The organism is Streptococcus suis, from assembly GCF_019856455.1.
Classification (GTDB): domain Bacteria; phylum Bacillota; class Bacilli; order Lactobacillales; family Streptococcaceae; genus Streptococcus; species Streptococcus suis_AE.
Window position 1 is genome coordinate 1,209,668 of record NZ_CP082205.1, and the last position, 461,373, is coordinate 1,671,040.

418 protein-coding genes, 6 tRNA genes, 1 other RNA gene, 25 pseudogenes and 1 other annotated feature (2 of these 451 only partly in view) are annotated in these 461,373 nt (G+C 41.2%); of the genes and pseudogenes, 159 read left to right on the forward strand and 291 right to left on the reverse strand.

Going from position 1 to position 461,373, the window contains the following annotated elements:
- The 6 genes from K6969_RS05900 to K6969_RS05925 all read left to right on the forward strand — a co-directional run.
- A protein-coding gene (locus K6969_RS05900; protein ID WP_029178559.1) for a branched-chain amino acid aminotransferase crosses the window boundary here: on the forward strand, positions 1-975 show its 3' portion. Its footprint begins 48 nt before the window's first position; 975 of the gene's 1,023 nt are visible here — the last part of the coding sequence; its start codon lies off the left edge, out of view; it ends in the stop codon at positions 973-975.
- Between the two features lie 66 nt (positions 976-1,041).
- Positions 1,042-1,275, forward strand: a complete 234-nt coding sequence (locus tag K6969_RS05905) for a DUF2969 domain-containing protein (RefSeq protein WP_029178558.1) — start codon at positions 1,042-1,044, stop codon at positions 1,273-1,275.
- Between the two features lie 51 nt (positions 1,276-1,326).
- Positions 1,327-1,407 (forward strand) — tRNA-Tyr (locus tag K6969_RS05910).
- A gap of 275 nt (positions 1,408-1,682) precedes the next feature.
- Positions 1,683-1,754, forward strand: a tRNA-Gln gene (locus K6969_RS05915).
- A gap of 123 nt (positions 1,755-1,877) precedes the next feature.
- Complete coding sequence (rpsA, locus tag K6969_RS05920; RefSeq protein WP_171943068.1) at positions 1,878-3,083, forward strand: 30S ribosomal protein S1; 1,206 nt, start codon at positions 1,878-1,880, stop codon at positions 3,081-3,083.
- 37 nt (positions 3,084-3,120) lie between these two features.
- Positions 3,121-3,192, forward strand: a tRNA-Arg gene (locus K6969_RS05925).
- A 458-nt stretch (positions 3,193-3,650) separates the two neighbouring features.
- On the opposite strand, the gene K6969_RS05930 is transcribed toward K6969_RS05925, so the two are convergent.
- Positions 3,651-4,772: an IS110 family transposase gene (locus K6969_RS05930; RefSeq protein WP_015445098.1), complete on the reverse strand. Its 1,122-nt coding sequence runs from the start codon at positions 4,770-4,772 to the stop codon at positions 3,651-3,653.
- A gap of 103 nt (positions 4,773-4,875) precedes the next feature.
- On the opposite strand from K6969_RS05930, the gene K6969_RS05935 reads away from it, so the two are divergent.
- Complete coding sequence (locus tag K6969_RS05935; protein ID WP_321537500.1) at positions 4,876-5,889, forward strand: threonine aldolase family protein; 1,014 nt, start codon at positions 4,876-4,878, stop codon at positions 5,887-5,889.
- A 266-nt stretch (positions 5,890-6,155) separates the two neighbouring features.
- Here the strand turns inward: K6969_RS05935 and K6969_RS05940 are convergent, their stop codons facing one another.
- Entirely contained in the window at positions 6,156-6,563 is a 408-nt protein-coding gene (locus K6969_RS05940) for a DUF6556 family protein (RefSeq protein ID WP_029173546.1), read from the reverse strand.
- 112 nt (positions 6,564-6,675) lie between these two features.
- Between K6969_RS05940 and K6969_RS05945 the strand changes: the two genes are divergently transcribed.
- From K6969_RS05945 to K6969_RS05960, 3 genes are all read left to right on the forward strand, one after another.
- Complete coding sequence (locus K6969_RS05945) at positions 6,676-7,818, forward strand: cysteine desulfurase family protein (protein ID WP_029173547.1); 1,143 nt, start codon at positions 6,676-6,678, stop codon at positions 7,816-7,818.
- Position 7,819: 1 nt separating this feature from the next.
- Positions 7,820-9,037: a tRNA uracil 4-sulfurtransferase ThiI gene (gene thiI, locus K6969_RS05950; protein ID WP_029173548.1), complete on the forward strand. Its 1,218-nt coding sequence runs from the start codon at positions 7,820-7,822 to the stop codon at positions 9,035-9,037.
- Positions 9,038-9,588: 551 nt separating this feature from the next.
- The gene (locus K6969_RS05960) at positions 9,589-14,346 is read left to right on the forward strand and encodes a S8 family serine peptidase (RefSeq protein WP_029174085.1); all 4,758 of its coding nucleotides are present in this window, start codon (positions 9,589-9,591) and stop codon (positions 14,344-14,346) included.
- A 221-nt stretch (positions 14,347-14,567) separates the two neighbouring features.
- On the opposite strand, the gene K6969_RS05965 is transcribed toward K6969_RS05960, so the two are convergent.
- Positions 14,568-15,431: an NAD(P)H-hydrate dehydratase gene (locus K6969_RS05965; RefSeq protein ID WP_029174084.1), complete on the reverse strand. Its 864-nt coding sequence runs from the start codon at positions 15,429-15,431 to the stop codon at positions 14,568-14,570.
- Between the two features lie 97 nt (positions 15,432-15,528).
- On the opposite strand from K6969_RS05965, the gene nth reads away from it, so the two are divergent.
- The 23 genes from nth (at position 15,529) to lepA (ending at position 44,839) form a co-directional block, all read left to right on the forward strand.
- Positions 15,529-16,152, forward strand: coding sequence for an endonuclease III (gene nth / locus K6969_RS05970; protein WP_012775083.1), 624 nt, complete (start codon positions 15,529-15,531; stop codon positions 16,150-16,152).
- Positions 16,153-16,437: 285 nt separating this feature from the next.
- Positions 16,438-17,421, forward strand: a complete 984-nt coding sequence (gene guaC, locus K6969_RS05975) for a GMP reductase (protein ID WP_029174083.1) — start codon at positions 16,438-16,440, stop codon at positions 17,419-17,421.
- A 69-nt stretch (positions 17,422-17,490) separates the two neighbouring features.
- On the forward strand, positions 17,491-18,840 hold the full coding sequence (locus tag K6969_RS05980) for an MATE family efflux transporter (RefSeq protein WP_029174082.1): 1,350 nt from the start codon (positions 17,491-17,493) through the stop codon (positions 18,838-18,840).
- 97 nt (positions 18,841-18,937) lie between these two features.
- On the forward strand, positions 18,938-19,456 hold the full coding sequence (rimM, locus tag K6969_RS05985; protein WP_015646874.1) for a ribosome maturation factor RimM: 519 nt from the start codon (positions 18,938-18,940) through the stop codon (positions 19,454-19,456).
- The gene (gene trmD, locus K6969_RS05990; RefSeq protein WP_002941457.1) at positions 19,446-20,171 is read left to right on the forward strand and encodes a tRNA (guanosine(37)-N1)-methyltransferase TrmD; all 726 of its coding nucleotides are present in this window, start codon (positions 19,446-19,448) and stop codon (positions 20,169-20,171) included. The genes rimM and trmD overlap by 11 nt, the downstream gene beginning before the upstream one ends.
- Positions 20,172-20,201: 30 nt before the next feature.
- Positions 20,202-21,257: a pyridoxal phosphate-dependent aminotransferase gene (locus tag K6969_RS05995; protein ID WP_171942626.1), complete on the forward strand. Its 1,056-nt coding sequence runs from the start codon at positions 20,202-20,204 to the stop codon at positions 21,255-21,257.
- 103 nt (positions 21,258-21,360) lie between these two features.
- Positions 21,361-22,110, forward strand: a complete 750-nt coding sequence (locus tag K6969_RS06000; protein ID WP_002941466.1) for a DeoR/GlpR family DNA-binding transcription regulator — start codon at positions 21,361-21,363, stop codon at positions 22,108-22,110.
- Positions 22,107-23,018 (forward strand): 1-phosphofructokinase, encoded by a 912-nt coding sequence (pfkB, locus tag K6969_RS06005; protein ID WP_044764651.1) that lies wholly within the window; start codon positions 22,107-22,109, stop codon positions 23,016-23,018. The genes K6969_RS06000 and pfkB overlap by 4 nt, the downstream gene beginning before the upstream one ends.
- Entirely contained in the window at positions 23,015-24,970 is a 1,956-nt protein-coding gene (locus K6969_RS06010; protein ID WP_171942627.1) for a fructose-specific PTS transporter subunit EIIC, read from the forward strand. Before pfkB ends, K6969_RS06010 begins: the two co-directional genes overlap by 4 nt.
- Before the next feature lie 191 nt (positions 24,971-25,161).
- Positions 25,162-31,251 (forward strand): ZmpA/ZmpB/ZmpC family metallo-endopeptidase, encoded by a 6,090-nt coding sequence (locus K6969_RS06015; RefSeq protein ID WP_321537488.1) that lies wholly within the window; start codon positions 25,162-25,164, stop codon positions 31,249-31,251.
- A 131-nt stretch (positions 31,252-31,382) separates the two neighbouring features.
- Positions 31,383-31,757, forward strand: coding sequence for a DUF1149 family protein (locus K6969_RS06020; protein WP_002934959.1), 375 nt, complete (start codon positions 31,383-31,385; stop codon positions 31,755-31,757).
- A 1-nt stretch (position 31,758) separates the two neighbouring features.
- Positions 31,759-32,610, forward strand: coding sequence for a DegV family protein (locus K6969_RS06025; RefSeq protein WP_171942629.1), 852 nt, complete (start codon positions 31,759-31,761; stop codon positions 32,608-32,610).
- A gap of 8 nt (positions 32,611-32,618) precedes the next feature.
- Positions 32,619-33,386 carry a 4-hydroxy-tetrahydrodipicolinate reductase gene (dapB, locus tag K6969_RS06030; protein WP_170239684.1) on the forward strand — a complete coding sequence of 256 codons (768 nt, stop codon included), beginning with the start codon at positions 32,619-32,621 and terminating at the stop codon, positions 33,384-33,386.
- A complete protein-coding gene (locus K6969_RS06035; protein WP_171942630.1) occupies positions 33,383-34,594 on the forward strand; it encodes a CCA tRNA nucleotidyltransferase in 1,212 nt (403 codons plus the stop codon). Before dapB ends, K6969_RS06035 begins: the two co-directional genes overlap by 4 nt.
- Positions 34,587-36,455, forward strand: a complete 1,869-nt coding sequence (locus K6969_RS06040) for an ABC-F family ATP-binding cassette domain-containing protein (RefSeq protein ID WP_171942631.1) — start codon at positions 34,587-34,589, stop codon at positions 36,453-36,455. Before K6969_RS06035 ends, K6969_RS06040 begins: the two co-directional genes overlap by 8 nt.
- Positions 36,456-36,791, forward strand: coding sequence for a hypothetical protein (locus K6969_RS06045; protein WP_171942632.1), 336 nt, complete (start codon positions 36,456-36,458; stop codon positions 36,789-36,791). It begins immediately after the preceding gene.
- A 95-nt stretch (positions 36,792-36,886) separates the two neighbouring features.
- Complete coding sequence (locus K6969_RS06050; protein ID WP_029174071.1) at positions 36,887-37,846, forward strand: ROK family glucokinase; 960 nt, start codon at positions 36,887-36,889, stop codon at positions 37,844-37,846.
- Between the two features lie 1,035 nt (positions 37,847-38,881).
- Positions 38,882-39,721 carry a thymidylate synthase gene (locus tag K6969_RS06055; protein ID WP_171942633.1) on the forward strand — a complete coding sequence of 280 codons (840 nt, stop codon included), beginning with the start codon at positions 38,882-38,884 and terminating at the stop codon, positions 39,719-39,721.
- Between the two features lie 175 nt (positions 39,722-39,896).
- Complete coding sequence (locus tag K6969_RS06060; protein WP_029174069.1) at positions 39,897-40,409, forward strand: dihydrofolate reductase; 513 nt, start codon at positions 39,897-39,899, stop codon at positions 40,407-40,409.
- A gap of 196 nt (positions 40,410-40,605) precedes the next feature.
- Positions 40,606-41,832, forward strand: a complete 1,227-nt coding sequence (gene clpX, locus K6969_RS06065; protein ID WP_002943186.1) for an ATP-dependent Clp protease ATP-binding subunit ClpX — start codon at positions 40,606-40,608, stop codon at positions 41,830-41,832.
- A 55-nt stretch (positions 41,833-41,887) separates the two neighbouring features.
- Positions 41,888-42,475, forward strand: coding sequence for a ribosome biogenesis GTP-binding protein YihA/YsxC (gene yihA / locus K6969_RS06070; protein ID WP_029174068.1), 588 nt, complete (start codon positions 41,888-41,890; stop codon positions 42,473-42,475).
- Positions 42,476-42,497: 22 nt separating this feature from the next.
- The gene (ndk, locus tag K6969_RS06075; RefSeq protein ID WP_029174067.1) at positions 42,498-42,911 is read left to right on the forward strand and encodes a nucleoside-diphosphate kinase; all 414 of its coding nucleotides are present in this window, start codon (positions 42,498-42,500) and stop codon (positions 42,909-42,911) included.
- Positions 42,912-43,006: 95 nt separating this feature from the next.
- On the forward strand, positions 43,007-44,839 hold the full coding sequence (gene lepA / locus K6969_RS06080) for a translation elongation factor 4 (protein WP_024385694.1): 1,833 nt from the start codon (positions 43,007-43,009) through the stop codon (positions 44,837-44,839).
- Positions 44,840-44,888: 49 nt separating this feature from the next.
- On the opposite strand, the gene K6969_RS06085 is transcribed toward lepA, so the two are convergent.
- Positions 44,889-45,071 (reverse strand): 4-oxalocrotonate tautomerase, encoded by a 183-nt coding sequence (locus K6969_RS06085; RefSeq protein ID WP_002934978.1) that lies wholly within the window; start codon positions 45,069-45,071, stop codon positions 44,889-44,891.
- A gap of 445 nt (positions 45,072-45,516) precedes the next feature.
- Here K6969_RS06085 and K6969_RS06090 point away from each other — a divergent pair, with 445 nt between their 5' ends.
- The 11 genes from K6969_RS06090 (at position 45,517) to K6969_RS06140 (ending at position 54,228) form a co-directional block, all read left to right on the forward strand.
- On the forward strand, positions 45,517-46,098 hold the full coding sequence (locus K6969_RS06090) for a thymidine kinase (RefSeq protein WP_029174064.1): 582 nt from the start codon (positions 45,517-45,519) through the stop codon (positions 46,096-46,098).
- Positions 46,099-46,435: 337 nt separating this feature from the next.
- Positions 46,436-47,515 (forward strand): peptide chain release factor 1, encoded by a 1,080-nt coding sequence (gene prfA, locus K6969_RS06095; RefSeq protein ID WP_015646857.1) that lies wholly within the window; start codon positions 46,436-46,438, stop codon positions 47,513-47,515.
- Complete coding sequence (gene prmC / locus K6969_RS06100) at positions 47,515-48,348, forward strand: peptide chain release factor N(5)-glutamine methyltransferase (protein WP_029174063.1); 834 nt, start codon at positions 47,515-47,517, stop codon at positions 48,346-48,348. Before prfA ends, prmC begins: the two co-directional genes overlap by 1 nt.
- Positions 48,335-48,943 (forward strand): L-threonylcarbamoyladenylate synthase, encoded by a 609-nt coding sequence (locus K6969_RS06105; RefSeq protein WP_171942634.1) that lies wholly within the window; start codon positions 48,335-48,337, stop codon positions 48,941-48,943. Before prmC ends, K6969_RS06105 begins: the two co-directional genes overlap by 14 nt.
- Positions 48,940-49,371 (forward strand): GNAT family N-acetyltransferase, encoded by a 432-nt coding sequence (locus K6969_RS06110; RefSeq protein WP_014637945.1) that lies wholly within the window; start codon positions 48,940-48,942, stop codon positions 49,369-49,371. The genes K6969_RS06105 and K6969_RS06110 overlap by 4 nt, the downstream gene beginning before the upstream one ends.
- Before the next feature lie 23 nt (positions 49,372-49,394).
- Positions 49,395-50,654 (forward strand): serine hydroxymethyltransferase, encoded by a 1,260-nt coding sequence (glyA, locus tag K6969_RS06115; RefSeq protein WP_171942635.1) that lies wholly within the window; start codon positions 49,395-49,397, stop codon positions 50,652-50,654.
- The gene (locus K6969_RS06120; protein WP_029174061.1) at positions 50,654-51,628 is read left to right on the forward strand and encodes a nucleoid-associated protein; all 975 of its coding nucleotides are present in this window, start codon (positions 50,654-50,656) and stop codon (positions 51,626-51,628) included. Before glyA ends, K6969_RS06120 begins: the two co-directional genes overlap by 1 nt.
- Positions 51,629-52,228, forward strand: coding sequence for a lysozyme family protein (locus K6969_RS06125; RefSeq protein ID WP_029174060.1), 600 nt, complete (start codon positions 51,629-51,631; stop codon positions 52,226-52,228). It abuts the gene before it with no gap.
- A 100-nt stretch (positions 52,229-52,328) separates the two neighbouring features.
- The gene (locus K6969_RS06130; RefSeq protein WP_029174059.1) at positions 52,329-53,087 is read left to right on the forward strand and encodes an SDR family NAD(P)-dependent oxidoreductase; all 759 of its coding nucleotides are present in this window, start codon (positions 52,329-52,331) and stop codon (positions 53,085-53,087) included.
- A gap of 16 nt (positions 53,088-53,103) precedes the next feature.
- Positions 53,104-53,853, forward strand: coding sequence for a DUF6287 domain-containing protein (locus K6969_RS06135; protein ID WP_029174058.1), 750 nt, complete (start codon positions 53,104-53,106; stop codon positions 53,851-53,853).
- Positions 53,854-53,874: 21 nt separating this feature from the next.
- Positions 53,875-54,228, forward strand: coding sequence for an HIRAN domain-containing protein (locus K6969_RS06140; protein ID WP_029174057.1), 354 nt, complete (start codon positions 53,875-53,877; stop codon positions 54,226-54,228).
- 137 nt (positions 54,229-54,365) lie between these two features.
- Here K6969_RS06140 and K6969_RS06145 read toward each other — a convergent pair whose 3' ends face one another.
- The 3 genes from K6969_RS06145 to K6969_RS06155 all read right to left on the reverse strand — a co-directional run bounded on the left by K6969_RS06145 (position 54,366) and on the right by K6969_RS06155 (position 57,526).
- A complete protein-coding gene (locus K6969_RS06145) occupies positions 54,366-55,655 on the reverse strand; it encodes an IS4 family transposase (RefSeq protein WP_321537489.1) in 1,290 nt (429 codons plus the stop codon).
- A gap of 106 nt (positions 55,656-55,761) precedes the next feature.
- The gene (locus tag K6969_RS06150) at positions 55,762-56,619 is read right to left on the reverse strand and encodes a hypothetical protein (RefSeq protein WP_029752963.1); all 858 of its coding nucleotides are present in this window, start codon (positions 56,617-56,619) and stop codon (positions 55,762-55,764) included.
- A gap of 118 nt (positions 56,620-56,737) precedes the next feature.
- A complete protein-coding gene (locus K6969_RS06155; RefSeq protein WP_053864069.1) occupies positions 56,738-57,526 on the reverse strand; it encodes a hypothetical protein in 789 nt (262 codons plus the stop codon).
- Positions 57,527-57,720: 194 nt separating this feature from the next.
- On the opposite strand from K6969_RS06155, the gene K6969_RS06160 reads away from it, so the two are divergent.
- Complete coding sequence (locus K6969_RS06160; protein WP_171943174.1) at positions 57,721-59,418, forward strand: AAA family ATPase; 1,698 nt, start codon at positions 57,721-57,723, stop codon at positions 59,416-59,418.
- Positions 59,415-60,464 (forward strand): 5-methylcytosine-specific restriction endonuclease system specificity protein McrC, encoded by a 1,050-nt coding sequence (gene mcrC / locus K6969_RS06165; protein WP_171943173.1) that lies wholly within the window; start codon positions 59,415-59,417, stop codon positions 60,462-60,464. The genes K6969_RS06160 and mcrC overlap by 4 nt, the downstream gene beginning before the upstream one ends.
- Positions 60,465-60,666: 202 nt before the next feature.
- Here the strand turns inward: mcrC and guaA are convergent, their stop codons facing one another.
- Positions 60,667-62,217, reverse strand: a complete 1,551-nt coding sequence (gene guaA, locus K6969_RS06170; protein WP_029173263.1) for a glutamine-hydrolyzing GMP synthase — start codon at positions 62,215-62,217, stop codon at positions 60,667-60,669.
- A gap of 275 nt (positions 62,218-62,492) precedes the next feature.
- Between guaA and K6969_RS06175 the strand changes: the two genes are divergently transcribed.
- From K6969_RS06175 to xerS, 9 genes and pseudogenes are all read left to right on the forward strand, one after another.
- Positions 62,493-63,191 carry a GntR family transcriptional regulator gene (locus tag K6969_RS06175; RefSeq protein ID WP_029173264.1) on the forward strand — a complete coding sequence of 233 codons (699 nt, stop codon included), beginning with the start codon at positions 62,493-62,495 and terminating at the stop codon, positions 63,189-63,191.
- Between the two features lie 152 nt (positions 63,192-63,343).
- Positions 63,344-64,474 carry an ISAs1 family transposase gene (locus tag K6969_RS06180; protein ID WP_321537490.1) on the forward strand — a complete coding sequence of 377 codons (1,131 nt, stop codon included), beginning with the start codon at positions 63,344-63,346 and terminating at the stop codon, positions 64,472-64,474.
- A gap of 142 nt (positions 64,475-64,616) precedes the next feature.
- Positions 64,617-64,949, forward strand: a complete 333-nt coding sequence (locus K6969_RS06185; protein WP_014735854.1) for a putative DNA-binding protein — start codon at positions 64,617-64,619, stop codon at positions 64,947-64,949.
- Between the two features lie 12 nt (positions 64,950-64,961).
- A complete protein-coding gene (ffh, locus tag K6969_RS06190; RefSeq protein WP_002935002.1) occupies positions 64,962-66,536 on the forward strand; it encodes a signal recognition particle protein in 1,575 nt (524 codons plus the stop codon).
- A gap of 181 nt (positions 66,537-66,717) precedes the next feature.
- On the forward strand, positions 66,718-67,386 hold the full coding sequence (locus tag K6969_RS06195; protein WP_029173924.1) for a SatD family protein: 669 nt from the start codon (positions 66,718-66,720) through the stop codon (positions 67,384-67,386).
- Between the two features lie 3 nt (positions 67,387-67,389).
- Positions 67,390-68,130: a DUF3307 domain-containing protein gene (locus K6969_RS06200; RefSeq protein ID WP_029173923.1), complete on the forward strand. Its 741-nt coding sequence runs from the start codon at positions 67,390-67,392 to the stop codon at positions 68,128-68,130.
- A 295-nt stretch (positions 68,131-68,425) separates the two neighbouring features.
- Positions 68,426-69,284 (forward strand): annotated as a pseudogene (locus tag K6969_RS06205) (IS630 family transposase); the annotation flags it as partial.
- An 85-nt stretch (positions 69,285-69,369) separates the two neighbouring features.
- Positions 69,370-69,816 (forward strand): adenylyl-sulfate kinase, encoded by a 447-nt coding sequence (locus K6969_RS06210; RefSeq protein ID WP_414820585.1) that lies wholly within the window; start codon positions 69,370-69,372, stop codon positions 69,814-69,816.
- Positions 69,817-69,932: 116 nt separating this feature from the next.
- Positions 69,933-71,003, forward strand: a complete 1,071-nt coding sequence (gene xerS, locus K6969_RS06215; protein ID WP_029173106.1) for a tyrosine recombinase XerS — start codon at positions 69,933-69,935, stop codon at positions 71,001-71,003.
- Between the two features lie 62 nt (positions 71,004-71,065).
- Here the strand turns inward: xerS and K6969_RS06220 are convergent, their stop codons facing one another.
- The 9 genes from K6969_RS06220 to K6969_RS06260 all read right to left on the reverse strand — a co-directional run bounded on the left by K6969_RS06220 (position 71,066) and on the right by K6969_RS06260 (position 78,161).
- Positions 71,066-72,574 carry a phosphoglucomutase gene (locus tag K6969_RS06220; protein WP_029173105.1) on the reverse strand — a complete coding sequence of 503 codons (1,509 nt, stop codon included), beginning with the start codon at positions 72,572-72,574 and terminating at the stop codon, positions 71,066-71,068.
- 74 nt (positions 72,575-72,648) lie between these two features.
- The gene (locus tag K6969_RS06225; RefSeq protein ID WP_029173104.1) at positions 72,649-73,590 is read right to left on the reverse strand and encodes a sensor histidine kinase; all 942 of its coding nucleotides are present in this window, start codon (positions 73,588-73,590) and stop codon (positions 72,649-72,651) included.
- A complete protein-coding gene (locus K6969_RS06230; protein WP_171943153.1) occupies positions 73,587-74,255 on the reverse strand; it encodes a DNA-binding response regulator in 669 nt (222 codons plus the stop codon). Before K6969_RS06230 ends, K6969_RS06225 begins: the two co-directional genes overlap by 4 nt.
- A 38-nt stretch (positions 74,256-74,293) precedes the next feature.
- Positions 74,294-74,560 (reverse strand): type II toxin-antitoxin system RelE family toxin, encoded by a 267-nt coding sequence (locus K6969_RS06235; RefSeq protein WP_029173102.1) that lies wholly within the window; start codon positions 74,558-74,560, stop codon positions 74,294-74,296.
- A complete protein-coding gene (gene relB / locus K6969_RS06240; protein WP_029173101.1) occupies positions 74,544-74,795 on the reverse strand; it encodes a type II toxin-antitoxin system RelB family antitoxin in 252 nt (83 codons plus the stop codon). The genes K6969_RS06235 and relB overlap by 17 nt, the downstream gene beginning before the upstream one ends.
- Positions 74,796-74,886: 91 nt before the next feature.
- Positions 74,887-76,857 (reverse strand): ABC transporter permease, encoded by a 1,971-nt coding sequence (locus tag K6969_RS06245; protein WP_171943152.1) that lies wholly within the window; start codon positions 76,855-76,857, stop codon positions 74,887-74,889.
- Entirely contained in the window at positions 76,858-77,610 is a 753-nt protein-coding gene (locus K6969_RS06250; RefSeq protein WP_029173099.1) for an ABC transporter ATP-binding protein, read from the reverse strand.
- 8 nt (positions 77,611-77,618) lie between these two features.
- Positions 77,619-78,008 (reverse strand): NisI/SpaI family lantibiotic immunity lipoprotein, encoded by a 390-nt coding sequence (locus K6969_RS06255; protein WP_171943151.1) that lies wholly within the window; start codon positions 78,006-78,008, stop codon positions 77,619-77,621.
- Positions 78,009-78,020: 12 nt separating this feature from the next.
- Positions 78,021-78,161, reverse strand: a complete 141-nt coding sequence (locus tag K6969_RS06260; RefSeq protein ID WP_171943150.1) for a hypothetical protein — start codon at positions 78,159-78,161, stop codon at positions 78,021-78,023.
- A gap of 386 nt (positions 78,162-78,547) precedes the next feature.
- Between K6969_RS06260 and K6969_RS06265 the strand changes: the two genes are divergently transcribed.
- Complete coding sequence (locus K6969_RS06265; RefSeq protein ID WP_321537501.1) at positions 78,548-79,750, forward strand: IS110 family transposase; 1,203 nt, start codon at positions 78,548-78,550, stop codon at positions 79,748-79,750.
- 562 nt (positions 79,751-80,312) lie between these two features.
- Here K6969_RS06265 and K6969_RS06270 read toward each other — a convergent pair.
- The 8 genes from K6969_RS06270 to rplJ form a co-directional block, all read right to left on the reverse strand.
- A complete protein-coding gene (locus tag K6969_RS06270; protein WP_171943202.1) occupies positions 80,313-81,479 on the reverse strand; it encodes an ATP-grasp domain-containing protein in 1,167 nt (388 codons plus the stop codon).
- Positions 81,480-81,497: 18 nt separating this feature from the next.
- Positions 81,498-82,244 carry an esterase family protein gene (locus K6969_RS06275; RefSeq protein WP_024403323.1) on the reverse strand — a complete coding sequence of 249 codons (747 nt, stop codon included), beginning with the start codon at positions 82,242-82,244 and terminating at the stop codon, positions 81,498-81,500.
- A gap of 30 nt (positions 82,245-82,274) precedes the next feature.
- Positions 82,275-83,102 carry an alpha/beta hydrolase gene (locus tag K6969_RS06280; protein WP_002935033.1) on the reverse strand — a complete coding sequence of 276 codons (828 nt, stop codon included), beginning with the start codon at positions 83,100-83,102 and terminating at the stop codon, positions 82,275-82,277.
- A gap of 182 nt (positions 83,103-83,284) precedes the next feature.
- Positions 83,285-84,619, reverse strand: a complete 1,335-nt coding sequence (trmFO, locus tag K6969_RS06285) for a methylenetetrahydrofolate--tRNA-(uracil(54)-C(5))-methyltransferase (FADH(2)-oxidizing) TrmFO (protein WP_171943201.1) — start codon at positions 84,617-84,619, stop codon at positions 83,285-83,287.
- Between the two features lie 195 nt (positions 84,620-84,814).
- Positions 84,815-85,564 (reverse strand): HAD family hydrolase, encoded by a 750-nt coding sequence (locus K6969_RS06290; RefSeq protein ID WP_043027055.1) that lies wholly within the window; start codon positions 85,562-85,564, stop codon positions 84,815-84,817.
- Positions 85,565-85,772: 208 nt separating this feature from the next.
- On the reverse strand, positions 85,773-86,246 hold the full coding sequence (gene tnpA / locus K6969_RS06295) for an IS200/IS605 family transposase (protein WP_024378560.1): 474 nt from the start codon (positions 86,244-86,246) through the stop codon (positions 85,773-85,775).
- Positions 86,247-86,439: 193 nt separating this feature from the next.
- Complete coding sequence (gene rplL / locus K6969_RS06300; RefSeq protein ID WP_002936483.1) at positions 86,440-86,805, reverse strand: 50S ribosomal protein L7/L12; 366 nt, start codon at positions 86,803-86,805, stop codon at positions 86,440-86,442.
- Positions 86,806-86,870: 65 nt separating this feature from the next.
- Entirely contained in the window at positions 86,871-87,365 is a 495-nt protein-coding gene (gene rplJ / locus K6969_RS06305) for a 50S ribosomal protein L10 (protein ID WP_002936486.1), read from the reverse strand.
- A 26-nt stretch (positions 87,366-87,391) separates the two neighbouring features.
- Positions 87,392-87,526: a sequence feature (ribosomal protein L10 leader region), on the reverse strand.
- A gap of 318 nt (positions 87,527-87,844) precedes the next feature.
- Here rplJ and K6969_RS06310 point away from each other — a divergent pair.
- Positions 87,845-88,703 (forward strand): annotated as a pseudogene (locus K6969_RS06310) (IS630 family transposase); the annotation flags it as partial.
- Between the two features lie 345 nt (positions 88,704-89,048).
- Here the strand turns inward: K6969_RS06310 and topA are convergent.
- The 3 genes from topA to K6969_RS06325 form a co-directional block, all read right to left on the reverse strand.
- Positions 89,049-91,142 carry a type I DNA topoisomerase gene (gene topA, locus K6969_RS06315; protein WP_171942928.1) on the reverse strand — a complete coding sequence of 698 codons (2,094 nt, stop codon included), beginning with the start codon at positions 91,140-91,142 and terminating at the stop codon, positions 89,049-89,051.
- A 92-nt stretch (positions 91,143-91,234) separates the two neighbouring features.
- The gene (gene dprA / locus K6969_RS06320) at positions 91,235-92,077 is read right to left on the reverse strand and encodes a DNA-processing protein DprA (protein WP_171942927.1); all 843 of its coding nucleotides are present in this window, start codon (positions 92,075-92,077) and stop codon (positions 91,235-91,237) included.
- Between the two features lie 58 nt (positions 92,078-92,135).
- The gene (locus K6969_RS06325; protein WP_029173297.1) at positions 92,136-92,693 is read right to left on the reverse strand and encodes a sugar O-acetyltransferase; all 558 of its coding nucleotides are present in this window, start codon (positions 92,691-92,693) and stop codon (positions 92,136-92,138) included.
- Positions 92,694-92,822: 129 nt separating this feature from the next.
- On the opposite strand from K6969_RS06325, the gene K6969_RS06330 reads away from it, so the two are divergent.
- The 3 genes from K6969_RS06330 (at position 92,823) to trhA (ending at position 94,422) form a co-directional block, all read left to right on the forward strand.
- Positions 92,823-93,134: a rhodanese-like domain-containing protein gene (locus K6969_RS06330; protein ID WP_004195690.1), complete on the forward strand. Its 312-nt coding sequence runs from the start codon at positions 92,823-92,825 to the stop codon at positions 93,132-93,134.
- 96 nt (positions 93,135-93,230) lie between these two features.
- Positions 93,231-93,782, forward strand: a complete 552-nt coding sequence (locus tag K6969_RS06335; RefSeq protein ID WP_004195688.1) for a DUF1836 domain-containing protein — start codon at positions 93,231-93,233, stop codon at positions 93,780-93,782.
- Entirely contained in the window at positions 93,772-94,422 is a 651-nt protein-coding gene (gene trhA, locus K6969_RS06340; protein ID WP_004195686.1) for a PAQR family membrane homeostasis protein TrhA, read from the forward strand. The genes K6969_RS06335 and trhA overlap by 11 nt, the downstream gene beginning before the upstream one ends.
- Positions 94,423-94,454: 32 nt before the next feature.
- Here trhA and K6969_RS06345 read toward each other — a convergent pair whose 3' ends face one another.
- From K6969_RS06345 to K6969_RS06415, 15 genes and pseudogenes are all read right to left on the reverse strand, one after another.
- Positions 94,455-95,465, reverse strand: coding sequence for a YdcF family protein (locus K6969_RS06345; protein WP_014638941.1), 1,011 nt, complete (start codon positions 95,463-95,465; stop codon positions 94,455-94,457).
- Positions 95,462-96,241 (reverse strand): ribonuclease HII, encoded by a 780-nt coding sequence (locus K6969_RS06350; RefSeq protein WP_014638942.1) that lies wholly within the window; start codon positions 96,239-96,241, stop codon positions 95,462-95,464. The genes K6969_RS06345 and K6969_RS06350 overlap by 4 nt, the downstream gene beginning before the upstream one ends.
- Positions 96,228-97,079, reverse strand: coding sequence for a ribosome biogenesis GTPase YlqF (gene ylqF / locus K6969_RS06355; RefSeq protein WP_014638943.1), 852 nt, complete (start codon positions 97,077-97,079; stop codon positions 96,228-96,230). The genes K6969_RS06350 and ylqF overlap by 14 nt, the downstream gene beginning before the upstream one ends.
- A 181-nt stretch (positions 97,080-97,260) precedes the next feature.
- On the reverse strand, positions 97,261-97,728 hold the full coding sequence (locus K6969_RS12350) for a hypothetical protein (protein ID WP_014638944.1): 468 nt from the start codon (positions 97,726-97,728) through the stop codon (positions 97,261-97,263).
- A gap of 81 nt (positions 97,729-97,809) precedes the next feature.
- Positions 97,810-97,947: pseudogene (locus K6969_RS06365) on the reverse strand (DNA-binding protein); the annotation flags it as partial.
- A gap of 207 nt (positions 97,948-98,154) precedes the next feature.
- Positions 98,155-101,094, reverse strand: a complete 2,940-nt coding sequence (locus tag K6969_RS06370) for a glycoside hydrolase family 98 domain-containing protein (protein WP_171942925.1) — start codon at positions 101,092-101,094, stop codon at positions 98,155-98,157.
- A 141-nt stretch (positions 101,095-101,235) separates the two neighbouring features.
- Positions 101,236-102,129, reverse strand: coding sequence for an ROK family protein (locus tag K6969_RS06375; protein ID WP_014638946.1), 894 nt, complete (start codon positions 102,127-102,129; stop codon positions 101,236-101,238).
- A gap of 1 nt (position 102,130) precedes the next feature.
- Entirely contained in the window at positions 102,131-104,008 is a 1,878-nt protein-coding gene (locus K6969_RS06380; RefSeq protein WP_171942924.1) for an alpha-N-acetylgalactosaminidase, read from the reverse strand.
- Entirely contained in the window at positions 103,998-105,332 is a 1,335-nt protein-coding gene (locus tag K6969_RS06385; protein ID WP_014638948.1) for an alpha-L-fucosidase, read from the reverse strand. Before K6969_RS06385 ends, K6969_RS06380 begins: the two co-directional genes overlap by 11 nt.
- Positions 105,329-106,168, reverse strand: a complete 840-nt coding sequence (locus K6969_RS06390) for a carbohydrate ABC transporter permease (RefSeq protein ID WP_004195668.1) — start codon at positions 106,166-106,168, stop codon at positions 105,329-105,331. Before K6969_RS06390 ends, K6969_RS06385 begins: the two co-directional genes overlap by 4 nt.
- A 10-nt stretch (positions 106,169-106,178) precedes the next feature.
- Positions 106,179-107,099: a carbohydrate ABC transporter permease gene (locus K6969_RS06395; RefSeq protein ID WP_171942923.1), complete on the reverse strand. Its 921-nt coding sequence runs from the start codon at positions 107,097-107,099 to the stop codon at positions 106,179-106,181.
- A gap of 54 nt (positions 107,100-107,153) precedes the next feature.
- The gene (locus tag K6969_RS06400) at positions 107,154-108,452 is read right to left on the reverse strand and encodes an ABC transporter substrate-binding protein (protein WP_004195663.1); all 1,299 of its coding nucleotides are present in this window, start codon (positions 108,450-108,452) and stop codon (positions 107,154-107,156) included.
- A gap of 16 nt (positions 108,453-108,468) precedes the next feature.
- Positions 108,469-109,113, reverse strand: a complete 645-nt coding sequence (locus tag K6969_RS06405; protein ID WP_014638949.1) for an L-fuculose-phosphate aldolase — start codon at positions 109,111-109,113, stop codon at positions 108,469-108,471.
- Positions 109,114-109,127: 14 nt separating this feature from the next.
- On the reverse strand, positions 109,128-110,915 hold the full coding sequence (locus tag K6969_RS06410) for an L-fucose isomerase (protein WP_053864050.1): 1,788 nt from the start codon (positions 110,913-110,915) through the stop codon (positions 109,128-109,130).
- Entirely contained in the window at positions 110,899-112,326 is a 1,428-nt protein-coding gene (locus tag K6969_RS06415; RefSeq protein WP_014638951.1) for a rhamnulokinase, read from the reverse strand. Before K6969_RS06415 ends, K6969_RS06410 begins: the two co-directional genes overlap by 17 nt.
- A gap of 158 nt (positions 112,327-112,484) precedes the next feature.
- Between K6969_RS06415 and K6969_RS06420 the strand changes: the two genes are divergently transcribed.
- Complete coding sequence (locus K6969_RS06420) at positions 112,485-113,252, forward strand: DeoR/GlpR family DNA-binding transcription regulator (RefSeq protein WP_029175471.1); 768 nt, start codon at positions 112,485-112,487, stop codon at positions 113,250-113,252.
- A 932-nt stretch (positions 113,253-114,184) separates the two neighbouring features.
- On the opposite strand, the gene K6969_RS06425 is transcribed toward K6969_RS06420, so the two are convergent.
- Entirely contained in the window at positions 114,185-115,306 is a 1,122-nt protein-coding gene (locus K6969_RS06425) for an IS110 family transposase (protein WP_015445098.1), read from the reverse strand.
- Between the two features lie 157 nt (positions 115,307-115,463).
- Here K6969_RS06425 and K6969_RS12355 point away from each other — a divergent pair, with 157 nt between their 5' ends.
- Both K6969_RS12355 and K6969_RS06435 read left to right on the forward strand, forming a co-directional pair.
- Positions 115,464-115,823 carry a plasmid mobilization protein gene (locus tag K6969_RS12355; RefSeq protein WP_029174238.1) on the forward strand — a complete coding sequence of 120 codons (360 nt, stop codon included), beginning with the start codon at positions 115,464-115,466 and terminating at the stop codon, positions 115,821-115,823.
- Between the two features lie 122 nt (positions 115,824-115,945).
- Positions 115,946-117,275 (forward strand): transposase gene (locus K6969_RS06435; protein WP_321537339.1). Its coding sequence is split into 2 segments (ribosomal slippage): positions 115,946-116,950 and positions 116,952-117,275, totalling 1,329 coding nucleotides; the frame shifts between segments, so codons are not numbered across the junction.
- Positions 117,276-117,583: 308 nt separating this feature from the next.
- On the opposite strand, the pseudogene K6969_RS06440 reads toward K6969_RS06435, so the two are convergent.
- The 16 genes and pseudogenes from K6969_RS06440 to nt5e form a co-directional block, all read right to left on the reverse strand.
- Positions 117,584-118,544: pseudogene (locus K6969_RS06440) on the reverse strand (acetylxylan esterase).
- Positions 118,537-119,442, reverse strand: a complete 906-nt coding sequence (locus K6969_RS06445; protein ID WP_029174237.1) for an ROK family protein — start codon at positions 119,440-119,442, stop codon at positions 118,537-118,539. Before K6969_RS06445 ends, K6969_RS06440 begins: the two are co-directional and overlap by 8 nt.
- Before the next feature lie 12 nt (positions 119,443-119,454).
- Positions 119,455-120,375 carry a dihydrodipicolinate synthase family protein gene (locus K6969_RS06450; RefSeq protein ID WP_002939492.1) on the reverse strand — a complete coding sequence of 307 codons (921 nt, stop codon included), beginning with the start codon at positions 120,373-120,375 and terminating at the stop codon, positions 119,455-119,457.
- 71 nt (positions 120,376-120,446) lie between these two features.
- Positions 120,447-121,550, reverse strand: a complete 1,104-nt coding sequence (locus K6969_RS06455) for a Gfo/Idh/MocA family protein (RefSeq protein ID WP_002939494.1) — start codon at positions 121,548-121,550, stop codon at positions 120,447-120,449.
- A gap of 16 nt (positions 121,551-121,566) precedes the next feature.
- A complete protein-coding gene (locus tag K6969_RS06460) occupies positions 121,567-123,663 on the reverse strand; it encodes a sialidase family protein (RefSeq protein WP_002939496.1) in 2,097 nt (698 codons plus the stop codon).
- Between the two features lie 11 nt (positions 123,664-123,674).
- Positions 123,675-124,508, reverse strand: a complete 834-nt coding sequence (locus K6969_RS06465; RefSeq protein WP_014638956.1) for a carbohydrate ABC transporter permease — start codon at positions 124,506-124,508, stop codon at positions 123,675-123,677.
- Entirely contained in the window at positions 124,508-125,392 is an 885-nt protein-coding gene (locus K6969_RS06470) for a carbohydrate ABC transporter permease (RefSeq protein WP_002939509.1), read from the reverse strand. Before K6969_RS06470 ends, K6969_RS06465 begins: the two co-directional genes overlap by 1 nt.
- A gap of 59 nt (positions 125,393-125,451) precedes the next feature.
- Positions 125,452-126,807 carry an ABC transporter substrate-binding protein gene (locus K6969_RS06475; protein ID WP_014638958.1) on the reverse strand — a complete coding sequence of 452 codons (1,356 nt, stop codon included), beginning with the start codon at positions 126,805-126,807 and terminating at the stop codon, positions 125,452-125,454.
- A gap of 20 nt (positions 126,808-126,827) precedes the next feature.
- Positions 126,828-127,277 (reverse strand): YhcH/YjgK/YiaL family protein, encoded by a 450-nt coding sequence (locus tag K6969_RS06480; RefSeq protein WP_171943051.1) that lies wholly within the window; start codon positions 127,275-127,277, stop codon positions 126,828-126,830.
- 14 nt (positions 127,278-127,291) lie between these two features.
- Positions 127,292-128,020, reverse strand: a complete 729-nt coding sequence (locus K6969_RS06485; RefSeq protein WP_014638960.1) for an N-acetylmannosamine-6-phosphate 2-epimerase — start codon at positions 128,018-128,020, stop codon at positions 127,292-127,294.
- A gap of 295 nt (positions 128,021-128,315) precedes the next feature.
- Complete coding sequence (locus K6969_RS06490; protein WP_321537340.1) at positions 128,316-128,648, reverse strand: SIS domain-containing protein; 333 nt, start codon at positions 128,646-128,648, stop codon at positions 128,316-128,318.
- Positions 128,635-128,910, reverse strand: a complete 276-nt coding sequence (locus tag K6969_RS06495) for a hypothetical protein (RefSeq protein ID WP_321537502.1) — start codon at positions 128,908-128,910, stop codon at positions 128,635-128,637. Before K6969_RS06495 ends, K6969_RS06490 begins: the two co-directional genes overlap by 14 nt.
- Positions 128,911-129,081: 171 nt before the next feature.
- The gene (locus tag K6969_RS06500) at positions 129,082-130,287 is read right to left on the reverse strand and encodes a DUF1576 domain-containing protein (RefSeq protein ID WP_321537341.1); all 1,206 of its coding nucleotides are present in this window, start codon (positions 130,285-130,287) and stop codon (positions 129,082-129,084) included.
- A gap of 443 nt (positions 130,288-130,730) precedes the next feature.
- On the reverse strand, positions 130,731-131,219 hold the full coding sequence (locus K6969_RS06505; RefSeq protein ID WP_002936504.1) for a YkgJ family cysteine cluster protein: 489 nt from the start codon (positions 131,217-131,219) through the stop codon (positions 130,731-130,733).
- Between the two features lie 51 nt (positions 131,220-131,270).
- Positions 131,271-131,912 (reverse strand): annotated as a pseudogene (locus K6969_RS06510) (Maf family protein).
- A 51-nt stretch (positions 131,913-131,963) separates the two neighbouring features.
- Positions 131,964-134,040: pseudogene (gene nt5e, locus K6969_RS06515) on the reverse strand (cell surface ecto-5'-nucleotidase Nt5e).
- 379 nt (positions 134,041-134,419) lie between these two features.
- Here nt5e and K6969_RS06520 point away from each other — a divergent pair.
- Positions 134,420-135,622, forward strand: coding sequence for an IS110 family transposase (locus tag K6969_RS06520; protein ID WP_321537503.1), 1,203 nt, complete (start codon positions 134,420-134,422; stop codon positions 135,620-135,622).
- A 380-nt stretch (positions 135,623-136,002) separates the two neighbouring features.
- Here K6969_RS06520 and K6969_RS06525 read toward each other — a convergent pair.
- From K6969_RS06525 to K6969_RS06560, 8 genes and pseudogenes are all read right to left on the reverse strand, one after another.
- Positions 136,003-137,273 (reverse strand): annotated as a pseudogene (locus K6969_RS06525) (dihydroorotase).
- A gap of 38 nt (positions 137,274-137,311) precedes the next feature.
- A pseudogene (locus tag K6969_RS06530) lies at positions 137,312-137,963 on the reverse strand (uracil-DNA glycosylase).
- A 9-nt stretch (positions 137,964-137,972) separates the two neighbouring features.
- Positions 137,973-138,885 (reverse strand): annotated as a pseudogene (locus K6969_RS06535) (glycosyltransferase family 2 protein).
- Positions 138,886-139,006: 121 nt separating this feature from the next.
- Positions 139,007-139,638: pseudogene (pyrE, locus tag K6969_RS06540) on the reverse strand (orotate phosphoribosyltransferase).
- Between the two features lie 144 nt (positions 139,639-139,782).
- Positions 139,783-140,103: pseudogene (locus K6969_RS06545) on the reverse strand (inorganic diphosphatase); the annotation flags it as partial.
- A complete protein-coding gene (gene pyrF, locus K6969_RS06550) occupies positions 140,096-140,791 on the reverse strand; it encodes an orotidine-5'-phosphate decarboxylase (protein ID WP_013730369.1) in 696 nt (231 codons plus the stop codon). The pseudogene K6969_RS06545 and the gene pyrF, both read right to left, overlap by 8 nt.
- Before the next feature lie 164 nt (positions 140,792-140,955).
- Positions 140,956-141,897, reverse strand: coding sequence for a dihydroorotate dehydrogenase (locus tag K6969_RS06555; protein ID WP_029173215.1), 942 nt, complete (start codon positions 141,895-141,897; stop codon positions 140,956-140,958).
- Between the two features lie 9 nt (positions 141,898-141,906).
- On the reverse strand, positions 141,907-142,680 hold the full coding sequence (locus tag K6969_RS06560) for a dihydroorotate dehydrogenase electron transfer subunit (RefSeq protein WP_029173214.1): 774 nt from the start codon (positions 142,678-142,680) through the stop codon (positions 141,907-141,909).
- 214 nt (positions 142,681-142,894) lie between these two features.
- Here K6969_RS06560 and K6969_RS06565 point away from each other — a divergent pair, with 214 nt between their 5' ends.
- The 5 genes from K6969_RS06565 to glgB all read left to right on the forward strand — a co-directional run bounded on the left by K6969_RS06565 (position 142,895) and on the right by glgB (position 149,587).
- The gene (locus tag K6969_RS06565; protein WP_029173213.1) at positions 142,895-143,806 is read left to right on the forward strand and encodes a LysR family transcriptional regulator; all 912 of its coding nucleotides are present in this window, start codon (positions 142,895-142,897) and stop codon (positions 143,804-143,806) included.
- 160 nt (positions 143,807-143,966) lie between these two features.
- Positions 143,967-145,094, forward strand: a complete 1,128-nt coding sequence (locus K6969_RS06570; protein WP_002935156.1) for a glucose-1-phosphate adenylyltransferase — start codon at positions 143,967-143,969, stop codon at positions 145,092-145,094.
- A 12-nt stretch (positions 145,095-145,106) separates the two neighbouring features.
- Complete coding sequence (gene glgD, locus K6969_RS06575; RefSeq protein WP_002935157.1) at positions 145,107-146,222, forward strand: glucose-1-phosphate adenylyltransferase subunit GlgD; 1,116 nt, start codon at positions 145,107-145,109, stop codon at positions 146,220-146,222.
- A gap of 8 nt (positions 146,223-146,230) precedes the next feature.
- Positions 146,231-147,676, forward strand: a complete 1,446-nt coding sequence (gene glgA / locus K6969_RS06580) for a glycogen synthase GlgA (protein ID WP_002939565.1) — start codon at positions 146,231-146,233, stop codon at positions 147,674-147,676.
- 72 nt (positions 147,677-147,748) lie between these two features.
- Positions 147,749-149,587, forward strand: coding sequence for a 1,4-alpha-glucan branching protein GlgB (gene glgB, locus K6969_RS06585; RefSeq protein WP_002935159.1), 1,839 nt, complete (start codon positions 147,749-147,751; stop codon positions 149,585-149,587).
- Positions 149,588-149,860: 273 nt separating this feature from the next.
- Here glgB and K6969_RS06590 read toward each other — a convergent pair whose 3' ends face one another.
- The 7 genes from K6969_RS06590 to uvrB form a co-directional block, all read right to left on the reverse strand.
- On the reverse strand, positions 149,861-150,661 hold the full coding sequence (locus K6969_RS06590; protein WP_029174399.1) for a transporter substrate-binding domain-containing protein: 801 nt from the start codon (positions 150,659-150,661) through the stop codon (positions 149,861-149,863).
- A gap of 171 nt (positions 150,662-150,832) precedes the next feature.
- Positions 150,833-151,642, reverse strand: coding sequence for a transporter substrate-binding domain-containing protein (locus tag K6969_RS06595; RefSeq protein WP_079270353.1), 810 nt, complete (start codon positions 151,640-151,642; stop codon positions 150,833-150,835).
- 200 nt (positions 151,643-151,842) lie between these two features.
- Positions 151,843-152,310: an 8-oxo-dGTP diphosphatase gene (locus K6969_RS06600; RefSeq protein WP_029174397.1), complete on the reverse strand. Its 468-nt coding sequence runs from the start codon at positions 152,308-152,310 to the stop codon at positions 151,843-151,845.
- Complete coding sequence (locus K6969_RS06605; RefSeq protein WP_029174396.1) at positions 152,303-152,806, reverse strand: GNAT family N-acetyltransferase; 504 nt, start codon at positions 152,804-152,806, stop codon at positions 152,303-152,305. The genes K6969_RS06600 and K6969_RS06605 overlap by 8 nt, the downstream gene beginning before the upstream one ends.
- 107 nt (positions 152,807-152,913) lie before the next feature.
- Positions 152,914-153,336 (reverse strand): YSIRK signal domain/LPXTG anchor domain surface protein, encoded by a 423-nt coding sequence (locus K6969_RS06610; RefSeq protein WP_029174395.1) that lies wholly within the window; start codon positions 153,334-153,336, stop codon positions 152,914-152,916.
- A gap of 517 nt (positions 153,337-153,853) precedes the next feature.
- Positions 153,854-155,056 carry an IS110 family transposase gene (locus K6969_RS06615; RefSeq protein WP_321537504.1) on the reverse strand — a complete coding sequence of 401 codons (1,203 nt, stop codon included), beginning with the start codon at positions 155,054-155,056 and terminating at the stop codon, positions 153,854-153,856.
- Positions 155,057-155,436: 380 nt separating this feature from the next.
- Positions 155,437-157,422: an excinuclease ABC subunit UvrB gene (gene uvrB, locus K6969_RS06620; protein ID WP_029173655.1), complete on the reverse strand. Its 1,986-nt coding sequence runs from the start codon at positions 157,420-157,422 to the stop codon at positions 155,437-155,439.
- Between the two features lie 197 nt (positions 157,423-157,619).
- Between uvrB and K6969_RS06625 the strand changes: the two genes are divergently transcribed.
- Both K6969_RS06625 and K6969_RS06630 read left to right on the forward strand, forming a co-directional pair.
- Positions 157,620-159,818 (forward strand): ABC transporter substrate-binding protein/permease, encoded by a 2,199-nt coding sequence (locus K6969_RS06625; RefSeq protein ID WP_029173654.1) that lies wholly within the window; start codon positions 157,620-157,622, stop codon positions 159,816-159,818.
- Complete coding sequence (locus K6969_RS06630) at positions 159,818-160,558, forward strand: amino acid ABC transporter ATP-binding protein (protein ID WP_029943341.1); 741 nt, start codon at positions 159,818-159,820, stop codon at positions 160,556-160,558. Before K6969_RS06625 ends, K6969_RS06630 begins: the two co-directional genes overlap by 1 nt.
- A gap of 28 nt (positions 160,559-160,586) precedes the next feature.
- Here K6969_RS06630 and K6969_RS06635 read toward each other — a convergent pair whose 3' ends face one another.
- Together K6969_RS06635 and K6969_RS06640 are read right to left on the reverse strand one after the other, a co-directional pair.
- A complete protein-coding gene (locus tag K6969_RS06635; protein WP_171942504.1) occupies positions 160,587-161,081 on the reverse strand; it encodes an adenylate kinase in 495 nt (164 codons plus the stop codon).
- A complete protein-coding gene (locus K6969_RS06640; protein ID WP_171942503.1) occupies positions 161,078-161,569 on the reverse strand; it encodes a GNAT family N-acetyltransferase in 492 nt (163 codons plus the stop codon). Before K6969_RS06640 ends, K6969_RS06635 begins: the two co-directional genes overlap by 4 nt.
- A 299-nt stretch (positions 161,570-161,868) precedes the next feature.
- On the opposite strand from K6969_RS06640, the gene K6969_RS06645 reads away from it, so the two are divergent.
- Complete coding sequence (locus K6969_RS06645) at positions 161,869-163,401, forward strand: ATP-binding cassette domain-containing protein (protein WP_171942502.1); 1,533 nt, start codon at positions 161,869-161,871, stop codon at positions 163,399-163,401.
- 77 nt (positions 163,402-163,478) lie between these two features.
- Here the strand turns inward: K6969_RS06645 and K6969_RS06650 are convergent, their stop codons facing one another.
- The gene (locus K6969_RS06650; protein ID WP_171942501.1) at positions 163,479-164,759 is read right to left on the reverse strand and encodes an O-acetylhomoserine aminocarboxypropyltransferase/cysteine synthase family protein; all 1,281 of its coding nucleotides are present in this window, start codon (positions 164,757-164,759) and stop codon (positions 163,479-163,481) included.
- Between the two features lie 549 nt (positions 164,760-165,308).
- Entirely contained in the window at positions 165,309-166,460 is a 1,152-nt protein-coding gene (locus tag K6969_RS06655; protein ID WP_024409680.1) for an iron-containing alcohol dehydrogenase, read from the reverse strand.
- A 205-nt stretch (positions 166,461-166,665) separates the two neighbouring features.
- On the opposite strand from K6969_RS06655, the gene K6969_RS06660 reads away from it, so the two are divergent.
- Positions 166,666-166,986: a membrane protein gene (locus K6969_RS06660; RefSeq protein WP_032532932.1), complete on the forward strand. Its 321-nt coding sequence runs from the start codon at positions 166,666-166,668 to the stop codon at positions 166,984-166,986.
- 466 nt (positions 166,987-167,452) lie between these two features.
- Here the strand turns inward: K6969_RS06660 and K6969_RS06665 are convergent, their stop codons facing one another.
- The gene (locus K6969_RS06665) at positions 167,453-167,995 is read right to left on the reverse strand and encodes a hypothetical protein (protein WP_029174900.1); all 543 of its coding nucleotides are present in this window, start codon (positions 167,993-167,995) and stop codon (positions 167,453-167,455) included.
- 223 nt (positions 167,996-168,218) lie between these two features.
- Between K6969_RS06665 and K6969_RS06670 the strand changes: the two genes are divergently transcribed.
- Complete coding sequence (locus K6969_RS06670) at positions 168,219-169,019, forward strand: helix-turn-helix domain-containing protein (RefSeq protein WP_171942500.1); 801 nt, start codon at positions 168,219-168,221, stop codon at positions 169,017-169,019.
- 682 nt (positions 169,020-169,701) lie between these two features.
- On the opposite strand, the gene mutY is transcribed toward K6969_RS06670, so the two are convergent.
- The 8 genes from mutY to K6969_RS06710 all read right to left on the reverse strand — a co-directional run bounded on the left by mutY (position 169,702) and on the right by K6969_RS06710 (position 178,233).
- A complete protein-coding gene (gene mutY / locus K6969_RS06675) occupies positions 169,702-170,862 on the reverse strand; it encodes an A/G-specific adenine glycosylase (RefSeq protein ID WP_171942499.1) in 1,161 nt (386 codons plus the stop codon).
- Between the two features lie 166 nt (positions 170,863-171,028).
- The gene (locus tag K6969_RS06680; protein WP_029681487.1) at positions 171,029-171,421 is read right to left on the reverse strand and encodes a PaaI family thioesterase; all 393 of its coding nucleotides are present in this window, start codon (positions 171,419-171,421) and stop codon (positions 171,029-171,031) included.
- Positions 171,405-173,147: an ABC transporter ATP-binding protein gene (locus K6969_RS06685; RefSeq protein ID WP_171942498.1), complete on the reverse strand. Its 1,743-nt coding sequence runs from the start codon at positions 173,145-173,147 to the stop codon at positions 171,405-171,407. The genes K6969_RS06680 and K6969_RS06685 overlap by 17 nt, the downstream gene beginning before the upstream one ends.
- Complete coding sequence (locus tag K6969_RS06690) at positions 173,134-174,873, reverse strand: ABC transporter ATP-binding protein (RefSeq protein WP_171942497.1); 1,740 nt, start codon at positions 174,871-174,873, stop codon at positions 173,134-173,136. Before K6969_RS06690 ends, K6969_RS06685 begins: the two co-directional genes overlap by 14 nt.
- A 1-nt stretch (position 174,874) precedes the next feature.
- The gene (gene pta / locus K6969_RS06695; RefSeq protein WP_002935239.1) at positions 174,875-175,849 is read right to left on the reverse strand and encodes a phosphate acetyltransferase; all 975 of its coding nucleotides are present in this window, start codon (positions 175,847-175,849) and stop codon (positions 174,875-174,877) included.
- 17 nt (positions 175,850-175,866) lie between these two features.
- Complete coding sequence (locus tag K6969_RS06700) at positions 175,867-176,760, reverse strand: RluA family pseudouridine synthase (RefSeq protein ID WP_024380949.1); 894 nt, start codon at positions 176,758-176,760, stop codon at positions 175,867-175,869.
- Positions 176,760-177,578 (reverse strand): NAD kinase, encoded by an 819-nt coding sequence (locus K6969_RS06705; RefSeq protein ID WP_002935241.1) that lies wholly within the window; start codon positions 177,576-177,578, stop codon positions 176,760-176,762. The genes K6969_RS06700 and K6969_RS06705 overlap by 1 nt, the downstream gene beginning before the upstream one ends.
- Positions 177,562-178,233: a GTP pyrophosphokinase family protein gene (locus tag K6969_RS06710; protein ID WP_002935242.1), complete on the reverse strand. Its 672-nt coding sequence runs from the start codon at positions 178,231-178,233 to the stop codon at positions 177,562-177,564. The genes K6969_RS06705 and K6969_RS06710 overlap by 17 nt, the downstream gene beginning before the upstream one ends.
- Positions 178,234-178,319: 86 nt before the next feature.
- On the opposite strand from K6969_RS06710, the gene K6969_RS06715 reads away from it, so the two are divergent.
- The 7 genes from K6969_RS06715 to K6969_RS06745 all read left to right on the forward strand — a co-directional run bounded on the left by K6969_RS06715 (position 178,320) and on the right by K6969_RS06745 (position 183,145).
- Positions 178,320-178,886 carry a CYTH domain-containing protein gene (locus K6969_RS06715; RefSeq protein WP_171942496.1) on the forward strand — a complete coding sequence of 189 codons (567 nt, stop codon included), beginning with the start codon at positions 178,320-178,322 and terminating at the stop codon, positions 178,884-178,886.
- Positions 178,887-179,030: 144 nt separating this feature from the next.
- Entirely contained in the window at positions 179,031-180,008 is a 978-nt protein-coding gene (locus K6969_RS06720; RefSeq protein WP_012775438.1) for a ribose-phosphate diphosphokinase, read from the forward strand.
- Between the two features lie 10 nt (positions 180,009-180,018).
- On the forward strand, positions 180,019-181,134 hold the full coding sequence (locus tag K6969_RS06725; protein WP_171942495.1) for a cysteine desulfurase family protein: 1,116 nt from the start codon (positions 180,019-180,021) through the stop codon (positions 181,132-181,134).
- Between the two features lies 1 nt (position 181,135).
- Positions 181,136-181,480, forward strand: a complete 345-nt coding sequence (locus tag K6969_RS06730; protein ID WP_002935248.1) for a DUF1831 domain-containing protein — start codon at positions 181,136-181,138, stop codon at positions 181,478-181,480.
- Between the two features lies 1 nt (position 181,481).
- Positions 181,482-181,685 carry a DUF4649 family protein gene (locus K6969_RS06735; protein ID WP_105097182.1) on the forward strand — a complete coding sequence of 68 codons (204 nt, stop codon included), beginning with the start codon at positions 181,482-181,484 and terminating at the stop codon, positions 181,683-181,685.
- A gap of 134 nt (positions 181,686-181,819) precedes the next feature.
- Positions 181,820-182,458 carry a redox-sensing transcriptional repressor Rex gene (locus K6969_RS06740; protein WP_002935251.1) on the forward strand — a complete coding sequence of 213 codons (639 nt, stop codon included), beginning with the start codon at positions 181,820-181,822 and terminating at the stop codon, positions 182,456-182,458.
- A 3-nt stretch (positions 182,459-182,461) separates the two neighbouring features.
- A complete protein-coding gene (locus tag K6969_RS06745) occupies positions 182,462-183,145 on the forward strand; it encodes a gamma-glutamyl-gamma-aminobutyrate hydrolase family protein (RefSeq protein ID WP_171942494.1) in 684 nt (227 codons plus the stop codon).
- On the opposite strand, the gene radC is transcribed toward K6969_RS06745, so the two are convergent.
- The 3 genes from radC to gyrA all read right to left on the reverse strand — a co-directional run bounded on the left by radC (position 183,142) and on the right by gyrA (position 187,136).
- On the reverse strand, positions 183,142-183,822 hold the full coding sequence (gene radC / locus K6969_RS06750) for a RadC family protein (RefSeq protein WP_002935253.1): 681 nt from the start codon (positions 183,820-183,822) through the stop codon (positions 183,142-183,144). The genes K6969_RS06745 and radC overlap by 4 nt on opposite strands.
- Before the next feature lie 113 nt (positions 183,823-183,935).
- Positions 183,936-184,685, reverse strand: coding sequence for a class A sortase (locus tag K6969_RS06755; protein WP_002940809.1), 750 nt, complete (start codon positions 184,683-184,685; stop codon positions 183,936-183,938).
- A gap of 6 nt (positions 184,686-184,691) precedes the next feature.
- Positions 184,692-187,136 (reverse strand): DNA gyrase subunit A, encoded by a 2,445-nt coding sequence (gyrA, locus tag K6969_RS06760; protein ID WP_171942493.1) that lies wholly within the window; start codon positions 187,134-187,136, stop codon positions 184,692-184,694.
- Between the two features lie 188 nt (positions 187,137-187,324).
- Between gyrA and K6969_RS06765 the strand changes: the two genes are divergently transcribed.
- Positions 187,325-188,308 carry an L-lactate dehydrogenase gene (locus tag K6969_RS06765; protein ID WP_171942492.1) on the forward strand — a complete coding sequence of 328 codons (984 nt, stop codon included), beginning with the start codon at positions 187,325-187,327 and terminating at the stop codon, positions 188,306-188,308.
- 227 nt (positions 188,309-188,535) lie between these two features.
- On the opposite strand, the gene K6969_RS06770 is transcribed toward K6969_RS06765, so the two are convergent.
- The 8 genes from K6969_RS06770 to K6969_RS06805 all read right to left on the reverse strand — a co-directional run bounded on the left by K6969_RS06770 (position 188,536) and on the right by K6969_RS06805 (position 196,312).
- Positions 188,536-189,489 carry an ABC transporter permease gene (locus K6969_RS06770; RefSeq protein WP_171942491.1) on the reverse strand — a complete coding sequence of 318 codons (954 nt, stop codon included), beginning with the start codon at positions 189,487-189,489 and terminating at the stop codon, positions 188,536-188,538.
- Position 189,490: 1 nt separating this feature from the next.
- The gene (locus tag K6969_RS06775) at positions 189,491-190,552 is read right to left on the reverse strand and encodes an ABC transporter permease (RefSeq protein WP_024379615.1); all 1,062 of its coding nucleotides are present in this window, start codon (positions 190,550-190,552) and stop codon (positions 189,491-189,493) included.
- On the reverse strand, positions 190,545-192,080 hold the full coding sequence (locus tag K6969_RS06780) for an ABC transporter ATP-binding protein (RefSeq protein WP_002935272.1): 1,536 nt from the start codon (positions 192,078-192,080) through the stop codon (positions 190,545-190,547). The genes K6969_RS06775 and K6969_RS06780 overlap by 8 nt, the downstream gene beginning before the upstream one ends.
- A gap of 165 nt (positions 192,081-192,245) precedes the next feature.
- The gene (locus K6969_RS06785; protein ID WP_171942490.1) at positions 192,246-193,313 is read right to left on the reverse strand and encodes a BMP family lipoprotein; all 1,068 of its coding nucleotides are present in this window, start codon (positions 193,311-193,313) and stop codon (positions 192,246-192,248) included.
- 80 nt (positions 193,314-193,393) lie between these two features.
- A complete protein-coding gene (locus K6969_RS06790; protein ID WP_002940839.1) occupies positions 193,394-193,783 on the reverse strand; it encodes a cytidine deaminase in 390 nt (129 codons plus the stop codon).
- A complete protein-coding gene (gene deoC, locus K6969_RS06795; protein ID WP_105150448.1) occupies positions 193,770-194,432 on the reverse strand; it encodes a deoxyribose-phosphate aldolase in 663 nt (220 codons plus the stop codon). Before deoC ends, K6969_RS06790 begins: the two co-directional genes overlap by 14 nt.
- Before the next feature lie 15 nt (positions 194,433-194,447).
- Positions 194,448-195,725, reverse strand: coding sequence for a pyrimidine-nucleoside phosphorylase (locus K6969_RS06800; protein ID WP_171942489.1), 1,278 nt, complete (start codon positions 195,723-195,725; stop codon positions 194,448-194,450).
- Positions 195,722-196,312, reverse strand: coding sequence for a class I SAM-dependent methyltransferase (locus tag K6969_RS06805; RefSeq protein ID WP_024376492.1), 591 nt, complete (start codon positions 196,310-196,312; stop codon positions 195,722-195,724). Before K6969_RS06805 ends, K6969_RS06800 begins: the two co-directional genes overlap by 4 nt.
- A gap of 108 nt (positions 196,313-196,420) precedes the next feature.
- Between K6969_RS06805 and coaA the strand changes: the two genes are divergently transcribed.
- Entirely contained in the window at positions 196,421-197,341 is a 921-nt protein-coding gene (gene coaA / locus K6969_RS06810; RefSeq protein ID WP_002935283.1) for a type I pantothenate kinase, read from the forward strand.
- 58 nt (positions 197,342-197,399) lie between these two features.
- A complete protein-coding gene (rpsT, locus tag K6969_RS06815) occupies positions 197,400-197,648 on the forward strand; it encodes a 30S ribosomal protein S20 (protein WP_012027069.1) in 249 nt (82 codons plus the stop codon).
- Positions 197,649-197,873: 225 nt separating this feature from the next.
- On the opposite strand, the gene K6969_RS06820 is transcribed toward rpsT, so the two are convergent.
- The 20 genes and pseudogenes from K6969_RS06820 to K6969_RS06915 form a co-directional block, all read right to left on the reverse strand.
- The gene (locus K6969_RS06820) at positions 197,874-199,103 is read right to left on the reverse strand and encodes a transglutaminase domain-containing protein (RefSeq protein ID WP_171942488.1); all 1,230 of its coding nucleotides are present in this window, start codon (positions 199,101-199,103) and stop codon (positions 197,874-197,876) included.
- Positions 199,104-199,203: 100 nt separating this feature from the next.
- Positions 199,204-200,583, reverse strand: a complete 1,380-nt coding sequence (locus K6969_RS06825; RefSeq protein ID WP_029943182.1) for a sensor histidine kinase — start codon at positions 200,581-200,583, stop codon at positions 199,204-199,206.
- A complete protein-coding gene (locus K6969_RS06830) occupies positions 200,576-201,247 on the reverse strand; it encodes a response regulator transcription factor (protein WP_014637852.1) in 672 nt (223 codons plus the stop codon). The genes K6969_RS06825 and K6969_RS06830 overlap by 8 nt, the downstream gene beginning before the upstream one ends.
- Positions 201,248-201,388: 141 nt before the next feature.
- Positions 201,389-201,967, reverse strand: coding sequence for a hypothetical protein (locus K6969_RS06835; RefSeq protein WP_321537342.1), 579 nt, complete (start codon positions 201,965-201,967; stop codon positions 201,389-201,391).
- Between the two features lie 149 nt (positions 201,968-202,116).
- On the reverse strand, positions 202,117-202,773 hold the full coding sequence (gene phoU / locus K6969_RS06840; protein WP_002940865.1) for a phosphate signaling complex protein PhoU: 657 nt from the start codon (positions 202,771-202,773) through the stop codon (positions 202,117-202,119).
- 28 nt (positions 202,774-202,801) lie between these two features.
- Entirely contained in the window at positions 202,802-203,560 is a 759-nt protein-coding gene (gene pstB / locus K6969_RS06845; protein WP_002937614.1) for a phosphate ABC transporter ATP-binding protein PstB, read from the reverse strand.
- 11 nt (positions 203,561-203,571) lie between these two features.
- On the reverse strand, positions 203,572-204,375 hold the full coding sequence (gene pstB / locus K6969_RS06850; RefSeq protein ID WP_002940866.1) for a phosphate ABC transporter ATP-binding protein PstB: 804 nt from the start codon (positions 204,373-204,375) through the stop codon (positions 203,572-203,574).
- A 24-nt stretch (positions 204,376-204,399) separates the two neighbouring features.
- Entirely contained in the window at positions 204,400-205,287 is an 888-nt protein-coding gene (pstA, locus tag K6969_RS06855) for a phosphate ABC transporter permease PstA (RefSeq protein WP_029177889.1), read from the reverse strand.
- The gene (pstC, locus tag K6969_RS06860) at positions 205,277-206,194 is read right to left on the reverse strand and encodes a phosphate ABC transporter permease subunit PstC (RefSeq protein WP_002937619.1); all 918 of its coding nucleotides are present in this window, start codon (positions 206,192-206,194) and stop codon (positions 205,277-205,279) included. Before pstC ends, pstA begins: the two co-directional genes overlap by 11 nt.
- A gap of 2 nt (positions 206,195-206,196) precedes the next feature.
- Complete coding sequence (locus K6969_RS06865) at positions 206,197-207,066, reverse strand: phosphate ABC transporter substrate-binding protein PstS family protein (RefSeq protein ID WP_321537343.1); 870 nt, start codon at positions 207,064-207,066, stop codon at positions 206,197-206,199.
- Between the two features lie 137 nt (positions 207,067-207,203).
- Positions 207,204-208,505, reverse strand: coding sequence for an RsmF rRNA methyltransferase first C-terminal domain-containing protein (locus tag K6969_RS06870; RefSeq protein ID WP_171942487.1), 1,302 nt, complete (start codon positions 208,503-208,505; stop codon positions 207,204-207,206).
- On the reverse strand, positions 208,505-209,263 hold the full coding sequence (locus K6969_RS06875) for an inositol monophosphatase family protein (RefSeq protein ID WP_170244744.1): 759 nt from the start codon (positions 209,261-209,263) through the stop codon (positions 208,505-208,507). Before K6969_RS06875 ends, K6969_RS06870 begins: the two co-directional genes overlap by 1 nt.
- Positions 209,253-209,531, reverse strand: a complete 279-nt coding sequence (locus K6969_RS06880) for a UPF0223 family protein (RefSeq protein WP_029173631.1) — start codon at positions 209,529-209,531, stop codon at positions 209,253-209,255. Before K6969_RS06880 ends, K6969_RS06875 begins: the two co-directional genes overlap by 11 nt.
- A 14-nt stretch (positions 209,532-209,545) precedes the next feature.
- The gene (locus tag K6969_RS06885; protein ID WP_029173630.1) at positions 209,546-209,947 is read right to left on the reverse strand and encodes a Spx/MgsR family RNA polymerase-binding regulatory protein; all 402 of its coding nucleotides are present in this window, start codon (positions 209,945-209,947) and stop codon (positions 209,546-209,548) included.
- Between the two features lie 73 nt (positions 209,948-210,020).
- Entirely contained in the window at positions 210,021-210,758 is a 738-nt protein-coding gene (locus K6969_RS06890; protein ID WP_029173629.1) for a potassium channel family protein, read from the reverse strand.
- On the reverse strand, positions 210,751-211,674 hold the full coding sequence (locus tag K6969_RS06895) for a bifunctional riboflavin kinase/FAD synthetase (RefSeq protein WP_029173628.1): 924 nt from the start codon (positions 211,672-211,674) through the stop codon (positions 210,751-210,753). The genes K6969_RS06890 and K6969_RS06895 overlap by 8 nt, the downstream gene beginning before the upstream one ends.
- Before the next feature lie 19 nt (positions 211,675-211,693).
- Positions 211,694-212,584 (reverse strand): tRNA pseudouridine(55) synthase TruB, encoded by an 891-nt coding sequence (gene truB / locus K6969_RS06900; RefSeq protein ID WP_032512205.1) that lies wholly within the window; start codon positions 212,582-212,584, stop codon positions 211,694-211,696.
- A gap of 52 nt (positions 212,585-212,636) precedes the next feature.
- Positions 212,637-212,849 (reverse strand): hypothetical protein, encoded by a 213-nt coding sequence (locus K6969_RS06905; protein WP_226961070.1) that lies wholly within the window; start codon positions 212,847-212,849, stop codon positions 212,637-212,639.
- Positions 212,850-212,876: 27 nt separating this feature from the next.
- A pseudogene (locus K6969_RS06910) lies at positions 212,877-213,200 on the reverse strand (PAS domain-containing protein); the annotation flags it as partial.
- A gap of 10 nt (positions 213,201-213,210) precedes the next feature.
- Entirely contained in the window at positions 213,211-213,495 is a 285-nt protein-coding gene (locus tag K6969_RS06915; RefSeq protein ID WP_321537344.1) for a DUF2726 domain-containing protein, read from the reverse strand.
- Positions 213,496-213,622: 127 nt separating this feature from the next.
- On the opposite strand from K6969_RS06915, the gene K6969_RS06920 reads away from it, so the two are divergent.
- A complete protein-coding gene (locus K6969_RS06920; RefSeq protein WP_321537345.1) occupies positions 213,623-214,744 on the forward strand; it encodes an IS110 family transposase in 1,122 nt (373 codons plus the stop codon).
- Positions 214,745-215,117: 373 nt separating this feature from the next.
- Here the strand turns inward: K6969_RS06920 and K6969_RS06925 are convergent, their stop codons facing one another.
- The 4 genes from K6969_RS06925 to K6969_RS06940 are packed head-to-tail and all read right to left on the reverse strand — an operon-like array spanning position 215,118 to position 219,587.
- Positions 215,118-217,550 (reverse strand): DEAD/DEAH box helicase, encoded by a 2,433-nt coding sequence (locus tag K6969_RS06925; protein WP_321537346.1) that lies wholly within the window; start codon positions 217,548-217,550, stop codon positions 215,118-215,120.
- A gap of 25 nt (positions 217,551-217,575) precedes the next feature.
- Positions 217,576-218,835 carry a DUF2130 domain-containing protein gene (locus K6969_RS06930; RefSeq protein WP_029943189.1) on the reverse strand — a complete coding sequence of 420 codons (1,260 nt, stop codon included), beginning with the start codon at positions 218,833-218,835 and terminating at the stop codon, positions 217,576-217,578.
- Between the two features lie 6 nt (positions 218,836-218,841).
- On the reverse strand, positions 218,842-219,099 hold the full coding sequence (locus K6969_RS06935; RefSeq protein ID WP_171942485.1) for a hypothetical protein: 258 nt from the start codon (positions 219,097-219,099) through the stop codon (positions 218,842-218,844).
- A 17-nt stretch (positions 219,100-219,116) separates the two neighbouring features.
- Positions 219,117-219,587 (reverse strand): ATPase, encoded by a 471-nt coding sequence (locus K6969_RS06940; protein ID WP_171942484.1) that lies wholly within the window; start codon positions 219,585-219,587, stop codon positions 219,117-219,119.
- Between the two features lie 193 nt (positions 219,588-219,780).
- On the opposite strand from K6969_RS06940, the gene K6969_RS06945 reads away from it, so the two are divergent.
- From K6969_RS06945 to K6969_RS06955, 3 genes are all read left to right on the forward strand, one after another.
- Entirely contained in the window at positions 219,781-220,596 is an 816-nt protein-coding gene (locus K6969_RS06945) for a Cof-type HAD-IIB family hydrolase (protein WP_029173374.1), read from the forward strand.
- Between the two features lie 9 nt (positions 220,597-220,605).
- Positions 220,606-221,826, forward strand: coding sequence for a peptidase T (gene pepT / locus K6969_RS06950; RefSeq protein WP_029943191.1), 1,221 nt, complete (start codon positions 220,606-220,608; stop codon positions 221,824-221,826).
- 126 nt (positions 221,827-221,952) lie between these two features.
- The gene (locus K6969_RS06955) at positions 221,953-222,351 is read left to right on the forward strand and encodes a DUF5684 domain-containing protein (protein ID WP_002940890.1); all 399 of its coding nucleotides are present in this window, start codon (positions 221,953-221,955) and stop codon (positions 222,349-222,351) included.
- Positions 222,352-222,386: 35 nt separating this feature from the next.
- On the opposite strand, the gene K6969_RS06960 is transcribed toward K6969_RS06955, so the two are convergent.
- Complete coding sequence (locus K6969_RS06960) at positions 222,387-223,301, reverse strand: AEC family transporter (RefSeq protein ID WP_171942483.1); 915 nt, start codon at positions 223,299-223,301, stop codon at positions 222,387-222,389.
- Between the two features lie 130 nt (positions 223,302-223,431).
- Here K6969_RS06960 and K6969_RS06965 point away from each other — a divergent pair, with 130 nt between their 5' ends.
- Genes K6969_RS06965 through K6969_RS06985 form a run of 5 tightly spaced genes read left to right on the forward strand, consistent with a single transcriptional unit; the run spans position 223,432 to position 226,288 of the window.
- Complete coding sequence (locus tag K6969_RS06965; RefSeq protein ID WP_105130243.1) at positions 223,432-223,749, forward strand: PadR family transcriptional regulator; 318 nt, start codon at positions 223,432-223,434, stop codon at positions 223,747-223,749.
- A complete protein-coding gene (locus K6969_RS06970) occupies positions 223,746-224,081 on the forward strand; it encodes a DUF1700 domain-containing protein (protein WP_253911784.1) in 336 nt (111 codons plus the stop codon). The genes K6969_RS06965 and K6969_RS06970 overlap by 4 nt, the downstream gene beginning before the upstream one ends.
- The gene (locus tag K6969_RS06975; RefSeq protein ID WP_253911783.1) at positions 224,078-224,857 is read left to right on the forward strand and encodes a DUF4097 family beta strand repeat-containing protein; all 780 of its coding nucleotides are present in this window, start codon (positions 224,078-224,080) and stop codon (positions 224,855-224,857) included. Before K6969_RS06970 ends, K6969_RS06975 begins: the two co-directional genes overlap by 4 nt.
- An 11-nt stretch (positions 224,858-224,868) precedes the next feature.
- A complete protein-coding gene (locus K6969_RS06980; protein ID WP_105130245.1) occupies positions 224,869-225,447 on the forward strand; it encodes a DUF1700 domain-containing protein in 579 nt (192 codons plus the stop codon).
- On the forward strand, positions 225,434-226,288 hold the full coding sequence (locus tag K6969_RS06985) for a DUF4097 family beta strand repeat-containing protein (RefSeq protein ID WP_105130246.1): 855 nt from the start codon (positions 225,434-225,436) through the stop codon (positions 226,286-226,288). The genes K6969_RS06980 and K6969_RS06985 overlap by 14 nt, the downstream gene beginning before the upstream one ends.
- A gap of 35 nt (positions 226,289-226,323) precedes the next feature.
- Here the strand turns inward: K6969_RS06985 and K6969_RS06990 are convergent, their stop codons facing one another.
- Both K6969_RS06990 and K6969_RS06995 read right to left on the reverse strand, forming a co-directional pair.
- Positions 226,324-226,683 carry a DUF1304 domain-containing protein gene (locus K6969_RS06990; protein WP_105128706.1) on the reverse strand — a complete coding sequence of 120 codons (360 nt, stop codon included), beginning with the start codon at positions 226,681-226,683 and terminating at the stop codon, positions 226,324-226,326.
- 19 nt (positions 226,684-226,702) lie between these two features.
- Positions 226,703-227,128 (reverse strand): MarR family winged helix-turn-helix transcriptional regulator, encoded by a 426-nt coding sequence (locus K6969_RS06995; RefSeq protein WP_002937706.1) that lies wholly within the window; start codon positions 227,126-227,128, stop codon positions 226,703-226,705.
- 161 nt (positions 227,129-227,289) lie between these two features.
- Between K6969_RS06995 and K6969_RS07000 the strand changes: the two genes are divergently transcribed.
- From K6969_RS07000 to K6969_RS07010, 3 genes are read left to right on the forward strand one after another with little or no spacing between them, the layout of a single operon-like run.
- Complete coding sequence (locus K6969_RS07000; protein ID WP_105130247.1) at positions 227,290-228,048, forward strand: threonine/serine exporter family protein; 759 nt, start codon at positions 227,290-227,292, stop codon at positions 228,046-228,048.
- A 3-nt stretch (positions 228,049-228,051) separates the two neighbouring features.
- On the forward strand, positions 228,052-228,504 hold the full coding sequence (locus tag K6969_RS07005) for a threonine/serine exporter family protein (RefSeq protein ID WP_002937711.1): 453 nt from the start codon (positions 228,052-228,054) through the stop codon (positions 228,502-228,504).
- A gap of 56 nt (positions 228,505-228,560) precedes the next feature.
- Complete coding sequence (locus K6969_RS07010; protein ID WP_105130248.1) at positions 228,561-229,754, forward strand: cation diffusion facilitator family transporter; 1,194 nt, start codon at positions 228,561-228,563, stop codon at positions 229,752-229,754.
- Positions 229,755-230,253: 499 nt separating this feature from the next.
- On the opposite strand, the gene K6969_RS07015 is transcribed toward K6969_RS07010, so the two are convergent.
- The 11 genes from K6969_RS07015 to K6969_RS07065 all read right to left on the reverse strand — a co-directional run bounded on the left by K6969_RS07015 (position 230,254) and on the right by K6969_RS07065 (position 242,548).
- A complete protein-coding gene (locus K6969_RS07015; RefSeq protein WP_321537347.1) occupies positions 230,254-231,375 on the reverse strand; it encodes an IS110 family transposase in 1,122 nt (373 codons plus the stop codon).
- Between the two features lie 115 nt (positions 231,376-231,490).
- Positions 231,491-232,327: an amino acid ABC transporter substrate-binding protein gene (locus K6969_RS07020; protein ID WP_171942505.1), complete on the reverse strand. Its 837-nt coding sequence runs from the start codon at positions 232,325-232,327 to the stop codon at positions 231,491-231,493.
- 25 nt (positions 232,328-232,352) lie between these two features.
- Positions 232,353-232,985: an amino acid ABC transporter ATP-binding protein gene (locus K6969_RS07025; RefSeq protein WP_029173294.1), complete on the reverse strand. Its 633-nt coding sequence runs from the start codon at positions 232,983-232,985 to the stop codon at positions 232,353-232,355.
- 9 nt (positions 232,986-232,994) lie between these two features.
- Positions 232,995-233,636 (reverse strand): amino acid ABC transporter permease, encoded by a 642-nt coding sequence (locus K6969_RS07030; protein WP_029178317.1) that lies wholly within the window; start codon positions 233,634-233,636, stop codon positions 232,995-232,997.
- Between the two features lie 214 nt (positions 233,637-233,850).
- The gene (locus tag K6969_RS07035) at positions 233,851-234,987 is read right to left on the reverse strand and encodes a mannitol-1-phosphate 5-dehydrogenase (RefSeq protein ID WP_029173292.1); all 1,137 of its coding nucleotides are present in this window, start codon (positions 234,985-234,987) and stop codon (positions 233,851-233,853) included.
- 13 nt (positions 234,988-235,000) lie between these two features.
- Positions 235,001-235,438 (reverse strand): PTS sugar transporter subunit IIA, encoded by a 438-nt coding sequence (locus K6969_RS07040; RefSeq protein ID WP_029173291.1) that lies wholly within the window; start codon positions 235,436-235,438, stop codon positions 235,001-235,003.
- Between the two features lies 1 nt (position 235,439).
- Positions 235,440-237,392: a BglG family transcription antiterminator gene (locus K6969_RS07045; RefSeq protein WP_079270280.1), complete on the reverse strand. Its 1,953-nt coding sequence runs from the start codon at positions 237,390-237,392 to the stop codon at positions 235,440-235,442.
- A 29-nt stretch (positions 237,393-237,421) separates the two neighbouring features.
- Positions 237,422-239,182 (reverse strand): PTS mannitol-specific transporter subunit IIBC, encoded by a 1,761-nt coding sequence (locus K6969_RS07050; protein ID WP_029173289.1) that lies wholly within the window; start codon positions 239,180-239,182, stop codon positions 237,422-237,424.
- A gap of 157 nt (positions 239,183-239,339) precedes the next feature.
- A complete protein-coding gene (gene glmS / locus K6969_RS07055) occupies positions 239,340-241,154 on the reverse strand; it encodes a glutamine--fructose-6-phosphate transaminase (isomerizing) (protein ID WP_029173288.1) in 1,815 nt (604 codons plus the stop codon).
- A 192-nt stretch (positions 241,155-241,346) separates the two neighbouring features.
- Complete coding sequence (gene lepB, locus K6969_RS07060; RefSeq protein ID WP_029173287.1) at positions 241,347-241,889, reverse strand: signal peptidase I; 543 nt, start codon at positions 241,887-241,889, stop codon at positions 241,347-241,349.
- A gap of 38 nt (positions 241,890-241,927) precedes the next feature.
- Positions 241,928-242,548 (reverse strand): GDSL-type esterase/lipase family protein, encoded by a 621-nt coding sequence (locus K6969_RS07065; protein WP_029173286.1) that lies wholly within the window; start codon positions 242,546-242,548, stop codon positions 241,928-241,930.
- Between the two features lie 85 nt (positions 242,549-242,633).
- Between K6969_RS07065 and K6969_RS07070 the strand changes: the two genes are divergently transcribed.
- On the forward strand, positions 242,634-243,743 hold the full coding sequence (locus K6969_RS07070) for an NAD(P)/FAD-dependent oxidoreductase (RefSeq protein ID WP_029173285.1): 1,110 nt from the start codon (positions 242,634-242,636) through the stop codon (positions 243,741-243,743).
- A 38-nt stretch (positions 243,744-243,781) separates the two neighbouring features.
- Here the strand turns inward: K6969_RS07070 and K6969_RS07075 are convergent, their stop codons facing one another.
- The 4 genes from K6969_RS07075 to K6969_RS07090 form a co-directional block, all read right to left on the reverse strand.
- Positions 243,782-246,364, reverse strand: coding sequence for an IdeS/Mac family cysteine endopeptidase (locus tag K6969_RS07075; RefSeq protein ID WP_171942482.1), 2,583 nt, complete (start codon positions 246,362-246,364; stop codon positions 243,782-243,784).
- Between the two features lie 134 nt (positions 246,365-246,498).
- Positions 246,499-248,004 (reverse strand): pyruvate kinase, encoded by a 1,506-nt coding sequence (pyk, locus tag K6969_RS07080; RefSeq protein WP_029173283.1) that lies wholly within the window; start codon positions 248,002-248,004, stop codon positions 246,499-246,501.
- A gap of 66 nt (positions 248,005-248,070) precedes the next feature.
- The gene (gene pfkA / locus K6969_RS07085) at positions 248,071-249,081 is read right to left on the reverse strand and encodes a 6-phosphofructokinase (RefSeq protein ID WP_002940961.1); all 1,011 of its coding nucleotides are present in this window, start codon (positions 249,079-249,081) and stop codon (positions 248,071-248,073) included.
- An 84-nt stretch (positions 249,082-249,165) separates the two neighbouring features.
- Positions 249,166-252,276 carry a DNA polymerase III subunit alpha gene (locus K6969_RS07090; protein ID WP_029173282.1) on the reverse strand — a complete coding sequence of 1,037 codons (3,111 nt, stop codon included), beginning with the start codon at positions 252,274-252,276 and terminating at the stop codon, positions 249,166-249,168.
- A gap of 153 nt (positions 252,277-252,429) precedes the next feature.
- Between K6969_RS07090 and K6969_RS07095 the strand changes: the two genes are divergently transcribed.
- The 3 genes from K6969_RS07095 to K6969_RS07105 are packed head-to-tail and all read left to right on the forward strand — an operon-like array spanning position 252,430 to position 254,303.
- Positions 252,430-252,804 (forward strand): GntR family transcriptional regulator, encoded by a 375-nt coding sequence (locus K6969_RS07095; RefSeq protein ID WP_014638280.1) that lies wholly within the window; start codon positions 252,430-252,432, stop codon positions 252,802-252,804.
- The gene (locus tag K6969_RS07100) at positions 252,797-253,504 is read left to right on the forward strand and encodes an ABC transporter ATP-binding protein (RefSeq protein WP_029173281.1); all 708 of its coding nucleotides are present in this window, start codon (positions 252,797-252,799) and stop codon (positions 253,502-253,504) included. The genes K6969_RS07095 and K6969_RS07100 overlap by 8 nt, the downstream gene beginning before the upstream one ends.
- A 16-nt stretch (positions 253,505-253,520) precedes the next feature.
- Positions 253,521-254,303 (forward strand): hypothetical protein, encoded by a 783-nt coding sequence (locus tag K6969_RS07105; RefSeq protein WP_029173280.1) that lies wholly within the window; start codon positions 253,521-253,523, stop codon positions 254,301-254,303.
- A 47-nt stretch (positions 254,304-254,350) separates the two neighbouring features.
- Here the strand turns inward: K6969_RS07105 and add are convergent, their stop codons facing one another.
- From add to K6969_RS07120, 3 genes are all read right to left on the reverse strand, one after another.
- Positions 254,351-255,358 carry an adenosine deaminase gene (add, locus tag K6969_RS07110; RefSeq protein ID WP_029173279.1) on the reverse strand — a complete coding sequence of 336 codons (1,008 nt, stop codon included), beginning with the start codon at positions 255,356-255,358 and terminating at the stop codon, positions 254,351-254,353.
- A gap of 150 nt (positions 255,359-255,508) precedes the next feature.
- Positions 255,509-255,596 (reverse strand) — tRNA-Ser (locus K6969_RS07115).
- 177 nt (positions 255,597-255,773) lie between these two features.
- Entirely contained in the window at positions 255,774-255,905 is a 132-nt protein-coding gene (locus tag K6969_RS07120) for a hypothetical protein (RefSeq protein WP_301540396.1), read from the reverse strand.
- A gap of 340 nt (positions 255,906-256,245) precedes the next feature.
- Here K6969_RS07120 and K6969_RS07125 point away from each other — a divergent pair, with 340 nt between their 5' ends.
- The 8 genes from K6969_RS07125 to K6969_RS07160 all read left to right on the forward strand — a co-directional run bounded on the left by K6969_RS07125 (position 256,246) and on the right by K6969_RS07160 (position 259,098).
- Positions 256,246-256,383 (forward strand): hypothetical protein, encoded by a 138-nt coding sequence (locus K6969_RS07125; RefSeq protein WP_161944859.1) that lies wholly within the window; start codon positions 256,246-256,248, stop codon positions 256,381-256,383.
- Positions 256,384-256,450: 67 nt separating this feature from the next.
- Positions 256,451-256,660, forward strand: a complete 210-nt coding sequence (locus K6969_RS07130; protein WP_105101099.1) for a hypothetical protein — start codon at positions 256,451-256,453, stop codon at positions 256,658-256,660.
- Between the two features lie 600 nt (positions 256,661-257,260).
- The gene (locus tag K6969_RS07135; protein ID WP_153308778.1) at positions 257,261-257,425 is read left to right on the forward strand and encodes a plasmid mobilization protein; all 165 of its coding nucleotides are present in this window, start codon (positions 257,261-257,263) and stop codon (positions 257,423-257,425) included.
- 167 nt (positions 257,426-257,592) lie between these two features.
- Positions 257,593-258,018 (forward strand): hypothetical protein, encoded by a 426-nt coding sequence (locus K6969_RS07140; protein WP_171942481.1) that lies wholly within the window; start codon positions 257,593-257,595, stop codon positions 258,016-258,018.
- 19 nt (positions 258,019-258,037) lie between these two features.
- Positions 258,038-258,259 carry a hypothetical protein gene (locus K6969_RS07145; RefSeq protein ID WP_171942480.1) on the forward strand — a complete coding sequence of 74 codons (222 nt, stop codon included), beginning with the start codon at positions 258,038-258,040 and terminating at the stop codon, positions 258,257-258,259.
- A gap of 78 nt (positions 258,260-258,337) precedes the next feature.
- Positions 258,338-258,574, forward strand: a complete 237-nt coding sequence (locus K6969_RS07150) for a hypothetical protein (protein ID WP_171942479.1) — start codon at positions 258,338-258,340, stop codon at positions 258,572-258,574.
- 72 nt (positions 258,575-258,646) lie between these two features.
- Positions 258,647-258,922 carry a hypothetical protein gene (locus K6969_RS07155; protein WP_171942478.1) on the forward strand — a complete coding sequence of 92 codons (276 nt, stop codon included), beginning with the start codon at positions 258,647-258,649 and terminating at the stop codon, positions 258,920-258,922.
- Positions 258,923-258,948: 26 nt separating this feature from the next.
- On the forward strand, positions 258,949-259,098 hold the full coding sequence (locus tag K6969_RS07160) for a hypothetical protein (RefSeq protein WP_171942477.1): 150 nt from the start codon (positions 258,949-258,951) through the stop codon (positions 259,096-259,098).
- Positions 259,099-259,465: 367 nt separating this feature from the next.
- Here the strand turns inward: K6969_RS07160 and K6969_RS07165 are convergent, their stop codons facing one another.
- The 56 genes from K6969_RS07165 to K6969_RS07440 form a co-directional block, all read right to left on the reverse strand.
- Positions 259,466-259,969: a PBECR4 domain-containing protein gene (locus K6969_RS07165; RefSeq protein ID WP_074392616.1), complete on the reverse strand. Its 504-nt coding sequence runs from the start codon at positions 259,967-259,969 to the stop codon at positions 259,466-259,468.
- Positions 259,970-260,455: 486 nt separating this feature from the next.
- On the reverse strand, positions 260,456-261,175 hold the full coding sequence (locus K6969_RS07170; RefSeq protein ID WP_321537348.1) for a CHAP domain-containing protein: 720 nt from the start codon (positions 261,173-261,175) through the stop codon (positions 260,456-260,458).
- Positions 261,159-261,509, reverse strand: a complete 351-nt coding sequence (locus tag K6969_RS07175; protein ID WP_024379216.1) for a phage holin — start codon at positions 261,507-261,509, stop codon at positions 261,159-261,161. The genes K6969_RS07170 and K6969_RS07175 overlap by 17 nt, the downstream gene beginning before the upstream one ends.
- A gap of 1 nt (position 261,510) precedes the next feature.
- Positions 261,511-261,936: a hypothetical protein gene (locus K6969_RS07180; RefSeq protein WP_171943223.1), complete on the reverse strand. Its 426-nt coding sequence runs from the start codon at positions 261,934-261,936 to the stop codon at positions 261,511-261,513.
- A gap of 3 nt (positions 261,937-261,939) precedes the next feature.
- Positions 261,940-262,185: a hypothetical protein gene (locus K6969_RS07185; RefSeq protein ID WP_171943224.1), complete on the reverse strand. Its 246-nt coding sequence runs from the start codon at positions 262,183-262,185 to the stop codon at positions 261,940-261,942.
- A 2-nt stretch (positions 262,186-262,187) separates the two neighbouring features.
- On the reverse strand, positions 262,188-262,400 hold the full coding sequence (locus K6969_RS07190) for a hypothetical protein (RefSeq protein ID WP_029174509.1): 213 nt from the start codon (positions 262,398-262,400) through the stop codon (positions 262,188-262,190).
- 8 nt (positions 262,401-262,408) lie between these two features.
- Positions 262,409-266,479 (reverse strand): hypothetical protein, encoded by a 4,071-nt coding sequence (locus K6969_RS07195; RefSeq protein WP_321537349.1) that lies wholly within the window; start codon positions 266,477-266,479, stop codon positions 262,409-262,411.
- Between the two features lie 31 nt (positions 266,480-266,510).
- On the reverse strand, positions 266,511-266,861 hold the full coding sequence (locus tag K6969_RS07200; RefSeq protein WP_024377641.1) for a DUF6711 family protein: 351 nt from the start codon (positions 266,859-266,861) through the stop codon (positions 266,511-266,513).
- 9 nt (positions 266,862-266,870) lie between these two features.
- The gene (locus K6969_RS07205; RefSeq protein ID WP_321537350.1) at positions 266,871-270,011 is read right to left on the reverse strand and encodes a hypothetical protein; all 3,141 of its coding nucleotides are present in this window, start codon (positions 270,009-270,011) and stop codon (positions 266,871-266,873) included.
- Positions 270,012-270,030: 19 nt separating this feature from the next.
- Positions 270,031-270,318: a hypothetical protein gene (locus tag K6969_RS07210; protein ID WP_238142242.1), complete on the reverse strand. Its 288-nt coding sequence runs from the start codon at positions 270,316-270,318 to the stop codon at positions 270,031-270,033.
- A gap of 98 nt (positions 270,319-270,416) precedes the next feature.
- Positions 270,417-270,791, reverse strand: a complete 375-nt coding sequence (locus tag K6969_RS07215; protein ID WP_171943079.1) for a DUF6096 family protein — start codon at positions 270,789-270,791, stop codon at positions 270,417-270,419.
- 10 nt (positions 270,792-270,801) lie between these two features.
- A complete protein-coding gene (locus K6969_RS07220; RefSeq protein WP_171943078.1) occupies positions 270,802-271,218 on the reverse strand; it encodes a phage tail tube protein in 417 nt (138 codons plus the stop codon).
- A gap of 3 nt (positions 271,219-271,221) precedes the next feature.
- Positions 271,222-271,590: a hypothetical protein gene (locus K6969_RS07225; protein WP_125070214.1), complete on the reverse strand. Its 369-nt coding sequence runs from the start codon at positions 271,588-271,590 to the stop codon at positions 271,222-271,224.
- Entirely contained in the window at positions 271,587-272,099 is a 513-nt protein-coding gene (locus K6969_RS07230; RefSeq protein ID WP_171943077.1) for an HK97-gp10 family putative phage morphogenesis protein, read from the reverse strand. Before K6969_RS07230 ends, K6969_RS07225 begins: the two co-directional genes overlap by 4 nt.
- Positions 272,087-272,356, reverse strand: coding sequence for a hypothetical protein (locus K6969_RS07235; protein WP_321537351.1), 270 nt, complete (start codon positions 272,354-272,356; stop codon positions 272,087-272,089). Before K6969_RS07235 ends, K6969_RS07230 begins: the two co-directional genes overlap by 13 nt.
- A 10-nt stretch (positions 272,357-272,366) precedes the next feature.
- Positions 272,367-272,696 (reverse strand): phage head-tail connector protein, encoded by a 330-nt coding sequence (locus tag K6969_RS07240; RefSeq protein ID WP_171943075.1) that lies wholly within the window; start codon positions 272,694-272,696, stop codon positions 272,367-272,369.
- Positions 272,697-272,705: 9 nt separating this feature from the next.
- On the reverse strand, positions 272,706-272,894 hold the full coding sequence (locus K6969_RS07245; RefSeq protein WP_074392451.1) for a hypothetical protein: 189 nt from the start codon (positions 272,892-272,894) through the stop codon (positions 272,706-272,708).
- A 10-nt stretch (positions 272,895-272,904) separates the two neighbouring features.
- Positions 272,905-273,921, reverse strand: a complete 1,017-nt coding sequence (locus K6969_RS07250; protein WP_171943074.1) for a sugar-binding protein — start codon at positions 273,919-273,921, stop codon at positions 272,905-272,907.
- Between the two features lie 17 nt (positions 273,922-273,938).
- The gene (locus tag K6969_RS07255) at positions 273,939-274,460 is read right to left on the reverse strand and encodes a DUF4355 domain-containing protein (protein WP_024377651.1); all 522 of its coding nucleotides are present in this window, start codon (positions 274,458-274,460) and stop codon (positions 273,939-273,941) included.
- A 166-nt stretch (positions 274,461-274,626) separates the two neighbouring features.
- On the reverse strand, positions 274,627-274,869 hold the full coding sequence (locus K6969_RS07260; RefSeq protein ID WP_024377652.1) for a hypothetical protein: 243 nt from the start codon (positions 274,867-274,869) through the stop codon (positions 274,627-274,629).
- 178 nt (positions 274,870-275,047) lie between these two features.
- Entirely contained in the window at positions 275,048-275,254 is a 207-nt protein-coding gene (locus K6969_RS07265; RefSeq protein ID WP_024377653.1) for a CPCC family cysteine-rich protein, read from the reverse strand.
- Positions 275,220-276,719 (reverse strand): minor capsid protein, encoded by a 1,500-nt coding sequence (locus tag K6969_RS07270; protein WP_253911835.1) that lies wholly within the window; start codon positions 276,717-276,719, stop codon positions 275,220-275,222. Before K6969_RS07270 ends, K6969_RS07265 begins: the two co-directional genes overlap by 35 nt.
- Complete coding sequence (locus K6969_RS07275) at positions 276,607-278,076, reverse strand: phage portal protein (protein WP_171943073.1); 1,470 nt, start codon at positions 278,074-278,076, stop codon at positions 276,607-276,609. The genes K6969_RS07270 and K6969_RS07275 overlap by 113 nt, the downstream gene beginning before the upstream one ends.
- 11 nt (positions 278,077-278,087) lie before the next feature.
- Positions 278,088-279,320 carry a PBSX family phage terminase large subunit gene (locus tag K6969_RS07280; protein ID WP_171943072.1) on the reverse strand — a complete coding sequence of 411 codons (1,233 nt, stop codon included), beginning with the start codon at positions 279,318-279,320 and terminating at the stop codon, positions 278,088-278,090.
- Positions 279,310-279,843, reverse strand: a complete 534-nt coding sequence (locus K6969_RS07285; RefSeq protein ID WP_029172944.1) for a terminase small subunit — start codon at positions 279,841-279,843, stop codon at positions 279,310-279,312. The genes K6969_RS07280 and K6969_RS07285 overlap by 11 nt, the downstream gene beginning before the upstream one ends.
- A 214-nt stretch (positions 279,844-280,057) precedes the next feature.
- Positions 280,058-280,147: transfer RNA gene (locus K6969_RS07290), tRNA-Ser, on the reverse strand.
- Between the two features lie 100 nt (positions 280,148-280,247).
- Complete coding sequence (locus K6969_RS07295; protein ID WP_171943247.1) at positions 280,248-280,655, reverse strand: DUF1492 domain-containing protein; 408 nt, start codon at positions 280,653-280,655, stop codon at positions 280,248-280,250.
- Between the two features lie 74 nt (positions 280,656-280,729).
- Complete coding sequence (locus tag K6969_RS07300) at positions 280,730-280,990, reverse strand: helix-turn-helix domain-containing protein (RefSeq protein WP_171943248.1); 261 nt, start codon at positions 280,988-280,990, stop codon at positions 280,730-280,732.
- Between the two features lie 202 nt (positions 280,991-281,192).
- Positions 281,193-281,411 (reverse strand): hypothetical protein, encoded by a 219-nt coding sequence (locus K6969_RS07305; RefSeq protein ID WP_171943249.1) that lies wholly within the window; start codon positions 281,409-281,411, stop codon positions 281,193-281,195.
- Positions 281,404-281,736, reverse strand: coding sequence for a hypothetical protein (locus K6969_RS07310; RefSeq protein WP_171943250.1), 333 nt, complete (start codon positions 281,734-281,736; stop codon positions 281,404-281,406). The genes K6969_RS07305 and K6969_RS07310 overlap by 8 nt, the downstream gene beginning before the upstream one ends.
- A gap of 3 nt (positions 281,737-281,739) precedes the next feature.
- Positions 281,740-282,111, reverse strand: a complete 372-nt coding sequence (locus tag K6969_RS07315) for a YopX family protein (RefSeq protein WP_321537352.1) — start codon at positions 282,109-282,111, stop codon at positions 281,740-281,742.
- Complete coding sequence (locus K6969_RS07320; RefSeq protein WP_171943252.1) at positions 282,095-282,274, reverse strand: hypothetical protein; 180 nt, start codon at positions 282,272-282,274, stop codon at positions 282,095-282,097. The genes K6969_RS07315 and K6969_RS07320 overlap by 17 nt, the downstream gene beginning before the upstream one ends.
- Positions 282,274-282,801 (reverse strand): DUF1642 domain-containing protein, encoded by a 528-nt coding sequence (locus K6969_RS07325; RefSeq protein WP_172102411.1) that lies wholly within the window; start codon positions 282,799-282,801, stop codon positions 282,274-282,276. The genes K6969_RS07320 and K6969_RS07325 overlap by 1 nt, the downstream gene beginning before the upstream one ends.
- 12 nt (positions 282,802-282,813) lie before the next feature.
- Positions 282,814-283,101, reverse strand: a complete 288-nt coding sequence (locus K6969_RS07330) for a hypothetical protein (protein WP_171943261.1) — start codon at positions 283,099-283,101, stop codon at positions 282,814-282,816.
- 27 nt (positions 283,102-283,128) lie between these two features.
- Complete coding sequence (locus K6969_RS07335) at positions 283,129-283,290, reverse strand: hypothetical protein (RefSeq protein WP_153309547.1); 162 nt, start codon at positions 283,288-283,290, stop codon at positions 283,129-283,131.
- Position 283,291: 1 nt separating this feature from the next.
- Positions 283,292-284,461, reverse strand: coding sequence for a DNA cytosine methyltransferase (locus K6969_RS07340; protein WP_321537353.1), 1,170 nt, complete (start codon positions 284,459-284,461; stop codon positions 283,292-283,294).
- A complete protein-coding gene (locus tag K6969_RS07345) occupies positions 284,458-284,703 on the reverse strand; it encodes a DUF1372 family protein (protein WP_171943293.1) in 246 nt (81 codons plus the stop codon). The genes K6969_RS07340 and K6969_RS07345 overlap by 4 nt, the downstream gene beginning before the upstream one ends.
- Positions 284,704-284,762: 59 nt before the next feature.
- A complete protein-coding gene (locus tag K6969_RS07350) occupies positions 284,763-285,212 on the reverse strand; it encodes a RusA family crossover junction endodeoxyribonuclease (RefSeq protein ID WP_170240082.1) in 450 nt (149 codons plus the stop codon).
- Positions 285,209-285,610 (reverse strand): hypothetical protein, encoded by a 402-nt coding sequence (locus K6969_RS07355; protein ID WP_249339168.1) that lies wholly within the window; start codon positions 285,608-285,610, stop codon positions 285,209-285,211. The genes K6969_RS07350 and K6969_RS07355 overlap by 4 nt, the downstream gene beginning before the upstream one ends.
- Before the next feature lie 64 nt (positions 285,611-285,674).
- Complete coding sequence (locus K6969_RS07360) at positions 285,675-285,950, reverse strand: hypothetical protein (protein WP_171943211.1); 276 nt, start codon at positions 285,948-285,950, stop codon at positions 285,675-285,677.
- Between the two features lie 13 nt (positions 285,951-285,963).
- On the reverse strand, positions 285,964-286,797 hold the full coding sequence (locus K6969_RS07365) for a PD-(D/E)XK nuclease-like domain-containing protein (protein WP_171943210.1): 834 nt from the start codon (positions 286,795-286,797) through the stop codon (positions 285,964-285,966).
- Positions 286,794-286,973 carry a hypothetical protein gene (locus K6969_RS07370; protein ID WP_171943209.1) on the reverse strand — a complete coding sequence of 60 codons (180 nt, stop codon included), beginning with the start codon at positions 286,971-286,973 and terminating at the stop codon, positions 286,794-286,796. Before K6969_RS07370 ends, K6969_RS07365 begins: the two co-directional genes overlap by 4 nt.
- Positions 286,958-288,166 (reverse strand): DUF1351 domain-containing protein, encoded by a 1,209-nt coding sequence (locus tag K6969_RS07375; protein WP_321537354.1) that lies wholly within the window; start codon positions 288,164-288,166, stop codon positions 286,958-286,960. Before K6969_RS07375 ends, K6969_RS07370 begins: the two co-directional genes overlap by 16 nt.
- On the reverse strand, positions 288,166-289,077 hold the full coding sequence (locus K6969_RS07380) for a recombinase RecT (protein WP_321537355.1): 912 nt from the start codon (positions 289,075-289,077) through the stop codon (positions 288,166-288,168). The genes K6969_RS07375 and K6969_RS07380 overlap by 1 nt, the downstream gene beginning before the upstream one ends.
- Positions 289,074-289,253: a hypothetical protein gene (locus K6969_RS07385; RefSeq protein ID WP_171943206.1), complete on the reverse strand. Its 180-nt coding sequence runs from the start codon at positions 289,251-289,253 to the stop codon at positions 289,074-289,076. The genes K6969_RS07380 and K6969_RS07385 overlap by 4 nt, the downstream gene beginning before the upstream one ends.
- Positions 289,253-289,381 (reverse strand): hypothetical protein, encoded by a 129-nt coding sequence (locus K6969_RS07390; protein ID WP_014636676.1) that lies wholly within the window; start codon positions 289,379-289,381, stop codon positions 289,253-289,255. The genes K6969_RS07385 and K6969_RS07390 overlap by 1 nt, the downstream gene beginning before the upstream one ends.
- 10 nt (positions 289,382-289,391) lie before the next feature.
- Complete coding sequence (locus tag K6969_RS07395; RefSeq protein ID WP_171943205.1) at positions 289,392-289,532, reverse strand: hypothetical protein; 141 nt, start codon at positions 289,530-289,532, stop codon at positions 289,392-289,394.
- A 28-nt stretch (positions 289,533-289,560) separates the two neighbouring features.
- On the reverse strand, positions 289,561-289,896 hold the full coding sequence (locus K6969_RS07400; RefSeq protein ID WP_171943204.1) for a hypothetical protein: 336 nt from the start codon (positions 289,894-289,896) through the stop codon (positions 289,561-289,563).
- Between the two features lie 261 nt (positions 289,897-290,157).
- A complete protein-coding gene (locus tag K6969_RS07405) occupies positions 290,158-290,523 on the reverse strand; it encodes a transcriptional regulator (RefSeq protein ID WP_125177347.1) in 366 nt (121 codons plus the stop codon).
- 174 nt (positions 290,524-290,697) lie between these two features.
- A complete protein-coding gene (locus K6969_RS07410) occupies positions 290,698-290,892 on the reverse strand; it encodes a hypothetical protein (RefSeq protein ID WP_053864607.1) in 195 nt (64 codons plus the stop codon).
- The gene (locus K6969_RS07415) at positions 290,873-291,130 is read right to left on the reverse strand and encodes a hypothetical protein (RefSeq protein WP_321537356.1); all 258 of its coding nucleotides are present in this window, start codon (positions 291,128-291,130) and stop codon (positions 290,873-290,875) included. The genes K6969_RS07410 and K6969_RS07415 overlap by 20 nt, the downstream gene beginning before the upstream one ends.
- Positions 291,131-291,170: 40 nt before the next feature.
- On the reverse strand, positions 291,171-291,425 hold the full coding sequence (locus tag K6969_RS07420) for a hypothetical protein (protein ID WP_044767882.1): 255 nt from the start codon (positions 291,423-291,425) through the stop codon (positions 291,171-291,173).
- A 171-nt stretch (positions 291,426-291,596) separates the two neighbouring features.
- A complete protein-coding gene (locus K6969_RS07425) occupies positions 291,597-291,863 on the reverse strand; it encodes a hypothetical protein (RefSeq protein ID WP_171942899.1) in 267 nt (88 codons plus the stop codon).
- 215 nt (positions 291,864-292,078) lie between these two features.
- Positions 292,079-292,213, reverse strand: a complete 135-nt coding sequence (locus K6969_RS07430) for a hypothetical protein (RefSeq protein WP_269088255.1) — start codon at positions 292,211-292,213, stop codon at positions 292,079-292,081.
- Between the two features lie 13 nt (positions 292,214-292,226).
- Positions 292,227-292,442: a hypothetical protein gene (locus K6969_RS07435; protein ID WP_024419573.1), complete on the reverse strand. Its 216-nt coding sequence runs from the start codon at positions 292,440-292,442 to the stop codon at positions 292,227-292,229.
- A gap of 21 nt (positions 292,443-292,463) precedes the next feature.
- Complete coding sequence (locus tag K6969_RS07440) at positions 292,464-292,691, reverse strand: helix-turn-helix domain-containing protein (RefSeq protein ID WP_171942898.1); 228 nt, start codon at positions 292,689-292,691, stop codon at positions 292,464-292,466.
- A gap of 161 nt (positions 292,692-292,852) precedes the next feature.
- Between K6969_RS07440 and K6969_RS07445 the strand changes: the two genes are divergently transcribed.
- The 5 genes from K6969_RS07445 to K6969_RS07465 all read left to right on the forward strand — a co-directional run bounded on the left by K6969_RS07445 (position 292,853) and on the right by K6969_RS07465 (position 295,713).
- Entirely contained in the window at positions 292,853-293,233 is a 381-nt protein-coding gene (locus K6969_RS07445; protein WP_171942897.1) for a helix-turn-helix domain-containing protein, read from the forward strand.
- Positions 293,220-293,597: an ImmA/IrrE family metallo-endopeptidase gene (locus K6969_RS07450; protein WP_171942900.1), complete on the forward strand. Its 378-nt coding sequence runs from the start codon at positions 293,220-293,222 to the stop codon at positions 293,595-293,597. The genes K6969_RS07445 and K6969_RS07450 overlap by 14 nt, the downstream gene beginning before the upstream one ends.
- Positions 293,598-293,613: 16 nt before the next feature.
- Positions 293,614-294,621 (forward strand): SAP domain-containing protein, encoded by a 1,008-nt coding sequence (locus tag K6969_RS07455; protein ID WP_321537357.1) that lies wholly within the window; start codon positions 293,614-293,616, stop codon positions 294,619-294,621.
- Between the two features lie 64 nt (positions 294,622-294,685).
- Positions 294,686-295,117, forward strand: a complete 432-nt coding sequence (locus K6969_RS07460) for a DUF4231 domain-containing protein (protein ID WP_043025716.1) — start codon at positions 294,686-294,688, stop codon at positions 295,115-295,117.
- A complete protein-coding gene (locus tag K6969_RS07465; protein ID WP_043025713.1) occupies positions 295,117-295,713 on the forward strand; it encodes a TIR domain-containing protein in 597 nt (198 codons plus the stop codon). Before K6969_RS07460 ends, K6969_RS07465 begins: the two co-directional genes overlap by 1 nt.
- Before the next feature lie 10 nt (positions 295,714-295,723).
- On the opposite strand, the gene K6969_RS07470 is transcribed toward K6969_RS07465, so the two are convergent.
- Complete coding sequence (locus K6969_RS07470) at positions 295,724-295,906, reverse strand: hypothetical protein (RefSeq protein WP_027974606.1); 183 nt, start codon at positions 295,904-295,906, stop codon at positions 295,724-295,726.
- Positions 295,907-296,092: 186 nt separating this feature from the next.
- On the opposite strand from K6969_RS07470, the gene K6969_RS07475 reads away from it, so the two are divergent.
- Positions 296,093-297,166, forward strand: a complete 1,074-nt coding sequence (locus tag K6969_RS07475; RefSeq protein WP_321537358.1) for a tyrosine-type recombinase/integrase — start codon at positions 296,093-296,095, stop codon at positions 297,164-297,166.
- Between the two features lie 137 nt (positions 297,167-297,303).
- Here the strand turns inward: K6969_RS07475 and ssrA are convergent.
- Positions 297,304-297,651: a transfer-messenger RNA gene (gene ssrA / locus K6969_RS07480) on the reverse strand.
- A 109-nt stretch (positions 297,652-297,760) separates the two neighbouring features.
- Here ssrA and K6969_RS07485 point away from each other — a divergent pair.
- Positions 297,761-298,354: a TVP38/TMEM64 family protein gene (locus K6969_RS07485; protein ID WP_024377438.1), complete on the forward strand. Its 594-nt coding sequence runs from the start codon at positions 297,761-297,763 to the stop codon at positions 298,352-298,354.
- Between the two features lie 37 nt (positions 298,355-298,391).
- On the opposite strand, the gene aguB is transcribed toward K6969_RS07485, so the two are convergent.
- The 9 genes from aguB to dnaG form a co-directional block, all read right to left on the reverse strand.
- Entirely contained in the window at positions 298,392-299,267 is an 876-nt protein-coding gene (aguB, locus tag K6969_RS07490; RefSeq protein ID WP_029173278.1) for an N-carbamoylputrescine amidase, read from the reverse strand.
- A gap of 111 nt (positions 299,268-299,378) precedes the next feature.
- Entirely contained in the window at positions 299,379-300,476 is a 1,098-nt protein-coding gene (aguA, locus tag K6969_RS07495; RefSeq protein WP_321537359.1) for an agmatine deiminase, read from the reverse strand.
- Complete coding sequence (gene nspC / locus K6969_RS07500) at positions 300,473-301,600, reverse strand: carboxynorspermidine decarboxylase (protein ID WP_029173276.1); 1,128 nt, start codon at positions 301,598-301,600, stop codon at positions 300,473-300,475. Before nspC ends, aguA begins: the two co-directional genes overlap by 4 nt.
- Complete coding sequence (locus K6969_RS07505) at positions 301,601-302,860, reverse strand: saccharopine dehydrogenase family protein (RefSeq protein ID WP_029173275.1); 1,260 nt, start codon at positions 302,858-302,860, stop codon at positions 301,601-301,603. It abuts the gene before it with no gap.
- Positions 302,860-303,717 (reverse strand): polyamine aminopropyltransferase, encoded by an 858-nt coding sequence (speE, locus tag K6969_RS07510; protein WP_321537360.1) that lies wholly within the window; start codon positions 303,715-303,717, stop codon positions 302,860-302,862. Before speE ends, K6969_RS07505 begins: the two co-directional genes overlap by 1 nt.
- 2 nt (positions 303,718-303,719) lie before the next feature.
- Positions 303,720-305,168, reverse strand: a complete 1,449-nt coding sequence (locus K6969_RS07515; protein WP_029173273.1) for an aminotransferase class I/II-fold pyridoxal phosphate-dependent enzyme — start codon at positions 305,166-305,168, stop codon at positions 303,720-303,722.
- 518 nt (positions 305,169-305,686) lie between these two features.
- Positions 305,687-306,010 (reverse strand): metal-sulfur cluster assembly factor, encoded by a 324-nt coding sequence (locus tag K6969_RS07520; RefSeq protein WP_002942999.1) that lies wholly within the window; start codon positions 306,008-306,010, stop codon positions 305,687-305,689.
- A gap of 233 nt (positions 306,011-306,243) precedes the next feature.
- The gene (gene rpoD, locus K6969_RS07525; RefSeq protein WP_171942892.1) at positions 306,244-307,362 is read right to left on the reverse strand and encodes an RNA polymerase sigma factor RpoD; all 1,119 of its coding nucleotides are present in this window, start codon (positions 307,360-307,362) and stop codon (positions 306,244-306,246) included.
- A 2-nt stretch (positions 307,363-307,364) separates the two neighbouring features.
- Positions 307,365-309,155 (reverse strand): DNA primase, encoded by a 1,791-nt coding sequence (dnaG, locus tag K6969_RS07530; protein WP_029173271.1) that lies wholly within the window; start codon positions 309,153-309,155, stop codon positions 307,365-307,367.
- Positions 309,156-309,335: 180 nt separating this feature from the next.
- On the opposite strand from dnaG, the gene mscL reads away from it, so the two are divergent.
- Entirely contained in the window at positions 309,336-309,719 is a 384-nt protein-coding gene (gene mscL / locus K6969_RS07535; RefSeq protein ID WP_024378005.1) for a large conductance mechanosensitive channel protein MscL, read from the forward strand.
- 73 nt (positions 309,720-309,792) lie between these two features.
- Here the strand turns inward: mscL and galE are convergent, their stop codons facing one another.
- The 8 genes and pseudogenes from galE to K6969_RS07575 form a co-directional block, all read right to left on the reverse strand.
- Positions 309,793-310,806: a UDP-glucose 4-epimerase GalE gene (galE, locus tag K6969_RS07540; protein WP_105131071.1), complete on the reverse strand. Its 1,014-nt coding sequence runs from the start codon at positions 310,804-310,806 to the stop codon at positions 309,793-309,795.
- 104 nt (positions 310,807-310,910) lie between these two features.
- Entirely contained in the window at positions 310,911-311,087 is a 177-nt protein-coding gene (rpsU, locus tag K6969_RS07545) for a 30S ribosomal protein S21 (protein WP_000048054.1), read from the reverse strand.
- Positions 311,088-311,166: 79 nt separating this feature from the next.
- Entirely contained in the window at positions 311,167-311,796 is a 630-nt protein-coding gene (locus tag K6969_RS07550; protein ID WP_171942890.1) for a TIGR01906 family membrane protein, read from the reverse strand.
- Positions 311,786-312,559, reverse strand: coding sequence for a TIGR01457 family HAD-type hydrolase (locus tag K6969_RS07555; RefSeq protein WP_171942889.1), 774 nt, complete (start codon positions 312,557-312,559; stop codon positions 311,786-311,788). The genes K6969_RS07550 and K6969_RS07555 overlap by 11 nt, the downstream gene beginning before the upstream one ends.
- Positions 312,560-312,568: 9 nt before the next feature.
- Positions 312,569-313,178, reverse strand: a pseudogene (locus tag K6969_RS07560) (NUDIX hydrolase N-terminal domain-containing protein).
- Positions 313,165-313,905: an acyl-ACP thioesterase domain-containing protein gene (locus K6969_RS07565; protein WP_172063729.1), complete on the reverse strand. Its 741-nt coding sequence runs from the start codon at positions 313,903-313,905 to the stop codon at positions 313,165-313,167. Before K6969_RS07565 ends, K6969_RS07560 begins: the two are co-directional and overlap by 14 nt.
- A 229-nt stretch (positions 313,906-314,134) precedes the next feature.
- Positions 314,135-315,262 (reverse strand): radical SAM family heme chaperone HemW, encoded by a 1,128-nt coding sequence (gene hemW, locus K6969_RS07570; RefSeq protein WP_321537361.1) that lies wholly within the window; start codon positions 315,260-315,262, stop codon positions 314,135-314,137.
- Between the two features lie 194 nt (positions 315,263-315,456).
- Entirely contained in the window at positions 315,457-325,377 is a 9,921-nt protein-coding gene (locus K6969_RS07575; RefSeq protein WP_321537362.1) for a DUF1542 domain-containing protein, read from the reverse strand.
- A gap of 215 nt (positions 325,378-325,592) precedes the next feature.
- Here K6969_RS07575 and K6969_RS07580 point away from each other — a divergent pair.
- A pseudogene (locus K6969_RS07580) lies at positions 325,593-325,721 on the forward strand (AraC family transcriptional regulator); the annotation flags it as partial.
- Positions 325,722-326,108: 387 nt separating this feature from the next.
- Here K6969_RS07580 and K6969_RS07585 read toward each other — a convergent pair.
- Positions 326,109-326,744: pseudogene (locus K6969_RS07585) on the reverse strand (site-specific integrase); the annotation flags it as partial.
- Positions 326,745-326,801: 57 nt separating this feature from the next.
- On the opposite strand from K6969_RS07585, the gene K6969_RS07590 reads away from it, so the two are divergent.
- From K6969_RS07590 to K6969_RS07600, 3 genes are all read left to right on the forward strand, one after another.
- Entirely contained in the window at positions 326,802-327,020 is a 219-nt protein-coding gene (locus tag K6969_RS07590; protein ID WP_253911811.1) for a hypothetical protein, read from the forward strand.
- Between the two features lie 168 nt (positions 327,021-327,188).
- On the forward strand, positions 327,189-327,380 hold the full coding sequence (locus tag K6969_RS07595) for a type II toxin-antitoxin system HicA family toxin (RefSeq protein ID WP_024375895.1): 192 nt from the start codon (positions 327,189-327,191) through the stop codon (positions 327,378-327,380).
- Positions 327,381-327,415: 35 nt separating this feature from the next.
- Complete coding sequence (locus tag K6969_RS07600) at positions 327,416-327,793, forward strand: type II toxin-antitoxin system HicB family antitoxin (protein ID WP_024375896.1); 378 nt, start codon at positions 327,416-327,418, stop codon at positions 327,791-327,793.
- Between the two features lie 232 nt (positions 327,794-328,025).
- Here the strand turns inward: K6969_RS07600 and K6969_RS07605 are convergent.
- The 11 genes and pseudogenes from K6969_RS07605 to K6969_RS07655 form a co-directional block, all read right to left on the reverse strand.
- Positions 328,026-328,884, reverse strand: a pseudogene (locus K6969_RS07605) (IS630 family transposase); the annotation flags it as partial.
- Positions 328,885-329,219: 335 nt separating this feature from the next.
- Positions 329,220-331,487, reverse strand: coding sequence for a glycogen/starch/alpha-glucan phosphorylase (locus tag K6969_RS07610; RefSeq protein WP_321537363.1), 2,268 nt, complete (start codon positions 331,485-331,487; stop codon positions 329,220-329,222).
- Positions 331,488-331,661: 174 nt separating this feature from the next.
- Positions 331,662-332,375 (reverse strand): purine-nucleoside phosphorylase, encoded by a 714-nt coding sequence (gene deoD / locus K6969_RS07615; protein WP_024375898.1) that lies wholly within the window; start codon positions 332,373-332,375, stop codon positions 331,662-331,664.
- Between the two features lie 32 nt (positions 332,376-332,407).
- Positions 332,408-333,217: a purine-nucleoside phosphorylase gene (locus K6969_RS07620; protein WP_171942820.1), complete on the reverse strand. Its 810-nt coding sequence runs from the start codon at positions 333,215-333,217 to the stop codon at positions 332,408-332,410.
- A gap of 11 nt (positions 333,218-333,228) precedes the next feature.
- Positions 333,229-333,585, reverse strand: a complete 357-nt coding sequence (locus K6969_RS07625; protein ID WP_100881308.1) for an ArsC/Spx/MgsR family protein — start codon at positions 333,583-333,585, stop codon at positions 333,229-333,231.
- Positions 333,585-334,796, reverse strand: coding sequence for a phosphopentomutase (locus tag K6969_RS07630; RefSeq protein WP_171942819.1), 1,212 nt, complete (start codon positions 334,794-334,796; stop codon positions 333,585-333,587). Before K6969_RS07630 ends, K6969_RS07625 begins: the two co-directional genes overlap by 1 nt.
- 327 nt (positions 334,797-335,123) lie before the next feature.
- A complete protein-coding gene (rpiA, locus tag K6969_RS07635) occupies positions 335,124-335,798 on the reverse strand; it encodes a ribose-5-phosphate isomerase RpiA (RefSeq protein ID WP_321537364.1) in 675 nt (224 codons plus the stop codon).
- Positions 335,799-335,876: 78 nt separating this feature from the next.
- Positions 335,877-337,472: a type I restriction-modification system subunit M gene (locus K6969_RS07640; RefSeq protein ID WP_321537365.1), complete on the reverse strand. Its 1,596-nt coding sequence runs from the start codon at positions 337,470-337,472 to the stop codon at positions 335,877-335,879.
- An 857-nt stretch (positions 337,473-338,329) separates the two neighbouring features.
- Positions 338,330-339,505: a restriction endonuclease subunit S gene (locus K6969_RS07645; protein ID WP_142350797.1), complete on the reverse strand. Its 1,176-nt coding sequence runs from the start codon at positions 339,503-339,505 to the stop codon at positions 338,330-338,332.
- Complete coding sequence (locus K6969_RS07650; protein WP_321537366.1) at positions 339,498-341,015, reverse strand: hypothetical protein; 1,518 nt, start codon at positions 341,013-341,015, stop codon at positions 339,498-339,500. The genes K6969_RS07645 and K6969_RS07650 overlap by 8 nt, the downstream gene beginning before the upstream one ends.
- Before the next feature lie 173 nt (positions 341,016-341,188).
- On the reverse strand, positions 341,189-344,137 hold the full coding sequence (locus K6969_RS07655; RefSeq protein WP_321537505.1) for a type I restriction endonuclease subunit R: 2,949 nt from the start codon (positions 344,135-344,137) through the stop codon (positions 341,189-341,191).
- Between the two features lie 714 nt (positions 344,138-344,851).
- On the opposite strand from K6969_RS07655, the gene mnmE reads away from it, so the two are divergent.
- The 6 genes from mnmE (at position 344,852) to K6969_RS07685 (ending at position 349,648) form a co-directional block, all read left to right on the forward strand.
- The gene (gene mnmE / locus K6969_RS07660) at positions 344,852-346,225 is read left to right on the forward strand and encodes a tRNA uridine-5-carboxymethylaminomethyl(34) synthesis GTPase MnmE (protein WP_321537367.1); all 1,374 of its coding nucleotides are present in this window, start codon (positions 344,852-344,854) and stop codon (positions 346,223-346,225) included.
- Positions 346,226-346,336: 111 nt separating this feature from the next.
- Positions 346,337-347,413 carry a hypothetical protein gene (locus tag K6969_RS07665; RefSeq protein ID WP_321537368.1) on the forward strand — a complete coding sequence of 359 codons (1,077 nt, stop codon included), beginning with the start codon at positions 346,337-346,339 and terminating at the stop codon, positions 347,411-347,413.
- Between the two features lie 155 nt (positions 347,414-347,568).
- On the forward strand, positions 347,569-347,754 hold the full coding sequence (locus K6969_RS07670) for a hypothetical protein (RefSeq protein WP_029188188.1): 186 nt from the start codon (positions 347,569-347,571) through the stop codon (positions 347,752-347,754).
- Complete coding sequence (tnpB, locus tag K6969_RS07675) at positions 347,735-348,085, forward strand: IS66 family insertion sequence element accessory protein TnpB (protein WP_029188189.1); 351 nt, start codon at positions 347,735-347,737, stop codon at positions 348,083-348,085. The genes K6969_RS07670 and tnpB (K6969_RS07675) overlap by 20 nt, the downstream gene beginning before the upstream one ends.
- 50 nt (positions 348,086-348,135) lie before the next feature.
- On the forward strand, positions 348,136-348,342 hold the full coding sequence (locus K6969_RS07680; RefSeq protein ID WP_029178852.1) for a transposase: 207 nt from the start codon (positions 348,136-348,138) through the stop codon (positions 348,340-348,342).
- The gene (locus K6969_RS07685; protein WP_029943010.1) at positions 348,296-349,648 is read left to right on the forward strand and encodes an IS66-like element short variant transposase; all 1,353 of its coding nucleotides are present in this window, start codon (positions 348,296-348,298) and stop codon (positions 349,646-349,648) included. Before K6969_RS07680 ends, K6969_RS07685 begins: the two co-directional genes overlap by 47 nt.
- A 50-nt stretch (positions 349,649-349,698) precedes the next feature.
- Here the strand turns inward: K6969_RS07685 and K6969_RS07690 are convergent, their stop codons facing one another.
- The 10 genes and pseudogenes from K6969_RS07690 to cdaA form a co-directional block, all read right to left on the reverse strand.
- Complete coding sequence (locus K6969_RS07690; RefSeq protein ID WP_321537369.1) at positions 349,699-350,262, reverse strand: LemA family protein; 564 nt, start codon at positions 350,260-350,262, stop codon at positions 349,699-349,701.
- A 15-nt stretch (positions 350,263-350,277) separates the two neighbouring features.
- Positions 350,278-351,057, reverse strand: coding sequence for a TPM domain-containing protein (locus K6969_RS07695; RefSeq protein ID WP_321537370.1), 780 nt, complete (start codon positions 351,055-351,057; stop codon positions 350,278-350,280).
- 57 nt (positions 351,058-351,114) lie between these two features.
- Positions 351,115-351,693 carry a uracil-DNA glycosylase family protein gene (locus tag K6969_RS07700; protein WP_321537371.1) on the reverse strand — a complete coding sequence of 193 codons (579 nt, stop codon included), beginning with the start codon at positions 351,691-351,693 and terminating at the stop codon, positions 351,115-351,117.
- Positions 351,680-352,138: a GNAT family N-acetyltransferase gene (locus tag K6969_RS07705; protein WP_321537372.1), complete on the reverse strand. Its 459-nt coding sequence runs from the start codon at positions 352,136-352,138 to the stop codon at positions 351,680-351,682. Before K6969_RS07705 ends, K6969_RS07700 begins: the two co-directional genes overlap by 14 nt.
- A gap of 202 nt (positions 352,139-352,340) precedes the next feature.
- Positions 352,341-353,741, reverse strand: a complete 1,401-nt coding sequence (gene pepV / locus K6969_RS07710; protein WP_321537373.1) for a dipeptidase PepV — start codon at positions 353,739-353,741, stop codon at positions 352,341-352,343.
- 100 nt (positions 353,742-353,841) lie between these two features.
- Positions 353,842-355,046 (reverse strand): annotated as a pseudogene (sstT, locus tag K6969_RS07715) (serine/threonine transporter SstT).
- Positions 355,047-355,207: 161 nt separating this feature from the next.
- Positions 355,208-356,752 carry an ABC-F family ATP-binding cassette domain-containing protein gene (locus K6969_RS07720; protein ID WP_172101183.1) on the reverse strand — a complete coding sequence of 515 codons (1,545 nt, stop codon included), beginning with the start codon at positions 356,750-356,752 and terminating at the stop codon, positions 355,208-355,210.
- Between the two features lie 145 nt (positions 356,753-356,897).
- The gene (gene glmM, locus K6969_RS07725; protein ID WP_321537374.1) at positions 356,898-358,247 is read right to left on the reverse strand and encodes a phosphoglucosamine mutase; all 1,350 of its coding nucleotides are present in this window, start codon (positions 358,245-358,247) and stop codon (positions 356,898-356,900) included.
- Between the two features lie 12 nt (positions 358,248-358,259).
- Positions 358,260-358,964: a YbbR-like domain-containing protein gene (locus K6969_RS07730; RefSeq protein WP_012775246.1), complete on the reverse strand. Its 705-nt coding sequence runs from the start codon at positions 358,962-358,964 to the stop codon at positions 358,260-358,262.
- Entirely contained in the window at positions 358,954-359,808 is an 855-nt protein-coding gene (gene cdaA / locus K6969_RS07735; protein WP_318823111.1) for a diadenylate cyclase CdaA, read from the reverse strand. Before cdaA ends, K6969_RS07730 begins: the two co-directional genes overlap by 11 nt.
- 179 nt (positions 359,809-359,987) lie before the next feature.
- Between cdaA and murT the strand changes: the two genes are divergently transcribed.
- The gene (murT, locus tag K6969_RS07740; RefSeq protein ID WP_321537375.1) at positions 359,988-361,331 is read left to right on the forward strand and encodes a lipid II isoglutaminyl synthase subunit MurT; all 1,344 of its coding nucleotides are present in this window, start codon (positions 359,988-359,990) and stop codon (positions 361,329-361,331) included.
- Positions 361,331-362,116: a lipid II isoglutaminyl synthase subunit GatD gene (gene gatD, locus K6969_RS07745; RefSeq protein WP_043024710.1), complete on the forward strand. Its 786-nt coding sequence runs from the start codon at positions 361,331-361,333 to the stop codon at positions 362,114-362,116. Before murT ends, gatD begins: the two co-directional genes overlap by 1 nt.
- Before the next feature lie 39 nt (positions 362,117-362,155).
- Here gatD and K6969_RS07750 read toward each other — a convergent pair whose 3' ends face one another.
- From K6969_RS07750 to K6969_RS12360, 4 genes are all read right to left on the reverse strand, one after another.
- Positions 362,156-362,983, reverse strand: coding sequence for a putative RNA methyltransferase (locus K6969_RS07750; RefSeq protein ID WP_321537376.1), 828 nt, complete (start codon positions 362,981-362,983; stop codon positions 362,156-362,158).
- 1 nt (position 362,984) lies between these two features.
- Positions 362,985-363,461, reverse strand: a complete 477-nt coding sequence (locus tag K6969_RS07755) for a DUF3955 domain-containing protein (RefSeq protein WP_024380606.1) — start codon at positions 363,459-363,461, stop codon at positions 362,985-362,987.
- A gap of 185 nt (positions 363,462-363,646) precedes the next feature.
- Positions 363,647-365,545 carry an ABC-F family ATP-binding cassette domain-containing protein gene (locus K6969_RS07760; protein WP_321537377.1) on the reverse strand — a complete coding sequence of 633 codons (1,899 nt, stop codon included), beginning with the start codon at positions 365,543-365,545 and terminating at the stop codon, positions 363,647-363,649.
- A 237-nt stretch (positions 365,546-365,782) separates the two neighbouring features.
- Entirely contained in the window at positions 365,783-366,082 is a 300-nt protein-coding gene (locus tag K6969_RS12360; protein ID WP_029744684.1) for an LPXTG cell wall anchor domain-containing protein, read from the reverse strand.
- On the opposite strand from K6969_RS12360, the gene K6969_RS12365 reads away from it, so the two are divergent.
- Together K6969_RS12365 and K6969_RS07770 are read left to right on the forward strand one after the other, a co-directional pair.
- Positions 366,081-370,424 carry a hypothetical protein gene (locus K6969_RS12365; RefSeq protein WP_414820577.1) on the forward strand — a complete coding sequence of 1,448 codons (4,344 nt, stop codon included), beginning with the start codon at positions 366,081-366,083 and terminating at the stop codon, positions 370,422-370,424. The two genes, K6969_RS12360 and K6969_RS12365, sit on opposite strands and share 2 nt — an antisense overlap.
- A 4,140-nt stretch (positions 370,425-374,564) precedes the next feature.
- The gene (locus K6969_RS07770; protein ID WP_170238429.1) at positions 374,565-374,717 is read left to right on the forward strand and encodes a hypothetical protein; all 153 of its coding nucleotides are present in this window, start codon (positions 374,565-374,567) and stop codon (positions 374,715-374,717) included.
- Between the two features lie 563 nt (positions 374,718-375,280).
- Here K6969_RS07770 and K6969_RS12370 read toward each other — a convergent pair.
- The 9 genes and pseudogenes from K6969_RS12370 to secY2 form a co-directional block, all read right to left on the reverse strand.
- A pseudogene (locus tag K6969_RS12370) lies at positions 375,281-375,472 on the reverse strand (KxYKxGKxW signal peptide domain-containing protein); the annotation flags it as partial.
- Between the two features lie 226 nt (positions 375,473-375,698).
- A complete protein-coding gene (locus K6969_RS07775; RefSeq protein ID WP_029173059.1) occupies positions 375,699-375,878 on the reverse strand; it encodes a hypothetical protein in 180 nt (59 codons plus the stop codon).
- A gap of 8 nt (positions 375,879-375,886) precedes the next feature.
- Positions 375,887-377,212, reverse strand: a complete 1,326-nt coding sequence (gtfB, locus tag K6969_RS07780; RefSeq protein ID WP_029173058.1) for an accessory Sec system glycosylation chaperone GtfB — start codon at positions 377,210-377,212, stop codon at positions 375,887-375,889.
- Positions 377,209-378,714: an accessory Sec system glycosyltransferase GtfA gene (gene gtfA / locus K6969_RS07785; protein ID WP_172008457.1), complete on the reverse strand. Its 1,506-nt coding sequence runs from the start codon at positions 378,712-378,714 to the stop codon at positions 377,209-377,211. The genes gtfB and gtfA overlap by 4 nt, the downstream gene beginning before the upstream one ends.
- A gap of 15 nt (positions 378,715-378,729) precedes the next feature.
- Complete coding sequence (secA2, locus tag K6969_RS07790; RefSeq protein WP_321537378.1) at positions 378,730-381,114, reverse strand: accessory Sec system translocase SecA2; 2,385 nt, start codon at positions 381,112-381,114, stop codon at positions 378,730-378,732.
- The gene (gene asp3, locus K6969_RS07795) at positions 381,111-382,067 is read right to left on the reverse strand and encodes an accessory Sec system protein Asp3 (RefSeq protein WP_171942843.1); all 957 of its coding nucleotides are present in this window, start codon (positions 382,065-382,067) and stop codon (positions 381,111-381,113) included. The genes secA2 and asp3 overlap by 4 nt, the downstream gene beginning before the upstream one ends.
- Before the next feature lie 5 nt (positions 382,068-382,072).
- Positions 382,073-383,776, reverse strand: coding sequence for an accessory Sec system protein Asp2 (asp2, locus tag K6969_RS07800; protein WP_171942842.1), 1,704 nt, complete (start codon positions 383,774-383,776; stop codon positions 382,073-382,075).
- Positions 383,776-385,314: an accessory Sec system protein Asp1 gene (gene asp1 / locus K6969_RS07805; protein WP_029173053.1), complete on the reverse strand. Its 1,539-nt coding sequence runs from the start codon at positions 385,312-385,314 to the stop codon at positions 383,776-383,778. The genes asp2 and asp1 overlap by 1 nt, the downstream gene beginning before the upstream one ends.
- Before the next feature lie 8 nt (positions 385,315-385,322).
- Entirely contained in the window at positions 385,323-386,537 is a 1,215-nt protein-coding gene (gene secY2, locus K6969_RS07810) for an accessory Sec system protein translocase subunit SecY2 (RefSeq protein WP_321537379.1), read from the reverse strand.
- Positions 386,538-386,749: 212 nt separating this feature from the next.
- On the opposite strand from secY2, the gene K6969_RS07815 reads away from it, so the two are divergent.
- The 8 genes and pseudogenes from K6969_RS07815 to K6969_RS07850 all read left to right on the forward strand — a co-directional run bounded on the left by K6969_RS07815 (position 386,750) and on the right by K6969_RS07850 (position 397,478).
- Positions 386,750-387,637: a glycosyltransferase family 2 protein gene (locus K6969_RS07815; RefSeq protein ID WP_029173051.1), complete on the forward strand. Its 888-nt coding sequence runs from the start codon at positions 386,750-386,752 to the stop codon at positions 387,635-387,637.
- 54 nt (positions 387,638-387,691) lie between these two features.
- Positions 387,692-388,495, forward strand: a pseudogene (locus K6969_RS07820) (SP_1767 family glycosyltransferase); the annotation flags it as partial.
- Positions 388,484-390,160 (forward strand): glycosyltransferase, encoded by a 1,677-nt coding sequence (locus K6969_RS07825; protein ID WP_321537507.1) that lies wholly within the window; start codon positions 388,484-388,486, stop codon positions 390,158-390,160. The pseudogene K6969_RS07820 and the gene K6969_RS07825, both read left to right, overlap by 12 nt.
- A gap of 73 nt (positions 390,161-390,233) precedes the next feature.
- A complete protein-coding gene (locus tag K6969_RS07830) occupies positions 390,234-391,913 on the forward strand; it encodes a glycosyltransferase family 8 protein (protein WP_043026769.1) in 1,680 nt (559 codons plus the stop codon).
- A gap of 9 nt (positions 391,914-391,922) precedes the next feature.
- Positions 391,923-393,554 (forward strand): glycosyltransferase family 8 protein, encoded by a 1,632-nt coding sequence (locus K6969_RS07835; RefSeq protein ID WP_029944170.1) that lies wholly within the window; start codon positions 391,923-391,925, stop codon positions 393,552-393,554.
- A gap of 131 nt (positions 393,555-393,685) precedes the next feature.
- The gene (locus K6969_RS07840) at positions 393,686-395,920 is read left to right on the forward strand and encodes a glycosyltransferase (RefSeq protein ID WP_414820578.1); all 2,235 of its coding nucleotides are present in this window, start codon (positions 393,686-393,688) and stop codon (positions 395,918-395,920) included.
- Positions 395,921-395,938: 18 nt separating this feature from the next.
- Complete coding sequence (locus tag K6969_RS07845) at positions 395,939-396,937, forward strand: sugar transferase (RefSeq protein ID WP_321537380.1); 999 nt, start codon at positions 395,939-395,941, stop codon at positions 396,935-396,937.
- Between the two features lie 13 nt (positions 396,938-396,950).
- Entirely contained in the window at positions 396,951-397,478 is a 528-nt protein-coding gene (locus K6969_RS07850) for a glycosyltransferase family 2 protein (RefSeq protein WP_321537381.1), read from the forward strand.
- A gap of 373 nt (positions 397,479-397,851) precedes the next feature.
- On the opposite strand, the gene K6969_RS07855 is transcribed toward K6969_RS07850, so the two are convergent.
- Positions 397,852-398,973 (reverse strand): IS110 family transposase, encoded by a 1,122-nt coding sequence (locus K6969_RS07855; RefSeq protein ID WP_061366882.1) that lies wholly within the window; start codon positions 398,971-398,973, stop codon positions 397,852-397,854.
- A 473-nt stretch (positions 398,974-399,446) separates the two neighbouring features.
- Between K6969_RS07855 and K6969_RS07860 the strand changes: the two genes are divergently transcribed.
- The 3 genes from K6969_RS07860 to K6969_RS07870 all read left to right on the forward strand — a co-directional run bounded on the left by K6969_RS07860 (position 399,447) and on the right by K6969_RS07870 (position 401,572).
- The gene (locus K6969_RS07860) at positions 399,447-400,319 is read left to right on the forward strand and encodes an acyltransferase (RefSeq protein WP_029173044.1); all 873 of its coding nucleotides are present in this window, start codon (positions 399,447-399,449) and stop codon (positions 400,317-400,319) included.
- On the forward strand, positions 400,319-401,203 hold the full coding sequence (locus tag K6969_RS07865) for a glycosyltransferase family 2 protein (RefSeq protein WP_029174842.1): 885 nt from the start codon (positions 400,319-400,321) through the stop codon (positions 401,201-401,203). The genes K6969_RS07860 and K6969_RS07865 overlap by 1 nt, the downstream gene beginning before the upstream one ends.
- A gap of 90 nt (positions 401,204-401,293) precedes the next feature.
- The gene (locus K6969_RS07870) at positions 401,294-401,572 is read left to right on the forward strand and encodes a phage holin (RefSeq protein WP_029173042.1); all 279 of its coding nucleotides are present in this window, start codon (positions 401,294-401,296) and stop codon (positions 401,570-401,572) included.
- 597 nt (positions 401,573-402,169) lie between these two features.
- On the opposite strand, the gene K6969_RS07875 is transcribed toward K6969_RS07870, so the two are convergent.
- The 15 genes and pseudogenes from K6969_RS07875 to trpX all read right to left on the reverse strand — a co-directional run bounded on the left by K6969_RS07875 (position 402,170) and on the right by trpX (position 413,291).
- A complete protein-coding gene (locus K6969_RS07875) occupies positions 402,170-403,522 on the reverse strand; it encodes an IS66-like element short variant transposase (protein WP_172088589.1) in 1,353 nt (450 codons plus the stop codon).
- Positions 403,476-403,682, reverse strand: coding sequence for a transposase (locus K6969_RS07880; RefSeq protein ID WP_029178852.1), 207 nt, complete (start codon positions 403,680-403,682; stop codon positions 403,476-403,478). Before K6969_RS07880 ends, K6969_RS07875 begins: the two co-directional genes overlap by 47 nt.
- 50 nt (positions 403,683-403,732) lie before the next feature.
- On the reverse strand, positions 403,733-404,083 hold the full coding sequence (tnpB, locus tag K6969_RS07885) for an IS66 family insertion sequence element accessory protein TnpB (RefSeq protein WP_029188189.1): 351 nt from the start codon (positions 404,081-404,083) through the stop codon (positions 403,733-403,735).
- A complete protein-coding gene (locus K6969_RS07890) occupies positions 404,064-404,249 on the reverse strand; it encodes a hypothetical protein (RefSeq protein WP_029188188.1) in 186 nt (61 codons plus the stop codon). The genes tnpB (K6969_RS07885) and K6969_RS07890 overlap by 20 nt, the downstream gene beginning before the upstream one ends.
- Before the next feature lie 93 nt (positions 404,250-404,342).
- Positions 404,343-404,720 (reverse strand): hypothetical protein, encoded by a 378-nt coding sequence (locus tag K6969_RS07895; RefSeq protein WP_321537382.1) that lies wholly within the window; start codon positions 404,718-404,720, stop codon positions 404,343-404,345.
- Between the two features lie 10 nt (positions 404,721-404,730).
- A complete protein-coding gene (locus K6969_RS07900) occupies positions 404,731-404,853 on the reverse strand; it encodes a hypothetical protein (RefSeq protein ID WP_372339834.1) in 123 nt (40 codons plus the stop codon).
- 226 nt (positions 404,854-405,079) lie between these two features.
- Positions 405,080-405,619: pseudogene (locus K6969_RS07905) on the reverse strand (protease); the annotation flags it as partial.
- 65 nt (positions 405,620-405,684) lie between these two features.
- On the reverse strand, positions 405,685-406,461 hold the full coding sequence (locus tag K6969_RS07910; RefSeq protein ID WP_024398753.1) for an alpha/beta hydrolase: 777 nt from the start codon (positions 406,459-406,461) through the stop codon (positions 405,685-405,687).
- 60 nt (positions 406,462-406,521) lie between these two features.
- Positions 406,522-408,183 carry a ribonuclease J gene (locus K6969_RS07915; protein WP_171943008.1) on the reverse strand — a complete coding sequence of 554 codons (1,662 nt, stop codon included), beginning with the start codon at positions 408,181-408,183 and terminating at the stop codon, positions 406,522-406,524.
- 328 nt (positions 408,184-408,511) lie between these two features.
- On the reverse strand, positions 408,512-408,916 hold the full coding sequence (locus tag K6969_RS07920) for a hypothetical protein (protein ID WP_029173719.1): 405 nt from the start codon (positions 408,914-408,916) through the stop codon (positions 408,512-408,514).
- A gap of 5 nt (positions 408,917-408,921) precedes the next feature.
- Positions 408,922-409,407 carry a prolyl-tRNA synthetase associated domain-containing protein gene (locus K6969_RS07925; protein ID WP_029173720.1) on the reverse strand — a complete coding sequence of 162 codons (486 nt, stop codon included), beginning with the start codon at positions 409,405-409,407 and terminating at the stop codon, positions 408,922-408,924.
- A gap of 119 nt (positions 409,408-409,526) precedes the next feature.
- Positions 409,527-410,417, reverse strand: coding sequence for a glycosyltransferase family 2 protein (locus tag K6969_RS07930; RefSeq protein WP_029173721.1), 891 nt, complete (start codon positions 410,415-410,417; stop codon positions 409,527-409,529).
- A 231-nt stretch (positions 410,418-410,648) separates the two neighbouring features.
- The gene (locus tag K6969_RS07935) at positions 410,649-411,407 is read right to left on the reverse strand and encodes an ABC transporter ATP-binding protein (RefSeq protein ID WP_029174484.1); all 759 of its coding nucleotides are present in this window, start codon (positions 411,405-411,407) and stop codon (positions 410,649-410,651) included.
- Positions 411,404-412,270, reverse strand: a complete 867-nt coding sequence (locus tag K6969_RS07940; protein WP_029174555.1) for an ABC transporter permease — start codon at positions 412,268-412,270, stop codon at positions 411,404-411,406. Before K6969_RS07940 ends, K6969_RS07935 begins: the two co-directional genes overlap by 4 nt.
- 22 nt (positions 412,271-412,292) lie before the next feature.
- The gene (gene trpX / locus K6969_RS07945; RefSeq protein ID WP_032512282.1) at positions 412,293-413,291 is read right to left on the reverse strand and encodes a tryptophan ABC transporter substrate-binding protein; all 999 of its coding nucleotides are present in this window, start codon (positions 413,289-413,291) and stop codon (positions 412,293-412,295) included.
- Between the two features lie 743 nt (positions 413,292-414,034).
- On the opposite strand from trpX, the gene K6969_RS07950 reads away from it, so the two are divergent.
- The gene (locus K6969_RS07950) at positions 414,035-415,693 is read left to right on the forward strand and encodes an NFACT family protein (protein ID WP_029944162.1); all 1,659 of its coding nucleotides are present in this window, start codon (positions 414,035-414,037) and stop codon (positions 415,691-415,693) included.
- A 25-nt stretch (positions 415,694-415,718) separates the two neighbouring features.
- On the opposite strand, the gene budA is transcribed toward K6969_RS07950, so the two are convergent.
- Genes budA through K6969_RS07965 form a run of 3 tightly spaced genes read right to left on the reverse strand, consistent with a single transcriptional unit; the run spans position 415,719 to position 418,824 of the window.
- Positions 415,719-416,435, reverse strand: a complete 717-nt coding sequence (gene budA / locus K6969_RS07955; protein WP_029178776.1) for an acetolactate decarboxylase — start codon at positions 416,433-416,435, stop codon at positions 415,719-415,721.
- Between the two features lie 3 nt (positions 416,436-416,438).
- Positions 416,439-417,668: a tetratricopeptide repeat protein gene (locus tag K6969_RS07960; RefSeq protein WP_029944161.1), complete on the reverse strand. Its 1,230-nt coding sequence runs from the start codon at positions 417,666-417,668 to the stop codon at positions 416,439-416,441.
- Positions 417,658-418,824 (reverse strand): AI-2E family transporter, encoded by a 1,167-nt coding sequence (locus K6969_RS07965; RefSeq protein WP_171943009.1) that lies wholly within the window; start codon positions 418,822-418,824, stop codon positions 417,658-417,660. Before K6969_RS07965 ends, K6969_RS07960 begins: the two co-directional genes overlap by 11 nt.
- 136 nt (positions 418,825-418,960) lie before the next feature.
- On the opposite strand from K6969_RS07965, the gene K6969_RS07970 reads away from it, so the two are divergent.
- Positions 418,961-419,965: a lactonase family protein gene (locus K6969_RS07970; protein WP_029944160.1), complete on the forward strand. Its 1,005-nt coding sequence runs from the start codon at positions 418,961-418,963 to the stop codon at positions 419,963-419,965.
- 63 nt (positions 419,966-420,028) lie between these two features.
- Positions 420,029-420,214, forward strand: coding sequence for a hypothetical protein (locus K6969_RS07975; protein ID WP_171943010.1), 186 nt, complete (start codon positions 420,029-420,031; stop codon positions 420,212-420,214).
- 44 nt (positions 420,215-420,258) lie between these two features.
- Here K6969_RS07975 and K6969_RS07980 read toward each other — a convergent pair whose 3' ends face one another.
- On the reverse strand, positions 420,259-420,888 hold the full coding sequence (locus K6969_RS07980; protein ID WP_171943011.1) for an HAD family hydrolase: 630 nt from the start codon (positions 420,886-420,888) through the stop codon (positions 420,259-420,261).
- Positions 420,889-421,395: 507 nt separating this feature from the next.
- Positions 421,396-422,703 carry a surface-displayed alpha-enolase gene (eno, locus tag K6969_RS07985; RefSeq protein ID WP_029174090.1) on the reverse strand — a complete coding sequence of 436 codons (1,308 nt, stop codon included), beginning with the start codon at positions 422,701-422,703 and terminating at the stop codon, positions 421,396-421,398.
- Positions 422,704-422,852: 149 nt separating this feature from the next.
- Between eno and K6969_RS07990 the strand changes: the two genes are divergently transcribed.
- Positions 422,853-423,305, forward strand: a complete 453-nt coding sequence (locus K6969_RS07990) for a DUF1694 domain-containing protein (protein WP_029174091.1) — start codon at positions 422,853-422,855, stop codon at positions 423,303-423,305.
- 6 nt (positions 423,306-423,311) lie between these two features.
- Here the strand turns inward: K6969_RS07990 and K6969_RS07995 are convergent, their stop codons facing one another.
- Together K6969_RS07995 and K6969_RS08000 are read right to left on the reverse strand one after the other, a co-directional pair.
- Positions 423,312-423,542, reverse strand: a complete 231-nt coding sequence (locus K6969_RS07995) for a hypothetical protein (RefSeq protein ID WP_029174092.1) — start codon at positions 423,540-423,542, stop codon at positions 423,312-423,314.
- Positions 423,533-424,659, reverse strand: a pseudogene (locus K6969_RS08000) (glycerate kinase). The gene K6969_RS07995 and the pseudogene K6969_RS08000 overlap by 10 nt, the downstream one beginning before the upstream one ends.
- A gap of 169 nt (positions 424,660-424,828) precedes the next feature.
- Here K6969_RS08000 and K6969_RS08005 point away from each other — a divergent pair.
- On the forward strand, positions 424,829-425,035 hold the full coding sequence (locus K6969_RS08005) for a hypothetical protein (RefSeq protein WP_029944157.1): 207 nt from the start codon (positions 424,829-424,831) through the stop codon (positions 425,033-425,035).
- Positions 424,989-426,378 (forward strand): annotated as a pseudogene (tnpC, locus tag K6969_RS08010) (IS66 family transposase). The gene K6969_RS08005 and the pseudogene tnpC overlap by 47 nt, the downstream one beginning before the upstream one ends.
- Before the next feature lie 386 nt (positions 426,379-426,764).
- Here tnpC and K6969_RS08015 read toward each other — a convergent pair.
- Positions 426,765-427,791 (reverse strand): annotated as a pseudogene (locus K6969_RS08015) (IS630 family transposase).
- Between the two features lie 201 nt (positions 427,792-427,992).
- Between K6969_RS08015 and K6969_RS08020 the strand changes: the two are divergent.
- From K6969_RS08020 to K6969_RS08035, 4 genes are read left to right on the forward strand one after another with little or no spacing between them, the layout of a single operon-like run.
- Positions 427,993-428,178, forward strand: a complete 186-nt coding sequence (locus K6969_RS08020) for a hypothetical protein (RefSeq protein WP_029188188.1) — start codon at positions 427,993-427,995, stop codon at positions 428,176-428,178.
- Positions 428,159-428,509 (forward strand): IS66 family insertion sequence element accessory protein TnpB, encoded by a 351-nt coding sequence (tnpB, locus tag K6969_RS08025; protein WP_029188189.1) that lies wholly within the window; start codon positions 428,159-428,161, stop codon positions 428,507-428,509. The genes K6969_RS08020 and tnpB (K6969_RS08025) overlap by 20 nt, the downstream gene beginning before the upstream one ends.
- A 50-nt stretch (positions 428,510-428,559) precedes the next feature.
- Positions 428,560-428,766: a transposase gene (locus K6969_RS08030; RefSeq protein ID WP_029178852.1), complete on the forward strand. Its 207-nt coding sequence runs from the start codon at positions 428,560-428,562 to the stop codon at positions 428,764-428,766.
- Positions 428,720-430,072 carry an IS66-like element short variant transposase gene (locus tag K6969_RS08035; RefSeq protein ID WP_029943010.1) on the forward strand — a complete coding sequence of 451 codons (1,353 nt, stop codon included), beginning with the start codon at positions 428,720-428,722 and terminating at the stop codon, positions 430,070-430,072. The genes K6969_RS08030 and K6969_RS08035 overlap by 47 nt, the downstream gene beginning before the upstream one ends.
- 339 nt (positions 430,073-430,411) lie before the next feature.
- On the opposite strand, the gene K6969_RS12375 is transcribed toward K6969_RS08035, so the two are convergent.
- Complete coding sequence (locus K6969_RS12375; RefSeq protein WP_024378767.1) at positions 430,412-430,708, reverse strand: LPXTG cell wall anchor domain-containing protein; 297 nt, start codon at positions 430,706-430,708, stop codon at positions 430,412-430,414.
- On the opposite strand from K6969_RS12375, the gene K6969_RS12380 reads away from it, so the two are divergent.
- Both K6969_RS12380 and K6969_RS08045 read left to right on the forward strand, forming a co-directional pair.
- Positions 430,707-438,350 (forward strand): hypothetical protein, encoded by a 7,644-nt coding sequence (locus K6969_RS12380; protein ID WP_414820579.1) that lies wholly within the window; start codon positions 430,707-430,709, stop codon positions 438,348-438,350. The genes K6969_RS12375 and K6969_RS12380 overlap by 2 nt on opposite strands.
- Positions 438,351-442,526: 4,176 nt before the next feature.
- Positions 442,527-442,808 (forward strand): hypothetical protein, encoded by a 282-nt coding sequence (locus tag K6969_RS08045; RefSeq protein WP_170238428.1) that lies wholly within the window; start codon positions 442,527-442,529, stop codon positions 442,806-442,808.
- A gap of 143 nt (positions 442,809-442,951) precedes the next feature.
- On the opposite strand, the pseudogene K6969_RS12385 reads toward K6969_RS08045, so the two are convergent.
- Positions 442,952-443,143 (reverse strand): annotated as a pseudogene (locus K6969_RS12385) (KxYKxGKxW signal peptide domain-containing protein); the annotation flags it as partial.
- Between the two features lie 423 nt (positions 443,144-443,566).
- On the opposite strand from K6969_RS12385, the pseudogene K6969_RS08050 reads away from it, so the two are divergent.
- A pseudogene (locus tag K6969_RS08050) lies at positions 443,567-444,216 on the forward strand (HAD family hydrolase).
- A gap of 30 nt (positions 444,217-444,246) precedes the next feature.
- On the opposite strand, the gene serB reads toward K6969_RS08050, so the two are convergent.
- The 5 genes from serB to K6969_RS08075 all read right to left on the reverse strand — a co-directional run bounded on the left by serB (position 444,247) and on the right by K6969_RS08075 (position 450,663).
- Positions 444,247-444,882 (reverse strand): phosphoserine phosphatase SerB, encoded by a 636-nt coding sequence (gene serB, locus K6969_RS08055; protein WP_029173714.1) that lies wholly within the window; start codon positions 444,880-444,882, stop codon positions 444,247-444,249.
- Positions 444,883-444,933: 51 nt separating this feature from the next.
- Positions 444,934-446,658 (reverse strand): septation ring formation regulator EzrA, encoded by a 1,725-nt coding sequence (gene ezrA / locus K6969_RS08060; RefSeq protein ID WP_029173713.1) that lies wholly within the window; start codon positions 446,656-446,658, stop codon positions 444,934-444,936.
- An 88-nt stretch (positions 446,659-446,746) separates the two neighbouring features.
- Positions 446,747-448,699, reverse strand: coding sequence for a DNA topoisomerase (ATP-hydrolyzing) subunit B (gene gyrB, locus K6969_RS08065; protein ID WP_002939427.1), 1,953 nt, complete (start codon positions 448,697-448,699; stop codon positions 446,747-446,749).
- Between the two features lie 181 nt (positions 448,700-448,880).
- Positions 448,881-449,420, reverse strand: a complete 540-nt coding sequence (locus K6969_RS08070) for a DJ-1 family glyoxalase III (RefSeq protein ID WP_024377930.1) — start codon at positions 449,418-449,420, stop codon at positions 448,881-448,883.
- Between the two features lie 13 nt (positions 449,421-449,433).
- A complete protein-coding gene (locus tag K6969_RS08075; RefSeq protein WP_174852423.1) occupies positions 449,434-450,663 on the reverse strand; it encodes an FtsW/RodA/SpoVE family cell cycle protein in 1,230 nt (409 codons plus the stop codon).
- A 1,015-nt stretch (positions 450,664-451,678) separates the two neighbouring features.
- On the opposite strand from K6969_RS08075, the gene K6969_RS08080 reads away from it, so the two are divergent.
- Positions 451,679-452,752 (forward strand): site-specific integrase, encoded by a 1,074-nt coding sequence (locus tag K6969_RS08080; RefSeq protein ID WP_321537383.1) that lies wholly within the window; start codon positions 451,679-451,681, stop codon positions 452,750-452,752.
- 366 nt (positions 452,753-453,118) lie between these two features.
- Here the strand turns inward: K6969_RS08080 and K6969_RS08085 are convergent, their stop codons facing one another.
- The 4 genes from K6969_RS08085 to K6969_RS08100 all read right to left on the reverse strand — a co-directional run bounded on the left by K6969_RS08085 (position 453,119) and on the right by K6969_RS08100 (position 456,852).
- Positions 453,119-454,240: an IS110 family transposase gene (locus tag K6969_RS08085; protein ID WP_015445098.1), complete on the reverse strand. Its 1,122-nt coding sequence runs from the start codon at positions 454,238-454,240 to the stop codon at positions 453,119-453,121.
- A 289-nt stretch (positions 454,241-454,529) separates the two neighbouring features.
- A complete protein-coding gene (locus K6969_RS08090; protein WP_172008569.1) occupies positions 454,530-454,772 on the reverse strand; it encodes a type B 50S ribosomal protein L31 in 243 nt (80 codons plus the stop codon).
- A 120-nt stretch (positions 454,773-454,892) separates the two neighbouring features.
- Positions 454,893-455,921: an FAD:protein FMN transferase gene (locus tag K6969_RS08095; protein ID WP_172008570.1), complete on the reverse strand. Its 1,029-nt coding sequence runs from the start codon at positions 455,919-455,921 to the stop codon at positions 454,893-454,895.
- Positions 455,908-456,852, reverse strand: a complete 945-nt coding sequence (locus K6969_RS08100; RefSeq protein WP_029173709.1) for a DHH family phosphoesterase — start codon at positions 456,850-456,852, stop codon at positions 455,908-455,910. The genes K6969_RS08095 and K6969_RS08100 overlap by 14 nt, the downstream gene beginning before the upstream one ends.
- 94 nt (positions 456,853-456,946) lie before the next feature.
- Between K6969_RS08100 and K6969_RS08105 the strand changes: the two genes are divergently transcribed.
- The 4 genes from K6969_RS08105 to K6969_RS08120 all read left to right on the forward strand — a co-directional run bounded on the left by K6969_RS08105 (position 456,947) and on the right by K6969_RS08120 (position 459,383).
- On the forward strand, positions 456,947-457,408 hold the full coding sequence (locus K6969_RS08105) for a flavodoxin (RefSeq protein ID WP_012775265.1): 462 nt from the start codon (positions 456,947-456,949) through the stop codon (positions 457,406-457,408).
- 141 nt (positions 457,409-457,549) lie between these two features.
- A complete protein-coding gene (rpsN, locus tag K6969_RS08110) occupies positions 457,550-457,819 on the forward strand; it encodes a 30S ribosomal protein S14 (protein WP_029178707.1) in 270 nt (89 codons plus the stop codon).
- 81 nt (positions 457,820-457,900) lie between these two features.
- A complete protein-coding gene (locus K6969_RS08115) occupies positions 457,901-458,179 on the forward strand; it encodes a chorismate mutase (protein WP_029173708.1) in 279 nt (92 codons plus the stop codon).
- Positions 458,169-459,383, forward strand: a complete 1,215-nt coding sequence (locus K6969_RS08120) for a chloride channel protein (RefSeq protein ID WP_174852268.1) — start codon at positions 458,169-458,171, stop codon at positions 459,381-459,383. The genes K6969_RS08115 and K6969_RS08120 overlap by 11 nt, the downstream gene beginning before the upstream one ends.
- A 20-nt stretch (positions 459,384-459,403) precedes the next feature.
- Here K6969_RS08120 and K6969_RS08125 read toward each other — a convergent pair.
- Both K6969_RS08125 and K6969_RS08130 read right to left on the reverse strand, forming a co-directional pair.
- Positions 459,404-459,475: transfer RNA gene (locus K6969_RS08125), tRNA-Arg, on the reverse strand.
- A 197-nt stretch (positions 459,476-459,672) separates the two neighbouring features.
- Positions 459,673-461,373, reverse strand: partial view of a surface-anchored 5'-nucleotidase gene (locus tag K6969_RS08130; RefSeq protein WP_171943029.1) — the 3' portion only. The gene runs 324 nt beyond the window's last position; the window shows 1,701 of its 2,025 coding nt (coding positions 325-2,025); its start codon lies off the right edge, out of view; the stop codon is at positions 459,673-459,675.

Here is a 461,373-nt window from a genome sequence, read left to right on the forward strand (position 1 = left end):
CTACCTTATCGCTTCATCGCTCATTTCAAAAACGGCCAGTGGTCTGAGGGGCAATTGACCGAAGATGCGGAACTGCACATTTCAGAAAGCTCACCAGCCCTTCACTATGGGCAGCAGGCCTTTGAGGGCCTTAAAGCCTATCGTACCAAGGAGGGAAAACTCCAGCTCTTTCGTCCAGACCAAAACGCTGAGCGCCTGCAACGGACAGCTGACCGCTTGCTCATGGAGCCTGTACCGACTGATCTTTTCATCAAGGCTTGTAAAGAAGTGGTCAAAGCCAATGCAGACTACGTTCCTCCCTATGGAACTGGTGGCACCCTCTATCTCCGCCCGCTCCTCATCGGCGTCGGCGACATCATCGGCGTCAAACCTGCGGAAGAGTATATTTTCACCGTTTTCGCCATGCCGGTTGGCAACTATTTCAAGGGCGGCCTGGCTCCGACCAACTTCCTCATCCAAGACAAGTACGACCGTGCAGCACCTAACGGAACTGGGGCAGCCAAGGTCGGCGGTAACTACGCAGCATCGCTCTTACCGGGTCAATATGCCAAAAAGCAGGGCTTCTCAGATGTGATTTACCTAGACCCAGCTACCCACACCAAGATTGAAGAAGTAGGGTCTGCTAACTTCTTTGGGATTACAGCCAATAACGAGTTTGTCACACCGATTTCACCATCAATCTTGCCGTCCATTACCAAGTATTCTCTCTTGTATTTGGCAGAGCATCGTCTGGGGATGAAGGCAGTGGAACGTGAAGTCCTTGTCGAAGAATTAGATCAGTTTGTCGAAGCAGGAGCCTGCGGAACAGCTGCAGTCATCTCACCAATTGGTGGTATCCAGATTGCAGACAAACTCCATATTTTCCATAGTGAAACAGAAGTAGGACCTGTCACTCGTAAATTGTATGAAGAATTAACAGGTATCCAGTTTGGTGATATTGAAGCTCCTGAAGGCTGGATTGTCGAAGTAGATTAATTTCAGAGGGCTTGCACTTGCAAGCTCTTCTCTTTTTTTGTAGAATAGTAAAAGTGAGGTTTGAAAATGAGTAAAAAAGATAAAAAAATTGAAATTCAGATTGAAGATAGCAAAGTTCTTGTCAATAGAGAAGAGTTCCCTGGCTACCGCCTTGTTATAGGTAAAAAAGTAATTGGAGAAATTGCAGAATTGGCTGAAAATAACTTTGCAGTTATAAAAAATGGAAACACCGAAAGCTTTTACAAAAAATTAGAAAAAGCAGTCGAAAATATTATTGAAAATTATAATTTAAGTCACTAAAAGGCTTGTAATAGTCGCTATTTTATGTTAGAATAGTGACTGTTAGTGTACGGAGAGATAGCGAAGAGGCTAAACGCAGCGGACTGTAAATCCGCTCCTTCGGGTTCGGGGGTTCGAATCCCTCTCTCTCCATTGAACAGGATACAAAGGACGTTAAGAAATCCGTATGAAAATAGGAAACTGACGTAGTGTGCTAAACACACAAGGAAGTTTATCTTTTTCACTAGGATTTTAGTCCGTGTTCAACTAAGATACGAGAGATGTTCTGGTTTATCAGAAATTTCTGTAGAAAATTAGGAGACTGACGCTGAATGTTAACACTCAAGGAAGGCTATCTATTTTCCTAAGAAATTAATATCGAGTTCAATTTCTTGTGATTAGTAAATAAATGAATTGTATCTATTTTTTGGGGTATCGCCAAGCGGTAAGGCAAGGGACTTTGACTCCCTCATGCGTTGGTTCGAATCCAGCTACCCCAGTAAAGGTACTAGATATAGTCTAGTTCGTCAAAGATGTCTAATTGTTGTTGTCCTTGCGTGTGCCTTAAATAAAATATATTTTATGTTGGGTCGAAAGACCTGATTGTCGGAGGTTTTTTTATAATGAACGAATTTGAAGATTTGTTGAACAGTGTAAGCGAAGTTACACCTGGTAATGTGGTAACTGCAGAAGTATTGACAGTTGATGCTGGTCAAGCAAACGTAGCTATCTCAGGAACTGGTGTTGAAGGCGTATTGACTCTTCGTGAGTTGACTAACGACCGTGATGCTGATATCAACGACCTTGTAAAAGTTGGTGAAACACTTGAATTGTTAGTACTTCGCCAAGTTGTTGGTAAAGATACAGACACTGTTACTTATCTTGTATCTAAAAAACGTTTGGAAGCACGTAAAGCATGGGACAAGCTTGTTGGTCGTGAAGAAGAAGTTGTTACAGTTAAAGTAACTCGTGCCGTTAAAGGCGGTCTTGCAGTTGAATTTGAAGGTCTTCGTGGTTTCATCCCAGCTTCAATGATCGACAGCCGTTTCACTCGTAACACTGAGCGTTTTGTAGGTCAAGAATTTGATGCTAAAATCAAAGAAGTTGATCCTGCTGAGAACCGTTTCATCTTGTCACGTCGTGACGTTGTTGAAGCAGAAGCTGCGGCTGCACGTGCTGAAGTATTCGGTAAATTGGCAGTTGGTGAAGTTGTGACTGGTAAAGTTGCACGTATCACAAGCTTCGGTGCTTTCATCGACCTTGGTGGTGTAGATGGTTTGGTACACTTGACTGAATTGTCACACGAGCGTAACGTATCTCCTAAATCAGCTGTAACAGTTGGTGAAGAAGTTGAAGTTAAAGTTCTTGCAATCGACGAAGTTGAAGGTCGCGTATCATTGTCATTGAAAGCTACACAGCCTGGTCCATGGGATGGCGTTGAGCAAAAATTGGCAGCTGGCGACGTCATCGAAGGTAAAGTAAAACGCTTGACTGACTTCGGTGCTTTCGTTGAAGTATTGCCAGGTATCGATGGTTTGGTACACATTTCACAAATTTCACACAAACGTGTTGAAAATCCAAAAGACGCTTTGTCAGTAGGTCAAGAAGTTACTGTTAAAGTTCTTGAAGTGAACGCAGCTGATGAGCGTGTATCACTTTCTATCAAAGCTTTGGAAGAGCGTCCAGCAGTTGCTGAAGGTGAAGAAAAAGCTGAAAAACGTGCTCCACGTCCACGTCGTCAAAAACGTGAAGAAAAACGTGATTACGAATTGCCAGAAACTCAATCTGGATTCTCAATGGCTGACCTTTTCGGTGACATTGAATTGTAATTCATATAAAAACTTGCCTTGTGCAAGTTTTTCCTTTCCACCCTTAGTGTAATGGATATCACGTAAGATTCCGGTTCTTGAGATGGGGGTTCGATTCCCTCAGGGTGGACTAAATTGAAAAGCCTGCATTAACAGGCTTTTTTCTTATATTATATCAAGGAGGTTATGATATGTTACATTTTGAAAATGACTGATATGTAAAGCCCTTTGTCAAGTAAAAACAATCGAACTGATAAAAAAATGAAAAGTATCTAGAAAGAGCCTAGTTCTTAGCTTCGGGCATTGGCCACTCTGATATTCGTGGATTGGTTACCTACAGGTCAATGGTTCTGCCGCGAGTCCTACTCTCTATAAGCGTGGATCACAATTGTGCCACTTAGTCGTTTCGTAGATGACTCAAACCTTGAAGTCCTAAACTCCTTCAAGATACTTTCCATTCAAACATGATTTCAATCCTTATTTCTGTCCAAATTCACCCAGTGATTTTGGATAGAAATAGGGATTCCTCATCGCTCTGCGATGATAAAACTTAATGGTCAAAAGTGTACATGAAAACAAGCGCTAACTTCAAGCTATTCTTCCTGTCATCATCCCCCAAATAAAACCAGACAATTCTCGTGCAATAGCTGTTTTAGCAACATTTTGTTTCTTATTTTTTCCTAGAACAAGTGTGCGATAACGTCTTCTTAAGCGTTCATTAGCCTTATCCGCATAAGCAATCACCTCCACTCGGTTTCCACTTTGTCTCCTTTTCAATTCTTTGGATTTATACCCAATCGTCCCCTTAGCCAATGATTGTGCAGCTTCTATCAGAAGTCGTCTCACATGGCTATTCCCAGCTTTGGTGATAGCACCTCTTCTCTCCTTGTCGCCGCTAGAATTTTCGCTAGGAGTTAGCCCAAGATAAGAAGCAAAATGTTGAGCTGTCGCAAAGCGATTAAAATCACCGATTTCTGTCACAATGGAAAGAGCAGTTAGTGTTTTAATGCCAATAAAGCAAGAAAGCCGTGAGACCTTCTCTTGGTAACTGTCGCTTTGACCCAGTTGCTCAATTCGTGCATCATACCGTTCTATTTGATCTACTAATTTCTCATAGGTCAATAGATATTCTGTCAAAATCTCTGCGTAAAGTCCATCAGGATTTAGGGAACGGAGCCAGCGGACATGTTTCTGTGTCCAATTACTGCTTCCCTCGGTATAGCGAAAATCATGTCGGAGACAGAAGGCAAGAATTTGTTGTTTGATTTTCTTCAGAGCCACTTTGTGGTCTGTTCTCATGCGGATATATTCTTTGACTTGTTCATCCTCAACAGTAGGAATATGAACAGGCCGATAGCTACGAAAGGCCAGAGCTTTTGCGAGCTGAGCTGCATCTTTTTTATCAGTCTTAACACGCTTAGATCCTTCCTTCATCACCGTTGTAGGCGCCATCACGATACAGGGGATCCCGTGAGCTTGTAGCTGGTGATATAGGGTAAATCCAAGACATCCGGCTTCGTAGCCACATAACACTTCTGCATCTTGACCATATAAACGACGAAGCTCATTCACATAGTTCACAATATAGCTAACATTTGGACCAACTTTAGTGCTATGTTTGAATTGATTCGCCATCATATCATAATAGCAGAGTGAAAAACTTTCTTTGTGAACATCCATTCCGATGAAAAGTGTGGTAAAATGAAACATATAAGACCTCCAATTGAGTGTGGTAATTCCTGTTAGAAGTTGATTGTTTTTTTATTCTAGTGTACAGGTAAATCCACGAATTCTCAACTGGGGGTCTTTACATATTGTCTATAACAAAGGTGCCCATCCCGCCTTGCTAGAAGCCTTAGTTGCAAGCAACCAAGAAGGTTTATCTGGATATGGCACTGATAAATATACTGAATCTGCTATCAAAAAAATCAGACTTGCTACGGACTGTCCTCATGCACAAGTTACGTTTTTAGCAGGTGGCACGCAGACCAATCAAATTGTTATCTCTTCTATGTTGGATTCTTATGAGGGAGTTATTGCTGCAGATACAGGTCACATTTCTATCCACGAAGCAGGAGCAATTGAGTTCACAGGGCATAAAGTAATGACTTTGCCACATCAGGAAGGTAAAATTACAGCGAGTGACGTGGATAGCTTTATCAATGACTTCTACGCAGATGCCAATCATGCTCATATGGTTCATCCAGGAATGGTTTATATTTCCCACCCGACTGAATACGGGACACTTTATAGCAAGTCAGAGCTGGAGGACTTAGCAAAAATCTGTCGCAAGCACAATATTCCGCTCTTTTTAGACGGTGCTCGTTTGGGATATGGACTTGTCTCACGCGATACAGATCTTGATTTGCAGGCAATAGCAGAGCTGACAGATGTTTTTTATATTGGTGGGACAAAACTAGGTGCCTTGATGGGTGAAGCTTTGGTCTTCACAAAGAACAATCAGCCAAAGAATTTCGTATCAATTGTCAAACACCATGGTGCCTTGTTGGCAAAAGGTAGATTGACAGGTGTTCAATTTGATAGACTATTTACCGATGGTTTATATCTTGAATTGGGGCGTCATGCTATCGCAATGGCAGAGCAACTGACCCAGATTTTGGAAGAGAAAGGTTTCCAGTTCTATCTCAAATCACCAACTAATCAGCAGTTTGTTATTGTTAAGAATGAAGAATTGACTAGATTGACAGAAACTGGAATTGCCTATAGTTTCTGGGAAAAATATGATGATAGCCACAGTGTTATCCGCTTTGCGACCAGCTGGTCAACCAGTCAAGAAGATATAGATGAGTTAAGAAAAATACTGTAGAAAACTAAAAAAGAAAGGATTAACCTTTCTTTTTTGTCTGTAAATTTTGATAGACTATTATCTCTTTTCTTCTAGAACATACTTATTACAAACTTAATAAGATATAGATTAGAAGAAATTTTAGTTCAAATATTAGTCAAGTATATAATGCATAAGAAAACGATTTGAAACAGAAATATCTATATGTGATTAGTTTAAATAATCATCAAAAGCGTACCATTTTGATCATTCAGTTTATCAAAATAAAAGAATTAAAATATACAATATTATTGATCAGAGGTTCTTTCAGAAGCACCGCTTGTAACTTCTGAACTAGTGCTAGTTTCTGTAGCTTCGGATGTTTGACTTAACGAAGTACTGCTTTCAGATGAAATATTGGTAGATTCAGAAGTGGTTGCTGAAGCTGATTCTATTGTTTCGCTACCTAAACTTGTAGTTGTGTCATAATTGGACTCTTGGCTAGAAGCGTTGGCTTGAGACTGACTACTAGAGCTGGATGAAGTTACAGAACTACTAGTTGGAGTGGTATTTGTACTGGATGCTGTCGATTTAGCAGTAAAAGTATAAATTGTAATACAAGCAGTAATAATTCCTAAAATCGAACCTATAAAGGTCAAAAATTTTTGTAGTTTTGTTAAGGCAGAACCATGTTCTTTTCTATTTGTTGATTTCATGTGCTATCCTCCAAGTTCATCATAAAAAAACAAGTTTAAAACTATCTTAAAGATTGGCGAAAGGCATGAAAACGTGATAAAATAGGACTATTGCAAAAAAAGGAATGAAGACATGATTTATTTTGATAATGCGGCAACGACACAGGTCTATCCAGAAGTTCTCAAGACCTATACGGAAGTGGCGACAAAAATCTGGGGAAACCCGTCTAGCCTCCATAGTCTAGGCAGTCAGGCAACCCGTATTTTAGAAGCATCTCGTAAGCAAATTGCAGAGCTTCTCGGCAAGGATAGCAAGGAAATCTTTTTCACATCAGGCGGTACAGAAGGGGACAACTGGGTCATTAAAGGTGTCGCATTTGAGAAGGCCCATCTGGGAAAGCACATCATCGTCTCAGCTATTGAACACCCGGCCGTAAAAGAGTCTGCTCTTTGGCTCAAAACGCAAGGTTTTGAGGTGGATTTGGCTCCGGTCAATGCCCAAGGTTTTGTGGATGTTGCAGCCTTAGAAAGCTTGATTCGTCCAGATACCACATTGGTTTCTATCATGGCCGTCAACAATGAAATTGGTGCTATTCAGCCCATTCAGGAAATATCTCAACTGTTAGCTGATAAGCCAACCATCTCCTTCCATGTGGATGCGGTGCAGGCTATCGGCAAGGTGCCAACGGAACGATATTTGACAGACCGAGTTGATTTTGCCAGTTTTTCAGGTCACAAATTCCACTCTGTCAGAGGAGTAGGTTTCGTCTATGTCAAAGCTGGCAAGAAAATCGCTCCGCTATTGACAGGAGGAGGACAGGAAAGCGACAAACGCTCAACAACTGAAAATGTAGCTGGTATTGCAGCAACGGCTAAGGCGCTCCGCTTGACCTTGGACAAGGCGGTAGATAGCCAGAAGCGACTGGCAGCCATGAAGCAGATTTTGGTAGATGAATTGGGCAAATTTGCTGATGTGACAGTCTTTTCTGGGCTAGAGAACTTTGTGCCAAGCATTGTGACTTTCGGGATTAAGAATATTCGTGGCGAGGTCATTGTCCATGCCTTTGAAGACCACCAGATTTACATTTCGACCACCTCAGCCTGCTCGTCCAAGGCTGGAAAACCAGCTGGAACCCTGATTGCCATGGGTGTTCCGCAGAAGTTGGCTCAAACTGCCGTCCGTATCAGCTTGGATGATGACAATGATATGGGACAAATCGAACAATTTCTTACGATTTTCAAACAAATTTATCAAAACACACAGAAAGTAAGGTAGAATGAACTATTCAGAAATTATGATTCGCTATGGCGAATTGTCAACCAAAGGGAAAAACAAGATGCGGTTTGTGAACAAACTGCGTAACAACATCAAGCACGTCCTTTCAGTCTATCCAGAAGTGACGGTTTATTTTGACCGTGACCGTGGTCATGTCTATTTGAATGGGGCAGATTATCAGGAAGTGTCAGCTTCTTTGAAGAAGATTTTTGGTATCCAAAATTTTGCACCGTCTTATAAGATTGAAAAGTCAGTTCCAGCCTTGAAAGAAGCGGTTGTGGAGATTATGCAGTCCATTTACAAGGAAGGGATGACCTTCAAGATTGCTGCGCGTCGTAGTGACCACAATTTTGAATTGGACAGCCGTGACCTTAACCAAGTCCTTGGAGATGCGGTTTTTACAGCCATTCCAAATGTACAGGTACAGATGAAGTCACCAGATATTACCTTGCGAGTGGAAATCCGTCCGGATGCAGCCTATATTTCCCATGAAGAAATCAAGGGGGCAGGCGGTCTTCCAGTTGGTACATCTGGCAAGGGTACGCTGATGCTATCAGGTGGTATTGATTCACCTGTTGCGGGCTATTTAGCACTGAAACGTGGGGTTGAAATTGAAGCCCTTCACTTTGCAAGTCCGCCTTATACTAGCCCAGGTGCACTTAAAAAAGCCCATGATTTGACTCGTAAATTGACTGCCTTTGGTGGTAATATCACCTTTATCGAAGTGCTGTTTACAGAAATTCAGGAAGAAATCAAGGAAAAAGCACCTGAAGCTTATTTGATGACCTTGACACGCCGATTCATGATGCGGATTACAGACCGAGTACGGGAAGAGCGTGGTGCCATGGTTATTATCAATGGTGAAAGTCTAGGACAAGTGGCAAGTCAGACCTTGGAATCCATGCAGGCTATCAATGCGGTGACAAATACACCTGTTATCCGTCCAGTCGTTACCATGGATAAGTTGGAAATCATTGATATTGCTCAAGAAATTGATACCTTTGATATTTCCATCCAGCCATTTGAGGATTGCTGTACCATCTTTGCTCCTGACCGTCCAAAAACTAACCCTAAAATCAAAAATGTCGAGCAGTACGAAGCACGTATGGATGTTGAAAGCTTGGTGGAACGAGCTGTGGCTGGGATTATCGTAACTGAAATCACACCGAAAGAGGAAGTGAAAGACGAAGTGGATAGTTTGATTGAAGACTTACTGTAGAATTCAATTGTTTTGACATACATGTAAATCCAGCTATTGCTGGATTTCAGATTGCAGACAAACATCGTTTTGGTGTTTGTCTTTTTTACTGTTTTTAGAGAAAAATGGCTGTTTTAATGCTGAAACCACCCCATCTGGACAAAATAAAAAGGCCTTCTTGCCATCCTTTTAACTAGTTTTTTGAGATTTAAGCACGCCAAAGTCAGTCCAATCTTATCCTCCATTTTGGACTTGCCTTTTTCTCTCGTGTAGCGCAGATTATGGTATTCCTTGGCTGTGCCAAATAGACATTTGAATTAACTTTGAAACATCGTCACTTTCGGATTGCCGTACTCTAGTACTGCCTGCCCTCAGTTCCTTGTCTGAAAGCTAATTCATTTGACTATAGTGTGCATTATCTGTATCTATGGTTATAGATATTATTGATAGCTAGTTATAGTTTGAATAAATAACTGAATTTTCAGAATATACTTGCAATACTGATAATTTTGTGTTTTAATATATTTATTGGTTTTGCCAATAATGAAGGAGAAAAACTAGGAGGAAAAGTTATGAAAAAGAAAGAAACTTTCTCACTTCGGAAGTATAAAATTGGAACTGTGTCTGTTCTTTTGGGTGCAGTTTTTTTGTTTGCAGGTGCACCATCGGTAGTTGCAGATGAATTGACAAGCCTTGCAGAGACTAAGGTGGAAGCAACTGTTCCTGACGCAATCGTCAGCGAATCAGCCTCAGAAAGTTCCGTTGTCGAGGAGTTAGTTGACACTTCTGTGGAGGCTACCCAAACTGATGTAACCACTACAGGTAATGAAGAGGAAACACATGGCTCAGAAGCTCTTGAAAACATCACAAATACAGAAGTAGAAGCGACTCAACCAGCTGTAGAAACTCCAGCTATTTCAGAGAAAAAAGTAGAAGAAGAGGAGAAGCTTGCCGTAGCAGATGAGACTACTGCTATTACTAATCAGGAAGAAGCGAAACCACAAAACATTGATAGTAATACAATCATTACAGTACCTAAAGTTTGGGATAGTGGTTACAAGGGCGAAGGGACAGTAGTTGCAATCATAGATTCCGGTCTTGACGTTGATCACGATGTATTGCATATTTCAGATCTCTCAACTGCAAAATATAAATCAGAAAAAGAGATAGAAGCAGCTAAAGAAGCAGCAGGAATTACCTACGGTGAATGGTTTAACGATAAGGTTGTATTTGGTTATAACTATGTTGATGTGAATACTGTCTTGAAAGAAGAAGACAAACGCTCACACGGTATGCACGTAACGAGTATTGCCACAGGAAATCCGACACAACCAGTCGCTGGACAATTAATGTATGGTGTAGCTCCTGAAGCGCAAGTCATGTTTATGCGTGTATTCTCAGACCTCAAAGCTACAACAGGCGCAGCATTGTACGTAAAGGCGATTGAAGATGCTGTAAAATTAGGTGCAGATAGCATCAACCTCAGCCTGGGAGGAGCTAATGGCTCTGTTGTTAACATGAATGAAAATGTGACTGCAGCAATCGAGGCTGCTCGTCGTGCAGGGGTTTCTGTTGTTATTGCAGCTGGTAATGATGGAACATTTGGTTCAGGTCATTCTAATCCGTCAGCCGATTATCCAGATTATGGCTTGGTCGGTGCCCCTTCAACAGCTCGCGATGCAATTTCTGTCGCTTCTTACAATAACACAACGGTTGGTAGTAAAGTAATCAATATCATTGGCTTAGAAAACAATGCTGACTTGAATTACGGTAAGAGTTCGTTTGATAATCCAGAGAAAAGTCCCGTACCATTTGAAATCGGGAAAGAATATGAATATGTCTATGCGGGAATCGGTCAAGCTTCGGATTTTGATGGTCTAGATTTGACTGGAAAACTTGCACTCATCAAACGTGGAACGATTACCTTCTCAGAAAAAATAGCCAATGCAACAGCTGCAGGTGCAGTAGGGGTGGTCATTTTCAATAGCCGTCCAGGTGAAGCCAATGTAAGCATGCAACTTGATGATACAGCTATTGCAATTCCATCTGTCTTCATTCCATTGGAATTTGGTGAAGCTTTGGCAGCTAACTCATATAAGATTGCGTTCAATAACGAAACAGATATTCGCCCTAACCCAGAAGCAGGTCTTCTTTCAGATTTTTCAAGTTGGGGTCTATCAGCGGATGGCGAGCTAAAACCAGACTTAGCTGCTCCAGGTGGTGCTATTTATGCAGCTATCAATGATAATGACTATGCCAACATGCAGGGAACAAGTATGGCTTCACCACACGTGGCAGGAGCAGCCGTACTAGTAAAACAGTATTTACAGGCAACTTACCCTACTAAGTCCCCTCAAGAAATCGAAGCCTTAGTAAAACACTTGCTTATGTCTACTGCTAAAGCACATGTGAACAAAGAAACAACAGCCTACACTTCCCCTCGCCAACAAGGTGCAGGTATCATCGATACTGCGGCAGCTATTTCTACAGGTTTATATTTGACTGGCGAAGACGGTTATGGCAGCATTACCTTGGGCAATGTTGAGGATACATTCAGCTTTACGGTCACACTTCATAACATTACAAACGAAGATAAGACTTTAAACTACTCAACGCAATTAACAACTGATACTGTCCAAAATGGATTAATCACCTTGGCTCCGCGTCTATTAGCAGAGATTTCTGGCGGTAAGGTGACTGTGAAAGCCAATTCAAGTACAACTGTTACAATTAATGTCGATGCATCAAGCTTTGCAGAAGAATTGACAGGTTTAATGAAAAACGGTTACTATCTTGAAGGTTTTGTTCGATTTACAGATGTAGCCGATGGTGGTGATATTGTCAGCATTCCATACGTTGGTTTCCGTGGGGAATTCCAAAATCTAGCCGTTCTAGAAGAGCCGATTTACAATCTTATTGCCGATGGTAAGGGGGGCTTCTACTTTGAACCTGTTACAGCACAACCAGATACTGTTGACATCAGCCATCACTACACAGGTCTTGTTACAGGAAGTACCGAGTTAATCTATTCTACAGATAAACGATCTGACTTTGCTATCAAGACTCTAGGTACATTTAAAAATGAAGCAGGATACTTTGTTTTAGAGCTTGATGAGTCTGGTAAGCCTCATTTAGCTATCTCGCCAAATGGGGATGACAACCAAGATTCGCTCGCTTTCAAAGGTGTCTTCTTGAGAAATTATACGGATTTAGTCGCAAGCGTCTATGCTGCAGATGATACTGAGCGAACAAATCCACTTTGGGAAAGTCAACCACAGTCAGGCAATAAGAACTTCTATAGTGGTGATCCTAAAAATCCAAAATCAAGCATTATTTACCCTACTGAATGGAATGGGACAGACAGCAAGGGAAATGCTTTAGCAGATGGTAAGTATCAATACGTTTTGACCTACTCATCTGAAGTTCCAGGTGCAGCAGTACAAACTATGATTTTCGATGTTATCATCGATAGAGAATCACCAGTTATCACCACAGCTACCTATGATGAAACAAACTTTACATTTAACCCTCGTCCAGCCATTGAAAAAGGAGAATCCGGTCTATATCGCGAGCAAGTATTCTACCTTGTAGCAGATGCAAGCGGTGTGACAACTATTCCTTCCTTATTAGAAAATGGTGATGTAACCGTTTCTGATAACAAGGTATTTGTGGCACAAAACGACGATGGCTCCTTTACATTGCCTCTTGACCTTGCAGATATTTCAAAATTCTACTACACAGTAGAGGATTATGCTGGTAACATCAGCTATGAAAAAGTAGAGAATCTGATCAGTATTGGCAATGAAAAAGGGTTGGTAACTGTCAATATTCTTGATAAAGATACAAATAGTCCTGCACCAATACTTTTCTCTTACTCAGTCACCGATGAAACAGGCAAGATTGTTGCAGAATTACCACGATATGCCGGCGATACTAGCGTTCTTAAGCTACCATTTGGTACTTACACCTTTGATTTATTCTTATATGATACAGAATGGTCAAGCCTAGCTGGTGAAACAAAAGCAGTCGTGACAATTTCGGAAGAAAATAGTACTGCCGAGGTGAATTTCTATGTGACTTTGAAAGATAAGGCCAACTTGCTGGTAGATATTGATGCATTACTACCTTCTGGTTCAACCATCCAACTGGTAACTGCTGATGGCCAGACTATTCAGCTACCAAATGCTAAATATTCTAAGACCGATTATGGTAAATTTGTACCAGTTGGTACCTACACTATCCTTCCAACCCTCCCAGAAGGCTATGAATTTTTGGAAGAATTAGACGTAGTAGTACTTGCAAACCAGTCAAATGTTAAGAAATTAACCTTGATTAATAAAGTTGCTTTGAAAGAACTGATTGCTGAACTTGCTGGACTTGAAGAAACAGCGCGTTATTACAATGCTAGTCCAGAACTTCAAACTGCCTATGTTAAAGCATTAGAAGATGCCAATGCAGTATATGCCAACAAACACAATCAGGCACAAGTAGATTCAGCAGTTGCCAGTCTTGTGGCAGCGAGAGAGCAGCTAAACGGTCAGGCTACCGATACGGAAAAACTGATTGCTGAAGTATCAAACTACACACCGACTCAGGCAAACTTTATTTACTACAATGCTGAAAATACCAAACAAATTGCCTATGATACAGCTGTTCGTTCAGCACAACTTGTATTGAACCAAGAGAATGTAACACAGGCAGTTGTCAACCAAGCGTTGGCGGACTTGTTAGCAGCGAAAGCCGGCTTAGATGGTCAAAAGACTGATATTTCAGCCCTTCGTAGCGCAGTATCCGTTTCTTCCGTATTAAAAGCGACAGATGCTAAGTATCTCAATGCATCTGAAAACGTGAAACAAGCTTATGACCAGGCAGTTGAAGCAGCGAAAGCGATTCTAGCTGATGAATCTGCAAGCCAAGCAAGTGTCGATCAAGCTCTAGCCGTTCTGACAAGCGCTCAGGCAGAACTGGATGGTGTTGCTACTTCAACAAATGATGCCAAAGAGCCAGCAAATACTGCCACTGACAAAAAAGATGAAGGCACTGTAACGCCTCCACCTATAGACTCAGAAAAAGTTGATGTACAAGCACCTCCTGTAAAAGATACTGGGAATTCAGGATATGTACCGATAGGGCAGAAGCCAAACCCTCAACCAACTTTACCTCGTCCAGTCACTTTGCAAGCTAGTCTATCTAGCCCTAATCAAGAAAAACAAGTGACTCAACTACCAAATACTGGAGAAAATGATACGAGATACTATCTTGTTCTTGGTGTCATTATTGGGCTAGGGACTCTGTTGGTAAGCAAACGACGTCATAAAGAAGAAGTCTAAGAAAATATAGTCATACTCTTCGAAAATCAAAATTATCCGTTGTCAACTTGCCTTGATGAGTGAAAAGCTCCAGTGGAGGTTTTCAGCCTGTTACCTTGAAATAAGATAGTAACAGAGTTCTATCTTCGGCTTCGTTTCCTAGGCAACTTTTGATTTGCATTGAGTATCCTTTTCTACCATTTGTCAGACTTTAATCACGAGTTTGTTATATAAAAGACCGCTTAATCATTGATTAGGCGGTTGTTTGTATTTGAAATTGAAGCCATTGTCTTTTGGATGTTTCTTGAGATATCGGTTGGCTTTACAAGATAATAATCTTGAGCCAGTTGGTCAGCAATATAGGAGTGGAGGTAGGTTGCTACAAGGATTCTTTCATATAGTTGAACATGGGGAAATTGTACAGCAAATCCTGCAATCATACCTGCAAGAGTATCTCCCATACCTCCTGTTGCTTGGTAGGGACCACCAGCTCCTATTGGAGTGACTTGGTTTGGCTGGGTTTTTAGGATTTGAGTAGCAGAACTTTTAGCTACAAGGATTGTATTTTCTTGAAAAGATTGCAAGGCTTCAAGATTTCTTTGGCTTGCTTGGTCAGCAACCGGAATGGCTGATAACCGTTCCCATTCTTTCTGGTGGGGTGTCAGGATGACTTGTTTACACGGGAAGTTCTTTCTGTTTTGCTTTGCGACTAAGGTAAGGGCTGATCCGTCAAGAACTAAAATCTGCTGGTCAGATAAATGTTCAAAAACAAAGTCCAATAACTGTTCAGCTCTGCTATTTTCCCCCAAACCTGGACCAATCAATACCAAGTCAGCATTTTCTAAGCTGCTTATCAGCAAGGCTTGATCGTCAAATGAAAATGCCATAGCTTCAGGCAGATGACTATGTAAGGCTGGTATGTTATCTTTTTCAGTAGCAACAGTTACCAAGCCTGCTCCACTGTTGACGCTTGCTAGTGCGGCCATGATAATCGCACCACCATAGGGATACAGTCCACCAATCAGCAAGACTCGACCATAGCTTCCCTTATGGCTGTTGCGTGTTCTTGCTTGAATGACCTTTCTACAGAGTTCTTGTAAGTCCATACATATTCCCCCTTTTCTTTTTATTATACCACGAGGAATGAGGTTTATGACAATCCAGATTTTAGATAAATTCAAGTTTTCATGCTATAATGAATTCATGGTATTATCAAAAAAACGTGCAAGAAAAGTTATTGAAGAAATCATCGCTCTATATCCTGATGCTAAGCCTAGCTTGGACTTTCGAAATCACTTTGAGTTGGTATGTGCAGTGCTCTTATCTGCTCAAACTACAGATGCTGCGGTGAATAAGGCGACACCTGGTTTGTTCGCAGCTTTCCCTACACCCCAAGCCATGGCGGCAGCAGAAGTGAAGGATATTGAGCCTTATATTTCTCGTTTGGGTTTGTACCGAAACAAGGCAAAATTTTTAAAAGACTGTGCCCAGCAGTTGATGGAACGGCATAATGGTATTGTTCCTCAAACTCGTGAGGAATTAGAAGCCTTGGCAGGAGTGGGAAGAAAAACGGCCAATGTTGTTTTAAGTGTCGGTTTCGGAATTCCCGCCTTTGCAGTTGATACCCACGTGGGACGGATTTGTAAACACCACGATATTGTCAAAAAATCGGCTACACCCCTGGAAACAGAAAAACGAGTCATGGAAGTCTTACCTCCTGAACTCTGGCTCCCTGCTCATCAAGCTATGATTTATTTTGGTCGTGAGGTTTGCCATCCTAAGAACCCTGAATGCGAAAAATTCCCACAATTATATGAATTTGACTAAAAAATCTTCTGTTTTTGAAGATTTTTTTAGTTTTTATGTAAAATTTTTTGAGTAAATTCTGAACATTTTTTTAAATTTTATAAGAATAGTAACTCAGAAAAGAATTATACGAATGTTATATTTTATAAACAAGCCTTAAAGGTGATATATCCGAATATTGTCTAGATAGGTTTCTTTTTTATTGACAAAACACAAACAATAAGCTATACTATATCTTGTAATAAGGAAAAAATACGAAAAACAAACCGTTTTTCTGTTTCAATGTTAAGAAAAAGAGGTAGAAGCATGTTCAACGAAACACCAGTTTTTGACTACGAAGATATTCAGCTCATTCCAAATAAATGTATCATCAATAGCCGTTCCGAGGCAGATACAACAGTGACTCTTGGGAAATATAGCTTTAAATTACCAGTTGTTCCAGCTAATATGCAGACTATTATTGATGAAGATGTAGCAGAGATGTTGGCAAAAGATGGCTATTTTTACATCATGCACCGTTTTGATGAAGAGGGACGTATTCCTTTCGTGAAGCGCATGCATGACCAAGGCTTGATTGCTTCTATCTCGGTTGGCGTAAAAGAATATGAATATGAGTTTGTGACTAGTTTGAAAGCTGATGCCCCTGAGTTTATCACCATTGATATTGCGCATGGTCATGCAGAAAGTGTTATCAAGATGATTCAACATATCAAGAAAGAACTGCCTGATACCTTTGTCATTGCAGGTAATGTTGGGACTCCTGAAGCTGTACGTGAGTTGGAAAATGCTGGTGCGGATGCGACAAAAGTTGGTATTGGTCCAGGTAAAGTATGTATTACAAAGGTTAAGACTGGTTTTGGTACAGGTGGTTGGCAGCTGGCAGCCCTTCGTTGGTGTGCAAAAGCTGCCCGTAAACCAATTATTGCGGACGGTGGTATTCGTACCCACGGAGACATTGCCAAATCCATCCGCTTCGGCGCAAGCATGGTCATGATTGGTTCGCTCTTTGCCGGTCACATTGAAAGCCCAGGTAAAACAATTGAAGTTGATGGTGAGAAATTCAAAGAGTACTACGGCTCTGCATCTGAATATCAAAAAGGTGCTTATAAGAACGTGGAAGGCAAAAAAATTCTCCTGCCAGCCAAAGGCCACTTGAAAGATACGCTGATTGAAATGGAGCAAGATTTGCAGTCATCTATTTCTTATGCAGGAGGACGTGACATTACCAGCTTGAAGCATGTGGACTATGTTATCGTGAAAAACTCTATCTGGAATGGTGACTCTATCTAGTCAAAGAGGACTTGCAATGCAGGTCCTTTTCTTGTTACAATATTTATATAAAATTGAAAGAGAATAAGTATGTACCAAACAAGAAATAACAAAGAGAAGCTCTGGCTCTTTATCAAAATTTTTTTGCCCATTTTAATTTATCAATTTGCTAATTACTCGGCATCTTTTATCGATACCATGATGACTGGTCAGTATAGTACTATGGATTTGGCAGGTGTTTCCATGGCAACAAGTCTTTGGAATCCGCTTTTTTCATTTCTAACAGGGATTGTATCTGCATTGGTTCCAATCATCGCTCAATATTTAGGAAAAGGTGAAAGAGATAAGATTCGTGAGGAGTTTCATCAGTTTGTTTATCTAGCCATCGGATTAACCATTTTGCTCTTGTGCTCGATCCTATTTATCGCTGTTCCCGCCTTGGCTCAGTTTGGACTTGATGAAACTGTTTTTCAAGTTGGTCGGCAGTACCTCTATTTTATTTCCATTGGTATCCTGCCTCTCTTGCTCTTTAGTGTCTGTCGCTCTTTTTTCGACGCCCTCGGTTTGACTCAGCTATCCATGTACCTCATGTTGCTCCTTGTCCCATTTAACAGTCTATTTAACTATCTCTTAATTTATGGGAAAATGGGCCTACCGGCCCTGGGCGGAGCTGGAGCTGGATTGGGTACTGCTTTAGCTTACTGGGCGGTATTGCTAGTAATCGTCATTGTCATGTGCAAAAATAAGACTATTTCTTCTTATCAGATTTGGCGGTGGAGTCCGATTGACCTTTCTTTATTGAAGGAAGGCTTGAAAATCGGTCTTCCCATCGGTTTACAAGTCTTTGCAGAAGTAGCAATTTTTGCAGTAGTAGGGCTCTACATGGCAAAATTTTCAGCACAGATTATAGCAGCCCACCAGTCAGCTATGAACTTTGCGACATTATTATATGCCTTTCCTGCCTCAGTTTCTTCAGCCCTAGCTATTGTCATTGCTTATGAAGTAGGGGCTAAACGACCACAAGATGTGAAAGCCTACAGCCGTCTAGGACGCTTGGTTGCACTTGGTTTTGCAGGCCTAACACTCACTTTCCTTTATTTTTTCCGCTCCAAAGTTGCCTACCTTTATGGTAATGATGCAGAATTTATCCGTCTGACCTCGCATTTCCTGAGCTTTGCCCTCATGTTCCAATTGGCAGATGCCTTTACAGCACCTATTCAGGGGATTTTACGTGGTTACAAGGATACGACTGTTCCATTTATACTTGGTTTGGTTGCCTATTGGTCTATGACCTTCCCAGTCGCATTCTTGCTTGAAAGATTTTTCCAAATGGGTCCAGAAGCCTATTGGATTGGTCTCATTTCAGGGATTTTTGTCTGCGGAATAGCTCTTAATTTGCGCTTGATCAAAATAGCTCATTCTCATTTGTCCGTGAAATAAATTAACTATGAAAGTCGGAGGCATCCGGCTTTTTCTCTCTTGTGAAAATATCTTGCTCATGTTAAAATAAAAGGATAGAAAATCAAATGGAGAAATCATGAATTATTTTAACGTAGGAAAGATTGTTAACACGCAAGGCCTACAAGGGGAAATGCGTGTTTTGTCTGTGACCGATTTTGCAGAAGAACGTTTTAAAAAAGGGGCAAAGCTTGCACTTTTTGATGACAAGGATCAGTTTGTCATGGAAGTGGAAATTGCTAGTCACCGTAAGGCTAAGAACTTTGATATTATCAAGTTTAAGGGCATGTACCATATCAACGATATTGAAAAGTACAAGGGCTTTAGTTTGAAAATTGCCGAGGAAAACTTGACCGACCTTGAAGATGGTGAGTTTTATTACCATGAAATTATCGGCTTGGATGTCTATGAGAATGATATTCTGATCGGACAAATCAAGGAAATCTTGCAGCCAGGTGCCAATGATGTCTGGGTGGTGAAACGAAAAGGTAAGAAAGACCTGCTCTTGCCATATATTCCACCTGTTGTCTTGAACATTGATATTCCAAATAACCGTGTAGATGTGGAATTACTCGAGGGCCTAGACGATGAGAATTGATATTTTGACCCTCTTCCCTGAGATGTTTGCACCTCTAGAACACTCTATTGTGGGTAAGGCGCGTGACAAGGGCTTGTTGGAAATCAACTACCACAATTTCCGAGAGAATGCTGAAAAGGCTCGCCATGTGGACGATGAACCCTATGGTGGAGGACAAGGCATGTTGCTCCGTGCCCAGCCAATTTTTGATACCATGGATAGCATTGAACAAACCAAGCCACGTGTTATCCTATTGGATCCCGCTGGGCGTACTTTCAATCAGGCCTATGCCGAAGAATTGGCACAGGAAGAGCAGCTGATTTTCATTTGCGGTCACTATGAAGGATATGATGAGCGGATTAAGACCTTGGTAACAGATGAGATTTCTCTCGGAGACTATGTTCTGACAGGCGGAGAGTTGGCGGCTATGACCATGATTGATGCTACCGTTCGCCTGATTCCAGAGGTTATTGGCAAGGAAGTCAGTCATACGGATGATAGTTTTTCATCAGGGCTATTGGAATATCCTCAATACACCCGACCATACGAGTATCGTGGAATGGTAGTGCCAGATGTTCTCATGAGTGGGCACCATGAAAATATTCGTAAATGGCGTTTGGAAGAGAGTCTACGCAAAACCTATCAACGTCGTCCAGACTTGTTGGAAAATTACAACTTTACAGCTGAAGAGTTAACTATTTTTGAAAAAATCAAAGCAGAAGACACAGTTGATTAGACTGTGTTTTTCTTGCTAGAAGGAGAAATGATGAAACGCAAGGTATTTGAACATTACCAACCTTATAAGTTAGGAAAAATTGCTAAATACGACTTGGGCAATAATGAAAATCGCATTATTGATTGGTCCTTTTTGCCACAAGAGACCTTGGAAAATTTGGATGTCAATCAATTAAGTTTTTATGGTGATAACACTTACTCCGAACTGATTGAGAAATATGCGGCCTATCTTGGTGTGAATCCCAAACAAGTAACAGTAGGTGTGGGCTCTGATCACCTTATTCACATGATTGTTTCCACCTTTATGGAAAAGGATGATACTTTTTTGACTGTCAATCCAGACTTCTTCATGTATGAAACCTATAATCACATGCATGGTAGCCGTTTTGAAGCCATTGACTTGGAAGCAAAAAACGATACACTCGTCCTGCCAGTAGAGAAATTGTTGGCGCGTGCGGAGGAGGTGAAGGCAAAGATAATCATGCTTTCCAATCCTAACAATCCTTCCTCGGTTGCCTATTCTATGGAAGATTTGGAAAGGTTAGCGACTTCTTTCAAGGGATTGCTGGTTATTGACGAGGCCTATATTGAATTTGCAGAAGTTGAAAGTTTCATCAGCCGACTTGAAGACTATGAGAATGTCTTAGTTTTACGGACCTTATCAAAGGCTTTTGGACTTGCAGGTTTACGAGTTGGCTTTGCGGTAGGAAGCGAAGAGTTAATTTATGAATTGGACAAGGTCATTCCCCCGTTCAGCTTGTCAAACTTGACTGCAAAAATGGCAACCATTGCATTGAATTATACAGACAAAGTTTTAGAAACAGTGGGAGTAATTCAGAATTTGCGAGAAGAAATGATTTTATTCTTGCAAGGGTTAGATAACTGTCAAGTTCTACCTAGTCAGGCTAGTTTTGTAACGTTTAAAGCACCGTGGGCAGAAGAATTTTATCAGCAAGCCTTGGCACAGGATTGGAATTTCAAATATTATCCAACAGGTAAATTAGAAGGGTATATTCGCCTATCTATTGGCCGTCCAGAAGAAATGGACATGATAAAAAAAATGATTGAGAAACTAGTGGAAGCGTAGATTTCTGCTAGTTTTTTTGATTTTTCGAAAGAAAATGATAGAAAATGATTGACATTGGCAGAAAAACGTGTATAATGATTTTTGTAAACGATTGCAGGAGGTGTTGGACATTCTCAAATCAGAACGCAAGCAAGTCATACTAGAACTCATTCAAGCACAACAATTTATCCGATTGGAAGAATTGGTTGACATTCTAGCAACATCTGAATCCACTGTTCGTAGGGATTTGGACGAGTTAGAAAATGAAGGGAAACTTCGAAGAGTGCACGGCGGTGCGGAAGCACCTGCTAATTTGCAACTGGAAGAATCCATTCTTGAAAAATCTGTCAAAAACGTTCAAGAAAAACGGATGATTGCTGAAAGAGCAGCACAGTTAATCATGGACGGCGATGTGATTTTTGTAGACGCAGGGACGACAACCGGTGTCTTGATTGACTATCTCCAACAGGATAATCTAACAGTCGTGACCAATTCCATTCACCATGCTGTCAAGTTGGTTGAACGCAAGATAAAGACCATTATTATAGGTGGTTATGTCAAGCAATCAACCGATGCTTCAGTAGGTGCTATGGCTTTGGAACAAATTCGACAGCTCAATTTTGATAAGGCATTTCTGGGGATGAATGGTATTGATAAAAACTATTTTACAACGCCAGATATTGAAGAAGCGACCATCAAACGCACTATCATAGACAATGCCAAAGAAAGTTATGTTTTGGCAGATGCTTCTAAAATTGGTCAATTCTCCTTTGTTAAAGTTGCGGCAATCGAAAAATCCAACATTATCTGCCAATCTTCAGAAAGCAGTTTGTTGGATATCATAAAAGAGAAAACGAGGGTAATCGAGGTATGATTTATACAGTTACGCTCAATCCAGCGATTGACTATATCGTTCGTTTAGAACATGTCGAGACGGGCAGTGTCAATCGTATGGAGAGCGACGATAAGTATGCCGGCGGTAAGGGAATTAACGTTAGCCGTGTTTTGAAGCGCTTGGGCTATCCGAATACAGCAACGGGTTTCCTTGGGGGATTCACAGGTCAGTTCATCAAAGATGGATTGATTGCCGAAGGAATTGATACTGATTTTGTTCAGGTTGATCAAGATACACGTATTAACGTGAAAATCAAAGCTGACCAAGAAACAGAAATCAACGGTTTGGGTCCGATTGTGACAGATACACAGTTGGCCGAATTAGAAATGGTCTTAGCAGGATTGACCAAAGAAGACACCGTTGTCTTTGCTGGATCTGCTCCAGCTAGTCTTGGAAACGAAGTCTACAATAGGCTGATTCCTGTGGCTAAAAGAGCAGGAGCGCAAGTGGTCTGTGACTTTGAAGGTCAAACACTTCTGGACTCACTTGCTCACCAACCACTCTTGGTCAAGCCGAACAATCATGAATTGGAAGCTATTTTCAATGTTGAATTGAATGGCATTGCAGACATCGAGACCTATGCTAAGAAAATCTTAGACATGGGAGCACAGAATGTGATCATTTCTATGGCTGGTGATGGTGCTTTGTTGGTCACTCCAGCAGCTACTTACTTTGCTAAACCAATCAAGGGTACAGTGAAAAACTCTGTCGGAGCTGGAGATTCCATGGTGGCAGGATTTACTGGCGAATACGTTCGCTCACAAGACCCGATCGAAGCTCTCAAATGGGGAGTTGCTTGCGGTACGGCAACAGCCTTTTCAGATGATTTGGCAAGTATCGAATTTATTAAGGAAACTTATGAAAAAGTTGAGGTAGAAACACTATGAAAATTCAAGACGTTTTGAGAAAAGATGTCATGTTGCTTGATTTGCAAGCGACAAGCAAGGAAGCAGTTATTGATGAAATGATTGCTAGTTTGGTAGAAAAAGGTTATGTAACGGATTTTGACGTATTCAAAACAGGTATCATGAACCGTGAAGCACAAACGACAACAGGACTTGGTGACGGTATCGCAATGCCACACGCTAAGAATGCAGCTGTCAAAGAAGCGACTGTTCTCTTTGCAAAATCAAATAAGGGTGTTGATTACGCAAGTCTTGATGGTCAACCAACTGACTTGTTCTTTATGATTGCCGCTCCAGAAGGGGCTAACGATACTCACTTGGCTGCCCTTGCTGAATTGTCTAAATACTTGATGAAAGCTGGTTTTGCTGATAGACTTCGTGCGGCAACAAATCCAGAAGAAGTGATTGCAGTATTCGATACAGCTGAGGCCGCTGACAAGGCGACTGAAGAAGTAGTTGCAGCACCAAGTGGCGACCGTCCATTTATCGTTGCAGTTACAGCTTGTACAACTGGTATTGCTCACACTTACATGGCAGAAGAAGCTCTTAAGAAGCAGGCTGCTGAGATGGGTGTTGATATCAAGGTTGAAACAAACGGTGCATCAGGTGTTGGTAACAAACTAACTGCTGAAGACATTAAGAAAGCAGCGGGCGTTATCATCGCAGCAGATAAGGCTGTTGACATGCCTCGTTTCAATGGTAAACCATTGGTATCTCGTCCAGTTGCTGCTGGTATCAAACAATCTGAAGAATTGATTAACCTTATCTTGGATGGTAAAGCGTCAGTCTACACAGCGTCAGAAGGAGCAGCTACTGTGGAATCTTCAGAAAAACTCAGTCTTGGTAAAGCCTTCTACAAACACTTGATGAGTGGTGTTTCTCAAATGTTGCCATTCGTTATCGGTGGTGGTATCTTGATTGCCCTTGCCTTCTTAGTGGATAACTTTATTGGTGTGCCGAATGACAGCCTTAGTAACTTAGGATCTTATAATGAAATAGCTTCTATGTTCATGAAGGTTGGTCAGGCAGCCTTCGGTTTCATGTTGCCACTTCTTGCAGGATACATTGCTTACTCAATCGCTGAAAAACCAGGTTTGGTTGCAGGATTCGTAGCTGGTGCGATTGCTAGCAGCGGTCTTGCATTTGGCAAAATCCCTTACGCAGCTGGTGGTGAAGAAACCCTTGCCCTTGCTGGTGTATCATCTGGTTTCTTGGGTGCCCTTGTCGGTGGTTTCCTTGCTGGTGGTGTGGTCCTTGTTCTTCGAAACGCTTTGCGTAACCTACCAAAATCACTCCAAGGTTTGAATGCCATCTTGCTTTTGCCACTTTTGGGAACAGCAATCACTGGTTTCTTGATGTTCTTCGTTAACATCCCAATGGCAGCTATCAACACAGGCATGAATAACTTCCTTGCAGGTCTTGAAGGTAGCTCTGCTATTCTCCTCGGCCTCGTCCTCGGTGGTATGATGGCAGTTGATATGGGTGGTCCAGTTAACAAGGCAGCTTATGTCTTTGGTACTGGTACACTTGCAGCAACAGTTTCAAATGGCGGTTCAGTTGCTATGGCAGCGGTAATGGCAGGTGGTATGGTTCCTCCGTTGGCAATCTTTGTAGCGACACTCTTGTTCAAGGACAAGTTCACGCAAGAAGAGCGTAACTCAGGTTTGACAAACATTGTTATGGGTCTTTCATTCATTACTGAAGGTGCAATTCCATTCGGTGCTGCTGACCCAGCTCGTGCAATCCCAAGCTTTATCGCTGGTTCTGCCCTTGCAGGTGCCTTGGTTGGTTTGTCAGGCATCCAATTGATGGCTCCTCACGGTGGTATCTTCGTTATCGCTTTGACTTCTAACCCACTTCTTTACCTTGCTTATGTAGCAATTGGTGCAGTAGTATCAGGTGTTCTTTACGGCGTACTTCGTAAAGCTAAATAAGATTGTAAACCTTGTCATTTGACGAGGTTTTTTCATCTGGAAAATGCTATAATTAGATCAAGATATAAATAATTATGTAAATAATACCGAATATAGTATATTGAGCCATATTTTGTTTGCTTTAAAACAGTATATTATTAGAAAAATATGCTATACTTTTAAGTAAGAAGAAACAAACGAAGGAGCTTCATATGTTTTGGAAGGAAAAGCAAAATAAGTTTTCTATTCGCAAATTTAATAGAGGCGTTGCATCAGTTATTATTGGTATGACTGCCGCCTTATTTTTTGTACCAAATTTGGCTATTAAAGCAGAATTGACAGCTCTTGCCCATACAAATGTAGCAAGAGAACAGATATCCTATAAGTATGTCCTTTATTCGGAACTGACATCAGATGAGAAGGCACGAATTCAAGCGACCATTCCAGCAAGGCAGGTTGGGGATACCCATACTTACTATATGGTCTATCGGCCAAAGACAAATTTGCCTCAAACAGGAGATATACCGACTTTTACAAGTAGTCTGGTTGGTTTAGGGCTATTGATTATCGGTCTATCTCTTACAAAAGATAGGAAAAAACGAATTGTTAGAAGTCTGATTATTTTAACTGCTACAGGTAGTCTTTCAGTGGCTGCAATTTCTACAGGTAGCCTCTCAGGTTTTGATAAACAATTTACCCTTTCCATAGGTGAAGCTTTGCCACAAGCAGTGATTTCTATAGATCAACATGAATTTGTAGGTTATATTTTAGAAGGGCATGTTAATTCTGAAGTAATCACAGTTAGCGAAGCAATTATTGGTGAACAAGGGTCATCGAGCGAATTGATATTGCCAAATATATTGGTTGAGGGAATATCTAAGCATTCAGAAGCTCCCATTGTTGATGATACTATTCCTGAGGAACCCACAGCGCCTGTTGTCCCAAGTTCTCCAGTTACGGAACAACCAGTAGCCCCCGTTCCACCAGCTACAGAAGATGAAGTTCTCCCCGAGGAACCAACAGATCCTGTTGCCCCAAGTTCTCCAGTTACGGAACAACCAGAAGCCCCTGTTCCACCAGCTACAGAAGATGAAGTTCTCCCTGAGGAACCAACAGATCCTGTTGCCCCAAGTGCCCCAGTAACGGAAGAGCCAGAAGCCCCCGTCACTCCCGTTCCACCAGCTACAGAAGATGAAGTTCTCCCCGAGGAACCAACAGCGCCTGTTGCCCCAAGTTCTCCAGCTACGGAAGAGCCAGAAACTCCTGTCACTCCGGCACCACCATCAACAGAGGGCGAAGTTCTCCCCGAGGAACCAACAGATCCTGTTATCCCAAGTGCCCCAGTTACGGAAGAGTCAGAAACTCCTGTCACTCCGGCACCACCATCAACAGAGGGCGAAGTTCTCCCTGAGGAACCAACAGATCCTGTTATCCCAAGTGCCCCAGTTACGGAAGAGTCAGAAACTCCTGTCACTCCGGCACCACCATCAACAGAGGGCGAAGTTCTCCCTGAGGAACCAACAGATCCTGTTGTCCCAAGTGCCCCAGTTACGGAAGAGCCAGAAACTCCTGTCACTCCGGCACCGCCATCAACAGAGGGCGAAGTTCTCCCCGAGGAACCAACAGATCCTGTTGTCCCAAGTGCCCCAGTTACGGAAGAGCCAGAAACTCCTGTCACTCCGGCACCACCATCAACAGAGGGCGAAGTTCTCCCTGAGGAACCAACAGATCCTGTTGTCCCAAGTGCCCCAGTAACGGAAGAACCAGAGGTTCCAGTCACTCCCGTTCCACCAGCAACAGAGGCCGAAGTTCTACCTGAGGAACCAACAGATCCAGTTGTCCCAAGTGAACCGGTTACTGAACAGCCAGAAGAACCAGAAACTCCCGTTCCACCAGCTACAGAAGTCGAAGTTCTACCCAAGGAACCAACAGCGCCAGTTGTCCCAAGTTCTCCAGTTATGGAAGAACCCGAGGTTCCAGTCACTCCCGTTCCACCATCAACAGAAGATGAAGTTCAACCTGAGGAACCAACAGCGCCAGTTGTCCCAAGTGCTCCAGTTACGGAAGAGCCAGAAGCCCCCGTTCCACCAGCTACAGAAGATGAAGTTCTACCTGAGGAACCAACAGATCCAGTTGTCCCAAGTGCCCCAGTAACGGAAGAGCCAGAAGAACCTATTAAAACTAAACCGAAGTTAGTTTTATCAATTCTTAAAGAAAATGTAGATGATAAGAGTGTAGAACTAAGCTATACACTGACAGATAGTGATTCTACATTTGTCAAGGCTATGGCATCTCTATACAAAGGGGATGAATTAGTCACAGAAAAAGAAATTCTAACACAAGAAGAGCTATACAAGGTTCAATTTGCTAACTTACTACTGAACACTGAATATAAAGTTAAAACACGATTTGCCTATAATTTAGGTAGTGATGATGTGGAAGAAGAGCTCGGAACAGAAAAATTTGAACTAGAAAATAAATTACTGGAATTACGAGAATACAAGAGTATTGAGCTGTATCAAGTTGATGAATTTGGTGAGAAAACAAGGGTCACAGCCTTGAGTAATCTTCCAACTTCTGTAGAAAATTATCTTGTTAAAATTGCTACTGTAAACAATAAAGAAATCTACCTCCCCGTCGATAACTTCGAGAATGATGTCAATGGCATTAAGGTGAGCATTATTCATCCAAAATTAGTAAAATTTGATCAGAACAATTCTAATTTCGATGAACACCATACCTTTACAGTTGATAAGCTTGTCTTACAAGAGGGGGCCTACAGTAAATTTAGTGAATTAGTAGATGCTATCAATAACAATCCTAGTGGAACTTATTATCTAGCTGCTGATATGGTTGTTGATAAGGAGGTTTCGACCGACACCTACATTACCAAAGAATTTACTGGAAGTCTGAAGAGCCTAGGTGAGCAAAAGACTTATTCTATTTTGCAGTTGGATAGACCGCTGTTCAGCACGCTCAAGAATGCAAGGGTAGAAAATATCTCCTTAAAAGACGTGGCTATTTCAAACGACCAAACGGAAGTAGCAGCTCTAGCTAAGAAATCAGACAAGTCTACCATCGATAAAGTTTCTGTTTCAGGGAATATTACTGCCAAACAAAATATTGCTGGTTTGGTTTACGAAGCAACAAACGGTACAAGCATTAGTAATTCCATCATTGATGTCAGTCTAGGTAACACAGCAAGCTATGAAACCTACTATATGGGTGGTGTTACAGGAATACTAAATAGTTCAACCATTGACAAGGTAAGGGTTAATGTGACAATTGATGCTAAGACAGCAAGTGGTCGCGGACAAAAAATTGGTGGTGTCACTGCGGAGATGGCTTTGTTCAGTCAGCAACCTATGATTACCAATGCCTATGTTACAGGAAATATCCAGGCTACAGCACCTGCTGATACTGGAGGTGTTGTAGGTACAGCTAGGATGTCTGTCTTGAATAATATAGCAACAGGTGCATCTGTTACCAATGGGGGTATCATCGCTTCGGCACAAAATCTATATACTACATACGGGTCAATGCCAACTAATATTTATAGTGTTGAAGGTCATGCAGCAGGCCAACCAAATCCTACCATTCAGTCTACAAGCCTTTCTCAAGAAGCCGTGCTAGAGAAAATCAAGGCATGGGGAATTCCAACAACACCAACCACAACAGGACAGGAAAATAGCGATAGTCAGTCGAATTCAGTGCAGACCATCGATTATAACCAGGTTCAAAATGCTCAGGCTAAACGAAGAACTGCCTATGAAAACACGTCTAAGTTGTTGCCATTCTATGACCGGAATACGATTGTTAAATATGGTAACTTGATTGATGAAGCAAGTAATCTCTATAGCAAGCCTATCCAGTCAGTTCTGACCTTGAATGAGGATGGAGTAGCAACAAATATCTATGACCAACACGCTTCCTTGACCAAATTACTGATCCATTATGAAGATGGAACTTCAGAAACTCTACCTTTGGTATTTAAGGGAGAGTACGGCAATACCAAAGTTGTTGAATACCGCTTAGGTGAACAACTCCTCTATACACCAGAACAATTACTATCTCTGGAAACCAGTCTCATCGATGAACTAGTGACAGCATTTTCTCAGGTTGATCTTTACAGCCAAGAGATGGCTGACATCTTACATATCCAAACTACAGACAAGAACGCCAAACTAAAAGACTTGTACTTAGATGAATCCTTTGCAGAAGTCAAAGCCAATCTCGAAGTCCATATCAAAGGTTTGCTGGCCAATAGACAGGTGGTTGATACAACAAGCAAGGCTGTCAGGGATGTCATTAAAAAAGAATTCTTGGCAGATAAAGAAAAAATTATGTTCGCCCTTGCCTACCTCAATAGGCTATATGGCATTAAATATGGAGATACCAATATCAAGAATATTGTGCTCCATCATGCGGATTTCTATAAGCGTCAATTAGATACTCTAGACTGGTTGAAGTCATTTACAAATCAGATAATCAAGGATACAGATCAGTATTATGTTTCACAACAAGGCTACGAAGATATGTATTTTGACAGGTTAACGCTTGCCAATAATGCAGAAATTCATAAAGAACGTTTTGGGGCACTCTCTAGTCAACTTGGAACAGTTCGTGATTTCTTGGAATACAATAAGAAATTATTCTTGGGAGAAACTGATTCAAGGAAGTGGTTTAAAGAAGCGACCAATGCCTTTGTTTATGAAATTCCATCCAATGCAAACTCGAGCATTGACACCAGTCTATATAGTCATCTGGGACGTATTCCACGCTATGAAAAATACTACTTGCCATTGCTGAATATCAAGGAGAAGGATGATATTTTCGTAATGAGCTCAATGGCAACAGTAGCCTTTGGTGGTTATGGAAGATATGTGGATACGGCTTTGAAAAAGACCAATCCTGAACAATATTACCAAGAAGTTAAGACAGTACAGACAAGTCTGATACCGAAACACGGAAAACGATTAGGTGACTTTTTGGATATGTGGTATCAAATGGCAGATTCTAATCTGAGAGATAAGTTTATCCAACGCTCAACTGAAATTTGGGATGGTTACTGGATCAAGGATTCAAATGCATTTGAAGACCAAACTGATAAACGTCGTTGGGCAGGTAAGTATGACCAGGAATACCGCTATGTTCAGGAGTTGGCAGGTGCCTTGAATGAATGGCATAGAAAATCGAATGATAGTGCCTTTTCAGACACAGTAACCTTTGTAAAATTCTCAAATCGGGACATGCTATCGGATTTAGGTGATTCGACCATGAGCCATGAATTGGTCCATAACTATGATGAAACGATCATGTTGGATGGTTATAAGCGTCGTCCTGGTCAAGATGCAGAATCCTATGCTATGGGCTTGTTGCAGTCATCAGCTGGTGGAGGTATTTATTACTATGGATTTAATTTCATGAATGAACATAGTCCAAATACCCCACACAATGTTTCAAGTAGTCGCTTCAAAACAAAAGAGGATTTGCAAACCTATCTAAAAGGAATCTTTGATGTTACCTACCTCTTGGATGCAGTCGAAATCCAAGCGATTGCTACTAAGGGGAAAGAGGCTTATCCTTACTTTTTTAACAAGATAGAGTTGGTTCCAGCCACTGAAGCACACACCAATCAGATTCCTGGCTATCAAAATACTCATGATCGCATTAGGAAATTAAGTGATGATGAGCTGGCTAACCTGAATATTGCGACTATCAACGATGCGATTGACCATGCCCTAGTTGCCAAAACATCACTGTTACCAGAGCAAGACTATCTACGTGAAAATTTGAAGAACTATTATTTCGTACCGCTTTATTATCCGATTTATGCAGGATTACAAAATGATCAAGGTACTGTCGGTGGTTTACAATTCCGTAAGACAGCCTTGGAACTTCTTGCTGCAAAAGGTTGGGAAGAAGGCTTTATTCCTTATGCAACAGACAAGCTAAAAGCGGAAGCAGAGGCGGCAGGTCGTCCATTATCCGATCAGTTTATTTTTGAAAAAATATTTGCTGATCAATATGCGGATTATACAAGCTTCAAAAAAGCTATGTACAAAGAACGCCTAGATAAGAAAAATAGTATGAAGGCTATCAGTTTTATCTACAATGGTCGGACTGAAACAATCGAGAATTACGATACTCTTAAGCTCCTGATGCAGGATGCAGTTAATAAAGATTACCAGGCAGCTCAGAATGGTCAAATAGGATTTAATCGTCAAGGTTTGAAAGATGCTATTTTGAAAGCCTATGTCAAGCTAACAGATAGTTTCAGTTCCTCTATATTTGGAGAATGATGGAAGTCTGCTCTATATACAAAATGGGAAGAAATTGAAAGATAATATTTTCGGTTTCTTCCTTTTATTTTTTTAATCTTCAATACATTATGGTATAATATGCATAATATTGTTTATAGGAGAAGTTAGAAATGGAAATCATTCGCGATAAAGAATTTGTCAATCAGTATCATTTTGATGCCCGCAATCACGCGTGGGAAAAAGAGAACGGAATTCCGGAAACAAAATTGAAAGTTGACTTTCAATTGATTGAGCAAAATCGTGCGGAAAATCGAACATCTATGATTACCATTTTGCGCTTTATGATTGTACTAGATCATTTTGTGATTTCAGGTGCCATGAGTCAGGCCGTTCACTTACCAAATCGATTGGTAGAAGAGCCAACTGAATTTACTGATGAGGAAAAACGTGTTTTGGTAGAGCCTCTTTTGGACATTTTAAAACGAATGACTTATGAGGTTACTGAAATCGCCTTTGATGCACCAGGAGTGAATTTGGAGTTTTAATATGAAATTAGCAGTTATAACTGACTCATCGGCTGTTTTGAATGTCCGAAGTATTGAGCGGGATGACCTGTTTGTCCTAAGTATTCCAGTCAGCATCGATGGGGAAAATTATATCGAAGGGCAAAATTTGACGGTTGAAGAGTTTTATCAAAAAATGGCTTCATCGAAAGAATTACCTAAAACAAGTCAACCAAGTTTGATGGAATTGGAAGAAATTCTTAGAGGCTTGAAAGATAAAGGCTATACACACGCACTTGGCTTATTCTTGTCATCAGGTATTTCAGGTTTTTATCAAAACATTCAATATTTAGCTGATGAATTTGAAGGATTAACCGTTGCCTTTCCAGATACCAAAATCACATCGGCTCCTTTAGGCATGATGGTAGAAAATGTTCTCAAATGGGCTGACTCTGGACTTAGTTTTGAAGAAATTTTAGGTAAGTTGGACCAAGAAATTGGGAAGACAACAGCCTTTATCATGGTCGATGACCTCAATCACTTGGTAAAAGGTGGTCGCTTGTCCAATGGTGCAGCCTTGTTAGGCAATCTCTTGAGTATCAAGCCGATTCTATACTTTACAGATGAAGGTAAGATTGAAGTGTATGAAAAAGTTCGGACGGAGAAAAAGGCCATTAAACGCCTCTTGGAAATCCTCCAAGAACAAACGACCGAAGGGCAGTATCAAATTGCTATCATTCATGCCAATGCACCTCAGAAGGCTGAAAACTTTAAACAGCAGTTGGAAGAAGCAGGTGTCGGTAGCGATTTACCAATCGTGTCATTTGGTTCGGTCATCGGTACGCACTTGGGAGAAGGGGCAGTGGCCTTTGGTATTTCTCCCATTATTGAATAGGAGTTTGCATGACAATTAAGGTAATTATCGCAGGATTTAAAGGGAAAATGGGCTCAACAGCTGTTGAGATGGTCAAAGGTGACGCAGAACTTAGTCTGGCTGCCTTGGTGGACCCATTTGCGACAGAAACAGAAGTAGACGGTGTTCCTGTTTTCAAGACCAAAGAAGAAGTTGCCAGCCTAGAAGCTGATGTCTGGGTGGATTTTACAACGCCAAAATTTGCCTATGAAAACACACGTTTTGCCTTGGAAAATGGTTTCGCACCTGTGGTTGGAACGACAGGATTTACCCCTGAAGAAATCGAGGAATTGACTGCCTTATCTGCTGAGAAGGGCTTGGGCGGCTTGATTGCTCCTAACTTTGCTATTGGCGCTATCTTGCTCATGCAGTTCGCAGCCCAGGCAGCCAAATATTTCCCAAATCTTGAAATCATTGAATTACACCATGACAAGAAGAAGGATGCACCGAGCGGAACGGCTGTCAAAACGGCCGAACTCATTTCACAAGTGCGTCAATCACAAGTTCAAGGGGCAGCGGATGAGGAAGAGCTGATTGCTGGTGCTCGTGGGGCAGAATTTGACGGCTTCCGTATCCACTCAGTACGCTTGCCAGGCCTTGTTGCCCATCAGGAAGTGATTTTTGGGGCACAGGGAGAAGGCTTGACCATTCGTCATGACTCTTACGATCGTATTTCCTTTATGGGCGGTGTCAATCTCGGCATTAAAGAGGTAGTCAAACGCTCACAACTCGTTTATGGTTTGGAACACTTATTATGAAATTAAACAATCTGCCTTCTGAGTTTCAGGAGGCTTTGCCGATTTTAGAGAAAATTAAAGCAGCTGGTTACGAGGCTTATTTCGTTGGTGGCTCCGTGCGGGATGCCATTCTCGGTAGGCCTATTCATGATGTCGACATTGCCACTTCCAGCTATCCGCAAGAAACCAAGCAAATCTTTCCGCGGACTATTGATGTGGGGATTGAGCATGGAACTGTCCTAGTCTTGGATGGTGGCAAAGAGTATGAAATTACCACCTTTCGGACAGAGGAGGAGTATGTCGACTTCCGCAGACCGAGCCAGGTTTCTTTTGTGCGTTCCTTAGAAGAGGATCTCAAACGTCGCGACTTCACAGTCAACGCCTTTGCTCTGGATGAAGAAGCACAGATTGTTGACATCTTTGATGGGATGACTGACTTAGAAAACCGCACCCTACGGGCTGTAGGCATCCCGGCTGAGCGTTTCAACGAAGATGCCCTCCGTATCATGCGTGGATTTCGCTTTGCAGCGACCTTGGACTTTGAGATTGAACCGACGACATTTACAGCTATGGTTGAAACCGCACCGCTTTTGGAAAAAATCTCGGTGGAACGTAGCTTTATCGAGTTTGATAAACTCTTGATGGCGGATTTTTGGCGAAAAGGCTTGCGCGCTATGATTGATTCTAAGGCTTACAATTTCTTGCCTGATTTAGTTGGAAAAGGAGAACAACTGGCTAGAATGCTGTCCAGTTTGGCAGAAGACTTCCAATTTTCAACTTCTGAACAAGCTTGGGCCATGCTCTTTGTCTGTCTCGGTATCGAGAACATCAAATCCTTCCTGAAAAAATGGAAAACCAGCAATTATTTCCAACGCAACGTGGTCAAGTTGGTAGAGATTTATCAACTTCGCCAAGCAGGACCTGTTACCAAGCAAATCTGTTTCAAGTATGGCAAAGAATTCTTGTACTTGGTAGAGGAACTCCGTCAAGCACAGGGGTTGACTACAGATTTTGAAGCAATTGACCAGATCGATCAAGCATTGACCATTCATGACAAGCATGAAATTGTTGTCAACGGCGGTCATCTGATGAAGGCGTTTGACCTCAAACCAGGTCCAGTATTGGGCACTTTGCTCAAAGAGGTGGAATTCCAGATTGTGGAAGGACAGCTAGAGAACGAAGAGCAAGCGATTATGACATTTGTGAAAGGAATCTTAGAGAATGAGTGATTTTATCGTTGAACACCTAACTAAATCTGTCGGAGATAAAACGGTCTTTGCTGATCTGTCTTTCATCATCCATCAAGGCGACCGTATCGGTATTATCGGGGTCAATGGTACAGGAAAGACGACTTTGCTGGATGTTCTGTCAGGTCGTATCGGTTTTGACGGAGATGTATTACCTTTTCGTACAAAAAATGCCTATAAAATTTCTTATCTGACCCAGGAACCTGAATTTGATGAAAGCCAAACTGTCTTAGATACTGTTCTGTCTTCGGATTTACGGGAAACCCAGTTAATCCGTGAATATGAACGGCTCTTGTCAAACTATGATGAAAGCAGTCAAGCCAGACTAGAAAAGGTGATGGCAGAAATGGATGCTCTCAACGCTTGGGAAATTGAAAGCCAGGTCAAGACCGTTCTATCCAAACTTGGCTTAACAGACCTCAACAAAACTGTTGCTGAGTTATCGGGTGGTCTACGTAGACGAGTGCAATTGGCCCAAGTCCTCCTTGGCAATGCTGACTTGCTCTTGCTGGATGAACCGACTAACCACTTGGACATTGATACCATTGAATGGTTGACGACTTTCTTGAAAAATACTAAAAAGTCTGTTCTATTTATTACTCACGATCGCTATTTCTTGGACAATGTGGCGACACGGATTTTTGAATTGGACCGCGCCAGCTTAACCGAATATCAGGGAAATTACCAGGACTATGTTCGCTTGAAGGCAGAACAGGACGAGCGAGATGCCGCCCTTCACCATAAGAAAGAGCAACTCTACAAACAAGAGCTGGCTTGGATGCGCAGACAACCTCAAGCTCGTGCAACCAAGCAACAGGCTCGTATCAATCGTTTCCATGACCTCAAAGGCGATTTAGCCAACAAGATAGACGATAGCGAACTGGAAATCAATTTTGAAACCTCTCGTATCGGCAAAAAAGTCATTAACTTTGAAAATGTCAGCTTTTCCTATCCTGACAAGCCCATTTTAGCAGACTTTAACCTGCTCATTCAAAACAAGGACCGCATAGGAATTGTCGGTGATAATGGAAAAGGAAAATCCACTTTGCTCAATCTGATTGCAGGTGATTTGCAGGCAGACAGCGGTAAGGTAGATATTGGTGAAACCATCCGTATCGGCTACTTCTCGCAAACAATTAAAGGACTAGACGAAAGCAAGCGGGTCATCAATTTCTTGCAGGAAGTAGCAGAAGAAGCAAAAACGACTTCTGGTATGGTTTCTATCGCAGAACTCTTGGAGCAATTCCTCTTCCCACGCAATACCCACGGTACCTTGATTGAAAAGTTGTCTGGCGGGGAGAAGAAGCGACTTTATTTGCTGAAGATTCTCTTGCAACGGCCCAATGTTCTCTTACTAGATGAGCCGACCAACGACTTGGACATAGCGACTCTGACAGTCTTGGAACATTTCTTGCAGGGCTTTACTGGTCCAGTCATTACCGTTAGTCACGACCGTTATTTCTTGGACAAGGTTGCGACCAAAATCCTCGCTTTCGAAGATAGCGGCATTCAGACCTTCTTTGGCAACTACACAGACTATCTGGATGAGAAGGCCTTTCTGGCTTCCAGCTCTGCCATTTCCTTGGAAAAACCAAAGGAGAAAACCGAGAAAATCAAAGAGAACAAGAAGCGGATGTCCTACTTTGAGAAGCAGGAATGGGCAACCATCGAAGAGGATATTGCTGGCTTGGAGGAGCGGATTGCGGCAATCGAGGCGGAAATGCTGACCTGTGGTAGTGATTTTACAAAATTGTCCGATTTGCAGAAGGAATTAGATGAGAAAAACGACCTGCTCTTGGAAAAATATGAGCGGTATGAGTATCTGAGCGAGTTGGAGGGCTAGATGAAAGTTCTTGTCATGTCTTATATGGTCATCTATCTTTTGGTGACCTTGGGAGCGGCTTTGTTTAGCTATCTAAAGACCAAAAAAATGAATACATTGCGCTTGTTATTAACGGTCTTATCCATGCTCTTGCTAGCTGTTACACTCTATTTTTACAGTCAGGCCTATCACGATGTACAAATGGTGGGGTTTGCTCTGGGATTTACCTTTATTTCTACTCTTTTTCTTTATAATGGAACGAAAGAGGGTAGTAATTTTACGACAGTTATGCTCTTTTCCATTGGTCGCTTTATTTTACATATTCAATTTTTAATTTTGCTCTATCTCTTTCGATAGGGCAAATTTTTTATCCGTTCAAATTTTTGAAAAGGCTTTACGCAAACCTTTGCGTTATGGTATAATAAAGAAAATATACACGTAAGGAGAAAATTATGGCAAAAAAAATTATTGGTATTGACTTAGGTGGTACATCAGTTAAGTTGGCGATTCTCACAACGGAAGGTGAGATACAAGAAAAATGGTCCATCAAGACAAATATATTAGACGATGGAAGTCATATTGTTCCTGATATTATTGACAGTATCAAGCAGCGATTTGAAACCCATGATTTGACAAAAGATGACTTTTTGGGTGTTGGTATGGGGTCTCCTGGTGTCGTTGATAGCGAAGCTGGTACTGTTATCGGTGCCTATAACCTCAACTGGAAGACCTTGCAATTGGTTAAAGATCAGTTTGAATCTGCGCTCGGTTTACCATTCTTTATCGACAATGATGCCAACGTAGCAGCTCTTGGTGAGCAGTGGGTAGGTGCTGGTAACAACAATCCCAACGTTGTCTTTATGACGCTTGGTACAGGTGTTGGTGGCGGAGTCATCGCTGCTGGAAACTTGATTCGTGGTGTCAAAGGCGCTGGTGGTGAATTAGGTCATATCACAGTTGACTTTGATGAGCCATTTGCATGTACTTGTGGTAAGAAAGGTTGTCTAGAAACAGTTGCTTCAGCGACAGGTATTGTCAACCTCAGCCGTCGTTATGCTGATCAATACGCAGGCGATGCAAAACTGAAACAAATGATCGATGATGGGCAAGATGTAACGGCTAAAGATGTCTTTGACTTGGCAAAAGAAGGCGATGATTTGGCCTTGATTGTCTACCGTCACTTCTCAGAATACCTAGGTGTTGCCTGTGCAAACATTGCTGCAGTCCTCAATCCTACCTACATCGTTCTGGGTGGCGGTGTATCAGCTGCAGGAGAGTTCTTATTGGATGGCGTTCGCAAGGTCTTTGCTGAAAATAGCTTCCCACAAATCAAGGAAAGCACGCAAATTGTCTTGGCAACTCGTGGTAATGATGCTGGTGTCCTAGGTGCCGCATCACTAGTTTTGAAATAATAACTGAGAGGCTGGGCTCAAGCCCAGCACCGCTTCTCAACGTTAGTGTCAACATCTCAGCGCAGTGGTTGATTGGCAGATTTGTTCGTGTTTTACACTCCAAATCTGACCATTACGACTGTTGCGAACAAAGTTCGCTCTATTTCCAACCTCAAAAGGTTCACTGAACCTTTTGAGCTGTGTGGGGGTGGGAGTGAAACAGTCTGGGGATAGACTGTTTCAGCTCAACAACTGGAAATAAGGACTTGTTGACGAACTCTTCTATGAATGGTCGAGTTCTTTCCCGCTCCCTTTTTTCTAATCCGCTGTCACACTTTCTTTATATACATATATTGAAAGTTGGTTGATAAAAGGGTACAATAATAGTGAAAAGAGAAAGGAGTGTTGGTGTATGAAACAAGTAAGTATGCCTAAACTAATTGACTATCTAACTATAGTCGGGCTTTTGATTTTACTGTCTGCCTTTTTCCTTGATTACTGGATTCGTGACTGGTTTTTCCCGTCTAGCTGGGGAAACGTAGCGACCATGTTGATTCTTCCTATACTAGGGACTCTAATTCTTATACTATCTATCTATTATAAAAAATTGTGGACTGGTTTGATTAGTATCTTCTTAATGATCTCATTTCCTCTGATATTCGGTATTGGCTACTTTATATTTGGCCCCTAGAAGGAGTGGTTATGAACCTGACTTTACTAAAAAGATTAAATCTAGTTTTGTATGGTTCGTAATTTTTCTCTTCGTCATGCTATTTTTGCCAATAGGGCAATGGTTTGATATTGTAAATGTGAATTTTAAACTAACATTTTTCATCATTCCATTTTTCGGACTAGCCAGCTTACCAACGGCTATTTACACTAAAAATGTTCGTCAGATATTGTTGAGTGTTCTCTTGGTTGCCTTGTATTTTATATTGTTCAGCCTAATAACTGCCCTATCTGGTTTGTTCCACCTTAATTTTTATTCTTTGTTTTTCAAATGAGAACTCCGGTACAAAACTGGAGTTTTTTGCTAGAATTTGCTATACTAAGACCATGACTAAAGCAGATATTATTTTTAAAGAGAACATTCGAAAGATTATGGAAGAGGGCGTTTTTTCAGAAAATGCTCGCCCACGTTACAAGGATGGAAATGTTGCTAATTCTAAGTATATTACTGGGTCCTTTGCTGAGTATGACTTGTCTAAGGGCGAGTTTCCTATTACCACACTAAGACCAATTCCGATTAAATCCGCCATAAAAGAAATTCTCTGGATTTACCAAGATCAGACTAATGACTTGTCTGTTTTACAAGAAAAGTATGGCGTCCAGTATTGGAATGATTGGGAAGTTGAGGGAACAGGCACAATCGGAGAACGTTACGGTGCGATTGTGAAAAAACATGACATCATTTCAAAAATCCTTAAGCAATTGGAAGAAAATCCATGGAATCGCCGCAATGTGATTTCCTTGTGGGATTATGAGGCTTTTGACCAGTCAGCGGGTCTTTTGCCATGTGCCTTTCAAACTATGTTTGATGTTCGCCGAGTGGATGGGGAGATTTATCTGGATGCAACTCTAACTCAACGGTCAAATGATATGTTGGTGGCTCATCATATCAACGCTATGCAGTATGTAGCCCTTCAGATGATGATTGCTAAACATTTTGGCTGGAAGGTTGGGAAGTTTTTCTATTTCATCAATAATCTTCACATCTATGACAATCAGTTTGAACAAGCTGAAGAATTGCTCCGTCGTACACCATCTGAAGTAGAGCCTCGTTTGGTCTTGAACGTCCCAGACGGAACAAACTTCTTTGATATAAAAGCAGAAGATTTTGAGTTGGTGGACTACAATCCAGTTAAACCGCAACTAAAGTTTGACTTGGCGATTTAAGATGAGGGGGGCTTTCCAGCACCAGCGAGATTCACATTCTACGAATATCGGAATCTTCCCTATCTCTGAGGAGTCGGTGATAGTTTCAGCACGATAAAAATTTGCACTAGACCTACTTGGTAAGTGCATTTTTCATGTTTTTTTGATAGAATGATAGGACGGAAAGTGAGAGAAAATGACTAAAAAGATTGTTGCCATTTGGGCTCAAGATGAAAATGGATTGATTGGAAAAGGTGATAGACTTCCTTGGTCATTGCCAGCTGACTTAGCTCATTTCAAAGAAACGACAACAGGTCACACGATGGTGATGGGACGTATAACCTTCGACGGCATGGGTAAACGTGCTCTTCCCAATCGTCACACCATCGTTTTGACAACGGATAAAACCTATCAACTAGAGAGTGAACATGTTACCATTTTACACAGTGTGGAAGATGTCCTAGATTGGTATAACAAACAGGAGCAGACACTATTTGTGATTGGTGGGGGACAAATTTTTACTGCTTTTGCACCTTACATTGAAACATTAATAGTGACAGATATTCACGGTCAATTTAATGGCGATGTGTATTTTCCGAAAGCATTTCCTATGAAGAAATTTCAGCTACAAAGCGCCAATTTACGTCCAAAAGACGAGAAAAACCCGTATGATTTTACAATAAAAACCTATGAAAGAAGAGATGGTTAGGCATGGAGAGAAGTTTATTCGGTTTATTTACAGCATTTCTCTGTGGGATTTGCGTTCTATGTGCGCTTCAAGCTTTTAGAAAAAACGCTTCGGTTTAGCAATATTATTTTTATTGAATGCTTTTACTAATCTGGTCAATAGCATTCATGCCATTTACGGCTTTTTATTTAGATAAGAGATATGAAAGAGGAATTACATGGCTGTTAAGCATACACATGAGTTTATTTATTGCTCATTTTGTGGAAAAAATCAAGAAGAAGTAAAAAAAATTATCGCTGGAAACAATGTGTTTATCTGTAATGAATGTGTGGAATTAGCTCAGGAAATCATTCGTGAAGAATTGGCTGAAGAAGTATTGACTGACCTGGCTGACACTCCAAAGCCACAAGAATTACTCAATATCCTGAACAACTACGTCATCGGACAGGATCGTGCAAAACGTGCTTTAGCAGTAGCCGTTTATAACCACTATAAACGTATCAATTTCCAAGATAGCCGTGATGAGAACGATGTTGATTTGCAAAAATCAAATATCCTCATGATTGGCCCGACTGGGTCAGGAAAAACCTTCCTAGCTCAGACCTTGGCTAAAAGTTTGAATGTCCCGTTTGCTATTGCCGATGCGACTGCTCTTACTGAGGCGGGTTATGTTGGTGAAGACGTAGAAAATATCCTCCTCAAACTTTTGCAGGCTGCAGACTTTAACATCGACCGTGCAGAAAGAGGAATTATCTATGTGGATGAAATTGATAAGATTGCCAAAAAAGGTGAAAATGTGTCCATTACCCGCGATGTATCTGGTGAAGGTGTCCAGCAAGCTCTCCTAAAAATTATCGAGGGAACTGTGGCCAGCGTACCACCACAAGGTGGACGCAAACATCCAAACCAAGAAATGATTCACGTGGACACCAAAAATATCCTGTTTATCGTTGGCGGTGCATTTGATGGTATCGAAGAAATCGTCAAACAGCGTCTCGGTGAAAAAATCATCGGTTTTGGTCATAATAATCGTGCTATTGATGAAAAAGAATCATACATGCAACATATCATTGCAGACGATATTCAAAAATTCGGTATCATTCCAGAGTTGATTGGTCGCTTGCCTGTATTCGCAGCTTTGGACCAATTGACAACAGAGGATTTGGTACGTATTTTGACGGAACCGAAGAATGCTCTTGTAAAACAATACCAGACACTCTTGTCTTATGATGACGTGGAGCTTGACTTTGATGAGGACGCCTTGTTAGCAATTGCAGAAAAAGCAATTGAACGTAAGACTGGTGCTCGTGGACTTCGCTCTATCATTGAAGAAACGATGTTGGATGTCATGTTTGAGGTGCCAGGCCAAGATAACGTTAAACGCGTTCGTGTAACAAAAGCAGCAGTAGACGGTAAAGAAAAGCCTTTACTAGAAACTGCATAAAAAAATAAAGGGTGGAAACTGATTGTTTTCTACCCTTATTTATGAAAGGTATAAAATGGAAATCAACACACATAATGCTGAGATTTTGCTCAGTGCTGTTTCAAAAGCCCAGTATCCGGGCGATGACATTCCAGAAATTGCCCTTGCCGGGCGATCTAACGTTGGAAAGTCCTCATTTATCAATACTCTTCTAGGAAGAAAAAATCTTGCACGTACGTCAGGAAAACCAGGAAAGACTCAACAACTCAATTTTTATAATATAGATGATAAAATTCGATTTGTAGATGTTCCAGGTTATGGCTATGCTAAAGTATCTAAAACTGAGCGTGCTAAGTGGGGCAAAATGATTGAAGAGTATTTGACGACACGAGAAAATCTACGTGTTGTGGTGAGTTTAGTAGACATGCGTCATGAGCCATCAGCAGATGATGTTCAAATGTATGATTTCTTGAAATATTATGAAATTCCTGTTATTATTGTGGCAACGAAGGCTGATAAAATCCCACGAGGAAAGTGGAGTAAGCACGAATCGATGATTAAAAAGAAATTGGATTTTGATAAAAATGATCAATTCGTTATCTTTTCTTCTGAAACTCGTCACGGATACGATCAGGCATGGGATGCTATCTTAAGTAACATCTAATAAACAGTTCAGGAGAAAAATCATGGAACGTACTTTCTTCATCATCAAACCAGATGCTCTTAAGCGTGGACTTGCAGGACAAATTTTTTCACGTATCGAACGCAGGGGATTTCAAATCCGAGATTTAAAAATGGTGGCAACGACGGAAGACTTGGTCGCTCAACATTATGAGCATTTAACAGACAAACCTTTCTTTCCGCTCTTGGTTGACTATATGACCAGCGGACCAGTCATTGCTGGGATTTTAGAAGGACCGGAAGTCGTCAAATCTTGGCGAGATATGATGGGGGCTACCAATCCAGTAAACGCCCTACCTGGGACTATTCGTGGAGATTTTGCGACAGCGCCCGTTGAGGGAATTGTGGCAAATGTCGTTCATGGCTCAGATAGTGCAGAAGCAGCCGAACGAGAGATCGGTCTTTGGCTGGGAAAATAGCAGAGCAGACACCTAGTTTTCTAGGTGTTTTTCTTATGGAAAATTATCACTAAATCTGATATAATGAGGAGTAATACCCTTGTAGAGGAAGAAACATGAATTTAGAAGATTTGAAAAAACGACAGGAGAAAATTCGTAATTTCTCCATTATTGCCCACATCGACCATGGTAAATCAACCTTGGCCGACCGTATTCTTGAGAAGACAGAAACAGTTTCCAGCCGTGAAATGCAAGCCCAGTTGCTGGATAGTATGGACTTGGAACGCGAGCGTGGTATCACAATTAAACTCAACGCAATCGAACTCAACTATACAGCTAAAGATGGAGAGACATACATTTTCCACTTGATTGACACACCAGGACACGTGGATTTTACCTATGAAGTATCACGTTCTCTTGCGGCCTGTGAAGGGGCGATTCTGGTGGTGGATGCTGCTCAAGGGATTGAAGCACAGACCTTGGCTAACGTGTATCTAGCCTTGGACAATGATTTGGAAATCTTGCCAATCATTAACAAGATTGACCTACCAGCAGCAGACCCAGAACGTGTTCGTCAGGAAATCGAAGATGTGATTGGTTTGGATGCTTCTGAAGCAGTCCCAACATCAGCCAAGGCAGGTATTGGTATCGAGGAAATCTTGGAGCAAATCGTAGAGAAAGTCCCTGCACCGACTGGTGATGTTGCAGCACCGTTGCAAGCCTTGATTTTTGACTCGGTTTACGATCCCTATCGTGGCGTTATCTTGCAAGTTCGTATCGTCAATGGTGTGGTAAAACCTGGCGATACTATTCAGATGATGAGCAATGGCAAGACCTTTGATGTGACGGAAGTGGGTATCTTCACACCAAAAGCAATCGGTCGTGATTACTTGGCGACTGGTGATGTAGGTTACATTGCAGCCTCCATCAAGACAGTTGCGGATACCCGTGTCGGTGATACGGTGACCTTGGCTGAAAATCCTGCTAGTGAGCCACTAGCGGGCTACAAGCAGATGAACCCAATGGTCTTTGCGGGTATCTATCCAATCGATTCCAACAAGTACAATGACCTCCGTGAAGCCTTGGAAAAACTCCAACTCAACGATGCCAGCTTGCAGTTCGAACCTGAAACATCGCAGGCCCTCGGTTTTGGTTTCCGATGTGGATTCTTGGGGCTCTTGCACATGGATGTTATCCAAGAACGAATTGAGCGTGAGTTTAACATTGACCTGATCATGACAGCTCCGTCGGTGGTTTACCATGTCAATATGACGGACGGTGAAATGATTGATGTAGCCAACCCATCCGAATTCCCAGACCCAACCAAGATCGCCAACATTGAAGAGCCTTATGTGAAGGCACAAATCATGGTACCACAGGAATACGTCGGTGCAGTCATGGAATTGGCCCAACGCAAACGCGGTGACTTTGTGACTATGGATTACATCGATGATAATCGTGTCAATGTCATCTACCAAATTCCACTTGCGGAGATTGTTTTTGACTTCTTTGATAAGCTTAAGTCATCCACTCGTGGTTATGCCAGCTTCGACTATGAGATTTCTGAATACCGTTCATCCAAGTTGGTGAAAATGGATATTCTCCTCAATGGTGACAAGGTCGATGCTCTCAGCTTTATCGTCCACAAGGAATTTGCCTACGAACGTGGGAAAATTATCGTGGATAAGCTCAAGAAAATCATCCCTCGTCAACAGTTTGAAGTGCCAATCCAGGCAGCAATCGGTCAAAAAATCGTTGCCCGTAGCGACATCAAGGCCCTTCGTAAGAACGTTTTGGCCAAGTGTTATGGTGGTGACGTTTCCCGTAAACGCAAACTCCTAGAAAAACAAAAAGCCGGTAAGAAACGAATGAAAGCTATCGGATCCGTCGAAGTCCCTCAGGAAGCCTTCCTCAGCGTACTCAGCATGGATGAAGACGATAAGAAATAAACTTGATACAAAGAAACACTCCTGCATTTTCTTGCAAGAGTGTTTTCTCTTATTTACGTTTCATTTCACCTTGTGGGTAGTAGGTCCCTTCAGGCATATCATTGATGAAGACATGAATGGCTTCTTTGGGCGCATTAGTATTACGAGATACAACTTCGGTAACTTCACGTGCTAAGGCAATCTTTTGTTCTTCTGTGCGTCCTTCAAACAAATCAATACGTACAAATGGCATATAGTTTCTCCTTTATTTTGCTAGTTTCAGTATAGCATAAATTTCACCTGCTTTCTATAAGTAAACGATTGACACCGCTTACAATTTTTGCTATTCTACATGTACATAGGAGGTGTTGGCTTATGAACTATGTTTATCGTATGGTGTTTTCATTCCTGCTTGCCGGTCTGTTTTTGTATCTAGTGATAACTGTTTTTTACCAAACTATATGGGAAGGCCCCTTGTTTCTTGCGTTTTCCTTCTTCAGCTTAATCTATGGATGTGCTATGCTCTACAAGTGGAAACCAAAGGCAGCTAAAATCATTTTTGAATGTGTCGGAAATTTCTTATCATTACCTTGGTCCTAATAACAAACAAGCTCAAAACGGGCTTGTTTTTCTATTTCCTAAATGGTCAAATTATGATAGAATGGAGGGAGTGAAAATTTAAGATTGGAAAGAGAAAAGTGGCTCAATTATACTATAAATATGGGACGATGAATTCAGGCAAAACCATTGAAATTCTTAAAGTTGCTCACAACTATGAAGAGCAAGGAAAACCTGTTGTTATCATGACATCTGCACTTGATACTCGTGATGCCTTTGGTGTTGTATCCAGTCGTATAGGCATGAGAAGAGATGCAGTGGCGATTGACGATGATATGGATATCTTTGGTTTTATTGAAAAAATGGAACCACGTCCTTACTGTGTTCTCATTGATGAAGCACAATTCCTTCGTCGCCATCACGTTTATGACTTGGCACGAGTGGTAGATGAATTGGATGTCCCAGTTATGGCTTTTGGTCTAAAAAATGATTTCCGAAATGAGCTCTTTGAAGGCTCCAAACACTTGTTGCTGTTGGCCGATAAGTTGGATGAAATCAAAACAATCTGCCAATATTGTTCTAAAAAAGCGACAATGGTTTTGAGAACACAGGATGGAAAACCTACTTATGAAGGCGCTCAAATTCAAATCGGTGGAAATGAAACCTACATTCCAGTTTGCCGCAAACATTATTTTTCACCAGAAATTAATGATTTACCCTAATTTTTGAAAATGAAATGAGAAGCGACTGTAAACTGAGCATCTGTATAGAACTGAATTTGCCTATGACTCTGTGCCAATTTTCATGACTTACATACTACGGCAAAGGAATTGAATACGGGCTACGAACTGTGCCTGTTTCATGACCTACATATTACAGAAAGGAATTGAACACGCCCTACAAGCTAACTAGAAGTGTGTTCTTTCCAAATTTTTAGAAAGGAACTGAATTCGGGCTACGAACTGTGCAAAAAAGATAGTTTTTCCTAGGACGCTTTCGTCCTTCGTCAAAACTCCTATTTTTGCTTTGTTCGTTTAACGCCCTTAATATCTTAAATTTATGAACATCTACGATCAATTACAGGCGGTGGAAGACCGCTACGAGGAACTTGGTGAATTGTTGTCTGACCCTGATGTAGTCAGCGATACCAAGCGTTTTATGGAGTTGTCTAAGGAAGAAGCTGCAACTCGTGATACAGTAACAGCCTATCGCGAATATAAGACTGTACTTCAAAACATTGTCGATGCAGAAGAGATGATTAAAGAATCTTCTGGTGATGCTGACTTAGAGGAAATGGCTAAGGAAGAACTCAAACAAGCTAAGGCTGATAAAGAAGCTTACGAAGAAAAGCTGAAAATCCTTCTTTTACCAAAAGACCCTAACGATGACAAAAACATCATCTTGGAAATCCGTGGTGCCGCAGGTGGCGATGAAGCTGCCCTTTTTGCTGGAGACCTTTTGACCATGTACCAAAAGTATGCAGAAGGTCAAGGCTGGCGTTTTGAAGTCATGGAGGCTTCTTATAATGGTGTCGGCGGTATCAAGGAAGTGGTTGCCATGGTCTCTGGTCAATCCGTTTATTCAAAACTCAAGTATGAGTCAGGAGCTCACCGTGTCCAACGTGTCCCTGTAACTGAAAGCCAGGGACGTGTCCACACCTCAACAGCAACTGTCCTCATCATGCCAGAAGTTGAAGAAGTGGAATATGACATCGATCCAAAAGATCTTCGTGTCGATATTTACCACGCATCTGGTGCCGGTGGTCAGAACGTCAACAAGGTTGCAACTGCCGTGCGTATCGTTCACTTGCCAACCAACATCAAGGTGGAGATGCAGGAAGAGCGTACTCAGCAGAAAAACCGTGAAAAGGCCATGAAGATTATCCGTGCCCGTGTAGCTGACCACTTTGCCCAGATTGCCCAAGATGAGCAGGATGCAGAGCGTAAATCAACTATCGGTACAGGTGACCGTTCAGAGCGTATCCGTACCTACAACTTCCCACAAAACCGTGTGACAGACCACCGTATCGGCTTAACCTTGCAAAAGCTGGATACTATCTTGTCAGGTAAGATGGACGAAGTCGTCGATGCCCTTGTCCTCTACGATCAAACGCAAAAACTAGAAGAGCTTAACAAATAATGAATTACGCTCAATTATTTGCAGCATACGAAGAACAATTAGTCGCAATCGGTGAAGAGGCAGAATCCCTGTCCTTCACCTTTCGTGGCTTAAAGGGATTGAACTTTACGGAATTTCTCCTCCTGCTCCGTCAGGAAGTTACACCGACTGACAAAGAAGAGATTGATGCGATTTTTCAGCAACTTTCCCAGCACCGACCTGCCCAGTACATTATCGGCAAGGCTGATTTTCATGGCTTGGAGTTTGCAGTGGATGAGCGAGTCTTGATTCCAAGACCTGAAACGGAAGAATTAGTTGATTTGATTTTGCAGGAAAATAGCAGAGCAGGTTTGCGTGTATTAGACATCGGTACAGGAAGCGGTGCCATAGCTATTTCCCTTGCAAAAGCTAGATCTGATTGGGAAGTGGTAGCAGTTGACATTTCAAAGGATGCCCTAGCAGTGGCTCAGGAAAATGCAAGAAACAATCAAGTATCTGTCCACTTTCTAGAATCGGATGTCTTGCAAGCAGTGACAGGGCAATTTGACATCATTGTTTCTAATCCGCCCTACATCTCACCAGATGACACAGACGAAGTTGGACTCAATGTATTGACTTCTGAGCCTCATCTTGCCTTATTTGCGGAAGAAGATGGCATGGCTATCTATAGACAAATTGCGGATCAAGCAGGGGCATTTTTGAAGGAAAATGGAAAACTCTACTTTGAAATTGGCTACAAGCAAGGGCAAGATCTAACCGACTTACTCGCTCTGCATTTCCCCAAAAAGCGAATTAGAGTCCTCAAAGACCAATTTGGACAGGATAGAAAGGTCGTAGCGGATGACAATGGATAAACTCCGAACAATTCTTGAAAATGGTGGTGCTGTTATCCTTCCAACTGAAACAGTCTATGGGCTTTTTGCCCAAGCATTGAATGAAGATGCAGTCAATCGTGTCTATCAGTTGAAACAGCGTCCGAGGGACAAGGCAATGAACTTAAATGTCTCAAATCTGAACGATATTTATTTTTTCAGTCAAAATACACCCTTTTTTCTGGAAAAACTGTATAATAGATTTATGCCAGGACCGCTAACGATTATCCTGAAAGCAAACAAAAATGTTCCTTTTTGGGTTAATTCTGGACTGGATACTGTTGGATTTCGTCTTCCCAATCACGAACAAACCTTACGTTTGATTTCAGAGACTGGCCCACTTATTGGACCGTCCGCTAATATTTCAGGAAACGAAAGTGGCAAGAAGTTTTCGGACATCCAGGCACAATTTCCAGTTGATTTGCCTGGCATTAAGGATGACCAAGCTCTGACAGGCATTGATTCAACGATTTTGGACCTTTCTGGACAGAAAGCGCGGATTTTGCGCCAAGGTGCTATCAGCCGCGAAGAGATTCAGAAAGCCATTCCCGAAATAGAATTTGAGGTAGTTTTATGATTCGTCCCATTGAGAAAGGTGACTTGGTAGTCATCCGAGAAATCAATGCTCAATCCTTAGGGTATGATTGTTCATTGGAACAAACTGAGCGACAGTTTTTTAGATGCACGAGCACATTGGGGCATATCTTGTTGGTCTATATAGATGACATAAGTGGCGCAGTGCAAGGTTACATTCACGCACAAGTCTATGAAAGTCTCTATTCGGATACAGGCCTCAATATTCTCGGACTAGCTGTTTTGCCTGGTCATCAAGGACAAGGGATTGGAGCAAGCCTGCTGAAAGCCGTTGAGCAAATTGCACAGAAAGAGGGCTACCATTTTATTCGCCTCAATTCTGCTGAAAGTCGTCTCCAAGCCCATCTTTTCTACGAAAAGAATGGCTATCACTCCGATAAAATGCAGAAGCGTTTTATCAAGCACATTTAGCCCAATACAAAGGAGTACCGTATATGATTTTTGACAAAGTTAACTACAAAGAATTTGATAAAGAAGTTTGGGAAGCTATCCAAGCTGAAGAAAAACGCCAACAAAATAATATCGAATTGATTGCGTCTGAAAACGTTGTTTCTAAAGCTGTTATGGCAGCTCAAGGTTCTATTTTGACCAATAAATACGCAGAAGGTTACCCAGGTCGTCGTTACTATGGCGGTACGGAATGCGTTGACGTAGTTGAAAGTTTAGCTATTGAACGTGCTAAAGAAATATTCGGTGCAAAATTTGCTAACGTTCAACCACACTCAGGAAGCCAGGCCAATTGTGCTGCCTACATGGCCTTGATTGAGCCAGGAGACACTGTTATGGGGATGGACTTAGCTGCAGGTGGTCACTTGACTCACGGTGCATCAGTTAGCTTCTCAGGACAAACTTACAACTTTGTAGCTTACAATGTTGACGAAGAAACTGGCTTGCTTGATTACGATGCAATTTTAAAACAAGCAAAAGAAGTACAGCCAAAATTGATTGTAGCAGGTGCTTCAGCCTATGCCCGTACAATTGACTTTGCTAAATTCCGCGAAATTGCAGATGCAGTGGGTGCCAAACTGATGGTGGATATGGCTCATATTGCTGGTCTTGTAGCAGCAGGTCTTCATCCGAACCCAGTACCACATGCCCATATTACAACAACTACAACTCATAAAACTCTTCGTGGGCCACATGGTGGTTTAATTTTGACCAATGATGAAGAGCTCATCAAGAAAATCAACTCAGCCATCTTCCCAGGCATCCAAGGTGGTCCATTAGAGCATGTCATTGCTGCAAAAGCCGTATCTTTCAAAGAAGTTTTGGACCCAGCTTTCAAAGACTATGCTCAGAAAGTGATTGAGAACAGCAAGGCCATGGCCGAAGTCTTCCTTGCAAACCCTAACTTTAAAGTCATCACAGGAGGAACAGACAACCATCTCTTCCTCGTTGACGTGACCAAAGTTGTTGAAAATGGTAAAGTTGCTCAGCATCTCTTGGATGAAGTAAATATTACTCTCAATAAAAACTCAATTCCTTACGAAAAACTCTCACCATTCAAAACAAGCGGTATCCGTATTGGCTCTGCGGCCATTACTGCTCGCGGTTTTGGAGTAGAGGAAGCTCGCAAAGTTGCACAACTAACTATCAAAGCACTTGAAAATGCAGAAAATGAAACCGCTCTTGAGGGAGTCCGTCAAGAAGTGCGTGCTTTGACAGATCAATTCCCACTTTACGAAGGTTTATAATGGATATATTTGTAAAAAAAGCCATCATACATCAATTTAGTCCTGATGATACAGAGCTGGTCCTTGCCGACCAGCTTTTGACTGTTAGCCCAAAAATAGAAGAATATTTACGTAAAAAGATTGAACGTGTCTTTTCTGATGAAGCAAAAACAGGACAATTCAACCCCGACAATCCTTTTCTTGACTATTTAGATGGTGACCTACTGCCCAACTCTGTCAAGATTGCCAATCTCTGGAAAGAAGAATTTTCAATTTCTGAGAATTTAAAAACCAATGACCTCATTTTCATAGAGTTTGAACGAAATGGTGTGGAACATTTTGCCTTTTTGAGAATCTCACTGCGTGAAAATCTCGCCCACGTTGGTCTGGAAAGCGGAAGTCCTTTAAAAATCACCCAGAATAATTTACCTGGAGCAGGTTCAGCACCTGATGAAGCCTTGATTGTCAATCTTCAAACGCGGAAGTATCATTTGATTGAGAAAAGAATCAAACACAATGGAACCTTCCTCAATTATTTCTCAGATAATCTTCTGCAAGTTACACCAGCTATTTCTGCAAAAAAATCAATCAAAGCAGTAGAGCAAACTGCACAGAAGATTGCTGACAATTTCCATCAAGGCGATTTTCAATTTCAATCGAAAGTCAAGTCAGCTATTTTCAACAATTTGGAAGAAGATAATGAGCTTTCACCCGAAAAATTGGCTGATCAGTTATTCGATAACAACCTGACCGCTCGTTTAAATTTCGTCGATCAACTGAAAGAGGTCATACCTGATAAGATTTCCTTCGATGAAATTGATAGTAGCCGTCAACTTAAGAAATTTGAAAATCAGAAGCTATCTTTATCAAACGGAATTGAGTTGATTGTGCCAAATGCAATCTATGAGGATGCAGAATCGGTTGAGTTTATTCAAAATGACAACGGGACCTATTCTATTCTTATCAAAAATATTGAAGACATAAAGAGCAAGTAAATGAAAAAACTGATACGTACGCTGATACTTCTTTTACTGATTTTTCTCGGTTACAAATTCTATCAAACCTACAGTGCAGTCAAGCAAGTGATGACCTATCAAACTATGGTACAAGAAGTATTGGCTGAAAACGACACACCAGCTAATGAAGAACTAGTCCTAGCAATGATTTACACAGAAACCAAGGGACAAGAAGCAGATGTCATGCAATCAAGTGAGTCCGCTACTGGCTATGCTAACACTATCACGGATAGTAGAGAGAGTATCAGGCAAGGAATTATCTACCTGACAGAAAACCTACGGTTGGCTGAGGAAAAAGGAGTAGAGGTTTGGACAGCAGTTCAGGCATATAATTTCGGTCCAGCCTATATTGACTATATTGCTGAGCATGGTGGAGAACATACACTCTCGTTAGCTAAAGAATACTCCAGAACAGTAGTAGCACCAATCTTAGGGAATACTACAGAAGAAACATATACCTATTTTCATCCCTTGGCTTTGCTAAATGGCGGGAAGTTATATGTAAATGGTGGAAATATCTACTATGCTAGACAGGTTCGTTTTAATATGCACCTGATGCGCCTCATTAATTTATTTTAATACCTATCAAACTCATCGGAAATCTGATGAGTTTTTAACTACAGCATTTTTACAAACTAGGTAAAATTGTAGTATAATAAAGAGAATAGGAGACAGAGTGATGAAACGAAATGTATTGATTACAGGTGCAAGTAGTGGTATTGGCAAAGCAATCGCTTATGTGTTTGCTGCTAATGGTGATAATATCATCATTACAGGACGAAGATTGGACAAACTAGAAGAAATTAAGCAAGATATTGAAGAGCAATACCATGTTCAGGTATCAGTTCATTCATTTGATATTACGAATATGGAACAAACAATTGTAAATTGTCAAAAAATCTTAGAAGAAGTCGGACAAATTCATATTTTGGTAAACAATGCTGGTCTGGCATTGGGATTGGACAAATTCCAAGACTATGATTTGACTGACATGATGACAATGGTTGATACCAATATTAAAGGATTACTAACTGTGACACGTCAGTTATTGCCACAAATGGTTGAAAATAATGAGGGTCATATTATCAATATTGGATCAACGGCCGGTATTTATGCCTATGCAGGTGCTGCTGTCTATGCTGCAACCAAATCAGCTGTCAAAGTGCTTTCAGACGGTATCCGTATTGACACGATTGATAAAAATATCAAGGTAACTACGTTACAACCCGGTATCGTTGAGACTGATTTTAGCCAAGTCCGTTTTCATGGAGATAAAGAGAGAGCGGCGTCAGTCTATCAAGGAATTGATGCTCTTCAAGCAAATGATATTGCCAGCTGTACTCTATTTGTTGCAAATCAACCTGCACACGTGCAGATTTCTGATATGACCATTATGGCAACCAAACAGGCAACTGGCTTTACTATTCATAGAGATTAGAGGGGAGATAGCTAGAATGAACAGAAAATATTTAGCACTCGCTCTTGGCTTACTCACTATCATGTCGCTTTCTGCCTGTCAAACTGAAAAGAAGGGCAGTTCCGCAAGTACCTCAACTGCTGATACCCAGGTTTCTAATGCCAATACAAGCACGTCATCAACAATCCAACGTGAGATTTCTCTTAGTTCTATGGATATAGATGCTCTAATGCAAGGCAATTACGATAGTATACTAGGCACCTGGCAAAATAGCCAAGGAAATTCACTAGTCTTCAATAGCAAAGGATTAGTAGCAGATAGCCAGTCCTTACTTGGCCGCGGAAAAATAACTGATGGAATTTTTGAAACAGGCTATGTAGACGCAACGATTGGCGATGTAACACTATTAATGATTCCTAAAGGAACACAAGCAAATACAACTGAGATAGACACTACTGACTCTACGCGCGATAGAATGATTGTAATAAGCCAAGAAACAACAGCAGATGTGGTAGATGTCTATTATCGCTTGACCAATTCAGCCACTAGCGGTATAGACCCATTAAAAAATACTGAAACAGGCGTACAGTTGGATAGTGGACCAAAAACGATTGATTATGCCAACTCAATTTTAGGCGAAAACAATTGGCGCGTCATTGAAGGAAACTACACGCGCACCGAATCTATTCCTTATAATGTTTTGGAAGGCGATGATAATGCCCGTTACACTATTTACCAAAACGGTGTTATTATCAATGCAGATTATCAAATTGTTTATCAACCATAATGATTCTCTAGGAGGTTAGATATGACATTCACATCATTTGAACTAACACGCAATGTGCAAGATTTTCATTTGGCAGCCTTTGCCTACTATGATGGACTAGATGTAATCGACCAACTCAAGCCAGGAACACCTGTTCAGCTAGTCGGAGAACCTTCAAACCCACATGACTCAGAAGCTGTAGCAATCTTTTATCAGGGCACAAAGTTAGGATATATCCCATCGGATAAAAACTCACTAATCAGTCGCTTAATCTATTTTGGACACGGCGATATTCTAGAGGCGCGTATTCAGATGTCCAATACAGAAAATCATCCTGATCGCCAGTTTCGAGTCGTTGTAAAACTAAAAGATAATCGTAAAAATGATAGTCGGTAATTTACCCAATGTCATTAAGTTAAGCATTTAAACAATTAAAGGAACTATTCTCGTCTGAGCAGTTCATGACAAAACGGGAACAGTTTTTGTATTTAGGGCGCACAAAAAGGATGTTTTTTAACCCAATTTTTCAACTATTATGTTACTCTATAAGTGAAGCTTACAGGTGCCTTGCTTTTTATCTTTCTTTGGAACGTTCGATTGGGTCGGATGATGGATAAATGCTTGGCAATGTAGGTTTCCAATTGGAAGGAAGTGAGTTCAGCTCTAAGAAATTTTCGACAGGCATAAACAGCGTCTGAAAAACAAATTTTATAAGCCTGTTTTAACTTTGATGTTTTAATGGTAACGTGTGAGGTTAGCCATTTACAAACATTAAAATTGATAAAGCGAGCGTAGATTTCTTGGAGAATCCCTTCCTTCTTTTTTGCATGAAAATGAGTCAGACCGATACTGTATTTTAGGTCACGAAAACTGGTCTCTATGCCCCATCTGTAGGCATAGAGCTCTTTTAATTTTTCTGGAGAATAATCGGTGTTTGTCACCAAAGTTTCAAAGAAACCTGGCTTGATTTCGAGACGCACCATTCGAAAATGAAGTTCGTAAAACTGAACTGGGTCGCTTTTTCGGCTAGAGCTTGGTAGAAAGTCAAAGGATGTGTGATTAGGTAAACAGCGATAGTGATTAGGAAAATTGTGATACTGTTGCTTCATCTCATTGGTCTGTTTCCGACAGATGTTTAGGTCAAATTTTTCATCAAAACAAGGGGTGTCAGGGAGGTTAAATCCTGATTTCATAGAATGATTCCCGTCACGAATACGAATAATATAGGACCAATTTCTTTCTTGGCAGTGAGCCATGACATTGTAGGATTCATACCCCCTATCCATTATTACCAGAGCTTGTTTGAAAGAAGAGTTCTTCATCATATCAATAAAAGCCGCACGTTCATCAACCTCTCGATTATCTTGGATCCGTAAATCATGATACATCTCTTGTTCGAGATTGTAGAGAGCATTAATATGAATGAGATTGTAAGGAGTGTGGTGTGGTCCAGTTTGAAAAGAGGTCGTTTTATCAAAACGATTTCTTGGTAGAATCACATCACTGCCATCAACAGCCAGGATAGGGAGATTATCAGAGATTGGAATTTTAGAAGTAATATCCCTAAAAAGTGTTTTAAAAGCTTGGTGTTTAATCTGATACCGTCGTTGAACAAAGGCAGATTGAGAGACAGGCAAATCTAAATCAAGTAGCTCTTTGGCTAAGGTATTACCACCCATGGTCAGTATGGCTTGAATCATGGTTTTCATAGTTAGCTGACTTTGCCGACTAAAATCTTTTTCAGGATGAAGCACAAACTGATTGGCACTAGAAACGATGTCGTTAATACTATCAAGTAAATGAGCTTTAATCTGATCTAGCATGACTTTTCCCCTTTTATTTTTAGTGTAACATAAAAACTAACCCACCACAAAATGTGATAGGTTAGTTAACTTAATGACATTGGGTAATTTACCACCTACCCTTTTTCTACTTAACACGGAGCTGTGCTCTCTGTTTTTGTTCTTCAATAATGCTTAAAAAGGCTGCAAACTCCCTATCCAGGCGATGTTGGTAGGCCTTATTTTTTATTGTGAGATCTTCCAAGAACACTGGATAGGTTCCTTTTTTATACAATTCTCCTTGAAAGAAGAAGCGGTCCGATAATTTATCAACTGAAACAAGAGAAGAACGCCAGCGGCTTTTACGAGAATGAGAAGGTTTCCAAGATATTTTTAATTGCTTCTCATAAAAGTACCAGCCCATAATATAGATTTTAGTAATCTGATTTCGTTTTCTGTCTTGATAGAAACAAGGAACTGCATAAACATTTCCATGCTTTGTTTGCAAAAAAGGATGAAAATCTTTTATCTTTTCGTATTCTTTCTTTGGAATAAGGGTTAATTGATTATCCTTAATAACCTTCTTTTCATCAATAGTATACGAATAACGGTAGGGGTCATAAATGGTTGATTGTCCACGCGCTCTATAACGCTCTGCCATTTCCTTAAAAATAGGTAGACGTCCATAACCATCCATCAGACTAGATAGACTAAGTCCTCGTCGATTATTATTTTTCTTCACACCAAGAATCTGGCAGGTAGGCCAATAATTGATAGGAATGGCTCCTAATCCGACCAGAAGACCGGCGCTGTCAAAATGACTGGCAAAGCGTACCTCACGAGTGTGACCAGTCTCATTTTTCAAATCAACAAATACAGGTTGCTTGTCCTGTTCAAAAACAATTATATAATTTCCAGAAGACTCCGTATTTTCTCTAATTGGAACGGTGTAGAAGTGGTGAAAATTTGGTAATTCTAGTAACTTTCCAAGTGTTGATGTTTTCATAACACAAGTATAACAAAAAATATTTTTCAAATCCACAAAAACGTTTAATTTGTTAAACGAAAAATATAAAGAAGCTGGGAAAGACATCCATGACGACTTTCCCACTCTCACCGTTTATTCAAGGATAGGTGATGATTGTCTTATCTACCGAATCTTCTAAAGCCTGGCGCGATTCTTCTGATAAACGCAAATCTGCAAGGGTTTGTTCTGAAAAATAGTAGGGATTTAGACTATCTACAAATGCAGAAATTGAAATGACAGCTTTCTCCAATATCAGAGATTTTTCAGTGTAAGCAAAGGGAATAGCAGACCAATCATCACTCTCGAACATTTCTAAAATATCTTTTTGAACTTGAATTTCAGCCTCATTTTTAGCTGAAACTAGGATTGTTTTTAGTGTAGTACGAAAACTCTCCTTGTCTTGCACCAAGTCTTCCAAGGTCAACAAGCTTTCATCTGCCTTCTCATAAAAAATATCTAATTCCGTCTCTGATGAAGTAGTCACATGGAGCCAGTCAGCCTTGATACTGTTTTTCATTACTGCATAGGCAGAAGTATTTTCAAAGGGACTGCTGCGCGTTTGAGGATAGAGAACAATCCACTCTTTCTGGAATAGATTGTCAGGTTTAGCTATTTTCAGTTCCTCCTCAGAAGCTGTACCAATCCGCTGGCTGATAGCAGTAGTGTCATCTCGCTGAAGGAATCCAATGATACGCGGATTTTGCGGACCGCCAATGGCATCAATTTTTGTTCCCAGATCATTAATAATGCGTATGTTCAAGGCATGACACTGCTCATTTAATAGTCTATTTTGCTCTTTTCCGAGCCAGTAGATTCCGATACAAGATAGACCAGCGGCAATAAGCAAGACAAGTAACAGCGCTTTCGAGTATTTCAACACAGCCATCACACCTTTCTAAAACGTTTTCAGTCACATATTATCATATAAAAATATCAAAAGCAACTATTTTAAGGTACCACATTAAACGGTTACACAAGTATATAAATTCTAAGTTTACGACAGGAAAGTTTAATGATAAAATATAGGTAATTCGAACTCATAATTTAATAGGTGTAGATACAACACCGTTGGAGGATACTATGGATGAACAATATCAATTCAATTGGGTAAACTTTTATAAGGAATTTGCTTGGAAATTACTAGACTATAAAGATAATAGAGCAGAGCTGGTTGAGAAAGTAAAAGCTATCTATACCAAAACCAAGATACATATGCCCACGTTAGAAAAGGACAATCAACTGATAGATATTGATCCTTTTACGATATTTGGACTCTTCAATAAGCAAATAAAAGAGGAGAATCGCATTAAAATTCTGACAGCTATAGCAGAATTATTCAACCTCCAAACGGAAATCCCATCCTCTTTTGAAAGCATACCAGTACTGATGAATCAGAATGCGACTTTCTATTACTTTATCGGAGATCGTGATGAGAAAGATATTGATGACTTATGGGAACTTTTCATTGCTGCTTTGACCTATAGCAAGGAGCCTACGGCTGAGAAGAAAGAAAAATTTTCACACTATTTTGATTTGGCTATAAACCAGAAAGGAAATGGCAACAGCAAGATTACGATGGCCTTGTATTGGATTGCTCCTGACTTTTTCTTGAACTTAGATAGCAGAAATAAGTGGTATGTATACGAATCTGGGGAGATTCCTACTGATGTCATCAAAAAACTACCAAAGATGAAGCCAAAAATTTCTGCCGATGATTATTTTTATATCTCGGACTCTATGCATCATTATTTAAACAGTGCAGAGAGCAAACTGAAAGATTTTAAAGATTTATCATCCATGGCTTGGAAATACTCTAAACAGATCAATCAAGAAGAGAAGGAAAGAAGTGCTGGAGCAATTTCTCCACTGGCTGATGAAGCTGATACTGGAAACGAGATAGGTAGTGAAGAGGTAGTAGAAGATAGCTATACGAAAAATCACTTCCTATCAGAAGTCTATATGACAGAAGAAGAGTATGATCAATTAACCTCCATACTCCAAATGAAAAAGAATATCATCTTACAAGGAGCGCCAGGAGTTGGAAAGACGTTTGTTGCAGAACGCCTAGCATTTTCATTAATGGGTAAACCAGATTTAGAAAGGGTCATGACAATTCAGTTTCACCAAAGCTATTCCTACGAGGACTTCATCATGGGCTTTAGACCTTCGACAAGTGGCTTTGAGCTGAGAAGAGGGGCATTCTATACTTTCTGCAAAAAAGCAGAGTCTGACAAGAGTCATGATTATTTCTTTATTATTGATGAAATAAACAGGGGAAATTTGAGCAAAATTTTTGGTGAATTGTTTATGCTGATAGAAAATGACAAACGAGGCAAGTCTTTACAGCTCCTCTACTCGGATGAGCAATTCTCAATTCCAGAAAATCTATATATCATCGGCATGATGAATACCGCAGATAGGAGTTTAGCCCTACTTGATTATGCACTGAGACGACGCTTTGCCTTCTTTGACATCAAGCCAGGTTTTTCAACTGCGGGATTCAAAGATTATCAAACAAATCTGAAAAACGAAAAATTCGATAGACTCATTTCCTGTGTAGAAAAGCTAAATCAGGCCATTTCAACAGAGGAAGTACTGGGAGATAGCTTCTGTATTGGGCATAGTTACTTCTGCGGTTTATCGGCAGAAGTACTGGACCAAGGTTTGCTAGAAGCCATTGTTGAATATGAACTGATTCCTCTCTTGAAAGAATATTGGTTTGATGAACCGACAAAAATTCATGATTGGAGTAGTAAGTTAAGGAGTGCCATCCAGTGATACCTGTCCAAAATATCTACTATATGCTATCCTACGCATTCAAAATCCTTCATAAGCAGGAATATAAACGGATTGCTACTGAAGAATTTAAAAATGCTGCAGATCTACTGGCGGAAATAATGATAATCAGCCTCTCGATACAGGTGAAAAGAGGACTTGGTCGAGAGTATCGTTCTCAAACCGAGTCACTCTCGGCACTTAAAGGTAAAATAAATATCGCTGAATCTTTAACACCTCCTAATTGGCGTAGAAAGCAACTTGTTTGCCAATACGATGATTTTTCTCTTGACAGTAGAATGAATCGCATTATCAAAGCAAGCATTGAGATACTGCTAAAAGCTGATATAAGCAAGGACAGGAAAAAGAAATTGAGAAAACTCTTAGTTTTCTTTGGAGAAGTCTCAAAAATTAATCTACACTCAATCAATTGGAATTTACAATATAATCGAAACAATCAGTCGTATCAATTACTAATGTCAATCTGCTATTTGGTGGTGAATGGATTAATTCATACAGAGAGGGAGGGGAATAAGAAATTGATGAATTTTCTTGATGAGCGAAGGGAATCCTTGCTATATGAGAAGTTCATTCTTGGATATTATAAAAAGCATTATCCCCAAATACAGGTTACCGCCTCTCAGATACCTTGGGCACTAGATGATGGTTTTGGAGAAATGCTCCCCATCATGCAGAGTGATATTTACCTCAAATACAAAGATACTATATTGATTATTGATGCTAAATATTATTCTAGTAACACACAGATTCGCTTTGATAAGCGCACACTCCATTCAAATAATCTATACCAAATTTTTACCTATGTGAAAAACCAGGCTTATCGCCTGTCAGATTCAAACGATACAGTAGCAGGAATGCTTCTATACGCTAAAACCGATATAGATATTCAACCTAATCAGGTCTACCAAATGCATGGAAACCAGATTAGTGTCAAAAATTTGGACTTAAACCTGCAGTTTGAAAGTATTGCTGAACAACTGGATGACATCATTACATCGCATTTTGTATCCCCTCCAAAACGGTACTAGTTAGAGCTTTAAGCTAGAAAACAAAAAAACAATCAAAGTAGTAGCACTAAACTACTCTTTGATTGTTTTTTTATAAGACTCTTTCCTATTTTATAGCGTCTGGTTAATTGATTTCCCAGATCAGCGACGCTTTTTTATTTTTAGGTGTCGGGTAAAACAGTCTTGATGGACTGGCTGATAGAGAGCCTCTCCCCAGGCTCTATCACTCCCACTCAACTGTCGCTGGTGGTTTGCTTGTGATATCGTAGACGATGCGGTTAACGTGGTCAACTTCGTTTACGATGCGGACGGAGATTTTTTGCAGGACTTCCCATGGTAGTTTTGCGAAATCAGCAGTCATTCCATCGACAGAAGTGATAGCACGGATGGCGATAGTGTAGTCGTATGTACGACCATCACCCATGACACCTACGGAACGAACGCCAGTATTGACAGTGAAATATTGCCACACATCGCGGTCAAGACCCGCTTTGGCAATTTCCTCACGCAAGATAGCGTCAGATTCACGAACAGTTTGGAGTTTTTCTTCTGTGATTTCACCCATGACACGAATAGCAAGACCTGGTCCTGGGAACGGCTGACGCCATACAACTTCCTCAGGCATCCCAAGAGCAGTACCGAGGGCACGAACTTCATCCTTGAAGAGAGTATTGAGCGGCTCGATTAACTTGAACTGCATATCTTCAGGAAGACCACCAACGTTGTGGTGGGACTTGATTGTCTCAGCCGTATCGGTACCAGACTCGATGATATCAGTATAAAGAGTACCCTGCGCCAAAAACTCAACATCCGTCAACTTGCTCGCTTCATCGTCGAAGACGTAAACAAATTCATTACCGATGATTTTACGTTTCTTTTCAGGGTCAGATACGCCAGCAAGTAGGTCTAGGAAACGCTTAGCTGCATCAACGCGAATGATATTGAGACCGAACTTGCCACCCAACATCTCCATAACTTGATCGCCTTCATTCTTACGTAGAAGACCATGGTCAACGAAGATACAGGTCAATTGGTCACCGATAGCGCGTTGAAGAAGGACACCGACAACAGATGAGTCAACCCCACCTGAAAGACCAAGTAGAACTTTCTTGTCGCCAACTGTTTGGCGGATTTTCTCGATTTCAGTTTCAATGAAGTTTTCCATGGTCCAGTCGCCTTTAGCTCCACAGATACCAAAAGCAAAGTTTTTCAAAATGTCATTGCCATATACCGAATGACGAACTTCTGGGTGGAATTGGATACCGTAGATTCGGCGTTCAGTGTTTTCAATAGCAGCAAAAGGACAGTCAGCAGATAGACCAACCAAGTGGAAACCTTCAGGGATTTCCGTTACGGCATCACCGTGGCTCATCAGAACTAATTGCTCTTCAGGTGTGTTTGCAAATAAGGCTGATTCAGCTTTCAATTGCAAGTTTGATTGACCATATTCACGATTTCCAGCCTCACCAGCAGGAACAACCTTACCTCCCAATTTATGGGTAATTAACTGCATACCATAGCAAATTCCCAAGATTGGAATACCTAATTCAAAGATTTCTGGGTCAATATCAAAGGCATTTTCAGCGTAGACAGAGTTTGGACCACCAGAGAGAACGATACCAATCGGATTGATGGCACGAACTTCTTCAGCAGTAATCTTGTGATTTTTCAATTCAGAAAAGACACCAAACTCACGAATGCGGCGTGAGATGAGCTGATTGTACTGGCTACCATAATCCAATACAATAATTTTTTGGACATCTTGTTTTGTCATGTTTTTCCCTTTCGTTTTGAAAAAAATTCAAATACTAGTAGTTAGTTTAACATAAAAGCGAACATTTTCCAAATTTTATTTGCTAAATATCTGTTTTGCAAACTATGAGTGATAATAAAAATGTTAGTGTTCGTATTTTTATTGTTTTTACTCACTTTATTTTAGGTAATCTGATTTCATTGTTTGCCTAGGAGAATTTTACCAATAGAGCGTGGCCTGAATTAGCCAAACGCCTTTATTTTTGGTAAACTAGAAAGAAGAGAAAGGCTAGATAAATGAAAGCAGCATATATCACAATTCACGATAAAATTAAGGAACAAATCGATAACGGAATCTGGAAAATTGGTCAACGTTTACCAAGTGAACGCGATTTAGCAGATGAATTTGGTGTTTCTCGTATGACACTCCGTCAAGGAATCACACTTTTAGTGGAAGAAGGTATTCTACAACGCAAGATTGGTTCCGGTACTTATGTCGCCAGCACACGGGTTCAAGAAAAGATGCGAGGCACGACTTCCTTTACTGAATTAGTACAACTCCAAGGAAAGACGCCAAGCAGCAAATTATTGTCCTATACACGAACCAAACCTAATGAAAAAGAAGTTGAACAATTAGGTTTATCCCGTGTCGAGTATGTTATTCGAATGGAGCGGGTTCGCTATGCAGATAATGTTCCCGTCGTGTATGAGGTTGCCAGCATTCCTGAACGCTTGATAAAAAATGTCCCAAAAGAAGATGTTACCAACCATTTCTTTAAAACACTTATGGACAATGGTTATCGGATTGGAACAAGCAAACAAACCATTTTTGCGCGTTTAGCCAATGAAAAAGTAGCTCAATATTTACAAATTTCTAAAAACCAGGCTATTCTCGCACTAAAACAAGTATCTTATCTCGAGGATGGTCAAGCATTTGAATTTGTAAATAGTCAGTATGTTGGAGAACGTTTCGAATTCTATTTAGAAAACAATTGACATAAAAATAATTATGTAAAACATTTTTAAAATCCGTAATCTTTCTAGTGATGACGGCACGCCAAACGCATGAAGAAAAAATCGTTTTCAGAAAACGAAAATCATAACCAAACCTCAATCAAAGTAGTACACTAGAATAGAGGTGAACTACAATGATTGATTTTCTTTTATCCATAGAAGAGCACAAAGAAGAGTATGATAGCCGTCAAGCATGGAAAATCCGCTATCCTTTATCTACTATTCTCTTTCTAGTTTTCGCTTGTCAGTTGGCAGGGATTGAAACGTGGAAAGAGATGGAAGATTTCATAGAAATGAACGAATCTGTTTTGGGAGAATACGTTGACTTGAGTGTCGGCTGTCCTTCTCATGACACTTTGGAACGTGTTGTGAGTATGGTCAATCCAGATTTCTTAAAGGAACTGAAACTGTCCTTTGAAGTCTCTTCTGAAGCAACTGATTTTTCAAAATTGATTGCCGTTGACGGAAAAACGATTCGGGGGAACCGAGGAAAACACCAATCCCCTACTCATATTGTCACTGCCTATGATGGTGGTAATCGGCTTAGTCTTGGTCAGGTAGCTGTTGAGGATAAAAGTAATGAAATCACAGCCATTCCTCGCCTCTTGCGTCAGCTAGACCTTCGTAAGAGTGTTGTCACGATTGATGCGATGGGAACACAGACTGATATAGTGGATGTGATTATCGGCGGTAAGGGTGATTATTGCTTGGCAGTCAAAGGAAATCAAGGCAATCTCCATGAGGATATTGACCTCTATTTTAGCGATGCCAAATTGTTATCTAAGTTGACGGCGAAAGGCAGTCATTATCAGACCGTTGAAAAGGCACGCAGTCAGATTGAGGTGAGGGATTACTGGATTTCTCACGATGTGAAATGGTTGAGTCAACGCCATCCAAAATGGAAAAAACTTCGTGGAATTGGTATGGCTAAGAATACCATTGATAAAGACGGTATCATCACGGAAGAAGTTCGATACTTTATCCTCAGTTTCAAGAGTGATGCGCAGACTTTTTCACAGGTTGTTCGCGGTCATTGGTCGGTTGAGAGCCTACATTGGTTGTTAGATGTGGTTTACCGAGAAGATAAGAACCAAACCTTAGATAAACGAGCTGCTTTCAATTTAAATGCTATTCGTAAGGTCTGTCTTCATCTTTTACAAAATATGACATTCCCTAAGGAGCAGCTGAGTTACCGTCGCAAACAACGCTATATTTCTGTCCATTTGGAGGATTACCTGCCACAATTATTTGGACATCGAGGATAAGGTGCTTGTATAAAGGTAGATACTAAGTTTAAAGCAGTTATTTCCGGGGACAAAAGGAGAGAAGAAAGTTTTCATGCGTATGGCGTGGTGATGACGGATTTTCTTATTTATAAAATATGGAATTTTTGATATAATAAAGTTTATGGAAATTGAAAAAACCAACCGAATGAATGCCTTATTTGAATTCTATGCAGCCTTGCTAACAGACAAGCAAATGAACTACATCGAGCTCTATTATGCCGATGATTATAGTTTGGCTGAGATTGCTGAAGAATTTCAAGTCAGCCGTCAGGCGGTCTATGATAACATTAAACGAACAGAAAAATTACTGGAAGATTATGAGATGAAACTGCATATGTATTCTGACTATGTGGTGCGTAGTCAGATTTTCGATGAAATGCTGAATAAGTATCCAGAAGATGCTTATTTGAAGGAGAAAATCGCCATTCTAACCAGTATTGATAATAGAGAGTAAGAGGAGAAGTATATGGCTTTTGAAAGCTTAACGGAACGTTTACAGAATGTTTTTAAAAATCTGCGTCGTAAGGGAAAAATTTCTGAGAGTGATATTCAGGAAGCAACCAAGGAAATTCGTCTGGCCTTACTAGAAGCCGACGTTGCTCTTCCAGTTGTAAAAGATTTCATCAAAAAAGTACGTGAACGTGCCATTGGTCACGAAGTCATTGAAACCCTGAACCCCGCTCAACAAATCATCAAAATCGTTGATGAAGAATTGACGGCTGTATTAGGTTCTGAAACTTCAGAAATTATCAAATCACCAAAAATTCCAACTATCATTATGATGGCTGGATTGCAGGGGGCTGGTAAAACGACCTTCACAGGTAAGTTAGCTAATAAACTCAAGCAGGAAGAAAATGCCCGTCCACTCTTGATTGCTGCCGATATTTATCGTCCAGCTGCCATTGACCAGTTGAAGACCCTTGGTCAACAAATTGATGTACCTGTATTCGAGTTGGGCAATCAAGTCCCTGCCCTGGAGATTGTACGCCAAGGTTTAGAACAAGCCAAAGCTAATCATAATGACTACGTTCTGATTGATACGGCCGGTCGTTTGCAGATTGACCAAGCCCTTATGGCCGAATTGAGAGAAATCAAAGAGTTTGCTCAGCCAAACGAAATCCTCTTGGTCGTCGATGCCATGATTGGTCAGGAAGCTGCCAACGTTGCGCGTGAGTTCAATGATCAACTGGCTATTACTGGTGTGATTTTGACCAAGATTGACGGCGATACACGTGGTGGTGCAGCCTTGTCTGTCCGTCACATTACTGGTCAGCCAATCAAATTTACCGGTACTGGTGAAAAAATCACCGACATCGAAACCTTCCACCCAGACCGTATGTCCTCGCGTATTCTGGGCATGGGTGACATGCTGACCTTGATTGAAAAAGCCAGCAAAGAATACGATGAGAAAAAATCTTTAGAACTCGCTGAAAAAATGCGTGAGAATACCTTTGATTTCAACGATTTCATTGATCAGCTGGACCAAGTTCAAAATATGGGACCAATGGAAGACCTGCTGAAGATGATTCCAGGTATGGCTGGTAACCCAGCCCTTGCCAACTTGAAAGTTGACGAGCGTGAAATTGCACGAAAACGAGCTATCGTATCTTCTATGACACCAGCCGAACGAGAAAATCCTGATTTGTTGACACCGAGCCGTCGTCGTCGTATTGCTAACGGTTCTGGAAATAGCTTTGTCGAAGTCAATAAATTTATCAAGGATTTCAACCAAGCGAAAACCATGATGCAGGGTGTCATGTCAGGCGACATGAACAAAATGATGAAACAAATGGGAATCAACCCAAATAATCTCCCTAAAAACATGCCAAACATGAACGGTATGGATATGTCTGCTCTGGAAGATATGATGGGCGGTGCAGGCATGCCTGATATGAGCCAACTGATGGGAGGAGCTGGTATGCCAGACATGTCCCAAATGTTTGGAGGCGGTTTGAAAGGTAGAATCGGAGAGTTTGCTATGAAACAAGCCATGAAACGCCAAGCAAATAAAATCAAGAAAGCCAAAAAGAAGAGAAAATAATCTCTTCTTTTTGGCTTTTTATTCGAAGAAGTAGATACATCAATATAAAATAGAAGTAGCAAAGCAGAAAAAATGATTTTTGAACCCCAACACTTTCCATTATAACGGAAATAATTAAAAATGTCCTTTTTGATGGACAATATTTATAATGTCCGTTATAATAAAAATCAGAGGACAAATTATGAATTATATCGCAATAATAGGAGATATTGTCAATTCAAAACAGACTCCAAACCGCTCTAGTATTCAAGAGCGGCTAAAACAGCAGCTGAATAGAATCAATCATTCCTTCGCTCAGGACTTCGCATCGCCATTTACCATTACAAAGGGAGATGAATTTCAAGCCTTATGCAAGCCTAACCCTTATATTTTTTTAATAATTGACCAAATCCAACTAGCCTTTCGTGATGAGGTGGAGATTCGATTTGGAATTGGTTTGGGTGAGATTCTAACAGCTATCGATCCCAAGCTAAGTATTGGAGCAGATGGTCCAGCTTATTGGGAAGCACGCAAGGCTATTGACTTCATTCATGACAACCATGACTATGGCACCAGCAAAATTGCATTTTCATCTGAATACAAGCAAATCGATCGTGTGATTAACTCCTTGCTAACTTCTAGCGATTTCATCAAAGCTGCCTGGAATCGTTCGCAAACGGATCTGTTTGAGACCTTAATCTCCAAAAAAATCTATCAAGAAGATTTCACACAAAAGCCAATTGCTGAGAAAATGAAACTCAGTCAAAGCGCCTTTACCAAACGTTTGAAATCCAGCGGAATCAAACTCTACCTGCGTAATCGTCAAACTGCCATGAATTTGATTCTCCAGCTCAGTCAGAAAGAAGGATAAAGCATGTCATTTTCAGTTATTTCTAGCTATCTTATTCAACATCCAGTTTTAACCGCCTTGCTTATTGCCCACTTTTTAAGTGATTTTACCTTCCAAAGTCAAGCACTAGCAGATGCTAAAAAGCTTCATTTGAGAGCTCTCTTCATGCACCTTTTCATTGTTTCTCTCCCTCTTCTTATTCTAGCCTTACTTACCCCCGTTCAAAACGGAGATTTATTTTTTCAAGTTTGGCTGAGCCATCTTGCAATTGACTATGTCAAATATTTTCTCAACAAACACCATTGGATAAAGGACTCCTGGGAAGCTGGAGCATTCTTAGCTGACCAATTGCTACATATCAGCTCAATCATCATTCTTTATCACACTATCGGTGTCAATGTCGCTTCACACTCACTCTGGATTGAACCAAATTATCTCCTCCTGCAAATCCTTTTTATACTCCTAATCAGCAAGCCCGTCAATATTCTTTTCAAACTCTACTTTAGCAAATATCAGGTAGCGGAAGGAGAAGAAGAGCAGACTGTGACAGGTGCAGGAGCCTTGATTGGACAATTGGAGCGCCTCATAATGGGGATTTTTCTACTTCTGGGGCAATACACAGCTATCGGGCTGGTATTTACAGCAAAATCCATCGCACGCTATGATAAAATATCCAAAAGCCAAGCCTTTGCTGAATACTATTTAATTGGTTCGCTATTTAGTATCATTAGTGTCCTAGTATTGTACGTTTTACTGATTTTATAAAAGAAAAAAGTTTACATAATTTATTTTGTGTAAACTTTTTTTGTGAAAATAGAAAGGAATACTATATGATTATTTGGTTATACTGTTCAAAAAACAAAAACTAACGTATAATAGATTTATGAAACTTACTATCGAACAAACAAACGAATTAAAAACTTATTTGAAAGATAAAACCTATTCCCCATTTCATAGACGACTTCAAGTAATCCTGTTCAGAGCCGAAGGTCTCAGTTATAGAGAAATCACTAACCTTATCGGCTATTCAAAGTATACAATCTGGTCCTTACAAGGCAAGTATGAGCTTGGTGGGATTTCAGCTCTAGTAAGAGAAACGCGAGGTGGACGGAACCGTCAATATTTAACCCTTCAAGAAGAGGAAGCATTTCTAAAAGAACAGTTAACAGCTTCACTAAATGGCGAATTTGTGACCATAAACTCTCTCTACGAAACTTATCAGAAACGGGTTGGACACCCTACGACCAAGGAAGGATTCTATGCCCTTCTGAAACGCCATGGTTGGCGCAAAGTGACGCCAAGACCAGAACACCCTAAAAAAGCAGACGCCGAAACGATTCTAGCGTCTAAAAATAAAATCTTCATTCACGAAAATAGGAAAGCGCTTCAAGAATAGTCGTCGCTATCATAAAGTCAGACTAATGTATCAAGATGAGGCGGGTTTCGGTCGGATTAGTAAAATTGGAAAGGCCTGGGCACCAAAAGGGGTGAGACCGCATGTACATAGCCACTATATTCGTGAGTATCGCTATTGCTATGGTGCTATTGATGCCCATACAGGAGAGTCCTTCTTCATTATCGCTGGGGGTTGCAATACAGATTGGATGAATGTTTTTCTCAAACAACTATCTGAAGCTTATCCTGACGATTATATTTTATTAGTGATGGACAATGCCGTTTGGCATAAATCAAGTACCTTAGAGAAACCACATAATATTGGTTTTGAGTTTATTCCTCCCTATACTCCTGAAATGAATCCAATTGAACAAGTTTGGGCTGAGATTCGAAAGAGAGGGTTTAAGAATAAAGCTTTTAAAACACTAGATGATGTGATAAACAAGCTTCAAGAAGTGATACGAGAGTTAGATTGGTCTATTTTAAAACCAATTGTTAGTAGACGATGGTTAAAAAACACTTGATTGGTTTGATTTTGATTTTTGTTGAGTATTAAATGGCCCATTCGGTGTCGGAAAGACTACTTTAGCAAATATATTACACAAACGAATAGAAAACTCATATCTCTATGATCCCGAGTTACTAGGTGATTTCTTACAACATCAATTACCTCAGACTGTATGTCCTGAAGATTTTCAAGATTATTCCATTTGGCGACAGAGTACTTATAAAATAGTATTTGATTTAGCGACTAAAACCGATAAGATTATTATTATTCCCATGACAATCTATAAGAAAGAATATTATCAGGAGATTATTCAGCAATTGATACAGGATAAGATTCCTTTGGAACATTATATTTTGTTAGCTGACAAAACAACCATTTTAGAACGTTTAGATAATCGAGTCAATGAAGACAACATCTGGGCCAAAAGACATCTTGATGTTTGTTTAAAATCTTTTGAAAGTCAGATTCCAGGACAAAGGTTAAACACAGACAGTTTGAAGCCAGAAGATGTTGCAAGGGAGATAAAAAAACTCAGCGAGTTTATTTAGTTAGACGGGGAATTCGTTTAACTACCCACCTGCATCTTTCCGAAAAACTATAATTTTCTTGAAACTTATATAAGGTTATGCTATACTACTCATATAACAAAAATCAGGAGAAATACATGCGTCGTGAGTTATTACTAGAAAAAATTGAACAGCTAAAAGAAATCATGCCTTGGTATGTCTTGGAATATTACCAATCAAAGCTGGCTGTGCCTTACAGTTTCACAACCTTATATGAATACTTGAAAGAATACCGTCGTTTTTTTGAGTGGTTGCAGGATTCGGATTTGGTATCTGTGGAACGGATTGCTGACATTCCTCTGGATGTTCTGGAACATCTGACCAAGAAAGATATGGAGGCCTTTATTCTTTATCTGCGGGAGCGTCCCTTGCTGAACGCCAATACCACGCAGAATGGTGTGTCGCAGACCACCATTAACCGTACCCTCTCGGCCCTTTCTAGTCTCTTCAAGTATTTAACCGAAGAAGTGGAAAATGATCAGGGTGAGCCCTACTTCTACCGCAATGTCATGAAGAAGGTGTCCACCAAGAAGAAGAAGGAAACCTTGGCGGCTCGGGCGGAGAATATCAAGCAGAAGCTCTTTTTGGGCGATGAAACGATGGAGTTTTTGGACTATGTGGACAAGGAATACCAGGTCAATCTCTCCAAACGTGCCCTCTCCTCCTTCCAAAAAAATAAGGAACGAGACTTGGCGATTTTGGCACTTCTCTTGGCATCTGGTGTTCGTCTGTCTGAGGCGGTCAATCTGGACCTCCGTGATGTCAACCTCAAGATGATGATTATTGAGGTGACGCGTAAGGGTGGTAAACGGGACTCGGTCAATGTGGCTGGGTTTGCTAAGCCCTATTTGGAAGCCTATATGAGCATCCGTCAACAACGCTACAAGGCTGAGAAAACGGATACGGCCTTTTTCCTGTCTGAGTACCGTGGTCTGCCTAACCGCATCGACGCTTCTTCCATTGAGAAAATGGTGGCTAAGTATTCTGCGGACTTCAAGATACGCGTAACCCCCCACAAACTCCGTCACACCTTAGCAACTCGGCTCTACGACGCCACCAAGTCGCAAGTTCTGGTCAGTCACCAACTGGGCCATGCCAATACCCAAGTCACTGACCTCTATACCCATATCGTCAACGATGAGCAAAAAAATGCTCTGGATAAATTATAATTTTGCGTAAAATAAATTATGTAAAAATTCAAGGAGTAAGCGAAAACTTACTCCTTTTTCCATTAAATCAATGCTTTCAATTTTTCCTGATTGACTGCTGGGTACTGGTCCAAAAAGGCTGAGAGAGTTTGTAAAACAGCAGGAATATAGCCAGTCTGATCATTCTCCACTTGCAAGACCAAGAGCGGCTCGTGGAGGCTCATACGGAGCAAGAGCCAGCCGTCACCATAAGGCTCGGTCAGGTCAAACCGCACCCCTTCTTCGTTTTCTGGGTTAAAAGCAAAGCCTTCGAGGCTGTTTTGGCGGAGGTCAGCAATGACCTGTTCACCAAGTGCTCGATAGTCTGCCACTTCTAATTTGAAACGCACTTCTTGAGTTTCCAGTGGTTGTTTAAGCTGGGCAATCAAGTCGTCCAAGGACTTGCCTTCCGCTTGCAGTTGTGGTAAGAGCATGAGAATCTTAGCCGCCACATTGGTTCCGTCATCGAGGAAGTAATTTTCCTTAAAGGCAGCATGTCCAGAGGTTTCGATAGCCAACTGGCAATCAACTCCCTCTTGATTGGCTAAAATAGCACGGTTGATGACATTACGGTAACCTGAAATATAGCGGATTTGCTTACCGCCAAGACTTTCGATAAAGATTTTCAGGTGTTCAGTTGTTGGGGAATTGGTCACAATGCTGGTTCCTGGATGTTCAGCTAGGATAATCTGGCTGAGAACGGCAATCAGGTTGTTACGATTGAGAATTTCTCCTGACTTGGTGACCAGGGCGGCACGGTCAACGTCGGTATCAAAGATAATGCCTAGGTCTGCACCTTGCTTCAAGACAGCCTGACGAATGCTTTCCATAGCTTCCTTGTTATCTGGGTTTGGAACATGGTTTGGGAAGGTGCCGTCTGGGTCTAGGAATTGTGAACCAGTGGTATCTGCTCCCAATTCTGCCAACACTTTCTCAGCAAAAAATCCGCCTGCACCGTTTCCAGCATCGACGATGATATTAAGACCTGTCAGTGGTTTTTCTTGTCCGGCACAGGCTGAGCGAATTTTGCCTACGAGGTCTTGGGAGTAAGGCGTCATCAGATCTGCGGTGATTACACTTCCAAGGGAAGAAGCTGGCAAATCTTCACTATGTGAGAGGATGAAGTCAATATCTTCATGTTCTGCTCCGCCATTTTCCGAAAAAATCTTAATGCCGTTGAAGTAATAGGGCAGGTGGCTGGCAGTGATCATGACACCAGCGTGGCACTTGAACTGAGGATACTGGGTGCTCATGAAGAGGGCTGGCGTGGTGGCCATGCCAAAGTCAATCAGCTGAACGCCCAGACGAACGGCTTCTTCTGTAAAGGCTGCGACCAAGTCTGGACCGCTGAGGCGGCTATCTCGGCCGATACCAATCTTGAGTTGTCCTACTTGATAGGCTTGAGCAAGTTCTGGCTTCTGAGTTAGCCAATGAATCAGTCCGCGGACGATTTCCTTGGTGGCTTGTGGCGTGAGATTGACGGCATATTCGTCTGTAGCGATAGCAATTCCACGAATATCTGATCCATTTTGCAAGACGTGATGATGGGACATAGTAACCTCCTAATTCAAACTATGTCAAGTATATCATAATTTAAAGCGGTTTCAAAATTAAAAAAGCACAGTTTTTACTGTACTTTTGTGATGCTTACAGTTGTCCCAATTTCCAGTTGACTTTCCACGGAAATAGCTAGTTCCAACTGATTCAAGACCCGCTTGGTCAGATACAATCCAAATCCTGTCGCTTTTTGGTGTTCACGGCCATTAAAACCTGTAAATCCCTCATCAAACAGACGTGGAATATCTTCTGCCAAAATGCCAATTCCCGTATCGGAAATGGAAATCCCCTCATTCAATTCAATGACTACCTTACCACCAGTCTTATTGTACTTGAGGGCGTTGTCGATAATCTGTGATAGGGCAAAACTAAGCCACTTTCTGTCGGTTTTCAGTAGCCAATTTCCATTGATGATCACTGAAATGTCTTTTTGCAAGAACTGGTTGCGGTATTTTTTCACCACTTCCACCACTACTTCTCTGCCTTCCACCTGCTCAAATCGAAAATCGCTGGAATGACTGGTCAGCTTGAGATAGTTGAGGAGATTGGCCATGTAATTATCCAACCGCAAAAGCTGATGGTCGACATCCTGCTGGTTGAGATTGTCAGTCTGGCTCATCAAAGACAGGGCAGCTAAAGGTACCTTCATCTGATGGGACCACATTTTGACCATAGCTTGCAGGTCTTCTTCACATGACTTATAATCCAGGAGCTGCTCCCGCGTCGCCTCCTTCTCCGCTTCAATCAAGTTGAGATAGGCAAGGTCCACAGGCTTATTAAGCAGGGGCAGAGCTTCTTCATGGACATAGTCTTCCAAGGCTCTCATGCGGTTGCGAAACTTCCAGAAAAGTCCTGCAGTCAGTAGGGTTAAGAGGGTTAGGGACAATAGCAGAGCGTTTTGCAGGAATTCTGTGGGGAGTTGGTAAAGATAGAAGAGCAAGATAAAACTAGTAGCCAGAACAATGTAGGAGAAGTAAAAACTCCGATATTCACGGATAAATTTTGTTATCATTTGACCAAGTACCCCACACCACGAACCGTATGGATACGTTCAAAACCGACCTCGCTCACCTTCTTACGCAGTCTGGTCATGTTTACATTGAGCGTGTTCTGGTCGATAAATTCTTCATTTTCCCAGAGTTTTTCCAAAAGTTCTTCCTTGCTGACAATCTGCCCTTGTCTTTCTAGTAAGGCGGACAAAATCTTGGTTTCCGTAGGAGACAATTGAACCTGTTCCGATTCGTTTGTAAATCGTCCGTCTAAACTAAGTTGAAACTGGTCAATTGACAAATCAGTTGATTTGCTGAATTGATTGACCCGACGCAGGAAGGCTCCGATTTTGGCATCCAAAACCCCTAGTGAAAAAGGCTTGGAAACAAAATCATCGCCACCCATGTTCATGGCCATAACTGCATTCATCTCATCATCGCTAGAAGAGATAAAGATAATGGGCATGGTCATGGTTTTACGGATTTCTGTCGTCCAGTAAAAACCGTTGTAATAAGGTAGGCTAATGTCCATCAGCACCAAGTCTGGCTTGAGTTCCGCAACTTCCTGACTAACTGCTCGGAAATTCTGCACACTTTCTACCTGATACGATTTTCCCAGATGCTGCTTCAAGAGCTGGACAATCATCTCATCATCTTCAACAATATAAATCTTCTCTTTTTTCATCATCTTCATTCTGCAAAAGCCAGGACACAGGTCTTGGCTTTTTATTTATATACTTCTTTTCGATGCCCGACTTCAAGGGCTGTTACGATCAATTTATCATCTTCAATGCAGACGATGACCCTGTAATTGCCGATACGGTACCGCCATTGGCCAGAACGATTGGCAGTCAAGGCTTTTCCGTATTGTCTGGGGTTGTCAGTCACATGACTGGACAGGTAGTTGGTAATCTGTTTTTGGGTAAATTTGTCCAACTTTTTCAACTGTTTAATAAAACGACTAGTCGGTACGAGTTTATAACAGGTCTTCATCCGTCAACCCCAACTCTTCCAACATTTCCTCCCAGCTAATCGGCTCAATTCCATTCGCCAAGTCTTCTTGGTATTCTGCCCAAGCAATGTCAGCCACACGGGCATCGTATTCATCTTCAAGGGCTTCAAGGGTTTTAGTCCGAATGAGTTCTGACAAACTGACACCTTCAAACTTTGCCATAGCCTGCATAAATAGCTTGTCCTGCTCAGAAACTTTCAATGTAATAGCTGCCATTTTCTCACCTCTTCGAGTATTCCTTTGGTATTACCATTGTAACACCATTTCCCTGAAAAAGCAAGAAATCTCGCACAAGGCGAGACTTCTTCTACCGTTCAATAATACGATAATAGGTGCGACTGGTCCACTTGTAAATGACAAAGTAAATCAGAGCGACTGCCAGTAGGGTGATGCCGCTGACTGTGTAAATCATTAGTGATGAGGTAACACCAAAACTCAGTAGCATTTGCTTGAGCATGACAAGGGCGATGACAAAGTGTAGGGTCGCCATGACCAAAGGCATAAAGAAGACCGTAAGTGTTTGGGAGTTAATGGTCTTTTTGACCGCTGCTGCACTCATGCCCACTTCTTGTAGAATCTTGTAGGATTTCTTGTCTTCATGTCCTTCTGAGTACTGCTTGTAGTAGATAATCAAGGCTGCACCAAGTAGGAAACTAATCCCCAGCAAGAAACCAGTGAAGAGGAAACCGCCTGTAAAGCCCATGAGCATATTGTTGAAGTCTGTTCGTTGCATGATATTTCCGACATATTCCTCATTTTCATTGGAAATAGTATAAATATTACCTGCCTGCTCACCAACTGTTGCTACTTCTTCCTTGGTCAAATCAGTAAAGACACGGTAGTCAAGGCTAACAAGATAGCCTTGCGGATTATTGGACTCATAATACTTACGAACAGCATCCAATACTGTGTCATCACTGACTACCATAACGGCGGCATTTAGCGTATTGATGATGTCTGGGAAAATAGCCTGGTCAAGATTGGCTACATTCTCAAAGGTTTGCTCGCCCAAAACGAGCTTCTTCAGCGATGGTTTTTCGCTCGGACGCATAAAAGCAACTTGATTGGCAGCTAGCTCAGGCAGGTCATTGCCCAACTTCCTGAAATCATCTTGGGTGATGAAGTAGGTAAAGGCCATTTTGCTAAAATCTGGATTGGAAATGGTTTCTGGGCTAATGACAATCTCTTCGCCACCATCATAGACCAAGCCAGCTTGATAGGTCAGGTAGGATAGATTGTCATTGGCTTTTTCTGGGAAATGGCTGAACACCGATTGCTGATAGGCAGCTTCACCTTGACTTCTATCCGAAACAGGATAGGTAATAGATGTTTCCTTGGGATATAGTGCACCTGTCATACTGCTCATGCCTGTATAAAGGGAGGTTGTGGTCGCAATGGTCACAAAGGCCATAACCGCAAGCAGTGTGATATTGGCCAAACCCGTTGCGTGCTGCTTCATCCGGAAAATCATCTGCGATGTCGTAATGAAATGCTCTGGCGTATAGAAATACCGCTTGTTTTTCCGACGAGTCTTCAAATACCAAGTCATAAAGCTGATGTAGAACAGATAGGTCCCCGCAATGACAAAGAGCACAGCGATAAAGAACCGATAGATAACAGCTAGACCTTCTGCTTTAGATGAAAGTGATAGGTAGTATCCAACACCCAGTCCCACTACACCAAGGGCAGCCAGAAGGACATTGCCACGTGGCTCCTTCTCCCCCTTCTCGCTGGCACGGAACAAAATCAGCGGACTGGTCTTGCCAATGGTCCGAATGGCTAGCAATTCTAAGAGAAAGAAAATACCAGCAAAGAGAAAGGCGGTCATGACAAAGGCCAGAGGATCTATTCCAAAATGCAAATCACTATAATGTGTTATATTGACAAAAATCAAGTAGAGAACATTTGAAAAAACTCCAGCTAAGACAGAACCAAGAACCACAACTAGCAAGAAAATCATCATCAATTCGAGGCTAGCTATCAAGGCTACTTTTTTCTTGTTCATCCCCAGCATGTTATAGAGACCCAATTCCCTCGCCCGTTGTTTCATCAAGAAATTAAAGCTATAAATCTCCATAATGACCGAGAAAATGGTTAGAACAACAACACCAAGACCGATAGAAATGGCACCTGAGCCCATGGTCTTCATTACTGGACTCAGCATGAGTAAGAACATGGAACAAATCAAGGTAAAGAGAACCAGACTGGCTAAAACGAAGGGAGCAAAAACACCCATGGATTTTCGGATATTTTGCCCAGCAAGTTTGAGGTAAAACATCTACTCACCCCCTAAAAGTGCAGACATATTGAGTGAAATTTCCTTGGCAAAGTCTTGATTGCTCTTGTCTGCCTTGTACAATTGGTGGAAAATGCGACCATCTTTGATAAAGAGTACCCGTTTGGCGTGACTAGCCGCATTGGCCGAGTGGGTCACCATGAGAATGGTTTGACCGTCACGGTTAATCTCTTCAAACAAATTCAGCAAGTCTTCCGAATTGCGGTAATCTAGGGCAGCTGTCGGTTCGTCCGCTAGAACAATCTGTGGCTGGGTAATCAAACTACGAGCAATGGCCACGCGCTGCTTTTGTCCACCAGATAGTTCAAAAGGACGTTTTTTCAGCAAATCTTGAATGCGTAGTTTTGGCGCCAGAGCTTTCAAACCTTTCTCCATTTCTTGATGACTAGCGCGAGCCAAAACCAGTGGTAAAAAGATATTGTCTTGGATAGAAAGAGTATCTAAGAGGTTAAAATCTTGGAAGACAAAGCCTAGATTACGCAAACGGAAATCGGCCAACTTGCTTTCCTTGATTTTGGTGATGTCTTGATTGTTTAAGATAACAGAACCTCTCGTAGGCTTGTCTAAGGTCGCAAGGATGTTGAGCAAAGTCGTCTTACCTGATCCACTTTCACCCATGATGGCGATAAACTCGCCCTCTTCTACCTTAAAATCCACATCTTGCAAGGCACGAGTTTCCTCTTTCGAAAAGCGCGTGCGGTAAACTTTTTCTAAATGATTGATTTCTAATAACATAGTTACTCCTAATTGTTTTCTTTGGATAAATCAACTGCATCAAGTAATGCTTGATAGTCGATTCGGTCTGATTCAGCAATATTATCTTCTAAGTCCACTTTATAATAACCATCTTGAACACCAATGGCCCATTCCTTGCTAGTGGTTATATAGAGATTATTCAAGGATACCGTCGTTTTCACTGCCCCTTCCTCTTGAACAACAGGCCATTCCATAAACTTGGCTTCTGTTCCTCGAATACTATCTTCGGCAACTTCCTGCTTGCTAACGGCATAGTCTTTTCCCTTGTAATGGAAAGTTTGATAGCCCTCATCAAAGCTAAGGTCTGCTGAAGAGGAAGAGCAAGCGGTTAGCATTATACTGCCCAAAGCTAGCAAGCCAAATGCTTTCTTTTTCATAGTTTCCTCCCTCTAGTATGCCATAAATCGCATACTTTGCAAATCATAGGCGAGCTCTTCCAAGAATGCAGCTTGTTCCATGAGTTCAATCTTCTCTTTTTCAGAGAATACCTGTTCTTCTATTCTCTTTGCTTGTAAAAATTTGAATGACATATGATTTCCTTCTTTCGTTTTCTTATGAGTCCATTATAGAAAATATTCTTTCTGTACTCACTTACAGTTCTGATTAAAAAACTTACAGCTTTGTAAGGAAAGAAAAAGGGAGTGGGAAAGAACTCGACTGGTCAAAAACATACTAAGATTAGTAGTGAGGAAATCTCCGACGGGAGAGAGTACTCACTACTTTTTTCATTCTCAAAATGATAAAGTAGAGGTGTCTTGTTAAGTCGAGAACTCTTTTGACGCTAGACGTCGCATCAAAAACTGGCAAGACACCTGTTTTAGAAAGAATGTTATCAAAGTATGTGGGACGCCAGACGTCGAGTATTGAAAATGACATCACTAAAACAAGGAATCATTCAAGACAAAGAGGTAATATCATGCGTGCAGTTTTTGGGATTGATGTGAGTAAGGCAAGTTCAGAAGTGGCCATTCTAGTCAATGGTGAGAAAGTTCATGGCTATGCCATGTCCAATGACGCCATCGGCTTTGCTCGGCTACTTGGCGATTTGAGAACCGTCCATAAGCCAGAAATCATCTTTGAAGCAACAGGTGTCTATTCTCGTCGTCTTCAAGCTTTTCTGGATGAACATGACTACGCTTATACACGGCTTAATCCCTTAGAAGCTAAGAAGCAACTGGATAGCTTGCGTGTGAGGAAAACAGATCAAATTGACGCTGAAAAACTGGCTCAATCTCAATTTGTGCTGAATCGTAAACCCACTTATGTCCAAGAAGAAGTCTATCAAGAACTGCGAGATTTAAGTCGCTTCTATCAGAACTTAACTGAGGACATCGTTCGAGCTAAAAACCGTCTGCACAAGGTCTTGCAAGTCACGTTTCCAGAGATAGAGACTGTCTTATCAAAGCCAACTGGGGAACAATACTGGAACTTAGTTACTGCGTTTCCTTACAAGGACTTCGTGCTTGATTTAAGCAAGGACGAACTCTTAGAGAGCATCCGTCAGTCCACCTCAAAACGTATTTCGGACAAGCGTGTGGCGTACTTAGCCGAGAAGCTGATAGCACTAGCTAATCAATCGTATTGTGCCGTCAAGAAAACCTCTCCAATGCTGGAAGAGGTTCGTTACTATGGAAAAGAATTGCTTCGGCTTTCTGGACAGAGACAGGCAGTCTTAGATGAAATGGTAGAACTAGCTCAGCCATTACCTGAATATGACATTCTGCTCTCTATTCCTGGAATAGCTGAGACTACTGCAACAAGTATTATTGGTGAACTGGGAGATATTCGCCGTTTTCAGTCTGCCAATCAAATCAATGCCTTTATCGGTATTGATCTGAGACACTATGAATCTGGCAACTTCCTCGCTAAGGAACACATTACCAAGCGTGGCAATCCCTACGCTAGAAAGATTCTGTTCAAATGTATTCACAATATCGCTTCAGCCAGTCATACCAATCCTTGCCATATCGCAGACTTTTATGAGAAACGAAAAAGACAATCGCAAACGACTTCTACGAAGCCACATACGATTGCCTCCATACATCGTCTCATTCGGACAATGTATTACCTCATAACGCATAACAAACTTTACGATTATCGTTCTACCCAAAATCAGTAAGATTGTTTATGCTATATTATTGTAACACCTTATCAAAAATTTTCAACATAAGGTGTTCATTTCGTGTACTCTTTTTTACACGAAACTTTAGTCCAAAAGAAAACAATTTCCTTATTTTGACTATTGAACTTAACATATTTTTCATCAAATACCTTGATAGGCTTGACAAATGGTAGAAAAAGAGTTCGCCAACAATTTTTCGTTTTAAGTTGTTGAGCTGAAACAGTCTATCCCCAGACATCAATTTATGTGAGCTGACTGCCGTCAGCTTATATCTCCCACTTTAAAAGGTCTCCCAGACCTTTTAAACTCCCGCCCCCGCATAGTTCCAACTGTCTGGGGGACAGTTGGAAGTTGGAAATAGAGCGAACAAAGTTCGCTACAAAACTGTCTGGGAGACAGTTTGAGGTTGGAGATAAGGCGAACTCTGTTCGCATCAGTCGTAGAGGTCAGATTTGGAGTGTAAAACACGAACAAATCCGTCAATCAACCACTGCGCTGAGATGTTGACACGAACTCTAAGAAGTGGCGCTGGGCTTTTTGCCCAACCTCTTAATCTAGTCTATTTTGTCTTCCCAATAAAGGCAATCATGTCGTCTAATTCTTCCTTGCTCTCAGTCACGAGAAGATAGGCATCATTGCCTTGCAGTTCTGCAAAGGCATCTGGCATGCGTTTGACGGTTTTAATCTTACCAGCGAATTTCTGATGAATGTCATCTGCTGAGTAAACATAGTCTGTTGTATCTCGGCGAGTTACTACCAAGCAGTATTGTGAATCGAATCGTCTCTCTTCAACATCACTACCCGTTACAATGTTTGCGTAATCACGGAAAAGGTCAATCGAATGAGCATAGTTGTAAGCTTCTACAGTGAAGCCGCCTGCCATACGGTTGTTGTATTCAATCGCGATGTAATCTTTTCCGTTCTTGAAAAATTCAATATGGAAGAAACGTTCTTTCATACCGAAGGCTTTGATAATCGCACGACCATATTTTACTAATTTCGGATCTAATTCTTTTTCAATATAGTAGGCATTATCTTTTTTGCTTTGCATTAATTCAAACGGTGTATGAACATAGGTCAAACCTGTTTCAAAAACAACATTTCCTTCATGATCGACCAATCCGTCATATGTTGTGATGATGCTTGAATTAACAAATTTTTCAAAGAAGTAAACCGTTTGACCGTCCCAAGCATTTTTAAATGTTTCGATATCAGCTTTTTTGGTCAATTTAAAGGTACCGGATGCCCCAACACCGTTGTCAGGCTTGGCAATCATTGGAAAACCAATTGATTTTACAGCTTTTTCAATATCTTTTTCAGTCTTGACAACCATTCCAGGAACGACTGGAACCCCTACTTTTGAGAAGAATTTTTTCATCTCTGACTTAAATTTAGTCTTTTTCAGGTGTTTTGGTTTGGCACCAAAGATATTAAATTGCTCACGGAGGGCTGCATCGTTTTCAAGCCAATGTTCATTGTGGGATTCTACACGGTCAATTGGACCATGTTTGTAGATTAAGAAGGCTGCTGCACGCTTGACTTCATCCAAGTTTTCAAGATTCTCAACACGGAAGTATTCTGTTAAGGCATTACGAAGTTCTTCAGGCAATTGATCGTAAGGTTCTTGCCCGATACCTAGAACCGTAACGCCTTCTTTTTTAGCCAATTCAATGGTGAACGGTTGAAAATTTTCTGGATAAAAAGGTGAAATAACGAGATAATTCATAGGTAGTCCTTTCTAATCTTAAAGTCCGATAGAATGAAGGAAGAATGGCATTTGCTTTCTCCACCACACCCAGTCGTGGGCCACATCTGTTCCCCAAGTATCAAACCAAGCTGGGATATTCTTCTCTTCAAAGGCACGTTTTAGGTTGTAGAATGAATCCAGACCGTCTTGCTCCCAATCGCCCAAACCTGTGCAGACGATAATATCTGCTTGACGGTATTTGTCAATAAACCAACCATCATTCTGATTCCAGATGTAATCTGATGGCGAGTTCTGATAAACGACATCATCATTGCCATAATCTTGATTATTGTTGAAGAAACGAGCATCATAGACACCTGAAAGTGCAATAACTTTCGTGAAGACATCTGGATGCTGGAGGAAGAAATTCAGCGCGTGGTAGGCCCCCATTGAGCAACCAGTTGTCATCATACCATCGAACCAGCCAGTTTTATGTTTGATAAATGGAATCGCTTCTTCAATCACATACCGTTCATAGGCGCGGTGAGCCTCTGCCTTATCATGAATGGATTTCCAGTCTGCCAACCAGCTTTCACTATCGTAGCTAGTTAGAGTAAAAAATTGGACCTGACCAGCTTCAATAGAGCCACGACAAGCTTCGATCATACCAAAATCAGCATATTCATTGTAAGAACCACCTGATGAAGCAAATACGACAACAGGAATCCCTGCGTGACCATAACGATTTAGATTCATTTCTCGGCCAAGATTTCCAGACCAATGACTTAAAAATTCAACGTGCATAGTAAAGCCTCCTATTTGTATATTTTTGTTTTATGACCAATGTTCGCTTAGGAATCGTAGGCAAGCTGGCAAATAGAGCGCCCAAGCCTCTTCATTATGGACCGCACCTGAAACGACTTCCAAGGCGATATTGTCCAAATCCACTCCGCCAGCGATCAATTGACGATAGTAAGTCAATGAAGAATTGATATAGGCCTGCTTGATATTTCCTGCCATCAATGTTTTATCTGTATCATCTGCTTCTTCTGTCCCAACGTAGATGTAGACTCGTTGCTCTGAGTCTAATTGTTGACGTTCAATATAACGGTCGAAAGCATCTTGATGAAGCCAGTTGGCAGATGAAAATACTCCTAGACAGCCAATCTGGTTCTGATAAGCCAATCCCATAAATTGTGTGATATTGCCTCCCAAGGATGAGCCAATCATTGCAGTGTGAACTTTATCAGATTTTGTCCGGTATTCTTTATCGATAAAGGGTTTGACGACATCCATCACAAATTCAGCATACAAGGTTCCCTTACCACCGAACTGCACCCCAGGAATCCCCATCTCACTAAACTTCCAAGCAGCGTATTCATGCATGCGATCAGCACCATCATTATCAATAGCTACTACGATCATCTTTGCAATGTCTGGATTACGCTTAATAGTTGGGATGACTTTCCATGAATGACCTGAAAAAGCTTCCTTACTGTAGAGTACATTTTGCCCATCGTGGAAATAAACAACGGGATAGGTCTCTTCTGTATTTTCAGCATATCCTTTCGGCAATAAAACACGGACTCGACGTTTTCTTCCTGTAAATGGTACATCTAATTCATGAGTTCTCATGTCCAAATAAAAGTAAGACTTATTCATATCTATCTCTTTCTAAACAATGTTTTTATTATTATACCACAGATTTTCTGAAATATTCAGAAAATTTAGTTATTTCAGGTCGTTTTTCGGACTTTCCGAACAAACTAGTTTTTTGTTTGAGTGTTTTTTGATTTTAACATAAGAAAAAGACACCCGAAGGTGTCTGGAAATAGCTGATTATCTTAGTAAGCCAAAAACTCTTCCAAGTCCTTAAGGGAACGCTCCGCTATTGCCTCATAACGCTCCTTCTTATCACGGATACGCGGCCCGTCCAGCTCCTTGATAATACCAAAGTTGACATTCATAGGCTGGAAGTGCTTGCTTTCGGTGTGGGTGATGTAGAATGGCAGAGCACCGATGGCTGTGGTCTGTGGGAAGATGACTGGGGCTTCGCCTCGGAAACGGCGAACAGCATTGATACCGGCTACTAAGCCAGAGGCGGCAGACTCGACATAGCCTTCTACTCCTGTCATTTGACCTGCAAAGAAAAGATTGGGATTTTTCTTAGTCGCAAAGGTCTGTTCCAATAAGTTTGGCGAATCCATGTAGGAATTGCGGTGCATAACGCCATAGCGGACAAATTCCGCATTTTCAAGCCCTGGAATCATTTGGAAGACCCGCTTCTGCTCGCCCCACTTGAGATGAGTCTGGAAGCCAACAATGTTGTAAAGGCTACCTGCTGCGTTGTCCTGACGGAGCTGGACAACTGCGCACGGAGTCTTGTATTCGCCGTCACGAGGCCCCTTGTAGTCTTCTGGATATTCCAATCCAACTGGCTTCATTGGGCCATAGAGCATGGTTTTGATACCACGTTTGGCCATAACCTCAATAGGCATACAGCCCTCAAAGTATTTTTCTTTTTCAAAGGAGTTAAGCGGTGCTTCCTCAGCTGAAATCAAAGCTTCATAGAAAGCGTTGAACTGCTCCTTATTCATCGGAGCATTGAGATAGGCAGCCGCTCCCTTATCATAACGGGACTTGAGATAGACCAAATCCATGTTAATGGTCGAGCTATCGACAATCGGTGCTGCCGCATCGTAGAAGTAAAAACCGTCGCCACCGTTGAGGGCGTGAATCTTCTCCGCCAAGGCGTCAGACGTCAAAGGCCCCGTCGCGATAACTGTAATAGCATCTTCAGGAATCTCTGTAATCTCGCCACGAATGACCTCAATCAGTGGGTGGTTGTGAATCTCATCTGTGACCGCTTGAGAGAAATTCTCGCGGTCCATAGCCATGGCACCGCCAGCAGGCACACGGTGGGCCTCTCCGGCACGCATGATAATGGAATCCAAACGACGCATCTCTTCCTTGAGCAGACCGACAGCGTTGGTCAAACTATCACCACGGAATGAATTGGAACAGACCAACTCAGCAAACTTGTCCGTCTTGTGCTGAGGAGTCGGCTTGACACCCCGCATCTCGTAGAGTTTGACAGGAATGCCACGTTTGGCAATCTGATAAGCAGCTTCTGAGCCAGCCAAGCCAGCTCCGATAACATTAATGTGGGTTTGAGACATGAAACTAATACCTCTAGCCAGAATATCTGACCACTGTTTGGGAATGACCCAAAACAGAACCTTTCTAAATTTTATACATATCTAGTATACCAGAAAATGGCTAGAAAAGACAAAACTACCTTCATTGAAATGAAAGTAATTTCACCTTTTTACATAATATATTTTATGTATATTCTTTGCTGTTCTATCGCTTATTTACAATAGCTCCGCTATATCTCCAACAACCTCAAAATTCCAACCGAGTCTCCTATAAGAGTCGATTTCTTCCTGACTATACGGGAAAGTATTCAGCAAAATGGAATCCATTCCCAATTCATGAGCAATAGCTATATCGGATGTCAAATCATTACCAACCATAACCGTTTCTTCAACATCAAGATTATTTTCCTCTAAAAGCAGTTGAAGAAATGCCGGTTCAGGCTTCTTCATCTTAAAGTCAGAAGAGGTATAAATTTTTTCCATCAAATCCGCACAACCTGTCTGTTCAATTTCTGCCCGAGTAAAAATTCGTTGAGCATTGGAGAGAATAAATAATCGCACTTCTCTGTCCTTTAATGTCTGTAGACTAGTTAGGGTATTTTCATAAGCCTCTAACTTTTCACGTGAAAGCACGCGGAAAATCGTGGCTACTACTTGCCCAAAAGTCTCTAAATCAGTCGGCTTATTGGTACTTTGGTTTTCATTTGGTGCATCCGTTAATAGGCGAATGAAGATTGTTTCTAAATCAATTTCGACATACTGATAACTCACTGTTTCCGCGAGAGATCTCTCTGCCTCTTCTACAAAACGATGATAGGCATTTTTCAACTGGCGCGGTCGATAGGAGCAACCAAAAGCATTGTAAATCTGTGTTAGCTGATTCCAGACCTCTAGTTTATTCTCATCTGTACGAATATCAACCAATGTACCATAAAAATCGAAGATATAGTTTTTGTAACTTTTCATGTCTTTCTCCTAATCTTTAGACAGCATTTTTTATATTATACTCCACAACGAAAACGTTTGCAACAATAGAGTCATAACCACCCGTGAAAACGGGTGGCTTGTACACCGGCTATAAGCCGTTTCTCTCCAGCGACGTCTAAAGACGTTCGCTGAACTTCGTTCAGGTTAGTGCTATAATTACTTGACTAATGCCCGTAACAACGGGCTTTTATCTCGTTCTAAAACTACCATCTGAAAATGGATCTTCATACTCTTTGACACTCAATTTATCAAGTGCAATGTCATTTTTCTCCTGCTCGCGAATATATTTCGCAACTGTCTTTTCATTCAGTCCAACGGTACTAACATAGTAGCCTCTGGCCCAAAACTTTCGATTTCCATACTTATATTTTAAATTAGCGTGTTTATCAAATATCATTAGAGCACTTTTGCTTTTCAAATATCCCATAAAATCGGAAATCGAAAGTTTCGGAGGTATCAAAACAAGCATATGAACATGGTCTGGCATCATGTGTCCCTCAATGATTTCCACGCCTTTGTATTGACATAGATGACGGAAAATATCAATTAAGTCCTGTCTAATTTTGTAGTAAATGGATTTTCTTCGGTACTTAGGTGTGAAAACTATGTGATATTTGCACATCCATTTGGTATGTGATAAACTGTAACTGGTTTTAGCCATTTCTTTTTCCTCCTTTATCTAACCTGAACAATTTGATTATAACAGGAAAAAGAAATGGAAGCTCAAAGCCTTGGCAGCCACCAGCATAGCTGGTGGTTTTCTTGTTTTTCTCTACGAGAAAAACTGGCTCGAAGCCATAACGAAAAAACCTACCACATTAGGTGATAGGTTTTTATTTTGATTGGAAACTCTATTATTTAAGAGTAACTGAAGCGCCTGCTTCTTCCAATTTAGCTTTGATTTCTTCAGCTTCTGCAGTTGCAACGCCTTCTTTAACCATAGCTGGTGCACCGTCAACAAGCTCTTTAGCTTCTTTAAGACCAAGACCAGTGATTTCACGTACAACTTTGATAACGCCAACTTTTTTGTCGCCAGCAGATGTCAATTCAACGTCGAATGAGTCTTTAGCTTCTTCAGCAGCACCACCAGCTGCAGCAACAGCTACAGGAGCAGCCGCAGTTACACCAAATTCTTCTTCGATAGCTTTAACAAGGTCGTTAAGCTCAAGGATAGTAGCTTCTTTAATTTCAGCAATAATGTTTTCAATGTTCAATGCCATTGTGATTTTCCTCCAATTTAGGTTTTTAAATAGTTTGTAGCACTAAGCAGCTACGCTCTGACGCATTAAGCTGCGTCTTCTTTTTCTGCAACAGCTTTGACAGCGTATGCAACATTGCGAACTGGCGCTTGAAGTACAGAAAGCAACATAGAAAGCATGCCTTCGCGGTTTGGCAATGTAGCAAGTGCTTCGATTTCTTCTTTAGAAGAAACTTTACCTTCTACAGCACCACCTTTGATTTCAAGAGCATCAGCAGTTTTCGCGAAATCGTAAATTGTTTTAGCTGGAGCAACTGCATCGTTTGAGAATGCAACTGCAGATGGACCTACAAACAATTCTGCAAGACCTTCAAGACCAGCTTGCTCAGCAGCACGACGCAAGATTGAGTTTTTGATAACTTTGTACTCAACTTCTGCACCACGCAAGTTACGACGAAGAACTGTATCTTGTTCTACTGTCAAACCACGAGCGTCTACAACAACGATAGAAGTTGCAGCTTTCATTTGCTCAGCAACGGCATTTACTAATTCCGCTTTTTTAGCGATAATAGCTTCACTCATTTTTTTACCTCCGTTTTTATTTTGGGCTAGGCACAAAAAAATCGCACCTAAACCTAGACACGAAAGTACAAATACGTTTATCTCAATAATCGTTTTGTGCCTCGGTAGGATGTTTATGAGTCCAGCTCCCCTACTGTCTTAGGTCAGTTTTTTCAAACCACAATTATCATAACACAGTATTTTCAATAATGCAAGACTTTTCTCCTATTTTTTTAATATTTTTTTCAATTTTTTTCAAGCAGCAGTGCCGTTTAGTTCGTTTTATACTGTTCAAAAAACAAAAACTAACGTATAATAGATTTATGAAACTTACTATCGAACAAACAAACGAATTAAAAACTTATTTGAAAGATAAAACCTATTCCCCATTTCATAGACGACTTCAAGTAATCCTATTCAGAGCAGAAGGGCTTAGTTATAAGGAAATCACTAACCTTATCGGCTATTCAAAGTATACAATCTGGTCCTTACAAGGCAAGTATGAGCTTGGTGGGATTTCAGCTCTAGTAAGAGAAACGCGAGGTGGACGGAACCGTCAATATTTAACCCTTCAAGAAGAGGAAGCATTTCTAAAAGAACAGTTAACAGCTTCACTAAATGGCGAATTTGTGACCATAAACTCTCTCTACGAAACTTATCAGAAACGGGTTGGACACCCTACGACCAAGGAAGGATTCTATGCCCTTCTGAAACGCCATGGTTGGCGCAAAGTGACGCCAAGACCAGAACACCCTAAAAAAGCAGACGCCGAAACGATTCTAGCGTCTAAAAATAAAATCTTCATTCACGAAAATAGGAAAGCGCTTCAAGAATAGTCGTCGCTATCATAAAGTCAGACTAATGTATCAAGATGAGGCGGGTTTCGGTCGGATTAGTAAAATTGGAAAGGCCTGGGCACCAAAAGGGGTGAGACCGCATGTACATAGCCACTATATTCGTGAGTATCGCTATTGCTATGGTGCTATTGATGCCCATACAGGAGAGTCCTTCTTCATTATCGCTGGGGGTTGCAATACAGATTGGATGAATGTTTTTCTCAAACAACTATCTGAAGCTTATCCTGACGATTATATTTTATTAGTGATGGACAATGCCGTTTGGCATAAATCAAGTACCTTAGAGAAACCACATAATATTGGTTTTGAGTTTATTCCTCCCTATACTCCTGAAATGAATCCAATTGAACAAGTTTGGGCTGAGATTCGAAAGAGAGGGTTTAAGAATAAAGCTTTTAAAACACTAGATGATGTGATAAACAAGCTTCAAGAAGTGATACGAGAGTTAGATTGGTCTATTTTAAAACCAATTGTTAGTAGACGATGGTTAAAAAACACTTGATTGGTTTGATTTTTGATTTTTGTTGAGTATTAGTTGTAGAGGTCAGACTTAGAATGTGAAATACGAATTGCTGTGATTTGCTTCGCAAATCTTATCTCCAACCTTTTTACCTCGATTTTTTCATTTCTAAGCTCAGGCTGAAACAGTTCACTGAACAGTTTCACTCCACTGGCCTGTTAAACCCAATCAACCACTGCACTGAGAAGTGACTTTGCACTTTTTGACCAGCCTCGTTTAAAGTTGAAAATATGGAAACGAAGTTTCCTCGCTTGTCGAAGTAAGCTAAGATAAACTAACATGACTATAAAAAACAACTGCCATTCCCTTGAGAATAGCAGTTTAATCTTATTTAATCTTGTCTTCTTCGTAGTCACCATTTGGACAGACAACTTGTTTACCACCACCACGAACTTTTTTCTCAACGAGATAGTGGTCGCATTTCGGACAAGAACGCCCGACTGGCTTGTCCCAAGAGGTAAATTCACACTCTGGGTAGCGATCGCAACCATAGAAAAGACGATTGCGTTTACTCTTGCGTTCAATCACTTGCCCTTTTTGGCAAACCGGACAAGTCACACCGATTTCTTTAGTGATTTGCTTGGTATTGCGACAGTCTGGGAAATTGCTACATGCATAGAATTTCCCAAAACGTCCTAATTTAATAACCATTTCATGTCCACAAACATCACAGTCAAAGCCAGCTGGTTCATCCTTAATTTGGATTTTTTCCATCTGTTCTTCTGCCTTAGATAATTCTACCTTGAATGGCTGATAGAAACCGTCAATGACCTTCTGCCACTGCTCTTTCCCGATTTCTACATCATCCAATTTTTGTTCCATATCGGCTGTAAATTTGACATTGACAATATCTGGGAAGAATTCAACAATCAGCTTATTAACGATTTCTCCGAGTTCAGTTGGTTCAAATCGCTTAGCCACAAGCTTAACATAGTAACGTTTTTGAATAGTTTCAATCGTTGGTGCATAGGTTGACGGGCGACCTACACCATTCTCTTCTAATGTTTTAATTAAGGTTGCTTCAGAGTAGCGAGCTGGTGGCTGAGTAAAGTGTTGTTCTGGATTTGTTGACGCGCGCACCACCGTGTCACCTTGTTCCATATCTGGCAACATTTTATTTTTATCAGCGTCGTTATAGACAGCCATATAACCATCGAATTTTACTTGGCTACCATTAGCAGCAAAAATCACTCCATTTTGACCTAGGCGAACACTCATGGTATCAAAGACCGCTGCAGCCATCTGACTTGCGACAAAACGATTCCAAATCAGTGTATATAGTCGCAACTGGTCCTTGTCCAGATATTTTGCAATTGATTCAGGTGTTAAGTTAACATTTGATGGACGAATGGCTTCGTGGGCATCTTGTGCACCACTGGCATTTTTTACTTTATTACCATGCTTTGAATAGGTAGCACCAAAACGCTCCGTGATAAAGTCAGCAGCTTGTGCTTGTGCAACAGGGCTAATACGTGTTGAATCCGTACGCATATAGGTAATCAAACCTTGGGTACCACCTGTGCCAAGACTGACACCCTCATAAAGTTGTTGAGCAACCATCATGGTTTTACGAGTACGGAAATTGATTTTATTAGCCGCATCCATCTGCATGGTAGAAGTTGTGTAAGGCAGAGGTGCATTTCGTTTGCGTTCCTTACGCTCAACCTGTTCTACTAAGAAATCATCCCCATCAAGTCGGGCGAGAATTTCTTTAACCTGCTCATTGTTTTCAATTTTAGTTTTCTTTCCATCTATACCGTAGAATGAAGCCTGGAATTTCTTGCTCCCCTTTTTAAAGGTTGCATCAATTGTCCAATATTCTTCTGGTTTGAAATTGCTGATTTCATTTTCACGGTCGATTATTAATTTGAGAGCAACCGATTGAACACGTCCTGCTGACAGACCTTTTTTGACTTTCTTCCATAAAATAGGTGATATGGAGTACCCTACAATACGGTCTAGAACACGGCGAGCCTGTTGGGCATCAACCAAATCATGATTGATAGCACGTGGCTCCTTAAAGGCATTTTTGACAGCATCCTTGGTGATCTCGTTGAAAACAACCCGGTTTTTATCCTTTTCGTCTAGTCCCAAAATATGAGCCAGATGCCATGAAATAGCTTCTCCTTCACGGTCCGGGTCACTCGCGAGAAAGACTTGCTTAGCATTTTTTGCTTCTTTTTTCAAAGAATTAATAAGAGGACCTTTTCCACGTATGTTGATGTACTCAGGTGCATAGTTGTTATCAAAGTCAATAGACATACTAGATTTTTTTAAATCACGGATATGACCTACTGAAGCAACGACCTTATAATTTTTACCAAGATATTTTTCGATTGTTTTTGCCTTAGCAGGCGACTCTACAATAACGAGATTTTTCTTGGTTGTTGTTTTTTTCTTACTAACTGTTTTTGTAGCCATTCTTATACCTTACAAATATTTTTAACCTCACAAAGAATATACTATTTTTCAGTCAGTGTCAAGATTTTTATTTTCCTATAGGAAAACTTATTTTAAAATTGATAGTCTGAAAGGATGTCCAAGCCTGATGTAATGCACTTTGCCCCCTCTTGAATCAAATGATGACAACCATCTGATTTTCCGTCCATAATGGAACCTGGAATAGCATAGACTTCTCTGCCTTCTTCCAAGGCACGTTCACAAGTAATCAAGCTGCCAGACCGCATTTTTGCCTCGCAGACTACCAATCCTTCCACCAAACCAGCTATAATGCGATTGCGTTCTGGGAAATGGTATTTGAGGGGCTGGGCACCCGGTTCATACTCAGTCAGCACCAAATGGTGTTTTCCAATATAGGTCTGCAAATCCTTATTTTCTTTTGGATAAATATTATCTAAACCTGTTCCAATTACAGCAATGGTTTGGCCTCCATTTTTCAAACTGGCGATGTGGGCTGCTGTATCAATTCCTCTTGCCAAACCACTGACAATGACAAAGCGATTGTTGAGTTCTTTGATAATCTTCTGAACAGACTGAACGCCATTTTTACTGGCATTTCGTGTACCAACGACTGCCAGCTTTGATTTTTCCAGCAATTCTAAATCCCCTTGATAAAACAAAAGTACAGGTGGATTGTAAATCTGTTTGAGCGCCAAAGGATAGATGTCATCTAAAATTGAAAATGATGGATACTTATTAAATTCCTCGCGACAGGCTTTTATATCTAGATTCTTATAATTTTCCATAAATAGCACTGGATTTTTACATTCAGAAACAACAGCGACATTTCGCAAGGTCAATTTTTTACCGTGTTTTTCTTGATAGGCCAAAACTTTATTCACATTAAGATTGGTCAAACCTGCTTTTTTCCATTTAAACAATTCAAAATTATTCATTTTCTTCACCTCATCTAGTCTATTCGCAAGGCAAAGAAAAAATTCTCCCGAAGAAGAATTATTTTTTAGGTATTGCTTTGATAACACGCGCAGGATTGCCAGCCAAAACGACATTATCACCAAAAGACTTGGTCACAACGGAACCAGCACCAACAACAACATTGTTGCCCAAGGTCACACCAGGTAAGATTGTCACACCACCACCAGCCCAGAAATTATCACCAATGGTAATTGGAGAGCCATATTCCAAACCAGAATTTCGTTCATCAGGATCTAGTGGATGAAGTGGAGTTAGCAACTGTGCATTTGGACCAAGCATGGCATTTTTGCCAATGGTGATGGGACAAACATCCAACATGATACAGTTGAAATTAGCGTAAAAATCCTCACCAACATGAATATTGCTACCGTAATCACAGTAGAAATTTGGCTCCATGTAAATCCGCTCACCTGTAGCTCCAAACCAGTTCTTCAAGATTTGAGAACGTATAGAGCCATCTAATTCATTATTGAAGTCCCGCATATTGTGGCGAGCCTGCGTTCGCATTTGAGACAATTCTGGGTCCCAGGCCTGATAGAACTGACCTGCAATCATTTTTTCTTTTTCTGTTGGCATACATTTGCTCCTATTTTGTTTTTTCATATCTATCATAGGACTTCTTATTCTAAAAGTCAAACTTTCTTGACAAGTCCAGCTAAGATTTGGTATTGTTCTTATTAATTTAAACCAACGAAAGAGGGAATCATGCAAGAAAAACATGAACAAACTATAACTTTGACTGCTACAGAATTGCTTGGGTTGATACAAACTGAATCGGTGCAATTGCTAGATGTTCGTGACCCAGAAGAATATTCAGCTGGTCATATTGGTGGTGCTATTAATTGTCCCATGGATCGGATTGCCGCATTTGATGGACCAGTCGACCAACACTATCTCCTCATCTGTAAGAGCGGAAAACGTAGCAAGCTGGCCAGAGGAATCATGTCATCTAAGGGATTTAAGGCAAATGATATTGCAGGTGGCATGGATGCTTGGGACGGATTGATTGTGAAATAAGGGTATTTCGGAAAGGAAGCATCCTTTTTCTTTACTTTATTTTTTAAAAATTATATAATCTAGTTATCATTACTAGATAAAAGAGAGTAGATAATCATGAAACAAACCATCCCCTACTGGCATGAACTGCCAGACTTGGACCTCTATTTAGACCAAGTTCTGCTCTATGTTAATCAAGTAGTCAATTCTCAGGAAAGCCTTGAACAGAAGAGTTTATACTCAATGAAAATCAACAGTAGCCTAGGAAACGAAGTCGATGATAGAACTGGGGTTCATCAAGGCAAGGTGACAACGGATAATATTGATTTTCGAAGAGTATTGACTGCTGCCATGATCAATAACTATGTCAAACATAAACAGATTGAAAAACCTGTTAAGAAAAAATATCAAAAACAGCAAGTTGCCCGCTTGATTGCCTTGACTATCTTAAAAAATGTCTTTTCGATTCAAGAAATCAGTCAGACCTTAAATCTTCTTCTCCAGTCTAGCAATTCAGAAACCTTATACAATCATTTTGTTGACTGCATGCGAAACGAGGAAAATGAAGAAACGCCTGACATCATTCGCTACGCTTGTCAATCCATCAAACTCTACTACAAAACCCGTCAACTCACTATGGAGTTAGAAAGGAGTCACCATGAATCCTAGTTTAAAATTGAGCCTGCAACTATCCTTTGGAGAGGAGGTTGCTAACAGTGTCACACATGCAGTTGGGGCCTTGCTTATGCTGATTTTACTCCCTATTACTGCTATTCATTCCTATCAAGATTATAACGTGACAGCGGTAGTCGGCATGTCCATCTTTGTTATCAGTCTTTTTCTCATGTTTCTGTCATCCTCTATCTACCACTCCATGCCCTATGCTTCTACTCACAAATACATCCTGAGGATTATCGACCATAGCATGATTTACATTGCCATTGCCGGAAGTTACACACCCGTCGCCCTATCCTTAGTCGGTGGTTGGCTGGGCTATCTGATTGTTGGTTTGCAGTGGGGATTGACTATTTTCGGTATACTCTATAAAATTTTTGCTAAAAAAATAAACGAAAAATTCAGCCTCTTCCTCTATCTTTTCATGGGCTGGTTGGTTGTCTTTATCTTGCCAGCCATTCTTCAAAAAACTGGACTTATTTTCGGAATTTTGATGCTGGCTGGTGGACTATCTTATACTATTGGAGCCCTCTTCTACGCCAAGAAAAAGCCCTACTTTCACATGATTTGGCATCTCTTTATCCTACTAGCTTCGGCACTTCAGTATATCGCCATTGTCTACTTTATGTTATAAGAAAACAGCTTCTAATCACCTAGAGGCTGTTTTTAATACATTAAACTGATGATCACTCCAATCAAGTAAAGGGCTGACACGATGCTCAAAAAGACCAAATGCGTCTTTCGGCTCATGACTACATAGCCTACAAATTCCCGAATGAAGGCATTAAGGCTAAAGTAAAATTTGGTTTTTGCGCCATAGCCGATACATTTGATTTTCAATTTTCGGGCCAATAGCAGAGCTCTGAAAACATGATAGTAATTGGTTACAAGTGCAAATCGGCTGCCTGGTTTCATCAAGGCATAGGAGTATTTCAAATTTTCTTCTGTGTTGGTCGATTGGTTTTCGATGAGAATGTCTTTAGCAGGCACTCCTTTCTCCAAGGCATAATTTGCCATAGCTTGACCTTCAGCTATGAGTTCATCAGGACCTTGTCCGCCTGACATGATGAGCTTACTGCCAGGCTGTTTCTGGTAGATCGCTATGCCTTTGTCAATCCGCGAAGCCAAAAGTGGCGTCACCTTGTCACCAATCAATCCAGCTCCAAGAACCACCACATAATCAAGTTTTCCAGGGAAAAGATTAACCAAGTTGACAAAGCTAGATGTCGTATAGAGCATGCTAATGATAATGGCATAGGACACCAAAAATCCTACATAAACAAACACCATATTGAAAAAGCTGATAGCAGAAAGGGTGCTTGCTACAGACGGTGCGATAAAGAGATAAAAAGTTAAGCCGATAGCCAATCCTAAAGATAAAAAGTTATGGAAGCGCACACCTTCTCGCTTCAAAATCCGAAAACCGTTCAGATAGAGGGTAATTAGCAAGACAAATGGACCACTTAACAAAGCTAGAGCCAATAACATTGCCAGAGCGATTGCCAACAACCGCAAGATTTCGTTATTTTCTAAAATACCTGTTGAAACAATCCAAGCCAAAGCCCAGATGAGGATGTTCAAGGCAAATAGGGAGATAAAAATCGACCGTCGCTCCCAGAAATATAGGAGACCAAATAAGCCTATGGAAGCTAGAAAAATCCAGAAAAAGACCGTCACGACGATTTTCCCCCTGCTAGCATAGACTTAATGGGCTCAAAGGTCTTACGGTGAATGGGCGTGATGCCTAGCTTGTTCAAGCCTTCTAAATGCTCTGCCGTTCCATAGCCAGCATTCTTGGCGAAGCCATAGCCAGCGAACTCCTTGTCATAGTCCGCCATCATCTTATCCCGCGTCACCTTGGCAACGATTGAAGCTGCTGCGATAGACAGGCTATTGGCATCCCCCTTGATGATGGAAGTTTGCGGTATGGGCGTATCCAACTTCATAGCGTCTATCAAAAGGTGTTCAAGCTCTTGGCTCAACTGCCCCAAAGCCTCCAACATGGCTAACTTGGTCGCCTCGTAGATATTGACCTGGTCGATAACAGCTGCATCTTTTATTCCCACACCGACTGCCACCGCCCGCTCCATAACCTCTTGGTAGATGGCTTCATGCTTGGACTTGGGGATTTTCTTGGAGTCGTTGAGGTAGCGGATTTTGCACCCTTTGGGCAAGACAACCGCCGCAGCCACCACAGGACCTGCTAGAGGCCCCCGGCCGACTTCGTCGATACCAGCGATGAACTCTACCCCATTTTCATAAAGGGCTTTTTCGTAAAATAGCATAGCTTCTAAGCGGGCATCTTCTGCTGCTTCTTTTTCCAACTCCTTTTGGCGTTTCTTAATAGCAGCCTGAACCCCTGCTCGCTCATCCTGAGCCAAGTCTGCCCATACAGGACTGACCAGACTATCTACCTGAGCCAGCAGAGCAGTCACTTCCTTAATTGTTGCCATCTAAGTCACTCACCCTGTCTAATGTATAAGTACCCAAGCGACCATCTCGAACATCCTTGACAAAGAGATTGTAAAAACGGTCATAATCATCACGGAAGCCCAATTTCTTGGTCCAGTCCATGATGAGTTCAGGTGTTTCCTGCTCCAAATCCATGCCCTTGAACCTCTCTTCTAGGCGTTCTGGATAATTTGCCTTGAAATAGTCCAGACCGAAAATAGTCACTTCGTCCATGGGCAAGAGCTGATCCTTAATGGCACCAGTCAGAGCCAACTTGAGACCGACTTCTTGGTCTTCAAACTTAGGCCAGAGAATACCTGGTGTATCAAGGATTTCAAGGTCTTTATTGGACTTGAGCCACTGTTGGCCCTTGGTCACACCTGGTTTGTTACCGACGACGGCGATTTTTTTACCTGCCAGACGGTTCATGAGGGTAGATTTTCCTGCGTTTGGAATGCCGATAATCATGGTCCTCAGGGTTTCTTTTTGAATGCCCCTTTGGCGGAGGCGTTCAATCTTCTCTTTCATCAGACTCTTGGCTGCGTCGGTCACCTTTTTAACCGTCGCTTGTTCTTTTGAGTTAATAGCAAGGGTACGGATGCCTTGACCTTCAAAGTAGCTCTGCCATTCTTTGGTACAAACAGGGTCTGCCAAATCGACCTTGTTGAGAATCATGAGCTTGGGCTTATCGCCGACAATCTTGGTCAGCATGGGGTTTTGGCTGGATAGGGGCAGGCGGGCATCGACCAAAATGGTCACGAAATCAACGTGCTTGATGTTCTCCTGCACCTGCCGGCGGGCCTTGGACATATGGCCCGGAAACCATTGAATAATTGCCATGTAGTGTAAATCCTTTCGTAGCAAGGGTTTAAGGCCCTTGACTTCTTTTCTTAATTTTTCATCTAGGCACCAAATAGGCACCAAAGTTTCTATTACCATGACATTTCATAAGCTAACACTTTACCTTTTTCTTTTAGTGTCAAAACTTCAAACTCAGGATAAATTTTTGTAAGTTCTTTTTTTATCTTAGGTAGAATATTTGCTGAAATAGTCGTGGCTGATAAGTAGTTGTTAATCGAAGTTTTTCTCTAAATTCATCCACAGTAAGAACAATTTTATTATTTTTTGATGTTTCTATTATTTCACTTGCAAGTTTCGAATGTTTACTAGCAAAAAATTGATGTGTAGAAAAATCTATATTCTCTATCAATTGTTTGTTTTTTACAGACACAGACCAAGAATTGAACCAACTTTCTTTCAATTCTCCAAATGTTTTTATTTCGGAAGCAGAAAAAGAAGATTTAGTTTTTTCCTGCAATGTTTCAATTTTTTCAATCAATTCCAGCTCTGCCTGTTTACGTGCTCGACTCGAATTCTTGTAATATGAAATTATTGCGGTCTTCCATTTCCCGATTAGTGGATCTTTATATTTTTCAACTACCTCATATCGAATTTTTCCTTTTGAATTAGTTTTAGTTCTATAAAACATCGTTATTCTCTATATCAAAATAGAAAATCGATACAATTATAGAATTTAACCAATTCATATTATACCATGATTTATTCTGAATTACCGCTTTTGTTTCCATTCAAGAAACTCTTGAAAACCATCTAAATTAATAAATACGATTTTATGGGAGGGGTGCAATATATAGTAACGAAACCTTTTCATTTCTCTCATTTCCTTTAACCAGCGGTTAAGAGTATAGTATTCCTCCAATTGCTATATATTTTTTCGACAATTTGGAGGGCTTCGTGTCTTATTCATACTTGAAACTCTCTTTGTAAATTTATTTCCTCCCCATTTAGTAAGTGAATTATTCAATTGCTGGTTTCACTTTTAAAAAAAAAAGAGCAAAATTTCATGATTTACATCTTGAAATTTTGCTCAATTTTTATTACTTAACTATTATGTTTAATAGTTAATATTCAAATCAACATAACCATTTGATAGTATTCTAATAGTTGCGGTTTTTAATTCAGAATTGTATTCTACGCTTGGAGTCACAATATTTGAATCACTAGAATTTAGTATCTCAATAGTCGGTTGTTTACTTACATTCTTTAATACATAAACCGTCTCACGCTGCTCGGAGCTTGGAGTATTATGGATATAAGTATTAAATACCCAATTTATTGCATCAGATTTTGATAGTTGAGGTAATGCTCTAGCTTGTGTTGAATTTGAAGCACCTTCCCATAATGAATCTTTATTGATTCGGAAGTTATTTTGTTTGATATTTAATCCTGTTGCAATATTCTCTACAATCGTGAACGAGTGAGATTTCAAAGTTACATCAAACTCTTTACCACTAAGTTCGAATGTACCAGTCTGGTCATTGTCACGATTATACTCATAATTATAGATAAATGCTCTATTGTCAATCTCATCACCAAAAATGTTCCCAGTATACTCTTCTGGGTATAGGCCGTTTAATAAATTTCTTCTATTAGCCGCCGAAGACATACTGCCGTCATTTAGACTGACAACCTGAATATGGTCAGGTAATTTTGAATTCAATACTTCTGAAGAAATACTAGATGGTACAGCAGGGATTACACCATATCGACCAGTTGTATATAGTGGACTTTGGTGTGTTGCTGTATTGACGTCAACATAGAAATGACCATCTCGTTTAGATGAGAAATTTCCATTTATCAAAATTTTTGTAGCAGCGAGTACATCTTCTTTAGAAGGTGCAGGATTATTTATTACATATTTGAAAAAGTTTTCAATTACATTTGAATATAATGGTGATTCTTCATTTCTTACACCATAGGTATAGGCAGGATGCTCAAAATTATATACCGATCCACCATTTAAATAGATATTAATAGCCTCTGCTCCTAACATGGCTTCTGGCTGAGTTAACCATTGTCTATTCCCTTGTGTTTTTCCAATTCCAGAGCTTTCAAACAACTTCCATTTTCCTGTTTCATACCATTTCCAAGTGTCCATCAATCCACCCCACTGGTATGCATAGTCAGCAAGCCATAGACCTGTCATATAACTTACGGTTGGAGCGTCATTTCCTTCATGTGCAGGTGTATTTTTGAACATGAAGATAAAGTTTTGCCAATACTTTTCAACTGTCTCTTTAAAGATTGTTCTTCCTTGAGTTCCTAGTGCTTTTTCAATTGAAGCACCATTGTTTTGCTCAGACCAAATGAAATATCCTCCATGTCTTGCAGACAATTTTAAGTACTCGGCTGCATTACTTTCAACATTCCCAGCCCAGACCCAATAATTTTCAGTTGAAAAGATTCCTTGAAGGCAGGAATACTTTTTATACATTCTATCAATCCATTCCATTGTAATCCAATGTGCCGCAGTATAATGCGATTGGTTACCTGCTGTATAAACAGTCAAAACAACTGGAATAGGTTCATTTTGACCGGTGGTTGGATTCACATAGTTTTGAGCTTGTTCGAGAATTTTCTCATAAAAATCCTGAGCTACTCCTGCTCTATGTGGCAAATCATCTGGGTGAACTTGAATTACTGTATAAGGCTTTAATTCTGGATCAATATTTTCCCATTTACCAACTAAAGTATCTTCACCCCAGAAGGAATAGTTTCCTTTATTGTATTCAGAACCATTCGCATACAACGGCATCATCAATAATGGGCTTGTATTCGAAATCTCTCTACGTTTTGGAGCAGGCTCAAAATCATTTGGATTTCTGAATTGACCACTTGCAACAAAATATGCACCTGCTAAAACCAACTCATCACCCCAGGTTTGTTGACCAGAGTAGCTATTTAAACGAATTGAACGTGCACCTTCAGGAATTTCAACATCGACTTTTATTGCTGGCGTATCGTAATTAAATCCATTTGGATATTCATTTAAAGTAGAATAGATTACGGTACCATCAACTTCAATTTCAAATTTTTCAATATTTGCATATCTATTATCTGAATGACCAGCGCTTCTATCAAGTCCGACAAATGTAGTAAAGCGTGATACTCCTGCTCCAGAAATATCATATTGTATTGTCGATGGTCCAGCAGCTATTGTACCTAGCCCTTTATCAAATTCCTTAATAGTGCCATCCGACATTTTTAATGAAATTCTCTGATTACTGCCATTATTCCCTAACGTAAATGGTTTGTTTTTCTGTACAGTTTTTGAACCTGTAGCATCACCGTGACTAGCACTTCTCCAATCTAAATCTGATAAATAAATAGCATTCTCTCTAACAGGTAGTTCCGTTGGAGAAGTCTGTTCTACAACATCTACTCCGTCTTCCGAAGTTGCTACTCTATCAGGTATCTCAAAAAATGGATTTCCTAATACAACTTCGTCACCCCAAGTATGTTCGCCTGAGTAACTCTTAAATTCAATAGTCTGTGCATCGGACGGAATATCCAATTCAAGCCATATCGCTGATGTATCATACTTTATCCCTTCAGGATAATTTTCAATTGAAGTATAAATAACAGCCCCATCTACAAGCACTTCAAATTTACTAATTTTGGAATATCTATTATCCGTAGGAACAGCTGTCCTATCAATACCAACAAAAGACTTGAATTTTGTTGCCCCAAGGTTAGAAATATCATAACTAATGGTGGAAGGATTTGCAGCAACAGTTCCAATGCCTTTCTCAAATTCTCTGATTGAGCCATCTTCCATTTTTAATGAAATCTTGTTTCCGCGATTATCATTTCCTGCAGAAAATGGTTTATTCTTCTGAACTGTTTTCGATGAAGTAGCATCTCCGTGCGTTGCAGTAGTCCAATTTAAATCAGATAATGAAACTTCAGTTGCAAACACATTGTTTTGAAATAAAAATACTGAAGCTAATGTGGCAATCGTTAAAAGTGTAAATTTCCTTTTGTTCTTTTTCACTTGTTCTACCTCTTATTCTTAATCTAAGAGAGCTTTTGCTTCCCAACATTTCCTAGTCCATTTTTTCTGATATTGGAAAACAAACCTGTCTATATCGATTATAATACTACGAACTATCTATTTTCATCATTTTCTTCTCTTCTATTGGACTAGGAACGCAGAACCAATTATTCCATTATTTCCACTATCTATTTTTGAGATGATAATATTATTCAAAATATGTTTTTGTTCATGATGCAAAGATAAGCTCAAAACGGTCTTTATATCTTCAATAAAATCTGGGTTATTTTGTGCAACACTACCACCCAAAACGATTATTTTAGGATCCAGTAAACAAATCATATTATGAATCGCTTGGACCATGCCATCTCTCGCATTAGCAATAATAGCCGATGCTGTAATATCACCTTTACGCCAATTATCAAACACTGCCTTGGTTGACAAATCTTCACCATACATTTGCTTCCCTTGGCGTTCAATAGCTGGTCCTGAGCAGGAGATTTCTAGACCACTTGTTCTTCCGAAACTTCGAACTGGCATAAATCCAATTTCACCCGCAAAGCCAGAACCCCTTAGAATTGTGTTATTTATGATATTTGTAGCTGCGATACCAGTAGAAATTGTGATATAACCAAACATATCATTGGCTTCTAGAGACAGTAATCTATACTCAGCATACGCTGCTACTTTCACATCATTGTCAATTTTTATTGGAATATTTCCAAATTCTTCTTGAAGTCGCTTAACAACAGGAAAATTCTCCCATGGAATATTATTTTGAAAAACTGCGATTCCATTTTCAACATCAACTTTTCCCGGCAAGCCAACACCAATCCCTGAAACATCCTCAATATTCAGTTGCTGACTGTTTAGTAGTTCTCGAATAGCTGTACACACGCATTGAAATAAGGTTTCTGACGACTCTTTATTGCTTGGCACCTTTAGACTATAAGCCACATGACCTGTATCATTTACCAGTCCCACAGCAACTTTTGTACCACCAATATCTACACCTAAAGCATATTTAACTGCCATATTACCCTCCTAGTTTCTCTGCAATCAGAATTGTATATGGAGCTAGTTCATACTCTGTTTCTGTCAGAGCTGTATAATCTCCTCTAACCAATTGATAGTCAGAAAGATGGATATTATCTAACTGAATAGTCGCTGAATGACTAGCTGGGTTCCGAAGCGAAAGAATTTCTTTCCCTGCTTCTTCATCAATACATCTGTAACCATAAATTTCAAACGCTGACGGTTTCCCACCAATCATTTGACTGTGTTTTAGGGTCGCGTAATTGTCCTCTATCCACTTGACTGCACGAGCATTGGCTTTCCATCGCTCCTCATCAAACATTGTATAGGAATAATGGAACTCCCAGAAAGCATTCCCACGAGTAGAAATAAACATCAGATAATCTTCAAACTCTTCTACACTTGCATACATTTGATGGTCCATGTACCAGGTATGAGCCGTACTCGCATAGACAGGCTCATGGTTATATAGGCTCCAAAGAGGCAATTGAATATCTCGTTTGGTCAAAAATTCTTCGTATTGGCAATCACGGTAGGTAATCATCCGTTGAATATCATTCCCAGCATTTTCCGTAAAGCCAACATCCTGTGAAATTTGTATCCAAAGGCTGTTGACCCATTGTAAGAACCATGGGCTAGGATTAACATAGGAAGTCAAGTTCAACCAGCAATCTCTATCTCCTCGCTCTGCCCTTAAATCTTTTAAGAGGTCAATCAAGAATTCATAGACAGGAGTCATAGTGTGCATGGCAAACTCACCACTAGGGTCTGGCTTATCTGGCTTCAGCAACCAACCATCGATTTTCCAATAGCTGATATCATATTTTTTCTGGTAATCCAACATTTTTTGCTTCATGCCTTCCAAATAATTAAAATCACCAATATTGACATCATTTGACAAGGTATTCTTGCTACCGAATTCTGGATGGGCCTCCAACCAGTCACTCATGATAACTTCTGTTCCGTTATAGCCTCCACGTGGTCCGATCCAAAGACCAAGACTTGCACCTAAATTATTTACGAGAGCTTTTACCTTTGTTAGACCGTTAGGGAACTTTTCATTAAACTCCCAAACACTTTGGTAATCGCACCAGCCATCATCAACGACATAGGCATCCAACTTCACACCATTATCTTCAAAGCCATGTGAAATTTCTTCAAAACTTTTTACAATGATTCCTTCATCAATTGCAGTCATATGGTCATACCAAGAATTGTATTGTTTTCTGAAATAACTTGGTTGGGCTATACCACGAATGTAAGTAAAGAAGTCTTTTTGTATACTTGACTTCTCAAACCCAGATGATGCCCCAATAACAACCGGCCAGATTTTCTTAGGTTTTTTAATCTCGTGTCCAACATAATAGCGAGAAAAATAGGTCTGGTCTTCTATCCTATTCTCCCCCATTGGAAATTCCATGCCAAAAAAGAAAGACTTGGCATAAATTGGCTGTCCCAACTCTACATAATAACCAGAAAATCCAGCCATTTCTTTGATATCTTCCTGCTTTTTCGGAAGATAGACATGTTCTAAATTTGTAAAACTAAACCGTTCCACATCAATATAGTTGATTGTATTTATGGATGACAGAATCGTCACCTCTTTGACAAGAATGTCTTCACGAACTGAATATAGAATGGTCAATTGGATTTCAGAATGATGAAAACTTACCAGAATACTTTCATTGGTTTGCTCGACAACATGGGCCGTAAATTCTTCCGATTTGAGTTGGCTGCCATCACAGTAAGTAACAACAAATTCCGTACATTTTTCGTTCCCAATAGACTCGTTGACCTTTTTATTCAAGAGATGGGAAGTATAAAACTTCCCATCTTCTAATTTAAAATAGCGTGCTACATTTTTATTTTCAATCTTCACTATCATCACCTACTAATTCAATTTTTATCACACTATCAATGCTATCTGGCAATGGATAAGTAAAGTGAGGAATATCACCATACTGTGCAAAGCAAATCCCTTCATACGCATTAGTGGTCCAACTCTTAGAAATCTTCACTTCACTTCCATCATGGAGGAAACTCATTCTTTTGACTTTGCTTTCATCGATACCAATCAGGGCAAGAGGGCCAATTGGCTGTTCGAAGACATGAGCATACACCGTGTTCCCTTTTTGAGTATAGTAGCCCCATTCTGGTTTAGGTAATGAACTAACGCCACAACCATAAATAGACTCACCATTCTTATCTAACCATTTTCCAAAATCACTTAAAATATCTTGACTTTCTTGATTGAGAACACCTAGTGCATCTGGACCTACATTCAGAATCATATTCCCATTCTTACTTACACACTCAACCAACTTACGAATAAGTGTCTTGGACGATTTGTAGAAATGATCCGTAGGATTGTAGGCCCAGTTATTATTCATTGTTAAGCAAAGTTCCCAAGGAATTGGCTCGCCGTGGATATTTCTAATCCCTTTGTGCGGAACAAGCTGCTCAGGACTAACAAAGTCTCCAGAATAGATATTGATTTCATCTGTTACAATACTTCCAAATCCTTCTCCTGATGTTTCTAACCGATTATCTACAACCACATCTGGTTGATGCTTGCGTACAAGATTAATCAAATCTGTTGCACGCCATTTCTCGCCGAACATTTCTCCGTAAGAATAGTCAAACCATAGAATATCCAGTTTGCCATACTTGGTTACGATTTCTTCCACTTGATTGTGTAAGAAAGTCAAGTAGTTGTCAAAGTCAATCTTCTCATCTTTAAAGGCTTCATTCTCACGCATAGGATGAATCATATCGCCATATTTCGGATAATCTGGATGATACCAGTCTATCAGACTGAAGTATAGACCTACTTTTAATCCTTCTTCTCGTACTGATTCAACAAATTCAGCTACTAAGTCTTTCCTGATTTGTGTATTTGTAGATTTGTAGTCAGTATAGGCTGAGTCAAACAAGCAAAATCCATCATGGTGCTTGGCGGTCAAGACCATATATTTCATACCTGCTGCTTTTGCTGCCTTCGCCCACTCTCTCGGATTGTACTTTACAGGATTAAATGCTTCAAAATATGGCTGATAGTCATCAATGGATAATTGTTGATGACTGCGGATCCACTCCCCTTTTCCAGGGATTGAATAGAGCCCCCAGTGAATGAACATTCCAAAGCGGTCTTTTTGGAACCACTCTGTACGTTTGTTAATTTCTTGTAAACTATTTTTTGTCATCCTTTTACTGCTCCTCCTCCAAGGGCTTCAATAAAGTATTTACTTGCAAATGCAAATAGTAAAATTGGTGGTAAGATAATCACAACAATTGCTGAAAAGAGACCATTATAGTTAGTATTAAAGCTAGTTGTGAATTGACCAAGCAAGGCTGGAACCGTCAGCTCATCTTTATTGATGATCAACATTGATGCCCAATAGTATTCATTCCAGTTATTTATAAAAGCTAAAATTGCTGCTGTTAAAATACCAGGTCTAGCAATAGGTAACATTACTTTCCAAAATGTCTGGGCATAGCTCGCTCCATCAATTTCAGCAGCTTCTTCCAACTCCTTAGGTATTATTGCAAAGTAATTCTTTATGATAAAGAAACTCATGGCAATACCGCTACAAGAGTAGACAAAAATCAGAGCTACTGGCGTATTATATATCCCCAAAACATTTACCAAACGATAGACAGGGAAAGTCATAGCTGTTGCAGGGATAAATAGAGTGGAGTACAACATTGCTGTTATCAGCTTTTTCCCACGGAAATCCATCCGAGCAATAACATAAGATGACATGGAAATCATGATAATACTGATAATCACAGATATGGAAACAACTTTAAAACTGTTCCAAAAATAGTCCAATACATGTAACTCAGTAAAAACCTTGATATAACCATCAAAACTTAAATCAGTTGGCAAACTAATGCCTGGATTTTTCATAGGATCCGCTTTTAATGAGGATAGAAATATCCATAAAATTGGAAACACTGAAATTAAACAAGTAATAGCCATATAGATGTAAATAATTAATTTCCCTGACTTAGAAAGGCCATTCAAACGATTGTCCATATGCTCTACCTCACTTTCTACGTTTACCTTCTTTGAATATCAGATTGATACACAAAATGATTAGCATTCCGCCTAAAATCTGAATCACACCTATAGTGTTAGCTCTGGCATATTGTGTACGAGAACTAGATACCGCTAACTCCCTTATGATAAAACTGATACTTTTTGTTCCAGCTGCACCATTTGTTAGGAAGAATACTTCGTTATACAATAGGAAACCCGAAGTTGCGGCCATAATCGAAACTGTCTTTAATGTTTCTTTTATCATTGGAATGGTGATATACCATTCTCTTCTCCACCCTGTAATGTTATCTAGTATTGCTGCTTCATGGATCTCTTGTGGAATGGCGAAGATTTGACCCAATATCATTATTGTCGATGTCCCTGCAAAGAAAATATAAGCACAAGTCATCGCAATAATATTCAAGCCAGGTGTCAATAAAATCGCATCCGAAAATTCAGGGTTAAAAAAGCGGGTAACTTGGTTAACTACTCCATAATTTGGATTGTAGATTTGAAGAAAAATCAAACCCATTGCGGCACTAGAAATAATACTAGGTATGATATAAAGGTTTCGAGATAGTTTCCAACCAGCCAATTTTTTTGATAAGGCAATAGCAACTGATAAAGCTAATGGGACTTGAACTACTACACCTATAATTGCCCATGTAATTGAATTTTTCAGTGCTTCCAAAAAGAAAGGATATTCACTAAAAATGTACTTATAGTTGGCAAAAAGATTGCCAAAACCTAGAAATTCTGGGCTGGTTAAATTCGTATAATCCCACTTAGTAAAGGATGTTGCAAAAATAGTTACCACCGAATAAAAGTAGAAGAGAAAGAAACAAACTAATGTCGGGAGTAAAAATAGAAAAATAAATCGTTGTTTCAGTGCCTTCCTATTTTGTAAGGTCATGGTTTTCTTTGCCATAAAATACTCACTTTCTAAAAAAGGGCTAAGGAATACATCCTTAGCCCTGTTATTTTAGCCGATAAGGGCTTTCAAGATGTCTTGTGTTTCTTTTACTTTCTGATCGATATTGACACCGTCAGCAGCACTTTCGGTCAATGCGTTGATAATTGCAGTACGAACGTCACCACCCCAAACAGATACAACAGTAGGAACAGTTACATCTGCATTGTTTGCCATAGATGTCGCTTCACCTAAGAGTTTTACAGTAGCGTCGTCAGAACCGCTTGCAATTTGAGCAGTATCAATCGCTTGGCTAGCTGGGTTCGCTCCCACTTTTTCGAAAATTGTAGTTTGAACCTCGTCACTGGTCATGTATTTTACAAATTCCAATGCAAGTTTTTCTTCTTCCTCAGATAGTTTACTTGAAATTGTAATACCGCCACCAGCTGAACTAATCGCAACATTACCAGCGTACAATCCTGGTTTCAAAGCTGCATTATCTTTCAAACCACCTGCAGCCCATACACCGTTGAAGAAGACTGCTGATTTATTTTCAGTAAAATCAGTTGAATAAACGTTGGCATCGCCGCCTGCATTAGCTGAACCGTTTGCTTGCACTTCTGTCATAACCAATTTAAGTGCTTCTGCAAATTCTTTTGAATCAATTCCTTCAGAAGTTAGAGGACCTTCTAATAGTTTACGGCCAGCTTCAGATGAGCCAAGTACAGTGTTAAAGAGACGAATTGCCGGCTCTCCTGCACCAAAGGCATATACTCCTTGTTTACGAACCAAGGCCATAGCTTCAGTAAAATCACTCCACTTGGTCCATTGGTCAGGAGTTTTAGCCCCAGCTTTTGAGAAAATATCTGCATTGTACCAAAGACCTAAGGTTAATAATTGGTCGTGGACTGTATAGATTTTTCCGTTCACATCATTTTGTGTATAGTTTAGACCAACATTTTTTTCCAATCCATTATCATCGATATATGGTTTCAAATCCAGAACCAAACTTTGTTCAATAGCTGCTAGCGAAACATCGTTACCAGCCAAGTCAATCATATCTGGAAACTCGCCACTTGCAACCTTGTTATTCATAATGTCTGTCAAGCTTCCGTTCACAGGAGTTGGTTTAAATTCAACATCACCGGTTGCATGTTTTTTCGCAAATTCATCATAAAGATCACGCATAACTTTAGCAGCTGGCCATTCTTCTTCGCTATGGTGATAGCCATGATAGAACTCTAAAACTGTATCATCACCACTTGCTGCTTTTTCAGAACTTGAACTAGTTCCTGATGACGATCCGCAAGCAGCTAGAATCACTGAAGCAAATAAACACAATGCTCCGCATTTCAACAAACCTTTTTTCATTTTATGTTCCTCCGTTTTATTTCCTTTGTCCGTAAGTTTTAAATTTTTCAGCCATCAATTCCATTTCTTCATCTGGGAGGATGACTGGTTCACCCATGCTTTTAGCAACACAATAAATTTTTGAACAGTATTCAACCTCCTCAATGATATTGAAGGCATTTAGTAAGTCTTGAGCACCAGCCAAGATACCGTGGTTGGCAAGAAAGACTGCACGTCTGTCTTTCATAGCCTCCGCAGCATTTTCAGCCAATTCCTTAGTCCCATATGTGGCATATTCTGCTACTCGGACATCTTTACCAGCTACCGCAATCATATAATGGCTAGCTGGTAACGGCTCTCTTAGTACTGCCAAAACAGTTCCATAAGTGGTATGGGCATGAATGACTGCATCAAGGTCTTCTCGTTGCTGGTATTGAATCAGGTGCATATACCACTCACTAGAAGGAAGCTTTTCACCTTCGACTACTTGTCCTTCCAAGTCCATGATGACGATATCTTCTTCCTTGATTTCAAAGAAATCAATTCCAGATGGAGTGATTGCCATTAGACCTTTTTCACGGTTAAATACGCTCAGATTCCCACCAGTACCTTTGGTTAAGCCTTCAGTAACTAACTTTTTGCCGTACTTTATAAGTTCCTTTCTTTCTTTTTCCATGAACATAAAGTGTTCTCCTTCTATTTACTATATAGCGGTCCTAAAACCTCACACATCTTGAAATCTGCCGCTTCCAAATCCTTAGTACCGACACCATCAAAAATGCTTGGACGGAAAATTCGTTCCCTTGGAATATTGTGGAGGGCTACAGGAATTCGCAACATACTAGCCAGAGTGATAACTTCTGCACCAATGTGCCCATGAACAAAGGCACCGTGGTTAGAACCCCAATGGTTCATGACATCATAGACGGTTTCAAAACCAGGTTCTCCAAGATTCGGAGCAAACCAGGTTGTTGGCCAAGTTTTATCTGTCCGTTCATCCAAGATACGGTGCACTTCATCATCCAATGGACAGGTGTAGCCTTCTGCAATTTGTAAACTTGGACCAACACCCTTGACTAGATTGACACGAATCAAGGTCACAGGAAGTTCCCCCTGAGTCTTGAAGTGAGAAGAATAGCCACCTCCTCGGAAATATTCATAGTTTGCTCGACACCAATCTGTCGCTTCCAGACAGGCTTTTATATCCTCCTCTGTCATATTCCAGAACTCTTTCATGGTTGGCTGACCAGCTTCATCTCGTGCTGCTGCACTTCCATCAAGAGCTGAAGCTCCTGAGTTAATAAGGTGGAGGATGCCATCCTTAGCCCTACCTGTTAGCTCTTGACCTGTCACCCGTTTGACCGCCTCTGGGCTCCAATAAGTCCGAACATCAGAGAAAATTGGAGCCTTATTGGTTAGGAGGGTTCCAAATAACATGGCGGTCGCATTCAAAGTATCATTTTCTGTTGCAAAGGCAGTCACAGGACGTGGACCATTCCAGTCAAAAGTGGAAGCCAGAATCGCTTCAGCAAAATCACCGTTTGGCAACCAGTCTGTCCACTGACGTTGACCTTGGAAACCACCTGAAATTGCATTTCTGCCACGAGCTTCCTCTTCCCAGCCAATCTCTGCTAAGCGAGGATTTCCAAAGAGAATATCTCGGATAATCAAGGTTTGCTTGGCAATAAATTCCCAATCCTTGTCTGCTGGAATCACCTTAGACTTGGTAATCACTTCTGGGAATTCCTTTCCTACATTGATGTCAACACCTTCTTTGCAATATTCCCTAGTCCAAGCAAGAGCTTTTTCATATTCTTCTTTATCGTAGATTTCCAACTCCATACGGCGAAGAATCTCAGTCATGTCCACAAATTCGACCAACATTCCCAGATAGTCTTCAAAGAAGGAAGTGGTAACCTGAGAACCCGCAATTCCCATTGAAGAAGCTCCAATGTTGACATAGGACTTGCCTTTCATCTGACCAGCAGCAATGGCTCCCTTGGCAAATAGCAAGATTTTTTCAGCCACATCTGCAGGAATGCTATTGTCATCCAGATCCTGAACATCATGACCATAAATCTTGAATGCTGGGTAACCCTTTTGAGCGTAGCCACTCATGGCTGCGGCTAGATAAACTGCTCCAGGCCGCTCTGTCCCATTAAAGCCCCAAATAGCTTTAATCGTATGTGGATCCATATCCATGGTTTCTGTTCCATAGCACCAACTTGGTGTGACAGATAAGGTTGCAACTACATTGTCACGAGCAAACTCATCATAGACAATCCCTGCATCCCCTTGACCACCAATGGTTCGACTGGCCAGCAAACATTGAACAGGGGTTCCGTCTGCGTAACGCAAATTGGACTCAATCAAATCCTTAGCAGCCAGAGCCATTTGCATGGTTTTTTCTTCTAAGGATTCCCTTACACCGCCCTGTCGACCATCAATAGTCGGACGGATTCCAATTTTAGGATAAAGTGTCATTTTTTTCCTCCTTCTTTGGATAAAAATGGTTAAATGTTATAGACTCTTTTACAAGTTTCTTGGCTTCTTTCATATCTTCAACATAGCCAAGTGCCTTAAATTGAACGAGGGCATTACCGATTGAGGTTGCTTCATACAGACCAGTAACCACCGTCTTACCTGTAACATCTGCTACTAATTGTGAGAAATATTCTGACTTGGAACCACCGCCTATTAAGTCAATTCTCTTATAGATGTTCCCTGTTATCTCTTCCAATTGTATGATGACTTCTTTATATTTTTCAGCCAAACTTTGATAAACTATCTTAAATAGAATCGCTGGGTCTGTTGATACTTTTATCCCCTTATCTGAAAAATAACAGACAATTTTTTCAATCATGTTACCTGGACTTGCGAATGTCGAAGCATCTGTGTCAAATGTTGGAACACAACTTTCCACATTGTTCACCATCTCTGTAATTTCGTCGTATGAAAAATCTTTTCCTAATTTTAAGAACGATTTTTTTAATTCTTCAATAATCCAAAGTCCAGTACAATTTTTCAAAAATCTAGTAGTCCCATCATAGCCAGCTTCATTTGTGAAATTATACTTCAGTGCACTATCGGTAAGTATTGGGCCTTTCAGTTCTGTCCCGATAAGTGACCAAGTTCCACAAGAGACATAGAGTAAGTTTTCCTCTTCATGTGGAATCGCTGCTACCGCACTTGCTGTATCATGCTGACAGACATTGATTACTGTTATTTCATTATTCAATATTTCGTCCGATATACTACCAAGTATATTTCCTTCGGATACTAGTTTCGGTAAAAGTAATTCTGAAATTTCAAATGTTTTTAAAATTTCATGATTCCAGTCTTGTGTCAATGGGTTAATCATTTGCATTGTGGAAGCAATGCTTCTTTCAATTGCGACCTCACCTGTCAATACAAAATTTAAGTAATCTGAAATCATTAACAGTTTATCAGCTTTGAAATATTCTTCGGGAGTTTGAGATTTACAAGCAATCAATTGAAATAGTGTGTTAATCTCCATCAACTGATTACCCGTTTTAAAATACAAATCATTTAGAGAAGAATATCTTGCAATCTCATCTAATATTGATTCAGTTCGCCTATCTCGATAGGATACTGGTTGAGCAATCATTTCTCCATTTACATCCAATAATGCAAAATCAACACCCCATGTATCAATTCCAACAGAAGATAATTCTGACTGTTCTTGAGAAATTCTGATACATTTTTTAACACTTTTTACCAAGCTTTCTATATCCCAACACAGTCTTCCCTTCACTTTTTGTATTGAATTGTTGAATCGATGAACTTCTCTCGAAATCAGTTTTCCATTTTCAATAGAATATAGGATTCCTCTTCCCGACGTAGCTCCAAGGTCAATAGCCAATACAGTTTTCATTTGAACCTCCTTTCTGTTACCGCTTTCATGATTTTATTTTAATATATACAAACTTCTATTACAATACTTGAACAGTAGATTGAAAATTATTCAAAATATTGACATAAAATCGCCATTTTTGTTCAGAATATGTTATTATGTACTTAAGAGGTGTTAGTATGAGTAGAGATAAACGATTAAAAGAAATAACAAATATTCTTCACAGTAGAAAGAGAATAGATGTAAAACAACTTGAAAAATTAACTTTCTCAAGTACATCAACTCTTCGTAGAGATTTAATCTATCTTGAAGAACAAGGTCTCATCAAAAGAAAACATGGGGAAGTGGTGCTAAACGCATTTAATACCGTCGAACTTGCTCATAGTATCAGAGAGACTGAAAATAGGTCAGAAAAGAAAATCATTGCTGAGCTTGCAAAAGATTTTGTTGGACCAGGGATGTGTATATACTTGGATTCAAGTACAACGGTTTATGAATTATGTCCGTTCCTTTCAACAATTGACAATCTAATTATCTTTACGAATGGACTCAATACTGCTCAGTTGCTTTCTGAACTTTCTAATCCAACAATGAAAATATTTGTCACTGGCGGTGAGGTCAAACACCATTCTGCCTCAGTCGTAAACCATAGTATGGAAAATAGTCTTCTTGAACATTTTAGTATAGACCTTGCTTTTTGTTCTGCAAGGGGAATTGATGAAGAATATGTTTATGAAGCTTCTTTCAGTCAAGCCATTGCAAAAAAATCTATTATTGACAAGGCTAAAGAGACAATATTACTGATTGATAGTTCGAAATTTCGGATGTCCGGATTTTTCAAAATTAACAATCTGAAACAATATAAAACCATCATATCAGACAAGCTACCTGATGAATCCTTATTAACTTCTGCCGAAAAATATGAAGTTGAATGGATTGCCGACTAATAATACAAACTATATATCAGCTTACCGCTCTACAACTTTAAACTCTTGTAGCAAGCACAGTAAGTGGGTACCCTCTTACGATAAAATTAACGAAGCAGATGCCTTTGGCTCTGCTTTTTTCGTTACATTTTATAGTCGAATGAATTAGCTTTCAGACAAGGAACTGAGGTGCAGGCTATACTAGAGTATGGCAAGCCGAAAGTGACGATGTATCAAAGTTAATTCAAATGACTGATATGTAAAGCCCTTTGTCAAGTAAAAACAATCGAACTGATAAAAAAATGAAAAGTATCTAGAAAGAGCCTAGTTCTTAGCTTCGGGCATTGGCCACTCTGATATTCGTGGATTGGTTACCTACAGGTCAATGGTTCTGCCGCGAGTCCTACTCTCTATAAGCGTGGATCACAATTGTGCCACTTAGTCGTTTCGTAGATGACTCAAACCTTGAAGTCCTAAACTCCTTCAAGATACTTTCCATTCAAACATGATTTCAATCCTTATTTCTGTCCAAATTCACCCAGTGATTTTGGATAGAAATAGGGATTCCTCATCGCTCTGATATGTAAAGCCCTTTGTCAAGTAAAAACAATCGAACTGATAAAAAAATGAAAAGTATCTAGAAAGAGCCTAGTTCTTAGCTTCGGGCATTGGCCACTCTGATATTCGTGGATTGGTTACCTACAGGTCAATGGTTCTGCCGCGAGTCCTACTCTCTATAAGCGTGGATCACAATTGTGCCACTTAGTCGTTTCGTAGATGACTCAAACCTTGAAGTCCTAAACTCCTTCAAGATACTTTCCATTCAAACATGATTTCAATCCTTATTTCTGTCCAAATTCACCCAGTGATTTTGGATAGAAATAGGGATTCCTCATCGCTCTGCGATGATAAAACTTAATGGTCAAAAGTGTACATGAAAACAAGCGCTAACTTCAAGCTATTCTTCCTGTCATCATCCCCCAAATAAAACCAGACAATTCTCGTGCAATAGCTGTTTTAGCAACATTTTGTTTCTTATTTTTTCCTAGAACAAGTGTGCGATAACGTCTTCTTAAGCGTTCATTAGCCTTATCCGCATAAGCAATCACCTCCACTCGGTTTCCACTTTGTCTCCTTTTCAATTCTTTGGATTTATACCCAATCGTCCCCTTAGCCAATGATTGTGCAGCTTCTATCAGAAGTCGTCTCACATGGCTATTCCCAGCTTTGGTGATAGCACCTCTTCTCTCCTTGTCGCCGCTAGAATTTTCGCTAGGAGTTAGCCCAAGATAAGAAGCAAAATGTTGAGCTGTCGCAAAGCGATTAAAATCACCGATTTCTGTCACAATGGAAAGAGCAGTTAGTGTTTTAATGCCAATAAAGCAAGAAAGCCGTGAGACCTTCTCTTGGTAACTGTCGCTTTGACCCAGTTGCTCAATTCGTGCATCATACCGTTCTATTTGATCTACTAATTTCTCATAGGTCAATAGATATTCTGTCAAAATCTCTGCGTAAAGTCCATCAGGATTTAGGGAACGGAGCCAGCGGACATGTTTCTGTGTCCAATTACTGCTTCCCTCGGTATAGCGAAAATCATGTCGGAGACAGAAGGCAAGAATTTGTTGTTTGATTTTCTTCAGAGCCACTTTGTGGTCTGTTCTCATGCGGATATATTCTTTGACTTGTTCATCCTCAACAGTAGGAATATGAACAGGCCGATAGCTACGAAAGGCCAGAGCTTTTGCGAGCTGAGCTGCATCTTTTTTATCAGTCTTAACACGCTTAGATCCTTCCTTCATCACCGTTGTAGGCGCCATCACGATACAGGGGATCCCGTGAGCTTGTAGCTGGTGATATAGGGTAAATCCAAGACATCCGGCTTCGTAGCCACATAACACTTCTGCATCTTGACCATATAAACGACGAAGCTCATTCACATAGTTCACAATATAGCTAACATTTGGACCAACTTTAGTGCTATGTTTGAATTGATTCGCCATCATATCATAATAGCAGAGTGAAAAACTTTCTTTGTGAACATCCATTCCGATGAAAAGTGTGGTAAAATGAAACATATAAGACCTCCAATTGAGTGTGGTAATTCCTGTTAGAAGTTGATTGTTTTTTTATTCTAGTGTACAGGTAAATCCACGAATTCTCAACTGGGGGTCTTTACATATTGTCTATACTTGTTAGGGAGAACCCTAAGACCCCAATAGAAAGGCATAGATTATGGAAAAACGTACTAGACCAAACCAATTAAAAATTCGACTTTCGGATAAAGAACTCTCTCAAGTGCGACAAAAATATGGACAATCTCGGTCAAAATCAATGCGGCATTTCGTCCTCAAGTGTATCTTTGAAACATCGATTTATGAAGTCGATATGCAACCATTTAGAGAGTTACAACATCTCCTTTCCAAGACCTCCACTAATGTCAACCAAATTGCCAAGAAGGTCAATACTTACTCCCGTGTTTATAAAGAGGACATTATGACACTCCAAAACGAAATACTTTTCTTTAATGTTATAGTAAAATGTAACAAAAAACAGTACATTTGTAATATAATGTACTGTTTTTATTTCATTTAGGCTCTATAATTTCTGTAGTGGGTAAATCCACTGTAGAGATTATGGAGCCTTTTTGAGTATATACAAAAAGTCCCATATGACCTATAATGAAAAGCAACCACACTCACATTAGAAAGACTCATATGGAACTACTTCATCATACCACAGAACTAATTGGAATCAAAGGCAAAAACATCAAAATTCTCTTCGTTTTGAAACATCAGACCCATCTAGAAATCAGGGCAAAGCTGGATTACGGCAGTCCTCGTTGTCCTCATTGCCAAGGAAAGTGTATCAAGTACGACTTTCAAAAGTCATCAAAGATTCCGATTTTGGATTGTCAGGGCTTTCCGACCCTCCTCTTGCTTAAGAAACGGCGGTTTCAATGCAAATCTTGCCAAAAAGTGACTGTAGCTGAGACAGATCTAGTCAAGAAAAACTGTCAGATTTCCCAACCTATTTGGGAGAAAATCACACAACTCCATACAGAAAACATGACCAATATAGCCATCGCTAGGAGACTACACATCTCCGTGTCGGTCGTCCAGAGGAAACTGGCTCAGTTTCAATTTGAGCATGATTTTACGAAATTACCAAAAGTCTTAAGATGGGATGAATTTAGTCGGAACAAGGGAAAACTCGCCTTTATTGCTCAGGATTTTGAGACGAGTTCGATTGTGACCATTCTTGACAATAACCGCCAAAGCACAATCAAAAACTATTTCTACAAGTATACTAGGGCGGTCAGAGAAACTGTCGAGGTAGTGACCATGCTATGTTTAGCGCCTACTACAAATTGGCTAGCCCCTTCGCTCTCCAATTTCTCGGCTCAGGCTGAAACAGTCTATTCCCAGACTGTTTCACTCCCAAAAGCTAAAATTGTCCTTGATAGATTTCACATTATCCAACACCTGAGCCGTGCTATGATGACGACTAGAATTGATATTATGAAGACTTTCGATACGCGTTCCCTACCTTATCGATCCATGAAAAATCACTGGCGTATTCTCCAAAAAGATAGTCGAAAACTGTCTCGAAATCGCTTCTATTCCCGCACTTTTGGCCAAACAGTAACACCGAGAGAGGTTGTCCAAAAGACATTGAATTTCTCTGAGGAACTGAAATTCTATTACGAACTCTATCAGATCCCTCCTCTTCCATTTCCAAGAGAAGAACTCGAACTATTTCTTCGAGATTCTAGAGGACAATCTGAATCTTGTCAATCCTGCCTTTAAAACTTTTCTAAAGTATAAAACGTACATCACGAACGCCATGGAGCTTCCATATTCCAACGCTAAACTGGAAGCGACCAATAAACTCATCAAAGACATCAAGAGGCAGGCTTTCGGGTTTAGGAACTTTACGAACTTTAAAACAAAGATATATATTGCTTTAAACATCAAAAATGGGAGTGGGAAAGAACTCGACCAAGATAAAAAGAGTTCGTCTTCCCACCCCCGCACAGTTGATTAGGCCAGATTTGGAGTGTAAAACACGAACAAATCCGCCAATCAACCACTGCGCTGAGATGTTGACACGAACTCTGAGTGGTGGTCCTGGGCTTTTTGCCCAGCCTCTAGGTGTTAGCTTTTCGTCTACCCACTACAGTTGACAAAGAGCCATTAAAAATTATTATTTCCTTACCAAGTAATCCCCCATGTATTATGCAAGTTCTTTGAGCTGCAAAGCACACATAAATATCACTAATAAATATAATTGCTTTGTGATAATTATTTAAGAGGCGAATTAAGTTCAAAAATTTAATGCCGAAATTAAAGATACTATAATCTAATTCCTAATAGCCATTCAAAAATATAATCATTAACTTTTACAAAAAATTGCTCATGACCATATTCTGGAACAATCTGCATGTTTTTTTTCACAATTTAATCTGTTAAAAATAGCAAATTGTGTTGATGGTGGACATACTTCATCTTCTAGCCCTGTAACAAAACCTACAGGACAACTTATTCTATGGGCTAAATTTTTTACATCTATATACGATAAAGTATGTAATATGTCTTCTTCAGTTTCATGAAACGGATCCGTAAATTTGAAGTATCTGAACAATTCATCGTAAGCTTCTGAGTTGTTACCAAGTTCTAAGACCCTTTTAAAGTCACTTAAAAATGGATATACAGTCATAACTTTAGAAATTTTAGGATTTAATGCCGCTGCCACCAAAGCTAATGCTCCACCTTGAGATGCACCATATGCAAAGAGATGTGTGCTTTCAACAAAGTCAAATGCCGAAACAATCTCAACCAAGCGGTAAACATCCAAATATACATCTTTAAAGAATAACTTTGATGGTCCCTCAATCATTCCCCTAATTACTTGTCCTTTAGCAGTTGTTCCTTCAAAACGCCCAAAATCTTGAGATTTGCCAGCCTGACCTCGAACATCCATCGCAATTACACCATAGCCAACTGCAACAAATTTTAAAAGTTCAGACCACTCCCTACTTTGACCCTGGTATCCATGGAAATGAAATATGACAGGAATTTTCTTATCCGTTTTCGGAAATAAACATTTTGCATATACTTTAGAAAAGTCCGTTCCTTCAAAATACAATTCATATGTTTTTATTACATCAGTAGTACAGTCTCTTTCAAATAATTCATAGGAAATTGGATGTTCTACAGATGCTATAGCATCTGACCAGAATTTATCAATATCATCGGGTTTTTCCTGTCTCCCATAATATTGTTTCATTTGTTCTAGTGACATCGTTTCAATCATAACTCACCTTATCTAATGGATGTTTTTGAATAAAATGATAGAATGCGCCTAACATACCGGCCGCATTTTCATGTTCCGCAAATAGTAATTTTGTTTTTTCAGAAAGATGGGGAAGAAGATGTTGTTTTAATGACATTTGCAGTTTTGGTTCTAAATATTCTTTTTGCCCCATAATGCCCCCACCAAGAACTATTACTTCTGGATTGACAACATAACAAATCGAAGCTATGCCTTTACATAATGTATCAACCAACCGATGTATTGCTGCTTGACAAATTCTATTTCCAGCCTTTGCTTCTGCAAAGACCCTGAAACCATCCCATTCGCCTTCTGAATCTTCATGTAATTCAGCTACATAACTGACCAAGGCTTTTGTAGAAGCAATACTTTGGAACTCCCCTTCAGCCAGTGGAATATAGCCTACTTCACAGGCCGCATTACTAAATCCATGATATATTTCCTTGTTTATTAACAGACAGCCACCGATGCCTGTGCCAACGGTTAAACATAGTACAATTTTAGCATCTTTACCTGCTCCAGAAATCCCTTCAGCCAGGCCAGCACAGTTGACATCATTTTCCATTTCACAAGGCAGACCAAATGTTGCCTCGATTACAGCCTTAAATTTTGTTCCAGCGTAGTTAGGAATTTGTGGACCGGAGTAGAAGATTTCCCCCTTCTCATGGTCGACCATGCCTGCTGAGGAGATGGCTACACCATCAATGCCTGAGCTTTCCTTGTATTTTCCAACCAAATCCTTAACCGTCGCAAGGATATGCGGACCACCCAGATGAGCCTGGGTATCCATTTTATGCTGCTCTAGGAGCTGCCCTGCCTGGTCAACCAGGCCATACTTAATCTGGGTACCTCCTATATCTACTGCTAAATAGCGTGTCATAGGTTACCTCCATTAGCCGATAAAGGTCGCCTTAGCCTGCACAATCATGTCCGCCGCTTCCTTGGCAATGGCCAAATCCGCCTCATTTAGTGAAGACAGGGGTTCCCGAACAGATCCGATGTCCAGGCCTTCATTGATACGGAGAACTTCCTTGATGACAGCGTACATGTGACCGTGACCAGAGCAGAGTTTTGTAATAATTCGATTGATTTCAGCCTGGAGTTCACGGGCTTTTTCCAATTCTTTCTTAGCAATCAAATCATATAGGGCCAGAAAGAGTTCCGGCATAGAACCGTAGGTCCCACCGATACCACCGCCAGCTCCCATGAGACGACCGCCCAAGAATTGCTCATCTGGACCATTGAAGACAATGTAGTCTGGACCAGCAATGTTGATAAAGGTGTCAATGTCTTGCACTGGCATGGATGAATTTTTCACCCCGATGACACGAGGATTCTTCAGCATTTCCTTGTAGAGGCTTGGCGTCAAAGCCACACCAGCCAACTGCGGAATGTTGTAAATCATGAAGTCCGTATTTGGTGCAGCACTGCTGATGCCGTTCCAGTAGTCAGCGATGCCGTACTCTGGTAGGCGGAAATAGATCGGCGGAATAGCTGCAATGGCATCAACACCCAATTCTTCAGAGTGACGGGCCAATTCTTGACTGTCCTTGAGATTGTTGCAGGCCACATGGTTAATAATGGTCAATTTACCACGCGCCTCTTCCATGACTGCCTCAAGGACCTGCTTGCGGTCTGCCACACTCTGGTAGATGCATTCACCAGACGAACCATTGACATAAAGACCTTTCACACCCTTGTCAATAAAGTAACGGGTCAGAGCCTTGACACGGTCCGAATCAATTTCTCCATTTTCGCCGTAACAGGCATAAAATGCTGGGATAATTCCTTTGTATTTTTCTAAATGAGACATTTTTTTACTTCCTATTCTTTTATTTTTTAAAGTGAATAGGGCTAGCATAACTGCAAGCCCTATCAATATTATTACTTAATGATTTCTGAGAGCTTAACTTTTCTATCTTCATTTAGAGAAAGGGTACAAGCATCTGCTGAGGCAATAGCTTCCAACGCAGCTTCTCCAGTAAGTAATTTCTTATATTCGTCAGATACAGATCCGCCTTCCATGATTTCATGAAGGAATTTCATTTCTTTATTGATAATCGAGGCTAGCCACATTGGTGTACGTTTGCCAGGTTTACCATAAGCAATAGCACCATCCATTTCTGTACTATAATAAATTCTAGTACGATCGTCATCCTCTTCTTGGGACTCATGCACCAAGAAATGAGTCTCTTGACCATTCACTTTCAAAGTACCTTTCGTGTTAAACATATCTAGTTTGATTGCCCCTTTTGTACCTTGAATTAGAACATAATGTTCACCCCAATGATATGCTGATCCCCATTCTAAAACTGCAAATCGTTTTCCTGGGAATTCCATATTTACAATAATCATATCATCTTCATCACCAAAGTTCTCTCCGACGTGGGCCACATTACCTCCAATCATAGTAACGGTTTCAGGTAGTCCACCCATGATAAATTGTACACAATCCAATTCATGAATATGATGGTATAGATGTCCACCGGATTTCTCACGAATTTTCTTCCATGAAACTGTCTCCTGCATTTCTTCCCATCCATTACGAGCAGTGTGAACATATAAAATATCACCAATTGCTCCTTCGCTAATCAATTTTTTGGCATGCTGTACGCCATTAAAGAAGTTCATGATATGTCCTGCCATGAATGTAACACCACATTCTTTACAAGTCTCCACCATCTCCTTACAATCTTCAAAATTCAAGGCAATTGGTTTTTCACAGAATACATGCTTCCCATTCCTTGCAGCTTTAATAACTGGCTCTTTATGGAGGTAGTTTGGCGTTGCAACGATAACACAGTCCACGTCTTCACTTGAAACGAGGTCGTCAAGAGAGCTTACTTCTACTGCTCCTAACTCTTCAGCAATCGGACCAGCATTTTCTGGATCATAAACTTTTGTGATGATAGCTCCATCATTAAGTTTCAAATATCGTGCCAATTCTGCACCAAAATAACCTGTTCCTACTACACCATATCTAATCATTTAATTTCCCTCTTTCTTAATTATTAATGATATCTGAAATTTCTAAATCTACATACTGCACTACGTCCGACAAATGCAACTCATTTCTTGACCATGAATCATATTTTTCAAATAATAACCCTAGATGGCCGTTTGGTAATTCTGTAATTGCTGAATATGAATAACCAAATTTTGGTAAATCAACATTGTAAGAATACTTCCACTCTACAGTATCATCACTATTAATCAAGCCTATCCAAATTTGACCAGTTCTACGACCAGAAGAATTATTTGGTGTTGACAGAATAATTGCATCTTTTCCATCAATTTTTTTAGAATATTTAATTGCTGTTACTTGAGTTCCATAGTTTGTTTGAACAATATGATCTAAGTAGAATACATCCGACCATGATTCTCCTGAATCATAGCTTGTCATATAAGCAATTTTGCCAGTTGTTGTTCTAAAGAATGTACGAATCACACCTTCTCTAAGTTCGACCATCTGTGCTTCAGCAGTTGCGTTTTTGAAAGGAACTGGTGCAGAAGATTTTTTCCAGTTTAACCCTCCATCATCAGTAATTAAGTATGTTAACTCACCACGAGTATAGGTGGCAAATATTGTACGACTACTGTTTGATAGCGATAATCCTTGTCCTGGACTAAAGTATGGCGCGTTATGATTAATTCCTAAGAACGGAGGAAACAATTTAAAGTTGCTCCAGGTTTCGCCTTTATCTTTACTAATGGTGTAACCTAAGTAATTCGTTCTTGCTACTTTAAATAAAGAATCCTTATAAAACACATTCATAGGAACATGCTTGCCATTATGAAACTCTTGCAAGCTACCATTATCGTAACTAACAGAGTACTGTTCTACCGTTAATGGCTTATCTGCTTCAAAAACTTCATATCTGTCGTTTAATCTATAATTTGTCGGTGTATTCCCAGTATCCTCATAAATAACACCGTCTTCACGAACCGAATAATTATAGTCTGCATCTCCCTCTTTTTTCAATTTCAGGTAATATTTACCTTCAATCTCTTTATATCCTGAGTCGTTCCGATTAGCGTTTCCATTTCCAATGCCAAACGGCATAGCATCTGCTAACATAATTACATTGCCAGTTGTCCGGTCTTCTACTAAAGCAGAGTCAATAAATGATGCACTACCATTTATTTGTGCGTCTCTTAAGCCTGTCGCTCTTGGCCAAGTCAATAGCTCCTCAGCATAATCATCAAATTTCAATGTCAATTGTGGAGTCGACCAATTCTGCCCGTTATCATCACTATACGAGGTAGCAATATTAATCTTGCTTTTAGAATCATGTGTGCCACCATATCGAGCATCAATACTTGATAATACTCTCCCATTACTCAATGTATACAATGTTGGAATACGGAAGTAATTGGCATTAGTAGCATCACCAGATCTAAAAATGTAACTATACGGTAACTGACCAACCTTACCCTGAATTTCTTCATCAGATAATATACGATTATAGATTGAAAGCTGGCTAACTTGACCGTTCATAGTATATGCATCGCGTCCTTCTCTATTCACGCTACCAACACTTACATTATCAAGTCCCCCAATACCTGAAATTGGAAGAAAATTATTAACAGTCTCTGAAATAATTTTCGTACCATTCACATAAACTGTATATGTCTTTGCAGTTGAATCAGCTATAAATACAACTGTATTTTCAACTGGCTCTCCTTTATGTATTCCCCAAATTGACGCTGGGCGGCTAAATAGATAATTAATGCCTCTTTGTTGATCTCGAACCTCTATTCCAATCTCTCCGGTATCTCTCATAAATATTGAGAAATAATTATTTCTAAAACCTGCTTTACTATTAGATGCTCCGAATAGAGCTTGTAATTGATTTGGTGTGTTCGATTTAAATTTTAAGACTACACTCTGAGTTTCTCCACTAATTTTATCAAATGCCTCAGAAGTAATGTCTATACCTTTATTGTTTAAAACATAATTACCAGAATGGAATTCATTTGAATTTTCCACCACTGAAATATTACTTTCTTCTGATTGAACAACTATTGTCGAAACAGATGTTAATAATGTAGTTGATAAAAGGATAATACCAAACATTGAAATTAACTTATTATTTTTCATTCTTTACCTCTTTATTTCACAGAACCTTCACTTAATCCACTAGCAATCTTATTTTGAATAATTGAGAAGAAAATGATTGATGGAAGTACTACAATGACAGATGCTGCCATCATGTCTCCCCAATCAAGAATTTCAGAACCATTTAATGACCGCAATGCTACAGCGACTGTCATTTTACTTGTATCATTTATCATAATCAGCGCATATAAAAATTCATTCCAAGCATTGATAAATGTATAAATCGCAGTTGCAACAATACCTGGAGCCACAATTGGCAATACAACTTTATAGAATGTTACAAATTTATTTGCTCCATCAATCCTTGCCGCTTCTTCTATACCAATTGGAACAGTTTGAAAGAATCCAACTAATAACCAAACAGCATATGGCACACTAAACGAAAGATAAATTAGCATTAAGCCAAATAAACTATTTGTCAAACCTGCCTTAGCAATTGCAATTGAGTATGGAATTGCAAGTAGAATTGGCGGGAAGATATAAGTCGTTACCAGCAAGCGTGACATGATCGCTCCCAATTTTGGGAAAAAGCGTACAATACCATATGCAGCCATTGAAGATATAATGGTTGCAACTACCGTTGCTGATAATGCAAGTAATAATGAGTTACGAATATTTGTAATAAAATTTAAATCATTAATTACATGTGTAAAATAATCAAATGTAAATGTTTGTGGCCAAAATCTAGTTGGAAATTGTGTTAATTCTCCCTTACCTTTGATTGAAGAAATAATAATCCAAACCAGAGGAAAAATTGCGATAATCGTCGCACTGGCCAAGAAAAGATGAGAAAAAATGTCTAATAGAAGTCCGTTTTTCTTCTTCATTATTTACCACCTTCCTTTTCCCATTTACTGATAATTCCAAAATATACAAAACAAACTGCCAATAAGAAGATAAATAATAAAACAGTGACAGCTGATGCTCGACCTAATAATTTTGTTCCCCAACCTAAGTTATATGCGAAGATAGGCAGAGTCATTGTTGAGTTGGAAGGTCCACCACCAGTAATTAGATAGATAAGGTCAAAGTTATTGAAAATCCAAACTGTTCTTAAAACAACCAATAACCCTACAACCACTTTGATATGTGGGAATGTAATGTATCTAAAAACTTGAAATGTTGATGCTCCATCAATTCTTGCTGCTTCAAATTGTTCCTGTGGAACAGTTTGAAGAGCAGATAAAACATTGACCATAATCATTGGTGCACCAAACCAAATATTGATGAATACCAAACAAATAAATGCCCAGGTACTGTCTGCCAAGAACGATGGCGCCATGTCCATCAAACCAAGTTTAACAATCATATTCGGTAAATAGCCATATACACCATTCAAAATCCATTGCCATGAAAATGCAATGACAATCGTAGGAAAAGCCCATGGAATGATGAGCAATGTCCGATATAACTTTTTAAATCGTTTTACTCTATGTAATGCCAACGCTAAACCAAATCCAACTAGTACTTGTCCAGTTAAGGAGAATATCGTCCATTTCAATGAATTAAAGAAGGCATTAAAGAAATTTGGATCTGATAGTACTTTTACATAGTTATCAAAACCTACGAACTTGTAATTCGGCATGATTAAATGTTTGTTAGTGAAACTATAGTAAATACTTGAGAAAAAGGGATAAACAAATAGTAAACCAACTATAATCATTGCCGGAAGTACAAAAATCCATCTAGTCAAATTTCTATCTTTGACCATATTTTACTCCCTTCAATTAATGGTTTGGAGATAATTATCTCTAATTATCCCCAAACAAATTACTCAATTTCTACAGCTACTGATTCAAATATATCGTTTAATTGTTTTTCCGCATCTTTAGCTGCTTCCATTGGGTCTTTCCCATTTGAGACAATTTCTTGGAACATTTGTTCAATGATGTGTTGGTTAGTTAACAAACCAGCTTGCACACTTGGTTTATTTTCATAACCAATTGCTGTACCTGATTTAACTGCGTCTAAGATAACTTCTTCTGCATGTTGGAATTTTTGACGAGTTTCATTTTCTTTATATCCTGGAAGATCTGTAATACCACTGATTGAAGGCAACATTCCTACAGGTGTAGAATCAAGGAACTCCAAATAGTTGTCATCTTGATACAAATATTCAAGGAAAGCTTTAGCAACTTCTGGATGTTTTGAATTTTTCCAAACAACCATTGGAATATTTGAAGTTTCAATACCGTGAGTTTCATCTGATTCATTGATTTTTGGCATTGGATAAGCATCAATTGAATCTAATAAATGTGGGCTGTTAGCTTCAACACCTCCAATATGGAATCCAGAGTTGAAGTCGAAGGCTGTCTTACCTTGATAGAAGAGGGTTGCTTGTTGCAATACGTTGAAGTTTAATGCATCTTTAGGGGAAATTTCATTAAACATCTTTACCCAATATTTAATTCCTTCTTGAGCCAAATCGCTTGTTAGGTCAACTTTTAAATCATCAGTAATCAGGCTTCCCCCACCACTGCGAACATAGAAATTCAAGAAGCGTGTACCCATCAAGTCATTTGTTCCAAATGGGACTGAAATTCCATAGACATCATCTTTGGTCAATTTTTTACTCGCTTCATATAATTCGTCCCATGTTTTTGGCACTTCGATATTGTTTTCTTTAAGTAAGTCAGTCCGAACCCACATAACTTGTGCGTGTGAGTAAAGTGGAATAGAATAGTATTCATCTCCAATTTTCGCTTCATTCAGGGCTGTCTCATTGAAACGTTCCTTACCAATATGATCAATCGTATCATTAAGTGGAAGAATCGCATCAGAGTTTATCATCTCCATTACGTGTCCTGGAAGAGCTGTACTAATATCCGGAACATTACCGTTAGCTAAACCAGTAGTCCATTTTGTATAGAAGTCACCCCAAGAAAAAGTTTCAATTTTAATTTTTACTTTTGGATTTTGTTCCATAAATTCATCAGCTGATTTTTGGATACTTTCCAATCGTGGCCCCTGGGTGAAAGAATGCCACATAACAATTTCGCCCGACAATTCTCCAGAATCACTCGTTGCAGTTTTTTCTGTATCAGTCGATCCACTTGCACAGGCTGCTAACCCAATTGTAGTTAAAAACAAACCTGTATACTTTATAAATTTGGATAGTTTGCTCATTTTATATTCCTCCTAATTTTTTATAAATGAACTTTAAATACTATTTTTTTAACTGGAAATTCATTGATTCCCACCTTTGGCTGATGTAAATCCTGGGGAAACGTAATCAAGCATGTTCCAGCATCCAACTTCACAATTTGTTCAATTTCACCTTCAAATAACTCTATATCATTTTCTGAATCATATGGATGAGTCACTTGAGTACTACTTCTTGATGACGTCGCCATAGCCTCTACATTACTTACAACCAAGTGAATGTCTAAATATTTTTTATGAGTTTCAAAAAATTCCCCTGGTTTTCCGTCTGCTATATATGTAAAGCAATTACCAAATAGGTTATCACCATCGATATCAATATTACCTTCAGGCAAATTCAGTAAATCAGTTTCTTCAACATATTTTACCAATTTATCAAAATGTGGATTCAAACACTTGTATGTGGCTAAATCAGAGATATTCGTAATTATCATATTCCCTCCTTTAACTAATATTTAGTCTCTTTACAAATACCCTCTACTGCTTGTATAAAACGCTGTGCAATTTCTTTTGGTCTAGTTATCGCTCCTCCAATGACAATGCCAGCTGGATTTAGCTTCGCAACACTCAAAGCATCTTCGATGGTGTGAATTTTTCCTTCTGCAATCACATCTAAACCTGCATCTACTAAATCTTTTACCAATTTCAAATCAGGTCCGTCAATCTTAGGACTGTATGCTGTGTAACCAGATAAGGTTGTTCCGATAAAATCAATACCACAAGCTGCAGCAGTCAAACCTTCTTCAAAGGTACTTATATCTGCCATAAACATTTGATTAGGATACTTTTCTGTTATTTTTGAAAGGAAATCCTCTAAAATTTCTCCACCAACTCTTTCACGTTTTGTACAATCCAATGCAATTACGTCAATGTCTAATTCTGCTAATTCATCAACCTCCTTCATAGTTGCTGTAATAAATGGTTCTGTAGGAGGATAATCTCTTTTGATAATTCCAATAATTGGAAGTGAGGTAACCACCTTAATTTCTTTAATATCTCTCACACTATTTGCTCGAATTCCCACAGCTCCAGCTTGTTCAGCCGCTTTTGCCATTAGTGGCATAATTCCACCATCTTCTGAATATAGGGGTTCATGCGGTAGTGCTTGACAAGAAACTATTACGCCTCCTTTTATTTTTTTCTTTAACATTTCCTTTCTATCTTTTTTATCAAACATAAAGACCTCCTTTTTATGTATCCGCTTACATTTTCATTCTACAAAATAACACTTTGTTTGTAAACAACCTATATTAACATCGGTACAAGTTTCAAAAAATATATCTATATTGTCAAATTATTGAAATTAGTTTCAAAGTATAAAAAAACTGATGTTTGGAGTACATCAGTTTCTTGTTAATCTCTAATTGTTAAACATTGTGTTTTTCAGAATTACCAATAGATTCTAGTGATTCTTTATAGATTTTTTCTTTTTGCCCACTGTCGTTGCGTTTAAAATATGCATAAATGATATCCTAATAACATAAAGGAAATTGAGGTGATATTCTTGTTCCATAATTTAGATGTCTCTCATTTGCAATTTGTACATGCTCAGAGAATCTAGTCAAATAATTTTTCTCTGATGAAAGTAAAACAGTTTTTGCTCCTTTTGAATGAGCAACTGCTAATGCATTTATTACTGTTTTCGTTTGACCCGATAATGAGAAACCAAATACTAAACAAGTGTCATCCAAAGTTCCATTTGTCCAATTCATTAGGTCAGGTTCAGTTACTGCTTCGCATGCAACTCCAAGTCGCATAAATCTTAAATGTGCTTCACTAGCAACAAAGCCACTACTCCTCACCATAGAAATATACCCGTTTAGCTTCATCTATCATATTTGCAATTGATTCCAATTGTATTTCCGATATGATGCTCTTGGTTTTCTCCATCAATTCGTTATATTCAAAAAATATTTTTGTCGTAATATCTTGAAACGAGCTATAGGTCTTAGTTAAATATTTCTGACTAAATTGAAATTCGAATACAAACTCTCTATACCCTGAAAAACCGCACTTTTTTGCAAATCTTGTTAATGCCGACTTTGATACATACAGCAATTTTGTCATTCGTTCTGCTGACAAATCTTCATCATAGTGAGATTCATTAAAAAAATAATGCTATAATTTTTTCGGAGTTACTCATGATTTCATAATTATTTTTAATTACCTCTAATATATTTATCGATTGAACCATACAAACTCCTTCATTATTCTAAAAAATATCTTCAAAAACTTCGATTATTGGAATAAAACTGCTGCAACTATTACCGTAGAAAATCCATTATTATACAGTGATAAACCTTTATGTAGCCAAAAAGTTATTATTACCATATTCAAATGAATCAAGCCGGCTATTATTCCATATTTTTTTCCATATTTACTTGAAATTGGAGCAAGACCACAGCTGAAAAGTAATGCAAGTTGAAATTGTAAATCAGACAACTGGATTTGAGATAAAAATGCTCCTATAAATATCCCTATTGAAATTGGGTAACAATTTTTAATATTTTTTCCAAAAGCACTGAAACCCAATAAATTTATCAACCCTCCTAATATTGGACCCGAAAGATGACCACTAACCAAAATCAATATTAATAAATAAATGGAACCATTTATAAACATATTCAACAAAGTTGTTAACAAACCGAATCTTTCCAAGTAATCATTCGGAGCATTCTTCTTACTATTTGTCAAACTTTTAAAATTTTTATAACGTATTTTCTTTCTGTGAACAAACAGATAGATAACAAGAAATAGCAATATACCTAAGAAATATACAATAGGGTATACTGAAAATTCAGAAAGAACAATTTTTACCGGGGGAGGTCCTACACCAAAATACTCTAATATTAACAATGCAATCATAGAAATTATACCTGTAGTAAAACCAAAATTGTAAAGTGAAAATCCCTTATGAAAATCATGGAAATGTTCTGCGAGCGGTAATGATAAAAATCCCAATACAAAACCTAACAAACTCGAAATGATAAAATTATCTAGTGTATGACCTGTTCCTAATGCTAAATAACTAACCAACGGTGCTGTTCCTGTCGCGAACAATATTACAGGTTGAGAAGACTTCTCTCTATCACGGCTTATTGAAACATATACAAGCCCGCCAAAAATAATTGGTAAAACATTTAGATAATGCGTGCCAAAAAAAGCGTGGCCAATAAATGTACCTAATGCTGCAAATTCTAGACCAGTAACATTAGTTTTACCATATACTTTTAACAAAAAATACACAATCAAGAAATGCATAGCGACATTAAAAAAAGTAACTGATAGTCCAGCAGTTTCTAAGAAATCATGAATTAAATACGTTTGCTCACCTAAAAGGAGACTAATATTATCGAAAAAATATCTACTATCCGGCATTAACATTGAAAATATCAATGTATATATAAACAGAAAAACAATGTAATATCTTTTATCTGTAAACATTATTCCTCCATACAGCATAATTTCACTTATGATATTATGATAGCATGCAAAAAAAAAAAAGCAACAACGTGCAATAATAAACTAGTTGTGATACAATGTAATTAGCTTACCGCTCTACAACTTTAAACTCTTGTAGCAAGCACAGTAAGTGAGTACCCACTTACGATAAAATTAACGAAGCAGACGCCTTTGGCTCTGCTCAGATTGAAGAAAAAGCCCATTTTGGACAATTTTTTTCAATCTTTTTTCTTTATGTTGAAAATTAAAAACTCTCAGAAACGCCGAAATATCAATGTTTCTAAGAGTTTAATAACTTGCTATCTTTCGCAAACTTCTTCAAGTTTTTATATTTTTAGGAGTTTGTCTACGTTCTGAAGCCGTAAAAACGGCTTGTTTTTTTATTATTATAGCAGAAAATCAATATTTTGTCTTACTTGTTCCTCTTAAATTCTCTCCCGTAACTTTTCGACAAAGAGATAGGCTGCGGGACAAATCAGAGTATTTTTTATTGTTAAATTATTGATTTGATAAATCTTCTTGCGGTCAGTATGCGGAAATTCTCGACAGGCTTTGGGACGAGCGTCATAGATACTACATAGATTATCGCCTCCAAGGAAGGGACAGGGCATGGATTGAAATACCTTATCTCCGTCCTCATCCACACGCAAATACATATCCTCAAAAACTGGAAGTTTCATGCGTAAATGCTTGGCAATTCGGGTAATATCTGCTTCTGTAAAGAGTGGTCCCAACGTTTTACAACAGTTGGCACACTCTGTACAGTCGATTTCAGAAAATACTTCGGCATGAATATCTTGAACAATTCTATCCAAATTTTTAGGTGCTTTTTTCTTCAAATTTGCTAGAAATTTTCGATGTTCTCCTTGCTTCTGCTGGGCCAATTGCTTGTATCTTTCAATGTCGACGGTCATAAACTCTCCTTTTCGACCACTATTATACCACAAACTAGCTATTGAGCTCTGCTATTTTTCAAAACCTTCTTCAGAAAAAATCCTGCGGGAAACTTCGGCTACAGGTAGACCAATAATGGTGTAAATATCCCCTGAAATGCCCGCCACAAAGCGTGGATCCAGCTCCTGAATACCGTATACACCTGCCTTGTCGAGCGGCTGCTTTTCACGGATATATGATTGAATAACCTCTTCAAGGGATAATAGTCGACAAAATCAATCTGTGCAACCGTATAAAAAACATCCAGTGAGTGACTTGTCCGTAGGCAGACAGATGTTACAACGTGATGACTCTTTCCAAAATAGGAACGTAACATGGTTTCAGCTTCTGTCAAATCTTGAGGCTTGTTAAAAATTTGCCCATCTGACACGACGATTGTATCCGCAGAAATGTAGAAATGACCAGTTACCAAATCCATGTCCGATTTGGCTTTGGAAATTTCACAACAGGTTTTTGCAGCTCGAGTGAGAAAATCATCTGTAGCGAATTGTTTCATAAAATGTTTTTCGATACCACGCTCATCCACTTCACTGATGCAATTTGTGGTTGTAAAAATCCCAATAATTGTTTACGACGCGGGGAGTTACTAAGCAGAACGTAAGAACTAATCTGCTCACGATCCCCTCTTTTTGATATTGAAATACAGTTTGCATGTTTCCTCCAGTCAAAAACAGAGTCCGAAGACCCTGTTTTCAGAAGATTGATTAATTTTCTTTTCTACGACCTACTGCCATGGCCAGTCCTGCAAGACCTAAACCAAACAGGCTGAGCGTCAGATTCATCTGATCACCAGTATTTGGCAAGACTCCTGCTTTTGTAGTTTTTACTGGACTTGCTACTTCTGGTTTTTTATCTCCTACTTTCGGAGAATCAACTGGGGCCTTCTTGTCCGTTGCTGAAGTATTTTGTACTTGATTAGATGGTGAATCCGTATTTTCGGCTGGAACAGTTTCTGGATTTGAGGCTGGATTTTCTGGATCAGTATCCAATAAAATTTCGATAAAGTCTGGGTAGCCATCTTCATCCGTATCAATGCTTGAATTTACAGGAATGATACGTGAATATGGGTTGACAACCTCATAAGCTGATAAGTCAGCTGTCTTTAGATATTCAGCAAAGACGCTGTCCATTGAAGGACCTTCTTCACGTGCTCCACCAAGCATTGTGTAGCCATCACCACCAGCAGCAAGGAAGTCATTTGTTGCTAAATAGTAGTTTTTTTCAAGATCCAAGGCGTCATATTCGCCAGTCTCTGGATTAAGAATACCGATACGAAGAACACGTTCTTCTACAGGAAGAGTTGGATCGTAGAATACGTTTGCTCCTGAAATGTGTAGGAATCCGCCACTAGCTTCAAAGAGTGGCATACCATTTTCATCTAAAAGCATCTCGCCAGTTTCTGGATTCACTTGCAATGTAGATGATAAAGACTTGGTAAACATATCATAAATTTGCTGACCAGTCACAGTGATTTGAGAAACAATGTTACCAAATGGCAAAACTGCAATAATATCACCTTTTGTAACAGGCTGATCTTTAGCAATTGTTGCACGTAGACCACCGTTAGTCACAGCAAGGCTAGTTTTGTTTGAAAATCCTGTTTGACCATAGGCATAGATCGCATCCGTCACTGCATTCCCCAAGTTGGTTTCACGAACACGCACGTTTGAGCGGTCTCCGTTTAATTCCACTGGGTTATTTTCGATAACTACTTGAGCATTTTCAGCTTCATATTTTGCTTTAATTTCATCAACCAAGGCTGCGATTTTAGCATTTGGCGTCACGTTTTTAGTATCCGCGGTAGAAATCAAACCAGCTTCACCCAATAATTTATCGGATTTCAAGGTTACTTTACCGATATTGTTCAAGTAAGAGCCTGTTTGATTATAAGTAACGTTATCTCCATAGGTAGTCGCTTCTACCGTGTGGGAATGACCGTCGATAACAATAACACGTTTACCAGCTAATTTGCTATTTTTAGAAAGTGCTTCAGCAAGAGTTGAACCTCTCCATTCAACAGGTGTTGTAGAATCGACACCTAGGTGAGCTAGAATGATATAGTTCTTGTAAACACGATTATCTGCTAGAGCACGTGCTTCCACTTCGTCAATCACTTTATTGACTTCTATGACTGGGTCGGTAAATATTACTCCCTCAACATTTTTAGGATGGGTTTTTGTAGCAGTCTCAGGTGTTGTTACACCGATAACTACAAATTCATCGCCTACAACAGTTGGAGTTTTATCGACGATAGTCGAAGCTTCAAAAACACGAGCACCATTAACGTAAGTGTTAGCACTCAATAGCGGGAAGTTCAAAGTTTCCTTGTACTTGATTGCTTGATCCATCCCAAAGTCAAATTCATGGTTACCAACAGCCATTGCATCATAGCCGACTTGGTTCATGATATTGGCGCGGTCTTCACCTTTTGTAGAGTTGGAAATTGGAAGTCCTTGGAAGGCATCCAGCATCTACTACAATTGTATTTTCTACTTTGGCACGTTCTTCTTCAATGACTGCTGCAGCCTTAGCGTCACCGATGACATTCTTTTCTTCAAGAATGCGACCGTGAACGTCGTTTGTGGATAATGACTGCCTCTACTGTTTCTTCCGCAGCAGAACAACAGTTTCCTCCGTTGCTACATTTTCAACTGACGTTGCTGGCTGATTGGTTGTGGTAGCTGCAGTCGTTGTCTCAGCAGCTTGTACTTGTTGAGCTAAAACAAATGGAGCTAACAAGAGTGTGGACATTACAGGCAACAAGATTTTTTTCTTTTTCATAAATAGACCTTTCTTCGACATTTTTTATATCTCTATTATACACTTTTTACCAAAAACAAAAACATTAAAATCGCTTACATGTCAAAAAGGTTCGAAATAAGGGAGCGGGAAAGAACTCGACTGGTCAAAAACATACTAAGATTAGTAGTGAGGAAATCTCCGACGGGAGAGAGTACTCACTACTTTTTTCATTCTCAAAATGATAAAGTAGAGGTGTCTTGTTAAGTCGAGAACTCTTTTGACGCTAGACGTCGCATCAAAAACTGGCAAGACACCTGTTTTAGAAAGAATGTTATCAAAGTATGTGGGACGCCAGACGTCGAGTATTGAAAATGACATCACTAAAACAAGGAATCATTCAAGACAAAGAGGTAATATCATGCGTGCAGTTTTTGGGATTGATGTGAGTAAGGCAAGTTCAGAAGTGGCCATTCTAGTCAATGGTGAGAAAGTTCATGGCTATACCATGTCCAATGACGCCATCGGCTTTGCTCGGCTACTTGGCGATTTGAGAACCGTCCATAAACCAGAAATCATCTTTGAAGCAACAGGTGTCTATTCTCGCCGTCTCCAAACTTTTCTAGAAGATAATGGCTATGCTTATACAAGGCTTAATCCCTTAGAAGCTAAGAAGCAACTGGATAGCTTGCGTGTGAGGAAAACAGATCAAATTGACGCTGAAAAACTGGCTCAATCTCAATTTGTGCTGAATCGTAAACCCACTTATGTCCAAGAAGAAGTCTATCAAGAACTGCGAGATTTAAGTCGCTTCTATCAGAACTTAACTGAGGACATCGTTCGAGCTAAAAACCGTCTGCACAAGGTCTTGCAAGTCACGTTTCCAGAGATAGAGACTGTCTTATCAAAGCCAACTGGGGAACAATACTGGAACTTAGTTACTGCGTTTCCTTACAAGGACTTCGTGCTTGATTTAAGCAAGGACGAACTCTTAGAGAGCATTCGTCAGTCCACCTCAAAACGGATTTCTGACAAGCGTGTGGCGTATTTAGCTGAGAAGCTGATAGCACTAGCTAATCAATCTTATTGTGCCGTCAAGAAAACCTCTCCAATGCTGGAAGAGGTTCGTTACTATGGAAAAGAATTGCTTCGGCTTTCTGAACAGAGACAAACTGTCCTAGACCAAATGGTGGAACTAGCTCAGCCATTACCTGAATATGACATTCTGCTCTCTATTCCTGGAATAGCTGAGACTACTGCAACAAGTATTATTGGTGAACTGGGAGATATTCGCCGTTTTCAGTCTGCCAACCAAATCAATGCCTTTATCGGTATTGATCTGAGACACTATGAATCTGGCAACTTCCTCGCTAAGGAACACATTACCAAGCGTGGCAATCCCTACGCTAGAAAGATTCTGTTCAAATGTATTCACAATATCGCTTCAGCCAGTCACACCAAGCCTTGCCATATCGCCGACTTTTATGAGAAACGAAAAAGACAATCGCAAACGACTTCTACGAAGCCACACACGATTGCCTCCATACATCGTCTCATTCGGACAATGTATTACCTCATAACGCATAACAAACTTTACGATTACACTTTAACCCAAAATCAGTAAAATTGTTTATGCTATATTATTGTAACACCTTATCAAAAAATTTTCAACATAAGGTGTTAATTTCGTGTACCCTTTTTTACACGTAACTTTAGTCCAAAAGAAAACAATTTCTTTATTTTGACTATTGAACTCGATATATTTTTCATCAAATACCTTGATAGGCTTGACAAATGGTAGAAAAAGAGTTCGTCTTCCCGCCCCCGCACAGTTGATTAGGTCAGATTTGGAGTGTAAAACACGAATTGCTGAGATTTGCTTCGCAAATCCTATCTCCAACCTTTAACAGTCCACTGGACTGTTAAACCCAATCAACCACTGCGCTGAGATGTTGACACGAACCCTGAGAAGCGAGGTTAAGCTTTTTGCCCAGCCTCCATTTCCTATTTACCAAATACTATTTGTCCATTTGCAATGGTGTAAAGGACCTGTCCTTTCAGACTATCACCAACAAACGGAGAATTAGCAGACTTCGAGGCAAAATCCGCTGTGACCAACCGATTTGCATTTGGGTCAAAAATAACAAGATCAGCTGGGCCATTTTCAGCAAGATAGCCAGCATCAAGACCATAGAGCTTGGCTGGATTAATAGTCATTTTCTCCAACAATTGCACGAGTGTCAGATGCCCTTCTTCCACCAGATGCGTCAAACCAAGTGAAAGCGAGGTTTCCAAGCCTGTCATTCCTGAAGGAGCTTGCGTAAGATCCTCTACATTTTTCTCATCTGCGTGATGAGGAGCATGGTCCGTCGCAATGACAGAGATAACACCAGATTTCAATCCCTCAATAACCGCTAATCTGTCACTTCCCAAGCGTAATGGCGGATTCATTTTAGCATTGGCACCTTTTGTTAGAAGTAAGTCCTCAGTTCGTGAAAAATGTTGGGGTGCGACTTCTGCCGTGACGTTTGCTCCGAGACCTTGAACAATTCAACCACCTTGACCGACTCGGCTTTGGAAAGATGCTGGATATGAACACGCGCACCCATTTCATAGGCAATCATGACATCGCGAGCGACCATACTGTATTCTGCTACGCCAGTTGCTCCACAAACATGAAAATGTTTTTCAGCTACTTGCTCGTTGAGTCCCAAGACACCATTCAGGTCAGGGTCTTCTTCATGCAGACTGATGAGACAGCCTTGCTCTTTGGCTAATTTCATAGCTTTTCTAACCACGCCAGCATTTGTCAAAGGAATACCGTCGTCCGAAAAAGCCACCGCTCCAGCTTCTAACAAAGCAGGAAAATCGGTCAGGTTTTGCCCATCGAAATGATCTGTAATGGTTGCCACACTATAAATATGGATGGCTTCTTTTTTAGCGGAATCCAATACTCCTTTTAAGGTTTCAACATTTGAAATCGTCGGATTAGTGTTAGCCATCATGACAACAGAAGTAAAACCACCCGCTGCTGCAGAAAGAGCTCCTGTATGAATATCTTCTTTATGGGTCTGACCTGGCTCCCGAAAATGCACATGAACATCGACCAAACCAGGAGCAACGACTAATCCTGTCGCATCAATCACTTCTTGCTCAACATCTTCTGAAATAGACTCCGCAATCTTAACAATCTTACTTCCGTCCATCAAGATGTCGCAAACCTTGTCTAAACCAGATTGCGGATCCAATACTCGACCATTTTTCACTAATAACATTCATATTCTCCTTTGTAGTACCAAGCCATTACCATCTACTATCGCAGCCAATCAATTCCTGTTCTGCCTTGTGAAGTCAAGTAGGCATTTGCTTTTGAAAATGGCTTACTTCCGAAAAATCCTCGGTAGGCTGACAGTGGGCTTGGATGAGCAGATTCGATAACCAGATGTTTTGGATTGGTTATCAACGCCTTTTTCTTGCGAGCATAAGCACCCCAAAAATATAGACAACAGGCTGGTCTAAGCTATTGACCACCTTAATAACAGCGTCCGTAAAAGGCTCCCAGATTTGCCTGCATGTCCATTTGCCTGACCAGCTGGCACAGTCAAACAGGCGTTGAGTAAGAGAACCCCTTGTTCTGCCCATGCTGTCAAATCATGATCTTGCTTGACGCCAATATCATCCGTCAATTCTTTTAAGATGTTTTGAAGAGATGGCGGAGCTGGTACCGAGTTCGGAACAGAAAATGACAAGCCCTGTGCCTGACCAGGTCCGTGATAGGGATCCTGTCCCAAAATAACTACTTTAACCTCTTCCAAATCCGTTGTTTGAATGCAGCAAATACCTTCTCACGAGGCGGATAAATGGTTCCACCAGTATAAACATGATCTAAAAAACTGATTAATTTTACCAAAATAATGCTCTGGCAACTGTGCCTTTATCAATTCGTGCCAAGCTGAATGTTCCATAAACTGCTCCTAGTTTGAACTTTTCTCTTTAACAATATAAATCGGACGTTTCTTCGTTTCCAAGAAAACTTTTGCCAAATATTTACCGAGAATACCAATGGTCATCAACTGCAGACCTCCCAAAAATAGGATGATACAAATAGTCGACGGCCAGCCAATTGTAGGATCTCCGAACACCAAGGTTTTGAAAAACCACAAAGACCATTAGAACTAGCGACAATAGGAAGGTGAAGAAACCTGTATAGGAGGCAATATTCAAAGGTGTATCTGAAAAATTGATGATTCCTTCAATAGAATAAGAAAGCAATTTCCAGAAAGACCAACTAGTTTCGCCAGCGACCCTCTCAACATTTTCATAGGGCAAGTATTCTGTTTCGAATCCTACCCAAGCAAAAATTCCTTTTGAAAAGCGATTGTATTCAGACACAGATAGAATGGCATCTACCATGTGACGACGCATGATACGGAAATCACGGGCACCGTCTACTACCTCGACCTGGCTGATTTTATTCATCAATTTGTAGAATAATTTTGCAAAAAAGCTACGAATCGGTGGCTCACCATCTCGACTGACACGACGGGTTCCAACGCAATCTAAATCTGGATTTCCATCCAACATAGCCTTCATTTCCATCAACATTTCAGGTGGATCTTGTAAATCAACATCCATGACGGTCACTAGCTCACCTTGCGCAGCTTGTAGACCTGCATAGAGAGCAGCTTCTTTCCCGAAATTCCTTGAAAAGGAAAGATAGCGAACAGCTCGGTCTTGACCAGACAATTGGCGTAAAACCTTTAGTGTCCTATCCTTTGAACCATCATTGACAAAAATATACTCAAATTGTTCCCCCATTTCCTTACGAACTTTCTCCATAGCATCGTAAAAATAGGGAATTGCCTCTTCTTCATTAAAACAAGGCACGAACTGAAATCATGTTCTTCTCCTCATACGGTCAATTATTGTATTCTCAAAATACGTTAGAGACTATTATACCATTTTACAGGATAAGTTCCCAGAAATCGTGCGTGGGCTCGTTTTAAATCTAGTCTTCCTGCCAAGTTTCTTGATTTTGACGGAACTTTTTAAGCAGATTCAAACCATCTGCATTGATATATCCCTGTACTTTTGCGACCTTGATTAACTCTGAATAATTGCTAAGCGTCACCAATTTCACGCCAGCATTATCAAAATTACGATCTGCCTTTGGCAATCATAAGTAAAGATTGCCACAACACCAATAACGTCAGCGCCTTCACGCTCAGCTGCTGCTACGGCATCTAGAACAGACCCTCCAGTAGAAATTAGGTCTTCAACGACAACCATTTTTGTCCCTTGACGATGCGACCCTCTAATTGATTCCCTGCACCATGATCTTTTGGTTTGCTACGGATATAAGCAAATGGCAAATTCATCCGATCTGCAATGATAGCACCATGTGGAATACCTGCTGTGGCAGTTCCGGCAATCACCTCAACCTCAGAAAAATTCTTCTTCAATGCGTTGGACAAAGCCATCTTCAATCAAATTTCGAGTTTCAGGATAAGATAGTGTAATACGATTATCTGTATAGATAGGGGATTTGATACCTGATGCCCATGTAAATGGCTTTTCTGGACGCAGATGAACTGCCTTAATATCCAATAAGTGTGATGCGATTTCTGTTGCTAGTGTCATAATAGACCTCCTTCTAAATGCGTACCATTCCAACATGACCATCCCTCCGAATAGCCTGTCACTCCTAAAGTACTGGTTCAATCTATGAACCCTACAAAAAACTATATTTATCCCTGTTGAATTCTTACAGACTTCTCTTAGTCCCACCATTTCAATCCATGAATCAAAATACTGTTCAATGAAATTGGTTTTCTCTTTTATTTCTGTCACGGTAAGTTTTTCATCAAGACCTGTCAGGGCCCACTTATCCTCGACATCATCTCTGCGATGGATAATCGCGACCAATTTCCCCTCGAAAGCTGTCAAGGGCTGCCGGACAGCTTTGGAAATGATGTAAACATCTTGCTCTTCACCATCTCCAGCCAATAGATTTGGAACATAGCCGTAATTGATGGGGTACTGGTTGCCAAATTTATCAATATACCCGATAGGTCTATCGATTATAACCTGATAAACCTTATCCACGATTCCACTCCTCTTTAATAGACAAATAGGTCTGGTAAGGATGTTCTGATTTTGTAATCGGGCGACCTACTACGATATAATCACTACCGATTCGAGCAGCATCTGCTGGTGTCATAACTCGTTTCTGATCGCCTACTTCACCGCCAGTCGGACGAATTCCTGGCGTCAGGCACACAAAATCAGAACTCGTAGCATCTTTAATCAAAGCCACCTCATGCGCTGAACAAACCACCCCATCAAGACCAGCTTCTTGTGCTCTTTGAGCATAGTGAACAACCGCTTCCTGCAAACTAGTCTGTATATTCTGGTCCGTTCTCATCTGCTCTTCTGAGGTAGAGGTCAACTGAGTGACTGCTATTAAAACAGCATCCTTACCCAATCCCCTTCGTGCGGCCCGCATCATCTCAACACCACCAGCAGCGTGAACGTTGGTCATATCCACACCGAGTTTTGCCAAGACTTTCATAGCAGACTCGACGGTATTAGGAATATCATGCAGTTTCAAATCTAGAAAAATACTGTGACCGCAGCCTTTCAAATAATTGATAATACCTGGTCCCTCCGCATAATACAACTCCATTCCAACCTTTACATAGAGTTTCTCATCTGGTGGGAACTGTTCCAGAAAAGACTGGACTTCTTCTTTACCTGCAAAGTCAAGGGCAATAATTGGTCTTGTTTCTTTCATAAAATCCTTTCATTTACACAAAAATCCCTGCCAAATCGGTCAGGGATGTGCACGAATTCAGCTTGAAAATCACCTTTCAAGCATATTACATGACACCTTCCTAGCCTCTCTGGACTTAATTAAAGGAGATATTTTCTTTATATTACTCTTTTATTTTACCTTTGTCAACGCTTACCCAAGCTATGTCTAATTTCTCGGCGTAAACCTTCCAAACTATCAATACCATAAACTTCCATGCGTTTTGGCAAGTCTTGAATAATCTTTGGACAAGCAAATGGGTCTGTAAAGTTGGCCGTTCCAACCCCGATGGCTGAAGCTCCTGCAACCATCATCTCTATAGCCTTGTCCGCCGTATCCACACCACCCATACCAATAATTGGTAAATCAGTCATCTGAGCAACCTGACGAATGAGTTTGAGAGCAATCGGAAAAACTGCTGGGCCTGACATTCCTCCTGTACCATTTGCCAAGATTGGCTGGCGGTTTTTAAGATTGAATCGCATACCAACCAAAGTATTTATCATCGTCAAGCCAGTCGCTCCAGCATCCTCAGCAGCCTTGGCCAACAGGGTTATGTCTGCCACACTTGGTGTCAACTTAACGTAAACAGGTACAGATGAGGCTTCGACTGCTGCTTTTACTGCTTGATAGGCTAATTCTGGCACCTGACCAATTAGCAAACCATTGTTGCCATGGTCCACATTGGGACAGGAAATGTTCAGCTCGATAGCTTTTACGTTCGGAGCCTTTGAAATTTTCCCTGACACATAGGCATATTCTTCATTGGAAAAACCAGCCACATTGGCAATGATAGGCAAGTCTGGAAAATGTTGCTCAAGCCATGGGAGTTTTTCGGATAAGACTACATCAACACCCGGATTTTGAAGTCCAATGGCATTGAGCATACCTGCTGGTGTCTCTGCTACACGGGGAGTCGCATTGCCATAACGAGGATGACGGGTAGTCGCCTTAATCATAATGGAGCCCAACTGGTTTAGGTCATAATAATCCGCATACTCCTGACCAAAACCGAAGCAGCCAGAGGCTGGAATGATGGGATTTTTCAAGTCCAAGCCTGGCAAGGAAATGGCTAATCGTTTTGTCATTTCAACCTCCTACAAAATTAGACTACCAGTCGCAAAGACTGGACCTTCCTTGCAGACACGCTTGTTCTCGTGTTCTTGTCCCTCTTTGGGTTTGACAACACAGGCATAGCACGCCCCCATCCCGCAAGCCATCCTAGCCTCCAGTGAAATGTAGGCATGGGGATGGTCCTGAAAACGTTGGTCAACGTAATTCATCATAGCTGGCGCCCCACATGAGTAAATGGCTACAAACTCGTCTGTCAGCTCTTCAACGACCGTTGCGACATTCCCCTTACGCCCATAGGAACCATCATCCGTTGTGACATAAACTTGACCATACTTGGCTAGTTCCTCTTCCAAAATGACGGCCTCTTTGGTGGCAAAGCCAATGACTGACGTGACTTTGGCGCCACGGTTCGCCGCCTGTTTCGCCACTTCTACCAAGGGAGGAACACCGATTCCTCCGCCAATAATGAGAATATGGTCACCTGGTTTGAGAAAAGCCACTTCAAACCCTTTCCCAAGCGGTCCCATAACATCCAAATACTGCCCAACAGTCATTTTCGAAAAGACTTCCGTCCCCTGACCTTCCACTCGGTAAATAATCCGACATTGAGACTTATTCCGATCAATCTCGGAAATAGATATTGGTCTCCGCAAGAGCATGGAATCATCTGGGACACGAATATGGATAAACTGACCCATTTTCATATCTTGGACCATATCACCCTGCAAGATCATAGCAAATATACGTGGAGCAAGTTGGACTTGGTCAACCAGTAACATCTGTTCTTTTAAAGTCATCTTTTCTCCTATTCTATATAACAATGACACAGAAAACAAGAAAGTCGATATAGAGAAAAAAACCTTGCTGGCTAGCAAGGTTACACGAAAAGAAGGCAGTATTTGCCCTATTTATCACGTTCCCTTCTTCGCCTCTCTGGACTCAGTTAAAGGATATATTTTTAGCATTATACATTTTTTAGAATAATTTGTCAAATCATGATACAATAGAGGTATGAGAATCCAACAATTATACTATATTATCAAAATTGCAGAAACAGGTAGTATGAATGAGGCTGCCAAACAACTCTTCATTACCCAACCCAGCCTTTCCAACGCTGTACGAGACCTGGAAAAAGAAATGAAAATTAAAATCTTTTTCCGTAATTCTAAGGGCATTACCCTGACAAAGGATGGCATGGAGTTTCTTTCCTACGCTCGTCAAATTGTTGAACAGACCGAACTATTGGAAGACCGCTATAAAAATCCTAATGCAAAACGCCAACTCTTCAGCGTATCTTCCCAACACTATGCCTTTGTCGTCAACGCCTTTGTCTCACTTTTGAAAGAAACTGAGATGGAAGACTATGAACTCTTCCTACGTGAAACACGGACCTGGGAAATCATTGATGACGTTAAGAATTTCCGCTCAGAAATCGGAGTGCTTTTCCTCAACCATTTCAACCGTGATGTTCTGCTGAAACTTTTGGATGACAATCGACTATCCTATACAACTCTCTTCACTGCCAAACCACATGTATTTGTCAGCAAAACCAATCCTTTGGCACAAAGAAAGTCAATCACTCTCGATGATTTGGTAGATTTCCCCTATCTCAGCTACGAGCAAGGTATTCACAACTCCTTCTACTTTGCTGAAGAAATTCTAGCCCAGGAACACCATAAAAAATCGATTGTCGTATCTGACCGTGCCACACTCTTCAATCTCTTAATCGGTCTGGATGGCTATACAATCGCAACAGGTATCCTCAATTCAAATCTTAATGGAGATAATATTGTATCAATTCCTCTGGAATTTGATGATGAAATCGAATTGGTCTATATCCAACACGAAAAGGCATTGCTGTCCGACATGGGAGAAAAATTCATCGATTACCTACTTGAAGAGGTAAAATTCGACAAAAAATAAATACAAATTTATATAGACAAACAAAATAATATGTTATAATATATTTATGAAAGCCGTTGAAAAGAAGTTTGAAATATTTCAATTTCTGTGTAGGAAACGCTTTCATTTTTTTATAATTTATGCTATAATAGACATATCATATATATTAAGGAGTGGTTAGATGGCTCAAAATAAAATGTTAGCTATGATTCTTGCTGGTGGACGTGGAACACGTCTAGAAGGGTTGACAAAAAAAGTCGCCAAACCAGCGGTCGCATTTGGCGGAAAGTACCGCATTATTGACTTTCCTCTCAGTAACTGTGCCAACTCAGGTATTGATATTGTCGGAGTTTTGACTCAGTATGAGCCTGTTCTCTTGAACTCATACGTTGCACAGTCTCAACGTTGGGGGCTTGATGTACAAGGATCTGGTGTCTTTGTATTACCACCGAGTGAAAAAATCGAAGGTTTCGGACTTTACAAAGGTACAGCCGACGCTATTACACAGAACATTGATTTCATTGATCTTCACGATCCTGAGTACGTATTGATTTTGTCTGGTGACCACATCTATAAGATGAACTACGACAAACTCCTTGATACACATATTCAGAAAAAAGCAGATGCCACGATTGCGGTTATCGAAGTTCCGATCAAAGAAGCTTCACGTTTTGGTATCATGAATACGGACGAAGATTACCGTATTGAAGAATTTGAAGAAAAACCAGAAAATCCTAAGAGCAATTTAGCATCAATGGGTATCTATATCTTCACTTGGAAGACCTTGAAAAAGTACCTTCAAGAAGATGACAAATTGGACACTTCATCTCACGATTTTGGGCACGACATCATTCCGAAATACTTAGAAGATGGCCGCACTCTCATTGCCCATCCATTCCGTGGTTATTGGAAAGACGTAGGTACCGTTAACAGCCTCTGGGAATCCAATATGGACTTGATTGATCACGCGGGAGATTTGGACCTTTCTGACCGCTCATGGAGAATTTACTCAGAAGACAAGGGCTCACCTGCTCAGGTGATTGGTGCGACTGCAACTGTTAAATCTGCCTATATTGATAAAGGGGCAGTTATTGATGGTACAGTAGAACATTCTGTTATTTCAACAGATGTACAGGTCAACCAAAATGCCGTAGTAAAAAATTCTGTCGTCCTGCCTGGTGCTATTATCGGCGAAGGTGTTGAACTTGACTACGTCATCGTCGCTGAAAATATTAAAATTGCCGACGGAGTTAAACTCACAGGAGACATCGACCATATCCTCTTGATTGACAAGAATGTGACCAAGTAAGAAAGGACTGCTATGCTAAGAAATACTCTCGGAATTGTAAATATTGAAGGAAACAACGTACATTTTGGTGACGTGATGAAGCACCGTGGCGTACAAGCTTTCGGTTTCTTAGGTCGTTATCGCCTAATTGACTTTGCTCTATCCAATATGTCAAACTCTGGAATTACAGAATTCCAAGTATACATGCCTGCCGAAATGCGTTCAACAATTCAGCACGTTGGTACAGGGAAACACTATAACATCAACAGCAAACGCGGTACCCTTCGCTTGCTCAATAGCGCAACAGACCCAAATAGTGTCTATCGTCACGATATTAATGCCTTCACAGAAAACATCCACTACATCGAAAAGTCTACAAAAGATTATGTGCTAGTTGCTCCATCTTACTTCATCTATAGCCAGGATTTTTCAAAAGTCATGGATGACCATATTGCAACGGATGCTGATATTACCGTTCTTTATAAAAACGTTTCAGATGCTAAAGAAAATTTCATCGGCTGCCAAACTCTCAAATTTGGTGAAGACCGTCGTGTCGTAGCTTTTGAGGAAAACCACGGTAAATATAAAAACCGTCCCGTTTCCCTTGAAGCCTACATTATGAAACGGACTACATTTATCGACTTGATTAAACGTGCTAACAAAGTGTCATCTCTCTACTGGTTAAAAGATATTTTACGTGATACAGTTGACCAGTACAAGATTATGGGCTATGCACATCGTGATTATGTCGCATGTATCAATACGACAGCTTCTTACTTCAATACTCAAATTGAATTGATTGACCAAGATACCCGCAAACTCCTCTTCAAACATGATTGGCCAATCCATACCCAAACAAGTGATAGCTCACCATGTTTGTATGGTCCATTGGCAGAGGTCAAACGTAGCCTAATTTCAAATGGAGCGAACATCAATGGTCAAGTCGAAAATTCAGTCATTGACCGCGATGTTATCATTGAAGAAGGTGTTGTTATCAAAAACTCAATCATTCTCAATGGCGTGACAATCAAGAGTGGGGCGAATATTGAAAATGCAATTATCGATAAAGCAACTAAAATTATTCACCCAATTGACATCAAGGGAAGCGAAACTTCGCCTTCATACTTGAAACCACACCAAATCATTTAGGAGTTAACATGACAAAAAAATCTGTTCTCTTTGTAGCATCTGAAGGACTTCCATTCATCAAGACTGGTGGTTTGGCCGATGTAATCGGTTCCTTACCTAAAGAATTGGTAAAACAGGGGTTGGACGTCCGAGTGGTACTTCCTCTCTATAAGAAAATTGCTATCAATAACCATGCTGATTTCGATTACGTATCAAGTTTTGATGTGCGGGCTGGCGACATCCAATCTATGGCAAATGTTTACAGTCAGGTTGTTGATGGAGTAACATTCTATTTTATTGAGCACCGCGATTTCTTTGAACGCGATGAACTATATGGATATGACGATGATGCCATGCGTTTTGGCTATTTCCAACATGCTACATGTCGTCTGTTAGAAGCACTTCATTTCTTCCCGGATGTCATGCACACACATGACTGGCACACTGCTGCCCTTCCATTCCTTTGCCGTACTTTCTATAGCTACCGCGAAGAATTCCGCAATATCAAGCATGTATTCACTATTCATAACTTGGCTTTTCAGGGAATTTTCCACAAACAAGCACTTTGGTCAGCGCTTGGCATGGACTATAGCTACTATTTGGATGGTATTGCACGTTTTCATGATGAATGTATCAGCTTCATGAAGCTTGGTATCCTATACGCTGACAAGGTTACTACAGTTTCTGAAACTTATGCTCGCGAAATCCTAACGGAAGAATTCGGCGAAAACATGCAGCATGTACTAGAGTTGCGCAAATATGACTTGGTTGGTATTGTCAATGGTATCGACTATGACAGTTGGGATAGTCAAACAGATCAGTACCTTGTGAGAAATTATAGTCTTGAAACGATTGAAAGTAAAAAGGCTAATAAACTGGCCCTGCAAGCACAATTTGCCCTTCCACAAGATGAGAATGTCCTATTGATAGGTATCGTCTCTCGTTTGACATGGCAAAAAGGGTTCTACCTCTTGACCGAGGTACTTGGCCATCTTCTTCAAGCCCATGTCCAATTTGTTATCTTAGGCAATGGTGAGGAAGACATTGAAAATGCCTTTAATCACTTTAAACATGCTTATCCTGATAAATTTGCATTCTACCGTGGTTACAATGAACCACTTGCCCATCAAATTTATGCAGCAAGTGATCTCTTCCTCATGCCTTCTATGTTTGAACCATGCGGCATTAGCCAGTTGATTTCAATGCACTACGGAACACTCCCTCTAGTGCGTGAAACAGGTGGCTTGGTTGATACTGTAGCACCATACAATATGTCTACCAAAGAAGGAACTGGTTTTAGCTTTGGAGGGCGTGACGCTTACAATATGCGACAAGTCTATGATTTAGCCCTTCAAACCTACTATGACCGTCCCGATGACTGGTATGCCATGGTTGAACAAGCTATGAAGCGTGATTTTAGTTGGACAGCTTCAGCAGAGAAATACATCTGGCTATACCGGGAAATTAGTGGTTAGGAAATAAGATGAAAAAATAAACTGAATCGGAGTGTGACCCTAGTCCACTCCTTTTCGGCAACGGAGATTGCTATGACAGAATTTACTGACCTAGATTTATATTATATGAATGCTGGTGAGCATACCACTCTTTACGAAAAAATGGGTGCTCACATTATAAAAGAACGAAACAAAATTATCGGAACCCAATTTCGTGTCTATGCCCCAAATGCCAGAGAAGTATTCTTAGTTGGCAACTTTAACGAGTGGCAACGCAGTCACTCTATGGAGCGTGAAATTGATGGAGTGTTTCAACTTTATGTAGATGGATTAAAATCCCTTGAAGATTATAAATACCTGATTATCACACACGATGGGCGTGAAATATATAAGGCTGACCCTTATGCATTTTTCAGCCAAGTTCGTCCAGACACTGCCTCTACAACCTACAATTCGCGTTATAAATTCAAAGATGACATCTGGATGTATAATCGTGTTAACTATGATTTTAAAGAACAGCCAGTATCCATCTACGAGGTGCACTTAGGTTCGTGGAAGCAAAAATTTGCTAATAAAAATGAAGGAGGAGCTCCTGTAGAAGCTTTCAATAGTTATAAGGAAATTACTCCACTTCTCATCGAACATATCAGGGAAAATAACTACACACATATTGAATTATTGCCAATTACCGAGCATCCTCTCGATGCGTCTTGGGGCTATCAGGTAACAGGCTACTACAGTCCAACTAGTCGCTATGGCAAGCCAGATGAACTTAAGTATTTAGTTGACCAATGTCACCAAGCAGGAATCGGAGTGATTCTTGACTGGGTACCACTTCATTTCTGTAAAGATGCTCATGGGCTCTACCAGTTTGATGGCAGTTGGCTATACGAATACTCCTACGAACAAGACCGTGAAAACCACCAGTGGGGGACTGCTAATTTTGACCTTGGAAAAGGGCTGACTCGTTCTTTCCTTCTTTCCAATTTAAAATACTGGTTGGAATATTTCCATTTTGATGGCATCCGTGTTGATGCACTATCTTATCTCCTCTATTGGCGTGGTGAAACAGATGAGGATAAGATAAATCATGCCGCAATTGACTTTATCAAACGTGTCAATGCCATGGTCCATACCGACTATAAGGGAGTCCTGATGATTGCTGAAGACTCTTCAAGCTTCCCTAAAGTCACACATTCTCTAGAAAATGGCGGTATTGGATTTGATATGAAATGGGATCTGGGCTGGATGAATGATACACTAAAATTCGTGGAACGCCCTGCTATTTATCGAAAATATCACTCAAATGAAATCACTTTTGGTATGTACTATAACCAAAACGAGCAATTCTTACTACCACTTTCGCACGACGAAGTTGTTCATGGGAAGCACTCCATTATCGAGAAGATGAATGGCGACTACGAAGATAAGTTCCATCTGGCTCGAGTCTACTACAGCTTTTACTTCGCCCATCCTGGAAAGAAATTACTCTTCATGGGAAATGAATGGGGTCATATCCGTGAATGGCACGAATATACAGAAATGGACTGGGGACTGCTACAATTTCCAATCCACCATTCTTTCTATCAAATGATGAAAACATTATCTACTTTCTATAAAGAACATGATGCTTTCTGGAAATATGACTACCAAGCCTATGAAAAAGGATTTAATTGGGTAAAAATAGATGAAGAAGCAAGCCTGTATGCTTTTTCTCGCACTAGTGATGAGCAAGAAATCTTGACTATTCATAACTTTAATGATCAAGAACTATTTGATGTACACTTGGATTTGCCAGCTGACAGCGAATATAAACTTGTCTTCTCATCTAATGCTATTCCAATGGACACATTTAGCCTCTATCCCGATGAAAATGGAGCTAGAATTACTGTACCACGTTTGACCAGTTTTTATCTAGAGCGTGTGAAATAATTATCTATAAAAAATGGAGTATTGATCCGACCCAAATTTTCTGTCTAACTTTTTGGGTGTAGCTCACTTACTCCATTCTTTTTTTCATGCAAAAGGGAGTGGGAAAGAACTCAACTAGTCAAAAAAGAGTTCGTCTTCCCACCCCCGCACAGTTGATTAGGTCAGATTTGGAGTGTGAAACACGAACAAATCTGCCAATCAACCACTGCGCTGAGATGTTGACACGAACTCTGAGAAGTGGCTTTGGACTTTTTGCCCAGCCTCTCGTTTCTCTTATTCAACACTTGTATATGTTGCAGCTTTCTCAAGGAAAGTATCAAACTCACCACTTGCTTTTACTTCTGCGATAACCTTGTCTATCGCAGTTTTTAGTTCTGTACTACCTTTTGGCAAAGCAATGACTTTCGAATTCTCATCAATCGTTGGAAATTCAACGGATGCAACGGCTAAATCTGAATTCTGTGAAACATAACCAGCAGCAACTGGAGAATCCATTAAAATAGCATCAACTTTTCCTGATTTGAGCTCATTTACGGCTTCACCCATCAAGGTTAAAGAAATCAGGTTAGCTTGACTAATGTTTTCTTGTGCGTAGGATTCTTGTGTTGAACCCTTTTGTACCGCGAGAGTTTTCCCCCTCATAGCATCAATTGAAGTGAGTGAATTAGCGCTATCTTTTTTGATAAGTAATACATCAGAAATTTGATAGTAACTTTCAGAGAAATCAAAAACTTTTGCACGCTCTTCCGAATAAGATAGACCAGCAATTGCAATATCAGCTTTGCCATTTTGAACGCTAGACAATACATTGTCAAAACTCATTGCTGAAACTTCAAGCTTGACCCCAAGTTCGTCGGCTATTTTTTGAGCCAACATAATATCTGCACCAACAACTTCATTCTTTCCATCAACTAGTGCCTGAAACTCGAATGGAGCATAGTCTGGACTAGTTGCCACTACCAATGTTCCTTTTTCTTTAATTTTATCTAATGCAGATTGTGATGATGTCGAAGAACAAGCTACCAATGTCAGTCCTGCTAAAACTGTTGCTGCTAATGCCAAGATTTTTTTCATATTTCCTAAATACCTTCTCTTTATTTTAATAAAATACTTATTCTAAAAAACAGAAGCTTATTGATTTTCATTGTATTTTCTTGCAGTTTTTCAGAATGTATTCTCATTTTAATTCATTTTTATACATTTGTCAAGAAAATATTATTTTTATTCAATTTAATCGTATAAAATTTAATTATTGGAAATGGATAATTCATAGGCTTCTTGAACAAATTGATCCATCTGTCCAGATTCCACTAGTTTTGTAATGACAGAGTCAACTTTTTCCTTTAAAGCTGTACTTCCTTTTGGTAAGGCAATAGCATAGGCATCTGAATAGCTACTTTTTATCTCAGTATCTAAAATAACCAAGTCATCATTTTTGGCAACATAGGCTTTCGCAATCGGCTCTTCAAAAATAACTGCTTCTAGCTTCTGTGATTTTAATTGATTAATCAGCTCTCCGTTCGAAGCTAGAGCAATAACCGTGGAAGACGGAAGCTGTTCTTTAGCAATTTGTTCTTGAATAGAACCTTTTTGTGCTCCTATATTTGCCTCAGCTAGAGAATCAAGCGATGTATATTGTGCAAGATCCTCTTTATTTATAATAACTTTATTGGTTGAGGTGTAGTAAGGAATGGAAAAATCATACACTTTTGCACGCTCTTCAGTGGCTGAAATTCCTGAAATGGCAATATCCGATTGCCCTGACTGGACATTGTTCAAAACATTATCAAAACTCATCGCTGAAAATTCGACTTCTACACCCAATTCTTGACCAATGGCTTTTGCAAGCTCAACGTCAGCTCCAACGATTGTATCTTTGCCATCAACCAGTGTTCTAAACTCAAATGGTGGAAATTCTGGATTCAATGCAACAATTAGTTTTCCCTTTTCCTGAACATCCTTCAAAGAAGTATCTTCTTGAGTAGCATTTCCACTACAAGCACTTAGGGTCATCGTTGCCAACAAAACCAATCCCGTCATAATATATTTTTTCATCATCATATTCTCCTTTAAAATAATCCTGTGCATACTTATACCGTTTTTTTATATAAAACATCGGACTTCCATTGTAGTAAAATGCATATTTTTTCTCCTTTTTTGAAATATAAAAACATTTTACGTCATTTTTATACATTTGTCAGCTTATTTGTTGTATTTTTATTCAAACAACATAAAAAAGAAGCTATTTCTAGCTTCTACCTAAAATTCTTATCCCACTCTCCATCGTCATTTTTTCTAGTATAAAAGAACTCGGACAAATCTGGCCCATCCATAACTTTTAAGATTTCAAGCAAGTCATAGGCCAAATCCATCTGAGGCAGGTCCGACTTCTCGACCCAACGCACCTCGCCTTCTTCAGTTGATCGGATAGTTCCTGTAAACTCTGTTGCCTTATAGAGAAATACAATGTAACGATGCCCTTCCTTATCCGGCCAATGTTTAAGACCAACCAAGCGAGCATCAGTGACTGTTAAACCTGTTTCTTCTTGCACTTCTCTAACAACTGAATCATGGAAATTCTCGCCTTCTTCAATATGTCCACCTGGAAAGGCAACACCAGACCAACGATAACGCTTGGGATCTCGAATCTGTACAACGACCTTCCCTTCCTTATCTTCGATTAGACACATGTTGGTCAAAGTGACCATTTCTTTTCTAGCCATTTTCTCTCTCTTTCTGTTTAAAAATCATTCTATATTCTGTACGTTCTGCACCTAAATTGACCGTTTTTTTGACGCCATCAAATCGGAAGCCCACTTTTTCATAGAAGGCAACGGCACGCGCATTCCCCTCCAATACCCAGAGAGTAACGGTTTCGTAGCTCTGCAATTTTTCCAAAGCTGCCTGCATGAGCTGGTAACCTATCTTCTGATTATAATAGTCCGCCAAGACATAGAGGGCGTAGAGCTCCCCTGCCCCTTGCAAATCCTCCTGACTAGACGAGCCGTAACAGGCAAAGCCAACCACCTTATCATCCATCACAGCTATCAAGATATTCTGAGGATACCGAACTGCCCAGTCTTGACAGCGTTCTAAGGTGTAAGTATTCTTTAAAAATTCCTGAGGTAACAAGTCAGCATAGGCCTCCTGCCATGATTTCCAATGAACATAGGCCTTGCCTAGCATTTCACTTTTCGTTTCCAATGGTTTAATCATCATCTAATGTACCTCCGAATTTTTTCCTCTAGTATACATTAAAAAAACAAGTTGGCACAAGACCCAATGTCATTAAGTTAACTAACCTATCACGTTTTGTAGTGGGTTAGTTAACTTAATGACATTGCCGTCAACTCCTTCTTACCTTTTTTACCAAATCTAACAGCCAATAACAAGAGAGACACCCCACCCGCCACCAATAGTCTGGTTTCTACAGAGCCAGTATTTGGCAAAACTTGAGACGTACTTATCGATGGAGTAGATGCTGTGCCAGTAGCTGGACGATAGATCAGGTAATAATTTGCATCCGTTTCCTGAGCTAAACCAGGCAAGTCACGAATAATCAACTCCTTTTCTGCATCTGTCAATTCTTGCTCTGTCACATAGGAATAATTGATAGACTGAGCACTAGCTGACGGTGATGCTGCAACCGATGACGCAAAAAACAAACTTGCTACAGCTGCCGAGACAAGTCCAATTGACAGTTTCCGAAAACCGAACCGCTGTCGTTTTTCACCAAAAATATTTTTCATAAAAACTTCCCTATTCCCTAAATAGTATAGAAACCATTATAACCTTTTATAGGGACGAGGCTGGGCAAAAAGTCCAAAGCCACTTCTCAGAGTTCGTATCAACATCTCAGCGCAGTGGTTGATTGGGTTTAACAGTCCAGTGGACTGTTAAAGGTTGGAGATAAGATTTGCGAAGCAAATCTCAGCAATTCGTGTTTCACACTCCAAATCTGACCTCTACGACTGATGCGAACAGAGTTCGCCTTATCTCCAACCTCAAACTGTCTCCCAGACAGTTTTGTAGCGAACTTTGTTCGCTCTATTTCCAACTTCCAACTGTCCCCCAGACAGTTGGAACTATGCGGGGGTGGGAGTGAAGCAGTCTAGGAATAGACTGTTTCAGCTCAACAACTTAAAACGAAAAATTGTTGGCGAACTCTTTTTCTACCATTTGTCAAGCCTATCAAGGTATTTGATGAAAAATATTTTGAGTTCAATAGTCAACATAAGGTGTTACAATAATATAGCATAAACAATCTTACTGATTTTGGGTAGAACGATAATCGTAAAGTTTGTTATGCGTTATGAGGTAATACATTGTCCGAATGAGACGATGTATGGAGGCAATCGTGTGTGGCTTTGTAGAAGTCGTTTGCGATTGTCTTTTTCGTTTCTCATAAAAGTCGGCGATATGGCAAGGATTGGTGTGACTGGCTGAAGCGATATTGTGAATACATTTGAACAGAATCTTTCTAGCGTAGGGATTGCCACGCTTGGTAATGTGTTCCTTAGCTAAAAAGTTACCCGATTCATAGTGTCTGAGGTCAATACCGATAAAGGCATTGATTTGGTTGGCAGACTGAAAACGGCGAATATCTCCCAGTTCACCAATAATACTTGTTGCAGTAGTCTCAGCTATTCCAGGAATAGAGAGCAGAATGTCATATTCAGGTAATGGCTGAGCTAGTTCCACCATTTGGTCTAGGACAGTTTGTCTCTGTTCAGAAAGCCGAAGCAATTCTTTTCCATAGTAACGAACCTCTTCCAGCATTGGAGAGGTTTTCTTGACGGCACAATAAGATTGATTAGCTAGTGCTATCAGCTTCTCAGCTAAATACGCCACACGCTTGTCCGAAATACGTTTTGAGGTGGACTGACGGATGCTCTCTGAGAGTTCGTCCTTGCTTAAATCAAGCACGAAGTCCTTGCAAGGAAACGCAGTAACTAAGTTCCAGTATTGTTCCCCAGTTGGCTTTGATAAGACAGTCTCTATCTCTGGAAACGTGACTTGCAAGACCTTGTGCAGACGGTTTTTAGCTCGAACGATGTCCTCAGTTAAGTTCTGATAGAAGCGACTTAAATCTCGCAGTTCTTGATAGACTTCTTCTTGGACATAAGTGGGTTTACGATTCAGCACAAATTGAGATTGAGCCAGTTTTTCGGCGTCAATTTGATCTGTTTTCCGCACACGCAAGCTATCCAGTTGCTTCTTAGCTTCTAAGGGATTAAGCCGTGTATAAGCGTAGCCATGTTCATCCAGAAAAGCTTGGAGACGACGAGAATAGACATCTGTTGCTTCAAAGATGATTTCTGGCTTATGGACGGTTTTCAAATCGCCAAGTAGCCGAGCAAAGCCTAAGGCGTCATTGGACATGGTATAGCCATGAACTTTCTCACCATTGACTAGAATGGCCACTTCTGAACTTGCCTTACTCACATCAATCCCAAAAACTGCACGCATGATATTACCTCTTTGTCTTGAATGATTCCTTGTTTTAGTGATGTCATTTTCAATACTCGACGTCTGGCGTCCCACATACTTTGATAACATTCTTTCTAAAACAGGTGCCTTGCCAGTTTTTGATGCGACGTCTAGCGTCAAAAGAGTTCTCGACTTAACAAGACACCTCTACTTTATCAGAAAGAAAAAGTAGTGACTACTCTCTCTCGTCGGAGATTTCCTCACTACTAATCTTAGTATGTTTTTGACCAGTCGAGTTCTTTCCCACTCCCAAGTCCACAAGTAAAAATTTTAAGTATTATAAAAGGTGGCAGGTCAATTTCTACCTGCCGCCTCTTGTAATTTCATTCTACTTAAATCACTGAACCTAGTAACTCTTACTACATATTCTTCAACTCAATGACCATATCACGAATCTGGGCTGCCAGTTCAAAGTCAAGCACTTCTGCTGCTTCCTGCATTTGACCTTCCAGTTTCTTGATTATAGCCTTACGTTCATCTTTATTAAGAGCATTGAAGTCCACCACTTCTTTCTTGTCCTGAGTGACAGCCTTAGTCACGCTTATCAGGTCACGGATCTCTTTCTTAATGGTCTGTGGAATAATTCCATGCTCCTCATTATAAGCCATCTGGATTTGACGGCGGCGGGCTGTTTCGTCCATAGCCTTGCGCATGGACTCGGTGACCTTGTCCGCATACATAATCACATGACCTTCAGAGTTACGAGCTGCCCGACCAATAGTCTGTATGAGCCCCCGTTCATTACGGAGGAAGCCTTCCTTGTCAGCATCTAGAATAGCCACCAGACTAACTTCTGGCACGTCAATCCCTTCACGCAAGAGGTTAATCCCTATCAAGACATCAAAGACACCCAAACGCAAATCACGGATAATCTCCGTCCGCTCCAAGGTCTTGATGTCCGAATGCATATACTTGACCTTGACACCCATTTCTTTAAGATAGTCGGTCAAGTCCTCTGCCATTTTCTTGGTCAGGGTGGTAATAAAGGTCCGCTCGCCTTTTTCAACACGGGCATTGATTTCACCTAAAAGGTCGTCCATTTGGCCCATGGTTGGACGGACTTCCACCTCTGGATCCAAAAGCCCTGTCGGCCGAATAATCTGCTCGACAACGGTCTCTGTCTGCTCCATTTCATAGTCACCCGGCGTCGCAGATACATAGACAATCTGGTGGACATGGCTCTCAAATTCTTCCCTGCGCAGCGGACGATTATCCAGTGCACTCGGGAGGCGGAAACCATAGTTGACCAACATCTCCTTGCGTGAGCGGTCACCATTGTACATACCCTTAATCTGCCCCATGGTCATGTGGCTCTCGTCAATCATAATCAGGTAGTCTTCAGGGAAAAAGTCCAGCAGTGTGTACGGAGGCTCGCCCTCGCTTCGCCCGTCCATGTGTCGTGAATAGTTCTCAACTCCGTTGGTGTAACCCATTTCCCGAAGCATCTCGATGTCGTAGTCGGTTCGTTGTTTCAATCGCTGAGCTTCTAAGAGTTTTCCTTCTGCCTCAAAGACCTTGAGCTGCTCTTCCAGTTCCGCCTGAATCTTGGCAATAGCCGTTTCCATGTGGTCATCGTTGGTCACGAAGTGGGTGGCAGGGAAAATGGCCAAGTGATCCACATCGCCCAAAACCTTACCAGTCAGGCTTTCAATCTCACGAATGCGGTCGATTTCATCCCCGAAAAACTCCACACGGAAGGCGTGTTCGTCACGGGAGGCTGGAAAGACTTCTACTACATCCCCACGCACACGGAACCGTCCCCGTTGGAAGTCAATGTCGTTGCGCTCAAACTGGATATCTACCAGAGAATTGAGCAACTGATCACGGGAAATCTCCTGACCTGGTCGCAGACTGACCACGCTGTCAGAATATTCCTTGGGCGAACCCAAACCATAGATACAAGAAACCGAAGCTACAACAATAACATCGTTTCGCTCCAGCAGGGCTGAGGTTGCTGAGTGACGGAGTTTGTCAATCTCATCATTGACCGAGCTATCCTTCTCAATATAGGTATCGCTGGACGGGACATAGGCTTCGGGCTGGTAGTAATCGTAGTAGGACACGAAGTATTCTACCGCATTTTCTGGGAAGAACTCTTTGAACTCACTATAAAGCTGACCAGCCAAGGTCTTGTTGTGGGCGATAACCAGAGTGGGCTTATTGACACGGGCAATGACCTGACTCATGGTGTAGGTCTTACCAGTACCAGTCGCCCCCATGAGAATCTGGGCTTTTTCGCCCCCCTCGATATTATCAACCAAGGTTTCAATGGCTTGGGGCTGGTCACCAGACGGTGCATATTTTGACACAAGTTTAAATTGGTTTTCAGTATTTCGATTAATCATACTTCTATTTTATCATAAGTTCGACTAATGGAGAAACATTCTAAACCATTCACAACTATGTCCAAAATATTAAATTTTCTCACATTTTAATGACTTTGTATGTCAGAAATTCTAACATTATAAAAACCTCTATTTTGCATTAATTTTCAGAATATGATATACTAGGACAGTTATTTTATAATAGAAGGAGTATGGAAATGAAGAAAAAATTACTCATATTATTGGCAAGCATTCTGCCAGTATTCTTTATTTTTACTGGCGTTAAAGCTGACGATACTATTGATATCGTATTTGACAATGCTTACGCCCCATTCGAGTTTAAAGACTCAGATCAAATTTATAAAGGATTAGATGTTGACATCATCAACGAAGTAGCCAAGCGCTCAGGTTGGACCATGAATCAAAGCTTCCCAGGATTTGATGCAGCTGTCAACGCTGTACAGGCTGGATCTGCGGACGCCCTAATGGCAGGTACAACTATCACCGAAGCGCGTAAGAAAGTATTTACTTTCTCAGACCCTTATTTCGACACCAAAATCGTTATCGCTACCACAAAGGCAAATACCATCTCTTCATATAAGGACCTTAAAGGTAAGACTGTCGGTGTCAAAAACGGTACCGCAGCCCAAAACTTCCTAGAAGAAAACAAAGACAAGTACGGATACAACGTAAAAACTTTTGATACTGGCGATTTGATGTATAATAGCCTTTCTGCTGGTGCTGTTGATGCTGTAATGGACGACGAAGCGGTTATTCAATACGCCATCCAACAAGGTCAAGACCTAAGCATTGACATCGAAGGCGAAGCAATCGGTTCATTTGGTTTCTCTGTAAAAAAAGGTAGCCAATATGAATATCTTGTTGAAGACTTTAACAAGGCTTTAGCTGAGATGAAGAAAGATGGCACCTACGAAACAATCATGAACAAATGGTTAGGAGCTTCTACCACTTCTGCCGAAAGTACAGATTACTCATCTCGCTTAAGCTTAACAGGAAACGCATCAACTAAAGCAACACCTGTCAAATCAAGCTACACAATTGTGGCAGATTCTTCTTTTGCTCCATTTGAATACCAAGATGAATCAGGTAACTATGTCGGGATTGACATGGAATTAATCAAGGCAATCGCTGAACAACAAGGATTTACTATTACCATTCAAAACCCTGGTTTCGATGCTGCACTAAATGCTGTTCAAGCTGGACAAGCTGATGCAGTTATTGCCGGTATGTCTATCACAGATGCTCGTAAGGAAATATTTGACTTCTCAAACGCCTACTATACTTCAAACATCCTATTAGCTGTTAAAAATGGTAGTGACATCGCTTCTTACGAAGACTTAAAAGGGAAAACTGTTGGGGCTAAAAATGGTACTGCTTCATATAGTTTCTTAGAAGAAAACAAGTCAAAATATGGTTACACCCTAAAAGCCTTCGACGAAGCTTCAAGTATGTATGACAGTTTAAACTCTGGTTCTATTGATGCTCTTATGGATGACGAAGCCGTTCTTCTATATGCCATCCAACAAGGTCGCAACTTTGCAACACCAATTCCTGGCGAAAAATCAGGTGAGTACGGTTTTGCCGTCAAAAAAGGTGCCAACCCTGAATTAATTGAAATGTTTAACAACGGCTTAGCTGCCCTAGTTGAATCAGGTAAGTATGATGAAATCCTTAATAAGTATTTCAACTCAACTGAAGAAGCAAGCACATCGACTTCAACTGTTGATGAGACAACGATTGTTGGTCTTTTGAAAAACAACTACGGTCAGTTGCTCTCAGGTCTTGGTATCACAATCGGACTTGCTCTTCTATCATTTGCTATTGCAATTGTCATCGGTATTATCTTCGGTATGTTTGCTGTCAGCCCAGTTAAAGCACTCCGTGTTACTTCATCTGTTTTTGTAGATGTTGTTCGTGGTATTCCTCTCATGATTGTCGCTGCATTCATCTTCTGGGGTATTCCAAACTTAATCGAGTCGATTACTGGTCAACAATCTCCAATCAATGACTTTGTCGCTGGTACGATCGCCCTATCCCTCAACTCCGGTGCCTATATTGCTGAGATTGTTCGTGGCGGTATTCAGGCAGTTCCAGCTGGTCAGATGGAGGCGTCTCGCAGTTTGGGTATTTCCTACGGAACAACCATGCGTAAGATTATCCTACCTCAAGCTGGTAAAATTATGTTGCCTAACTTTATTAACCAGTTTGTTATTACTCTGAAAGATACTACTATCATTTCTGCGATTGGTTTGGTCGAACTCTTCCAAGCAGGTAAAATCATTATTGCACGTAACTACCAATCCTTCCGTATGTATGCGATTCTTGCTATCATTTACTTGGTAGTTATCACACTCTTGACTCGCTTAGCACGCAAACTCGAAAAAGGAGGCAAATAATGGCTCAATTAAAAATCAACGTCCATGACTTACACAAGTCTTACGGTAAAAACGAGGTCCTCAAAGGTATTACTGCTAAGTTCTATGAAGGCGATGTTGTTTGTATCATCGGTCCTTCTGGTTCAGGTAAATCGACCTTCCTTCGTACAATGAACTTACTTGAAACCATTACAAGTGGTCAAGTAACAGTCGATGGATATGATTTGACAGACCCTAAGACAGACGTCGATGCCTTCCGTGCCAATGTCGGCATGGTATTCCAACACTTCAATCTCTTCCCACATATGTCTGTACTTGACAATATCACATTTGCGCCAATCGAACACAAATTGATGGACAAGTCTGAAGCTGAAAAAGTCGGCATGGAATTATTGGAAAAAGTTGGATTGGCAGACAAACGCGACGCTATGCCAGACAGCCTTTCAGGTGGTCAAAAGCAACGTGTTGCTATCGCTCGTGCGCTGGCAATGAATCCAGACATCATGCTCTTTGACGAACCAACTTCTGCCCTTGACCCTGAAATGGTTGGCGATGTACTCAACGTTATGAAAGACTTGGCAGAACAAGGTATGACCATGTTGATCGTCACACACGAGATGGGCTTCGCCCGCAAGGTTGCTAACCGTGTTATCTTTACAGATGGTGGTCAATTCCTTGAAGATGGCACTCCTGAGCAAATCTTTGATAACCCACAACACCCACGTTTACAAGACTTCCTAGATAAGGTATTGAACGTGTAGATATGCAAAAAGCCTTTGACCCAAAGAGTCAAGGCTTTTTGAGTTGCTTCAAATAATCATTTGCCTCTTTTCTGTAGGTAAATATAAAAATATTCTTGTCCTTATATATGGATAGCAGATTGAAAATATTGGGGCGGACCTGCGTTCGAAAATTCTTTACAAACTCTAATAATTCTTCATCGACAGTCATCGAAACCCACGGTATATCCACTCTCGGTTTGCCAACACGACTGTATAGACCTTCCACGCACACTGCTTCTGGGTAATCTAAAAATAGTATCGTATCACAAGCCGCCATTCGAAGTTTATAAGTCCCCCTATAATTACCATCAATAATCCACTCTTCTTGCCTTAATACTTCCTCTTGACGAGCTTGAAAAACTTCTCTAGCAACTGTTGTCTTGTCCGGTAACCAGTTTAACTGATCCAAATGATAGAGGGGCAATCCTGTAATTTCTTTCAATTTCAGTGAAAAGGTCGATTTTCCAGCACCAGGGCAACCAATAATCATTACTTTCTTCATACTGTTAACCTATAGGACCAACCTTTCTCAGTCTTTTCAACAGCTTCAAAGCCACATTTCTCAAATAGTTTACGGGAGCCCGTATTCCAGTCATAAATTTCTTCGACAAGTATTTCCTCAAGACCCACTTCCCTTGCACGCTCGATCATTCGCTGTAATACCTTAGTCCCGATTCCCTTTTTCCAATACCGCTTATCTCCAATGGCAATGGCAAAATCATCTGCAAACAGCGTCACATCACCAATTGGGATAAACTGATCGTCTTCAAAAATTTCAATAAAGTAACATTCGCCATTTTTAGACAAATAATCATACATACGATTGAGCAAGTCAAGACTATAACGTTCTTTATCGCCATCAACAAGCCAGACCAATTCCAAATCTTGGTGCCATTCAAAAGCAAAATCATGCTGACCATCATACCGACGTAAACGGACTTGTTTGTCTATTTCTAAAATATCTGCTTGCTTAATTCCAGTGATTGCCATTTCGGATCCTCTCTCATTTACAATACGTTCATTTTAACATACATCTCTATCAATATCAATAAATGTTATAGCACGTTAATTGACAAGATTTTATCAAAATGCTATACTGAAATAAATAAAGCATGCGAGGTAAGGAGAAATGGACAATAACAAGTAAACTCAATCTAAGTTCTATACTTATTTAGTAGTTTTCTTGCGTCCATTTTTCTGTTTCCTCTATTCCTTGAATAGGGTCTTTTTGAGCAGATTTCGACACACTACTAAATAGGTAGTGTGTTTTTTCTTGTAAAGGAGGCCTTATGCTACTAGCCACTCAACACCTAACCCTCGACCATCAAAAAGATTTGAGAAATCTGGTTCATGACCTAAACCTCATTGTCAACCCTAGCGATAAAATAGCTATCATCGGCGAAGAAGGAAATGGAAAATCCAGTCTATTACTCACCTTGATGGATTCAACTCTTGTCGCCGACTACCTACTCATATCAGGCAGCATTCACCGATATTTTCACTCGCCAGTCTACATTCCCCAAGGTCTTCCATTGGAAATGGCAGAGCTAACCTTGAACGACTACTTCTTCGGAGATATGGACAGTGACATTGATTACCGCCTACTCTACCTCTATGCTGAGCAGCTCCAGTTTAACAGCGAACGATTTGCCAGTCAACAATTGATTGGAAGCCTGTCAGGTGGCGAAAAATTAAAAATTCAGTTAATCAAATCTCTAGCAACTCCATCTGATATTATTTTTCTGGATGAGCCGTCCAATGACTTGGATTTAGATACCTTACTTTGGCTTGAAAACTACATCATTACTAGTCCTAAAACCATTCTATTTGTTTCCCACGATGAAGACTTTCTTAGCAGAACAGCTACAAAAATCATTCACCTAGAATCTGTTAAAAAGAAAACACTTGCACAGACTAAGGTTGAAGAACTAGATTACCAGGATTACGCATTGGGACGCCATCAAGCTTATCAGAAGCAGGTCCAGCAAGCTCGGAACGACAAAAAAGAATTTGACAAAGCCATGAACAAGCACCTACGTCAAAAATCACAGGTTCGTCATACCTTGCTCAACACCCATGATGCCACACTAGGACGGCTCATAGCCAAGAAAATGAAGAATGTCTTATCACGTGAAAAACGCTATGAAAGAATGAAGGAAAATCTTACACAAGTTCCTTTTCATGAAGATGCCATTTCCCTCTTCTTCTCAGACATTTCACCACTACCAGCTAGAAAACAAGTGCTTCACTTAGAAAACTTCCAATTAAAGGTTGACGAACGACTACTCGTTCAAAACATCCACTTCAACTTAAATGGACAAGAGAAAATTGGCATCATTGGACAAAATGGAATTGGTAAATCCAGCTTTCTAAAGATCATCTATCAGAAACTCAGGCAACGAGCAGATATAAACTTGGGCTACATGCCCCAGCACTATACAGAAGTCCTTGATGAGCCTAACACTCCACTTGATTTTTTATTAGAAAATGGCAATCGTGAGCAGGAACAACTTATCTTGACCCATCTAGCCAGTCTGCAGTTTACGCGACAAGAAGTTCATCACAAGATCAGTGAACTTTCGGGGGGACAAAAAGCCAAGTTACTCTTGTTAAAAATGGTTCTTGAACAAGCCAATTTTCTCTTATTAGATGAACCCAGTCGAAACTTCTCTCCCACTTCTCAGCCATATATTCGTCAATTATTTTCCGATTATCCAGGTGGTTTGGTATGCGTATCACACGACAGACGCTTTTTGAAAGAAGTTTGTCAAAGAATCTATCGACTAACTGAAAATGGACTGGAAGAACTAGAACAGATATAAAAAAGAAAAATGGCACACACGCCAAATTTCCTTTTATTTTTTCATAAAGAATGAAGCCATGCTATTCGGTTCACAACCTATAATTTATCAAGAGCAAGTTGCAAATCTTCTAGCAAATCATTGATATTTTCAAGACCAACAGATAGGCGGATTTGATTTGGTGTGACACCAGCAGCAAGTAAATCTTCCGGAGCTAACTGAGCGTGCGTAGTTGTAGCTGGATGAACTACTAGTGATTTAGCATCGGCAACGTTTGCTAGATTAGAAAAGATTTCCAAACTATCAATAACCTTACGCGCCTCTTCCGCTCCGCCTTTTACTTGGAAAGAGAAAATAGATCCAACACCTTTAGGCAGGTACTTATCCGCCAAAGCCTTATAAGGACTATCTGGAAGTGATGGATAATTGACCGACTCTACCTGAGGATGACTAAGTAAAAAGTCAACAATTTTTTCAGCATTAGATACATGACGCTCTACACGGAGAGACAAGGTTTCTAACCCTTGCAAAAGCAAGAAGGCGTTGAATGGAGAAAGGGCGGCACCTGTATCGCGAAGTAATTGTACACGAACTGCTACAATAAATGCAGCTGCACCAATATCACGAGTATAACTAATGTTATGATAGCTTGGATCTTCTTCAACAAATTGCGGAAACTTACCAGATGCCGCCCAATCAAACTTGCCGCTATCGACAATCACACCGCCAATGGTCGTACCATGCCCACCGATAAACTTGGTTGCTGAATGGACGGCAATATCAACACCATGAGAAAATACATTAATCAAATATGGAGTTGCGAAGGTATTATCTGAAACAAGCGGGATGTGGTGGTTGTGTGCAATTTCTGCTAATTTTTCAAGATTAGGAATATTGATAACAGGATTTCCCAAGGTTTCAATAAATACCAGTTTTGTATTATCTTTAATCGCAGCTTCTACCGCTTCAAAATCATCAATATCTACAAAGCTTGTTGTAATACCATAGCGAGGAAGGGTTTCTTTGAATAGGTTAAAAGTCCCACCATAGAGTGTCGTTGCCGCCACAATGTGATCACCAGCATGCGCTAATGCTAGAATAGTGTATGTGATGGCTGCCATTCCTGAAGAAGTGGCCAAGGCACCAATCCCACCTTCTAAGGCTGCTACACGATTTTCAAAAGTAGAGACAGTCGGATTCGTGATACGAGTATAGATATTCCCCGGTTTACGTAAAGCGAATAAATCTTCTGCTTCTTGAGCATCTTCAAATACATAGGAAGTGGTTTGATAAATCGGTACTGCGCGTGATTTTGAAGCAGAATCAACTTCTTGTCCAGCATGGAGTTGAAGGGTTTCAAATGAAAATTCTCTAGTCATAAAGGTACTCCTTTGGTCTTTTTCTGTATTCTACCTCATTTTTACCATCTTGACTAATACTTAAACATTAGAGATATGTATAGTTAACAACTATAGCCACTAATCAGTTATCCTATAAGAAAAATTTTTCTATATTACATGAATACTAAACAAGCACTTAAATGACTAAAATGTCAGTCAGTAAAAGCGGAGAAATATACTTCAAAAATCGTGACTTTTCTTCTCGACATGCAATTAATGGACAAGCTACTGGAGGAAAAATGGTGCAAGCTTTTCCCTTCTTTACGAAGCTGACAAATCCCATTTCTTTGTCGTTTTACGGTCATCATTTCGTAGTCAACGAAATCGATTCATCAAAGTAGGCCAATAGTTAAAGATTTTACTAAATTAATGCATTTAGGTCTAAAAAGACTTAATGACTAAATTTTAGAACAAGTTTTATTCCATTTTATCTGATGTTCGTTAGATATACTTCCACGAAAAAGAGGAAGCCGGGCAAACCATAATGGATTACTTGCCCAGCTTCCTTAACAGAAAACAGATATTATCCTAGAACAATTCTTTGTAATATGAGATTGTCTCATCTAATGTTGGCATGAATGGATTTCCTGGTGCACAAGCATCAATCAAGGCATTCTTAGAAAGGTATTCAAAGTCAAAGTCTTCTTCTTTGATGTCCAACTCTGTTAATTTCTTCGGAATACCGACTTTAGCTGACAATTCTTCGATTTGTGCAATGGCATAGTCAGCACATTCTTCGTCTGACTTGCCTGCGATATCAAGACCTAAAGCTTTTGCAACATCGCGGAAAGCTGCTGGTACACGTTTGGCATTTTCACGTTCTATGATTGGCAAAATCATTGCACAGCAGACGCCGTGTGGTAGATCGTAAACAGCTCCCAACTGGTGAGCCATCGAGTGCACATAACCTAAACCAGCATTGTTAAAACTCATACCGCCAAGGAAAATAGCATGGACCATAGCCTCACGGGCTTCGATATCTTGTCCGTTTTCAACTGCTCGTGGTAGGTATTCTTTAATTAACTCAATGGCACCCATAGATAATTTTTTGGTTACACCGTATGCTCCAGGAGTTACCAAGGCTTCGATGGCATGAGTCAAGGCATCCATACCTGTTGCTGCAGTCAAAGCTGCAGGCTTGGACAACATAAGCTCAGGATCGTTGACTGACATAACAGCTAGACTGTTTTTATCCACCATAACCATTTTAACCTTGCGTTCTTCATCGGTGATAACGTAGTTAATGGTGATTTCGGCTGAAGTACCTGCAGTTGTATTGATTGCTACAACTGGCAGACCAAGTTTTTCTGACTTATGCAATCCTTCATAGTCTTGTGGTTTACCACCGTTTGTCGCCATGATAGAAATACAGCTTGCCGCATCCTGAGGAGAACCACCACCAACTGAGATGATGAAATCACAGTCATTTTCCTGCAAAACTGCTAGACCATCAAATACATTTTTACAAGTCGGATTAGGATCAACCTTACTAAAGACTACGTAGTCAATACCTACTTCATCAAGTGGCTTGGTAACTTTAGGTAAAATATTACTTGTTCGGATAAAATCATCTGTTACAAGCAGAGCCTTTTTGTAGCCCAAATTCTTGACATAACTACCAATTTCGTTGACACAACCGCGACCAATCAAATTGACTGCTGGGACGTAAAATGTTGCCATAGACAAGCTCCTTTATTTATTTTATTTTTATATTATTATACTATAAATAGCAAGTTGTGTAAAGGTTTTGTGAAATTTTTAACGTAAAAAATTTCATCCTGCCCAAGACAATGATTCACCATCTACCTTACTGCTACTCCGCAACAATTCGTTTACTTGATGAATGGTTTAAAATTCAGTAAAATAATGTTTACGAGGAGGGAAAATGATGAATTTACTCGAGTATATCGGCCCGATTCTCTTCATTACTGCAATCATTAGCTACAGTCTCTACCGGAGGTTTAAAGATAGCAAAGCCACTATTAACGTACCAAAATGTCCAAAATGTAAGTCAGAAAAACTTCAAAAATACCCTCCCAAAAAACGCGAATATTTTCCTCGAGATGCAATTATTGGTCAAGCAATTGGTGGAAGAAACGGCGCAATGTTTGCCCTTCTTTATGAAGCTGATAAAACTCATTACCATTGTCGATTTTGTGGACATAATTTTGCAATAAAAGAAAATCGTTTAATTAGAGAATCCTAAAATTATCAATTTAAACCTTGAACATCATTTTACCTTCAAAAAGCAAAAACAACTGATAAAATATTCTAGCAGATTTCAATTTGGAATTGTCTATAGGTCTGACAAACTCCCCCCATCCAACTGCTACGAATCAATGTCTAGAAAACACATTACCAAAGTTATTGTTATTCAGACCCTGGTCAAAAATCATAAAATAGAAAACAGCTTAGAATCAACGTTTCTGGAAATGTAATTCTAAGTTGTTTTTTGAACAAATTTGTATTTGGAGAGAATATTTGCACATCCACAGTATGATAATATCGTCTCAATCTTTAAAAGATATGAATACCAATCTCAGTAAAATGAAATAAAAGGTTAACGAAGTATTCTAATAAAATAGTCCTTTATCAATTTAATGCAGTGGCACACAAAATAAAGATTAGTGATATCCTAGACTTATTGAATAAAAAGATATCGAAAATCAAACTTAACTAGCATACCCATTATTTTCTTCAAAGTTCTCCATCATTTCCTTCTGCATAAGTATAATTTCGGAACGAAACACATTAGCCAAAGTGGATTGATTGATGATTTGACAATCGATTCGCACAGATGTCAAGACTCTCTCAACTAGACTTTCGACTTCTGAACTGTTACGAATCCCCATATCCCATAGTTCTTGCAAGACTGATTTTTCATATCTTCTTTCATACTCAGACATCCCCTGCTTCGCCCAAAACAGTTGACCACTCTCATTCTCCAGCCAATTCCAAACCAGAACAGGATTTTTTACTAAAGGTTTCTCAATTTGACAAGATTGACAAAGAACCATTTTATTAGACAAAGAATAGGACATCGGCCAGATTTTATTGACAATTTGACAAGCAGATACAGCAAAAGAAGATTTACATCTCCAGCAACAACCACTCAAATTATCTTCGACGTCACAAATTCCCATGTCAACTAAAGTACTTGCCCAATATTCTTCAACCTCTTTGACTCCTGTTTTTTTAGCTACTAATCCAAACATTTTTATAATCTCCTTTAATAATCAATCAAATTTGAAAAGTCGATAGAATACCAAATTTAAAATAAGCTCTAGAAAATAGTCCAAATAAATTTATTTTTTTCATTCGACTTGATCTTTCTGCTTATATATTACCACCAATTTTTTGCTTTGTCAAACACGTTAAACAAAATTGAAAAAAATATTTTTTAATGGTATAATTAGTTAAACAGATAAGGAGACAACCATGATTTTAGGTGATATTTTAAAAGAATACCGAAGTAAGAATAAATTATCAATGGATAAATTCGCTGAATTATCTGGTTTAACAAAAGGTTATATTTCTATGTTGGAAAAGAACCAGCATCCCAAAACCAAAAAAGCTCTCCTGCCAACGATGGATACGCTAGAAAAAGTCGCTAAGGGCATGGCTATATCGGTTGGTGAGCTAATCGAGCAACTAGATTCCAATCAGGATATAGCTTTAACGATTACTCCTTCCCAATTTAATCTCTTTCAACAGCCTATTCATCCAGAGGTTCAAACCTTGGACAATGAATTAAAAGGTGATTTCCATGCACAATGGTTAGCTTTTGGTCAAGAACAGTTAGCAGCTATGCAAACTACCTCAGTTACTCCTTCTGCTTCTATTCTTCACTTGGATGACTATCGGGAGCGAATCGAATTACCTGTTCCTGGTAAGGTTTCTGCCGGTACAGGTTACTGGCAGGATACAGATATGAACAATCTTGTATCATTCTATAACGATGAGATTCCAGATAACCAATCTTATGATACAATCGCTCAGGTTGTGGGAGATTCTATGGCTCCGCATATCGAGGATGGAGACTATCTCTTCATTCGCCTAACTCCTCATATTCCTCTAAATACGATCGGAATTTTTTCAGTAAACGGAGAAAATTTTGTTAAGAAATTCAAAGGTGACTATTTGCAATCACTCAATTCTGACTATGATGATATCTATTTTAGCCCAGAAGACGATATTCGACCTATTGGTCAAGTTGTAGATATTTATAGTCCAGATTGATTTCTAAGCCTAGTTAATCACTAGTTATATTGGCTACATTCATCCATCTAGTTTTGGAAAGTCTGTTCGTATAGCTGGCGTTTTTTCCTACTGAAAACAAACTGAAAAGCACAGTAAAAGGAGGCTATGACAGCCTCCCTTTTATATGTCAAATTGGAAAAGTCCATTACCAGATAGTTATTTGACAACAAGTTAATGATTAAATAATTATTCTGCTACCCTTATGTCTTTGATTGTCCTCTTACTATTTGTCTAAAGTGTGGAGATTGCTTATTATGATGAAAATCGCTAGAGGTTTTTGTGATTTTCTCTATAGGTTTTTGTGATTTTCTAAGGTTATGTTCAAAAGTTACAACATCTTGAACACATAGTAGTTACGACACGAATATTCTTAGCCTACTTTTGAGTGAACTGGGTAGCAAGGCTAATTGTAAGTTATGCTACGCATTTGACAATGGATATCACAAATAGATATAAAACAGGGATAACGGACTTTTCCCCTACTAGCATCCCTCTCTTTTTATTAGAGAAAGATGGCTAATAGTATATACACTTCTACGAACGCTAAAGAACTCCTTTCAACAATTCAGATGGCGTTCAACATCTTAACTAACTATTTCCTTTTTTCAATTAGATTATACCACTATTATAAAACGCTTTCAAATAATTATGTGCTCCAAAGTCAACTTTTTTGCTTTTCTTTTTCCTTGATAAAGTTTTCCCACATTTTTTGTTGCGGCTTAGCAAATGGGTAGGTAGGAAAATCTTCTACAGAAACCCATTTCAATTCTTTTGATTCTGGAAGGTTAAGTGTTTCTGCCACACCTTCTACCATTTCTATCTGCCATTTGCGGTGACTAAAAATGTGCTGGACGATGCCAAATTCTTGCTCTTGCCAATCAACAGTCAGACCATAAAGTTCCGTAAAGCTCTGCCGAATATCTGGCTGAACAATTTCTTCTGCAACTTCAAAAAGAGAGACTTGTTTGTCAACGATTGCTCCTTTTTCCAAAAGCGGAAAAGACCAGAAACCTGATAGAAGACCTGCTTCATTATTTTTTTCCAATAAAAATTGATTGTCTTTATTTCTGATGAGAAATCCCTGGTAGGCCACGGGAATCGGCTTTTTCTTTGGTGCTTTGATTGGATACTTATCCATTGTACCGTTTAAGTAGGCTGCGCTAAAGGCTTTGACTGGGCTGTCCTGGGGACGTGGATTAACTGGCGATTCAATATCCGACCCTAGATCCATCAGGGCTTGGTTGAAATCGCCCGGTCGCTCTGGATCAATCAATAGCTCCATCATCGCTTGGAAAATCTTGCGATTGGCAGGAAGACCAATGTCATAATCAACCTCAAACAAGCGGCTGAGAACCCGCATCACATTGCCATCTACCGCTGGTTCTGGCAAATTAAAAGCAATACTGGAAATTGCTCCAGCAGTATAAGGACCAATGCCCTTTAGGCTTGAAATGGCTGCATGCGTGGTCGGAAATTGCCCATCAAAATCTTCTACCATTTGCTGAGCCGCCTTTTGCATATTCCGCACGCGCGAATAATAGCCCAATCCTTCCCAGAGTTTGAGAATGACCTCCTCTGGTGCTTGTGCTAAATCACTAATCGTAGGCAAGTGATGGAGAAAACGTTCATAATAAGGAATGACCGTGTCTACTCTTGTCTGTTGAAGCATGATTTCAGAAACCCATATAGCATACGGATCCTTAGTCCGTCTCCAAGGCAAGTCACGTTTATTAGCATCATACCAATCTAAGAGTGCCTTGCGAAAAGCTTGAATCTTTTCCTCCGGCCACATTTCAATTCCATATTCTTTCAAATCTAACATACATCTAGTATAACACAAAGTAAGGGAGCCAGCTTTTGCCAACTCCCTTATATCGTTTATAATCAAAATCAAACTAGCTCCAAAGGTTTGGGGAAACTTTGGAGGTTGGAAGAATTTGTTTCTCTAAATCTAGCCAAGACTGTCTGCTTTTGATGTTCGAAGAGTTTTATTCTACTTTTCCAGTTACAAACATGGTAAAACTTGCTGAAGCAAGTAGCTGTTTATCTTGGTTTTCTATCTTCACTTCAACGACCTTTGTTCTACTTCCATCATGTGTACAAGAGCCTATTACTGATAAGGTATCACCAAGTTTAGCTGCCTTCATATAATGGATATTGGACTGTAGGGTGACAGAATAAGAACCCCTTGCTACCGTTGTCAGACCTGCAACTGAATCTGCCAATGTGAAAAGAAAGCCTCCATGTGCCATACCGTATGGATTGAGAGACTTTTCGGTCACCTTTGTAGTCAGTAGCACCTCTTTCTCATTGAGCATTGTAGCTTGATAGTCATCTAAAACCGTAATCGGTTGTAAGTTTAATTTATCTAACACTTTCATCCTCCTCTGTCTGCTGACTTGTTTGCATTTGATAATAAACGCCTTGTTCAGCCATCAACGCTTCATGATTCCCTTGTTCAACAATTTTTCCATCCACCATGACCAAAATCAAGTCAGCTGATTGAATGGTTGATAGGCGATGAGCAATAATAAAACTGGTCCGTCCTTCCATCAATTTGGCAAATGCTTCCTGTACTAAAATTTCTGTCCGTGTATCAATAGAGGAAGTCGCCTCATCTAAAATCAGGATTTTAGGTATCTTGACAAAGACACGCGCAATAGACAAAAGCTGACGTTGTCCCTGGGATAAGCCTTCTCCTCCATCTGCCAAAACCGTATCGTAGCCCTGCGGAAGCTGACGAATAAAGAAGTCTGCATTAGCTGCCTTAGCCGCCTCAATGACCAATTCCCGCGTGGCATTTGGATAGCCATAGGCAATATTATCATGAATGGTACCAGATTTGATCCATGTCTCCTGTAAAACCATCCCAATCTGTCTGCGGAGATCCTCACGACTGTACTGGCTAATCGGAACCCCGTCTAGAACAATCTGACCAGCCGTCACATCATAGAAAAGCATAAGAAGGTTAATCATGGTTGATTTACCAGCACCAGTAGGTCCAACAATGGCTACCTTTTGTCCAGCTTTGACATCAATGTCCAGATGTTCTATCAGAGAACGGTCAGGGCTATAGGAGAAAGACACATTGTCAAAGGAAATAGCTCCCTTCAACTCCTCTGAATCAATTTTCCGCTCAGCCTGATCGTCAATGCTATCTAGAGCCAAGATAGCAAACAGCCTGTCTGCACAAGCTAAGGCGCTCTGCAATTCCGATAGGACCGAGGAAATATCATTAAAAGGCTTGCTGTACTGACTAGCATAATTGAGAAAAGTTGTCAGAGAGCCCACTGTAAAATTTCCTGCCATAATTCTCAGCGCTCCAAGTCCTGCAAGTAAGGCATAAATAATAGCATTGATAAACCGCGTACTTGGATTGACCGTTGAAGAGGCAAAGATGGCCTGTTGGGAATAAGTCGCATACTGGTCATTCACAACTTGAAAACCTTGCGTAAATTGCTCTTGAGCATTGAAAGATTGAACCAGTGTCAATTGACTGATGGACTCTTCCAAAAGCTGAGATTGCTTCCCACGTGCCTGAGTCTGTTGTCTATAATAACCATAGGATTTCTTAGCGATATAGCGTGCCACAAGCAGAGAAACTGGAGTCAATGCCACAACCAGCAACATCATGGTCAAGTCAAGCCTAGCCATAGTGAAAATGGTTAAGAAAATGGTCAAGATACCAATGAAAAATTGATTAAAAATCATCAAGAGACCATTTGTTAATTGCTCACTATCACTTGAAAAACGAGCCACCAAATCACCGACTGAATGACGATCCAGATAAGATAGGGGCATCTGGTGCAGCTTGACATAAACCTGTTCACGCAAGTCGGCCACCATTCCATAAACCAAGCGATTGGTTACCAAAGGTAAGTACCATTGCATCAGCGTATTAAGCAAGATAACCATCACCATTTTGCCTAAGATACCGAGCAAGACCTGACCATTTGCTATCAATACTGCATCGACTGCCTGACCAATCAAGATAGGCAGATAAACTGTCAGAAGGACTTGCACCAAAGTTCCCACCAACATCAAGGACATTCGAAGGGGCTGGTGTAAAACCAATCTGACCAGTTCCTTAAAACTAGATTGTCTCATAGCTATCCTCCCCTCCTTGTTGTTGCGATTGGTGAATTTCTTGATAAATAGCAGAGCTTCTCAGTAAGTCCTCATGGCGACCAAGTCCAACTTGACGCCCTTGTTCCAAGACTAAAATCTGATCAGCTGTCCGTAAACTATTGGTTCTTTGTGACACCATGATTAAGTTTTGACCTGGTAATTCCTGGCGAATAGCCACTAATAACCGACTCTCCGTCAAATAATCCAGAGCAGAGGTCGCATCATCCAAGATTAAAATCGGTGCTTTCTGTAAAATAGCGCGTGCAATGGTCAAACGTTGACGCTGTCCACCAGAAAAATTCTTCCCAAAGGCTTCGACAGGGCTATCCAAACCACCTTTATCCTCTATGAAAGATTTAGCCTGTGCAATTTCTAATGCAGACCATAGGTCACTATCAGATATTTCTTCCAATCCTAAAGATAAATTAGAACGAATAGTTCCAGCAAAAAGCTGAGCCTGTTGCGGAACGACGGCAATTTGCTGCCGCCATTCTTTTAAATTCTTAGGACTTTTTCCATCAATGAAGAGAGAGAGCTGATTTGTTGGCACTGAATAGAGTGCCTGCAATAAATCTACTAGGGTGGACTTACCTGACCCAGTTCCCCCGATAATTCCCATAAACTGTCCCTTACGTAAGTCAAAAGCAATGGCAGATAGGGACTCCTCAGCAGATTTTGGATAAGAAAAGGAAAGATGACGCACAGAAAAGATAATCTCCTTATCCTCACTAACCACTATTGGCAAACTAGACTCTACTTCCTCAGATGTTTGGTCAAAAACCTCTTGAATACGTTGCGCTGAGATATAGGTCTGGTTGAGAGTAGACACGACCATAATCATCTTGACCAATTCGACTAAAATTTGAAGAAGATAGTTGATAAGAGCGACCAACATCCCCTGTTCCAACAAATTGTGTGAAATGGCTATATTTCCCTGCCAGATGAGAATGAGCAAGGTGCCGTTGACCACTAAAAATGTCAATGGCGATAAAAGACCAGACCAAAAACCAGCCTGCAACTGTTGCTTCTTATAAATCTGATTTATGCCTTGAAAAGCCTTAATTTCTCGCTCTCTTTGTCCAAATGCACGAATCACTCGCCAACCAGTCACTGTCTCACGTACCTGCCCCACCAAACCATCTAATTCTTTTCGCATCGATTGATAAATACGGCTGGTCATAACAGAAATGACTGTCACTATAAAAATCAATAAGATAATCATTCCTAGAAAATAGGCAGATAGACTTGGGCTAATATAGAATGCCATGATGAGCGAACCAAATACGACAATTGGAGCACGTAAAAACAAACGAAGAAAAGTATTAATACCCGTTTGAATTTGTAAAGTGTCGCTGGTCAATCGTGTCAGCAAGCTGGGTGAGGAAAGAATATCTCGGCTAGACTTGGGAAGGGAAAGAACCTTCTGATACAAGGCATTTGTCAGCTCTTTAGTCACACCAACCGCTGCTTTAGCTGAATAATATTGCGCTATTAGTGAAACAATAATTCCAATACATGCTAGACCAACCAGTAAAAAAAGCATAGCAACCAGGTTTCCCTGGCTGCCATTTGGAATAATTGTATCAACGATATAGGCGATAATTAATGGTACCAAAAGCTCAAAACAAGCTTCCAATAGTTTAAAAACTGGACCTAATATGGATTCCTTAATATAGTCCTTAAAATATCGTGATAAAAATTTCATATTAACGGTGCTCCAAAGCCTGAACCGCAGTAATCAAGGTCAAGTTGTAAACATCATCAGGGTTACAACCACGAGACAAGTCGTTTACAGGCTGATTCAAACCTTGTAAAACAGGACCTACCGCTGCAAATCCACCCATACGTTCGGCGATTTTATAACCAATATTACCAGCTGAGATACCTGGGAAGATAAATACAGTCGCTTGACCAGCAACACTCGAACCTGGGGCTTTTAATTTACCTGTGGTAGGAACAAAGGCAGCATCAAATTGCAATTCACCGTCCAAATCCAACTCTGGACGCAATTTTTGAGCAATTTTTGTAGCTTCAACAACCTTATCTACTTTAGGACCAGCACCAGAGCCTTTTGTTGAATAGCTGAGCATTGCAACTTTTGGATCAATACCAAACATTTTAGCAGTACGTGCTGAGTTGATCGCGATTTCTGCCAGGGTTTGAGCATCTGGATCAATGTTGATAGCACAGTCACCAAAAATATAACGCTCTTCACCTTTTACCATCAAGAAGGCACCTGATGTTTTCGATACACCTGGCTCTGTTTTAATGATTTGAAGAGCTGGACGAACTGTTGAAGCGGTTGAATGAATCGCACCAGATACCATGCCTTCTACTACGCCCATATATACCAACATAACACCAAAGTAGTTAACATCTTTCAACAACTCATGTGCCTGCTCTTCTGATACCTTACCTTTACGGCGCTCTACCAAAGCAGCTACCATCTCATCATATCTATCATAATGAGCTGGGTCAATAATTTCAAAACCTTCTGTAATCCCTTCAATGTCAAGGTAAATCTTAATACGATCTGGGTTTCCAAGCAAGACGGGTACTACATCCGACTCATTTACCAAACGTTTTGTCGCCTGCAAGATACGTGGTTCTTCACCTTCTGGCAATACGATACGTACTTTTTTACCCTCTAGCTTTGTAGCTAATTGCTCAAAAATTTTCATGAACAAACTCCTTAAATTTATTTACTTATTAACTGATTGATAACAGCCTGAAAATCCTCAGGAAGCGGTGCTTCCAAATCAATCCTTTCGGCTGAAAAAGGATTGTCGAAGGCCAAATTATGACAATGCAAGGCTTGACGTTCTATCCCACATTCCAAACTTCCACCATACATATCATCTCCTAACAACGGAAATCCAATGTGAGAAAAATGAACACGAATCTGATGAGTCCGCCCAGTATGTAGTTGAATATCTACTAAATGAATATCTCCCCACGATTGCACAACACGATAGGAAGTATGAGCATATTTTCCATTCTTTGTCACACAACGGGTAATGATGCTGTCTTCTGGACGACCGATAGGGGCAATAATATCCCCTGTCTCTTCTAGCTGCCCATTCCCCTTCACCAAAGCATAATAACGTTTATGAATAAGCTTGGCCTGTAACTGCTTATCGAGTCGTGCATGGGCATAGCCGTGCTTGGCAAACAGCATAACGCCTGATGTATCCCTATCCAGACGAGTCACAATATGAACCTGCTTATTCTCATAATTCTGCTCAATAAGATAACCTTTTACAAAATTTGCGATTGTGGATGAATGCAAGGCAGAAGGAATGGAGGCGTAGCCAACTGGCTTATTTATCGCCAGAAAATGATCATCTTCATAGACAATATCCAGCGAAAAGGAAATCGGTTTCAAACTTCCCGTTAAATCCTCCTCAGCTGGTATGTCAATTGTAACCCTATCTCCAATATCAAGCAAGTAAGTTGCATTGCGTTCGATACCATTGACCCAAATATTGCCACCAGTGTACTTGATTTTTGCCAACAAGCCCTTTGAAACACCATGTTTTTTCAAAAACGTTTTAATTTTCGTATGCTGGTCAGCAATGAATTCAAACCGCATTACTCCACCTCTCCAATAAAGGCGTCCTTAACCCGATTCCAAAAACTAGTATGACTCGGTGTTGCAACAAAATGAATCTTACTATTGTCTATCTGATACTCTATACTTTCAATACTATCATAGACAAAAGTCTTATTGTCTACCGCAATCGAGTAACGGTCACTATGCTTTGGTTCAATCACAATCTTGTCTTTTTTAGGGACAACAACGGATGAACCCAAGGTGCGGTAAACACGATTGTTCAAACTTGCCACTTCTGCAATCTGCAATGCCTCGATTGTTGGATGTAAAACAGCACCACCTAATGACTTGTTATAGGCTGTTGAGCCTGTCGGCGTTGAAACCGAAATTCCATCCCCTCTAAAGCGTTCGAAGGGCACATTGTTAATAATAATATCTGCGACCATGGTCTTAGAAAGACGTTTTACTGTCGCCTCATTTAAGGCACGCGCCTCGACAATGCGACCATCTGTCATCTTGACCTTAACATTTAAAATCGGATACGATACTCTAGCACCTGTATCAAGCTTAAGATTTTCAATCAGCTTGTCCACTTCAAAATCGCGATAATCTGTATAAAACCCCAAATGACCCGTGTGAATTCCTACAAAACGTACACGATCAATCAACTTTTCATATTTGTGAAAAGCAGATAAAAGCATCCCATCTCCACCGATAGAAATGACAATATCTGGATTTTTAGGAGTCAAAATAAAATTTGCTTCTTTTAACTTTGTCCATAATTCTTTGGACACCGCTTCACTCTTAGGATTTCGACTAGCGAGCAGAGCGATTTTTTTTCTACCTGTATTCTTCATCTGTATCATCACTGTTGCCCACACCGTCATTCAGTTTGCGATAGGCAGGATCAAATAAGGCCTGCGCTTCTTGAATGTCGTTGCGGATTTTTCGCATCTCCTCATCTAATTCATAGGCAATTTTTGCTGTAACTTCCAAGCGTTTCTTGATTTCTTCTGGAAAATTCCCCTTATATTTATAATTCAGAGAATGTTCAATTGTAGCCCAGAAATTCATTGAAAGGGTTCGAATCTGGATTTCTGCCAGAACCGTCTCGTTGCCATTTATAGTATCCACAGGATACTCAATCACCACATGATATGAACGGTAACCAGAGGCTTTCATATTATTGATATAATCCCGTTCATGCACAATTTGCATATCCTTGCGTTTCCGCAAAATAGCTAATACTTCTTCAATGTCGTCCACAAATTGAACCATAATCCGAAGACCGGCAATATCTTGCATATCTTGAGCAAGATTTTCCAATTTGATATGTCGCAGGGCCATTTTTTCTTTAATGGATTCAATCGGTTTTACCCGTCCTGTGACAAACTCAATTGGAGAATGCCGGTTAGCCTTGCGATACTGCTTGCGAATCCCCCGCAGTTTGATTTTCAATTCACCAACTGTCTGAATATAGGGGTCTAAAAATTCTTCCCAGTTAAAGTCCATACGGCCCCTTTCTTGTCAAAACTTTTAAATTGTATTAGAATAACACAAAGACTAATCTATTATAACACATTGAAAGGGTTTACTGCATGAAAAACCACCTTGAAATTGAGTATAAAACCTTACTGACTAAATCCGAATACAAACGCCTGCTTACTGACTTTTCAGATGTGAGCCCAATTCTTCAAACAAACCACTACATTGATACCTCAGACCTAGATATGAAGAATCACCGCTTTTCACTCCGTATTCGTACATTTGAGGACTCAGCAGAACTAACCTTAAAAATTCCACAAGAAGTCGGAAATCAAGAATATAACCAAGTTCTAGACATCCAAACTGCTCATGATTTACTGGAAAATTTTCAACTACCAGCAGGACAAATTTCTGACATTATTTCTGCAACCGAAATTCCACTTGATAAACTTGCTGTCTGGGGAAGCCTCACGACAAAACGCCATGAGAAACAGACATCTATAGGCCTTATGGCCCTCGATGAAAATGATTATGTGGGACAAAAAGATTACGAATTAGAAGTCGAAGTGACCGATGCAGATGCAGGGAAAATTCTTTTTGATGAATTCCTTAAGAAGAAATCAATTCAATTCAAATATGCTAGTAGTAAGATTGCACGAACAGCTGCCCACATGAAATAACTATAAAAAATCAGCCAAATAAGGTTGATTTTTTAGTTTCACTACTGAAAATTTTTCATTTTTTTGATAGAATAGAGCTATCTATTGTAAAAAATACTTTTATGTCATCATAAAAGCTCAGTGTGTAAAAGGAGTTACTTTAAAATGGTACAACCACTAGGTGAACATAACATTAAATTATTCTCACTCAATAGCAACCGTGATATTGCTGAAAAAATTGCTGATTCTGCTGGAATTCCTCTTGGAAAGCTGTCTTCTCGTCAGTTTTCTGATGGTGAGATTCAAATTAACATTGAAGAATCTGTACGTGGCGTAGACGTCTACATTATCCAATCAACAAGCTATCCGGTCAATAATCACTTGTGGGAATTATTGATTATGATCGATGCTTGTAAACGTGCTAGTGCCAACACCATTACAGCGGTCATCCCTTATTTCGGCTATGCTCGTCAAGACCGTACCGCTTCTCCACGCGAACCAATTACAGCTAAATTAGTTGCAAATATGCTGGTTAAAGCTGGTGTCGACCGTGTATTGACTCTTGATTTACACGCTTCACAAATTCAAGGTTTCTTTGATATTCCAGTAGACAATCTCCTTACAGAACCACTTTTTGCAGCCTACTACATGGAAAAAGGACTCTGCGGAGAAGATGTCGTCATTGTGAGTCCTAAAAATTCTGGTATCAAACGCGCGCGTAATATCGCTGAATTTCTAAATGCACCAATTGCAATTATCGACTACGCTCAAGATGATTCTGAGCGTTCTGAAGGCTATATTATCGGTGATGTTGCTGGTAAAAAAGCTATTTTGGTGGACGATATTCTCAATACTGGTCGCACTTTCTCACAAGCTTCAAAAATTGTCCAAGAAGGTGGTGCTACTGAAATTTATGCAGTTGCCAGCCACGGTCTCTTTGCAGGAACTGCAGCCCAACTCTTAGATGAAGCACCAATCAAAGAAATATTAGTTACCGATTCTGTTGCAAGCAAAGAACAGCATCCTAAAAATATCGCCTTCCTAACAGCTAGTGACTTGATTGCAGATGCCATCCACCGCATCCAAGAACATCAGCCACTCAGCCCACTTTTCAAATTTACTAGTCCTGAAAAAGAAAACTAGGAGTAACTCTTTGATTTATTTAGATAATGCAGCAACCACTGCCCTATCTCCTACTGCACTCCAACGGATGATGGAAGTGGCTCAAGAAAATTATGGAAACCCCTCCAGTATTCATCAAAGCGGTCGGAAAGCCAATCAACGTCTTAGACAAAGTCGTCAAGAGATTGCTCAGATTCTCTCCGCCTCTCCCGAACAAATTATTTTCACATCTGGAGGCTCCGAAGCTGATACTTTAGCTATTCAAGGCTATGCACTTGCGCATCAATCCAAAGGAAAACACCTGATTACTACGGCTATCGAACACCATGCTGTGCTCCATACCATGCAGTATCTAGAGGATCGGTTTGGGTTCGAGGTAACCTACATCCAACCAGTCGACCAAGTAATCACCGCTCAACAAATTCAGGATGCCCTTCGGCCAGATACTATTTTAGTCAGCGTCATGTTTGCTAACAATGAGACCGGTCAGCTACTTCCCATCAAGGAAATTGGAGAGCTCCTAGCCGATCATCAGGCCGTCTTTCATGTAGATGCTGTCCAAGCAATTGGAAAAATTACAATTTCTCCCTCTGACTACGGAATTGACTTGCTCGCGGCCTCTGCCCATAAATTCCATGGTCCAAAGGGGATGGGATTCCTATATAGTAAAGTTCATAAATTTGATTCCTTGATTCACGGCGGAAAGCAGGAACAGCAACATCGAGCAGGTACTGAGAATCTCCCTGCTATTGCTGCTATGGCGACTGCCCTAACAGAACAATATGAGTCCTTAGATACGCATCATAAGCATGTCAGTGAACTGCGACAACATATTATTGAGGGATTATCTGGCTTAGACTATTATCTCAATCAGGCCGGACCTCATCTTCCTCATGTCCTTAATATCGGTTTTCCTGGTAAACTTAATGAACAACTCCTTATGCAACTAGATTTGGCAGGTATTGCTGTTTCTAGCGGTTCTGCATGTACGGCAGGTGTTGTCCAAAATAGCCATGTTTTAGAAGCTATGTATGGAAAAGACTCCCATCGTCTGAAAGAATCCATTCGTATCAGCCTATCTGAAATCAATACAAAAGAAGAGATAGATACTCTTATCATCGAACTAAAGAAAATACTTGGAGGTTAAAATGGCATTCCAACAATCAGTTACCTTAAAAGATTGTAATTTTACTTATCACATTAGCCCTGCTATCAAAAAATATACACTCCGTGATAACACCTTTGAACAAACCAAAGCAGGTCACTATCAGCTTACACGTCTTCTGGAAGAAATTCCAAATTCAAACCAAGGATTCCTCTTGAAAATTATTATCAATCAAGACCTAACTGGTTTTAAAATTAACATTACCGACAAGTCTGGTCTTCATCTGGTAAACATTTTTAAGCCAGAAAGTAACAAGGTTATCCAAGAAAAATTCTATTTCCTCATGGATAGCTTGATTGACCGTGACATCTTTACAAAAGAGAGTTAGTATGATTGAAATTCACTATCTTGACGCTTACAAGCAAGAACGTATCCAAACATTTGAGAATAAAGATGTAGCCATTCTGGCTTTTGCCGGTTGCTTAACCCTCCCAGACTATTATCCAGTTACCAGCATTACACAAGACGGACAAGCTCTGGATTACAAAGGGACAATCGGAGATCTCTATCTCTATTTACAAACACTAGATTAGACAGTTTCCTGTTTAATCTTTTTTTAAAATCAATCTGTTGATTTTTTCACAAACTTGGACTAGAATAGAATAAAGAACTGTTTAATATATAAATAATCGATAAAGCGTATTCTATCGAAATAAAGGAGTCTAAAGTGAAAAACGATAAAAAATCTGATATTCCACGCGCTACTGCCAAACGTCTATCCCTCTATTATCGCATTTTTAAACGTTTCTATGCAGGAAATATTGAAAAAGCTAGTTCAAAAGAAATTGCCGAAGCTATCGGAATCGATTCAGCTACCGTCCGCCGAGATTTTTCCTATTTTGGAGAGCTTGGTCGTCGTGGCTTTGGCTACAATGTCAAAGAGTTGATGGATTTCTTTGCGGATATTCTAAATGATACCTCCATCACCAATGTTATGCTTGTTGGAGTTGGGAATATGGGGCGGGCCTTACTACACTATCGCTTCCACGAACGAAATAAAATGAAAATAGTCATGGCTTTTGAAGCAGATGATAATCCAGCTGTTGGAACGACAGATGAAAATATCCCAATCCATGCAATCTCAGAAATCAAGGAACGTATCAGCGAAGCAAACTCTCAGACAGCCATTCTAACGGTACCCAGCGTCAAGGCACAAGAAGTGACCGATATTCTTGTTGAAGCTGGTGTTAAGGGAATTCTGAGCTTTTCACCAGTTAACTTGTCTGTCCCAAAAGATGTCGTTGTCCAGTATGTTGATTTGACTAGTGAATTACAGACACTACTCTACTTTATGCGAAAAGGATAAGCAATGAAAAAACCAGTTATTGGTATTTCTGGAAATGAATATAAAACAGGGGATCATACAGAACCCCTGCTTTCTTATACCCAGACTTGCCTCGTACAAGCTATTGAAGATGCTGGTGGGCTCCCACTCATCCTTCCTGTTACAGAGCCAGATTTGGCAAAATATTATATTCATCTTATTGACAAACTCATCCTAACAGGAGGACAAAATGTCCAGCCAAGTTACTATCACGAAGAAAGGACTATTGACAGCGATAATTATCTACCAAAGCGTGACGAGTTTGAATTGGCCCTCATAAGGGCTGCCCAAGAAAATCAGAAACCTATCTTCGGTATCTGCCGAGGTCTACAGCTCTACAATGTAGCTCAAGGTGGTAGCCTTCATCAATCAATTTCTGAACATTGGCAAGACATAGACGTCAGTCAAACGATTCAACTGACTCAAAATAGTCCACTTTACGACATATATGGGTCCGCTCCGAGTGTGAACTCATTTCACCGTCAGGCTATCAAAGACTTAGCGCCTGACTTAGAAATCATTGCACTATCAGATAATCAACAGATTATTGAAGCAGTTCATTCAGCCTACCCAACTAAATTTTTAGGGGTTCAATGGCATCCTGAACTACTCTACGGTAAACGTGAGATTGAAAAAGACCTCTTCCACTATATTGTCAATAAACTTTAAAATAACTCACTTTCTTCTCTAAAAGAATAGTAATCCTTATTTCCAACAATTAAATGATCTAATAATACCAGTCCTAGCTTTTCGCAGGACTCTTTTAAATTCTCCGTAAATAGCAAATCATTCCTACTAGGTTGTACTGAACCCGACGGGTGGTTGTGAACGATGATAATCGATGTTGCCATACATTTTACTGCGTAATGCAAAATTTCACGTGGTTCTGCAATACTACGATTAACACTCCCAATAAAAATCGTTTTTTGACTGATAATCTGGTTCTGTGTATTGAGATAAAGTGCAACTAGATGCTCCTGCTTCTTATGCCCGATTTCATGAATCATCTTACGTCCCAACTTCTCACTTCCCAAAATTCTCTCATTTAAGAGTAGCTCTGATTGATTGATACGTTTTCCAAGTTCAATCATAGCCTTAATTTCAATCGCCTTGACGCGCCCAATTCCAGTCAAACTTTGCAATTCTTCAATTGATAGTTCTCTTAGAGCCGCTAAACTCTCCAAACGATTCAATAATTTATTGGAGAGAATAGAAACAGGTTCTTTTTTTGTCCCAGTTCTAATAAAAATTGCTAGTAGTTCCTGATTACTGAGACGCTCAGCTCCAACTTCTACTAAACGTTCTCTAGGTAAAATGGCCTCTTCTTTAAATTCAATTTGATACATAATTTCCTCCTCACCTATCTATTCGTAAAATCTTGCAAAAAAAGAAGCCATATAAAACCAAAGATTATCTCCTCAGTCTTATACCACTTCTTTATACTTAATATATAGATGTTTTATTGTCCATAATCATACTGATTATAACTCTTATTGAAGGAATCTAAAATGTCTTTTGCAGTTTCATTATATGGAGTTGTTGATTCAAGAACTCCTTTTACAATGATACGTTGCGTCGCATTATAGTCCGTACATGTTACCAACGTAACTTCTGTACGTCCTTCTACATCATCAATGACATAGACACTTTCAGGCGAAACAATTTCCACACTATCAATAACGTAGGTGTAAACATTGGTCTTGTCAGTAATATAGATTTTCATGCCGTTTTTAGCACGATCAAGCGGTGAAAAGAGAACATCTGCCGCACCAGTTACACCAAAAATATGGTGGCTGGCCAACGCATAATTTCCTTTCCCCATCTCTTGGTTTTCCTTCATGGTACCAGCTCCATACATGAGCGAAGTATTGAAGACCCCTTTAAAAATAGGAAGGTTGATACCGAGCTCGGGAACCGCAATTCCACCAATTACAGGTAAGCGTTGTGCATCCCACTGAGCTGCTAAAATAGCCTCTGTAGAAATAGACTGAACCTGATCGAAATCAAATGTTGTTTCAGCCTGTTTATTCTTTTCGATATCCTCTGTCGTAACATTGCTAATCTGGTATTTATTCGTATTCCAGCCGATAATAAAATTACGGATAGAGGTGTTGAATATCAACGCTAGGGAAATCAGTATCAATACAACTGTTAAAAGATTGCGCCAAAAAGAACCTTTACGCTTCTTCTTGTTTTCACGTTTTGACATGACTATTTATTCCTTTTCTTCTTTAATTTCGGCAGCATCTACCAAGGCAAAGGTCATGATTTTCGCTTCATCATCCAAGCGCATCACTTTTACACCCATGGTTGAACGACCAGTTTGAGAGATATTGGCAACACTTGTACGAATAATCACACCAGTATCGGTAATAACCATAATATCTTCATCACCAGATACCGTTGTCAAACCTGCCAGAGAACCATTCTTATCAGCAACTTTAAGAGTCTTGATACCCTTACCACCACGACCTTTGGTTGGATACTCATTAGCTGGTGTACGTTTACCAAAACCTTTTTCCGTCAATACGAGTACTTCTTGGTCATCAGAAATCATAGTAGCGCCAACTAACTGGTCTCCCTCGCGTAAATTGATACCACGAACACCTGTTGCTGTACGGCCCATATTACGAACATCTGTTTCAGTGAAACGTACAGAATAACCGAACTTAGTCCCCATAATAATGTCTGCTTGGCCATTTGTTAAGAAAACATTGATGAGTTCATCGTCTTCTTTCAAATTCAAAGCTTTCAGACCGCTCTGGCGAATATTGGCAAATTCTGACACACTAGTCCGTTTTACAACACCTTGGCGGGTTGCAAAGAAGAGATAGCTATCTGCCTCCTGGTCCTTAGTTACATTGATAATGGTTTGAATTGCCTCGTTTTCTTCCAATTTAAGCAAATTGACCACTGGCAGTCCCTTGGCTGTCCGACCATATTCAGGAATTTCATAACCTTTCAAGCGATAGACACGACCTTTATTGGTGAAGAAGAGCAGGCGGTCATGGGTGCTGGTCGAAACCAATTCACGCACAAAGTCGTCGTCCTTGACACCTGTTCCCTGAACACCACGTCCACCACGCTTCTGAGCCTGAAACTCGTCTTGAGCCAAGCGTTTAATATAACCTTGGTTAGACAAGGTTATGAGAACATCAGCCTCTTCAATCAAGTCTTCATCTTCTAGCGACAAGACCTCACCCACCATAAGCTCTGTACGGCGTGGATCGTCATACTTCCGCTTGACTTCTTCTAATTCTTCTCTGATAATCTGAACGACACGTTCTGGCTTGGCCAAAATATCTGCCAAGTCTGCAATCAAGGCTACCAAATCATCATACTCAGACTGAATCTTATCGCGTTCCAAGCCTGTCAAACGACGAAGACGCATATCAAGAATGGCCTGACTCTGACGTTCAGAAAGGTCAAATTTCTCCATCAATTCAGCTTGAGCAATAGCATCCGTTTCTGAATTACGGATAATACGAATGACTTCATCAATATGGTCAAGAGCAATCAGCAAGCCTTCTAAGATATGAGCACGCGCCTCAGCCTTTTCTTTATCAAATCGTGTACGACGAGTGACTACTTCTTTTTGGTGTTCAATATAAGACTCTAGAATCTGACGTACAGAAAGGATTTTCGGTACACCATTTTGGATGGCCAACATGTTGAAACTAAAGTTGGTTTGAAGCTGTGTTTGCTTGAATAGGTTATTCAAAATAACGTTAGCAGAAGCATCACGACGAACTTCGATAACAAATCGTACACCCTCACGGTTGGATTCGTCTCGAACAGCAGTGATTCCTTCAATACGTTTTTCTTGGACTAATTTAACAATATGTTCTTGAACCTTGGACTTATTGACCATATATGGAAACTCTGTAACAACAATGCGTTCACGACCATTTCCATACTCTTCAATCTCTGTACGAGAACGGAGGACTATTGAACCTTTACCAGTTTCATAAGCACGGTGAATTCCAGATTTCCCCATAACCAAGGCACCTGTCGGAAAATCTGGTCCAGGCAAGACTTCCATAATCTCACGTGTTGTTACCTCGGGATTGTCCATAACCAGCTTAACTGCCTCGATAGTCTCACCCAAGTTGTGTGGAGGAATGTTGGTAGCCATACCAACGGCGATACCGGTCGTTCCGTTAACCAGAAGGTTAGGGAAACGAGCAGGTAAAACCTCTGGCTCACGTTCACTCGCGTCATAGTTATCCGCAAAATTTACCGTGTTCTTGTTAATATCACGAAGCATTTCAAGCGCAATCTTGCTCATGCGTGCTTCTGTATAACGCTGAGCGGCTGCTCCGTCGCCATCCATGGAACCAAAGTTTCCGTGACCATCAACTAACATGTGACGATAAGACCACCACTGAGCCATACGTACCATGGCTTCATATATGGCACTATCCCCGTGCGGATGGTATTTACCCATAACATCCCCTGTGATACGGGCTGATTTTTTATGTGGTTTATCCGGTGTAATTCCTAATTCATTCATCCCATACAAAATACGGCGATGAACCGGCTTGAGACCATCACGTACATCAGGCAGAGCACGTGAAACGATAACACTCATCGCATAGTCGATGAAGGATGATTTCATCTCATTGGTCAGATTAACCGTTACTAAGTTTTTATCTTGCATTATATGCCTCTTTCAACAGTCATTGTGCTTCTATTATACCATATTGGCGAATAAATTTCTTTGTTGGAAACTAGCATGTAAACATTTTCAAAGGCGCTTTCACAAGTGACAAAAAGCTTAAAACATGCTAGAATGTATTATGGTTGGGATGAAGTCATCCCCAAATAAAACTAAGGAGATGTTTAGCAATGACTGCAACTAAACAACACAAAAAAGTAATCCTTGTCGGTGACGGTGCCGTAGGTTCTGCTTATGCTTATGCTCTTGTTAACCAAGGGATTGGTCAAGAATTGGGTATCATCGATATCAACAAAGACCGTACTCAAGGTGATGCAGAAGACTTGAGCCACGCATTGGCCTTCACATTCCCTAAAAAAATCTACTCTGCTGAGTATTCAGATGCTCATGACGCAGACTTGGTTGTATTGACAGCTGGTTTGCCACAAAAACCAGGTGAAACTCGCCTTGAATTGGTAGAGAAAAACCTTCGTATCAACCAACAAATCGTTACAGAAATCGTTAACTCTGGTTTCAACGGTATCTTCCTTGTTGCTGCTAACCCTGTTGACGTGTTGACTTACTCAACTTGGAAATTCTCTGGTTTCCCTAAAGAGCGTGTTATCGGTTCTGGTACTTCTCTTGACTCAGCTCGTTTCCGTCAAGCATTGGCTGAGAAAATCGGTATCGACGCACGTTCAGTTCACGCTTACATCATGGGTGAGCACGGTGACTCAGAATTTGCAGTTTGGTCACATGCCAACGTTGCCGGTGTGAAATTGTACGACTGGTTGCAAGATAACCGCGATATTGATGAGCAAGGTCTTGTTGACTTGTTTGTATCTGTTCGTGATGCAGCCTACTCAATCATTAACAAAAAAGGCGCAACTTACTACGGTATCGGTGTTGCACTTGCACGTATCACTAAAGCAATCTTTGATGATGAAAATGCAGTACTTCCTTTGTCAGTTTACCAAGCTGGTCAATACGAAGGTGTTGAAGATGTCTTCATCGGTCAACCTGCTATCATCGGTGCCCACGGTATCGTTCGTCCAGTCAATATCCCATTGAATGATGCTGAATTGCAAAAAATGCAAGCATCTGCTAAACAATTGAAAGACATCATCGATGATGCTTTCGCAAACCCAGAAATTGCAGCTGGTATTAAAAACTAATTATATAAAATAGTAAAAAAGGTGAGCAATAGCTCGCCTTTTTTACCTTCTAATATCATAACGTAACATAGCAATTCCATCTGTGACAGTTGACTCTATAACTCCTCTTCCTTTGAATAGGACAATTATTCATTTCCTGTACAGCAAAGAACATGATAAAAAGGTCCGCTGGCCCTTATTCGCTTTCGTATTTTCAAGCTCATGATAAAAAGGTCCACTGGACCTTTTTATTTAGATTTGATATAGTTGATACCGTCTGCTTTAGGAGCGACTGCTTTACCAAAGAAAGCAGACAGAGCAATAACAGTAATCAAATATGGTGCAATTTGAAGATAAACCGTTGGAATATCTTTCAATCCTGGTAATTGTCCACCCACTACTGCCAAACTTTGCGAAAGACCGAAGAATAGACTAGCAAGCATAGCGCCAATTGGATTCCACTTACCGAAAATTACAGCTGCTAGAGCGATGAAACCTGAACCTACGATTGTTGTTGCAGAGAAGTTGATATTCACTGATTGAGCACTTACAGCTCCACCAACACCACCAAGGAAACCAGCAATCAACACACCTGCATAACGCATAGCGTAGACATTGATTCCCAAAGTATCCGCTGCTTGCGGATGTTCACCTACTGAACGAAGGCGCAAACCGAACTTAGTTTTATAAAGGATGAACCAAGCAAGAAATGCTGTTGCAATAGCTACATAACCCATCAAGCTTGTATTTTTGAAGAAAATTTCACCAATGATTGGAATATCTGCCAAGATAGGGAATGAAAATTTACCAAATGATTCAGTAATACTATCAGTTTGACCCTTATTATAGATAACCTTGACTAAGAGAACTCCCAATGCTGGAGCCAAAAGGTTCAACACCGTACCTGATACAACATGGTCTGCACGGAAATTAATCGTCGCCATCGCATGAATAGCGGCAAAGACAACACCAGCAAGACCTCCTACAATAACAGCTAATAATGGAGTAGCATTACCAAATATCCCTGCAAATTCGATATTGAAAACAACACCAGCAAAGGCACCGATAACCATGATTCCTTCTAGACCAACGTTTACAATACCACCGCGTTCAGAGAAAACTCCTCCAAGACTGGTAAAGATTAAGGGTGCTGAATAAATCAACATTTGCGAAATGAGTAAGGCAAGAATTGAAACATTCATCTTATTTCGCTCCTTTCGCTTTATTTCTAGATTTTAATAATTGTTCAAAAATAAATTTCACACCGATAAAGAAAATGATTGATGCCGTAACAACGTTGATCAATTCAGGTGGAATCTGTGCACGTACCATACCTGGGGCACCGACAGAAAGAACACCGAATAGAAAGGCAGCCAATGGAATACCTAACGGTGAATTAGAAGCTAAAAGCGCTACTGACATACCATTGAAACCAATATCCAAGTTACCGCTTTGGATATAAACGTTTTGGAAAGTACCCAAACCTTGGATAGCTCCCCCAAGACCCGCAAGAGCACCTGAAATAACCATAGATAGAATAATCGTACGTTTCGCAGACATACCCGCATAATCCGATGCTGTTGGGTTAAGCCCCACTGAGCGAATCTCAAAACCAAGAGTCGTTTTGGTCAATAGGAACCAAATCACAAAAACTGCAATAATGGCAAAGAAAATACCAATATTCATACGTGAGTTATCTGTCAATGCACGGAGCCACTCTGTTTGGTAAGAGGCATTTGCTGACACGTTAACTGTCGAGTCTGTATTCTTCATCAAACTATCTGCAAATACATCACGAATGATATAGTTACATGAATAGAGTAAGATGTAGTTCATCATAATCGTAACGATAACTTCACTTGTTCCCAAATAGGCACGTAGAATACCTGGAATAGCTCCAGCAATACCGCCTGCCAACATAGCAATCAAGACTGTTCCCAAAATCAAAACGGGACGTGGTAAGTCAGGATTTGCCAAGGCAAACCATCCAGCAAAAACCCAACCAACATAAGCCTGACCAGACAAACCAACGTTGAAGAAACCTGCACGACTAGCTACTGCGAAACCGAGAGCAGTGAAAACAAGTGGTGCCATTGCACGGAAAATTTCACCAATTGATTTGATATTACCAAAAGCTGAATAGAATAACTCTTCATACCCCCAAATTGGATCGTAGCCAAAAACAAGCATGACAATCGCTCCAAGTAGGATACCGCTGACCACAGCCATTAATGGAAGGGCCAAATTCTTATATTTATTAAGCATGTTCTTCTCCCTTCTCAATATGTCCACCTGCCATCAAGACACCTAACTCTTGTTTATTGGTCTTAGCAGGTTCAACAATACCATGGATGACACCATCATGGATAACAGCAATTCTATCTGATACATCCAAAATTTCATCCAATTCGAAGCTGACAACAAGAACAGCCTTACCCTTATCACGTTCTGCAATGAGACGTTTACGAATATACTCAATAGCACCAACGTCCAAACCGCGTGTTGGTTGGCTAACAATGAAAAGGTCTGGGTTGCGATCGATTTCACGCGCGATAATAGCCTTTTGCTGGTTACCGCCTGAAAGAGCCTTGATTGGGACGAGTTCACTCGCCCCACGAACGTCAAATTCTTCCATTAACGCGCGTGCTTTTTCATTAATGATATTATAGTTCAAGATACCATTTTTTGAAATCGGTTCTTTATAGTAAGTTTGAAGCGCAAAGTTCTCAGCAACAGTCATCGGAAGAACGAGTCCATCGCGATGACGATCTTCGGGAACGTGGCTCACTTGCATTTCTGTAATTTTACGTGGAGTTTTACCAACTACTTCCTCACCTTTGATAGTGATTGAGCCAGATTTTACCTTACGTAAACCAGTGATTGCCTGAATCAACTCACTTTGACCGTTTCCGTCGATACCGGCAATACCAACAACCTCACCTGCTCGAACATCAAGCGACAAGCCCTTAACTGCTGGAATACCACGGTTTTCATTGACAACCAAATCCTTAATTGACAAAATGACTTCTTTAGGACTCGCTTCAACTTTCTCTGTTTTAAAGGAAACGGAACGTCCAACCATCCACTCAGCCAAATCTTGGTTTGTTGCTCCCTCAACGGCAACTGTTTCGATCGATTTACCTCGACGAATAACTGTTACACTATCGGCAACTGCACGAATTTCATCCAATTTGTGCGTAATCAAAATAATAGATTTACCTTCTTCAACCAAGGCTTTCATAATTTTCAAGAGCTCTGCAATTTCCGCAGGGGTCAATACAGCTGTCGGCTCATCAAAAATTAAAAGGTCTGCTCCACGGTAAAGTGTTTTAAGGATTTCTACACGTTGCTGTGCACCCACAGAAATATCTGCAACCTTTGCAGTTGGATCAACTTCAAGACCATATTTAGCAGAAAGTTCTTTAATTTCTGCGATAGCTTTTTTAAGGTCAATCACGCCACCTTTGGTGGTTTCAGAACCAAGAATGATGTTCTCAGCAACTGTGAAAGCATCAACCAACATAAAATGTTGGTGCACCATACCAATACCCAATTGGGCTGCTTTGGATGGAGAGTCAATCTTCACGGATTGACCGTTGATAACAATTTCACCGCTTGTAGGTTCCAACAAGCCAGCAAGCATGTTCATCAGAGTAGATTTACCCGCACCATTCTCACCAAGAAGGGCATGGATTTCACCACGTCTGACATTCAAATTGATGTGGTCATTTGCTACAAATTCACCAAATATCTTAGTGATATTGCGCATTTCAATGACATAATCCTTAGTCATAATCTATTATCCTTTCTGACTATAGCCTTCTGAAAATTCTTCATCAACTATACCATTTTTGTCAGTAAAACCTACCATAGCTGATAGGCTTTACTGAGAAAAATCTCAGCCCGAAAACGGCGACCCCGTCGGGTCGCCGAATCGGAATTGTCGAAAAGAAATTCATTAAGGTTTTTCAGGAACTTCTACTTTACCATCCAAGATAGCTTGCTTAGCATCTGCAACTGCTTTAGAAGCATCTTCTGAAAGGTTAGTTTCTGCCAATTCAACACCTTTATCTTTCAATGAGAATTGAAGTACTTGACCACCAGGGAATTCACCTGCAACAGCTTTAGTTGCAATATCTTTAACTGAAGTACCAACTTGTTTCAATGTTGAAGCCAATACAAAGTTAGAAGACTTACCATCTTTAGAAGTGTATTCACCTTCTGCTGATTGGTCACGGTCAACACCGATTACCCAAACTTTATCTGCTTCATTACGAGTTTCATTTTCTGCTTTAGCAGCAGCAAATACACCGTTACCAGTACCACCAGAAGCGTGGAAGATCACGTCTGCACCTGCAGCATATTGAGCAGCTGCAAGAGTTTGACCTTTAGCAGCATCACCAAATGAACCTGCATAGTCAATTGTAATCTTGATGTCTTTGTTTACAGACTTAGCACCCGCAACGAAACCAGCTTCAAAGCGATCGATGATAACACCTTCCATACCACCGATGAAACCTACGTGGTTTGTCTTAGTTGACTTAGCTGCAGCAACACCAGCAAGATATGATGCTTCATGGTCTGCGAAACCTACGCTGACTACGTTGTCTTGATCTGGAACAACACTATCCACGATTATATAGTGTGTGTCAGGATTATTTGGCGCAACCTCAGCAATCGCACTCTCCAAGGCAAAACCAATACCGAACACAAGATTGTAACCACCAGCAACAGCTGAATCAAGGTTTGTGATATAATCTGATTCACTAGCTGATTGGAAGTAATCGTAGCCATTACCTTTAGAAAGACCAGCTGCATTACCCCATTCTTGAAGACCTTCCCATGCAGATTGGTTGAATGAACGGTCATCAACACCACCAATGTCAGTAACGATAGCAGCTTTCACAGATGTGTCCGCTGATGAAGATGCTTCTGAGCTACTGCTTTTTGAAGCACGGTTACCACATGCAGCCAAAGATACAGCCGCAACAGCTGCTAGACCAAGTCCAACAAGTTTCTTGTTCATTTCTGAACCCTCCTAAAAATCTTTTTGCAACTACATTGTTGCAGAGTAATATTGCTACAGTCAAATGACTGTCATACAGACTAAGTTAAGTCTGTAAAGGAATATGGAAGTAATTCCCCGACTGTCATCTCGACTGTCGATTTATCTTTAGCGACCAAGGTCACTTTTAAATCCTTATCAAAAAATTCTGCCATAACTTGGCGACAAGCTCCACAAGGAGATATTGGCTTTTCTGTTTCGCCATAAATAATGATTTCAGAAAAATCTTTCACACCTTCAGAAATGGCCTTGAAAATAGCTGTCCTTTCAGCGCAATTGGTCAAACCAAAGCTTGCATTTTCAATGTTTACACCCGTAAATATTTCCCCTGTCTTAGCTACAAGAACTGCACTAACTGGAAACTTTGAGTACGGTACGTATGCTTTTTGACTGTTTTTTACAGCTAATTCAATTAAATCAATAGTCTCCATCCGCCTGTGCTCCATTCATGATTGCCACGCCTGATGACGCACCAATACGAGACGCTCCTGCTTCGATAAAGGCAATGGCATCTTCATACGAACGTGCACCACCTGAAGCCTTCACTCCCATGTCAGGTCCTACTGTTCTTCTCATTAAGGCAACATCCGCTACTGTGGCACCGCCTGTAGAAAATCCTGTAGATGTTTTAACATAGTCCGCACCAGCTTCTTGAGATAATTGACAAGCTTTCACTTTCTCATCATCAGTAAGGAGGCATGCTTCGATGATAACTTTGACTAGTTTATCACCACTTGCTGCTACAACAGCTTTAATATCCTCCAAAACCAAATCGTAATTTCCAGTTTTCAGAGCACCGATATTGATAACCATGTCAATCTCATCTGCTCCTTTTGAAATTGCATCTTTTGTTTCGAAAGCTTTTACAGCAGGTGTGTTTGCTCCGAGAGGGAAACCAATAACCGTACAAACTTTTACATCACTATCTTTCAAGCTTTCAGCTGCTAAAGCAACCCAAGTTGGGTTAACACAGACACTTGCAAAATCATATTCTTTTGCTTCTGCCAAAATCTTTTCAACCTGCTCTTGTGTTGTCTCAGGTTTCAAGATTGTATGGTCAATATATTTATTCAATTTCATAGTTTTCTCCGTATATTAAGAAATAATCTCTATGATTTCTTTCGTTTTTACACTTTCTTTATCTATTTTAACATTTTTTTGGAAATTTGTAAGCATGTTTTCCGAAATATTTTCATTGGCATAAATCGTTGCGATTTGTTCACCCTTAGAAACAGCTTCCCCTACTTTCTTATGGAAGACAATACCTGTTTCATAATCTAAATCGTCTGTCTTGACTGCGCGACCTGCACCAAGTTTCATTGCAAAGAGACCGAATTCCAACGCAGGAAGCCCTACAAGGTATCCATCCTCCTCCGCAAGAACTGGAACTTGCTGTATAACCTGAACTGAACGATATAAATCTTCTAAGTCACCACCTTGAGCAAGGACCATTTCTTCAAATTTCTTCAAAGCTGCACCATTGTCAATATGTTGGCGTACTTCTTCAATGCTTTTCTCAACATTTGCAAGCCCCAACATAATTTGGGCTAGTTCACAGATAAATTCGGTAACATCTTCTCGACCTTTACCCTGTAAAATTTCAATAGCCTCTAAAATTTCCAAACGATTTCCAATCGAAGTTCCAACTGGTTGAGACATGTCAGTCAAAACTGCAACTGTCTTGCGCCCAACCGCCTTCCCAAGATCCACCATGGTTTGAGCTAGAACCCGTGCTTCTTCAACGGTCTTCATGAAGGCACCTTCTCCCACTGTTACATCTAGAAGAATCGCATCCGCACCTGCGGCAATTTTCTTAGACATTACCGAGCTGGCAATCAGTGGAATAATATCAACGGTTGCTGTCACATCTCTAAGGGCATAGAGCAATTTATCAGCTTTAACAAGATTGTCTGACTGTCCGATAACTGCAACACCAGTATCTTGAACTTGCTCGATGAAATCTTCTTGACTAACTTCAATCTGGTATCCTTTGATTGACTCTAACTTATCCAAGGTTCCGCCAGTATGACCAAGTCCACGACCGCTCATCTTTGCAACTGGAATATCAAAACTTGCTACCAATGGTGCTAAGATGAGTGTGACCTTATCTCCGACACCACCTGTAGAATGCTTATCTACCTTGATGCCTGGAATTGCAGACAAATCAATCTGTTCACCCGTTGCAACCATAGACATTGTCAAATCAGAAATCTCACGTGTTGACATCCCTTTGAAATAAATCGCCATCGCCAAGGCTGACATTTGATAATCCGGTACTGTCCCAGCTACATATCCATCAATCAACCATTTGATTTCTTCAGACGATAGTTCTAAGCCATCACGCTTTTTTTGAATTAAATCCACTGCTCTCATTCTCTCACACTTTCAAGGATGTAGTAACCCTTGTCTTTCTTTATTATCTGGCAGTTGCCGAACACTTCTTCCATCTTAGCCTTGGCACTCGGTGCACCTTGTTTCTTTTGAATGACAATGGTCAAGGTTCCGTTTGCCTCTAAGCGTTGAAAAGCGCCAGCAATTACTTCATGTACAACCGATTTTCCGGCCCGAATAGGTGGATTTGAAACAATATGATTGAATGTTTCGTCCACGTTTTCGTAGATATTGGATTGATAAATTTTAGCGGTAACACCATTCCTCTCAGCATTTTTTGTAGCTAAATCCAAAGCTCTGCTATTAATATCAATCAGTGTTGTCTTGGTGCTGAACACCTTAGCAAGTGTCAAACCAATTGGTCCATAACCACAACCAACATCCAACACCGATGCCCCTTTTTCAAAATGAAGGGTTTTTAAAAGCACTTGACTACCATAATCAACCATCTTCTTGCTAAAAACACCTGCATCTGTCATGAAAGACATTGGGGTGTCTAGTAAGTTTACGTGGATTTCATGAATATCATGTGCTACTGTAGGATTTTTTTCGTAATACATATTGGACATGTACTTATTATAACATTTCCTAAAAACGTTTTCAAGAGTTTTTCTTACATGAAAAATATGATAAAATGAAATCGATATTGAAACGCTTACCTATAGGAAGAATTATGTATGAAAAACGAATTTTTAAATTTTGAACAAATTGACCGAGCCACTTGGCAACAACTACACCGTAAGACTACCATTCCACTTAGTCAAAGTGAACTAAATTCTATTAAAAGTTTTAACGACCGCATTCAATTACATGAGGTTTCTGACATCTATCTTCCTTTGGTTAATCTTATCCATATCTATCGGAAAGCACGCAAAGACCTAAATTTTACGAAGAGTTTATTTCTACAAAAGACTATCAAGCCACAACCATTTATCATTGGCGTTTCCGGAAGTGTTGCTGTCGGCAAATCAACAACTAGTAGATTGCTGCAAATTCTTATTGCTCGGACATTTAAACACGCCAAGGTTGAATTAGTGACAACAGATGGTTTTCTCCATCCAAATGCGGTCTTAGAAGAACGGCAACTGTTAAATAAAAAAGGTTTTCCTGAATCCTATGACATGGAGAAATTGATTGATTTCCTTGATAAGATAAAAAACGGCTACGACTGCCAAATTCCTGTCTATTCACATGAAATCTATGATATTGTCCCAAACAAAACTCAGGAAATTAAGTCTCCAGATTTCTTGATTGTTGAAGGAATCAATGTATTTCAAAATCCACAAAACCAGCGCCTCTATGTCAGTGACTATTTTGACCTATCTATATACGTTGACGCTGATGTGGAGCATATTGAAACCTGGTACTTGGAGCGATTCCAAAAATTATTGACATTGGCAAAAAATGACCCTAACAACTATTACCATCGTTTTACCCAGATGACGTACCCTGAGATTCTATCTATTGCCCAGAATACTTGGAAAAATATTAATCTAGCTAACTTAGAAAAATTCATTGAACCAACCAGAAACCGTGCTGATATTATTCTTCATAAGGCCGAAAACCATGAGATTGATAAAATTTATCTAAAAAAATAAATTTCACTTGTCAAAAACACTCTTTTCAGATATAATGGTATAGTTAGTACAAGAAAGGGTGGAGGTGAAACCATTGGCAAACATTAAGTCAGCTATCAAACGCGCTGAATTGAACGTTAAACAAAACGAGAAAAACTCAGCACAAAAATCAGCTATGCGTACTGCAATCAAAGCATTTGAAGCTAACCCATCTGAAGAGCTTTTCCGTGCTGCTAGTTCAGCAATCGATAAAGCAGAAACTAAAGGTTTGATTCACAAAAACAAAGCAAGCCGCGATAAAGCACGTCTTGCATCAAAACTTGCTTAATTAAAAAAGAAACCTTTGGGTTTCCTTTTTTTATTTTTCCCCTCGATGAATAACATCATTAACTCGTCAACCACAAAGCCCTCACTAAGATTATAAACCTAGTGAGGGCTTTATGGTTGTTTTCATTATTCTGTGGGTGAGGGCGGAGCCATCATGGATGTCTTCCCCGCTCCCTATTTTTTATTATTAGGGAAGAACACGCTCCTTGAGATTCAAACTAATTCGTTAGAACCAATCTGCCAGTTCAAATGTATAGGTTTGGTCATTATAATAGTACTGATACTCTCCTACATCGCCCAAGGCCTGAAAAATAGCATTATTTTCAGTAGAGGCCAATGTAATCATTTGTTGCATTGCTTCTGCTGTTCCGAATTGCAAGACTACTTTATCCGTACCTTGTAGTCGCTGGTCAGTGATGGACTGTAAAACTGCAGCTTCATCAAAGCTTGTGAAATAGACTCCCTTTTGCACATAGTAATTCAATGAATTATCTGTACACTTTGGATAGGTCAATGCTCTAGGTTCGTAATATTGTTCTTCTCCCCAATAGTCGAGTAGATCGGTATCAGCAATTCTACTTCTCTCTAATATTTCATCAGGGACACATAGATAATCGTATGAAATATCTGTATGCGCTTCTCCACTTATAGCTTGATCAAAAACTGGATCTCCCCAAGTCGTATCAACACCATAGTATTGTCCATTTATCTTGACTAGATTCCAAGCATGCCCAAACTCACCGTTTTGCCCATTTTTTGCAATCCCTGTGACATAGATACAATCAATGCCTGCTTTTTTACATAGGTATTGGAAAGTGCGACTATAGCCAGCACAAACGGATTTCTTATCTAATAGCACACTGGTAATTCCTTGGCTTCTCCACGTGACAGAGTTGGTTTGTAGGGCTTCAAGGTCATATTCCGTTTGCTTTATAATCACCTCGTAAAAATATTTAACCTTCTCATAGTCCGACCCTGTTGGTGCCTGAGTAAGTATCTTATTCACTTCCTCTTCTATTTTATTTCGTGTCGGAGATAAATCAGTCGGATACGCTGGCTCTTCTAAATCCAATATATCAACTCCGCCACTCATTGCCGCTTCATCTGTTAGCCAGTAAAATTCTGGATAATCATGAGCGACAGAAAAATAGACGCGCGAATATATTTCATCATTAACAGAATCAATATCGATCACTTGCATCCGCTTGCTGAGCCCATTAACAAATTGGAGATAGACACGACGTTCCTTATCAGTATCCAATTGTTGGTAGTAGAAATTTCCTTGAACCTCTTCTTTTAATGCTGTTAATTCTGCTTCTAGTTGCTTTTTTTCTTTAGAAAACTCAATTTTAGCTGCTTCCAAACGTTCACTCAGCTCTTGTCCTCCTCCTGAACAAGCAGAAAGGACTGTCGCCGATAATAATATGGTTAAAACGCCACGAGAAACTTTCCTCATATTTACCTCCATTCTTGTTTAAGTATAACATAATTAGGAGACTACTGACGAACTACACAAAAAAATTAGACTAGAATTTTCCTAGCCTAATAATATTGTTTTATTTAGGTAATCCTACCTCAAAAATAGTTCCTTTCGGTTGGTTATCTCTAACAGAGATTTTCCCACCTAGTGTCTTGATAATTTGTTGAGCCAGCGATAATCCTAGACCGAAACCACCTTTTTGACGCGTTCTGGCCTTATCAACTCGATAAAAGCGATCAAAGATTTTCTTCTTATCGGCATCGCTGATTCCCAAACCATTGTCGGCAACTGTGAAGTAGACAGATTTATCCTTGATATTAGCTGTAATTTGAATTCTGCCGTCATCGTCGGTATACTTCATGGCATTGTCAAATAAAATGGTAAGCAACTGTTTAATCAGGACCTTGTCTGTTCGAATCGGCTGATGAATCAAATTATTAACTGTTAGTGTTTTTCCATTTTCTTCAGCAATCATAAGGTAATTAGCAAAGATTTCATCAAAATAGTTGGGTTGAACATCAATCATATCGACTTTTAAGCCATCATCACGACGAGCCAAATTGAGTAGGTTCGTTGTCAATAATCGCATATTTCGAACTTCTTCCAAACTAGATCCGATGCTTTCACTACTCTCTAAAATCGTCGCTTCGGGATGGCGAAACAGGCTCTCCAAGCGATTTTGGAGAACAGCCAACGGCGTACGCAACTCATGACTAGCATTTTCAACAAAGTCTTTTTGCTTTTGATAACTGATTAGAATTGGACGCATACTAAGATTCGATAGGTAAATACTGGCTAAGATAGAAATGAGCCAAGCTGAAACCATAACAATAGCAACTGTCGATTCATAGGTCTCAATGGAGGATTTTATTTGGCTGACATTCACTAAAATTGTCGCATATTTTATATCATAGGACGAATAATAACCTAGTTCATCTGTAGCCAGCTCAATCGTCACATAGCGATAATCTTCAGACATACCGAAGCTTGATTCAACCGTTGCTTCCTTAATTCCGCCCAATTTTTCCTTATCTAACGGTAGGTCGGCCAAACCAGTAAAAGTATCTGGATTGACCATTTCTCCACTTTTACTATAGAGTAAGACATGAGTATTGATACCTAATTTCAGCTGTTCTACATCTCTAGTATTTTTTTGATTTTTAGGAACAGGCATGCTATCTGAGCTAGAGCTCGTCGTTTCTTCACTAGTTGGGCTATCTTGAAGTATAAAGACAGAGTTAGGCTCATAGGTTCTTGCGATTGCAAAACCAACAGCCATCGCTGGCTCTTCCTTAATCCGTTTCAAGGTATTATCTGAATTTTGATACATAGTTGAACGCATTAATTGAAAAATGATAGCTGTCATCAAACCAAAAATCAGGGTAAATACTGCAAAATAACGGATAAAGAAGGAAAATTTATCCGTGTACATTAATTTTTTTAATCGCTTAGGCATTTTTTAGAATGTATCCGACACTACGCAGGGTTTGAAGATTTTCCCCGAAGGTCGTTCCTTTCAACTTTTTCCTAATTTTAGAAACATATACTTCTACTACTGAAATAGTAGTGTCACTGTCAAATCCCCAAATACGGTCAAAAATTTGAGTTTTTGGCAAGATAACATTTTGATTTTGCAAGAAGTAGACTAGTAGATCGAATTCTTTTCCTAGCAATTCAACTTCTTCGCCATTTACAGTTGTAGAGTTTGTCGATAAGTCAACGGTCACGTCCCCATAAGTCAGTGTGTTTTCATTAAACTTACCCGCTCGTTTTAATAGAGCTTGAATTCGCATCTTCAATTCTTCTAAATAAAACGGTTTTGTCAAGTAGTCATCAGCGCCCAATTCAAAACCATGGCCTTTATCCTCTAGACTTTCCTTGGCTGTTGTAATCAGAACAGGTGTCGTAACACCTTTTTCACGTAACTCTTTCAAAACTTGGAAGCCATCTTTTTCAGGTAACATTAAATCTAATAAAATTAAGTCGTACACACCAGTTTCCGCTTCATAGATTCCTTCTTCACCATCAAAAACCTGCATGACATCTGCAAAATCATCTAGGAAGTCAAAAACTGAATTGGATAGGCTTAAATCGTCTTCTACCAACAAAATCTTAATCATATTTTTCACCTTTTTCTACTATGTAAAATCGTTCAAGGAACTAAGGAAGAACTTGAACTTTGATTTTCTGTCACTTTTATCGAGTTCACTCTGTATGACCAACAAAGCTGGGTCAATTATACCACTTTTTTCTTATTTTTCCTATTGGTTTGAAGTGCTTGAACTACCTGAAATTTGGTCCTTTATTTCTTGATTTTTCTCTTTTAAGGCATTAACTTCGTCTGAAGAAGTATTTGATTGTGTTGCACCACTTGTAGCATCTGGAGGAGTTGTCCCTTGACCAGGGGGCATACCTTGACTATTTCCATTCTGTCCTGGAGGCATTCCCCGCATTTCACCAGTTTTACCCGGAGGCATATCACGCATCTCACCGTTTCGACCCGATGGCATTCCTTGGGTTGTTTCGCCTGTTGCATCTGGTGGAGTCATACCTTGACTATTCCCATTCTGTCCTGGAGGCAGGCCTTGAGTGTTTCCATTTTGACCAGGTGGCATGCCTTGGCTAGGACCTCCTTTACCTGGTGGAATACCTTGGGGAGCTCCTTGTCCATTCGTTGCTGCAGAATTATTTTGCGCCAGACTTGCCTGATTTTGTGTTGAAACTCCTGTTGAGCTTTTCGAAATGCTAATTCCCCCTGCAAAGCCCAAGGTAGCGGCTGAAATAGCAACCGCTGCCAAAACTGTTTTCGACTGTGACTTTAATTGATTGATTATTGACATAAAATTCCTCTTTTCAATAAAATTTTATCATAGCGAGTCTTTACTCACCTGATGACACGAACAGTATAGAATGAGAAACTTAAACCAATCTAAAGATTCATTGCATTTTCCTTAAAGCAAACTAAAAGAAGTCCTTTCGGACTTCCATCTTACAATTCAGTGATGTCGCCTGTTCGTAGGTAAACAACCCACTCACAGATATTTTTAGCATAGTCACCAACACGTTCCAAGTAAGTCAACACTTGGAAATAGTCACGACCAGCAACCAAGGATTCTGGATTCTTCTTGATTTCTTCTGTTGTTAATTCTTGGATGGCTGAGTAAAAGTCATTGACAATTTCGTCACGAGCTGCCACTTCATAAGCGACCTCAACATCAGAGTTTGCTAGATATAGTTCGAGCGTTTCCTCAACAAGTTTGCGAACTTCTTTCCCCATTTTCTTGACTTCTTCCTCGACTACAGGAATGCGAACTTCGCCCTTCATCCGAATAGCAGCTTTTGCAATAGACACAGCATGATCCCCCATACGCTCCAAGTCGCTGGTTGCTTTTAAAACAGTGATAACACTCCGTAAATCTGTAGAAACTGGTTGTTGAAGGGCGATGATTTCAAGTGATTTTTTCTCCAATTTTACTTCGAAAGCATTGATTTTCTTGTCTGCTTCAATCACTTCTTTAGCCAACTCACGATCATGTGTTGTAAAGGCACGAACGGCATTGTTGATTTGTGCCAACACTTCGTTCCCCATGGCGTAAAATTGGTTATGAAGTTTTCCTAATTCCTCTTCAAATTGAGCTCTTAACATGTGAACCTCTTTCTTTTTCTTATAGGCCTTAGCCGAACTTACCTGTAATGTAGTCTTCTGTTTCTTTATTGGCAGGATTCAAGAACATTTCTTTTGTCAGATTGTATTCTATCAAATCGCCATCAAGGAAGAAACCTGTTCGATCTGAAATACGTGATGCCTGTTGCATAGAACGTGTTACTAGCACCATTGTATACTTATCTTTCAGACCATAAAGTGTGTCCTCAATTTTACCAGCTGAGATTGGGTCAAGAGCTGAAGTTGGCTCATCCAACAAAATAATTTTTGGGCTTGTTGCCAATACACGGGCCACACATACACGTTGCTGCTGACCACCTGAAAGTCCAACTGCTGAGTCATGCAAGCGATCTTTCACTTCATTCCAAATAGAAGCACCAATCAAAGAACGCTCAACTGCTTCGTCCAAGACCTGCTTGTCCTTGATACCGTTAATACGTAAACCATAAACGACATTCTCGTAGATAGACATCGGGAATGGGTTTGGTTGTTGGAATACCATACCGATTTCCTTACGAAGATCAACAGTATCCGTACGAGGACTGTATATGTTCTTTCCGTTGTAATCAATCGCACCTGTCAATGTTACCTCTGGGTTTAAATCTCCCATACGGTTAATAGAACGCAAGAGGGTTGACTTACCAGAACCAGATGGTCCAATCAAAGCAGTAATTTCATTTGGATAGAAATCGATTGACACATTATTCAAGGCTTTTTTCTTGTTATAGTAAACAGACAAATCTTTTACTTGTAAAATAGGTGATGTCATTTGTTCCCTTTCTATCCAAAATGTCCTGAAACGTAGTCACTAGTTGACTTGAGTTTTGCATTCTGGAAGACATTTGCTGTCTTATCATATTCAATCAAGTCACCCAGATAGAAGAAAGCTGTGTAATCACTTGCACGAGCTGCTTGTTGCATATTGTGCGTAACAATGATAATGGTGTAGTCCTTCTTCAATTCAAACATAGTTTCTTCTAACTGCATAGTCGCAATCGGGTCCAAGGCTGATGCAGGCTCATCCATAAGCAAGATTTGTGGTTTTACAGAGATAGCTCGTGCAATACACAAACGCTGTTGCTGTCCACCTGATAAGGTAAAGGCTGATTTGTGCAAGTCGTCTTTTACCTGATCCCAAAGGGCTGCTTGTTTCAGAGAAGTTTCAACAATCTCATCCAAAACCTGCTTATCTTTCACACCTGCACGTTCATGTGCGAATGTGATGTTGCGGTAAATCGATTTTGCAAATGGGTTGGGACGTTGGAATACCATTCCAATATGCTTACGAATTTCGTAAACGTTCATATCTGGTCTATTGATGTCGATTCCTTCATAAAGAATTTGACCGGTTACCTTAGCAATATCAATAGTATCATTCATACGATTAAGACTGCGAAGATAGGTTGATTTCCCACACCCTGATGGTCCAATCAAGGCTGTAATTTTATTTTTTTCGAACTGCATATCAATGCCCTTGATCGCTTCATTCTTACCATAGTAAACATGAACATCTTTTGTCGAAAGGGCGATATTCTCCTCTGGAAAAGTAATGATATGGCGTTCATTCCAGTTGTAATCTGCCATTTTTTCTCCTTATAAGTCAGACTTCTAGGCTGCTGAAGTCATTTTCGCATGAAGTTTCTTACCGATATAACGGGCAGAAAGGTTGAAAATCAAGATGAAAACCAAGAGGATGGCTGCTGAACCAGCTGACACTTGAGTTGCATCTGGGATTGTCCCTTCGCTGTTGACCTTCCAAATATGAACCGCAAGGGTTTCTGATTGACGGAAGATAGAAATCGGACTCGTAACACTCAATGGATTCCAGTTTGACCAGTCAAGAGCTGGTGCTGACTGACCAGCCGTGTAGATAAGAGCTGCTGCCTCACCGAAGATACGACCAGATGCCAAGACGATGCCTGTTACAATCCCTGGAAGTGCTTCTGGAATAACAACATGGAGAACAGTTTCCCAACGTGATAGACCAAGAGACAATCCTGCTTCACGTTGTGTATGGTGAACGTGACGAAGGCTGTCCTCTACGTTACGCGTCATCTGTGGTAAATTAAAGACTGTAAGAGCCAAGGCACCTGATAAGATAGAAAAACCGTACTCAAACTGAACAACGAAAATCAAGTAACCAAACAAACCAACGACAACGGACGGTAGGGATGACAAAATCTCAATACAGGTACGGATAAAGTTAGTCAATGGACCTTTTTTAGCATATTCAGCCAAATAAATACCTGCACCGGTTGACAAGGGAACAGAAATTAAGAGCGTTACAACCAATAGGAAGAATGAGTTGTAGAGCTGAATTCCAATACCACCACCAGCTTTGTAAGACGAAGATTTACTTGTCAAAAAATCCCAGCTTACATGTGGCAGACCACGTAGCAAGATGTAAAGAATCAGTGACGTCAGGATAACGACAATCACACCAGCGATTGAGTAAAGAATACCAGTCGCCAATTTATCAAATTTTTTAGCGTGCATAGTTTTTCTTACCCTCTCTTGTAATAAATTTCATAATCATGTTAAAGATAAGGCTCATCAAGAGCAAGACAAGGGCCAGTGACCAGAGAACGTTGTTTTGAACTGTTCCCATAACCGTATTACCGATACCCATGGTCAGTACAGAAGTCAAGGTCGCTGCGGGCGTTGTGAGAGAAGTTGGGATAACCGCTGAGTTACCAACTACCATCTGAATCGCCAAGGCTTCACCAAAGGCACGCGCCATACCAAAGATAACGGCCGTAAAAATACCTGGCTTAGCAGCATTCAAGATAACACGCCAAATCGTCTGCCAACGAGTGGCTCCCATAGCCAAACTTGCTTCGCGGTAGTGACGAGGTACTGCACGTAAACTGTCAACCGTCATAAAGGTTACTGTTGGCAAAATCATGACAAAAAGTACAAATACACCCGACAAGATACCGAAACCTGTTCCACCGAAGATTGAACGTACAAATGGCACAACTACTTGCAAACCAATGAAACCATATACAACCGATGGAATACCAACCAAAAGTTCGATAACAGGTTGTAAGATTTTTGCACCACGTTTTGGTGATATTTCTGTCATGAAGACCGCTGCACCGATTGCGATAGGGGTCGCAACAACAGCTGACAGAATCGTAACAATGAAAGAACCTGAAATCATTGGCAGGGCACCAAATATTTTCGAGCTTGGTTCCCACTTGCTTCCAAATAAGAAATCAGTGATGCTCACACCGTCAACAAAGAAAGTCGATAATCCACGCTGTGCAACGAAAATCAAAATCATTGCAACAATAAAGACAATCAATGACAGACAAAGGAATGTAATTACCTTACCAAACTTCTCTAATCGAGAGTTTTTAGATGGAGACGATAACTCTTTTGCTAGTTGTTCGTTTTTCATGCTTACTCCTTCTCAGACACCGTGCCATCAGCACTTTTCACAACTTTCATATCGTTGATAGAAATGTATCCCATACTTTCAACGACACCATTTTGAACTTCATCTGACATCATGTAATCTAAAAATTCTTCTGTCAAATCAGTCGCTTTGCCCATCGTATACATATGCTCATAGGACCAAATTGGCCAATCATTTGTTGCTACGTTTTCAGCAGTTGGTTCAAAACCGTTTAGCTTAATTGTTTTAACGGAATCATCTAGATAAGCAAATGATAGGTAGGAAATTGCACCTGGTGTCTGAGCAACAATAGATTTTACCATACCGTTAGAATCTTGTTCTTGACTCTGAGCTGCGGTTTGTCCATCCATGATAACACTATCAAAGGTCGCACGTGAACCTGAACTAGCTGCACGGTTAATGATTGAAATTTCCAAATCCTTACCACCCAGTTCTTTCCCGTTGGTAATCTCACCAGTAAAAATTTTACGCAGATCTTCTGTGGTAATATTATCAACTGTGACTTTTTCATTGACAATCACAGCAAGACCTACAACGGCAACTTGATGGTCTACCAATTTGCTGGCATCAATCCCTTCTTTTTCCTCAGCAAATACGTCAGAGTTACCAATCTGAACAGCTCCAGACTGAACTTGTGACAAGCCAGTACCTGATCCACCACCCTGAACGTTGACGGATTTACCGATATTGACACTACCAAATTCATCTGCTGCTGCCTCAACAAGTGGTTGAAGCGCTGTCGAACCTACGGCTGTAATAGACTCTCCTCGATCGATCCAAGAAGAACAACCTGAAAGAGCCATACTACTCAAAAGAAACAAAGCTACAATTCCAAGCTTCTGCTTTTTTTTCATTTCGTTTTTTCCTTTACATTTTTCAGTGGAATCTCCTAAAATTAACTCTGTGTTTTACATAGAATTTACAAGATATTTCCACTCATCCACTATATCATATAAAAAGACAAGTTGCAAAAAAAATTTGCTGATTTATTTTAAAATCTCAGCCCTTTTGGAAAGCCATTTTTAAGCGTTCCAGATACAATTTTTGCGAAACCAAGACCGTTCCCCTGAACTGCTACCTGATACCAGCCATTAGCTAAATCCTTGGAAACAGCTATTGTATGTCCAGCAGTATAGGACGAGAATTCTTCTGAGCTGATTTCCACTCGATTTTTAACCTCCGAACTATGGAGTGCTAGACCTAAAGCAAAACTTGGTTCAAATCTTTTTTTCTTAAACGTCCCCAAGTGAAGACCATTTCGAGCAATCTTTACTTTTGACAAATCAGGAAGGCCGTGTGGCAGTAGATAGAGATTGTCCCCAAAAACCTGCAGTAAACCATCCAATTGAACCCTTAAATGCTTCTGTTCAAATTCTTTCCAGAGAGATTGCTGTTCTTTATTCAAATTGGATTTTCCTGGTTTTAATTTTTTCTGACTGGATTCTCCTAGAAATCTAAATTTGGCAACGAACTGACCTTCTCCTGCAAAATGGTGGGGATACATACGAGCAACTTCTGGATAACCGACTCCTTCTACCATTCCATTGATTTTAGGAATGTCTATTAGTTCCAAATCATACTGTTCTAAGAGCCACGTCACTACTTCTTCATTTTCCTCTGGTGACCAAGTGCAAGTAGAATAAATCAATTGACCACCTGGAGCCAACATGTTCAAGGCCGATTCTAAAATTTCACGCTGTAAGCTGGCACATTGTGCTGGATAATATTTGGACCAATATTGAATCGCATCGGGGTCTTTTCGAAACATCCCTTCACCTGAACAGGGAGCGTCTAGGACAATCATATCGAAATATCCTTGAAAGACCTTTTCCAAGCGGTCTGCTGATTCATTTGTTACAACAACATTCCTCGCTCCGAAACGCTCAATATTTTCAGCCAAGATTTTTGCTCGTTTGTTGGAAATTTCATTACTAACCAAGAGCCCCGTATTTTCTAAGTATGAAAGCAAGTGGGTAGACTTTCCTCCTGGCGCTGCTGCCAAGTCCAACACTTTCATCCCTTTTTCCGGAGCTGCAATCTGACCGACAACCTGTGCAGCTGGCTCTTGTGAATAAACCAAACCAGTCACGTGTTCAGGCGATTTACCTGAAACTTTACCATAGTAAGACCAAGGCATATCTGGAATTAGTTGCTCAAAGTCCAACTGATTTTCCTTTAGCGGATTGACCCGAAAACCTGAAATAGCTGGCTCATCAAAGCTCTCAAAAAATGCTTGGGCTTCACTACCAAGCAAATGATTATATTTATCTATAAAATCCTGTGGTAATTGCATTAGAATATATACCCCTTCACTTCCTCAAGATGGGATTCTGATACTAGCATGACAAACTCTCGCTTATCATAGGCCAGATTCGGACCATCAAAACTTAACATAACTAAGCCTAAAGAGGAACCAATAATACTGGCTGCTGCGTAGTCCCATGGACACAGATAAGAAGCATAGGCAAATAATCTTCCTTCCAGAACGTGGGCGAAACCAATCCCAGCGCTTCCTACAGATCTTGTACCTAAACTTTGATTTGCTAATTCTGCCACTCCATGTGCATTGCCTGCATACAACTTTGCATTGATTCCTATCAAACTCTGGCGAAGAGGGCGCAGCTCTGGTTTCTTTAAGCGTTCTTGATTGCAATAAACAGGGAATGAATCTCCTCCATGGAAAAGTTTGTCTCGCATGACATCATAAATGATACCGAACTTTCCTACTCCATTTTCAAAATAGGCAATCATAATGGCAAAATCAGTTTTCTGAGCAATAAAATTTGTGGTGCCATCAATTGGATCAATAACCCAAACATTTCCCTCATGAATAGAAGAAACGTCCCCACCTTCCTCACCTAAAATCCCATCACCCTGATAGCGAGATTGAATCTGTTGAGTCAGCATTTCTTGCACTTGTTTATCAAGGTGTGTTACCAAGTCTGTAAAGTCTCCCTTTTCTTCAATCTGAAGATCATCATGTAAATGCTGTCGGAGAAAATTTCCAGCTTCCAGGACAATCGTTTGGGCAAAGTGATACTTAGTTTCCAAAACGAATAACTCCTTTCCCTTTATCTCGAGCAGCCTTAACAACTCGATAGGTTGAATAACCAGAAACTGCTTCAAAGTCACGATCAATTTGACGTTCCTGTCCCTTACTTTTAACAACATCTTTGAAGCTTTTATAACTAGCTAATATAGCTACCGCATCTGCTCCTTTTTCATAAGCTGCCTCCACCTGATTCAAAAAAGAAAGCACGGAGGAAATCTCCTCTGTGCTCCACAAAAAATCAAGTGGATATGAATAATTTTTGTTCATATCTTTTATCTTTCTTATCCTATTTCTGCTCTCAATGTAGCATTTTTTAGTTCTTGTTTGCGATACTTCCGCGGAAGAAATGCACGAATTTCATCTTCATTAAACCCTATCTGCATCCGCTTCTCATCCAAAATAATCGGACGCCGTAAGAGACTCGGATAGGTTTCGATTAACCCAATAAGCTGCTTCACAGAAAGCTCATCAACATCAATATCTAGTTTCTGAAAAACTTTTGAACGGGTAGAAATCAAGTCATCTGTCCCATTTTCTGTCAATGCTAAAATGTTCTTCAATTCCTCAGCAGTTAGAGGTCTAGTCATAATATTGTGCTCAATAAAAGGGACTTCGTGACTTGTCAGCCAAGCACGAGCTTTACGACAACTGGTACAACTCGGTGACAAAAATAAAGTAATCATGTCTTCCATCCCCTCTAAAAACATTTTTCTTCTTATAGTATACTCTAACTTAAAAGAGTTTTCAATAGTAAATCTAATCTCTTCCCTGTAATTTTTCCAAAGATTCTATTTTTTTCTCTAAGCGTAGCAATATTTCGTTTTGTTCATCAATTTTTGCCATCAAGGTATCCAACTTCGTTTCACGCTCTGTTTCAGAGAAAAAACGAGTTATTGTAGAGGTAACCATACCAAAAGTACAAATACCAACCAACATCAAGAGGATGGCTATAATTTTAGAAATCGTATCTTGGGGGACAATATCTCCGTACCCTACAGTTGTCATCGTTACAATGGACCACCAAAGTGCATCAAAGAATGATTTCCCTTCAATCACTGATAGTAAGACACTTGCAACTAGAACCGCTGAGATATTTAACATCAACACTTTGGATAAACTGTTGGTATGCAATAGCTTGTTGATTGTATCCCAGAATCGATTAGACAGGGCAAATATTCTCGTTACTTTGACTAATCTGAAGAGTCGTGCACGTCTTCCCAAGCGAAGAAAACTGAAGAACAAATCGAATGGAATAATAGCAATTAATTCTAACACATGCCCTTGTACATATTCAATTCTATCGTCTGAGTAATACAGCTGAATGAAATAATCGCAGACAAAAATAAACCATAAGAGCAAGTCTAGTACCCGATACCCACTAGAATTAGCAATATTAGCATCCATCAATTCAAGTACGATAAGAAATACATAGACTACAGCTATGTAGGTCATAGCCTTCTCATAAAAAGGATGACGAATCAATCGTTTAAGCATATTTCTCCCATTGCAAGGCAAATTCCTCATCGGATTTCATCTGCTCCATCAAACCTTCAATCCCGTCAAATTTAACCATATCTCGAATTTTTTCAAGCCAAAAAATAGTTATTTTTTCTCCGTAGATAAAGCGGTCAAACCCCAAAATATGGGCTTCTATCCGCATCTCCGTTCCATCAAAGGTCACATTTTTCCCAACGCTTGTCATAGCTCGATAGCGTTTTCCATCTACTTCAACATCAGCGACATAGACTCCCTCAGATGGTAAATGGACACGGTCAAAAGGTGCCAGATTTGCAGTTGGATAGCCAATGGTGCGTCCTCTGGCATCTCCATGAACAACAATTCCCTCCGTCATAAATGGATAACCTAAAAGTTGATTAGCTAGAGAGACATCCCCTGACTGGATAGCCTGACGAATGCGAGTTGAAGAAACTTTCTCTCCGCCCAGGCTCACTTCACTTACAATTTCTACCTGACCACCAAATAGCTCTGTCAAATCTTTGACATCTGCTCTGCAATTTCCGAAATGATAATCGAAACCTGCCACTAAGACTTGTGCGTTCAACCCCTTGATGTAGCGCTCCAAAAACTGCTGAGGAGTATTGCTTGCAAACTCACTGGTAAAATCTGTCAAAACCAGCTGGTCTACACCGTATTGCTCCAACAAGTGGTAACGCTGATCTTGACTGGTCAAATGCAGTAAAAGTTCTGGGCTAAAGCGAGAAAAAGCCAATCGAGGTGACTCTGGAAAGGTCAGAACAGTTACTGTCAATCCTTTTTCATCTGCAACTTGTCTAGCACGGTCTAAGAGGGCCTTATGCCCCAAATGAATCCCATCAAAATAGCCTAATACCAAAACAGTTGGTTTTTCCTGATGGAGTTCTTGATAATTTTTTATCGTTCTAATCTTCATATTGTTTATTTTATCACAACTAGGCTAAAACTTCTTCTAGAAAAACCTTGCGAGGCTTGTAAACTTGGTCACGTTTTTCCAGGATAGCCACCAGTTTCTCCCTATGAAAACCTGCCAACAATTCCGCCTGACTATCTAAGGTAATAAAACGACCATATCTAGCCTCAATCACTTGCTCAAACGTCAAATCAACAATGGGCAGGTCACCAATTCCCTGTTCAATGGGACGGAGGAAGGAAAAATCATCTTGGGCAACCTTCTCAGCAATTTCCTCGATTGTCAGGGCATCAGCCAGGCTCATACCAGCTGAACCTGTACGCTCCAGCTTAGACATGTGACTGGCATAGCCTAACTTAGCCCCTATGTCAACAGAAAGAGTACGGACATAGGTGCCCTTTCCACAACGAACTCGGAAGGTAAAACGTGCACAATCATCTGCTAGTTCAATCGGGCTAGTCCGTTCAAAACTGTAAATCTCAATTTGGCGTTGAGGGCGCTCAACTTCTTCGCCCGCCCGTGCGTATTCGTAGAGTTTGCGGCCGTTTACTTTGACAGCAGAGTACATAGGCGGAATCTGGGTAATAGTACCGACAAAACTAGCCATGGCCTCATCAACTGCCTGCTCTGCTATGTCCAAAACCGGTGTCTGCTCGACGAGGTCGCCCGACGCATCCTCGGTCGTGGTCGAATAGCCGAGGGTAATCTCTCCCTCGTAAATCTTGCCCTCTTCCTGCATGTACTCAATCATGCGCGTGGCCTTGCCGACTGCAATGGGCAGAACACCTGTCACATCTGGGTCCAAGGTCCCCCCGTGACCAATCTTCTTCTCCTGCAAAATCTTACGGAGCTTAAAAACAACATCGTGCGAGGTCATGCCTGCCTCTTTTTTTACGTTAATAATTCCTGAAATCATGTTCCCATTATAACACAAAGGACCGCTCTTGTGGGCGGTCCGGTATCAATCAGTCATCATAGAAACGATAGCTACCGAATGTTGTACCTATCAAATTCTCAAGTTCCTTATGAATGCGTCGCATGGTTCCAGAAGGGGCGACTTCATATGTAACAGCCTCATCAATTCCGGTCTCTTCCTCCTCATCATAGCCCCAAGAAAATAACAACGGAGCGTCATAGTATCCTTTGTCAGCAAATTTTATAGTCGACCATTCCAACAACTTGATTTCCTTTCAAAAATGACTAAACTAGAGTTCCCGATGAAAATCGCTATCAATCTCAAAAAATGGTTGAATATCCTGAACATACTCCAAAACGCCTTGAAATTCTCCTTGGTCATCACACACTGCCTTATAGACCACATAGACAAACTTGTCCATGCTCTCGGACTTGAACCACATGGTGATCTGGTCTTTTTGCCCTGTGCGGAGCAGTTCAAAAATCTTCTTGACCTTGTCCACTATTTTGGGAGGATGGCAGAGCTCCACATGGCGTCCAATCTGGCTTGGCGTCCGTTTGAAAATCATGTCTTCGACAGGGTGGCTGTCATTATAATATTGGAAAATATCATCATGTTCATTGCTATCTTCCTATTAATCCATCCAATATTTCGATCAATTTTTCTTTTTCCTGACTCTCATTTGTTTTAAACCTGATTAGAGGGAGGTCGTATTTTTTCAAAATGTTATCCTTCATAATATCACGTTCAAACTGCTTAGAATTACCTTTGTGGAATGCATATCCATCTACTTCTACAGCTAGTACAGGGGCTTTGGTAAGTCTATTAATTATCAAAAAATCAAGGTGCGTATTTCCATGCCTTGCATACTTCGCTTCCACTTCTGTTAGTCGAGTAAAATCCTTCACAAGATTATGCAGTTTATAGACAATATGTAAAGACCCCCAGTTGAGAATTCGTGGATTTACCTGTACACTAGAATAAAAAAACAATCAACTTCTAACAGGAATTACCACACTCAATTGGAGGTCTTATATGTTTCATTTTACCACACTTTTCATCGGAATGGATGTTCACAAAGAAAGTTTTTCACTCTGCTATTATGATATGATGACCAATCAATTCAAACATAGCACTAAAGTTAGTCCAAATGTTAGCTATATTGTGAACTATGTGAATGAGCTTCGTCGTTTATATGGTCAAGATGCAGAAGTGTTATGTGGCTACGAAGCTGGATGCCTCGGATTTACCCTATATCACCAGCTACAAGCTCACGGGATTCCCTGTATCGTGATGGCACCTACAACGGTAATGAAGGAAGGATCTAAGCGTGTTAAGACTGATAAGAAAGATGCGGCTCAGCTCGCAAAAGCTCTGGCCTTTCGTAGCTATCAGCCTGTTCATATTCCTACTGCTGAGGATGAACAAGTCAAAGAATATATCCGTATGAGAACAGACCACAAAGTGGCTCTGAAGAAAATCAAACAACAAATTCTTGCCTTCTGTCTCCGACATGATTTTCGCTATACCGAGGGAAGCAGTAATTGGACACAGAAACATGTTCGCTGGCTCCGTTCCCTAAAACCTGAGGGACTTTACGCAGAGATTTTGACAGAATATCTATTGACCTATGAGAAATTAGTAGATCAAATAGAACGGTATGATGCACGAATTGAGCAACTGGGTCAAAGCGACAGTTATCAAGAGAAGGTCTCACGGCTTTCTTGCTTTATTGGCATTAAAACACTAACTGCTCTTTCCATTGTGACAGAAATCGGTGATTTTAATCGCTTTGCGACAGCTCAACATTTTGCTTCTTATCTTGGGCTAACTCCTAGCGAAAATTCTAGCGGCGACAAGGAGAGAAGAGGTGCTATCACCAAAGCTGGGAATAGCCATGTGAGACGACTTCTGATAGAAGCTGCACAATCATTGGCTAAGGGGACGATTGGGTATAAATCCAAAGAATTGAAAAGGAGACAAAGTGGAAACCGAGTGGAGGTGATTGCTTATGCGGATAAGGCTAATGAACGCTTAAGAAGACGTTATCGCACACTTGTTCTAGGAAAAAATAAGAAACAAAATGTTGCTAAAACAGCTATTGCACGAGAATTGTCTGGTTTTATTTGGGGGATGATGACAGGAAGAATAGCTTGAAGTTAGCGCTTGTTTTCATGTACACTTTTGACCATTAAGTTTTATCATCGCAGAGCGATGAGGAATCCCTATTTCTATCCAAAATCACTGGGTGAATTTGGACAGAAATAAGGATTGAAATCATGTTTGAATGGAAAGTATCTTGAAGGAGTTTAGGACTTCAAGGTTTGAGTCATCTACGAAACGACTAAGTGGCACAATTGTGATCCACGCTTATAGAGAGTAGGACTCGCGGCAGAACCATTGACCTGTAGGTAACCAATCCACGAATATCAGAGTGGCCAATGCCCGAAGCTAAGAACTAGGCTCTTTCTAGATACTTTTCATTTTTTAATCAGTTCGATTGTTTTTACTTGACAAAGGGCTTTACATATCAGTCATGTATAACATCTAAACTATTATATTTTTCATCGCTCATAAACACTTCCCTAATTCGATGATACATTAAATTCTCAGAATCATATCGCGATATCCGTTTTCGTTTTCTAAAATATTCCTCCTTTTCTTGCTCATACTGTTTGTATAAGTAATCGAAGATGGAATATATAGGGCTCTCTCTTACTTCAAAATTATTATATTGTATATATCCCAATAAATCACTAATATTTTTATCTAACGATTGCTCATTCCCAGTCATGACAAGAAATAATTTATTTTTAGCTCTTGATATCGCCACATTTAGTAAGTACGGATCATCCGTAAAACGTGTTATGCTGTTATCAACCGTGGAGATGATTATCGTATCTTTTTCTTTTCCCTGAAACTTATGGACTGTATTGCTTTCCAAATCATCAATTTGCTCTTGCAACTTCTCTTTCTGCTTTCGATAAGGCGTGACAACTCCTGTCCGCTCCCGATAGATTTCATAATTTGGAATAACATCTTTCAGAATTATATCAATCTCTCTCTGACTATAGTGATCTCGAGCGTGATTTCCCTTAGGTGTTCTAATAGCCTGAAGAACATCTTTTTCCCCATTATCACCTGTCATAATCACTAAGTCACCATTATAAAACTTTTGATTGCAGAAATTGATAATTTTGGGATGACATCTATAATGCTCTCGTAATAGCGTTTCTGGAATATTCGGAATCACTTTTAGTACCGATTGAAGAAAACTGTTTGTGTATTCATAACCACTATGAACACCGTATTTATGGAAAAGCTGAGCACTACTTTCTTTGACATCTTTTGTGACAATATGCGGTAGCTGTTTACTATCTCCAACAACTACAACATTTTTAGCACAGGATAATGCTAGTGCCCCAGTTGTAATATCCACTTGTGAGGCTTCATCTATGATTAAATAATCATAGGTAATATTCTTTCCTAAACTTGTTGTTGATGAAAATGTTGTACTAAGAACAATAGGATATTCTAGAAGAACTCGTTTCGATTGTTCCCTTAAATCTTCCTTTGTAAACTGTACTCTATTTCTTTCATTCCCATACTTACTAACTAGAAAATCTTTGAAAATCTTTAATGAATCACTGATCAAATTGTTTAAAACTTCCGTACCATTTAAGTGAACCAATTCTTCTTGAAGAGTTTCTAATTTAGTCCTTATTTCTGTTTGTTTATGCTGGTAAAATAGGTTCTGAAATTGTATTGTCAAATCAGACAATTCTTGTTTATAAAGTTCCCAGTTTTTAACACCATATAATAAAAAGTTTTTTATCTTAAAAATTAAACCAAACCTTTTATTCTTTTTATAGAATTCCTCAAATTCATTCCAAAGCTTAAATAACTTCTTAGAAGAATAAAGGTTTAATTCTATAGGCGATATATCTATGTGCTCAAAAAAATCTTTGAAATGGCGAAATTCCGTTTCTAATTCTGAAAGTTCTTGTCTCAGATTGGCCAGTTCTTCCTGAATTTCAAAAATACGAGGAAGCCTACGAATCTTTTCATTTAATTCCTTATCAAGGCTTTCCATTCCATTATCTTTTAATCTCCAAGAAGAAAAATCAGGGTACATACTATGCTGATTGAGAATAAAATTATTTTTATTTTTTTCACTTCCAAGATAAGCCACGGGAAAGTCAAGACCATAGTTCTTTAGTTTTTCGTAAATATTATCAATGGCTGCATTATTATTAGAAACAATTAGAACCGTCTTATTCCGTATCACTATATTAGCTATAATATTCAGAATCGTTTGTGTCTTACCAGTCCCAGGAGGTCCTTGAATGACACTAAATTGATTTATTAAGGCATTTTTTGTTGCTTTATATTGACTATTATTACAACCAAAAGGGAAAATCAATTCCCCATGAAACGGCAAGTTATTCTTCTTACTGGGACTTAGATAGCTCGCTAAAGCAACTGTTTTGTCTACGTAATCCAATTCCTCATACCTTTTTAACAAGAGCAATTGATCAGTCCCAGAGTTTCTCAGAGGATTCAGCTTAGATAGTTCCGTCAAATAACTAAAAACATGACGACTATTCGAATGTGTCAACTCATTTTGCCGTATTTCTAGGTCTCTCCCCATATATAATTTTCCAGTGCCATTTTTGTAGCGGATGATATAAGCCCGTGAGTGCGTTCCATTGAATTCAAACATTGACTCAATATTATTTAATAAAACCCCATCTTGCCTTCTATAAACTCCTATCTCTGAAGGATTCAACTGTTTGGAAAACTTCAGCACCTCAACTCTCTGCACATTGTAGCGATAAGGTTGGACATTATTTTTAAAATAAATTTCAAAGTAGAGCTTCCCTTTGTAACGAATCGATTGAAGCGACTCGATATTTTCTGACTTGTCCTCTCCATCAATCAAAATTATTTTTCTATCTTTCACTATATCTCCACTCTCACTTTCAATCTTAATATTCCTCCTCCCTCAACGCCTCAAACTTGGCTTTCATGGTTGGGTTATTGCGGGTTAGTTTTTTGACGGAGACATCGTCTAGCTTATTATTGGCTAGGCGAAGCTGGTTTTCGCTGGTAGTCAGGGCTGCCTTGACAGCCTCCATCCGCTTGATTGCCTTGTCGATTTCATCAATAGCTTTTTGGAAATTGTTGCTGGCCGATTGATAGTTTTTGGCAAAAGCATTCTTGAAAATTTCCAAATCTTCTTCAAAATGAGTAATATCAATATTCTGCTCCTTAACCAAGGCTAACTCCTGCTGATATTGCAGACTATTGAGCGCAGCATTTCGTAAAATTCCGATTAATTGGATAAAGAACTGTGGTCGAATAACATACATCTTCTCATATTCATGACTAACATCCACAATCCCTGTATTGTAATAGTCATTGTCCGCCTCTAGCATGCTGACTAATACAGCATATTCGCACTTTTTCTCCCGACGGTCCTTATCCAACTCCTTAAAGAAATCAGCGTTTTTATGCTTGGTCTTGGTCGTATCTGCCTCGTTTTTCATTTCGAACATGATGGAAATAAATTCCAAGCCCGACTCGTCAAAATCACGGAAGATGAAATCTCCTTTTGAACCGGACGCTGATACTTCGTTGTCCTTCGCAAATTTGGCACGTGGAAAAGCATAGGAACGAACCTTGTTAAACTCCGCCTCAGCAAATTGCTCCAAGCTCTCTCCAATTGCCTTAGTAGACTGCTGGGCCTTGAAATTTTTGTAAAATTCCACCTGCTCATCCGCCGCCTTGAGCCGTACTTCGTACTCCTGACGAGTGGTCGCCAGGGCTAACTCTTGCTTTTGTTCCTGCAAAACCAAAGCATTTTGTGCCGCATCCCGCTCTTTTTCCACCTGAGCTACCGCCTGCTGCAACTCCAAGTCCTTGGCGAGACCGATTTGCCCCAGCTGAGCCTTAAGCTCTTGGATTTCTTGGTCTTTTTGGGAAATAGCAGAGCTGATTTCCAGTTCCGTCTGACTAGCAAATTTATCAAGTTTTGCGGTCAGTTCCAGAATCTCCTTATCCTTATCACTCAATCTAGCCTGCAAATCATTTTCAGCCTTCTGGCTTAATAATTCCCGTTCCCGCTCCAATCGTTCATGGATTTCCTTGTCAAACTCCGCACCACGTACCTGGGCTAAAAGCTGACTATATTCTGTTTCATTGACCTGAAAGGCCGTCCCACAATGGGGGCAAGTAATTTGATGCATATTCTCTCACTTTCTTCTTTTCAAATAAGATATTAATTTATGTAAAACCGTAGCTACTCCCAGCGCCAATAAAAAATAAAAGAAACGAACCGCATTTCTAGCATCTAGAAGTGATAGAGCCCAAAGGACAAAAATCGTTATGGCAGTCGGCCATCTCCAGCCCCAGGTCATCTTCCGTTTGATAAACCATTCCATCCAATCTTCATTAGAATCAAACCGTGTTTCATAATATTCTTCTTTCAGTTGTTCCCACCACTTTTTCATAACAACCTCCTTTCAGATCACAGACCTTCTAATTCAAGCTCCAGAAAAGTCTTCCACTTTTCCTGCAAGGGTTGACGCACAGGCGGCTCCTGACTTTCTAAGAATTTTTTGATACATTCATTTTGCACCAACCATCCTGTCATGTCTTTTTGAGCATTCGCAAATTCATTACCAAAATCTTCTGGAATTCGTTCTTCAAAAGTAATCAAGGTCTGATTTTCTAGCTGAGACAGTGTAAATGAAACTATTGCTGAATCCCACGTGTAGGCAATTTTTTCATTTTTTCGATATTCCAGTAAATCCATGGTTTCACGGAAGTCTTCCATTTCAAATATCAACTTGTCACCCTCAACCCTCAACTGCGGAAACCAGCGAACAAAGCCACTATTCTTTGCCAACAAATTCCATGCCTCCACCAAACTAGCCGACACAGAATAGCAAATGCTTAGCAGGTAGTGCCCCGCCTCTTTCTTCACACTAATCTTCATATCATACTCCTATTCTATACTTCTATTATACCAAAAAACACCAGTCTATAACCGATGTTCCATATATATTTATAATTTTTGACCATCAGTAAGCAGCCCATTCTCAATTTTTATACCGTATTTCTTCTAGCATTTCAATCCGTCCTCTCTCATTTTGTGCTATACTAGATGTATTGAAAACAAGGAGGTTTATATGATTAAACTAATCGCTCTTGATATGGACGGAACCCTTTTAAACGAGAAAAAAGAGCTGATGCAGCCACAGATTGATGCCATTCATCAGGCTGTTGAAGCGGGCGTCAAGATTGTTCTTTGTACTGGTCGGCCCTTGGCTGGTGTTAAACCTTTCGTAGAGCAACTCGGCTTTGACACCGAGGAAGAATTTATCATTGTCAATAACGGCTGTTCAACCCATTCGACAAAGGATTGGAGCCTGATTGACTGGGAAGAACTATCTATCTCTGATATTGATTATCTTTCCACTTTTATTGAAAATGATGATGTGCAAATTTCTCTCTTTGATGAGGAAGACTACTTCGTTCTTGCAGAAAAAGCCAATGCACGCGTTAATTTAGACGCAGGTTTAGTAGGAATGACTCCTCAACCAATTGATTTAAAAGAAGCCCAGTCAGGTCAGCATCGCTTCTTTGAAGCCATGTTCGTCGGTGAAAAAGAGCATATCGATGCCTTTGAAAATCAACACAATCCTATACTCAGCCAAGGCTATTCCACCGTTCGTTCACAGGACTATCTGTTGGAAATTTTACCAAACGGTGCAAGCAAGGCAACTGGTTTGAAAAAACTGGCAGACCGCCTCGGTATCCTCCCAGAAGAAATCATGGCTATGGGAGATGCCAACAACGACCTGGAAATGATTGAATTTGCTGGACTTGGTATTGCCATGGGAAATGCCAACGAGCAGGTCAAGGCTATCGCCCAGGACATCACAGACACCAATGAAAACAACGGCGTTGCCAAAGCCATTGAAAAACATATTTTGAACAAATAAGGAGATGCTATGAAATACCCAACACTCTTAGACCGCTTTTTAGTCTATGTCAAAGAAAACACTCGCTCAGATGAAAATTCGACAACTACACCTTCTACCCAAAACCAAGTCGAATTTGCACAGAATATCCTTCTGCCTGAAATGAAACGCATCGGCTTACAGAATGTCCACTACCTACCAAACGGTTTTGCTGTGGGAACACTCCCTGCCAACGACCCGAGTTTGACACGCAAGATTGGTTTTATCGCCCACATGGATACGGCTGATTTCAACGCTGAAGGTGTCAATCCGCAAATCATCGAAAACTACGACGGCAACCCAATCGCTTTGGGAACTTCTGGCTACGAATTGCATCCAAAAGACTTCCCACAACTTGCCAACTACCATGGTCAAACCCTGATTACCACAGACGGTACTACCTTGCTGGGCTCTGATGACAAGTCAGGAATTGCAGAAATCATGACAGCTATTGAATTCCTAGTCCAAAACCCCGACATCAAACACTGTGAAATCCGTGTCGGCTTTGGTCCTGACGAAGAAATCGGTGTCGGAGCAGACAAGTTTGATGTCGAAGACTTCGATGTGGACTTCGCCTACACTATGGACGGTGGACCGCTGGGCGAACTCCAGTACGAAACCTTCTCAGCAGCAGGTGCCAAGATTGATTTCCTAGGACGCAATGTCCACCCAGGATCTGCTAAGGACCAGATGATCAACGCCTTCCAGATGGCTATTGATTTCCACAATGCCCTTCCAGAGGCAGACCGCCCTGAAAAAACCGAAGGCTATGAAGGTTTCTTCCATTTGATGAACATGGAGGGAAGCGTTGATACTGCTTCTACCACCTACATCATCCGCGACTTCGAGGAAGAAGATTTCCAAGCCCGCAAACAGCTCATGCTGGACATCGCTGAAAAGATGAATGCCAATTTTGACACTCCACGTGTCATTGTCAACCTACATGACCAGTACTACAACATGAAGAAAATCATCGAAAAAGATATGACTCCAATCAAGATTGCTAAGGACGTCATGGAAAATCTAGGTATCAAGCCACTGATTGAGCCTGTTCGCGGAGGAACAGACGGCTCCAAGATTTCCTTCATGGGCATTCCAACGCCAAATATCTTCGCAGGTGGCGAAAACATGCACGGTCGCTTCGAGTTCGTCAGCTTGGAAACCATGGAAAAAGCTGTTGATGTCATCCTTGGAATCGTCGCTTACAAATAAAATTTCAAACGGCTTTCAATAGAAAGTCGTTTTTTTCTGAAAAAATTTTAAAAAATGCAATTTTATGTTGTATTATTGAACTAATACTGATATAATAGAACTATAAAAAAGAAATGGAGTTTTATTATGACAGAAGAAACATTAGCACAGGGAATTCTCATTGGCATTTGGGGTACAACACTACTATTTTCATTTATTTGGTATATTCTTGTTGCTATTTCCAACTACATCCTCTTCAAAAAAGCTGGCTATGCTGGTTGGAAATCATTGATTCCAATCTACAATCTCTATATCCAACAATGCATCGCCTTTGGCTATGAAAAAAGATGGTTCATTCTATTCTTACTGATTCCACTAGCAGGACCATTATATGGCATCTATCTCGTTTACAATTTTGGTCGTAGCTTCGGTTTATCAGCTGTACAAGCTATCTTCTATGTTCTTCTTACACCTATCTTTAACCTCTACATCGCCTTTAATGATGGAAGTCGTTACCAAGGTCCACAAGAATTCTTTATTGATTAATATACAATCAAGCCCCCGCACACGCGGAGGCTTTTTTAAACGAATAGAAAAATAAGAAGAACCATCATGACTAGGCTGACCAAAATAGATAAGGAGTTAACATTGGCAGGTTCAGCTGAGCTACTACCTAACTTTAATGCATAAATTGGGGACATGACTGAAATCGGAGAGACTAGACAGACCAGCAACATGATTTTCATCGTTTTATCAATAGGTAGAAGAAAATAAATGACTCCTGCTATTAGAATATTCGCACCCAGCCTCAAAGAGAGAAGATAGACCAATCGACTAATTTCTTGCCAATTCAATTTTAAATCAAGCAAGATTCCCAACATGAGCATGGCTAAAAAAGGATTAGCATTACTAGCTATCGTCAGCGCAGAGATAAGTTCGCGTGGAAGTTTGATAGAGCAGACTGCTAACGATAGGCTAACTAGATAGACTACTAGTGGAACTGAGCGTGAAAGATTCTTTATAAAAGTTGCAACGGTCATTCTTTCCTGCTCTTCATCCACACCAGCTGCGATACTGTAATTCCCACCTAGAACCATGATTGCATTCCCCGCATCAAATACGATGACGCTTAGTAGACTAGATAGCGGAAAAAAAGCTTGCACAAATGGGAGTGTAAAGGTTCCGATATTATAGCCTGATAACTGCATAAGACCGACGGAAGTCTGTTGACCAGACTTCTTCGCTTCCCAGTATCCCACCATATCCAAAAAAAGATTACAAAGAATCCCTAATATGAAGGGAACGTATAAATCTATAGATACTTGGGCTGTCGCTGAAGCTACAAGGAGAGAAGCTGGTAGCGTAATATTCATCACTAAGCTAGAAAAGATTCTTGCATCTTCCCTTCGAACAATCCCTTTGACTTTTAATGTATAACCTAAACCGATAACAAAGATAAAACCGAGAGCACGGGCTAATAATTCAAGTTCATTCATGAAACTAGTATAGCATATAGAAAAGAATTTTGATGATATATAAAAATTTTATATAATCGCTTGATTTTACTAAACAATAGGTATATAATTTATATATAAAATAATTACATAAAGATAAAGAGGTGAGTTTATGTACTACCCCGTATCCTCTATCTTGATAGAATTTCTGGTATTAGCCATCGTGGAAAAGCAGGATTCCTATGGCTATGAAATCAGTCAAACCATCAAGATAGTTGCTGATATAAAGGAATCCACACTCTACCCTATTTTGAAAAAATTGGAAAAGGCTGGCTATGTCATCACCTACACCCAAGAATTTCAAGGGAGAAAGCGGAAATACTATACCATTACTTCGAATGGTCGAGAACACCTCCCCTTCCTGCAGGGTGAATGGAATAGCTACAAAGACCATATTGACGGAATTATAGAAGGGAGCTTACGAAAATGACACGCGCTGATTATTTGAACCAACTGGAACAAGCATTATTTCAACTTCATCCAAGTGCCAGACAGGAGGCTTTAGAGTACTTCAATGAATACTTTGACGAAAAGGATAACGACGAGGAAGCTATTATAGAGCTAGGAACACCTGATGAAGCAGCAAAAGAAATCATTGCCAATCTACCTGAAGATGCCCTAATCACCGAGAAAGACCAAGCAAGTCCACATTCATCTAAACCATTTGATTTCAACTTTGATTTTGATTTTCAATTTGACTGGGAGAATTTTTCAACAATTTTAAACATTCAGCCTATCAAGCTAGGGAAAGAATTAAATTGACGTCGAAAATCGAAGCATTACCTGAGTTTTTAAATCTACAGATTTCTCTCGAAGATCAGGCTCTTAGTGTTCAAAGTTACGACGGAGAAGCTGTCTTATTGCACAATCCTGTTTCAGAAGATGGCAGCTATCAGGCTTTTGACTATCAACTGGTTCAGGATAGTTTGTACCTAACAAGCAAGCCTTCCCCTAATCACCTCTACTTCTCAAACAATCAAGCCAGCTCTGCTATTCTCAAAATCCCAAAAAGACTCCTGCCCCTTACTAGTCTCAATCTGAAAACGACAGATAGTAGTCTGACAATAGTGGACACGCAAGTATGCGAACAGCTAGTCATCAATGCAGAAGATAGCAGTATCAGCATGACGAAAGTGAGCTGCCAAAGCTCTGCTCTACGGTTAGAAGACGCTACACTAACTATCTCAGATGGACAGCTGAGCGAGTTAAAATTGGAAGCCAGCGATGCTGTTATCACTCTCTCAAGCATGAGCCTTTCAGATGCAAGGATAACATTAGAAGACTGTGTCTGGAAGTTGAAGGATTTTGTCCTTGAAAAGAGCCTTAACTGTCAGGCTGAAGATTCTGTCTTAACCTATAAACCGAGTACGGACATCAGTTTGGACATCTGGGAGGAAGATTCTAGCCTTAAACTTCCAAAGGATAAGGCGTTTACAATGATGAAAGAGGATGACATCACTCATCTCAGCTATAGGCAAGAAAATAGCCCTGCTCAGTTGGTTATTCATTGTCAAGATTGCCAGCTTACTATTGGATAAAGGAGGTTCCCATGAATCGCAAGGAATATTTACAGAAACTCGAGAAATATCTCAAAAATTTACCAAAAGAAGATTTTCAGGATACCATAGACTATTTCAATGAATATTTTGACGAAAAGGAAAACGATGAGCAAGCCATTAAAGAATTAGGCAGTCCAAAAGAAGCCGCCCATGAAATCCTAGCCAATCTCTATGATAAAGAGAAGACTGAGGATAAGCCAAATACCCGCAATATGGTCTGGCTTACCATCCTCTCTATCCTTGCCGCCCCAATCGGCGTCCCCCTAGCCATCAGCTTGGTCGCCCTCTTCATCACCCTTCTCCTAATCATCTTTAGCCTCTTTCTACTCCTTATCTCACTCTGGATCGTCCTCCTCAGCCTGGCGATAGCCCAGCTACTCCTCGCCTTTGACCTCTTCACACTATCATGGTCTACCTCCCTCCTCTTCACAGGCCTGGCCCTCGTCTGCTTGGCCCTCACTCTATTGGGTAGTAAATTCACTCTAGACCTTGGAAGCAAAACCTTCGTGCTTGTTTTACATTGGATACAAAGAAAAATCCGCAAAGGAGGCTACTATGAAACAGATTAAACCATTTACGAAAATTAGTCTGAGCCTGTTCACTCTTGGAACAATTCTCAGTCTCATCGGATACCTTGCTGGCGGTTGGACAAATATGAAAACTGTTGCAGAAAACTATTTTCAGCCCCAAACAGCCAGTTTTAGTAACATTAGGGCTATAGAAGTTGATGAAAAACTGTCCATTATGCCCTCGCCTGACAAACAATTTCACCTCCACTATTACCGAAATCAGCACAAAGGCATTGACCTCCTCAGCCACCAAGTTCAAGATGGAAAATTAACCATTTCTAGTGCCTATCAAGGCATCGTTACTTATGATGGTTTACTCGAACCTATCTTAAATCTTGTCAATTACCAGAATGTTGCCTACTACCAACCTGTCTTACAGGTCCCTAAAAATAGCACAATCGAAACACTCTCAGGGAGCATTCAAGGAGATGTCTATCTGGATAAAGTGACTATTCAAGATTTCCAACTCTTTGTTGAAAATGGTGACATGTTGATTGAAAACAGTCACATCAGCCTTAGTAGGCTATTACACATCAATGGAGAAGTTACAATCAAGCAGTCCACATTAACAAGTCCAGAGGACATCACAGATACTTTCGGGAGTATTCTAACTGTTGAGGATGGGGATTTTAAAGCAGAAAACCTAAAACTAGAAGGAAGACATAACATCAGTAATTACAATGGTTCCATTGACATTTCTCTTCATCCCAAAACAAAAACTGACATCCATATAGATGCCCGTCAAAATAATCTGGGAATTGACCTTCCAACCTATTCCAATCCCCAAGCCACTAATTACCTCTACATCTCTACACTAGATGGTGAATTGAGCATCCGGTAATTACTAAAAGCCCTCCTGACGGAAGGCTTTTTAACTTATTTAAACAACAAAATAGAAATCAAGGCCAAGATTGCTGGTCCACCTTGGGTTAAGATGATTTTTGGACTTGCTGTAATAGCGCCATAAGCTGCTGCAGCAATAACATATAGAACAAAAATGCTTGTAATTTCTAAATTACCAGTAAAAATACCGTAGAACAAGAAAACCGCCAACAAGCCATTGTAAATTCCTTGATTTTTAAACAAGGCAGTCACAGACTTTCGTTGTAATTCTTCCTTCTCCATATTGAATACGCGACTAGTAGAGCCTGAATGGGTCGCAAAGGTTTCCAAATACATGATATATAGGTGCTCAATAGCTACGATACTAGCTAGAATAGTGGTAAAAATAGACATAATGTCTCCTCTCAAAAAATTATATAGGTAGATTTTGCAAGCCAATCAATAGTTTATCAAGAGTGGCTAGGAATTGCTCGCTCTCCTCAACAGTTAGAATCTGATTCATCGAAGTTTTGATAGCTTGGTGGTGGGCAGAAGGATTCGTGATTAGCGCTTCCCTAGCCTGCTCAGTTGGCCAGACAAGTACTTCTCTCTGATTGTCAGGATTTCGCTTGCGAATGATATAGCCGCTCTCCTCCAACAATTTGAGATGACGCGTAACCGCTGCGCGGTCTATCTGAAGCCGCTCCTGCAAAGCCAACTGATGCAGGGGTGCATCTTTTAGTAATGTTTGCAATATTGAATAGCGTGTCAAACTGATTCCCAACTGCTTTTCAAAAAGATTGGAAATCGTCTCATCTGCCACTTTCAATCTGTATAACAAATCTTCCATTTCTTGCATTATCTACCTCTTTTGATTGATTAATCAATCATTGATAAGTCAATTATACTGCAATCCGAACAATTTTCAACTATTTTGCCTATCTATTAAAAAAATATGTTGCCTACACCTATATTTTGTTATAATTAAGAAAATAACTAGCAGAGGGATGAGACTTACTTATGGAAAACACTCCTAGACTAAACTTGGTCATAGACGTGCTCATGCTCGCTGGTGCCATTTTGGCACAAAGCGGTGCAGAAATTCACCGAGTTGAAGATACCATGATTCGGATTGCACATTCACAAGGAATTGAACAGGCCAATGTCCTTGCCATCCCTGCTGCTATCTTTTTCTCCATCGACCATACAAATATTTCGCGTATGAAACGCATTGTCAATTCAAATTACGACATGCAGAAAGTTTGTGACGTCAACCAAATCTCCCGTTCCCTAGCCAATGAAGAAATCAGCCTAGAAGAAGCTTGGAACCAATTAAATGCAATCAAACAACAAAAGCCACCTTATAACAATATCCAAATAACCTTAGCTGCCGTAGTAGCCGCACCATTTTTTACCATCATGTTCGGAGGTTCTCTTTTAGATGCAGCAGGTGCTGTCCTCGCAACAGCTTTAGCTTTCCCTATCTCACTAATTGTCGATCGCTATATTGGAATTGATTTTGTCACCACCTTCGTTGGCGCCTTTGTCTTCTCACTCACCTCTTATTTATTAAGCGCATCCACTACTCTCCCCATTAATCCTAACCTGATTAATGCAGGGGCAGTCATGCCTTTTGTACCAGGGATTGCTTTTACAAATGCCGTAAGAGACCTCATGACCAATCATATCAATACAGGGATGACCAAATTTTTCCAAACTGCGCTTATTATCTTATCGCTCGGTGCAGGTACAACTGTGGCCTTTATGCTTGTGAGGTAATCTATGACACCAGTTCACTTCTTATTACAGGCACTCGCCTCTTATATCGCTATCGCAGCTTTCTTAATTGTTCTCAATGTTCAAAGAAAAATGCTGGTCCCTGGTGGACTCCTAGGCATGCTTGTTTGGCTTATTTATCTTTTACTATTGGAACCAACAAATGTCTTGATTGCTACTTTTTTCGCGGCAATTATCGGATCCTGTGTCAGTCAAATCATGAGTATTTGGTTAAAAACACCCTCCGTCATCTTTTCATTGGCTATACTTGCACCGCTTGTTCCAGGCTATCGAGCCTACATGACCACGACTTATTTCGTTTCTGGGGACCACGCTCAAGCCCTAACCAATATCACTACCGTCTTAACTTTAGCCTTAGTCATCCCCATCGGTATGGCCAGCGGAACAATATTATTACGCCTTTATAAGGTTCTTCGAACCGGCAAAAAAGCAGCCTAGCCCCTTGAAAATAAGGGGCCTTTTTGTTAAAATGAAAACTTATCAAAGGAGATGCTATGAACCAAAACGTAACCAATCTAAAACTTGCTGAACGTGGTGCCTTGCTATCTATCGGTGCCTATATTGTCTTATCAGGTATCAAACTCGCTGCAGGACAGCTCTTTCATTCGGATGCCTTACGAGCAGATGCCTTCAATAATATTTCTGATATTATCGGTAATATCGCTGTACTTGTTGGACTAAAAATGGCACAGAAACCAGCTGATACCGATCATAAATTTGGACACTGGAAAATGGAAGACTTGGCAAGCTTGATTACATCCTTCATCATGTTTGTCGTTGGTTTCCAAGTACTCTATGATACCCTCCAAAAACTAATCAGCAATTCTTCTATCGAAGTAGACATTATGGGGGCCATTGTCGGAATTTTTTCTGCACTAGTTATGTTAGCTGTTTATTTATATAATAACCGCTTGGCAAACAAAGTACGTTCCAAGGCCTTAGAAGCAGCTGCCAAGGATAATCTATCCGATGCAGTCACTTCCATAGGAACTTCTATCGCAATCTTTGCTGCGACTTTCAACTTCCCTATTGTCGATAAAATTGCAGCCATCATCATTACCTTCTTTATCCTAAAAACAGCCTACGATATTTTTATGGAAAGCTTCTTTACCCTATCTGATGGATTTGATGAAAACTTATTGAAAAAGTACGAGGAAGATATTCTCAAACTCCCAAAAATCGTTTCTGTCAAATCACAACGTGGTCGGACTTATGGAGCCAATATCTACCTTGATGTTGTTTTAGAAATGAATCCAGACTTATCCGTTTATGAAAGTCATGAAGTGACTGAGCAGGTTGAGCAACTCCTAACACTCAAACATGGAGTTTTTGATGTGGATATTCACGTAGAACCATCTGAAATTCCACACGATGAGATGTATGAGCATGTGTACGACAAACTCTTCCGTTTTGAAACAGAGATACAAGCACATGCTAATGGGTATGAAGAATTGATTGACGACCAGTATCTCTTAATTGATGCCAAAGGCCGCTATCGAAATAAAACTCAGATGCTTGCCGACCACCCCATCCAAACCACGTATTTATCCAATTACCAAATGACCTCCATTAGCCAAAAATCAAAATTAGTTACGTTTGAAATTGGTAATTATGTTCATACGTCACTTTGGCGCCGTCATGAAAATTGGACGGTTATTTTCCACCAGATTTCAAAGAAACAAGCCTAGTCGAATGACTGGCTTTTCCTTTATAGTCGAATGAATTAGCTTTCAGACAAGGAACTGAGGCGCAGGCTATACTAAAGTATGGCAAGACGAAAGTGACGATGTATCAAAGATAATTCAAATGACTGATATGTAAAGCCCTTTGTCAAGTAAAAACAATCGAACTGATTAAAAAATGAAAAGTATCTAGAAAGAGCCTAGTTCTTAGCTTCGGGCATTGGCCACTCTGATATTCGTGGATTGGTTACCTACAGGTCAATGGTTCTGCCGCGAGTCCTACTCTCTATAAGCGTGGATCACAATTGTGCCACTTAGTCGTTTCGTAGATGACTCAAACCTTGAAGTCCTAAACTCCTTCAAGATACTTTCCATTCAAACATGATTTCAATCCTTATTTCTGTCCAAATTCACCCAGTGATTTTGGATAGAAATAGGGATTCCTCATCGCTCTGCGATGATAAAACTTAATGGTCAAAAGTGTACATGAAAACAAGCGCTAACTTCAAGCTATTCTTCCTGTCATCATCCCCCAAATAAAACCAGACAATTCTCGTGCAATAGCTGTTTTAGCAACATTTTGTTTCTTATTTTTTCCTAGAACAAGTGTGCGATAACGTCTTCTTAAGCGTTCATTAGCCTTATCCGCATAAGCAATCACCTCCACTCGGTTTCCACTTTGTCTCCTTTTCAATTCTTTGGATTTATACCCAATCGTCCCCTTAGCCAATGATTGTGCAGCTTCTATCAGAAGTCGTCTCACATGGCTATTCCCAGCTTTGGTGATAGCACCTCTTCTCTCCTTGTCGCCGCTAGAATTTTCGCTAGGAGTTAGCCCAAGATAAGAAGCAAAATGTTGAGCTGTCGCAAAGCGATTAAAATCACCGATTTCTGTCACAATGGAAAGAGCAGTTAGTGTTTTAATGCCAATAAAGCAAGAAAGCCGTGAGACCTTCTCTTGATAACTGTCGCTTTGACCCAGTTGCTCAATTCGTGCATCATACCGTTCTATTTGATCTACTAATTTCTCATAGGTCAATAGATATTCTGTCAAAATCTCTGCGTAAAGTCCCTCAGGTTTTAGGGAACGGAGCCAGCGAACATGTTTCTGTGTCCAATTACTGCTTCCCTCGGTATAGCGAAAATCATGTCGGAGACAGAAGGCAAGAATTTGTTGTTTGATTTTCTTCAGAGCCACTTTGTGGTCTGTTCTCATACGGATATATTCTTTGACTTGTTCATCCTCAGCAGTAGGAATATGAACAGGCTGATAGCTACGAAAGGCCAGAGCTTTTGCGAGCTGAGCCGCATCTTTCTTATCAGTCTTAACACGCTTAGATCCTTCCTTCATTACCGTTGTAGGTGCCATCACGATACAGGGAATCCCGTGAGCTTGTAGCTGGTGATATAGGGTAAATCCGAGGCATCCAGCTTCGTAGCCACATAACACTTCTGCATCTTGACCATATAAACGACGAAGCTCATTCACATAGTTCACAATATAGCTAACATTTGGACCAACTTTAGTGCTATGTTTGAATTGATTCGCCATCATATCATAATAGCAGAGTGAAAAACTTTCTTTGTGAACATCCATTCCGATGAAAAGTGTGGTAAAATGAAACATATAAGACCTCCAATTGAGTGTGGTAATTCCTGTTAGAAGTTGATTGTTTTTTTATTCTAGTGTACAGGTAAATCCACGAATTCTCAACTGGGGGTCTTTACATATTGTCTATACCTTAAATTTGGTTTTTTACTGCATCGGTTGCAACATCCTCACCAAACCATTTTTGGGAGATTTCTTGGAATTTACCTTCTTTATATAATTCAGCAAACGCCTTATTAATGTTTTCTACGAGCGTCGTATCTGATTTACGAGCACCGACTGCGAAGGCTTCATTTTCAAAACCTGCATCAATGATGTTGTAATCTGCGATAATTCCCTCTTGTTGCAAGTAATAATTTGCATACACACGGTCAATCAAAAGGCCATCAATACGATCGTTTTTCAAGTCAATCAAGGCTTCATTGAAGGTCGCATACTGACTTGCATCATTATTCTGAACGATGTCTTTCAAGATTGCAGGTTGAGATTCAAAGACTGAGTAACCAGAAGAACCTGCTTGCGCACCCAAAATTTTGTCCTTCATATCAGAAACTTGACTGATATTCGAAGATTTTTTCGTCACAAGTACTTGTTGGTTATCCATATACGAATCCGTAAAGAGTACTTTTTCCTTGCGCTCATCAGTTACAGAATAGCCATTCCAAATCAAATCAATATTGCCATTGTTTAATTCAGTTTCTTTCAAATCCCAGTCAATAGGTTGCCATTCAATCGCAATACCATATTTGTCAAAAACTGCTGTTGCCAAATCAATATCAAAACCAGTATATGTACCATCAGCCTCTTCAAAGCCCATTGGGACAAAGGTCTTATCAAAACCAATAGTAATAGACTTCTCAGATTCATAAGTTGACCAATTGTCAGACTTAGTTGTTGACTGGCTAGAGCCACAAGCAACAAGAGCAAAACTGGTTACAAGAGCCGTAGCTCCAAGCATCATTTTTTTCATATTCATCATCATTTTATTCCTTTTCTTAATGTTTCGGTTCAATCTTGATGATTTCATCTGCTATATTTTCGGCAAACTGCATATCATGGGTGACCACAATTTGCGTGATTCCAGTAGCCCTATTTTCAAGAATCAGTTTTTCAACTTCTTTTCTTAATTCAGGGTCTAGGGCCGAAGTTGGTTCATCATAGCCGATAATCTCAGGATCAATCATCATAGCACGCGCCAAAGCCACACGTTGCTTTTGTCCACCCGATAGTGAAAACGGATAGGCAGTAGCGTGGTTAGCCAGGCCAAGAGTATCCAAGAGTTTAAGGGCCTTGTCTTCCGCCTCTGAACGCGACATATTCTGCGTTTTCACAGGAGAGAGAACCAAGTTTTCCAAAACGGATAGGTGTGGGAAAAGCTGGAAGTCCTGGAAGACAAAGCCCAGCAGATGTCGTTTCCCCAATTCCTCAAGTGGCAGTTCTTGACCATTATAAATCAAGGTTCCTGAATCAATGGTTTCCAAACCTGCCAACATCCGTAAAAGAGTAGTCTTACCACCACCTGATTGACCGACGATGGCAATTATTTTCCCCTCTGGAATGACCAAATCATAGTTGGAGAAAATCTGTTTATTATCAAATCGTTTGGATAGATTGCGTAGTTCTAACATGACTTCCTCCTATCTATAATAGTCAAATTTCTTTTCTACTTGTTTAGAAATAAGTGTAACAGCTCCAATCATCAACAGATAGATTGCTCCTGCAATAAACATAGGTGCCAGACTGGCATCACGGTTGGCCGCAGTTCGGCTAGCAAGCAAGAGGTCGCTAACACCTAAGGCATATACCAAAGATGTATCCTTGACCAAGGTCATTACTTCATTGAATACACTTGGCAAGACAATTTTCACCACCTGTGGCAAGACGATAAAACGAATGGTCTGAACGGGTGTAAATTTCAATACCTTAGCAGCTTCATACTGACCTTTTGGAATAGCTTCAATACCACCACGGAAAATTTCAGAGAAATAGGCCGCATAGTTAAAAGTAAAGGCTAGAATGACTGCTGGCATACGGTCAAAAGTGATACCAACACTAGGTAAAACATAATAAACAAAAATCAGTTGCAAAAGCAAGGGAGTTCCACGCATAATTAACACGTAGAAATGCAAAAGCCATTGCAAGGGTTTAAACTTAATCTGCATTAAAAAGGCAAAAACAGCTCCCAGGGGCAAGGATAGTATCAAAACTAGAAAAAATACTTGCAGGGAAACTACCGCACCATTTAATAGACTGGGCAGAACTTCCAAAACATAATCCATAAAGTTCTCCTAAAAGAATGATTAGGTTCTAGTATAGCAGAAAATATCTTGTATTACAAAGAAAAGTTTTCAATTTTCTAATAATTTACCTATAAATTGTATAAAATTGCAAAAGCAATCAAAATGAAAAGCGAACAAGGTTCATTTTCTGCAAAACAGAATAACTTGTTCGCTTTAGTTCATTTGTAAACCTACCACACACTAGAGGCGCAATTTAGATGATAGCTACAATTTCTTCAATCAAGGCTGGTTCAGTCAAGCCTGTCACTTCTGCTACAACTTCTGGCAAGGATTTTTCCTGCAAAAGAGCTTGCAGTTGAACGGATTGCTCATCTGTTTCATCCTTGTAGCCAAAGATATAGCTGACAGTCGCAAGAAGGTTATCATAAGACAAGCCACGTTCACGGAGTTCACGGATTGGGCGGATAAAGCGTTCGTCATAACCAAGCTTACGGATTGGCGTCCGAGCCACACGGGCAATGTCATCCACGATATAAGGATTTTCAAAACGGCTAATGATGACTTTATGGTAGTCCACCAAAGCTTGCTCGTCAAAGTTCCATTTGGCAATCAGAAGACTACGGATTTCTGCCAGCACAGCTTCAACCTTGCTTTTCACCTCTGGATTTTGCAAGGCTTCTAGGATAGTAGTCGCCCCAAAATGCGCACCTGTGTAGGCAGAAGTCGCATGACCTGAGTTGACAGAGAAGAGTTTGCGTTCAATGAAAGGCTCCAAGTCCGCTTCATAGTGAACACCCTCTAGCTTCAAGTTTGGATTTTTCATGCCCTGGGTTTCAACCACCCACTCATTGAAAGGCTCAACTACGACAAAGAGTGGATCTTCATGACTTTGGGCTGGGACAATGCGGTCCACCGCTGCATTTGGGAAGCCGATAAACTCTGCTGCGTAAGCCAAACCTTCCTCTGACAAGTGTTTTTTGACTTCTTCGTAAAGAAAGGCAGAGCCACCAATCATATTCTCACAAGCCAAAACATCAAGCGGTTGGGTATTGCCTGCTTCTCGACGGGCTTCAATCCCTTGAGCTACAAGACCTGCAATGAAAGGCAGAATGTTTGATCCAATAGCTGTCGTTACAAAATCAGCTGTAGCAAGGGCTGTGACAACTTCTTCAGGATTAAGACGGTTGTTAATCCCACGCACCCCTGAAACTGCAATATGGCGTTGGCCTTCTTCTGCTATTTCAATCTCGTAAGCATGACGCTGGTTCAATGCATCAATAATGGTTTCATTAACATCGACAAAGGCAATCTCAAAGCCGTTTTCAAAGAGGATTTCCCCGATAAAGCCGCGTCCGATATTGCCTGCTCCAAAGTGAACTGCTTGTTTCATCTCTTCTTCTCCCTTATCCTACACTATTCAACAGGGTGATTACTTCATCTTCTGACTGAGCATCTGCTAATTTGACAACGTTATCAACATCCGCACAGAAAATTGAGATTTTCTGAATAATTTCCAAATGCTCATCGCCCACACCTGCAATTCCAAAGAGGACAATCGCAATCTTCGGAGCTTCTTCTGTCCCAAAGTTGACACCTGCTGGCACCTGAACTATGGTAATCCCTGATGATAGGACTTCCTTTTTCGCGGCATCTGTTCCATGAGGAATGGCAATAAAATTGCCCATGTAAACAGACAATTCTTGGTTCCGCTCAATCATTGCCTCGATGTAGGCTTCATTGACATGACCAGCTTGAACCAACTGATGTCCACAGTAGCGAATAGCCTCTTCTTTCGTTGTAAAGGCCTGGTTTAGTTTAATAAGGTTCTGTTGTAATTCCATGTTATTTCTCCAATTTCTTGATAGTTTCGGTAAAGATTGAATTGAGCAACTGGTAAATGATTTCCTGATTGCCCGTCCGGTAAATCTCTGTATAAAGTTTGTTTTCGATAATGGATTGACTGATAGCTGTCATCAATTCGCGGACTTCTGCCTCCACGCCTAAAGGCGTCAACATGACCAAAATGCGTTGGACCGCTTCCTGCTGATTATTCATGGAGAGGGCGGAAACACTGTTTTCCAGTTCAACAATAACAAACTGACTATGTCTTACTTGACTAGACTGAGTATGTATAAGGGCCAGATTTGTCTGAGGAATGGCCAGCGGACTGACTGAAAAGCGGGTCAAGAGTTTGTCTGCCAAGTAAGCTCTATCAGCCACATGATCCAACTCTCCAACAGTAGCGACTACTGCCTCATCAAAACTAGTCTGCTGACCAAGATGAATTAGGCGAAAGGATTGCAAGACTTGGCTACTGGCTTTTAAATAGGCCTGCAGATCGTAATGATTCTCCTCTTTGATGTCTTCCCGTATCAAGACCGTACGATTTTCCTGAATAGCTTGTAGAGTTTCCTGCAAGTCCAGAATTTCCTGGGTATTTGGGAAGGTAGAAATCAAATCCAGTCCGTCTTGTCCGACAGGCTTTGTTGTCAAGCAATAATCATAGTGCTCTAAATTCAACTGTGACAGATTTGTCGTACTCTGAACATCAATCCATTCCACAAATGGTGCGATATTTTTGATTTTTGACACCAAAACACTTGTCGTCAGTGGTCTTTCGTCCGTCACCAAGAGCAAACGAATTGGATAAATGTCTGGACTTCTGCGCAAGCTTGATGCAAAGTGCAGGGTGACCAGTTCATACTCATATTCATTGTGTAAGTAGGTCGGGAAGATATCCTGTATAACCAAGCTGACCAGTCGATGTAGGAAGGGATTTTTCTGGGTAGCCAGATAAGCAACATTGGTCGTGGCATGATCTGGAAAGAGCATAGGCACTGCCAAACTTAAACGAATGTGATTAAATAGCAGAGGAAAAAGAAGCCGATCCTTGATAAAATCAATTTTGGTAAAGCGTGATACCGAGTCAATCAGCTGGGAGATATTGTAGTAGAAGCTACTATCAAAGCTTTCTCGGAAGAGTGGCACTTCCTGTCGCTTGATAATTAACTCATCTAAAATACTTGCAAAGAAGATAATTTCTTGGATATTGTAAAACCGTTTGCCAATCTTTGCTAGATCCATAAAGACTTTCTGCGAAAAATCCAGAGCCTCCTTGGAAACACCGACTCGACTCTCCAATTCTTCCTGATTGTCAGCTAGGCTCAAGAGAATGATCAGCAACTGCTTGAGTTTAGAATCAATATCACCCAAAACAGTTTGGTGACTTTCAAAGGCACGACGACTTTCCTCTACCACTTCCTTGTCCAAACTTGGATAGTTGTCATAATTATCCTGCCAGAAGTCTTGAATAGCAATCGCATTGGCTAAAAGGATAGCTAAAAGTCGCCTTTTCTGACTATTTGTACCCTCTATTCCATAACCTTTGTGACGCACAAGGCACAGGTCAAAATCCGATAAGCGTTTTTCAATGACTGCAATATCTTGAATGACCGTCACATTGGAAACTAAGAACTGTTCTTGAAATTGTTCATTGGTTATCACTTCCTGACTGGTCAAGAGCTGATAGATCATGAGTTCCAAGCGTTGACTAGGAGAATAGGAATCCAAAGTCTTGTAGTCTTCCAGAGCCGACAAATCACCAGACAAATAATACTTCTTCCCGTCCTTAACCAAATCGATTTCATGCTCGATCAAAAAATCTGTCAAATCAGACAAGGTCCGATAAACCGTTCGTGAGGACACCTGTAAAATATCAGCCATTTCTTTCAATGAAAGCTTCCCTACTTGGAGGAAAGCTTTCATCAATTGTTCTTCACGTTTTGTTAATAGCATAGCTTTATTATACTACATTGTTTCAAAAATTACTTGTGCATGCGAGCGACAATTTTGTCATACTCTGGTGTAGTCACTAGACTATCAACTACCAAGAGTTGTGCATTCGGTGCAACTTGTTGAACCTCTGCCTGTTGGGCAATAGTGGTAACAACCAGAATATTTTTAGCATTGTGCTCTGTTAATTTATCATAAGGAACAGTGGCTACTGGAATACCAATCCCCTTATTTTTAAAGATAGCTGCTAGAGTTGCTTGACCCATTGTAGCAGAACCTTGGGCTTGACCGTAGGCAAAGACCACTTCGTCGATATAGTTCAAATCTACTTCTGCTTCTGCATCTAAACTTACTTGCCTGGGAGAAACCTCTTGGGCTTGACCGACTAGTTTCGCAACAATTTCATCATACTTTGGTGAGGTTAAGAAGTTGTCAACTGCGACATGAATAGCGCGTGGTGTACGTTGAGCAGCACGGTCCGCCAATTCTTGCTGAGTAACAATCAAGGTATATTCTGTATCTTGCAAGTTGGCAATAGCCTTATTGGTAACAGGAATGTCCAATCCAGCTTTTTTAACTTTATCACGGAGTAGCGAAGCACCCATAGCAGAGCTACCCATACCTGCGTCACAGGCGAAGATAATTTGTTTAACAGAATTTGCTGAGATTTCTGCAGCGACTGTTTCAACCGCTTGACCTTTAGCAACAGCCTTTGCAGCTTTTGTAGCCGCTTGAGCAGCTTCCAATGATTCTCCTTCTGACTTGTCAGCTTTCAAGATGATAGAAGCTACCAAGAATGAAGCAAGAGCACCTGCGAATACACCAGCATATACGGCCAATGCATTTCCAAATGTATTATCACCTTTTGGTAACATCAAGGTAACCGCAATGATTGAACCTGGAGAGGCAGCACCAGCAAGACCTGCACCCAAGGTTTGGAAAACAAAGGTACCAGATACACCACCAGCAATAGCAGCAAGGAAAAGAGCTGGCTTCATCAATACGTATGGGAAGTAGATTTCATGGATACCACCGAGGAAGTGAATGACCATTGCCCCCCATGAAGATGATTTAGCAGAGCCTTTTCCAAAGAAGGCATAGGCAAGTAAGATACCAAGACCTGGACCAGGGTTAGCTTCCAAGAGGAAGAGAACAGACTTGCCAGCTTCCAAGACTTGCTCTGTACCAAGCGGGGTAAAGATCCCGTGGTTGAGGGCGTTGTTGAGGAAGAGTACCTTAGCTGGCTCGATGATGATGTTAGCAAGTGGCAAGAGTTTCATATCGACAATCGCTTGTACACCATCACCAACCACGCCAGTCATGCTTTCAACGAATGGACCAACAACTTTGAAGGTCACCAACATCAAGACAAAACCAATCAAACCAGCAGAGAAGTTGTTAACCAACATTTCCAAACCTGGACGGATTTTTGGCTGAATAGCTTGGTCAAATTTCTTGATAACCCAGGCACCGAAAGGACCCACGACCATGGCTCCAATAAACATTGGAACAGACGAGCCCTCGATGACCCCCATGGTCAAGATGGCACCCATGACACCACCACGTTGACCATAAACATTATAACCACCAGTATAACCAATCAAAAGTGGCAAGAGATATTTTATCATCGGGCCAACAATAGTCGCAAAGGTTTCATTTGGCAACCAACCTGTTGGAATGAAGAGCGAGGTCAAGACACCCCAAGCGATAAAAGCACCGATATTGGGCATGACCATGTTAGACAGCGTTGTCCCCAGTTTTTGAAGACGAACACGAATTGAAGTATTTTCCATATTATTTTTCCTCCTATTTTGTAAGTTTATTATACAAAACCTCTTGACACAATAAAACTCAAATCTTGTCACAATTTTTGTGACAAAGCAATCTTCAAAAACAAAAAGACCAATGCATTGGCAAGAAGCCAGCTACATTCGTCTTTATATCTATCTATTATTCAACCGTAACTGCTTTTGCAAGGTTACGCGGTTTATCGACATCCAGACCACGTTGGAAGGATGCATAGTAGGCAATCAACTGAGTTGGGATCACCATAGAGATGCTTGACAAGAATGGATGCACCTTGTTAACAACGATATCATCACCTTCACGGTCCAAGCCTTCTTCCACCACGACCAAAGTGTTCGCACCACGGGAAACTACCTCTGCGATATTACCACGCGTGTGAGCGGCAACTTTTTCATTGGCAGAAAGCAGAGCAATAACTGGAGTACCGTCTTCAATCAAGGAGATGGTTCCGTGTTTCAATTCTCCAGCCGCAAAGCCTTCTGTTTGAATGTAAGAAATTTCTTTTAACTTGAGAGCTGCTTCAAGAGTTACATAAAAATCTGTACCACGACCGATATAGAAAGCATTGCGAGTGGTTGCCAGGAGTTTCTCAACCTTGTCTGCAATCAAGTCTTTCTCAGAAAGGGTTGCTTCGATAGACTGGGCAACGATTGACAACTCATGTACCATGTCAAAGTCGATTGCCTCCTGCTTGCCATTGGCTTCACCGACAGCTTTTGACAAGAAGGCAAGGGCAGCCACCTGAGCAGTATAGGCCTTGGTTGAGGCTACCGCAATTTCAGGACCTGCATGGAGTAACATGGTGTAAGTCGCTTCGCGAGAAAGTGTTGAGCCAGGTACGTTTGTAATAGTCAAACTTGGAATGCCCATTTCATTGGCACGCACCAAGACCTGACGGCTATCTGCTGTTTCACCTGACTGGGTCAAGAGGATAAAGAGTGGCTTCTTGCTAAGAATTGGCAAGTGGTAGGCCCATTCAGACGCCACACCCAACTCCACAGGGGTATCTGTCAAGGCTTCAATCATGTTTTTGGAAGCAAAACCTGCATTGTAAGATGTTCCCGCCGCCAAGATATAGATACGGTCTGCTTCTTGCACAGCTTTCACGATTGCAGGGTCAACTATCATCTTACCGTCCGCATCTGCATAGGTTGAAATCAACTTACGCATAACAGTCGGCTGCTCGTCAATTTCCTTTAGCATGTAGAACGGATAAGTCCCCTTACCGATATCAGACAAGTCCAATTCAGCCGTGTAGCTGCCACGCTCAATGGCATTGCCTTCGTAGTCAGTCACTTGAACACTGTCTTTGGTCACAATTACCAATTCTTTGTCATGGATTTCCATATATTCACTGGTTTCACGAATCATCGCCATGGCATCTGAGCAGACCATGTTGTATCCATCACCCAAACCAATCAAAAGCGGAGATTTGTTTTTAGCAACGTAGATGACATCAGGATTTTCAGAATCGATCAAGGCAAAGGCATAAGAACCTTGGATGATATGAAGAGCTTTTTTGAAGGCTTCCAATACAGACAAGCCATCTTCTTCTACGAATTTCCCAATCAAATGAACAGCGATTTCTGTATCTGTCTGACCCTTGAAATCATGACCAGCCAAGTAGTCGTTTTTCATTTCGAGGTAGTTTTCGATCACACCGTTGTGAACAAGTACAAAACGACCTGTTTGTGAGGTATGTGGGTGGGCATTGTCCTCAGTTGGTTTACCGTGAGTTGCCCAGCGAGTATGACCGATTCCTGTTGTTCCCTCAGTCTTATCGCCTACCTTAGCAGACAACTCTGCAATGCGACCTACTGCTTTTACCAAGTGAGCCTGCTCCCCACCCGTTACGAAAATACCTGCTGAATCATAACCACGGTATTCTAACTTTTCAAGACCTTGAATCAAAATATCAGTTGCGTTTGTATTACCTACAACACCAACAATTCCACACATATTCTATCACCTTCAATTCGAACGAATTGAACTTTCTTAAAATTATCTTAAATTGGTATAGTCTGATTTTTTTGTTTAAAAATCAGTAAAATCAGTATATAACAACTTTTTGTACTTGTCAACATTTTAATTGGTATAGTCAGATTGTTGGATTTCAAATCCAAACAGTTCAACAATTAATAAAAGCTGATTCTACTGAACCAGCCCTGTTTTTATAAATCCAAATTCTTTTAAGGGACTTAAGCGGAATGTTAGTCTCCCAATAATATCTTTTTCTGCAATCAATCCAAAACTACGACTGTCCTGATGATTTGTCCTCTTATCATTCAAAACTAAAATATAATCTTTAGGAATGGACTCGAATTGTCCATTCGTCAAGGTAGCAATTGTAAAATCTTCCGTATAACTTTCTTGTGTATGCGGTGCTTTTAGATAGGATTCTGTTACAATCACATTATCTCTATACAAGACATCATCCATATAGGTTACAGTTTCATCAGTAACTGCAATGACTCGACTGACATACTCTTTTCCATCATGTTTATAAAGTATGAAATCACCATGTGTCAGTTTGGCATTGCGAACGGTAACAATAAAGTCACCTTCTTTGATATAGTCATTTGCCATCTGGGATGTGATGGTTACTGGTTCAAAGAACCATACTCTCAAACCAATCAATCCTAAAATCAACAGAATGACCAAACTGATCTGCTTTACTAAATCTCTCTTTACCATAATCTCTCCAATCAATACTATTATACCATAAACTCAGGCTATCCATTGATAAGATGATGGTATATTTCCTCAGCTATCACTTGATTTCCAAGAGGTGTCAAGTGCAAGCCATCGCTATAATATTCCAAATGCCCCTTGGTTAAGAGATAAAGATTGATGACTGGCACATCCAATTCCTGACCAATTGCTGCAATAATGTCTTGTAATTCATCCTCGATAATCTGATTATTCAGTCCAAAACGGCTGGTTGGCACGAAAGGTGGAATAACCAAGTATAGATCTGGTTGACTAGGTAAACTCAAGTACCGCTCTGCCATTTCCCTATATTCGCTAATAAATCGCTCCTTATTCCAGTATGGACCACGGCTGTCATTGCTACCAATCATGATAATGACAATGTCCGCTTCGCTCTCAAGGGACAACTGGGCATTTTTCTCATTGAAATAGGGATAATCCGACGTTGACTGAAGCGAACGTCCACTCAAACCGAAATTGGACACCTGATAAAGATGCCCCAGCTTCTCTGCTAAAATACAGGGATAGGCATCTTTTTCACGGTTCTCCAGTCCGTAACCGTAAGTCAGGCTATCGCCAACTGTTGCAACTTTTATGGCCCCACTTCCAACGGTTAGGACCTCTGGATACATAATATCTGACACGTGAACTCCTCTGTTTTTCTTATTTATCTATTGTACCATCTTGAAAAAAATAAATATACTTCTGAATTTGTGATATAATGAACATATGAAAAAAAACGTGATAATTATAGGCGGAGGGATTGTCGGCTCAACTGCCGCTTTCTACCTCTCCCAAGATGAAACTGTCAACTTAACCCTCATTGACCATGGTGTCGGCACTGCTACTCGTGCAGCTGCTGGGATTATCTGCCCTTGGATGGCCCAAAAGAAAAATAAAGATTGGTATAAACTGACTTCCGAAGGCGCAGTCTTCTATCGCAAATTGGTCGCAGATTTAGAGTCTGCTGGAGCCAAGGACATCCCTTTCAAGCAAACTGGAACTATCGGCCTGAAGAGCAAGCCAGAATTGCTAGAAAAAATCCAAAAGATTGCGGAAGACCGCCGTGTAGATACTCCCACCATTGGTCAAATTACAAGCTTGCAAGGCGAAGAAATCAGCGATTATCTCCCACCGCTCAAACCTGACTTTTACGGCATTCATTTAGAAGGAGGCGGCCGTATCGATGGTGGGCGTTTGATTGACATTTTGCAGGAAGAAGTTTTGAAAAATGGCGGAGCGCTTCTACAAGGACAGGCAAAATTGCTAGACGCTCACACTGTCGAACTAGATGGACAAGAGCTGACAGCCGACCACATCATCCTGGCTACTGGAGCCTGGCTACCACATATCCTAGAACCACTTGGTTATCGGGTGGATGTCCGACCACAGAAAGGACAATTGTTAGAATTAGACACCAAACACGACACCAACAACTGGCCAGTCTGCATGCCCTATGGGCAAATTGACATATTGCCTTTCGAAAAAGGTAAAATCATCGTCGGAGCTACACACGAGGATGATATGGGGTATGACCTGACACTTGACCCGGAAAAAATTCAAGCTATGCAAGTTAAGGCAGCCGAGTTTATGCCAGACCTAGCCAACTATTCCGTTGCCAGAACACGGATCGGAACCCGTGCCTACACTTCAAACTATGCACCATTTTATGGCAATATCGAAGACATGAAGAATGTTTGGGTTGCTAGCGGTCTAGGTTCCTCTGGTTTGACAAACGGTCCATTTATCGGCTGGCAAATCGCCCAAGAAATCTTAGGGAAGGAAACCAGCTTCGACCGCTCTGCCTATTCTCCTACTAACTACATTAAAAAACAATAATATAGCTGAAAGGCCACTCGCTCTGAGTAGCCTTTTTTCTATGACTTATCAACTTTAATCATCTTGTGAAAAAGTAACCAATAACCTACTGCCCCAATACCTAGCAGAGAAAAGGCTATTAAATAGGGAGTTTGGTCAGCCGTTTCTTTTTCTTGACTATCCGCCTCATCCCCCTTAGCTACTGCTTTTTCACTCCCTTTGCCCAGATTTTGATTGTTTGAACTGATACTTGTGGAAGGGGTGACTTGTTCCTTCTCCGAATCCTTTTCAAACTGAAAATCCGGTTCTGATGACTGATTGAATGCCCTTGGTAAACCTGTACTATTAGCCTGACCAACTGTCTCTTGCTCCACGATTAGTTCGCTAGAAATGTTGGTATTTTTATATCCATTCTCACGCATATTTAGTGTAGGTCTAATTGAAATTTTTCCTGAATACTCATTAGACAAGGAAATAATCTGGTTAAAGATTCCTCTTCCAGCCTGCTCTATTTCCGTTTTTTCAGCAGTCACATGTTCTAACTTGTCGGCCACCAAATCCTCAGAACTTGACAAAGCTCCCACAGGCAACTCATGCGCGACGGAGCTTCCATGAACGAAAACTTGACCGACGGGCAACTCATGCGTGACGGAGCTTCCATGAAGAGACAGGTGAGCAACTGGCAATTCATGGCTAACAGAAGAACCATGAAGGGACAAATGACCTACTGGTAATTCATGGCTGACCGAAGAACCGTGAAGGGACAAGTGACCAACTGGCTGCTCATGCGTGACGGAGCTTCCATGAAGGGAAACATGACCGACGGGCAACTCATGCGTGACGGAGCTTCCATGAAGAGATAGGTGTCCTAAAGGCAAGTCATATTTAACTGAGTCACCATGAATAGATAGATGACCTAAGGGCAAATCATGTCGAACTGAATCACCATGAATAGATAGATGACCTAAGGGCAAATCATGTCGAACTGAGTTTCCATGAACAATAAGATTCCCAAACGGTCTATCGTAAGCTAGAGCTTGCCCAACAGATTTCATGGGAATCCGTAAACTTTGCAGAGCGGATTGCAAGATTTCTGATAGTTCCTGCTTTGCCATAGCTTGATTGATTTGCTTCAAACCTTCAAAATATTTTTCTTCAATTAGGGCAAGATAAGATCTTTCTTCCCTATCAGAAAACTCCTCTTGAGCATGGATCGCGTGAAGTAAGCCAAATTTAGCTTCTGAAAGTTTCTGTCTGGCAGTCTGTTTTTCATCTTCCAATCCATTAAAATAAGTTTCCCAATGCTTCCGACCAAGATTGATGGTATGAACGTAGTCCAGATAAGAACCAACCGAATTTTTCACGACATTATTATTTAAACGAGGATTGCCAGAGGAATCCCGTGTGATCCCCATCCGCTTCAAGCCAATAGGATCATGTTGGTCATCCGAATCCGTAATATATACTGCTCGGATCAATCCCTTATCATCATACTCAGCCCCCCAGACCGTCACAATATGAGTAGTCGTTCCAAAAGTTCGATAGGTCAAGCCAAGTAAACCTTGATTTTCTAAGTTATTTCGAACCAAATTTCCAAAATAGAGATAATCTCCGCTGAACATCCTATCCGTCAGCATTTTCTCCTTAAATACTTCATGAAAAAAGCCACCGCGTTTATCAGGCACCAAATCAGGATTTTCTAAATTGACCCCTCCTTGACTCTTTGGGGGATAGCCATTGATAAATAGATCCACCAGGGCATCTGATACAAATCCATTTAGACGACGACCGTAATATGCCTTGAAAAGGTTAAAAATTCGGCTATTTTGCTGATTTTCAAAAGAATCTGTGTAACGTCTTATATCAGTCAAAGAATAGTCCTGCTGCCCTAAATCAGCTCCATATTTCTCACTAATATACCGTTCTACATACTCCTTATTTTGTTCCAACCACCAGTGCAACATGTTGGAAGAAACTGCCGCAAAACACAAGTTCAAATCTTCTAAGGAAGCATCCAAGCTCTTATTAGCATCATAATAACCCTTTCCGGCTTCATAAGGCATGGTATACTCAATGAATTCTCCCGTTACTTCTTTTTTAAAATCACCACCTTGCCCCATGCTAGGAGGCGTTATACCTTGTGCCCAAATAATTTCTCTGTACTGACCATCTTCGCTAGTATAAAGACTGATAGGCTGTTCAACCATATCTTTCTGGACTGCTACTGGTAGATTAGAAGGGAGGCTACTATCTTCGTGCTCAGGAATGACCTTCTCTTCCATATCTGCATGGATCTCAATACTTGTAGACTCGAAAAGGTTATCAATTTTCACTTCAAGTAACTCATTTTTCAGCTCAGAAGGGCCTACTTCATTCTCACTCCCTTGAGCTAGGTTGTCACTTTCTACTAATATATTTAGACCTGTAAACTCGCTATTATTCTTTTCCCCTTGTTCTTCTACATTTATGATTTCAAGCGATTGTGGTACCAAGTCTCCTTCCAACAGGGAAGTTTCTTCTTCTAGACTAGAAATCGTTTCTGCTTGGGCAGATAGAACAGACTGATTGGCTAGAAATAGGAAAGTCACTGGAACTAAACCAACTGCTAGTTTTCTCAACGAAAAACGAATGTGAATGTCCATATGTCCATCTCTTTCAACTTAGTCACCTTATATTATATCAATACAATTTGAATTTTGCAAAATCATACCATATATTCAAAAAAGCCTATCATTCAAGCTAAGGAGCTTGATAGAATAGAGTTTTTCTTTATACATTATTTCACAGTGCGAATACGCATAGTGTTTGTTGAACCAGCAACACCTACTGGAACACCTGCAACGATAACGATATCATCTCCTGCTTCAACAAGACCTTGTTCTTTGGCAATGCGTTCAGCCAAATCAAACATATCGTCAGTTGAATCTGGACGGTTTGTTACAACCGGGATAACACCCCAGTTAAGCATCAATGATTTTTGTACTTTCTCAGTAAATGTTACTGCCAAGATGTCAGCATCTGGACGGTATTTAGAGATTGAACGAGCTGAGTAACCAGTTTCAGTAACTGTTACAACCAACTTGATGTTCATTGAGTGACAAGCATCTTTTACTGCAGATGCAATAACTTCTGTTTTAGATGCACGGTTAAAGTGATCAGAGTTCAAACGACCGTATTCGTTAAGAAGAGTTTGTGCGTTTTTAGCAATAGTTGCCATTGTACGAACTGATTCAACTGGATATTTACCGTTTGCAGACTCACCTGAAAGCATTGTTGCGTCAGTACCGTCGATAACTGCGTTGAATACGTCAGATACTTCAGAACGAGTTGCACGTGGTTTTTCAGTCATTGTTTCCAACATGTTTGTTGCTGTGATAACTGCTTTACCAGCTGCATTCACTTTAGTGATAATCATTTTTTGGTAAACTGGAACCATTTCAAATGGTACTTCGATACCCATGTCACCACGAGCAATCATGATACCATCTGAAGCTTCAATGATTTCATCAATATTGTCGATACCTTGTTGGTTTTCGATTTTTGAGAACAATTGAACGTGCTCATTACCAGTTTCTTTAAGAATGTTACGAACTTCTTCAACATCTTTTGCTGAACGAACGAATGAAATTGCGATGAAGTTCAAACCTTGTTCCAAACCGAAACGGATATCAGCGTTGTCACGGTCAGCAAGAGCTGGGAAAGGAATTTTAGTATAAGGAATGTTTACACCTTTTTGTTTAGCGATCACACCGTCGTTTTCAACTTCAACAACAAATTCACGTTTTTCAGCATCTTTTTCGATTACTTTAAGACCTAATTTACCGTCGTCAACAAGAACTTGTTTACCAACTTCAACATCATCAAATACATCCAAACCACCTGCAACGTTCAATGCAATCACTTCGCGAGTTGACTTAATACCTTGTTTAGTTGCTACGCGGATTTTTTCACCAGTTGTGTATGAAAACTCTTTTGCATCGCCTTCAAACAATTCTGTACGGATTTCTGGACCTTTTGTATCCAACAAGAATCCTACTTTTTTGCCAGCGATTTCTTCTGCACGGCGTACAGTTGCCATACGCTCACCTTGTTCTTGGTGGTCACCGTGTGAGAAGTTGAAACGGAATACGTTTGCACCTTCGGTAATCAATTGAGCAATTTTCTGTGCTGACGCTTCTACATCAAGGCTTTCACCCCAGTAACCATCATCACCGAATTTTTTTCCACCACGGATTTCTACCGCAGGACCAAGGGTTGCAACGATTTTTACACGTTTATTCATCTTAACAAAACTCCTTTTTATTTAATGGTCTTATGACCCTTAATAACACTTTAATGAAATGTCAAATTAGATTGACAAGTTACGGTTCAATTCAGCCAGATCCAAATCTGCTTTATGTGGATTGTTCACGACAATCTTACCTTCTGCAGTCAAGCTGAACAATGCTCCTTCTTCCGCAGTACCAAGAATTGGATTTTCAACCATTTGCTCGTTACGGATACCTACTGCAAGACCTCCACGTCCTTCTTTAAGCAATTTAACGGCATGAGCACCCATACGAGAAGCGAGTACGCGATCACGCGCTGTTGGAGAACCACCACGTTGGATATGACCAAGTTCTGTCACACGAAGATCACTTGTATCGCCTGCTGCTTTCAATTCTTCAGCAAACTGTGCAGCTGGCATAACACCTTCAGCCAAAACAATGATGCTATGTTTCTTACCATTGTCGTAGCCCGCTTTAATACGGTCAACAATATCGTTGATATTGAAGTCTTCTTCTGGAACAACGATAACATCTGCACCAGAAGCAATACCAGCCCAAAGAGCGATGTCTCCCGCATGACGTCCCATTACTTCAACAACGAAAGTACGACGGTGACTTGATGAAGTATCGCGGATTTTATCAATCGCATCCATAGCAGTTGTTACAGCTGTATCAAAACCGATTGTAAAATCTGTACCCACGATGTCATTATCAATTGTACCAGGTACACCAATAGCTGGGAAGCCATGCTCCGTCAAGCGCATTGCTCCGTGGTAAGAACCATCACCACCGATAACAACTACACCTTCGATACCATGTTTTTTCAATTGCTCAATCCCTTTAAGTTGCCCTTCTAATTTGGCAAATTCTGGATAACGAGCTGAACCAAGGAATGTTCCGCCACGTGAAATAATATCACCTACAGAACGTGCAGACAATTCATGGATATCACCCGCAACCATACCTGCGTAACCTTCGTTGATTCCATAAACTTCCATTCCTTCTGAAATTGCTTGGCGAACAACTGCACGAATAGCAGCGTTCATACCAGGGGCATCACCACCACTGGTCAAAACAGCAATACGTTTCATTCGTTAATGCTCCTTTAACTTTTCATTTTAACTGCCCTATTATAACATACTTAACCTAAACTTGCTTGACTTTTTGCTATTTTTTTATCGAAAAATCGTTTTCATAACAAATTCACTTAACTCTTCTTCTAATTGAGGCGTTTTCATAACCATGTGGTGCTCAGCCTGAATTGTCTGATTACTATCTTGATAATGAAGTACTACTGGAATGCTTCCTCTATATTTATCCAAAATACGAGCAACAGCATAATCGTGTTCTCGATTTTCCAAAAGAATCCAAAATTTCTCCAAACTGACAGGCTCTAATTTTTCTAGAACTAATTGCAACTGTCCATCACGCTCTTGCACTCTACCTGTGATGTACCCCATTCCCCCTTCTTCCAAAACAGAAGCGTATTGGCGATAAGATTCTGGGAAAAGAGTTACGTCAAGCGTCCTTTTGGTATCTGTCACTCGAAGAAATGCCATCTGCTCCCCAGTCTTTTTGGTACGAATCAATCGAATAGCTTGAATCTGCACAAGAACGGTCGCTCGATTGCCAACCGCCAAATCAGCCAAATCTGTAAAACTACGCTTAGACTCTCGACAAATATTGACTAACGGATGCGGACTAATACCAACACCTAGCAATTCTTGCTCTAGCATAAATTTTTCGCTGTCGCTGTAATCTTCCACATCTGTCCAACTATAACTCTCCTCTGCAAAAAATGTACCAATTGCCTCTGCAAAGACAAAGAGATTGTCTAGATTTTCAATAATCTTTTTACGATTGGCGTCAAAATCATCAAATAAACCAATCTGAATAAGAGGGATTAGTAAATCTTTTTTCTTGAAATTATCTGGCAAGCGCAAAATAAAATCTTCTACAGACCCATAGGGACGATGATCCAATATCCATAAAGCTAAATCTTTAGGCAAACCTTTTAGTGTTTTTAATCCTAGGTAGACCTTACTTTTATCAAACTTATCGTGATAAGGAATATTGTTAATCGTGAGTCGAGCTACCTCAAAGTCAAACTGCATCGCATCTTCAATATAAGCACTGCTAGAATGATTGAGCATGACATCAAAAAAGACATCCGTATAGTGACTCTTGAAATAGGCCATTTGAAAGGCTAAGGCTGAATAAGCATAGGCGTGGCTACGGTTAAAACCATAACCAGCGAACTTAGCCATCATGCCAAATATTTCCCTTGCATTCTCTTCAGCATGTCCGTTTTTCAGTGCTCCCTGTAAAAATTCCGCTTCCATTGCCTGCATTTCCTGGGCATTCTTTTTAGACATCGCCCTACGGAGTAAATCCGCCTTGCCAAGCGTAAATCCTGCATAAACCTGTGCAATCTGCATGACCTGTTCCTGATAAAGCATGATACCATAAGTCGGTTGTAAAATAGGAGCAATGGTTGGGTCCAACAAATCAACTGTCTCTTGTCTATGTTTGCGTTTTACAAAGTTATCAGAATAATCACTAGCTCCCGGTCTATTCAAACTCGTTGTTGCAACTATATCTTCAAATCGACCAGGTTTGACCCTTCGAAGCAGGCTAATCGCACCAGGCTGTTCAAATTGAAAAATTCCCTTAGTCCGACCAACAGCAAAAAGCTCCAAGGTTTTCTTGTCTTCTAAATCAATCTTGGCAATATCAATTTCCTGCTGATAACGTTCACGTACTCCTTCTGCCATTTTTTGCACAAAGGTCAGATTTCGTAAGCCAAGGAAATCCATTTTCAACAGACCATTCGCCTCAACAGCATGTGCATCATATTGGGTTACCAGCATGTCATCCCCTATTTTAAGAGGGATGGTATCTGTCAAGTCCTCATCACTCATCACTATCCCTGCTGCATGGATAGAAGTCTGTCGGGGTTGCCCTTCAATTTGTTGAGCAATCGCAAAAGCTTTTTGGTACTCTATCTTACTATTGATAATCTGACGAAAAGCGGCATTTCGCTGATAGGCAGAAGTAAGACTATCCCTAAATGAAATTTTCTTGGTAATATTACTTAACTCATATTCAGGTGTTCCGAAACGCTTAAATACATCACGAATAGCCTGCTTAGCTCCAAATGTCGAGTAGGTTACAATTTGCGCAGCATGGGTTGAACCATAACGATCTCGTACATAACGAATAAAATCTGCTCGATGAATATCTGGAATATCAATATCAATATCGGGCATTGAATAACGTTCAGCATTGAGAAAGCGTTCAAATAGAAGATTATGCTTAACTGGATCAATACCTGTGATATTTAAGGCGTAGGCAACTAGGCTTCCAACAGCTGAACCGCGCCCCATTCCCATGTAGTACCCTTGGCTACGTCCAAAACGAAGTAGGTCCCATACAATCAAGAAATAATCATCAAAGCCCATTTGATGAATAATGGATAATTCCTTTTCCAAGCGTTCCTTATACAGTGAATTAGTCAAGCCCTTCTCTTCTAATCCTTGATAGGATCGCTCGTATAATTCTTCCACTGCAGGTCTGTCACGATTAAAACGCGGCAATTTTAAATCTGTATTTAATTGATAAGAAATCCCTGCAACCAAGTCACGTAAATTATCAACTGCTTGCGGAAACCGATTAGAAAATAGATTGGTTAAGCTATCAGCCGATAAAAGCTTTTGTCGACTATCTATATCTGCAACTTGATTAAGTGGAATATTATCTCGAATAGCATGTAGAACCTGTAGACTTTCCAATTGTTCCTCTTCAAAAAAACGAACCGTATGAATTGGGAGTATTGCTTGCTTAAAGTCTTGAACTGGTGTATCAACCGTCACTCCGATATAATAGTTAACACCTAACTCAAGGTGCTCAATGCCAGAAAAATAAGGAACAACCACTGCTATGTCGACTAAATATTGACGAATAGTTTCAAAATCATCTTGTCCTGTCATCTTAGCAGTCGAAATTTTCAATAGATTGCGATAACCTCTGGTTGTCAGAGCAATCAATTGAGTAGTGACGTTCTGCTCCCCTCCCTGTAATTTCCAGTCCAGTTCACAACCAATAATTGGTTGAAGCCCCATTTTGTTACAGGATTCCATAAAACTATAGGCTGCATAAAGACTGTTTTTATCCATTATCCCCAATGCGTGGTAACCAAGCTCTTTAGCCTTGCCTACATAATTTTCTATCGTCACCATGCTATCCATAAAGGTATAAACTGTCTTTGTATCTAATTGTGCCAGCATGGTATTCTCCTTTTCATGTTTCTTCTATTATATCAAATATTTATCCAAAAATATTTTTTAAAAATTCAAAACATTTTTCTTGCTAATTTATATAGTTTGTTGTATTATTAAGATAAGACATAAACACGGTGTCATCCTAGAAAGGAAATGATTATGGCTTGGAAATTTGATAATAACATTCCCATCTATATTCAAATCAGCAATACTATTAAATTGCAGATTGTGACTAATCAATTAAAATCTGGAGATAAACTTCCCACTGTTCGTGACTTAGCCGAAATTGCTGGCGTCAATCCAAATACCGTTCAGCGCGCTTTGTCTGATTTAGAAACGGAAGGCTTTGTTTATTCGGTTCGCACAACAGGTCGTTTTGTAACAGATAATCAAGAATTGATTACACAAACTCGCCTACATTTAGCACAAAAAGAACTCGAGAATTTTGTGAACAATATGTTAGATTTGGGGTTCAAACACGACGACCTCACTGGCCAGTTAGATGATTATTTGAAAGGAGTCACTTATGAATAACGCATATACTTTGGTTGAGCTACAACAAGTTTCAAAATCTTATGGTGGAGCTGTCGCCCTAAACAATGTCAATTTGAAGTTGACTGCTGGAAAAATCATAGGACTTTTGGGACCAAATGGTTCTGGTAAGACGACGTTAATCAAACTCATCAATGGACTATTGCAACCTGAGTATGGTCAAGTCCTTATCAACGGTCGCACTCCTTCACCTGAAACCAAGGCAATCGTATCCTATTTGCCAGATACGACCTATCTTGATGAAAGCATGAAGGTTTCTGATGCTATCACCTTCTTTACTGACTTCTATGCTGACTTTGATAAAGAGCGTGCCCTCCATCTCTTGCAAGACTTAGGAATTGATTTGAACAGCCGCATGAAACACCTGTCAAAAGGGAACAAGGAAAAGGTTCAGCTGATCTTGGTAATGAGCCGTCAGGCACAACTCTATGTCTTGGATGAGCCAATTGGTGGTGTTGACCCTGCTGCTCGTGATTATATTTTAAAAACCATCGTCAATAACTATTCGCCTACTGCCTCTGTTATCATCTCCACTCATTTGATTTCAGATGTTGAACAAATTTTGGACGAAGTAATTTTCCTTCAATATGGTAGCGTTATTCGCCATGAAAACGTGGATGACCTTCGTATTGAAAGTGGCGAGTCTGTTGACGAACTCTTCCGCCAAGACTTTAAGGCTTAGTTAGAAGGAGATTGCTATGTTTAAGAAATTACTCAAATATGAATTTCAATCCGTTGGAAAATGGTATCTAGGAATTTATGCCGGGGCATTGGCCCTATCTATCATACTCGGGTTTTGGTTACAAGCTTTGAGCTTACGGGCACAAGCTGGAAGCACTGAACCTGGTGGTGCTGAAATGGTCCTTTTCGGTACTTCCTCCATGACCTTCGGTATCTTAATTGCAGCACTTGGTTTATCCACCTTTTTCATGGTTATTAACCGATTTAGAAAGAATGTCTATGGTCGTCAGGGCTATTTAACCATGACCTTACCGGTCTCCAGCCATCAAATTATCCTCAGCAAACTCTTGGCATCATTGGTTTGGTACATATTAGCTGGAATTACCATTATTCTTTCTATTGGAATCATTTTAGCGGTCCTCATGCTCGGAAGTGAAGAATTCATGATTCCTGAATTGCATACTGTTGTACAAGCATTAGACTGGCCTGTCATATTTGCACATCTATTCTATATGCTGATTGAGTCAACAATGGGAATCTTGCTGATCTACTTCTCCATCTCAGTCGGTCAATTGTTTAAAGACCACCGTCTTCTGTTTGCCATTTTGACCTATATTGGCATTTCAATTGTAGTTGGTGTGTTTGGAACTCTCGTTTTTACCAATTATCTAGAGAACCTTTATTATGCCGCGCTACCATTATACCCAAGTCCTATCTTGGCCTTGATCAATATCATTCTGGCCTTTGCCTACTATTTTGGTACACACTTTATCATGACCAAGAAATTGAATTTGCAATAAGAAAAAGCTCTTTGCCGGTCGTTTTGACATGGCCTAGAGCTTTCTTTTTACAAATTATACTTTTGAGCTAGGACATCAAGTAAGTTCGCCTTTTCTTCTTCACTGGCAAAGCTTGCTTGAATAGCATTTCTGTTGAATTGATAAAATTCTTCCTTGGTAGTTCCAAAATACTCTACAAATAGCTGATATTCTCTATTAAGTGTAGTATTAGAAACGGTACGATTATCTGTGTTGATTGTGATGTTTGCTCCTGCCTCAACTAGCTCACGATATGGAAAATGTTCAATCGAATCAGCTGCACCAGTTTGAAGATTCGATGTTAGACACATCTCAAGCGTTGCTCCGCTATTGACAAAAGCTTGGATAGCTTCAGGATTGCGAGTAAGTGCTGTGCCATGACCAATTCTTCTAATCCCAAGTTCAAGAGCTTGAATCACATTGGTCACGCAACCACACTCACCAGCATGGAAGGTCATGGGATAACCTAAAGACTGAGTAAATTGAATAATATCCCGAAGTTCTTCCGTAGGATAGTCTGCTTCATTTCCTGCGAAATCAAATCCCACAAGTCCTTTTGGTGCCAAATCAGCAATAGCCGAAAAGAGTTCCTTCGTTTGATTCGTATTCGTTTGCTTTAAACCACAAACCAGAAGTTTAGCAACCACTCCAAAATCTTCCTGTCCCCTGTTTAGTCCAACTAAAACTGCTGAGACTGCTTCTAAAATAGTCAAGTCTTGATCCGTCGATAGTTCAGGTGCAAAACGAACTTCAATGTAAATGACCTTATCACTTGCAGCTTGTCGTACAAGATCATAGGCTGCCAATTCTAAAGCTGTTGCAGTTTGTAAGAGTGGGCGAACAAAATCAAATAACTTTAAATAAGCCATTAAACTATCAACTTTTCCATGAACACTAACTAATTTTCTTAATGCCTCATCTTCTGCAGGAATAGTAATCTTAGCCATCTGTGCCAATTGTCGAATGACTCCGAGGGACAATGAGCCATCCAAATGGCAATGCAATTCTGTCTTGGCTAATTCTTGTACATTCAACATCAACACTTCCTCTTTCGTAAGTAGATTGTTAACTATCATATCATATTTTTGACAAAATACAAGACAATATCCACAAAAAATGAACATTATTCTTATTAGATAATTTCAAGTGCAAGAAAAAAAAGAACGATTTTCATCGTTCTTGCCATACGGAAGACATGGGATTCGAACCCACGCACGCTGTTACACGCCTACCGCGTTTCCAACACGGCCTCTTGAGCCTCTTGAGTAATCTTCCATATATGGAGCTGGTGGGAGTTTTCAAAGTGTTTTCAAAACAGTTGTTTCAAGAATTGTTTCCACACTTTGGTTATCACTCTATAATTATTGTAACATAAAACTCCTGATTTAGTCAATACATTTTTGAGAATACCTACTGGATTAGGTGTTCTTTTTATTCGCTTTTTGTGTATTTTTACACCATATTGACACCTTCAAAAATTTCAAAAAGGGAAAATTGTGCACGGAAGAGGGCGGCGTTGTGGAACCACGAACGAACCATGCCCCGTTCAAAAAAGTTGGGGGTATTTACGAATTTTATCGTCATCCCGCTCCCTTTATCGTCTGCTAGCGTTGTTTTAGGTTTACGTTATAATTGACAGAATAACATAAAAAACAGCTCAAACGCTTGATATTATGCGTTTTATTGCGTCAACCTGACAAACTTTCTACCATTTAAAGCCAAAAAAATAAACCTATCCAAAAAGATAGATAGGTTTGACGCTTGTTTTTGATACTGTTCTGAGCGATTAAAAAATATTTTAAATTTTTTTATAAAAATGCTTGACATAGTTTTAACACTATGATAAACTTAAACCATCGAAAGGGTGACAGACTTTCGAAATCCCCCGAGATTCTTAATCAAGGGTAGAAAGGGGGATGAACTTATGGCTAAACATTTGTCTAGGCGGAAACGTTTAGAAAAAGAAAAAGAGCTGAAACGCTCTGAACGGATAAGCTTAGCGATTGCAGTCGCTCCGATTATCTGTATCGTTCTTGAGTTTGTTATCAAGCTCTTCGCCTAAGTTTTTTCAGGGCAAGCCGTGAGGCTTTCCCTACCCTTGATAATAGTATACCAAAGGAGGTATCAAAATGCAAGAAAAAAAGCGTAAAGGATACGCAACGCAAGCCCAACAGCGTGAAGCAGATAGACGTTACTATCACGCAAGCGAAGAGAACAGACAGAAACGTCTATACTTACAAGCAAGAAGCACCGCTAGAAGTTTCATCAAGAAGCGTGCTACGCTTGAAGATTTAGACATGTTGAATGACTTAATTTCAGAGGAAAGAAAAAAATTTTAAAAAAATTTATCTTTTCCCTTGACATAGTTTTGACACTATGTTATACTTAAACCATAAAGAAATAAAAAAAGCTCCTAACGTGACTAAGATTGGCGTCTGACACGTTAAGAGCTGAACACCCTACTACCAAGTAGCAAGATACTAATATTGTATCATGCGTGCTTGGTCTAGTCAAGTACGCTTTTTGCGTACCTGATAAAGCCCTTTGACAACTAAACAGGTACACATGATATACAACAAAATCCCTGACCTTATGCGGTTTCTGAGTGTTTTAAAAAATTTTTTTTTAAAAATTGCAAAAAAACGCTTGACAATTAAACGGCTATGCCGTATAATAATCTCGTAAGCTAGTTCAGGAGCTTACAAAACAAATCCCCCTGAACGATGCCATGGGTAGAAAGGGGGTGAGGAAACTTATGCGTAGGCGTAAGAAAAAAGAAAAAGAGTTCAACAGCTTATAACTGATTCAGCTAATAACGGGAATTATTAACTTAATCATTATTGTTCTAGAACTAATTAAACTCTTCTTCTAATTCCTCAGAGGTTGAGAAAACTCTCAGCCTCTACCCTTGGCATAAGTATAACATAAGGAGCAGAAAAATGCAAGAACCGAAACGCCCAAGAGGACGACCGCCAACAGGCAGAGAAAGAAACAAGTTACTTAATATACGAGTAACAGAGGAAGAAAGAAACCAAATAAAACAATCGGCACATAATAACGGTATGACCGTAGCGGATTGGATAGTTTCGAAAATAGAAAAATAAAAAAAGACTTGAACGGCTCAAACTTCGACCCTCGAACCGTACCAAGTCCCGTCCCCATACTAATACCAAGGTACTAGCAAGGTATACATAGTATATCATGAAGTACCTGATTAGTAAACCCCATCAGGTACTTTTTTAGTACCTCAAAAAAAGAAAGAAGGTACACCATGAAACACTTAACACCCGAACTAATCGCAATGAATGAACGCATTAAAGCCTTTAATGCAAAACGCCAAGAAAGCTTGAAACCAGCAAAAACAAAAATCAAAGTTGAAACAAGTATCAATCAACACGGCGCCCTAGTTGGTGATGTGCTTTGCTCAACATGGGGATACGACCAAACCAACTACGATTTTTATAAAGTCATCAAAGTAACAGCCAAAACTATAACAATCGAAAAGTTAAACGGATACGACAAGGGGACTATTTTAAAAAATAAAAAAACTCAATGCTACATGAGAGACGGTTCAGAATACTGCATCACTTTAAACAGCTATTCCAGCGCATCATGTCGTATTGCAGACCGATTCGCGGAAGGAATGTACAAACAAGCAGAAGACGAAATGAACAACCCTTACAGAAGCCAACACTAACATAGAAAGAAGATACAACATGACAAATCTAGAAAACATTAAAGCAAACAATAAATTAATCAAAGAATTAATCTCGCAAGGCTATCGCGTTGCGTGGAATCAAGAAACAAATGAGACTGAAATATTTGCCAAGGTATCTTACAGCGATATCAAACGAGACTGTAACGGATTTGTTACTGGCGACATTTGGCAAAAAGTCGGGCATGTAAACCGAAATTTAGCACAAACAATTATTTTGTAGTTTGAAACGGTGACAGAATAGACAAATACAGAGCCGTCTACACGGCGGCTCAATTTATCAAAAAAAGGAGTTAGTAACATGAGACAATTATCAGGATTGTATATCAACCATAAACAAGAAAACTACTGCATCCTATCTGATGCAGATACAGCCAGAGCCATCAAAAAACGTTGCAAAGGAAGTGAAGAAATCCCGAAAATTCTTCACTTCGGCAACTGCGATGTTGAGCTATTTGAGGTTGACTCCGCTGAGTTATCTCAAAGAATCATGGCTCTTGAGAATCAATTTTACGAAGATATAACAAAATACAACTAAACAGAGAACAGACAAATCCAGAGCCGTCTATACGGCGGCTCAATTTATCAAAAAAAGAAAGAGGTAAATATAATGGCAAATTATAAAAAAATTAAACAATTTGAAAATACAGGTATTTTAGTCAGTGATTGGATTACAAACAAAGAAACATTAAAATGTTTTAACTCAGAAAAACACTGTGTAGCTTACTACTCAGAAACTTTCAGAGGGGACACCACACACTACTACAAAATCGTACCCAAAGATCGGTTAAGTAGCAACGGCTTTGAATTTGTCAGTGAACTACCAACACCTGCGGACCAAGACGCTATTTATAAACTAATCGACAAACATTATAACCATCGCTAATTTTAAACATAGAAAGAGGCAAAAACATGGAACAACTAACCAAGCAATTTGAAGCAATCGTATCACGTTATCACGAAAGTGATGGCGACCGAAACAACCTCGAAACGCTCAAGACTGACATTCAGGACTTACTTGGAAACATCACACTATACTACCCGATGAACTTACCGTTTTAACTCTAGCAAACCGCTAGGGTTTTTACTTTAATACATAACCATTCTGAAAACGTCCTTATTTTGCGTTTTTAGGCACTTTATAGCACTCTGGTGCATTTACCCTACCAGGCAATTAAAACGCTATACAGGATAATTCTGAGCCACTAGGCAATATAAAACAAAAACACCCCCAGCAATCGCTGAGGGGTTTTGCTGTTTTGCACGTTTTGAGCAAATAGAAATCAATTCTAGCAACCATTGTCGGCAAAAAACGGCAATTTTTAAAAACGTTCGAGATAAAAGTAAGTATTTTTCTATCAAATTTTGAAAAAACGCTATTTTTTTGAAATTCGGGTAACAAAAAAAAGCCCCAGCAAACGCTGAGGGGCTACAACCAAACTATATCTGTTATTTTTGTTTTTCTAACTCTAGTATATTTTCTAGCCGAAGATTCATGGAGTGTAACTAATCTATAAAATCCGCTCTTATCTCTTCTTAAGCCTAAAACCTTTACATTACGATTATCTCCCTCAAAGAAAACCAAGTCAAGATTCATGCTATTCTTTGACAAATCTTTTCTAATGACGCAATATTCCGTCGCCTGCTTCATAAAAATTTCGGCGATAAATGGGTATAAGGCAACTCTACGAGTTACTTCTCTATAACTTGGCAAACTCTTAAAATCGGACAAATTAAATTTTCCGCTTTCAATCTGCGACAACGTCCGACTAGCATAGTCACTTGTTATTTTGTGCAAACCGAAAAGATGGTGCAAATCCGTCGCTTGAAAATGTACAATGAGGTTTGTTAAGTCACTATAATTAGTGGATACTTGGCATGATTTTCCGACAAAATTTTTCCGATAATCTTTAACAAGTTCTCTTAATTCCACACAAGACTCCATTATAAAAATAAAAAAGCGCTGAGCAAGTTTCAACCCTTGCTCAGGTTAACGATTAGTGGTGGCAAGTCACTAACTCCCCTTAGTGCTTCTTAGGCTTATCACCAGGGAACAGTTTTAAAGCTCTGCCAAGCCATATAGAGCGCTTCACTATATGTCTGTGTCACCACAGATAAAGCCGAGATGGTTAGAAAGGAGGTGATGAACGGAATTTCATCTATTTTCTTAACCACGTACATTATTTCACAACTTATCATAACTTGTCAAGAAAAATCTCGCAACCATTATTGACAAAATGGCTATTTTGTCAATAATACACATGATATATTTATTTTCCATGTGCGAATCGAAATCATGCAAACCGTTGATACGACTGCGTTTGTCTATTTTCCAAGCAAATTCCATGTGCGAATTAATGTGCGGTTCCATTCTATTTCAGCAAACAAAAAAAGCCCAGCAGACCGCTGGGTTGAAAAACTATTTAAACGTACCATAAGGTACGACATTGCGCCGATTTGACTCCTCGCCTGCTGCTACATAGCGACGTACACCGCTATGGCTAACATACGATACCCAAATGTATCCATCGGCAATATAGACCGAATCATAATTAAACTGCTCGCCATTCGTGTACGTTGCCACAACTTTACCGTCTACACCAGGCTTGTCTCTGACATTGAGCAGAGATACTTTAACGGTCATTGTCCCCTGCTCGTCTTTGACCTTACCGAGATTGCCACTACTTGCCTGTGTTGCCACTGCAGCAGAGTCGCTATAAGGTGGATAAAACCAACCAACAAGATTGCTGATTTGCTGGCTAGCATATTGAGCAGGACCACCGACAGACAGATTACCAACAAGATTTTGCTCAATGGTTTGGACGGTATTGCCACTAACACCGATAATCAGACCAGTATGCCCATAGTTGATACCGTCACCTGCCCAGTAATTCTTGACAAAGATAGCCCCTGGACGTGGACGTTCTGAGGTGGGCATGTAATGCACCTCAAAGTCGTGTTGTTTGGCTGACTTTATCAAATCAATGGCATTGCCCCAAAGAGCCTTGCCGAAGAATTTTCCGCAAATCCAGTTAGGTAGGTCTACACACTGCTTACCGTACCAACCATCATAGTCTACACCTTGTCCACGGTTGGCAAGGTCTTTGGCAAAATTAACTACTTCATTTACTGTTGTCATTTTCTTCTCCCTTCCAACTATCATTCATCTGTTTTACAGCTGATTCAATAAAGGTTTCCAACTGTGTTTCGGTCATGTAAATGTTGTATTTGGCAAGCTGGCTATTTATACGACGCTTAGCCATGTCTAACTTATCGACGTGCTTATCTTGGTCTAATTTGGTAATCTGTTCAACAGCATTAACCGCATTGCGCGCCAAAATCTCTGTGATTTCAATGGCTCGCTTACCGCCCTTAGCAATCAGATACTTCTTGATTTCGTGGATTATTACACCAGCAACAATGCCGAAAATCCCAGTTGCTGTGCCTAAAATAAGCTCTGTTAAATGATTCATTCTACCCCTCCTTCATAGGCAATTGAATATAGATTTGGTACATAGTTTCAATCTCACCATTTCCGCCTAAAATTTTATAACTATCAAAAAGCTTGGCAATCTCTCGACGTTCTTCCAGCGTTGTCCAACCACGGGCAATTGCTGTGTCCAAATCCTTGTATAACGTATAACGACGGCTACTTCTACCGCTGTTTTTCAAAGTGTCCATTTCCTCTTGGACAGCGACCAAACTGACTTGGTTGTCATCGGCGACTTTTTTTAAGTTGGACACATCATCCTTGATGTCTTCCATACCCTGCTTGAGTTCGCCGAATTGTGCCTTATTTAGATTATTAGACCGTGCTGCAAGATAGCCAAAACCACCAGTAGCGATGACACCAATAGTAGGTGCCACCGCTCCGATGATGTGCAAGATTTGATCTGGCATAGGCTACTCTTCCTTCGGCTCAAGTTCAGCCAAGATAGCATCTTCCACCTCGTAGCATTTTTCACGGAACTCAGCTTCTTGCTTGCGCATCTCTTTGCGGTTAGCCGCATAGAGTTCTTGATTGTACACAGTTTCGAAAATCTTCGATACGCCTTTATTATCGATATTGACTGTATAAGTTTTGACAATCTCATCACCGATTTTTAAGTTTCCGATTAGTTGAGTAGTTTTCATAATTTCAAGTGTCATGATTATTCTCCTTCGATGATTTCTTCCGCTGGTTTAGTAGCTTCGTCCAGTTGCGTGTTCAATTCTGCAATCTCTGCTTGCAGTTGTGCGATAATCTGCTGTGCCTCTGTCAGCTGTACAGCTAACAGATTCTTAGTTGTCATCTCCTCTGACAGTTTTGTCACGAGGTCGTTATTAGTCAAGCGTAAAGCTTGTGTGATTTGTTCTTGGTTCATAATTTCTCCTATAAATTTAATTCAAATTTCCAGTTGTCCCGTCTAGCTTTTATGTGGGTACGAAGCGCTTCGTTAAACTCAAAGTTGTTGTAAATAATGTGATTCCATATGTCCCATAACGCTGCCACCGCTGTATCCAATCGGACAGGCTTCGAATTTTTATCTGGAGCCACAAAGTGCTTAGACCAAATTTCGGACTCTGCATTGATGTTGGCAGGGACTATACGTTGAGTAACAGAATTGATATTCCAACCGACATCACCTTGGGCGTGCCTGAATAGCGTGTTATCTCCATAGAGTCTTACATTATCTTCTGTGTTTATGTTGTTTGTGTTTTCCACAACAATCCCCGCAAATGTTGCAGAGTTAAAAACTTCTCCACCATTCCGATTGCTCCCGATGATTGTTCGCGAGTAATTCCCTTCAGTTTCGAATTTTATAAATTGAGTAGGGTGTCCAGTATAGATACGTCTTATTGCAGCTACGTTTGTGTAAAAGTTAATTTTGCTTTCGTCGAAATTGACATCCATACCACCGTTGAGAGCTTTAGCAATACCGCCAGCAATCTGCTTAGCTGACAAGTTCACAGCCTGTACCTGTGTGATGAAGGCATTCTTAGCAAATAGTTGTTTTAGTTTAGCCTCGTCAGCTGCGAATTTGTTAAAAAATGCTGAATCCATTACCAACTTATCACCCGTGATAGAGTCTGCTTGAAATCTATTGCTAGAAATGTATCCTGCTGTTAGCTTGCCAGCATCTAAGCTACCAATCATAGCGTTCTTGATTACGCCATTATCAATCAAAGTCTGACCTGTGATATGCGTCAGTCGACCATCGATTCTATTAGTACCATTAGCCAGTAAATTGATTTGGTTAAGCACTGTACCAGCACTAGTCAGATTTTTAATCGCGTACGAATTATTAAGCTGACTAACCTGTGTAGCTGTACCGCTAATCTTATCCTTGACCTCGGTTAGAAATAGACTATCAGCCATGACCATACGAGCGACTTTGTCTTTGATACTAGTTTCCGTTGAGCCGATGATACGCTCGTAAAGATTGACCGTCTCACGTACAGTCTGCAAGTCTACTTGGTTAGCCTTCTGAGATTGCAAGGTCGCAAATCGCCCGTCGACCGTGGTCTTATATTCAGCGATTTTTGTGTCTGCGTAGGATTGTTGGTCTTCAGGAGCGGGCGACCAGTCAGTCGCAATCGCTCCGCGTTCAATTTTTGCTCGACGAATAATAGGTTTTACTCCCGTGCCGTAAGTGCCATAAAAGGCTAAGTAACTATTTGCTAAACTCATTGTTCCCTCGGTTGGAGTAAAGGTCACATGGAACCTTTGCCACTCCGTTGTGACAGTCAACGATTTCCATAGACCCGAATATTTAGACCCTGACCCATTTTGCTGGTATACAACGACTTGTCCCGCTTGAGATGCTCTCAAGTCAAAACTTAAGGTATACTCAATCAGCCCATACTTATCAAAAACTGGGGCCAAGTCATAAGGTGTTCGCAGAAACTCTGCGTGACTTTGTTCGCTGTTAAAGATTTCGGTGTATTCATCAGTGCCTGTCAATAGATTGGTACCGCCTACATACAGACTTTCAAACCGCTGTGTCACACCTCTAGCATCTTCCTCATACTTAGCCTTAGCTACATAGCCGTCTGTGACTGCTGTCCGTAAAGCGGTTACCTGACGGGCTGTTTCGTCACGGCTAGCAGTGAAATACTGGCTAGCTCGTGTGCCTTCGCCGTCCTTGTAGGTTTCCAAGCTTTCAATTCGACTCTTGAAACCTTCAGCCGTCTGTTGAGCATAGGCTTTGGCATCAACTGCCTTACCATCTGCAGTTTCAATCCGTCTAGATAGCTCTGTACTATCCTCTTCCGCATTTCGGACATAAGTAGCAAGCTCATGTCTAAAATCCTCCTCAGCAGGCACCCAATCGGTCGCGATATTCCCAATCTCGACCATGACCTTGTAACGGCTGAAAATCTTATCAAGCGTAGCTTGGTTTTTGGGATAAACAACCAGTATCGGCCAGCCTGATATTGTTTTTTTAGCATTGTACAAAGTGCCATTTGATAAAAGCCATAGCGCACCTTGTTTTGCAAATTTATCTTTAAACAAGCCAAAGTAACAGCCAGATACATCGACAGACGTGTCCTTGTCAGTTACTGTAATCGTGATAGGCTGTGTTTCGCTGACAAGACGTATAGCATAAATACCAGACGTGTCATAGTTTGCCAAGTACTGACTAAAGTAGTTCCTTGAGCCGATTTTTATGTTTTCGAACTTCTCTTTAACGCCATTAAGACCAGACTCGAGTTGAGCCGTTCTTTGATTAATGCTAGTAATTTGACCAGTCTGAGCGTTTACTTTTTGACTAATAGTTCCATAGCTATTTTTAACACCAACCAGACCATCTTCAACAACCTTTGTCCGACTGGTAACACTAGCGATGTCTCCAGTCGCCTTAGAAACGGTTTTAGAGAGTTCTGCGACTGTTGACCTCGTTCCATCTGCCAGAGTTTCAACAGTTGATACACGGCTAGTCAATGCCGTCTGCGCTTGGGCTTGTGCCAAAATCTTGCTAGCTTGCAAGTTGAGGTCGTTTCGCAAAGCTGTAGCACTTGCTTGGCTATCTCTAGCCTTTTGGTCAGCGTTAGCGATTGCCGTCTGTAGCTCAGACTTAGCAGTGTTTAAGGCTTGACTGACCGTTGCAACCTGCGCCCTTGCATCTGCGATAGCCTCCGTTTTGACCTGGTTAGCTCTAGCCAATGCACTAGCAGCATCCGACTTGGCTTGGTTGGCAAGCGATTCGATAGACTGGGTTTTGGACAATATATCTGCGACCTGTCTGTCGTGTTCCTGTGCCTGTGCTTGCATGGAGGTGTTGACTTGGGCGATTTCAGTATCAATACTTCTCTTGATATTGTCTGCATGCCTTTCAGCCTCCGCCCTTGACTGCTCGATGCCGTCATTGATTTCGGATTTGACTTTATTAATTTTTTCATCAAATTCCTTATCCTTATATTCCAGTTGCTGCTGTATTTCTGCATCGATTTGGGTAGACATCTGCTCAATTTGCTTGGTCAAAAAACCTTTGTAGCTATACTGAGTATCATTCCCAGCCTTACTGTCTGCGCTAATCTTAGACTTAAGACCGCCCTTGAAACTGAAAGATTGACTCAGGACAGGGACTTTGTAGGTCTCGTTTTTGTTTGTCTTGAGTGTTACCCATTGACCGACATCTAGCTTCAAATGCCCTTGCCAATCAAGCGAAAACGGGTAATACTTGATGTCTTTTAGCTCATAATACAATTCATCCAATAGATTCTGGTTCATGAAGCTATTTTCAAGCTCCAATGAACGTCCAGTTCGTAAGCCTACTGTCAGCGTTTCCTTGTCTTTCTTACAAGTAATACCAGCAATCTGATATTGGATTTCACTCTTGGTCAAACCATGCAAAAAATAATTATCAGCAGTGACAGTGATTCTTGATTCTGTCAGACCACGGACTTCAAGCTTCCCTTGTCGATTAAAAAAAGCAGAAAAGCCAAGTAACTGAATCGCTTGGCTTAACACTTCTCGGAAAGTAATGTCATTTTTATCTGCTTTCGCTTCGATATGTCTCTGGATAGCTTTAAGACCTAGATTGTCCGTCTCTAGCTCTATTCCTGTCTTTACACAAATCTCACGAATAACATCCCGAATCTGCGCAGGATAAGTTAAATCAGAAACATAGGGCTGGTTTAGCTTGAACATCCCATCTATCAGGTCTAATTCTGTGGTATTCCTGTTGCGGTCGATGTTAATATCGTTGACAAAATACTCACCCATTGCAACCCACTCGAAGGAATCGCCAACTTTTAGTCCTATCTCTGGATAAACTTTATCCAATTTGTTAAAGCTAGTAATGATAGATGTAAAGGTCAATTTAGCCGAACCAGCAACTGTTCCGCCAGGTTTGAAAGTATCACCGCTGATATATCCATAATTAAAACTGGCTTCTTTGATGTCGCTAGAAGTATAGGTGCCTGCACGAATAGCAAACACCCTATCTTTAGCTAACATAGCTTGGTTAAATGTTACCGTACCAACCACCCTACCTCTCTATTAAACTAAATTTTAAACCGCTCCAGGGTTTAAATTTTTCAGTAAATGAATACGCAGGCGCTGTCCTATCGCCGACATAAAACGTTTTGGACGTCTGCCCAAGTATAGGGTCTGGGTAAGACACTTCAAAAAATACAGGCTGAACAGCGTTTTGAATCTGTGCCATCTCAGCCTGTGTCAACATCCCCCAATCACATTCTAATTTGCGCTTGGTTGTAATCCTATCCCTGACCATGTCGCCGTTAGCGTTTCGCCCGGTTTCTCCGTCCACATCGTTGACAGAAACTTGAAAAGATTTAGGAGGTACAACTGTAACTCCATTGATAATCAATTGACTCATGTTTTCCTCCTAAATGTTAAGCAAGAGCTGTCCCGCTTCTGCTTGAGCTCTATTAATCTCGTCAATAGTAAAGCGGCCAAACTCTCTACTTCCAATCACAATAACGATATCTCCGCTTGGCAAACCAGATGATTGTGGTAAGCCGCCACCCAAAGCATTGACTACCGCACCACCGACCACACGGCCCATGGTTTGTAAGAAACCTGTATTTTCCAATGGCATAACCACTTCTTTACCAGCTTCACCAATCATGGCGACAGTTGGGCTATCCACGATACCACCACGGGCAAGGCGTGGAAGATTGACATAACCGATGCGCCCAATATTGACACCAGGGATTTTGTTGATTAAGCCGATTGCGCCATTTATCAATCCGATAAATCCGTTGACGACATTTTCAACTGTTGCAATTGCACCGTTCATACCGGACTTAAATGCACCCGAAACTGCATCTCCGACCGCTCTGCCAATATCTGTGAACCAACCCACAATGCTATCGAATATTCCTTTAAAGAAACCAGCTACATTGCTAAAGGCATTTGTAATACCATTCCAAGCCTCGGAAAACTTCTGACCAAACCAGCTACCGACTTTAGAGAAGATGTTTTCGATATCTCTCCAACGGTCGCCAAACCACGGGCCTATACCTTGGAAGATTCGAACAATCGCATCCCAACCAGCCTGCAATATAGCAACTATGGTATCCCAAACGCCTTTCAGGAAAGAAACAATGGCATCCCAAACGAACTTGAAGATGGAGCATAACATGTCCCATAACCCTTCGGCAATCTGAACAATCCCATTCCAAGCCTTCTCCCAATCGCCAGTAAATACACCGACAAGAAATTCGATGATTCCACCTAGGATTTTTAAAACAGCCCCCACAACATCAAAAACCACAGTCCAGGCTTGGACAAACCAGTCAGCTAATGTCTGGAATGTCGGGACAAGGATAGGCAAAATATTCGCAGCTATCCAATCAAATAGCGGTACCAAAATGGTATCCCAAAGTAGCTTTAAGAAGTCCATAATTTGTCCGAACGCGTATAGAAAATTATCGATAAACGGTTGAATATGATTGTCGAATAAATCAGCAAACTTTTTCCCGATATCATCCAACACTGGTTGAACATCATTGTTCCAGCTATCTAGCAAAGTTCCAAAAATAGAACTAAAACCTTCATTGAACGAATCGAAGAATGGCTTTACATGCTCATCGTAAGTTGTGTTCAACCCCTCAAATGTATTCTTGAATAGGTTTTTGATAGATTCGAAAGTAGGTTCAAGGGCAGAAAGCAATCCAGTTAAAGCAGTAGTTATTTTATCTTGGTTATCAACTAGCGCTTGTTCTATACCGCTTAGTATATCGCGACCTAATTTTAAACCAACTTCAACAATCCCCATTGTCCCATAGGTTATCGCTGAAAGAATATCTGCACCGATGTTTGTTGCAGCTGCACTTGTAAATACGTCATAAAACGTTTGACCGAGCATTTGAGCGATATTTCCAATGCTTGCGACTGCATCGCCTGCTATATCGAACTGACGTATCAGCCAACCTTTTATATCCAACTTGGTGTCGTTTAGTGATTTATTTAAACTTTCGGCAATAAAGACTGCAATGCCCATCACGACATTTGCGACAGCTCCCATCCCTTGACCTAGAGCGTAGGATAATTTCTCGCCAAACCTTGCTGCTGCTTGCAAGACAGTTCCGTCTGCAAAGATGTCTTTTAGAGATTGCCAGATACCTGCTAGAGCAGTTTTAAAGCGGTCAAGACTATCAGCTCTAAACGACATGTTAAAACCGTCTTTAAACAGGTCTTTTAATTTTGAGAGGTAATCAAAAAGAGGTTGTAGAGTCTTATCCCATCCGTCAAATATGGACTTAAACTGGTTGTCCATATCAGTCAATTCTATTTCTGGCAAGATGTCGGCTCCGCTTCCTGAGCCTCCGCCTTTACTACCCTTGCCTCCGCCTCCAGAACCACCGCCTGAACCCGCTCCACCTGCTCCGTCATCTTTATTTAGATTGAGGGTCGTGATTTCATCAAAACCAGCCAATCCCATCAGCTCTTTTGCTGCCTTCTTAGCTGATTTAGCAGTATCATCTAGATTGCCTGCGGTGCCTCCAGAAGCATCATCGACACCGTCCATGGCATCGCCTAGACCACCTACTGCATCATTTGCATTTTGTGCACCCTGAGCAAGGTTTCCAACTGCGCTATTCTTCACATTGGCTTTTTTGTTGAACATCAAGCCGATAAACTCAGCGAGTTTAGCAGTGACATTTTTCAAGACCATAGCAAAAGAATTAAGTACAGGCATCATAGCGTTGATAATCGGCAACATAGCATTACCGATGTTTAATGCTGCATCGCTTAACAGCGACTTGAACATGCTAATACGACCGTTTACAGACTGTTGTAAGGTATTTCCGTACTTGGCTGTTGCTTGCTCCAAAATTGCCATCAAGCGGATTTGTTGCTGGGTGTTGTAGTCTAATTGTTGCCAAGATTGCCCATTCGCAAAACGTTTGAATGCGTTGGTTGATTCAATCATAGCAACATTGACATTTATTCCGAGGTCTTCGATAGCTTCGGTATTCCCCAACAAGCCCGAACGAATACGCTCCATAACATCGGTCATGGTCCGTCCGCTACCTTGCGCAATCACAGCGGATGTCTGTAACATCTTACCTGTATAAGCGCTCAATTTGTTAGAATCCTTGATAAAGTTGGAAAACAGGTTGGAATAGACCGCTCCATACTTAGTAGCTTCACCTACGCTCATGTTCATAGCGTTGGCATTGTTATCAATCCATTTTAAAAATGCTTGGGAACTTTCGCCCATCTGTCGTTTGATTTGATTGACCGAAGCACTGACTTCAAGAGCCATCTGGGTAGAATACATGCCCAACTGAACCATTTTTTGCCCTAGATAAGCCAAAGCAGCAATTTTCCCTAAACCAGCCAATGCCGAAGCGATACCGTTCGCCTGCTTAGTAACGCCTGCTCTCAAGCCTTTTGTACTGTTTTCAATCTTGTTTTGAGTCTGTTTCATTTGAGATTCTAACTGCTTCATCTTCTTCTGAAACGGTGCTATCTCACCTTCAACAATAACTCTCAACTCTTCTAACGTAACAGCCATCGTTCCCTCCTTTTCCTTCTTATTCGGAAGTTGTGAACCTTCCTCTCATTCTCTCTGCGTAAGCTCTCATCTGCTCCTGATGGATTTTCAAATCACGCTCAATACGAGCTTGTTCAATCTGAACCCTATCCTCTTCAAATAAAGTAGGATAGAACTCCCAAATGTCCGGCGCTTCACCTTTTTCCTGAAACATCAGAGAAACAAAGCGAGCTATCATCTGCGATTGAATAAAATGATGAGAAGCTATTTCCTTCTGCTTCTGGAATTGTTGCCTGTTGTAACTCTCAACCAACTCTTTCAATTCCAAAAGAGTGTATTCCCAAAAAGAAAACGGGTCTATCCCTGCATCTAATGCCGTAGGATAAAAACCGTTAATCAATTCTGCGACCGAACAAGGACCAGAACCTACTCGACTACTGTCAACGTCGGTTCTTCCTTCTCCTTGTTCCGAGGAATAAAACCCGATACTTCGAACAATGGTACGATGATATCAGTCATCAATTCAGTTTGTCCATAACCTTCGTCAATGTAATCATCGAACAAGTCATAGACATCATCCAATTTGATACCATGATGGAACTTCTGCAAAGCACCTTGAACAACCAACAACATGACCTTCAAAGGTGGTAGATTGAACTGTTCGTCTGGTTTGGGCATGAAAATCTTGAGCAAATTAACGCCCAATTTTTCTTCAACCTCACAGGCTTGGCGAGTGCTAAGACGCAATTTATAGTCTGTTCCCTTGATTGTCCAAACGATATATGGTTTACGTGTTGTCATCTATTCCTCCTTAAAGTACGGTTGGGTCCGTGAATTCCAAATCTGACTGCAGAGCCAATTTCAATGTAAATTCGATAGCAGAGTTGACACCGCCACCGCCCAGCTTGACAGCAATCTGAGCTGAGAAGCGGACAGTAGTACCGTCTGGATACTCTTGCTCAAAGTGACGGATAGCTTTTGAATCAGACAACTTGCGCAAAGTACGATAACTAGAAGTTGTTTTGGAATTCTCGTACTTGAATTTATATTCCAATTCACCAGCATCACCAATACCAAATTCATACTGCTTAATGGTATCCGCAAGGGTCGTATTCTCAACTTTCTCAGGGTCAATACCAAGTTCCGGAACTTCTTTCAAACCCTCGATAACTGTATAGCTAGACCCTTGGGTCTCGCTCATTTTTAATTTAATTCCGTTTGCTAACATGTTTTATCCTTCCATTCTGTATTGGTACACGATTCGGGAGTTTAAGTCTAAAATCCCTTCAAATCGCATGACTTTGTGTCGTAAGTGCGTTGGGTCGGGTGTATCCACGCTGGATGTACGTTTTAGCCCGAGAGATGCAAAAATCGCATCAATCGCTACTGCTAATTCTGACGTGCTATCATTGTGGAAAATATCGACCTTGTAGCGCAAATAGGACATCTGTTCTGTATCATCTGTAATCTCGTAAGGCTTGTTTTCCTCTTCTAAGTAGATGATAACGGGGAAATTCTCCCAATCTTGCGGATAAGTATCTGTCACATTATCCGTAACCTCTTTCAATTTCTTGTAAATGATGGGCTTAATATTTATCATTTGCTGACCTCTTCAACTAACTTCCGTTTGACAAATCTATTGATGTTCTTCGTGACTCGCTCTTCATTATCCTTGAGGGCTGGATAAAGATAAGGTTGGGCGACTTGACCAAACATCTTGTAAAACTCACCGAGCTTTTGAAACCGATAGGGACCAACATCAATCTGGGACTCATGGACATACCAAGGTGTACCGCGATAAGACACGCTGACATTTGGAGAAATACCTGCGTGGTTTGCAGCACCTTTTGGACCAGTACCAAATTCAACAAATCCGCCATGGTCTGATGTACTAACCACTTCAGCTCTCGGATTCCCAGACTTAGACATCCGAACTTTGATACCTGCTCGCAAATCACCATTGTTTGCAGGTGCCCGCAAAATTGCATCTGCCTGGACAACGTTTTTGGCAGAGTTGTGTACAGCTTTTGCCATGATTTCGGTCTGTCGTTGACTAGACAATCGTTTGAGCTTCGAGATTAACCTATCAGCACCTATCAATCGCGACATTGCTCTAACTCCAAGACTTGATGATTTGTATATCGCTTTATGGATATGACTTTATGGGTTACTTTATCGCTATTGATGCAAAAGCCATCACCTTCATCTATAAGAGTCTCACGGTCTACCAAGCAATTCAAAATATAGGTCAACCTCTGACCGTATATCTCAGCTTGTAAACGACCACTAGCAGGCCATATCTCAGCCCGTATCTCAGCAGCAACATCGCTATAAGTAGCTTTCTTGATACCCTCATCACTCGTCACTATGACAGCTTTACGGATCAGATACGGCTTCAGTCGGTTTCGCTTCAAACGCACGACCTGCCACCCTTGCGAGTCTATAGCTTCGGATACCATTCAAAATAGTATCTGACAGCCCGTCTTTATAAGACACAGACACGCCCCCTTCACTTCGCGATGTTTCGCCCTCGCTTCCTTGACGATTGAACAACTCGAGTGCCACTTCCAGTTGCAAACATTCCAGCGCTGGCGTAAGCTGACTTCGATTTGTCTCAGTCAAAATGATATTTTTTGCCCTCAAAAGCAAAGACGAGAGGATTTTATCATCACTCTCGCCTGTCAAAGTTTTTAATTCTTCTAGCATATCCGCCCCCTATTTTGCAGGAGCTTCTGCTCCTTTGGTCTTGATTTCTTCAATGTAATCAGCCAAATTTACATCTTGCAATTTAGCGTTTTTCTTCATCTGCTCATGACGTTCCTTGGTTAGTTCGATGACATCATCAACACGATGAACAAAACCAAGCTCGTCATCAGTAAACTCTTTTAAAACCTTAACGCGCATTTAGGACCTCCTAGACAATCTCTTTCCAGTTGGCTGAATCGCTACCAGGAGCTGTTGAGGATGAAGTTACTTTCTTAGTGGCTTCAAACAGCTTGCCTTCGTTTTGTACACGGGCACCAGCTTCATAAGTTGAACCAGATACCCACTGATCTGCACGGATGTTTAATTTGCCTTGTGCGCTTGGCTTCGCTCCTGGTTTAGAGGTCGCAATAGAAATGATGTATTTCTGGTCAAAATCAAAGACAAATGCACCAGTATACAGCAATTGCTCTACCAATTCACCAAAACGACCTGGGATGTTGTTGTTATATTTCGTTTCATCTACTTGGATAGGCGAAACGACTACCCCGCCGATTGTCGCAACAGCTTGGACGCCTTTGAGATACTTAGATGGCACTTTGTAAACCGTGAATGTATCCAACTGACCGACATAACCTTTGTAAAGCACAGTTTGATTGGTGTCCCCTTGTGGAAGGTTGACAATTTCTGACTTAATCGCTTTATAAAACGCTGGTGTCACAAACAACAAGCGGTTTTCCACTACGTCCAATTCATCCAACTTCTCAGAAACATCCAAGACAGCCTGGTAAGAATTGTTAGCGTTTTTTGTGTTAGCTGGTACAACATTGTCGCTGACATTACCAAGCAGAGCATCGAAACGAAGATGATCTAGGTAAGGTGCAACGACTTCAGCAGCCTGACGAGCGACAACATAATTGACATTGACTTCGCCGTTTGAATCGCGCTCATCTAGACGATCTACAAAACGCCCCCAGTACTTTTCTTGGTCCAGAGTGTATGTGCGTTCTTCTGTTTGCGCATGGTCGAACTCATTGTCAGCATTACGTTTGTAATCTTTGAGTTCTGTTGTGTCAGATTTTGTAACAGTAAATGAACGCCCGTTCATTTCCACTGCGTCATTCGACAACAAGAGTGGCGCAGAGTAAGATTTTTTAGCAACAACTTTCTCGATAATTCCTAAGAATTTTTCACGGGATGTTGCGGTGTTAATATTTTCAAATGGCATATTTTATTTTTCCTTTCTTATTTCAAAAAATCACGTTCCCACTTTTCAACGGTTGGTTGTTCTTGTGGCGCTTTCTTCATCGGTGCACTTCCTTTGGTCTTGTCAGCAACACCTTTTAAGACTGCTGCTTCCCAAGTCTTTTGAATAGCATCAATGGAATCACGTACACTATCAGCGTCAGCAAGATTAACCACGTCTACTAACTCGATTGGTAAGCCACGTTCGCTTAAAATCGTCTTAGCTTCAGCGGTTAGCTCTCGGCGTGTGATTTCCGCTTCACGGTCAGCAAGGTCCTGTTCACGCTTATCAAGCTGGTACTTCTGCTTGTCTTCGGCGTTCATCTTGGCTAATTTCTTAGCTTCTGATTCAGCTTTTTCCTGTTCTGCCTTCCATTTAGCGAATTTCTTGTCAATGATGGCATCGACATCGGCATCGGTGTACTTCTTTTCGTCTTTCGGGTCTGTTGTGACTTGTTCAGGTTCAGCTGCTACCTGTTTGTCATCTTCGACCACTTCGACTGTTTGTGTTTCTTCGTTCATTGCGAACCTCCTATTTTTAAAGTCGTCCCCGACTGTTTTTCCATAGCTTTTACCGTCTTCAATGCTTGGACCAAAAAGAAAACTGGTCAATTTCGACCAGTTTTAAGTATTTTAGAGTAGTTTCAAGCAGTCTTTCCTGCTGTCAAGATGTGGGATTACCTCCTTGTTAACGACTAAACCAAGATTTCTTGGACAGCTTGTCAGCTACTTTCTTTTCAAGATAATCAAATCTCGAATTAGTAGCCTGTGCATTGCGTTCGACGATTGAACGTAGCTCAGAAATTTCATTTGCCTGTTTGGCGTTTTCATCAAGTAGACTTTTAATGATGTTCAATGCAATATCAACAGCTTCTTTAGTTCCCTGAACTTGTTCAATCAGTTCACGTTTTTTCTTAATACGCTTGTTCATAGCGATCTCCTTTCTATTTTTTTGTATCTTTATATAATTTATAGAGTTTGTATAACACAAACGGAAATCCAATGATAAACACAACACTCTCTATAATCAACCTAAAACGAAAATACAAGTCCATACCATTCTCCTGTTTTTGAACACGAAAAAAGCACTCGATTACTTGAGTGCTTATTTAAATAATTGGTCTGCCTTCTGCAAATGCTATTTTTGCTTCAGCTAACGTCATCTTATTTGGACCGCCGTCAATGTTAACAGGTCCAGTATTTTGCCATTTACAGGTGTCACAAATATCATAGTCCATAACATCATGACCGCAAACAGGGCAATGTAGCCATACATAACCATCAACTACCCAAGTCTTTTGCAACTTCTCTGTCATAGTAAGCTCTCCCTTCATCTGGTTTCATCATTGTCGTGATTGTTGCTTTTCCATTATTTCCTAGAACGTAGATATTATTTTTTACATCATACCTAACACGACGAGAATCTGTGTCATACCCAAGAATATTATCTTGTATAGGATTTGATAAAAGCTCTTGTCCTAATTTCAGATAATCTGATTTGGAAATGTTCCCAAATTCATGACTGTGTTTCTCAAAATGACCATTAAAAGACTTCTCAGACGGGAATTTTGCTTTTATCCATCTAGCTCGGTCCTTCAACTGCTCTAATCCTTCTCTGTCATTATACTTCAAATCAATATAGTCTTCAAGCGATTTAGGCGCCTTATCTCCAAGAATTGACTTGTACTTTTCATACTGGTTATTAGCACGTTCAATCTTCCAAATGTCCAAGTTATCCGCCTTGTATTTTGGTTTAACATACTTCTCATACCAGTCTTTATACGTCATATTGGCAGGCACCTGGATGGTCTTGCCTGTCACTGGGTCTCTGGCGCTTCTGGTCGCTTTAGCTAACCATTCATCATCATCTAGCGCTATAGTGACCGTCCTACACCAAGGATGTAAAGGCGGGTAGTTCCTCCCTTTCACTCTTTCGCTGACCAAGTAGACTTCTCCATCATGCTCCCTGCAGACGCTAGATGTCCTCAAGTCCAGTACAGCCACAAGCCTGTAACGCTCAACTTCTGCTTCTTCATACGCCAGAGCTTCCATTTCAGCGTGGAAATGACTGGCCTCTGTCCGCACCAGCCTGCGTGAGTTGTAACTACCTTTTCCGAATTGGGCATTTATGACTTCTGCAGTCTCGTGCGCTGACCGACCTGTTAACAGACTGACTGCTAACTGCTTTTGTAGTTCATTTGCTAAGGCTTGAGTATTGCCCCAAATCCTTTCAGAGTAATTCGCCCCCAGCCATGGCGTTTGCTGGATAGTTCTGATTTCCTCTGGGTCAATCCTGTTAAAAGCAAATGCCACACCAGACTGCTGTTGCAAATCAAAAATAGAATGGTAGTAAGCATCTGGAATGAATTCATCATAGAAGACTCTAGATGCCTCATTTTCGGCTTTATACAGTCGGGTGGGTAAATTATCCACCTCACGTTGTAAAGCCTCGTATCGCTCAATTCTGGAAGCGTAGGGAGCCGAATCGAGTAAGATAAGCAACTGCTGTATCTCTTCACTGTCCGTGGTATTCTGTAAAGCTAATTTTAACTCCCGAATATCGGATAAATCCTTGACACTAGCCAGTACCCTCTTAGCTTCATCTTCCGTCAGTCCGTGGTCTCTGCGGTAACTTTCAAAGATTTGGTCAATCTTGGATGTGATATGCCTACTTGCTAGCTTGTGAATTTCGTCGAGTTGCTTTGCGGTTTGCTCTGTCTGGTTCATCGCCTGAACCATCCTCTGAGCTTTCCGCTTCTCCCAATACTTCTGATTGTCCATCTGTCACACTCTCTTTATAAGGCAAATTCTGGCTAAATGTAGGCTCTTCCTGCGCTGTCTCTTTTTCTTTCTCAAGCGCCTTAATCTCTGCATCTGGGTCTTCCACAAACGGCAAGAGCGAAATAAGCTGACGCAGACTAACCTTGTCTTTGAGATTGCTGATGATTTGGGAAAGCTCCAACAAATTCTTAGGCAAGCCACGGCTAAATTGCGGAATGATTGCCTTAGCGTTTTCGTAAATCTGTGACCAGTTGTAATAACGCGCAAAAATCTGTATGCGCTTGTGCAGGGATTTGGTATAGTATCGCTCTTTGGTCTTGGTAATCATTTCAAGCCCCAAAAGCTTAAATTCCATAGCTACCCCTGATGTATTCCCAGCGAAATTCTCATCTGACAGATTGGGAACATGGCTAAACGTGTAAATATCCTCTTTCAACGACTTGCGCAATACTTCCACAGACGCTTCATCCAAAACATTCTTCAAAAATTCTGCGCTTGCGTCTTTTGGCAATTCCAACAAGCCTTCTTCACGCAATATCTCCATGGCTTCCCTTGCTTCCTCTGGTGTGTCCGCAAGTGTTGCACCAGATAAGACCAAAATAGACTCAATAGCTTGTTCCTTGTCGTTCACACGGTTGCCCATCAGAGAATTATACGCATCTATCAAGCTAATCTGTTGCTCATAATCTCCGACCATATAGCGATTGTTTCGATACTCGATAATTGGCAATCCTTCAAGATTATGTGGAACAGCTTCTTCTGATTCTTTCTTCTGCTCCCGCAAAGACATGCTATATTGCAGGTTCTCGGTCAATACCTGGGCCCGATAATAACTTTCTTCTGTCACGTCGTCCTTTGTTTGGTAATAATAAACTGCAAACAAGGGCTTCTGCTCAATCGAATCATCGTAAACGATAAACGTGTTCTCTGGTTCTAAACTACGTGTTACCAGCTCATTTTCACCTTCTTTGACATAGATGTACTCATAAGCCCTGCCATAGATCGCCATGTTCAAAGCGTTGTCTGAGTCTGTCGAATCAACATCTGCATTATCAAAAGCTTCTAACAGGTCTTCAATATCCACATCGTCGGTCTTAGGATAACGGATAGCATTGCCCATAAAGTAACCTGTGGCGGTATCCGCAATGTCCTTGGCGTGATTGGCGACTGTCTTAAAGTTTGGCAGGTTGCTTCTGCGTGTGTGATTTTCGATTGCGTGCTTACCCAAGTAGTAATCTTTTAGCTTCTTGAGCTTACTACTGGTCTGGTCGTGCTTTAATATCAATTTGTAAATGATATCTTTATCCAAATTCTGCTCATTGTACAACGAGCGACTATAGACTAATGTTTCTTCCATTTTGCTCCTTTCTACAAACCAAATAGTGATTTACGTTTGACTTTAGCTTTGGGTTTAGCCATATGCGAATAGATTGCATAACGAAGTGCATCCAGTACATCATCATTCTTCTTTTCTGGCTCGCCCGTTTTCTCATTCCAGACATACTGATAGACCTCATCCTTGAATTTTTCAACCTTTTCTGAACAAACAAAAAAGCGACCTTGCTTCATCAGCTTAGCCACTTGTTCAATTCCGCTCAGAACAGATTTATCAGCATTCACACATTTTAGATGTTCTCGTTCAAATCGGGCGACATGTTCAGGACGGGCGGAGTCTGCATAGAAATAGATATTTCCGTACTGGGATTTGATATCTTTAGCGATTTCCACCCAGTAATCAATTTCTTGGTACTGCGCCGAGTGTTCTTCCAAGAGATAGACTCTACCATCTGCCGTCTGTCCACAAACAACGATAGACCCATGGTGTTCATATCCCCAGTCAACACCAGCATAATAGATAGTGATGTCGTCTGTTGGAATGTCCTTGCTAGATATGAGCATGTCTTCCTTGAAATCACGATAGACAGCCCCTTCCCCGCTGACCCAACGGCCGTAGATACCACGTTCTGTAAACATACCACTCGGCGTTGTTGCGATAAGGTTCTCAATGTAACGCTGATTTAAGAAGGTATTATCAAATATCGTAAAATGATTAGCGATAATGCTCTTGTCATCTGCTTTGTCGATATAGTCTTTCTTCAACCAGTGGTTGGGATGGTCTGGGTTAGTGTCGCAAATGATACGAGCGCCAAACCCTGAGCAACGCTTGCGGATTTCATCAAAGACTTCCTTGTTGGCCAGTGTCGCTTCGTTGATATAGGCTCCGTACGCCGTCATACCACGGATGGCACGCAAACCAGCTACTGAACCTGTGAAGGTCGTAACCACATACACACCGAAGAGCGTAAAGTTCCCATGCTTGTCAAACTTGAAATCTATTCCGTACTTTTCTGATAGCTCTTGCAAGATGTTAGTCCGCAAAGTACCAGCACTAGTTGCTCCAAGTATATACATAGGATTATCAACACCGCAAGACTTAGCGTTTTTCTTTGCCCTGCGTAATTCCATTAAGAACAAATCATTATCCAACTGGGTCTTACCTGCACGGACAGCCCCATGGTTAATCATCATGTACCAATCTTCACGCAAGGCCCGTTTTAAAATGCTGAGTTGCTTATCGTGGTATAGTCTATCAATTCCCATTTATTCCCTCTTCCAACTTGTCAAATAGCTTTTCTAGGGCTAGTTCTGTTCGATTGACGTTCTCGCTGTCAGACAGCATTTTAACCAAGCTATCTGCTGATTTTTGTCTTTCTTTGATTCTCGGAGGGACTTCTTCAATACTGGCAGTGCCATCAACCGAGGTCACGACTTCGAAATCAGTTTCTTCCCCTCGCAATACTCTTGTGTGGAATTGCTTTATTTCGACCAAGGATGCAATGGATAGTTCTGTACTACGTTTTTCAAAGTTTTCCTTTAATATTTTAACAACTTCTTGGACGTGAAAAAAGTTAGCTTTTGTTAATAGCTCTGACGCTTTAACATTTGCTGACTTATCCGAATATCCTGCCTGCCGTGCCGCTTCCGTAGCGTTCTTAAAACCACTTGAAACATACGCTAGTATAAACTGCTTCTGCTTTTCTCTTGCTGATGGCCAATCTGACATCAGCTTGATTGCATCGCTAGTTAGCTCGTCAATAATTTGTTGATGTCTATCAATGACCATCACCTCCAATCAAAAAAGCCACACGATTGTGTGGGAAAAATATAGGAGAAAGACCCCTAGCGGAATCAAACCACCCAGCTTATAACTTACCTAGGATATAAGTAGCTGTGCAATCATGCAGGGCCTAGTCGCATCCGCAACCATTTCAAAGTTAATGAGTGATATATGAGTTCTCGTCCAACGACTTACCCCATTCTGGGACACAAACACTCAAAGGAGAGTGTGGGATTCGAACCCACGGACCGCACGTAGGCGGCCACCCGTCTAGCAAACGAGCGCATTCGACCAACTCTGCCAACTCTCCATAACAGGCAAGGCTTACTACCTTACCCTTATTTCTTGATACTACCATTCTAGCAGATTAAAACTGCCATGCACTGACAATTACTGCCAAAAACTGCCATTTACTGCCAAACTTGCTCCAATTCTTTCCTGGCAATCCTTAGCAATCTGTAGTATGTCCTATCACTAATTCTCATTTCGTCCATCACATCATACATAGACATCTTGTCAACGTAAACCAGGCTTAGAATTGTTTTGCTGGTGTCATCATTTAAATTGTCTATTATATTTTGTAGTTCCCGTTGTTTCTTAATGGCTTCAGCGGTTTTCTTTTCTATGTCATCAGCGGTTGCCATCAATTCAACATAGACATCATCCTGCTTCTTTTTTGCTCCACCCGAAACTTTATCCGCTGTCCACTTTGGACTAGATAGTAAGGAGGCTTCGATTTTTTCACGACGTCTAATCAAGCTAGCAATGTACAAATCTAAATTTCTCAAATCCTTTAATATAGCCTTAGCCTTGTTCACTCTCTGTCTCCTTTTTGTGGTATAATGTATGTGAGTTATTTACCACAGCCAGGGCAGAGAGTGCCTTGGCTTTTTTATTTTTCCCACGGCTGTCGCTGATGGCTATAATACGGGTACACCAGTCGAATTTTCCCTCTCGGAGCTAGCACCCTAGGCTCATAAGGCTTGACTTGCTCGTACAGCTCGTCTATTTTATCCAACATGCGTTGTCGCGGTGGTCGTCCGCCTAGCCAGTTGTAGACAGATGGAGTCGTCACACCCATCTCGGACGCAAATTGGTCCCTCGTCCATCCTGTCTTTTGTAGGATGTATTTGATTTTATCTGCTGTGGTCATAGGTCCTCCTCAACTCCAACTACCCTTTTAAGATAGTCATCAATATATACCCATTGACCTATTTTGACACAAAACTCAGAATAGTTAACAACGCTATGGAGTTTTGATGGGAGCACCCCGAAAGCGTACTCTTGAGCCACTATATTTTGAAAGGATGCTCGTTCAAATGGCCGTATAGCTGATACGACTTTTACTTTAAGAATCATTCCAACTCCTCCAACGCTACCCACCGAAATTGTGGGTATTTTTCGGCTTCTTCTTGGGTGCATTTCCAAGCCACTTTTACCACTTCCTCTAAAATGTCCGTTTCATTGACAGTAAATTTAATTTCGCCATCTTCCTCTACGTCCATTATGTAATTATAGTCAAAATACATCAGCTCTGGCACATCGACCAGTAGCACGCCTAGTTTTTCAGTCATTGATTCCCTCCTTGCAATCTCCGTAAATCATATATACAGCTATTTCCATCTGTGCCATACCATAAGCGTGACCAACCCAGTCCTTAAATTCTTGAGACATTGGCAACCAATCTTTAGCGGCTCCCAGATCATATTCTTCCGGTTTTTGGTTAGCAAAGATGCATTTCATCGCTCCCATAAATGTCATTCCGTGTTCAGCCATATCCCAAAAGTAATCTACTCTATTCTTAACAACTGATGGCAAGTCATGTGCTGGCGGAAACGGTTTGCCATTTTGGACTGTCCAGCCATAGACTCCTCTATACATATTTTTTAATTTTTCCATATCCTACCACTCCACCAAATCAGGATTTTCATAAATATTTCCTAAGACCTCAAAATCAACCATGATAGCCTCGGGGTATCCACCACCTAAAGCCAAATTAAATCCTTGAAAAATTCTCTTATCTCCAAAATTTTCTTCAATCTCCTGCGTGCCAAACGAAACAGCAACCTTTCTCCATCCGTTTTCTAGCACCACATCTCCCTCAAAAATCTCCTTGCCGTTGACATCAAACAGCCCTGTGGATTGCATGAGGACTGCACCATTGCACGTTTTGCCGTTTTCGAAGTCACGCCAATCAAGATAGAATTCTCCATCATAAACTACTGGCTTGTCATACATTTCTGAACCAAACCAAGCTCTACATCTCGGTATCATTTTCTACCTCCTTCATCATCTGTATAGCATTGGACAAAGCTCTGACATACTCGCCGCACTTATTTATTGCATTTGCATTGAATATCAGTTTTTGGCTTTCTACCACCATCGTCTCAACGAATTGTCCTTTTAATTCCGTCAGTAATTCAATATCTTTTTCCATCACTCCACCTCTTCCCTAAACTGCCACGCCCACTCAAAATCCTTTTTGATTTCGGCTTCGGTGAGTTGATTCATCTTGTATGTTTTCCAGTATTCATTGGTGCACTCTTTCAGATGTAGCGCATCCTCTCTAAGTCTTTGTAAAATTATTCTTGAGTATTTTACATTCGGATTCGGTATTTCAACCGTATACAACTGCTCCGACTCGACCTCATAGCCATCGAGCCAGGCACGAGCTATCATATCAACCTTTTCAGGAATCAAGTCGTCATTCTCATCATATGCCCAATCACCGACCTTCTCATCATCATCCAGGTTAGAAAGAACTTTTTGCAAATGCCAGCCAGAGCGTTTACACTCCTCTATCCACTCCGCCACAAACTGCGGCACCACAACCTTTTGTGGTTCGTGGATTTGGGAGATTATTTCTTTTGCTTTTTCGAATACCACAACATCTTCTGCTCTGTCAAAATCTGTCGTTCTCACAACGTTCCACTCTAATTGCTCAATCGCTTCCTGTTTGTTCATCTTTTTTTCCCTCTACAAAAATAGTGTGACAATCCAAAGTAGGACGAATGTAATAATAGGGGTTCCGATTACTTTTGCCAATAATTCGACAAAATCATAATCATTTTCCTTTCGTCCACCGCTAACAATAATATAGCTGACCAGTATATCAAGACCTATCGCTTGTGCTAGTGTTATACTTGGGACTCCGTCTAAAGTTGTTAAGATGTTATTCCATCCATATCGTATTACCAATCCCGATAAGATAAAGCTTAACGGGAATACAAACAATACTGCCAGTAATTGTTCTCTTGTGCTCATTTTATTTATCTGTTTCCTCCATATCGCCTAAATAGCGTTCTTTCGTTCAAATTCGAGTGTCGCTTGCCTCAACTCAACACCCAACCGTTTAATTTTTGCTTTGTTCACTCTGCCATTGTACAATTCCAACGGCAGACCTTCGTTTCGATACTGCTTACAAAGATATTCGATGTATTCAAGATGATTCATCTTACCTCTCCAACCTCCTCGCTATCGCCTCAATCACATTAACCGTGACTGAGTTACCAGCTTGCTTGTATAGTTGACTATTACTGTTTACTGCCTGGGCTCTATCAAACGCCCAATCTGGAAAACCTTGCAACCTCCAACACTCGCGAGGTGTCAGTTTGCGGATGCGGATACCATCTAATATGCCGAATGTCCCTGCTTTGGTATTCCCCTGATGGCCACTGGCAGTGAGTGTGCCAACCTCGTCTTTGGTTTTTCGGTTGTAAAAATCATACACAACAACACCCTGCTCCTCGCCTGTCAAGAGAGTATTCGCCATCTGCTTCCCAACACGTCCCCGTCGTGTGGCAGAATTGGGATGTGACAGACTGATAGAATCACCAACCGTTGCCTCAGAATAACCTTTGGTAGTTGCCTCTTTGATGGCTAACAAGTTATTTTCCTGCCAGCTATTGCTAGTTAATGTAGGTGCTGTATCGTGTTCTCCACCTTGATTGTATCCGTGGCCTCGTTGGATGATTTTCGGCTGTTGACCCTCAATAATGTACGACCCGCTCCCTTGTGCTTCTCCGTACCTGGCGGTAATGGTATTTGTTGATTGTCCTTGTAGGCTACCATTTTCCTTGTCGCCTCTTTCGAAAGGAAATATCGTTCGTCCACCTGCTCCTCTAAGATGTCCGATAATAAACACCCGCTCTCGGTTTTGGGGGACTCCAAAATTCTTGCTGTTGAACACTTGCCATTCCGCATCATACCCCAGTTCATCCAACGCTCCGAGGATGGTCTCGAATGTATTTCCGTTGTCGTGGTTGAGGAGTCCTGTGACGTTTTCAAGGAATAGATATTTAGGTCTGAGAATAGATGCGAACCTAGCAATCTCAAAGAACAAAGTCCCTCTAGTATCTTCAAATCCTGCTCGCTTTCCAGCAATGCTGAAAGCCTGGCACGGAAATCCTCCACAGATAACGTCCACACGTCCGATTCCTCTAACAGACTCATCTGTGACTCTTGTAATGTCATGAAAATCAAATTCTCCTTCCGTATCATGTATCGCCTTATAGCTCTTTCTGGCAAATTGGTCTATTTCGCAAAAACCGATACATTCGTAACCGGCACGTTCCATACCAAGACGGAAACCACCAATGCCAGCAAATAGGTCAAGAAATCTCATTCTTTCCGTCCTTTCAACCACTCAGGCATCCCCTGCCCGATTTCAATCTCGTGAAACTGTTCACTGGTTACGAGGAACTTCCCGTACGGGCTAACTTCGACATAGTAATGACCGTCAACCACATCTTTAGCTGTGACTTTGCCGAACATCTCTGTGCCGGTATTGTCTACTTGGTAGATGATGATGGGGTCTTTAGTTTTTAATTCATCCACTTCATGACTTAGATCTCTGATTTTCAGCATAGCTGCAAGTAATATGATGAGCCATAAAGTACCAAAAAACAGTAATGGTTGGTAGTCTTTCATCCAACTTCCTCCACTTCAATTTCAATCCTTGGTCTAGGACTGTACACCTTTCTCGTTGTATGCTCGACAATTATGTTATCATCCGTCCAAACATTGCCAGCCTTGCTGATGCTGTCATAAACCGCTTTTTCCAGATTATCTAAATCTGGTTTTTTATCTACGTAAATCCGCTCATTGATGAAATCATCATACTGTTGTACTTTCTTGGCCTTAGACCGTGGTTTAGGCGGTTCCGACATAGACTTCGGAGCAGGTATGTAGAATGTCATATCTACCTTGATTGCCCCATCAAAATATGGACCATCGTAATTCTGTCTAACAAACTCAGTGCATTTTTTCCGCCACGCAACCATCTTTCCGTCTTCATAGACAGTTGCGTGTTTACCTCGTCTTCCAGCTCTTGGACGGCTCTGCGGTTTGGGTTCGATAGGTATAATCGACTTCATAGTATGACTCCATGGAATCCCAATTCATCAAACAAATTCTTTTTATTTTCTTCGATGAACTCAAACAAGGTTTGGATTTCTTTAATGTCCTTGCTAATCTCTTTTGCTGTATAAGCACCATCGAGAATAAGTTTATCGGGAAATTCAGCTTCTAAGACTAGTCTATATTCCGGTTCGAACATATCTCCGTTCTCGTCCAATGAAAGTTGGTGTTCTTGCTTCACAAATTCTGCACTTATTTTCCAGTGAGTGTAACCAACAATTTTGAGACTTTGCTTTTCCTTGTTCGTCTCTAATGTAAAAGGTGTTTTTAAAATTGCTGTTTTTTTCATTTTTCCAAAATCCAGCGACTGCCTTTGTGTGAGTTTGGCTAAATACGGGCAGTCGCTATCGTCCAACTGTCAACTGATTGTTTCCAATTGACACGCTTTCTAGTTCGCTTTTTTCGTGGTTCACGGCACGTTATCTGTGTTCCCAGGTACAAAAGATTGTCAATTGTTTCTTCAAGTTGAAACCATTTCGGAAATTTAGGACAAATCTTTTTTCTGGGTATGTTTGCATTTTTTTATAAATATATTCAGACATATGATCAATTGGCTCTCCGCTGAACCATTTGATGCCGTTGTTTTTGGCCAATTCGAACAGCTCTCTAGCTTCTTCGATTGTTCCAGCTACCAGAGAAAATTCAGCTATAGATTCTTCCTTCAACCGCTTCATTTTTTCATCAAAATTTGTCATTTAAAGCGCCTTTCTAAAATATCCCTGCAATCAAATCATCTAAATTGATGACACGGTCCAGGGTTCGCTTACTGCGGCAGTAGTCACAATTTCCGCAACCTTTCGGTTTGATTTCGCCTGCAATAATACCCGCAACACGTTCGACGTTATTTTCGAAGAATTGCAGACCTTCATCCAAGCGATATTGCGGTAAATCGACAAGCATTTTATCAGGCACATCTTCTTTACTGACAGCTACAACGAACGGAACGAAATTTGGATAGCCCATTTGTCGCAACAATTCCTGATACAGCCCCAGCTGGACATCGTAGCGAAAACCTAAAATGTTAGCAGCAGCTCCAGGCATTTTCTTTCGTTCCACGTCAGACCATTCAAGACCACGGATAGTCTTCATAGTTTTCAGATCCGCAAAATAGCCCTCAGTCAAGTTGATACTATCCACCTTACCCTTGACCTTGATACCGAAGATTTCGCCTTCTAAAATCATCTCCTTGCGGACATCATCGCCTGGAGCACCACGGTAAAGTCCCAAGAATTTCTTATCATCTTTCAGAGCATCTATCATGTTCTGGGCGACTTGGAACTCTTTCTTCAGCTCGCCCTTGGTCGCACCACGACTCGAAATCAGCCGAGATTTGTTGGCGTCAACAAACTTAGCGTGAGCTTCTTCACTCTCAAAATAACTATGCACATAATTGCCAACGAGCAAGGCGGTATCATCACGCTTGTCCGTCCACTCCTTATCGTCAATAGCCTTAGCTTTCGCTTCGCAGTCCATATAAGCCTTAAAGCGAGAATTTGAAAGCCATTGACGGTCTTGGTAGTAATTTTCTTCAGTCAAACTCATACTTCCACTTCTCCTTTATAGTACACTTCTACCTTATACCTTTCTGCTACTTGACGACACTTATTTTCATAAAATTCAATTGCTTCTTCTTCGGTATCAAATAACCATTCACCGTCTGGATAGGTATCAAAATATTGTTGCACTTTAAATTTTTTTGCCATTACAATTTCATCCATTCTCCTAATTTCTCAACAACTATCCCATGCTGTTCATACAAACCACCCTTACCACCGAATAACTTAGCGGTTTCTCCGTCTGGGAAAGTAACTCTGAAATCACCTTGCCATTTAACCACCTTCTTATTCAGCTCTATTTTGTCCTCTGACGCGTTTTTCTGTTCGGAGGTATATTTACCCTCGGACATATTTTCTCGTTGAATTTCGTCAGAATTTGGGCGATTTTGAGCATTTCCGCTAATAGCTCCACGTTGAGCTAGAAATTCCTGCTCCATTCGGTCCTGCTCTTCTTGCCATTTTCTTGCGTCATTGACAAGTTCTTCATGGACTGCTAGTGCAGATACCCCTGAATTGAGCATATCGGCATACTTCTTCGGATCTAGTCCCTTGCTTTCTGCAATAGCAGTCATCTCTTCGATCCGTTTTGCCAGTTGTTGCTTGCGCCTAACTTCTTCACGAGTCTTATCAGCCAAGGCTTTATCATCAGCGATTGCCTGCAAGATGTCAGCCAAGCTTGCTCCTTGTTCAAAATTACGTACGTAAGGGGCTGGACCAAAGTCTGCTTTGGCGGCTGCTTCAGTAATTTTGATTAGTGCTGACTCATATTCTTTCTTCTTGGCCACTTCTTCCTCTACCAAGCTGGCAACCATATTGACTGTGGCTTTATTGGGACGAACATTGTCAGCCATAAAGCATGTCTTCTTAGAAAACTCATCAAAATACTTGCTGAACAAACGGATGTCAACGTCTTTTCCCGTGCTTGCAATAGCTTTCTGGAATAGTCCCTCAATGGTTTTGGCGCGTTTAAGTCGTTCCTGTTCTTCAAACGCCTTCACACCTTCGTCAATCGACTTGCCGATTTTGACAATTGGTTCCAACAAGCCGTCCACCCAAGCCTTGACTTCGTCGATGGGCTTGTTGTAATCTGCCAGTTTCTCCTTAACAGCTGACTTGACCTTCTTCTGCAGGTTGTTTAACTCAGCTCGGACCTTGGCATCGTCTTCAAACGTTTCTGCCGTGACAGTGTAGTTCTTGTATTTTTCAACGTATCCAGTAAGTGCCTGCTCCAACAAATCCTTGCCCACGATAGTGATTTGGGCTGGTGTGAATTCAAAGTCAAAATCTAATACTGTCGCAGTCGGAACTGGCGCCATACTTTCCAGATTGTCAAATAGAGATAGTTCTTCAGACATTAGAACGGTTCCTCCTCATCTAAGATTTCGCCCGTTTCGGCATCGATGACCTGCTTGGTTGTTTCCATTTTGGAAATATCCACTCCTGCTTCTTCAACAGTTTCCGCTTCGGAAATAGTTGCATCTTCTGCAGGTTCTTCAGCGACAATCTTGCCGGTCATCTTATCCAGGATATCCTGCCCAGCTGATTGAACCGGCTCTGCTTCTTTGATTTGACGATTGTCATCGAATTCATTTTCAGTTGTCCGGTTAACAGCTTCAATCAAGATATCACTATCGTCCGACGTATTGAAGAATTGTTTGGCTGCACGATTGATAACAGTACGTTTTGCCATTTCTTGAGGGAAGGCATTTTGGACAGATTTATTTTTCGACTGTTGCCAGCTGCGATCAATCTCTTTCTTGGTCATGACTGTCAAAATTCGCTCACCATCCACTTTTTCAATGATGCAGTAAGCACCGATAATTGCGTTATCTTGGTTGGTCCAATCTGTTTCGTGGCTTTCAAGAACCTTGCGCCCATTGTCATTGCGAATTTTAAGCACATCCCCTTCAAAGACCACCTCTGCCCAAATATCTTTCACGTTGGACAGTTGTTTGACAACCTTCATAGTCCCAAAGTAGGACCGTGTCATTTTTAATGTACTCTCATATGGAATGAAGTAACATTGGGTCTTTGCTGGACTTAACCCTTGAACAACCATGTCAAGCAAGGCATTGGCAATACTTTCTTTTGAACACTTTTCAAGCAAGTTCCCACTTGGGCTGTTGGTTATGGCAAAAAATGCTGACTTCAAAGCATTTGCCGGTGCGTAGTTTGGTGCTACTACCAAGCCTTCGTTCTGCATCTGCGACACTTTCGCATTCACGGCATCTGTAATATCTTTTTGAATAACTGCAAGATTACTCATTTCTTTCTCCTCTTCGTCTTTTTCAAATTCCAATATTCACGCTCTAAGCGTTTATTTTCTCGTTTCAGGGCAAGTATCAAGTCCTGTTGTTCGTTGATAATCTCGCCCAGCTCTCGGCCCAGGTGGAAATAATCACACCTCAGCCGTCGGATTGTATCTAGTAATTCCTCTGTCATTATGCATCCCCTACATAAATCCATTGACCGCCTCTGAACACCCATTCATCAGGATCATGCACCTGTCTCGGTTCCTCAGGTTGTAGATAGTCACGGTCATAGTCAAACCATGGGTAAGTACCGTCCATGTCGCACCTCCTAGGCCACATACTTTCTACCTAGCTCTCTGACAAGGCGGATATCCCCTGCTTTATCAGCTAGACCTGTATCCAGCAGCTTTTCCTTCTCTCCTGCCGTGGCACGTTGCCAGACAAGATTTTCACGCTCTCTCAATTTCATAGCGACCTCCTAAACAACCTGACACTTATTAGTCTTCTTCCAAAATATCAGAAAGCATTTTTTCAAAAAACGTTCCAACTGTATCATCAGCATCTTTGACTGGTTCAGCTGGCTCTTGCCCGTCCAAAGTTGTCAAGGTATATTCTGCCTGCACCTTTATTAGTTCAGCATCGAACATCTTTGTCATTGCTAAGTATTGCTCATTATCCTCACCATAAAAGTACTTTTCCGGGATTGTCAAAGCCTCGTTAATAGCACTAACCCAATCTGCCGAATATGCCAAAACCCGTGGATTGTTTTCGAACCCAGCTAAGTAGTCCCCTTCTTTATCTCGCAATACGATAAATGTGTTATTTTGTTTCATGATTTTCCTCCTGTGGATAACTCTTGTGAAATCCCTATATATATTATTTATAATAACGATTAGTTTGTTTTTAAGTTAGTTAGAGGCTTTAGCCTCTTATTGTTTATTAGTGGGCGATAGCCCCTAGATTATTATTAAGTTAGTTATTATTTTTATTTAGTTATTATTAGTGTCGGGTTTTTCAACTTTTGAACTATTCAACTTCCGTAAAGTTCAACTTTTGAACTATTCAACTTCCGTAAAGTCAGTAAGTTGTAAAAATCACTCTGGCGATTCACTTGTGGATAACTCGTCATCGACCTTTTCTTTCCAATACTCCCAATAGCTATCTGTGATAGGGATGTCGGAAACTAAAGGAAGATTCTGAACACCTTTTCTACGACCAAGACTTTTTTGATATATCCGGATATACCCTGCATCTTTTAATTCATCATATGCTGTTCTATGGGCATCACGCCCATTCTTCGAACGTTTAGAAAGTTCATCGATGTAAGGTTTCCAGGTGTCTTTGTTTGACATCAACACAAATAATAACCCTTTAGCTTGTAAACTAAGTTCGCTGTTTTGAGCAGAATGATTATTCAACTGCGTATAGTTTTTATGGATATTCCTGACAAGGTGCTGCATAAGCCATAACCATTCCTCCTAAACTTCAACAATTCCTCGCCGAAGCGTGTTATCAATCGCTGTCATGTTCGTCATATTCTAAAATCCTTTCTACATCTTCAAGATGTTCGATATCGCCAGTTCGAAGAAAACGGTCATATGATTGAGCAATTAATTCCAATCTAACCAGACTTGTCATCTTTCTAAAATCCTCCTCAACCGTTCATTTTCATCCCTTAATCGCTGATTTTCAATACGGTATTCGTTCCGTTGTTCAGCGATTTCACGGACCATATCATGCAATAATTGATTTTCCTGCTCTAGCGTGTAAAGCGGACGTGGGATAGCAGGTTTTTCTTGTTTTAAAAAATTAACCAACCATTTCTGCATATCTTTTCCACTCCTTATCCACCTGCTGAGCGTCTCTCTTTAGCCCGTTACGAGCTTTTTCAATGTCGCAGGTACTCTGATACCCCATGCCCGCTTTAAAGCCGTACAGGTAATCTCTGCGCCGAATTTCTTCAAATTCTTCACGCATTCGCTTTTTCTCAATCTTCCGCTGTTCCACAACACCTACTGTCAATATTGGCACTGCGAACAGCCCAAATGTTAAAATTGCTTCTGTCATAAATTATTTCCTCGTTTCAGACCTTGTCCAGATTGGTCTTTTAGTCTTTTTCGCTAAGCCAAATTTTAATAGCTCTTTTCTTCCATTTTGTTCCCTCTTGTTCTTTAGGGAAATTCGGTAATTTTCTGTATTTATCAAAGACGGTCCCGTCTACCTTTAGAAATCTGATGCAATCCTTTCGGTTCATCATTTCTGGGAAACCATCGTCGTTGTCCTTTTCTAGTAAAATCTCGTTTACAACGTCTCTTATTATCGATTTTATCCATTCGGACAAGTCAACAAATATCTTGTCCATAATAGGCCTCCTATGTTATAATTTAAGTAAGTAATTTTGGTAATCCACTGTTCCCGCAGTGGTTTTTTGTGTAGTAAATTTGATATAATTAAAATAAAAATGAGGTTGCCATGATAAATATAGATACTCAAATTCTACATTCCAGATAGCATTGATGATGCTATTACTGCACTAACGCTTATGTCCCTCGCTCACAATCTCCTTGACAACTGCACAAATACTATGAGACTGGATTAGTAGCTTATAAAATTCTGCAGTTACTTCTGCCAATCTAATCGCTTCATCATCAATTGGGCTATTATAGCCTTCTAGATGATGAAGTTTTTTTGTCAGCTGATCAGATAGGTGCTCAGTTTGGGCAAGGATTGATTTCTGAAGAGTTACAACCGAACTCATTAAATCCGTTTTATATGTTGTTGGAAATCCTTTCTCTTCCATAGGCTCTCCTTTCTAGTTTGGTTGGTCCTCCTGTGCTACAATAAAACTGAAAGGAGGTGACTTTATGAATTCAAAGCAAATTCAAATAAACTTTGATGGTGACTTTAGACAGGTTGTATTGAAATTAGCAAATACATACCAACCTAAAGAAGTTCCGGAAGATTTTAAAGCAAATAACTTGTCTGAGTTTATCCAAGTTATGTCTGCAGCAATGGCTAACGATTTTTCTTCTCAACTTCAACCGTTGCTTGCTCAGAAACTTCATGAGGTAATTCAGAAACAGTTGCCTTAATAACCTTTCCTGCTAGCCTTGTAACAATTTCAAGGTTAGCTTTTTTATCTTCTTCCATCCCCTTCTCCTTTCTACGCAGTAAACACCGCATTACCTTGTTTGTCCAAGTAGCCAACTACTGTATGGCTATTTGCGTAACCACATCGTGGGTTAACTCTAGGAAACCGCATCACTTCTTTTAAGATGAGCGTTCTTTTTTCGTTACAGTCGTAGACTGTTAGAAAACCTTTCTCTTTCAGAGAATTTGTTGTTTTATTGCGTTTTCTTATGAGTTCAATTCCTGGCATCTTTGTCTTCCTTTCTGTTTGTTAGTTGGGTAGTTTCAGAAAATCCGAAACGTCATCCAAAAAAATATCGTCAACGCTGACATCTAGTGCTTTTGCTAAAGCTACCAAATTTTCGTAACTTGCTTTCCTCAAACTAGAAATATTGTTTTCGTAATTCTGAATAGTTCTAGCAGTTATGCCTGTTTCAGCTGACAACTCTTCTTGAGTTAAGTTTCTAAACCGACGTAAAGCTCTTAGTGAGTTAGCCATTCATTTCTCCTTTCTTGATTTGTAAGTCTATTATACACTTCAGTTTTTCCGAAGTCAAGAATTTTATTTCATTTTTTCAGAAATATTTTTCGCTTTTTGTTTTACTCATTTCGGATAAAGTGATATTATATAGTAAAGAAACACGAAAGGAATTTCGCGACATGGCAGAAGAAAAAAATTATTTTGCTTCTAACTTAAAATTACTGAGGCAGAAATATGGAATGGAGCAGATAGATTTAGCAAATCGTCTAGGAAGAAAGAGTTCTTCTTCCGTTAGCGAATGGGAACGCGGGAAATACACCCCAAAAGCTGGTGTCTTAAATGACATTGCAAGGATTTTCGATGTCTCTCTATCACAGTTGATGTCGTCTGATTTATCGCATCCAGCTCCCTCCCCTCACCCCACTCCCACAATCGACCTCTCAAATCTCCGCGAGCGTGTGGTCTTATTCGACGGCAAACCACTCTCGGATGAAGATGTAGAGAAAATCACCAAGATCATTGAGCTATCCTTGGAGGTTAGTGCTAGTGAAGATAGATGAACTTTTAGAAGAATACAAAGTTAAATTATTTGTTTATCCAGACGATATGTGGGATAGACCTGGACTTTATTTTCCAGATTTACGAACTATCTACATATCTGCTGCACTCACTAAAGCTGAGCGAGAACGAGTAATATTGCATGAGCTTGGACACATTAATCACAATCCTGTCAACTACTCTCGATGCTTACTGCAGTATGAGAATCAAGCTGACAGATTTATGGTTAGAGAACTGCTCAAGGAATATCTTAGTAAGTACGACCCGAATGATTTTAACTGGTTGTACTTTGCAAAAACTAACAAAATCGCAACCAGCTGGGGCGAGCGAATGATACAAGAAGAATTTTATAAATTGGTTAGTTAATTGAAAGGAGTACATTATGGGATTATTAAATTTTTCATTTGGAAAAAAGAAAAAAACTTATACTCAGAATAAGAGCGAATATCCGGTCAATTCCAATCAAAGCACTTTAGAAATAAAACCATTTTATAACGCAAAACTTGAATGCGGACTTACTCCAGGGCAACTTATTCTAATTGACTGGACAAACAAAACAGGAAGAAGTGAAAATTTTCCAGGATACTTCAAATACACTTTTGGGATTGACGCTAAAAGAGAACAGGAGAAGTTATTAAACAACGGATATTTTGAATTTTTTAAAACTTTGAAACCTTTAAAAGTCCCTGAATTAAAATCTATTCTTATAGCGCATCAACTTCCCGCCACAGGAAAAAAAGAAAATCTTTCGAGGCGGATAACAGAAAATATTGATTTAAATTCTCTTGAAATTCCTGTATCTTATATCTTGACCGACAAGTCAAAAGATATATTAAACAAAAATGACGGATACGTCAGATCTTATCATGATAAATATTTCGATATGGAGAGTTACCATGCATATAAAAATGAACTAGCTTTTAATGGCGGATATGGTGATATTAAATGGGCATATCTTAACGATGAATCTATTAAAAATACTTTAGCAGGAGACTATGGCTTACTTAGAAATACTAAATTTGCTCAGTATCACCAATTATTTGATGAAAACAAAATAGTAGATTCATTTTCTTTTATTATTGAAGTCTTTTTAATGGATGTATCGGGCTTAGATAATGGGTATAATTATGATAGAAAACCGTATTATGACAATATTTTTGTCAATACAAATATATTAAATAAGATACAAGTTATTGGAGATCAGTTAGATCAAGATGATTTTGAATTCGCATTTGATCGTGCTTGTTGGATTATATCTAATTTGCCTGCCAATCACTTTCTAACAAATGATGACTATTCATTTTTAAAAGAAAACATTCTATCAGCAACAACTGAGAAAATAGAAAAGTATTTCGAAAAATATTCTAAATTTAAACGAAGATTAGAGTAAAAAAATCCCACACTCTCCGAACCATCGGCGAGGTTGTGGATATTTATAGGGGATAGGAGGAAACATGGAACAAGATGAATATCTAAATTCTAGACTTGATAATCAAATTTCATGGTACGATAAGAAAAGTCAACACCATCAAAAATGGTATAAATGTTTGAAATGGACGGAAGTGTTCCTTGGATTCTTAGTTCCGATTGTAACCACTTCTAAACTCCCTTGTTATGGATTGATATCAGCTATTTGTGCAGGCGGGATGTTGCTTTGTGAAAGTTTTATTTCTATCTCGAAACACCGAGATAATTGGATTGACTATCGTCGTACGACAGAATTATTAAAACATGAAAAGTATATGTTTTTAACGAAGACTGGAGTATATAAAAATGAAAATGATAGCTTTGCATTACTTGTAGAGCGTTGCGAGACTATCATTTCTAGCGAAAATATAAACTGGGCTAATTTACAAACCGATACCATTCAAAGAAAGGATACCTGATGGCTAAGCATAAATGTTTTATTTCATTTAAATCCCAAAATATGGATTACAAAACATATATACAGAATGAACTGGATGTAGACATGATCGATAAATCTTTAAACGAACCGATACAATCCCAAGACGAAAACTACATCATGCGAAAAATACGAGAAGATTACCTAAAAGATTCCACGGTTACTATACATCTTATCGGACAATATAGCTCCGAAAATAATTGGCTACAAAATCAGAATTACATAAAGCGTGAATTGCAAGCTTCACTATCTAATACATCTGCAGGAACAAGAAACGGTATACTAGGCGTTGTACTACCCGAAATGTATGACAACATTTATACCGGCACTTACACTTGCAGTGAGTGCGGAAGTAGTCATAACGGTGTGAAAATCAACGACGACACAACAGTATCAGAATTTAACTACAACTACTACTTGCCACTCAATCAAGGAAAATGTGCATGGACTGAAGAAGATAGATATTGTGCGTTAGTTAAATGGGAAGATTTTATAAAAAGTCCAAATGAATATATTGACAAAGCTTTTGAAAAGCGAAATAATGAAAATTTAACGAAAAAAATAAAGGTCAGACCATAGAAGTCCAACCTTAAAGAATTTCATAAGTTTTAGCAAAAATATCTGGTTTTACAGGGTAACGCTCCCCATCAACACCAGTGATAACCCAATCACCTGCAGAAGCCTTCATAGTGCCTTCCAGGGTCTCTATATACTGTACTTCACTGATTTGCTCTGCGTCAACCACTACTGGAATTTTTCTAACTTTAACCATATTTACCACCTGCCTGCTATTTTTGATTACATTATAGCATACTTTAGAAGAAAATAAAAAAAAGCCCCACGCTCAACTTTGACCGGTCCGAGCGCAAGGCAAAAAGGTAAAGAAATCTTTTCAAAAGACATTATCTTTTGAAGTGTTTTCTTATACCCATTTTAACAGAAAATGAGGTAAAAAACAATGAATATTAAACCGTACATAAAAAACGGAAAGACTTATTACAAATTCGTACTATATGTTGGTGTAGTTGACGGGAAACGAAAATACGTCAAGCGTGCCAATTTTAAAACAAAGGCCGATGCTAGAGCGACAATACTTTCTTTGCAAGAAGAAATTGACCGACCTGTAGGTGATTTGACCTTCCAAGAGCTGACAGAGAAATGGCTAAAAATCTACGAAACTGAGGTAGCAGAAAGCACCTATATCAAAACAAGTAGGAACATCAAACACCACATCACTCCAACTATCGGACACCGGAGGATTTCTGAGATTACAGCCCTGGAACTGCAACACCACACGCAACACTGGTGTTCCAAATTAAAATACGGCAGGAAAATATTAGGTCTGGTCAAAACGATCTATCGTTACGCAGTACGTATGGGCTTCATTGCCATCAGTCCGGCAGAAAGTGTCACAGCCCCGAAACTAAAACGAACCGTCAGCACGACCAAAGACTTCTACGACAAGCACGAATTAAAAGAGTTCATGCAAAGAGTAGAGGCAACTGGGGACATTCGCAAAATAGCTCTCTTCCGAGTACTGGCTTTTACAGGTATTCGCAAAGGCGAACTCCGTGCGCTTCATAAAGACGACCACTACTCTAAAACCTTGCGGATCAATAAAGCAGTCACAAGAGGTTTTGCAGGCGAAGAGATAGGGCCAACTAAGAACAGTTCTAGCGAACGTCTGATTAGCTTAGACGATAAGACAGACCAAATTCTACATGAGTTAAAACGACAATACCCAACCACCACACTCTTATTTGAGAGCGAAACAGGGGGCATTCTGTCACCCACCGACCCTAGAAGATGGTTACTTGAAATCATAGAAGGAACAACGCTATCAGAAATTAACATCCACGGTTTTCGCCATACCCATGCCAGCTTGATATTCGATGCAGGCATGACACTTAAACAAGTTCAGCACAGATTGGGGCACTCCGATATGAAGACCACAATGAATGTTTATACACATATTACCCAATCAGCAGTGGACAATATCGGAGAAAAATTTTCAAAATACTTAGATTTTTAAGTTATCATTCTCACGTTTTGGGTATCACTTTGGGTATCACTTATATGAAAAATTGTGATAATTTATGATAGCACAAAACACAAAAAACGTTGATTTAACAACGTTTTTGACAAGTTATAACAAGTTATAAAAACCATATATGGAGCTGGTGGGAGTCGAACCCACGTCCAAACACCTGCTAACTTATTCGTCTACAACCATAGGTTATGTCTTGCTTTAACTTGGGCTCGATACATAACTCAAACCTAGACCAAGCGAGTCAGTAAATCTCTTTTGGAACAGCCTGACTCAATCCCAACGTAGCTTGTTATTTTAAGACCAATCAGCAAACACAAGCAATTCGCGAATGGTCACGCAGGCAGGTTATTAAGCTGCTAATGCGTAAGTGTTTGTATTTTTTGCAGTTATATTTAACTGGCATTTTTACATCTGCCGATGAGTTGCAGAACAAGCCTCATAATGCCTGTCGAATCCGTAACAACCCCGTAGGATTTGATACAGGAATTATTATAGCAGAATTTTTTATAAATAGCAAAATTATTTTACATTTTCCTTACAATTTAAAAAATTTTTGAAATATGGTAAAATGAAAGTATGTATAAATTTTGGCAAAAAACCATTCAAGTATTAAGTATTTTGACCCTTATCGGGACTGCTATTTTTCTGTTTTGGCTCTATAAGATTGGCATTTTGAACGACCAAAATGTCTTAAGCGATTTAATCAAAAGCCAAGGTGCTTTAGGTAGCCTCTCCTTTTTAGCTATTCAGATTATTCAAGTTGTATTTCCGATTATTCCAGGCGGTGTTACGACTGTTGTAGGTTTCCTCGTATTTCATTTTTGGTGGGGATTCTTTCTCAATTATCTTGGAATTTCAATCGGTAGTATCATCCTTTTCTGGTTGGCTCGTCGCTATGGAAAGAAATTTTGTCTTCTCTTCATGTCTGAAGATACGTTTTACAAATATGAAAGCAAAATTGATAATAAACGTAGTTATGAAATTTTCTTTGTTCTTTGTATGCTTTCTCCCATTTCTCCAGCTGACATAGTGGTAATGATTACTGGATTAACAAGCATGAGCTATCGGAAATTTATTATGATTACTTTACTTTGTCGCCCTTTCTCAGTTGTGGCCTATAGCTTCTTTTGGATCTATGGCAGCCAATGGTTGCAGCAATTGTTAGGATAAAAATGAACACCCTTATCTTCGGACAAGGGTGTTTTGTTTATTCTACAATCTGCTGATACATATGTGGTCTGCGGTCTCTAAAGAGTCCCCAATCCAAACGTTCACGCGCACCCTTATCCAAGTCATAAGTAGCTAGCAAGACTGCTTCTTCCTCCCGTCCCGCTTTTTCAATCACTTCACCTGTTTCATCCGTCATAAAGGATGAACCATAGAAACGCAGGCTAGAAGACTGCCCACCATTTTCTGTAGAAGGTTGAACTTCCTCCAGACCAATCCGATTGGCTGCAATAACTGGGGTGATATTGGCCGCAGCATGGCCCTGCATAGTCCGCTGCCAATGGCCCTGACTATCCGTATCCAAAATCGGCTCCGAACCAATGGCTGTTGGGTAAAAGAGTAATTCCGCCCCATTCAAAGCTAAACAGCGGGCAGTTTCTGGGAACCATTGGTCCCAACAGATGCCAATGCCAATTTTCGCATAACGAGTTTCCCAGACTTTAAATCCAGTATTTCCAGGTGTGAAGTAAAACTTCTCCTGATAATAATGGTCGTCAGGGATATGAGTCTTGCGGTAAACTCCCAAAACACTACCATCCGCATCAATAACTGCAATCGAGTTATACAGGCTATTGCCATCCTTTTCATAAAAAGAAACGGGCAAAACCACCTGCAATTCCTTGGCAATAGGAATAAAGTGCTGAACAGCAGCATTTTCCTCTACAGACTTGGCATAGTTATAATAATCATACTGGCGTTCTTGACAAAAATAAGGACGCTCAAAGAGTTCAGGCAGGAGAATAATCTGCGCTCCCTGACGAGCAGCCTGTCTGACCAAACGCTCTGCGGTCGCCAAATTTTCCCAAAGGTCCTGACTACACTGCATCTGGACAGCTGCTACAGTAACATTTCTCATATTTTCTTCCTTTTCATAATTTCTTTATGGGAGATACAAGGGCTCTGAGACAAGGAAGGCCAGAGCCGGCTATACTGGAGTATGCCAATCCGGCTTGACGCTGTATCAGAGTCATTTAGCCCCATAAAGGGGGATTTGCTGGGTGATACAGTGAATATTCCCACCCCCTAGCAGGATGTCGCGAGCTGGTATGCCAACGACTTTTCTAGTTGGAAAAAGCTGCGCTAAAAGATTAAGTACCTGCGCATCATGCTCGTCATCAAACTGAGGTACCAGAACCGCGCCGTTACTGACGTAAAAATTCACATAGGAAGCCGCCAAGCGTTCTCCAACAGTCCTTTCTTCCTCCCCCGCTTCATAAACATAGCCTGGCAAGTCCTCTTCTGTTATTAGAATAGGATATTTGGGAATAGGCAGTTTGTGGACGGTCAACTTTCTCCCCTTGGCATCAACCTGTTTTTCCAAGTAGTCCAAATCAGCCTTGGACATGGTATATTGGGGGTCTGCCTCATCATCCGTCCAGGCTAAAACTATCTCAGCTGGACCGACGAAGGCCGCAACATTGTCCACATGTTCATTGGTTTCATCATTGAAGATACCATATGGGAGCCAGAGGACCTTTTCAGCTCCGAGAGTATCTAGAAGCACTTGCTCAATCTGAACCTTTGTCAGATGAGGATTGCGACCTGGACTGAGCAAACAAGATTCGGTCACCATGATGGTTCCTTCACCATCGCTATGGATGGCTCCTCCTTCCAGGACAAAGGGATGGACATCATGGACTGGCAGACCGATGGCCTTGCTAAATCGACTAGCCACCTGATCATCTGCTTCATAGTCCTGATAAAGACCATCGTAGCTTCCGCCCCAAGCGTTAAAGGCCCAATCGACAGACAAAGCTCTGCCATTTTCATGAACCAAGACCGTCGGACCTGTGTCACGCGCCCAAGCGTCGTTTGTGGGGATGTCCAGGTAGGTAACACCATCACCCAGCATGGATTGGGCCTCCTCACGGTGTGCTTCATTCACCAAGAGATAGACCTGCTCGCTTTCAGCAATGGTTTTGATGACCTGGCTGAAGGATTTTTTTGCCCCCTGACCATCAAAGGGCCAGGAACCAGGGCGGGTCGGCCACACCATTAGGGTTCCATGATGGGGCTCATACTCAGCAGGCATGCGGTAACCCGCTGCTTTGGGATTTTCTATCATGACAACCTCCCCTTGAAATCTTCATAGCCAAAGCTTTTGATAATTCGACAGTCGCCTGTCTGATCCATCAAGACCAGACTTGGCAGACCGATGCCATTGAAGGTATTATTTTTGACAAAAGAATAGATGGCCATGTCCTCAAAATAGAGCTTGTCACCAATCTCCACAGGCTTTTCAAAGGAATAATCGCCGATGATATCGCCCGTCAGACAGGTATTAGAAGACAGTCGGTAAGTATAGGACTTTTCACCAGCCTCAAAGCCATGGCGAAGCGGTGGACAATAGGGCATTTCCAAGACATCAGGCATATGGCAAGTAGCCGAAGCATCCAAAACCAGCGTCTCAATACCATTTTCAACGATATCTAAAACTTCTGTCACCAAATACCCCGCATTGAGGGCAATGGCTTCACCAGGCTCAATGTAAATTTCCAATCCATAAATTTCCTGCATGTGCTGGATAGAGGATATCAGCAATTCTACATCATAGTCTTCTCTGGTCACATGGTGGCCACCACCCATATTGAGCCATTTGACTTTGTGAAGGTAGGGACCGAATTTGGCCTCAACAGCATCCAAGGTCGTTTTCAAATCATCTGAATTTTGTTCGCAGAGAGTATGGAAATGCAGGCCATCCACCAAGTCCAGCAGGTCTTCTGAAAACTGGTCAATGCGAACACCAAAACGAGAACCCGTTGCGCAGGGATCATAGAGTGCATGTTCACCTTGGGTGGAACATTCGGGATTGATGCGTAAACCAACACTGACTCCTGCTACTCTGCATTTGTCAACGTGCTTGCGGAGCTGGCGCGCTGAATTGAAGACAATGTGGTCAGAAATCTCCAGAAGTTCATCCATATCGCTATCCTTAAAGGCTGGGGCAAAAACATGAACCTCGCCTCCAAATTCCTCACGACCCAGCCTAGCTTCATAAAGACCTGAAGCAGTTGTTCCAGCTAAGTACTGACTGATTAGCGGATAGGTAGCATACATGGAGAAGGCCTTTTGAGCCAAGAGCACCTTGCAACCTGTACGCTCTTGGACAGACTTGAGAATTTCTAAATTGTTGACCAGCTTGGCTTCGTCAATGACATAGGCTGGCGTTGGGACTTGATCAATTCTCATCTAGTCCACCAAAACTGGATTTTCTACTACCTGCCAAGGTAGACCATACTGGTTGAGCAGGTCCATAAATGGATCTGGATCCAATTCCTCCAAGTTGTAAACCCCTGGTTTCTTCCAAGTTCCGTCCATGACAAGCTTGGTTCCAATCATAGCAGGAACACCAGTTGTGTAGGAAATAGCCTGTGAACCAACTTCCTTGTAACATTCCTGGTGGTCACATACGTTGTAGATGTAGATGGTCTTCTCCACACCGTCTTTGACACCAGTGAAAATACAGCCGATGTTGGTCTTGCCAACTGTACGAGGACCAAGGCTAGCAGGGTCTGGTAATAGTGCTTTAAGGAATTGGATTGGCACCACTTCTTGTCCATTAAAGTTGATTGGATCCGTACGCAAGAGACCAACATTTTCCAAACATTTCATGTGAGTCAAGTAGGATTGACCGAAAGTCATAAAGAAGCGGATGCGTTTGACACCTGGAATATTCTTAGCAAGGGATTCGATTTCTTCGTGGTGGAGGAGGTACATGTCTTTCTGGCCAACTTCTGGGAAATCATATTCTCGTTTGATCGACATAGCTTCGACTTCCACCCATTTGCCGTTTTCCCAGTAGGAACCTGGTGCTGAAACTTCACGCAAGTTGATTTCTGGGTTAAAGTTGGTCGCAAATGGATAACCGTGGTCTCCACCGTTACAATCTAAGATGTCGATGTAATGAATTTCATCGAAATAATGTTTTAATGCGTAGGCTGAGAAGACGCTGGTCACCCCTGGATCAAATCCGGATCCCAAAAGTGCTGTCAGCCCTGCTTTTTCAAAACGCTCCTTATAAGCCCACTGCCATGAGTAGTCAAAGTAAGCCGTAAAGCCCTCTTCAGCACAGTGTTTTTCGTAAATAGCCCGCCATTCTGGGTCTTCTGTATCCTCACACTCGTAGTTGGCCGTGTCGATATAGTCCACGCCCGTCGCCAAGCAGGCATCCATGATGGTCAAGTCTTGGTAAGGCAGGGCAACGTTCAAGACTGCTTTTGGCTGGTAGCTTTCAATCAAGGCAATCACTTCTTCTACCTTGTCCGCATCCACTTGGGCAGTTTCAATTTTTACAGACGTTTTTTCTTCCAAAACAGCCTTCAAATCATCACACTTGGACTTGGTACGGCTGGCAATCATGACTTCCTTGAAGGTATCTTCTGCCTGACAAACCTTGCTGATGGCAACTTGGGCAACTCCGCCACAACCAATAACTAACAAACGACTCATTATTTTTTCTCCTCTTCTTCTAAAATGTCTTCCACGTATCGAGGCAAGAGAAATGCTCCGATGTGGAGGTTAGCGGTATAGTATTCTGTGAAAAGCTGGCGCGCCTTCCATTTTTCCTTATCAAAATCTTCGATGGGATGGTATTTTTTAGAGGCAAAGCCAAATAACCAATAACCTGCCGCAGATGTCGGAATATGGGCCTGATAAACACGGCTGATAGGGAAGGATTGAGTCGCCTTCCGATGCATGGAACGAAAGGCAGACTCATCTTCGTCATAAAATGGCGAACCATGCTGATAAACCATGATGCCATCTTCCTTCAAAGCTCGGTAGGCGTTTCCATAAAATTCCTTAGTAAAGAGCCCTTCCGTGTGTCCAAATGGATCTGTCGCATCATTGATGATGATGTCGTATTCATTTTCACAGTTGCGCAAAAAACGCAGACCATCCTGTAAATAGACCTCGACCCGCTCATCTTCTAAGCCAGTTGCATAGTCTGGGAAATACTGACGACAAACTTCCACAAGGAGTTCATCTGGCTCTACAACGTCAATACGTTCGATTTCAGGATACATACTGAGAACTTGGGCAACGCCACCATCTCCCCCACCCAAAATCAAGATTTTCTTGGGATTGGGATGGACGGCCATGGGCACATGGACAGCCATTTCGTTGTAAACAAAATCATCTGCATCTGAAAAGAGAACCCGACCATTGAGGGTCAAAATCTTTCCAAAGGCTGGCGAGTCCAAGACATCTATATCTTGGTATTCGCTTTTTCCAGCATAAAATTGTTGACTGGTGCGAATGGATAACTTGACATCTGGCGTTTGAACTTCTGAAAACCACATTTCCATGACTAGTCCTCCTTAATGACATTGATGAAATTGACATCTGGATCTTCTGTCCCTTGGACGGAACAACCGCGCTCCTTGGCGAAGATGATGTAGTCAACAATTTCCTGGGTCACTCGTTCACCTGGAGCTAAAAGCGGAATACCTGGCGGGTAGCACATGACAAATTCCCCACAGACCTGACCAACTGCTTCTTGCAGGGAACGGCTTTCCCGCTCTGCATAAAAGGCTTCCTGCGGTGACAAAACCAGCTGCGGCTGGATGTATTCTCCCGAAATCAAATCCGAACCATCTCGTGAGTAAAGACGCTTGATGTCAGCCAGAGCCCCCACCAGCCGCTCGATATCCTGCAAGCGGTCACCGATTGAAATATAGGCCAGGATATTGCCAATATCACCAAATTCAATCTGGATGTCATACTCATCCCGCAACAAATCATAGACTTCAATCCCTGTCAGACCAATGCCCTGCGTATAGATGGAGAGCTTGGTTACATCGAAATCATGCACCGTTTTACCATCAATCAATTCTTTTGAATAGGCATAGTAGCCACCGATAGCGTTGATTTCACGACGAGCATACTCAGACATTTCAATGACTTTTTCAAAGGATTCCTTGCCTCGAAGGGCCAGATTTCTCCGTGAAATATCCAAACTAGCCAGCAAGAGATAGGAAGCGGATGTCGACTGGGTCAGATTGATAATCTGGCGGACATACTCCACATTCATATCTGGACCGACCAATAGGAGAGAGCTCTGGGTCAGACTACCACCTGATTTGTGCATGGAAACAGCTGCCATATCAGCCCCCACATCCATAGCCGCCTCTGGCAATTTTTCCGAAAAATGCAAATGAGCTCCGTGGGCCTCATCTACCAAAACTTTCATGCCCGCTGCGTGAGCTTTCTCAGTCAAGCTATGCAGGTCCGAGCAGATGCCATAATAGGTCGGATTGTTAATCAAGACAGCTACCGCATCAGGATGCTCAGAAATCGCCCGTTCAAAGGCATCATTTTCCAAGGAAAGAGCAATACCAATCCGTGGCTCCACGCTCATATCCACATAGACAGGGATGGCGCCACAGAGGACAAGGGCATTGAGGGCTGACTTATGGACATTTCGGGGAAGGATAATCTTATCGCCTGCCTTACAAGTCGCCAGAATCATGGTCTGGACGGAAGAGGTTGTCCCTCCAACCATGAGAAAGGCATGACTGGCACCAAAGGCTTCTGCTGCCAATTCCTCCGCCTCTCGAATAATGGAGACTGGATGCCCTAGATTATCCAAAGGTTTCATAGAATTGACATCAATCCCCACGCATCTTTCTCCTAACAGTTCGACCAACTCTGGATTACCCCGTCCCCGTTTGTGTCCTGGGACATCAAAGGGAACAATCCGTTTTCGGCGTAACTGTACCAATCCCTGATAAATAGGGGCTTGGTGTTGATTTTTCATATCGAAAAACTCCTTTGCTTGATGGACTCCTACCCTTTTTAACAAAGCAAAAAGAGCAGGGTTCATCCTGCTCTACAATCCAAATTGACGTTTTTTATTCTTCTCTTGAGTTTATGTGCCTACCGTTTCCTACTCTCCAGTGCAAATATATACGTACTTTATTGACCGTTTCACAAGATGACGTGTGCTTTCACCACACTAAATTTGATATACGAATTAGGGATGAACCCTAAAATCAACTTATAAAATGTAGGCTTTTAACCCTATCAATAATGTGGCTTACGCCACGCTTCGGCATTCGACCCGCCTGTCCGTAGGCTTTGGTTATGATCAATAGCAGAGCTACTCATCCCATATAGGTCTGATATTTGCTAGAATAGGTATGACTACTTTTCCTAGGCCTGTTTATTGTAACACGGAAATTTCTCTTTGACAAGTATAATTTTTAATATTTTTTATAAAAAAATCCAAACATTAATAAAAAAATGGCTTCAAACGTTCGAAACCATTTTGTTTTTTTATTTAATTCCTAATGCAATTCGAGCATAACGACTCATTTTTTGAACGGTCCAAGCTGGTGACCAAACCAGTCTCACATCTACTTCTGTTACTTCAGGAACATCCTTCAGTACATCATGAATTTGATCGGTAATTAGATCAGCTAATGGACAACCCATGGTCGTCAAGGTCATATCAATTTCAGCCTTGCCCTCAATAAATCGGATTTCATAAATTAGCCCTAAATTGATAATATCAATACCTAGCTCAGGGTCAATCACATCTTCAAGAGCATGAAAAACACGCTCCTGAATGTCTTTAATTTGATCTTCTGTGTACGTCATTTTTCTCTCTTTCTTGTTCACAAGTTCAATACTAGAAAAGAAACAAACCAAGTTTGTGTCAAAAAGTCCACTGGACGTTACGCTCCCTTTCTAATTTCAAGGCGAGCGGTTAAAAAGGTACGCAGTACCTTCGCTCGTTTCCTGTTTTCAGCGAGCGGTTGAAAACCTCCCCCGGAGGTTAACCTCGCTTTCTTATTTCTAGGCTCGGGTTAAAACACCACGCCAGTGGTGTTTTAATCCTCTATAAAATCTCTGAGTGGTTTGCTGCGGGATGGGTGGCGGAGTTTACGGAGGGCTTTGGCTTCGATTTGGCGGATGCGTTCACGGGTTACGTTAAAGACTTTACCAACATCTTCAAGCGTGCGCATTTTACCATCGTCTAAACCAAAACGAAGACGCAATACGTTTTCCTCACGGTCAGTAAGAGTATCCAATACCTCATCTAACTGTTCACGAAGAACGACACGAGTTGTGTAATCAACTGGATTTTCAATGACTTCGTCTTCGATAAAATCTCCAAGATGACTATCATCTTCTTCACCAATTGGGGTCTCGAGCGAAACAGGCTCTTGGGCAATCTTGAGGATTTCACGAACTTTCTCGGGTGTCATATCCATACGCTCAGCGATTTGTTCTGGTGTTGGATCTTGCCCCAATTCTTGCAGGAGATTGCGTTGCTCACGAACCAATTTGTTAATGGTTTCTACCATATGGACAGGGATACGAATCGTGCGAGCCTGATCGGCAATAGCACGCGTAATAGCCTGACGAATCCACCAGGTTGCATAAGTTGAAAACTTAAAACCTTTAGAGTAGTCAAACTTGTCAACTGCCTTCATCAAGCCCATGTTTCCTTCTTGGATAAGATCAAGGAACTGCATACCACGGCCGACATAGCGTTTGGCAATGGAAACAACCAAACGCAAGTTGGCTTCAGCCAAACGTTGTTTCGCTTCTGGGTCACCTGCTTCAACTGCTAACGCCAATTCTTGCTCTTCTTCGTTGGTCAAGAGTGGCACAACCCCAATTTCTTTCAAATACATGCGGACCGGGTCGTTAACTTTTGCAGAAGTGCTTCCGAGCAATTCCTCATCAGATAATCTTGGTTCTTCCTCTACCTGCATAGCACGAGCAGAAGGGTTCCCTTCTTTATCAACAATCGAAATCCCTGCATCCTGAATACGTTGGAGCAAATCATCAATCCCATCAGCAATAAGCGTAAATGGAATAACCAGTTGGTCATTGATTTCATCGTCTGTAGCTGAACCTTGTTTTTTATGGTTACGGATAAATTCGGCAACTTGTACATCAAAAGTAGTTACTTCTGTTTTTTTATCTTTTTTATTGGTCATATTTACTCCATTTGTCTTCTTCTATCGATGAGTTTTTGCAACTCATCGAGGGCAATATCTGCATTTCCCACATGGGAATGTTCACGGATTTTCCGTGCTAGGTGCTGGTTCTCCTTCTTTAACAATTCCTTGTCTCGCCGAATTTCTAATTCTTCGATTTCGTGTGGAGATACTTCATTAGGTAAACGTTCTTCCTGCATACGATACCAAGCCTGTTGAGCGGAATCGTTCAACTGTGATAGTTCAAAACTGGTAATTTCCCCAGATTTTTTTAACATGTCATAAATAGCTTGCAATTCTGGCGTCGCAAAATAAAAATCTTCTCGTAAACGGAACTCATTGAGAATATAAGGATGTTCAACCATCCGATAAAGTAAATGGTTTTCTGTTCGAATAAGACTCGTTATACGAGCAATCGTTTGGACTGGTGGCAAATAAGACTGACCAGTCTGTGATTGAAATACCTGTTGTGTTCTCTCCTGCCGCTGGTTCAGACGAACAGCATTTACTGCCTGTTCCACCTGATTATAATCAAAGTCAGAAAGTAAATCCGCCACCTTATAAATATAAGAATTTTGAGCTGTAATGGATGATACTTTGGCAATAATTGGTGCAATCTTATCTACAAACTCAATCTGCATTTGTAGATTGTCAGGATTTTCAGGTTTCAAGTATTGAATCAAAAATTCTACATCGCTGATTCGTGACTTGGTTAAAACCTGTTGCAAGGCTTCTTCCGAATTTTTCTGCAAAAATTCATCTGGGTCCATATTATCTGGCAAGCTCACGATTTCAACCTGAAAATCTTGTAGTTCATCCAACGCCTTCATGGTAGCAGCCTGTCCAGCCTTATCCCCATCATAAGTCAGAACAATTTTCTTACAAAACTTAGCTAGATGTGCAACATGCTCTCTTGTCAAAGCTGTTCCCATGGAAGCCACTGCATTATCAATACCTACACGATGAGCAGCAATGACATCTAGAAAACCTTCCATGAGATAGGCTTCACGTTGCTTCTTAATAACCGCTTTAGCCTTGTCCAAATGATACAATTCATAGCTTTTATTGAAAATCGCAGTACTACGAGAGTTTTTATACTTAGCTATTTGTTTATTGTTTCGATCCTCTTCGGTCCAAATCCGACCTGAAAAAGCTACAATTCGACCATATTCATCAGTTAGCGGAAACATGATCCGCCCTTGAAAAGCATCGAAAATCATATTCTGCTCACTGGGATTGAAAAGACCCGAATTCAATAGACTTTCTTCGTCATATTGACCTGATAGTTTTTGGTAAAGAATATTCTGTTCGGCAGGAGCTAAGCCTAGCTGGAATGTTTTTATGACATCATCTGTCAAGCCACGTTGGTGTAGATAAGCTCTAGCTTCCTCACCCATTTTGGTTGTCATCAAAAGGGCATGATAAAACTTTGCAGCATCCCGATGAATATCATACAGTACCTGATGCGGACTAACCCTTTTCTCCTCTTGATGATAGGAAGGAGTTACATCTACTTGAAACCCTGCCTTCTCAGCTAAGATAGCTACCGCATCTGCAAAAGAAACACCACGAACTTCTTCGACAAACTTAAATACATCGCCAGACTTCCCACATCCAAAACAATGATAGAACTGCTTGTCCTCGACAACGTTAAAAGAAGGTGTCTTTTCGCCATGAAAAGGACAAAGGCCAATATAGTTTCGTCCAGCTTTAGTCAGTGCAATAGTTTCACCAATTACATCCACAATATTGAGGGCTTGTTTGATTTCTGTTATTCTATCTTTTGACAGCATGCACCCTCCTCAATATTCTTATCCTAATAGAAAAGCGGACACTCTCCCCTTAGTTTAGCATACTCTATTTTATACTAAAAGAAGGAAAATGTAAAATTTCTGAAACAAATTACTTGTAAAATAATTTTTAACGGTTATTATATATAGAGTAAAATATTTATGAAAGGACATATTTAGGATATGTTGAAAGATTTGAAAGCCTTTTTGTTCCGTGGAAACGTGATTGATTTGGCTGTCGGTGTGATTATTGCATCTGCATTTGGTGCAATCGTTAAATCATTGGTTGAAGATGTAATTACTCCATTGTTCTTGACGCCAGCTTTGAAAGCTGCTGGTGCAGAAAAAATCGCTGACTTGTCATGGAACGGTGTAGCATACGGTAACTTCTTGAGTGCTGTTATCAACTTCTTGATTGTTGGTACTGTTCTCTTCTTCATCGTTAAGGCTGCGGAAAAAGCTCAAAGCTTGGCTAAGAAAGAAGAAGCTGCTGTTGAAGAAGCTACACCTGCTGGTCCAACTCAAGAAGAATTGCTTGCAGAAATCCGCGATTTGTTGAAAAAATAATATTTTAGCAGGTCTAGTGCTTGTTTTTTGTTCATAAAAATAGAAGATGCAGGTACTCTACCCGCATCTTTTCTTATCCTTCGTATCCATTTGGATTTTTCGATTGCCAGTTCCACGTATCTCGACACATGTCTTCAATTGTTTTTTCTGTTTTCCAGTTCAACTCTTTCCAAGCCTTGTCTGCGTTGGCGTAACAGGTTGCCACATCACCTGGACGACGGTCTACAATTTTATAAGGTACCGGTACACCATTCACTTTTTCAAAAGCCTGAACCAGTTCTAAGACACTGGTTCCTTGGCCTGAACCAAGATTGTAAGTATGTACACCTGCAGTAGTTGAAATTTTTTCAAGCGCCTTGATATGACCGAGTGCCAAATCAATCACATGGATATAATCACGCACTCCAGTACCATCAACTGTATCATAATCGTTACCAAAAACGCTGAGCTCCTCACGTTTACCAACGGCTACCTGTGCAATAAACGGCATCAAATTATTAGGAATACCAGCCGGATCTTCCCCAATCAAGCCAGATTCATGGGCACCGATTGGATTGAAATAACGGAGCAATGCAATACTCCACTCCTTATCTGCTACTTCCACATCACGCAAGATTTGTTCCAACATAACTTTGGTATAGCCGTACGGATTCGTTGCGCTAGTTGGCATAGTTTCAACCAAAGGCGATGGATTATTGAGGCCATAAACAGTCGCACTTGAGGAGAAGACAATTTTCTTAACACCAAATTCTGCCATGACTTCCACCAAAGCTAGGGTTGACATGATATTGTTTTCATAGTACATAATTGGCTTAGCTACGGACTCACCGACTGCCTTGTAGCCAGCAAAGTGAATGGCTGCCTCAATGTTTTCATTTTCAAAAACTTGGCGCAAGGCTTCCTTATCTGCCACGTCCAACTCATAGAAAGTTGGGCGCTTGCCAGTGATGGTTTCAATGCGATCTAAAACCAAAATACTTGAGTTTGAAAGATTATCCACGATAACCACTTCTTTCCCCAACTTCAACAATTCGACAACCGTATGACTACCAATATAACCTGCACCACCAGTAACTAAGATACTCATCTCTTTACTCCTTTTCACTTGGACAAAAATTCTATATCCCTATTATATGTTACTTGTTGTAAAATGTAAACAAAAAACAGCCTTTCGGCCGTTTTCAAATTCAATTAGAATTTTTTACGCTTGCGAGCTGCTTCTGATTTACGTTTACGTTTTACAGATGGTTTTTCGTAGAATTCGCGTTTGCGCGTTTCTTGAAGAGTACCAGCTTTAGTAACCGCACGTTTGAAACGACGAAGAGCATCATCAAGTGATTCGTTCTTGCGTACTACTGTTTTTGACATTTTTTTCACTCCCCTCAATTTCAAATTACATACTATTATAACTGCAATCAAAAGGATTGTCAAGAACTTTTTTACATAATCACGACTTTTTCCCCTTTTTCCTTAGGAGCAATAGCCAAGCTCCACAGATGATTTCATACAAGACAAAGAATAGGAGAAAACAATGCAGGAAGAATTCTGCTGGTAAGATGTAGATAACCGGATCCGTATTTGGGTTGAAGAGCCAGGTCGAGTCACCAGGAAAAAGAACTTGATGAAAGAGAGTAAAGAAAGAATCGAAACCAATCAACAAACCTAGTACAGCAATGAATAAGGGTACTGCTGCCATCCATAGAAAGACGGCTTGATACAATTTTCCATATCCTTTTCGCACCACTTCTTTCCAAAAATAGAAAACCGCAGACAAACTAATCAGGAAAGCAACCTGAACCAGATGAAAGAGATGCTTGACATCCGCAAAATGTTTGAGACCATCAGCTGAGGATGAAAAATTTGGCATGTCTAAAACACTTGCAAAAGGATTGGTCAGATAGTTCATCAGGATATTGAAATTGTAGGAAATATCTGCCGCTTTCATGTAAACAACTTTTTCCAACCCCAAAAAAGAAATCTCAAGCGGATAAACTAGCCAAGCTAGGTAGATGGTTCCTAGAACTGCTGCCGATAAGACAAATAAAATCGTTCCGATAATCTGTAACTTAGTTCTCATCAAAACTCCATTCATCTAGGCTGTTAAGGACATGGGTCGGAGCAAGGGGCAACCCTTCTACTTCTTCTGGCTTGGTAAAGCCTGTTAGGACTAAAAGAGTTGGAAATCCATTGTCAATACCAGCCCGAATATCCGTCAAGTAGTTATCTCCGACCATAACCGTTTGGCTACGCTCCGTCCCTAAAATCTCCAGAGCCTTGTCCATGATAATGGCTTCAGGCTTACCGATAAAGGTCGGCTCTACTCGGGTAGCAGCTTTCAAAAGCGCAATCAGTGAACCCGCACCTGGCAAGTGACCACGCTCCGTCGGAATGTTCAAGTCAGGATTGGTACCGATAAAAGTCGCTCCCTTTTGAATAGCCAAGGTGGCAATGGTCAGTTTTTCATAGGTCAACTGAGTATCCAAACCGACGACAACATAGGCTGGATTTTCCGTGTCTTCCACATAACCTGCCTCAAAAATGGCAGACTTGAGCCCGTCTTCTCCAATGACATAGACTGTCTTTTCCTTGCCCAAATCATTCATATAATCTACTGTCGCCAGACTGGCTGTATAGATTGTTTCAAGCGGTGTCTCAATGTTAAAATTTTCAGCCAACATAGCTTGTACCGTTTCAGGACGGCGGGTGGTATTGTTGGTCACGAATAAATAGGGAATCTGACGTTCCTGCAGTCCATGAATAAACCGTTCACCAGCAGGAATCCGCTTTTTCCCTTCATAAATCGTACCATCCAAATCAATCAAGTAACCTGTATATGTCATTTTTCCTCCTTAATCAAATCGTGTTTCCCAATGCTCAGACCGACTAGCTTCCAAGCAAAGTGCTAACTGCTCAGCTGTATTTTTCCCAAGATAGAGCGGTGGTAAGTCATCCAGACTGAAAAAGCCACTGGCAACTGTTTCCGAATTGGGCTGAAACTTCCCGCCAAGGAGACGACATAGAATGAAGACCTTGGTCACGCGGTGGGCTGACTTGGCAGGATTGTTCTTGTGCTTGTCCAAAATCGCAACGACTCGCAGAGCTTCCACATCCAGCCCCGCTTCTTCCTTTACTTCCTTGACCACATTGTCCTTGACGGACTGGTCCACATCGCACCAACCACCTGGTAAGGACCAGAGCCCGTCGTTTTCCTGGACCAGTAGGATTTTATCCTCTTGGAAAATAGCTGCGCGGGTATCCAGCTTGGGTGTCTGATAGCCCGTTTCATTGCAAAACAAGTCTGTCACCACTTCCAAAGGCTGCCCAGACAGCTCTATCAACATTTCCGCCGCAATCTGTCTGATTTCTTCGAAACGCTCCATATCATAGACATCTTTACAAACCAGTCTGAGCCAAGACTTTTAATCGTACGGCCCATTCCAACCACTTATCCTGCGACATGACGCTCCCTCCATTCTATGACAGCTTGCGCATGGATATGCCCATCTACCACAATCTCATGCTGACTGACACAAGCATTAGACACCATGCGTGAACTTACCAAGCTAGTCGCCTCTACCTCCTTGAGATACTTGAGTTGGATTTTTTTAGGGACATGGCAGAGCAGAAAATCATAGCCTAGTGCTTCATACATCCATTCCAGATACTTGCCATTATTGACATGCCCATTCATATCCAAGTCAAAATAGCGAACAGGAAATTCTTGGACAGATGGATTTTCCAAGAGCTGATACTTGGGAGCCCGAGGCAATTTCTTGACCTGCTCAGACTGGTAAGGAGCAATCAAATCTTCTGGCACAGGCGCCACCTTGCGAGTTTCAAAATCAATCAAAACAAAATAACAAAGAATATCTAGCAAGAGATTGCCCGCTTCATCGTAGATGTAGAACATCCGATGACAGAAAAACTTGTTGTAGGCAACTGCTTCTGTTTTTATCGTGATGGTTTCATTATACTTGGGTAGGCCTTGAATGGTCAGTTCATAATCTGTCACGACCCAAATCAAGCCAAACTCCTGAAAAACATAGAGGTCACTGCGACCTAGTTCTTCCGACTGCCGACCTGACACACCGAGACAGTAGGAAATAAAGTCAGGCAGTTTGATTTCTTGTTTAACATCCACCATATCAAAGGGAATGGTGAACTCTTCTTGGTATGTTAGTCCCATAATGTTGATCTTTCTAGTCTTAAAGTATAGTCTTTCAGTTCACGTCAACAGCTGCAGGTAGCTTCAATAGGCCAGTGGACTATTGAAGGTTGGAAATCGTACTTACGATAGTAAGTAACATTCGTAGAGTACGGCAAAGTGAGTTCAAATACTCCAGTGGAGTGTTTGAAGTTGGAAATAAGGAAACGAAGTTTCTTCGCTCGTCGAAGTAATAAAACAAACTGAATGACTATATGAAACGCTCGGCAACTGTATCGCCAAGAAACAATCCTTTTTTGGTCATCCGAAGCCAACGGTCTTCTTCTTGCAAGAGCCCTTCAATTTTCAAGTCTCTGACCACCTGACCGTAGCGATCTTCAAAGGAGATACCAAACTTTTCTTCGAATCGCTCAATGGACACGCCAGTTTTTTTCCGTAGCCCTAAAAACATCTCTTCTTCCATCTGCTCAGTCTTACTGAGAAACTCTTCGTGTAAGCGAGAATGGCCTTTTTCGCGGATGGACTTGAGGTAGTGCTGGATGGGGCCGCGATTGCGGTAGCGCATACCATCGATGTAGCCAGATGCTCCAGCTCCCAAGCCGTAATACTCGGAGTTGTCCCAGTACATGAGATTGTGGCGGCTTTCAAAGCCGGGCTTGGTGAAGTTGGAAATCTCGTAGTGCTCAAAGCCGTTTTTCTCCAACTCCTGAAGAATGTAGTCGAACATATCGGACTCCAGATCTTCGTTGGGCAGATGGAGGTTGCCACGGCGTTGGCGGTTCATGAAGACCGTGTGATTCTCCAAAATCAAGCTGTAGAGGCTCATGTGTGGAATATTCAGCTCCAAGGCTCTGGCAACATTGTCCACCACCTGCTCCATGGTCTGACCAGGCAGGGCATAAATCAGGTCGATGGAAATGTTGTGGAAACCCGCTTCCTTGAGGGCTGCAATGGTTTCATAAATCTGGGCTTGATTGTGGCTGCGACCAATTTTTTTCAACATACGGTCATCAAAGGTTTGAACACCCAGCGACACCCGATTGCACTTGGATTTTTTTAGAACTGCAATCTTGTCTGCCGTCAAGTCACCTGGATTGGCCTCGATAGTGAACTCTTCCAGCTGTGACAAGTCCAGCAAGTCCTCCAGATTGGTCAGGAGGTAGTCCAACTGTTCTGCTGAGAGAGCCGACGGTGTTCCGCCTCCGATGTAGAGAGTCTTGAGGGCTGGGAGGTCGTAAAACTTAACCTCTTCCATGAGGGCTGCCAGATAGTCATCAACAGGCTGGTTCTTAATAAAGACCTTGGAAAAATCACAGTAGTAACAAATCTGGGTGCAAAATGGAATGTGGATATAGGCAGATGTCGGTCGTTTTTTCATACCAACTATTATAGCACACTATTAGACTTTTTATGTTTTTAGCAAAACAACAAAAGGACCTAAAGTCTAATGACCTTAGATCCTTTTTATTTTGAACTGTACAGATGGATGACTTACCAAGAGATATCCATCTGTACTCAACTTTTCGAGAAAAGCTAGTTTCTTATCAAAAAGATTTCGATGAATGGCTTATTTTAAGCTTCTTCTTCGTCTTTTTTTCTCTTTGCTGCGAAAAGTGCTAATCCCATTCCAAGAACTGCTAATCCAAGTGAAGTTGCTGAAGTTGCTTTTTCACCTGTATTTGGCAATTGCTTAGCTTTCTTAGTTGACTTGTTGGCATTTGAAGTAGAAGTAACTGATTTCACTTTCACTCCTGCTGCAGGATTATTTGCATCTACTGCTTCAACTTCTGCCGAATTCAAGTCTGAAACATTTCCAGCCATATCTTTAGAGTAAGCTGTCACAACTGTTCCTGGCTTGATAGCAGAACCTGGAATGATAACTTGACCAGTAACAGGATCTACAATCACAGCTTTAGCAGTTGTTGTCCATTTACCATCTGCACCCTTAGTAACAACAACAAGTTGTGCCTTACCATTGTTATCTACGTAGGTAACAACAAATTCAACAGCCTCTTTAGTTGGAGCAACTACAATATTACCTTTAGCATCGTCTGTAATCGCAGGAGCAGTTGTATCTGCCTGTTTCACAATCTCTGCTGGCAATATCAAGTCAATAGAACCATCTGGGTACTTGATTGACACAGAAGCATCTTTAGAAACGATGATTTCAGTTCCTTCTGGGAATGTATTGTTCTCTTCAAGGAGAGCCTTGATGCGAGCAATTTCTTCTTCAGTCAAGTTGTTTGGATCAAGTACTGGTGTTACTGTTACAACTGGTTTGATAAGAGCTGAAAGTGGAAGTTTGATTTCACCCAATGCATGATGAGTTCCAGCACCATTGATAGCAATAATTGCTTCTTCAACAGCTTTATCGATTTCAGCCTTAGCTGCTGCTTTCTCTTCTGGTGTCAAGTTTGGATTTGCATCGATAGCTGCTTTCGCTTTATCTGCTTCTTCCATAAGCTTGTTCTTAGCACCTTGCTTAGCTGCATCAAGAACATTTTCTGCAATAGCAGCGTTGCCCTTATCTTTAGCAGCTTGAACTTCAACTGAAGATGTTGAACCGTCAATTGCTTTATTTGCCGCTGCTGCTGATGCATCTACTGCATCTTTAGCGGCTTGTTTCTCTGCATCTGACAAGTTTGGATTTGCATCGATAGCTTTCTTAGCATCTTCTACTGCCGCTTTAAGTTCTTCTTTAGCGACTGCTTTCTCACCTGCAAGAGTTGCTGCGTCAACTTCGTCTGCTTTGGTTGCTGCGTCGATTGCGTCGTTAGCTTTAGCTACTTCTGCATCTACTGCATCTTTAGCTGCTTGTTTCTCAGCGTCTGTCAAGTTGTCGTTAGCATCGATGGCTTTCTTAGCATCGTCGGCTGCGGCTTTGACTTCTTCTTTAGCAACTGCTTTCTCACCTGCAAGAGTTGCTGTCTCAACTTCGTCAGCTTTAGTTGCTGCATCGATTGCGTCGTTAGCTTTCGCTACTTCTGCATCTACTGCATCTTTAGCCGCTTGTTTCTCCGCATCTGTCAAGTTGTCGTTAGCATCGATTGCTTTCTTAGCATCGTCGGCTGCGGCTTTGACTTCTTCCTTAGCGACTGCTTTCTCACCTGCAAGAGTTGCTGCGTCAACTTCGTCTGCTTTAGTTGCTGCATCAATTGCTTCGTTAGCTTTCGCTACTTCTGAATCTACGGCATCTTTAGCCGCTTGTTTCTCAGCGTCTGTCAAGTTGTCGTTAGCTTCGATTGCTTTCTTAGCATCTTCTGCTGCTGCCTTAAGTTCTTCCTTAGCGACTGCTTTCTCACCTGCAAGAGTTGCTGTATCAACTTCGTCTGCTTTAGTTGCTGCGTCGATTGCGTCATTAGCTTTCGCTACTTCTGCATCTACTGCTGCCTTAGCGGCTGCTTTCTCTTCTGGTGTCAAGTTGTCGTTAGCATCGATTGCTGCTTTCGCATCTTCTGCTGCCGCTTTAAGTTCTTCTTTAGCGACTGCTTTCTCACCTGCAAGAGTTGCTGCGTCTACTTCTTCTGCTGATGTTGCTGCATCGATGGCTTCTTCTGCCTTAGCTACTTCTGCATCTACTGCATCTTTAGCTGCTTGTTTCTCAGCGTCTGTCAAGTTGTCGTTGGCGTCAATTGCTTTCTTAGCATCTTCTGCTGCTGCCTTGAGTTCTTCCTTAGCGACTGCTTTCTCACCTGCAAGAGTTGCGGCATCTACTTCGTCTGCCTTAGTTGCTGCATCGATTGCGTCGTTAGCTTTCGCTACTTCTGCATCTACTGCATCTTTAGCGGCTGCTTTCTCTTCTGGTGTCAAGTTGTCGTTGGCGTCGATTGCTTTCTTAGCATCTTCTGCTGCCGCTTTAAGTTCTTCCTTAGCGACTGCTTTCTCACCTGCAAGAGTTGCTGCGCCAACTTCATCAGCTTTAGTTGCGGCATCGATGGCGTCGTTAGCTTTCGCTACTTCTGAATCTACTGCATCTTTAGCTGCTTGTTTCTCAGCGTCTGTCAAGTTGTCGTTGGCGTCGATGGCTTTCTTAGCATCGTCGGCTGCGGCTTTGATTTCTTCCTTAGCGACTGCTTTCTCACCTACAAGAGTTGCTGCATCAACTTCATCAGCTGTTTTCGCTGCTACAACGGCTTCCTTAGCTTTTGCCAATTCAGCATCGACTGCATCCTTAGCAGCTTGCTTCTGGTCGTCTGTCAAGTGAGTGTTGGCATCGATGGCTTTCTTAGCATCGTCGGCTGCTGCTTCAAGTTCTGCAGTAGCGAATGCTTTTTCACCTACAAGCGTTGCGTTGTCGATAGCATCTGCTGTGGTTGCTTTATCGATTGCTTTTTCAGCCTTGCTCAATTCAACGTAGACATCTGCTTTCGCTTTTGCTTTCTCATCGTCTGTCAAGTTGTCGTTGGCGTCAATTGCTTTCTTAGCATCTTCTGCTGCTGCCTTGACTTCTTCTTTAGCAACTGCTTTCTCACCTGCAAGAGTTGCTGTCTCAACTTCGTCTGCTTTGGTTGCTGCGTCGATAGCTTCGTTAGCTTTCGCTACTTCTGCATCTACTGAATCTTTAGCGGCTGCTTTCTCTTCTGGTGTCAAGTTGTCGTTAGCATCGATAGCTGCTTTCGCATCTTCTGCTGCTGCCTTAAGTTCTTCTTTAGCGACTGCTTTCTCACCTACAAGAGTTGCTGTCTCAACTTCGTCTGCTTTAGTTGCTGCATCAATTGCGTCGTTAGCCTTAGCTACTTCTGCATCTACTGCTTCTTTAGCGGCTGCTTTCTCTTCTGGTGTCAAGTTGTCGTTGGCATCAATTGCTTTCTTAGCATCTTCTGCGGCTGCTTTGAGTTCTTCCTTAGCAACTGCTTTCTCACCTGCAAGAGTTGCTGTGTCAACTTCTTCTGCTGATGTTGCTGCATCGATGGCTTCTTCTGCCTTAGCTACTTCGGCATCTACTGCTTCTTTAGCGGCTGCTTTCTCTTCTGGTGTCAAGTTGTCGTTAGCATCGATAGCTGCTTTCGCATCTTCTGCTGCCGCTTTAAGTTCTTCTTTAGCGACTGCTTTCTCACCTACAAGAGTTGCTGTCTCAACTTCGTCTGCTTTAGTTGCTGCATCGATAGCTTCGTTAGCTTTTGCTACTTCTGCATCTACGGCATCTTTAGCTGCTTGTTTCTCAGCATCTGTCAAGTTGTCATTTGCGTCGATGGCTTTCTTAGCATCGTCGGCTGCGGCCTTGACTTCTTCTTTAGCGACTGCTTTCTCACCTGCAAGAGTTGCGGCATCTACTTCGTCTGCCTTAGTTGCTGCATCGATAGCTTCGTTAGCTTTTGCTACTTCTGCATCTACGGCATCTTTAGCTGCTTGTTTCTCAGCATCTGTCAAGTTGTCGTTGGCGTCGATGGCTTTCTTAGCATCGTCGGCTGCGGCTTTGACTTCTTCTTTAGCGACTGCTTTCTCACCTGCAAGAGTTGCTGCGTCAACTTCGTCTGCTGTTGTTGCTGCATCGATTGCGTCGTTTGCTTTCGCTACTTCTGCATCTACTGCTGCCTTAGCGGCTGCTTTCTCTTCTGGTGTCAAGTTGTCGTTGGCGTCGATAGCTGCTTTCGCATCGTCAGCTGCGGCTTCAAGTTCTTCCTTAGCGAATGCTTTTTCACCTACAAGCGTTGCGTTGTCGATAGCATCTGCTGTAGTTGCTTTATCGATTGCTTTTTCAGCCTTGCTCAATTCAACGTAGACATCTGCTTTCGCTGCTGCTTTCTCATCGTCTGTCAAGTTAGCATTTTCATCAATAGCTCGCAATGCATCTTCTGCAGCGGCTTTGACTTCTTCTTTAGCGACTGCTTTCTCACCTGCAAGAGTTGCTGCGTCGATTTCTTCTGCTGTCTTAGCATTGTCAATCTCAAGGTTTGTTGCTGCAACTTCTGCATCAATCGCTAATTTAAGAGCAGTCTTCTCAGACTCAGGCAAGTTTGCGTTTTCGTCGATGGCTTTCTTAGCATCTTCTGCTGCCGCTTTGACTTCTTCTTTAGCGACTGCTTTCTCACCTGCAAGAGTTGCTGTCTCAACTTCGTCTGCTTTAGTTGCTGCATCGATAGCTTTTTCTGCCTTAGCAACTTCATCATCTACGGCTTTCTTAGCGGCTGCTTTTTCTTCTGGTGTCAAGTTTGCGTTTTCGTCGATAGCTTTCTTAGCATCGTCCGCTGCCGCTTTAAGTTCTTCTTTAGCGACTGCTTTCTCACCTACGAGTGTAGCTGTGTCTACTGCATCGGCTGTTGCTGCCTTGTCGATAGCTTCGTTAGCTTTCGCTACTTCTGCATCTACTGCTTTCTTAGCGGCTGCTTTCTCGTCTGGTGTCAAGTTTGCGTTTTCATCGATGGCTTTCTTAGCATCGTCTGCGGCTGCCTTGATTTCTTCCTTAGCGACTGCTTTCTCACCTACAAGAGTTGCTGCATCAACTTCATCAGCTGTTTTCGCTGCTACAACGGCTTCCTTAGCTTTTGCCAATTCAGCATCGACTGCATCCTTAGCAGCTTGCTTCTGGTCGTCTGTCAAGTGAGTGTTGGCATCGATGGCTTTCTTAGCATCGTCGGCTGCTGCTTCAAGTTCTGCAGTAGCGAATGCTTTTTCACCTACAAGCGTTGCGTTGTCGATAGCATCTGCTGTGGTTGCTTTATCGATTGCTTTTTCAGCCTTGCTCAATTCAACGTAGACATCTGCTTTCGCTTTTGCTTTCTCATCGTCTGTCAAGTTAGCATTTTCATCGATAGCTTGCAATGCATCTTCTGCAGCGGCTTTGACTTCTGCCTTAGCAATTGATTTTTCTGTTGCAAGAGTTGCTGCGTCGATTTCTTCTGCTGTCTTAGCATTGTCAATCTCAAGGTTTGTTGCTGCAACTTCTGCATCAATCGCTAATTTAAGAGCGTTCTTATCAGATGCAGGCAAGTTTGCGTTTTCGTCGATTGCTTTCTTAGCGTCATCGGCTGCTGCCTTGATTTCTGCTTTAGCATTTGCTTTTTCAGCGTCAAGTGTCGCTGTATCTACTTCTTTTGCTGTTTTTGCGTTTTCGATGTTTTCAAGAGTGGTATTTCTTGCTTCCTCAATGGCTGCAATTGCTTCTTTTTTGGCAGTATCTGACAAGTTGTCGTTGGCCTTGATACCCGCAATTGCATCAGCTGCGTCAGCTTTTACTTCTTCTTTAGCAACATCTTGAGTAGCATCGAAGGTCTTGCTTTGAATGTCAGCTGCTGTTGTTGCATCTGTAATAGCTTTTTCAGCTGTTTCAGCTGCTTTGGTAACAGTTGCTTTGTATTCATCTTTTTCAGCATCTGTCAAGTTGGTATTTGCTTCAATACCTTTCACAGCATCAGCTGTAGCTGCGGCTACTTCTTGCTTAGCGATGTCTTTTTGAGCAAGAACTGTTTCAGCGTCAACAGTATCTGCATCCGTTGCAGCGTCAATCTTAGTTTCTGTATCTTTCAACGCTTTATCGATTGCATCTGTGTAGACTTTCTTCTCAGCATCTGTCAGGTTTGAATTTTGTGCAATAGCTGCTTTTGCATCGTCAGCTGCTGCTTTTGCTTCAACTTTAGCAATAGATTTCAAGCCATCAAGTGCACCTTTGGCAACTTCATCAGCCGTTGATGCTGTCTTAATAGCTTCTTCTGCTGCTTGGCGAGCTTTCTTCAAGTCTTCTAAGGCTTGTGTTTTAGCTGCTGTTGACAAGTTGTCAGCTGCTTCGATCGCTTTCACTGCGTCATCGTAAGCCGCTTTAATCTCGATGTTTGCAAGGTCTTTTACAGCTGCATCTTCTAAGGTTTGAACTGCTTCTGGTGTTGTTGCTTTTTCGATGTTCGCAACTGCTTCTGCTGCCTTAGCTTGAGCTGCAAGTTTCGCTACTTCTTTCTCACCGTCTGACAAGTTTGAGTTCGCATCGATAGCTGCTTCTACAGTTGCCAAGTCTTTAGCAATCTTGTTCTTAGCATCCAATTTAGCTGCGTCAAGAACATCTGCAGCGATTGCTTTCGTGCCTTCTTCTTCTTTTTCTTGAACTGCTTCTGGAGTCGTTGCTGCATCGATTGCGTCGTTTGCTTTCTTAGCTTCGTCTGCTACTGCTGCCTTAGCATCTGCAATTTCTTTTTCTGACAAGTTTGGATTTGACTCGATCGCTGCATTTGCTGCTTCTACATCTTTGGCAATCTTGTTCTTAGCATCTTGTTTAGCTGCGTCAAGAACATCTGCGGCGATAGCTTTCGTGCCTGCAAGAGTTGCTGCATCTACTTCATCAGCTTTGGTTGCTGCGTCGATGGCTTTTTCTGCTTTCGCTACTTCTGCATCTACTGCATCTTTAGCTGCTTGTTTCTCAGCGTCTGTCAAGTTGTCGTTAGCGTCAATTGCTTTCTTAGCATCTTCTGCTGCCGCTTTAAGTTCTTCCTTAGCGGCTGCTTTCTTAGGACTTGTGCTTGTGTCGATTCCAGCAATGGCTGTTTTGCCAGCTTCAAGTGCTGCGTCTACACCTGCATTATCTGTTGCTGTGTCGATAGCATTTTCAGCATCTTCTTTAGCTTTATCCAATTCTGCTTGTTTTGCGTCTTTTTCTTCAGCTGTCAAACCTGAATTGGTAATCGCATCTTTCTTAGCATTGTAGGCATCTTCAAGAGTTTGCTTAGCGGCTGCTTTCTCAGCACTTGTAGTTGTATTGATAGCTTCAATCGCTGCTGTACCATCCGAAATAGCCTTAGTTAAGTCTTCAGTAGTAGTAGCATTATCAATTGCATTATTAGCTTGGTCTTTTGCTTCTTGAACTTCCGTCAGTTTGGCTGCTTTCTCCTCATCAGTAAGGGCAGAAGCATTGATTTCAGCAACCTTCTCTTTTGATGCTTTATCAATTTCCTCTTTCGCAAGATTTCTTGCAGGCTCTTTATCTTCATTGATGAGGTGTGATGCTGGAACTGTTACGACAGTACCGTCATTATAGGTTACTTTTGCTTCACCTGTATCAGATACGGTAATGCTTTGAATGAGGTTAGCGCTATCTGTATTCGCGTTGTTAATCGCTTGTTTTAAACTATCCTTTTCAGTTTCTGTTAGTTTATTGGCATCAAAGACAGTGGTCTTATCTGTTGGATGTGCAAGGTAGAGTGCATTGTAAACTTCAGTTGATGTAATAGTACCTGATGTTGGTAAAACTTTACCATCTGCTGTTTGCCAACGAACAAAGGTGTGATTTGCCAATACACCGTTTACAACCTTTTTCGTGAACAAGCTATTATCATAACCAATATTCTGATAGTATACTGCCACAGATTTTGATTGATTAGTTGTCCCTTTTAGTGTAGCCCCCTGACCAGCATCAAAGGTAACAAACAACCATTTATCCTGCTCATCTGCACCGTATTGTTTTAAATAAGCATCAATGGTACTATGAACATCTTCAACTTCATAGACTACATTTGGCCACAATTGTGTATTTCTAACAACTTGGTCCTTCATTTTGTCATATACAAACGCAACACTTGCGCTATAGTTGGTATGAGAACCCCAACCAACAACTATGTCACCTGAATTTGTATTGACAGTAGGCCATTGCCAAGCAGGGTCACTTAGAAGTGTTGCCCATGTTACATCATTTTTGACAAAAATTCTTACCGAATTACCACTTTGATTTCCTAATGTTAAGCCCTTATCCCACGGTGACTTATTAAATGTCACGGTTACATACCCTTCCGGAGCAGTTTCGCTTGTAGAACTTGGAAATTTAATAACTGCTGTGTATGTAGACTCAATAGTCGCTTTACCATTGTTAAGAGCCCCTTCAACAGCCGAATCTGTTGTTGCATCATCAACTGCTTTTATAGCATTTTCCTTAGCTTTACTCAAGTCAGCTTGTTTAATAGCTTTTTCGTCAGCTGTAAGTACAGAATTTTCAATTTCTGCTTTCTCAGTATTGTAGGCTTCTTCAAGAGCTTCCTTAGCTTTTGTTTTTATAGTACTAGTTGTGCTAACTGCTTCAATCGCTGCTGTACCATCCGAAATAGCCTTAGTTAAGTCTTCAGTAGTAGTAGCTTTATCAATTGCAATATCAGCTCGATCTTTTGCATCTTGAACGTCCGCTAACTTAGCTGCTTTCTCCTCATTAGTAAGAGTTGAGGCATTGATGGCAGCACTCTTTTCCATTGCATCTTTTTCAATTTCTGCTTTGGCATTGCTTTTAGCAGTAGCCTTGTCTTCGTTGGTGAGAGTTGCGGATGGAACTTTAACTGCGGTATCATCATTAAATGTTACAGTAGCTTCACCTGTATCGGATATCTCAATCGCTTTGATGACTTGCGGAACCCCTGTACTTAAATCAGGGTTTGCATCATATATCTTTTGCTTGACCTGTTCTTTCTCGGAATCTGTTAACTTTGTACTATCAAATACAGCTACCTGGTTTTGTGGATGCGCAAGATACAGTGCCTCATAGGTTGTTTCAGTTGTGATTGTCCCACTCTTAGGTAACACTACCCCATCCCGTGTTTGCCAACGCACAAAGGTATGATTAGCTAATGTAGGACTTACAACCTTACTAGTAAATTGACGGTTATCATAACCAATACCTTGGAAATACGCAGCTACAGAACGTGAAGTGTATTGTTTATTCTTATAAGTCATTGAACCTTTTCCGGCATCAAAGGTTACAATCAACCATTTACTTTTCCCCTCTGGACTATACCAAGCTAGAAAAGCATTAACATTGGCATTTAGTGGCTCTACTTCTTCAACCTCATAACCAACTACAGGGAAAAAATAAGTAGTAGTAACTGGCTGGTCTTTCTTTTTGTTGAAATCAAAACGATTACTATAGCCATAACCAATGTTCCAATCAATAAAAACATCTCCATCGTTAGGTTTCATCGTTGGCCATCGCCAATTGGGGTCCTCTATCAATTGCCCCCAAGTAGTCCCTTCCTTAACCCAAAATCTCACTTCTAACTGAATAGGTCTACTATTAATAGATTGTTTAGTGGCATTCGGAAATTCTCCTGGCAAGTTATTGAACACATATGAACCATATTCAGGTTTTTGAAATGAAACAAGGACATACCCATTAGGAACTGGATCACTTTCCGATGTCGGAAATTTGATAATCGGTTCATCTACAGTTGGGTTAGTCGTACCATCTCCTTGTGTTCCAGTATTTGCTGAACGTGAGGTTCCTACTGGTTGGCTACTTGCTGAACCTGTATCACCTGCAGGCTGGACATTCGCAGTTGAGTTTGTTGTATTACCAGTCTGAACTCCTGAGCTATTGTTCCCTTGATTATCCGATTGCTGTTGCGTTGTTGAAGTTGTGCCATCGGAAGTTCCACCCCCATTGACTCCTGTTTCAGCGCCTACAATCGTTCCTGCACCAAGAACCAAGGTCGTACCTAACAGAACACTTGCAGCACCAATATGATATTTACGGATAGAGAAACGCTGGCGCGCTCCATACCAATCAAATGATTTCTTTTTCGAACGATTCATATCGTCACTCCTTTTGAATAAATATTACCAGAGAAAAAAGAAGCGTTCAAAAAATCAGTTTTCCCTAGTTTCAAGTCACCAAGACTCTGAGTTAATTATACCTCACCCCCCCCCCCCCCGATTTTCAAGTATTTTAGTACATTCTTTGTACCGCACGTTGTAAAGTCAAGTGCAACAAGTTCATTGATGACTAGAGTTCTAGAATCCAAGAAGAAGGTATCTATTTCGACATCACGATAAAAGCAAAATTACATGAACTCCTTTATCTGCTTTTTAAACATCGCCATGTAGACAGACACTATACTGATGATACCGACCAAAAATTCCAAAAGCTCAAGGAATTGTTCCGATTATCATTCACAAATTAATTGCAACTCACTTTAGAGATTAGTAATTTTAATACTCATTTAAAATCAAAAGTAGCTATCTACTAATCAAATTGTATATAGAGAATTTCAATTTTGAAGTTGTCGAAAAGAGAATGGCTAGTCAAAATCTATGATTTCCAATCTGAGCTTAGATATTGAAATTTTACACATAGAAATTGACCTCAATATGCTATTTTTGATTTTTAATGAGTATTAGATATGTCCTGTTTTTAATTCACTCGACTATCCAATCCACGGATTTTCATAATATTTTTTCTTTTATCCTTTCAAACGTTGATTTCATGCAGTTTCTAGCACCTTGTATTTAGTTGATTTTGTAATTTGTTCACCTTTTTGTTCACCCTAAAGACTATTCATGGCTTTTTCGTAATATAAAACCGCTTCTTTTTCCTTGTCTTTGGATAGGTGACCATATGTATCTAAAGTCATAGCGATATTGGAATGACCGATCCTATATTGTAATTCCTTATAAGTGATACCAGCGTTCAACAGTAAACTAGCGTGGGTATGGCGGAATGCGTGACAAGTAAAACGAGGAATACCCAAAGCCTTACACCGACAATTTATAACTTCTTGTAGTGAAACCCGTGGGAGGTATTCCCTTAAAGTTGTCGCAAAGACAACACCAGGAGCACACGCGCCAACCTCAAGAAACATCAAGCGTTGACGATTTTGATATTGTTTCAGCAAGAGAACTGTTTTTTTGTCTATGCTGATAATACGGGTACCCGCCTTTGTCTTTGTTGTCCCGATAATGTGTAGTTCCATGCTATAGGTTTTACTGATTGATATTGTACCAGCTTCTAGGTCAATATCAGACAATTCAAGGGCAGACAATTCACCAATACGACAACCAGTGGCAAGTAATAACTTAAAAATAACATATTGGTAATACTTGGTAAAGTTCCTACTTGCTAATTGTTCAGCATAATCGAGAAACTGTTTTAAGTGTTCAGGTTCGATAAACCTGACCGCCTGACGACCCGAAGCACGCAAGAAGATAGATTACTGAACGCTATCGCAGTAAGTCAGGAAGTGGATGAAATAGAGCGAGCTATCTCAAACTTGGATAAGTTATATAGTGACATACTGACAGAGAAGTATATCAAGCGACAGAAAGCAGGTTTGGCACTCTATGAAAGTTTTTACATGGGAAAGTCTATGTTTTACGAAGCATTACAAACAGCTTTGTTAGACTTTGCTTGTATATTTAAGAATGGGGAACTATTGCAGTATAAAGACGGACAGGGCTAATATTCGCAAAATACCCCCAATTTTTTAATCGGGGGTGGGTTTGTTCGTGATTCCACAACGCCGGCCCTTTCCGTGCACAATTTTCCCTTTTTGAAGTTTTTAAGATAAAAGAATTTGACAAATGCGCATAATGTGTATATAATAAATAATGTAAGGAGGTAGAGCGCTATGCCACTTACTGGAAAAGAAATGGCAAAACTTGCAGAGGCTAACGGGTGGAAAGAAATCCGAGTCAATGGAAGTCACCACCATTTCAAAAAAGAAGGATTTTCAAAAATAGTCACAATCCCAGTTCATGGAAACAAGGACTTGGGCAAAGGGCTAGAAAAGAAAATCCTGAGAGATTTGGGGCTACTTTGAAATGCCCCTCCTTTTTCGCTTTTGGAGGTAGAAACATGTTAAAATCTTACCCAGCTATTTTTCATAAAGATGAACAAGGTTATTGGGTGGAGTTCCCAGAGTTTAGTGGTGGTACTCAAGGGGATAACCTTGAGGAAGCTATGTACAATGCCCGTGATTTTTTAGAAAGCTCTATTGCCCTTTATATTGATGAGGGGATGGAGTTACCAAAAGTAAGCGATATAAAGGAGTTAAGCGCTCCTGATGGCTTTGTTTCAATGATACAAGCTGATCCAACACCGTATATTAAGAATAATAAAGCAATTAGAAAGAATGTGACAGTGCCTGAATGGTTAACAAAATTGGCAGACCGTGAGGGTTTGAACTATTCGGAAATTTTAACAACGGCTTTAGAAACACGATTACAAGTGTAAACATGATATAATACACTTACCAGCAATCAAAAAAAGCGCATCAATTCGATACGCTAGTTACTTGCCTGCTAAACTCATAAAATTTTTGAGGTTATCGCCCTTTGATAACCTTTTTTTCATTGTAAAATTTGTTCACCTTTTTGTTCACCCTGAGGGGGAACATAAGGAAATATAAAGAGATACGATTTTTTAAAAAACCAGTAATACTCAACAAAAATCAAAATCAAACCAATCAAGTGTTTTTTAACCATCGTCTACTAACAATTGGTTTTAAAATAGACCAATCTAACTCTCGTATCACTTCTTGAAGCTTGTTTATCACATCATCTAGTGTTTTAAAAGCTTTATTCTTAAACCCTCTCTTTCGAATCTCAGCCCAAACTTGTTCAATTGGATTCATTTCAGGAGTATAGGGAGGAATAAACTCAAAACCAATATTATGTGGTTTCTCTAAGGTACTTGATTTATGCCAAACGGCATTGTCCATCACTAATAAAATATAATCGTCAGGATAAGCTTCAGATAGTTGTTTGAGAAAAACATTCATCCAATCTGTATTGCAACCCCCAGCGATAATGAAGAAGGACTCTCCTGTATGGGCATCAATAGCACCATAGCAATAGCGATACTCACGAATATAGTGGCTATGTACATGCGGTCTCACCCCTTTTGGTGCCCAGGCCTTTCCAATTTTACTAATCCGACCGAAACCCGCCTCATCTTGATACATTAGTCTGACTTTATGATAGCGACGACTATTCTTGAAGCGCTTTCCTATTTTCGTGAATGAAGATTTTATTTTTAGACGCTAGAATCGTTTCGGCGTCTGCTTTTTTAGGGTGTTCTGGTCTTGGCGTCACTTTGCGCCAACCATGGCGTTTCAGAAGGGCATAGAATCCTTCCTTGGTCGTAGGGTGTCCAACCCGTTTCTGATAAGTTTCGTAGAGAGAGTTTATGGTCACAAATTCGCCATTTAGTGAAGCTGTTAACTGTTCTTTTAGAAATGCTTCCTCTTCTTGAAGGGTTAAATATTGACGGTTCCGTCCACCTCGCGTTTCTCTTACTAGAGCTGAAATCCCACCAAGCTCATACTTGCCTTGTAAGGACCAGATTGTATACTTTGAATAGCCGATAAGGTTAGTGATTTCCTTATAACTAAGCCCTTCTGCTCTGAATAGGATTACTTGAAGTCGTCTATGAAATGGGGAATAGGTTTTATCTTTCAAATAAGTTTTTAATTCGTTTGTTTGTTCGATAGTAAGTTTCATAAATCTATTATACGTTAGTTTTTGTTTTTTGAACAGTATAAAATCACGAGTTTGGGAGTTATAACACTCTCAAACGTTAGTCAAATTTCAATTCCACAACAACTCATACTTTCAAAGTCAGAACACAAAAAATGACCCCGCAAGGTCATTTTTAGTTTCTATTTCGCTTCCAAATGCCAAATATCTTCATTGTACTGTTGAATCGTACGGTCTGACGAGAAGAAACCAGCCTTGGCAATGTTGACGATAACCTTTTCCAACCAGCTGTCGCGATCTTCGTAGTCTGCTAACATCTGCTCTTTAGTCGAGATATAATCTTCCAAGTCAAGCAAGGTCATGAAGTGGTCATTGTGCTTGAGGTTATCCTGTAAGCGCCAGAGGCGTTCATCAATACCACCAGCATGACGAATGGTGTCAGAAGTGATGAAATCAATCAATGGACGGATAGCTTCACGTTCGTAGAAGGCATATGGATGGTAGGTTCCATTTGCATAGTGGTCAATAACAGTTTGGCTATCCTGACCAAAAATGTATATGTTCTCATCTCCCACCAACTCATGAATTTCCACGTTAGCACCGTCATCTGTACCAATAGTCAAGGCGCCGTTGAGCATGAATTTCATGTTACCAGTACCAGAAGCTTCTTTAGATGCAAGAGAAATTTGCTCTGAAATGTCTGCCGCTGGGATGATGAAGCTGGCTTCCGTTACGTTGTAGTTTTCAATCATAACTAACTGCAAATGTGGTGCCACTTCTGGATCATTTTTAATAACCTGTGACAAGACCAAAATCAGATGAATGATGTCTTGTGCTGTAGTATAAGCTGGTGCCGCTTTTCCACCAAAGAAGACAGTCAATGGACGCACAGGGATATTCCCAGCCTTGATGTCCAAATACTTGTGAATGACATAAAGAACATTCATTTGTTGACGCTTGTACTCGTGCATACGCTTAATTTGCACGTCAAAGATGGACTCTGGATTAACTTCAACACCTTGAGTTTTAGCAATATGACGTTGTAATTTACGCTTATTGTGCTGCTTGTTTTTATCCAACCAAGATTTCAGTTCATTGTCATTCTTGTATTCTAAAAGTTTTTCCAACTCGCTAGCATCGTGATGATAGCCATGTCCAAGTAGACCGTCCAGGTAGCTTGCCAAACTTGGATTAGCATGCATGAGCCAGCGACGGAAGGTGATGCCGTTTGTCTTGTTGTTAAACTTCTCAGGGTAAAGCTCGTAGAAGGCTTTCAACTCAGATGTTTTCAAAATCTCGGTATGGAGTGCCGCCACCCCATTGATAGAATAACCATAATGAATATCCATGTGTGCCATGTGAACACGGCCATGTTCATCGATGATATTGACAGCAGGATCATCCTTCACTTCTTTGGCACGACGATCCAATTCTACGATGAACGGTACCAAGTGAGGCACTACACGATTCAAGAAGTCAAGCGGCCATTTTTCAAGAGCCTCTGACAAGATGGTATGGTTGGTATAAGCAGTCATTTTCTTGACAATTTCGATTGCTTCATCAAATGAAATGCCACAAAGTTCCAACAAACGAATCAATTCTGGAATAACAAGTGATGGGTGAGTATCGTTGATTTGAACAACAGCATAATCAGGCAGGTCATGTAAGTTTGACCCCTTAGCAACTGCTTCGTCAATCAATAGTTGCGCAGCGTTAGACACCATGAAATATTGCTGGAAGATACGCAGAACTTTACCTTCATCGGTCGAATCATCTGGATAAAGGAAGAGGGTTAAGTTACGGAAAATGTCTTCTTTGTCAAACTCGATACCATCGTAGATGATATTATCATCAACTGAACCAAGGTCAAACAAGCGAAGACGATTCTTGCGTTCCATTTTATAACCAGGTACATCGATGTCATACAACTTAGATGTCAAGATAAAGTTAGCAAATGGCACTTGGTAAGAAATCGGTGACTCAGTCAGCCATGAACGTGGTGTAATCCACTCGTTTGGCACAGCAGACTGCTGATGGTATTCGAATAATTGTCTAAACAGTCCAAAGTGATAATTCAAGCCGACCCCATCACCGTTAAGACCTAGACTAGCAATTGAATCAAGGAAGCAGGCAGCCAAACGACCCAAACCACCGTTACCAAGAGATGGCTCCAACTCAACATCTTCAATAGCAATCAAATCCTTGCCTGCAGCAGCTAACTGGCTCTTCACCTCGTCATAGACACCTAAGTTAATCAGGTTGTTGGACAAGAGCTTACCAATCAAGAACTCTGCTGAAATATAGTAAACCTTTTTCTTCTGATCATTAGTATATTTGGCTTCACTTTGCTGTTTTGTAAAAGCAAGTAAGGCGTAGTAGAGCTCTTGGTCTGTACAATCTTCAATGCGTTTGGCATACATAGATTGAACAAAATTTTGTAAATTTATCATAAGGTTTCTCCTGTATATATTGATGTAATCATTCAGAAAGATTTCGTTCTTTCTTTGTAAACGTTTTCTAAATTATACCCTATTTATAAAAAAAGACAAGCCAACTTCCGTACAAATCGAAATTGGTTCGTCTTTTAAACGATTGCAGGTTACTACAATCAGAATTATTCTTAATTATTCTGCAATCAGAGTTTCCAAACCAACTTTCATCATATCCGTGAAAGTATTTTGACGCTCTTCTGCTGTGGTGTCTTCTTCTGGATTGACCAAGCTATCTGAAATCGTCATAATGGCAAGCGTTTGAACGCCAAACTTAGCACCTAGGTAATAAAGTGCAGCTGCTTCCATTTCGACTGCCTTGACACCTAGTTGACCTAATTCTAAGTTGCGGCTAAACAATTTTGGAGAATAGAAACTATCTGATGATAAAACATTGCCAACATGCGTTGTCATATTGAGTTCTTTGGCGATATGATAAGCCTTATCTAAAAGACCAAAATCAGCGATTTGTGGCAAATCGTACTCTGGCCAGTCAATATTGATCATACGAGAATTAGTTGCGGCTGCTTGCGCCAAAACCAATTCACGAACATGAACATCCTTGTTGAGCGAACCTGCAGTTCCTACACGGATTAGCTTTTTCACACCGTAGTCATTGATGAGTTCATGAGCATAAATCGAGATAGAAGGCATCCCCATACCTGTTCCCATGACAGAGACACGATGACCCTTGTAGGTACCTGTGTAGCCGAACATATTGCGAACTTCGTTGAAGCAAACGGCATCTTCAAGGAAGTTTTCAGCGATAAATTTAGCACGAAGTGGATCACCAGGAAGCAAAATCTTATCAGCGATTTCGCCTGGTTTTGCAGAAATATGAATAGACATGTAATGTACCTCTTTGTTCTATTTTCGAATGCTTACAACTCAGCCAAGATAGCTTTCACCAATCCCTTGAAGTTGCCCTTGATTTGCTCGGTTACTTCTACAACTTCTTCGTGATTGAGTTCAGATTGGAAACCAGCCGCAAAGTTTGTGATAGCAGAAATACCCAAGACTTTCATACCTGAGTGAGCTGCCACGATAACTTCTGGTACTGTTGACATACCGACTGCGTGGGCACCCATAGTCTTGAAGGCCAAGATTTCAGCAGGAGTCTCGTAGGTAGGACCTGTCACACCAAGGTAGACACCATCGTCCAACTTGATACTCAATTTTTCCGCAACGGCATGGGCTTTTTCACGGTATTCTTTTGTATAGGCATTTGACATATCTGGGAAACGTGGACCAAATTCTTCCAAATTTTCGCCAATCAATGGATTTTGACCAGTCATGTTGATGTGGTCTGTAATGACCATAAGGGTACCTGGACCGTAGCCGATACCACCTGCGGCATTAGTAACAATCACGCCTTCACAACCAAGAGCTTTCATGACACGGACTGGGAAAGTCACAACTTCCATCGGATTTCCTTCGTAGAAATGGAAACGACCTTGAAGTGCTAAAACCTTACGTCCTGCCAAATCACCGTAAACCAACTTCCCAGCATGACCAACAACTGTTGATTTACCCCAGTTTGGAATGTCTGCATAGTCGATGACAATGGCATTTTCAACCTCTTGAGCCAATTCACCCAAGCCAGAACCCAAAATCAAACCGAATTCAGGTTTTACCAAACCTTTTTCTTCCAAGAACGTTTTTGTTTCATTGATTTTTGCAAGTAAACTCATATTTTCTCCTTTTATAAATAATCCGACCAGTCATATTCTGGCATTTTTTCTTTGATGATTTCAAGTGGACGACAGAGGAAGGCTGTCTGCTCTCGCTCGATAATGGGGCGATTGAGAAGAGCAGGCTCTTTAACTAACCGCTCAAAGATTTCTTCTTCTGACAAGGCTAGTCGTTCTTCTTCCTTCAATCGGGTAACTGCTGAAGGTTGACTACCCATTTTTTCCAAGAGAGCTGTCAATTCAACTCCCCTTACTGGCGTTTCCAAATAATTAACCCACTTGACTTCCATATCCTGACTAGACAGCAATATTCTTAATTTTTGACACTTGCTACAGTCGGGATTGATATAGACCGTTAGCTTCTCCATTAAACTAGTTTCTCCAAGAAGCTTTCGCCAATCATTGCTGTGTCCACTCCGAAGTTTTCCGCAACGGTTGCTGAAATGTCCGCAAAATGGCCTACTGGCAAGACACCGCTACCTTTGAAAGCCTTGCTGTATGCTAAGAGTGGCACATATTCGCGTGTGTGATCTGTTCCAGCATAGGATGGATCATTGCCGTGGTCTGCAGTAATCAAGAGCAGGTCATCTTCACGCATATTGTCAATAATCTCTGGAATACGTGCATCAAACTCTTGCAAACAATCGCGGTAGCCTTCGATATTGCGACGGTGACCATACACAGCATCAAAGTCAACTAAGTTTGTGAAGGAGAAACCTTCTTCGAAGTCTGATAACTTCAGAGTATCAATCAACACATCGACACCGTGCATGTTGGACTTGGTGTGACCCATATCATTTGTAATACCTGAACCATTGAAAATATCACTGATTTTACCAACTGAGTAGGTTGGTACACCCGCATCTGCCAGTTTGTTGAGTACTGTTGCTTCAAACGGTGATACTGCATAGTCATGACGATTTGCAGTTCGTGAGAAATTGCCTGGCTCACCAACGTAAGGACGGGCGATGATACGGCCTAGAAGAGCTGGGCGTTCAAGCGTAATGGAACGAGCGTATTCACAGATACGATACAACTCATCAAGTGGAATAATATCTTCGTGGGCTGCAATCTGTAGCACAGGGTCTGCGGAGGTATAGACGATTAACTCCCCAGTTTCCATTTGGCGAGGGCCAAAGTCATCAATGACAGCTGTACCTGAATACGGCTTGTTTGCTTCGCGGATAATTTTACGACCTGAGAATTCTTCGATTTTTGTCAAAATCTCTTCAGGGAAACCATCCCAGAATGTATCAAATGGCTCAGTAATATTGAGGCCCATGATTTCCCAGTGGCCTGTCATGGTGTCTTTTCCGAGCGACACTTCTTCCAGCTTGGTCACGTAGCCAGTTGGATGACTTTCAGCAGGAACCGTCGCAAGAGCTGTGTCACGAGGGATGTTCCCAAGACCAATTTTTGCCATATTTGGCACTGCAAGACCTGCTTTTTCAGAGATGTGACCGAGAGTGTCAGATTCTGTATCTGCTACACCCGCATTGAAAAATTTATCTGAGTCTGGTGCTGCGCCGATTCCGACAGAGTCCATAACTACCAAGTGAACACGTTTAAATTTAGGCATAATTGTCTCCTTTATTTGAATAGTTAGATTCAACCAAAATCAACGTCCAACCAAGTTGCTAGACTGGAAATTATCGTTACCACATCTAATCATTTTAATGAGGTGCAATACTTATACAGTCACAGCTCTCGGCATCAAACTTCCTAACTATCAAAACTAGATACTGTTATTCGCTTCACTGCCTGCTGTTCAGCTATCGCTTTTTCAGTACCTATCATCTGACTGCTACGAGGTAAGGGGATAGATTTTTGAAGAGTCTAAACGTTCGTGTTTTCATTATACCATAAAAAAGCCTCTCATTGTACCAAAATGAGAAGCGGTTTCAATTTATTTCTTTTCGATGAGGTTCGGTCCTTCTGGTGTACCGACAATTACCTTAGAAATCAAGCCAATAAAGAGACCGTGTTCAACGACGCCAACTGTTTTATCCAGTTCATCCGCCAAGGCATATGTATCTTCTATTCTGCGCAAATCAAGGTCAATGATAAAGTTCTGCATATCCGTGATATGTTTTTCTCCATTACGCATACGAAAACTTGGACGATACCCTTTTTTCTCAAAGAATCGATAAAGATTTTCCGCTCCGTACTGCACGACTTCCACCGGCAACTTGAAGGCACCTAGGGTATCTACCACCTTAGACTCATCGACAATCCAGATGCAGTCCTTACTATTGACTGCTACCACTTTCTCCATGAGAAGCGCTGCACCACCGCCTTTAATCCCATTGAAGTCTCCATCAACCTCATCTGCTCCATCCACCGTCAAGTCCACATATTCGACTTCGTCGATATTTTTTAGGGGAATCCCAAGGGACGCAGCGTGCTCAGCCGTGGCATGAGAGGTCGTTACGCCTGTGATCTGTAGTCCTTCTTCTGCAACCCGGCGGCCAATCTCCTGCACGAAATAGTATGCTGTCGAGCCAGTACCCAGCCCAACAATCATCCCGTCCGTCACAAATTCCGCCACCTTAATCCCAACTTGCTCTTTAAGGTTTGTCATCTTTGTCTCCTTTGAAGTCATTCATGAGATAATTATACCACGAACTGGTTTAAGAGGATAGCGAATACATAAAATTAACTACTTCATTTTTTCCAGAAAGCTAGTTAATTCTGCCTGTGCTTCTGGTGTGGTGCCGACTAGCTGACCTAGCATGGCTTCAAGCTGGGCTGTAGTTGCTGCGATTTCCTTATCGGTCTGGGCCAGCTTGTCCGCAAGCTCTGTTAGTGGAACAACTGGCTCTTCCTCAAAGGTATCGACATAGCGAGGGATGTTGAGGTTGTAGTCGTTTTCCACAATCTCCTCAAAGTTAGCTAGGTGGGCAAACTTGTCCACATCCTGACGGTCTTGATAGACTTTCAAAATCTTGGCGATATGGCCATCGGTCATGATATTTTGGTTTTTGCCCTTGTCAAATTCTTTAGATGCATCGATAAAGAGAACATCTTTGCTGGTGCGGTTTTTCTTGAGAATGATGACTGTGGTTGGAATGGAGGTATTATAAAAGATGTTGGCTGGCAGGCCAATCACGGTGTCAATGGCTCCTTCTTCTAGAAGATGCTGACGGATTTTCTGCTCTGCATTTCCCCTAAAGAGAACCCCGTGAGGGAGGACAATTGCCATGACGCCTGAATGCTTGAGGTGGTAGAAACCATGAAGGAGGAAGGCGAAGTCAGCCTTGGACTTGGGTGCAAGGACACCATAGCTGGAGAAACGTGCATCTTGCAGGAAACCAGCGTCCCCACTCCACTTCTGAGAATAAGGTGGGTTCATGAGTACCCCGTCAAAGTCTGTCGGCTCGGTCGTTGGCCAGTCCGCATCAAGGGTATCACCAACATGAAGTTTTTGGTTCTCAATAGCAACCCCGTGGAGCATCATGTTCATGCGGGCCAGGTTGTAGGTCGAGGTGTTAATCTCCTGACCGAAGTAGGAAACGGTCGAAGCCTCTTTACTGTAACGTTTGGCGTTAAGAAGGAGGGAACCTGACCCCATGGTTGGGTCATAGAGGGTCATACCCTTTTGATGTTCCCGTCCGAGGAAGACAATCTGGGTCATGAGGTGGGAAACGGCTTGAGGTGTATAGAACTCCCCTGCTTTCTTTCCAGAGTCGCTGGCAAACTGACCAATCAGGTACTCATAAGCATCTCCCAAGACATCCCCATCATGGTTGCTGAGATTGAGTTCATGGAGTTCTTTGATCAGGGCTGAAATGACCTGATTCTGCTTTTGCGGTGTTGGTCCTAGCTTTTTAGAGTAGAGGTCGATGTCTTCAAAAAGGTTTTCAAAAATCTCGTTGGACTGCTCAATATCACGGAAGCCCTGTGCCAAATCTTCCAACTGGAAGTTGCTGGTGTGGACTTTTGCCACCAAGGCCGTAAAAGTCAGACCAGGCTCGATAAAGTAACCCAGCTCATCATCAAGGACATCTAGCAAATCTTCCTTAACATCTGGATCCGCAAAATTTTCTTCATAGAGCCTTTGAGCCTGTGACAAACTATCAAAGGATTCATCAAGGTTGTCACACACTGCCAAAAGCAACTTATCTGATAGGTATTTGTAGAAAATCAAGCCCAAAAGGTAGGACTTGTATTCGTTAGCGTCCATCTTGCCACGGAGAATATCCGCTGCATTCCAAAGAGACTGGTAAAGGGATTGTGAGTTGTTTGAATTGTTCATGTCTGTGATTCTTTCTAAAGATATGGTATAATAGATAAGTAGAGAAATATGACGGTGGTTCCAACTTTCTAACTGGAGGTGGTGCTTATGGAAATAAGTCCGAAATCTTACAGAAAGGCTAGCCTATACTTGATGGTAAGTAAACTTACTCATCAAGTAACGACAAATCCTATTCGATTTGTCTAAGGCTCGCACTAGCTCGATTTTTGAAAAATATCGTTTCAAAAATCTCACGTCGGAGGTACCTGCTCAAATTAGCATTAGTTGAACCAGTCTAATCTAATAATTCTTTATATCAAATAAAAAAACAAAAAATAAAACCGTCAATATTTTGGGACACTGACGATTTTATTTTAATATAAAACAAACATTGTGAACCACCGAAATGGCTCTACTAGGAGTTGGATTGCCGTCCAACTCTTTTTCTATGCTTATTTTAACAAAATATCGTCAGTTAATCAAGATTTTTATATGGTGACTTAGGGGGAATGAAACATCTGATGAAAATAAAAAATAATCCGTCCCCACTTTCGGCAAGTTGAACGGATTATTTCTGTAAATATGAGCCACCGTCTTAAACGGTTCTACTGAGAGTTGGATTGCCGTCCAACTCTTTTTCTGTGCTCATTCTATCAGAATATCAACCGTTCGTCAATAAATATAATGGGAATTAGGAGGGCGAGAGGCTAGGCAAAAAGCCCAGCGCCACTTCTTAGAGTTCGTGTCAACATCTCAGCGCAGTGGTTGATTGGCAGATTTATTCGTGTTTCACACTCCAAATCCGACCTAATCAACTGTGCGGGGGTGGGAAGACGAACTCTTTTTTATACCAGTCGAGTTCTTTCCCACTCCCTGAATTATACAAATAATTTACGGAGTAGAGTCTTTTTCATCTCTTTCAAGCTAGCCAACTTGTCCTCCACTTGAGCAATCTCTTGGTCAAGGGTTTGGAAGAAAGTGCCGATAGCTTCCTGTTCGGGGAGGGATGGGAGTTGAACTAAAATAGAACCAAATAAATCCAGATCTAAATTTCTTCGAACAATACTTGCACCTTGAACCGACGCTTGAGCATATTCAAAGAACATCTTCGGTAAACGTAAAACCGTAGCCAAATAAAGTTCATTTGGGCCATTTATATTAAATACTTTGTAACTAGGAGACACAATCCCAATTTCAAATTTAGCATTATAATTGATGTTTCCTAACCATAAATTTTGAGGTGATAAAACAACCATTCCTCTTTTTATTATTTTGTATCCAATATTACTTTCTCCACTTACACGACCTGACCTTGGTTCTATTCCACTATTAGTAGAACTCAATAATTCAAATTGATTTTCAATCTCAGATTTCTTGTTATATTCAACCAAGACTTCCCCCAACTTGACTTCCTTCCAGTCGTCTTCAAAGCCTTGGAAGCGGAGGGCTGGTTTGGTTTGTCCCTTGGCTGGAAAGAGGAGTTTGAGATAGGTCTTCTTCTGCTCCTTGAGCGTGTCCAACTTACGCTGTTGAAGGGTGATGTGGCGGTCCAGGGTGGAGAAGAAAGTGCCGATGGCTTCTTGTTCGGGGAGGGAGGGGATGACAAAATTTAATGTCGAAAAATCAGAATAACTTATACTCCGTCCATCCCTTATTCCATATGTAACTGTTTCAAGTTTTTTTATGAAATTCGGACTAGTTAACACATGTCGCCAAAATTTTGACGAGTTTTCTTCCTTAAAATCCAATATTGTGTAGGCAGGTGATGTCAGTCCCTCTATCTCAGACCATGCAAATCCTCCTTGAAATGATCGAAGATGAATTACAAATTGACCCGGTAAAACACGCTTATAATTCGCTACCGCTTCCTTATCATATTTGATGTCAATTCCTATTTCATCTCGTCTAATCATCCCAAGTTCTTGAGAAGCTGACAAAATTGGTAAATCTGCATACCCTTTGTCAGACACAATCTTAAAAATCTCCATTGCCTTCCGCAGTTCCCAAGCGTCAGTGTAGCCTTGAAAACGATAATGTGGCAACTTCTTAGTCATTTGTAACTCCAATCCCTGATAAAAATTCTTTCGAAACAATATACTCACTCCATTTTTTACCATCTACCAATCGTTCTTTATTGACTAGTAAGTAGTGTATTTGCTCGGAGTTACTAACTTTTAACTTCTTAGCCAAAGCGTCAGATCTATCAGTAATATCTTGAGAGTTATCTAAATCAACTATGATAAATTTTTTTCCATCCCTCTCTATAAGCGTTCGTATAATCCCATTTATATGTTCATCATCAATATTGAAACCAAAACCAATAGAGCAAATAAAATCAGATTGTTTTAACTGATTGTAAAAGTCAACATACTTTATTGACATATCTATGGACGTCATAGGCTTCGTACCACTTTGTGTAAATATCAATGGCACAGCAAAATGAGAGTAATTATTAAATACCTCTTTCGAAATAACAGTATTCATATAAGGATCATAGTACTCATTGAGACTTCCATTTAAAAATATAACCTCATGGTCTTTAAGTTTTTGACCAATTAAATTATTAACATAATTTGAAGTGGCTACTGTAGTTATCTCAATAGTATCTTGTTCACTTAAATCATCATAATATTCTGTGTTATCATCAGTGATAGTACATGTTCCTTCAATATATTCATGAACAGAATGTAAAAATATACTAATATTGCAAAATTTCCCCCACTCAGTTTTTGGGGTATAAAGATAATGCCAATTACTATCAATTACAGATTTGTAATCAAGAACATCAGCATAGATTTGTTCTATGATGTCAAAAGCCACATCAACAATAATATGGGGATCAATTGGTCTAGAACGAGATAATAGCTCCAGCCCCTTGACACCAGCAGACTGATAATTAACAGATAAATTTCCTCCTAGATCATCAAATATATCTAGCTCAATATCATCCTTTGAAAAAATATTCTCCTGAAGATTTTTTGACAAGGTTTCACTCATTGCTCCAATATGCAACTGAAAAGTAGACTTGATAATATCTCCTAAGAGCTCTTTTTCTTCTTCTCTTACAAATTTATATTTTTTATAGTATGTCAAAAGTATAGCCAAATAATTACTTTGAAAAAGAGCATTACCTTCCTTAAAGAAATCATTGTACCTTAATTGCTGGTTTATATTGATTTCGCTATATTCTTTTTCTAAATCCAACTTTACTTTTTCTCTAAAATCTCGTATTAAAATCCCTCTATTATTAAGAACCGATTTTGCAACTTCATCAAACTGATTTATTCGACGTACAATTTCAGAACGATTATTAGTAACTGTATCCTTTATGATATTTTCATAAACACTTTCTCTAAAAGTTGTGACCTTTTTAGACTGATACTCCTCGGGTAACCAGTTAGATGCGTATTGCGAAGTGTCAACAACTCTATCTCGATTTTCTTTAAAAATTTTCTTTGCACCTGATGCATCTCGTCTAAAAATTTCAAGTGCAAATTTTCCACCTGTAGGCATTCCATAAGAAATTTCTGCACCTGCTCCAAACAAAAATCCAACTTTGACCATTAATGAATTCTCCTTTCAATGTGAAATGATTTTAGTAAAGGGAACAAACCGCTCTCTTAATTTGATATGATATATACCACAAAATTGCCATAATAACTTTTAATTTATAATTTCAAGTCAAATCCATTTCCAACGATGACGTATTTTTGTACTTCTTCCACTTATTCTCCTTCCTACCTCCCCCTCAATGGCAGGATTTCTTCCGCAATCATGTTCATATAGTCCTCTTTGAGGGCTTTTTTGTATTTAAGCTTGTTGAGGGCTTGGTCGCCCTTGTTTTCCTTGTAGCTTGTATAGTCGTAGGTATCGACCAGGGCTTTTTCACCGATTTGCTTGTCCTTGCCGACTCGGTAGTTGTCCACGATAAACTGGAGTTCGTCTTCGCCAACACACCAATCTCGTGCAGTGGATACGACTTGCTCACGGATGGTTAGGTCAATCATCTCATCTAACTTGTGGGCGATAGATTGCCCCTTGTAATCTTGAGTATTGGTCTGAGCTTCCTGCCAGATTTTGGAGATGAGTTGGGAGAGTTTGGGATTGGTCTTGTCCAAGTCGGCGATGTAGTTGTCCACCAATTTTTTCTCTTTATCAGGAATGACTTGATTTTTACTGTCAATCAGGTTCTGGATGAGAGAGATGATATAGTGGTAATTGATTTCATCCGTACGGACAGACTCCAGCTCGTATTCAATATCAAAAGGCGTATCTTCTATGCCCTCGTCATCCTTCCGCCGTCTGCGGAGTTCTTCAATGACATTTTGGTATTGTCCAGAAAAATTCTCAATATCTTCCAGACTAAGCCCGATTTCCTTGAGAATGTCCTCTTGCTCGTAGTCTGCATAGACCTGTACGGAGGCAAAGAGCTTGTCAAATTCCTGGAAGGCCTTGGCAAAGCGTTTCAACTCGGCATCACTGCTGGCATCCAGATCTGGTGTCATTTCAGGACTTGGGGCAATAGCCAGCAACTGCTGAACTTTTTCCTTGAACTTGGCTTTTTCTTCCAACCAAGTCGGAGCCAGCACCGCAAACTCACCGCCATTTGAGTAGAGACTGAGAGCCTCGTCAACTTTTTCCTTGAAACGTTCTGGGGTCTGGAAGGTGACGATTTGTCCAAACTTCTTGCCCTCGTCAAAGAGACGGTTGGTCCGTGAAAAGGCTTGGATGATATGCTGGGGTTTCATAGGTTGCCTGTCCATGAAAATGGTAGACAAGCACGGAGCATCAAATCCCGTCAGCAAGCGATCCACTACAATAACCAAGTCCAACTGCTCCTCTCGAAAGGCATACTTATCTTTTTTCCGAGCCAAGCGGTCGTTGAGGTCAGTATTATAGGAACCAAGGGTCGCCAGAGTGAAATGCGTACCAAACATGGCATTGTAATCCTCCAAACTCTTGCTCATGTAGTCTTGGTTGGCAAAAGAAGATTCATCGTTCTCAGTAACAGAGTAGGTGATAGCAACTTTTGGAAAATCAGGCAAGACTTTTTTGACTGATTCCGAAATTGTCAGGCTCTTCTGTCCAGCCTTGACTTCTTGTATCAGGTCATAATAAGCTTGGGCACGGGCGATGGAGTTGACAGTCAGTAGGCCCTCGTAGGTTTTCCCTACACCGTTTTGGAAACCGAGTTTGCGTTTGGATTTGTTTAAAATGGCATCCAACACCGTCAGCATGTGCCGTTCATCGTCGTAAAACTCGTCTTCAATTTCATCTTCCGCCCAGCCAGGCATGGTGGTCTGATATTCCACTTGGAAACCAAGAACAGCTCGATCATGGATGGCTTCTTTGACCGTGTATTCATGGAGACATGGCCCATACTGTTCTTCTGTCGTCTGGGCTAAATCACCTTTTTGCTCCCGCTTGTTCTCCTTGAAAATAGGAGTACCTGTAAAGCCATACCAGAGTGAGTTGACAAAGAACTGTTCCAAAATCCGCTGGCGTTCTGGGGTGACAGCCCGGTGGCATTCGTCCACAACAAAGGCTAGATTTAGGTTCTTAACACGTTGGTGGAATTTCTCATGAAGCCCCTCTTCAAATTGACGCAGGAGGGTATTGAGTTTTTGAATAGTGGTGACCACGACACGGCGGTCTTCTGAAGACAGATTTTTCAACAAGTGCTGGGTATCGTCCGTCTGGTCAATATCTATCATGTCATTTTCCGCATAGGACAGAAAGGCGGAGGTAGTCTGCTGGTCAAGGTCTGTCCTATCTATGACAAAAATAGTCTTCTCAATGGATGGGATTTGCAGGAGATTGCGTGCCACCTTGTAGGAAGTCAGGGTCTTACCTGAACCAGTCGTGTGCCAGATATAGCCTGACTGACGAAGACGACTGGCTTCTCGGATGGCTTCTATGGCATGGATTTGATAGGGACGAAGCAGGATAAGGGCTTTTTTGTCGTCGTCGATAACGCTATATTGCATGACCAACTGATGAGCCATAGGGATGGAAAGGACCTCTCTGGCAAAGTCAAAGAGATGGGGCTGGGCTTGATTGTGCTTATCCACCCACTTGGTCAAGAAGCGGTCGTTGAGTTTAGTTTCCTTAGCAGCAGCGATGTAGCGGGTTTCCGTGATGTTAGACACTACAAACATTTGTAGACTCGAAAAGATACCCTTAAACTGACCTTCTTGCTCGTATTTGCGAATTTGACGGAAGGCATCCATATAAGGATGGGAACGGCTCTTGAGCTCAATCTGAATCATGGGAAGACCGTTGATTAAGAGGGTCACATCACCCCGTCTTTGTCTGGCAGCATCGCCACCTGTCACAACTTGGTTGACAACCTCATAACTGGACTTGCCCCCTGCGACATTGTGCCGCCAGATGACCTCTAGTCGGATGGTGCCCAGACTAGCATCTTCCCGCTGGACTTGAACCTTGGCAATTCCATTCTCACCTGCTAGCCACTTGGCAGCTTCGTAGAAATTGACAAAGTTGAGCTGGTTCTTGATTTGGTGTTTTTCTTGCTCTGTCAGAGGATGGTCAGCTAGATGGCGGACGTTATTGGCCTCTAGCTTAGCGAAAAAGTTTGCCCAGAGCAGTTCTTCACTATTGAGTTCAGGGCGGTAGACCCACTGACTTTCTCCACTGGTCAGATGGCGGATGAGTTCATCTTCCATCTGCACTTCATTGGCTGGCTTTTTAGTCTGATAAAGAGCCTGAGGGTCAATCAATTCCCGCTGACCAGGCAACAAGCGTAAGCTAACTTGAAAATCTTTCAAATCCTCTTCATTGACCTTTTGCAAGAGTTTGTGGAGATGCTTACGGAAACCGATTAACTGACCGTGGGCATCTGCTAATTTCTGCTCTGCTTGGGCATAGTGGTCAGGCTTACGCTTGATGTCCAGATAACCTTTGACAATATCGGTCAGGCGGGCTTGTTCCACTTGGTAAACAGCCTCCAACTCCAAGGCATTGTCCTGTCTTTCTAGTTTTTCCAGCAAGCCTGCTTGGTATTCTTCAATAGCTTTTACTTCTTCCAGCAATTCTGGTGCATAGACTGGTATGTCTAGCATAAGTTGTTGCCAAGTCATCTAGACACCTGCCTTTCGACAACGCAAAAAGCCTGCCAAGACTGGCAGGTTTTGTTTACTATGAAATTGAGTAAGAGTTTTAGATTGCTTTGATATATACGCAAACCTGTTTAGAAGTTTCATATTTCTCTCCTAAAAAATACAAAGATTATGTAGGTTAATTTTATCATATTTTAAGCTAGAATGGAATAGAAAAACAATTGATTGAGCGGGTATTCACGTTTCCCCATCCCTCATCTGTGCTTTTTTCATCATTCCATGATACACTAATAGATAAGACGATTTTAGAAAGAAAGATATATGATTACCAAAGAATTCGACACCATTACCGCTATTTCCACCCCTCTCGGTGAGGGGGCCATTGGGATTGTCCGCCTGTCTGGGACGGATGCTTTTGCCATTGCCAGCAAGGTTTTCAAAGGAAAAGACCTAGCGACTGTACCCAGTCACAGCATCAACTACGGCCATATTATTGACCCTGCGACAGGGCAAGTGCTTGACGAGGTCATGCTGGGTGTCATGCGTTCCCCAAAGACCTTCACGCGCGAAGATGTCATTGAGATTAATACCCACGGAGGCATCGCCGTTACCAACGAAATCCTCCAGCTCCTGATTCGCCAAGGGGCTCGAATGGCTGAGCCGGGCGAGTTTACCAAGCGTGCCTTTCTCAACGGTCGTGTGGATTTGACTCAGGCCGAGGCCGTCATGGATGTCATCCGTGCCAAGACCGACAAGGCCATGCACAATGCCGTCCGCCAGCTTGACGGCTCCCTCTCCCAGCTCATCAACGACACCCGCCAGGAGATTCTCAACACGCTGGCACAGGTCGAGGTCAACATCGACTACCCTGAGTATGACGACGTCGAGGAGGCGACGACAGAGCTGGTCCGTGAGAAGACCCTCCAGTTCCAAGCCCTGTTGGAAAATCTCCTTCGTACCGCCCGCCGTGGTAAAATCTTGCGTGAAGGCATCGCAACCGCCATTATTGGTCGTCCCAATGTGGGAAAATCCAGCCTACTCAATAACCTACTCCGCGAGGAAAAAGCCATCGTTACAGACATCGCTGGAACAACACGCGACGTTATCGAAGAATACGTCAACATCAAAGGCGTCCCCCTCAAGCTGATTGATACAGCAGGTATCCGTGAAACAGACGACATCGTTGAAAAAATCGGTGTGGAACGGTCCAAAAAAGCCCTTGAGGAGGCCGACCTCATCCTACTAGTCCTCAACGCATCTGAGCCCCTGACCGAGCAAGACCGCAATCTCCTAGCCATTTCAGACATGGCAAATCGTATCGTCCTGCTCAACAAGACTGACCTGGAAGAGAAGATTGAAGCTGACCAACTACCTGAGGAGGTCATTCGCATTTCCGTCTTGAAAAACCAGAATATCGACCAAATTGAAGAAAAAATCAATCAACTCTTCTTTGAAAATGCAGGTTTGGTCGAGCAAGATGCCACCTACCTCTCCAACTCCCGCCACATTTCCCTGATTGAGCAAGCCGTTCAAAGCCTGCAAGCTGTCAATGACGGTCTTGAAATGGGCATGCCTGTTGACTTGTTACAGGTTGACCTGACCCGCTGTTGGCAGATTTTGGGAGAAATCACAGGAGATGCAGCTCCAGACGAACTCATCACCCAACTCTTTAGCCAATTCTGCCTTGGAAAATAAGAACAAAAGTCATGTAAGAAAACTTGCATGACTTTATTTGTATATTAACACATAATTTCTTGTCTAAGATGACAAATTTTGATATACTAAACAGTGAAAGGAGGTCTTTCCATGAAAAAAATCATCATCTGTATTACACTTCTGTCCTGTCTAGTTTTTCCCTTTATTGGCTGGAAACTCTACGCCTACCAGCACAATAAGATTCAATTAACAGAGAAAGCTGATTTCTACTTGGTTTATCCTGGCAAGGTCGAGACTTTTCAGCTAAATGGACAAGACCCCAAACTACTTCATTCACAGCAAATGAATTCTCAAGGGTATTTTGGTTCTGGTGAAAATTACATCCTCGAAGACCGCTACCTAGTCTTTGGCAATGACCACCAGAAATTTATCCATGATAATCTTATTTCCATTGACTTTCAGGATGGGACTGTTTTGCGTAAGCCTAGCAAACATAGTACCTCGATCAGTGGTACAGATGGAAACCATTTCTATACAGCAGGTGCTTATCATACGCTTGCGCAGTTTGATAAGCAGTTTGAATCCATTCAGACGCTTGTCCTCAATGATGACTTCATCCCAAATGATCCAGTCATGGTAGACCAAACGTCAGTCTATTTAACTGGTTTTGTGAAAGATTTTTCCCAAAATGGATCTGAAGAAAATGTCCTAGTGATATTTGATAAGAAAGATTTTTCAAAACAAGAAGTTTTCGAATATGACAATACTATTTTTACAGGTCCAGGTATACTAACCAAGGGCACCATTTATATTCCTTCATTTGGCAAGAAAGCCTTAGAATACGAAGATATTCAAGAATCGAACGAACTCCTGACCTTCGATACAAAAACAAAAACATTTTCGTCCGTAGCTTTAGAACACCCCTCACCAAGCACCCTCCATGCTCTCAAAGACCAGAATCTTCTCCTCATCGAGCATCAAAATGGCATGTTTAGCCCACTTTCCTTTACTATTTACAATACCCAAACTGGCGAGCAATCCTACCATACTTTGAAGGACTTAAATCCCCGTCCCCACTACATCGACCATATCCGTCAAATTGATGACAAGCGCTTACTGATTATTTTGGCAAATCAACTCCTTATCTATGATATGGAGGCTAAAAACATTATCAACCAAACCACTCTGTCAGAAGACTACGTTTCTGGTGTTTGGATCAATCCATAAAATAAAGAACTCGGCTCAGGGAGCCGAGTTCTTTATTCTTCATCTTGTAAATCCACACTTGGCACGGTTGTCGGTAACCGCCCAATAACAAGGTATCTATCCACCCACTCCCTCCTCCAGTATACTGTTAGAAAAACAAAACTGGAGGATTTATTATGTCACACCCCATCATTCCATTGACTGTTCCCCAATCTCGCCGCTTTGAGAAGCGAGGCAGAAACGATATTATGATGAAAATTCGTCTCGGAAAAGTGGAGCTCACAGTCTTTCACACTATCAATCAAGAAACACTAGAAACAATCTTAGATAAGGTACTGTTCTATGACCATCCAACTCAGTGATTTAGGTCAAGTTTACTTGGTCTGTGGAAAAACAGATATGCGTCAGGGAATTGATTCCCTGGCCTATCTTATCAAAAGTCAGTTCAACCTGGATCCCTTCTCCGGTCAGGTCTATCTCTTCTGCGGAGGTCGAAAAGACCGGTTCAAAGCTCTTTATTGGGATGGACAGGGATTTTGGTTATTGTATAAACGTTTTGAAAATGGGAAATTGACCTGGCCAAACAATGAAGAAGAGGTCAAGGCTCTAACTTCCGAGCAAGTCGACTGGCTCATGAAAGGATTTTCTATCATTCCAAAAATAAATGTTTCAAAAAGTCGTGATTTCTATTGAAATCATGGCTTTTCTTTGTGTATAATGAGATAAAAAGAAGGAGATTGGTTATGTCATCACTAGAAAAAATTATTGAAACACAGTCAAAAACGATAGAGATGATGGCTAATGAACTCACTCTCCTTCGAGAACAGGTTGACTATCTGAGACAGAAACTCTACGGAAAATCATCAGAGAAGGTCGTATATCAACCAGGTCAGCTGAGCTTGTTTGGGGAGGAAAGTCTCCCTGAAGAAGAAGCTGACTTACCCAGTTGAAACGGAGACCATCACCTATAAACGCAAGAAAGCTAAGGGAGTTCGTCAGGCTATTTTCAGCCAGTTCACTCCAGAGATTGTGCATCACGAATTGCAGGGCGAAGACTGCACTTGTCCAGACTGTCATGGTCAGCTGAAAGAGATTGGCTCAACTGTTCAACGACAAGAGTTGGTCTTCATTCCTGCACAATTAAAGCGGATTGACCATGTTCAACACGCATACAAGTGTCAGGCATGTAGTCAGAAGAATCTAAGCGATAAGATTATCAAGGCTCCTGTTCCTAAGGCACCTTTGGCACACAGCTTGGGTTCAGCCTCTATCATCGCTCACACCATTCACCAGAAATTCAATCTGAAGGTACCCAATTACCGTCAGGAAGAGGACTGGCATAAACTTGGCCTGCCCATCAGTCGGAAGGAAATAGCCAACTGGCACATCAAGTCTAGTCAGTATTATTTCGAGCCGATTTATAACCTGTTGCACGAGAAATTGTTGGAGCAGCCTATTCTTCATGCGGATGAGACTTCCTACAAGGTCTTAGAAAATGATAGCCAGTTGACCTACTACTGGACTTTCTTGTCTGGGAAACATGAGAAAAATGGAATTACCCTCTATCATCATGACAAACGACGGAGCGGCTTAGTTGTGGAGGAGTTTCTTGGGGACTATGCGGGCTACGTTCATTGTGACATGTGGAGTGCTTATCGTCAATTAGACAAGGCTCAGCTCGTTGGCTGTTGGGCTCATGTTAGACGAAAATTTTTTGAGGCGACTCCTAAGAAGACAGATAATACTTCTTTAGGAGCCAAGGGATTAGCCTATTGCGACCGCCTGTTTGCCTTGGAGAGTGACTGGGCTGACCTGTCTACTGAGGAACGGCTACATAAACGGCAGACAGAGTTAACTCCCTTGATGGACGAGTTCTTTGATTGGTGCCGTGAACAGGCTGTCTTGCCAGCTTCCAAATTGGGTACTGCAATAGAGTATAGCCTCAAATACGAAACCACCTTCCGAGCCGTTCTCTCGGACGGTGACCTAGTCCTGTCCAACAATATGGCTGAGAGGGCTATGAAGACCTTGGTGATGGGCAGAAAAAATTGGCTTTTTTCTCAGAGCTTTGAGGGAGCCAAGTCGACAGCTGTCATTTTGAGTCTTTTAGAAACAGCTAAGCGACACGGACTTGATGCAGAAAAATATATGACCTATCTTCTAGAACACTTACCTAATGAGGAGTCGCTCGCAAAAAAGGAGGTTTTAGAAGCCTATTTGCCATGGGATAAAAATATTAAGAGAGCTTGTAAATAGAAAAAGGTTCCAGAGTCGACAGGACTTTGGAGCCTTTTCAATATACCTTGTTATTGGGCGCTTACGGTTGTCGCCGCATCATTTGTTGCCTGGAAGAGCTCTACTTTTTCAAATCCGAATAGACCTGCATAGATGGAGGTCGGGAACCGCTTGATTTTTTTATTATAGGCTGTTGCCACCGCATTATAGTCCTTGCGGGCAACTAAAATCCGATTTTCAGTCCCCTCTAGCTCGGTAATGAGGTCAGATACCTGTTGATTGGCTGTTAATTGCGGATAATTTTCCGTCACCATCAGCAAGCGAGAAACAGCCGAATCCAGCTGACTTTGTGCTTGATTGTAATCGCTGGTTCCAACTTGGCTGGAGCCGATTTTCGCACGCGCATCCGCAATGGCTGTGAAAATCTCTTCCTCATGCTCCATAGCTCCCTTGACTGCTGCCACGACATTCGGAATCAGGTCATAGCGCCGTTGAAGCTGGGTATCCACATTGGCCTGGGCATTTTCCACTTCTGCATGGCTATCAACCAGTCCATTGTATTGACCGATTGCCCCCATTCCTAAAAATAGCAGAGCGAAAACTGGGATTAGTATGGCTAACCATTTCTTTTTCATAAACATTTTCCTTTCTTACCAACCAGATGAGGCTCCGCCACCGCCACCACCGCCGCCAGACCAGCCCCCTCCACCGAATGATGAAGAAGATGAAGAATGGGAAGAATGATTGTTGTGGTAATGATGGCGGTCATCTACCAGCATCCAGAGCAGATTGCCTGGACCTCCGCCACCACGGCTGGATTTATCAATAATCATAAAGATAATGACAACGAGAATGACAATCATAAACCAGACAAAACTATCACTTTCCGCACTGGTCCTTTCTTCCATGGCTGCTAGTTGCTCTTGACCCAGACTAATCCCGTAGAAGCGATCCCCGATAGATTGGACAATGTAGGTCACTCCTCCGTCATAGTCTTCCTGACGGAAAAATTCTCTAGCATTATCTAGAATGTCCTTAGCTTCCACATCCGTCAACACCGTGGCAGCATTGTCAGAGGTTTCTATCCGAAATTCCCTGTCGGCTATGGCAATCACCAAGAGAATGCCATTGTCTGTCCCTGCAAAGCCAACTTGCCAGTCACGGAAGGTTGCATTGGCCAGACTTTCAATATCAGTAGAAAGACTTTCCGTCACATAGACCCCAACCTGTAACTGCTGTTCACTTGCTGCCCAGGTCTGATTGAGCTGGTCAATGTTGGCAATGGTTTCACTAGAAAGAAGCTGGGTTTCATCAACCACCGTCGTATCAATTGGACGGGGCGGGATTCCCTCAGCTCCTACCAGACTAGGCTGACCTAGACTGAACAATAAAAGCAAGAACCCTAATAAATAGAACAGATACTTTTTCATACGGCACCTCCTCTGAAGGTAGAAACAGTTTCTTTATATTATTGTATCATTTTTACCTTATTTTTCAAGTATTTGCATAAGTATATTTTGTAAATTTGGAATGATTTCCGCTTGAAACCAGGGATTCTTTGCCTGCCAGATATTGTTTCTAGGTGATGGATGGGGCAAAGGAAAATAAGTGGGAAGGTAATCATCTGCATGCTTCACTCTCTCCGTCAGGTTCCTTTGGGATTTTTCCAGATAATATTCTTGAGCATAGTTACCTACCAATAAGGTCAGCTCAAGCTCTGGCAGTTGGTCCAGAATCAGCTGGTGCCATTTGGGCGCAAAATCCTTGCGAGGCGGTAAATCCCCAGACTTCCCTTTTCCTGGATAATAGAAATCCATTGGAAGAATGGCAAAATGACCCGATTCATAAAAAGTCTGACGATTCACGCCCAACCATCGACGAAGGTTGTCACCACTGGCGTCGTCAAATAAACGCCCTTTTCCCTGGGTTTTCAAGCCAGGTGCCTGTCCAATAATGAGAATTTTTGCGGTCGAAGGGGCTTGGAAAAGGGGAGCTATTCCCTTGTTTGTAAAGTCTCGGTTAGCAACATCCTCAATGATGGCTTGACGAATATCAGCAAGTTCCATGATGTCCTACTTTCTTAACCATGGTCACATCTTCTTCTAAGGCTCGGAAACCGCATTTTTTGTAGAAAGAATAGGCTGAAAGGTTGCGTTCGGTTTGCAGAAAGATATGAACAATCTGTCTTCTCTCCAACTGCTCCTCAATTCTTTTTAGGAAATCTTGTCCGATTCCTCTGCCTTGGCAGTGACGAGAGATACATAGCTCTTCAATTCGATACTCTGTTCCCTCATACCAATAGCGAATGTAACCAAGTGACAGACTAATCAATTTTTCCTGGTCAAACAAGCCAAAACAGAGTGCTCTTGGGTGTCCCAGTAAATCACCTAAGTAGCAATCTAATTGTTCCTCATCCGACCAATCATCATTCCAAGGTTCTTGGCTGAAAACAGACAAAAATAATTCTTTAACCATTTCCATGTCTGAAAAACAAAGTTCTTTCAGTTCCATATTTCCTCCTAAAAAAGACGGGCGTACCCGTCTTGATAAGAACCTGTATTCACAAGTAAAGTACTTTGATATAAGAGATAGTTTTTCGCTAATCAAGGCAGTTTTTTGAGGGAATACTGACTGTATTTTGAAAAAAACTAACGATGAGGAGCTGAAAAACTAGCCTTAGACAAAAGTGCTGTACTGTAAATATGGGTTCGTATTATTTGATTAATTCATAGATAGCTTCTGCATAGATGGCAGCTGCACGGTAGAGTTGCTCAACTTCGATAAATTCGTTGGCTTGGTGCATGGTGTTGATATCGCCTGGGAACATGGCTCCGTAGGCAACGCCACGCTTGAGCAAGCGTCCAAATGTTCCGCCACCGATGACTTGTTCGTGACCTTTCAAGCCTGTGTGTTTTTCGTAAACAGACAAGAGGGTCGCAACCATTGGGTCATCGATTGGGCAGTAATGTGGGGTATGGCCATGCTCAGACAGGCTAACAGCTTCCACGCCCAATTTTTCCAAACCAGCCTTGATGGTTTCAGGGTTGGTATTTTTTGGATAACGGAAGTTGAGAGCAATGGTGTTGTCAGATGAGGTTTCATCAAACTTAAAGACACCTGCGTTCATAGAAAGATCTCCCATTTGCTCATCGTAGATGGCTACGCCGAGTTTTTTAGCATCATGGTCTTCCAGAAGGACTTGTTCTGCCAAATCAAGATAGGATTTTGCTGCTCCGTCAAAGGCGAATTGGCTGAGGAATTTTGCCAAGTAAGTTGCTCCGTTGACACCTTCTTCTGGGGTTGAACCATGGGCTGATTTTCCGATGACGGTCACTTGTACCTGTCCGTTTTCAAGGGTTTCCGCGTCAGCTTTTAGGCCGTAAGCGGCTGTGAAATCTGCCAACTTGCTGTCCAGGTCTGCTAGGTCGCCAGAGATAATAGCTGTCGCAGACTCAGGCACCATGTTCTCACGCAAACCGCCTGTGAAGGAATGCAGTTTAGCAGCTCCGCTATTTTCCCCCGCAAAATGCAAGTAAGCTGTGATATTGCCCTTTTCGCCGTTGATAATCGGGAACTCAGCGTCTGGAGAGAATCCGAAATCTGGCAGGGGAAGCCCGACGTGCTCAAAGTAGTAATCCATATCCGCCCAGCCTGACTCTTCGTCGGTACCGACGATGAAGCGGACTTTTTTAGAGGTCGGAAGGCCCAACTCCTTGATGATTTTCAAGCCGTAGTAGCAGGCCATGGTCGGTCCTTTGTCGTCAGATGAACCGCGGGCAAAGAGCTTGCCATCGATGATTTGTGGCTCGTATGGGTCAGTGTTCCAACCGCTTCCTGCTGGCACCACGTCCAAGTGACCGAAGATACCGAGGACTTCGTCACCCTCGCCAAACTCAAAGTGACCTGCGTAGTTATCGACATTTTTAGTCGGATAGCCGTCACGCTGAGCGATTTCAAGGAACTTGTCCAAGGCACGCACTGGTCCAGGTCCAAATGGATGCTGGGCATCTGCCTGGCTGTCGTCACGCTCAGAATTGATGCGTAAGAGGTCAAAGAGGTCCGCTAGGAACTCATCTTTGCGTTTGTCAAACTCTGCTCTAAAATTAACTGTCATGTGTTCTCCTTTTCAGTTTCAAAGTAAGACTATTTTATCATAAAATGAAAGAGATTTCAGAAGTAAAGCGAAGAAAAAAAGTTGGTCCCCCAACTTCTTTCTATTTTTTCCAGGCAGAGCGTTCTGCTACAACTGTAAACAAGACATCGGTTGATGAATTGAGGGCTGTTTCACAAGAATCTTGAATCACTCCGACTACAAATCCTACTCCAACAACCTGCATGGCGATTTCATTAGGAATACCAAATAGGCTACATGCTACTGGAATGAGGAAAAGCGAACCTCCTGCTACACCTGATGCACCTGCAGCTGATAGAGATGCGACAACAGATAAAAGAAGGGCCGAACTGAAATCAACACTGATGCCAAGTGTATGAACAGCTGCCATTGTTAAAATATTAATCGTAATAGCCGCGCCAGCCATATTAATTGTGGCACCGAGCGGAATGGATACTGAATATGTATCTGAGTCAACTCCTAATCGTTTTGCTAACTGCATATTGACAGGGATATTTGCTGCTGAACTTCTTGTGAAAAAGGCAGTTACACCGCTAACACGGAGACATTCCAACACCAAGGGGTAAGGATTTTTTTCATTACAAGAAAAGCAATCAAGGGATTGACAACAAGCGCGACAAAAATCATGCTTCCAACCAAGAGTAAGAGCAGTAAACCATAGTCTTTTAAAGCTGTCAGACCATTATTTGCAATGGTATCGAAAACCAAGCCCATGATACCAAATGGTGCCAGACCAATAATCCAGCCTACAACTTTAGAAGTCACTTCTGCCGCAGATTGCAATAAATCTTTGGTTGTCTTGCTTGCATGACGAAAGGCCAAGCCAAACACTGCCGCCCATGTCAAAACACCAATATAATTAGCCGTTGCAAGAGCATTGATTGGATTGTCGACTATTTTCAATAACAAATCTTGGAATACTTCAGCAATCCCTTGTGGAGGAGTAATGTCCGTAGTCGTTGTAGTAGAAAGAACTAGTTTAATAGGGAATAAATAGCTTGCTCCTACAGCAATGAAGGCCGCCGCAAAAGTACCAAATAGATACAAGCAGATAACTGTCCTCATATTCGATTTTTGACCAGCAGGAGCTTGTGATAGAGCATGTGCAACTAGTGTCAGAACCAAAAGAGGGGCAATGGCTTTTAAAGCGCCAACAAAGAGATTTCCCAAGAGAGAAATCATCGTGAACTGAGGAACACTCAATCCCAAGACTAATCCTAATACGACCCCAATACTGAGTTTCCGTATTAAACTAATCTTTTTCCAGATAGAAATTATATTTTTCAAACAATTACCTCCAAACAAACATTTTTCCATATTAGCAGAAAAACGAGGCTTGGTCAATAGAATAAAAAATGAGTATCAGGTAGTGAAAATCTGAAAAGCATGTAATAACATTTTCGTCTTTGCAAACTGAACCAAAAAGCCACCTTTCGGCAGCTTGCTTTTTATGTCAATTCATTAAAATCCCATACATCGTCAACCCAGCCTTCATAGAAATCAGGCTCGTGGCAAACCATGAGAATGGAGCCCTTATAGGCTTGAAGGGCACGTTTGAGTTCATCCTTGGCATCCACATCCAAGTGGTTAGTCGGCTCGTCGAGAACCAGGACATTGTTTTCACGGTTCATAAGCAAACAGAAGCGAACTTTGGCCTGCTCACCACCTGAAAGGACTTGGATCTGGCTTTCGATATGCTTGGAAGTCAGACCGCAACGAGCTAGAGCAGCCCGAACTTCTGCTTGATTGAGGGCTGGAAAGGCATCCCAAACGGCTTCCAGTGGCGTCTGACGATTACCACCAGCTACTTCTTGCTCGAAATAGCCTAGTTCCAAATACTCCCCACGCTCCACAGAACCACCGAGCGGTGGAATAATACCCAGCAAACTTTTAAGAAGAGTGGATTTACCGATACCGTTGGCACCGACAATGGCAATCTTCTGGTTGCGTTCAAAGGTCAGATTGAGCGGCCTACGTGTCAAGACACGGTCATAACCAATTTCCAAATCAGTCGTTTGGAAGATAAAGCGACTTGGAGTTCGAGCCATTTTGAAATCAAATGATGGCTTTGGTTTCTCTGCTTGAAGCTCAATAATCTCCATCTTGTCCAGCTTCTTCTGACGAGACATGGCCATGTTTCGAGTCGCAACGCGGGCCTTGTTGCGGTTAACGAAGTCCTGCAAATCCGCGATTTCTTTCTGCTGGCGTTCGTAGGCAGCCTCTAACTGAGCCCGCTTCATAGCGTGTACTTCTTGGAATTGGTAGTAATTGCCTGTGTAGCGAGTCAAAAGCTGATTTTCCACATGGTAGACAATGTTAATCACATCATTCAAGAAAGGAATGTCATGCGAAATCAAGACAAAGGCATTTTCATAGTTCTGCAAGTAGCGTTTGAGCCAGTCAATATGCTCTGCATCCAAGTAGTTGGTCGGCTCATCCAGAAGCAGGATATCAGGCTTCTCCAAGAGCAATTTTGCAAGAAGAACCTTAGTCCGTTGTCCCCCTGATAACTCCGTCACATCCTTGTCCATGCCATAGTCCATGACACCAAGCGCACGCGCAACTTCGTCAATCTTGGCATCCAGCGTATAGAAATCACGACTTTCCAGACGATCTTGCAGTTCGCCAACCTCTTCCATGAGGGCATCCATATCGGCACCCTCTTCTGCCATAGACATGTAAATGTCATTGATACGAGCTTCTGTCTTGAAGAGTTCATCGAATGCTGTCCGCAAGACATCACGGACTGATTGACCCTTTTCTAGTTTAGCATGCTGGTCCAAATAACCTGCCGTTACATAGCGGGACCATTCTACCTTGCCCTCATCTGGCTGCAATTGACCTGTCACGATGGACATGAAGGTCGATTTCCCTTCTCCATTGGCACCGACAAGACCGATATGCTCCCCTTTCAAGAGACGGAAGGAGACATTCTCAAAAATCGTGCGGTCACCAAACCCATGACTTAAATTCTTTACTTCTAAAATACTCATAATTTCCTCACAACATCAAAGAACTGGAGTAACCAAACTCCAGTTTTTACTTTTATTCTCGCAGTCTTGAGTGGAACTACTAGCCACCTAATCAATCTGGTGGTTCAAGACAATGAAATCATCTTAACAAATGATTGATTTCTGCTTAAATTCCAATTTCCGCACGGACCACATCAGCAATGGTGTCCACATAGTAATCGACTTCAGCATCCGTTGGCGCTTCTGCCATGACACGCAAGAGGGGCTCAGTACCACTTGGGCGAACCAAGATACGACCGTTGCCAGCCATTTCTGCTTCCATTTTTTCAATGATAGCTGCAATAGCTGGCACTTCCATAGCCTTGTCCTTCATGCTGTTTTCCACACGGATATTGACCAATTTTTGTGGGTAAATGGTCACTTCTGCTGCTAATTCAGAAAGTGTTTTACCAGTTTCTTTCATGATTTTGGTCAATTGCACAGCGGTCAGCTGGCCGTCGCCTGTGGTGTTATAATCCATCAGAATCACATGTCCTGACTGCTCACCACCGACATTGTAGCCTTCCTTGCGCATTTCTTCAACCACATAACGGTCACCAACAGCGGTCACTGCTTTTTCAATACCTTCACGATCCAAAGCCTTATGGAAACCAAGGTTGGACATAACAGTTGTCACAATGGTATTTTTAGCTAGTAACCCCTTTTCTGCTAAGTACTTGCCGACGATATACATGATGCGGTCGCCATCTACCAAATCACCATTTTCATCAACGGCAATCAGTCGGTCACTGTCTCCGTCAAAGGCAAGTCCGATTTGACTGCCAGTTTCTTTCACCAATTCCTGCAATTTTTCAGGATGAGTTGAGCCAACGCCTTCGTTGATGTTCAAACCGTCTGGCTTTTCAGCCATTACAGTCAAATCTGCTCCCAAATCCGCAAAAATTTGACGAGCAGAGGTTGAGGCAGCGCCATTGGCAGTATCCAAGGCAACTTTCATACCTTCTAGCTGAATACCTGTTGAAACAAGGAAGGATTCGTATTTACGCAAGCCTTCTGGATAATCTACCACATCACCCAAGCCTTGTGCAGATGGACGAGGAAGTGTATCTTCTTCAGCATCCAAGAGAGCTTCAATCTCCGCTTCCAATGCATCATCCAATTTGAAACCATCACCAGCAAAGAATTTGATACCGTTATCTTGCGCTGGGTTATGACTTGCAGAAATCATGACACCTGCACTTGCTTTTTCAGTTTTGACTAGGTGGGCAACACCCGGTGTCGCCAAAACTCCCAATTTATACACATGAATCCCTACTGATAGAAGTCCTGCAATCAAGGCAGCCTCTAACATTTGACCTGAGATACGTGTGTCACGCGCCACAAAGACACGAGGTACATCCGTTTCATGTTGACTAAGAACATAACCACCAAAACGACCCAATTTGAATGCTAATTCTGGCGTTAATTCTACGTTTGCTTCTCCACGGACACCATCTGTCCCAAAATATTTACCCATTTTCATAACCTCTTATTTTGTTTTTGTAAGTATAATTTGCATATTTGCTTCCGTCTGAGACAGTACAACTGGCAAGACATTGCCGTCGCTATCTACAGCCTGTAATTTAGCTGTACCACTATAATTCTCAGACAGATTGCTCACATCCATCGCAACAGCTTCGACCCGATCAATCTTCGCCATTGTTTCTTCATCCGTTGTCACTTTAACGGTATCTACGTTGACCGAAACCTTAGACAGACTGTAACCCTCTGCCAATTGATTACTATATACTCTACCAGCTACCGGGAATGCCTTGCTAACTTTTTTACCAATCTTAACGGTAATCGCATCTGGTGCTAGTGTCGCACTCACTCCTGCTGGCAAATTAGTCAATTGTAGCTTGACAGTCTGTGTCCCATCACTCAACTCTCTCAAATCCGCAGTCACTTGAAACGTCCGAGTTGACTCATCGGATTCTCTCTGTAGGAGAACACGATTAGAGCCCCTTAATTCAACTGCTACTGTCGAAGAAAATCCGGAAATAAAATACTTGTTTGTATCATATTCAATCTCAATCGGTACATTGCTCAGTGTGTGAACATAGGTTTCTGACTCCGTGTTCTGTGCAGCTGATTCTGAATTTTTATAGTTGGTGGTTGTTGCATAGAAAAAGAGCAACAATGCTAGAAAAATAGATAAGGCTAAGTGACCTACAGCTTTAAACTTATCGTTCATGTTTGCCACCTCCTAATCGCTTCCAGATGGACTTTTTCTCTACATTTTCAGAAATAAAAGTCGCTCGCAACTCTGCTTCAAACTCATCCAAAGTCAAATCATGTTTAAATATCCCGTTTCGTGCAATAGAAATACTGCCAGTTTCTTCAGAAACAATAAACACAAACGCATCAGATACCTCCGATAAGCCAATGGCTGCACGATGTCGTGTTCCAAATTCCTTTGAAATTCCTGCGCTCTCTGACAGGGGCAAATAAGCACAAGCAACAGCTACCTTGTCTTCCTTGACAATTACAGCCCCATCATGTAGCGGTGTATTCGGGATGAAAATATTTATTAACAATTCCTGAGATATATCCGCATTGAGTGGAATCCCCGTTGCTCTATATTCTTGCAATGTTTGGGCTTGTTCTACTGCCACAAGTGCACCAATTTTACGCGGAGACATATAAGCAACCGATTTGAGAAAAGCAACAATTAACTTTTCTTCTGCACTCACTGTATTTGTCCCAAAAATCTGAGTTGTTCTACCGAGTTTTTCAAGCATAGCGCGCAACTCTGGTGCAAAAATAACTACTGCTGCAATAACCCCATACGTGATTACTTGATTAATCAGCCAAGCAATCGTCTGCAGACCGAATAAACTCGCTATAATCTGGACAATAATGAAGAGAAAAACCCCTCGAATCAATGTCATAATTTTAGTACCTGCAATAGACTTACTAAAATTATAAATCAAATAAACAACTATACTAATATCAATTAGGTGCAACAGTGCGGTCCAAGGATTGGCTATCAAACTCGACCAATACCCTGTATCCAGTAACTGGTTTAGGTTTAACATATCATTCTCATACTTTCTAACTCATACATAGTAATGTACCCATTATACCATATTTTCCCCTTTTCTTTAGAAAATAGTGACCTTCCTGTTAAAAATAGTACAGATTTACTGCAGGAATATATCACGTTCCAACACACTCCATTCTAGAAAATCAGTGACCTTTATGATAAAATAGTCCCATGAAAATAAATACAGCTTTGGGTATTCTAGCAGGAAAAGGTTCCCAGTTCATTTTGAAAAAACTAGGACGTGGTACTACCCTACCTGGAAAAATTGCCCTCAAATTCGATAAACATATTTTAGATAGTTTGGCTAAGGATTATGAAGTCGTTGTTATTACTGGAACCAATGGTAAAACTCTAACAACAGCCTTGACCGTAGGTATCCTTCAAGAAGCCTTTGGAGAAATTACGACCAACACCAGCGGTGCCAATATGATTACAGGGATTACGGCAACATTTTTATCTGCCAAGAAAAACAAAAATGGTAAGAAGATTGCCGTCTTGGAGATTGACGAAGCAAGTCTTGCCCGCGTGACCGACTTTATCAAGCCTAGTCTGATTGTCTTTACCAATATCTTCCGTGACCAGATGGACCGCTACGGTGAGATTTATACCACCTACCAGATGATTTTGGACGGGGCTGCCAAGGCTCCTCATGCGACCATTCTCGCCAACGGTGACAGCCCGCTTTTTAACTCGACAAACGTTATCAATCCAGTAAAATACTACGGTTTTGCGACGGAAGAACATGAACCTCGTCTGGCCCATTACAATACCGAAGGCGTTCTCTGTCCTCATTGCCACCAGATTATCCAGTACAAGCTAAATACCTACGCTAACTTGGGCAGCTATATCTGTAACAACTGTGGCTTTTGTCGACCTGAGCTGGACTACAAGTTAACTGAACTGAAAGAGATTACCAATACTTCTTCCACCTTTGCTATTGACGGTCAGGATTATAAGATTAACATCGGAGGCCTCTACAACATCTACAATGCCCTAGCAGCTGTCAGCGTAGCAGAATTTTTCGGCGTATCTCCTGAAAAAATCAAGGCAGGATTTGACAAATCAAAGGCAGTCTTCGGTCGCCAAGAAACATTTAAGTTGGGTGATAAAGATTGTACATTGGTCTTGATTAAAAACCCTGTCGGTGCAACCCAGGCTATTGAAATGATGAAACTGGCTCCATACGATTTCAGCCTGTCCGTCCTTCTCAATGCCAACTACGCTGACGGAATTGATACCAGCTGGATTTGGGACGCTGACTTTGAACAAATCACTCAAATGGACATTCCACAAGTCTTTGCAGGCGGTGTTCGTTCGTCTGAAATCGCCCGTCGTCTCCGTGTGACTGGCTATCCTGAGAACCAGATTACTGAAACACCAAAACTAGAAGACATCATGACCTTGATTGAGCAATCGAGTAGCCAACATGCTTATATTTTAGCTACTTATACAGCTATGCTCGAATTCCGTGACCTGCTGGCTCAACGCCAAGCCGTTGGAAAGGAGATGAAATAATGGTCTATACGTCATTAAAAAGTCCTGAAAAAGACTACACTTATGATCTCCACATCGCCCACCTCTACGGTGATTTGATGAACACCTACGGGGACAACGGCAACATCCTCATGCTCAAGTATGTGGCTGAAAAGCTGGGGGCTCGTGTTCAGGTGGACATCGTTTCACTGACTGATGATTTTGATAAGGATTACTATGACATCGCCTTTTTCGGTGGTGGTCAAGACTACGAGCAGTCTATTTTAGCCAAGGATTTACCGATAAAAAAAGACAGCCTAGCAGACTTTATCGAAAACGATGGTGTCATGCTGGCTATCTGCGGTGGCTTCCAGTTGCTCGGTCAATACTACATCGAAGCTGGCGGCCGCAAGATTGACGGACTGGGTATAATGGGCCACTACACCCTCAACCAGACTAACAACCGTTACATCGGTGACATTAAAATTCACAATGAGGAGTTCAACGAAACCTACTACGGTTTTGAAAACCACCAAGGTCGTACCTTCCTAGCTGACAACCAAAAACCGCTGGGCAAGGTTGTCTATGGTAATGGCAACAATAAGGAAGACGGTGGCGAAGGCCTGCACTACAAAAACACCTTCGGCAGCTACTTCCACGGGCCCATCCTGTCCCGCAATGCCAACCTAGCCTACCGCCTGGTCACAACTGCCCTCCGTAAAAAATATGGACAAGACATCCAACTTGCCAGCTACACTGACATCCTCAGTAAAGAAGTCGCTGAAGAATACGGCGATGTAAAAAGCAAGGCAGAATTTGAGAAATAAAGCAAAACCGCTTCTGATATCCAGAGGCGGTTTCATTTTTTATATCGTTCCTACCAAAAGCACTCCCTCAACCGTAATCTCGGTCAACTGGCTCAAATCCAACTTGGACTGGTCTACTTGGAAAAAGAGGGGTGTCATGTCTGCCAAGACTTGAGTATGGGCGGCTGTAATCGGCAGGGTCCGGCTGACCAGTACTTGCTCCACCTGCCCCACGTAAGACTTGAAATGGTCCACGATTTCTTGGTTGTCATAGGACTCCTTTCGGAGTTGGTCTTTGGCTAAATGGCGGAGCTCCTTGAGGTGATTGGGGCCTGGGACTAATTTTAGAATTGCCCCACCAGTTTTTAACACTCTGGCAAACTCCTGATAATTGGCTGGGGAAAAGATGTCCAAGATACCGTCAATCGTCTTATCTTGAATAGGCAACTTGGTCAAGTCACCGACAAACCATTTGACCGACTTAGTCCTGTCAGATTTGGCTGCTAGGAGAATGGAATCCTTGGAAATATCAAAAGCAAGAATGTCCAAGTCCATTTTCTCGGCTAATTTGCGGGAATAAAACCCCTCTCCACAGCCGATATCCAAGACAGACCGCAATCCCAGCTCTGCTATTTTTTCCTCCAAAGCCGCATAGAGATGATCGTAATAGCCCGCCTCTAAAAAGGCCTGACGGTTTTCAAAGCTAGACTTGTGGTAGTTGGCAGACTGCTTGACCTGGGGGGCCAGATTGACGTAGCCCTGCTTGGCAATGTCAAAAGTGTGGCGGTTGGGACAGCGGAGGCTGTTGAGGTCAAGACCAAGAGCCTGCCCACAATGTGGACAGGCGAAAAATTGGTCGCTATTGGCAAAACGTTGGTGTTTGGTCATCTTATTTGTGTTCTTTTCTAAAGCGATACAGGGCTAGTCCTGATAGGAGCGTGGCAATGGCTCCTGTAAAGACCAGCAAGTAGCCGACTGGAATGAGATAAAAGTTTTCATGCAGAATGCCCTTGGCATCAATATACTCGACCGAGTTTGCCTTGATGACAAAGCAGACAAAGCCGAGAAGCATGAGAAAACTACCGATAATGGTAATAGTCAGGTGCATCTGGGTACGGCGGCCTTCACGACCGTCTTTTACAAGTTTTTCTGTCATGTTGTTCATGTCAGTTCCTCCTAAGATAAGGTGATCTAAGGAGATCGAAAAGACAGAGGACATGAGAATCAAGAGTTCCAAATCAGGTAGATTCTTGTCATTTTCCCAGTTGGAAACGGCCTGCCTGGTCACATTGAGTTTGAGGGCAAACTGCTCCTGGGTCAAGCCTTCCTTCTTTCGTAAGTCCTTGATTTGCTGTCCAAAGTTCATTTCTTCTCCTTTCAGGATCCTGTCTGGCAGGTCCTAAACTCATCTTAGCTTGTTGGTCAATGTTTACCAAGAAAGACTAGCTTGCCCTAGACTTTTTCAGCGAAAGGTGGTCTTGCTAACTCCGAAAGACTGGCTTGCAAACCGTTCTGTCAAGGATTTGAGCCTCTTGTCAACTCCCTGTCAACCTACCCCATCTGCTCAGATAATTCTTCCCATTCTTCCATGAGATTTTCTTGTTGGGCAGTCAATTGATCGATTTCTTTTTGGTAATCGGTCAGCTGGCCGATGTCGTTGGTTTCTAGCATGGCTTGGCTGAGCTCGCTCAGGCGGTTTTCGATGGCCTCAATTTTTACCTCGATTTGCTCGATGCGACGGGCTAGTTTGCGTTGCTCTTTTTGGTTTTCCTTTTGAGCTTGGTAATCTATGGCTCCGGCTGATTGGCTAGTACTTTCTAGCTGGTCAGGCTGGGCTTCTGCTTCCTGCTCTGCCTTTTTCTCCAAATAATAGTCATAGTCGCCCAAGTAGAGCGTGGAGCCAGTTTCCGAGATTTCTAGGACCTTGGTGGCGACGCGGTTGATGAAATAGCGGTCGTGGCTGACAAAGAGCAGGGTGCCGTCAAACTCGATAAGGGCATTTTCTAGGACTTCCTTGCTGTCGATGTCCAGGTGGTTGGTCGGCTCGTCGAGGATGAGGAAGTTGTTGTTTTCCATAGATAGCTTAGCAAGAAGCAGGCGAGCTTTTTCCCCACCAGATAGCATGGAAACAGACTTTTTGACGTCATCGCCTGAGAAGAGAAAGGCTCCTAGGCGGTTACGGATTTCCACTTCAGGCGTGGTCGGAAAGGCTGACCAGAGCTCCTCCAAGACCGTGTTGGAAGGCGTTAGGGCCGACTGGGTCTGGTCATAGTATCCCACTTCCACGTTGGCTCCTAGCTTGGCTTCTCCTTTGATAAATGGCAGAGCTCCGATGATGGATTTGAGCAGGGTAGTTTTTCCGATTCCATTTGGTCCGACAATGGCAATGGCATCCAGCTTTCTTTGGTCAATGGAAATAGGCTGGGAAAGAATGTTTCCATCGTAGCCCACCGCAGCATTTTCCACTGTCAAGACGATATTGCCAGAAGTCTTGTCCGACTGGAAAGTCATGTTGGCAGACTTCTGACCAGTTGTTGGCTTGTCCAGTCGCTCCATCTTTTCCAACTGCTTGCGTCTAGCCTGGGCACGCTTGGTGGTCGAAGCACGGACAATATTTTTCTGGACAAAGTCTTCTAACTTGGCAATTTCCTTCTGCTGCTTTTCATAGTTTTGCAGTTCCGTTTGCAACTTCTGCTCTTTGAGCTCAACAAACTGAGAATAATTACCCACATAACGGTCCAAGGAATGCTTGGTCAAATCAAGCGTCAGAGTCGCTACCTTGTCCAAGAAATAGCGGTCATGGCTGACAATAATCAAGGCTCCCTTGTAATGAACCAGATAATTTTCCAACCAAGCAATCGTTTCGATGTCCAGGTGGTTGGTCGGTTCGTCCAACACCAAGAGTTCTGGGCTTTCAAGAAGCATTTTTGCCAGAGCAAGTCGAGTATTTTGACCGCCAGAGAGTTCGGAGATTTTCATTTCCCACATGGTCTGGTCAAACTTAAAGCCGTTCAAAATGGCACGAATATCCGCCTCATAGCTGAAGCCACCTGCCAGACGAAATTCTTCCGACAGACTATCATAGGTTTTCATCAGTTGATCTAGGTCGCTACCAGATAGGCTGCCCATCTGCTCTTCCATAGACCGCAGGCGTTTTTCCGTCGTCCGCAGGTCGTCAAAGACATGAAGCATTTCATCGTAAATGGTATTTTCTGACTCAAAACGGCTGTCCTGTGCCAGATAAGAAAGGGACAAATCACGCTTGGTTGAAATATCACCGCTGGTCGCTGCTTCTTCTCCGACAAGGATTTTAAGAAGAGTTGACTTGCCAGCCCCATTTTTTCCGACAAGGGCAATCCGATCCCGCTCGTCCACTTGAATGTTGATATTGTTAAATAAAACTTCGCCCGCAAATGAGCGTTCAATCTTGTTTCCGCTTAGAATAATCATAGCAATATTGTACCATAAATTAGCCGAACCATGACACCTGCTATTCACCAAAAATATAGATAGCCAATCCTTCTACCCAAAAAAGCTCTATAATGTCGTCAATGGTTGAAACCACTAGCGAATTATAGAGCTATTTTTGATACGTCCCAATTAGTTTAGTTTAACGAAGAGTTCGCTTTTCTACTGCAATACAGAATTCTGTTAACTCTCTCAGTTCTATCTACAAACTGAATACCATTATGAAATATCATCATCTTCTCGCTCCTTACGACGACGTTTAGCCATAAGTGCAAAGGCTCCTCCTAACATTGTGGCACTCAACAATCCTGATACTGAGGACTGGGTCTCACCTGTATTAGGTAGCTTAGTTGCCTTCCGATTCACTGGTTTTGCAACTTCAGAAGTCATCGCAGACATACTTGCTGACGTGGACGCCGATGTACTTGCGCTAGTTGAGACACTTATGCTTGCTGACAACGATTGAGAGGTACTTATGGATTCAGATACCGATTGAATATCAATTTTTGGTAATTCCATGGAAGTACCACCAGCATTTGATACAATCCAAATCTCTGACGCACTTGTCGAGGCGGATGTACTTGCACTCATTGAAGCAGATGTACTTGCGCTAGTCGATGCGGAGGTACTTGCCGACGTTGAAGCGGACATGCTTGCTGACGTTGAAGCAGACGTACTTGCCGACGTTGAGGCGGACGTGCTGGCTGACGTTGAGGCGGACGTACTTGCCGACGTTGAAGCGGACGTGCTGGCACTTGTCGAGGCAGACGTGCTTGCCGACGTTGAAGCACTTGTGCTTGCGCTAGTCGATGCGGACGTACTTGCTGATGTTGATGCGGACGTACTTGCCGACGTTGAAGCAGATGTACTTGCGCTGGTTGAGGCAGACGTACTTGCCGACGTTGAGGCAGACGTACTTGCCGACGTTGAAGCACTTGTACTTGCACTCATTGAAGCAGATGTACTTGCGCTGGTTGAAGCGGACATGCTGGCCGATGTTGAAGCGGAGGTACTTGCCGATGTTGAAGCACTTGTGCTTGCGCTGGTTGAAGCACTTGTGCTGGCGCTAGTCGATGCGGACGTACTTGCACTCATTGAAGCAGATGTACTTGCGCTGGTTGAAGCGGACGTGCTGGCCGATGTTGAAGCAGATGTACTTGCTGACGTTGAAGCACTTGTACTTGCGCTGGTTGAGGCACTTGTGCTTGCGCTAGTCGATGCGGACGTACTTGCACTCATTGAAGCAGATGTACTTGCGCTGGTTGAGGCAGACGTGCTTGCACTCGTTGAGGCAGACGTGCTGGCGCTGGTTGAGGCAGACGTACTTGCCGAGGTTGAAGCACTTGTGCTTGCCGAGGTTGAGGCAGACGTGCTTGCACTCGTTGAGGCAGACGTGCTGGCGCTGGTTGAGGCGGAGGTACTTGCACTTGTTGAGGCGGACGTACTTGCACTTGTCGATGCAGACGTACTTGCGCTAGTCGATGCGGACGTACTTGCTGATGTTGATGCGGACGTACTTGCCGACGTTGAAGCAGATGTACTTGCGCTTGTTGAAGCGGACGTGCTTGCTGACGTAGAAGCACTTGTGCTTGCGCTGGTTGAAGCGGAGATACTTGCGCTGGTTGAGGCACTTGTGCTTGCGCTAGTCGATGCGGACGTACTTGCGCTGGTTGAAGCGGACGTGCTGGCCGATGTTGAAGCAGATGTACTTGCTGACGTTGAAGCACTTGTACTTGCGCTGGTTGAGGCACTTGTGCTTGCGCTAGTCGATGCGGACGTACTTGCACTCATTGAAGCAGATGTACTTGCGCTGGTTGAAGCACTTGTACTTGCGCTAGTCGATGCGGACGTACTTGCTGACGTTGAAGCACTTGTACTTGCACTTGTTGAGGCGGACGTACTTGCCGACGTTGAAGCACTTGTACTTGCGCTGGTTGATGCGGACGTGCTTGCCGAGGTTGATGCGGACGTACTTGCGCTGGTTGAAGCACTTGTACTTGCACTTGTTGAAGCACTTGTGCTTGCCGAGGTTGAAGCGGAGGTACTTGCCGACGTTGATGCGGAGGTACTTGCCGATGTTGAAGCACTTGTGCTTGCGCTAGTCGATGCGGACGTGCTTGCGCTGGTTGAAGCAGACGTACTTGCCGATGTTGAGGCGCTTGTACTTGCGCTGGTTGAAGCACTTGTACTTGCGCTAGTCGATGCGGACGTACTTGCACTCATTGAAGCAGATGTACTTGCGCTGGTTGAGGCAGACGTACTTGCCGACGTTGAAGCACTTGTACTTGCACTTGTCGATGCGGAGGTACTTGCCGACGTTGATGCGGACGTACTTGCACTTGTTGAAGCACTTGTGCTTGCCGATGTTGAAGCGGAGGTACTTGCCGACGTTGATGCGGAGGTACTTGCCGATGTTGAAGCACTTGTGCTTGCGCTAGTCGATGCGGACGTGCTTGCGCTGGTTGAAGCAGACGTACTTGCCGATGTTGAGGCGCTTGTACTTGCGCTGGTTGAAGCACTTGTACTTGCGCTAGTCGATGCGGACGTACTTGCTGACGTTGAAGCACTTGTACTTGCGCTGGTTGATGCGGACGTGCTTGCCGAGGTTGATGCGGACGTACTTGCGCTGGTTGAAGCACTTGTACTTGCACTTGTTGAAGCACTTGTGCTTGCGCTAGTCGATGCGGACGTGCTTGCGCTGGTTGAAGCAGACGTACTTGCCGATGTTGAGGCGCTTGTACTTGCGCTGGTTGAAGCACTTGTACTTGCGCTAGTCGATGCGGACGTACTTGCTGACGTTGAAGCACTTGTACTTGCACTTGTTGAGGCGGACGTACTTGCCGACGTTGAAGCAGACGTGCTGGCCGATGTTGAGGCAGACATACTTGCACTCATTGAAGCAGACGTACTTGCCGAGGTTGATGCGGACGTGCTGGCACTCGTTGAGGCAGACGTACTTGCCGACGTTGAAGCTGACGTGCTTACTGACGTCGAGGCAGACGTACTTGCTGACGTTGAAGCAGACGTGCTGGCACTTGTCGATGCACTTGTACTTGCGCTGGTTGAATCAGACGTGCTTGCACTCATTGAAGCAGATGTACTTGCGCTGGTTGATGCGGACGTACTTGCCGACGTTGATGCGGACGTGCTGGCACTTGTTGAGGCGGACGTACTTGCCGACGTTGAAGCAGATGTACTTGCGCTGGTTGATGCGGACGTGCTTGCCGAGGTTGATGCGGATGTACTTGCACTCATTGAAGCAGATGTGCTCGCGCTGGTTGAAGCACTTGTGCTTGCGCTAGTCGATGCGGACGTACTTGCACTCATTGAAGCAGATGTACTTGCGCTGGTTGAGGCAGACGTACTTGCCGACGTTGAAGCACTTGTACTTGCACTTGTCGATGCGGAGGTACTTGCCGACGTTGATGCGGACGTACTTGCACTTGTTGAAGCACTTGTGCTTGCCGATGTTGAAGCGGAGGTACTTGCCGACGTTGATGCGGAGGTACTTGCCGAGGTTGAAGCACTTGTGCTTGCGCTAGTCGATGCGGACGTGCTTGCGCTGGTTGAAGCAGACGTACTTGCCGATGTTGAGGCGCTTGTACTTGCGCTGGTTGAAGCACTTGTACTTGCGCTAGTCGATGCGGACGTACTTGCTGACGTTGAAGCACTTGTACTTGCGCTGGTTGATGCGGACGTGCTTGCCGAGGTTGATGCGGACGTACTTGCGCTGGTTGAAGCACTTGTACTTGCACTTGTTGAAGCACTTGTGCTTGCGCTAGTCGATGCGGACGTGCTTGCGCTGGTTGAAGCAGACGTACTTGCCGATGTTGAGGCGCTTGTACTTGCGCTGGTTGAAGCACTTGTACTTGCGCTAGTCGATGCGGACGTACTTGCTGACGTTGAAGCACTTGTACTTGCACTTGTTGAGGCGGACGTACTTGCCGACGTTGAAGCAGACGTGCTGGCCGATGTTGAGGCAGACATACTTGCACTCATTGAAGCAGACGTACTTGCCGAGGTTGATGCGGACGTGCTGGCACTCGTTGAGGCAGACGTACTTGCCGACGTTGAAGCTGACGTGCTTACTGACGTCGAGGCAGACGTACTTGCTGACGTTGAAGCAGACGTGCTGGCACTTGTCGATGCACTTGTACTTGCGCTGGTTGAATCAGACGTGCTTGCACTCATTGAAGCAGATGTACTTGCGCTGGTTGATGCGGACGTACTTGCCGACGTTGATGCGGACGTGCTGGCACTTGTTGAGGCGGACGTACTTGCCGACGTTGAAGCAGATGTACTTGCGCTGGTTGATGCGGACGTGCTTGCCGAGGTTGATGCGGATGTACTTGCACTCATTGAAGCAGATGTGCTCGCGCTGGTTGAAGCACTTGTGCTTGCGCTAGTCGATGCGGACGTGCTGGCTGACGTTGAGGCACTTGTACTTGCACTTGTCGATGCAGACGTACTTGCACTCGTTGAGGCACTTGTACTTGCCGATGTTGATGCGGATGTACTTGCGCTGGTTGAGGCACTTGTACTTGCACTTGTTGAAGCGGAGGTACTTGCGCTGGTTGAAGCGGACGTGCTGGCTGACGTTGAAGCAGATGTACTTGCTGACGTTGAGGCAGACGTACTTGCACTTGTCGATGCAGACGTACTTGCCGATGTTGAAGCACTTGTACTTGCGCTAGTCGATGCGGACGTACTTGCCGATGTTGAAGCACTTGTGCTTGCGCTAGTCGATGCGGACGTGCTGGCTGACGTTGAGGCGGACGTGCTCGCGCTTGTTGAGGCGCTAACGGAGGCTGATAAACTTGCCGATTCTGAGACAGATTTCTTATCCGTCACTGTTAACTGATAAGATTTCTCTGTTTTAGCTCCATGAGAGTCTACAGCAGTGACGGTAACGGTATAAACTCCTGCTAATAGTGTACCACTTGAAACGTTAGGATTTGTTCCTTTGTAGACAACCTTACCATTTTTGTTCACAACTTTATAGGTAACACTTGGTCTGACACCTGCTGCTGCGTCTTCTGTATCTGTTACCGATACTCCAACCGAAATATCAATTGTAGGACTATCGTTGCGATCGACAGTGCGATTAGATCCTGTAATCGCTGGAGGTGTATTGTCCTTCACTGTCAATTGGAAGCTACTTGTCGTTGTCGTTCCAACACTATCCGTTGCTTCTACATTAACAGTATAGGTTCCTGCTGTTAATTCATTAACGTTAATCGGAGCAGATTGTCTCTTCAATGCAGTAACTGTTTTTAGAACAGTTCCATCTGGACCTTTAATCTTGTAAGTGACAGAAGTATTATTTGCATCGGTTGTACTTCTATCATCTTCCGTATCCGTAACCGTCACAGCTGTGGATAAATCAAGAGTAACCGATGTACTATCAGAACGTTTGATGGCTGAAAGGTTGGTTTGGTTCGAAATAACCGGAGCATCATTCGTATAGTTAATGGTGACATTTACTACAGCGATATTGCCCTGAGCATTTCGCATCTGGACTCGAACTGTTTTCTCACCGGAAGTAAAGTCATGTTCATTCCGAACTGTATAGGCAGAATTACTCAATAGTCCCGATGCTTCTCGTTGTTCTTGTGTGAGGTCCCCAAATGCTGCATAGTTATTTGCTTTCATTGCATCGAGAACAGCCTGCTTGATTTCATCATTGGTGTATTTAACACCACCTGTCAGTTCTTTAGTCAAGCTAGTATTCTGTGGATTGACTATAAGGATTTTCAAGTTGGCCGTCGCTGTATTTGGACCACCGTTGTTATCCGTACTGTTGTCCGATACTTGAACATGTCGAGTGTTTAGACCTGCGGCACTTGCTGTGTAGGTTCCAGTGACCTGCTCGTTTGCATTGATGGTCAAGCCTGTATCGCTTTCTTGGATACGAAGACTTGCGTTGTTAATTCCTGTACCAGCATCTGTTTTTTGGTTGATAACGTCTACTGGTGTCGTCAAGGTTACTCCATTGAAGACATATAGATCATTTGTTGTTAAGGTTGGTGCAATTGTATCAACATACTTGAAATTCACAAGGACATCTTTGTAGGTACCGCTTGACGTTCTAATCCGTACTGTTACTGTATGATCGGTATTCGTCACACCGTCTGGCTTGTAAATCACTTTATTATGGTTGGCATTTGCTACAACTTTATATGTCAATGCTGCCACATTTTCATTGGCGGTAGCATCCGTTGTATTCGTACCAAAAACTGTCGATTTATTATTAGAAATATAATTTTTTACAACATTAACAATCTCTTCATCAGTATACTTAGCGTCTGAAATTTGTTTATTAGGTAAGCGATACGTATCCTGAACGTTCAGCAAGGACATGGTATACTGAGCTGAAATCCCAACAGTTCCTAAAGTATCCGTTGATTTGATTTTGTTGTAGTAATTTCCAGCTACCAAACTAGATACGTTAGTTTGACCACTAATATTCAAAGTCTTAGAGGTTGCACTAGTACCGTCAGCTGTAAGAGTCAACCCTTCCGAATTATTTAAATTTGAATTGTTATTATTTACAATTTCTACAGTTTGAATCCCTGTCGCATCCTCAATTGTACCGATAGCCAATTTATTAGAAGTGTGGTTAAAGTTACTATCTGTAACATTTACCGTGGTATCTTTGAAAATAAAAATCTGATTGCTAAGGTTTGAAACAACAGGTGCTTCCCTCTCAGGATAATCCAGAGTTACTACAACATCTTTGTAAACACCTGCATCGTCAACACCATTATAGTCCGTTGTTAATCGAACGGTTACACTACCATCAACTGTCGGAATGTGCGATGCTGTGACATTCGCATCATTGACAGGTGTCCCATTTACAAGCAACTTATAAGACAAACCTGCATCAGCATGGTTACCATCCAAGGTGCTTGCAACCTTATCTTTTATCTCACTCCAAGTAATCGGGGTATGATTGGTACGCTGAATAGTGGAATCAGCTGCTGAGATGACTTGAATAACTGCTTGGCTATTTGTCGTAGACAAGGGTTGTCCTTGGTCAACAGCAGTCAACGTTTTGTTATACTGACCGACACCAGCGTTTGTTGTACCGCTGACCAACAACGTAACATTTTTATTGCCATCTGTTGAGTTCTTGGTCAAGGTCAAGCCTTGCAAATTACTGGTTCCAGATGTTGTCGTATTGATACCCGTACCTGCATCTGACATCTTAGCCAACTGCAAACTTTGAGTCATCTGTGTGTCCTTGAAGACATAGATTGTACGCGGCTCCGTGATTGTCGGTGCGGTAGTGTCTTGGTAATTAACTGTAACATCTACTTCCTTATAGTTACCGCCTATCAAGGTCACACGAACACGAACTGTTTTTGGACCGACAGTTGGTTCATGGTCGTAACCTGAAACAATAGAATAGCTAGAAAGGTTTTCCAAACCAGAACCAGCCAATCCATCTGAACCACCACCTGTCACGGATGCTTTCACTTGGTCAAGGATTGCTACTGTCGTTACCTTTGTCCCCGCTTCAGCGGTCATGCTACTATCGCTTACATTATAGGAGCGAATCGCAAACGTATGACTTGAGCTGTTGTTATAGTTATCTGTTGCGGTCAAGGTACGTCTGTAGTAGCCTAGGCCTGTAGTAAAGGTTTTTCCCGTTGGAATCGTTCCACTGGTATCTACTGCCAAGCCTCCATCATTTGCAACCGATGTCCTAACTGTTTGCCCTGCTGTATCAGATACAGTGGCGATACGAGTAGCAACCGTTGTTGCTGTATTGTTAAAGACAAAAATTTGCGATGCAGCATTTTCAATTTTGGGTGGGTAGTTGATGTAGATATTTGCATTTGTAGTCAAACCTTGAGGCGTTGCTAAGGTAACATTAACATTGCCTGATTGATTGACTGCTGGTTTCGCACCTTTAACCGAAATTGTCAAGGAATTTAGATTGTCCTGTCTCTGCCATGGCTGTCCCGATTTCGTAATCAATCGAGTTTTATTCTGAATAATCGTATCTGTCAGTTGCTCATTCCAATTCATATTGATAAAGTGATTTCCATCTGAAACTTCAACAATCACAAAAACTGTACCATTATCTGGAATCCAGTTTACAGTTGCTTGCTTATAGTTTCCATCAATAAGTAACGGACGTCTAGAAAAGAAGGTGGCTCCTGTAACGTCTCCGTTATGAATTGGGGTTCCCTTGATAACATATTCATATTCATTAGCAGTACCAGTAGCTCTAGCTACGACTGTTAGTCCCAATGTCCTATCTAAAGTAGTCCCAGATGCTACTATGGCGTCATACCCCATATTGTCCCAGTGTAAGGAAAAACCATACAATTTCCATTCAGATGGTGGTGTGTTTTCTCTAAATTTAGCAACTACTAATTCTTTGTTCATTGGGATCTTATTGAACAAAATAACACTCTTAGCATACTCAAGCAGCACAGGCGCCACATTATCCGTCGCTAGGGCTACAGACACCTCTTCTGTACCTGTCTGTAGACGCAACTCTTCTGCCAAACGGGTCGTCTCGGTGCGGACAACTTCTGCCTTGGCAAGGAGTTCTTCCTCTGTAGCACTTGCACCGCTTAGTAAGATACTGGCATCAATGGCACTATTTTTTGTATCTGTCGCTAGGGTGACCAAGGAAGCCTTTTCTGTATCATCGTAGAAGCGACGCAAGACATCATTGGAAAGAACCAAGGCTTCTGAACTTACTTGCTCAAGAACTTTCTTTGCCGCCTCTACTTCAGGAGTGGATAAAAGAGGAGTATCCTCTTTTTTTACAACTTTTACCGTCAACAGGTTAGCACCTGACTCCGTGACCTCCTGCGAAATTGTGCTGGCTTGACCGTCCGCCAAGCTATAGCCATCTGGTGCTACAACCTCAACCGACACAGTGTTTTTTGCACTGGCTTCTGCCGTTATGACAGTGACAGTTTTAACATCTGCTGAAACAAGAGAGCCATCTTCTCGCTCATATTTGACGATATAGTTGATATTGGCTACTCGATCTACAGTCTTGACCGATTGTGTCGTCTCAGATTGGCTTGAAGAATTGCTGTCCAAGTTAGTTGCCAGCAAGCCTGTCACCGTTTCTGAACTAGCTGTTGCTGTGGCAGCTGTGGCACTGCTAAGAAGTGATAAACCCTGACCAAAGCCAGAAAGTGTTGTCGGATTCTCTTTGTTGCCATCCACCAATACTTGTTGGTTGCTACTTAAAGAGGTATCTTCCGTTCCAGGTTCTTGCGTCTGACTTGATTGAGGAAGAGTTTCTGAAGTTTCCTGACCTACTTCACTCGTTGAAAAAGTGGCCGAGGCTGAGAGACTAACAGATGTCGAAGCGGAGCTACTTGCTGATGTCGACGCACTCGTACTCGCAGATGTGCTAGCACTTGTTGAAGCAGAGCTACTTGCTGAGGTGCTAGCGCTTGTCGATGCCGAAAGACTACTACTTTCCGACTGTGACAGAATATCATTCTCATACAGGCTATTTGAAGCTGAACCGTCCCCCCCTGTTGACTCATCTTGAGCAGAAACAACTAGCGTTGACTCTGTTTCAACAACGACATGATCTTTATCAATAAGCGTATCCGTAGTTTCTTCAAGTTGTTGCTCTACTGCAGCTACTTGCTCCTCACCCAAAACAGATGTCATGACGGCCGCTCCCGTGACGGCTGCTCCAGAAACTAACATAGCCTTCAGGTACTGGTAGCGTTGACTTTCTAATCGCTCTGAACTATCTACAAGAGGTACTGAAACTGTTTCCTGTCCTTTTCCTCGAATAACACGCAAAAGACTGAGCTGAGACATGACAGTCCGAATCCAGTTTTTACCTGATTTATGCATTTTGACACGACTCTTACGTCCGACTTCATCAAAATCTTTGTTAAATCGTTTATGTTTCATTATGACTCCTAGTATATAAATTTAATTCCTAAAAATATATACTACATATCCTACGCAACTTACAAAGAGAGCCATAAAAAACATTGCATATATATATATATATATCATAGGTACAATTACTTCATTCTACTATAATTGATAAAATATTTCAAACAAATTGCTTTTTGCTTCTTAGAAGCTATTAAAAAAACAGAAAGAGCCAGAGCATTCATTCTGGCTAAAAAGTTTACTTCAAAAAGAACTGAAGAATTTGCAAGATAATCAAGCCGAGACTAATAAGAATCGAGATTGTGACAATTAGCTGAAAATTAAACCTTTTCTTTTCCTTCTTTTTTTTCGGAATAACATAGCGTTCTTCTTCGAGTCGTTGCTCGATACTTTCTTTCAATGGATGTTCGTGTCCCATGGTTCCTCCTATTTTATCACGCGCTGGTAGTCGGCAACTGTGGTCAAGTTGGCTTCTTTGTCCTGACAGGATAGGAGGCGACTTTGCTCATCACTCTGTCCTGCCAATAAGGATTTTATCTTAGCAATCATGACCTCAACTTGCGAGGAAGCGTAGCGATTTTCACGCGCAACATAGGTTGACGCATGAAGGGTTTCTGTGAAACCTAAAATCAGCTGACGGTATTCGAATGCTGTACGGACAGAGGATAGGATTTCGTTACCATGATTGATATCCAAGTAAAGGCTGGTCCGCTGATACAATTGTTGTACCAAATCCATGGCAATATTTGGATACAGGGTCACATTTTCATAGTTGCCAAAGGTCATCAAGTGACTAGACATCTCTGTAATCGCTCCGATATGAAAATGCAGCTGCGGTAAACTTGTGACCAGACGTTCCAACTGTTCGATTTGATCAGAATTAGTTAAGATAAGAGCTTCTGGTTTAAACTCAGCTTGTTCTTTAAACGGATACAAGAAACCAAGATAGGCAATATTTTTCTGCTGTTCTGGGCTTGCCAGTGCCATCAGATTGTCATAGGCTTCCTTATCTTGTACCACAATCTTGGTCGGTCTTCTACTCTGCTTATTGAGTAAAAGGAGCATATTCCCTGGAATACTATCGCGAATCGGTTCTTGCCAAAAGAGAATGTCTTCACCATCTTCATCCAAATAAAAAGCTGTCAAGAAGGGTTGACCTAAATGGTTATAAAAGATACGGTCTAGATTGAAACCAGCTGTCTTCAGGTAATATGTATAAAAAGCATGTTTGTTTTTGAAGAAATGGATTTGGTTCTGATGGTTCAAAATCCAGTCACCCGTGCCGTGGTTTTCAATCAAGACTTCCTGACCATCTTCCTTATAGTAGCTGGTCTGCATAGCCTGTCCTTGGCTATCATAGCTGGTTTGTGCAAAACACATTCCCTTGTCATTGTAGCGGTCGGTCACGACGATTTTCCCTGTTTCATCATACCAATCCACCGCTTTGACAAGTCGCATATGGCTTGGTTGGGCGTAATGAATCTGTGCACGCTTAGTTGCATAATCATAGATTGCCGCCTGACTACCGTCTCCACGAATCTCCCAGAAAGCTGGTGTTTTTACCTGATTGAAATACAAGGCTTGTCCTTGCACAGTATCATATTCCGTAAAGTATCGAAAAGGCGATGTCACATCATGAGGCAAGAAGCCATCATCATTTAACACAATTGTCGGATTATTATATCCTGAACAAATGAGGGAAAAATGCAAATCCCAGCTCGATTGTTGGTACGTATCAAATAAATGAATCATCTTCCTACCATCTCCTCTACTAATTCTACCCATTTTTTCTCGATTTCATGGGTTAAGAATGCGGATGCTACTTGGTAAGAAGCTTCCTGCATTTCATGACGATCTTCACGACTAAAGAAGACACGAATCGCTTGAAGATAATGTGAGACAATCTCCTGCTCATCCTCTACTGTAGGGAATGGCAAGAGATAACCGTTTCGTCCTTCTTGAATAAAGGTCTGGTTTCCATAAGGCGCATCAAAACCGATAAGAGGTAAGCCTGCACCGATAGCTTCCAACAAGGTCAAGCCAAAGCCCTCACTTTTTGAAGCAGTCAGGTAGAGTTCGTAATCTTGATAAACCTCGGTCAAATCGTGATGCCCTTTCAGGTGAATATAGTCTTCTGCCTGATGTTCCTTGATAATAGCCTCAATTTTAGCATGCTCACCCCCGCTACCATAGATATCAAAAGTGAGTTCTGGCAGGTCTTTTTTGGCAGCAACCACAGCCTTGGTCAGCCAGTCCACATGTTTTTCTGTTGCTAGACGTGAAGCGGTAATAATGGAGTACGGTCTTCTCATTTCTGCACGTCTGACATAATCAATACTTCCAACTGGTATGTCCACGATGAGAGGCACCTTACCAACATACTTTTCAAACTGCTCCTCTAAGACTTCTTTTTGGCGCTTGGTCGAGGTAATAAAGAAATCCACACAGTCAGCGTGTACAAATTGGTAGTCATAATAGTTATTCCAGAGAATCGTTTGGTCGGTAACTTGATTGAGACTGTAATGTTCCGCATGGATGACGACACCTAATCGAGCAGGACCTTTATTGGCAAAGACTGCTTGTCCAGTTCCTGTAGCTCGGTCCAAGATGACGATATCTTGGCTAGTCAAGCCAAGGTTCTGCATAAAGTAGGCAATCCACTCTTCTTTGGAACTGATAAGGGCATCTGGCATACGGTAAACACTCTTATTTCCATCAATCACTTCTTCATATGCAACAGATCCGTCTTCATTGAAGAAGCGTCTGAGGTATAGGTGGGCCTTGCTATCGCGTGGGGTATAGTACTCACTAAAACTTCTCATGTAGGTAAAGAAATCCTTGCGAATCAGGTTCCCGCTCGAAACGTATTCAACACGATGAACGATATCTTTGTCTTCCTGACAAAGATAGGCTGTCAAAAAGAAATTCTGCTCTTCATAGAAGAAACGAACAATCTTCCCATCACGCTCTTCTCGCGTTATCGTTCCTGTAACATCTTGTCTCAATTGGTCAAGGGTATAAGTAGTTGGTGCTACCTTTTGGTCTGTAAAGAAGGTGTAGAGCCAGATGACTTCCTCATCCTTGAAACCGATATTCCGTGTCATGTCTGATATATTATCTTGTCCGAAAAAATCTGTAAAGATAAACTTGGTTTTGATTCCTTTTCGGCGTAATAATTGAGCACGATAGGCTTGAGCGTACTCAACACCACTACTGGCCCAACCTATCCCAAGATTGATATTGTAGACGGTCATAACTTCCTCTTCTTTCTACACAAAATATACTTGCATATCTCCTTTCTCTGTATAAGAGACATCGCTTAACAGGATATTCTGTAAGATATTTCGCCTTATTTCTTCTTTCATTTTTTGATAGCCTTTATAGGCTTCTTGGTGGTATTCAAATACTGGGTTGCGTTGCGCTGCTTGTCTCGCTCCTGCAATGACGCGGAGTTGTTGTAGATAGTCCACTTCTTCTACCCAGCATTCATCAATAGCTTTCAAAGCAGCTATTCGTTCGAATTGTGAGTAGTCTTTTGATAAAAATTCTTTCTTATGGTCAACTTCTTGTTTTATAATATTCAGCAAAAAGGCTTGAACTTGGCTATGATTTTGTAATTCTAAATGTTCTGGAAAACTATGAAAATCATAGGTGATGTGGTCCAAGATATAGCGCTCCAAATCATGGGCATCCAAAACAGGATGCTTTTTGAGATACAGAACGATATCTTCTTTGGCGAATTGTAGGATATCGAGCGCTTCGTTTGTTCCCTCGATAATGGCATTTCTTTCTCTATAGACGTATTCTCGTTGTAATTTGACACTTTCGTCAAACTGCAAGGTCATGCTTCGTGAAGAGCGTCCCGAACCATCACTCGCTTCTTGTGCATGTCGCAAGGCTTTTTTAAATCGTCTACTGGTCAATTCCTCAGGCTTCGTTGGGTCAATCTTATCTTTATTGTTTTCAAAATAAGTCTGAATCCACTTGCCGCCATTCTCAATTAACAGATCGTCTTCCAAGCAGGCGAAAAATTGGCTAAATCCTGGATCTCCCTGCCGTCCTGAACGTCCTCGCATCTGCAAGTCCATCCGCTGGCTCTTCATTCGCTCCGTTCCGATAACGGCCAAACCACCCAATTCTTTTACACCTGGACCGAGTTTGATGTCCGTTCCTCTACCGGCCATATTCGTCGCTACTGTAACCGTTCCAAGCTGTCCTGCTTCTGCAACCATCTGCGCTTCTTTGGCTGCATTATAGGCATTGAGAAGGCTGTGAGGAATCCCTTCTAACAACAGGAGTTCTGAATAGAGTTCAGACATATTGACCGAACCAGTCACCAAAAGAATAGGTTGCCCTGTTGCATGGATTTTTTTCACCAGATCCAAAGAAGCTTGAATTTTCTCCGGCATGGTCGTATAAATCTTATCAGGATAATCTTTACGAATGACTGGTTTATTGGTTGGAATCTGAACAACTTCCATATTATAGGTTTCTATAAATTCTGACTCAGCTGTTTTACCAGTCCCTGTCATACCAGAAAGTTTATTGAACATTAAGAATAGATTTTGATAGGTGACTGAAGCAATTGAACGCATTTCCGGTGTTATCTTAACGCCCTCTTTTTGTTCTATAGCCTGATGAACACCACCTTGGAGCCGAGTTCCTGACAGAACACGACCATCTGTCTTATCCAACAATTGAACCTTATTGTTTTGAACGACATAGTTTTTCCCTAATGTGAAACATTTATGGGCTTGTAAGGCTAAAACAACATGGCGCACTAATTCTGCATGGTCGATGTCAAAAAATTCCTGAGCATTAAAATAACGCTCGGCTTCATCAATTCCTGCCTGTGTCAGCCACACTTCACCATTTTCTCGGTTGTAGTAATAACCTTCTCCCTCTTTTAGACTGACAATGAACTGATCTGCAATGGCATAGAGGTTTGACTGCACGCGGGGAGAGCCTGAGACAATCAATGGGGTTTGTGCAGTATCTAATAAGACAGCATCCGCTTCGTCAATGATAGCATAATGAAAGGGACGTAAATATTTTCCACCCTTGCTTGTTGCTAAATTTTCAAAAAGATAATCAAAACCAAGAGCACTGTTGGTTGTATAGGTAATATCTGCGGCATAGATAGCTTTTTTATCCGGAGAACTCGCTTTATCTTTTCCGTCCGCTTCTCTAACTCCACAAGAAACTGTTAGTCCTAAAAATTTGTAGACTTCACCCATTTCTTCAGCATCTCGCTGTGCTAAATAACCGCTGGTGGTTATTAGCATCGCACCTTTTCCTTCGAGGGCATTGAGGTAAAGAGGCATCGTAGCTGTCAATGTTTTTCCTTCGCCGGTCTTCATCTCAGCAATATTTCCTTCGTGAAGAACAATTGCTCCCATCACTTGGACCTTGTACGGAAACATTCCCAACACGCGCTTATCTGCTTCCCTGACCAATGCATAAGCTTCTACCAGAAGATCATCGAGAGTAGCACCAGCTGCCAGTCTATCCTTAAATTCCTGCGTTTTCCCTCGCATCTCATCATCTGTCAAACGAGCCATCTTCTCTTTCAAGCTATCAATCTCAGTGAAAATTTTATCCAATCGTTTTAAGCGATAATAATCCATGGAGAAAAACTGTTTCAGTCTCTTCATTTTTTATGACCATCCTTCTCTAAAAATTGTTGGACAAGTAGACGTAGGGGATGAACCAAGGAAGAAACGATTGCTAAGTCACGGTTTGGAAGTTGATTCAAATGGTCACCTATACCCATTTTTCTCAGTTCCTCAACATGGTTTACGCTCATTCCCTGATGGCTCAGGAGAGTCTGATAAGTAGAGGCGTCGTAAAACTCTTGACCTGAAAACACTTGACCTTGCTTCAGTTTTTCACAATAGTAGCGCGTCGCAAAATTCCCTTTTGGTCCATAAGAAAAGAAGTTTACCCCATCCTCACCTTGGTTATGAATCAAATCAAGAATAAACTTTTCTGTTTCTTGATTCAGCATGGATAATTCTCCATCTGTGTCCGCGATAAAAACAACATCGCTCAATCTGTTTATTACTTCGGAAAACATGGACTTCTCATAGATTAAATCTTCTGATTCTTCAACGAAAACAAGATTCACTTTAGCATCAGAACTAGGATTTTGTTTTTCAGCTGATAGAGCGAACAAGTCTGCCGTATCATCTATCGATTTTAACACCATGGATTGAAACTCCAACTTCTCACATCCCGCATTCAATAAGGCAATATCATACGAATAAGCATCTTTGGGATAGGTAAACGTTGCATCCTTGGTTTTCAAGAATTTAAAGCCTACTTGCTTCCCAAAACGATTAAAAAATACGACACGAATATAAAAACTGTTTTCCGGATAAGATTCAGCATTTACAATCAGCCGATACTTCTCCCCTCTGTTCAGAATGGGCAGTGTTGGGGTTTGGCGTTTAGCCTGAAAATTCGTTCTAGAATACCATCGCTTGATTTCGAAACTTGGTGGCATCAAGGGGTTGTCAAAGGAAATAATCTGTTTCTGAAAATCCACTTTGCTACCATGGGAATACATTTCTTGAGCAAAATGCTTCCATTTTATTACTACTCGCACACTTTTTACTCCCTATTAAAATCTTTTTCGAGCATATCGCGGTACTGTTTTATGAACCAGCTCGATGTCACATCGCTTCCATCCAAGTGACGACCTGAATAGCCTCTTCCTAGAATCCGTGCCCCGCTCTCTCTACTCGTACGAACTAATTTTTCAAAGGCTGTTGAATCGTAATCATCTTCTTTCATATAGGCGACTGCAAATTTGGTCGATTCATATACGTTTGGCTCCATCAAATCCCAAAAGCGATTATTTAATTTCTCAGCAGCTTCAGTATCCATTGAATAATAGTTCGAATGTAACAAATCAAGGGATGTCGGGAAGCCACCTGGTCTATTTAAGTGTTCTGCAAAAGCCATATCGCCTAGACTTAGAAGGGGTTTGCTAACAACAATGCCATGAGGCTTCAGCTTGGCACCATAGTAGGAAGCTCCGAAAGTTCCCATAGACATTCCTGAAAGAATTAGTTGACTGGAATCAAATCCTAAAAACTCCAATTTATCTTGTATTTTCTGTTGGATTTTATCTTCTAACTCCTTACTTCCTAAATAGAAAGCTCCACCATCTAATCTCGGATCACAGATGAGCATAAAAGGAGTTTTCATACTTTTCATCATCCAAAACCCCTCAAAACCTTCCGCAGTACGGAAACCCGAGAAGTAGACGCAAAGAGGCGGTTTAAAATCACCAGGTTCAAAATAAGTGAAAACTTCTTGTAGATTCTCATCTACAATACGTTCCCCTCCTAAGATAAACTCCCCAAGCCCATTTCTAGAAAAGCGGTAATGAAGGTCTCCTATCTCTACTCGTCCACTCCCTTTTACCAAAATGGAGATAAACAAGTAGCCACTTATTTCAGCATCAATCACAACTTGATTTCTTAGTTCCTCCCCTTCAATTTTCCATTCCTTCACAATGTAATCTGTAGCTCCATCAGGAATCAATCGGACTGACATCTGAAGGGAACATTCGGATGATGTTTCATGTTCTAAAAACAAGTTTAAGAATTGATCGGCATTATATAGAACATTAAAGCGAAAGAAGGCTATCTGTCGATAGTCAGAATCAAACTCACCTTCCAAAACCAACTTTTTCCGCCCTTCCATTTGTATAGTCCCTGCAAAATTTGGAGAGACCTCTAAATCATCTATATGGACTTTTGCTCCATACTGACCCACAAATAGACCTTGGGATAAGGTATGGGCAAATTCTGACTTCTTAGTCTCATCATAGGATTGAGCCATCCGTTTTCTTAGCTCTTCTTGTAACCAACCTGTTGCATGCGAACCTTGAGGATAGAATATTTCATACACCTTAAACAAGTCCAAAATCGGCATGATACTTTCTGGATAGGTATCGTCTGATAGAACTAGGGCAGAAAATTTTAAACTAGTATCGATTTTTTTCTGCAAGCGTTTGATTTCTTTTTCCAGTTCCTTAAAGGATTTACTCATTCTCAAGCGTTCCTCTAGTTCTACTTTGGCTTGTTCATCTAGCTCTTCATCAAACAAGGTCGTCAGGACTTCTTCTCTTTCCTGCTGTAATGTTGTTAACTGGATTTGTTCAGACTGAATCTGGTCAAGTTCTGATAGCAATTCCTCTATGCGTTCAAAAGAATAATAGTGCCATTCCAACTTGTCTGACAGACTTTGTTCAGTCTGCCAATTCTGTCCACCGATCTGTAAAATAGGTATTTTTTTTTTTGCCATTAATTTATTTTTTCTTTCACTTTTTCTACGAGGACGCCACTTGTGTATTCTGAAATTTTCTGAACAGAGTGAATGAGAGACTTATTCCAATTGGCGAGTCCAGATAAATAATAGTCTATCGCTTCTTTTAAGTCACTTTCTTTTGATAAAACAAAGCCATTTTTCAAATGCTCAACAAATTCAGATTCTATTCGGTTGATTTGAGGAATCCCTGAACTAATACCTGCTATTTGGGTATACAAATCAGGTTCATCTGCTAAATCAATAATTAAGCGAATACTTTCTAATGATTGAATAATCTCGTTTTCACTGTGGTAAAAAGACAAACTGACACGACTATCGTGTGTCTCCTTATCGCCAAATTCAAACATCCGTGTATTTTCTTTTTCCAAGAATAGATATGGTTCTGGACGGGCATCCAATAGTTCATCAATCGTCTGTTTTAATGCATCAACTTGTTGGTGATTCGTCTGATAAGAAACGAGCGACAAATAGATATCTTCGTTCTGTTCCATCGCATTAAAAATAAATTCTAGATAGCTTGTCAGACTTTCAACCGAAAGACCATCTATTAAGAAATAAATATAGAGTTCCTGCAATCTCTGGCTCTTACCTAGTGCCAATCGAGTATCAAACAAGGACTGGTGTTGAACTGGAACGAGATTATAGGATGATAGTAAATCAGCTGTTTTTTTGCTATCTGTAATCACCAGATTTGCCGTCACTAACATTGAGATATTTTGGGCAATATTATCCAGAGGGTAGCGTTCTCTAAAGAACGACAAGACAACTTTTTGTTTCCCCTTAGACTGCATCACCAAGTCATGATGTTCGGGAGACGCTGTTAAAAAGATGGTAGCAGGCTCAATGTCGCTTTTTAAGTAATAACTCAATCTTTCCTGAACTAGCTCTTCCATATTTTCATATATTTGCTGTTCAGAAATCGATTTAGCCAGATGTTGATTTACTTCTACACGACCGTTATCAAAATATTCTCGCACCCTCCACTGCCCATCTAATCCCAGATAGTCTTGATGTAAAGACTGACCGTTTTCATAATATACGATACTAGAAATAAATCCACGGTCATCAAATACTAGTTTCTTGGTTAGGGAACCTTGCTGAAAGAAATCGAACCAGATAACCTGACCAGATTCGCCAAATTCGATTTGGGCATACCGTTCTCCGTTTAAGAACGCCATGACCAAGAAAGGGCTGTTTACAAATTCGATTCCCTTTGGCCAATCGAAATCCAGATAATCAATCACCGAACCTTGGAAATCTCCTATTCCTTGCAACTGATCAAATACAGACCAGGTATCAACTTCAAATAGATCATAACGGTGTTTGTAGTAACGTAAATTCGGCATATAATTAAGAACCAATAATTGATTCTCCTCACCTGCAGTTTCAAACATCCTGAGTTGATTGATCGTATCATCAAAACGTGCCGTTGCCCACATGTTATACCAGCTATTAGTATTATCATACCAAGTCCGATGTTCTGGGTACCATGACGGAATAAAATAATGCTTCATACTTTCTCCTACTCAATTGTGAATAACGAACTATATCGCTTCTTCAATCTCGCTACTCTCACTTCTTTGATGGTTGTCAGTACAATACCAACCACCATCATAATAATCCCTGGAAGACCTGCAACCGGCTGAATATCTGGATTCCCAAGACTAGCCAACATCGGAATGCCAGCCATACACATTAGGAAAATCGCATTAATCGTAGCAATTCTGAGAACAATGGCTGTTAGGTAATCCTTGGTCGGTTGTCCTGGTCTTACAAAAGGAATATAGTCACCTGACTTCCGCATCTCCTTTGATTTGTCAGTTGGGTTTATTGTTGTAAAGGAAAATGCAACTGTCAAAAGCGCCAATATGGCAAGGAAGAATACAATTCCTTCCCACCTTGTCAGCACAAAATAACTTCCCAGCACTTGAAAGAAGGGACCGTATTTAGGAAACAAGAAGGACAATAGTAGAAAGATATACTGAGGAAAGGCCAACAAAGTATAGGCATACATAAATGGCATACCCCCTGCAATATTTAGCTTGATTGGCATATAGGCTTCTTTCATCAAATCGCTTTTGATAGCTATTCGTTGGATCGGAATTCGATATTCTGCTTGATCCAAGACGACACTCAAGTAAAGAGAGAAAACAATCCACCCTAATAACAAAAAGCCAACTAAGGCTAGACCACTTTGAAACAATTCAAAAAACAACGGAAATGTCGTAAATTGACCAACAATAATGTTAATCAGGATGATCAGGGAGGTTCCTCCTAGTCCATATGCGGTATTCATATTGGCGAACCAACTAACAACATAGGCCCCAGCAATCATGACTAGGCTCACAAAAAAAATGTCATCTATAATGGAGGCCTTAACAGATTCTCCATAATTTAAGGTAATCGCTACGCCTAATCCCTGTATAAGAGCCAACACAAACATTAAGCTATTCTTTCTCAATTCGCTGACTCGTGGCGAAACTGCAACCTGCTTACTTCCAATGGAAAATAAAGAAATCAATATCGTCGCATACATCCACGGACCTAGCCCCAGTGCAAAGATTGAAAACACGGTCAAGCTACTGGACGGAATTTGATACCAAGGAAGGGAGCTTAGATCTAGGTCCGATAAATATGGTGCTAGTTCAACCAATGGAACTGGTATATAGCGACCAGCCAAAAATATCATGATAATCAAACTACTCACTGCTATTTGATTAATTATGGGATGTTTCAAAAATAATCTCTTCATAAGGTGTATCCTTCAAATTAGTTTCTATATCACTCGATTTTAGCACAATTTTCATATGAAGTAAAATAGCAATACTCACCCTCACTTTTTGCCAATATATCTATATATTGTTACCGGTAGAAATATTTGTAAAAAGGTGCACAAACAGTACAAATATGATAAAATAGTCTAGATATCTATACAAGAAGGAGAAAATTTTGAATACCCCATTAATCAGTATTATTGTTCCAGTCTATAACGTCGAAAATTATCTGGATGAATGTATTCGAACCGTCCTCGCTCAAACCTACTCCAACTGGGAATTGTTGCTCATAAATGATGGTTCCACCGACTCTTCTGGGACTATATGCGATGATTATGCTAAAGGAGATGAGCGCATCTATATAAAGCATATAAAAAAAAGCAAAGGTGTGTCCGAAGCCCGCAATACTGGTCTGTCCCTTGCAAAAGGGGAGTATCTCACTTTCTTGGACTCTGACGACGGCATTTGTGAAGATTTTCTAGAAACCTGCCTGACAACTGCCATTCAGCATGATGTTGACATTGTCATCGGACACTTCTTTATCTGGGATGAAAATCAACAAACTTTTTATTACTTCGTCGAACAATCCCAAAAAGATACGATCGAGTTGATAAGTGCACAAGAAGCTCTAAACCGTCAGGTCGTATGGAAAAATTTAAATACTGCACCTTTCGTAGTCGCATGGGGAAAAGTCTTCAAAGCTACTTTATTTAATACCATTAGATTTCCAAAAGGAAAAGTATTTGAAGATGAATACACCATACATAAAGCACTTTTAAAGTCTGATTCTGTCGCACTTATTAACAAAGAATTTTACATGTATCGTCGACATGGCAACAGTATCATAACTTCCGATTTTAGTTTGTCAAAGGTCCTGAACAATATCGAAGCCTTGGAAGAACGCATCGTAGATTTGGTTTTAGCCAAGAAGGATACGGAGCTGGTTCGCCAAAAACTCTATAATGTCCTATTACATACCAAACATGAATTGGAAGTCCATCAGTGTAGCGATAGCTTAGAATACCTACGTGTTTTGAACAAATTGGAACTATTTAGTGAATAAGAACCTCCTAATCAGAAAGAAACAAGCACCTCCATGAATACACCACTTATCCCCATCCGAGTAAAACCTATTTCTCAAAGCCTAGACTATATTTTGGAACACTCCTGCTCTGTCGCACGATTTGGCGATGGAGAGATGGACATTATTGCAGGTCACAGCATTCCTTACCAAGACTATGACCCTCAGCTAGCCAGCGAATTAAAAGAGATACTAGGACTTGAAAGCAACCAGCACTTGATGGTCTGCCTGTCAGATGTTTTCGAAAACAGAGAACGCTATACAGACGCCTGTAATCATTTTTGGGAAGGGCACTTACAGCACTACCAAGACTACTACCGCCAGATTTGTAAAGCTCCTTGGTATGGAAGTACCTTTATCTCACGCCCTTATATCGACGTGGCTGATAAGAGCGTCTCGGCAGGCTATTTTCAAAGCTTAAAGCAGATTTGGACAGACAAGGACATCCTGATTGTCGAGGGCAAAACCTCTCGCTCAGGTGTGGGCAACGACCTTTTTCAAGAGGCCAAATCTATCCAGCGGATTATCTGTCCGTCTAAGAATGCCTATTCCCAAATAGAGGATATTCTAGCTGCTATCCAGACCTACGGACAAGACAAACTAGTCCTTTTGATGTTGGGACCAACTGCCAAAGTCATGGCCTATCGTCTGTCTAAAACAGGTATGCAAGCAATTGACATCGGTCATATTGATTCAGAGTACGAATGGTTTACCATGCAGGCTCAAACCAAAATCAAACTCCAGCACAAGCACACAGCTGAACATAATTTCGATCAGGATATCATCTTTACAGAGGATCAAGAGTATCTACAACAAATTGTCTTAGACTTGACAGGTGAGATCTGGGCTACTGTCCTAGAAAGTAAAACCATAGATATTGCTTTCTCTGTTAATAATCGCTATGCCCAGTATCTTGGCGCCACCATCCTATCCATCCTCGCCCATCATCCAAAGGAAGAGGTACGAGTCCATATTCTTTACAAGGAGATTGCTCAGAGCATTCTCCAAGATTTGGACAACCTAGCTCAACAAACTCCCAATTTAGAGTTGCACTTCCATTTGTTGGAAGACCAGCAGTTTTCAGCCATTCCCATCCGAACTGAACAATTCCCGATTGAATCGTTTTCACGATTCCTACTACCTGAACTCCTCATTGATCTGGAGCGAATCCTCTACCTAGACGTGGACATCTTAGTACATGGGAACTTGATGGAATTGTTCCAAACAGATTTGGAAGGATATGCGCTCGGTGCCATCGTCGAAGCAGATATTTTTAAATACTACCAATGGTATCTAGACAGCCTAGGCTTTGGTCCAAATGATGCCTACTTTAGCTCTGGGGTCCTCTTGATGGACCTTGACAAGATGCGTCAGAATGGCACTACCAATCAGCTAATCACCATGGCAATTGATAAGGCTCGAGACTATAAATTCCCTGACCAAGATATTTTAAACCTCTACTATAAGGGGAATTTCAAGCAGCTTTCGCCTGCCTATAACTACACGGATGTACGCAAACAAAATAAGGAGCTGGCAACTGATGAGATTGTCATCGAACACTTCAACGGTGACATCAAGGCCTGGCATGCCATCACAACTATACCAGACTATCTCAAGGATTCTGCCCTGACATACCAAGACTATCAGGCAGCATTCATAGCCCTGCAGAATAGACCTCTTGTCAGCATCATTATCCCTATCGGCGAAGAAAGCCCTTATCTCCAAGCCTGCCTAGAATCTATCAGCGTGCAGACCTATCGCGAGCTTGAAATCCTCTTGGTGCAGAACAAGGCCTACTCACATAGCCAAGTACTAATGGATGCTTACCAGAAAGATAGCCGTTTCCACTTGCTCACCTTAGATACCGAGGTTATTTCTCTCGAGCAGGCTGGCATCAAGAAGGCAAAAGGAGACTACCTAACCTTTGTCCGTCAGACTGACTGGTTGGACTTGGAGTACGTCGAGTGCTTATTGACCTCCTTGACTGAGAAAGATTGCCAGATCGCCCAGACTTCTTTCGCTGTCTTTAATGAGAAACAGCAAAACTATCTCTTCTATTCAGAAGAGTTTCCAATCGATACGATCATGGAGAGCAAGGAACTTCTTCAACGCTTGCATAGCTTGATTTGGTTTGAAAAAGAAGGACATGAGAATTTGTTTGGAAAGTTATTCCAAGCCCAAGTCTTCACACCGCTCTTTCACCGACAGACATTGAGCAACCGTAAGCTAGCCAATCTTGCCTATCTAATTGCTGACACCGTGCTGGTTAGCCGTCACAAACTCTATGTGCGTCGTTTTAAAGAAAAAGCTGAAAACTTAGAAATACTAAACAATAGAGTGGATGACCTAGCCTATCTCTTTACCTTGCTAGCCAATAACCAACTGTTGACCGTTGATTTTATGGATCACTATAAAGAACAAGTCCAACTACTAGCCAAGGAAAGCTATTGTCAAAATAATCATCAACTCTATCAAGAGACCCTGACAAGACTCAATCTACTCTAGCCAGCAGAAATTTGCCCAAAAAATATAGGCAGGACCAGGCAAGTTTCAAACTAGAAAAACAAAGGAGAACCAGATGCATATCGCATTTAGTGCTACAGATTCCTATGCTGACTATCTAGGAACGACCATCTATTCCATCATTCAACACCATCCAAATGACGAATTGCATTTCTATGTATTGACCAAATGGATGTCTGACCATAGTCGTTTTAAACTCAGTCGCCTGACTTCTCAGCTGGTGACCATTTCTTTTATTGAGATTGACAGCACGTCTTTTGACCACCTCCCTCTGAAAGAAGGGATTTCACTTGAAGCCTACTTTCGCATCTTGTTGCCTAGCCAATTAGCTGAACTGGACAGGGTCTTATATCTGGACTGCGATATCTTAGTTAATGGAACACTGAAAGAAGTCTGGGAAAGAGATCTCAGTCACCATTACCTCGCAGGTGTCAATGAATTGGACATGCTCCACGGTAATTCGGAATATCGAGAAAAAATCGGCTTTGATGCTCAAGATATCTACATTAATTCTGGTGTTCTCCTCCTAAACCTAGACCTAATGAGAAGAGATCATATTGAGGAATACCTCTTCTCCCGCGCAGAAGAAATAAAAGATTACATTGAATATCAAGACCAAGATATTATCAATATCGGTTTGAAGGGGCAAATCCTAAACCTTGAAGCCAAGTACAATATGACTACCTATCAGCGCAAGGTCAAGCATATTCCGCTGGAAGAAGCGGTCATTATCCACTTCAATTGGCACAAGCCTTGGAGAAAGGACCAAAATTATCTCCAATACAATCGCGAGAGTTTCGAACTCTATCGCAGAACCTTTCAAGCCTACCTCTCCTCTGTCGAGCCAGCGGTTACTCTCCTAGTCAATGCTTGGCAGGTCAGACCAGCCTCCCTCAGCCAATGCCTCCTAAGTATCTTTGAGCAGGATTACAAGAACCTACAGATTCTACTCCTGCTACCAGAAGACCAACCTGAACTGGAAGAAATCCTGATTCCTTACCTGACCAAAGAGCATCCAGTAATGGTGATCAAAAAAGACTTTGCCACAAAAATGGAAGCCTATTATGCAGGACTAACACACATCAAAACCAGCTATTTCAACATGATAGAGGCAGAGGACTGGCTGGACAAAACCCATATCTCATCCCTCTACCATCAGCTTGTGGAGCAAGATACCTTCATAGCCAGTGCGCCCTTTACCTTACTAGAAGAGGAGGAGGGGATCTACAAGATGTTTGAGCCTGACCTTGCTGACGGCCGCCGACAAACCAGCTATTTATTAGAAAACCTCTTCGGATTAAAATGGTATGAAACTTTCCGTCATACCCACCTAGATGGCAAACTCTACCATTCCACTATCATCCAGAGAGCAGGTCAACTAGCCAGCCATCACTCAGAAGATTTACTAGCCTGCCTCTTCTACTTGGTAGGTGAATCCGTGGCCTTTGTCAATAATAGAACTTATGTCAAACGAAATGTATCTATCCTACAAGCTCCCCTTGAAACAGAGGAAGCCATCTCCCAGCGAATGGAAGAATTGAACCACTTCGCCTCCTATATGGCGCTATGTAATCTGTCTCTCATCCATTACAAAGAATTTTACAAACAAGAACTCTACAACCTGCTTGTGACTGCCCAGAAACTAGAGAAAGAAGAACTCGCTAGCAAGCTAGAAGCGAAACTCAATGAATTGCAATTCTTAGAGCAACTTCCTCATCACAAGCCATTCTATTAAGGAAACATTATGAACCTAGCATTTACTGTCAGCGATTCCTATATGGACTACATGGGAACCACCCTCTATTCCATCATGGTGCATACAAGAAAATCCCCTGTTTCCGTCTATGTCCTCACATCTGATATATCAGACTATAGTCGCTTCAAACTTCAAAAATTAGAAGACCGATTTCACAATCTAAACATCCATATCCTTGTGGTGGATGCCAAACAGTTCGAAGACTTACCTCTTAACCGTAGCCATATCACACGGCCTGAGGTTTATTTCCGCATGGCCTTTGCCAGTCTTCTTCCTGATTTAGACCGTATCTTGTACCTAGATAGCGATATTCTAGCTCAAAAGGATCTCCAGCCCCTCTGGGAAACTCCCTTGGATGGTGCTTATATGGCCGCAGTTAGTGAACCACCATCAGAAGGCGGTTTTGACTACCGTCGGAGTATTGGGATGACGGACCCAACCTACTACTTTAACTCAGGGGTTCTACTCATGGACCTAAAAAAAATCAGAGAAGATAAGATTGAAAGCTTGTTATTTGAATGCGGACATGCCATCAAGGATAAGATTCGTCTCCAAGACCAAGACATTATCAATGTCGCATTGGAAGGGAAGATAAAAGCCCTAGACCCTATCTATAATTACGGCTATATGGAGCGACAGGCAAATCTTCGCAAAGAAGCCGATATTGTGTTAAACCATTTTAGCTTAGAAAAACCTTGGAATCGCCAACTTGATGTTCCAGAGTACAATCGACTCGCAGTCAATCGTTACTTGGAGTGTCATCAGGCCTATCTCCAGTTTATCGAACCTAAAATCAGCCTAGTACTTCCTATTTTTGAAGCAGCAAACTCCTTGGACAAAACATTGGAATCTATCCACCAACAGGTTTATCGCAATATTGATTGTATCATCTTGGATTATTCAGCAGACAGGAAAACCAAAGAAATATGTTTAGTAGCAATTAGTTCTTCCTCTCATTTCCGCTACTATAGCTTTTCACCGAATAATAAAGATACCTTTCTTCAAGCGGGATTGGAAAAGATGGCAGGTAACTATCTAAGTCTGATTTATGCAAATGATTGGGTAGACTCCTTCTATCTCGCAAATCTCTTTTTAGCACTAGAAGAAAATCAGGCTGACATCAGCAAAGTCAGCTGTAGCCAATTTGAACAGACTACTAGTAACTTCTACTTTTTCAACCCCTTGTGGCAAGAAAAACAAGTTCTGGATGGAAAATCTTACCTACAACAGACCCAGCTGGCACCCAGCCAGCAGGTCTCCTATTACCAATCCTTGTCTGGTATGCTCCTGGCTCCCAAAGTGGTGACAAGCGCTTGGCAACGAAGAACAGACCTCCCAGGCCAGCTCCTGACTCGATTCTTAATAGACTCCCAAGCAAGTCTGGTCTATCTACCAGAAGTAGCCTATATTTCTAGCAATAGCCAGCCTGTCCAAACCTTAATAAGCAACAGTCAAAAAGCCTCAGACTACTTTACTGCTCTAATGGCATATCACGTCTTAACAAAAGGAGCGGACAAAGACTTCTATCGTCACGAACTGCTGTCCCTGTCTAATAACACAGCTACCCTAACTCCAAACTTGGCAGAAGAAATTGATATACAGCTTGAACTTTTGAGGTGATTATCAACGAATACTCTCGAGGTCGCCAATTTCCAAATTTAACGCGTAAGGATTAGATGAAAATGAGTAAAATAAATATTTCCTTTTGTATTAACGACAAGCATTGTCACTATGTATTTTTTACTATTTCCATGATAAAGAAATACACAACTAATCTGGATATATTTGTACTCCATACTGATTTATCCGACAAGTCAAAAGATAGTCTAAAAACATTGGAGACTGAATCTGTAAACATTCATTTTGTCACGATTGATAGAGATTTATTTTCCAATTTACCGCTAACACTAGATGGCATTACAATTGAAACCTATTACCGTTATTTATTACCAGAAATTCTCGTAGATTGTGATAAAGTCATCTATTTGGATAGTGATCTCTTGATTCGATGTGATGTAACTGAACTATGGGATATTGATGTCAGTCAACACTATTTGGCAGGTGTCAACGAAATTGACATAATCAACCGTCTTCCTGACCATAAATTAAAATTGGGATTTGATTTAGATGAACTATTTATCAATGCGGGGGTCTTGGTCTGCAACTTGCAAAAAATGCGCCAAGATAAGATTACCCATCATTTATTTACGGAAACAGAGCGACTAAAAGACATCATTCTATTTCAAGACCAAGATGTCATCAATCTTGCTTTGAAAGGGAAAATAGCCGAACTTCCCCTAGCTTACAACTACACAATTGAAGCAATGGAAAAAGACTTGTTAAGTCTGGATGAAATCAAAATTATTCATTATAACTCCTCTGGAGCAAAACCTTGGAAACATTATCAATTTCAAGAGCTACCCTTAAATAAATATCTAAAACTTTGGCAAGTCGACTTTGTTAAAAATATAAAACAGATTCAACAAACAAAAGTAAGCCTCCTACTCCCCATCTACAATGAAACAAGTCTAACAACTATTGAAAACATTTGTAAGCAAAGCTACAAAAATATCCAACTCATCCTTCTAAACTACAATACTGATATAAACATTCAGGTACCAGATATCTGCTCCCACTACCCACTGGATGAGGAAAATGTAGACATCCTAAATGTCGACCCAGAAAGTCCGTTAGGACGAGACTTGCTCAAGCTGGTCAAGGGGCAATACCTGATTAGCCTCAATCACATCGATGAACTGGATGATTCATTTATCGAAACAGCCTTGAACAGTGCTAAACAATACCAGTCTGATATTGTATTGCTGGAAAACTGTAACTTTAATGAAAACGATGGTAACTACTATTTCTATACCAATCTATTCAAGGGAGAGACAGTGACGGCTGAAACTGTAAATAAGCACTTCCAGACTTCCCCTAGACATAAAACCTATCTGACAAATCCCTATTGTAAACTCTTCAAAACAAGCTATGTCAGAGACAACCATATCGATTTAGCCAATGATTTGATACCGAAGAGCTATGAAACCGACAAGATTTCTTATGTCAAAGAAACTCTCTATGTCTATCGAAAAATCAAAGAAGAGCTAATCAGTGTTATCGTCCCTGTCTACAATGTCGAGAATTATCTACACGAATGTCTGGATAGTATCCTCAACCAAACCTATCAAAATCTAGAAATTATCCTGGTCAATGATGGTTCAACCGATAGTTCAGGCAAGATTTGTGATGACTATGCCGCAAAAGATGGGCGGATAAAGGTCATTCATCAAGAAAATGGCGGACTATCTGATGCTCGAAATAAGGGACTGGATGCCATGACTGGTCAGTTTGTAACCTTTGTTGATAGTGATGATATCATCTATCATGATGCCATTGAAATCATGTATCACCATTTAAAACAGACTCACACTTCCATAGCAGTCAGCAATTATTATGAGTTTTCAAAAACAGAAAATGGTCATTTCACATCGTACTTTTTTGATATAAACACAAATAATACAATCGAAATTCCACCAGTAAAAGAAGCATTGTTCCGACAGTTTGATTATAAATACAATGGAATAATCTATACAACTGCTTGGGGAAAATTGATTAGCAAGGCTTGCTTGAAAAATGTCTATTTTAATCTGAGAATATTTGAAGATGAAGCTACTGTTTATAAGTGGTATTTAAATGCGGATCAAATCGTACAAGTCAATAAACATTTGTATATGTATCGAAGAAACGAACACGGTTTAACGAAAGCTCCATTTAAACTCTCAGATATCGATAACTTAATGAGAGCTTTTGAAGAAAAAATTTCGGATTATAGCTTGGCTGGACTAGATGTCCAAGAAATTAACAATAAATATATTTCTAGATTACATTACTACGCTAAGATAATGGAAGAAGAAAATTACACAGATACTCCTCAATATCATAAGGTCATTCAAAAACTGAAACATTATAACAAGTACAAAAAATAAGACAATGAGAGTAAAACAATGAAAGTTCATATCACCAACCTCTATGGCCAATCCCCTCTGAGTGTCGCCCTCATGGCTCAAAACATGGTCGCAGATATTGCAAAAAAATTAGATATCAAGGAAATCGGAATTTATAGTTTCAATGCCGATGGCGAAAGCGTTGAAAATCTGGCTATTCGATTTGATGGCATGAACGCTGCTGTAGGAAATGGCGATGTTATCATCTTCCAAGCACCTAGCTGGAACGGTACCCACTTTGACCATGAATACCTCAAACGTCTGAGAATTTATTCTGGCATAAAAATTGTCATCTTTATCCATGATATTCCACCACTCATGTTCAGCTCCAACTTCTACCTGATGGAAAAGACCATTGAGATGTATAATATGGCTGACTTGATTATCGCCCCTTCACAGAAAATGCTAGACCTGCTCTACCAGCACGGACTCAGGGTTACCAATACTCTCTTACAGAATATGTGGGATCATAAAACAGATATATGGTTAGAAAAACCTGCCTTTCACCGTGTTGTCAACTTCACAGGAAATCCGCAACGTTTCCACTTTGTTGACGACTGGCAGTTTGCAACACCGCTCAATCTCTTTGCGCCAGAATATTACCCAACCAAACCCAACAACGTGGCCTACAAAGGTTGGAAATACAGTCTCAGCCTACTCCAAGAATTAAATAAAAATGGTGGCTTTGGTCTTGTCTGGTCACAAGGAGAGGATGCAGAATACTACAATCTCAACGTTTCTTACAAATTAAGCACCTACATCGCAGCAGGTCTACCTGTCATTGCCCCACGTAGCCTTTCCAATGCCCACTATATTTCCGAATACAAGCTGGGCTTCCTTGTCGATAGTCTGGAAGAAGCCAATGCCATCGTTTCCACTATCACTGAGGAAGAATACCGTTCCCTCCTTGATTCTCTTTGGAATTTCCGAGAACTGATTACGAAGGGCTACTTTGCTCAAAAGCTACTGACTGATGCGGTTCATCAGGTTATGATTTAGGAGGAGACACAGTATGGACGATTTAATTTCAGTTATCGTTCCCGTCTACAATGTGGAAAAATATTTATCACAATGTTTGGAAAGCATCATCAATCAAACTTATAAAAATATAGAAATACTCTTAATAAATGATGCTTCTACCGATAACAGTAAACAAATCTGTCAGCACTATGCCCAGTTAGACAGTCGAATTAAACTATTCAATAAACCTGAAAACAGAGGAGTGTCTGATTCTCGAAACTGGGGAATTGAAAACTGTGTGGGTGAGTATATTATCTTTATTGATAGCGACGATTACATCGAATACAACTTTATAGAAAAATTATACGAAGTATCTATATCTGAATATGCCGATATTGTGGTTGGGGAATATTATCGCTATATCGAAAATCAAGGAAACTTTCTCATCCATGTACACAATATCATTAAAGAAGAATTATCCAAACATGATTGTATAGATAAAATATTTCTTGCTCATACAGATATTTTTAATTTTCCTGTTGCTAAGCTCATTAAGAAAAATCTATTTTTTAATGACTGATATGTAAAGCCCTTTGTCAAGTAAAAACAATCGAACTGATTAAAAAATGAAAAGTATCTAGAAAGAGCCTAGTTCTTAGCTTCGGGCATTGGCCACTCTGATATTCGTGGATTGGTTACCTACAGGTCAATGGTTCTGCCGCGAGTCCTACTCTCTATAAGCGTGGATCACAATTGTGCCACTTAGTCGTTTCGTAGATGACTCAAACCTTGAAGTCCTAAACTCCTTCAAGATACTTTCCATTCAAACATGATTTCAATCCTTATTTCTGTCCAAATTCACCCAGTGATTTTGGATAGAAATAGGGATTCCTCATCGCTCTGCGATGATAAAACTTAATGGTCAAAAGTGTACATGAAAACAAGCGCTAACTTCAAGCTATTCTTCCTGTCATCATCCCCCAAATAAAACCAGACAATTCTCGTGCAATAGCTGTTTTAGCAACATTTTGTTTCTTATTTTTTCCTAGAACAAGTGTGCGATAACGTCTTCTTAAGCGTTCATTAGCCTTATCCGCATAAGCAATCACCTCCACTCGGTTTCCACTTTGTCTCCTTTTCAATTCTTTGGATTTATACCCAATCGTCCCCTTAGCCAATGATTGTGCAGCTTCTATCAGAAGTCGTCTCACATGGCTATTCCCAGCTTTGGTGATAGCACCTCTTCTCTCCTTGTCGCCGCTAGAATTTTCGCTAGGAGTTAGCCCAAGATAAGAAGCAAAATGTTGAGCTGTCGCAAAGCGATTAAAATCACCGATTTCTGTCACAATGGAAAGAGCAGTTAGTGTTTTAATGCCAATAAAGCAAGAAAGCCGTGAGACCTTCTCTTGGTAACTGTCGCTTTGACCCAGTTGCTCAATTCGTGCATCATACCGTTCTATTTGATCTACTAATTTCTCATAGGTCAATAGATATTCTGTCAAAATCTCTGCGTAAAGTCCCTCAGGTTTTAGGGAACGGAGCCAGCGAACATGTTTCTGTGTCCAATTACTGCTTCCCTCGGTATAGCGAAAATCATGTCGGAGACAGAAGGCAAGAATTTGTTGTTTGATTTTCTTCAGAGCCACTTTGTGGTCTGTTCTCATGCGGATATATTCTTTGACTTGTTCATCCTCAACAGTAGGAATATGAACAGGCCGATAGCTACGAAAGGCCAGAGCTTTTGCGAGCTGAGCTGCATCTTTTTTATCAGTCTTAACACGCTTAGATCCTTCCTTCATCACCGTTGTAGGCGCCATCACGATACAGGGGATCCCGTGAGCTTGTAGCTGGTGATATAGGGTAAATCCAAGACATCCGGCTTCGTAGCCACATAACACTTCTGCATCTTGACCATATAAACGACGAAGCTCATTCACATAGTTCACAATATAGCTAACATTTGGACCAACTTTAGTGCTATGTTTGAATTGATTCGCCATCATATCATAATAGCAGAGTGAAAAACTTTCTTTGTGAACATCCATTCCGATGAAAAGTGTGGTAAAATGAAACATATAAGACCTCCAATTGAGTGTGGTAATTCCTGTTAGAAGTTGATTGTTTTTTTATTCTAGTGTACAGGTAAATCCACGAATTCTCAACTGGGGGTCTTTACATATTGTCTTTAAAGTAAGTTTTCCAACAGACATAAGAGTTTGTGAGGATCAATTCGTAATCTACCAACTATATCTAAAAAGTAAAAAAACGATGTACTACTCCTTAGCAGGCTACTGTTATAGAACCAGAACAGATGGTAACCTCACAAGCACGTTATCTGATCCAGAATCTATAGAAGATATTGTTGAGAGCTACCTGACACAAGTTTTTGATTTATTCCTACACGGATATCCTTTAGAAAATAGTTTCCCTTACTATAGTTATCGAACAAGCAGATATCTTGCGATACTAGAAGAACGAGGAAAAACAAATACAGAAATATCAAATAGACTATTAAAATTTGCCTATTTGATAGAAAATGGAAAGCAATATGAAACGTAAACTACCAATCAATTATTTAGGCCAATTCTATAATTTAGAACTTGAAGAACATGCTGATATTCAGGTTGATGATGGAATTATTGCCAAAAACTTTTGTAGCTTCGAGGTCAAGAATTATGCCACATTACGAATCGGCAAGCAGGTCTTTTTTAACTCCTCCTGTGTTCTAAGATGTATGGAGAAAGTTACCATCGGTGACTATTGTCTGTTTGGTGACGGAGTCAAAATTTACGATAACAACCATCACTACTCCCATCACCATGTTGAAGCGCTCTCTTTCAGCACTGCACCTATTCATATCGGCAATCATTGTTGGGTCGGAGCTAATTCTGTTATCCTAAAGGGGGTGACCATCGGTGACAATGTGATCATCGGAGCTGGATGTACCATCTATAAGGATGTCCCTGCTAATACTATCGTGACCTCAACTGGAAGTATGGCCTACCGACCACGACCACAATATGACAAACAGGTCACAACCTTTACGGCATCCGATACTCTGGAACACTTGGAATACCTAGTTACTTCCCTGCCTGATATTGCTTTCAATATCTTGGCTGGAACCCATATCTCTCCTCATCTCAATAGTTTTCGTCGATTTAGCAATGTCAATATCTATAGCAATATCAACGATTCTGAACTGGAAGATGAGATTTTGGATCGAACGTCTATCTATCTGGACATCAATCACTGGTGGGAAGTCAAAGACATCCTCAACCGCTGTCAGCAAAAACAAATCCCCATCTATAGTTTTGATACTGTCGCCCATCAACCAGAGCTAACAAATACCATGATTTCGAGTAACCATCCGAAAGAAATGGTGCAGGCTATTCAAGACTTTTTAAAAGAAAGGGATACCTAATGGAAAAGCCACTTATTTCAATTATTGTCCCCATCTATAACGTGGAAAACTATCTCAGGCAATGTTTAGATAGTATTATTGGTCAAACCTACCAAAACCTAGAAATTCTTCTCATTGATGACGCCTCGACAGATAGTAGCGTAACCATTTGTCAAGAATACCAAGCACGAGATGAGCGGATTTATTTGCTAAAAAAAACATGCAACTCTGGTCTAGCAAATTCACGAAATTTAGGTATCGAAAATATGACTGGTGACTTTGTCACCTTTGTGGATAGCGACGACTACCTCGAAACAACATTCATCGAGGATCTGTTTACACAACTTACCCTCCATGAGGCTGATATCGTCATTGGAGAATACTATGGTTTCGATGAAAACAATGGCATCTACTATATCCATTCTCAAGAAGTGAGGACAGAAGTATTGACGATTGAAAACTATTTTTCACATTTATTGACTGTGGGCACTATTACCTTCTTAACTGCTTGGGGCAAATTGTTCCGTAGTCACTTATTTACTTCAAAAGAACACAATAGATACATTCGCTTTCCGAATGTGAGAGTAGCGGAAGACAGGTATACGACACATTTACTTGTCCTCAACAGTCATAAAACAGTCTATTATTCTAAAAATCTCTATTGCTACCGAAAAAGAAAGGGAAGTCTTTCAGACGCCCCTTGTTCCCCTGTTAATACATTAAATGATATCAAAGGCTACGAAACCTTGATTATTGACATGCTTCTTGCTGGTCTTGACCCTAGCCTTGCCGTGGATTGCTACAAACAGCGTCTCTTATATCACCAACAGCAGCACTTGACTCACAAGGTAACCGAAAATGATACTTACCGGTATATCCTACAAAAATTAGGGTTTCAATCCTAATCCGATAGTTAATCGGTCTACCATCGGATTAGAAAACAGCTATCCTTTTGGGCTATCAGGAGAAAATTTCAATGACAGAAAGGGATTCATATGAAGCTAAAAGAACATCTCAAACTCCATATGTTTTGGACTGGTCTTGTTTCCCTTATTCTCATGCTGATTGACAATATTGCCTCAAGTTATTTTGGCTACAATATCAGTCAGGAATTGAATAAGATCGAGCAAACCATTTGTATTATTCTCAATATTCTTCTATTTTTGGGCATATTAAGTAACAAGAAAGACAGCTATGGTCAAGAAGCCCTTGATACCATCAGCCACAAGGAAGAAGCTTCTGATAGGAACAGCAGTAAAGCTTTGAAAACTTGAGAGTGATTCAGGCTAACAGGTTGTGGCGGATATATAGCAAACTAAATCAAAAACAGGATCAGCTACGCTTATCAATTTGAGAACTCTAAAGTTATTTTAGGAGGGTGTTTCTGACACTATAACTCAAACTTATCCTTTCCCTAATCCAAACCACTATAAAAAGCTGACCTTGTTATCCGGATTTTATACTCAATGAAAATCAAAATCAGACTAGCCCCAAAGGTTCGGGGAACCTTGGGGGGTTGGAAATAAAGCGAACGAAGTTCGCTACAAAAGGTTTGGGAAACCTTTGGGGGTTGGAAATAAAGCGAACCAAGTTCGCTACAAAAGGTTTGGGGAACCTTTGGGGGTTGGAAATAAAGCGAACCAAGTTCGCTTCTACTTATGCAGATAGAACCCTGTTACTATTTTGTTTCAAGGTAACAGGCTGAGTTTGATTTTCGAAGAGTATTACAAGTCAAAAAAGCTGAGCAGACATCTAAGAGGTCTTGCTCAGCTTCTTTTTTCTTTTGCGATTATTATACCTTCAATCGTAAGCGCCCAATAACAAGGTATATTGAAAAGGCTCCAAAGTCCTGTCGACTCTGGAACCTTTTTCTATTTACAAGCTCTCTTAATATTTTTATCCCATGGCAAATAGGCTTCTAAAACCTCCTTTTTTGCGAGCGACTCCTCATTAGGTAAGTGTTCTAGAAGATAGGTCATATATTTTTCTGCATCAAGTCCGTGTCGCTTAGCTGTTTCTAAAAGACTCAAAATGACAGCTATCGACTTGGCTCCCTCAAAGCTCTGAGAAAAAAGCCAATTTTTTCTGCCCATCACCAAGGTCTTCATAGCCCTCTCAGCCATATTGTTGGACAGGACTAGGTCACCGTCCGAGAGAACGGCTCGGAAGGTGGTTTCGTATTTGAGGCTATACTCTATTGCAGTACCCAATTTGGAAGCTGGCAAGACAGCCTGTTCACGGCACCAATCAAAGAACTCGTCCATCAAGGGAGTTAACTCTGTCTGCCGTTTATGTAGCCGTTCCTCAGTAGACAGGTCAGCCCAGTCACTCTCCAAGGCAAACAGGCGGTCGCAATAGGCTAATCCCTTGGCTCCTAAAGAAGTATTATCTGTCTTCTTAGGAGTCGCCTCAAAAAATTTTCGTCTAACATGAGCCCAACAGCCAACGAGCTGAGCCTTGTCTAATTGACGATAAGCACTCCACATGTCACAATGAACGTAGCCCGCATAGTCCCCAAGAAACTCCTCCACAACTAAGCCGCTCCGTCGTTTGTCATGATGATAGAGGGTAATTCCATTTTTCTCATGTTTCCCAGACAAGAAAGTCCAGTAGTAGGTCAACTGGCTATCATTTTCTAAGACCTTGTAGGAAGTCTCATCCGCATGAAGAATAGGCTGCTCCAACAATTTCTCGTGCAACAGGTTATAAATCGGCTCGAAATAATACTGACTAGACTTGATGTGCCAGTTGGCTATTTCCTTCCGACTGATGGGCAGGCCAAGTTTATGCCAGTCCTCTTCCTGACGGTAATTGGGTACCTTCAGATTGAATTTCTGGTGAATGGTGTGAGCGATGATAGAGGCTGAACCCAAGCTGTGTGCCAAAGGTGCCTTAGGAACAGGAGCCTTGATAATCTTATCGCTTAGATTCTTCTGACTACATGCCTGACACTTGTATGCGTGTTGAACATGGTCAATCCGCTTTAATTGTGCAGGAATGAAGACCAACTCTTGTCGTTGAACAGTTGAGCCAATCTCTTTCAGCTGACCATGACAGTCTGGACAAGTGCAGTCTTCGCCCTGCAATTCGTGATGCACAATCTCTGGAGTGAACTGGCTGAAAATAGCCTGACGAACTCCCTTAGCTTTCTTGCGTTTATAGGTGATGGTCTCCGTTTCAACTGGGTAAGTCAGCTTCTTCTTCAGGGAGACTTTCCTCCCCAAACAAGCTCAGCTGACCTGGTTGATATACGACCTTCTCTGATGATTTTCCGTAGAGTTTCTGTCTCAGATAGTCAACCTGTTCTCGAAGGAGAGTGAGTTCATTAGCCATCATCTCTATCGTTTTTGACTGTGTTTCAATAATTTTTTCTAGTGATGACATAACCAATCTCCTTCTTTTTATCTCATTATACACAAAGAAAAGCCATGATTTCAATAGAAATCACGACTTTTTGAAACATTTATTTTTGGAATGATAGAAAATCCTTTCATGAGCCAGTCGACTTGCTCGGAAGTTAGAGCCTTGACCTCTTCTTCATTGTTTGGCCAGGTCAATTTCCCATTTTCAAAACGTTTATACAATAACCAAAATCCCTGTCCATCCCAATAAAGAGCTTTGAACCGGTCTTTTCGACCTCCGCAGAAGAGATAGACCTGACCGGAGAAGGGATCCAGGTTGAACTGACTTTTGATAAGATAGGCCAGGGAATCAATTCCCTGACGCATATCTGTTTTTCCACAGACCAAGTAAACTTGACCTAAATCACTGAGTTGGATGGTCATAGAACAGTACCTTATCTAAGATTGTTTCTAGTGTTTCTTGATTGATAGTGTGAAAGACTGTGAGCTCCACTTTTCCGAGACGAATTTTCATCATAATATCGTTTCTGCCTCGCTTCTCAAAGCGGCGAGATTGGGGAACAGTCAATGGAATGATGGGGTGTGACATAATAAATCCTCCAGTTTTGTTTTTCTAACAGTATACTGGAGGAGGGAGTGGGTGGATAGATACCTTGTTATTGGGCGGTTACCAATATACCTGTTATTGGGCGCTTACCTTCAATCCACTAAGCAATTCCTTATTCTGCCAAAGTAGATAAAGACCACCGCCGATAATAATCAGCATAATGACAAACTTGATCAATCCCTTAACAAAGCGGATGACCAACATCAATATCATAGATACAATCAGCCAGCCCCAAGCCGAAGAATTGAGCAAGGTCTGCATACTCTCCAAGCTCGCCCCTGTCCAGGCCTTGATAGGTTCTGGAATTTTATCAAACCAGCTGCTATTTATACCGATTTGTTCCATAATGGAATGACTGGTCGATTGTAACCAAGCAAAAATTCCTGCATTATAGAGAAAGAGCAGAGCTTGCTCTGTGTAACGTTTTATTGTGTTTGTAATTGTTCGAAACATATTTTCCCTTCTATTCCGAATACAAGGCCACTAGGGCATCAATATCCGCCTGCTGAATACCATGATTAGAACCGGCCGATTCCATAACAGAAGCCTGACTGTCTTCATGGTCAAGTCCAATGGCATGCCCCAATTCATGTTCAGCTATGGGAGTGGGAAAGAACTCGACCAGTCTAGAAAGAGTTCGTCAACAAGTCTTTATTTCTAGTTGTTGAGCTGAAACAGTCTATTCCCAGACTGTTTCACTCCCACCCCCGCATAGCTCCAACAGTCCACTGGACTGTTAAACCCAATCAACCACTGCGCTGAGATGTTGACACGAACTCTGAGAAGCGAGGCTGGACTTTCTGCTCAGCCTCATCATAACCATATTGGTCGTTTAATAAATAAAAACTATTCAGACGCACCGTTACCGAGCTATAATAATTGGTTAATAAGTTAGTCGTTGAATTTGCCTCGCCTGCTACCTGGGTATTTCCATCATTCATCTCAGTAGCAATAATATCAGCCTGATTTGGATCACTTGTCATCACAAAAGTGAAGGCCCCTGTCGCATTCCAATTTGCAATGGCTGTTTCATAGGCAGCTACAAATGTTGGATTCTGGGTTTCAATGTAAACAGTCGCAGTATTGCTTTCCCATCGACCATGATCAGCTGTATTGACTGTATCAGTCGTCAGGTGCTTAATGGTATTAACACCTTCTTCAATCGTCACCTCAGACTGTCCTTTGACCATCAATTGCACTTCTTGAGCTAGAGTTTGTAACATCTGAGGCGCTGCTTCCTGTTGAAAATAGAATAATAGACCTAGACCACAAGCCAATAACACCATTGATAACCAAATCAGACCCAAAAATGTCCGCCAAATCCACCGCAGAATATTTCCAATAAGTTTCATAGACTATACCTCTTTCTAGAAATAGGTTTTAGTATAGCCATAATTTCTGAAACTTTTCTTAAAAACTAGGACAGTCTTTCTTCCAATTTGAAATCAATTGGCAACCAAGCCAATACTTTCTCAATCTGCTGATTCCAGTAGTACCACTCATGTTTACCAGGTCCGAAACTCGCCTCTATATCAAATCCCAGCTCTTTCAACTCCCCAACTGCCTTTTGATGCCCTTCAAAGAGAAAATCTTCCTCACCACACCAGGCATAAAATTTGGTCTTTTTATCGGATTGTTTAGCAATTTCTAACAAATTATTTGGATTCTGTTTATCAGAAATATCACCAAATACTCCTCGCCAATACGAAAGGCTTCCCAATTCTGCTGTCGCTGGATTTTCAAAATCAAAATACAATGCGCCTGAAAGCGAAGCTGCGTGTGAAAAACGATTGGTTATCATGGCAATCTTGAAGGTCCCATAACCACCCATAGACAAACCAGCGATAAAATTCTTCTCCCGCTTGTCAGACATATTTGGGAAAAATCGTTTGAGAATTTGAGGCAACTCTACTGCAATGGCATCGAAGTAATTCATACCGTAAGTGGTATTGGTATACCAGCCTTTATCTGTATTGACCATAACCACGATAAGATTGGTATAACGAACCAATCGTTCCACTGTAGAACGATTCAGCCAGGAATCCTGATTGCCTCCCATACCGTGCAAAAGATATAGGACAGGAATATCGTTGTCATCAGGATTTTCCACACGATTGCGATCTGGATATAAAACCGTAACCTGTCTAGACATATCTAGAGCTTCTGAGTGGTATTCAATTTTCATTATTGCCATAAATCTTCTCCTTATGGTAAAGAGCCTGAGTTGCCTTCGGCTCTTTGCATTTATAAAACTCTATTTCACTTCCATAATCACCGGCAAAATAGCTGGGCGACGTTTGGTTTGATCAAAGAGGAATTTAGCTAGGTCATCGCGAACAGCACTCTTGAGTTCTGTCCAATCAAAACTATCCTTGGTGAAGTAATTTTCCACCGTTGCGTTAACCAAATCTGATGCCTCACGCAAAATGTCCTTGCTCTTTTTCACGTAGACAAAACCACGGGTATTGACCTTGGCCTTGGAAATGATTTTCTTCTCACGGCGGTTGACAGTGATTGCCACGATAAAGATACCGTCTTCTGAGAGAATTTTACGGTCACGAAGGACAATATTTCCAACATCTCCCATGGCATTTCCGTCAATCATGACATCGCCAGCAGGAACCGCTCCGCTATGGACAAAATCCCCCTCTTCAAAAGCCATGACATCCCCACGCTTAACGATGATAATGTTTTCTGGATACATACCGATTTCAAGCGCAGCCTTAGCGTGAGCATCCAATTGACGATACTCCCCTTGAACTGGGAAAAGATATTTAGGCTTCATGATGTTGAGCATGAGCTGCAAATCACGCGCATTGCCGTGACCAGATACACGCAGTTTTTTTGTAATGGATTTGACCGTTCCACCAGCCTTGTAAATCAAGTTTTCTACACGAGCAACAACCGCTTCTTTTGAAATACTTGGAGTGGTAACAATATAAACTAGATCACCTTCTTTGATTTCAACGTAGCGATGTCTACCGATAGACATTTTACGCAATCCATTTAACGGCTCGCCCATACGACCAGTTTCTAGAATAATCAATTCATGGTCTTCATACTTGTTCATATCCTTTGGTTTTACCAACAAGCGTTCGCTGACCAAACGAAGTTTTTTCAATTGAATCGCTGTTCGGACAATGTTTTCCACATCATGTCCTGTCAACACGACACGACGACCAGTTGCTTCTGCTGCATCAAAAATCTGTTGAATACGTACAATATTGCTGGCAACTGCTGCCACAATAACACGCCCGTCACAGTCAGCAATCGTATTGAGAATTTCCTCCCCAGCCTCATGCATGCTAGCTACTTGAACATTGCTATCTGCATTTGCTGAGTCTGACAAGAGGGCCAACACACCTTCTTTACCGATTTCAGCCAATCGCCCAAAATCCGTACGATAAAACTTATCTGCCGCCTGGTCAAACTTAAAGTCACCTGTGTAGACAATATTTCCTTCATCCGTCTTAACGACAATTCCTAAACTCTCTGGAATAGAGTGAGTCGTCTGAAAGAAAGATGCCACTGAATCCCCGAAATCAATTTCCGTTTCAGCATTGATAACATTGAAATCATTAAATTTCTTAGTAGCATTATTCCCCTTGACAAGTAGCTTAGCCAATTCGATCGTCAAGTGCGAACCAAATACTGGCACTTTCACTTTCTCCAAGAGATAAGGAAGCGCTCCGATAGCATCTGCATGCCCGTGAGATAAAAAGACCCCTGCTACACGATGCTTATTTTCTTCCAAATAATCGAAATTTGGGACGACTACATCCACACCTAACTGTTCATTCTCAGGATACTTTGCCCCCGCATCCAAAACAAAAATGTGTTCATTCACTTCGGCAATGTAGAGATTTTTTCCATTTTCACGTACACCTCCGAGAGCCATGATTTTTATGCTACTCATTTTTTCTCCTTTTTGGACATCCCACAGGTGTCCATTTTATTTTTCTTACCAACGGTCCTTGGGATGCCCAAGTCGAATTACAGTCTGCTATTTATCGTCATTTAGTTTTTCTTTTATTACTTCGACGTACGAGGAAACTTCGTTTCCCTATTTCCAACTTCAAACACTCCACAGGAGTATTTGAACTCGCCTTGCCTAGCCTGCGGCTCGTTGCCTAGTACTAAAAGTAAACTAAAAGACTATATTTTAGCTATCGCTTCTATTATACATTTTTTCAAGAAAATTTACAAAAAACTCCGCTGAAAATCAACGAAGTTCTACATATACATTAGTAACCATGTCCCTTATGTTCCCACTTACCACCAACATTCCGCACTAAAATCCATTTCCAATCCGTATGGGTACTATTAGGCTCTAAGGTGGGCTCTGCCCCCTCAGCTGCTACCTTAAAAGACGAAGTTAGGATAATAGCTTCCTCTGCACCATAGTGCTCCGCCCACTCATCAAATTCCTTTTCATTATCACCACTGTAACCGATAGTCAGCAATTTACAACTGTTTAAATGGTGATCAAAGTAATCTTGAACTACAAGAATAGCCGCCTCAATCTCTTTTTCCGTATACAATTCTGACTGTTCCATCGGTTCAATCTCTGCCTGATAAGCTGCTCCTGTCCGACATCCTACCAAAAAAAGACAACACAACAGACTACAAATAGCTAAACATTTTCTCATCTTTGTTACCTCAAGTCAACAATCGTTGCTGAAAAGCCAATCTCTTCTACAAAACGCAAAACATCTTCTGTCTTTACAAAAATCGTTTTCGTATTAACATTGGGGTGGAAGGTTAGAATGGATTCAGAAAGGATTTCTTTATCAAAAAAGACTTGAATATCCTTATCAACATTATGTAACAAGCCAAAAACAGATACCACTCCCGCAGGCAAGTGCATTTTTTCCATCAAGCTATCACTCGAGGCCATCCGAATGCGGTTGGCTCCAACCAAATCACGAAACTGGTCCATATCCAGCTGCTTCTGGTCATCCATGATCAGTAAATAAAATGCAGTCTTTTTCTTATTAGTCAGAAACATGGACTTAGTCCGTACTCCTTCTACCCCTTCAATGTAACGGTCTGCTTCCTCAGTTGTCCGAGCTGGTGGATGCTCTACAATGGTGTAGTCCATTCCCAAGTCAGCTAAGCTTTCAAAAACCAATTTATCCATGACAGCACCTCTAATGCTCTTTTGATATATTATACTACTTTTTAAAGGAGGGTTCAAAAATAATAGTAGCATAGCGGAAGTGTCTCGATACTCCTTCTATGCTACTGTCACAAAAATTCTCATTCATCACTGGTTAAAAAATCCAGATGCCCACTCTCTATGCGTTCCAATTCATTTTCTAGACTAGCAACTTCCGTCATTTCACCAATATCTAGGCAAAGTTGAATATGGTTTCTTAAATGATGACGGTAAAGTGAAATAGATTTTTGAATAGGGTATCCTATCTCATTCATCTTAACTATCCGTTCTTTTAGAAACTCTAAATGAACATTATGCTCCAGTTTAAAGTTCTGTGAAATACTTGATGGGTTGGAACGATAAACATACAAAGGCTGATTTAAATAACAAGCATGCTGTGTTTTCATAAACAATTTCCATGAAATTGCCGCATCCTCATAACATTGACCAACAGGGAAACGAATATCTGCAAAAAGTTCTTTTTTATATAATTTTCCCCAAGCTGTCCAAAACATCAATCGAAGCGCTAAAACTTGATTATCCTGACGTTCTAATAGTTCTTCTGGAGATAGCAACTCAAACTTAAATGACCCATAATCGTAGAAGATAAAGTTCACATCGTCAAATCTACAGAAAGCTCCTATGCTTATTTCAGCATGAGACAATTTCAATCCATGATACATCATCTCAATAGATGCTTCAAATAAAAAATCATCAGAGTCAATAAAGGTTACATACTCTCCTGTTGCATGTTCTAAACCTGTATTACGAGCTGCCGATAAGCCACCATTTTCTTGTTGGATATAGATAAAACGTGGATCTCCATCTGTAAGCGACTTAGCTTTTACAATACTGTTATCAGGACTACCATCGTCTACTATTATGACTTCTAAATTTTTATAAGTCTGACTTTGAATAGAGCGAATACATTGTTCTATATATCCTTCAACATTATAAACTGGTACAATAACGGAAATCAGCGGTGTATTCATCTTAGTCAATATCCTTTGTGTATTTTATATCTCATCATTTTGATAGAACTTAATCTATTATATATATATATATATGAGTTTAGTCAAGAAAAAACTACTGTTTATCCTTCAGAGCAGTAAAAAAAGAGGTAAAAACCTCTTTTATATAGCAGTATTTCACATTAACGGATTAGAATAGAGACTTTGGACAAAATCGCTATAGCTGTTGTTAACACAGAATGAATCCGTCATCTAATCAAACAACTTATAATAATCTTCCAGTTTCATCTTGGATTTTTCTTCAGCCATTTGGTCCTGAATAATCTGACCATTTTTCATGACAATCAAGCGATTACCGTGACACAGAGCATCTTCCATCTGGTGAGTGACCATGAGGGCCGTCATTCCCTTGGTCGCAATCAATTCGTCCGTTAATTGCATCAAGGATTGGCTGGTCTTAGGGTCAAGGGCTGCAGTATGCTCATCCAAGAGTAAAAGTTCAGGCTGTTTTAAACTCGCCATTAGCAAACTCAGTGCCTGACGTTGACCACCTGATAAAAGTCCTGCTGGCGTATCCAGATGTTTTTCCAGACCATTTCCCACTCTCGGCAAAAGCTGGGCAAATTCTTCCGTCTGTTGGGCCAATCTGCGTGGCACTAAGCCCCGCCCCTCACCACGATACTTGGCGATGAGCATATTTTCTGCCACTGTCATCCGCGGAGCAGTTCCCATTTTAGGATCTTGGAAAACACGCGCCAGATACTTAGCACGTTTTTCTGCAGGCCAATTGGTTACATCCTCACCAAGAATATGGACAGAACCACTAGTCAAGGGTAGGGTTCCAGCAATGACATTAAAGAGAGTTGACTTCCCAGCCCCATTTCCACCCAAAATGGTAATAAAATCACCCTGGTAAATGGTCAGATTGACATTGTCCAAAATCACACGTTCTTCATCAAAACCGTTTGTCACCACCTTGGTGGCATTTTTTAATTCAACAATTGCTTTCATCGTGACAGACTGGCTCCTTTCAGAAGTTTATTTTTCAACTCAGGAACCATGAGGCAAGTTGCCAGAATCATGGCCGAGAAGATACGGAGGTAGCTGGTATTGATACCGAGGGAAATGACCACCAAAATTAAGAACTGATAGAAAATCGCTCCGACAACAATGGCCAAGAATCGTTCTAACATAGTAAGGTTACCATAAATTACCTCACCGATAATCAGACTAGCCATACCGACCACAATGACACCAATACCACGCGACACATCCGCATAGCCTTCTTGTTGTGCAATCAAGGCACCTGCAAGAGCGATGATCCCATTTGAAAGAACAAGACCTAGCAACTCCATTCGACTTGTATTGATACCAAAACTGCGAGCCATATCTGGATTATCCCCTGTTGCAATAAAGGCTTGTCCAAGGCGAGTATAGAGGAAGAACATCAAGGCACCAATCACCACCGCTAGACTACCTAGACCTAGCAAGAGACCATTAATTTGCTCAGAAAAAGGAAGGAAATCTTGTAAACGTTTGGTATTCAGTAAGCCTAGATTTGCCCTACCCATGATAAATAAAATGACAGAGTGACAGGAAGACATGACCAAGATACCAGCTAGGAGAGTGGGAATTTTCCCCTTGGTATAAAGCAAGCCTGTGATAAAGCCCGCCAAACAGCCAACAAGAACTGCTGCTAGAGTAGCCAAGATAGGATGAACTCCTTGCGTCAATAAGGTAACAGCAACCGCTCCTCCAAGCGGGAAAGAGCCCTCTGTCGTCATATCAGGAAAATTCAGAATCCGAAAGGTAACGAATATTCCCAAACCTAGTACAGCCCATAAAAGAGCCTGTGAAACTGTTGATACAATCATATTTTTCCTTTTCTTTTATCTCTTATTCGATAACCTTGCTTGCTTTACTAATCACATCATCTGACAAGGTAATTCCTAATTCTTTAGCAACTTTTTGGTTGACAACAACGGTACCCTCGTTAAAGATTTGTACAGGTGTATCCGCTGGATTGGCACCATCAAGAATTTTCGCAGCCATCTTACCAGTTGCCACACCCAAGTCATACTGGCTAAGGGTAACAGATGCGATACCTCCACCTTCTACCATATCTTCTACGCTGGTGAAAATCGGAGTTTTGGTTTTATTTACCACAGATACGACAGTTGAAAATGCTGAGGCAACTGTGTTGTCTACTGGTGTAAAGAGAACATCTGCTTTACTACTTGCGACCTCTACTGTCGCTGCAATTTCATTACTAGAAGCAACTGCATATTCAAGAACAGTATAGCCAGCCTCTTCTGCTGCTGCCTTAAATTCCGCTACTTGAATTTTTGAATTGTCTTCGTTTGAAGAATAGAGGACACCGATAGTTTTAGCATCTGGTGTGATTTCTTTAATGAGAGAAACTGCGTCTGCTACTGGTGTTTGGTCTGATACCCCTGTAATATTTCCACCAGGATTTTTCAAGTCAGTTACCAAGTTAGCACCAACAGGATCTGTCACAGCCCCCATGATAATGGGTAATTCTGTGGTTGCATTGGCAAGACCTTGTGCAGCAGGTGTTGCGATACCAATCAATAATTCATTGCCATTGTCCACCAATTTTTTACTCATGGTTTGAACTTGGGATTGATCACCCTCAGCATTCATAAAATCAATTTCTAAATTATCCGTTGTGGTATAACCACCTTCTTTAAGACCTGCCTTGATTCCCTTATAAATCTCATCTAATGAATCATGTGTCACAAATTGCAGAACTCCAATTTTGACTTTCTCTGTGCTATTGGATGAATTGCTCTGTTCTTTTTGCGTCAAAAACAGGGCAGCAACTACCATAACAGTAAGGGCAACAATTGTAGCTAGTAAGTTTTTATTTTTCAACATATTTCATTCTCCTTTTAAAAATGCACAATATCCAATTTCTACGTCATCAATATATTATCCCACCATCGCCATCGTTTCATCATGATTACCTCTTAATTTCTATCATTGTCAAAGTAGAATATAATGATCGGTATCTCATTTTTTCAATTGAACGACAATCTACAAAGACAAGGAAAAAGCCCCCGCATACTGAAAAACAGTATACGAGGGCGTCAATGACACGGTGCCACCTCAATTATGGGAATTGTCTAGAATCCTCCCATATCTCATCTCCTCTAACAAGGAGTTGCACTGTAAGGTGTGCGGACCGAACTACCATTGTTTTAAGTTCATTTGCATGATTGATTTGGCTGTGTACTTTGTTAGCTCTCCTTGCTATACCGCTAGTATAAGCTACGTCGACCTGCCTCGTACTCAACCAAAACAGTCTACGCAAAGTATGCTATATCAAACAATCATTTGTGCACCTAAGTCTGAAGACAGACAATTCTGCACATCAGCCCATTTCATAAAACTCCGCCACCTGTTCTCAGCACCACAGGCTCCCTGAAGACTTCTGCTTTACTACTTCTTCTGATTACAGACGATTATACGGTATCAAAATCACTTTGTCAAGACTTTTAATTAAATTTTCTGAAAACTTTTTACCAATTTTTTATTGGCTTTAGACCAAGTCTCATCTAAATTCTCTAAAATATGATATACTAGACTGAGTTATAGCTATTAGAAAGAGGAAAACCATGTCTTTTGACGGATTTTTTTTACATCACATGACGGCTGAGTTAAGGGCCAATTTAGAAGGTGGGCGGATTCAGAAAATCAACCAGCCCTTTGAACAGGAAATTGTTCTGAACATCCGTAGCAACCGTCAGAGCCATAAATTGCTCCTGTCCGCCCATTCGGTTTTCGGTCGAGTTCAGCTGACCCAATCGGACTTTACCAATCCCAAGGTACCCAATACCTTTACCATGATTCTGCGGAAATACTTGCAGGGAGCTATTATCGAGGAGATTCGTCAGTTGGACAATGACCGCATCTTAGAATTTTCGGTGTCCAACAAGGACGAGATTGGCGACCATATCCAAGCTACCTTGATTGTGGAAATCATGGGCAAGCACAGCAATATCATCTTGGTGGATAAGTCTGAGCAGAAGATTATTGAGGCTATCAAGCACGTTGGTTTCTCGCAAAATTCCTACCGAACCATCTTGCCAGGTTCCACCTACATTCGTCCACCGGAGACGCATTCTCTCAATCCTTATACGGTATCTGACGAGAAATTGTTTGAAATCTTATCGACTCAGGAACTGAGTCCGAAAAATCTCCAACAGGTCTTTCAAGGTTTGGGTCGGGATACAGCTTCTGAACTGGCTAGTCACTTGCAGACGGACCGCCTGAAGAACTTCCGTGCCTTTTTTGACCAGGCTACACAGCCTAGCCTAACGGACAAATCCTATGCTGCTCTGCCATTTACCAATAGCCCTGAAAACCAGCCACACTTTGAGAGCCTGAGCAGTCTGCTGGACTTCTACTATCAGGACAAGGCGGAGCGGGACCGGGTGGCCCAGCAGGCCAATGAGCTGATCAAGCGAGTGGCCAGTGAGCTAGAGAAAAATCGCAAGAAACTGGTCAAGCAGGAGCAGGAATTGGCGGATACGGAGACGGCGGAGTTGGTGCGACAAAAGGGCGAGCTCTTGACCACCTATCTGCATCAAGTGCCAAATGACCAGGCTAGTGTGACCTTAGACAACTACTATACGGGCCAGGAACTGGAGATTGAGTTGGACGTGGCTCTTACTCCTAGCCAGAATGCCCAACGTTATTTCAAAAAGTACCAGAAACTCAAGGAGGCGGTCAAACACCTGACCAACTTGATTGAGGAGACCAAGGCAACCATTGTCTATCTGGAGTCCGTTGACACCATGCTGGGACAGGCTAGTCTGGCAGAAATCGATGAAATCCGTGAGGAATTGATTGAAACAGGCTACCTCAAGCGCCGCCACCGTGAGAAAATCCATAAGCGCCAGAAACCTGAACGTTACTTGGCGACGGACGGGAAGACTATTATTCTGGTCGGGAAAAATAACCTGCAAAATGATGAGTTGACCTTCAAAATGGCCAAAAAAGGCGAACTTTGGTTCCATGCCAAAGACATCCCAGGCAGTCATGTGGTCATCACAGACAACTTGGACCCAAGCGATGAGGTCAAGACCGATGCTGCCGAGTTGGCTGCCTACTTCTCCAAGGCTAGACATTCTAACTTGGTCCAAGTCGACATGATTGAAGCCAAAAAACTCCATAAACCAACAGGTGGCAAGCCAGGTTTTGTGACCTACCGCGGTCAGAAGACCCTCCGTGTCACCCCAACTGAAGACAAAATAAAATCCATGAAAATCTAGTTCATGGATTTTTCTGTATTGAAACCTACTCCGCCTTATCAATATCTTCTCTAACTTCCTTAGCGTTGAACTTAGCAAAAAGATACTGGCGGTCTTGGACTGGGAAGCGTTGATCCAGTTGATCGACTGGTCCCACTTCCACCATTCCTTCTGAGATAACATAATCCATGACATGCCCGCCAAATGTCAAATCATCCGAAATAAAATGCAAATGATAGCCAGCCACACTGACACCATGGAAAATCTCTGGCGTCCAAATACCAACAATGGTACCTGAAATATTCTCAGCGATATACTCAGGCTGGCGACTTGCCACCTCCGCAAAACGAACATCAGAAGCCGATTTTGGAATCATGCGCACGTGCATATGCGAAAACGTCCCTTTGATTTTGATAGAACGAAAAAGATTTTCGCCATCATAATAGGATTCAATCCGCTGGTGCAATTCATCGCTAGTCATTTCAAAGCGTTGTTTGAAAATCACTTCTGCCTCATGGAAAATGACCGCCGCATAGGGAACTTTCATATCAGCTGGAACTTCAACCACTTCTGGTTTCTCCCCTGCTCCCTTGGCCTGATAAGCCTTTCCATCCAAAACAATCAGCTCGCCATCAATGGAATCCAGAGTTCCCAAACCCAAATCACCATGTTCCAACAATTCGCCAACCATCAAGGAGCCGCCATACAGTCCAGCCATTAAGGCACCTAAAGTATTGTATTGAAATAATCGATTTACTTGCATAACCTACTCTTCATTCAAAAATTCTTGCATGGCTAAATCGTCTGGCACCAATTGGATATAACGACTAGCTTGCTCTTTTGCCTCATCCAAACGACCAAGTTGACGTAAAACCGCTACGTAATCAGCCAAAAATTCAGGATTCTCAGCCAATTCTCCAGCCAATTCATCGTAAAGCTCAATAGCTTCATCATCTCTTTCTAGAGCTTGATAAGCCTTGGCCACATTCCAGCGAGCTAGAACGTTATCGACCTCTTCATCAAATAAAGCTACAACCTCTTCAAATCGCTCTTGCTCAAGATACAGATTGGACAAGCGCAGAGCTAGTTCGTTACTATCATCTGCCACCTCTTTTGCCCGTAGAAGATAATCTTCTGCCCCCGCCTCGTCATGCAATTCATAGGCATATCGGGATGCTTGAAGCAAAAGATTGGCATCAAAGTCATTTTTTGCCAGGCCTTTTTGAGTCATAGCCAAGGCATCATCAATCTTATGCTCGGCATGAAGCGACTGAGCATAGGCATATTCATAGCCCTCAAAATCAGGATTGATGGTATCCAACTGCTTGAAATAGAGATTGGCCTTTTGGTATTCTTCTCGTTCAAATAGCAGAGCTGCCAATTCAAAGACCGTCTGATCATCGTATTCCAACTCAACAGCTTTTTCCAAAAATTCAATCGCCGCTTCAAATTTCCCCAAACTTGCATAGGCAATACCAATTCGCTGATAGGTAGAAACTCCCGTTAATTCGTAGATTTCACGATTATCCAGCTGGGCATAGTAGGAAATAGCCTCATTAAAAAGCTCCAGTTCCATATCCAATTCTGCTAAGCCAAAGAGGATGATGGGGTCATCTGATAAGTGACTTGCTTCTAACAATTTTTCACGCGCCACATCCGACAAGCCTTCTGCCTGATACAAGTCCGCCTTGACCAACAAGGTTTCTACATAGGCAGGACTGTCTTCCGAAATTTCCTCCAAATAAGCAAAAGCTTCTTCGACCATGCCGTCTTCAAATGCTATTTGGGCAAGATTGATCAGTACTTCGGGAAATTCTTCTTTGACCTGTTCATAGATTTGTCTAGCCTGTGGGAAAAAACCAATGCCTTCTAAGTAGGCTGCCAAGGACAAAAGTGTTTCGCTATCATCTTGCACCAAGGCGCGCTTGAAATACTTATCTGCCTTGTCTAAATCCTGTTGGTCCAAACAAACCAACATTTTTTCACTATTGTTCATTCACAACCTCATTTTCTTCATCTTCATACAAACTACTGTGTGCCTTGTACCATTCAAATGCCGCTTTCACTAAAACCTTAATAGAGGCATATATTGGAATTCCCAGAAGAACTCCTAGGACACCATACATCTGACCAGCTGTCAATAATACAAATAAAATGGTAATCGGATGAATACTTAGGGAGCTTCCGATAATCAATGGTGTCACAAAACGACCTTCTATAGTCTGCTCAATCATAAAGACTACTAAAACCTTTATCAGCATGATTGGACCAGCAATCAATCCTAAAATAACAGCTGGAATCATGGCCAAGAAAGAACCCAAATACGGAATTAGATTGAGGAAACCAGCCATCACCCCCAAAGTTATTGGATAGCTAAGACCAATGATTGAGAACATCACTGAGAACATCAGGGCAACAATAATCGCAACGGTCACCTGACCACGAACATAGTTTGATAATTGCCCATTCACATCTGATAGTACTGTTCCAATCGGTTCTCTCCACTTGGTTGGTAGATATTGGGTGATGTGTTTATTCAAATACTGACCATCCCGTAACAGATAAAAGAGAATAAAAGGCATAATCAGAACAGCAACAATAATCTGTGAAGCGGTTGAAATCAAATTACTTGCCCAGTTCACAGCACTTGTTGAAAATTTTTGCGCATAAGCAACTGCTTGATCATTGACCTTATTTAACAATTCCAATGCAGTAGGACGAAATTGTTCAAATCTTTGGTCCTGCAATAAGCTCGTCACTTGCCCTTCGATTTTTTGGATATTTGCTGGCAGGTTTTGCGCAAAAGATGTCACTTGCTCTTGAATACTCGGAATTGCCACCGCCAGTCCCCAGATAACGAGAAGACTGATTAAAACAAAGAGAATGGAAATACCAACTGTACGAGAAATTTTATGCTTTTCCATCCAGTCAACCATCGGATTTAATAGGTAATACAAAAGACCTGTTAAAATCATCGGTAACAATACAATTTCTAAAAAGCTTCCTATCGGTCTGAATAAAAAACTAATTTTACTAAAAATAAATATGGTCAAAAAAGTCAGCAAGGTTACCAATAAAAATGTCACCGCTTGGCTATTTAAAAACAAGCGGAAAAACCAAGTCAGACTAAATTTTTGATGCTTATCTTCCATCTAATACACTCCTAGTCTTTTTTTTCTATTGTAACATGGAGAAAGGATTTTTGTAAAAATCAACTACAGAATTTATACGACTTTCTCAGAAAAACATGGTATAATTTTATCAATCATTTCCAAAAAGGAGAATCCTATGGCTATCTATTTCGGTACCTACACAAAACGTGAATCAAAAGGAATTTATAAAGCAAATTTTGACTCTGAAACAGGACAACTTAGCAATCTAGAATTGGTCACTGAAGAACCTAACCCTACCTACCTTGCCTTTGATAAGGCCGGACATCTATACTCCGTCGGCGCTGAAAATGGTCTAGGAGGTATCGCTGCCTTTAATGCTGACTATACTCTACTCAACCATGTTGTATCAGAGGGCGCACCACTTTGCTATGTCGCTGTAGATGAAACAAGAGATTTAGTTTATGGCTCCAATTACCACAAAGGACAACTACTTGTTTATAAACGTTTGGCGGATGGTTCGCTAGAATTAGCTGATGTCGCTCAACACGAAGGATCTGGGCCGCACGAAAATCAAGCTTCCGCCCACGTTCACTTTTCTGATTTGACGCCCGATAAATTTTTAGTAACCTGTGATTTAGGATGTGATCAAGTGGTAACCTATAAGGTATCTGACCAAGGAAAAGTAGAGAAAATCGCAACCTATCAGGCTGCGCCAGGAAGTGGTCCACGTCACATTGTCTTCCATCCTGTCGCAAAAATCGCCTATCTCATCTGTGAACTCAATTCAACTATTGAGGTGCTTATCTATGACGGCTGGGGACAATTTGAACACCTACAAACCGTCTCTACTCTCCCAGAAGACCATACTGGTTTCAACGGTACTGCCGCTATTCGCATCACAAAGGATGGTAAATTTATTTATGGCTCCAACCGCGGAAACGACTCTATCGCAGTCTACAAAACGCTTGCTGATGCCAGCTTAGAATTAGTTGAAATCGTCCCAACAAATGGAAAAACTCCTCGCGATTTCACGCTTAGTCCTGATGAAAAGCATTTGATTGTTGTCCATCAAGATTCTGACAATGCAACTGTATTTGAGAGAGATGCCGAAAATGGCTGTTTGACTGAGCTTTCACACAATTTCTATGTTCCTGAAGCAGTTTGCGTTACATTTTTATAAGTCGTTTCAGTTGTGAAATCCGTACAGTTTTGGTTTAATAGTTTCATAGGAGGTGTTTTCACCATGAATCCAGTAGATCTTTTTAACCAAGTAAAAGAATTGATTGCAAACAAAGACTTTGATGGTGCAAAACAATTTATCGAAGAAAACAAGGACCAATTTGGTGAATACTTGAAACAAGCAAAAGGCTTGTTATCAGGTTCTGAAGGTGTTAACGGTCTTTTAGATAAAGTTAAAGGCTTGTTCTAATACATGTAAAAACTAGGTTGAGAATGTTCAGTCTAGTTTTTTGTTTATTCAAAAATATTTGTTATCTCTTGCAATGAAGGAATTACCCAATCACTCTTCAATTTTTCATTTTCACTGGCATGCATTCCAAAACCTGTCAGTATCCGTACAGTCCACATTCCCAAAGATTTAGCAGGCAGAATATCATTATCATACCTATCCCCGACATAGACAACTCTATCTGCAGGGATGTTTGCTTTTTGCAAGGCAAGTGTGAAAATAGTTGTATCTGGTTTAGATAGCCCAACCTCTTCAGAGAGGATGATGAGTTGAAAATAAGACTCAATTCCCCACTCTTTAAGCAGATCTCTAACACTACTAGACTGATTGGCAATAATCCCCAATCGATAGTTTTGTGATAACTTCTCTAGAGCATCTATTGTTTCAGGATACAGGCTCACACCCTCATTTGTCCATAAAGGACGTGGCTCGGTCGGTGCAAAATAGTGCCAGGTCGCACGAATTGGGTCCAGCGACTTATGAGCATACTCAACCATTTTCTTTTTATAAGAATCTGATGAAACCTCTATATCCAGAGACTCTAACTTCTTCACACACTTGTCTATATAATAACCATAAGCAGCCTCTTCATCTAAAAGCGTCGAACCCAAATCAAAAAATATCCACTCTATCATCCCACTCTCCATCTCTTTTCAACATGAGAATACTTAAGTTGATCTACCTTTTTAGAATATCATTTTATCAATATCAAGGCAAAGAAAATTCCCTAGGAAAACCTAGAGAGTTTTACTGATCCCTCGCTATGCTAGCTCAGGGATAAAACAGTCTCCCAGACATTGAAAACAAGTCCGAAAATCTTCGGACTTGTTTTTACTATAACCCTCGTTATTCTAACTCGGGGATAAATTAGTACACTGTACTACGAAAAACAAGTCTGGAAATTTCCAGACTTGTTCTTATTATAACCTTCGCTATTCTAGCTCAGGGATAAAACAGTCTCCCAGACATTGAAAACAAGTCCGAAAATTTTCGGACTTGTTCTTACTATAACCCTCGTTATTCTAACTCGGGGATAAATTAGTACACTGTACTACGAAAAACAAGTCTGGAAATTTCCAGACTTGTTTTTATTATAACCTTCGCTATTCTAGCTCAGGGATAAAACAGTCTCCCAGACTGTTTTATTTTTTCAAGTTGTAGAATGAGTTCAAGCCTTTGTAGACTGCAACTTCACCAAGTTGATCTTCGATACGAAGCAATTGGTTGTATTTAGCGATACGGTCTGTACGTGACAATGAACCTGTCTTGATTTGGCCAGCGTTAGTTGCAACTGCGATGTCAGCGATTGTTGAATCTTCAGTTTCACCTGAACGGTGTGATACAACGGCAGTGTAGCCAGCTTCTTTAGCCATTTCGATAGCTTCAAATGTTTCAGTAAGAGTACCGATTTGGTTAACTTTGATAAGGATTGAGTTAGCAGCACCTTCTTTGATACCACGTGCAAGGTAGTCAGTGTTTGTTACGAAGAAGTCATCACCAACCAATTGAACGCGTTTGCCAAGACGCTCAGTAAGAGCTTTCCAGCCATCCCAGTCGTTTTCATCCATACCATCTTCGATAGTGATGATTGGGTATTTGTTAACCAATTCTTCAAGGTAGTCAATTTGTTCTGCAGAAGTACGAACAGCAGCGCCTTCGCCTTCGAATTTAGTGTAGTCGTAAACTTTACGCTCTTTGTCGTAGAACTCAGATGACGCACAGTCGAAACCGATCATGATGCCGTTTTCGCCAGCTTCGTAACCAGCAGCTTCGATAGCTTCGATGATTGTTTCAACACCGTCTTCAGTTCCTTCGAACTTAGGAGCGAATCCACCTTCGTCACCAACAGCTGTTACCAAACCACGAGTTTTCAAGATTTTCTTCAAAGCGTGGAATACTTCAGCACCCCAACGAAGACCTTCTTTGAATGAAGGAGCGCCAACTGGCAAGATCATGAATTCTTGGAAAGCGATTGGAGCGTCTGAGTGAGAACCACCGTTGATGATGTTCATCATTGGAGTTGGCAATACTTTAGTGTTGAATCCACCAAGGTAAGTGTAAAGTGGCACTTCAAGGTAGTCAGCAGCAGCACGCGCAACAGCGATAGAAACACCGAGGATTGCGTTTGCACCCAATTTACCTTTGTTAGGAGTACCGTCAAGAGCAATCATAGCGCGGTCGATAGCTTGTTGATCACGAACGTCAAAACCGATGATAGCGTCAGCAATCACGTTATTTACGTTGTCAACAGCTTTTTGAGTACCAAGACCAAGGTAACGAGATTTGTCACCGTCGCGAAGCTCAACTGCTTCGTGCTCACCAGTAGAAGCTCCTGAAGGAACCATACCACGTCCGAAAGCACCTGATTCAGTATAAACTTCAACTTCAAGTGTAGGGTTACCGCGTGAGTCAAGGACTTCGCGAGCGTAAACATCAGTAATAATTGACATTATATTACTCTCCTTTGAGTTTAAAATAGTTACATAGCTATCATACCCTAAAAGAAGGGATTTTTCAAGAAAAAACAGGTTATTTTACTGAAAGAAATAATGTAAACGCCTTCCTTTTCAAAGTTAACTGAGTATGTTATACTGAAACTATGAACGATTTAAATACTACCATACTACAGAAAGCCTCTAGCGAAACACGATTGAATCCAGACGAACAGCGTCTATACATGGGAACCTATCGCGAACGGGTTGTCCTGCTCGTTTCCTTTGACGATTTGAGTAGTGAAGTCGTCGGAAATAAGTTCGATACAATTTGCCAAAAACTAGCAAACAGCTACTCTCCTCTATTCCTCAAACTCTCGCCAGCCCTGTCTGACAAGCAACAAATTTCACTACTAAAAATTGCTCAGAACTTCGGCATTACTACCGCTATCATCGATGAAAAAATAGGGCAATCTCCCTACGCACTTGTCTTTCACACAAATCACGCTGTGGATAATGAAGAAGTTAGCTTAGAATCCATATTTCCAAATCTTATCTCAAAACCAGAAGAAAAAAAGGAAGATGCAAAACCTTCCTTCTGGAAAAAATTATTTGGTTAGACTTATTTATCGATAAAGCAGTATAAATATTAAAGTAAAAATAATACAGGTTAGACAAAGGATTCCTAGCAATCTGCCTCTTTCATTTTTTTCATTGAAAAAGAACATTGCTCCATTTGCCTTTATTACATTCGTTTCCGTTCCTCTTTCTTTTTTGGAAAGTCTCCTAACGAATATTAGCTTTGCAAGACAAATAAAAATAAATAAGATAATAGCCATAGATTTCACTAATTCCATCTTTGTTGGCCTCCTAACTGAAGAATTCTTGCCACCTGCTCTGCCGTGCGGACCAGGTTTTTTCTGCTTTTTGAAGCGTGTCCTCCAAACTTTCAACGCTTGCAATTATCGGAAAAGCGGCGCAGATATTTTCAAAAGGAAACTCGGGAAGATCGTCTTTGAGGCTACCACAAATTGCAATGATGGGAATCCCCGTCGGCGTCCGTCTAGCTACTCCTATCGGAGTCTTCCCTGATAAGCTTTGGGCATCCATCCGCCCTTCTCCGACCACAACCAGATTCGCTTTGGCGACGCGATGATCAAAGTCCAACTGATCCAAGACAAAGTCGATGCCTTTTTGAATGCGAGCACCAGCAAATTGGACTAAACCTGCTGCCATACCTCCTCCAGCACCCGCTCCTGCTAAATCGAGTAGCATTGGATTAACCAATTTATAAAAGGACTCCATTTTCTTGTCTACTAGTTCAAATTCGGCAGAGGCAAGACCTTTCTGACCTGCAAAAACAAATGTAGCTCCCGCTGGTCCGCAAAGCGGATTATCCACATCCGTTACCAAATCAATCCTGACCTGAGATAGATCTACCAACATATCCTCTGTGGAAAAGCTGACAATCTCCCCGATATGAGCTCCGATTGCCTCTACTTCTTTTCCCTCTCGATTATAAAATTTCACTCCTAAACCTGCCGCCATTCCGATACCACCATCATGACTGGCAGAGCCACCTACTCCTATAAATATGCGTTTAACACCATTTTGAACGAGCTCCACAATCAGCTCTCCAACCCCTTGTGTCTTAATAAAGAGAGGACTCCTTCTTTCATGCGGGATACTTGCCAGCCCTACAATTTCAGCCATTTCAAAAACCGCAAGATCATCTTTAACCGCATAGGAAACCTTGATTTTATCTCCAAATGGACCTGTCACCCAAGTCTGGGTTCCATCCAAGGATAAGGCCTGCATTAGACTCTCAACTGTCCCTTCGCCACCATCTCCTAGGGGAATTAAGTCATACCCTGCTTGTGGGTAAACCTTAGAAAATCCTTTTTTAATCGCTTCAGCAACCTTTGTAGCTGAAAGAGACTCTTTAAATGAATCCGGAGCAATGAGAATATGCATGATACTAACCTCCTTTATATTATAGTTATTTGAATTAGGAAAAGGACAGTTTTAAGTTATAGTGTTAATAACCCACTCCTAAAATAACTTTAGAGTTCTCAAATTGACAAACTTAGATATATGTCCTGTTTCTAATTCACTCTACTATAAAAGAAGGAGGATCGAGCGTATGGATGAGTTATTGGCAATTATTAAACAACAGACCTCAACGATTGAACAACTTACCAATGAGCTAACCCTCCTTCGAGAACAGGTTGACTATCTGAGGCAGAAACTCTACGGAAAATCATCAAAGAAAGTTGTGTATCAACCCGGTCAGCTGAGCTTGTTTGGGGAGGAAAGCCTCCCTGAAGAAGAAGCTGACTTACCCAGTTGAAACAGAAACGATTACTTATAAACGCAAGAAAGCTAAGGGAGTTCGTCAGGCTATTTTTAGTCAATTCACTCCAGAGATTGTTCATCACGAATTGCAGGGCGAAGACTGCACTTGTCCAGACTGTCATGGACAGTTGAAAGAGATTGGTTCTACTGTTCAACGACAAGAGTTGGTCTTCATTCCCGCATAATTAAAGCGGATTGACCATGTTCAACACGCATACAAGTGTCAGGCATGTAGTCAGAAGAATCTAAGCGATAAGATTATTAAGGCTTCCGTTCCTAAGGCACCTTTGGCACACAGCTTGGGTTCAGCTTCAATCATCGCCCACACCATTCACCATAAATTCAATCTGAAGGTGCCTAATTACCGTCAGGAAGAGGACTAGCACAAGCTTGGTCTGCCCATCAGTCGGAAGGAAATAGCCAACTGGCACATCAAGTCTAGTCAATATTATTTCGAGCCGATTTATGACCTGTTGCACGAGAAATTGTTGGAGCAGCCTGTTCTCCATGCGGATGAGACCTCCTACAAGGTCTTAGAAAATGATAGCCAATTGACCTTCTACTGGACATTCTTATCTGGGAAGCATGAGAAAAAGGGCATCACCCTCTATCATCATGACAAACGACGGAGTGGCTTGGTTGTGGAAGAATTTCTAGGGGATTATGCGGGCTACGTACATTGTGACATGTGGAGTGCTTATCGGCAATTAGACAAGGCTCAGCTGGTTGGTTGTTGGGCTCATGTTAGACGAAAGTTCTTTGAGGCGACTCCTAAGAAGACAGACAAGACTTCTTTAGGAGCTACGGGTTTAGCCTATTGCGACCGCCTGTTTGCCTTGGAGAGTGACTGGGCTGACTTGTCTAGCGAGGAGCGACTGCATAAACGACAAACAGAGTTGGCTCCCTTGATGGATGAGTTCTTTGACTGGTGTCGCAATCAGGCCGTCTTACCAGGTTCCAAATTGGGGACTGCAATAGAGTATAGCCTCAACTACGAAGCCACATTCCGAACCGTTCTCTCGGACGGTAACTTAGTCCTGTCCAATAATATGGGTGAGAGGGCAATGAAGACCTTGGTGATGGGCGTAGTAAAACAGTCTGGGAATAGACTGTTTCAGCCTGAGCCTAGAAACGAAAAAGCGAAGGTGGCTGTTTTCTCAGAGCTTTGAGGGAGCCAAGTCAACAGCTATCATTCTGAGTCTTTTGGAAACAGCCAAGAGAAACGGACTTGATGCAGAGAAATATATGACCTATCTTCTAGAACACTTACCTAACGAGGAGACGCTCGCAAAAAAAGAGGTGCTAGAGGCCTATTTGCCGTGGGATAAAAAAAATTAAGAGAGCATGTAAATAGAAAAGGGTTCCAGAGTCGACAGGACTTTGGAGCCTTTTTCAATATACCTTGTTATTGGGCGGTTACGAAGAATTGATACTCATTTAAAATCAAAATTAGCTATCTACTAATCAAATTGAATATAGAGAATTTTAAATTTGAAGTTTTCGAAAAGAGAATGGCTAGTCAAAATCTATGATTTCCAATCTGAACTTAGATATTGAAATTTTACACATAGAAATTGATATCAATATGCTATAGTTGAGTGAATTAGAAACAGGACATATCTAAGTTTGTCAATTTGAGAACTCCAAAGTTATTTTTAGGAGTGGGTTATTAACACTATAACTTAAAATTGTCCTTTTCCTAATTCAAAATACTATAATACTCATTAAAAATCAAAAAGCCTACTTGTCCATTCTCTATGTACAATCGACTTCAAATCAGACCAATGCAAGCCCTGAATAGTTGTTTGAAGCTGATCAATCACTGATTCTAATGTCTTAAAAACCCTATTTTTAAATCCTCGTTTCCGAATTTCTGCCCAAACTTGCTCAATAGGATTCATTTCAGGAGTGTAAGGTGGGATGAAAGTAAACCCGATATTATGCGGGATTTCTAATGCTTGTGCTTTATGCCAGACGGCATTATCCATAACCAATAAAAGATAATCGTTGGGATAAGCTAAGGATAGCTGGCGAAGAAACTCATTCATCCACTCAGTATTACAGCCCCCTGCTATCAGAAAAAATGATTCTCCTGTACGAGCATCTACTGCGCCATAACAATATCGGAATTCACGGATATGATGACTCGGAACAGACGGTCTAGTCCCCTTTGGTGTCCAACACTTCCCTTGCTTACTAATTCTTCCGAAACCAGCCTCATCTTAGAACATCAATCGTACTTTATTAAAGCGCTTTCTTATCTTCTTGAATATAGATTTTATTTTTAGACGCTAAAATCATATTTGCGTCTGCTTTTTTAGGATGTTCCGGGCGAGGAGTCACCTTGTGCCAGCCATGACGAGCCAAAAGAGAGTAAAACCCTACGCGAGTGGTGGTTTGTCCAACCAGTTTCTGATAAGCCTGATAGAGAGTTGCGATCGTGACATATTCACCAGTCAGCGCTCTTTCTAATTGATCTTTCAGAAATGCAGTTTCCTCTTCAAACGACAGATAAGCAGGATGCCTACCACCTCGTTTTTCTTGGAGGAGTATGTCGAGACCATGTTCTTTAAACTTCGCTAGACTTCGTTGAATCGTACTGATGTTACAGTCTAGCAATTCAGAAATCTCTTTGTAGGTCATTCCTTTTGAACGGAATAAGATAATTTGAAGCCGTTTATGGAATTTAGAAAACGAAGAATCTTTTAAAAGTTTTTTGAGTTGTTGTTCATCTTTATTGGTTAATTTCATAACACCATTATACTATGCTTTTTAATTTTTATCGAGTATAAGAGAGTATATAAATAGAAAAAGGTTCCAGAGTCGACAGGACTCTGGAGCCTTTTTCAATATACGGGGACCTCTAAAAAGTAACCGCCCAATAACAAGGTATCTATCCACCCACTCCCTCCTCCAGTATACTGTTAGAAAAACAAAACTGGAGGATTTATTATGTCACACCCCATCATTCCATTGACTGTTCCCCAATCTCGCCGCTTTGAGAAGCGAGGCAGAAACGATATTATGATGAAAATTCGTCTCGGAAAAGTGGAGCTCACAGTCTTTCACACTATCAATCAAGAAACACTAGAAACAATCTTAGATAAGGTACTGTTCTATGACCATCCAACTCAGTGATTTAGGTCAAGTTTACTTGGTCTGTGGAAAAACAGATATGCGTCAGGGAATTGATTCCCTGGCCTATCTTATCAAAAGTCAGTTCAACCTGGATCCCTTCTCCGGTCAGGTCTATCTCTTCTGCGGAGGTCGAAAAGACCGGTTCAAAGCTCTTTATTGGGATGGACAGGGATTTTGGTTATTGTATAAACGTTTTGAAAATGGGAAATTGACCTGGCCAAACAATGAAGAAGAGGTCAAGGCTCTAACTTCCGAGCAAGTCGACTGGCTCATGAAAGGATTTTCTATCATTCCAAAAATAAATGTTTCAAAAAGTCGTGATTTCTATTGAAATCATGGCTTTTCTTTGTGTATAATGAGATAAAAAGAAGGAGATTGGTTATGTCATCACTAGAAAAAATTATTGAAACACAGTCAAAAACGATAGAGATGATGGCTAATGAACTCACTCTCCTTCGAGAACAGGTTGACTATCTGAGACAGAAACTCTACGGAAAATCATCAGAGAAGGTCGTATATCAACCAGGTCAGCTGAGCTTGTTTGGGGAGGAAAGTCTCCCTGAAGAAGAAGCTGACTTACCCAGTTGAAACGGAGACCATCACCTATAAACGCAAGAAAGCTAAGGGAGTTCGTCAGGCTATTTTCAGCCAGTTCACTCCAGAGATTGTGCATCACGAATTGCAGGGCGAAGACTGCACTTGTCCAGACTGTCATGGTCAGCTGAAAGAGATTGGCTCAACTGTTCAACGACAAGAGTTGGTCTTCATTCCTGCACAATTAAAGCGGATTGACCATGTTCAACACGCATACAAGTGTCAGGCATGTAGTCAGAAGAATCTAAGCGATAAGATTATCAAGGCTCCTGTTCCTAAGGCACCTTTGGCACACAGCTTGGGTTCAGCCTCTATCATCGCTCACACCATTCACCAGAAATTCAATCTGAAGGTACCCAATTACCGTCAGGAAGAGGACTGGCATAAACTTGGCCTGCCCATCAGTCGGAAGGAAATAGCCAACTGGCACATCAAGTCTAGTCAGTATTATTTCGAGCCGATTTATAACCTGTTGCACGAGAAATTGTTGGAGCAGCCTATTCTTCATGCGGATGAGACTTCCTACAAGGTCTTAGAAAATGATAGCCAGTTGACCTACTACTGGACTTTCTTGTCTGGGAAACATGAGAAAAATGGAATTACCCTCTATCATCATGACAAACGACGGAGCGGCTTAGTTGTGGAGGAGTTTCTTGGGGACTATGCGGGCTACGTTCATTGTGACATGTGGAGTGCTTATCGTCAATTAGACAAGGCTCAGCTCGTTGGCTGTTGGGCTCATGTTAGACGAAAATTTTTTGAGGCGACTCCTAAGAAGACAGATAATACTTCTTTAGGAGCCAAGGGATTAGCCTATTGCGACCGCCTGTTTGCCTTGGAGAGTGACTGGGCTGACCTGTCTACTGAGGAACGGCTACATAAACGGCAGACAGAGTTAACTCCCTTGATGGACGAGTTCTTTGATTGGTGCCGTGAACAGGCTGTCTTGCCAGCTTCCAAATTGGGTACTGCAATAGAGTATAGCCTCAAATACGAAACCACCTTCCGAGCCGTTCTCTCGGACGGTGACCTAGTCCTGTCCAACAATATGGCTGAGAGGGCTATGAAGACCTTGGTGATGGGCAGAAAAAATTGGCTTTTTTCTCAGAGCTTTGAGGGAGCCAAGTCGACAGCTGTCATTTTGAGTCTTTTAGAAACAGCTAAGCGACACGGACTTGATGCAGAAAAATATATGACCTATCTTCTAGAACACTTACCTAATGAGGAGTCGCTCGCAAAAAAGGAGGTTTTAGAAGCCTATTTGCCATGGGATAAAAATATTAAGAGAGCTTGTAAATAGAAAAAGGTTCCAGAGTCGACAGGACTTTGGAGCCTTTTCAATATACCTTGTTATTGGGCGCTTACTCTAAAAACTCCCAAAATTGCGAATTTGGAGTTACGAAAACCTTGTTAAATCAACATTTTAAATTTTAGAAAATTAGTTTTTAGAGGTCCCCATACATTGTTATTGGGCGGTTACAATCCTTCTACCCAAAAAAGCTCTATAATGTCGTCAATGGTTGAAACCACTAGCGAATTATAGAGCTATTTTTGTATGTTCTTTTTAAGTTGGTCCTGACTAAAATTTGCCTACCTTATTTCAATCATCCTAGTTCCAACTACAGAACAACACATCGTACTAGATTTCATCGTCTTCTTGATCCTTCCGGCGACGTTTAGCTAGAAGCGCAAAGGCTCCGAGTAACATCGATGCACTCAACACACCTGCTGTTCCAGACTGTGTCTCACCTGTGTTAGGTAACTTCGTTGCATTCCGTTTTGCCGGTTTTGCAGTTTCAGATGTCATCGCAGACATACTTGCTGACGTGGACGCCGATGTACTTGCGCTAGTTGAGACACTTATGCTTGCTGACAACGATTGAGAGGTACTTATGGATTCAGATACCGATTGAATATCAATTTTTGGTAATTCCATGGAAGTACCACCAGCATTTGATACAATCCAAATCTCTGACGCACTTGTCGAGGCGGACGTACTTGCTGACGTTGAAGCAGACGTGCTTGCAGAGGTCGAGGCAGACGTGCTGGCACTCGTTGAGGCAGACGTGCTGGCGCTGGTTGAAGCACTTGTACTTGCACTTGTCGATGCGGAGGTACTTGCACTCATTGAAGCAGATGTGCTCGCGCTGGTTGAAGCACTTGTACTTGCACTTGTCGATGCAGACGTACTTGCGGACGTCGAGGCGGAGGTACTTGCCGAGGTTGAAGCACTTGTGCTTGCGCTTGTCGATGCAGACGTGCTTGCACTCGTTGATGCGGACGTCGAGGCGGACGTACTTGCCGACGTTGATGCGGACGTACTTGCACTCATTGAAGCAGATGTACTTGCGCTGGTTGAGGCAGACGTACTTGCCGACGTTGAAGCACTTGTACTTGCACTCATTGAAGCAGATGTACTTGCACTTGTTGAAGCAGACGTGCTTGCCGATGTTGATGCGGAGGTACTTGCACTTGTCGATGCAGACGTACTTGCGGACGTCGAGGCGGATGTACTTGCCGAGGTTGAAGCACTTGTGCTTGCGCTTGTCGATGCAGACGTGCTTGCACTCGTTGATGCGGACGTCGAGGCGGACGTCGAGGCGGACGTACTTGCCGACGTTGATGCGGACGTACTTGCACTCATTGAAGCAGATGTACTTGCGCTGGTTGAGGCAGACGTGCTGGCGCTGGTTGAAGCACTTGTACTTGCACTTGTCGATGCGGAGGTACTTGCACTCATTGAAGCAGATGTGCTCGCGCTGGTTGAAGCACTTGTACTTGCACTTGTCGAGGCAGACGTACTTGCGGACGTCGAGGCGGAGGTACTTGCACTCATTGAAGCAGATGTGCTCGCGCTGGTTGAAGCACTTGTACTTGCACTTGTCGATGCAGACGTGCTTGCACTCGTTGAGGCAGACGTGCTGGCGCTGGTTGAGGCGGAGGTACTTGCACTTGTTGAGGCGGACGTACTTGCACTTGTCGATGCAGACGTACTTGCGCTAGTCGATGCGGACGTACTTGCTGATGTTGATGCGGACGTACTTGCTGACGTTGAAGCACTTGTACTTGCACTTGTTGAGGCGGACGTACTTGCCGACGTTGAAGCACTTGTACTTGCGCTGGTTGATGCGGACGTGCTTGCCGAGGTTGATGCGGACGTACTTGCGCTGGTTGAAGCACTTGTACTTGCACTTGTTGAAGCACTTGTGCTTGCCGAGGTTGAAGCGGAGGTACTTGCCGACGTTGATGCGGAGGTACTTGCCGATGTTGAAGCACTTGTACTTGCACTTGTCGATGCAGACGTGCTTGCACTCGTTGAGGCAGACGTGCTGGCGCTGGTTGAAGCACTTGTACTTGCACTTGTCGATGCGGAGGTACTTGCACTCATTGAAGCAGATGTGCTCGCGCTGGTTGAAGCACTTGTACTTGCACTTGTCGATGCAGACGTACTTGCGGACGTCGAGGCGGAGGTACTTGCCGAGGTTGAAGCACTTGTGCTTGCGCTTGTCGATGCAGACGTGCTTGCACTCGTTGATGCGGACGTCGAGGCGGACGTACTTGCCGACGTTGATGCGGACGTACTTGCACTCATTGAAGCAGATGTACTTGCGCTGGTTGAGGCAGACGTACTTGCCGACGTTGATGCACTTGTACTTGCACTCATTGAAGCAGATGTACTTGCGCTGGTTGAGGCAGACGTACTTGCCGACGTTGAAGCGGACGTTGATGCGGACGTACTTGCACTCATTGAAGCAGATGTACTTGCACTTGTTGAAGCAGACGTGCTTGCCGATGTTGAGGCGGAGGTACTTGCACTTGTCGATGCGGATGTACTTGCACTCATTGAAGCAGATGTGCTCGCGCTGGTTGAAGCACTTGTACTTGCACTTGTCGATGCAGACGTGCTTGCACTCGTTGAGGCAGACGTGCTGGCGCTGGTTGAAGCACTTGTACTTGCACTTGTCGATGCGGAGGTACTTGCACTCATTGAAGCAGATGTGCTCGCGCTGGTTGAAGCACTTGTACTTGCACTTGTCGATGCAGACGTACTTGCGGACGTCGAGGCGGAGGTACTTGCACTCATTGAAGCAGATGTGCTCGCGCTGGTTGAAGCACTTGTACTTGCACTTGTCGATGCAGACGTGCTTGCACTCGTTGAGGCAGACGTGCTGGCGCTGGTTGAAGCACTTGTACTTGCACTTGTCGATGCAGACGTACTTGCACTCATTGAAGCAGATGTGCTCGCGCTGGTTGAAGCACTTGTACTTGCACTTGTCGAGGCGGACGTACTTGCACTCATTGAAGCAGATGTACTTGCGCTGGTTGAGGCAGACGTACTTGCCGACGTTGAAGCACTTGTACTTGCACTCATTGAAGCAGATGTACTTGCGCTGGTTGAGGCAGACGTACTTGCCGACGTTGAAGCACTTGTACTTGCACTCATTGAAGCAGATGTGCTCGCGCTGGTTGAAGCACTTGTACTTGCACTTGTCGATGCAGACGTACTTGCACTCATTGAAGCAGATGTGCTCGCGCTGGTTGAAGCACTTGTACTTGCACTTGTCGATGCAGACGTACTTGCGGACGTCGAGGCGGAGGTACTTGCACTCATTGAAGCAGATGTGCTCGCGCTGGTTGAAGCACTTGTACTTGCACTTGTCGATGCAGACGTGCTTGCACTCGTTGAGGCAGACGTGCTGGCGCTGGTTGAAGCACTTGTACTTGCACTTGTCGATGCGGAGGTACTTGCACTCATTGAAGCAGATGTGCTCGCGCTGGTTGAAGCACTTGTACTTGCACTTGTCGATGCAGACGTACTTGCGGACGTCGAGGCGGAGGTACTTGCCGAGGTTGAAGCACTTGTGCTTGCACTCGTTGATGCGGACGTCGAGGCGGACGTCGAGGCGGACGTACTTGCCGACGTTGATGCGGACGTACTTGCACTCATTGAAGCAGATGTACTTGCGCTGGTTGAGGCAGACGTACTTGCCGACGTTGAAGCACTTGTACTTGCACTCATTGAAGCAGATGTACTTGCACTTGTTGAAGCAGACGTGCTTGCCGATGTTGAGGCGGAGGTACTTGCACTTGTCGATGCGGATGTACTTGCACTCATTGAAGCAGATGTGCTCGCGCTGGTTGAAGCACTTGTACTTGCACTTGTCGATGCAGACGTGCTTGCACTCGTTGAGGCAGACGTGCTGGCGCTGGTTGAAGCACTTGTACTTGCACTTGTCGATGCGGAGGTACTTGCACTCATTGAAGCAGATGTGCTCGCGCTGGTTGAAGCACTTGTACTTGCACTTGTCGATGCAGACGTACTTGCGGACGTCGAGGCGGAGGTACTTGCCGAGGTTGAAGCACTTGTGCTTGCGCTTGTCGATGCAGACGTGCTTGCACTCGTTGATGCGGACGTCGAGGCGGACGTACTTGCCGACGTTGATGCGGACGTACTTGCACTCATTGAAGCAGATGTACTTGCGCTGGTTGAGGCAGACGTACTTGCCGACGTTGATGCACTTGTACTTGCACTCATTGAAGCAGATGTACTTGCGCTGGTTGAGGCAGACGTACTTGCCGACGTTGAAGCGGACGTTGATGCGGACGTACTTGCACTCATTGAAGCAGATGTACTTGCACTTGTTGAAGCAGACGTGCTTGCCGATGTTGAGGCGGAGGTACTTGCACTTGTCGATGCGGATGTACTTGCACTCATTGAAGCAGATGTGCTCGCGCTGGTTGAAGCACTTGTACTTGCACTTGTCGATGCAGACGTGCTTGCACTCGTTGAGGCAGACGTGCTGGCGCTGGTTGAAGCACTTGTACTTGCACTTGTCGATGCGGAGGTACTTGCACTCATTGAAGCAGATGTGCTCGCGCTGGTTGAAGCACTTGTACTTGCACTTGTCGATGCAGACGTGCTTGCACTCGTTGAGGCAGACGTGCTGGCGCTGGTTGAAGCACTTGTACTTGCACTTGTCGATGCAGACGTACTTGCACTCATTGAAGCAGATGTGCTCGCGCTGGTTGAAGCACTTGTACTTGCACTTGTCGAGGCGGACGTACTTGCACTCATTGAAGCAGATGTACTTGCGCTGGTTGAGGCAGACGTACTTGCCGACGTTGAAGCACTTGTACTTGCACTCATTGAAGCAGATGTACTTGCGCTGGTTGAGGCAGACGTACTTGCCGACGTTGAAGCACTTGTACTTGCACTCATTGAAGCAGATGTGCTCGCGCTGGTTGAAGCACTTGTACTTGCACTTGTCGATGCAGACGTACTTGCACTCATTGAAGCAGATGTGCTCGCGCTGGTTGAAGCACTTGTACTTGCACTTGTCGATGCAGACGTACTTGCGGACGTCGAGGCGGAGGTACTTGCACTCATTGAAGCAGATGTGCTCGCGCTGGTTGAAGCACTTGTACTTGCACTTGTCGATGCAGACGTGCTTGCACTCGTTGAGGCAGACGTGCTGGCGCTGGTTGAAGCACTTGTACTTGCACTTGTCGATGCGGAGGTACTTGCACTCATTGAAGCAGATGTGCTCGCGCTGGTTGAAGCACTTGTACTTGCACTTGTCGATGCAGACGTACTTGCGGACGTCGAGGCGGAGGTACTTGCCGAGGTTGAAGCACTTGTGCTTGCACTCGTTGATGCGGACGTCGAGGCGGACGTCGAGGCGGACGTACTTGCCGACGTTGATGCGGACGTACTTGCACTCATTGAAGCGGACGTACTTGCACTCATTGAAGCAGATGTACTTGCGCTGGTTGAGGCAGACGTACTTGCCGACGTTGAAGCACTTGTACTTGCACTCATTGAAGCAGATGTACTTGCACTTGTTGAAGCAGACGTGCTTGCCGATGTTGATGCGGAGGTACTTGCACTTGTCGATGCAGACGTACTTGCGGACGTCGAGGCGGATGTACTTGCCGAGGTTGAAGCACTTGTGCTTGCGCTTGTCGATGCAGACGTGCTTGCACTCGTTGATGCGGACGTCGAGGCGGACGTCGAGGCGGACGTACTTGCCGACGTTGATGCGGACGTACTTGCACTCATTGAAGCAGATGTACTTGCGCTGGTTGAGGCAGACGTACTTGCCGACGTTGAAGCACTTGTACTTGCACTCATTGAAGCAGATGTACTTGCACTTGTTGAAGCAGACGTGCTTGCCGATGTTGAGGCGGAGGTACTTGCACTTGTCGATGCGGATGTACTTGCACTCATTGAAGCAGATGTGCTCGCGCTGGTTGAAGCACTTGTACTTGCACTTGTCGATGCGGAGGTACTTGCACTCATTGAAGCAGATGTGCTCGCGCTGGTTGAAGCACTTGTACTTGCACTTGTCGATGCAGACGTACTTGCGGACGTCGAGGCGGAGGTACTTGCACTCATTGAAGCAGATGTGCTCGCGCTGGTTGAAGCACTTGTACTTGCACTTGTCGAGGCAGACGTGCTTGCACTCGTTGAGGCAGACGTGCTGGCGCTGGTTGAAGCACTTGTACTTGCACTTGTCGATGCAGACGTACTTGCACTCATTGAAGCAGATGTGCTCGCGCTGGTTGAAGCACTTGTACTTGCACTTGTCGAGGCGGACGTACTTGCACTCATTGAAGCAGATGTACTTGCGCTGGTTGAGGCAGACGTACTTGCCGACGTTGAAGCACTTGTACTTGCACTCATTGAAGCAGATGTACTTGCGCTGGTTGAGGCAGACGTACTTGCCGACGTTGAAGCACTTGTACTTGCACTCATTGAAGCAGATGTGCTCGCGCTGGTTGAAGCACTTGTACTTGCACTTGTCGATGCAGACGTACTTGCACTCATTGAAGCAGATGTGCTCGCGCTGGTTGAAGCACTTGTACTTGCACTTGTCGATGCAGACGTACTTGCGGACGTCGAGGCGGAGGTACTTGCACTCATTGAAGCAGATGTGCTCGCGCTGGTTGAAGCACTTGTACTTGCACTTGTCGATGCAGACGTGCTTGCACTCGTTGAGGCAGACGTGCTGGCGCTGGTTGAAGCACTTGTACTTGCACTTGTCGATGCGGAGGTACTTGCACTCATTGAAGCAGATGTGCTCGCGCTGGTTGAAGCACTTGTACTTGCACTTGTCGATGCAGACGTACTTGCGGACGTCGAGGCGGAGGTACTTGCACTCATTGAAGCAGATGTGCTCGCGCTGGTTGAAGCACTTGTACTTGCACTTGTCGATGCAGACGTGCTTGCACTCGTTGAGGCAGACGTGCTGGCGCTGGTTGAAGCACTTGTACTTGCACTTGTCGATGCGGAGGTACTTGCACTCATTGAAGCAGATGTGCTCGCGCTGGTTGAAGCACTTGTACTTGCACTTGTCGATGCAGACGTACTTGCGGACGTCGAGGCGGAGGTACTTGCACTCATTGAAGCAGATGTGCTCGCGCTGGTTGAAGCACTTGTACTTGCACTTGTCGATGCAGACGTGCTTGCACTCGTTGAGGCAGACGTGCTGGCGCTGGTTGAAGCACTTGTACTTGCACTTGTCGATGCGGAGGTACTTGCACTCATTGAAGCAGATGTGCTCGCGCTGGTTGAAGCACTTGTACTTGCACTTGTCGATGCAGACGTACTTGCCGACGTCGAGGCGGAGGTACTTGCCGAGGTTGAAGCACTTGTGCTTGCGCTTGTCGATGCAGACGTGCTTGCACTCGTTGATGCGGACGTCGAGGCGGACGTACTTGCCGACGTTGATGCGGACGTACTTGCACTCATTGAAGCAGATGTACTTGCGCTGGTTGAGGCAGACGTGCTTGCACTCGTTGAGGCAGACGTGCTGGCGCTGGTTGAAGCACTTGTACTTGCACTTGTCGATGCGGAGGTACTTGCACTCATTGAAGCAGATGTGCTCGCGCTGGTTGAAGCACTTGTACTTGCACTTGTCGATGCAGACGTACTTGCACTCATTGAAGCAGATGTGCTCGCGCTGGTTGAAGCACTTGTACTTGCACTTGTCGATGCAGACGTACTTGCGGACGTCGAGGCGGAGGTACTTGCCGAGGTTGAAGCACTTGTGCTTGCGCTTGTCGATGCAGACGTGCTTGCACTCGTTGATGCGGACGTCGAGGCGGACGTACTTGCCGACGTTGATGCGGACGTACTTGCACTCATTGAAGCAGATGTACTTGCGCTGGTTGAGGCAGACGTACTTGCCGACGTTGAAGCACTTGTACTTGCACTCATTGAAGCAGATGTACTTGCACTTGTTGAAGCAGACGTGCTTGCCGATGTTGAGGCGGAGGTACTTGCACTTGTCGATGCGGATGTACTTGCACTCATTGAAGCAGATGTACTTGCGCTGGTTGATGCGGAGGTACTTGCCGATGTTGAAGCACTTGTGCTTGCGCTAGTCGATGCGGACGTGCTGGCGCTGGTTGAAGCTGACGTACTTGCTGACGTTGAAGCTGACGTACTTGCCGACGTTGAGGCGGACGTGCTGGCTGACGTTGAAGCTGAGGTGCTTGCCGATGTTGAGGCACTAACGGAGGCTGATAAACTTGCCGATTCTGAGACAGATTTCTTATCCGTCACTGTTAACTGATAAGATTTCTCTGTTTTAGCTCCATGAGAGTCTACAGCAGTGACGGTAACGGTATAAACTCCTGCTAATAGTGTGCCATTTGAAACGTTAGGATTTGTTCCTTCGTAGACAACCTTACCATTTTTGTTCACAACTTTATAGGTAACACTTTGTCTGACACTTGCTGCGTCTTCTGTATCTGTTACCGATATTCCAACCGAAATATCAATTGTAGGACTATCGTTGCGATCGACAGTGCGATTAGATGCTGTAATCGCTGGAGGTGTATTGTCCTTCACTGTCAATTGGAAGCTACTTGTCGTTGTCGTTCCAACACTATCCGTTGCTTCTACATTAACAGTATAAGTTCCTGCTGTTAATTCATTAACATTAATCAGAGCAGATTGTCCTTTTGGAGCTTGAATCGTTTTTAGAACAGCGCCATTTGCACCTTTAACTTTATAGGTAACCGTTGTTACATATGTATCAGTCGTACTTCTATCATCCTCTGTATCTGTTACTGTTGCGCCACGTGACAAGTCAACTGTAACTGGTGTAGCATCTGAACGCTTGATAACAGAAAGGTTGGTTTGGTTCGAAATAACTGGTGCTGCGTTGGTGTAGGTAATTGCTACTGTCACATCCGCATAGTTTCCTTGACTGTTTGTCATACGGACGGTTACTGTGTGTGATCCTTTTGTGAAACTATGTTTTGATTCATTAACAATCGAATAAGCTGAGATATCCAACAAACCGGATGCTGTTTTATCTGCTTCGCTCATATTACCAAATCCAGAAGCCTTCATAGCATTTAGCACAGCTTGCTTGATTTCATCATTTGTGTACTTGACAGCACCCGTAAATTCTTTACTCAAGCTCGCGCCTTGTGGATTGACCACAAGGATTCTCAAGTTGGCCGTTGTCGTATTCGGACCACCATTATTATCCGTACTGTTGTCCGATACTTGAACATGTCGAGTGTTTAGACCTGCTGCTCCTGTCCTGTACGTTCCAGTAATCTGCTCGTTGGCATTGACCGTCAAGCCTGTATTGCTTTCTTGAATTCGGAGACTTAGGTTGTTAATTCCTGTACCAGTATCTGATTTTTGATTGATGACATCTACTGGCGTGGTCAAGGCAACGCCATTGAAGACATATAAATCATTCGTTGTTAAGGTTGGAGCAGTCGTATCTACATACTTGAAGTTCACACGAACATCTTTATAGGTACCACTTGCTGTCTTCACACGAACTGTGACTGTATGGTATGGGCGATAACGATTTTGTGTATGGTTTGGATTGGCAATGACCTTAGCTGTCAAACCTGCTGCTGTTTTCTGGTCTGCATTTCCTGCCTGAACAGCGTTGATAGTAGCCTGAACAATCTCGGTGTCTGTATAGCGAGCACCTGTTACTTCACGATCTGCTAGTGAAATTTCACTCGCAACTTCCAATACGTACAAGGACAAGTCTTCTTGTGACGTACCTGCATTGTTCTGCGTATCCGTCGCTTTGACCTTACTTGTGTACAGATTTTTATCTGCTGTAGGAGTACCACTTATATAAATTGTTTTTGATGTGTTGCTTCCATCTGTCGTAACTGTCAGACCACGGGTCGCTTCTGTTCCATTGGTATCGACAATGGTTACAGCACCGATACCTGATGGGTCAGCTGCTGTACCGACCTGTAAACGTGTGCCTGCTGTCCCTGATAGCTGATTGAAATTAGAATCCGCTACTTTTACAGACTCATTCTTGAAGACGAATGCGCGGTTAGCTGTAACGTCTATAGACGGTACTGTTCTATCTACATAGTTGAAGTTTACTGTTACATCTTTATAAGTATTTGTAGATGTATAAACACGAACAACAGCTGTTTTTATACCAGCAGTTGGTGTTGCTTCACTACCAGTATTTGACAGTAAAACTTTACGGATGTTTGCCTGGTTTGCGTTGTTATATTGGCTAGCATTACCAAAGTCAACTGAAACAGCATCTAAAATGTTTTGTTCTGTAACACGCGTGAAAGTTGGTGACTGGATATCACGATCAGCAATTGTCGCTACAGACGTTCCAAGAATGACCAAATGGTATCTTGCATCCGTTGAGTTATAGGTTGTTGTATTAGATGGATTGGCTGTATCAGCAATCTTCAAGAAGTTTCCATACGAGCTTGCACCAGCACTTGCTGTACCACTTAGGTAAACCGTTTTTGAAGTAGTAGAACTTCCCTCGACAGTAACAGCCATTCCTCTACTATTGCTACTACCTGACGATCCCTGAACATCACTATTACTAGCTGCTGTGGTCGCAACTCCTGTCACATCTGTTACGGTCGCTAACCGAATCTTCGTGGAAACAGGATTTGTAGCAGTTGGACTTGATGGATTCAAAATTTTGACCGATTCACCATTAAAGACATAAATCTGTTGGCTAGATAGTTGAACAGTTGGTGCTTGTGTATCGGTGTAGTTAATCGTAACGTCTACTTCCTTATAGTTACCGCCTGTCAACGTCGCGCGAACACGTACTGTTTTTGTACCGACAGATGGGGCGTGGTCATAACCTGAAACAATCGTATAGTTCGCGATATTATCCAAGCCTGAATCAGTCAACCCTTCACCACCAGTAGCAGTATTTTTAACCAGATTTTTAATTGCTTCCTCAGTAACTTTTGTACCTGCTTCTGCAGGGAGGCTACCACCACTTACGTTAAAGGAACGAATAACAAATTGATTAGTTGAACTATTATTATAATTATCCGTAGCTCTCAATGTACGAGTGTAGCGTCCTATTCCTGTAGTAAATGTTTGTCCTATTGGAACAGTACCACTAGGATTTACTGTCAACCCACCATTATCATCTACTGTTGTGCTAACCGTTTGTCCTGCTGTATCAGACACAGTAGCAATACGAGTCGCAACCGTTGTTGCTGTATTGTTAAACACAAAAATCTGTGATGCAACATTTTCAATTTTTGGTGGGTAGTTGACAAGTATATTAGCTGTCGTACTAATTCCCTCACCTGTAGTTACTAATACTGAAACATTTTTTGTAACATTAGTTGGTGGCGGGGTGTCTTGTACAGTATAAGTCAAAGTTTTGGCAGGACTTGTACCATCGAAGAAACGACCAGAAGTCGTCCAACTACGTGCAATATTTTGAAGTTCAGTTTCTGTAGCTGTTTGACCAAATGCTTTGTTTATGTAACCACTTGGAACTGCGACTGCTGTTAAGCTGATACCCGATGCATTTCCTAAATAATTTCGATTCCAGGCCCCGTCCACAACAAATGGCCATCGTGAGAAATAGTCTTGTTCATGTGCTTCTAAATTGCTTCCCTTAAAGTTATTTGGAGCAATCATCGAACCTGCTGGCATGTACATTTCCCACTGGTTGCTTGTCCCTGATTTTTGACGAATCTGAAGAGTGACTGGACTACCATTAGCATCTACTAGCATACTATTCAAGTTCCCAAAATTATCATGTTTCCCTGAATCGCTAGTATAGGCAATTCCCCATCTTTGCCATGTGCTTGGATTCGATGCCTCTGTAACCGTTGCAAGAACAAGATCTTTTGATAACGGTTTATTGTAGAAAAAATAAACTTGACTAGGATAAGTCACGACAGGTCTTGTCGTATCCACTGCTCTTGTGCTCGTTCCTACCGCAGCACGTAACATGCCTGATGCAGCCTGAATCTGATTTATTCGACCAGTCAAGGAAATTGCTGCCTGACTAGCCTTTTTCGCCATCGCCTCTAATTCATCTTGGCTAACTGAAACAGAACTTCTCAACGCTGATGCTTCAGCTAAAACAGATTTAGCATTTTGCAATGCTGTTTGGTAACGTTGGTACCGTGTTGCAGTTGTCGTAGTTGCATCTATCTCTGGTACGGACAGTGCTTGATTCAAACTAGCCAAGGCATTGTCCAAATTTGCGTAATCCAAATTGTTTGGATTGACCTGTTGGCTCTGATTGACTAGAATAGCAGCTATTCTGCCAGTCTTCACTTCTGAGCTTGTAGCTGCGGTTTTCTGAGTAACCTTGTTCAAAAGTGCTAACCCTTGACCAACTTCAGTATTTCCTGATAGCACATCAAAAGAAGACTTGCCATTATCTTCAACAGTAATAAGACTGGACCTTGACTCAGTAGTAGTTGCAGTAGAACCACTTTCTTCTGAAACTTGACTTGAAATGGTTGTTTCAGCAGCCGCACTTGCAGATTTTTTAACATCACTTTCAGGATTCGAACCCACAGTAAACTTGCTGCCCAATACAGAGGCACTGGTCGACGAAGATTCGGAAGCTGAAGTACTTGCAGACTCTGAGGCACTGGTCGACGAAGATAGGCTGACCGATTCACTAGCACTACTGGACAATGATTGGCTAACCGATACATTTTGTTCTTGTTCTGTTGCCAGAGGAGGGCTTTCTTCTGAAATAACCTTTGTTGTAGTCGTTTCAACAACGACATGATCTTTATCAATAAGCGTATCCGTAGTTTCTTCAAGTTGTTGCTCTACTGCAGCTACTTGCTCCTCACCCAAAACAGATGTCATGACGGCCGCTCCCGTGACGGCTGCTCCAGAAACTAACATAGCCTTCAGGTACTGGTAGCGTTGACTTTCTAATCGCTCTGAACTATCTACAAGAGGCACTGAAACTGTTTCCTGTCCTTTTCCTCGAATAACACGCAAAAGACTGAGCTGAGACATGACAGTCCGAATCCAGTTTTTACCTGATTTATGCATTTTGACACGACTCTTACGTCCGACTTCATCAAAATCTTTGTTAAATCGTTTATGTTTCATTATGACTCCTAGTATATAAATTTAATTCCTAAAAATATATACTACATATCCTACGCAACTTACAAAGAGAACCTTAAAAAACATTGCATATATATATATATATCATAGGTACAATTACTTCATTCTACTATAATTGATAAAATATTTCAAACAAATTGCTTTTTGCTTCTTAGAAGCTATATTCACAAGTGAAGTGCTTGTATATAAGAAATATGGTGATTTCAATTAGAAAAAGGACAATCTTGAGTTATGCTGTCAGTAACCCGCTCCCACAATAACTTTAGGGTTCTCAAATTGATAAAATTAGGTGCATCCTATTCCTAATTCAATTTACTATATTAGTATAGCACGCTCCTATTCAGCTTTCAATAAATCTTTTCTGTTTTTCATCGTCTGTGTTATACTGAAAGAAAGGAGATAAGTATGTATCAAACTATATTATTTGACTTAGATGGAACTCTTACTGATTCTGGACAAGGAATCTTAAACTCCGTCGCCTACGCACTAGAAAAAATGGGAATTGAAGAACCAGATACAACCAATTTAAACCGATTCATCGGCCCGCCACTCTATGAATCTTTTTCACGATTCTACCAACTCAGCCCTGAAGATACACAAAGTGCAGTTGATGCTTTCCGTGTCTATTTTAAAGAAAAAGGAATGTTTGAAAATCAACTCTATCCTGGAATCATCCCTCTGCTTGAAGAATTGAAAACGGCTGGAAAAACACTAGTAATTGCTACCTCAAAGCCAGAAATATTTGCCAAACAGATTCTAGAACATTTTGGTATCGCTCACTACTTTGTTGTCATTGCCGGTGCTAGTCTGGATAGTAGTCGCATCAGTAAGGCGGACGTCATCGGCTATGCTATAATCAATTAGAAGCATTTCCAAAACATGCTGTGATGATTGGAGATAGGGAACATGACATTGAAGGAGCACGCAGGCACCAACTTCCCGCCATCGGTGTTCTTTACGGCTATGGGAACAAACAGGAATTTGAAAAGGCTGGGGCCACCATGATAGTCGAAACCATCCAAGATTTGAAAAGGATTTTACTGACAACAGAATAGAAGAAAAGCCAGCACTCAGCTGACTTCTCATTATTTACTATCTAAAATCTCTATTAGTTTATAGAGATTTTTTTCATTTATTTGGTAGGGCGCCTGTTCTTGGACAATCGGTTTAGCACAGAAAGCTACTCCAATTCCTGCTCGTTGAATCATTGGTAGATCATTTGCTCCATCCCCCATGGCAATCGTTTGAGATAGACTCAGCCCATTTTCTGCCGCCCATTCTTCTAAACATGCTTTTTTAGTATCTTTCGTTACAATTTCCCCCAACACTTGTCCAGTCAATACTCCATCTACTACTTCTAATCGATTAGCCCGAACATAGTCTAACTCTAACTGTGCAGCTAGTCGATCGACTGTTTCATGAAACCCGCCTGAAACTACTGCTACCTTATAGCCTCGCATTTTTAATTCTGAGACTAATTCTGCTGCTCCAGGCGTAAAGTGGATTTTTTTGATAATTCGATCAAACACAGAAACAGGCAGTCCCTTTAACAACGCCACACGTTCACGTAAGGCTTCCTCAAAATCCAATTCCCCACGCATAGCACGTTCGGTAATTACTGCAACTTGCGCTCCTAAACCGGCCTCTTCTCCAAGTAAATCTATTCCTTCTTCCAAAATTAATGTTGAATCAACATCCATAACTAATAATCCAGTTGTCATCTCCGATATTCCTTTCAAAGTATAAAAATAAAAAGCCAAATGGCTTTTTATCTAGTAGCGAATGGCTTCGCGAGTTTTTTCGTATGAACGTACAAAACGCTCTGTTACACCAGGTTCAACTGTTTCCAGAGCAAATGAAATTTCTTCAAATGCTGCTTGGTAATCAAAATCCTTTTCAAAAATTGATAATGAACGGTTGAATGCTTTTTGCACACTTTCATCGAATGAACGATAACGGTTAGAGTATTGTAGCAACTGCTCTGTTAAAGTCGCATTTTGCACAATCAAATACGCCAACTCTTCCAATTGATTCATATCATACGTTGCATTTTCCAACAAACGGTTAACAACTTCGATATTGATTCGTTTATAGTCTAACTCGGCAATCAAGGCTTCCACATGATCGCTCGTTCTAAAGAAGTTTGTTAAAAATTCAGCTGGAATTCCTGGAAGGTTGCGTTTTTCCATATAACGCTTAAGGGTATGCAATTTGTTGATATAAAGTGTAGATTTCTTACGCGCTGTGTTCTCTGACAATTCTTGTGATTTCAGATAGTCAGCTAAAACAAGCTGCTCCTCTTCGATTTCTTTCAAACTTGCCAATGAATGATCCAAACGCTCTTTCAAAATAGAATATGCAACTTGTGGATTTTCAATGTCTTCCACACTTTCTGTAACAACAATTTCAATCGATTCCAAACGAGCTTTAAGCTGATTGATACGTGAAAGTTTGCTATCTGCCAGCAAGTAAGTTGCGTTTAGGCGTTGGCTTTCCTCATCCAAGAGCTGTGTATTTTGGACAACATGCTCCAAGAATTTTGGCAAGTTTTTACTAATCTTAACAGCTTCCTTATTCGCTTCGATTTCACGATTGAAGACTTTATACAAATGATCAATTTTTGCTTGAATTCCCTCATTTTCAGCTTCTGCGGCATCCAAATCAAAGGAAACAATCAAAGCAGTATTTTCACGAATTGAAACGCGAATATTTTGGAACTGTGACTCGATGTTAGCTTCTGTGAACAAATAATTCTGCTCAACCAGTTTACGATAACCCGACTCCAAATCTTCCAATTGCTCTGGGAAATCTTTTGTAACTCGTTCAATCAAACTTGGAATGCGATCCATGATTTGATTGAGAGCAATCATATGCTCTTCAGCCTTATCAAGGATTTCAGAAGCTTCAATCGGGTCACCTGAGGAATTGAGCATCACAAATTCAGAAAACTCAACTTCAATATTTTTCAATTGTTTCTCAAGTTCTGGTAGTGTCTCACCGTAGCTATCTGGATTTTCACGAACAGCTTCCTGTAAACTATCGAACAAATTTAACGCATGTTTTACGCGACCAGAGTTTTTCTCTTCTTGCTCCTTCAACTCCATCAAACCATGACGGATAGAGGCGATGTCTTCTTCAATTAAATCAATTTGGCTGTCGATACTGTCGATAGCATTCTTTGCACTCACAAAGCGAAAGGCATTGTTATAACCTTCTGCCTCAAAGAGATGATTTTCAATGTCGGCAAATGAATTGAGCGACAAATCAATCCATTTTTGATTCCATTCACGGAATGACACCTGACTTTGACCAATCAAATGAAGTGCTTTGACAGCTTCGACTTCTTCATTAACTGGAAGGTTAAATAGCTCTTCCTTACGTTCTTCCAATGCAACCAAAAGGTTGTCATTTCGTTTACGAACAATCAGGCAAGCTACATAGGCAATGATTAAAATAATAACAATCGAAACGATTAAGATGATTGTTCCTGTAGGCATGTAAATCTCCTTAGCTCATAGTAATTACTAGAAAATATCGCTTAATTATACCATAAATCTCTAGTATATGCACTTGTTTTTTTAGTTTTTAGACATCCAATGTTGAATAAACAGCATTTTCCTCGATAAACTCTCGACGAGGTTCAACCTTATCCCCCATTAGCATGTCAAAAATCTTATCGGCTTCTGCCGCATCATCAACTGAAACGCGTGCCATGAGACGATTTTCAGGATTCATCGTAGTTTCCCACAACTGATGATCATCCATTTCTCCCAAACCTTTGTAACGTTGAATCGTTGGCTTGGACCGTCCCGTACTATGTCTTTCTAAGGCATCTTGCAATTCTTGCTCTTGATTAACCCCAGGTTGAATATATTCTTTTATCTCACTTCCAACCTTGATACCGTAAATAGGTGGTTGAGCGATATATACGTATCCCGCTTCTACAACAGGACGCATGTAGCGGTAAAATAATGTCAGAAGGAGTGTCCGAATATGGGCACCATCGACATCGGCATCTGTCATAATGACTAATTTTTGATAACGTGCCTTGCTAACGTCGAAATCAGCACCAAAGCCAGTTCCCATAGCTGTAAATAGACTACGGATTTCTTCGTTGGCCAAAATCTTGTCCATGCTGGCTTTTTCTACGTTCAAAATCTTACCACGAATCGGTAAAATAGCCTGAAATTCACGGTCGCGACCGGATTTAGCTGAACCACCGGCTGAGTCCCCCTCAACGATGAAAAGCTCTGTCTTCGTTGCATCATTTGAGGAACAATCCGCTAACTTACCTGGGAGATTTGAAATCTCAAGACCCGATTTCTTACGAGTTACCTCACGCGCACGCTTAGCAGCAATACGCGCCTTGCTTGCCAAGATCCCTTTTTCAACAATCCGTCTAGCAATCTGGGGATTCTCCAAAAGAAATTCTGCAAAGGCATCAGAGAAAAGGCGATTGGTAATTTTGACCACTTCACTATTCCCAAGTTTTGTCTTAGTTTGTCCCTCAAATTGAGGACCTGGGTGCTTAACAGAAATGACCGCTGTCAAGCCTTCACGCACATCCTCACCAGTCAAATTATCCTCATTTTCTTTGAGAATTTTATTTTTCTTGGCGTAGTCGTTGATAACACGTGTCAGAGCTGTACGGAATCCTTGCTCATGGGTACCACCTTCATGTGTGTGAATATTGTTGGCGAAACTAACTACGTTTTCATGATAACTCGTCGTATATTGCATGGCAACCTCAACGGTAATATCATCCATCTCCCCTTCTGTATAGATAGGGGTCTCAAAAATGACATCCTTGTTCTCATTAAGATACTCAACGTAGGAAGCAATACCACCTTCATAGTGATATTCCTTTGTTTGCTCTACTCCCTCACGTTTGTCCGTAATAGAGAGATTTAAACCACGATTTAGGAAGGCCAATTCTTGGATCCGCTTATTTAATTTTGCAAAGTCGAACTCAGTCGTCTCAGTAAAAATTTCTGGGTCAGGTGTAAAATGTACAGTTGTACCAGAACGGTCTGTTTCTCCAACAACCTCCAAATCTGCAACGACTTCACCTCGTTTATACTCTTGGAAATAGACCTGACCATTTTTGTAGACATGGACGTCTAGCTGAGTAGATAGGGCGTTTACGACTGATGAACCTACGCCGTGCAATCCCCCTGAGACCTTATAACCGCCTCCGCCAAATTTACCACCTGCATGGAGCACTGTAAAGACAGTTTCTACCGCTGGACGACCAGTTTTTTCCTGAATATCTACCGGAATCCCACGTCCATTATCAATAACCGTGATGGAGTTATCTGGCTCAATATAAACTTCAATTTTATCCGCAAAACCAGCCAGCGCCTCATCGATTGAGTTGTCGACAATTTCCCAAACCAAGTGATGGAGACCTTCTTTAGATGTTGAGCCGATATACATCCCTGGACGCATTCGAACAGCTTCAAGACCTTCCAAGACTTGAATCTGACTGGCATCATATTCTTGAGCCTTCTCTTGTAAATCTTTGATTTCTTCTGTCATTTCTTTTCCTTATTTTCTATTTGTTGCTCCTTAAAAATAGAAAAGCCAATCCATCTTGATAAAAGCGAAACATATTTTTAGAGCAAAAATCATTCTAACGAATACCCTTTATTATACCATATTTTCTAATATTTTGATAGAAAAAAGAAGAGGAAACATTAGCTCCATCTTCTTCATTACTTTAACTATGATAAACCATTGTTTGAGCTAGGCTTTCTCCATCTCCACCAAATAAATCAACCAATTTATAGGCGAAATCCAAACTTGTTCCAGCACCTCGGCTAGTGATAATTGGACCATCAACGACCACATCCTCTTCCAGATGAATACCTGACGTAATGTCTTTTTCTTTCCCTGGGAAACATGTATAGTGACGACTATCTAACAAACCGGCCTTATCCAGAACAATCGGAGCCGCACAGATTGCTGCTACTGATTTTCCTGATGCAACCGCTCTTTGCAATTCCGTAATCAGGGACTCTGAATCTCTAAGGTGAACAGAACCTGGCATTCCTCCTGGTAAAACAATCAGATCAAAGGAAGACAGGTCTCCATCAAAGACTTGGTCAGTTTGAACACGAATACCGTGCGATCCCTCCACTTCATGACTATCTAAACCAACAATCTGACAGTCGAAATGAGCTCGACGAAATACATCTACAGGGGCCAATGCTTCGATTTCTTCAAAACCATCGGCTAAAACAACCGCAACTCTTGTCATATAAACCAACTTTCTAACGTTTTATCGTAATTTTTCTATAGCGACGTGATCGATTTGTTTCCTTCTCATCAGCTAGTCGTGACTGATACCCCATTGACAGCACTAGACCAACACCAATCAGATTTGAAACCATGGACGAGCCACCTTGAGAGATAAACGGCAAAGGAATACCTGTTAAAGGCAACAAACCCGTTGCAGCGCCAACATTTTCAAACACATGGAACAAGAGCATCATGATATAGCCAGTTGATATGTAGGTGTAGTACCGATTGTTTGACTTCAACGTTACCCGTAGCATTCGATAAATGAGCAACAAGTATAGTACAATCAATACCGTCCCACCAATAAAACCAAAGTCCTCTCCAATCACCGTAAAAATCATATCACTTTCTCGAACAGGTATAAGAAGATTTGTTTTATTGAAACCTAGTCCTTTTAGGCCACCACTTCCGATAGCTATCAAACTTTGAGCTTGCTGGTAGGTCGTTGATTGGGCATTTTTAAAGGGATCAAGCCAGGCTGCAATACGATTGATTTTATAAGTATCCATCCCCAAATTGTAGAGGAATGTTGTTCCACCAGGAGAAATAAAAATCAGCATAAATCCACCAACCAAAACGATCCCCGTTAAGGCAGTCGGCAATAGAATTTTCCAAGAAACTCCTGATAATAGAAGCATTCCGCTAAAGATTGCTACAAATACTAAGGAGGTTCCTAAATCTTTCTGTAAGGCCAACAAAATCAAGACTGGGATAGTAAACAGTGTCATATAACCAATCAACATAAAATCCTCACGAATTTTTCGATTTGGATAATATTTATGAAAGGTGACAATCACCCTTGACAACATAATGATGTAGGCTATTTTCATAAATTCGGATGGTTGAAAAAGAGTCATTCCACCAATCGTTACCCAGTTTTTTGCTCCCGTTGACGCTACTAAGTCTGGACTGTAGAAAAACAAAGGCAATACCATAAGTCCTAGCCCAAGTACGTACAAGTAAGGTGTGATTTGCCACAGAAACTTAGTGGAAAAGAACATGACCAAAAAAGCTGCCACTGTTCCAATTCCTATCCAAGCAATTTGTTGACCAACCATCTGTACAACATTATCTGGATAATCTTGACTAACCGCAATGTAGAGAGAAATAATCCCCACAACTAATAAAAAAAAGACCGGTAAAATAAGCGAGTAGTCTACTCGACTATCGATTGTTCCCCTATTTTTCATCAATTTCCTCATACTTTCACTTCAAATTCTTACTCGTTCCATTATAGCAGAAATCATCTCTCATTGAAACTAAAAATCTAGTTACATCAGTGGGGATACGATTTATACTCAACGAAAATCAAAAGTAGCCTAGGAAAGAAGTCGAAGATAGAACTGGGGTTCATCGAGGCTCTTGACAACGGATAATTTTGATTTTCGAAGAGTATTACTAGTGCACAAATCATAAAATACGTATCAAGGCTTTCAGCTATTCTTTAAATAATTACTATATTAAGTATAGAAAAGGCTACTTGTAATTCTGTTTGTGTCTGCGTATTGTCGTAAGCTGCCTGTGTGGTATGCCAGCCAACAGTTAAGGGCTTTTTTAGTTTTATCATAACAAAAAGGTAGGATATAAGTTTATTCTGCCTTTTATTGTTATTCTACGATGTTACGGAAAAACGCCAACCCCAGCAGGTCGGCGCGTGGAAATATACAAATTGATTGACATATAACCTATAATGGGGGTATAATCATGGTGTAAAGAATTGTTGTGAGGACAATTCTAGCACTAAATCAAAAAAGCCCCCAACGTGCCAGCGTTGAGGGTTTTTGTTTGCCCCTGTTTGGGGTTAGTCGTCGTTATCGTCTAAATAATACTTAACTACTTCAGTCAAGATATTAACCAATATCGGCGCTAGAATACTTGTGAGGATAAGTCTAGCAACTAAATCACCTCCCTTCAGTAAATTCAGGGGGCTTGTATATCTTATCAGACAGTTTATTTTGTTGTCAAATTCTCCCCGCTTACACATGGCAACGTGTAAGCAACCATATTTTTATAATTGATATTTAATCCCAAATACTATAAACTAGATAAACGGAGAAAGCATTTATAACGCCCGAGGGTGTATATTTGCGTGAGGTGTCTAGTTTTGCTAGGCACTTTTTTTCATTCTTAGCAACAATATTAGAAACCACTTATAAACACGCGCATACTATTTTATTCTTTCGATTAGGTGGGGAAACCAATAGGAGGAATAAACAAATGATTAAACAATACCAACTAAAAGACGGCTCTGTTAGATACTCTTATATTGCGTATGTAGGTATAGACCCACTTACAGGCAAAGAAAAGCGCGTAAAAAAGAGCGGTTTTAAAACTCAAAAAGAAGCCCGAATAGCTGAAAGCCAATTACTTCTAAAAGTGGAGCAAGATGGATTTTTTGACAAGCCAGATAGAATAACCTTTGAGGAAGTCTATAAGATATGGCTGGAACACTATAAAAACACCGTAAAGGCTAGTACATACGCCAGACAAAAGGCACAAGCAGACCTACATATCGTCCCAGTATTCGGCGCGTGCTACGTGGATAAAATAAGCCTACCAATGTGCCAAAAACAGGCACAAGAATGGTTTAAGAGCTACAAGAAATATGCTAACTTTATCGGTATGACAAAAATGGTGCTAGATTTCGCGGTAAATCTAGGCTATATTCATGACAACCCCATGAAGAAGATAATAAAGCCCCGTAAATCCTCTGAAGTCGATGAAGAAGAAAAGAAAAAAGAAAACTTCTACAGCCGTGAAGACTTGCAAAAGTTCCTAGACTGCGTAGCAAAGGAAGACAAGGAAGAAATAGCCTGTATTTTCCGCTTACTCGCCTTTACAGGTATGAGAAAAAGCGAAGTTCTTGCCCTACGGTGGAAAGACCTAGACTTCTTTACCTCACGTTTATCAGTTAGCCAAATAGTAGCCTACGGAGAAAATAACACTATTGTCTATCAAACACCCAAAACAAAAAAGAGTAAGCGCACTATCACGCTTGACCCTATTACCGTGTCTATTCTGAAAAAGTGGGAAAAGACTAGACAATTTTTAAACTTCCCCCAACGCGTGAAACCAACTGACCTGGTTTTTCCAGCAGAAACAGGCAACGCACATAGTTTTGATTATATAAACTATAATCTACGTTGTATTCTGAAAAAATATGACTTGCCTTATATAACGCCCCACGGTTTCCGCCATACTCATTGTAGTTTATTATTTGAAGCTGGGGCATCGATTAAGGAAGTACAAGAAAGATTAGGGCATGAAGATATTAAAACAACTGATATGTAAAGCCCTTTGTCAAGTAAAAACAATCGAACTGATTAAAAAATGAAAAGTATCTAGAAAGAGCCTAGTTCTTAGCTTCGGGCATTGGCCACTCTGATATTCGTGGATTGGTTACCTACAGGTCAATGGTTCTGCCGCGAGTCCTACTCTCTATAAGCGTGGATCACAATTGTGCCACTTAGTCGTTTCGTAGATGACTCAAACCTTGAAGTCCTAAACTCCTTCAAGATACTTTCCATTCAAACATGATTTCAATCCTTATTTCTGTCCAAATTCACCCAGTGATTTTGGATAGAAATAGGGATTCCTCATCGCTCTGCGATGATAAAACTTAATGGTCAAAAGTGTACATGAAAACAAGCGCTAACTTCAAGCTATTCTTCCTGTCATCATCCCCCAAATAAAACCAGACAATTCTCGTGCAATAGCTGTTTTAGCAACATTTTGTTTCTTATTTTTTCCTAGAACAAGTGTGCGATAACGTCTTCTTAAGCGTTCATTAGCCTTATCCGCATAAGCAATCACCTCCACTCGGTTTCCACTTTGTCTCCTTTTCAATTCTTTGGATTTATACCCAATCGTCCCCTTAGCCAATGATTGTGCAGCTTCTATCAGAAGTCGTCTCACATGGCTATTCCCAGCTTTGGTGATAGCACCTCTTCTCTCCTTGTCGCCGCTAGAATTTTCGCTAGGAGTTAGCCCAAGATAAGAAGCAAAATGTTGAGCTGTCGCAAAGCGATTAAAATCACCGATTTCTGTCACAATGGAAAGAGCAGTTAGTGTTTTAATGCCAATAAAGCAAGAAAGCCGTGAGACCTTCTCTTGGTAACTGTCGCTTTGACCCAGTTGCTCAATTCGTGCATCATACCGTTCTATTTGATCTACTAATTTCTCATAGGTCAATAGATATTCTGTCAAAATCTCTGCGTAAAGTCCATCAGGATTTAGGGAACGGAGCCAGCGGACATGTTTCTGTGTCCAATTACTGCTTCCCTCGGTATAGCGAAAATCATGTCGGAGACAGAAGGCAAGAATTTGTTGTTTGATTTTCTTCAGAGCCACTTTGTGGTCTGTTCTCATGCGGATATATTCTTTGACTTGTTCATCCTCAACAGTAGGAATATGAACAGGCCGATAGCTACGAAAGGCCAGAGCTTTTGCGAGCTGAGCTGCATCTTTTTTATCAGTCTTAACACGCTTAGATCCTTCCTTCATCACCGTTGTAGGCGCCATCACGATACAGGGAATCCCGTGAGCTTGTAGCTGGTGATATAGGGTAAATCCAAGACATCCGGCTTCGTAGCCACATAACACTTCTGCATCTTGACCATATAAACGACGAAGCTCATTCACATAGTTCACAATATAGCTAACATTTGGACCAACTTTAGTGCTATGTTTGAATTGATTCGCCATCATATCATAATAGCAGAGTGAAAAACTTTCTTTGTGAACATCCATTCCGATGAAAAGTGTGGTAAAATGAAACATATAAGACCTCCAATTGAGTGTGGTAATTCCTGTTAGAAGTTGATTGTTTTTTTATTCTAGTGTACAGGTAAATCCACGAATTCTCAACTGGGGGTCTTTACATATTGTCTATGAATATTTACGCTCATGTTACGGAAAATACAAAAGAAAAAACGGCTGAAAAGTTTGCCCAATTTTTGGGAATGTAATGCCAGCCGTTACTTTTTTCGTTACTTTTTCAAAAAGAAAACCACTCCCACGGCTCGGGAATGGCTTAAAATCAACGTTTCTAACGGTTTTATAACGCTGATTATTTGAGACCGTATTTTTTGTTGAACTTGTCCACACGTCCATCTGCTTGAGTGAACTTTTGACGTCCAGTATAGAATGGGTGTGAGTTTGATGAAATTTCCACACGGATCAATGGGTAAGTTTCACCTTCGAATTCTACAGTTTCGCTAGTTTTCTTAGTTGAACCACTAAGGAACTTGTAGCCAGTAGTTGTGTCCATGAAGACAACAGTGCGATATTCTGGATGGATATCTTTTTTCATTTTAAAAATTCCTTTCTGCCATGGACTCTTTCCGAGCCATAGATTATAACCATTTAAGTTTACCAAAACTTTTTTCATCTGGCAAGTATTTTTACCGATTTTTTAGAGATTTTTAAGAGATTATAGTACAGAAGCACCTGAAGCAAGGTCAGAAGTTACTCTTGCACCAAATCCTCCTCTGGATGGGCTGCCCAAACTGTCTGAAATCCGCTCCCTACCTGCCAGAATTTTTTCAGTAAGCCCTGAGGTCACTAGAATCCTGCCATCCAGCCCAATCAGAACCGCTTCGATACCATCCGTTTCTTCTACCATCTTATAAATCTGAGTTATTTCTTGACCAAACAGTCGAGTCGTCCAAATCTCACCGTCAACAGATTGTTTGGACACAATGGTCAAACTAGCCAGCTGCGACTCCATTGGATAGCCGGTCTCGGGACTCAAAATATGATGATAGGTCTTTCCATTCACGGTAAGGGTTCTTTCGTAAATGCCAGAGGTGACAACCGACTCCTCTCCTATGTTGAGGACGAGGGCATTTTCACCCCGTGTTTTCTGAGGATCCTGAATCCCAATTCGCCAGCAACCATCTGGATTATGCGGAGCCTGTCCAAAAGTCAATACATTGCCTCCCAGGTTAATCAGTCCAGCCTCCACACCTATTCTTTTCAAGAAGTCGACAATCTTATCTGCTATATATCCTTTAGCAAGAGCACCCAGATCAATGGCCATGCCTTCTTTTTTTAGATAGACCGTCTGCTCTTGGTCATCTAATTCGATGTCCCTTGGATTGATGAGTTGGAGTTTTTCACTGATCATTTCTTGGGTTGGAAGTTTAGCATCGCTAAATCCAATCCGCCAGCTTTGCACAAGGGGACCGATGGTAATATTCAAAAAAGATTCCTGAGCCAGACTGTGTTCCTTACCCATTTTTATCAATTCGTACAAGTCATCGGCAACAGGAACCGCCTGAACACCTGCGTTGAGATTGACCTCCATCAATTCAGATGTCAAATCATTGGCAGAAAACCGGTCTTTATAAAGATAAAGCAGCTCTTCAACCTGATCCAAAATCGGTTCAGCTTCTGGATGCCATATTTTTGTTTCAATAATGGTTCCCATTAAACGAAGGGAACGGCTACTTGCTTGCATTCCTCACGACCTCTTGAATTTCTTGATAGATTTGCTCATTTTCGGAAAGAGAATAAGAGTTAGCACCGCTGGCTAGTGGGTGGCCACCGCCATTGTGGCGCTTGGCAATCTCGTTTATCGGAATGTACTTGCTGCGCAAACGGACTCTGTAATTTCCGTCAGTTTGATCCACAAAAATCCCCCAAGATTGAACAGTACCAATCCGTCCTGGAGCCCCAACGATAAAGGAAGTGTCCGCATCGGTCACCCCGTATTTTTTGAGAATATCCTGTGTCAAAATGACCCGTGCCGCACCATGTTCATCCACTTCCAAGTTGTCGTAAACGTAACCTGTCAGCTTGGCAATCTTGAAATCAATGGTATCCATCTGGCGTGACATTCTGGCAAAATCGAAGTCTTCCTGTCGCAGTCGGGCAACAATTTCAAAAGTGCGTGAACTAGTCGCCGGATAAAGAAAACGTCCCGTATCGCCAACAATACCAGCATATAGCAGACGAGCAGTATCCCCGTCAAATTCCAACTGGCTTTGAAGGGCCAATTCTGCAATCATTTCACTACATGAGCTAGCCTCAGTATTGACCCAGAGCAAGTCACCGTATGGCTCTTCATTGGGGTGATGGTCGATTTTAATCAGGAAATCACCCTGAGTGTAGCGGGCGTCATCCACGCGGGCTGTATTGGCAGTATCCGTTACGATAACCAAGGCTCCTTGATAATCTTGGTCGGAAACCTGATCCATTTCTGCCATCCAGGCAAGATTTGGTTCCTCAAAACCAGTTACCTTGATGGTTTTTTCAGGAAAATTCTTCTGCAAGAGCTTTTGCAAGCCAACCTGACTACCAATGGCATCCGGATCTGGTCGTTTATGTCGGTGAATAATAATCGTGTCGTATTCACGAATTTTTTCGATAATTGTACTGTAAATAGTCATAGCAACTCCTTTTCATCATTTTAGCATAAACTTCCCCTTTTGAAAATGATGGGAGTGTGGTATAATGGGATTACTATGTAATTTGGAGGAAATTATGGCACTAGCAAAAATAGTTTACGCTAGTATGACTGGTAACACAGAAGAAATTGCTGACATCGTCGCCAGTAAGCTAGAAGAGTTAGGTTTGGAAGTACAGGTTCACGAATGTACGACTATTGAAACCGAAGAAATCTTGGATGCGGACCTCATCGTGGTAGCCAGCTACACCTATTCTTACGGTGGAGACGGTGAGCTTCCAGATGAAATTGTTGATTTCTATGCTGACCTAGCTGACTTAGATTTGACTGGTAAGGTCTACGGTGTTTGTGGTTCTGGCGATACCTTCTATGATGACTTCTGTAGTGCAGTAGATGACTTTGATGTCATGTTGGGTTCACGTGGTGCAACTAAGGGTGCTGAAAATGTTAAGGTAGACCTTGCTGCAGAAGACGAGGATATCGTTAACCTTGAGCAATTTGCGACAGACCTTGTTGCTAAACTAGATACAATGAATTAACTGACAGACAGACTGACTTATCAATAGGTCTAGTCTGTTTTCTTTTAGCCTTTTATTAAGATTGTACACCTATTGCTTGCAATCTTAATAGTTTTGATATATAATTAACTGGTTAAGTTTTTTGAAAAAAAGGAGAATTTTATGGCTAAAAAATCAAAAATGGCACGCTATCAGAGACAGTTGGAGTTAATCGAGCGCTATGCGGGTTTACGTAAAAGTCTCAAAGAAAAAGGTGACTATCAAGCACTTCGAAAATTGCCTCGCGACTCAAATCCAAATCGACTGAAATACCGCGACAGGACCGATGGCCGTCCGCATGCCTATATGCGAAAATTCGGTGTGAGTCGGATTACCTTCCGTGAATTAGCCCATCTTGGTCAACTTCCTGGGGTAAAAAAAGCAAGTTGGTAACTTCCTCAAACAAGGCTAGTATTCTGCCTTGTTTTTTGCTATACTAAAAAACAACTGAAACAATATACGGAGGTTTTTAAGATGAATTTGGATTGCATCCGCGAACAGATTAACACGATTGATAGCCAATTGGTTGAACTACTTGAAAAACGAATGGAGTTGGTCGACCAAGTTACAGCCTATAAACGAGCAACAGGTAAGCCTGTTTTGGATACCAGCCGAGAAAATGCTGTCCTTGAAAGAGTTGGAAAATTAGTTCAAAAGGATGACTACCGCTCTGCCATTCAAGCAACCTTTAGCGATATTATGGCCCAATCAAGAGCTTATCAATCTTCCAAGTTAGCGAATCATGAGCAATAGGATGAAACAAGCCATCCAACTCCTTTTCTTTTCCAGCTTAATTGGAGTCAGTGCAGGAATTATCACCACACTTTTTGGGAAAATTCTACTAGGGGTTGGAGACTTACGGTCTGAATATTTTACATATCTAATCCCCTTTCTGCCACTTGCAGGTGTATTGATTGTTTTCATTTATCAAAAATGGGGAAGGGAAGTCCAAGCAGGTATGGGCTTAGTCTTCAAAGCTGGACAAGGGGAGAAAGCGCAAATTTCTCCAGTTCTCATTCCGCTCATCATCTCTACAACTTGGCTCAGTCATCTTGTCGGTGCTTCCGTTGGTCGCGAAGGTGTAGCTGTCCAACTTGGAGCCAGTCTCTCACACTGGTTACAAAGACATGGTTTCACACACTTGCCCAAAGATATGATAACAAAGATTGGTATGGCCGCAGGTTTTGCAGGGTTATTTCAAACACCATGGGCTGCTAGTTTCTTTGCCATTGAGGTATTAATCGTTGGCCAATATTCTTGGACTAGTCTCCCCTATTGTCTAGTTGCCGCTTTCACGGCTTCTACTACTTCCCATTTACTGGGATTGGAGAAATTTTCGCACACTATTTCATCTTTTTCATTCCAGTTTACAGATAGTTTTAAATGGCTTCTGATTGCCATCTGCTTTGGAGTTGTCGGTAATTTATTTGCTTGGTTTCTGGCGCAAGCAAAAAGCATCTCAACTCGATGGCTTCCAAATCCTTACATTAAAATAGCTATCATGGGAGTTGGACTGACCGTTCTACTATTTTTCTTCCATCAAGGTCGTTATACTGGTCTCGGAACCAATTTGATCGATGCCAGTTTAGCTGGGGAACAGGTGTTTGCTTACGATTGGCTACTAAAACTCCTACTAACCTGTCTTTGTTTGGCTACAGGTTTTCAAGGGGGCGAAGTTACTCCGCTCTTTGCGATTGGAGCAAGTTCTGGGGCTGTTTTAGCAGGATTACTAGGTCTACCAACTGAACTTGTTGCAGCTCTTGGGTATTGTGCCGTATTTGGAACAGCCACCAATACCTTACTGGCTCCTCTCTTCATTAGTTATGAAGTATTCGGTGCTAATATCCTGCCCTATGCTATTCCTGTACTTGCCATAGCTTATCTTATAAACAGAAAACAGACTATTTATGGGGTGCAGTTGAGGAAATTCAATAACGCAAAAAAGCCTATCATTTAGGCTTTTTTGTATACTCTCCATCTCCCCTGCAGGAATCGAACCTGCAACTAATTCTTAGGAGGAATTTGTTATATCCATTTAACTAAGGGAAGTCTGCTTCTCTATTGTACACCAGAAGAGAGCAGATTGCAAGAGCAAGGTTATATAAGTTTTTTTCAAATTTTTACAAAAAGCAGAACTTACTCTAAGATGAAATACTTATTATTTTTATGCATTTCTCTCATGATAATCTCTAAAAGAAGTAATTCTAGAATGTACTTCGAAAGTTTGTCGTTTTTATGCTTGATTCCTATTCCCCTTCCTTACGTCTCATTGAGACAGCCATTCCGAGTGAAACTAAGCCACCCAAGCTAATAAGAAGTGAGCCTAGGGCTTCTTGACCGGTATTTGGAAGTGTTTGATTCCCTGATGCTTTTTCAGTTTTCTTATTTGAAACAGGAGCCATACTTCCAGATGGTGCTGGTTGCTCGTTTGCTTTCTGATTTGCTACACTATCGCCACCGTCGCTTACTTTTTCAGGTGTTTTCGTATCGGTAGTTGTCCCAGCAGTATCTCCTTTTTCTTCTGCTTTTGGTTCTTCTACGTACTCCTCGACAAATGCTTTTCTACCTGTAATAGTTGCACTAATGGTTTGACCTGCTTTTTCTAAATCAGTCAAATACTCCACAAATACTTCTGTATCTGGATTGATAGCGCCAATCAGTTTAGCTTCTTTGAAAATCGAGAAACCATCCCCACCACCAAATAGGAAGTCATTGATGACAAGTGTATAGGTTTCTGTCGGAACAATCTCTGTTCCATCTTCTTTGAAGGCTTTAACAACCTTGTAAGGATTTTCTTCCGTTGGATTATCTGCTTTCGTGTAGATATATTTAATTCCAGACATTTGAAGGAAATATTTTTCGCCTTCATCGTATTGTTGATTTAAGGCTGTATAAATCTGCTCACCTGTCATTTGAACGACTTGTAGGATATTCCCAAATGGTTGAACAGCTTGTGCTGCTCCCCAAGTAACTGTTCCATCCTCTTGGACCTTCAAATCTGCCCGAATCCCGCCATTGTTGGTCATTGCAAAGTCAACATCATAACCTGATTTCTTAGCAATAGCTAATTGAGCCGATGTTACTAAATTACCCACAGCACTTTCTTTAAATTCATTTACCTCGCGAGAAATATCTGTCGCTTGACTAGCCGTACCAATTTTTTGCTCTGTTACTTTTTTAACGATGGTATTTGCTTCGTCTACAATCGCCTGAATTTCTGGACTTGGTGTTTTCTGCCCTGGTGCCACTGCAATAATTTTCGCAGTCGGAACTTCTTTAAAGTCGGCAATATCTGTATCATAAACAGCTCTAACATCTGCATAAGCCTTACCTTGTGAGGTAGCTTGTACAATCAAGGTTTTGCCTGTTGTACCGTTTGTATAGACATGGTTGTGACCGGCAAATACAAGGTCAACGGAGTGTTCAGGATAGATTTCATTTAGCTTAGCAATCATATCTGCAGCTTCACCAGCAGCCACACCATCCTTGCTTGTAGCTGGGACGTGAGCCAGTACAACTATCGCATTTACACCCTTTTCAGCTAACTCACGCGCATATTTCGCAATCGTCTCTGCCTCATTCAAAAAAGTGTACTGCTCATAGTTTTTCTTCAAAACAAGATTAGGAATTTCTGTCGTAACTACACCAATAAAGCCAATATTTGCTTCTTTATCATTTACAGGAATAGTCTTAATAGCATACGGTTTCCAGCCATACGGAATTTCACCCGTCTCTTTGTCAATAACGTTGGCGATAACAATCTCCTGTTTGGCTGCTTCATGAGTATAATTATCTACAATCTCATTAAACTGGCCTTCTTTTGGAGCTTCACCAGTCATGATACGGTTATACTCATCAAGTCCCTCATCAAATTCATGGTTCCCCAAAGTACCGTATTCAACATCCATTTTGTTAAAGACTTTTACAGTTGGTTCATCTTGTAAAAG

Excerpts from the sequence above, each read along its gene's own strand:
- K6969_RS05905 (WP_029178558.1), top strand. The coding sequence starts at position 1,042 with ATGAGTAAAAAAGATAAAAAAATTGAAATTCAGATTGAAGATAGCAAA.
- rpsA (WP_171943068.1), top strand. The coding sequence starts at position 1,878 with ATGAACGAATTTGAAGATTTGTTGAACAGTGTAAGCGAAGTTACACCT.
- K6969_RS05930 (WP_015445098.1), bottom strand. The coding sequence starts at position 4,772 with ATGTTTCATTTTACCACACTTTTCATCGGAATGGATGTTCACAAAGAA.
- K6969_RS05940 (WP_029173546.1), bottom strand. The coding sequence starts at position 6,563 with ATGAAATCAACAAATAGAAAAGAACATGGTTCTGCCTTAACAAAACTA.
- K6969_RS05945 (WP_029173547.1), top strand. The coding sequence starts at position 6,676 with ATGATTTATTTTGATAATGCGGCAACGACACAGGTCTATCCAGAAGTT.
- thiI (WP_029173548.1), top strand. The coding sequence starts at position 7,820 with ATGAACTATTCAGAAATTATGATTCGCTATGGCGAATTGTCAACCAAA.
- K6969_RS05960 (WP_029174085.1), top strand. The coding sequence starts at position 9,589 with ATGAAAAAGAAAGAAACTTTCTCACTTCGGAAGTATAAAATTGGAACT.
- K6969_RS05965 (WP_029174084.1), bottom strand. The coding sequence starts at position 15,431 with ATGGACTTACAAGAACTCTGTAGAAAGGTCATTCAAGCAAGAACACGC.
- nth (WP_012775083.1), top strand. The coding sequence starts at position 15,529 with ATGGTATTATCAAAAAAACGTGCAAGAAAAGTTATTGAAGAAATCATC.
- guaC (WP_029174083.1), top strand. The coding sequence starts at position 16,438 with ATGTTCAACGAAACACCAGTTTTTGACTACGAAGATATTCAGCTCATT.
- K6969_RS05980 (WP_029174082.1), top strand. The coding sequence starts at position 17,491 with ATGTACCAAACAAGAAATAACAAAGAGAAGCTCTGGCTCTTTATCAAA.
- rimM (WP_015646874.1), top strand. The coding sequence starts at position 18,938 with ATGAATTATTTTAACGTAGGAAAGATTGTTAACACGCAAGGCCTACAA.
- trmD (WP_002941457.1), top strand. The coding sequence starts at position 19,446 with ATGAGAATTGATATTTTGACCCTCTTCCCTGAGATGTTTGCACCTCTA.
- K6969_RS05995 (WP_171942626.1), top strand. The coding sequence starts at position 20,202 with ATGAAACGCAAGGTATTTGAACATTACCAACCTTATAAGTTAGGAAAA.
- pfkB (WP_044764651.1), top strand. The coding sequence starts at position 22,107 with ATGATTTATACAGTTACGCTCAATCCAGCGATTGACTATATCGTTCGT.
- K6969_RS06010 (WP_171942627.1), top strand. The coding sequence starts at position 23,015 with ATGAAAATTCAAGACGTTTTGAGAAAAGATGTCATGTTGCTTGATTTG.
- K6969_RS06015 (WP_321537488.1), top strand. The coding sequence starts at position 25,162 with ATGTTTTGGAAGGAAAAGCAAAATAAGTTTTCTATTCGCAAATTTAAT.
- K6969_RS06020 (WP_002934959.1), top strand. The coding sequence starts at position 31,383 with ATGGAAATCATTCGCGATAAAGAATTTGTCAATCAGTATCATTTTGAT.
- K6969_RS06025 (WP_171942629.1), top strand. The coding sequence starts at position 31,759 with ATGAAATTAGCAGTTATAACTGACTCATCGGCTGTTTTGAATGTCCGA.
- dapB (WP_170239684.1), top strand. The coding sequence starts at position 32,619 with ATGACAATTAAGGTAATTATCGCAGGATTTAAAGGGAAAATGGGCTCA.
- K6969_RS06035 (WP_171942630.1), top strand. The coding sequence starts at position 33,383 with ATGAAATTAAACAATCTGCCTTCTGAGTTTCAGGAGGCTTTGCCGATT.
- K6969_RS06040 (WP_171942631.1), top strand. The coding sequence starts at position 34,587 with ATGAGTGATTTTATCGTTGAACACCTAACTAAATCTGTCGGAGATAAA.
- K6969_RS06045 (WP_171942632.1), top strand. The coding sequence starts at position 36,456 with ATGAAAGTTCTTGTCATGTCTTATATGGTCATCTATCTTTTGGTGACC.
- K6969_RS06050 (WP_029174071.1), top strand. The coding sequence starts at position 36,887 with ATGGCAAAAAAAATTATTGGTATTGACTTAGGTGGTACATCAGTTAAG.
- K6969_RS06055 (WP_171942633.1), top strand. The coding sequence starts at position 38,882 with ATGACTAAAGCAGATATTATTTTTAAAGAGAACATTCGAAAGATTATG.
- K6969_RS06060 (WP_029174069.1), top strand. The coding sequence starts at position 39,897 with ATGACTAAAAAGATTGTTGCCATTTGGGCTCAAGATGAAAATGGATTG.
- clpX (WP_002943186.1), top strand. The coding sequence starts at position 40,606 with ATGGCTGTTAAGCATACACATGAGTTTATTTATTGCTCATTTTGTGGA.
- yihA (WP_029174068.1), top strand. The coding sequence starts at position 41,888 with ATGGAAATCAACACACATAATGCTGAGATTTTGCTCAGTGCTGTTTCA.
- ndk (WP_029174067.1), top strand. The coding sequence starts at position 42,498 with ATGGAACGTACTTTCTTCATCATCAAACCAGATGCTCTTAAGCGTGGA.
- lepA (WP_024385694.1), top strand. The coding sequence starts at position 43,007 with ATGAATTTAGAAGATTTGAAAAAACGACAGGAGAAAATTCGTAATTTC.
- K6969_RS06085 (WP_002934978.1), bottom strand. The coding sequence starts at position 45,071 with ATGCCATTTGTACGTATTGATTTGTTTGAAGGACGCACAGAAGAACAA.
- prfA (WP_015646857.1), top strand. The coding sequence starts at position 46,436 with ATGAACATCTACGATCAATTACAGGCGGTGGAAGACCGCTACGAGGAA.
- prmC (WP_029174063.1), top strand. The coding sequence starts at position 47,515 with ATGAATTACGCTCAATTATTTGCAGCATACGAAGAACAATTAGTCGCA.
- K6969_RS06105 (WP_171942634.1), top strand. The coding sequence starts at position 48,335 with ATGACAATGGATAAACTCCGAACAATTCTTGAAAATGGTGGTGCTGTT.
- K6969_RS06110 (WP_014637945.1), top strand. The coding sequence starts at position 48,940 with ATGATTCGTCCCATTGAGAAAGGTGACTTGGTAGTCATCCGAGAAATC.
- glyA (WP_171942635.1), top strand. The coding sequence starts at position 49,395 with ATGATTTTTGACAAAGTTAACTACAAAGAATTTGATAAAGAAGTTTGG.
- K6969_RS06120 (WP_029174061.1), top strand. The coding sequence starts at position 50,654 with ATGGATATATTTGTAAAAAAAGCCATCATACATCAATTTAGTCCTGAT.
- K6969_RS06125 (WP_029174060.1), top strand. The coding sequence starts at position 51,629 with ATGAAAAAACTGATACGTACGCTGATACTTCTTTTACTGATTTTTCTC.
- K6969_RS06130 (WP_029174059.1), top strand. The coding sequence starts at position 52,329 with ATGAAACGAAATGTATTGATTACAGGTGCAAGTAGTGGTATTGGCAAA.
- K6969_RS06135 (WP_029174058.1), top strand. The coding sequence starts at position 53,104 with ATGAACAGAAAATATTTAGCACTCGCTCTTGGCTTACTCACTATCATG.
- K6969_RS06140 (WP_029174057.1), top strand. The coding sequence starts at position 53,875 with ATGACATTCACATCATTTGAACTAACACGCAATGTGCAAGATTTTCAT.
- K6969_RS06145 (WP_321537489.1), bottom strand. The coding sequence starts at position 55,655 with ATGCTAGATCAGATTAAAGCTCATTTACTTGATAGTATTAACGACATC.
- K6969_RS06150 (WP_029752963.1), bottom strand. The coding sequence starts at position 56,619 with ATGAAAACATCAACACTTGGAAAGTTACTAGAATTACCAAATTTTCAC.
- K6969_RS06155 (WP_053864069.1), bottom strand. The coding sequence starts at position 57,526 with ATGGCTGTGTTGAAATACTCGAAAGCGCTGTTACTTGTCTTGCTTATT.
- K6969_RS06160 (WP_171943174.1), top strand. The coding sequence starts at position 57,721 with ATGGATGAACAATATCAATTCAATTGGGTAAACTTTTATAAGGAATTT.
- guaA (WP_029173263.1), bottom strand. The coding sequence starts at position 62,217 with ATGACAAAACAAGATGTCCAAAAAATTATTGTATTGGATTATGGTAGC.
- K6969_RS06175 (WP_029173264.1), top strand. The coding sequence starts at position 62,493 with ATGAAAGCAGCATATATCACAATTCACGATAAAATTAAGGAACAAATC.
- K6969_RS06180 (WP_321537490.1), top strand. The coding sequence starts at position 63,344 with ATGATTGATTTTCTTTTATCCATAGAAGAGCACAAAGAAGAGTATGAT.
- K6969_RS06185 (WP_014735854.1), top strand. The coding sequence starts at position 64,617 with ATGGAAATTGAAAAAACCAACCGAATGAATGCCTTATTTGAATTCTAT.
- ffh (WP_002935002.1), top strand. The coding sequence starts at position 64,962 with ATGGCTTTTGAAAGCTTAACGGAACGTTTACAGAATGTTTTTAAAAAT.
- K6969_RS06195 (WP_029173924.1), top strand. The coding sequence starts at position 66,718 with ATGAATTATATCGCAATAATAGGAGATATTGTCAATTCAAAACAGACT.
- K6969_RS06200 (WP_029173923.1), top strand. The coding sequence starts at position 67,390 with ATGTCATTTTCAGTTATTTCTAGCTATCTTATTCAACATCCAGTTTTA.
- xerS (WP_029173106.1), top strand. The coding sequence starts at position 69,933 with ATGCGTCGTGAGTTATTACTAGAAAAAATTGAACAGCTAAAAGAAATC.
- K6969_RS06220 (WP_029173105.1), bottom strand. The coding sequence starts at position 72,574 with ATGTCCCATCATCACGTCTTGCAAAATGGATCAGATATTCGTGGAATT.
- K6969_RS06225 (WP_029173104.1), bottom strand. The coding sequence starts at position 73,590 with ATGATAACAAAATTTATCCGTGAATATCGGAGTTTTTACTTCTCCTAC.
- K6969_RS06230 (WP_171943153.1), bottom strand. The coding sequence starts at position 74,255 with ATGATGAAAAAAGAGAAGATTTATATTGTTGAAGATGATGAGATGATT.
- K6969_RS06235 (WP_029173102.1), bottom strand. The coding sequence starts at position 74,560 with ATGAAGACCTGTTATAAACTCGTACCGACTAGTCGTTTTATTAAACAG.
- relB (WP_029173101.1), bottom strand. The coding sequence starts at position 74,795 with ATGGCAGCTATTACATTGAAAGTTTCTGAGCAGGACAAGCTATTTATG.
- K6969_RS06245 (WP_171943152.1), bottom strand. The coding sequence starts at position 76,857 with ATGTTTTACCTCAAACTTGCTGGGCAAAATATCCGAAAATCCATGGGT.
- K6969_RS06250 (WP_029173099.1), bottom strand. The coding sequence starts at position 77,610 with ATGTTATTAGAAATCAATCATTTAGAAAAAGTTTACCGCACGCGCTTT.
- K6969_RS06255 (WP_171943151.1), bottom strand. The coding sequence starts at position 78,008 with ATGAAAAAGAAAGCATTTGGCTTGCTAGCTTTGGGCAGTATAATGCTA.
- K6969_RS06260 (WP_171943150.1), bottom strand. The coding sequence starts at position 78,161 with ATGTCATTCAAATTTTTACAAGCAAAGAGAATAGAAGAACAGGTATTC.
- K6969_RS06265 (WP_321537501.1), top strand. The coding sequence starts at position 78,548 with ATGCGTGCAGTTTTTGGGATTGATGTGAGTAAGGCAAGTTCAGAAGTG.
- K6969_RS06270 (WP_171943202.1), bottom strand. The coding sequence starts at position 81,479 with ATGAATTATCTCGTTATTTCACCTTTTTATCCAGAAAATTTTCAACCG.
- K6969_RS06275 (WP_024403323.1), bottom strand. The coding sequence starts at position 82,244 with ATGCACGTTGAATTTTTAAGTCATTGGTCTGGAAATCTTGGCCGAGAA.
- K6969_RS06280 (WP_002935033.1), bottom strand. The coding sequence starts at position 83,102 with ATGAATAAGTCTTACTTTTATTTGGACATGAGAACTCATGAATTAGAT.
- trmFO (WP_171943201.1), bottom strand. The coding sequence starts at position 84,619 with ATGTCTCAAACCCACATTAATGTTATCGGAGCTGGCTTGGCTGGCTCA.
- K6969_RS06290 (WP_043027055.1), bottom strand. The coding sequence starts at position 85,564 with ATGAAAAGTTACAAAAACTATATCTTCGATTTTTATGGTACATTGGTT.
- tnpA (WP_024378560.1), bottom strand. The coding sequence starts at position 86,246 with ATGGCTAAAACCAGTTACAGTTTATCACATACCAAATGGATGTGCAAA.
- rplL (WP_002936483.1), bottom strand. The coding sequence starts at position 86,805 with ATGGCATTGAACATTGAAAACATTATTGCTGAAATTAAAGAAGCTACT.
- rplJ (WP_002936486.1), bottom strand. The coding sequence starts at position 87,365 with ATGAGTGAAGCTATTATCGCTAAAAAAGCGGAATTAGTAAATGCCGTT.
- topA (WP_171942928.1), bottom strand. The coding sequence starts at position 91,142 with ATGGCTACAAAAACAGTTAGTAAGAAAAAAACAACAACCAAGAAAAAT.
- dprA (WP_171942927.1), bottom strand. The coding sequence starts at position 92,077 with ATGAATAATTTTGAATTGTTTAAATGGAAAAAAGCAGGTTTGACCAAT.
- K6969_RS06325 (WP_029173297.1), bottom strand. The coding sequence starts at position 92,693 with ATGCCAACAGAAAAAGAAAAAATGATTGCAGGTCAGTTCTATCAGGCC.
- K6969_RS06330 (WP_004195690.1), top strand. The coding sequence starts at position 92,823 with ATGCAAGAAAAACATGAACAAACTATAACTTTGACTGCTACAGAATTG.
- K6969_RS06335 (WP_004195688.1), top strand. The coding sequence starts at position 93,231 with ATGAAACAAACCATCCCCTACTGGCATGAACTGCCAGACTTGGACCTC.
- trhA (WP_004195686.1), top strand. The coding sequence starts at position 93,772 with ATGAATCCTAGTTTAAAATTGAGCCTGCAACTATCCTTTGGAGAGGAG.
- K6969_RS06350 (WP_014638942.1), bottom strand. The coding sequence starts at position 96,241 with ATGGCAACAATTAAGGAAGTGACTGCTCTGCTGGCTCAGGTAGATAGT.
- ylqF (WP_014638943.1), bottom strand. The coding sequence starts at position 97,079 with ATGGCAATTATTCAATGGTTTCCGGGCCATATGTCCAAGGCCCGCCGG.
- K6969_RS12350 (WP_014638944.1), bottom strand. The coding sequence starts at position 97,728 with ATGTTTTATAGAACTAAAACTAATTCAAAAGGAAAAATTCGATATGAG.
- K6969_RS06375 (WP_014638946.1), bottom strand. The coding sequence starts at position 102,129 with ATGGCAGTTAAATATGCTTTAGGTGTAGATATTGGTGGTACAAAAGTT.
- K6969_RS06385 (WP_014638948.1), bottom strand. The coding sequence starts at position 105,332 with ATGACAAAAAATAGTTTACAAGAAATTAACAAACGTACAGAGTGGTTC.
- K6969_RS06390 (WP_004195668.1), bottom strand. The coding sequence starts at position 106,168 with ATGGACAATCGTTTGAATGGCCTTTCTAAGTCAGGGAAATTAATTATT.
- K6969_RS06395 (WP_171942923.1), bottom strand. The coding sequence starts at position 107,099 with ATGGCAAAGAAAACCATGACCTTACAAAATAGGAAGGCACTGAAACAA.
- K6969_RS06400 (WP_004195663.1), bottom strand. The coding sequence starts at position 108,452 with ATGAAAAAAGGTTTGTTGAAATGCGGAGCATTGTGTTTATTTGCTTCA.
- K6969_RS06405 (WP_014638949.1), bottom strand. The coding sequence starts at position 109,113 with ATGTTCATGGAAAAAGAAAGAAAGGAACTTATAAAGTACGGCAAAAAG.
- K6969_RS06410 (WP_053864050.1), bottom strand. The coding sequence starts at position 110,915 with ATGACACTTTATCCTAAAATTGGAATCCGTCCGACTATTGATGGTCGA.
- K6969_RS06415 (WP_014638951.1), bottom strand. The coding sequence starts at position 112,326 with ATGAAAACTGTATTGGCTATTGACCTTGGAGCTACGTCGGGAAGAGGA.
- K6969_RS06420 (WP_029175471.1), top strand. The coding sequence starts at position 112,485 with ATGAGTAGAGATAAACGATTAAAAGAAATAACAAATATTCTTCACAGT.
- K6969_RS06425 (WP_015445098.1), bottom strand. The coding sequence starts at position 115,306 with ATGTTTCATTTTACCACACTTTTCATCGGAATGGATGTTCACAAAGAA.
- K6969_RS12355 (WP_029174238.1), top strand. The coding sequence starts at position 115,464 with ATGGAAAAACGTACTAGACCAAACCAATTAAAAATTCGACTTTCGGAT.
- K6969_RS06445 (WP_029174237.1), bottom strand. The coding sequence starts at position 119,442 with ATGACACGCTATTTAGCAGTAGATATAGGAGGTACCCAGATTAAGTAT.
- K6969_RS06450 (WP_002939492.1), bottom strand. The coding sequence starts at position 120,375 with ATGTCTCATTTAGAAAAATACAAAGGAATTATCCCAGCATTTTATGCC.
- K6969_RS06455 (WP_002939494.1), bottom strand. The coding sequence starts at position 121,550 with ATGATTAGATATGGTGTAGTAGGAACAGGTTATTTTGGTGCAGAATTG.
- K6969_RS06460 (WP_002939496.1), bottom strand. The coding sequence starts at position 123,663 with ATGAAAAATAATAAGTTAATTTCAATGTTTGGTATTATCCTTTTATCA.
- K6969_RS06465 (WP_014638956.1), bottom strand. The coding sequence starts at position 124,508 with ATGAAGAAGAAAAACGGACTTCTATTAGACATTTTTTCTCATCTTTTC.
- K6969_RS06470 (WP_002939509.1), bottom strand. The coding sequence starts at position 125,392 with ATGGTCAAAGATAGAAATTTGACTAGATGGATTTTTGTACTTCCGGCA.
- K6969_RS06475 (WP_014638958.1), bottom strand. The coding sequence starts at position 126,807 with ATGAGCAAACTATCCAAATTTATAAAGTATACAGGTTTGTTTTTAACT.
- K6969_RS06480 (WP_171943051.1), bottom strand. The coding sequence starts at position 127,277 with ATGATAATTACGAATATCTCTGATTTAGCCACATACAAGTGTTTGAAT.
- K6969_RS06485 (WP_014638960.1), bottom strand. The coding sequence starts at position 128,020 with ATGTTTGATAAAAAAGATAGAAAGGAAATGTTAAAGAAAAAAATAAAA.
- K6969_RS06490 (WP_321537340.1), bottom strand. The coding sequence starts at position 128,648 with ATGGTGAGGAGTAGTGGCTTTGTTGCTAGTGAAGCACATTTAAGATTT.
- K6969_RS06495 (WP_321537502.1), bottom strand. The coding sequence starts at position 128,910 with ATGACAAAATTGCTGTATGTATCAAAGTCGGCATTAACAAGATTTGCA.
- K6969_RS06500 (WP_321537341.1), bottom strand. The coding sequence starts at position 130,287 with ATGTTTACAGATAAAAGATATTACATTGTTTTTCTGTTTATATATACA.
- K6969_RS06505 (WP_002936504.1), bottom strand. The coding sequence starts at position 131,219 with ATGACCGTCGACATTGAAAGATACAAGCAATTGGCCCAGCAGAAGCAA.
- K6969_RS06520 (WP_321537503.1), top strand. The coding sequence starts at position 134,420 with ATGCGTGCAGTTTTTGGGATTGATGTGAGTAAGGCAAGTTCAGAAGTG.
- pyrF (WP_013730369.1), bottom strand. The coding sequence starts at position 140,791 with ATGAAAGAAACAAGACCAATTATTGCCCTTGACTTTGCAGGTAAAGAA.
- K6969_RS06555 (WP_029173215.1), bottom strand. The coding sequence starts at position 141,897 with ATGACAAAACGATTAGCCATTTCCTTGCCAGGCTTGGACTTGAAAAAT.
- K6969_RS06560 (WP_029173214.1), bottom strand. The coding sequence starts at position 142,680 with ATGACTTTAAAAGAACAGATGTTACTGGTTGACCAAGTCCAACTTGCT.
- K6969_RS06565 (WP_029173213.1), top strand. The coding sequence starts at position 142,895 with ATGAGAATCCAACAATTATACTATATTATCAAAATTGCAGAAACAGGT.
- K6969_RS06570 (WP_002935156.1), top strand. The coding sequence starts at position 143,967 with ATGGCTCAAAATAAAATGTTAGCTATGATTCTTGCTGGTGGACGTGGA.
- glgD (WP_002935157.1), top strand. The coding sequence starts at position 145,107 with ATGCTAAGAAATACTCTCGGAATTGTAAATATTGAAGGAAACAACGTA.
- glgA (WP_002939565.1), top strand. The coding sequence starts at position 146,231 with ATGACAAAAAAATCTGTTCTCTTTGTAGCATCTGAAGGACTTCCATTC.
- glgB (WP_002935159.1), top strand. The coding sequence starts at position 147,749 with ATGACAGAATTTACTGACCTAGATTTATATTATATGAATGCTGGTGAG.
- K6969_RS06590 (WP_029174399.1), bottom strand. The coding sequence starts at position 150,661 with ATGAAAAAAATCTTGGCATTAGCAGCAACAGTTTTAGCAGGACTGACA.
- K6969_RS06595 (WP_079270353.1), bottom strand. The coding sequence starts at position 151,642 with ATGAAAAAATATATTATGACGGGATTGGTTTTGTTGGCAACGATGACC.
- K6969_RS06600 (WP_029174397.1), bottom strand. The coding sequence starts at position 152,310 with ATGGCTAGAAAAGAAATGGTCACTTTGACCAACATGTGTCTAATCGAA.
- K6969_RS06605 (WP_029174396.1), bottom strand. The coding sequence starts at position 152,806 with ATGATGATTAAACCATTGGAAACGAAAAGTGAAATGCTAGGCAAGGCC.
- K6969_RS06610 (WP_029174395.1), bottom strand. The coding sequence starts at position 153,336 with ATGAAAAATATTTTTGGTGAAAAACGACAGCGGTTCGGTTTTCGGAAA.
- K6969_RS06615 (WP_321537504.1), bottom strand. The coding sequence starts at position 155,056 with ATGCGTGCAGTTTTTGGGATTGATGTGAGTAAGGCAAGTTCAGAAGTG.
- uvrB (WP_029173655.1), bottom strand. The coding sequence starts at position 157,422 with ATGATTAATCGAAATACTGAAAACCAATTTAAACTTGTGTCAAAATAT.
- K6969_RS06625 (WP_029173654.1), top strand. The coding sequence starts at position 157,620 with ATGAAGAAAAAATTACTCATATTATTGGCAAGCATTCTGCCAGTATTC.
- K6969_RS06630 (WP_029943341.1), top strand. The coding sequence starts at position 159,818 with ATGGCTCAATTAAAAATCAACGTCCATGACTTACACAAGTCTTACGGT.
- K6969_RS06635 (WP_171942504.1), bottom strand. The coding sequence starts at position 161,081 with ATGAAGAAAGTAATGATTATTGGTTGCCCTGGTGCTGGAAAATCGACC.
- K6969_RS06640 (WP_171942503.1), bottom strand. The coding sequence starts at position 161,569 with ATGGCAATCACTGGAATTAAGCAAGCAGATATTTTAGAAATAGACAAA.
- K6969_RS06645 (WP_171942502.1), top strand. The coding sequence starts at position 161,869 with ATGCTACTAGCCACTCAACACCTAACCCTCGACCATCAAAAAGATTTG.
- K6969_RS06650 (WP_171942501.1), bottom strand. The coding sequence starts at position 164,759 with ATGACTAGAGAATTTTCATTTGAAACCCTTCAACTCCATGCTGGACAA.
- K6969_RS06655 (WP_024409680.1), bottom strand. The coding sequence starts at position 166,460 with ATGGCAACATTTTACGTCCCAGCAGTCAATTTGATTGGTCGCGGTTGT.
- K6969_RS06660 (WP_032532932.1), top strand. The coding sequence starts at position 166,666 with ATGATGAATTTACTCGAGTATATCGGCCCGATTCTCTTCATTACTGCA.
- K6969_RS06665 (WP_029174900.1), bottom strand. The coding sequence starts at position 167,995 with ATGTTTGGATTAGTAGCTAAAAAAACAGGAGTCAAAGAGGTTGAAGAA.
- K6969_RS06670 (WP_171942500.1), top strand. The coding sequence starts at position 168,219 with ATGATTTTAGGTGATATTTTAAAAGAATACCGAAGTAAGAATAAATTA.
- mutY (WP_171942499.1), bottom strand. The coding sequence starts at position 170,862 with ATGTTAGATTTGAAAGAATATGGAATTGAAATGTGGCCGGAGGAAAAG.
- K6969_RS06680 (WP_029681487.1), bottom strand. The coding sequence starts at position 171,421 with ATGAAAGTGTTAGATAAATTAAACTTACAACCGATTACGGTTTTAGAT.
- K6969_RS06685 (WP_171942498.1), bottom strand. The coding sequence starts at position 173,147 with ATGAGACAATCTAGTTTTAAGGAACTGGTCAGATTGGTTTTACACCAG.
- K6969_RS06690 (WP_171942497.1), bottom strand. The coding sequence starts at position 174,873 with ATGAAATTTTTATCACGATATTTTAAGGACTATATTAAGGAATCCATA.
- pta (WP_002935239.1), bottom strand. The coding sequence starts at position 175,849 with ATGAAAATTTTTGAGCAATTAGCTACAAAGCTAGAGGGTAAAAAAGTA.
- K6969_RS06700 (WP_024380949.1), bottom strand. The coding sequence starts at position 176,760 with ATGCGGTTTGAATTCATTGCTGACCAGCATACGAAAATTAAAACGTTT.
- K6969_RS06705 (WP_002935241.1), bottom strand. The coding sequence starts at position 177,578 with ATGAAGAATACAGGTAGAAAAAAAATCGCTCTGCTCGCTAGTCGAAAT.
- K6969_RS06710 (WP_002935242.1), bottom strand. The coding sequence starts at position 178,233 with ATGGACTTTAACTGGGAAGAATTTTTAGACCCCTATATTCAGACAGTT.
- K6969_RS06715 (WP_171942496.1), top strand. The coding sequence starts at position 178,320 with ATGAAAAACCACCTTGAAATTGAGTATAAAACCTTACTGACTAAATCC.
- K6969_RS06720 (WP_012775438.1), top strand. The coding sequence starts at position 179,031 with ATGGTACAACCACTAGGTGAACATAACATTAAATTATTCTCACTCAAT.
- K6969_RS06730 (WP_002935248.1), top strand. The coding sequence starts at position 181,136 with ATGGCATTCCAACAATCAGTTACCTTAAAAGATTGTAATTTTACTTAT.
- K6969_RS06735 (WP_105097182.1), top strand. The coding sequence starts at position 181,482 with ATGATTGAAATTCACTATCTTGACGCTTACAAGCAAGAACGTATCCAA.
- K6969_RS06745 (WP_171942494.1), top strand. The coding sequence starts at position 182,462 with ATGAAAAAACCAGTTATTGGTATTTCTGGAAATGAATATAAAACAGGG.
- radC (WP_002935253.1), bottom strand. The coding sequence starts at position 183,822 with ATGTATCAAATTGAATTTAAAGAAGAGGCCATTTTACCTAGAGAACGT.
- K6969_RS06755 (WP_002940809.1), bottom strand. The coding sequence starts at position 184,685 with ATGTCAAAACGTGAAAACAAGAAGAAGCGTAAAGGTTCTTTTTGGCGC.
- gyrA (WP_171942493.1), bottom strand. The coding sequence starts at position 187,136 with ATGCAAGATAAAAACTTAGTAACGGTTAATCTGACCAATGAGATGAAA.
- K6969_RS06765 (WP_171942492.1), top strand. The coding sequence starts at position 187,325 with ATGACTGCAACTAAACAACACAAAAAAGTAATCCTTGTCGGTGACGGT.
- K6969_RS06770 (WP_171942491.1), bottom strand. The coding sequence starts at position 189,489 with ATGAATGTTTCAATTCTTGCCTTACTCATTTCGCAAATGTTGATTTAT.
- K6969_RS06775 (WP_024379615.1), bottom strand. The coding sequence starts at position 190,552 with ATGCTTAATAAATATAAGAATTTGGCCCTTCCATTAATGGCTGTGGTC.
- K6969_RS06780 (WP_002935272.1), bottom strand. The coding sequence starts at position 192,080 with ATGACTAAGGATTATGTCATTGAAATGCGCAATATCACTAAGATATTT.
- K6969_RS06785 (WP_171942490.1), bottom strand. The coding sequence starts at position 193,313 with ATGAACAAGAAACTTGTTGGACTTGGTCTAGCAGCTGTTGCGGCTGTA.
- K6969_RS06790 (WP_002940839.1), bottom strand. The coding sequence starts at position 193,783 with ATGGAGACTATTGATTTAATTGAATTAGCTGTAAAAAACAGTCAAAAA.
- deoC (WP_105150448.1), bottom strand. The coding sequence starts at position 194,432 with ATGAAATTGAATAAATATATTGACCATACAATCTTGAAACCTGAGACA.
- K6969_RS06800 (WP_171942489.1), bottom strand. The coding sequence starts at position 195,725 with ATGAGAGCAGTGGATTTAATTCAAAAAAAGCGTGATGGCTTAGAACTA.
- K6969_RS06805 (WP_024376492.1), bottom strand. The coding sequence starts at position 196,312 with ATGTCCAATATGTATTACGAAAAAAATCCTACAGTAGCACATGATATT.
- coaA (WP_002935283.1), top strand. The coding sequence starts at position 196,421 with ATGAAAAACGAATTTTTAAATTTTGAACAAATTGACCGAGCCACTTGG.
- K6969_RS06820 (WP_171942488.1), bottom strand. The coding sequence starts at position 199,103 with ATGAGGAAAGTTTCTCGTGGCGTTTTAACCATATTATTATCGGCGACA.
- K6969_RS06825 (WP_029943182.1), bottom strand. The coding sequence starts at position 200,583 with ATGCCTAAGCGATTAAAAAAATTAATGTACACGGATAAATTTTCCTTC.
- K6969_RS06830 (WP_014637852.1), bottom strand. The coding sequence starts at position 201,247 with ATGATTAAGATTTTGTTGGTAGAAGACGATTTAAGCCTATCCAATTCA.
- K6969_RS06835 (WP_321537342.1), bottom strand. The coding sequence starts at position 201,967 with ATGTCAATAATCAATCAATTAAAGTCACAGTCGAAAACAGTTTTGGCA.
- phoU (WP_002940865.1), bottom strand. The coding sequence starts at position 202,773 with ATGTTAAGAGCTCAATTTGAAGAGGAATTAGGAAAACTTCATAACCAA.
- pstB (WP_002937614.1), bottom strand. The coding sequence starts at position 203,560 with ATGACATCACCTATTTTACAAGTAAAAGATTTGTCTGTTTACTATAAC.
- pstB (WP_002940866.1), bottom strand. The coding sequence starts at position 204,375 with ATGGCAGATTACAACTGGAATGAACGCCATATCATTACTTTTCCAGAG.
- pstA (WP_029177889.1), bottom strand. The coding sequence starts at position 205,287 with ATGCACGCTAAAAAATTTGATAAATTGGCGACTGGTATTCTTTACTCA.
- pstC (WP_002937619.1), bottom strand. The coding sequence starts at position 206,194 with ATGAAAAACGAACAACTAGCAAAAGAGTTATCGTCTCCATCTAAAAAC.
- K6969_RS06865 (WP_321537343.1), bottom strand. The coding sequence starts at position 207,066 with ATGAAAAAAAAGCAGAAGCTTGGAATTGTAGCTTTGTTTCTTTTGAGT.
- K6969_RS06870 (WP_171942487.1), bottom strand. The coding sequence starts at position 208,505 with ATGCAATTACCACAGGATTTTATAGATAAATATAATCATTTGCTTGGT.
- K6969_RS06880 (WP_029173631.1), bottom strand. The coding sequence starts at position 209,531 with ATGAACAAAAATTATTCATATCCACTTGATTTTTTGTGGAGCACAGAG.
- K6969_RS06885 (WP_029173630.1), bottom strand. The coding sequence starts at position 209,947 with ATGATTACTTTATTTTTGTCACCGAGTTGTACCAGTTGTCGTAAAGCT.
- K6969_RS06890 (WP_029173629.1), bottom strand. The coding sequence starts at position 210,758 with ATGCTTAAACGATTGATTCGTCATCCTTTTTATGAGAAGGCTATGACC.
- K6969_RS06895 (WP_029173628.1), bottom strand. The coding sequence starts at position 211,674 with ATGAAGATTAGAACGATAAAAAATTATCAAGAACTCCATCAGGAAAAA.
- K6969_RS06920 (WP_321537345.1), top strand. The coding sequence starts at position 213,623 with ATGTTTCATTTTACCACACTTTTCATCGGAATGGATGTTCACAAAGAA.
- K6969_RS06930 (WP_029943189.1), bottom strand. The coding sequence starts at position 218,835 with ATGCATCAAATTACTTGCCCCCATTGTGGGACGGCCTTTCAGGTCAAT.
- K6969_RS06935 (WP_171942485.1), bottom strand. The coding sequence starts at position 219,099 with ATGAAAAAGTGGTGGGAACAACTGAAAGAAGAATATTATGAAACACGG.
- K6969_RS06940 (WP_171942484.1), bottom strand. The coding sequence starts at position 219,587 with ATGAAGATTAGTGTGAAGAAAGAGGCGGGGCACTACCTGCTAAGCATT.
- K6969_RS06945 (WP_029173374.1), top strand. The coding sequence starts at position 219,781 with ATGATTAAACTAATCGCTCTTGATATGGACGGAACCCTTTTAAACGAG.
- pepT (WP_029943191.1), top strand. The coding sequence starts at position 220,606 with ATGAAATACCCAACACTCTTAGACCGCTTTTTAGTCTATGTCAAAGAA.
- K6969_RS06955 (WP_002940890.1), top strand. The coding sequence starts at position 221,953 with ATGACAGAAGAAACATTAGCACAGGGAATTCTCATTGGCATTTGGGGT.
- K6969_RS06960 (WP_171942483.1), bottom strand. The coding sequence starts at position 223,301 with ATGAATGAACTTGAATTATTAGCCCGTGCTCTCGGTTTTATCTTTGTT.
- K6969_RS06965 (WP_105130243.1), top strand. The coding sequence starts at position 223,432 with ATGTACTACCCCGTATCCTCTATCTTGATAGAATTTCTGGTATTAGCC.
- K6969_RS06970 (WP_253911784.1), top strand. The coding sequence starts at position 223,746 with ATGACACGCGCTGATTATTTGAACCAACTGGAACAAGCATTATTTCAA.
- K6969_RS06980 (WP_105130245.1), top strand. The coding sequence starts at position 224,869 with ATGAATCGCAAGGAATATTTACAGAAACTCGAGAAATATCTCAAAAAT.
- K6969_RS06985 (WP_105130246.1), top strand. The coding sequence starts at position 225,434 with ATGAAACAGATTAAACCATTTACGAAAATTAGTCTGAGCCTGTTCACT.
- K6969_RS06990 (WP_105128706.1), bottom strand. The coding sequence starts at position 226,683 with ATGTCTATTTTTACCACTATTCTAGCTAGTATCGTAGCTATTGAGCAC.
- K6969_RS06995 (WP_002937706.1), bottom strand. The coding sequence starts at position 227,128 with ATGCAAGAAATGGAAGATTTGTTATACAGATTGAAAGTGGCAGATGAG.
- K6969_RS07000 (WP_105130247.1), top strand. The coding sequence starts at position 227,290 with ATGGAAAACACTCCTAGACTAAACTTGGTCATAGACGTGCTCATGCTC.
- K6969_RS07005 (WP_002937711.1), top strand. The coding sequence starts at position 228,052 with ATGACACCAGTTCACTTCTTATTACAGGCACTCGCCTCTTATATCGCT.
- K6969_RS07010 (WP_105130248.1), top strand. The coding sequence starts at position 228,561 with ATGAACCAAAACGTAACCAATCTAAAACTTGCTGAACGTGGTGCCTTG.
- K6969_RS07015 (WP_321537347.1), bottom strand. The coding sequence starts at position 231,375 with ATGTTTCATTTTACCACACTTTTCATCGGAATGGATGTTCACAAAGAA.
- K6969_RS07020 (WP_171942505.1), bottom strand. The coding sequence starts at position 232,327 with ATGAAAAAAATGATGCTTGGAGCTACGGCTCTTGTAACCAGTTTTGCT.
- K6969_RS07025 (WP_029173294.1), bottom strand. The coding sequence starts at position 232,985 with ATGTTAGAACTACGCAATCTATCCAAACGATTTGATAATAAACAGATT.
- K6969_RS07030 (WP_029178317.1), bottom strand. The coding sequence starts at position 233,636 with ATGGATTATGTTTTGGAAGTTCTGCCCAGTCTATTAAATGGTGCGGTA.
- K6969_RS07035 (WP_029173292.1), bottom strand. The coding sequence starts at position 234,987 with ATGAAACAAGCAGTTCACTTTGGAGCAGGCAATATCGGACGCGGCTTT.
- K6969_RS07040 (WP_029173291.1), bottom strand. The coding sequence starts at position 235,438 with ATGGAATTACAACAGAACCTTATTAAACTAAACCAGGCCTTTACAACG.
- K6969_RS07045 (WP_079270280.1), bottom strand. The coding sequence starts at position 237,392 with ATGCTATTAACAAAACGTGAAGAACAATTGATGAAAGCTTTCCTCCAA.
- K6969_RS07050 (WP_029173289.1), bottom strand. The coding sequence starts at position 239,182 with ATGGAAAATACTTCAATTCGTGTTCGTCTTCAAAAACTGGGGACAACG.
- glmS (WP_029173288.1), bottom strand. The coding sequence starts at position 241,154 with ATGTGTGGAATTGTTGGTGTTGTAGGTAATACAAACGCAACTGATATT.
- lepB (WP_029173287.1), bottom strand. The coding sequence starts at position 241,889 with ATGGTAAAGAGAGATTTAGTAAAGCAGATCAGTTTGGTCATTCTGTTG.
- K6969_RS07070 (WP_029173285.1), top strand. The coding sequence starts at position 242,634 with ATGAAAAAAAACGTGATAATTATAGGCGGAGGGATTGTCGGCTCAACT.
- K6969_RS07075 (WP_171942482.1), bottom strand. The coding sequence starts at position 246,364 with ATGGACATTCACATTCGTTTTTCGTTGAGAAAACTAGCAGTTGGTTTA.
- pyk (WP_029173283.1), bottom strand. The coding sequence starts at position 248,004 with ATGAATAAACGTGTAAAAATCGTTGCAACCCTTGGTCCTGCGGTAGAA.
- pfkA (WP_002940961.1), bottom strand. The coding sequence starts at position 249,081 with ATGAAACGTATTGCTGTTTTGACCAGTGGTGGTGATGCCCCTGGTATG.
- K6969_RS07090 (WP_029173282.1), bottom strand. The coding sequence starts at position 252,276 with ATGCTGGCACAATTAGATACAAAGACAGTTTATACCTTTATGGATAGC.
- K6969_RS07095 (WP_014638280.1), top strand. The coding sequence starts at position 252,430 with ATGGCTTGGAAATTTGATAATAACATTCCCATCTATATTCAAATCAGC.
- K6969_RS07100 (WP_029173281.1), top strand. The coding sequence starts at position 252,797 with ATGAATAACGCATATACTTTGGTTGAGCTACAACAAGTTTCAAAATCT.
- K6969_RS07105 (WP_029173280.1), top strand. The coding sequence starts at position 253,521 with ATGTTTAAGAAATTACTCAAATATGAATTTCAATCCGTTGGAAAATGG.
- add (WP_029173279.1), bottom strand. The coding sequence starts at position 255,358 with ATGTTGAATGTACAAGAATTAGCCAAGACAGAATTGCATTGCCATTTG.
- K6969_RS07120 (WP_301540396.1), bottom strand. The coding sequence starts at position 255,905 with ATGACGATAAAATTCGTAAATACCCCCAACTTTTTTGAACGGGGCATG.
- K6969_RS07125 (WP_161944859.1), top strand. The coding sequence starts at position 256,246 with ATGGCTAAACATTTGTCTAGGCGGAAACGTTTAGAAAAAGAAAAAGAG.
- K6969_RS07130 (WP_105101099.1), top strand. The coding sequence starts at position 256,451 with ATGCAAGAAAAAAAGCGTAAAGGATACGCAACGCAAGCCCAACAGCGT.
- K6969_RS07135 (WP_153308778.1), top strand. The coding sequence starts at position 257,261 with ATGCAAGAACCGAAACGCCCAAGAGGACGACCGCCAACAGGCAGAGAA.
- K6969_RS07140 (WP_171942481.1), top strand. The coding sequence starts at position 257,593 with ATGAAACACTTAACACCCGAACTAATCGCAATGAATGAACGCATTAAA.
- K6969_RS07145 (WP_171942480.1), top strand. The coding sequence starts at position 258,038 with ATGACAAATCTAGAAAACATTAAAGCAAACAATAAATTAATCAAAGAA.
- K6969_RS07150 (WP_171942479.1), top strand. The coding sequence starts at position 258,338 with ATGAGACAATTATCAGGATTGTATATCAACCATAAACAAGAAAACTAC.
- K6969_RS07155 (WP_171942478.1), top strand. The coding sequence starts at position 258,647 with ATGGCAAATTATAAAAAAATTAAACAATTTGAAAATACAGGTATTTTA.
- K6969_RS07160 (WP_171942477.1), top strand. The coding sequence starts at position 258,949 with ATGGAACAACTAACCAAGCAATTTGAAGCAATCGTATCACGTTATCAC.
- K6969_RS07170 (WP_321537348.1), bottom strand. The coding sequence starts at position 261,175 with ATGACAACAGTAAATGAAGTAGTTAATTTTGCCAAAGACCTTGCCAAC.
- K6969_RS07175 (WP_024379216.1), bottom strand. The coding sequence starts at position 261,509 with ATGAATCATTTAACAGAGCTTATTTTAGGCACAGCAACTGGGATTTTC.
- K6969_RS07180 (WP_171943223.1), bottom strand. The coding sequence starts at position 261,936 with ATGCCAGATCAAATCTTGCACATCATCGGAGCGGTGGCACCTACTATT.
- K6969_RS07185 (WP_171943224.1), bottom strand. The coding sequence starts at position 262,185 with ATGACACTTGAAATTATGAAAACTACTCAACTAATCGGAAACTTAAAA.
- K6969_RS07190 (WP_029174509.1), bottom strand. The coding sequence starts at position 262,400 with ATGAACCAAGAACAAATCACACAAGCTTTACGCTTGACTAATAACGAC.
- K6969_RS07195 (WP_321537349.1), bottom strand. The coding sequence starts at position 266,479 with ATGTTAGCTAAAGATAGGGTGTTTGCTATTCGTGCAGGCACCTATACT.
- K6969_RS07200 (WP_024377641.1), bottom strand. The coding sequence starts at position 266,861 with ATGAGTCAATTGATTATCAATGGAGTTACAGTTGTACCTCCTAAATCT.
- K6969_RS07205 (WP_321537350.1), bottom strand. The coding sequence starts at position 270,011 with ATGGCTGTTACGTTAGAAGAGTTGAGAGTTATTGTTGAAGGTGAGATA.
- K6969_RS07215 (WP_171943079.1), bottom strand. The coding sequence starts at position 270,791 with ATGACAACACGTAAACCATATATCGTTTGGACAATCAAGGGAACAGAC.
- K6969_RS07220 (WP_171943078.1), bottom strand. The coding sequence starts at position 271,218 with ATGTTAGCAAACGGAATTAAATTAAAAATGAGCGAGACCCAAGGGTCT.
- K6969_RS07225 (WP_125070214.1), bottom strand. The coding sequence starts at position 271,590 with ATGATAAATATTAAGCCCATCATTTACAAGAAATTGAAAGAGGTTACG.
- K6969_RS07230 (WP_171943077.1), bottom strand. The coding sequence starts at position 272,099 with ATGTCGCGATTGATAGGTGCTGATAGGTTAATCTCGAAGCTCAAACGA.
- K6969_RS07240 (WP_171943075.1), bottom strand. The coding sequence starts at position 272,696 with ATGCTAGAAGAATTAAAAACTTTGACAGGCGAGAGTGATGATAAAATC.
- K6969_RS07245 (WP_074392451.1), bottom strand. The coding sequence starts at position 272,894 with ATGCGCGTTAAGGTTTTAAAAGAGTTTACTGATGACGAGCTTGGTTTT.
- K6969_RS07250 (WP_171943074.1), bottom strand. The coding sequence starts at position 273,921 with ATGCCATTTGAAAATATTAACACCGCAACATCCCGTGAAAAATTCTTA.
- K6969_RS07255 (WP_024377651.1), bottom strand. The coding sequence starts at position 274,460 with ATGAACGAAGAAACACAAACAGTCGAAGTGGTCGAAGATGACAAACAG.
- K6969_RS07260 (WP_024377652.1), bottom strand. The coding sequence starts at position 274,869 with ATGAACAAGCGTATTAAGAAAAAACGTGAACTGATTGAACAAGTTCAG.
- K6969_RS07265 (WP_024377653.1), bottom strand. The coding sequence starts at position 275,254 with ATGACAGAGAAGTTGCAAAAGACTTGGGTAGTTGATGGTTATGTATGG.
- K6969_RS07270 (WP_253911835.1), bottom strand. The coding sequence starts at position 276,719 with ATGGACAATCAGAAGTATTGGGAGAAGCGGAAAGCTCAGAGGATGGTT.
- K6969_RS07275 (WP_171943073.1), bottom strand. The coding sequence starts at position 278,076 with ATGGAAGAAACATTAGTCTATAGTCGCTCGTTGTACAATGAGCAGAAT.
- K6969_RS07280 (WP_171943072.1), bottom strand. The coding sequence starts at position 279,320 with ATGGGAATTGATAGACTATACCACGATAAGCAACTCAGCATTTTAAAA.
- K6969_RS07285 (WP_029172944.1), bottom strand. The coding sequence starts at position 279,843 with ATGGTCATTGATAGACATCAACAAATTATTGACGAGCTAACTAGCGAT.
- K6969_RS07300 (WP_171943248.1), bottom strand. The coding sequence starts at position 280,990 with ATGACCACAGCAGATAAAATCAAATACATCCTACAAAAGACAGGATGG.
- K6969_RS07305 (WP_171943249.1), bottom strand. The coding sequence starts at position 281,411 with ATGACTGAAAAACTAGGCGTGCTACTGGTCGATGTGCCAGAGCTGATG.
- K6969_RS07310 (WP_171943250.1), bottom strand. The coding sequence starts at position 281,736 with ATGGAAAAATTAAAAAATATGTATAGAGGAGTCTATGGCTGGACAGTC.
- K6969_RS07315 (WP_321537352.1), bottom strand. The coding sequence starts at position 282,111 with ATGATACCGAGATGTAGAGCTTGGTTTGGTTCAGAAATGTATGACAAG.
- K6969_RS07320 (WP_171943252.1), bottom strand. The coding sequence starts at position 282,274 with ATGGAAAAAGATATTGAATTACTGACGGAATTAAAAGGACAATTCGTT.
- K6969_RS07325 (WP_172102411.1), bottom strand. The coding sequence starts at position 282,801 with ATGAACAAACAGGAAGCGATTGAGCAATTAGAGTGGAACGTTGTGAGA.
- K6969_RS07330 (WP_171943261.1), bottom strand. The coding sequence starts at position 283,101 with ATGAGCACAAGAGAACAATTACTGGCAGTATTGTTTGTATTCCCGTTA.
- K6969_RS07335 (WP_153309547.1), bottom strand. The coding sequence starts at position 283,290 with ATGAATCATCTTGAATACATCGAATATCTTTGTAAGCAGTATCGAAAC.
- K6969_RS07340 (WP_321537353.1), bottom strand. The coding sequence starts at position 284,461 with ATGAGATTTCTTGACCTATTTGCTGGCATTGGTGGTTTCCGTCTTGGT.
- K6969_RS07345 (WP_171943293.1), bottom strand. The coding sequence starts at position 284,703 with ATGCTGAAAATCAGAGATCTAAGTCATGAAGTGGATGAATTAAAAACT.
- K6969_RS07350 (WP_170240082.1), bottom strand. The coding sequence starts at position 285,212 with ATGAAGTCGATTATACCTATCGAACCCAAACCGCAGAGCCGTCCAAGA.
- K6969_RS07360 (WP_171943211.1), bottom strand. The coding sequence starts at position 285,950 with ATGACAAATTTTGATGAAAAAATGAAGCGGTTGAAGGAAGAATCTATA.
- K6969_RS07365 (WP_171943210.1), bottom strand. The coding sequence starts at position 286,797 with ATGAGTTTGACTGAAGAAAATTACTACCAAGACCGTCAATGGCTTTCA.
- K6969_RS07370 (WP_171943209.1), bottom strand. The coding sequence starts at position 286,973 with ATGGATGAAATTGTAATGGCAAAAAAATTTAAAGTGCAACAATATTTT.
- K6969_RS07375 (WP_321537354.1), bottom strand. The coding sequence starts at position 288,166 with ATGTCTGAAGAACTATCTCTATTTGACAATCTGGAAAGTATGGCGCCA.
- K6969_RS07380 (WP_321537355.1), bottom strand. The coding sequence starts at position 289,077 with ATGAGTAATCTTGCAGTTATTCAAAAAGATATTACAGATGCCGTGAAT.
- K6969_RS07385 (WP_171943206.1), bottom strand. The coding sequence starts at position 289,253 with ATGACAGAGGAATTACTAGATACAATCCGACGGCTGAGGTGTGATTAT.
- K6969_RS07390 (WP_014636676.1), bottom strand. The coding sequence starts at position 289,381 with ATGGACGGTACTTACCCATGGTTTGACTATGACCGTGACTATCTACAA.
- K6969_RS07395 (WP_171943205.1), bottom strand. The coding sequence starts at position 289,532 with ATGAAATTGAGAGAGCGTGAAAATCTTGTCTGGCAACGTGCCACGGCA.
- K6969_RS07400 (WP_171943204.1), bottom strand. The coding sequence starts at position 289,896 with ATGAAACAAAATAACACATTTATCGTATTGCGAGATAAAGAAGGGGAC.
- K6969_RS07405 (WP_125177347.1), bottom strand. The coding sequence starts at position 290,523 with ATGCAGCACCTTGTCAGGAATATCCATAAAAACTATACGCAGTTGAAT.
- K6969_RS07410 (WP_053864607.1), bottom strand. The coding sequence starts at position 290,892 with ATGCAGAAATGGTTGGTTAATTTTTTAAAACAAGAAAAACCTGCTATC.
- K6969_RS07415 (WP_321537356.1), bottom strand. The coding sequence starts at position 291,130 with ATGACAGAAGCAATTTTAACATTTGGGCTGTTCGCAGTGCCAATATTG.
- K6969_RS07420 (WP_044767882.1), bottom strand. The coding sequence starts at position 291,425 with ATGGACAAGATATTTGTTGACTTGTCCGAATGGATAAAATCGATAATA.
- K6969_RS07425 (WP_171942899.1), bottom strand. The coding sequence starts at position 291,863 with ATGGAAGAGAAAGGATTTCCAACAACATATAAAACGGATTTAATGAGT.
- K6969_RS07430 (WP_269088255.1), bottom strand. The coding sequence starts at position 292,213 with ATGGAAGAAGATAAAAAAGCTAACCTTGAAATTGTTACAAGGCTAGCA.
- K6969_RS07435 (WP_024419573.1), bottom strand. The coding sequence starts at position 292,442 with ATGCCAGGAATTGAACTCATAAGAAAACGCAATAAAACAACAAATTCT.
- K6969_RS07440 (WP_171942898.1), bottom strand. The coding sequence starts at position 292,691 with ATGGCTAACTCACTAAGAGCTTTACGTCGGTTTAGAAACTTAACTCAA.
- K6969_RS07445 (WP_171942897.1), top strand. The coding sequence starts at position 292,853 with ATGGCAGAAGAAAAAAATTATTTTGCTTCTAACTTAAAATTACTGAGG.
- K6969_RS07455 (WP_321537357.1), top strand. The coding sequence starts at position 293,614 with ATGGGATTATTAAATTTTTCATTTGGAAAAAAGAAAAAAACTTATACT.
- K6969_RS07460 (WP_043025716.1), top strand. The coding sequence starts at position 294,686 with ATGGAACAAGATGAATATCTAAATTCTAGACTTGATAATCAAATTTCA.
- K6969_RS07465 (WP_043025713.1), top strand. The coding sequence starts at position 295,117 with ATGGCTAAGCATAAATGTTTTATTTCATTTAAATCCCAAAATATGGAT.
- K6969_RS07470 (WP_027974606.1), bottom strand. The coding sequence starts at position 295,906 with ATGGTTAAAGTTAGAAAAATTCCAGTAGTGGTTGACGCAGAGCAAATC.
- K6969_RS07475 (WP_321537358.1), top strand. The coding sequence starts at position 296,093 with ATGAATATTAAACCGTACATAAAAAACGGAAAGACTTATTACAAATTC.
- K6969_RS07485 (WP_024377438.1), top strand. The coding sequence starts at position 297,761 with ATGTATAAATTTTGGCAAAAAACCATTCAAGTATTAAGTATTTTGACC.
- aguB (WP_029173278.1), bottom strand. The coding sequence starts at position 299,267 with ATGAGAAATGTTACTGTAGCAGCTGTCCAGATGCAGTGTAGTCAGGAC.
- aguA (WP_321537359.1), bottom strand. The coding sequence starts at position 300,476 with ATGATAGAAAATCCCAAAGCAGCGGGTTACCGCATGCCTGCTGAGTAT.
- nspC (WP_029173276.1), bottom strand. The coding sequence starts at position 301,600 with ATGAGAATTGATCAAGTCCCAACGCCAGCCTATGTCATTGACGAAGCC.
- K6969_RS07505 (WP_029173275.1), bottom strand. The coding sequence starts at position 302,860 with ATGAGTCGTTTGTTAGTTATTGGTTGTGGCGGAGTTGCCCAAGTTGCC.
- speE (WP_321537360.1), bottom strand. The coding sequence starts at position 303,717 with ATGGAAATGTGGTTTTCAGAAGTTCAAACGCCAGATGTCAAGTTATCC.
- K6969_RS07515 (WP_029173273.1), bottom strand. The coding sequence starts at position 305,168 with ATGAAAAATCAACACCAAGCCCCTATTTATCAGGGATTGGTACAGTTA.
- K6969_RS07520 (WP_002942999.1), bottom strand. The coding sequence starts at position 306,010 with ATGACGTACACAGAAGATCAAATTAAAGACATTCAGGAGCGTGTTTTT.
- rpoD (WP_171942892.1), bottom strand. The coding sequence starts at position 307,362 with ATGACCAATAAAAAAGATAAAAAAACAGAAGTAACTACTTTTGATGTA.
- dnaG (WP_029173271.1), bottom strand. The coding sequence starts at position 309,155 with ATGCTGTCAAAAGATAGAATAACAGAAATCAAACAAGCCCTCAATATT.
- mscL (WP_024378005.1), top strand. The coding sequence starts at position 309,336 with ATGTTGAAAGATTTGAAAGCCTTTTTGTTCCGTGGAAACGTGATTGAT.
- galE (WP_105131071.1), bottom strand. The coding sequence starts at position 310,806 with ATGAGTATCTTAGTTACTGGTGGTGCAGGTTATATTGGTAGTCATACG.
- rpsU (WP_000048054.1), bottom strand. The coding sequence starts at position 311,087 with ATGTCAAAAACAGTAGTACGCAAGAACGAATCACTTGATGATGCTCTT.
- K6969_RS07550 (WP_171942890.1), bottom strand. The coding sequence starts at position 311,796 with ATGAGAACTAAGTTACAGATTATCGGAACGATTTTATTTGTCTTATCG.
- K6969_RS07555 (WP_171942889.1), bottom strand. The coding sequence starts at position 312,559 with ATGACATATACAGGTTACTTGATTGATTTGGATGGTACGATTTATGAA.
- K6969_RS07565 (WP_172063729.1), bottom strand. The coding sequence starts at position 313,905 with ATGGGACTAACATACCAAGAAGAGTTCACCATTCCCTTTGATATGGTG.
- hemW (WP_321537361.1), bottom strand. The coding sequence starts at position 315,262 with ATGAAAAAACGACCGACATCTGCCTATATCCACATTCCATTTTGCACC.
- K6969_RS07575 (WP_321537362.1), bottom strand. The coding sequence starts at position 325,377 with ATGAATCGTTCGAAAAAGAAATCATTTGATTGGTATGGAGCGCGCCAG.
- K6969_RS07595 (WP_024375895.1), top strand. The coding sequence starts at position 327,189 with ATGCCACTTACTGGAAAAGAAATGGCAAAACTTGCAGAGGCTAACGGG.
- K6969_RS07600 (WP_024375896.1), top strand. The coding sequence starts at position 327,416 with ATGTTAAAATCTTACCCAGCTATTTTTCATAAAGATGAACAAGGTTAT.
- K6969_RS07610 (WP_321537363.1), bottom strand. The coding sequence starts at position 331,487 with ATGATAAATTTACAAAATTTTGTTCAATCTATGTATGCCAAACGCATT.
- deoD (WP_024375898.1), bottom strand. The coding sequence starts at position 332,375 with ATGTCTATTCATATTTCTGCAAAACCAGGCGAAATCGCTGATAAGATT.
- K6969_RS07620 (WP_171942820.1), bottom strand. The coding sequence starts at position 333,217 with ATGAGTTTACTTGCAAAAATCAATGAAACAAAAACGTTCTTGGAAGAA.
- K6969_RS07625 (WP_100881308.1), bottom strand. The coding sequence starts at position 333,585 with ATGGAGAAGCTAACGGTCTATATCAATCCCGACTGTAGCAAGTGTCAA.
- K6969_RS07630 (WP_171942819.1), bottom strand. The coding sequence starts at position 334,796 with ATGCCTAAATTTAAACGTGTTCACTTGGTAGTTATGGACTCTGTCGGA.
- rpiA (WP_321537364.1), bottom strand. The coding sequence starts at position 335,798 with ATGACAAACCTTAAAGAGCAAGTTGGGATTAAGGTGGCGGAATTTGTG.
- K6969_RS07640 (WP_321537365.1), bottom strand. The coding sequence starts at position 337,472 with ATGAACAATTCAAACAACTCACAATCCCTTTACCAGTCTCTTTGGAAT.
- K6969_RS07645 (WP_142350797.1), bottom strand. The coding sequence starts at position 339,505 with ATGACTAAGAAGTTGCCACATTATCGTTTTCAAGGCTACACTGACGCT.
- K6969_RS07650 (WP_321537366.1), bottom strand. The coding sequence starts at position 341,015 with ATGGTCAAAGTTGGATTTTTGTTTGGAGCAGGTGCAGAAATTTCTTAT.
- K6969_RS07655 (WP_321537505.1), bottom strand. The coding sequence starts at position 344,137 with ATGGAAGATGAACTCATCCGCCATCTGACCAGTGGAGAAAGTCAGTGG.
- mnmE (WP_321537367.1), top strand. The coding sequence starts at position 344,852 with ATGATTACCAAAGAATTCGACACCATTACCGCTATTTCCACCCCTCTC.
- K6969_RS07665 (WP_321537368.1), top strand. The coding sequence starts at position 346,337 with ATGAAAAAAATCATCATCTGTATTACACTTCTGTCCTGTCTAGTTTTT.
- K6969_RS07670 (WP_029188188.1), top strand. The coding sequence starts at position 347,569 with ATGTCACACCCCATCATTCCATTGACTGTTCCCCAATCTCGCCGCTTT.
- tnpB (WP_029188189.1), top strand. The coding sequence starts at position 347,735 with ATGACCATCCAACTCAGTGATTTAGGTCAAGTTTACTTGGTCTGTGGA.
- K6969_RS07680 (WP_029178852.1), top strand. The coding sequence starts at position 348,136 with ATGTCATCACTAGAAAAAATTATTGAAACACAGTCAAAAACGATAGAG.
- K6969_RS07690 (WP_321537369.1), bottom strand. The coding sequence starts at position 350,262 with ATGAAAAAGAAATGGTTAGCCATACTAATCCCAGTTTTCGCTCTGCTA.
- K6969_RS07695 (WP_321537370.1), bottom strand. The coding sequence starts at position 351,057 with ATGAAAAAGTATCTGTTCTATTTATTAGGGTTCTTGCTTTTATTGTTC.
- K6969_RS07700 (WP_321537371.1), bottom strand. The coding sequence starts at position 351,693 with ATGGAACTTGCTGATATTCGTCAAGCCATCATTGAGGATGTTGCTAAC.
- K6969_RS07705 (WP_321537372.1), bottom strand. The coding sequence starts at position 352,138 with ATGGAACTGAAAGAACTTTGTTTTTCAGACATGGAAATGGTTAAAGAA.
- pepV (WP_321537373.1), bottom strand. The coding sequence starts at position 353,741 with ATGACAGTTAATTTTAGAGCAGAGTTTGACAAACGCAAAGATGAGTTC.
- K6969_RS07720 (WP_172101183.1), bottom strand. The coding sequence starts at position 356,752 with ATGAGTATTTTAGAAGTAAAGAATTTAAGTCATGGGTTTGGTGACCGC.
- glmM (WP_321537374.1), bottom strand. The coding sequence starts at position 358,247 with ATGGGTAAATATTTTGGGACAGATGGTGTCCGTGGAGAAGCAAACGTA.
- K6969_RS07730 (WP_012775246.1), bottom strand. The coding sequence starts at position 358,964 with ATGAACGATAAGTTTAAAGCTGTAGGTCACTTAGCCTTATCTATTTTT.
- cdaA (WP_318823111.1), bottom strand. The coding sequence starts at position 359,808 with ATGTTAAACCTAAACCAGTTACTGGATACAGGGTATTGGTCGAGTTTG.
- murT (WP_321537375.1), top strand. The coding sequence starts at position 359,988 with ATGAAAATAAATACAGCTTTGGGTATTCTAGCAGGAAAAGGTTCCCAG.
- gatD (WP_043024710.1), top strand. The coding sequence starts at position 361,331 with ATGGTCTATACGTCATTAAAAAGTCCTGAAAAAGACTACACTTATGAT.
- K6969_RS07750 (WP_321537376.1), bottom strand. The coding sequence starts at position 362,983 with ATGACCAAACACCAACGTTTTGCCAATAGCGACCAATTTTTCGCCTGT.
- K6969_RS07755 (WP_024380606.1), bottom strand. The coding sequence starts at position 363,461 with ATGAACTTTGGACAGCAAATCAAGGACTTACGAAAGAAGGAAGGCTTG.
- K6969_RS07760 (WP_321537377.1), bottom strand. The coding sequence starts at position 365,545 with ATGATTATTCTAAGCGGAAACAAGATTGAACGCTCATTTGCGGGCGAA.
- K6969_RS12365 (WP_414820577.1), top strand. The coding sequence starts at position 366,081 with ATGGAAGTACCACCAGCATTTGATACAATCCAAATCTCTGACGCACTT.
- K6969_RS12360 (WP_029744684.1), bottom strand. The coding sequence starts at position 366,082 with ATGGAATTACCAAAAATTGATATTCAATCGGTATCTGAATCCATAAGT.
- K6969_RS07775 (WP_029173059.1), bottom strand. The coding sequence starts at position 375,878 with ATGGGACACGAACATCCATTGAAAGAAAGTATCGAGCAACGACTCGAA.
- gtfB (WP_029173058.1), bottom strand. The coding sequence starts at position 377,212 with ATGATTCATTTATTTGATACGTACCAACAATCGAGCTGGGATTTGCAT.
- gtfA (WP_172008457.1), bottom strand. The coding sequence starts at position 378,714 with ATGACCGTCTACAATATCAATCTTGGGATAGGTTGGGCCAGTAGTGGT.
- secA2 (WP_321537378.1), bottom strand. The coding sequence starts at position 381,114 with ATGAAGAGACTGAAACAGTTTTTCTCCATGGATTATTATCGCTTAAAA.
- asp2 (WP_171942842.1), bottom strand. The coding sequence starts at position 383,776 with ATGGCAAAAAAAAAAATACCTATTTTACAGATCGGTGGACAGAATTGG.
- asp1 (WP_029173053.1), bottom strand. The coding sequence starts at position 385,314 with ATGAAGCATTATTTTATTCCGTCATGGTACCCAGAACATCGGACTTGG.
- K6969_RS07830 (WP_043026769.1), top strand. The coding sequence starts at position 390,234 with ATGCATATCGCATTTAGTGCTACAGATTCCTATGCTGACTATCTAGGA.
- K6969_RS07835 (WP_029944170.1), top strand. The coding sequence starts at position 391,923 with ATGAACCTAGCATTTACTGTCAGCGATTCCTATATGGACTACATGGGA.
- K6969_RS07840 (WP_414820578.1), top strand. The coding sequence starts at position 393,686 with ATGATAAAGAAATACACAACTAATCTGGATATATTTGTACTCCATACT.
- K6969_RS07845 (WP_321537380.1), top strand. The coding sequence starts at position 395,939 with ATGAAAGTTCATATCACCAACCTCTATGGCCAATCCCCTCTGAGTGTC.
- K6969_RS07850 (WP_321537381.1), top strand. The coding sequence starts at position 396,951 with ATGGACGATTTAATTTCAGTTATCGTTCCCGTCTACAATGTGGAAAAA.
- K6969_RS07855 (WP_061366882.1), bottom strand. The coding sequence starts at position 398,973 with ATGTTTCATTTTACCACACTTTTCATCGGAATGGATGTTCACAAAGAA.
- K6969_RS07860 (WP_029173044.1), top strand. The coding sequence starts at position 399,447 with ATGAAACGTAAACTACCAATCAATTATTTAGGCCAATTCTATAATTTA.
- K6969_RS07865 (WP_029174842.1), top strand. The coding sequence starts at position 400,319 with ATGGAAAAGCCACTTATTTCAATTATTGTCCCCATCTATAACGTGGAA.
- K6969_RS07870 (WP_029173042.1), top strand. The coding sequence starts at position 401,294 with ATGAAGCTAAAAGAACATCTCAAACTCCATATGTTTTGGACTGGTCTT.
- K6969_RS07880 (WP_029178852.1), bottom strand. The coding sequence starts at position 403,682 with ATGTCATCACTAGAAAAAATTATTGAAACACAGTCAAAAACGATAGAG.
- tnpB (WP_029188189.1), bottom strand. The coding sequence starts at position 404,083 with ATGACCATCCAACTCAGTGATTTAGGTCAAGTTTACTTGGTCTGTGGA.
- K6969_RS07890 (WP_029188188.1), bottom strand. The coding sequence starts at position 404,249 with ATGTCACACCCCATCATTCCATTGACTGTTCCCCAATCTCGCCGCTTT.
- K6969_RS07895 (WP_321537382.1), bottom strand. The coding sequence starts at position 404,720 with ATGTTTCGAACAATTACAAACACAATAAAACGTTACACAGAGCAAGCT.
- K6969_RS07910 (WP_024398753.1), bottom strand. The coding sequence starts at position 406,461 with ATGGCAATAATGAAAATTGAATACCACTCAGAAGCTCTAGATATGTCT.
- K6969_RS07915 (WP_171943008.1), bottom strand. The coding sequence starts at position 408,183 with ATGAGTAGCATAAAAATCATGGCTCTCGGAGGTGTACGTGAAAATGGA.
- K6969_RS07920 (WP_029173719.1), bottom strand. The coding sequence starts at position 408,916 with ATGAGAAAATGTTTAGCTATTTGTAGTCTGTTGTGTTGTCTTTTTTTG.
- K6969_RS07925 (WP_029173720.1), bottom strand. The coding sequence starts at position 409,407 with ATGGATAAATTGGTTTTTGAAAGCTTAGCTGACTTGGGAATGGACTAC.
- K6969_RS07930 (WP_029173721.1), bottom strand. The coding sequence starts at position 410,417 with ATGAATACACCGCTGATTTCCGTTATTGTACCAGTTTATAATGTTGAA.
- K6969_RS07935 (WP_029174484.1), bottom strand. The coding sequence starts at position 411,407 with ATGAAAGCAATTGTTGAATTAAAAAATGCCACCAAGGTGGTGACAAAC.
- K6969_RS07940 (WP_029174555.1), bottom strand. The coding sequence starts at position 412,270 with ATGATTGTATCAACAGTTTCACAGGCTCTTTTATGGGCTGTACTAGGT.
- K6969_RS07950 (WP_029944162.1), top strand. The coding sequence starts at position 414,035 with ATGTCTTTTGACGGATTTTTTTTACATCACATGACGGCTGAGTTAAGG.
- budA (WP_029178776.1), bottom strand. The coding sequence starts at position 416,435 with ATGCAAGTAAATCGATTATTTCAATACAATACTTTAGGTGCCTTAATG.
- K6969_RS07960 (WP_029944161.1), bottom strand. The coding sequence starts at position 417,668 with ATGAACAATAGTGAAAAAATGTTGGTTTGTTTGGACCAACAGGATTTA.
- K6969_RS07965 (WP_171943009.1), bottom strand. The coding sequence starts at position 418,824 with ATGGAAGATAAGCATCAAAAATTTAGTCTGACTTGGTTTTTCCGCTTG.
- K6969_RS07970 (WP_029944160.1), top strand. The coding sequence starts at position 418,961 with ATGGCTATCTATTTCGGTACCTACACAAAACGTGAATCAAAAGGAATT.
- K6969_RS07975 (WP_171943010.1), top strand. The coding sequence starts at position 420,029 with ATGAATCCAGTAGATCTTTTTAACCAAGTAAAAGAATTGATTGCAAAC.
- K6969_RS07980 (WP_171943011.1), bottom strand. The coding sequence starts at position 420,888 with ATGATAGAGTGGATATTTTTTGATTTGGGTTCGACGCTTTTAGATGAA.
- eno (WP_029174090.1), bottom strand. The coding sequence starts at position 422,703 with ATGTCAATTATTACTGATGTTTACGCTCGCGAAGTCCTTGACTCACGC.
- K6969_RS07990 (WP_029174091.1), top strand. The coding sequence starts at position 422,853 with ATGAACGATTTAAATACTACCATACTACAGAAAGCCTCTAGCGAAACA.
- K6969_RS07995 (WP_029174092.1), bottom strand. The coding sequence starts at position 423,542 with ATGGAATTAGTGAAATCTATGGCTATTATCTTATTTATTTTTATTTGT.
- K6969_RS08005 (WP_029944157.1), top strand. The coding sequence starts at position 424,829 with ATGGATGAGTTATTGGCAATTATTAAACAACAGACCTCAACGATTGAA.
- K6969_RS08020 (WP_029188188.1), top strand. The coding sequence starts at position 427,993 with ATGTCACACCCCATCATTCCATTGACTGTTCCCCAATCTCGCCGCTTT.
- tnpB (WP_029188189.1), top strand. The coding sequence starts at position 428,159 with ATGACCATCCAACTCAGTGATTTAGGTCAAGTTTACTTGGTCTGTGGA.
- K6969_RS08030 (WP_029178852.1), top strand. The coding sequence starts at position 428,560 with ATGTCATCACTAGAAAAAATTATTGAAACACAGTCAAAAACGATAGAG.
- K6969_RS12380 (WP_414820579.1), top strand. The coding sequence starts at position 430,707 with ATGGAAGTACCACCAGCATTTGATACAATCCAAATCTCTGACGCACTT.
- K6969_RS12375 (WP_024378767.1), bottom strand. The coding sequence starts at position 430,708 with ATGGAATTACCAAAAATTGATATTCAATCGGTATCTGAATCCATAAGT.
- K6969_RS08045 (WP_170238428.1), top strand. The coding sequence starts at position 442,527 with ATGGTTGTTTCAGCAGCCGCACTTGCAGATTTTTTAACATCACTTTCA.
- serB (WP_029173714.1), bottom strand. The coding sequence starts at position 444,882 with ATGACAACTGGATTATTAGTTATGGATGTTGATTCAACATTAATTTTG.
- ezrA (WP_029173713.1), bottom strand. The coding sequence starts at position 446,658 with ATGCCTACAGGAACAATCATCTTAATCGTTTCGATTGTTATTATTTTA.
- gyrB (WP_002939427.1), bottom strand. The coding sequence starts at position 448,699 with ATGACAGAAGAAATCAAAGATTTACAAGAGAAGGCTCAAGAATATGAT.
- K6969_RS08070 (WP_024377930.1), bottom strand. The coding sequence starts at position 449,420 with ATGACAAGAGTTGCGGTTGTTTTAGCCGATGGTTTTGAAGAAATCGAA.
- K6969_RS08075 (WP_174852423.1), bottom strand. The coding sequence starts at position 450,663 with ATGAGGAAATTGATGAAAAATAGGGGAACAATCGATAGTCGAGTAGAC.
- K6969_RS08080 (WP_321537383.1), top strand. The coding sequence starts at position 451,679 with ATGATTAAACAATACCAACTAAAAGACGGCTCTGTTAGATACTCTTAT.
- K6969_RS08085 (WP_015445098.1), bottom strand. The coding sequence starts at position 454,240 with ATGTTTCATTTTACCACACTTTTCATCGGAATGGATGTTCACAAAGAA.
- K6969_RS08090 (WP_172008569.1), bottom strand. The coding sequence starts at position 454,772 with ATGAAAAAAGATATCCATCCAGAATATCGCACTGTTGTCTTCATGGAC.
- K6969_RS08095 (WP_172008570.1), bottom strand. The coding sequence starts at position 455,921 with ATGCAAGCAAGTAGCCGTTCCCTTCGTTTAATGGGAACCATTATTGAA.
- K6969_RS08100 (WP_029173709.1), bottom strand. The coding sequence starts at position 456,852 with ATGACTATTTACAGTACAATTATCGAAAAAATTCGTGAATACGACACG.
- K6969_RS08105 (WP_012775265.1), top strand. The coding sequence starts at position 456,947 with ATGGCACTAGCAAAAATAGTTTACGCTAGTATGACTGGTAACACAGAA.
- rpsN (WP_029178707.1), top strand. The coding sequence starts at position 457,550 with ATGGCTAAAAAATCAAAAATGGCACGCTATCAGAGACAGTTGGAGTTA.
- K6969_RS08115 (WP_029173708.1), top strand. The coding sequence starts at position 457,901 with ATGAATTTGGATTGCATCCGCGAACAGATTAACACGATTGATAGCCAA.
- K6969_RS08120 (WP_174852268.1), top strand. The coding sequence starts at position 458,169 with ATGAGCAATAGGATGAAACAAGCCATCCAACTCCTTTTCTTTTCCAGC.